This is a genomic window from Mycobacterium marseillense (genome assembly GCF_010731675.1).
Taxonomy (GTDB): Bacteria; Actinomycetota; Actinomycetes; order Mycobacteriales; family Mycobacteriaceae; genus Mycobacterium; species Mycobacterium marseillense.
Genome location: NZ_AP022584.1, coordinates 2,345,164 through 2,802,973 on the forward strand (window position 1 = coordinate 2,345,164; position 457,810 = coordinate 2,802,973).

Consider the following 457,810-nt stretch of genomic DNA (forward strand, 5'->3'; position numbering starts at 1 on the left):
ACTGCCGTCGAGGATTACCCGCTCATCGACGGGGCGGGACGACGCGACAGCTTCCGCGGGCTCCCCCGCACCCCGCCGTGGAACGCCGTCGTCTTCGCGGCGCGCAGTCCGACGTTTCGACTTCGCGACTTCACCCGCATCGACGCCCGCGCCGCCGCGCCACTGGCCGCGGTTTCGGTGCCCGACACCTACGAGCGGCTCGACCACACCGACGCCGCGGCTTTCCTCGAGGACATCCGATTCCCCGAGGCCGCACGGCATCTGGCGTTCGAGGTGTTCTCCCGCAGCTTCTTCGCCGATCCCGCCAGGCTGTCCGCGGCCGAGTTGGCGACGATGTTCCACATCTACTTCCTGGGGTCGGCCGAGGGGTTGATCTTCGATGTCCCGTGCGCGAATTACGACAGCGCGCTGTGGCAACCCTTGTGCGGCTACCTCGAAGGGCGCGGGGTGCGGTTTCGGCTCGGCACCAGCGCCCTGAGCATCGAGACGGACGCGGCGGGGCGCTTTCGCGTGCACACCAATTCGGACGAGCAGCTCCACGTCGACGCGGTGGTGCTGGCCACCGATGTCGCCGGTCTGCAGCGGATCGTTGCCGCGTCGAGCGACCTGGGCACCGAAGGCTGGCGGGCCCAGATCTCGCGGCTGCGGGCCGCGCCGCCGTTCGCCGTGCACCGGTTCTGGCTCGACCGTCCCGTGTCGGCACGACGGCCGGCGTTTCTGGGCACGGCCGGGCACAAGCCCGTGGACAACATCAGCGTGCTGGAACGCTACGAACGCGAGGCCAGCACGTGGGCGCGCGCGCAGCACGGTTCCGTGGTCGAATTGCATTCCTACGCCCTGGATTCGGCACCGTCGCGCGCCACCGCGCTACGCCAGCTGCACATGGTGTACCCGGAAACAGCGACGGCACAGATCCTTCACGAGCGGCTGCTGCACCGCAGCGACTGCCCGCTCTTCGCCCCGGGCACCTATCCCGACCGCCCCGCGGTGATCACCCCGGCGCCGGGCCTGGTGCTGGCCGGCGACGCCATCCGGATCGACCTGCCGGTGGCGCTGATGGAGCGCGCCGCCACCACCGGCTGGTACGCCTCGAACCAACTGCTCAACCGCTGGGGACTGGCCGGCCACCCGTTGTCCACGGTGCCCACCCAGGGCCGCTCACCACTACTGCGATGGCTCGCCACCCGCGAGGGAGCCGCCCGACGATGAAGATCCGCGACCAGCTGCATGAGCTGCGGGCACGGTCCAAAGACTGGCCCCTGCAGGTGATCCCGCGCGCGTCGTGGGCCGATCAGCGTCCGACCTATCGCGACGCACAACCCGCCATCATCGAGGCCGCGCTGCGACGCTCCCAGCACCGGCCGACCGGCAACTGGTATGCGTTCGCCGCCAGCCGGCAGGTCGTCGGAGAGCGACCGTTGGGCGCGCGGGTCGCCGGCGTCGAAGTCGTCGCCTGGCGCGACGAGCAGTACCGGCTCTGCGTGGGACCGCGCAGTTGCCCCCACCTAGGGGCCGACCTCGCCACCGGCCAGGTGCACCGGGGCGCGCTGGTGTGCCGGTGGCACGGGCTGACCCTAGACGGGCGCGCCCGTGAATTCGGTTGGAGCCCACTGCCCGGTCACGACGACGGCACCCTGGCCTGGGTGCGGCTCGACGCGGTCGGACGCGAGGCACCGCTGGAGCGTCCGCTGATTCCACCCCGGCCGACCGGCGACACCCTGGCCGCCGTCGCCCGCCTGGAAGGCGTCTGCGAGCCGATCGACGTCATTGCCAACCGGCTTGATCCGTGGCACGGCGCATGGTTTCACCCTTACTCGTTCACCCGCCTCGAGGTGCTCACCACGCCGACCGAACACACCGACCGCTTCTTGGTGGCGGTGACCTTCCGGATGGGACGGCTGGGGGTGCCCGTCGTCGCGGAGTTCAGTTGCCCGGAGGCCCGCACGATCGTCATGCGCATCGTGGATGGCGAAGGGTCGGGCAGCGTCGTCGAAACCCACGCCACCCCAATCAGTTCAGGCCCCGATGGCCGTCCCCGCACCGCCGTCCTCGAGGCCACCATCGCGCATTCGGACAGGCCCGGGTTCAAGCGGGCGTCTCGGGTGGCGCCGCTGATCACACCGCTCATGCGCTTCGCGTCGAGCAGGCTCTGGCGCGACGACCTCGCCTACGCCGAACGCCGCTATCAGGTGCGCACGGCACGCGGATGATTCACAGCGGTGCCCGTCAAAGAATCGTCGGATCAATTCCGTATCCGGATCCGCCTCGGCCGTCACGAGGCGCTACGCTGCCGCGGTCGCAGTGACCGCCGACGCGCGCAGCTGGATCCGCTTCCGGCCTCGGGCTGCATCGAACGTTATTTCGCAGGTCATTTCGTGCCGTCCGGGCGCATCGGTGCCGCGCAGGCCTTGGCATTCAGCGCGGCCGGCGCGTCATGGTGCGTACTCGCGCGGCGCAGCCTGCGGCCCCGGTTGCGGGCCCTCGCCGCGGACGGCTGAGCGCCGCCACAGCAGCCACCCGGTGACCAGCACAAGTGCCGCCACCACGATCGCGGCGGGCCACAGCGCCAGCTCGGCAAGCCACAAACGCCGTTGCAGCCGCAGCACTTTGCGCTGCGCGCCCCGCAGGCGTTGCGACATCTCGATCACGGTCATCGCCCATCACATACCCGAGCCCCACCCGTTCAAACCACGGGCCGCCACCGGTAGTTCGGGACAAACACTTGACTATTAAATAATGAACCGTATTGCCGATTCGGCGCCCAGCTCAGCGGGAATGCCATAGCGGAATACGGGGGGAAGGAACGCCATGAGCTTCGACAGCACCGGCGACGGCCTCATTGCGGCGGTGGGAAAAGTCACCGAGGCGCTGGAGACCATCGAACGCGCCCGGGGACACCTGTACTCCTTCCACCAACTCACCGGCCACGCCGACCTCCAGCTCGACGCGGCGGTGTCACGCTTGCACGAACTCGGCCACTCCGGTCTGGCCCAGCACATCAGCCGCGAGCTGATCGGGCGCAACGTCCTCCCGGGACGCTGGAGCTTTCAGGTGATCGAAGACTACGACGACGGCTACTACCGTTGCTTCACGGAGATCGAACAGCTGGTGCGGACCCGACTCGCCGGTGGCCAGCGCCACCGCTACGAGATGGCGATGAAAGAGGACCGGCGCACCGCGGGCCACCCCGCCCACACCGCCTCCCCCACCGACGAATCGGCGGATGGTGAAATCCTATGAGCAACAGAGAATTCGACGAGGGCAAACATCGACGAGAGTCCCTGGCGCTACTCGTTGATGAACTGGGTCACGACCCCGCGACGTCGTGACGCCGCCGCCGACCACCGGCTAAGCCACGGTGATCCGGTGGGGATGTCGTAGGCTGATGGCCACCGACCGGACCAGGCCGCGCGCAGCGGTCCCGAAACGCAGGTCGGCGTGTCTTGCAAGAAGGATGCGGGTAAGTGACCAAGCGCGGCGCCGCTGAGCGGCGAACGGACCGAGCCGAACTCGAGAAGTTGATGTCGGCCGACATGCGTGCGATCACAGCGCAGTCCGACCGGATCGGCCGGCACTTCGCGCGGCAAAACGAGGTCAGCGGCACCGACTTCCACGCGCTGCTGCACATCATGGTCGCCGAAACCGCCGGAACGCCTTTGACGGCGGCGCAACTACGGAGGCGCATGGATGTCTCGCCCGCCGCGATCACCTATCTGGTGGACCGCATGATCGACGCCGGGCACGTCCGGCGCGAACCGGACCCGCAGGACCGCCGCAAGACGCTGCTGCGCTACGAGAAACCGGGAATGGCGCTGGCGCGCTCATTCTTCACGCCGCTGGGCGCCGAGCTGCATACCGCCCTCGCCGACCTGCCCGACCGCGACTTGGCCGCCGCCCACCGGGTTTTCGCAGCGATGATCGAGGCGATGTCCACCTTCGAATCCACGCTCACCCCCCCGGCCCCCAAACGGCCGGCCGCCCCCGAGGGCAAGCGCACCCCCGCGAAAGGCCGCGGCAGCGCCGTGCGTTGAGACGCACCGGTTCGGCTCGTGCACCGGGTGCTCGACGGTGCGGCCCAGCAGCCGCTGCTCGATCAGATCCGCTCCGCGGGCCACAGAGTCCTTCCCGGCAATCGCCTCGATGCGCGGATCGACCGGCGCGGCGTGCGCGCCAACCGAGCGCATCGTCGAGACGCCGCCCGCCATGATGCGCACATGAACGTCGTGCCCCCGCCGGGCGAGTTCGGCCAGCTGGGCGCCGACCGGCAGCAGATGCCCGAGTGCCGGCGAGCCGTACGCCAGGATGACTGCCGCGCCGCGAACCTACGTTTCGCGGACGAGGACGACACCGCGGAGCGCCGCAAGGTCGGCCGCACCGCAACCGTGCAGGCAAACCCGAAGCTCATCGATGAACGGCTGCAGCCAATCCACCACGGCCGCAGTGGATTCGATCGCCGCCGATAGCAGCGGCCGGGCCACCGCCACGACGTCAGCGCCCAGCGCGATCGCCTTGGCCGCGTCCATCCCGGTCCGGATACCGCCGGAAGCCACCAACGGGACCTCTGGCAGCGCCTCGCGCACCTCCAGGACCGCGCGCGCGGTGGGGATGCCCCAATCGGCCAACTCCGGGTGGCGCAGTTCGCCGTAACGCACGAACTGCTCGACCCGCGACCACGACGTGCCTCCGGCGCCCGCCACGTCGATTCCGGCGACCGGGAGCTGGCCCTCGGCCCCAAGGAGTTCCGCCACCGCGGCGCCGCCGATCCCGTGGCCGACCTCCTTGAGCAACACCGGGTATCCGAGGACGTCGGCCGCTTCGCGCAGCCGGTCGATCGAGCCGGAGAAGTCGGTGTCGCCGTTGTGTTGCATCGCTTCCTGCAACGGATTGGTATGCACGGCAAGCGCGTCGGCGCCGACCCGGTCGAGGGCCTTCGCCAGATCGGGCACGGCCGCCTTCGCCAGTTGAGATAGCCCAATGTTGCCGAACAGCAGGGCATCTGGGGCGACGTCGCGAACCATGAAGCTGTCCGCGGCACGCTCCCCCAGTGCGCTGTCGAGCATGATGCGCTGCGACCCGAGCATCATGCCGACGCCCAGTTGTTGCGCGGCGGCCGCCAGATTGCGGTTGATCGTTCCGGACAGCTCGGCGCCACCGGTCATCGCGCCGATGAGGATCGGGGACCGCAGGTTGACGCCGAAAAACGCCGTGGACAGGTCGATGTCGCCCAGGCTGGTCTGCGTGAGCGCGTTGTACGGCAGTCGATACCGGTCCAGGCCGGTGGTGACCCCGTCATAGCCGACCGGCTCGCCGAGGCACACGTCGATGTGCCGCCGCTTGCGATTCTTCATCGCCCCACGGTCAGCGGTCATCGCCGGCAACCATCGCGTCCATAATGTCCATAGTGCCCCTTTTGCGCAGCGCCATGCCGACGCCGTGGCGATGCGTCGTTTCAGTTGATTAACGTTTAACAAACTGAAAGGGTTGTGTTCGTGGTGTGGGAACCCTTGGCCGGTGCGGTGACGGGCCGACGTTCGTGGCTGATCGCACTGGTCGCAGTCCTGCTGGGCGTCGGTTTCATGCTCCTCATCGGGGAGAACGCGGCGGCGGGTCAGTCGCCGCGGTCGGTGCCTGAAGACTCCCCATCCGCCCAAGTGGACGCGCTGTCGCGGCAGTTCCCCGGCGGCGACCGGGTGCCCCTGATCGTTGTGGTGAGCCGTCACGATGGCGTCGCCCTGAGCCCCTCCGACGTCTCGGCCGCCCGCGCTGCCCGCGATCGGGCCCAGGCGGCCGCGCGACCCGGCACGGCCGACGGCGCGGCACCCGCGCTGCCGTCGAAGGACGGAAAGGCCGTCCTGGGCATCGTGTCGATCAGCGCCAGCCTGTCGGGGCTTGACCTCGACCACACCGTCACCGCGCTGCGCACAGCCGCGTCGAGCGGGCTGCCCGCGGATCTGCAGGTTCACGTCACCGGCGGCCCGGCGTTCGGCGCCGACATCGCCAGCGCCTTCACCAACGCCAACATCACCTTGCTGGCCGTGACGACGTCGGTGGTGGCGCTGCTGCTGATCGCCACCTACCGGTCCCCGGTGCTGTGGCTGGTCCCCCTACTCGTCGTCGGATTCGCCGATCGGGTCGCCGCCGCGGTCGGTACGGCGGTGGCGTCGGTGACCGGGCTGAGCTTCGACGGCGCGACGTCCGGCATCACCAGCGTGCTGGTGTTCGGGGCGGGCACCAATTACGCGCTGTTGTTGATCTCTCGGTACCGCCAAGAGCTTCGGCGCCATTCCGGGCACCGCGTCGGCTTGCGGCACGCCGTGCGCCGGGCGGGGCCGGCCATCGTGGCCAGCAATGCCACCGTGGTGCTGGCCCTGCTCACGCTGCTGTTCGCGGCCACCCCGAGCACGCGCAGCCTGGGTGCGCTGGCGGCGTGCGGCCTCGTGGTCGCGGCGGTGTCGGTGCTGGTGATCCTGCCGCCGGTGCTCGCGCTGTGCGGCCGCCGATTGTTTTGGCCGTTCATCCCGCACGCCGCGGACGACGCAGACCCCGACTCGGGTGCCTGGCGACGCGTCGCGGAAGGGGTGGCGCGGCGTCCCGCGCTGGTGGCGGTCGTCGCGATCGCGGTCCTGGCCGCCCTCGGCACCGGCCTGTGGGGGACCCGGATCGGGTTGTCGCAGACCGAACAGTTCCGTGTGCACGCCGATTCGGTGTCCGGTTACGCCGTGGTGGCCGAACACTTTCCGGCCGGGCTGGCCAACCCGACGTTGGTCGTCGCACCCACCGCCCGCGCGTCGTCCGTTCGGCAGGTGATCGAGGCCACGCCCGGTGTCGTCTCGGTGACCGAGGACGGCCGCTCGGAATCGGGGTTGACGAAGTGGTCGGTGGTGATCGACGCGCCGCCGTCGTCGAACCGGGCCTTCGGTGTCGTTGCCGCACTGCGAGATTCGACCGCCTCCGCCGACTCGGCCGCGCTCGTGGGCGGGGCCGACGCGCAGGCCCTCGACATCCGGGACGCGGCCACGCATGACCGCGTACTGCTGATCCCGGCGATCCTGGCCGTCATCCTGGTCGTCCTCTACGTGTTGCTGCGATCCGCACTCGCCCCGCCGACCCTGCTGGCCGCGACGATTCTGGGGGCCCTGGCCGCGTTGGGCCTGGGGGGCTGGGCGAGCATCCACGTCTTCGGTTTTCCGGCGCTGGACAACACCACGCCGTTGTTCGCCTTCCTCTTCCTGGCGGCTCTCGGCGTGGACTACACCATCTTTCTGGTCACTCGTGCCCGGGAGGAGGCCGCGCAGCACGGCGCCCGCGATGGGATGGTGCGCGCCGTGTCGGCCACCGGCGGCGTGATCACCAGCGCGGGAATCGTTTTGGCCGCCGTGTTCTGCGTGCTCGGGGTGTTGCCGTTGATCGTCCTGACGCAGCTGGGGATCATCGTCGGGCTGGGCATCCTGCTCGACACCTTCGTGGTGCGCACGCTGGTCATCCCGGCGTTGTTCGCTCTCATCGGCGACCGGATCTGGTGGCCCACCGCCCCCTCTCATACCGAAACCGTTGAGCCACAAGCGGATCGGGCCCAACCCGAACGGAGCACATCGTGAACAAATCGATCCTGGGTGCGACAGCCCTGGGCGTCGCCGCGGCCGCCGGCGCCGGCAGCGTCGCCAGCTCGCGGTGGTATGCGCTGCTGCGCAAGCCCACATACCAGCCACCCCGCGCCGCCTTCCCGACCGTATGGACCACGCTCTACGGGGACATCGCCGCCACGTCGGCGGTGGCCATCGAGCGGTACCGGGCGACCGGGCAGCACGACAAGGCGCGTCGCTACACCGCGGCGCTGGTGGTCAACCTGATCCTCAACGCCGGGTGGAGTTGGCTTTTCTTCCGGTACCACAAGCTCGGCGCGGCCGCGGTCGGTGCCGCGGCGCTGACGGCCAGCAGCGCCGACCTGGTCAGGTGCACGGCCGATGCCACCCCGCGGGGCGGGCTGGCACTGCTGCCCTACCCGGTGTGGTGCGGCTTCGCGACCGTGCTGTCCACCCACATCTGGCGGCTCAACCGTTAGGGGGCCGAAACATGCCCGCGCTGTTGTGGTTTCGCCGCGATCTGCGGTTGCGCGACCATCCCGCGCTGCTCGCCGCGGCCGAGGGCGACGAGGTGCTCGCCTGCTTTGTGCTCGATCCGCGGCTGGAAAGCTCGTCGGGACAGCGCCGGCTGCAGTTCCTGGGTGACTCACTGCGGCGGCTGCGCGAGGACCTGGACGGCCGGCTGCTCGTCACCCGCGGGCGGCCCGATTCCCGGATTCCCCGCATCGCCAAGCAGATCGGCGCGTCGTCGGTGCACATCTCCGAAGATTTCGCGCCGTTCGGCGCGCGCCGCGACGAACGGGTGCGGGCCGCGCTGGGCGAGGTCCCGCTGGTGGTGACGGGGTCGCCGTATCTCGTCTCGCCCGGCCGGGTCACCAAGCCGGACGGCTCGCCCTACCGGGTGTTCACCCCGTTTCTGCGGCAGTGGCACAAGACCGGCTGGCGGGCGCCGGCGAACTCGAGCGCCACGTCCGCGCGCTGGCTCGATCCGGCGAGCCTGGGAATCGAACAGTGCGAAATCCCCGACCCCGGGGTTCCGCTCGATGTCGCCGCCGGCGAGGCGGCGGCGCGCACCCAGTGGAAGTCCTTCCTCGACAACGGATTGAATAGCTACGCCGCCGACCGCAACAGGCCCGACCTGCACGGCACCAGCCGGATGTCGGCGCACCTGAAATTCGGCACCATCCACCCCCGCACCCTGGTCGCCGACCTGGATCTGCGCGGCGGCGGGGCGCAAGCCTACGCGCGGGAGTTGGCATTTCGCGACTTCTACGCCGATGTGCTGCACCACTGGCCGGCGAGCGCGTGGCGCAACTGGAACGGCGATTTCGACGGCATCCAGACCGACTCCGGCGCCGCGGCCACGCGCGGCTTCGAGGCGTGGAAGGCCGGCGAAACCGGCTTTCCCTTCGTCGACGCCGGGATGCGGCAGCTGCGCGACACCGGGTTCATGCACAACCGGGTGCGGATGATCGTCGCGTCGTTTCTGGTCAAGGACCTTCACCTGCCGTGGCAGTGGGGCGCCGAATGGTTTTTGGACCAACTCGTGGACGGGGACATGGCGAACAACCAGCACGGCTGGCAGTGGTGCGCGGGCTGCGGCACCGACGCCGCACCCTACTTCCGGGTGTTCAACCCGACGACGCAGGGCGAAAAGTTCGACCCCACAGGCGATTACATCCGCCGCTGGGTGCCCGAGCTGCGCTCGGCCGATGATCCGCACCTGCGAAAGGGCGAGCGGCCCAACGGTTACCCGCAGCCCATCGTCGACCACGCCGCCGAACGGGCCGAAGCGCTGCGGCGTTACCAGAGCATCTGAGCGCTCGTTTGCCCAATCGTGCACCCGAAACCGGTTGGCATGCCATGATCGGCCGATTCGCATGGTCAGCCATTCGGGAGGCGACAATGACCATCATTCGCGCGTTACCCCTGTCGTGCGCCGTCACCGGCCTTACCGCACTCATCGCGGGCTGCTCCTGCTCGATCGGTTCGTCGCACACGGTCAGCAAGAGCGACGTCGCCGGACAAATCACCGCCAAGATGACCGATGCCGCGGGCAACAGGCCCGAATCGGTGAATTGCCCGAACGACCTGCCCGCCAAGGTCGGCGCGCAGGTGGCCTGCGAAATGAAGGTCAAAAACCGGCCGTTCGGCGTCACCGTCACAGTCACCAGCGTCGAGGGCGGCGACGTCAAGTTCAACATGGTGGAGACGGTCGACAAGAACCAAATCGCCGACGCGATCAGCACCCAACTCGGCCAGCGGGTGGGCAGAAAGCCGGACGCGGTGACCTGCCCCGAGAACCTCAAAGGCGTTGCGGGAGCGACCCTTCGGTGTCAGCTCAGCGACCACGGCCAAAAGTACGGCGTGCTGGTGACCGTCACGAACGTCGCCGCCGGCGACGTCAACTTTCATTTCAAGGTCGACGACCGGCCGCAACCAGATAGCTAGCGGGCGGCCTTTTTCCGTTCGATGTCGGCCAGGGCGGCGGCCAGTTCGGCACGCTGCGCGGCCGAGCTCTCCCAGGCCAGCTGGCGGTTCTTGACCACCTTGGCCGGCGCGCCGACCGCGATCGAGTAGTCCGGAATCACACCGCGCACCACCGCATGCGATCCCAGCACGCAACCGCGCCCGACCGACGTGCCCCGCAGCACCGACACCTTGACCCCCACCCAGGTGTCCGGTCCGATCCGCACCGGGGACTTGACGATGCCCTGGTCCTTGATCGGCAGGTCGATGTTGTCCATGCGGTGGTCGAAATCGCAGACGTAGCACCAGTCGGCCATCAACACCGAATCGCCGAGCTCGATGTCGAGGTAGGCGTTGATGACGTTGTCGCGGCCCAGCACCACCTTGTCGCCGAACCGCAACGAGCCCTCGTGCGCGCGGATGGTGTTCTTGTCACCGATGTGGACCCAGCGGCCGATCTCGAGCTGCGCGAGCTCGGGCGTGGCGTGGATTTCCACGCCCTTGCCAAGAAACACCATGCCGCGGGTGATGATGTGCGGGTTGGCCAGCTTGAACTTCAGCAAGCGCCAGTAGCGCACCAGGTACCACGGGGTGTATGCGCGGTTGCGCAGCACCCACCTCAATGAGGCCAGCGTGAGGAACTTGGCCTGGCGCGGGTCGCGCAGGTTCGATCCACGCCAGCGGCGATGGACCGGGGCACCCCACATGCTCGTCACAGCCGGACAGCCTAACGCGGTCAATGACGAGCCCGCGAACCGCCACGGGTTACCCTCACCTGTACTCGATCGCCGCACCCGCGCAACGCCCTGGGGAAGGACTTGGAAACCGACGTGCTTGCCCGACGACTCGTCAGTGGGCTCCGGCGTTGCTCATTCCCGCTGCTGGCGGCGGTGCTCATGGCGGGGGTCGGCGGCTGCGGCAACACCGACTCGTGGGTGGACGCGTCGGCCTCGCAAGGGTGGCCGGCGCAATACGCCGACGCCGCCAACAGCAGCTACACCCCCACCGGCGGGGCCACCAAACTGTCGCTGCAGTGGACCCGGTCGGTCAAGGGAAGCCTGGCGGCCGGCCCGGCGCTGAGCGCGCGCGGTTACCTGGCGCTGAACGCCCAGACCTCGGCGGGTTGTTCGCTGATGGAGTGGGAGAACAACCACAACGGGCGGCAGCGCTGGTGCGTGCGGCTGTTCCAGGGCGGCGGCTTCGGCGGCCCGCTGTTCGACGGCTTCGACAACCTCTACGTCGGCCAGCCCGGCGCCTTCCTGTCCTTCCCCGTGACCCAGTGGACACGCTGGCGCCAACCGGTGATCGGCATGCCCACTACGCCGCGGTTTTTGGGCAACGGCGAGTTGCTTGTCGCCACACACCTGGGGCAGGTGCTGGTTTTCGACGCCCATCGCGGCCAGGTGGTGAGCAGCCCGCTCGACCTGGTGGACGGTGTCGATCCCACCGATGCGACGCGCGGGCTGGCCGATTGCGCGTCGGCCCGCCAAGGCTGCCCGGTAGCGGCGGCCCCCGCATTCTCGGCTTCCAACGGCATGGCGGTGCTCGGCGTCTGGCAGCCGGGGGCCCCGGCCGCGGCGCTGGTGGGCCTGAAGTACCACCCGGGGCAGTCGCCGCTGCTGACCAAGGAGTGGACCAGCGACGCGGTGGGCGCCGGTGCGATCGCCAGCCCGGTGCTCTCGGCCGACGGGTCGACCGTCTACGTCAACGGCCGCGACCAGCGCTTGTGGGCGCTGCGCACCGCGGACGCGAAGGTGAAGTGGTCGGTGCCGCTGGGATTCCTGGCGCAGACTCCCCCGGCGATCACCCCGCAGGGGCTGATCGTGTCCGGCGGCGGGCCCGACACGCGTTTGGTGGCGTTCAAGGACGCCGGCGATCACGCCGACCAGGTGTGGCGGCGCGACGACGCCGTCCCCCTGTCGTCATCGAGCCTGGCGGGCGCCGGCGTCGGCTACACCGTGGTCAGCGGGCCGCCCGCCAACGGCGCCCCCGGGATGTCGGTGCTGGTCTTCGACCCGGGCGACGGCCACACGCTCAACAGCTACCCGCTACCGGCGGCCACCGGGTATCCCCTGGCGGTGACCGTCGGCACCGACCGGCGGGTGGTGGCCGCCACCAGCGACGGTCAGGTCTACGGTTTCGCGCCGGCGTGACCGGGACATACTCCTTAGGTGCCGATCGACGACCCCACAGCGCAGGACGCCGCGACCACCACCCCAGCGGAGGGCCGGCGTTCCAGCACCGCGGACATCGTGGCGACGCTCGTCTTGCTGGTCATCCATGGCGGTCTGTACGGGGCGACCTTTGTGGTGCTCGGGCTGCTCGTGATGAGCACCGACCCGTGCAGCTACCAGAAGTGCGGCGATCCCGCCTGGATCGACCGGGCCATGAACCTGGGCACCTGGGGCGGCGGCGCGCTCTTGGTCGTCGACGTCGTGGTCGCCGTGTACCTGCTGGTGCGCAAGAGAAGGGCCTATTTCGTCCCGATCATCGGTTGCCTCGCGCAGGTCGCGCTGGCGGCGCTGGCCGTGGCCATGGAGTTGCGGGCCGGACCGGTCTGAGCGGTTGTCCGATGGTGGCGACCCGCGACTAGATCGCCAGCGGCGGGATCGCGTTGCGCGGCACCTGAGCCTGGGCCGGTCCGCCGAACGCCGGCAGCATCTCGCCCGGGGCGAAGTAGAAGATCAGCTGATCGTCGGTGATGGCGAAGTTCTGATAGTGCGACGGATCATGGCCCGTCGACGGCAAAATCGCGGCGCCCAAAGGAGTTTGACGTTCCAAGTCGCGCTGCACGATCGGGAAGATGGCATCCAGCGGCGTCGTGCCCGGGGCGAACAGGTTGTCGAAGGTGATGGGCTGCTTCGTCCCGAGGTTGTAGTTGAACGCCTTGTACCAGGTCGACGAGCGCGTCCCGCCGACGTCCTGGAAGAACTTGAGCACCACGCTGCGGGTGTTGTGCGGCGGCTGGCCCGCACTGCGCTGCTCGGTGGTGGCCTCCAGCTGGTAGGGCTGGTCGCGCCCCCCGGAGCTCTGCGCGACGTTGACGAAGCCGTCCCGGTTTTGGGTGATGTAGTCGGTCAGCGCCTGTTGGTCCGGGTAGTCGGTGGGAAACGTCATGGTGAGCATGTAGTTGGCGCCGGTCGCGTGCAGGCGGCACATCTGGCCGGCCTCGACGGTGCCGCCCAGGCTCGCGCACGACGGCGGCTCGGCAGCGGCCGGCCAGCCCAACAACACCGCCGGTGCGAGCAGCGCAGCGGCTATCAGATAACGCATCGTGGAATTGTCCTCGCAAACTAGCCAGGGCGGGGCGTGACCGAAAAAGTAACTGCCGCCAGCCTACCCGGCGCTATCGGGACGCCCGGCAAACGAATGCCATCGCGCGACCGGCGGCGCGCGCGCCGATCCGGGCGATGACCACCGACAGCGCCCGGCTGCCCCGCAGCCGCATCCGTTTGCGCAGCGCGTCGGGGTCGACCCGCACCCCGCGGACCAAGACCTCCAGCGACCCGCAGTCCAGCGCCCCAAGCGCCTGCCGGAGCCGTCGTTCGTCGAACACGAACTCGTCGATCACCTCGAAGCCGCGCACCCCGGCCGGCAGCCGATCACCCGAGAGGTAGGCGATGTCGGGATCGAGCTGCCACAGCCCGTGCCGCGCGCCGTAGTGGCGCACCAGCCCGGCCCGGACCACGGCACCGTCCGGATCGACGATCCACCGCCCGACCGGCCGCACGCCGCAGCCGTCGGGGTCGGCGTCGGTGACCTGTTCGCCGCGGTCGAGGACGCTCGCCCGCCGGGTGACGCCGGACCGCGCCAATCCCGCCGACCACAGGCAGGCTTCCCGGACCGAGCCGCGATACGACGTCACCTCGATCTCTCCGTTGAAGCCGAGGCGCCGCACCTCGTCGAAATCGATTCCGGGAGCGCACTTTACGGCGAAGTCCCGACCGCGATAGGCCTCCAGCAACGCGGGCAGACCCGGCTGGTAATCGTCGATGCGCAGGCGCCGGCGCCCCTCGGCACGGCGCGCCGGATCGACGACGAGCACGGCGTCACGGGTGACCGGGTGCAGCGCGTCGGCGCGGCAGAGCCCTGCGGGCCCCAGGTTGTGACGCGCCATGGCCAGCCGCACCGCATCGAGGTCGCTGCCCACCGCCGTGATCCCGCGGCCGCGCAGCGCGGCCAGCTCGGTCCCGATCGAACAGGTCGCGTCGTGCACGACCACGTCCGCGCCGCCCTCGGCCAGCCGCCCGGCCCGGTGCAATGCCACCGGCGCGGCGGTGGCCTGCTGCAGCGCCTCGTCGGTGAACAGCCAGTCGGACACGGCGAACCCCAGCCCACTCAGTTTCTCCGCCGCGCGGCGGCGCAACAAGACCGTCTCCACCAGCACCGCCGCCCGCTCGCCGTGCCGGGTGCGGGTCGCGGCGATGTCGGCGACCCGGGTGGCGTCCGTCAGTTCGAGTTCGGCGACGGCCGCCAGCGCCGCGGCGCCCGCGTGCGACCGCAGGTAGCCGACGTCGTCGGCGCTGAACCGCAGCCCACCGCTCAGGAGGGTTTGACCCCGGTCACCATCACGTTGTAGAACCAACCCTTCGGCACCACGCGTCGCCACACGTTGGCATCCGCCCAGCTCAGGGCCTTCCAGCCGGTGAAGGCGAACTTCGCCCAGCCCCAGCCCAGTCGCCCGGGCGGCACCGACGCCTCGAAGGTGCGCACCGGCCAGCCGAACATCGCGGCGGTGAATTCCTCGCTGACGGTCCGCACTTCGGTGGCGCCGGCGTTGGCGGCCATTCGCTCGAGGTCGCCGGGTGTGAAGGTGTGCAGGTCGACGATGGCCTCCAGCGCCGCGGCGCGCGAGGATTCGTCGAGCTCGGCCTGGGGGCGCCGCCAGCTGCCCAGGCCGGGCAGCTTGGTGACGTTGGTGGCGATCCGCCAGGTCAGCGTGGACAGCTCGCGGGCGTAGACGTCGCCGGCCCTGGTCGGTTCGCCGGCGAAGACGAACCGCCCGCCCGGGCGCAGCACCCGCATCACCTCGCGCAGCGACAGCTCGACATCGGGAATGTGGTGCAGCACCGCGTGCCCGACGACCAAGTCGAAGGTGTTGTCCTCATACGGGATGCCCTCGGCGTCGGCGACGCGGCCGTCGATGTCCAGTCCCAGGGACTGCCCGTTGCGGGTGGCGACCTTGACCATGCCCGGCGACAGGTCGGTCACCGACCCGCGGCGCGCCACCCCGGACTGGATCAGATTCAACAGGAAAAACCCTGTGCCACAGCCTAATTCGAGGGCCCGGTCGTAGGGCAACTCCCGCAGCACCTCGTCGGGCACGATGGCGTCGAAACGGCCCCGCGCGTAGTCGATGCAGCGCTGGTCATAGGAGATCGACCACTTCTCGTCGTAGGTTTCGGCCTCCCAGTCGTGATAGAGCACCTGGGCCAGCTTGCTGTCGTGCCGGGCGGCCTCCACCTGCTCGGCGGTGGCGTGGGGCGTCGGAACGGCGTCGGTCGAACTCGTCATGCAGGGCAGCCTAACGGCCGCCGGGATCCGCTCGATCGCCACCGCCCTGACCAGCAGAAAACACCTCCGCGTAGCGGCGGCGCTCGGCGGCGAGCCGCTCGGAGCGCTCCAGGTCGAACACGTCGTTGATCCCGGCCTTGGCGGCGGCCAGCGCGTGCCGCGGGCCATCGAGGAAGCGGCGCGCCCATCCCGCGGCGGCGTCGTACACGTCGTCGGGGGCCACCATCTCGTCGATGAGGTCCAGCGCCAGGGCCTCTTCGGCGTCGAAGAACCGCCCGCTGAACACCAGCTCCTTGGCCTTGCTCGCCCCGGCGGCCCGGGTCAGGCGGGCCAGCGCGTCGCCGCCGGGCACCAGCCCGGCCAGGATCTCGGTCGCGCCGAACTTCACGTTGTCGCCGCTGATGCGCCAGTCGGCGGCCAGCGCCAGCGTGAGCCCGGCGCCCAGCGCGTATCCGGTGATCGCGGCCACGGTCGGCTTGGGGATGGCGGCGACCGCGTCGATGGCCTCCTGCCGGACCCGGGCCGCGGTCTCGGCCTCGGCGCCCCGCAGCGTGCGCAGTTCGGGCATGTCGTCGCCGGCGGAGAAGATCTCGTGGCCGCCGAACAGGATCACGACGGCGACGTCGTCGCGCCGCCCCAGTTCCTCGGCGGCCGTGATGACCTCGCGGTAGACCTGGCGGGTCATCGCGTTCGTCGGGGGCCGCGACAGCAGCAGCATGGCCAGGCCGGCGTCCTGCGAGCCGTCGCTGACCACGACGCTGACGAACTCGCTCAATGCCGCCACCCCAGCCCGCCCGCTTCCCGCGCCCGGTGATAGCGGTCGGAATCGAAGAACTCGAAAACCCAGTTGTCGCCCTGGATCTCGAGGTGCGGCTGCACCGGCACGATCTGGCGCTCGACGGCCAGCACCTCGGCGACGGTCCGCCCGGCCAGCGAGTCCAGCTGCGTCCAGGTCGGTGGCAGCAAAAAGCTGCGGCCGGTCGAGAAGTCATCGATGGCCGTCTCGGGCGTCGTCCAGCCCGCCCGGTCGGATTCGGTGTTCTGCCCGTCGGCGCGCTGCCCCTTCGGCAGGGCGCCCACGAAGAAGTAGGTGTCGTAGCGGCGGGTGCGCTCGGCCTCCGGGGTGACCCAGTTGGCCCACGGCCGCAACAGGTCCGAGCGCAGCTCCAGGCTCTCCCGGCGCAGGAAGTCCGCGAACGACAACGTCCCGTCGGCCAGCGCCCGGCGGGCATCGCCGTACACCGACGCGTCGCCGACGATGCCATCGGGATCACCCGCCGGCCCCGCGAACAACACCCCGGACTCCTCGAACGTCTCGCGGGCGGCGGCGCAGACCAGCGCCTCGGCCAGGTCGGGTTCGATGCCGAAGCGCTGCGCCCACCACTCCGGGGAAGGTCCGGCCCAGGCGATATCGGCGTTGCGGTCGCGCTCGTCGACGCCGCCGCCGGGGAACACCATCGTCCCCGCGGCGAACTCCATCTTGGCGTGCCGTCGCATCAGGAAGACGCCCAGCCCGGGACCCGTGTCGCGGACCAGCATCACGGTCGCCGCGGGCCTGGGGACCAGCGGGGTTTCGTCGGGCGACGTCATAGCTGCCTCCGGTGGGCTGCGCGGGTGCGGATTCGGCGCGCGAAGTAGCGCCCGTCGACGACGTCGAGGGCGATCGCTTGGCCGAACGCGGTGGACAGATTCTCCGAGGTCAGCACGTCGGTGAGCAATCCCGCGGCCACCACCTGGCCTTCGGCGAGCAGCATGCAGTGACTAAAGCCGGGCGGGATCTCTTCGACGTGGTGGGTGACCAGCACCAGGGCGGGCGCGTCGGGGTCGGCGGCCAGGTCGGCCAGCCGCGCCACCAACTCCTCGCGGCCGCCCAGGTCCAGGCCGGCGGCGGGTTCGTCGAGCAGCAGCAGTTCGGGGTCGGTCATCAGCGCGCGGGCGATCAGCACCCGCTTGCGCTCGCCCTCCGACAACGTGCCGTAGGTGCGTTCCGCCAAGTGCTCGGCACCGAGGCTCTCCAGCATGTCGATCGCCCGGCGGTAGTCGACGTCTTCGTAGCGCTCGCGCCAGCGGCCCAGCACCGCGTACCCGGCGGAGACGACGAGATCGCGCACCACCTCATCGCCGGGGACGCGCTGCGCCAGCGCGGAGGAACTGAGCCCGATGCGGGAGCGCAATTCGGTCACGTCGACCCGGCCCAGCCGCTCACCGAGCACGAAAGCCAGGCCGGACGAGGGATGTTCGGCCGCCGCGGCGATCCGCAGCAGCGACGTCTTGCCGGCGCCGTTGGGGCCGACGATCACCCAACGCTCATCGAGTTCCACCGCCCAATCCAGCGGCCCGACCAGGATGTTGCCACCGCGCTGCAGCGACACGTCGCGCAATTCGATCAGCAGATCGGGGTCGGCTGCCTCGCTTCCGTTTTCGGGCACCCGACCATCGTGCCGTACCGCGACGCTCGAATACCTACGGGGTCAGCAACGGTTCGGATGCGTAGCGACCCGCTGCGCCCGGCTTCGCCGCGCTTGCGATCGCTACGGTTCGGGCGGAATTTCCACCCGGCGGACCTCGCCGTCGACCGCGTCGGCCGCCTCGATCTCGCCGCGGGTGATGCCCAGCAGGAACAGCACCGTGTCCAGGTACGGGTGGCTCAGCGACGCGTCGGCGACTTCGCGCAGCGCCGGCTTGGCGTTGAACGCGATCCCCAGCCCGGCGGCGGCCAGCATGTCGATGTCGTTGGCGCCGTCGCCCACGGCGACGGTCTGCGCCATCGGGACCCCGGCGTGCTGCGCGAATTCCCTTAGCGCCGTTGCCTTTCCGGCTCGGTCGACGATGGGACCGATCACGCGCCCGGTGAGGGTGCCGTCGACGATCTCGAGCTCGTTGGCGGCGACGTAGTCCAGCATCAGCTCCTCGGCCAGCGGCTCGATGATCCGGCGGAAGCCCCCGGACACCACGCCGCACGCGTACCCGAGCCGCCGCAGGGTCCGCAGCGTGGTCCGCGCGCCGGGCATCAGCTCCAGCTGGTCGGCGACCTCGTCGATCACCGTGGCGGGCAGGCCCGCCAGCGTCGCCACGCGCTGCTCGAGCGACTGGGCGAAGTCCAGCTCGCCGCGCATGGCGGCGTCGGTGATCGCGGCGACCTTGCCCTCGGCACCCGCCTTGGCGGCCAGCATCTCGATGACCTCGCCCTGCACCAGCGTGGAGTCCACGTCGAACACGATGAGCCGCTTGGCCCGACGCTCGAGCGTGTAGTCCTCGACGGCGACGTCGACGTGCTCCTCGCTGGACACCTGGTTCAGCGCGGTCCGCAGCCGGCCGTCGGCGCCGGGCGGTACCGAGACCCGCAACTCCAGCCCGGTCACCGGGTAGTCGGAGACACCGCGGATGAGGTCGATGTTGACGCCCAGCGCGGCCACCTCGCGGGCCACCGCCCCGAACGCGCCGGCCGTGATGGGCCGGCCCAGCACGAAAATGGTGTGCGTCGAGGGTTCCCGGATGATCGGCACGTCGTCGCTGCGCTCGATGCTGACGTCCAGGCCCACCTTGCGGATGGCGGACTCGACATCGCGGCGCAGCTCGGCGCCGTCGGCGACGGCCGCGGGGCAGCACACCAGCACGCCGAGCGTCAGGCGGTGCCGGATCACCACCTGTTCGACGTTGAGCAGCTCGACCCCGTGGCGCGACAACGCCTCGAACAGGGTCGCGGTCACGCCCGGTTGGTCCACGCCGGTGACGGTGATCAGCACCGACACCTTGGGTGGTGAGTTCACTCCCGACAGCCGCCCGTCAGGCCATCAGCTGCGAACCTGGACGTCGTCGAGCCTGGTGACGTCCTTGTCCGCGGGCCCGTGCGCCCGGCCCACATGCGCCTCGGCGCGCAGCCGCTCCACCATGTGCGGGTAGTGCAGCTCGAATGCCGGCCGCTCCGAACGGATTCGGGGCAGTTCGGTGAAATTGTGCCGCGGCGGCGGGCAGCTGGTCGCCCACTCCAGCGAGTTGCCGTAGCCCCACGGGTCGTCGACCGTGACGACCTCGCCGTAGCGCCAGCTCTTGAAGACGTTCCAGACGAACGGGAACATCGACGCGCCCAGGATGAAGGCGCCCACCGTCGAGGCGATGTTGTAGGGCTGGAAGCCGTCGCTGGGCAGGTAGTCGGCGTAGCGCCGCGGCATGCCCAGGTCGCCCAGCCAGTGCTGCACCAGGAAGGTGGTGTGGAACCCGATGAACGTCAACCAGAAGTGCAGCTTGCCCAGCCGCTCGTCGAGCAGCCGGCCGGTCATCTTGGGGAACCAGAAGTAGATGCCCGCATACGTCGCGAACACGATGGTGCCGAACAGCACGTAGTGGAAGTGCGCGACGACGAAGTAGCTGTCGGTGACGTGGAAGTCCAGCGGCGGGCTGGCCAGCAGGACGCCGGTCAGACCACCGAGCAGGAAGGTCAGCAGGAAGCCGATCGAAAACAGCATCGGCGTCTCAAAGGTCAACTGCCCCTTCCACATTGTGCCGACCCAGTTGAAGAACTTGATCCCGGTGGGCACCGCGATCAGGTACGTCATGAACGAAAAGAACGGCAGCAGAACGGCTCCGGTGGCGAACATGTGGTGCGCCCACACCGCCACCGACAACGCGGCGATCGACAGGGTCGCATACACCAGCGTCGTGTAGCCGAAGACCGGCTTGCGCGAGAACACCGGGAAGATCTCGGTGACGATGCCGAAGAACGGTAGGGCGATGATGTAGACCTCGGGATGGCCGAAGAACCAGAACAGGTGTTGCCACAGCAGGACTCCGCCGTTGGACGCGTCATAGATATGGGCGCCCAGATGGCGGTCGGCGGCCAGACCGAACAGCGCCGCGGTCAGGATCGGGAACGCGATCAGGATCAGGATCGAGGTCACCAGGATGTTCCAGGTGAAGATCGGCATCCGGAACATCGTCATGCCGGGCGCACGCATGCACACCACGGTGGTGATCATGTTGACCGCCCCGAGGATGGTGCCCAGACCCGCGAGGATCAGGCCGGTGATCCACAGGTCTCCCCCGGCACCGGGTGAGTGGACGGCGTCAGACAGCGGCGTGTAAGCGGTCCAGCCGAAGTCGGCGGCCCCGCCCGGGACGATGAAGCCGGACGCGGCGATCAGCCCGCCGAACAGGAACAGCCAGTACGAGAACGCGTTCAGCCGGGGGAACGCCACGTCGGGGGCCCCGATCTGCAGCGGCAGCACCAGGTTGGCGAAACCGAACACCACCGGCGTGGCATAGAGCAGCAGCATGATCGTGCCGTGCATGGTGAACAGCTGGTTGAACTGCTCGTTGGACAGGAACTGCAGCCCGGGAGCGGCCAGCTCGGTGCGCATCAGCAACGCCATCAGCCCGCCTATGAAGAAGAAGGCGAAGCAGGTGACGGTGTACATCACGCCGATCAGCTTGTGATCGGTGGTCGTGATCAGTTTGTAGACGAGGTTCCCTTTGGGGCCCGTGCGGTCCGGGTACGGACGAACGGCCTCGAGTTCTCCCAAGGGGGGCGCTTCGGCTGTCAACAGCTTCTCCAAACATCCGGATCGGACACTGGCCCAACATTCACTATTGAGACGAATCTTAGCCGTCGATCATGGCGACGTCAGGGCTGGTCCTACAAACTGTCGTAAATGCGTCGGCGGGGCGGCGTGTCCTTCGACTGGGCGCCGCCGAGCTGGCCGGATGTTAGCGTCTGACGCGTGTTGTTCGGCGTGATCAGACCCCCGCGGCGGGCCTTCGGGGTAGCTGTCGTCGGCGCGGTGGCGGCGGCGGTCGTCGTGGCATGCGGCGGCTGCGGATCCCATCAGCCCGCCGCCACGCCGGCCCGCTCGCTGGTCACCCCCACCACGCAGATCGCGGGGGCCGGGGTGCTGGGAAACGACCGCCGGCCCGACGATTCGTGCGCCCGCGAGGCCGCCGAGGCCGATGCGGGGGCCGCGAAGCGGCGCGTCCACAACGCCGCCGGGGTCGAGCCGGACGTGGTGCAGGTGCCCGCCGATCCGCAGCGCATCGTGGTGCTCTCCGGCGATCAGCTCGACGCGCTGTGCGCGCTGGGCCTGCAGTCGCGGGTGGTCGCCGCCGCGCTGCCGGACGGATCGCCGACGCAGCCCGCCTACCTGGGCGGCGCCGTGCACGGCGTGCCCGGCGCCGGTACGCGCTCCCATCCGGACGTGAAGGCGATCGAGGCGGCCCATCCCGACCTCATCCTGGGTTCCCAGGGGTTGACGCCGGCGTTGTATCCGCAGCTGGCGGCGATCGCCCCGACGGTGTTCACCGGTGCGCCGGGCGCGGCCTGGGAGGACAACCTGCGCGCGGTCGGTGCCGCCACCGCGCGCGGCGCCGCGATGGACGGGTTGCTCAGCGGGTTTGCGCAACGGGCGACCGACGTGGGCGCCCGGCATGACGCCTCCCACTTTCAGGCGTCGATCGTGCGGCTGACCACCGAGGCGATCCGGGTGTACGGCGCCAACAACTTCCCGGCCAGCGTGCTCGGGTCGGTCGGCGTCGACCGGCCGGCCGCGCAGCGGTTCACCGACAAGCCCTACGTCGAGATCGGCGCCACCGACGCGGATCTCGCGAAGAACCCCGACCTGTCCCTCGCCGACGCCGACGTCGTGTACCTGTCGTGCGCCACCCCGGCCGCCGCCGACCGGGCCGCCACGGTGCTCGACAGCGGCCCGTGGCGCAAGCTGTCCGCCAACCGCGACAACCGGGTCTATGTCGTCAACGACGAGATCTGGCAAACCGGCGAGGGGCTGATCGCGGCGCGCGGCATCGTCGCCGACCTGCGCCTGGTGAACGCCCCGATCAACTGACGCCGGGCTGCCGGTGCGCCGCCACCGCCGGAACGTGATGTTCGCCCCGATAGTTGGCGGAAGAACGTTACCCTAGCTAAAATTTTGCTGGAAGCCATCACATCGAAGAGGGATATTCATGCGCACTGTTTCGGCATACGCCGCCACGTCGGCGACCGAACCGCTGACCAAGACCACCATCGAGCGGCGCGACCCGGGCCCGCGCGACGTGGCGATCGACATCAAGTTCGCCGGCATCTGCCACTCCGACATCCACACGGCCAAAGGCGAATGGGGCACCCCGAATTACCCCCTGGTCGTGGGCCACGAGATCGCCGGTGTCGTGACCGAGGTCGGCGGCGAGGTCACCAAGTTCAAGGTGGGCGACCACGTCGGCGTGGGTTGCATGGTGAATTCCTGCGGCCGGTGCAGCAGCTGCGAGGCCGGGCTCGAGCAGTACTGCAAGAACGGCGCGACCTTCACCTACAACGCCAAGGACAAAGACGGCACGACGACGCAGGGTGGCTACAGCCAGGCGGTCGTCGTCGACGAGAACTTCGTCCTGCGCATCCCCGACTCACTGCCGCTGGACAAGGCGGCCCCGCTGCTGTGCGCGGGCATCACGCTGTTCTCGCCGCTGCGGCACTGGAAGGCCGGGCCGGGCACGCGGCTGGCGATCGTCGGCCTGGGCGGCCTGGGGCACATGGGCGTCAAGCTGGGCGCCGCGATGGGCGCCGAGGTCACCGTGCTGTCGCAGTCGCTGAAGAAGATGGAAGACGGGCTGCGGCTGGGCGCCAAGCATTACTACGCCACCGCCGACCCCGAGACGTTCAAGAAGTTGCGCAGCAGCTTCGACCTGATGCTCAACACGGTCTCGGCGAACCTGAAGCTCAACGACTACCTGAGCCTGCTCGACGTCGACGGCACGCTGGTCGAACTGGGCATCCCCGAGCACCCCATGGAGGTGGGCGCTTTCCCGCTGGCGCTGTCGCGTCGCAGCCTGTCCGGGTCGAACATCGGTGGGATCGCCGAGACCCAGGAGATGCTGGACTTCTGCGCCGAACACAACGTGACGCCCGAAATCGAGCTCATCGACCCCGACTACATCAACGAGGCCTACGAGCGCGTCCTGGCCAGCGACGTCCGCTACCGCTTCGTCATCGACATCTCGAAGCTGTAGCGGCTCAGGAAGCCGAGTTGGGGGCCGGTTCGGGCTTGCCGTTGGCCGAGCCGGGATTTCCGGCCGCGTCAACCGGCTGCGTGATACCCGCCAGCGGCCAGCCCGCGGCGGCCAGCCGGGCGGCCACCCGCGCGACGTTCTCCGGACCGGCGTCGTAGTGGGTCATGTCGGAGATGAAATCGGCGATCACGTCGCGGTCGATCTCCTTGCCCGGCTTGGTTTCCTCGTCGATCGCGTCGACGACCTCCTTGATCTGGTCCTCGGTCAGGGGTGTGCTCCGCAACAGCTCGAGCAGCGGCACCCGGTCGGGACCGGGCACGCCGTCGGGATAGCCGCATTGCAGCCACTGGATCACCGAACGGAAAAAAGCGGCCGTAGAAGATGGGGTTATCGCCACGCCCACCAGTGTCCCGGCTACCCGGTCGGCGGCGCCACCGGGCCGCGGCGCCCCGGCGACAATTCACGCGGCGTTCACACACCGCTTGGCCGAATTGCCCTGCTAGAAGTCCCAGTCCTCGTCCTCGGTGACGACGGCCTTGCCGATCACGTACGACGAGCCCGAGCCGGAGAAGAAGTCGTGGTTCTCGTCGGCGTTGGGTGAGAGCGCCGACAGGATCGCCGGGTTCACGTCCGTCTCGTCGCGCGGGAACAGCGCCTCGTAGCCCAGATTCATCAGCGCCTTGTTGGCGTTGTAGCGCAGGAACTTCTTCACGTCCTCGGTGAGCCCGACCTCGTCGTAGAGGTCCTGGGTGTATTCCACCTCGTTGTCGTAGAGCTCGAAGAGCAGCTCGTAGGTGTAGTCCTTGAGCTCCTGCTTGCGGGCGTCGTCGACCAGCGCCAGGCCGCGCTGGTATTTGTAGCCGATGTAGTAGCCGTGGACGGCCTCGTCTCGGATGATCAGCCGGATCATGTCGGCGGTGTTGGTCAGCTTGGCCCGGCTCGACCAGTACATCGGCAGGTAGAAGCCGGAGTAGAAGAGGAAGCTTTCCAGCAGCGTGGAGGCGACCTTGCGCTTGAGTGGTTCGTCGCCTTTGTAGTACTGCATGACGATCTCGGCCTTGCGCTGCAGGTTGGGGTTCTCCTCCGACCAGCGGAACGCGTCGTCGATCTCGGCGGTCGAACACAGCGTGGAGAAGATGTTGCTGTAGCTGCGCGCGTGCACCGACTCCATGAAGGCGATGTTGGTGTAGACGGCCTCCTCGTGCGGGGTCAGCGCGTCGGGGATCAGGCTGACCGCCCCGACCGTCCCCTGGATGGTGTCCAGCAGCGTCAGGCCCGTGAACACCCGCATGGTCATCTGCTTTTCGTGGGGGGTCAGGGTGCCCCACGACGGCAGGTCGTTGGACACCGGCACCTTCTCGGGCAACCAGAAATTGCCGGTCAGCCGGTCCCACACCTCGGCGTCTTTGTCGTCTTGCAGCCGGTTCCAGTTGATCGCCGAAACGCGGTCAATCAGCTTCATGTTTTCGGTCACCAGAACCCCACTTCACCGGAACGGCTTTGTCTGCGAACTCAGACTTCAAACACTACCTCTGGGGTACGACAAGGAGGGCGAACACAACACGTTGTGTTTGCGTGTCGCTCGAGCGGACGGTATCGCCCGTCAAACCAGGGTTCGGCCACCACCCGCGGGGGGTATCAGAAGTGCCGTGGACATCCCCGGTTCGGTCACCCATGCGGCGCAGCGACTTGTCTCCCTCTACCGCCGAACGGGCGCCGATGTGCCTCTTGGCGATCCGCTGCCCTCGCACGGCACCGAAATGGAGGGTTGGTTCTGGCGCCTTTCCGACCCCGCCGACGGGCGCGTGGTGGTCGCGTTGTGCAGCGCGAATCGACACCGCGACGGCGACTGGTCTACCGCCGCGATTGCGCTGCACCCGGGCGGTGTCGTGCGTTCCGCCGCGATCGACGGAGTCCGCGCTCACCGCTCGCGCTTTGCTGTCGCGGCCCGCGCGGGCGACGACTTCGTCGAAGCCGACGGTAAGCGGCTGGCGATGGCCATCGGCGACAGCGCGGTCGACCTCGCCTTCAGCCGAGAGTTTCGATGGCCGAAGGCATTTGGTGGGGGCGGGCTCGCCTCGTCGGTACCGTACTTGAATCAATACTGGCATCCCTACCGACTGGGCGCCAAGGCCACGGGAACGGTGACGTGTGGTGATCAACATTGGCGGTTCAGCGACGCAACCCTGTATTGCGAACGCAATTGGGGGTCGGGCTTTCCGCGCCGCTGGTGGTGGGGCCAAGCCCACGATTTCGACGGAGCCGACGTGTCCGTCGTGTTCTCGGGGGGCCTATTGGAGTTTGGTCCGCTGAAGCGTGAAGTCACCGGAGTTGTTGTGCGACTAGAGGATCGGGTCCTGCGCATCACTCCCCCGGCCTGGGTGTCGTCCAGTTGCGATGGACAACGGTGGCGGGTTGACGCGCGCAGCGCCCGTTACCACGTCGAACTCGACGGAAGTGGCGACGGCGCGCAGCCCCACGTGCTTCCGGTTCCGCTGCCCGCCGAACGCCGCAACGTCGACACCGACTACGAACACCTGGCCGGCACTCTGCGCTGCACGGTGCGCGAATGGGGTCGCATCATTTTCGATGGCACAACCCAGTTGGCGGGTCTGGAGGTCGGCAGCCGGCCGGGTTGACGATGGGGACGCGTGTCAGTCCTTCCGCATGACTGCGGCGTGGATGTACCATTTGGTACATGATTACCGAAGACAGCGTCGAGATCGACGCGCCGGCGCAGCTGGTATGGAAGGTGTTCAGCGACGTCGAGCGGTGGCCCGAGTGGACGGCGTCGGTGACGTCGCTGGCCGCGGTCGACGGGCCCGGGCTCGCGGTCGGCAAGCGGTTCGCGATCAAGCAGCCACGCATGTCCAAGCTGGTGTGGAAGATCACCGAGCTCGAGCCGGGCACGTCGTGGACCTGGGAGCAACGCGCGCCCGGCGCCAGGGCCAGCGCCCGCCACGATGTGATCGCCCAGCCGGGCGGGGGCACCCTGGTGCGCCAGCGCATCGACCAGAACGGCGTGTTGGGTGCGCTGGTCGGGCGGCTCATGCGATCGATGACGAAGCGCTACCTCAAGCTCGAGGCCCAAGGCCTCAAGGCCCGCTCCGAGCAGCTCAGCCGCGCCGATGGCGCGCACCGCTGACACCGAGCGGCGCCGCCAACTCCTCGATGCCCTCGTCACCGAATTCGCCACCGGTGGCATCGGCGACCGGTCGCTGCGTGCGGTAGCCGACGCCATCGGCACCAGTCACCGAATGTTGTTGCACCATTTCGGTTCTCGCGAAGACATGCTCGTGGCGATCGTCGAGGAGGTCGAGCGGCGCCAAATGGGGCTGCTGACCGAACTGCCCACCGACGCGACCGAGAGCTTCGCCGCCATGTGGGCCGATCTTCGTCGGCCCGAACTGCGCCACGCCGAACGGCTGTTCTTCGAGTGTTACGCCCGCGGCGCGCAGGGCGAAAAGCCCTTCGCCCGAATGGTTCCCGGCGCTGTCGACGGCTGGCTGCGCGAGGTCGAGCAAGTCTCCGACGGCCCGGTCGACCCCGCGCTGGCGAGGCTCGGGCTGGCCGTAATCCGGGGCCTGCTACTGGATCTCGTGGCCACCGACGACGACGTCGGCGTCGACGCGGCCGCGCGCGCTTTCGCGGAGCTGCTCAGTTAACCGTCGGGCCGAGTCGTACCGACGCTTCAGGTGGCGGTGTGGACGATCAGGACGTCGACCTTGACCCTGCGGGAAACCTCGGACGGGACTGATCCCAGCAGCCGCCCGGCGACGCTGCTGAGCCCGACGTTGCCGACGACCATCAGGTCGGCATGGACCTCTTGGGCGAGCTGCACCAGCACGCTGACGGGGGCACCGACGATCGACCGCTCCTCCACGTCCTTGGCCCCCGCCTGGTGCGCCCGTTCCTTGGCGTTCTGCAGGATCGCGTAGAAAGGGGCTTCCCCAACCGTCCGATAGTCCTGGCCGTGGTCGCTCCCCGGCGGGATGGCGTAGCGGCCGCGTTCCTGGGGGACGGGGAGATGCGCCGTCACAACTATCAGTTTCGCGCCGTGATCCGCGGCGATCGCAGCTGCGCGATCCACCGCGCGCAGCGACGAGTCCGAGCCATCGGTGCCGACCACGACGGTCTGATAGGCGCTCATTTCCCGACTGTAACGCCGGGCGGCGACCAAATCCCCAAAACGGATGGGCTCAACTTTGCACGGCGGCCGCGTGCCTGCCGGTGCTGACGCCGAAGAACTGGTATTCCGCTGGCTTGACCGATCGGGTCGCCCGCCAGTACTCCCAGGTGTAGCCGCCCCACAACACGGTGTTCTTGCCGTGCTCGTCCAGATACCAGCTGCTGCAGCCGCCGCTGTTCCACACCGAGGGCCCCAGCCGGCGCTGCAGCTCGTCGTTGAATTCGTCCTGGGCGGCGCGGGTCGGGGCGAGCCCCTGCGCGCCCAGCTTGTCGCACGTGGCGATCGCGTCGGCGACGTAACGGATTTGGGACTCGATCATGAACACCACCGAGTTGTGGCCCAGCCCGGTGTTGGGGCCCAGCAGGAAGAACAGGTTGGGCACATCGGCCACGGTGATCCCGCGGTGGGCGCCGATGCCCTCGCGGTTCCAGCGGTCCACCAGATCCTCGCCGTGCAGGCCCTTGATCTGGACGTAGGTGTAGGAGTCGGTGACGTGAAAGCCGGTGGCGTACACGATCACATCGGCTTTCCGGTGCGTGCCGTCGACGGTGTCGATGCCGTCGGCGGTGATCCGGGCGATGTGATCGGTGACCAGCTCGGTCTTCGGGTCGGCGACCGCGCCGTAATAGGTGGAGGAGTTCAGGATTCGCTTGCACCCGACGCGGTAGTTAGGAATCAGCTTGCGGCGCAACTCCCGATCCTTGACCGATCGGCGAATGTTGTATTTGCAGTACGACTCGATGAACTTGAGCAGGTTCGGCCGCTTGGTCATGCCGAAGGCCAGAGCCTCCTGGCCCCAGTAGATGGCCAGTCGCACCAGCGCGCGCAGGCCGGGCACGGTCTCCATGGCCCGGCGCACCGCCGACGGGATCTCGGGGTTGGAGCGCGGCACCACCCACGGCGGGGTGCGTTGGTAGAGCTGAAGTTCGGCGACCTGCCCGACGATCTCCGGCACGATCTGGATCGCGCTGGCGCCGGTCCCGATCACGGCCACCCGCTTGCCGGTCAGATCCACACTGTGATCCCACTCCGCGGAATGGAAAGCGGGACCGGCGAATTCGTCGCGACCCTCGATGTCAGGCATGGACGGGATGTGCAGCGCCCCGGCGCCCGAGATCAGAAACTGCGCGACGTATTCGCGCCCGTCGGCGGTGAACACGTGCCAGCGGTGCTCGTCGTCGTCCCAGTGCGCCCGATCCACCAACGAGTTGAACTCGATGTAGCGGCGCAGCCCGTACTTCTCGGTGACTCCCTTGAGGTAGTCCCAGATCTCGGGCTGATAGGAGAACGGGTTCTTCCAGTCCGGCTTCGGCTCGAACGAAAACGAATACAGGTGCGACGGGATGTCGCAGGCGCACCCGGGGTAGCTGTTGTCGCGCCAGGTGCCGCCGATGTCGTCGGCCTTTTCCAGGATGACGAAGCCCACGCCCTGCTTCTGCAGCGCGATGGCCATCCCCAGGCCGGAGAACCCGGTGCCGATGATGACGGCGCGGGTGTGGACGGGCTTGGAGGCCTTGGCCGCCGGGCCGGGAACGGTCTCGGTGTGTGTCACGACGTCGGTCACGGTCGATCGGTCTTTCTAGTCGGGCCAGTCTCGGGTCGGCGCTCGCCGGCATTCTCGGCCGTAGGCACCCGCTGGCGCAGATACCCAGTACCCAGGGTATCGGTTGGGACGAGTGTTGACGATCGCCGCAACGATGTCAACGCGCCGAAGGTCAGCCCGCGGCGCGGTTGGCCGGGACCACGCTGTGGATCGGCTGGTCAGGGTCCATCCGGATGCCGAGTGCCTCGGCGGTGCCGACGATGACCCCCATCATGATGGTCGTGAGGTGGGCGACGAATTGCTCGCGCGGCATGCGAAGGGGGCTGTCGGGGTCGGGGCCCAGCCACCACTCGGTGGCCGAGGCGGCACAGCCGAACGCCGCGTTCCCGGCCAGCTCGACGGCGGCGTGGTCCAGCTCCATCTCGCGCAACTCGTTGTCGAACATGTCGGCGACGGCCAGGGTGATGCCGCGGCCCTCGTTGAGGATCTGAGGGCTGGCCGCGGAGCGGCCCTGGATGAAGACCCTCAGCACGTTGGGGTGCTTGTCGACCAGGTTGACGTACTCCTCGACGGCGCGCCGGATCACCTCGCGGGCCGAGTCGGTTTTGAGGTCGATGGACGGGAAGATCGCCGTCCACAGCATGTCGCGCAGCCGCTCCCCGATCGCCTGGAACAGGTCGGACTTGTCGTGAAAATGCCGGTAGATCTTCGGCTTGGCGGTGCCGGCCTCCTCGGCGATCTCCCGCACCGACAGCTCGGGGCCGAGGCGGTCGATGGCGCGGAACGCGGCGTCGACGATTTCGCTGCGCACTTTCTTGCGGTGCTCGCGCCAGCGTTCGCTGCGCGCGTCGACCTTGGCCCCCGGCTTGACAGCCGGGTGGGGCCTAGCGGGTCGGGGAATTCTCACCACGTCACGCACTTTACCCCGTCGCGGCTTCTGACCTGGGCAGACTGGCCAGAAGAGCGCACCGCGGTTAACGGTACCGCTGGGCGTACTCCCCCGGGCTGCAGCCGAGCATCGACCGGAACTCGTTGGCGAAATGCGCCTGGTCATACCAGCCGAGCCGGACGGCCAGGTCGGCGAAGTCGACGCGTCGATCGCTCTCGATCGCCAACGCAGCTTGCTGCAGGCGGTAGCGGCACAGCACCCATTTGACCGGCACACCGACGTAGCGCCGGAACACGCGCTGAGTGGTTCGCGCGCTCCACGGCGAGTGAGCCATCACCTGTTCCACCCGGTGCAAAGCCTCGTCGTCGTGCATCCGGCGTAGCAGCGCCGTGAGGGCGTCGTAGGTTGGGTCGGAGACCGTTGCAGCGCCGATCGCCGTGTCCAGTTGTGCGGCGGCGAGCTCGATGTCGTCGTCGAAAAGCATTGGACCGCCGAACAAGTCATCGTCGGCTCGAACGATTCGACCGGTCAGCGCAGCTGCGTCGCGTCCGAATCTGGCGGCGAACCCGCCGGCGCGGAAGCGTGCACCGACAACCGCACCGCGCCCCGACAGCTCGATGGTGAAGACCCTTTCGACGACGCCGTGTACCAACGTGGTGGGCAATGCGAATCCATGGCGCGGGGAGTCGGTGCCCCACTCATGGCTCAGGTTGATCGACGGGAAAGCGATCACCTGGCTTTCACGCGGCGATTGCCCCGTCAGATCCCAGCACACCGACCAAAAATGCTCGACGAATTTGGCAGCAGCCTTCGACGGCGCTTGGCGACGGAGATCGAACACCGATGCGCTGCCCGCGCGCCCGACCACCCCCGGCTCTGGTCCGATCGCCCGTGGCGCGTTTTTCCAAGCCTCCACATGGCGAATCTAGCCAAGCTGGATTCCATGAATGTGCAACCGATTCCCGAGGGCTACACGAGTCTGACCCCGTTCTTGGTCGTCGATGGTGCCGAAGCCGCCATCAGGTTCTACATCGAGGTCTTTGGTGCGACTCTCGTCGAGAAAATGGCCGGGCCGAATGACACGGTCGCGCACGCGGAGCTGGACTTCGGCCGCGGCAGGTTGCAACTGTCCGATCCCAACCCCGGCTATCACCTCGAAGCCCCCGGCCGGACAGAATCGGTCACCCATTCGGTGGTGTTTTACTGCACCGACGTCGACGACGTCCTGGCGCGGGCCCAGAGAGCCGGCGCGACGGTCCGCGAGGCGGCCCAGACCTTCGTTACCGGTGACCGGTTCGGCTCAATCGTCGACCCCTTCGGGCAACGCTGGTCGATCATGACAAGGGTGGAAGACATCGATGCCGCCGAGCGCGCACACCGGCTTGCCAGCTGGGGCGCCGACAACCTGTAGAGCACTCCCCGAGAGTGAATCGGTGCCCTACAGCATGCAGGACACGCAGCCCTCGACCTCGGTGCCCTCCAAGGCCATCTGGCGCAGCCGGATGTAGTACAGCGTCTTGATTCCCTTGCGCCAGGCGTAGATCTGCGCCTTGTTCACCTCGCGGGTGGTGGCGGTGTCCTTGAAGAACAGCGTCAGCGACAGTCCCTGATCCACGTGCTGGGTCGCCGCGGCGTAGGTGTCGATGATCTTCTCGTAGCCGATCTCGTAGGCGTCCTGGTAGTACTCCAGGTTGTCGTTGGTCAGATACGGCGCCGGGTAGTAGACGCGGCCGATCTTGCCTTCCTTGCGGATCTCGATCTTGCTCGCCACCGGGTGGATCGAGCTGGTCGAGTGGTTGATGTAGCTGATCGACCCCGTCGGCGGGACGGCCTGCAGGTTCTGGTTGTAGATGCCGTGCTCTTGCACCGACTCCTTCAGTCGCCGCCAATCGTCTTGCGTCGGAATGCGAATGCCCGCCTCGGCGAAGATCTCCCGGACCCGCGGGGTGGCCGGCTCCCACGCCTGTTCGGTGTACTTGTCGAAGAACTCGCCCGAGGCGTACTTCGACTTCTCGAAGCCACCGAACGTGCTTCCCCGTTCGATCGCGATGCGATTCGACGCCCGCAGCGCGTGGTAGAGCACGGTGTAGAAGTAGATGTTGGTGAAGTCGACGCCTTCCTCGGAGCCATAGTGGATGCGCTCGCGGGCCAGGTAGCCGTGCAGGTTCATCTGGCCGAGCCCGATCGCGTGGGACTCGTTGTTGCCCTGCTCGATCGAGGGCACCGACCAGATGTGCGTCTGGTCGCTCACCGCCGTCAGCGCGCGGATCGCCACCTCGATGGTCTGCGCGAAGTCGGGCGAGTCCATCGTCTTGGCGATGTTCAGCGAACCGAGGTTGCACGAAATGTCCTTGCCCACTTTGGCATACGACAAGTCATCGTTGAACACCGACGGCGTGGAGACCTGCAGAATCTCCGAGCACAGGTTCGAGTGGGTGATCTTGCCGTCGATGGGGTTGGCCCGGTTCACCGTGTCCTCGAACATGATGTAGGGGTAACCGGATTCGAACTGCAGCTCCGCCAGGGTCTGAAAGAACTCGCGCGCCTTGATCTTGGTCTTGCGGATGCGGGCGTCGTCGACCATCTCGTAGTACTTCTCGGTCACCGAGATGTCGGCGAACGGCAGCCCGTAGACCCGCTCGACGTCGTACGGCGAGAACAGGTACATGTCCTCGTTCTTCTTTGCCAGCTCGAAGGTGATGTCGGGAATCACCACGCCCAGGCTCAGCGTCTTGATGCGGATCTTCTCGTCGGCGTTCTCGCGCTTGGTGTCCAGGAACCGGTAGATGTCCGGGTGATGCGCGTGCAGGTAGACCGCGCCCGCGCCCTGCCGGGCCCCGAGCTGGTTGGCGTAGGAGAACGAGTCCTCGAGCAGCTTCATGATCGGGATGACGCCCGAGGATTGGTTCTCGATGTTCTTGATCGGGGCGCCGTGCTCGCGAATGTTGCTGAGCAGCAACGCGACTCCCCCGCCGCGCTTGGACAGCTGCAGCGCGGAGTTGATCGATCGCCCGATGGACTCCATGTTGTCTTCGATGCGCAGCAGAAAGCAGCTCACCGGCTCGCCGCGCTGCTTCTTGCCCGAGTTCAGGAATGTCGGGGTAGCCGGCTGGAACCGGCCGTCGATGATCTCGTCGACGAGCTTCTCGGCCAGGATGGTGTCACCGGAGGCCAGCGTCAGCGCCACCATGACGACGCGGTCCTCGAAGCGCTCCAGGTAGCGCTTCCCGTCGAACGTCTTGAGCGTGTAGGAGGTGTAGTACTTGAACGCACCCAGGAACGTCGGGAACCGGAACTTCTTGGCGTAGGCCCGGTCCAGCAGCGTCTTGACGAAGTTGCGGCTGTACTGGTCGAGAACCTCACGCTCGTAATAGTTCTCCTTGATCAGGTAGTCGAGCTTCTCGTCCTGATTGTGGAAGAACACCGTGTTCTGGTTGACGTGCTGCAGGAAGTACTGATGGGCGGCCTCGCGGTCCTTGTCGAACTGGATCTTGCCGTCCGCGTCGTACAGATTCAGCATCGCGTTGAGCGCGTGATAATCGGTCTCCCCCGGCAACGCGTGGGCTCCGGTGGTTACAGGCTCTGCAGCGACGGTTGTTGACACGTCTGTTCCTTCCAGAAATCGGCTAAGCCCGCGCGGACGGCATCCACGTCGTCCTGGGTTCCCATGAGTTCGAAGCGGTAGAGATAGGGGACGCCGCACTTGCGCGAGACCACGTCGCCCGCGTAGGCGAATTCGGCGCCGAAGTTGTTGTTGCCCGCGGCGATGACGCCGCGGATCAACGAACGGTTGTGCTCATTGTTCAAAAAGGCGATGACCTGTTTGGGGACATAGCCGCCGGCGTTGAGGTCAGGAGTGGCCCGGCCGCCGCCGTAGGTGGGCAGCACCAGGACGTAGGGCTGGTCTACCTCGATACGGCCGTGCAGCGGTATCCGCGTGGCGGGAATCCCCAGCTTCTCCACGAAGCGGTGGGTGTTCTCCGACACGGAGGAGAAATAGACCAGGTTGCGCCCCGCGGTGTCCATGGTGCCGCAACCTCCTTACCTAACGTCTTTCCTTACGCGCTGAGTTCCACCGCGGCGAGCGCCTTGATGCGATCGGGCCGGAAACCCGACCAGTGGTCGTTGCCGGCCACCACGACGGGAGCCTGCAGGTAGCCCAGCGCCATCACGTAGTCACGCGCCTCGGAGTCCAGCGTGATGTCGACCTTGTCGTAGACGATGCCCTGCTTGTCCAGCGCCTTGTAGGTGGCGCTGCACTGCACGCATGCCGGCTTGGTGTACACGGTGATGCTCATAGAATGCCGCTCCTTTGCGGAAGAGGGGGACCCAATGGACTGGCAACTACTTTTGGACTGCGTCTTTGCTAGGTTCAGCGATCCGGCAGGCACCCAGATTCCCGTGGTGCGGCAATCAGTGGCGAAGACCTGTCTTCGATCACTTCGCGCCGATTTGGGGGGTTCACCGAGCCTGGCTGGCTTGGCGATCCTGGGATCCGCCGGTGCATCGAAACACTACACCTAGTGGCTGACAAGATATCGAGATACAAGATGTTCTGAATAACATTTCTGAAATTCCCTGGTCGTACGGCCTGTGTCGAACAAAATCTGCAACCCACCCCGGCGTGTCGCAGATCACACGCCGAGGCGAAGGTGCCTCTGCGTATGGGTATAGCAGCGGGCACCGACAACACCCTTTTTGAGCCGCCGACCGCGGCGGGCCCGCCGACAGCTAGCAAAGCCGCCAGACGACGCTGGCGGCTTTGACTATTCCCCGGCGACAACCCCGCTGGTCGCCTCCCGGACGGCTTGTCGACTTCCGCCAATCAGCCGGCTTCGGCGGCGAGCTTGCCCACCACATCGCGCACGTTGGCCGACAGCTCGGCGTGCTCGGCGGGCGCCCTGCCGTCCAGCGTCGTGAACGGGACGGACAGTTTGATCGAGTCGACGACCCGCGCGCCGGCGATGCCGAACGACTTGCGGCTCTCGTCGTGCGCCCACACCCCGCCGTACCGGCCGAAGGATCCCCCGATGACCGCCAGCGGCTTGCCTTGCAGCGCACCGTCGCCGAAGGGGCGCGACAGCCAGTCGATCGCATTCTTGACCACCGCCGGGATGCTGCCGTTGTACTCGGGCGTGACCACCAGGGCGGCGTCGGCATCGGCCGCCGCAGCCCGCAGCGCGGCCACCGGGGCAAGAGGCGGCGCGTCGGCGTTCATCGCGTCGTCGATCTCCTCGTTGTAGAACGGCAACTCGCCCAGCCCCTCGAAGACCGTGACGGTGACCCCGTCGGCGGCGACCGCGGCCGCCAGTTCGGCGATCTGCCGGTTGATCGACGCCGCCCGCAGGCTTCCCACTAACGCCAAGATTTTGATTGCCACTCTCGCGGTTCCCTTCGGTCGTTGGTATACATCCTCGCACGACCTAAACGGACTGTGGTCCGATTTATTCCGCCGGCGTTAAAGTGCAGGGGTGAGCGGCGTCGAACGGTCGAGCGAGTTGCCGATGTGCGTGCCGCAGCTGCCCGCGCAGGAGCGTGGGGACGCCGTGCGCAACCGCGCGCTGTTGCTGGACGCGGCGCGTCGCCTGGTCACCGAGCGCGGGGCCGACGCCGTGACCATGGACGACATCGCCGCGGCAGCAGGTGTCGGCAAGGGCACGCTGTTCCGCCGGTTCGGTAGCCGGGCCGGGCTGATGATGGTGCTGCTGGACGAGGACGAACGGGCCAGCCAGGAGGCGTTTTTGTTCGGTCCCCGCCGCTGGGGCCCGATGCCCCGCCGTTGGATCGGCTCGTGGCCTTCGGCCGGGAACGCATGCGCTTCGCCCATACCCACCACGCGCTGCTGTCGGCGGCCAACCGCGACCCGCGGACTCGTTACGGGCCGCCGGCGGCCGTCCTGCGCAGGCACGTGCGCGTGCTGCTGGCCTCGGCGAAGACGACCGGCGACCTCGTGGCCCAGGCCGACGCGCTGCTCGCCCTGCTCGACACCGACTATGTGGAGCATCAGCTGAGCGACGGCGGTCACAGCCTGCAGACGTTGGGCAACGCGTGGGAAAGCTTGGCGCGCAAGCTTTGTGGGAGGTGAACGTCGGCATGTCCGCCGAGACACGAGACTGGGTCCTGCACGTCGACCTCGACCAGTTCCTGGCCTCGGTCGAGCTGCGCCGTCGCCCCGAACTGGCCGGGCGGCCGGTCATCGTCGGTGGCAACGGTGATCCGAACGAACCGCGCAAGGTCGTCACCTGCGCCTCCTATGAGGCCCGCGAATTCGGTGTGCGCGCGGGCATGCCGCTACGCGCGGCCGCTCGCCGCTGCCCCCCGGACTCGGGGGTGACCTTCCTCCCCTCCGACCCGGCCGCCTACGACGCGGCCTCCGGGCAGGTAATGGGCGTGCTACGGGATCTGGGGCATCCGGTGGAGGTGTGGGGCTGGGACGAGGCCTACGTCGCCGTCCACGTCGAGGACCCCAGCGAGGTGGCACAACAGATCCGCAGCGTCATCTCCTCGGAAACCGGGCTGTCCTGTTCGGTCGGCATCAGCGACAACAAGCAGCGCGCCAAGGTCGCCACCGGATTCGCCAAGCCGGACGGCGTTTTCGTGCTCTCCGATGCGAATTGGATGACGCTGATGGCCGACCGTCCGGTCGACGCGCTGTGGGGCGTGGGGCCCAAGACGGCGAAAAAGCTTGCGGATCTTGAGATTACGACGGTGCGGCAACTGGCCCATAGCGACGCCGAGTTGTTGACGGCCACGTTCGGGGCGCGCACCGGGCTGTGGCTGCTCCTGCTGGCCAAGGGCGGCGGTGACAGCCACGTCAGCGCCGAACCGTGGGTGCCGCGCTCGCGCAGCCACGTTGTCACCTTTCCCCGCGACCTCACCGATCGCACCGAGATGAACGCGGCCGTAACGGGTTTGGCCGAACAAGCGCTGGACGACGTGCTGGCCGAGGCGCGCGTGGTGACGCGGGTGGCGGTCACCGTTCGCACCGCAACCTTCTACACCCGCACCAAGATTCGCAAACTCGACGCGCCCACCACTGATCGCGACGCGATCGTCGCCGCGGCCTTGCGCGTCCTGGATTTATTCGAGCTCGACCGGCCGGTCCGCTTGCTCGGAGTGCGGCTGGAGTTGCTCATGCCGGACTGACGGCGCCGGGTTGGGGGGGCCGGGCCGCAGCGCGCGGGTGAAGATCACGTTCACCTGGCGCATCGCGACGCTATAGGGCCACCACGCAAGCCTTTTGAACGCGTAGAGCGCCCGGATGTCGGCCGAGGTGTAGATCAAGTATCGGTTCTTGGCCACCCCGGCCAGAATCTTCTCGGCGGCCTTTTCCGGTGACACCGCGTGGCCGGCGAAGCGCCGTATCCACCGGGCGACGTCGGGATCCTCGCGGTCTACGCCGGCGATCTCCACGGTCCCCACCAGCGGGGTGTTCACCGCGCCGGGCACCACCAGCGACACCCCGATGCGGTGGCGGGCCAAATCGAAGCGCAGCACCTCCGAGACCCCGCGCAAGCCGTACTTGCTGGCGCTGTAGGCGGCGTGCCAGGGCAGGGCGACCAGCCCGGCCGCCGAGGACACGTTGACCAGATGGCCGCCCCGCTTGGCCGCCACCATCGGCGGCACGAACGTCTCGATGACGTGGATCGGGCCCATCAGGTTGATGGCGACCATCTTGCTCCACTGCTCGTGGGTCAGCCGGTCGACGGTGCCCCAGGCCGAGACGCCGGCGATGTTGAGCACCGCGTCCATGGCCGGATGCGCGGCGTGGATGTCGGCGGCGAACGCGGCCACCTGGTCGTAGTCGGCGATATCCAGGGCTCGATACTCGGGGACCTGCGCGCCCAGGGCGCGGGCGTCGGCCACCGTGAGTTCCAGACTCTCCGAGTCGCGGTCGGTCAGGTAGAGCTCGGCACCCTGCGCGGCGAGCCGCAACGCCGTGGCACGGCCGATGCCGCTGGCCGCGCCGGTGACAAAGCACCGCTTTCCCGCGAAATACCGCCCGGATGCCTTCTTCGCCATGGCGGTGACGATACCGCCGGTACCACCCAGACGGCCCTAGGGACGGCCCGCCCACAGCGCGTGCAGCCACAACTGCTCGAGCACGCGCACCCGCCGGTCACGATCGCTGTCGGATCCGGTGAGGACCGGGTCGCCCGTCAACACCAGCGCCGTGGTACCGGTCAGCGTGCGGATCAGCGTCGGAAGATCGTCGCTGATCGGCCGGGCGGTCCCGGCCTTCATCTCGGCCTCGACGATGGCGACGATCTGCGCGAGCACCACCTCGAACTGCTGGTCGAGCAGCTCGCGGATCTCGACGTCGGTGTGGCGGGCCTCGTTGCAGGCGGTCACCACCGGATCGTTGTGCTCGTAGACGGCGGCGGCGCTGCCGACCATCCGCTTGGCGAACTCCTCCGGCGACTCGCCCGCCTGGCGCGGCGCGAAGTACTGCGTGAGTTCTTCGAGCTCCTCGGTGGCCTCCGCCATCAGCTGCGCCAGCACCGCGTACTTGGAGTCGAAATAGAAGTAGAAGCCGGAACGGGCGACCCCGGCCCGCAGGCTGATGGTGCTGACCGACAGCTCGGCGAACGGCTTTTCCTGCAGCAGTTCGCGTACGGCCTCCACGATGGCCTGGCGTTGCTTGTCGCCACGCCGACGCGCGCCCGGCTCCGGATTGGCGGGGTGGCTGGTCACTCCCTGACCTTGCACCACGCCGAGCAAAAAGCAAACTTGACAGCCGTCAAGTTTTTCAGCAAAGGTTAGGAATCAGTGACCGCTGTCACCCCGAGGGCACGCAAAGGAGCGTCTAATGACCGCCACCATCAGCACTCCGCACTACCTGCTGGATCAGGCGCGGCGCCGATTCACCCCGACGCTGAACACCATCCCGGGCATGGGGGCGATCGAAAAGCGTCTGCTCGCCCACGAGTGGGACACGAAAGTCCTGGCGGAACCGCCCGCCGGCAGCGACCTGAAACCGGTGATGGGCGACGCCGGGCTCCCGATCCTCGGCCACATCATCGAACTGTTCCGCGGCGGCCCGGACTACGCGTTGTACCTCTACCGAAACAAGGGCCCGCTGATCTACCTGGATTCGCCGATCATGCCGGCGGTCACGGCGCTGGGCCCCGACGCCACCCAGGCCGTGTTCTCCAACCGCAACAAGGACTTCTCCCAGAAGGGCTGGCACCCGGTGATCGGGCCGTTCTTCAACCGTGGGCTGATGATGCTCGACTTCGACGAGCACATGTACCACCGGCGCATCATGCAGGAGGCGTTCACCCGTAGCCGCCTGACCGGCTATGTCGAGCACATCGACCGCGTGGCGACCGACATCGTCGCCGGCTGGCCGACCAACGACGCGCGATTCCTGTTCCACCCGGCGATGAAGGAGCTCACCCTCGACATCGCGTCCCTGGTGTTCATGGGCCACGAGCCGGGGTCCGACCACGACCTCGTCACCAAGGTGAACCAGGCGTTCACCACCACCACCCGGGCCGGCGGCGCGATCATCCGGCAGCCGATTCCGCCGTTCAAATGGTGGCGCGGGCTGCGCGCCCGCCAGCTGCTCGAGGACTACTTCAACGAGCGGGTCAAGGAGCGCCGCAACGCCACCGGCAACGACATGCTCACGGTGCTGTGCCACACCGAGGACGACGACGGCAACAGCTTCACCGACGAGGACATCGTCAACCACATGATCTTCTTGATGATGGCCGCGCACGACACCTCCACGTCGACGACCACCACGATGGTCTACAACATGGCCGCCAACCCGGAGTGGCAGGAGCGGGCGCGCGAGGAGTCGGCCCGCCTCGGCGACGGACCGCTCGACATCGAGTCGCTGGAGAAGCTGGAAACGCTCGAACTGATCATGAACGAATCGCTGCGCATGGTGACGCCGTTGCCGTTCAACATGCGGATGGCGGTGCGCGATACCGAGCTGTTGGGCCATTACATCCCGGCCGGCACCAACATCACCATCTGGCCCGGTATGAACCACCGACTGCCCGAATTATGGACGGAGCCAGACAAATTCGACCCCGACCGGTTCGCCGAACCACGCTCGGAGCACAAGAATCACCGCTACGCCTTCGCGCCGTTCGGCGGTGGCGCGCACAAGTGCATCGGCATGGTGTTCGGTCAGCTGGAGGTCAAGACCGTGGTGCACCGGCTGTTGCGCCGCTACCGCATCGAACTGGCGCGGCCGGGCTACCAGCCGCGTTGGGACTACGGCGGCATGCCGATTCCGATGGACGGCATGCCGATCGTCCTGCGCCCGATCTGAGCTTCCGCGGCGGCGTGTCACCGTCACCGCCGTCGCGGTAGAGACCGAGTTTCATTTGCGCTACCAGCGACGCTAGCGCAAATGAAACTCACTCTCCGTTGCTGCGCGGCACCCGCGGCATCACTCGACCACGAGCAGCCGGTTGGCGCAGGCGATGACCGCGCGCAGCGCCGACTGCGTCGGATCGTCCGACCAACCCATCGCCCACTCGAAGCGGGCACCGTCGCTGCCGTGGATGAAAGTGGCTGTGCCGGTTGGCGATTGCATTTGATGGAATTTCACGATTTCGACGGTGATCCCGCGCTGATGCAGCATCGCGGTCAGGGCTGCGATCGGGCCGCCAGCGACCACGGTCGCGGTGCCGATGCGGTCGCCCAGGGCGATCACGGCCTGGAAGTTGCGTGCCTGCGGGCCCGGTCGCATGGCATCCGTGCACTCCCATTGCCCTAGCCGCAGCGGCCCGGTGCTGTGCCCGTAAGTCGCGACGAAGGTCCCCCAGGACATGCCGTCGGCCTGCTCCCGCAGCCCGCGGGGCAACGAGACGCCGAAACTTTCGCCGAACCACACGGTGGCGGGGTCGAGATGTTGCAGCTGATTGCGCTCGGGAAAAGTCATGGTGCCGGTCTTCTCTGGTCAGTTGGAGCGACCGACGGCAGTAGCTTCCGACCCACAGCGGGGGGTCGGCCAGAATCAGACCCCGCTGCGGGTGCTAGCTACTACGAAACGCGCGAGAAGACGCATGGGCGTTGACATTAGCCCCCTGCGCGCCGCGCCCGCAACCCGATTGATCGTACAAACGGACCGTACAAAAAAATATAGAAAATAATACGAAAGGTTTGGTTTAGGGGCGGTTGACAGGGGGTAAGAAGTCGGGGTAACAGTCAATTAGACGGCTGTTGAACTACCCCCTCACCTGAAAGGCACGATCATGAAGTCAATGCCAACTCGGAACACCCTCAAAGCTGTTGCAGCGGCCGTCGGGCTGGCCGCGGCTTTGCTTGGACTGACGGGATGCGCGCCGACCACTAGCACGACTGGCTGCGGCGGAGTCATTGACTGCGTGCTCTGACGGATCACGTTAGGTAACCCGCTGGGACCGCCGCGTGAGGCGGTTCTCAAACGGGTGCGCCTGCAATATTCGTCCACCGGATAAACGAGTCGAATCGACACGGCGTTCCGCGCAGTCTAATCGTCGCAATGTGACGTATTAATGGCGTGTATCGTTTCGCTGTGCGTTGATCACTGCCGGTTCAAAGTGTCATTATCGCGAACTCCTCAGTTGGCGTTGCTTAGTCAACAGCCTTGTAGCAGAGGGTGATTCGTTTGAGCATACTTTTTCGAGCCGACTACCAGAAAATGGCCTTGAGGACTTTACGTGTGTTTAATAAACGTTATAACATCCGTGTTGTAGCGGATTTCACGCGCGGGGCCGATGCCTCCGGATGAAAGGTGTTGTTATGAATCCAATCAGGACAAAAAATGCCATTAAAGCCGCCGTAGCTGCCGTGGGATTTGCAGTCGTGCTCTTCGCGCCGACCGGATGTTTGGCGACCACGGCCACCACGGCGCCCGCCGACAGCGGCTGTGGCCTTCTGGGACTGGGTTGCGTCCTGTAACCGAAGACCAACAGCGACCCGCCGGATCCCCTTGCCGGCGGGTCGCTTGTTACCCCGCCGGACCGACCGCTGGCTCGAAGCGCAGATACGCCTGGATCGTCGTACCGGTGCGGGTGGTATGCGTGCGCACCAAGTCCGAAATGGCGTTGACCAGGTATAGGCCGCGGCTCGCGGGGCCGCACGGACCCGGGTCGAGGCGGCCCACCAGCGGGTCGTCGAGCTGTCCGGTGTCGCGTGCCTCGCACACCAGGTGCCCGTCGTCTTTCCAGAAGGCCAAGCGGCAGGCACCGCCGGCGTACATCAAGCTGTTGGTGGCCAATTCGGTGGCGACCAGCTGCAGATCCTCGATACTTTCCTGGGAGAGTCCCATCCATCCCGCGTAGTCGACGGCGAACGACCGTGCGGGCCGAAGATCCGCCGACTTCCTGACCATGTAGGTGACGGCGCCAGGGCTTGCGGCCAACGGTTGGTTGCAACGGTGCAGGACTTCATTCGGCGCATAGTCCGGACTGCGCTGCAGCACACCGCGTTTCCACAGCAGCGGGTGCGTCGCTCGCGCATCCGTCAGGACCTCGTCGTCGATCGCGCTCGCGTCGTAGAGGCACAGGCTTGTTGCCGGGTAGCCGTCCATCGCCGTGTTGACCAGCGCTTCGTGCTCGATGCAGGCGACGAACTCCTCGTCGGTGCGGCCGGGCCACGCGAGCTGGCTGACGATGCGCACCCGGCGATTCGGGTGCTCGTCGATGAACGCCCCCTCCATCGCCATGAACCGGCTCGGGTTCCGCGCCGCCAAGGTGACGTCCGTCGTGTACACATCGGCGGGCAACGCCTCGCCGACGTACAACTCGTCTATCAACAGGGCAAGCGTCTCGGGCGGCACGGCAAGTAGCACCGCCTCGCCCGACGCCAAACCGTCGCCGACAAAGCGGCCCACCAAGTCCAAAAACTCCTGCTGAGAGTGATAAATCAGTGCGGAGTGGACGAAACCGTATTGTCTGGTTTCGGTATCCGCCGTCACTTCAGCGCTCTCGCTTTCGATCACTTACGCCAACCCCCTGCTGGATCGGCTATCGCCTTTCCCCCCTTCCAGTACCCAAGACGGGCCTTCGCTATGCGGCGCAACAGATCACATTTGGATGCACGTGCGCGGGGGGCGACATCGAGGGCGCAGCTACAGCCACCAGGAGGAAGCGGCATCGAGGTGACGGCGCAGGCGATAGTAGGCGACACTCTCGTCGGCGGCCTCGATCGCCTCGACGATGCGCAGGTGAGCGTGGTGCACCGCCAGCACGTCCGACCAGATCGGGAGCGCCTGTCCGGTGCTCGACCAGTGCCGGTGGAACAACTCGAAGATGATCCGGAGGAACAGATCCAGCAGCGCGTTGCCGGCAAGCTGTGCCAACCCGGCGTGGAAGTCGAACTCCTCCGCGATGGCCTGCCGCACGTCGTCAGGCGTCTGCTGCGCGCTGTCCGGCGCACCCGACCGGTGTCCGGCGAGGAATGCCGCCACCTCGGGCTCGCCGAGGCGCTTGACGACCTTGGCGACGTTGTCGATCTCGATCGCGTCGCGCACGCACCGTAGGTCTTCGCGGCTTGGGTCGCGGTACTGCAGGTACAACGCGATCGTGTCGATGCTGGCCTGGGCCGCGGGCTGGGCGATGACGAGTCCACCCCCGGGACCGCGGCGCATGTGGGCAATCGAGTGGTATTCGAGCAGGCGCACCGCCTCGCGGAACACCGCGCGGCTCACCTTGTAGCGCTCCAGGAGGGCCGGCTCGGTGCCGAAGACCGACCCGACCCGCCAGCCGCTGGCGGCGATGTCGTCACCGATGGTCACGGCCAGCATTTCGGCCAGCTTGCCCCGGGGGGCCTCGGAATCGAGGCGGCGCGGCCGCGTGCGCCCGCGGACCTTGTCGCCGGCATGATGCTGTTGCAGCCAGCCCGTCACCGCCTCGACGTGTCGCTCGGACAGCGTCTTGGCGCGCGCCGAATCGCCGGCGGTGACGGCGGCGACGATCTTGGAGTGGTGGGCGTGCAGGTGGTCGACGGCCTCGATGGCCTCGGTCGCCGAGTCGGTTCGCGACGCCAGGGCGTAGCGGGTGGTGAGCCTCATCAGCACGTCGATAAACAGTTGCAGCACCGGGTTTTTCGATTGCTCGGCCAGCGCGATGTGGAACTCGTCGCGCGGCGCCGGTAGGCCCGGCTGCCACTGCTCCTCGGCGTGCAACACCGACCGCAGCCGCGCGATGCCGGTTTCGTCGATGCGCTCGGCGGCGAGCGAGGCCGCCAACGGCTCGAGCACCAGCCGGGCGTTGAGCAGATCGCCCAGTGTGGTGCCCAGGTACTCCAGATAGATGACGACGGCGCGGGTGGCGGGCCCGGCGTCGGGCTCACAGATGTACAGGCCGCCGCCCCGGCCGCGGCGCATCCGGGCGACCTGGTGGTGCTCGACGAGGCGAACCGCCTCGCGAAGCACCGATCGGCTCACGCCGAAGCGCTGTTGCAGGGAGAGTTCGGATCCCAGCGATTCACCGACGGCCCAACCGCGGCGGACGATGTCCGCCTCGATGTCGCGCGCGAGGATCGACGCCAGTTTGTCCGGGTGGCCGGCCTTGGTGTGCTCACTCATCTGAGCTCAATTACTCTGTGGCTCAACAGGTGAGCAGCATGCACCCCGCGACGGGCCCGCCGCCGACGGAAACGACGCCGACCTGCGGGCGCTGGGCGACCTGCCGCTCCCCCGCGTCGCCGCGCAACTGCAGGCACCCTTCGTGCAACGCCCAGTAGCCGTGCATGCGCCCCGCCGAAAGCTGGCCGCCGTAGGTGTTCAGCGGCAGCGTGCCGTCGCGGGCGATCCGCGCGCCGCCTTCGACGAAGGGCCCGGCCTCGCCGTCCCCACAGACCCCGAGGGCTTCCAGCCATGCGAGCGTGAGATAGGTGAATCCGTCGTACAACTGGGCGAGCTCGAGATCGGCCGGCCGCAACTCGGTCCGCGACCACATCTGCGCCGCGGCATCCGACATCGCCATTTTCGGGTAGTCGTCGCGGTGAAACCAGCCACCGGCGCCGTCCGACCCACCGATCGCCTCCACTTTCACCGCGCGGTGCGGACAGTCGGCGGCGTAGTCGGCATGGGAGACCACCACCGCGATCGAGCCGTCGATCGGGACGTCGCAGTCCAGCAGCCCCAGCGGGGTGGATACCAGCCGCGCGCCCAGGTAGTCGTCCATCGTCATCGGATCCCGGTACACCGCACGGGGATTCAGCGCGGCGTTGCGCCTGCCGTTGAGGGCTATCCAGCCCAGCTGTTCTTTGGTGGTCCCGTACAGCTCCATGTGGCGACGGCAGTTGAGCGCCAGCCAGTTGGCGGCCGAATAGGCCTGTGCCGCAACCAGATCGTTGACGTCATCCATGGCGCCGACGGCGGGCTTCGGCTCGCCCTCGGGTGTCTCGAACATCCGCGCCAGCGGAGGGGCAGGTGCGTTCTCTTCCTGCTTGACCGGGACGGTGCCGCCGAGCATTTGGATCGTCCGATACACCACCACGTGCCGGGCGCGGCGTTCGGCGACCGCGCGGCAGGCCGACATCACCGGCGACAGCAGGCCGCCGGTTCCGAACCCGGACCCGCAGTCTGCGGCGTCGATGCGCAGCTGGGCGTTGACATCTTCGGCGGGTGTGTCGCCCAGCGTGGCGATGCCGTCGATGTCGGTGGCGGTCAATCCGGCGTCCTCGATGGCCGCGCGCACCGCCTCCATGGTCAGCTCCACGCCCGGAATGCCGGTACGACGGCCGATCCGTGAGATCCCGATGCCGGACAAGATCGCGTCTTTTTCGAAATGCGCCATGTACACCGCCCGTCAGACCACACCGTCGCCGCGTCGAATCAATTGAGTGTACTGTATTCGTCGTGTCAGACGGGGCGCTGCTCATCGAGTACTGCGACGACTGCGCGCGCTGGGTGCATCCGGCGAGCGGCGAATGCCGCGAGTGCGGGGGCTCGCTGGTCGCGCGCGAGGTGTCCGGGCGCGGCACGGTGTTCACCTACACGGTCAACCACCACCCGTACAACCCGGAGATCCCTACCCCCTACGTCATCGCCATCGTCGAACTCGACGAACAGAGTGGCCTTCGGGTGGCGGCCAATATCGTTGACTGCGAACCTGAGTCGGTGACCTGCGGGATGCCGGTCGCACTCCGGCCGGAGCGGGGCGGCGCCGGTGCGCCGCAGTTCGCGCCGGCCTGATCGGCGCCAGCAGGGACAGTCAGTTGATCAGCGGGTCGCGCGGCATGCCGAGGATCCGCTCGGCGATCTGATTGCGGGTCACCTCCGAGGTACCGCCGGCGATCGCCATGCCGCGGGCTCCCATCATCAGCCGGCCGGCCAGGGCGCCGGGCCCGTCGAGCAGCGCGACCTCGGGACCCAGCAGCGCCGCCATGATCGCGGCGCCCTCCACCATGTGCTCGGCCAGCTTCAGCTTGGTGACGTTGCCCTCGGGCCCGGGGCCCGCTCCCTCGACGCTGCGCGCGGCGCGCCGCAGGTTCAGCAGCCGCAGTGCGGTCTCTCCGGCCAGATATGTCCCGACCCGAACGTGCCCGCCCGCCAACCGATCCGGTCGTTCCTGGGTCAGCTGCACCAGCTGCGCGGCCAGCCCCTCGTAGAACGACCCGCTGCCGCCGATGCTGACCCGCTCGTTGCCCAGCGTGGCGCGGGCGACCGTCCAGCCGGAGTTGGGCTCGCCGACGACGTCCTCGTCGGGCACGAACAGGTCGTTGAAGAAGACCTCGTTGAAGTCCGAGCCACCGGTGATCTGCCGCAGGGGCCGCACCTCGACCTCGGGCGCATTCATGTCGACGATCACCGTGGTGATGCCGGCGTGTTTGGGCGCGTCGGGGTCGGTGCGCACGGTGGCCAGCCCGCGGGCGCAGTAATGCGCACCGCTGGTCCACACCTTCTGGCCGTTGATCTTCCAGCCGCCGTCGACTCGGGTGGCCCGCGTCTTGATGGACGCCGCATCCGAGCCGGCGTCGGGCTCGGAGAACAGCTGGCACCAGATCTCGTCTTTGCGCAGCGCCTTCTCGACGAATCGTTCGATCTGCCAAGGCGTTCCGTGCTGGATGAGGGTCAGGATCACCCAACCGGTGATCCCGTAGTCGGGCCGCTTGATGCCCGCGGCGCGGAACTCCTCCTCGATCACCAGCTGCGCGACGGCATCGGCCGCGCGTCCCCATGGCTTGGGCCAGTGCGGCATCACGTAGCCGGTCTCGATCAGCTTGTCGCGCTGGGCGTCCTTGTCCAGGGCGGCGATCTCGGCGGCGTCGGCGCGGACGCCGGCGCGGAGTTCTTCGGCTTCGGGCGGCAGGTCGAGGCTGTTCTCGCGGACGGCGCCGGCGGCGGTGCGCTCGAAGACGTCGGCCGCCGGTGTGTCGCCACCGAACAGTGCCGTGGTCACCACCGCACGCCGCAGGTGCAGGTGCGCGTCGTGTTCCCAGGTGAAGCCGATGCCGCCGTGCACCTGGATGTTGAGTTCGGCGTTGCGGACGTAGGCCGGGAATGCCAGTGCCGCCGCCACGGCGGCGATCAGGCGGAACTGCGCTTCATCCGCCGAGGTGTCCTCTCCCGCCGCTCGGGCGGCGTCCCACACGGCGGCGATCCCGGACTCCGCACCCACCAGCATGTTCGCGCAGTGGTGCTTGACCGCTTGGAAGGTGGCGATGGTGCGCCCGAACTGCTGGCGCACCTTGGCGTAATCGACGGCCGCATCGACGCAGTCCGACGCCCCGCCCACCGCCTCGGCGGCCAGCAGGGTCCGGGCGCGCGCCAGTGCCGATTCCCGCGCCCCCGACAGGATGTCGTCGTCGGACACCCGCACGTCCTTCAGGCGTACCCGCCCGGATCGCCGTGTCGGATCGAAGTTTTCCGGCACCTCGACCGAAACGCCCTCGCGGTCGCGCTCGAGCACGAGCACGTCGTCGCCGGCCGCGATGAGCAGCAGCTCGGCAAGCCCGGCGCCCAAGACGATTCCGGCCTCACCGTTCGCGACGCCGTTGTCGATCCGCAGCTGGCCGTCCAGGCCGATCCCCGCGGTGACCGTTCCGTCGATCAGACCGGGCAGCAGCCGTGACTTCTGTTCGGCCGCGCCGTCTTTGGCGATGACTGCGGAGGCGATCACCGTCGGTACGAACGGTCCCGGCGCCACCGCGCGACCGAGTTCTTCGATCACCACCACCAGTTCGGGCAGCCCGAAGCCGGAGCCGCCGTACTCTTCGTCGACGTGCAGGCCGAGCCAGCCCAGCTCGACCACGTTCTGCCAGAAGCCGGGCCGGGGCTCGTCGGAGGCATCGAGCAGCGATCGCGCCGCCCAGCGCGCCTTCTGCGCGGTCAAAAACCCGCGAGCCACCTCAGCGAGTTCACGATGGTCGTCGGTTATTGCGATACCCATGAGGGCCCTCCTCGCGCGCCGCATGCCAGCCGGGTGATTGCCCCGCTCCCCCTCACACCGCTGCACGGTCCGCGGAGCTGAAGCTGGGTTGCCTGCCCCGCTTCGAGGGGAAGCGGGGCGGCTGGCTAAAGAGTGTACTTAATGCGGGGAGGGCCCCAACGGGGGGCGTCTACTTGGGCGCGAACCGCTGCCCGGCGTCCAGGCGCAGGCATTGGCCGTTGAGCATCGGGTTGTCCACGATGGCGGCCGCCAGCTTGGCGTACTCCTCGGGACGGCCCAGGCGCTTGGGGAAGGCGGCGTCCTTGGTCAGCGCCGCCGCGAACTCGTCCGGGATGCCCTGGGTCAGGCCCGTCGCGAAGAGGCTCGGGGCGATCCCCAACACCCTGATGCCCACCGAGCCCAGGTCGCGGGCCATGGTCAGGCACATGCCGGCGATGCCCGCCTTGGCGGCGGTGTAGGCGACCTGACCGATCTGGCCCTCGAAGGCCGCGATCGACGCGGTGTTGATGATGACGCCGCGCTCCCCGGTGTCGGGGTCTTCGGGCTCGTTCTTCGCCATGTGGGCGGCGGCCAGCCGGCTAATGTTGAAGGTGGCGATGAGGTTGAGGTCGATCACCGATTGGAAGGATTCGAGGTCGTGGGGGCCGGACTTGGTCAGGGTCCGCTTGGCGATACCGCCACCGGCGGTGGTGATCACGACGTGCAGCCCGCCGAGCTTGTCGACCGCGGACTGCAAGGTCTCCTCGGTGCCGGCGAAGTCGGTGACGTCGACGGGGTAGAAGGTACCGCCGATGCCCTCGGCCACCGTCTTACCGTCGGAGCCTTCGCGGTCGAGCACGGCGACATCCGCGCCGCGTTCGTGCAGCAGCTCGGCGCTGGCCCGACCCATTCCCGACGCGCCGCCGATGACGACGACCTTCTTCCCGTTGATCTCCATCCGGACCTCCCATTTGTAGGCTTGTCAGAATCCATGCAATCTGTAACGTTACGTAGGCACGCTAGCGTGTCCGCTCCGGACGCTTGTCACCGAGCCATGCCAAGCTGGCAACCGTGCTCCTCCTCGACGTGGCAACGGCGTCCACCGACGTCGGAAGCACGTCGTCGCGGCTGAGGAAAATCGCCCACATCGCCGACCTGCTGGCCCGGGCCGCACCCGATTCCGCCCAGGTCACGATCGTCGTGTCCTGGCTGTCCGGCGAGTTGCGGCAACGCCAGATCGGCGTCGGTTGGGCGGCGTTGCGTTCGCGCCCGCCGCCGGCCTCCGACGCCACGCTGACCGTCGGCGGCGTCGACGCCACCTTCTCCGAGATCGGCGCCGTGTCGGGCAAAGGCGCCCAGGCCCGCCGCGCCGCGCTCCTGGCCGCGTTGTTCGCCGCCGCCACCGATACCGAGCAGACATTTCTGCTGCGGCTGCTCAGCGGCGAACTGCGCCAAGGCGCGTTGGCCGGAATCATGGCCGACGCGGTGGCCAAGGCCGCCGGGATTCCCGCCGCCGCGGTGCAGCGCGCCGCGATGCTGGGCGGCGACCTGCCCGCGGTCGCGGCCGCCGCCCTGTCCGGTCCCTTGCCCGGCTCCGCGGCGGCCCTGGACGCCTTCACCCTGCGGGTCGGCCGTCCGGTCGGCCCCATGCTGGCGCAGACCGCCACCAGCGTGGCCGACGCGATCGAACGCCACGGCGGGCAGGCGATCTTCGAAGCCAAGCTGGACGGGGCGCGCGTGCAGATCCACCGCGCCGGCGACGAGGTCACCGTCTACACCCGAAGCCTCGACGATGTCACCGCCCGGCTGCCCGAGGTGGTGGAGGCGACGCTGGCGTTGCCAGTTGACACCCTCATCGCCGACGGCGAGGCGATCGCGCTGCGCCCGGACAATCGGCCGCAGCGCTTCCAGGTCACCGCCTCCCGGTTCGGCCGCTCGGTCGATGTCGCCGCGGCCGTTGCCGCGCAACCGCTTTCGGTGTTCTTCTTCGACATCCTGCACCGCGACGGCGTCGACCTACTCGACGCGCCGACCACCGACCGGCTGGCCGCCCTGGACGCGCTGGTGCCGTCCGGGCAGCGGGTCGATCGGCTACGCGCCTCCGACCCCGCGGCGGCGGGCGCCTTCCTGGACGCGACGCTGGCCGCCGGCCACGAGGGCGTGATGGCGAAGGCGCCGAATGCGCCGTATCAGGCCGGTCGCCGCGGGGCGGGCTGGCTGAAGGTCAAGCCGGTGCACACCCTGGACCTGGTGGTGCTCGCGGTGGAGTGGGGATCGGGGCGCCGCCGCGGCAAGCTCTCCAATATCCATTTGGGCGCCCGCGAGCCGGACAGCGGCGAATTCCTCATGGTGGGAAAGACTTTCAAGGGCATGACCGACGCCATGCTGGACTGGCAGACCGCCCGGTTCAGCGAACTGGCCATCGGCGGCACGGACGGCTACGTCGTGCGCGTGCGGCCCGAGCAGGTGGTCGAGGTGGCCCTGGACGGCGTGCAGAAGTCGTCGCGCTATCCCGGTGGGCTGGCGCTGCGGTTCGCTCGCGTCGTGCGGTATCGCGACGACAAGAGCCCCGCCGAGGCCGACACCATCGACACCGTGCGCGCGCTGTACTAATCAAGCCTTCTGGGCAGGCGCCGGACGCGCCGAACGAAAACGTTGTGCCCAAGGCCGCGGCGCGGTCCTAAACTTGCGCGATGAGAGTCGGCATCGACTTTGGCACCACCCACACCGTCGTCGCGGCCGTCGATCGCGGCAACTATCCCGTCGTCTCCTTCGACGGCGCGGACGCGTGGCCGTCGATCATCGCGGCCAATGCCGCCGGCGAGTTGCGCTTCGGCGCCGACGCCGCCGCCGTCCGGCACGAACCGGGGTGGTCGGTGCTGCGCTCGTTCAAACGTCTGCTCAACGACGCCGGCCCACAGACCGAGGTCAACCTGGCCGGCCGTGACTACCGCCTGGCGGATCTGCTCACCGAGTTCCTGGCGCAGCTGAGAACCGATCTGCAGCGGCACTCCAACGCCGACCTGGCCGCCGGCGAACCGATCGAGGCCGCGATCAGCGTGCCGGCCAACGCCTCCAGCGCCCAGCGCCTTCTCACACTGGATGCCTACGTGGCGGCGGGTTTTCGCGTCGTCGCCCTGCTCAACGAGCCGTCGGCGGCCAGCCTGGAATACGCCCACCGGTACCGCTCCACGATCACCGCTAAACGCGAACACGTCCTCATCTATGACTTGGGCGGTGGCACGTTCGACGCCTCGTTGCTGAAGATGACCGGGCACGCCAACGAGGTCGTCATCAGCGAGGGCATCCAGCGCCTGGGCGGTGACGACTTCGACGAGGCGATCGTCGACGTGGTGCTGGCCGGCGCCGGCCTGACCGGCATCGACGCCACCACGCACGACCTGTTGGCCGAGGAATGTGCGGCCCGCAAGGAGGCGGTCGGCCCGCAGACGCGGCGTTTCCTGGTGGACCTCTCCCCCGTCGATCGGCCTCCGTTCTCCTGCCCCATCGACGACGTCTACGCGGTGTGTGCGCCGCTGGTGGATCAGACGATGGAGCTGCTCGAGCGGGTCCTGCGCGACCCGGCGCGCGGCCGCAAGGACGTGGACCTCTCGGAGGTGGCGGGCATCTACGTCGTCGGCGGCGCAGGCGGCTTCCCGCTGGTGTCCCGGATGTTGCGCAACACCTTCGGCGAGAAGCGGGTCAAGCGCTCGCCGCACCCCTTCGCCGCCACGGCCATCGGCCTCGCCGTCTTCCTCGACAAGGAATCGGGTTTCGCGCTGTCCGAACGCTTTTCGAGAAATTTCGGGGTCTTCCGGGAGGCCGAGGCCGGCGCCGGGGTCGTCTTCGACCCGATCGTGTGCAAGGACGTCTCCCTCCCGGACGACGGCCGGTCCCCGCTGGTGGTGAGGCGCAGATATCGGGCGGCGCACAACATCGGGCACTTCCGGTTCGTCGAGTGCAGCCGCCTGGTCAACGGGCGCCCCGACGGCGACGTCACGCCGTATGACCCGGTGCTATTCCCGTTCGATCCGGCTCTCCACGACCGCGACGACCTCGGACGCCAGCCGGTCGGCCGCTGGGCCGAGGGGCGGGACGGACCCGATGTCGAGGAGCGCTATGTCATCGCCCCCAGCGGCGCGGTGGAGGTCACCCTGACGACGCAGCCGGCCGGGTTCGAGCGCACCTTCCGCCTGGAGCGGTGCGCGTCGGCGAGTCGATGAGCCACCCCGGCATGCAGCTCTACGACGTGATGCGAACGACGTTCGCCGCAAGGGAATTCACCGACGATCCGCTGCCCGACACGGTGCTGGAGCGCATCTTCGACAACGCCCGCTTCGCCCCCAGCGGCGGCAACCGGCAGGGCGCCCACATCACCGTGGTGCGCGACGCGGCGGTGCGGCGCAGGCTGGCCGAACTCGGAATGCCCGCCGCGCGCCGTTACTTCGCGCAGCTGCAGGCGGGCGAAAAGCCCTGGAATTCAATCCATCCCAGCGCGGTGCCGCAGCAAGCCATCGACGAAACGGAGATCCCCGACACGTTCGTCGCGCCGATCGCGAAAGCGCCGGTGGTCCTTGTCGTCTCGGTGGATCTGACCGTCGTCGCCGCCCTCGACCAGCATCTGGACCGCGTGGGTATCGCCGGCGGGGCGTCGGTCTATCCCCTGATCTGGAACATTTTGCTCGCCGCGCGAAGCGAGGGTTACGGCGGCACCATCACGACGATGGCGATCGCGGCCGAGGAGGAGGTCCGTGGACTACTGGGGATCCCCGATCGACACGCGGTCGCCGCGGTGGTGCCGCTCGGCAAACCGGTGCGGCAGCTGAGCACGCTGCGCCGGCGCCCGGTCGCGGAATTCATCACCCGTGATCGGTTCGACGGTCCGGCCTTTGACACGTGAGCGGTCGCCAAAGCCGATAGCGTCGGGCTTATGACCGATTTCGATCTGGACGATTTGTCGACCCCCGAACACGGTTACACCGTCGACGACCGGGATGACGAGGACCCGGTGCTGCTCGACCGCGAGGGCAAGTACATCGAAACTTGGCGCGAGGGGTACCCCTACGAGCACCGGATGCCGCGCGACGAGTACGAGCGGCTGAAACGACGGTTACAGATCGAGTTGCTGAAACTGCAGCAGCACGGCAAGCGCGTCGGCGCCAGGCACGTGATCGTGTTCGAGGGCCGCGACGCCGCCGGAAAAGGCGGGACCATACAGCGATTCATGGAGCACCTCAATCCGCGCAGCGCGCGGGTGGTGGCGCTCGAGAAGCCAACCGAGCGCGAACAGACGCAGTGGTACTTCCAGCGCTATATCCGCCATCTGCCGTCCGGCGGCGAGATCGTGTTGTTCGACCGCTCGTGGTACAACCGCGCCGGGGTGGAGAAGGTGATGGGATTCTGCACCCCGGACCAATACGCCGAATTCATGGAGCAGGCACCGGTCTTCGAACAGATGCTGGTCGACGACGGGATAAACCTGACCAAATTCTGGTTCTCGGTCTCACCGGCCGAACAGCGCACCCGGTTCGCCATCAGGTTGGTCGACCCGGTGCGGCAGTGGAAGTTTTCGCCGATGGACATCGCGTCGGTCAAGCGATGGGACGACTACACCGCGGCGAAAGAAGCGATGTTCGACGCGACCGACACCGACATCGCCCCCTGGACCGTGGTCCGCAGCAACGACAAAAAACGCGCCCGGATCAACGCCATGCGGTACGTGCTGGCCAACGTCGACTACGACGACAAAGACCATGAGGTGGTCGGTGAGCCCGACCCGTTGATCGTCGGGCGGGCGCTGACCGACTGACCGAGGCGAATGGAGACAATCTGATGTCCACATGGCTCATCACCGGGTGTTCGACCGGGCTCGGTCGCGCGCTCGCCGGGGCTGTCATCGCGGCCGGCCACAACACCGTCGTCACCGCACGTGACGCCGCCGCGGTCGCCGACCTGACCGAGGAGGCGCCCGACCGGGTGCTCGCCGTCGCCCTCGACGTCACCCAACCCGCACAGATCGCGGGGGCCGTGCAGCGGGCGCGGGAACGGTTCGCCCACATCGACGTGCTGGTCAACAACGCCGGCTACGGCTATCGCGCCGCGGTCGAGGAAGGCGACGACGCCGACATCCGCGCCCTGTTCGAGACGCATTTCTTCGGCACCGTCGCCATGATCAAGGCCGTGCTGCCGGACATGCGGGCCCGCCGTAGCGGCGCGATCGTGAACATCTCCTCGATCGGCGCGCAGCTGACCCCGGTGGGGTCCGGCTACTACGCGGCGGCCAAGGCCGCGATCGAGGGCGTGAGCGGGTCGCTGCGGGGTGAGCTTGCGCCGCTGGGGATTTCGGTGACGATCGTCGAGCCCGGCGCCTTCCGCACCGATTTCGCCGGGCGCTCGCTGGTCCAGTCGGCCACCGTCATCGACGACTACGTCGCGACCGCCGGGCGGCGCCGCAAGGAGAACGACACCATGCACGGCAACCAGCCCGGGGATCCCGCCAAGGCCGGCGACGCGATCATCGCGGCCGTCGAATCGCCCGAGCCCCCGGCTTTTCTGCTGCTTGGTCCCGACGCCCTGGCTGCCTATCGCTACGCCGCCGACGCGCGGGCCGGCGAGATCGAAAAGTGGGAAAGGCTCACCAGCAGTACGGATTTCGACTGAGGTCTAGCCGCGCAACTCGGGCAACACACCCTGCTCCCATGCCGCGAAGAACCCGTCCATGTCGGGGCCGATCTGCTGCACGTAGATCTCGTCGATACCGGCGTCGATGTACTGGCGCACCTGCGCGATGTGCTTCTCGGAATCCGGACCGCAGGCGACGCTCTCGCCGACCGTCTCGGGCGGCACCAGCGACATGAGGGCGGCGAAATCCTTGGGCCGCGGCAAAATCTGGGACGTCTGACCGGGCAAGCCCTCGTTACCCCACAACCGATGCGCCGTCTTCAGCGCGGCATCGGCGTCTTGATCCCAGCACACCTTGGTTCCCGCCTGTACCGGCTTGTCGCCGCCGCCGGCCTCGCGAAACGTCGTGACCAGCTCGGCCTCGGGCATCGCCAGGACGTACCCGTCGCCGATGCGCCCGGCCAACTCGGCGCCCTGCGGACCGAAACCGGAGACGTAGATCGGCACCGGCCGCTCCGGGCGGGTGTAGATGCGCGCCTCCTGCACCGTGTAGTGCTTGCCGTGGTGGCTCACCTCGTCACCCCGGTGCAGCAACCGGATGACCTCGACCGCCTCCTCGAGCATTTCCTGGCGCACACCGACCGACGGCCACGGATCGCCCAGCACGTGTTCGTTGAGGGCCTCACCGCTGCCCACCCCGAGCACGAAGCGCCCGCCCAGCTGCACGGCGGCGGTCGCCGAAGCGTGCGCGATGATCGCCGGATGGGTGCGCACGGTCGGGCACGTGACGGCGGTGCTGACGGGCAGCGACGTCGCCTCCGACAGCGCACCGATCACTCCCCACACGAACGGGCTCTGGCCCTGCTCGTCGTTCCAGGGATGGAAGTGGTCGGAGATCCACAGCGCGTCGAAACCGGCGTTTTCGGCCCGCTTGGCCTGATCGACCAGCTCCTTCGGGCCGAATTGCTCGCAGGAAAGAAAATATCCGATCTTGGTCATTGCGCCCGGCTACCCGCTAAATGCCTGCTTATGCACGCCGATGCCGGGCGCCGCGAATAGCACCGTGGCCCAAGGGGTTAACGCTCACCGCTGCACTGCTTGCCACATCAGCACCATTGGCCCCGCGGCGGAGCGATCGTGTCTTTGCGCGTGCGGCGCCCCTCCACCCTGGGGCTGGCGTGGCGCATGTGACCGCCGCCGTCGCGAGAATAGCTTCGCTAATTTGGAGAAGGTGGTTCTCCGCGACCGAGAGACGAATTACGATCGCTGGTGACCTGAGCCGCTCACGACGAACGGAGTTCGCCATCGACGCCTGGATTCTCGACGCGGTACGCACGCCGCGCGGGCGAGGCCGCCCCGACGGCGGACTGCACGCGGTTCACCCCCAGGCCCTGCTCGCCCGCTGCCTCACCGCGCTCGCCGCGCGGGCCGACTTCGATCCGGTCGACGTCGATGACGTCATCGCCGGCAACGGCATCCTCAGCGGTGACCACGGCGACGACATCGCCCGCCTGTCCGTTTTGTTGGCGGGCTGGCCGGAGACGGTACCGGGGATGACGTTGAGCCGGTTCTGCGGCTCGGGCCAGCAGGCCGTCACCGTTGCGGCGGCCAGCATCGCCGCCGGCGGTGAGGATCTGGTGGTCGCCGGTGGCGTCGAGTCGATGTCGCGGTGGGGGGTGACGGCCGGTGTTCCGACGATCGATGGCAACAATCCCGATCTTCGCGCGGTGTACCCGACCGTCCCTCAAGGTATTTCGGCCGATCTGATCGCCACCCTGGAGGGTTTCACCCGCGACGCCGTCGACGCCTACGCCGCCCGGAGCCAGACCCGCGCCGCCGTGGCCATCGAGGAGCGGCGCTTCGATCGTTCCCTGGTCGACGTGGCCACGCCCGACGGCCCCGTGGATCGCGACGAGCATCCCCGCCCGGGCACCACCGTGGAGACGCTGTCACGCCTCAAGCCGGCCTTCGAGGCGATGGGAGCCGCGTGCGCCGACGGCGAACAACGCACGTTCGACGAGATCTGCCTCGAACGCTATCCCGGCCTCGGCCGCATCGATCACGTGCACCACGCGGGCAATTCGTCCGGCGTGGTCGACGGCGCCGCCGCCGTGCTGCTTGCCTCCTCCAACTGGATGCACAGCCATCGGGTGACCCCGCGGGCGCAGGTCCGGGCCACGGCGACCATCGGCAGCGAACCGATCATCATGCTCACCGCGCCCGGCCCCGCGGCCCAGCGATGCCTGGAACGCGCGGGCATGACCGTCGCCGACATCGATCTGTGGGAGATCAACGAAGCCTTCGCGGCGGTCCCGCTCAAGACAATGCGCGATCTCGACCTCGATCCCGACGTGGTCAACGTCAACGGCGGCGCGATCGCCCTCGGGCACCCGATCGGCGCCACCGGCGCCATGCTGATCGGCACCGTTCTCGACGAACTCGAACGTCGTGATCTGACAACCGGACTGGTGACCATGTGCACGGGTGGCGGGATGGGCACCGCAACGATCATCGAGCGGGTGTGAGCGTGCCGACCACGCTGGAGCTCGACCGGCCCGCTGACGGGGTCGCCGTTCTGCGCCTGAATCGCCCACAGCGGCTCAACGCCATCAACGAGGCGATGCAGACCGAATTGCGGGACCTGCTCGGCGAATTGGCCGTCGACTCCGCGGTGCGCGCCGTGGTGCTGACCGGCGCCGGACGCGGGTTTTGCGCGGGCATCGACGTGCGCGACTTCGGGCCGTCGATGCTCGAGGCCAGCGCGCCGGCGCTGGACCGGATGCGCTTCCAGGAGAGGATGGCCGCCCTCGCCGAGGCGGTGCGGGCCATGGCGCAGCCCGTCATCGCCGCCGTCAACGGGCCCTGTGTCGGTGCGGGCCTCGCCTTGTGCCTGGCCGCGGACATCCGAATCTGCTCGGCCACCGCCACTTTCGGCAATGCCGCCATCCTGCTGGGACTCTCGGGCGCCGAGATGGGCATGAGCTATCACCTGCCGCGCATCGTCGGCACCAGCGTGGCCGCCGATTGGATGCTCACCGGCCGCACGGTGTCGGCGGACGAAGCCGATCGGCGCGGGCTGGTCAGCGAGGTCGTCGAGCCGGCCGGACTGGCCGGGCGCGCGATGGAGTTGGCCTCACTGATCGCGGGCCATGCCCCGCTCGGGGCCCAACTCACCAAGCGCGCCCTGCAGGTCAACACCGACGCCGCGAGCTTCGAATCGGCACTCGAACTGGAGAACCGCAACCAGGTGATCACGCACGCAACCGAGGAAGCGGCCGCGCGTCGGCAGAAGTGGTCGTCGGGACACAGCAAGTGAGCGGACCCCTACGCGGCGTCCGCATCGTCATGATGGGCGGGCTGGGGCCCGCTCCGTTTTGCGGAATGCTGTTGGGCGACTTGGGCGCCGATGTCATCCGCATCGACGCGGTCGCCGGAGCCGACGGCCCGTCGCCGATCGACTACACGGTCCGCCGCGGCCAGCGGTCGCTCGCCGCCGACGTGAAGGATCCCCGTGGCCGCGACCTGGTGCACCGCCTGGCCGCCGGAGCCGACGCCTTCGTCGACGTGTACCGCCCGGGGGTGGCCGAACGCCTGGGCATCGGGCCGGACGCGCTGCGCGACCGCAACCCGCGCCTGGTCTACGCCCGCATGACCGGCTACGGGCAAGACGGCCCGCTGGCCGGTCACGCCGGTCATGACATCAACTACCTGGCCCTCACGGGCGCGTTGCACGCCATCGGCACCGCCGAATCGCCGGTGCCGCCGTTGAATTTGATCGGCGACTATGGCGGCGGCGGAATGCTTTTGGCGGTCGGCCTGCTCAGCGCGATCCTCGAGGCCCGCGAGTCCGGTGCGGGTCAGGTGCTCGACGTCGCGATGGTCGACGGCGTGGCCGCGCTGTTGGCGCCCTACTTCGGGATGCTGCCGGCCGGCACCTGGCGGGACGAACGCGAAGCCAATCTGCTCGACGGCGGCGCGCACTTCTACGGCGTGTACGCCACGGCCGACGGCGGCCACATCGCCGTCGGCGCGATGGAGCCGAAGTTCTACGCCGAACTGTGCGATCGCCTCGACGTCACCGTGCCCCAGGACGACGACGTGCCGGCGGCGTGGGCCGCGCACCGCGCCGCGCTGGCCGCGCGCTTCGCCGAAAAACCCCGCGACGAGTGGGCGCGCATCCTCGACACGCCGGGATGTTGTGCGACACCGGTGCTTTCGCTGACCGAGGCGCCCCACCACCCGCACCACGCCGCGCGGCAGACCTTCATCGAACTCGACGGCATCACCCAGCCCGCCCCGGCCCCCCGGTTCTCCCGCACGCATCCGGCTACGCCGTCGGCCCCCGCGCTGCCGGGTGACCACACGCGGGCACTGCTGCGCGAGGCGGGATTGGACGCGCAAACCATCGCCGAACTCGTCGACTCCGGCGTGGTGGCACAGAGCAACAGGAGGCGCTAAATGTCGTGGGACTTTTCCACCGACCCGGAATGGGCCGAACAACTGGACTGGGTCGAAGCCTTCGTCCGCGAAGAATGCGAGCCGATCGACCTGATCGTCAAGGAATCTCACGACTTGGGCGACCCGGTGCGCCAGGCGCTGATCCCGCCGCTGCAGGCAATCGTCAAGGAGCGCGGGCTGTGGGCCACCCACCTCGGCCCGCGCCTGGGCGGCCCGGGCTACGGGCAGGTGAAGCTGGCGCTGCTCAACGAGATTCTCGGGCGCTCGGAGTGCGCGCCGATCGTCTTCGGCTCGCAGGCGCCCGACTCCGGCAACAGCGAAATCCTGGCGCACTACGGCACCCCCGAACTCAAGGCTCGCTACCTCGAACCGCTGCTGGACAACCGCATCATCTCCTGCTTCTCGATGACCGAGCCGCAGGGTGGCGCCGATCCGAAGGTGTTTCGCACCACCGCAGTCCAAGACGGGGATCACTGGATCATCAACGGGGAGAAGTGGTTCTCGTCCTTCGCCTCCATGGCGTCATTCCTCATCGTGATGGCGATGACCGACCCCGAGGCGCCGCCGTATGAGCGCTACTCGATGTTTGTCGTCCCCGGTGACACCCCCGGCATCAACGTGCTGCGCGACGTGGGACTGGGCTACCAGCCCGTCGGCGGCGGGCGCGAAGGTTACGTCCGCTACGAAAACGTCCGGGTGCCGGCCGATCACATGCTGGGTCCGCGCGGCGGGGCCTTCGTCGTCGCACAGACCCGCCTGGGCGGTGGGCGCATTCACCACGCGATGCGCACCGTGGGGCTGGTCCGCCGCATCTTCGACATGATCTGCGAGCGTGCGGCGTCGCGCTACACCCAGGGCGAGGTTCTGGCCAACAAGCAACTCGTGCAGGAGATGGTCGCCGACTCGTGGATGGAGATCGAGGCGTTCCGGCTGCTGACGCTGCAAACCGCTTGGAAGATCGACCAGTTCAACGACTACAAGGCCGTGCGTGCCGACATCTCGGCCGTCAAGGCGATGATGCAGAAGGTGCTGCACGACGTGTCCTCGCGGGCGCTTCAGCTGCACGGGTCGCTGGGCACCACCCACGAGATGCCCTTCGTGCAGTACCTGGTGGAGTCGTTCGTACTCGGGCTGGCCGACGGCCCGACCGAAGTGCACAAGGTGACGCTGGCCCGGCTGCTGCTGAAGGACCGCGCACCCGCGCCCGACCTGTTTCCGTCGGAGCATCTATTGCGGCTGCGCGCGGCGGCGGAGGCGAAGTTCGCCGACAAGCTGGCCGGCATCCCCCGCGGCTAAACCGATTTCGTGACGCCGACGTAGGACAGCACCACGTCGGAGAGGTCGGTCACCCGGGTCAGCACCGCGTACGAGCGGATGAACGACTGGCCCACACACCCGTCGATCTTGACGTGGAAGTTGCTGATCATCACCCAGGGATTGGCGCCCTTGAACTGCTTCTTGATCACCGGCACCACGATCACCAGGCCGGGCTTGAGTCCCACGCTCATCACGCCGTTGATGGGGGTCGACACGAACGGCAGCAGGGGCGGCAGCGTGCCGGTGGCGTCGAACGTCGGGCTGACGCCGGGGATGATGCCGGCGCCGCCCTCCATGATCACCCCGTTCGAGGTGCTCATGTCGATACCGCAACCGATCTGGTAGCCCACTTCCAGAACGCCGTGCGGCTCTTCGGGTCCGCGGAGCGAGCCGACGAAGATGCCGCTGGACATGTATTCGCGCGACGAGATGGCGGTGGTCAGCGGTGCCACCGGAACCTGCGCCTCGTCCTTCGCACCCAGCCCCAGAGTCCAGCCGTCCGGGGTGTTCAGGATCGCGGGAGGATTCGACGGCACCACCGCCCCGGCCGGTAGCGCCGCATCGGGTGGGGCGGGGCCCAGCTGGGGTTCGGAATCGGCCGACGGCGCCGAGATCACCGACATGACGAGGCAGACGGCGATAGCCGCGGCACGACGAACGACGACGGCTACCGGCCTCACGGGCAAAACCGTACGCAGGGTCCAGTTCGGCGAATGAAATTTGCTGGCCGGCAGTTCACATTTGTTGTTCGTTCGTGACCGATACGCAATGTAGAATCGGCAGAAGCGTTTCGACAATCTCCCATATCCGGCGGATTACGGAGAGGGTGGCGATGATATTTCGCAGGTGCGCTCGCTTACTGGTCGCGGGTTCGACCTTCCTTGCAGCATTAACCGGTGGCACCGGGACGGCGCTCGCCAATCCGGACGCCGGCCAGCAGCCCGACATCCCGTCGATCGACGAATGGCCGATACAGTTCCCGACTACGTTGACCAATCCGATCGACGATGACGAAAACGGGCTGTTGACCACCGGGGGCGGCGTCGGAATGGTTTGCGAGAACCTGTCCGCCCACTGCGGTTGATCGGCCGTCCCGTCAGTCCAGCGTCGCCTCGGCGCGCGCCAGCAACCGCGGCAACGTGGCTGCCATGGCTTCCAATTCGGCCCGCGGCGATCGCCTGCGCCGGTTGTGTTTGACGATCAGCGACCACGTCGCCACTGATTTGTAACACGCCAAGGCGGTGAACCAGCCCAAATCGCTGACCTCGCAACCTAACTCGCCCCGGTAGAGCTCGGCGAGGTCGGCGGTCGGCGGCGCTATCCCGTCCGGAGCCGGAACCCTACGGTAGGTGTCCGGGTCGCAGTTGATCAGGAACCAGCCCACGTCGATGCGCGGATCGCCGATGGACCAGATTTCCCAATCGACGACGGCGTTGACCCGCGACCCGGTGGCGAGCAGGTTGCCCAGCCGGAAGTCACCGTGCACCACGGCCGACGTCATCGCGCTTGGTGCGCACGCCAATAGGGCGTCGCGAACCTTCGGCCAGTCGGGCGCCAGCGCCGGATCGACGGTGCGCAGCGTGTCGGACCAGCGGTGGACTTCGGCGACCGGGTCGATGACCGGTTCGGAGCCCAGCCCGAGTTCCGTCGGCGAAAGGCGGTGCAGCGCCGCCATGGTCCGGCACGCATTCCGGTACCGATCGGTCACACCCTCGAAAGACGCGCATCCGTCGAAAAGCGGTTCGACGCAGTCGCCGTCGACCTGGGACATGACATACAGCGGGGGTGTGCCGGGCGGATCTCCCGGGTCCTCGCGCAACACGTCGGGAACCGGAACACTGGTCGCGCCAAGGGCTTTGAGGATGCGCGCTTGGCGCAGCACGTCGCGATGCGCGACCGGTTCGACGCCCGGTGGAGCGACCTTGATCACCACACGCCGGCCATCCAGGTCGCCCCCGAAGGTCAGGCTCGAGGCGCCCCCGGACAGTGGAGCGACGTCCGTGACGCCCGCACCGGCGAGGCGGGCGTGCAGTTCGTCCAGGTCGAGTTCGGCTCTGCTCATTCAGTCAGCGGGCCGGTGCGGTCCAGCCGACTTCGGCGAGGAAGGGCTGGGTGTGGGCGATGCGCCCGGTCAGGGTCTTGGGGTCGCCCGTGCACAACCGTAACGCCGTCTCGGTGATCAGGGCGATGTCTTCGGTGTCGGTCTTGGCCAGGTCGAGGGTGCCGGCGCCGGGCGTGGCGACCGGGTTGGACGGGGCGGCGGCGTTGACGGCGATCCCGTCGTCGTACAGTTCTGCCGCAAGGCTTTTCGTCAACCGATTGAGCGCGGCCTTGGCCGTCCCGTAGATGCCGAAGCCCGCGGTCCGGTCGAACTCGGAGAAGGGCGGCCCGGGGGGCAGGTCGCCGCCCACCGAGGTGAGGTTCAGGATCCAGCCGCGCCCGCGCTCGCGCATCGCGGGGATCGCCAACTGGCACAGATGCAGCGGGCCGAGGACGTGCATCTCCATCATCAGGCGGGCGCGCCGCTCGGGGAACCCGTCGAGCGGGCGCAGGAAGGTCACGGCGGCGTTGTTCACCAGGATGTCCGGTGCGCCGACGGCGTCGGCCACCTCGGCGAAAAGCCGTTCCCGGTCTTCGGCTTGGGACAGATCCGCTTGGACCGCAATGGCTTTGCCGCCGGCGGCGACGATCTCGTCGCGCGTTTGGCTCAGCGAGCCCTGGTATTTGGGATCGGGGTCCATCGTGCGGGCGGTCAGCGCCACGGTGGCTCCGCGTTCGGCGAGCCGCGTGGCGATCGCCTTGCCCAGGCCCCGGCTGCTTCCGGTGACCAGAGCCACCATCCCGTCGCACCGCTGCACGCTCATCGTCGTCCTCCTCCGGAGCCGCCCGCCGTCGGAAACGGCTTCTCCGTATCAGAGAATGCCATTATCGCCGGGTGAGGGGAAGCCTCCCGCGCACGGCGTCGATCGAGTAGGCACCCCCGCCGATGAAGATCAGCAGGAAGAACGCGAAGCAGAAAAGGATCGACAGCGCTCCGCCGTTGCCGCCCGGTGGATCGGCGACGGGCCAGAGGGCCATGGGCTGATGGATCCAGAAGTAGGCGACCGCCATCTGCCCCGAGGCGATGAACGCGGCGGTGCGCGTGAACAACCCGGCGGCCACGAGCACGCCGGCGACGATCTCGATCAGTCCGGCATACCAGCCGGGCCAGGATCCGAACTCGACGACAACCGGCGAGCGGACCGGCCAATTGAACAGGCTCCTCGACCCGTACGCGGCAAACAGCAGACCGTAGACGACGCGGAACACGCTCAGCACGGCCGGAGCGTGGCGGGACAGGCGGCGGTCGAGACCCTTCGTCACGATCCACACGTTACGGTCGCGGTCCAGTCCAGCAGGCGCCGCCACAGCCGGTGCCGGCTCGACGCCATGTTGTGGCAGTGCGCGCTGCCGGCCAACACCACGGTGGTGATGTCGGGGCAACTCCGGTACAGGCCCGCCTCGGCGCGGGGATCCGGTGACACATCGACGACACCGAAACCGACGAGCACCGGGACATCGATTCGCGCGGCATGCTCGGCCACGACGCCGGGGATCATCGCCGTGCCGAACACCCGCGGCACAACCGACTTGGCGGTGACGGAGTCGGCCGCGACGACGGCCGCGGGAACGTCGGCGAGGTGAAACCAGCTCTGCAGATGCTCGCGAGGGCCCTCGAAATACGGCTGCGGCAAGGCGGAAACGATCTCGCGGGCGAGCTCGGCGCGCCCCTGCGGAGTCCCGGCCCGGGCGATGAATGCCGCATCCAGGTTCAGCGGCGCGACGTACTGATTGGTGCAGCCGAGAATCGCCATGCCGGAGTAGCTGCCGAACAGCGCTTGTTGGGTGAGGGCAAGGTACCCGCCCAGCGAATGCGCCACGACCACCGCCGGCGCGTGGACGCCGATGGTGTCCGGCAGGGCGGCGACGGCACGGGCCAGCGCGGCGGCGATGTCGGCGAAATCGAAGTCGCGGACCGGCTGTGAGCTTGCGCCGGTGCCCAACGGATCGATCGTCACGACCGCATAGCCATCCCCGGTGGCGAATTCGGCGAAGCTGTACCCGTCATGGCCGGGAATCTCGAGGTCCCAGTATTCGCGGCTGTAGGTACCCCCCGGCAGGCAGACGAGCACGGCGGTCGCCGCGTTTGCGCGCGCGGGGTAATAGGTCGCGGCCAGCGATGCCGGTTCGCCGATCGCGTCGCTGACGTCAAGGCTCAACACGTGAGCGGGAAACGCCATCGCACGCAACTCCTTTCCGAACGGGCGCCGCGCCAGGGTGATCAGTGTGTCAGGTTCGCCGTGCCCGCGGCTAGCGTTGTCGGGCATGTTGACCTACCTGTACCTGCTCGGCGCGATCCTCGCGGAAGTGGTGGCGACCAGCCTGCTCAAGAGCACCGAAGGTTTCTCCCGGCTCTGGCCGACCGTGGTCTGCCTGCTCGGTTACGCCATCTCCTTCGCACTGTTGGCGGTGTCGATTTCGCGCGGCATGCAGACCGACGTCGCGTACGCGTTGTGGTCGGCCATCGGCACGGCCCTCATCGTGTTGATCGCCGTGCTGTTCCTGGGCTCGTCGATCTCGCTGACCAAGGTTCTCGGTGTCGGTCTGATCATCGCCGGGGTGGTCACGCTCAATTTGAGTGGCGCCCATTGAGGGCAGCAGCCAGGATCGACCCAACGACTCGTAGCAGGAGAAAAGTGACCAATCGATTCCGTGGCCTCGTCCTCGTCCCGTTGGCCATGGCGCTGGCAGTGCTGCTCGCTCCGTGCGCCTCGGCCGACGCCTACACCGACGAGCTGGTAACGAAGTTCAACGCCGAGAGGCATGTGGTGACCGACCCCGGGGCAAGACCGCCACTGCAGAACGTCGACGAGCTGAATCAGCAGATCCTCGCCGGCCCGTGGACGTGGAGCCCCCAACCGCCGGTCTGGGTGGCGGCGGTGGCCCCCGGTAGCAGCGGTGTGACCACGGCGGATGCCATCCACGACGCCTTCGTGAGGCAGGATCCGAAATTCCGCGGGGTCATCGTCGTCATCGACTCGCACGGCTATCACGTCCGTGCCTACCAGGTGCCCAAGGTCGTCGCGGACAGCGTCGATCAATTGATGAATCAGTCGGCCACCGATCACGGACCGGATCCGTACGCGACGACCAGCGCATTCGTCAGCAAGCTGGCCGGCGTCCACGTGCCCGCCAACGCGCCGGTGGCCACCTCTGCGGTCGCCCACGAGAGGCACGACGCATGGGCCATGCTGAAGGTGACGCTGGTCATTTCCGGCCTTGCCCTGGCGATGGCCGCGCTGCTCTGGTTCGTCGTGCGCCGAAATCGCAAGCACCGCAAGGCCAATCGAGGAGTTGAGGTTCCCGAATGAGTACGGACAAGATCATTCGCGGCATCCTGCTCGTCATGGTGCTGATCGGAACGATCGCCTACGGCTTGCTGTACAGCCACGCGTCGACCGTGTTCAAGCTGCTCGTTCCGCTCGCCCTGCTGTTCCTTGTGGGACTGGTCATCCGCGACGTGCTCAAGGACCGGGACTCCGGAAAGCGCTGACGTCACGCCGCCATGATTGGGGTAGCGTTCTCCCAAAGTTTTCGCCTCGTCCGTCCGTCGAGAGCAAGGACTGGAGAATGAGTTCGAGTCTGTATGGCCTGCTGACCGCGATCAGCCTCGCACTGGCGGTGACATTGGCGGCCGTCGCCGGCGTCTACGTCAATCGCCTGGAGCGCCGGCCGACCGTACCGATCAGCGAGGAAATCGGCAGCGCCAAAGCGGTTTTGCACAAGGTGCGCAAACGCGAACCGATGTCGCAGGATGAGGTGGACTACGCCAGACAGGTCGTCGCCGACCGCAGGTCGGTGATGGCGCTGTGCATCCCCGGCGCCCTGTTCATGTTGAGCTGTTTTTTCGTCTTCGGCAGCCTGTACCACTTGCACGGAGCGACACCTTCCGAGCGGACTTTCCTCGGCGTGATCCCCATGCTGACCTCGACGAACCTGGCCATTCAGCTGCGCCGCAGCGCAAGTCTGAGGCGGCGGCTGCAGAAAATGCCTTGACCCGACGCGCGCTCCGGTTGCGTTGTCACTGGTCTTTGCACGATCATATGTCCGTTGAGTACATGACCGTCTACTATCCGTATGGGCTCCGTGACGGGGGCCGCGGCGAGAACACGATGTGCGAACCGGAATCTGCAGAGGTGATCGAGTGGGCCCTCGTTCAGTCGGGCGGACTGTCCTGGCGCGAATCTGGATGCCGTTGGTCGCGGTCGTTGCGGTCGGCGTGGGCCTGCTGTGCATGTACAAGGTGCACCAGTTCTCCGAGCCGGAGCCGGTCATCACCGTCAATGGTCCGCAAGCCCCCGAGCAGTTCAACCCCAAACGGCTCACCTATGAGGTGTTCGGCTCCCCCGGGCAGGGCGGCAAGCTCGTCTACATCGACATCGAGGGCCACCCGCATCAGGTTGATTTCACGTCGCTGCCCTGGACCCACACGGAGACCACCACGCTCACGGTGGCGTCCGGCAGCATTTCGGTGCACGTTCACGGCGGTCAGGTCGGCTGCCGGATGCTGGTCAATGGCGTAGTCCGCGACGAACAATCGGATGACCATCAGGACGCCGACGTGCAGTGCAGAGTGAAATCGGCATGAGCGAGCACCGCTCCGGTGAGCCCGGGGTCAAGCGCCCATTCATCCCCAGGATGGTCCGCGCTTTCGCGATACCGATCATCTTCTTCTGGGGCTTGCTCGCGGTCACGACGAATACCTTTATGCCCCAAGTGGAACGGGTCGCAGAAGAACTCGCCGGACCCATGGTCCCGCACTACGCCCCCTCCCAGCGGGCGCTGCTGCACATCGGCGAAAAGTTTCAGGAATCGAACTCGACCAACCTGACCATGGTGGTGTTCGAGGCGAACCGGCAACTGGGAGACCAGGATCACCGGTACTACGACGACCTGATGCGTCGCCTCGAACGCGACACCAAACACGTGCAATACGTAATGGACCTGTGGGGCAAGCCGTTCACCGCGGCGGGGGCGCAAAGCGTCGACGGCAAGTGCACGTACGTGCTGTTGCGCCTCGCCGGCGATATCGGCCAGATTCAGGCGAACCAGTCCGTGGACGCCGTCCGCGACATCATCAACAAAGACACCCCGCCACCCGGGCTCAAGGTCTATGTCAGCGGCGCGGCCCCGTTGGCCTCCGACACCCTCGCCATCGCCAACGCCAGCCTCAACAACGTCACCATCGTCACGATCATCCTCATCGTCGTGATGCTGCTGCTCGTGTACCGCACCCCCTCCACCCTGTTGGTGCCCTTGCTGGGTGTCCTCATCGAGATGCTGGTCGCGAAGGGCGTCGTCTCGACTTTGGGGCACTACGGGTACATCGAACTGTCGTCGTTCGCGGTGAACATCGTCATCGCCCTGACCCTGGGCGCGGGGACGGATTACGGCATATTCCTGATGGGCCGCTACCACGAGGCGCGGCAGGCCGGCGAAAGCCGGGAGGACAGCTTCTACATCGCCTATAAGGGCGTGGCGCCCATCATCATCGGCTCCGGCCTGACGATCGCCGGCGCCTGCTATTGCTTGACGTTTGCGCGACTGAATTACTTCCACACCATGGGGCCCGCCGTCGCGATCACCATGCTGTTCACCATCGCCGCGGCGATGACGCTGGGCCCGGCGGTCTTGACCGTCGGCAGCCTCTTCGGGATGTTCGACCCGAGAACCAGCACCAAGGGATATCTGTATCGGCGCATCGGGGCGAGCGTGGTGCGCTGGCCGGTGCCGATCCTGGCGGCCAGCTCCGCGGTCGTCATGATCGGCGCGATCTTCGTCCCCACTTATCGACAGAACTACGACGACCGCCAGTACCAGCCGGCCGGCGCGCCCGCCAATCTGGGTTTCCAGGCGGCGGATCGGCACTTCCCCAAGAGCAAGCTGTTCTCCGAGATGCTGATGGTCGAAACCGACCACGACATGCGCAATTCGGCCGACTTCATCTCGCTGGACCGGGTCGCCAAGGCGCTGATCCGGCTGCACGGGGTAGCGATGGTGCAGGGCATGACCAGACCCCTGGGCCGTGCCCTTGAGCACGCCAGCATCCCGTACCTGTTCACCACGCAGGGCAGCGGCAACGGCCAGCAACTCCCGTTCAACCGGGAGCAGAACTCCAACACTGACGCGCAGGCCGAGATCCAGGCGCACTCCGTTGCGGTGTTGCGCAAGGAGATCGGCTTTTTCCAAAAGGTCTCCGACGAATTGCACCAGACGGTGCTCACCGTGGAAGACCTGCAACGGGTCAGCGAAGAGATGAACGAGGAAGTCTCGAATCTCGATGACTTCTTCCGTCCGATCAAGAGCTACTTCTATTGGGAGAAGCACTGTTTCGACATCCCCATCTGTTGGGCGTTCCGGTCCCTGTGGGACACCATCGACCACATCGACCACCTGGCCGAAGACATCAACCACGCCAGAGTCTCACTCACGGAAGTGGATAAGGCGTTCCCGCAGATCATCGCCCAACTGAAAGCCACCGCCGACGACACCGAGGCGCTGCAGCTCAAGTTGGTCAACAGTTACGGGTCGGCGGATCTGCAATCCATCCAGACCGACCAGACGTTCGACGACCTGATCAACGTGGGCAACGACTTCGACAGGTCCCGCAGCGATGACTACTTCTACATCCCGCACGAGGGTTTCGACAACGAGGACGTCAAGACGGGCATGAAGTTGATGATGTCGCCCGACGGCAAGGCGGCCCGCTTCATCGTCACCCACGAGGGGGACGCGATGGGTCCCGAAGGGGTGGAGCACGTCGAGCAATTCCCCGACGCGATCAAGACGATCCTCAAAGAGACGTCCCTTGCCGGCGCCCGGGTCTACATCGGCGGTTCGGGGTCCAACGACAAGGACATCAAGCAATACGCGATGTCGGACCTGCTGATCGCGGCGATCGCGGCGTTCGTGCTGATCTTCTTGATCATGATGTTCATCACGCGAAGTCTGGTGGCCGCCTTGGTCATTCCCGGAACCGTGGCGTTCTCGTACGCCGGGGCGTTCGGCCTGTCCATACTCTTCTGGCAGCACCTCGTGGGCCTGCATCTGCACTGGCTGGTGCTGCCGCTGACGTTCATCATCCTGGTGGCCGTCGGATCCGACTACAACCTGCTGCTGATCAACAGGGTGAAAGAGGAATTGCACGGCGGCATTCACACCGGCCTCATCCGCGCGCTCGGCAGCACCGGGGGCGTGGTCACGTCCGCGGGCCTGGTGTTCGCGTTCACCATGCTGGCCATGCTCACCAGCGATCTGCGAACGATCGGTCAGGTGGGCTCCACCGTGTGCATCGGCCTGCTGCTCGACACCCTGATCGTGCGTTCGTTCGTCGTGCCGTGCATCCTGCGCATCCTCGGACCGTGGTTCTGGTGGCCGACGCTGGTGCGTTCCCGGCCGCTACCGCAGCACTGATCCGCCCATCCCACCGACACGGAAGGCCCAAATCGCATGAGCGCCAACGACACACCCCTGGCCGGCCGGGTCGCCTTCGTCACCGGCGCCGCGCGTGGACAGGGCCGCTCCCATTGCGTCCGGTTGGCGCGGGCCGGCGCCGACATCGTCGCCATCGACGCGTGCGCTCCGGTGGCGGCGCACAACGGCTACCCGGCCTCGACGCCGGAGGATCTGGCCGAAACGACGCGCCTGGTGGAAAGCGAAGGCCGCAAGATGCTGGCCGAGCAGGTCGACGTCCGAGACGCCGCGGGGCAACAGCGGGTAGTCGACGAAGCGATCACGCAGTTCGGCCGCCTCGACATCGTCGTCGCCAACGCCGGCGTGCTGAATTGGGGCCGACTCTGGGAGATCTCGGCGCAGCAATGGCAGGACATCCTCGACGTCAACCTGACCGGTGTGTGGAACACCATCAAAGCGACTGTGCCCGCGATGATTCAGGCCGGCAATGGGGGCTCCATCATCACGATCAGCTCGGCCGCGGGCGTGAAGGCCGTGCCGGGGTGTGGTCATTACTGCGCGAGCAAGTTCGGTGTGGTCGGAATGACCAACTCGCTGGCGGTCGAGCTCGGTGGGTACGGCATCCGGGTGAACTCGGTGCACCCGTACGGCACCGACACCCCGATGGGCAACGACCCCTCGATGTGGCAACTGTTCGCCGACCATCAGACCTACATTCACAGCTTCTCCCCCGGCGCCCTGCCCACCGACTCACTCGCCGACCCAAGCCTGGTGTCCGACATCGTGCTGTGGCTCGCCAGCGACGCGTCCTCGCTCGTCACCGCCGCGCAGATCCCCGCCGACAAGGGCTACCTGAAAATCTGATAAGAGCGGCCCCGCCGGCGACGGGCATAATCGTGTCGTGAGGGGGCCGGGCGCGGGAGTGCCGAATCAGCGGACCGGATCGCTGCGACCCGGCGAGCTGGCGCAGGCATCGGTGATGGGCGCCCTGTGCGCGGCAATCGCCATCATCGCGGTCGTCCTTCCGCACGGCGGGGGGCTGGGGCTGCTCGGCAGTGTGCCGATGGGATTGTTGGCCTACCGCTACCGGATTCGCGTGCTACTCGCCGCGACGGTGGCCGCCGCGGTGATCGGTTTCTTGGTGGTCGGCCTGAGCGGGTTGGGGGCGATCGCGCTCTGCGCCTACGTCGGCGGGCTGGCCGGGACCGTCAAACGGCACCACCGCGGCACACCCACCGTCATCGCGGTGTCCTTCGGCGCCGCGGTCGTCGTCGGCGCCGGGATGGTCATCGCACTCACGATCCTGACCCGCTTCCGGCAGTTGGTCTTTCACGCTGCCAGCGCCACCGTGGACGGCGCCACCAAGATCGCGGCGCGGGTACCACAGCTGCGCACGCCCGCGCACCAGTTCCAAGGCTTCTTCGCCGACGCGCTGAATTACTGGCAGTGGCTCGTCCTCGGCTACACGGTCTTCGTGATCGTGGGCGCCTCGGTGGTCGGTTGGTGGGCGCTGTCGCGGGTGCTGGAGCGGCTGCGCGGCGTTCCCGACGTGCACAAGCTGGACGCGCCGCCGCACACCGGGCCCGTCGGCCCCGTTCCCGTGCGGCTCGACGAGGTGCGCCTGCGCTACCCGCACACCGATCACGACGCCCTGCGTGCGGTCAGCCTGGCTGTCGGAGCAGGCGAACACATGGCGGTCACCGGCGCCAACGGTTCGGGGAAAACCACGCTGATGTTGATTCTGGCCGGCCGGGAACCGACCTCGGGCACCGTCGAACGCCCCGGGTCCGTGGGTCTCGGCGAGCTCGGCGGCACCGCGGTCGTCATGCAGCACCCGGAAAGCCAGGTGCTCGGGACGCGGGTCGCCGACGACGTGGTCTGGGGCCTGCCCCCCGGCCAGACCACCGACGTCGACCGGTTGCTCGGCGAGGTCGGGCTGGCTGCGCTGGCCGAACGCGACACCGGCAGCCTGTCCGGCGGCGAACTGCAGCGCCTGGCCGTGGCCGCCGCGCTGGCGCGGGAGCCGGCCTTGCTGATCGCCGACGAGGTCACCAGCATGGTCGACCGGCAGGGCCGGGAGCAGTTGCTCAGCGTCCTGTCCGGCCTGACCGAGCGCCACCGCACCGCGCTGGTGCACATCACGCACTACAACGACGAGGCCGAGTACGCCGACCGCACCATCAACCTCGGCGGCTCGGCCGGCGACACCGCTTTGGTCCAGACCGCGGCCGCGCCAGCGGCGACTGCCACGATCGACCCCCCGTCCCGCGCGCCCGTGCTCGAACTCGTCTGTGTCGGACACGAATACGCCAGCGGCACGCCGTGGTCTCAGACCGCACTGCGCGATGTCAGCTTCGCGGTCCATGAGGGCGACGGGCTGTTGATCCACGGCGGCAACGGCTCGGGCAAGTCGACGCTGGCGTGGATCATGGCCGGGCTGACCGTGCCGACCGCGGGCGCCTGTCTGCTCGACGGGCGGCCCGTCTCCCAGCAGGTCGGTGCGGTCGCAATCCAGTTTCAGGCGGCGCGCCTCCAAATGATGCGCAGCCGTGTCGATCTGGAAGTGGCGTCGGCGGCGGGCTTTTCGCCCCACGAGCACGCCCGGGTGGTGGCGGCGCTGGCCGCGGTCGGCCTCGATGCCGGACTGGCGAAGCGGCGCATCGACCAGCTCAGCGGCGGGCAGATGCGTCGCGTGGTCCTGGCCGGGCTGCTGGCACGCTCCCCCCGCGTGTTGATCCTCGATGAGCCGCTGGCCGGGCTCGACGCCGCCAGCCAGCGCGGCCTTGTCCAGCTGCTGGCGGAACGGCGCCGGGACACCGGCCTGACCGTCGTGGTCATCTCGCATGACTTTGCCGGGCTGGAGGAGCTGTGCCCGCGCACCCTGCACCTGAGCGGCGGTGCGCTGGAACCGACATCGGCGACGCCCCCGCGCGAGAGGCATCCCGCAGGCCTGCCGGACAAGCCCGCGACGCCCCGTCGCCCCGTCGTGCTGTTGCGGCCCGTTCCCGGACGCTCCCCCGTGCACGAGCTGTGGGCCGGAACGAAATTGCTTGTGGTGTTCGCCATCTCGTTGTTGTTGACGTTCTTCCCGGGTTGGGTGACGATCGGCCTGACGGCCGCGCTGGCGGTGACGGGAATCCGGCTGGCGCGCATTCCGCGAGGGGTGCTGCCGTCGGCGCCGCGCTGGCTGTGGGTCCTGCTGGCCCTCGTCGGCGTCAACGCGGCCGTGGCCGGCGGAAGCCCGTGGATCCGGCTGGGCCCGGTGTCGGTCGGCCTCGGCGGTCTGCTCGACTTCCTGCGCGTCGTTGTGCTCTCGGTCGTGCTGCTCGGCCTCGGGGCGCTGGTGTCATGGACCACCAACGTCGCCCAAATCGCCCCGGCCGTGGCCACTTTGGGCCGCCCGCTGCGCTTTCTGCGGATCCCGGTCGACGACTGGTCGGTCGCCCTGGCCCTCGCGTTGCGCACCTTCCCGATGCTGATCGACGAGTTCCGGGTGCTCTACGCCGCCCGGCGGTTGCGCCCCAAACAGCCGCCGCGGACGTGGTCGGCGCGCCTGCGGCGCCCGGCGGCGGACGTGATCGACCTGGTCGTCGCGGTCATCACCGTGACGCTGCGACGCGCTGACGAGATGGGCGATGCGATCACCGCCCGTGGCGGCACCGGCCAGATCTCGGCGGCCCCGTCGCGCCCGAAACTCAATGACTGGATCGCGCTTTCGGTCGCGTCGGTGGTGTGCGGCGCGGCCGTGGCGATAGAGCTGGCGATGGTCGGCGCCCGCTAGCACCTGCGCTGACGGGATTACCCGCGCTCGTCTTGGACGCCGAAAGTGTTGACGGCCAAGGCCAGCAGCAAGTAGCCGCCAATGGTGAAGACCAGGTCCATGCATTGCGGCTGGGTGAACAGCCGGCACAGTTCATCCCAGGTTGCTTGGCCGACGGTGCTGTCGGCCGTGAGATCGTCGACGGCCCGGATCACGGCCTGGTCGGTCGGGTCGGCGCAGGCCCCGGACCGAATGTCGTCGATCTCGGATTCGGACAGGCCCGCCCGCGCGGCGATCGGAAGGTGGTGCGACCACAGGTAACCGCACTTGCTGTGATGCACCACGCGAAGCAGCGCCACCTCGCGCACCCGCGGCGACAGCGTCGAACGCGTCAGCAGGTACGCGTTGAACGGCAGGTAGGCCGCGGTCAGGTCGGGGTGGCGGACCATGGTCGACAAAACATTGCCCGCGCCAACGGGGTTCGCCCGCTCGGCGGGAATCAGGGACGCTACGGCGGCGCGGGTGCGCTCGTTCCACTCGTCGGCGGGCAGCGGTGTCAGGCGCAGCGGGTGTTGGTCGGCCGCGGTCATTCGATCGGCTCGTCGCCGAGCACGGTCGTGCGCAGCATCTCGCGTTGGGAGTCCGGGTCGTACGGGGCCGCACGGTGCAGCACGCCGCGGTTGTCCCAGATGACGGTGTCCCCCACCGACCAGCTATGGCTGTACACCTTCTCGGGGACCGTCGCGCGCGCCAGGAGCTCCTCCAACAGGGCCCGGCCCTCGTCGAGATCCATGCCGACGATGTAATCCGTGGAGGCGCCGAGCACGAGTGACTTGCGGCCGCTGCGGTGCGTCCACACCAGGGGGTGCTCGTGCGTACGCCGAGATCGCCAGCGTTGCACCTGCTCCGGCGAGGGATCGGGATACACGCGGCGCTGCGACGCTTCCAGCGAATGCACCACCCGCAGCGTCCCGAACCGGTCCTTCTCGTCATCGGACAGGGCGTCATACGCCGCGTAGGTGTTGGCGAATTCGGTTTCCCCGCCCCATTCAGCCACTTGCACCGCCGAGAGCACGGTGGCCTTCTGGGGGCATTCATCGTTCAGCGGCGTGCAGCCGTCGATGTGCCAGTCGAAGGTGGCCTTCAGGTAGGCGGCCGAGGCGTTTTTGGACTTGTCCAGGGTGATCGGGTAGATACCGGGCACCGGATGGTGGCCGTCGGAGGAGTGGTCGACTCCGCCGAGGCGGCGGCAGAACCCGACCTGGGCCACAGGGTCCAGATGCAGTCCGCGGAAGACCAGAACCCCGTTGTCTTCCAACGCATCCAACACCGCCGCCCCTACCGAGTCATCATCGGCCAGTGCGGTGGGCTCGAGGCCCGCGACTTCGGCGCCGACGGATTCGGTGAGTTTCGTGATGGTGAGCAGACCCATGGTCGCTCCTTTCCGGGGAGGGATGAATCAGGGCACCGGCCAGCCGGTGCGGATCATGACCGCATCGGCGGCATCGACCGGGGCCGGTTGATGCATGATCTCCACCGCCATGGCGACCATGATCAGCGAATAGATCATGTGCAACAGGTTCAGCGCGTCGTCGGGCACATTGTCGAGCGGGAACTTGTCGCAGTAGTCGATCGCCTCTTCAAGGCGGGGGAAGAACGCGTCGTAGAAGGCGTGCAGCTCCGGCATCGACGCGCTGACCCGGGCGTTCCAGCGCTCGGTTTCGGTTGCCAGACACCAGGTTTGGGCGTAATCTTCCAGCTCGGCGAATGCGCTGGGCAGCATGGGCGGCATCGTCACACCCCCACCGGATCCTGTTCGCGCCGATAGGCTTCGACCCAGTCCACGGCGACCTTGTGCAGATGGCGCACCAGGATCTCCTGGTCGTTGAGCGGGAACTCGTCGACGATGCCGTATTCCAGCGCGGCCTGCGTCCCGCCGAGCATCCCGGCGTCCTGCAGCGCAAACTCTTTGAGCACCACCGAGGCGACCTCGTGCTCGATGCGCTCCCGCACGGTGCGCGCCGGATGGAAGTAGGTGTAGGCCTCGAACCGGTGCGTGTTGTGCGAGCTGGGCCAGTACCGGTACAGCAGATACCACCCGCCATAGATCAAAATCTCGATGTTCGGGAAGATCTGGAAATTGCTGATCCCCCAGGGCTCGATCCCGCCCGGGTTGAGCCCGGCCGGCAATTCGCCGATGTCCGGGGTCTCCCACGGTCCCACCAGCCCGCTGCGGGTGGCGCGCTCGATCGGGTACATGTATTCGGGCGGCAACAGCCACCGGCGCCGCCCGGCCGTGGAGACCAGCCGGTGCGGGCCGTCGAGTTGGAAATGCCCACAGGTGAATCCGGCGTTGGGGTCGCGCACCTCCGCCGGCACCTGCTGTGAATGCAGCGACGGCACGTGGTAGTACTCCTGGAAGGCGTCGGCGAAGATCTTCCAGTTGCTGTTGTTGTGCGCCACCCAGTCGTAGCGTTCGGTCAGCTTCGCGAACGGATAGTCGTCGAGCCCAGTGATCATCGGGCCGAGGAACTCGCGCAGGCTCTGGCGCGGCTCGGCGTCGAAGTTGATGAAGACGAAACCGTTCCACACGTCGCAGTGCACCGGACGCAATCCGTACTGTGCGGGATCGAGGTCGAAGAACTCCGATTCCTGCTGCACGAACTTCAACGCGCCCTGCAGGTCGTAGCGCCAGCCGTGGTACTTACAGGTGAACTGCCGGCACGTCCCGCGGGTCTCCTCGCCGGGATAGTCGTTCCACACCAATTTGTTTCCGCGGTGCCGGCACACGTTGTAGAAGGCGCGGATACGCTCATCTTTGCCTTTGACCACGATCACCGACGCCCCGACGACCTCGATCTCTTTGGTCAGGTAGCTGCCGACGCGCGGCAACTCCTCCACCCGGGCGACGTTGAGCCACGCCCGCTTGAAGATCGCTTCCCGCTCGAGTTCGTAGAACTTCCGCGACGTCGAGTCCCTGAAAGAGATGGGCCCCGTTCCCAATTCGGGGTAGTGCTCGGTCCAGGAGCCTTCCGGCGGCCGGCCTGATCTCGTCATCGAATCCTCACTATCACATCACCGATCCGCCATTGACGCCCAAGACCTGACCGGTGATGTACCTTGCTTCTTCCGAACACAAAAATCCCACCGCGGCCGCGATGTCTGCCCCGGTGCCCAAGTAACCCAACGGGATATTGCTGGCGATCTGCTCGTTGGACGGCAGGTACCCGGCCTCCTGGCCCTGGTGCTGCATCGGGGTCTCGATGCCCGAGGGTGGGATGTTGTTGACGGTGATCCCGTGTGTCGCGTATTCGCGGGCCAGCGACTTGGTCAACGTGATCACCGCGCCTTTGGATGCCGCGTAGTGGGCGGCGAACGGGGATCCGCGCTGGGCGCTCGACGACGAGATCATCACAATTCTCCCCCAGTTCGCCTCCACCATGTCCGGGAGCGCGACCTGGCAGCAATGAAACGTGCCGGTCAGGTTGACATCCACGATCCGCGACCAGGATTCGGCGGTGATGTCCAGGAAGGGCGAAAAACCGAACATCCCGGCGCTGGTTACCAGGACCGTCACCGGCCCCAGCTCGCTGCGCACCTTCGCGAATGCCTGCTCGACGGCGGAGCGATCGGTGACGTCGGCGCTCACCGCGAGCGCGGTCGCACCTTCGGCGCGCAGGTCGTCGGTGACGCGTTGTGCCGCATGCTCGTTGACATCGAGGACGGCGACTTTGAGGCCACGCCGGGCCAATTCATGGCATGTCGCCTCGCCCATGCCTGAGGCGCCGCCGGTCACCACCGCCACCTTGGTCATCGCATCCGCTCCACCGTCTGCCACCTATCGCTCATTCGTAGACCACCCGCACCGTGGGACTGGTGGGCACGGCCTGACACGTCAGCACCCAGCCCTCGTCGACCTCGTCCTGGTCGAGCGCATCGTTGTTGATCATCCGGGCACTACCCTGCGTCAGGCGGCCCATACACGTTCCGCACGAGCCGATTTCACACGAGGACGGCGCCCGCAGCCCCGCCATGCGCGCGGTCTGCAGCAACGTGTTGCCCGCGTAGTACGGCGCGGTGGTCGTCGACCCGTCCAGCACGATGGTGACCTCGTCGGTGACCGCGTCGGTGTCGGGCGGTGCCGCCGCTGCGACATCGGTCACGTCGAAGTGCTCGATGTGCAGGCGATTGGTGGGTACGCCCGCCTCGCCGAGGGCGGTCCGGACCGTCTCCATGAATTCGTTCGGCCCGCAGATGTAAAAGTCGGTGCCGTCGGCGTTCTCGACGAACGCGGCGATGTCCGCCTGCGTGGCGAAGCCGCGTTGGTCGTCGAGGTGGTGGTGCACCACGAAGCGGTCGGCGTGCCGGCTTTCCAGCGTTCCCAGGGCCTCGTCGAAGATCACCGCGTCGCGGTTTCGGTTGGCGTAAAACAGCCGTGCGTTGCGCGCGCCGGACGCCAGCGCGGTGCGCAACAGCGAAAACACCGGCGTGATGCCGCTTCCGCCGGCGAACGCGACCAGATTCCGGTCGGTGTCGTTCAGGACGAAGCGGCCCTGCGGGGGCAGGGCGTAGAGTCGGTCGCCGGGCGCGGCGGTGTCGTTGAGCCAGTTCGACACCGCGCCGTCACGGTCGCGCTTGACCGTGATGCGCAGGTCGTCGCCGACCGCGGGGGACGACGACATCGAGTAGCACCGCCGGTACTCGCGACCGTCGAGGCGGACCAGCAGCGTCAGGAATTGTCCGGCTTGGTAGCCGAACTGTGTCGCACTGCCCGGGGGGACATCGAGAACGATCGACACGGCATCGCAGGTTTCGCGCACCACCTGCTTGATCCGAAGCGGCACAAAGCCATCCGGGGCATCGACAATGTCGACAGCGCCCGCTACGCCGCCGGTCGCCGTTGCCGGACCGGCGTTCGCTGTGCTGCGGTCGTCGCCCATCTCCGTCAGAGTATCAACTACTTGCGATTAGTATCAAGTACTAGATACTGGCCCCTCATCCGTCGACGTGATCGTTGAACAGCTCATGGCCGGTGCCCTTTTCGACCACGCGGCCCAGCAATTCGCGCAGCGTCCGCTGCTCCTGTTCGGTCAGCACGCCGAACACCTCCTGGTGCGCCGCGATCGCGTCGTTCACCACGGTTTCGGCGACTTTGCGGCCCTCGCCGGTGAGGTAGGCCCGCAGGATGCGCGCGTGCTGGGGGTCCTGCTTCCTTTCCACCAGGGCCCGGCGTTCCAGGGCGGTGAGCGCGAGCTGGACGCCTTGGGGGCTGATCAGCAGCCGCCGCGCCAATTCGGCGCCGGACAACCCGGGTTCGTTGGCCAACTGGCGCAGCACACCGATCTGGGCGGTGCTCACGCCGTGTTCCCGCATCGCCTCGTTGATGGTGGTCAGGGAGTAATAGAAGGCCTGTTTGAGCAGCCACAGGATGTTGTCGGTGAGTTCCATACTGCCTCCGTTAGGCCGCGGGGCTTTTGTAGATCTGTCCGTTCTTCATGACAAAGCGGACGTCGAGCGTCCTGGCGATGTCGTCGAACGGGTCCCCCGGCACCGCGATGATGTCGGCGAGATAGCCGGGCGCCAGCCTGCCCAACTCGTCGTCGGCCTCGATCAGCTCGGCCGCCACCACCGTGGCCGCCCGGATTGCCTGCGCGGGAGTCATGCCCCGCTGCACCAGTGCGCCCAGTTCTTTGGCGTTTTGGCCGTGCGGGATGGCCGGCGCGTCGGTGCCGCACGCGATCCGGACGCCGGCGTCAATGGCCTTGGGCAGCATGGCCTTTGCGCGGGGGAACACCTCGAGCGCCTTCTTGCGCAGCTCCGGCGCGATGCGGTCGATGGCCATGGCCTCCGTCAGATATGTGGTCGAGACCAGGAAGGTGCCGTGATCGACCATCATCTGGATCGTCTCATCACTGGCCAAGAAGCCGTGTTCGATGCAGTCGATCCCGGCGCGGATGCAGGCCTGGATCGCGGTGTCGCCGACGGCGTGTGCGGCCACGCGGACTCCGGCCCGGTGGGCTTCGTCGGCGATCGCGGCGAACTCGGCATCGGAATACTGCTGCGCGCCCGGCGCGGTGCTGTGCGACATCACCCCGCCCGAGGCGGACACCTTGATCAGCTTGGCGCCGTGCCGGATTTGGTAACGCACGCAGGCGATCACGTCGGGAACGCCGTTGGCGATGCCCTCGGCCACCGATAGCGGCATGACCCCGGGCGCCAACCGCTGGAAGACCGTGGGATCCAGGTGCCCGCCGTACGGGGTCACGGCGTGGCCGGCGGGATAGATGCGCGGGCCGACGTGCCAACCCTGGTCGATGGCGCGCTGCAGCGCCACGTCCAGCAGGTACCCGCCGGTCTTGACCATCAGGCCGAGGTTGCGCACCGTGGTGAACCCGGCTTCCAGCGTGGTGCGCGCGTTGACCGCGCCGCGCAACGTGCGATAGGCGGGGTCGTCCTGCACACCGTGCATGGGCGACGGCAGTCCTTCCGGCCCGCCGGGTCCCCCGATGAGCAGGTTGAGTTCCATGTCCATCAGACCCGGCAGCAGCGTCACGTCGCCGAGGTCGACGACGGTGGCCGAATCCGGCAGCGGCCCTTCGGGATTGATCGCGGATATGCGTTCGCCGTCGACCACGATCACCGCCGGCGCGTGGATCTGGCCCGTTACGACGTCGGCCCACCGCGCCGCCCGCAGGACGGTCGCTGCGGTCATGGAACCGGCTCGGACACGCAGTCCAGGGTCGAAGCACCCGAGTCGGGGACGCGGGGTTGCTTCCAGCACTCCACCGGGAACGACACCATGATCATGGAGTAGAGCAGGTGCATCAAATTCGCGACATCGTCGGGCAGGTCGTCGAGAGAGAACTTGTCGCAGAACGACAATGCCTCTTCGGCCCGCGGGGTGATCGCGTCGTAGAAGGCCTTCATCTTGACCATGGAACTGGCCAGCCTCTTGGCGTAGCGTTCGGGTTCGCTGGCCAGGCACCAGTCGGCGAACGGTTCGAGGTCGGCGAATTCGGCGGGCAGCATCGGCATCTCGATCACACCCCCGCCGCAGATGGCTTAGTCGTCCGGCGATAGTCATCGATCCAGGCCGCGGTCTCCTTATGGAGGTGACGGATCAGGACCTCCTGGTCGCACAGCAAGAACTCGTCGATCACCTTGGACTCGAGCATCGTCTGGGTCGCCTCCAGCGTGTTGGCGTCCTGCAGCCCGTATTCCTTGAACGACACCGCCGTCAGTTCCTGGGCCACCCGCTCGCGGGGGGTGCGCGGCGCCGGGAAGTACAGCGTGCCCTCGAAGAGGTGGCTGTTGTACGACGTCGGCCAGTAGTGGTAGGTCAGATACCAGCCCTGGCCCCAGAACAGGATGACGAAGTTGGGAAACAGCTGGAACGAATCCAGGCCCCACGGATCACATTTCGCCGGGTTGAGTCCCTCGGGCATCGGGCCCAGGTCGGGTTTGTCCCACGGCCCGAACAGCCCGCTCTGGCAGATGTCCTCCATCGGCTTGCGCATCTCGTCGGCCATCTCCCACGCCCGTACCCCCGAGGTGCTGACCAGCCGGTGCGGGCCGTCCAGCCGGTAGTGCGGGGCTTCAAAGCCCGCCTCCGCGGCGGCCTTTGAGTACGCGGTCGGCGACTGGTTCGCGTGCAACACCGGTGCGTGATAGAACTCCTGGAACGCGTCCATGTAGAGCTTCCAGTTCGCCTTGACTTCTGAGCGATAGCACCAGCGCGAGACCATCTTGTCGAAGGGGTAGCCCTCCAGCCCGGCGACCATGGGGCCCAGGAACTCTCGCAGCGACTGCTCGGGCTTCTTGGCGAAGTTGACGAAGATGAACCCTTCCCACACGTCGCAGTGCACCGGCACCAACCCGTAGCGGCCCTTGTCGAGGTCGAAGAATTCCTCCTCCTGCTGCACGAAGGTGAGGTTGCCGTCCAGGTCGTAGCGCCAGCCGTGGTATTTGCAGGTGAACTGCCGGCACACTCCGCTTGTCTCGTCCTGCGGCATGTCGTTCCACACCAGCTTGTTGCCGCGGTGCCGGCACAAGTTGTGATAAGCCTTGATGTCGCCAGATGTGGTGCGAACCAGGATGATTGAGGTGTTGACCACCTTCAGCTCGCGGGTGAGGTAACTACCTTTGCGCGGAAGTTGTTCGACCCGACCGACATTGAGCCAGGCACGCTTGAAGATGGCGTCACGTTCCAACTCATAGATCTCGGGGCTGATCGAGTCCTGGTAGGACACCGGCTCGGTGCCCAGTTCCGGGTAGTGCTGAGTCCAGCTCCCCTCCGGCGGTTTAGGAAATCGAGCCATGATCGCTCCTTAAGCAGTCCAATCTCACCGAAACCTTAGGCGTCCCGCCGCTCACCGCGGCACTGCCTGCGCGAAAACAACACCTGCGCACCGGTTTCACCGATCCCTGAGAGCTCCGTCACGGCCGACGGTATATCCTCGTCTCACCAATAGCAAGTAGTTGATACTGGCCCCGGGAGGCGCGGATGGACCACAACCCCGCACTGCAAATCGTCGGCGGCGATGGGGCGCGGCCACGGGCCGGCGTGCTGCGCGTCATCTCGCCGCACACCGAGGAACCGATCGCCGAGGTCAATGCGGCCGGATCCGACGACGTCGACGCGGCGGTGTCGGCGGCGCGGGCGGCGTTCGGGTCGTGGGGCCGCAGCGAGCCGGCGGAACGGATCGCCGCGATCCGACGCCTGGCCGACATCTACGACGGACGCCGCGCCGAGATGGCCACCACGATCACGGCCGAGATCGGCGCCCCGATCAGCTTCGCCCAGCGCGCCCAGGTCGGGCTGCCGGCATTCATGATGCGCGCGTTCTGCGACCTGGCCGAACGTCATCCGTGGCAGGAGATTAGGCCGGGGTTCTTCGGGAGCGACGTGCACGTCCGCAAGGAACCCGTCGGCGTCGTCGCGGCGATCGTGCCCTGGAACATGCCCCAGTTCCTCATCGTCACCAAACTGGTGCCCGCGCTCTTGGCCGGCTGCACGGTCGTGCTCAAGCCCGCCCCCGAAAGCCCGTTGGACGCATTGCTTTTAGGCGAGATGATCGCCGAAGCCGGCCTGCCGCCGGGGGTGGTCGGCATCCTGCCGGGCGACGGCGCGCTGGGCGCCTACCTCGTCGCCCACCCCGGCGTCGACAAAGTGTCGTTCACCGGTTCCACTGCCGCCGGGCGGGCGGTCGCCGCATCGTGCGCGGCCAACCTCACCAAAGTCAGCCTGGAACTCGGCGGCAAGTCGGCCGCCCTGGTTCTCGACGACGCGGCGCCCGACAAGGTGGCCGCCGGGGTGCGCTCCGCGAGCCTGTCCAACAGCGGCCAGATCTGCAATGCGCTCACCCGTGTGCTGGTGCCCCAGGGGCGCCACGACGAGTACGTCGACGCGCTGGCGGCCGAAATGACGGGCCTTCGCGTCGGCGATCCCAACGATCCCGACACTCAGCTCGGCCCGTTGGCGTCCCGGCGCCAGCAGCAGCGCGTTCGCGACTACATCCGGATCGGTCAGGACGAGGGGGCGCGCGTCGTGGTCGGCGGCGCCGACATGCCCGACGGCCTCGACCGCGGCTGGTATGTCCGGCCCACGCTGTTCGCGGCGGCCGACAACACCATGCGCATCGCCCGGGAAGAGATTTTCGGGCCCGTCATCACGGTCATCCCCTACCGCGATGACGAGGAGGCGCTGGCGATCGCCAACGATTCCGACTACGGCCTGGCCGGCTCGGTGTGGAGCAACGACACCGACCGTGCGCTGGCGATCGCGACCCGCATCCACACCGGCACCGTCGGCGTCAACCAGGGCTACACCATGGATCCCTTCGCGCCGTTCGGGGGCGTCAAGGGCAGCGGCTACGGCCGAGAGCTCGGTCCCGAAGGCCTCGACAGCTACCTGGACACGAAGTCGATCGCGGTCGCGGCGGTACCCTAAGTCCTGCCGCTCTTGGCCGTTGTGGTCAAGCTTTGGAGTATCTGCGAACTACGTCATCCTCGCCGAACGTGCTGGTGCGCTGTTGGCCGTTGTCGTCACGGCTGAAAAATGTCCACTGCCGCGGATCGCTCTGCGGACCACTGATCATCTTGACGGTAAGGCGCAATTCAGTGGGGCGCCGCGTGCCGATGACGTCGCCGACGCGGATCTGCGACGGGTGAATCTCGGGTGCGTCGCACCAATTTTGTGTGGACATGACATCCATCCTCCTCTTGTTCGCCCCGAATGCGATTTCCGGCTCGCGTCGGGCAAGCCGCGTCCGGGTTCCGCGCCGCCCCCGGCTCCCTCGCATAGCGCTCAAACCCCGGTGGTGGGGTAGCGTCGAGCGTGAGCCGTTTCGTTGTCAGCGGTGATTCACCGCAATGGGCGCAGAGGACACCCAGAGGCAATGTGATTCCTCCACTCGCCACGCGACCGCGGACGAGCGATGCCAACCTAGGGAAATCTGTGTATCGCACGGCGCTATTGGTGACGTTGGTCCCCACCAGATTTGTCAGACGATGACGTATATGCGGGCGAGCCGGCGCGCAGCCGTCCCCGTCCGGCTCTCGGTATCCCGCGAGTTAGGCGGCGACATCGACGGGGCGTGGTGGCCGCGCGCGGACCGCATCACCAACGAACTGCCCGGACTTGTCGTGGCACTGACACCCCTGCTGGGAGACATCTGCTCCGTCAACGTCAACTGGCCGCCTCTACAACGACCGCCCGACTTCAACTGGCACGGATGGGAACACAAACGCCAGCACGTGATGACGTTCATCGGCAGCGAGGCGCGGGTGAACCTTTTGATCGTTCCCTATACGACATACAGCGCGCTTGCGCTGATGGTGCTGCGTCGCGCGGCCGGGCTGCCCGTCGACGCCAACGACCGCGACAAACCCGCGTTTGTCACCGCCGGCTCGATCCTGCAGGCCGCCCGACAACAACGCGCCGCCGGCCTTCACTGAACCGACTTCTGCAGCGGTCCACGGGGCGGTAGTTCCGCGGGGATTCGCCGTTAAGCGCTTTCGCTCACGACGAAGACGGCGACGTAGCCGATGGGGATGCCGGTCCACGTTGCGATGCAGGCGCGCGCCGCCAGCTCCACGGCGGTGCGGCCGGTGGCGCGGGTGGACCTGCCGATCTCGGGAATCCGTACCATCCATCCGTCGGCGTCGCGGGTGACCTCGACGTCGAAGCACTGACCGACCATCGGGCACTTCACGCGGGGGGCGAGTCGCTGTCGACGGGCGCCGCGCGACGCTTGTCGGCGCAGCAAAGTGGGCTGAACAGGCATGGCTGCTTTCCTGAGTCGCAATCGAACCGCGGGCTAGATTAATGCGCCTCGAGACGAAAACCTAATTGGTGGATCTCCGCCGGATAACGGCGTTGCCGAACCCGGTGTGGCTGCGGATCAGGGGCAGCTCTGCCATGGTCGCGAAGCCCGCGGGCGCCGCGCAGACCGCCGGCACGGCGTTGAGAACCTGCATGGCGGTGGCCACGCTCGCCGAACGTACGTGCTCCTCGATGCCTGCCGAGCGGCTGAAGCTGGCCAGGCAGAAGAAGTGGGCCCGCATCGACGGGTCGCCCTCGATGGTCAACGTCCAGCCGTGCTCCGGGGTGGGCCAATGCCCGGGATACTCGCCGCCGACGGTCCACAGGGTTTCGATCTCGACGAGGACCTCGCCATCGCGCCGTCCGGACCATCTCCACCGTTGTCCGGCAGTGGTTCCCGCGCGCAGCACGTGATCGAAGACCTGATGATCGGCCTGGGCGGGCACCGCCTCCACCGTGGCGCCGACCTCGTCGATGCCGGCGTTCAGTTCATCGGCGAGAAACCACACCTGCTCGGTGAACAGTGCGCTGTTGAACGCCAGGAACTCGTTGGCCGTCGGGCTGATCATTTCGACGGGCTGGCCAAATGCCATGCCGTCGAACGTGATCGAGGTGCTCTCGTACACCGACCAGTCGGCCCGCTCTTGCACGGTGATCTTGTCGATGGTGCGACTCATTCCCGACAACGCCAGCGGCAGAACGCCGGAAAGGTTGCCGGGGTTCAGGCCGCTGCCGTGCACGGTGGAGCGGCCGCGGTGGCAGGCGTCGAGAAGGCGCTCGGCATCAGATGGTGCCAAGCGCCGGGGATGAAACAAGAACGAAGTGGTGGCAACGTTTTTGCCGCTCGCGAGCAGGGTGCAGACATCGTCGATGCTGGTACGGCGCGGGGCGTAGAGGACGCAATCGGCCTGCAGCGCAAGGATTTTGCCGACGTCGGTGCTCGCCGAGACACCGATGGGGTTGCGCCCGGCCAACGCGCCGACGTCGGCTCCGTCCTTATCACCCGAATACACTCGGGCACCGACGATTTGGAGATCGGGCCGGTGGTCGATGATCGTCGTGATCATCTCCCGGCCGACCGCACCGGTGCCCCACACGATGACTTCGATGGGCGATTGATGAGTCAACTCAGCCTCTTCACGACGCTTCGATGTCCTTGTCGAACTAGGCGATGGTAACGAAGCGCTGCCGAGCAGCTTCCGAATCGCCTCGCGCCGCGCGTTGTGTGATGCAGACCACATTTAGCTGTGATATGTTGCGGGCGTCACAACCTAGGAGATTTCATGGTGGGCGTGGATCGTACGAACAAGGCCATGGTCACGCCTCGTTCTGGCGCAGCCGTCAGTTCGCACCGGCTGTTCATGGCGCTTCTGGCTGTCACGATATTCATCTGCGCAGTCGCCGGCGTCGTCGCCGCGGCGTCGACGGGACATGAGACCGCCGCGCTCGTCATTGCGCTCGTGGCCGGCGGGAGTTTCTTGACCGCCGCATTCTGCTAGCTCCGCGACGTCGATTGGCGCGCTGCGCGCCTTCTTCTTGGTGGAGCTAAGGGGACTCGAACCCCTGACCCCCACACTGCCAGTGTGGTGCGCTACCAGCTGCGCCATAGCCCCAAGTCGTGCTCATCGAAGCTACACCACCGCTAACCTTCCTTCAAAGTTGCTGCTCAGGAAGATTCAACGTGTGCGGAGACGGCAACGGTTCGGGCTCCGGGACGGGCACCGTCCGGGTTTCCGGCGCCACCACCCAGCCGACCGCGGCGATCAGCAGCACGACGCCGCTGATAGTGAAACCCCAGCCGTAGCTCAACCTCTCGGCGACCCAGCCCAGCGTCATGGACCCGACGATCGCGCCCAGGTCGGACATCATCTGCACCGCGGCCACCGGGCTGCCCGCGCGCGCCTCGCTGCCCAGGATGTCGGCGACCGCGGCCTGCATCGGCGACATGTAGATGCCCGTGACCGCGCCGACCGCCACCGCGGCGACCAGAAACCTCGGCAACGACGACGCCGCGCCCAAGAAGATGGTCGCCGCGCCGGACAGCGCCAGGCCCACGATCATCAGCGTGCGGCGCCCCATCCGGTCGGACAGGTAGCCACTGGGGATCATGGCCAGCGCGTTGCCCCCGGCGAACGCCGCGAGCGCGATGCCGATGATGCCGACGCCGCGGCCCATCACGTCGGTGATGAACAACGGGACCAGGGCGACGCGAAGGCCGAACGCCGACCAGCCGGTCGCGAAATTGGCCCCCAACGACGACCAATAGGCGCGGAAGCGCAACGCCTCCCGCATCGTCACCGTCGACCGTGTCGGCGGCCCCGGCGCGGCCAGGGCCGAATTCCGCAAACTGAAAAACAGCACCACCGCCACCCCGAGCAACGCGACGCCGTACACGATGAAAGGTGCCGTGAGCCCCCAACCGGCCGCCAAGGCGCCGACGGCGGGGCCGCCCACCGCGCCCACCATGAACGACGTGGTGAAAAGGCCCGCGACCCGTCCGCGCGCATTGGGCGGGCTGATATGGATCATCAGGCCCAGGGCCGAGACATAAAACATTGTCGAGCCGACGCCGCTGATGACGCGGAAAGCCAGCAATTGCCAGTAAGCCTGGGAAAACGCACACGCCGCGGTGGAGACCGCGACGATCACCATGCCGCCGATGTAGATGCGCCGCTCTCCCAGCCGCTGCACCAGCTGCCCGCTGACCGGCGCAAAACACAGCCGGGCCAACGAAAAGACGGTGACCAAGAAAGTCACCGCCTTAATGCTGACCCCGAAACTGCGGGCGAAAGACGGCAGCGCCGGTGAAATGACCCCGTAACCGAGCGCGACCACGATATTTGCCCAGCTAAGGATCCAAACTTCGCGCGGCAGACGGGTCGAACGCGACGTGCGTCCCCCCGGACGGGTAAGGCGGAGGGAAAGGGTCACCCAATGACTTTATTAACTACCTCGCGCGCAGTTTCTTGCACCTCCGCTAAATGCTCTTCTCCGTTGAAAGATTCCGCATAAATCTTGTACACGTCCTCGGTTCCCGAGGGTCGTGCGGCAAACCACGCGTTGGCCGTCGTCACCTTCAATCCGCCCAATGCGGCGCCGTTGCCGGGTGCCGCGGTCAGCTTGGCGGTGATGGGCTCCCCCGCCAGTTCCGTTGCCGTCACCTGGTCGGCGGACAGCTTGGCCAGCCGGGCCTTTTGGTCGCGGTCGGCCGGCGCGTCGACCCGCGCGTAGAACGGGGTGCCGTACTCGGCGGTCAACCGTTGATAGCGCTGCGAGGGGCTCGATCCCGTGACGGCCAGCATCTCCGAGGCCAGCAAGGCCAGGATGATGCCGTCCTTGTCGGTGGTCCACACGGAGCCGTCGCGCCGCAGGAATGACGCCCCGGCCGATTCCTCGCCGCCGAACCCGATGCCGCCCTCGATCAGGCCCTCGACGAACCACTTGAAGCCGACCGGCACCTCGAGGAGCTTGCGGCCGATGCCGGCGACCACTCGGTCGATCATCGACGAACTGACCGCGGTCTTGCCGACCGCGATGCCGCCCGGCCACGACGGCCGATGCGTATAGAGATACTCGATGGCCACCGCCAGGTAGTGGTTCGGGTTGAGCAGCCCCGCGTCGGGGGTGACGATGCCGTGGCGGTCCGAGTCCGCGTCGTTGCCCGTGGCGATCTGGTAGCGGCCGGGGTTGTCGGACATCGCGCGGATGAGCCCGGCCATCGCGTCCGGCGAGCTGCAATCCATCCGGATCTTGCCGTCGTGGTCGAGCGTCATGAACCGCCACGTCGCGTCGACCAGCGGATTGACCACGGTCAGGTCCAGGCGGTGCCGTGTGGCGATCTCTCCCCAATAGTCCACGCTCGCCCCGCCCAGGGGGTCGGCGCCGATCCGCACCCCGGCCGCACGCACGGCATCGATGTCGACCACGTTGGGCAGATCGTCGACATAGTTACCGAGGTAATCGTGGCGCTGTGCGGTCTGCAGCGCGCGGGCCAGCGGAATGCGCCTGACGCCCGACCCGTCGCGCAGAATCTCGTTGGCGCGCTTGGCAATCGCGTCCGTCGCGTCGGTATCGGCCGGGCCGCCATTGGGCGGGTTGTATTTGAAGCCGCCGTCCGAGGGCGGGTTGTGGGACGGCGTCACGACGATTCCGTCGGCGGGTGCATCGGTGCGACCGCGGTTGTAGGTGAGGATGGCGTGGCTGACGGCCGGGGTCGGCGTGTACCGATCGCGGGAATCGATCATGGCCACAACTCCGTTGGCGGCCAGCACCTCCAGCGCCGAGACCCACGCCGGCTCGGAGAGCCCGTGCGTGTCCCGGCCGATGAACAACGGGCCGGTGGTGCCGCGAGCGGCGCGGTACTCGACGATGGCCTGGGTGATCGCCAGGATGTGGGCCTCGTTGAACGCGCCGGCCAGCGCCGACCCGCGATGCCCCGACGTGCCGAACGCGACCTGCTGCGCGACGTCGCCGGGATCGGGCTGAATCGAGTAGTAGGCCGTCACCAGGTGGGGCAGATCGACAAGGTCTTCGGGCTGGGCCGGCTGACCGGCGCGAGGGTTGGCCACCATGCTTACCAATTCTGCCCGTGTCCGCATCCCCCCGGCCTGCGCCGGTCCGGACTCCCGCCATACGCTGCGTAGCGCACCGGCAAACGAAGGGAATCGACGCCAGTGGCGCAACGGGACTATCGCGAATTGGCCGCGGTGTTTGCCGGTGGGGCGCTGGGGTCGGCGGCCCGTGCCGCGCTGAGCGCCCTCGCCGGCGACAACCCGGCGAGCTGGCCGTGGCCGACGTTCACGGTCAACGTCGTCGGTGCCTTCCTGGTGGGTTACTTCACCACCCGACTGCTGGAGCGGTTGCCGACATCGAGCTATCGGCGCCCTTTGCTCGGCACCGGATTGTGCGGTGGTTTAACCACTTTCTCCACGATGCAGGTCGAGACGGTGCGGATGATCGAACACGGCCATTGGGGGCTGGCCGCCGGCTATACCGTCACCAGCATCGTGCTGGGGTTGCTGGCGGTGCATCTGGCCACCAAGTTGGTGCGCCGGGTCCGGGTGCGCCGATGACCGCGGCAGCGACGACGACCCTGGTCTGGCTGGGCGTCGCCGTTATCGGCGGCGTCGGATCGGTGCTGCGCTTTGTCGTCGACCGTGCGGTCGCGCGCCGGGCATCCCGGCCGTTCCCGTTCGGCACCCTCGTCGTGAACATCAGCGGCGCAGCGCTTCTCGGCTTTCTCGGGGGCCTGGCCCTGAACAGGGAGGCGGCCCTACTGGCCGGCACGGCCTTCGTCGGCGCCTACACCACGTTTTCGACGTGGATGCTGGAAACGCAGCGACTCGGCGAGGAGCGCCAACTGCGCTCGTCGCTCGCCAATATCGTCGTCAGCGTCGTGTTCGGCCTGGCCGCGGCGTTCGTCGGGCAGCACCTCGCCGAACTCATCTGAGTCGGGTGCGCGGGACGTCGTCGGGGGCGCGCGGCAGCGAGTACAGCGCCATGCGCCGATTCGCCATGTCGTGCTCGCCGAGGAATGCGCAGCCGCCACGCTCACAGAACTTGCGCGCCAACGCATTGCGGTGGTCGGGATCGAACATGATGCGGCGACAACGCGGGTCGAGCGTGAAGATGCTGATCACCAGATGCGGCAGCAGGTAACCGGCGTGTCCGTGTTCGATGTAGTCCAGATCCGCGATAGCGACGTGTAGACCCAAATCGTGGGGGTCATGGTCGTAGCGTCGAGCGATGGAATCCTTTGCCGCCCTGTATATTTCGATGTATGCGCGGTCGGTGCCGTCCAGCGTCGCGATGAGCGGACGAGAAAAGCCGCCGTCAAGCTGCGCCCGTAGGTAGCGACGCCACCGCGCCACCGGCCAGTGGGACTCCCAGGCTTCGACCAGGTGCGGGCGGCTGATCCACTCGGCGATCATCTCGGCGTCGGCGTCCGGCTCGGCAAGACGCAACCCATACGGCTCGGGCAGGTCCGGAATGGGCGGCGGCGGGACGCTGCGGATCCGCTCGGGAAGATCGGTCAATTCCCGCGGGAGGATGGATTCGGCGTCATTCATTTCTGCGTCCGAGGTCGACTGGATTCACTGCGCTCTGAGGAGCTTCGCCAGGACGGCCGCCTGGCTGATGTCCACCTCGCGGGTGGCGGTGACCAACGTGACCGGACCCCGCTTGGCACGCTTGCGCAGCTCCGCCAGCGCGGCGCTGCCGCGCAGCTCGGCCCTGTAGCGCGCGGCAAATTCGTCGAAGCGTTCGGCTCGGTGCTGGTACCACTCGCGGAGGTCCTTCGATGGTGCGACCTCCTTGCACCAGACGCCCACCCGCGGGTCGTCTTTGCGCACACCGCGCGGCCAGACGCGATCTACCAGCACACGCTGACCCTCGTCGGGGCTGACGTCGTCGTAGACCCGCGCCACACGAATCCGCCCTCTGGGGGTCACATGCCCAGGGTAGCGAGCGGCGCATATCCGTGGCATACTCGAACATATGTTCGAGGCACTGGCGGTCGTAGATCCGGCAGCCGACGAAGCGGCGCTGGTGGAACGCATCGCCGAGCTCGAGACGATCAAGTCCGCGGCGGCCGCCGGCCAGGCCCGGGCGGCGGCCGCCCTGGACGCGGCACGGCGAGCCGCCGAAGCGGCCACCGGGGTGCCCGCCGCGCGGCGCGGTCGCGGCGTGGCCAGCGAGGTCGCCCTCGCGCGACGGGACTCCCCCGCGCGGGGCGGCCGGCACCTGGGTTTCGCCAAAGCCCTCGTGCACGAGATGCCGCATACCCTGGCGGCCCTGGAATGTGGGGCGCTGTCAGAGTGGCGGGCGACGCTGATCGTGCGCGAAAGCGCATGCCTGGACGTCGAGGACCGCCGCACCTTGGACGCGGAAATGTGTTCCGACCCGGCGACCCTGGACGGCATGGGCGATGCGCGCGTAGCCGCGGCCGCCAAGGCGATCGCCTACCGGCTCGATCCGCATGCCGTCGTCGAGCGGGCGGCCAAGGCCGAGGAGGACCGCACGGTCACCATCCGGCCGGCGCCCGACACCATGACGTATGTCACCGCATTATTGCCGGTGGCCCAAGGGGTTTCGGTATACGCAACGCTGCGCCGCGAAGCGGACACGTGCGGCGACGGACGGCCGCGCGGACAGGTGATGGCGGACACCTTGGTGGAAAGGGTCACCGGCCGCTGCGCGACGATCCCCACGCCGGTCGCGGTCAACCTTGTGCTTTCCGACGAATCGCTACTGGGTGGCGGCACCGCCCCCGCCGACGTCTGCGGCTACGGCCCCATCCCGGCAGCGGTGGCCCGCAACCTCATCGGCGGCGCCGTGACCGATCGGCGTTCGCGAGCGACCCTGCGCAGGCTCTATACGCATCCCGAGGCCGGAGCACTGGTGGCGATGGAGTCACGGTCACGACTATTCCCGCAGGGCCTGGCCGTGTTCATCGGGCTACGCGATCAACGCTGCCGCACTCCCTACTGCGACGCGCCGATCAGGCACCGCGACCACGCGCAACCGTGGGCGAACGGCGGGTCGACCACGGCGGACAACGGTCAGGGATTGTGCGAGCACTGCAATTACGTCAAGGAAAACGCGGGATGGAAGGTACGCACCAGCGTCGACGAATCCCACACCCATACAGCACTTTTCATGACGCCGACCGGAAAAACCTACCGTTCGACGGCCCCGCCCCGCGGACCCGCGATCACGATAAGCAAGCTCGAAGTCCGCGTCGGTGTCGCACTAGCGCGACACGCCGCCTAGCGCTCAGTAGTGGTAGGTGTCCGACGGCGCGGGTGGATGATCGCGTTCTTCCTCGTCGATGTCCAAAGCCTCAATGCCGTACGCGCGAGCCAGCTCGAGGATCTTGGTCGCCCGCGCGATGCGCGGCAGATCGGAGCCGTTGCGGATCTCTCCCCCGTCATGTTCGAACTCGGCGAAAAACTCCTTCGCCCATGATATTTCGTCCTGCGACGGTGACAGACCCTCATTGACGACGGCGCACTGGTCGGGAGTCAGACAGATCTTGCCGGTCATCCCGAACTGAGTGGAGACCGCCGTGGCCTCGATCAGTTTCAGCGGGTTGGAACCGATGGTCGGGCCGTCGATCGCGCTGGGCAGGTCGGCGGCCTTGGAGGCGATGGTGAAGCGAGATCGCGTGTAGGCCAGGGTCGCCGGGTCGTCCCCGAAACCGGTGTCGCGGCGGAAGTCCCCGATGCCGAACGCCAGCCGGAAGGTGCCCTTGGTCGCGGCGATCTCGGTGATGCGCTCCAGACCCCGGGCCGTTTCGACCAGGGCCACGATCGGCACGTCAGGCAGCCGTTTCGCGGTCTCGGTGACATGGTCGACCGATTCGACCATCGCCAGCATCACCCCACCCACCGGCGTGGTGGCCAGGGCGGCCAGGTCGTCCGCCCACCATGGGGTGCCGAAGCCGTTGATGCGGACCCAGTCGACGTTGCCGGTGGCCAGCCAACTCACCACGTTCTCTCGCGCGGCGTGCTTGTCCTTGGGCGCGACCGCGTCCTCGATGTCGAAAACGACGATGTCGGCGCGTGAGTCCACCGCGGACTGGAATCGGTCGGCATGCGTGCCGTTGACCAGTAACCAGCTTCGGGCCAGTACCGGGTCGATGCGAGAGCCGACGTCCTCGGATTCGGGGGCGCTGCTGTTGACCTGTTCGTACATCAGCTGATCTGTCGTCTTCTCGTGTTTGTCGATGGTGGGCGTGTGCCCTTCAACCGTAGCGATGTCCCATAACATCGGCCGGGTAACCCGCCCAACGACGACACGGCCGCCTGGGAGAGTGAGAATTCGCCCGAGCGGCCGTTCCGCGAAACTCGATGCCCGGCTAGTTGATCCCGACAACCTCTTGCGCGATCGCTGCGACACGCGTTTGAGCGGCCGAGACAACTCACTGACGATTCTTGTTCGCCTCTTCGTAGGCGATGATCGCCCGTACGTCGCTTGGATTAGCGAGATCTTTGACCGCGGTCGCTGCGTCGCTGACGTTGAGCTCGTCGTAGTCGGCGATGGGCAGCTCGGCGGCATTGAGCACTCCCACGGCGACGCGTGCCGAATGCAGCGCATTCGCGGTCTGCCGGGCTCCCTCGTTGTGCGTGACCTTCTCGGCGACGTCAAGCGCGGCGTTGCGCGACGCGGTCAGCGCTTTCGCCGCCACGTCACCGGCATGAGCGCCTCACCGGACCGGCGAATTGCTGACCGGCCAGCAAACGAAACGCTCCCGAGCGTCGAGTTTCGCCGTGGCTGTGCGGGGTAGTTCACCCCTCGCGCGTTGCGGCCGTCGGTCGCGCGCGGCTTCCTGCGGAGACTAGAGCATCCTGGTCCCCAATCGCATCTCGGTCGGCCATCTGGACTCGACCGGGAAAAACCATTAGGAGTAAATATGCGTAGGACCATTGCAATCGTTTCGGCCACCGGGGCGCTGTTGTTCGGTGGTGCGGGTGTCGCCAATGCCGCGGGTCCGAGCGCTCCGGCGCCCTCGCCCACCACAACAACGTTGGCGGACAACAACAATGATCAACACAGTGACAACAGCGGGCTGTGGGGACTCGTTGGCCTCCTCGGCTTGGGCGGACTCGTCGGATTGATGCGGCGGAAGGACGCTGTGACTGGCACCGGCGTGAGGCCGACCACCCCTCGCGACCGCGGCGTCTAACCATTCGCTGACCCCCGGATCCCCGTCAAGGCCGCGGGCCTGACGGGGATCCGACGGGTTGTCCACCCCCTTACCGGAACACATTGCCCCTCAAGGGATGTCGTTTCGGTGCGGACCATGGAGAGCGTGCAGCACCGCGAAGGCGGCGTTTGGGTGCATACGCAGCGGGTATGCCTTGACAAGCCGCACACAGGCCAGCGTGCGTTTCACAACTCCCAAGCCAGGAGGTATCGGCGATGGCCGAGATGATTATCCAGTCGCCCGACGAGGTCGTCGCGTTCCTGAAAGCGCAGCACAACCTCATCGAGGACATGTTTGACCAAGTGCTGCACGCTACGGATCCGAAAGCGCGTGAAGAGCCCTTCGCAGCGCTGCGCCAATTGCTGGCGGTCCACGAAACCGCCGAGGAGATGGTGGTCCATCCGCGCGCACGTAAGGAAACCGGTGCCGGCGATGCGGTCGTCGACGCTCGCCTGACAGAAGAGCATGAGGCAAAGGAGCTGCTCTCACAGATCGAACAGCTCGACGTCACCTCGCAACAGTTCATCGACAAACTCACCAAGTTGCGCGAAGCGGTGCTCGAGCACGCCAAGCAGGAGGAGTCCGAGGAATTCCCGGTGCTTCAGAAGCAGCTTGACTCCGACGATCTCAAGCGCATGGGTGCGGCGGTACGCGCCGCCGAGGCCATCGCGCCGACTCACCCCCACCCCGGTGTCGAATCGGCAAAGCTGAATTTCGCACTTGGCCCGTTCGCCTCCATGCTCGATCGCGCCCGCGACCTCCTCGGGAAAGCTCTCGGGTAGGACCACAAGGCGATCGACGCCGTGCGATTTTCCGTAGGCTCGATCAAATGAGCGTTGCCCCGGACACCACCGTCGCCCTGCAAGACCGGTTCTTCCGCGAATTGCCGGAAATGGCGGTCCGGTGGCAAGCCGAGACGTTCCCCGAGTTGCGGCTGCTCGTGCTCAACGACCGGCTCGCCGAACAGCTCGGGCTCCACGCCGCCTGGCTGCGCAGCGACGAAGGACTGGGCTTCTTGACGGGCAATCTGGTGCCCAACGAGGCCGCGCCCGTCGCCCAGGCCTATGCCGGCCACCAGTTCGGCGGTTTCGTCCCCCGACTGGGGGACGGGCGCGCGTTGCTGCTCGGCGAGCTCGTCGACACCGACGGGCGGTTGCGCGACATCCATCTGAAAGGTTCTGGCGCCACGCCCTTCGCCCGGGGCGGGGATGGCCTGGCCGCGGTGGGGCCGATGCTGCGCGAATACATCGTCAGCGAGGCGATGCATGCTTTGGGCGTGCCCACGACGCGTTCGCTGGCCGTGGTCGGCACCGGGCGCCCGGTCTATCGCGAAACCACACTGCCGGGGGCCGTGCTCACCCGCGTGGCCAGCAGCCACCTGCGGGTGGGCAGCTTCCAGTACGCGGCGGCCACCGGCAACAAGGACCTGCTGCGCCGGCTCGCCGACCACGCGATCGCCCGCCACCATCCCGGCGCCGCCGAAGCCGAACGCCCGTACCTCGCGTTGTTCGAAGCGGTCGTCGCGGTCCAGGCTGAGCTCGTCGCCCAGTGGATGTTGGTCGGATTCGTTCATGGCGTGATGAACACCGACAACACGACGATCTCGGGCGAAACGATCGACTACGGGCCCTGCGCCTTCATGGAGGCCTACGACCCCGATACGGTCTACAGCTCGATCGATTTCTGGGGCCGCTACGCCTACGGCAACCAGCCTGCCATCGCCGGTTGGAACCTCGCGCGCTTCGCCGAGACTCTCCTTCCGTTGCTGTCGGACAGCACCGAGGAGGCCATCGCGATGGCGGAGCAGTCGTTCGGGGTGTTCCAAGCCCGCTACGACGCGGTCTGGGCATCCGGGATGCGCGCCAAACTCGGCCTCTCCGCAGAGGCCGATGCCGAATTCGCCGCGGCGCTGATCGAGGAACTGCTCCTTTTGCTCAAACAGAACCACGTCGACTACACGTCGTTCTTCCGCCGGCTCGGCCGGGCGGCGCGCGGTGATGCCGAGCCCGCGCGCGGACTGTTCATGGACCTTGCCGGTTTTGACGATTGGCTGGCGCGCTGGCAGGCCCTGGGCCCCGACGCCGACGCGATGGATCGCGCCAACCCGATCTACATCCCGCGTAACCATCTGGTCGAGGAGGCCCTCACCGCGGCGACCGACGGCGACCTGGCCCCCCTCGAGGGGCTCCTGGCGGCGGTGACCGAGCCGTACGCGCAGCGGCCCGGTTTGGAGCGCTACGCCAGCCCCGCGCCCGAAGACTTCGGCAAGTACCAAACCTTTTGCGGCACTTAGCCTTACGCTAGCTTGGCGAACTCGGCCTGCAATGCGTCGAGGCGTCTCAGTGTCTGGTCGCGGGGTTCGGTGGGCAGGTCCACCAGCACGTGTTGCAATCCCAGATCTCGGTAGCCCTCGAGCGCTGCTGCCGTCGCTTTGCCACCGTGGAAGTGGATCACCGGCACGTCCTGGCCGACCAGCTCGCGCAGTTGGTGCAGCTGAGGCGACAACTGCTGTGCCGAACCCGTCATCGAGAGCCACCCCGCGTTGAGCCGGGCGATGCGTTTGAAGCCGGCGGGCCCACAGCCCAGGTACAGCGGCGGATACGGCTGCTGCACGGGCTTGGGCCAGCTGTAGATCGGATCGAAATCGACGAATTCACCATGGAATTCCGCCTTTTCGTTCGACCAGATCTGGATCATCGCGTCCAGGCGCTCGTCGACCACGCGTCCCCGCACCGCGGGATCGACACCGTGGTCCGCGATTTCTTCACGCAGCCATCCCACGCCCACACCGAAACGGAGCCGCCCCTGTGACACCAGATCCAGTGAGGCCACCTCCTTGGCGGTGTGGATCGGATCGCGCTGTGGCACAAGGGCGATGCCGGTGCCTACCACGAGCCTCTCAGTGACGGCCGCAGCAGCCGTGAGCGCCACAAACGGATCCAGCGTGCGGTAGTACTTGCGCGGGATCGGGCCGCCACTCGGGTACGGAGTTTTCGCGTCGACCGGGATGTGGGAGTGCTCGGCGAGAAAGAGCGATTCAAAACCGCGCTGCTCGAGCGCCTTCCCCAGGTCCGCCGGACCAATGCCCTCGTCGGTAACAAATGTCAGCACACCGAAGCCCATGACGCTTAGTCAACCGCATCCGCGCTCGGCTGTCAGCGCTCAGGCGGGCGCCGACGCTTCGGCGGTCCGCTTGGCTGGACGCACCGCGCCCCACAGCCCGGTGGCGATCCCGACGGCGGCGCCGCCCAGGCCGATCAGTTGCTGAGAGGGTTTCAACTCGCTGTGCACGCTCATCCCACCGACCAGGTCGGCCACGTCGGCCCCGGCGGAGGCCAGGAACCAGCCGCGCGTGTTCTTGCCGCGCAGGGCCGCGGCCGCAAGCAGGGCACCGATCAGCGCGTCGCGGTAACCCATCGAGCGCAACAACAGTCGCGCCGTCGGCGTCGGCTCCTCGGGATCGCCCCACAACTTGTTTGCGCGCAGGGGATCAACGAGAAACGAAACGCCAGAGGCAAGCCGAATGGTGCCCGCGGAGAGGCCGAACCGGTCGATTGACATGGTCTGAGAGCCTAGGAGCAAACCGCCCTCTCGCGCACGCATTCGATCCGAAAATCGGTCATGGCACCGGACACGCGGCGGCGATCTGCAGCGCGGCCGGCCACAGCACCGTGGCCACCCCGAAGGCGACGGCGTCGGCCGCGGTGGGCGACACCATTTCTATCCTTGTCTGGATTCGCTGGGTCTGCTCGGGATGGAAAACGGTCCACGCGAACCCAATACAGAGATAGGGAATCGCCAGCCACACCGCCAGCTCGATCAGCGCGCCGACGCTGACCTTGTGCCCGAGGATGCGGCGCACCGGGTCCATCGCGTGTTCGATATCGCCCATCACCGCACTCCCCGCTACCGCAGCACCAGCTTCAAAGCGTAATCGACGACCGCGTCGAGATCACTGCCCAAATGACCCGCGAGCCACTGCTGGGCGAGCTCGGCCATCGCGCCGGTGTACATCGCCGCGGCGACCTCGGCGGCCACAGGATCGGAACCCGGGTTGAGGCGCCAGCCCTCGGTCAGCACGCCCTGGCGCAACATGTCCTGGGTGGCGCGGCGCCGGGCGGCCAGCACCGGGTTGGTGCGCGCATCGGTGAACAGCACGCGGCCGCGGCGCGGGTCTGCCGAGGAGAAGCCCAGCACGGCCGCGATGCCGGCGCGGGTCCGGGCCCGCAGCGATTCGCCCGCCTCCTCGATGGCGGCGGCGATCACCTCGCCGAGCTGGTCACTCACCAGGTCGTAGACCGCCCCGAGCAGATCGTCGGTGTCGCCGAAGCTCTCGTAGAAATATCGCGTGTTCAATCCGCATTCCCGGCAGACCGAGCGCACCGAGACGGCCGCCTCCCCGGCGCTGCCGAACAGGCGATAGGCGGCCTCGACGAGCAGCGCACGACGCTCGGCGCGGCGGTCTTTGAGCGGCACACCGGCCCACCGGGTGGGACTCGACATCCCTACAGCGTAGGTCGACATGGCACGGGTCTTGTCACACCTGTAACCAAAACATATTCTGGTTACAGTCGTGACCAAAATCCGAGGGAGTGCTTTCGTGTTCCTGCCACACCAGATAGTCGGGCAGATGATCAATAAGCGGTTGGACGACACGATGCGGCGCCGCTTCTTCCGCGGCATGGAGTTCGCCGCGCCCGTCGGCGATCCGGGCTGGTTCGGTCCCGACAGCGCCGTGTGGCGCGTGCATTCGCACCTGCCCGCGCTGATCTTCGGCCTGTACTGCGCTGCGTTCATGGAGTCCCTGGACCCGTCGATCTACTGGATGGGCATGCACCATTCGCGCCTGATCAAGCGCGACAGCAACGGAAATCCGATATCACACGTGCCGCAGATCGACCCCGAAGGCGCCGCGACGCGCCTGGGCCACTCGGTCGCCTTCTTCATCGGCACGGCGTATGGGTCGACGGAAACCGCGGAGCGCCTGGCGACATCGGTGCGCGCGATGCACCACACCATCAAGGGCACCCGCCCCGACGGAGCCCGCTACGACGCCGACGATCCCGAGTGGCTGCGCTGGAACTACGCGACGGTCGTCTGGGGGCTGGCCACCGCGCACGAGATGTATCACCCAATGCCGTTGCGCGGCAAGAAACTCGACCGCTACTACGGCGAGTTCGTTCGGGTCGGGCATGCCCTGGGTGGCACCGATCTGCCGGCCACCAAGGCCGAGACGCTCGAGTGCCTGGAATCGTACTTGCCGAAATTGGCTGTCACCCACGGGAAAGCGATGGGCACCGGTCCCAACGTCGCCATGCCGCAGGCCGCCGTGGACTGGGCCATTCGCGACACGATGCCGAAATGGGCCAAGCAACTCCTTCAGCACCGTGACTGCAACATCATCGAACGCACCGCCCGTCGTACCGCGGTGTGGTCAATCATCAACGGGATCAATGCCGCGGCGGGCCCGACGCCGGAGTTCCGGCAGGCCCAGGCCAGGGTCCGGGGAGGCACCACCGTCCCCCACACCGTGCCGTCCTACGTGCCCGGCACCGATCAGGTCCGCACCCGCTCCGAGGTGGAGCTCAGCTTCCAGTCGGTGTAGCGCCCGACGGGGCCTCAGTGACCGGCTGCCCCAGGTGCTGGGGACAGTAGGCGCTCGCCGCGATCATGGTGAACTGGGCGGCGCCGTCCACCGTGAAGCCCGGGTTGCTCGACGACACGTTGTGGATGACGTCGACCTGGGGGTGCCCCTGGTCCATCAGCTCGCATGCCCTTTTGCCCACCCCGACGGCGGTGGCCGGGCTCTGATAGGTGATGCCGGCCTTGTTGAGGGCGGCGAGGAAGCTCACATCGGAGGCCGAATTGCCGGCCGGATCGGCGTGCGCCGGCGCGGCCGCGCCGATGACGGCGACGAGGCCCGCAAGCACTACAAGGATGCGCATGGCTTCATCTTCGTATAAGGCCGTGGCACGCACGCCGGCAACCCGGGCAACCTGGGCGAAGAGCCTGGGTGTGGTACACAGTGGCTATGTCCGCGCTGCCCCGTCGACATCGTTGAGAGCCCCAGCGTGCACGACGATCGCCTGCTGACTCCCGGCCAGACGTGCTGGCGCGCGGCGCGAGCCGAAAGGTTCGCCCCCATCGTCGATGCGGCGGACTACTTCAAGCACGTCAAGGCGGCGATGCTGCGTGCCCGCCACCGGATCATGCTGATCGGCTGGGATTTCGACTCCCGGGTGACGTTCGAGCGCGGCGACAAGACGCTGCCCGGCCCGAACCAGCTGGGCACCTTCCTGTATTGGATGTTGTGGAAGCGGCCGGGCCTGGATGTCTACCTGCTGAAGTCGAACCTGCGGCTGCTCCCGGCGTTCGATGGCCTCTGGTTCGGGCTCGCGCCGGTATCGCTGGTAAACCAGATCAGCAGTAAGCGAATGCATTTCGCCATCGACGGAGTCCACCCGCTCGGCTCGGTGCATCATCAGAAGATCGTGGTCGTCGACGACGCGGTGGCGTTCTGCGGTGGCATCGACCTCACCCTTGACCGATGGGACACCCGCGCCCACGAGCATGTCAACCGGCAGCGCCGCACGGGGGGCCGCGGCTACGGACCACGGCACGACGTCGGGGCCGCCGTCGACGGCGCCGCGGCGCGAGCTCTTGGCGAGCAGGCGTTGGCGCGGTGGCAGACGGCGACGAAACAATCGTTGGCGCCGGTCCAGGCACGCCACAGCGCCTGGCCCGGCAAGCTGGAACCGACGCTGTGCAATGTCGACGTCGGAATCGCGCTCACCCTGCCCGAACTCGACGATCGCCCCGAGGTCCGCGAGGTGGAGGCCCTCAACCTTGCGGCCATAGCGAGTGCCCGCGACACGATTTATGTGGAGAACCAATACCTGGCGTCGCGCACCATCGCCGAGGCACTGGCCGCGCGGCTGCGGGAAGACGACGGCCCGGAGATCGTCATCGTGCTTGCCCGTAAGGGCAACAATCCGCTCGAGCGGGGAACGATGGACAGCGCTCGCCACCGCCTGCTTCAACAGCTCTGGGAAGCCGACGAGCATGACCGGCTGGGCATCTACTGGCCGGTGACCGACCGTGGCGCCCCGATCTACATTCACTCGAAGGTGCTGGTGGTCGACGATCGACTGCTGCGGATCGGGTCATCGAATTTCAACAATCGCTCGATGGGGTTCGACAGCGAATGCGACCTGGCCATCGAAGCGCACCCGGACCGTTCCGAGCATGACGACGTGCGTCGCGAAATCGCTTCCGTGCGAAACAGTTTGGTGGCTGAGCACCTCGGCATGGCGCCCGGCGAGCTCGAAGAAGCGATCGCCGAACACCGATCGGTGCACAAGGCCGTCGAGGCACTGCGCGGCGAGGGCAAAACGTTGCGGCCCTTCACCGAGCGCACCGTCGCCAATGAGGCGGGCCCGCTGGCCGAGAATGAGCTGATGGACCCCGACCATGTGCCGCGGTCGTTGAGCCGAAGCGTGCAACGCTTCATCACCGGTCTTCGCGGCTAACGCGACGGCGATTTGGGTAGGAGCCGCGTCCGAGTCGGCCTAGTGTGGGCAGAAGTGCCAGTGGACTAAGGACGAGCACCCATGAGCATCGACGACGAATCCGTCACCACGTTGGAGGACCTTCGGGGCGATCTGGCGCAGCGGTACAAGCGGACGGCGACGGGCGGAAGCTCGGTCGACAGCGCGATCGCCGAAGCCGACATGGCGGCGCTCGATCGTGACGGCTACGTCATTTGGGAGAACCTGCTCAGCGCCGAGGAATGCGCGCAGATTCGTGAGACCGTCCGGCCGTGGCTCGGGCATACCGGACGCAACTCCTTCGAAGGCCGGCGCACCCAGCGGATCTACAGCGTGCTGAGCAGGACGCGGGTGTGTGATCGGCTTGTCGACCATCCGCGGGTACTCGCGGCGCTCGACCGGTTGCTGATGCCCAATTATCTGCTGTCGGCGTTGCAGGCCATCAACATTCAGCCCGGCGAGGCCGCGCAGCTGGCTCACCATGATGACGGCTTCTACCCGATTCCACGTCCGCGCGGGCCATTGGCGGCCGCCACGATCTGGGCGATCGACGACTTCACCGCCGACAACGGCGCCACGGTCCTGTACCCGGGCAGCCACCGGTGGGGCAAGCGCCGTCCGGGCTCCGCGGATCAGGCGTTGCCCGTCGTCATGCCCACCGGTTCGTGCGTCTTCTTCGTCGGCACCCTGTGGCATGGCGGAGGCGCCAACAACACTGCCCACGAGCGGCTGGCGATCACCGCGCAATACTGTGAACCGTGGCTGCGGCCTATGGAGGCCTATACGTTGTCGATGCCGCGCGACCTCGCGCGAACGGTCTCCGATGACATTCGCCGCATGATCGGCTACAGCATCCACCCGCCGTTCGTCGGCAACGTCGATGGCTTGCATCCATTGCGGCTGTTGGGATCTGGTCCTGAGGCGTAGCCGCGGGGCGGCTTCACCGCTTCGGACGATCCGCCTCTGCAAGAATGGTTTGAATGTCGCGCTCATTCGACGTCCTGACCGAGTCGCCCGCCAGCGTTGAGCAGATTCATGCCGCCTTCGGTCGCGAGGACTATTGGCTGGCCCGCATCGCGGCCGGTGCCGCCGAGACCACCTTGGACTCATTGGTGGCCGAGGCCGACGGCACGGTGACGGTGAGCACGACCCAACGCATCGGTCGTCAGATCCTGCCCGGACTGGTCGCCAAATTCGTTACCGGCGAGGTGAAGATCGTGCAGACCGAGATGTGGCGCCCGGATGGTCATCGTCAGGTACGTGGGCGGGTCAACGTGTCCGCCTCCGGCGGATTGGGATCAGGCCATGCGGACACGTGGCTGGCGCCGATGGATGACAGCGGTTCGCAACTGCGTGCCGCCCTTCAGGTGAACGTCAAACTTCCTTTGGTGGGCGGCAAACTCGAGAAATCCATCGGGGCCGGATTGGCCGAGGGCATCCCCGAGATGCTGCGCTTCACCACTACGTGGATTGCCGAAAACACGTAAAACTTCGCTACGACGTCCGGCATCAGCCACGGCAACAGGCTGTTTCGCGCCGCGATACCACCACAGCTCGATGGGAGCCACCCATGTCTGTCAGCAAGCGCGCGGCGGCACCGACTTCGACACGGCCTATACAGCCGTTACGAGCAAGGCTATGCGGCCGCGCAAGCGGGCCAGATCATGGGGCCGCCGTCGGGAGGTTCTGTCCTGATGTGGAGGCCACGTTTGATCGCTGGAGAAATCGCGCGAGCGGGAGATCACTGGCTTCGGTTCCAGAAGTCCGGCCCCTCCATTTCGAGCACACCGACATGCGCGACAGGATAATACTTTTCGATGCGACTTCGGACCGACTCAAGCAACTGAATAGTCGTCGGGAAATCCACTGCTAGATTATCTTTCATGATTTCGTCGAGCGGAACGCCTTGCCGGATAGCAAACCTAGGTAGGTATTGCCAATTCCCCGACTGGTCGTATGGGCCAAATGTGTTGGGCGCGTCAAGCGGGGCGATCATACAATTGATCGAACCGTCTCGTGTCGACTCATAAACCTGGATCTTGCAATCGTCCGATCGGAAGAACACAACGGAGCCCCGCCGACTGCCATCGCGTGCCTCCGGGTCGCTTTCGTCTACGTCGTCGTACCCGTCCTGCTGAAAACCCAGTTCATTCAACAACGGCTCGACGATGGACCGAACTCCGGACAAAAACTCTTGCGTCATCACTGCTCACCCATAACGTGCACCCACGCATTTCCGATTTGGCGGTAGCCGTATGCCTCCGCGCTGCTCTTCAAGAACGCGATTTCTTTGGCTGAGAAGGAATTCGCATCCAAGGCCATGAGCTCTTCAACGCTACTGAATTGTTGTGGCAAATGGTACTCGATCCGAGGCACGCCGCTCTCCATCTGTGTGCGGAGGAACTGTTCGTTAACCTGCCAGGTGAGGGCTTGGGCTTGGGGTTTGAGAAGACCTTGAGTGAGGGCGTCCCACGTTGGGTCTCCGGTATCGAAGTAAATCCCACCGTGGGCTCTGGCCTCGCCGATGTAGCCACTTTCGTGGCCGTCGAACTTGCCGAGCACGACTCGGTCTGGGTTGGCACCGACATAGTGAGTCGACATGTCGGCGAGTTGTCGGCTGAGTCCCGACGTGGGCTCTCCATGCAGATGTGCGTAGGTGAGATCCGTTGCTGTTTGATCGGCCCACGGGTTGTAGCCGAAGGGGTGATCGAAGCCCATCGGTACGTGCGACGAAACCGCGGGGCCGGTGTCGAGCACGGCGCCAATGTCCGCCAGTTTCCCCGCCCGTGCGACGGCCGCCCCTTCACCGCCGAAGAGCATCGTGGGCAGCGTGGTGGCAGCGTCGGAGGTCTCGCCGCCCAAATAGTAAGCGAGACTTGGGGAGTCCATTGCGCTCTTGATTTCCGCGAGCCCGGTGCCCACGGGGTTCAGGGCCGTCGCGGCAGTGCCCTTGAGCATCTGCTCCCATGACTTGACCACACTCGGCGCTCCCGGACCTCCCTGGCCGAAAAGGTTTTTAATCCCCTGTTCGGTCGCGAACCAGCGGTCACTGAAGCCTTCGGAGAAACCCGGTGGCGGCGGGGCCTTTGGCTCGGGAGGAACGTAGTTGGGCATCCCATTGTCGATCCACCGCTGCGCCTGGCTCACAACGCCATTCAGACGTGCCTCGATCTGATTCGGCGGCACACCGTCGCGAATCATGGTCTGGCGCGCCATAGCCTTGAAGCTCTCCACGTCTGCGGGGTTCAGCCGCGGCGGCGGGACACCGCCGCGGCCCGCGCCTGCGGGGCCAGCCGGCAACAGCATGTCTTGCAACGACCGCGGCTTACCCACAGTGCCCGCGGGAACAGACGGCCCGTTCGGCGAGGCACCGTCCGGCCGAGCATCTGCGGGACCATCCGGCAACAACATGTCCTGCCACGTGCGTGGCTTACGACCAGTCGCCGGATTGGGCGGACCTTGTGGCGGTGCGCCACCACTTGGCGAATGGCCGGTGGCATCCAGCGGGACCTCGCCCACCGCAAACCGGACGGCAGCGGCAAGCTCGTGATCGGCGCTGTGGGCATGCACATTCAACGCAATGAGTTGATCCTGCAGCAGCTGTTGTTGGGCGGCAAACTCTATGGGATCGCGCCCAATCCATGTGTCGCCCACATCTATTCGCCAATCCGGCGTGATGGTCCAGCCATTGGCTTCAGCGGCCCGCTCGATGTCCTCGAGTTCACGCTTACATGCGCGCACATCCCCCTCGGCTCGCGCCACCGCCGCGGCTACCTGCTGCGACTCCTGACCGTCGGCCTCGATGTCGCGCCGAGCCTTACCGAGGTCAGAGCGAAACGCCTCTCCGGCCTCTCCCTGCCATCCGCTGAGAACGTTATGCACTTGCTGGAGGTTCTCCCCCAACAGCTGCAAGGTGTTGGCGCGTCCGTTGGCGGTCTCGAACACCTTCTGGATCGCGCCGAGGTCCCAACGTATGACGTCATTGGGGGTCAGCTGCCCCACTCGTGGCCCCTACTTCCGCACCGACCGGAAGGCTCGCGCCGACTCGTCCTCGTTGATGAGGTAGCCGAGCATCGCATCGGCGACGTGCGATCCCAGGCGGTCTACCTGTAGCTGGTGGTGGTCATGGCGGGTGTGCCACCGGACCGCGAGCTCGCACAACGCCAGCTCGGAGGATCCGATCCAGCCCGGCGCGGCCGCCGCCAGACCGTCCTCATGGTTGAAGAAATCCAACGCAGCTTCGCCGATCGCGTTGAACATGTCGTTGCTGCCGACGTGCAGTGCGGCGGGATCGACCTTCAATCCAGTTGCCACGAATGTTTCCTTCCACTCGCCGGCGTTGCGCTCCGAAACTTAATTTGCTGCGTAGCCCGGCGCACTTCACCTTGCGGTGATCAAGGCGCTGACCAGCGCCTTTAACCCAGAGTGAAGACCTGCACCGCTGCCGACTTGCCTTTCAACGCGTGGGCCCCCCGATCGATGAGCCCGCGAGGTCGAGAAGCCAGTGCGTCGACGCACGAATGGGTGAGCAGGATGGCATCACCCGTCGCCTTGGTTAGCTGCTCGACGCGCGCGGCGACGTTGACGGTGTCGCCGATCAGCGTGAACTCGAGCTTGCCGCCGCCGCCGATGGTGCCGGCGATCACGACGCCAGTGTTGATTCCGATGCCGATCCGCAGCGCGCCGCCGAAGCGCTCCGCGACCAATCGCTGAATCCCGATGGCGACAGACACCGCGGCATCGGCATGTCCCACAAGGTCGTTCGGTGCGCCGAAGACGGCGAGGGCTCCGTCGCCGAGGAACTTGTTGACGTGCCCACCTGCGTGGACGACGTTGGGTACGACGATCTCGAACAGAGCGTTGAGCCGAGCGACGGTGTCCTCGGCGGTGTTTGCCTCGGCGAACGGAGTGAAGTCGCGGATGTCGACGAACATCACGGTGACCTCGCGGCGCTCGCCGGTGAACACGTCGTCGCCCTGTTCAAGTAGCCGCGCCGCCAATGCCGGATCGACGTAGGTGCCGAACGCACCCTGAAGTCGTTGTCGCTCAGCCAAACCCGCCTGCATGCGGTTGAAAGACGCCGCTAGGGCGCCGAGGTCGTCGTCCTGGACGACGGGTAAGCGTTGGCTATAGTCCCCTACCGCAACACGTTCGGCGCCCTTGGCGAGGTCGCGAATGGGTTGCAAAGACCTCGAGAACCCGAAACCGACTGTCACCGGCACCGCGAAGGCAACCGCCATCGCAGCGCCGATAACGATCGCCAGGATGGGTGCGGCACTCACATTGGACACTCCGGCAAGCAATGCTCCGCCGGTGGCGTACGCGAAGGTGGCGGCGACCACCGACACGTTCGATCGCCTGGCGAAGGTAGGGCGCGAGCGCGGCAGCGAATCGCCAAGTCCGGTGTCACCGGCGAGGGCGATCCTGGCCGGGCGAAATGCTCCCTCGACGATGTTGTGATAGGCGACCAGCTGGATCGCCGCTACTACGACAGCGGCCACGATCCCGTATTGCACGAGCCGCGTCCCACTCGCCCCGACCATCACACCGACGACGACCGCCAACGCGGCGGCCCAGGCGGCGGCGCCCCATACCGCGCGGGCCGTCGCCTTCCGCGCATAGACATAGGTCCCCTCCAGGGCGGCCGCTCGATCGACGTCGTGGCCGGCCGCCCACTGCTCCGCAGGGCGGCTCCATCGGCGACCGGGAAGAATGAAGATGCACGCGAGTACCACCACCGCGCCGACGGTGACGGCTCCGATCTCGGCCCAGTGTCCGGACTTCTCGAACGCGACGATCGGCAACGATATGAATACGGAGTAGATCGGGAGCGAAATGAAAAATGCGAGCACCCAACACACCAGAAGGTACCGCGGACCAAACCGATCCCACATCCACTGAATGATGCGGTCCATGACAGGAGGTTAAGCGCCCTCCACCGGTGGCGCGGCCGTTCTGATATTGCCGGTCAGAACGTTTTGGCGTGCAACTCGGCCAGGGCGTGAATCTGCTCGAGGTAATGCTCGAGCGAGTGGTGGATGAACCGGGCCGACAGGGTGGTGGTGCCGGCGTCGGCGATGGTGTGCAGCGCGTCTTCGGTCTTCGCCGGCTCCCCCGCCGGGTCCAGCGGTTGATCGGCGGGCAAGACGACCTCGAAGCCGTCCGGCAGTTCTCGCACCCGCAACCACTCGGCGGCGGTGGCAATGGACACGTAGTACGGACACCAGCCGTCGGCGAGCGTGAGCGCGCGGCGCAACGACCGCTTGGTGCGCCCGCCGACCCAGATCGGCATATGCGGCTGCAGCGCACAGGGATCGATGGTGAGCCCGCCGAACGAGTAGTACTCGCCGTCATACACGGGCTCGTTGGTGGGCAATGCCGCCCGCAGCGCCTTCAGGGCGTCGTCGGCACGAGCACCGCGGTCGTCGAACGGCGCGCCCAGCAGGTCGAATTCGTCCTTGAGGCTCCCCACGCCGACGCCCAGGATCACGCGCCCGCCACTGACGTGATCCAATGTGCCATAACGCTTTACGATCGCGAGCGGGTGGTGGTAACCCAGCACCAGGGTCATCGTGACGAGCCGGATCCGGCTGGTGCGCGCGGACACATACCCAAGTGTGGCCAGCGGATCCCAGTATCGGGAGCCGCGCCGGGCGGCCTCCGTCGACGGTATGCCGATGTGTTCGCTACAGGTGAGGTGGTGATAGCCAAGCGCGTCCGCCGCCTCGGCGACGCGACCGATGTCCTCGATAGTGGCCGACTTCTCCCACGTCAACGCCGCGCCGGCGACGTTCGTGACGACGGGTGTCGCGATGCCGAGTTTCAATCCAGCGGCTCTTCACCCGCAAGGACCGTGCGGTGCATGAGCCGCCCGCTGTCAGCCGCATACGGCAGCGCCCGGTGCATCGTCCCGGTGTTGTCCCACATGAGCAGGTCGCCCAGCTGCCATTCGTGGCGGTAGACGTAGCGCGGTTGAGTCGCCCAGTCACGAAGGCGCGCAAGCAATGCGCGGCTTTCTTCCACCGGCAGGTCGATCACGTAATCCGCGGTCGCGCCGAGTAGCAACGACTTGCGCCCGGATTGGTGCGTCCACACCATCGGGCAGGACTTGGTGGGCGACTTCTGCCAGAACGCGATCTCCTCATAGCTCATCTCGGGTCGCACGTAGTACTGCGAGCGCTCCGCGCTATGAACCACCCGAAGGCCGGCGATCGCTTCTTTGTCGGCCTCCGGCAATTCCTCGTAGGCCGCGTAGGTGTTGCAGAACTCGGTCTGGCCGCCGACATCGGACAGCTTCATCGCTCGCAGCAGGGTGGCGAGATTCGGATAGGGCTGCAGGGAGCCGTCGAAATGCCAGAACAGCGAGCCCTTGAGGTACTCGGCGCGCTGATTGACGTTCGTGTCGAGCGAGATTTTGTAGATCCCGCCCTCGCCCTCGTTCGGCACAATGCTGCCAAGGGTTTTCGCGATGGTGACCTGTTGCTCGTCGCTGATCTGCAGTCCGCGGAAGAAGACCACGCCGCGCTGCTCGAGGACCGCGCGGATGGCCTCGGCTTCGCGGCCACTGAGGAGGGTGTCCAGATCAGTCCTGATCTCGCTGCCGATCAGCGGTGTGCAGTCGACGACGTCGAGTCGTGTGGTGGAAAGTCCCATGCGTCAGCTCAGTCTCGTGAGAATGGTCTTCGCGGAATGCTTTACCCGTGGCTGCCTCCACAGCTCCACTGCCAACGACACCGTGATCAACGAGTACAGCAGGTTGCGCAGGTTCGCGACGTCCTCGGGCAGCGGCTCGGAATAGTCGAACTTGTCGATATAAGCGACCGCCTCCTCGGCGTGCGGAAACACCTCGTCGTAGAACGCCTGTATCTCGGCCATCGAGCTGTTCACGCGTTTCACGTAGCGCTCGTGCCCATCCTCGATGGACCAGTCGGGCACCAGGTGCTCGAGCTGCGAGAACTCGTGCGGCAAAACAGCATTCATCGTCCGGCCTTCGCCTTCTCGCCGGCCGCCACGTAGTCACCCACCACCTTGTGCAGGTGACGCAGCAGGATCTCCTCGTCATTCATCGTGAAATGCGTGAGCGCGCCGCTGTTCAGCATCGCCTGCAGCCCTTCCGAGGGGCTGGCGTCTTCCAGGATGATGTCGTTGAGGAAGGTCACGGTGAGCTCTTGGCCCAGCCGCTCTTTGTGCGTCTTGGGCGGCTGGTAGAACATCTCGGCTTCGAAGATGTGCGAGTGCGGACCCGTCGGCCAGTGCGTGTGCGTGCTGAAGCCGGATGAACCGAAGATCACCACGAAGTTGGGAAAGAACTGGTAGGAGTCGAAGCCGTATTTCTCCGAGCGAGTGGGATTGAGCCCCGGCGGCATCGGCCCGCGATCGGTGCGCTTGGTCCACGGACCGGCCGCGCTCGCTTCCATCACGCATTCGATGGGCTTGGAATACGGCGTCTTCTGCGACGGCTCGCCGGCGAAGGAAAACATCCGGTGCGGCCCTTTGAGTTGGTAGGCCAACGCATCGGTGAACGGGTTCGGCTGGTCGAACGCGTCGCGGGCCTCCGCGGTCAGAGCGCCGAAGGACGACGCGTGTAGGTAGGGCCCGTGGTAACTCTCCGCGAAGCCGTCGACGAAAATCTTCCAGTTGCACTGCAATTCGACTTTGAACCGATACACCTGGTGTGGCCCCGCGAACGGATAGCCCTCGATGCCGTGGGCCAGCTCGCCGAGGTAGGACCGCAGCGGCTCGGTGTTGTGCGGGTCGAGGTTGATGAAGATGAACCCCTCCCACTCCTCGCATTGGATCGCCGGCACCCGGCAGCTGTCGGCGTCGAAGTCCAGCAGCAGATCCTTGCGAGTGGCCGCGTGCAGCGAGCCGTCCAGCTTGTAGCGCCAGCCATGAAATCGGCAGTACAGCACCGGGGCGCGACCCTGCACCTCCTCGAACGGATCGTCTTCCCACAGCATCTTGTTGCCGCGGTGCGGACAGATGTTGTGGAAGGCGCGAATCACGTCGTCCTTGCCGCGGACAATGATGATCGATGTGTCGAGGAACCTCAGCTCGCGGGTGAAGTAGCTGCCCGACTTCGGCACCCGCTCAACGCGTCCGACGTAGAGCCAGGTCTTCTTGAAGACGTGCTCGCGTTCCTTCTCGTAGAACTCTTCAGAGACGCAGTCCTCGAGTGACACTGGGCCACGGCCCAATTCGGGATAGGCATCGGTCCAGTGCCCGCTTGACGGCTTCGTCACCAAGACGTCCTGACTCATCGGGCCCTCCTCCGCCTCTCGGCCGAAGGTAGCACTTGACCAAATGCGCAAATAGGCCTTCAATTGCAACACCCTGTTGCAATTTTGGAACATCACGTGGAGCAGAACCTGCCGTTCGACCTCGACGCCTTGCTGGTATTCGGGAAGGTGGTCGAGTGCCGCAGCCTGTCGAAGGCGGCGGCGCTGCTCGGCATGCCCAAGTCCACCGTCAGCCGCAAGCTCAGCAAGCTCGAAACGGACCTCGGGATCAAGCTGCTGCGCAAGAACACGCACCAGCTCACCGTCACGGACCTGGGCGAGAAGATCTACAGCCACGGCGTGAACATCCTGGCCGAGGCCAACGGGGTGCGGGCACTGGTGGAAGGCAGCAAGCTAGAGCCGCAGGGCGAGTTGCGCGTTGCCATCCCGGTCTTCGTCGGCATCGACTACGCGTCGCGCGTCGGCGCCAAATTTCTGCAGTCTTACCCGCACTCGCGGCTGGATATCCGTTTGGTGGACAACGTCGTTCATCCCGTCCACGACGGGTTCGACGTGGTTTTCGGCACGGGACCCCTGCAAGACTCGACGCTGATCGCGCGCAAGGTCTTCAGCCTCGAACTGTTCCTCTGCGCATCACCGGAGTTCCTGCGCCAACTACCCGAACCCATCACCGCTCCCACCCAGTTGGACACGGTGCCGTTCATCGACTGCGGGGTCGGCGAGGGTCCGCGCCGGCTCACCGTCGCCAAGAACAAGCGGCGCCATGAACTCTCGCCGATGGTTCGGGCGCGCGCCAACAACTTTCAGGTGTGCAAGCAGTACATCCTGCACGGACTCGGCGTCGGTGCGATGCCGAGCCAGATCATCGTCACCTCCGAATTGCGCGACGGCAGCATCGTGCCGGTGCTGCCGGACTGGCGCCTCGAGCAACTGGATGTCTACATGATTCATCCCTTCCAGCTCTCGTTCTCCACGTTGATCAGCGCCTTCTACGAGACGGCGTGCGACATCATCACCGAGAACACGGCCCGGAGCTGAGTCGGCAGGTTGCCCACCGCGGGTCAATCGGGCGCCGAAACCGGCCATTTTCACCTATAACGCGAAAATCGGAGCGTTTGCTGGCGGCACGTCCAATACTTAGGTGATGAGTAGGCCTGCACCGCCGGTGCTGACGGTTCAATCGGAGTGGTCACAGCGCAGTTTCGCGCCGGGTCATGATGTGGTGGTCGGCAGTGACCTTCGTGCCGACATGCGCGTTGCGCATCCCCTGATCGCCCGCGCCCACCTGCTGCTGCGCTTCGACGGGGCCAGATGGATCGCGATCGACAACGGTTCGCCCTCCGGTGTTTTCGTCGATGGTCACCGGGTACGGTCGGTCGACATCCACGACCGCCAGAGCATCAACCTTGCCCGTCCGGACGGGCCTCGACTGAGCTTTGGGATCGGTCGGCACGACGGGGCGGTCGGCCAACTGCCGCCCACCCTGGAGGCGGTACCGGTCATCACGCCGCCGGGGGGCCCGAGGCCTGCGCGTCCGGAACCGCCGCGGCGGCCCGGCGTCCCGCCGCCCCGCATCGCGCGACCGCAGCCCGCCCCGCCGCGCTACCCGCCGGCCGGCCCGCCGCCACGCGGCCCCTACCCGCCACCGCAACCGGTCGGCGCGCCGCAGCCGGCGGGGCTGCAGCCGCTCACCGAAATCGGGGCAGAGACCCTCGAAGCCTCGGGCTACGACAGCGCCAACCTGCGGCGCGCCGTGCAGCGGTCACGATCGAAACTCGGGGCGCCCCCCGCGGGGGCCGCGGTCATCGGTCGCGCAGAAGACAGCGACATCGTCATCTCGGACGTCTTGGCTTCGCGCCATCACGCCTACTTGGTGCCAGGACCCACCGGGATGGAGATCCACGACGCGCAAAGCATCAACGGGACTTTCGTCAACGGGACCCGCATCCTGTCAGCACCCCTCACCGAGGGCGACGTGGTCACGATCGGCAACGTCGACCTGGTTTTCAACGGCGAAATCCTGCTCCGCCGCGCCGAAGCGGCTACCCGCACCGGCGGCCTGGAGGTGCGGGAGGTCGACTTTCACGTCGACAACAAGCGGCTGATCCAAAAGGTCTCCCTGACCGCGCGGCCCGGCACGCTGACCGCGCTCATCGGCGGGTCGGGAGCGGGCAAAAGCACCTTGTCCCGGCTGATCGCCGGAGCCACCTGTCCCACGTCCGGCTCGATCACCTTCGAAGGCCACGATATTCACGCTCAGTTCGCGTCGTTGCGCAGCCGGATCGGGATGGTGCCCCAAGACGACGTCGTGCACCGCCAGCTCACGGTGACCCAGGCGCTGAATTACGCGGCCGAGTTGCGGCTGCCGACCGACACCAGCAAGTCCGACCGCGCCCAGGTCGTCGCGCAGGTGATCGAGGAACTCGGGTTGACCAAGCACGCCGACACCCGCGTCGACAAGCTCTCCGGCGGGCAGCGCAAGCGCGCCTCGGTGGCCCTGGAACTGCTCACCGGACCGTCACTGCTGATCCTCGACGAGCCCACGTCGGGCCTGGACCCCGCGCTGGACCTACAGGTCATGACGATGCTGCGGCAGCTGGCCGACGCCGGTCGCGTCGTGCTGGTGGTGACGCATTCGCTGAGTTACCTCGATCTTTGCGACCAGGTGTTGCTGATGGCGCCGGGCGGCAAGACCGCCTACTGCGGTCCGCCCGACGACATCGAAGCGACCATGGGAACTACCAACTGGGCCAAGATCTTTGGGATGGTGGGCGCGGACCCCGACGAAGCCAATCGTCGCTTCCTGGCCCAAGCCAAACCGCCGCCCGCCGTATCCGAGGCGGATAAACCGGCCGATCTCGGTGCCCCGGCGCGCTCGAGCACCTGGCGTCAATTCTCGACGATCGCCCGCCGCCAGATCCGGCTGATCGTCGCCGACCGCGCCTACTTCATCTTCCTGGCGCTGCTGCCGTTCGTGATGGGCGCGCTGTCGCTCACCGTTCCCGGCTCGACGGGTTTCCGCGTGGCCGATCCGAACGGCGATGGGTCCGACGAGCCCGGATCGGTGCTGATGTTGCTGACCATGGCCGCCGTGTTCATGGGTACCGCGCTGACAATCCGCGACCTCATCGGCGAGCGTCCGATCTTTCGCCGCGAACAGGCGGTCGGCCTGTCGACCAAGGCCTATCTGCTGGCGAAGATGGCGGTCTTCTTCGTGTTCGCCATCGTCCAAGCGACGATCGCGACCACCATCACCATTCTGGGGAAAGGCGCGCCGACCCGGCCGGCGCTGCTCCTCGGCAGCGCCACCCTCGAGCTGTACGTCGCCACCGCCGCCATGTGCGTGGCCGCAGCGATGATCGGCCTGGTCCTGTCCTCGCTGGCGCGCTCGAACGAGCAGATCATGCCGCTGCTGGTGGTGTCCCTCATGTTGCAGCTGGTCCTCTGCGGCGGGATGGTCCCGGTCACCAACCGAATCGGGCTGGATCAGATGTCGTGGGCGGTGCCCTCGCGGTGGGGGTACGCGGCGCAGGCGTCGACGGTCGACTTGTGGACGATCGAGCCCGGGCCGCTCGCCCCGAAAGACCGCCACTTCAAACACACGGCGGGGACATGGCTGTTCGACGTCGGCATGCTGGTGCTGTTGACGGTCGTGTACGCGGGCGTCGTGGGGTGGCGCAGCCGGCTCAAGCGCCATTGATCCGTCGCTAGAGGAAGTCCAACGCCTCGACCGTCGCGACCGGGCCCTCATGGGTGGGCCGGTTCGCGCCACCGATGCAGTAGATGGTGTTGCCGACCGTTGCGACCGCCTCGGCGTGACGCGGCGTCGGCAGCGGCGGCAGCGTGGTCCACTTCGCGTCGGCGATGTCGTACATTTCGGCCACTCCCAACACCTGCGTGGGTTCCTCACCACCGACCGCCACGACCCGGCCGTCGATGAACGTGGCGCCGTAACTTCCACGCGGAGTTGGCATGTCCACCAACTTGGTCCAGGTCCCGGCTTGGGGATCGAACCGTTCAAACGCCGCGGAGTTCTTGTCGGCGGATAGGAACCTCCCGCCGACCGCGTACAGGTAGGTGCCGTCGGATGCGGCGGCCAGGTGTTCGCGCGGTGTGGGCATGTTGCTCGCGTCGCGCCATGAGCTGCCGTCGAAGACCTCGGTCTGCGGGACGAGCTGCTTGGCGTTCTGTCCGCCGGCGACGACGAGCTTGTCACCGACCACCGCGGCCGCCGGTGCCGCCCGCGCGTGGGTGAGGCCGGGCAACTCCACCCAATTGCCACCGCGCAACGCGAACACCTTGGTGGACGCCTGCGTGAGGTCGCCGCTGGCGCCGCCGAGGACCACCACCTCGTTGCGATACGTGGCCGCCGCGGCGTGGTGGAGCGGGACAGGCAGCGGCGGTTGGGTTTGCCACGCGCCGGTGCGTGGGTCGTAGCTCTCGACCGTCTGGAGCGCGGCTCCGTCGCGCAGTCCGCCCATGATCCAGATCTTGTCGCCCAGCACGGTCCACGCCGTCATCAGCCGGGGCGTCGGTGCGTCCGGCAGGGAACGCCACTGTGCGGCCGGCTGGGTCAGGCGCGGCGGTAGCTGCAACGCTTCGGCGGTTGCGGTCACCTGGTCGTCGCCGACGCCGGTCGACCCGCCGATGGCGTAGACGGATTTCCCCACCGCATCGACCGCCATGCCGTGGCGCGCAGTCGCCATGTCCGGCAAGCCATCCCACGTCTTCGCTGACAGGTCGAACACCGCCACGCTCTTGAGGACTTGCCCCGCCGACTGGCCCCCGGCGGCGACCAGGCGCCGGTCGGCGATCGCCACCCCGAGGTCACTGCGCGGCTGGGGAAGGTCGGGCAATTTCGTCCAGGTCTTCGCGGCCGGGTCATACGCTTCGAACGCCACCAGGTCGGAGTTCCCGCTGGTCCCGCCGACCGTGTACATCAGCTTTCCGTCCGACGCCGCGGCCAGCATCTGCCGCGGGGTCGGGATGGGGGCGGCGGGGGTCCAGGCGTTGCCATCGAAGATCTCGGTGGAGTTCAGCAAGCCCCCGTTTGCGTCGACACCACCGGTGACGACGATCCGGTCCCCCACTACGGCCGCCGCCGCTGCCGCGCGGGGCTGCAACATGTGGGGCATCTCCACCCAGTGACTGTTGACCACACGCCAAACCTGGTCGCTGGCAACCTTTTGCGTGCCCGCGACGCGCCAGCCGCCGAGCACAATCGGGTTTCCCTGCCACGTCACCGACATGGCGTGCTGAACGGGGACGGCCAGGTCGTCGCCGCTCTTCCAGCTGTCGATGACGGGGTCATACCCTTCGTGATTTGCGACGACAGCGTGGTCGCTGCCGATTCCGCCAAAGATCCAGATCGTGCCGTCGGCCTGGGTGGTTGCCGCCGCGTCGCGCGCGATGCGCGCGTTCGTGATCGGCTGCCACTTCACCGACGTCTGGCTCGGCTGGCTCGCCGCGGCCTGCGGGTGCCGCTTGCCCTGGGTCAGCAGCACGTAGACGCCGGTGCCCAGCACCAGCGCAGCCACCACGATCCCGACGGCGATCAATGCTGCCGTGGCGCGGTTTCGTTTCGTTTTCGAGGGCTTCATCCACGCGACCGCGCCGGCCGCCAATCCGCGCGGCGCGATCGCGTCGGTGACGCTCGTCTGTTCCGCGATCGCTTGGGTCGGCTCGGACGTGTTGGGCGTGGCCGGATTCGGGCGCCTCGCGTCCGCGGCGTGGTGCGAGGCAGCGGGCGCGCGGCCCGGCGGTTGGCGGCCGGCCGGTGGCGGCGGTAGCGGTGGCGTCGAGGTGGTGCGATCGCTCAGCGCATTCATCAGCGAGGTGGCACTGTCCGGGCCGGCGATCCGCGGGCCCGGTTTGGCGATCCGCGGCGGCCTTGGCACCGGCCGCGCGATGCGCCCCGAACCCGCAGCGGCAGCGGTGATCGCCATGGAATCGGGTTTTAATCCGTTGCGGCGCATGCTCTCCTGCAATCCACGACCGAACTCCGCCGCCGAGGCCGGCCGTTCGGCCGGGTCGAACAGCATCGCCTTTTCGACCGCCGCGCATACCGCGTCGGGGATCCCATTGGGACGCAAGTCCGGGACCCGGGTGCTTCTGATCCGGGTGTACTGCGCGAGGAGGTCTTCGCCGCTGCGGCGCTCGTATGCGGCGTTGCCGGCAATGAGCGCATACAGCGTGGCACCGAGCGAGTACACGTCGGTTTCGACCGTCGCCGGATCGCCGGTCATCACCTCGGGCGCCAGGAAATCGACTGTGCCAGAGAATAACCCGGATGCCGTCTCGTATCCTCCGGCGACATGCGCCGTCCCGAAGTCGGTGAGTTGCGGTTCGCCGTAATCGTTGACGAGAACGTTCGCGGGCTTGATATCGCGGTGCAGGGTGCCGGTCAGGTGGGCGGTTTCGAGTGCCCCGCACAATTTCACACCGATCCGCACGGCTTCGGGCCAGGCGATCGACCCCTCTCGCTGCACGCGCAGGCCCAGGGAACCAGCGGCGCAGTACGACATCACGATGTAAGGCCGCCCACCCGCCGTGATGCCGACCCGCAGAATGTTGACGATGTTCGGATGTCCCGAGAGCCCGCCCATGGCGTAGCCCTCGCGGAGAAATCGTTCGCGACTCTCGTCGTCGACGAACGTCGGCAACACTTTGATGGCGACGTTTCGCCCGAGCGCGGTCTCGCGGCATCGATACACCACCCCGGCGGCGCCTCGAGCGATCTGGCGCGCGTTGTCGAATCCGGCGGCAGCCAACTCCGCGACGATGTCGCTCGGTCCCGGCGCCCGGGGGCGAGCCTTGGGTCTTTCAGCCATTTCGTGGCCTCAACTTCCCAGGCAACTGATGAATCGAGTCAAGCGTAGCGAACATGGACGCGGTGCTGAATGGTTCCGCTGAGGATCGTTGCGCAGCCACTTCGCCGCGGGCACTGGTGCAGCCCGCCGGCACCGAGCAAGACTGGCAGCTATGAGTTTCGTGGAGGAAAAGGTGCTCCCGCGGCTGCTCCGGGTGCACGACACCGTGTATCGGAAGACAAACGGCTGGATCGGTCACCGCGCACTGTGGATACCGAGCCTGCTGCTGCATACCGTTGGCGCGAAGACCGGTCAACAGCGCACGACGTCGCTGACCTACGCCCGCGACGGAGACAACTATCTGGTCGTCGCCTCCAAGGGAGGTGCGCCCCAGGCGCCCGGCTGGTACCACAACCTGAAGGCCGATGCCAACGTCGAGATCAACGTCGGCCCAAGGCGTTTCGCCGTCACCGCCCGACCGGTGCTGCCCGAGGACCCTGACTACTCGCGGCTGTGGCAGATCGTCAACGACAACAACCAGAACCGCTACGTCGGATATCAGAAGCAGACGTCGCGACCCATCCCCGTCGTGGTCTTGCAGCCGAAACGCTAACAGCGGCACGCCTTGCCCGAGCGCCCTCAAGGCCGACGACGGCGTCGGCACGTTTGAAATCCGCCAGTCGGGATACGCCTCAGCAATGGCCGATCAAGCGGCTGCTGCCGCCTGTCGACCACAGCACCCTAGGGAAGGAGTTGGGCATGATGCTCTCCACGGTCGCCATGAAAGCGACGGCAGCTGCCGCGGGCATCGCGACGGCAGGAATCCTGATGGCGTCGCCGGCGTTGGCGGACCCCCAAACCGTCGCGTTCGGCCAGTCCGCAGAGATTCCCAGCGCAAACGGCGCAGAAGCCATCAACTACACCGTGAACAACCTGCAGCCCAGCGGTCACAACGACGGCATCTGGTACTCCGATGTCACGGCCACAGGTGTACGCGGTAACGCGACGCCGGTCATTGCCGACTTCAACGCGCGTGCGGTCAACAGCTCCACCTACGCCGTGATGAAGGGGCACGAAGTGGACGGCCTGCCTAACCAACCGATCGCGCCGGGCGCCCAGGCAACCGGGCGGCTGTACTTCGACGTTCGAGGCGGCACGGCCCCGGACAGCGTGGTCTACCGGGATGCCGCCGGCGTCGACAAGGTCGTCTGGAAAAGCTAACGGCGCCAACGCCGTAGCGGGTTTCGCCCCGACGCAGCCACTTTAGTCCTAGCGCATCGAGCAGCGTGAGGCCGCGTTCGGCCTTACGCGGGCTCATGTCGGCTGAAGTCTGCTGCAGGGCACGATGTCTCTCATGGTCGCCGTCTACCGCGCGCCGATGCGATCCCGCAACGATGCCGTCGACCCACAAGCTGCCATCGATCGCGCTCGGCGGCTCGGCCTGTGCGGCTTCGGGCAATACGTGGATCGGTCGGGCGAACAGGAGCGGCTTGCCCGCCGGGTCGGCCGATTCGCCGATCTCGACGACGGCTCGTTTGTGTGGACCCGCGACACCGACGGGTGGTTCTGGTTGGGCCGCATCGCCGGGCCGTACTTCTATGACGCCGACGAGACGGCCGCGGCAGTGGATTTGGTGCACGTAAGACCGTGCGAGTGGCTGTCGTCACCGATGCCCGAGCAGGATGTGCCGTCCGCCGTCATCGCCACATTCGGCCGCGGTGGACGGAACTTCCAGGAAATCCACCACCGATCGATCGGCGTGCAGACACCAAGGATTTGGGATGCTCGCAGGAATCAGCCCACAGACGACTAGCCGAACCTGCAGACCGCGGACGGCTCAAGCGCTACGAGCTGTGCCGAAGATGAGCCCAAAAAGGAAGCAGGTCAGGCGCGATAACACCGCCTGACCTGCTTCTTGCTTTGTGGAGCTGCCGGGAATCGAACCCGGGTCCTACGGCATTCCCTCAAGACTTCTCCGTGCGCAGTTCGCTATGCCTCTACTCGGATCTCCCGGTCACGCGAACAAGCCGAGATGACGATCCCAGTCGCTGTTGGTGTCCCGACAAGTCCCGCGACCGGACTCATCGGTGGATCCCTCTAGCTGACGCCAGGGTCCGGGTCGAGGGCGTTCCCGGTCTGACGGACTAGCTGTCGCTTAGGCAGCGAGAGCGTAGTCGCGCTGATGTGAATCGGCGCTTATCTGTTTGCAACGACGCTTACGGTGGTCGGTTGCCTGCACCGGCACGCTTCCCTTGATTCGATGCGCGAAGTCGAAACCTTTCAGCCCCTCGCACCCGCCGACTTTCGGCAGGAATATCAATGGTACCTGCCTATCAACCAGCGGCAACGGGATTATCTTCCCGCCGGGCTGCGATCAGATCACGAAGTTGAGGTGCTCGACGATCTGGGCGGCGACGTCCTGGTCGCCACCGAGTTCGACGTCTTGGCGTCGTGCCGGGCACATCGGGCGCCCGCCGGCCAGCCTGGTGAACTGCAGCCCGTCCAGCCGGATGGTCGTGGAAGGTCCCTGTCCCGCGAAATCGTCGACGACGGCGGCGCGGCCGTCGACGCTGACCCGGATGGTGCGGGCCAGCGGGCCGGTGAGGTCGAACTGGACGCGCGAACCCGCGGGGGCCTTGGCCAGCCTGCCCACCACGTAACCCATCGTCGCGGCGATCTCGTCGACGGCGAGCGAGGCCGCGGGGCCGGCGAGCTCGTCGTCGGAGGGCGGCCGCTCCAAGGCCACGCGGATGTCCTGCTCGTGCATCCAGCAGTCGAACACCCGGATCCGCATGAATCGGCCGTAGGAATCCGGGCCCGTAGGGGTCGCCGTCACCGCGTCCCATTCCTCGCCGGACAGGGCCGTCAGGGCCGCGCGTCGATCGTCGGTGATCGCCCTGAAGCTTTCCAGCACATCGGCATCGGCGTGCGCGCCCAGATGGCGAACCCAGCACTCGTTCATCGCCCCGATGTCGTTGCGCACGTGCCCCAGCGCCTTGACGTCGATGTCGGGCTGGGGTGCGGCGATGCCGGCGAGGAAGGACTCGGTGCCGATCATGTGGGACACCAGGGCTTTGACGTCCCAGCCCGGCAACGGGCTCGTGGCCCGCCAGTCCGCCTCGGACAAGCCCGCCAACAGCGCGTCGAGGTCGTCCCAGACGGCGAACAAACCGGAGAGCACGGCGGACTTGTCGAGCTTGGTGACGGGGCGATCGGCCATGGTCGGATCGTAGGCGGTCAGGACGACGCGATCATCGCCACGGACCCCATGGCCAGCACCATGCCGAACCCCTGCCAGCGGGTCACCCGCTCGCGCAGCACGACCATCGCCAACACGACCGTCGCCGCCGGATACAGCGAGATCAGGATGCTGGCCAGCGACAGCAACCAGGTGTGCAGGGCCGCCAGCATGGTGATGTTGGCGAAAATGTCCAGGACGGCGACGGCCACCGCCAACCGCAGCGGCTTCCCGCGCGGCATCTTCAGGTTCTGGCTGGATGCGGCCATCACGAAGATCACCAGGCTGGCCGCCACTCGGGCGAAGACCAGGGGCCACAGCTTGGAGACGTGAGGCGCCTGGTGCAGGAACACCAGGTTCAGTCCCATCGCCGAGCCCGCCACGACGGTCAGCCAGGCCACCTTGGGGGTGAACCGATACGGGGTGCCCTCGACGGGGGCCTCGCGGCTGACCAGCATGACCGCCCCCAGCGCCAGCACGACGCCCACCAGGGCCGCCTGCCCCGGCCGCTCCCCCAGGGCCATACCCACCGCGACGGGCACCGCCGCGTTCAGGACGGCGGCCAGCGGTGAGACGACCGAGATCGGACCGGAGCCCAGCGCCGCAAAGAACGCCCACATGCCGAAGGCCATGCCGATTCCGTACAGGGTGCCCCACAAAACGGCCCCGAAATGAATAGGGCCACCGACGAAGATGGCCATCACACCGAGTAAGACTGTCTCGATCGGATAAGCGACCAACATGACGCGCAGCGCGGCCACTCGCCGAGCTGCGACACCGCCCACAAAGTCGCTGACGCCGTAAGTGACGGCCGACAGCTGGGCGTAAGCGGCCCCGATCAGGTCATGCCCTTTGCTCGGCGGCCCAGTTCACGAACCACCTCGCGCTGTGCGTCGCGCTGGGCCATGTCCTGGCGCTTGTCGTAAGCCCTTTTGCCGCGCGCAAGGGCAAGTTCGACCTTGACCTTGCCCTCGGAGAAATACAGAGACAGCGGCATCAAGGCGAGGTTACCATCTCGAATCTTGCCGACCAGCCTGTCAATTTGTTGCCGATGTAACAACAACTTTCGGTTGCGCCGCGGCTCGTGATTGGTCCAGCTACCGTGCTGATACTCCGCAATGTACAAGTTGCGCAACCACACTTCGCCGTCGTCGATCGTTGCGAACGCGTCAGCCAACGAGGCTTGCCCTTCGCGCAGGCTTTTGACCTCGGTGCCTTGCAACGCCACCCCGGCCTCGAACGTTTCGATGATCGAATAGTTGTGCCGCGCTTTGCGATTGGTGGCCACAATTTGTTTGCTGCCACCTTTGCCGTCCGCCGCCTTGGCCCGGCCGGATCCCTTGGACATAGCTACCGCCGGATATAGAGGCGCAAGGTCGCGTACGCCGTCAGGGCCGCCATCGACACGCCGAGCAGGAACAGCCACGGCGAGATATAGAGGATGTCGGCGTAGTCGACCTTGGCGATCAGGTGAGCTTGGTAGAACTGGCTCAGCGCGTTGTCCAGGAACAAGGCCCGCACCAACATCAGGCCGACGACCGCGATGGCGACACCGATGGACGCGGCCAGCATCGCCTCCACCAGGAAGGGCAGCTGGGTGTACCACCGGCTGGCGCCGACCAGCCGCATGATCCCGATCTCGGTGCGTCGCGTGTAGGCCGCGACCTGCACCATGTTGGCGATCAACAGGATTGCCCCGACGGCCTGCACCAGCGCGACGGCGAACGCGGCATCCCGCAACCCGTCGAGCACCGCGAACAGCCGGTCGATGAGGTCCTTCTCGTTGAGGATGCTGCGCACCCCGGGCTGACCCTGCATCGCGGCATCGAATTCCGCGTGCTGTTCGGGGTTGTTCAGTTTGACGATGAACGACGCGGGAAACGAGTCCTTCCCCGCGACATCCTTGAACTCCGGGAACTTCTTGATGGCGTCGTTGTAGGCGTCCTGACGGTTGACGAAGCGCACCGACTTGACGTCTTGTCGCGCATCGACCTTGTCGCGCAGCGCCTTACACGGAGCGGACGAGCACGTCGCATCGTTGGCGGAGATGTCGTCGGTGAGGAAGACCTGCGTCTCGACGCGGTCGAGATAGATCTCCCGGGAGTTGTCGGCCAGCCGGACCACCAGCAGGCCGCCGCCGAACAGCCCGATCGAGATGGCGGTCGTCAGGATCATCGCCGCCGTCATCGTGACGTTGCGGCGAAGCCCGGTCAGGACCTCGTTGAGCAGGAAGCCAAAGCGCACTTAGCGGTCCATCCCGTAGATGCCGCGCTGCTCGTCCCGCACCAGCCTGCCCAACGACAGCTCGACGACGCGCTGGCGCATCGAGTCGACGATGTGATGGTCGTGCGTCGCCATCAACACCGTCGTGCCCGTGCGGTTGATCCGCTCCAACAAATCCATGATGTCCTTACTGGTATCTGGGTCGAGGTTGCCCGTCGGCTCGTCCGCCAGCAGGACCAGCGGCCGGTTGACGAACGCGCGGGCGATCGCCACCCGCTGCTGTTCACCACCGGACAGCTCGTGGGGCAGCCGATTCGCCTTGCCGGACAGGCCGACGGTGTCCAGCACGTCGGGCACCACCCGGTTGATCGCCTCGGTTCGTTTGCCGATCACTTCCAGGGCGAACGCGACGTTCTCGTAGACCGTCTTTTGCTGCAGCAGGCGGAAGTCCTGGAAAACGCAGCCGATGACCTGGCGCAGCCGCGGGATGTGCCGCCCGCGCAGCTTGTTGACGTGGAACTTTGACACCCGGACGTCGCCGGCCGACGGGGTTTCCGCGCCCAGCAGCAGGCGCATGAACGTCGACTTGCCCGAGCCCGACGGGCCGATCAGGAAGACGAATTCACCCTTGTCGATCTTGACGTTGACGTCCTCCAGCGCCGGGCGCGCCGACGCTTTGTACTTCTTGCTGACGTGGTCCAGGGTGATCATCACGGCACGCCAGTGTAGCGGTGATTTTCGCTGGCAGGCGAAGTCAACGGGCCGGGGGCGGCGTAGTGGGGGTCGGGCCGGGGCCCGGCTGCGGTTGCTCCGGCGTCGGTGTGGGCGGCGAGGTACTGGGCGGGCAGAACGGTGCCGGCAGCACGCACGGCAGCTGCGGCAACTGGAACGGCGGCGTGGTGGTGGTCGTGGTCACCGGCGGCGGCGGCGGCGGTGGCGGAGGCGGCGTGGTCGTCGGGGTCGGCGTATAGGTCACGGTGGCCGGGGGCTGCTGCACCCGGCTGCGCGGCACCCACGTGTAGTTGGGGTCGGGCACGAACCCCGGCGGCACCATTTGTTGGGCCGGGGGCTTGGGCGCCGGTTCCGGGCGGTAGGTGTCGTAGACCCACCACACCACGAAGAACGCGATGATCAGCACGAACGTCGACGTGCGCATCCGCCCGCCGAAGACGTAGTTCGGCCACCGGTGTTCGGCATCCGTGTCGTCGCCGCGCTTCTCGAGGATGTTCAGGGTGAACTTCACCGCTTGTGCCCCGCACCTTGGACTTCATCGTCGGTTTGCTGTTCGGCGGCCTGGGCGGCCGGGACGGCCGGGTCCTCGACGAGCCCCACCCGCGCGTCCGCCGCCGTCACGATTCCGACGCGAGCCAGCGCCCGGATGACCATGACACGCAGCTGCCGACCGACCTCGAACTGCTTGCCGGGCAGGGTGCGGGCCACCAGACGCAGCGTGACGGTGTCGACGGCGATGCTTTCCACCCCCATCACGGTGGGCGCGTCCAGCAGCAACGCCCCCAGCACGGGGTTGTCCCTCGCCCGGTCGCATTCCTGGTGCAGAACCTCGTTGACCCGGTTCAGGTCGGCGCTGGTCGACACCGGGATGTCCACCACCGCGCGGGCCCAGTCCTTCGACAGGTTGACCACCTTGACGATCTGGCCGTTGGGAATGGTCAGCACCTCGCCGTCGGGCGAGCGCAGCCGGGTCACTCGCAACGTCACGTTTTCGACCGTGCCGCTGGCTTCGGTCGCGGCCACAACGGTCAGGGTGACCAGATCCCCGAAGCCGTACTGCCTCTCCATCAGGATGAAAAAACCGGACAACAGGTCTTTGACCAACTGTTGAGCGCCGAAACCCAGGGCGGCGCCGACCACGGTGGCCGGCGCGACCAGTCCCCCCACCGAAAACTGCAGGATGTCGGAGATCTGGAGCATGACCCAGATGCCGATGATGACGACCGACACCCAGGAGATCACCGAGGCCACGGCCTGGCGGTGCTTGGACGCTTCCGAGCGCACCAGCGCGTCGCTTTCGGCGAACCCCAAGTTGAGCTGCCGGGTCACCTGCTGTGCCACCCAGTTGACGAACCGGGCCGCCAGCACCGCGGCGATCAGCACCATGACGATCCGAAGACCCCTGGTGATGATCCATTCACCGAGTTCGCCCCGCCAGAAGTCGTGCCAGCGGTGCGTCATCGAGGCGGCAAGAACGCTTGTGTTATTCGTCATCTTTTCGGTTGCGCCAACGGATTCCGGCTTCCAGGAATCCGTCGATGTCTCCATCCAGGACGGCCGCCGGGTTGCCGACCTCGTACTCGGTCCGCAGGTCCTTGACCATCTGATAGGGGTGCAGCACGTAGGAGCGCATCTGGTTGCCCCACGAACTGCCACCTTCGCCTTTTAACGCGTCCAGCTCCGCGCGTTCTTCGGATCGCTTGCGCTCCAACAATTTTGCCTGAAGCACTCGCATCGCCGAGATCTTGTTCTGCAACTGCGATTTTTCGTTCTGGCAAGTCACGACGATACCCGTTGGGACGTGGGTTAAACGTACCGCGGAGTCGGTGGTGTTCACGGATTGGCCGCCCGGGCCGCTCGAGCGGTAAACATCAACGCGCACATCGCCTTCCGGGATGTCGATGTGATCGGTGGTCTCCACCACAGGCAGCACCTCGACTTCGGCGAACGAGGTCTGACGCCGGCTCTGGTTGTCGAACGGGCTGATTCGCACCAGCCGATGGGTGCCCTGCTCCACCGAGAGCGTGCCGTACGCGAACGGCGCGTGCACCGCGAACGTGGCGCTCTTGATGCCGGCCTCTTCCGCGTAGGAGGTGTCGAACAGTTCGACGGGATACTTGTGCTGCTCGGCCCACCGGATGTACATCCGCATCAGCATCTCGGCCCAATCGGCGGCGTCCACCCCACCGGCACCGGAACGGATCGTGACCAGCGCCTCGCGCTCGTCGTACTCGCCCGAGAGCAGGGTGCGCACCTCGAAGGCCTCTATATCGGCGCGTAACGCCTTGAGCTCGGCATCGGCTTCCGCGAGGGCGTCGACTTCACCTTCTTCGGCGGCCAGCTCGTAGAGCACCGGCAGATCGTCCAGGCGCCCCCGCAGCTCTTCGATCCGGCGCAGCTCCCCCTGCGCGTGGGACAACTCGCTGGTCACCCGCTGGGCGCGGGCCTGGTCGTCCCACAACTGAGGATCCGACGCCTCGTGTTCGAGCTTCTCGATGCGGGTGCGCAGACCGTCCACATCGAGGACCCGCTCCACCGTGGTCAGGGTGGAGTCGAGGGCGGCGATGTCGGCTTGACGGTCGGGTTCCACAGCCGACAACGTTACCGGGGGCCGCCAAGCTGCTCGGTCACCGGCGAGTGCTGAGGTCACGACCAGCGGTCATGCGTTTAGAGTCGAGGCACGATCATGTGCGCCCCGCGTTGCGTGCGACAGCCCTCCCGCGCGCCAACCGGGCCCGAATAGAAGGTCGAGAATGCGCCCGTACCACGTTGCAATCGTTGGCTCCGGACCGTCGGGGTTCTTCGCCGCGTCCTCCTTGCTGAAGGCGGCCGACGCGTTAGAGGACACCGATATCGCCGTTGACATGCTGGAGATGCTTCCCACCCCGTGGGGGCTGGTGCGTTCCGGCGTCGCGCCCGATCACCCGAAAATCAAGTCGATCAGCAAGCAATTCGAGAAGACGGCCCAAGATCCGCGTTTCCGCTTCTTCGGCAACGTCTCGGTCGGGGAGCACGTGCAAGCCAGCGAGCTCGCCGAGCGCTACGACGCCGTCGTCTACGCCGTGGGGGCCCAGTCCGACCGCGCGCTGAACATCCCCGGCGAGGAGTTGCCGGGCAGCATCGCCGCCGTCGATTTCGTGGGCTGGTACAACGCGCACCCGAACTTCGAGGAGGCCACGCCCGACCTGTCGGGCGCGCGGGCCGTGGTCGTCGGCAACGGCAACGTCGCGCTCGACGTCGCGCGCATCCTGGTCACCGACCCCGACGTGTTGGGCCAGACCGACATCGCCGACCATGCCCTGGAGTCGTTGCGGCCGTGCGGGGTCGACGAAGTGGTGGTCATCGGCCGCCGCGGGCCGCTGCAGACGGCCTTCACCACGCTCGAACTTCGCGAGTTGGGCGAGCTGGAAAACGTCGACGTGATCGTCGACCCGGCGCAGCTCGAGGGCGTCAGCGACGAGGATGCCGCCGCGGCGGGCAAGACGACCAAGCAGAACATCAACGTGCTGCGTGATTACGCCAAGCGCTCCCCGCGCCCGGGGCATCGCCGGATCGTGCTGCGGTTCATGACCTCGCCGATCGAGATCAAGGGCGAGGGCCGGGTGGAAGGGATTGTGCTCGGCCGCAACGAGCTGACCACCGACGCCAACGGGCGGGTCGCGGCCAACGACACCGGTGAGCGCGAGGAGCTGCCGGTTCAGCTGGTGGTGCGCTCGGTCGGTTACCGCGGCGTGCCCACCCCGGGGCTGCCGTTCGACGAGAAGACCGCGACGATCCCCAATACCGGGGGCCGCATCGACGGGAGCCGCAACGAATACGTGGTCGGGTGGATCAAGCGCGGGCCGACCGGCGTCATCGGCACCAACAAGAAGGACTCCCAGGACACCGTGGACACGCTGCTGGCCGACCTGGGCGGCGGTGCGGGTGGCGGTCTGGCGGATTTCCCGGACGATCACGCCGACCAGCTGGCCGAGTGGCTGGCGTCGCGCCAACCCAAACTGGTCACTTCGGCGCACTGGGAGCTCATCGACGCCCACGAGCGGGCGGCCGGCGAGCCGCACGGGCGGCCTCGCGTCAAGCTGCCGAGCCTGGCCAAGCTGCTCCGGGTCAGCCACGGCTAGATTGCCGGCTCTACTCAACGGCGGCGATTCTCCGTAGCGTTGGGGTCGTGCGTAGCGACGAACCGGTGAGCGTGCTTACTGAAGACGAGAACTGGAATCTGTTGGGCAGTGTCACGCTGGGCCGGCTGGTCACCAACTTCGCCGGCGAGCCCGAGATCTTCCCGGTCAACTTCGTGGCGCAAGAACGCACCGTGCTGTTCCGGACCGCCGAGGGCACCAAACTGTTCTCGGCCGTGGCGAACCACGCAGTGGTCTTCGAGGTGGACGACCACAACCTCGTCGAGGGCTGGAGTGTCATCGTCCGCGGTCGCGCTCGGCTGCTGAAAACCGACGCCGAGATTCACAAGGCCGACCGCGCGCAGTTATTGCCATGGACCGCCATCGCCAAGCCGCACTATGTGCGGATCACACCGACCGAAGTCACCGGTCGTCATTTCCGGTTCGGCCCGGAGCCCGAGTCATAGGTTGCCGCAGCGGATGGCGAGCACGGAGTGCCCCGCGTCGCACAGCGGCTCGGCGCGATAGGAGTCGGTGACCACCAGCCGGCCCGGTTCGTGGTGGGCACGCAGATACCGGTCCACGGCGCCGACCGTGACCGCCTGCTCGGTGCGCACGTCGGGATACAACCGCATCCACCGCGCGAGCCGACGATCCAATTGCGCGGGCGCCGTGGGGTTTCCGAGCGCACCGTCGCGGGCGCTGCGTGAGATCGACACCGCCCGCAGGGCGGCTCCGCGCAGCCTCGCCTCCTCGAACGCGTGCCGCAACACCGTGCCGTTGTCCAGTTCGGCGACAACGCTGCTGACCGGCGCGAGTGCCCCACGGCTGGTCGACTGCCCGATCACGGCAACCGGACACAGGGCCGCGCGCAGCAACGAGGACGCGACCGAGGGCCCACCGCGGCAGGCGTGGTTGATCCCGATCTGCCCGACGCAGATCATGACGGCCGACCTCGATTCCTCGATCAGGTTGAAAACCGTTTTGCCCCAGAGGATGTCCGTTTCCACCTTGACCGGTTCGCCGGCGGCGTCGACGGCCCGATGCGCGTCGGCCAACGCGGCGCGCGCGACGGCGAGACGGGTGTCGCCGCCGCGCGCACCGGAGGCATCGCGCGGATCGATGACATAGACCAGCCGCAGCGGGATATCGCGGCTGACCGCCTCATCGACCGCCCAGACCGCCGCATGGCTCGCCGACCGCGATCCGTCGATTCCTACGACGATTGCCGGGGCTGGATATACGTTGCTCATCGCGACCTCCTCCGTTGAGCCATCGGGCCTTCGCTACTCCGTTCGCTCTTAGGCTATTGCCCGTAAAGCACTCTCCCCCAGAGGCATTGGTCCCGAAATAGGTGCCATTTGGCCCTACCGACCGCGAAACTCCGCAAATTTACTGTTGCCATCGCGACGCCGACAACCGAATACTGAGTGCGGACGAAAACCGGGTTTGTTTGACATGCGAGACAGCGGGCACCACAGCCATCACCTAGACGGGAGACCTCGCGCATGACCGCTCAACCGACATCCGCCCAACAGTCATCGTCACAACCCCTGGTCGGCAAAGGCTGGGTCCAGGGCGTCGCACTCGTCATGATCTTCGGCTTCTTGGTGATGGGCATTCTGGCCTACCGCACCTATTCGGCGTCGATGCCGATGCCGGACAAAGTCGTCAGCGAATCGGGCCAGCTGCTGTTCACCGGCGAGGACATCACCCGTGGACAGGAGCTCTACCAGGCGCGCGGACTGATGGAATACGGCTCGGTGCTGGGCCATGGCGCCTACCTGGGACCCGACTACACCGCCGAATACCTGCGCGCGGCAACGCAGGATGTCGCCGATCAACTGCGCGCGCAGGGGGTCACCGAGCCGCGTGACCGGGTGGTCACCGAATTCCGCACCAACCGCTACAACCCGGCGACGAAGACGCTGGTGTTCACCGATCGGCAGGCCGCGGCGTTCGACCACATCCAGAACCGGTACGCCGCCTACTTCGGGGAGAACTCGACGAAATACGGTCTGCTGCCCCACATGATCACCGATAAGGCGCAAATCCGTGATCTGACAGGGTTCTTCGCCTGGACGGCGTGGGCGGCCGCGGCCGAACGCCCGGGGCACCGGTACACCTACACCAACAACTGGCCCGCCGAGCCACGAGTCGACAACGGTCCCACCGCTTCGGTGATCGTCTGGTCGGCGCTGTCGCTGATCGCGCTGCTGGGCGGCATCGGCATCATGTTCGCGGTCTACGGCCGCTGGAGCCAGAAGGTCGGCTGGCACAGCGCCGAGTCGTCCACCCTGTCGTTCCGCCAGCCCGGCGAGGTGAGCCTGACGCCCGCGCAACGGGCCTGCATCTGGTTCTTCGCCATCGTGTCGGTGCTGTTTTTGGCGCAGACGCTGCTGGGCGCGGCGGCCGAGCACTACCGGGCCGACCTGTCGAACTTCTTCGGTCTGGACCTGGCCCGAGTGCTGCCGTACAACCTGGCCCGCACCTGGCACCTGCAGCTGTCGCTGTTCTGGACCGCGGCGGCCTTTTTGGCCGGCGGCATCTTCCTGGTGCCGTTCATCGCGCGTCGCGAACCCAAGCGTCAGGCGTTGCTCGCCTACGTACTGTTGGGGGCGGTCGCCGTGGTGGTGTTCGGCTCGCTGATCTGCGAGGCGCTCTCCATCTACGGCGTGATCCCCGCGGGCGGGCTGTTCTCCCAGCAGTGGGAGTACCTCGACCTGCCGCGGCTGTGGCAGATCCTGCTGATCATCGGCATGTTCTTGTGGATCGCGATCATCTGGCGCGGCATCCGCGGCAGGCTCAAAGGCGAGTCGAAGATGAACATGCCGTGGCTGTTCTTCTTCTCCGGGCTGGCCATCCCGGCCTTCTACGCGGTGGGCCTGCTGGCCGGCAGCGACACCCACTACACCGTCGCCGACTTCTGGCGGTTCTGGGTCGTGCACCTGTGGGTGGAGGACTTCCTCGAGCTGTTCACCACCGTGATGGTGGCCTACATGTTCGTTCTGCTCGGCGTGGTGCGCGAACGGATCGCCCTGGGCGTGATCTTCCTCGATGTCATCCTGTACTCGGCCGGCGGCGTCATCGGCACCATGCATCACCTGTACTTCTCGGGCACTCCGGTGGAGCACATGGCGCTGGGCGCGTTCTTCTCCGCCGCCGAAGTCATTCCGCTGACGTTCCTGACGGTCGAGGCCTGGGCGTTCCTGCAACTCGGCGCGCGCCAGCAGTCCGGTGACGCCAACCCGTTCCCGCATCGCTGGGCGGTCATGTTCCTGGTCGCGGTCGGGTTCTGGAACTTCTTGGGGGCGGGCATCTTCGGGTTCCTGATCAACCTGCCCATCGTGTCCTACTACCAGATCGGCACCGCGTTGACCGCCAACCACGGGCACGCGGCGATGATGGGCGTGTACGGCATGCTCGCCGTCGGGCTGGCCATGTTCGCCTTCCGCTACGTGATCCCGGCCGACAAGTGGCCGGAGAAGCTGGCGCGGATCTCATTCTGGTGCATGAACATCGGGCTGGCGTGGATGGTGTTCGCCACCCTGCTGCCGCTGGGCGTGCTGCAGCTCTTCCACTCGGTCAACGACGGCTACTTCGAGGCGCGGTCGTTGGGCTACATCACCAAGCCGGGCAACGCGGTACTCGAGTGGCTGCGGCTACCCGGTGACGTCATCCTGATCGTCGGGGGCGTCGTGCCGTTCGTCTGGATCGCGTGGACCGCGCTGCGCCATTTCCGGTCGGGGACCACGGCGCAGGAGCTGCCGGAAAATCCGCTGTACACCCAGGCCGCGGTCGAACCGGAGACCGGCGCCGCGGTGCCGGCGAAGGAGTGACGGTGACCGCGCCGGCGACCTCGGTGTGGTTGATCGCGGGGTACTCCCTGGCCCTGCTGGCCGTCGGCTGGAGTTTCGACGTCATGGCACGACGGGCGTCAGCGCACGCGGCGCGCTGGCGCACAGGCCAATTCACCTACCGGCCCGACCATGACGCATGGGTGTGTCCGCAGGACCATTGGCTGTGGCCGACGTCGTTCGATCCCAAGCATCGGGTCATGCGGTATCGCGCGCTGCCGGTGGTCTGTAACAGCTGCCCCGTCAAATCCGACTGCACCACTTCCGAGCACGGTCGTGAGATCAGCCGCGAGGTCGACCCGTGGCCGCATTCGGACGCCGGCCGGTTTCACCGCGGAATCGCCTGCTGCGTGGCCGCATTGGGAATCGTCTTGCCGCTGGCCACGTTGATCGCCAACCACTCGGCGGCGGACGCGCTGGTCCTGATGGTGACCGTGCTGCTCGTCGCACTGCTCGGGGCACCGCTCGTCCGCCACCTGTGGAACACTCCCTCCAACGCGCCCGAACACCTTCCGCACCGCACGGCGATCGAGGATCAGGTGGCCGCGGCGATCGACCGCTATTCCACGCGTTGGGGCGGATGGAAACCCAAGGAGGACAACACGACATGACCACGCTGGTGATCGGCCTCATCGCCGCCGGAATCGTTGTGCTTGTGGTACTCGCGACGTGGTCGCTGGCGGTGCTGCGCGAGTACGAACGCGGGGTGGTGTTCCGGATGGGGCATGTGCGTCCGCTCTACGCCCCGGGCCTGCGGCTCCTCATTCCGCTTCTGGACAAGATGATTCGCGTCGACCAACGCCTGGTCACGCTGACCATTCCGCCGCAGGAGGTGATCACCCGCGACAACGTGCCGGCGCGTGTCAACGCGGTGGTGATGTTCCAGGTGACCGACCCGCTGAAAGCGATTCTGGCGGTGGAGAATTACGCGGTCGCCACCTCGCAAATCGCCCAGACCACGCTGCGTTCGCTGCTGGGCCGCGCGGACCTGGACACGTTGCTCGCGCACCGCGAGGACCTCAACAGCGATCTGCGCACGATCATCGAGAAGCAGACCGAACCGTGGGGTGTTCAGGTCCGTGTCGTGGAGATCAAGGACGTCGAGATCCCCGAGTCGATGCAACGGGCGATGGCCCGCGAGGCCGAGGCCGAGCGCGAACGCCGGGCCAAGGTCATCAACGCCCGCGGCGAGCTGCAGGCTTCGGAGGAGCTGCGCGAGGCCGCCGAGACCCTGTCCAAGAGCCCGGCCTCGCTGCAGTTGCGTTACCTGCAGACGCTGCTGGAGCTGGGGGCGGATCAGAACTCGACCGTCGTCTTCCCGTTGCCGGTCGACATCATCACGCCGTTCCTGCGGAATCCGGAGATGCTGCAGGGCGTGGTCGACAACTTCAACCACCGCGGATGACGACGGGGCGGTTAGCCCAAATATCAAGCGCGTCAATTACTTTCACTATTCGACACGCGTAGATCTAGTGGGTCATTTGGTTAACAAAGGGTTAATACTGGGCAAACACGGTCTTAATTCTGCCTGGTCGGCGCCGTGAAATAGGAAAAACCCCGCACGCCTGCGCCGCACCTGCGATTTTTGAAGGGCCCGAAAACCGAAGGTCTCTCGCGATGCCCTGTGCGCACGGTCCGCCCACGTCATAAACCCCGCGCTGCCCGCTAGGCAGGCGCGGAGCGATCGCGCGCGGCCGTCCCATCCCCCGCCGCGGGGTGAGCGTTGCCGGCTTGCAGAGCCGGCCCGGGAGCGGCCCACCACCTGTGATCAACGCCGTTGCGGCGAGCGCCGGCGCTAGTGGCGTTTGTTCGTAAAACCGCACTTGAGGGGATATATCCACCATGGATTGGGCTTTTCTTCCACCAGAAATCAACTCCGCCCGGATGTACACGGGCCCCGGAATGGGCTCGCTGTTGGCCGCGGCGGGAAGCTGGGACGCGCTGTCGGCCGAGCTGAGTTCGACCGCCGAGGGTTACGAGTCGGCGCTCTCAGGCCTGGACCTGCAATGGCGCGGTCCCGCGGCGCAGGCGATGGCGCTCTCGGCGGCGCGCTACGTGGCGTGGCTGCAAGCGACCGCCGAGCAGACCGCGCAGACGGCCATGCAGGCGCGCACGGCCGCGGCCGCCTACGAGCAGGCCTACGCGATGACGGTGCCCCCACCGGTGATCACCGCCAACCGCGCCCTGTTGGCGTCGCTGGTGGCGACGAACATCGTCGGCCAGAACACCGCGGCCATCGCGGACACCGAGGCGCAGTACGCCAATTATTGGGCTCAGGACGCCGCCGCCATGTCCGGCTACTCCGTGTCCTCGGCGGCCGCGACCCAGTTGCCGCAGTTCGCACCCGCGAACAACTCCACCAACGAGTCCGGGGTGACCGCGCAGAAGGCCGCCGTGACCGCGGCCAACACCAACGCTGCCACCAACAAGGCTGTCACGCAAACGTTTTCGGCGCTGGACGAGACACCGGGAACGACGGTGAACAACTTCTACTACCTGGACGCGTCGACCACCAGTGCGGCCAACGCCAATGCCAACGCCTTCCGGGTTTTGGACGCCATTCAGGGAACGGGCCTCGGTTTCAGCGCTCCCTACAACATGGAACAGTTCGTGTCCGGCATCATCGGGGCCGAGAACAATTTGGGCGTCCTCGCCAAGCCCCTGGCCGCTGCTCCCGCGCTCGCGGCACCCGCACTGAGCGGCGCCACAACCGGTGTCGGCGGGGGCCTGGGCAATGTCACCGCAACGCTCTCGCGCGCCGGCTCGATCGGGCCGATGTCGGTGCCCGCGAGCTGGGCCGCACCGACGAGCACCCATATCTCGCCGTTGGAGCCGGCGGGCTTCACCACGTTGCCGGGCACCGAGGAGCCGGTAGCGTCCGGTTATCCCGGCTACCCCGGCATGCCGGGCGGCGGCGCCTCCCGCTCCGTCGGGGCGGGCGTCCCGCCCCGCTACGGCGTGCGGCTCACGGTGATGCCACGCCCGCCGGCCGCCGGGTGACGTGGCGCCAATTCGCCGCGAGAAGTTTTGTTACACGCAGCTGATAGCGCTGTAAGACAATGGATTTCGGCTTTTTTCCGCCAGAGGTGAACTCTGGCCGGATGTACGCAGGCCCCGGGTCGGGCTCGTTGTTGGCCGCCGCAGGAATCTGGGACGCGCTGTCGGCCGAGCTGAGCATCACGGCCGCCGTTTACGAGTCGGTGCTGTCCGGCCTGACGGGCCTGTACTGGTACGGGCCGGCCTCCCAGGCGATGGCGGCCAGCGCCGGACCCTACGTGGGATGGCTGTACGCGACGGCCGAGCGCGCACAGCACACGGCCATGCAGGCCCGGGCGGCCGCCGCGGCCTACGAGCTGGCACACGCCATGACGGTGCCCCCGCCGGCGGTCGCGGCCAACCGCACCCAATTGGCGACGCTGGTGGCAACGAACTTCTTCGGGCAGAACACCGCGGCGATCGCGGCCACCGAGGCCCAGTACGCCGACTATTGGGCCCAGGACGCCTCCGCGATGTACAGCTATTCCGCCAGTTCTGCTGCGGCGGTACAGTTTTCGCCGTTCTCCGCCCCACGCCAAGTCACCAATCCGGATGGCGTGACCGCCCAAACCGCCGCCGTCACCCAAGCCGACACCAGCGCCACCGGGTCGAACGCGGGCTCGCAGGCCGCCTCCGCCGCGCCCGGGGCGGCGGGAATGCCGCTCGACTTCCGCATCCTGGACACCATCCTGGGCACCCAGGTCGCGTTCCGTTCTCTTTTCACGGCGGAGGGGTTCAACGCCGGAATCATCCAGGCGGACAAGAACTTGGGCATCTTGCCGAACCTCGCGGCGGTTCCGGCCGCGCTCCCGAAGGCGTCGGCGCTCAGCGGTACAGCCTCCGGCCTGGGGAACGTCAACGCGGTGCTCGCCCGCGCCGGCCGGATCGGGTCGATGTCGGTGCCCGCGGGCTGGGCCGCCGCGGCGGGCGACCCCGTCACGGCGCCGCCCGCCGGCGGTTTGCCGGGCTTGCCGGCGGCCGAGGCGCTAGCCCGTACCGGGCCCGCCGGCGCCGGAATTCCCGGAATACCCGGCGGGACGGTCAGGCGGGCAGCGCTCGTGGTGCCCCGCTACGGCGTTCGCATCACGGTCATGACGCGCCCGCCCGCGGCCGGCTGACGCGGCCTTAGCCCGCCGGTGGCTCCTGCGGTGCGGGTGGAGCCGACGGGGCGAACGTCCAGTTGTCCGGATTCTTCGGCGAATACACCACCGGAAACAGTTGACCGATGGTCGGCCATTGATTCACGTCGACGGCCATGCGCTGATACACCGCGTGTTCGTTGACCGATGGACCGTTGATTACGCCGGCGATGGTGACGAATTGCTCGCCGGTGGCGTCGGGTCGCGGGCTGACCCCGGTCACCAGCAGCGTGCCGCTCAGTTGCTCGCCGCGGGGTCCGCGCGGGACGAACCGCTGGACCAGAAATACCGCCAGCACCGCGACCAGCAGGACCAGCAGTCCGAATTCCCACACCCCGCCATCGTAGGGCCGTGATAAGACTGCGTCATGAGTCGCACCGACGATCTGGCGCTGGCACTGACGCTGGCCGACCGCGCAGACTCGTTGACCTCCTCCCGATTCGGTGCGCTGGACCTGCGCATCGACACCAAACCGGACCTGACGCCGGTGACCGACGCCGACCGTGCGGTCGAAACCGAGCTGCGGTTGGCGCTCGCGCGCGAACGGCCGGTCGACAGCATCGTCGGCGAGGAATTCGGTGGCGACACCGCCTTCACCGGGCGGCAGTGGATCATCGACCCGATCGACGGCACCAAGAACTTCGTCCGCGGGGTGCCGGTCTGGGCCACCTTGATCGCGTTGCTGCACGACGGCGTTCCCGTCGTCGGCGTCGTGAGCGCCCCGGCATTGCAGCGCCGGTGGTGGGCCGCGCACGGTGAGGGCGCATTCGTCGCGGTCAACGGGGCAGCCGCGCGCTCGATATCGGTTTCCTCGGTGGCGCAACTGAATTCGGCCAGCCTGTCGTTCTCCAGCCTGTCCGGCTGGGCGCAGCTCGGCGTGCGGGACCGCTTCATCGCGCTGACCGATGCGGTGTGGCGGGTGCGCGCATTCGGCGACTTCCTGTCCTATTGCCTGGTGGCCGAGGGGGCGGTCGACATCGCCGCCGAACCGGAAGTGTCGGTATGGGATCTCGCCGCGCTGGACATCCTCATCCGCGAAGCGGGCGGGGCGATGACCGCGCTGGACGGCACCGCGGGGCCGCACCGCGGCAGCGCTGTGGCCACCAATGGCCTGCTGCAGCGGCAGGTGCTCGACAGCCTCACTGTGAATTAGTTAACAAGTGTTCTCTCCGATCTTACTCCGGAGTAAGATCGGAGCTATCCGCTTGCCCAACAACCTGAGGCCGCTGACCCATGACCGATTCCGGTTCCCCCCAAACCACCGCCCGCTCCCGCGTCAAACGGCGCGACCATAAGTCCGCGGTCGGGCTGCAACCGCACAAACGCACCGGCGTCGACATCGCCATCGCGCTCATCACCCCGCTCGTCGGCCAGGAATTCCTGGACAAGTACCGGCTGCGCGACCCGCTCAACCGGGCCCTGCGCTACGGCACGAAGACGGTCTTCTCGACGGCCGCGACGACGTCTCGTCAGTTCACGAAGGTCCAGAATCTGCGCACCGGGCCGACCCGGCTCAAGTCCAGCGGCAAGGACTATTTCGACCTGACGCCCGACGACGAGCAGAAGATGATCGTCGAGACCCTCGATGAATTCGCCGAAGAAGTGCTGCGGCCCGCGGCGCACGATGCCGACGAGGCGGCCACCTACCCCCGCGACCTCATCGCCAAGGCCGCCGAGCTGGGCATCACCGCGATCAACATTCCCGAGGATTTCGACGGCATCGCCGCGCACCGCTCCAGCGTGACCAACGTGCTGGTCGCCGAGGCGCTCGCCTACGGCGACATGGGTTTGGCGTTGCCGCTGCTGGCGCCCGGCGGCGTCGCCTCCGCGCTGACCCATTGGGGCAGCGCCGATCAGCAGGCCACCTACCTGCCGGAGTTCGCCGGCGAGAACGTGCCGCAGGCCTGCGTCGCCATCGCCGAACCGCAACCGCTCTTCGACCCCACCCGGCTCAAGACGACCGCGGTGCGCACCCCCAGTGGCTACCGCCTCGACGGGGTGAAGTCCTTGGTGCCGGCCGCGGCCGACGCCGAGCTTTTCATCATCGGCGCCCAGCTCGACGGCAAGCCGGCCCTGTTCATCGTCGAGTCGTCGGCGAAAGGCCTGACGGTAAAGGCCGATCCGAGCATGGGACTCCGCGCGGCGGCCCTGGGTCACGTCGAGCTCTCCGGGGTGTCGGTGCCGCTGAGCGCGCGCCTCGGTGAGGACGACGCCGCCGGTCAGGATTACTCCGAAGCGATCGCGCTGTCCCGCCTGGGCTGGGCGGCGCTGACGGTCGGCACGTCGCACGCCGTGCTCGACTACGTCGTCCCCTACGTGAAGGAACGTGAGGCCTTCGGCGAACCGATCGCGCATCGCCAGGCGGTGGCCTTCATGTGCGCCAACATCGCCATCGAATTGGACGGGCTGCGGCTGATCACCTGGCGCGGCGCGGCGCGCGCCGAGCAGGGCCTGCCGTTCATCCGTGAAGCGGCGCTGGCCAAGCGGCTCGGCGCCGACAAGGGCATGCAGATCGGCCTCGACGGCGTTCAGCTGCTGGGCGGCCACGGCTACACCAAAGAGCACCCGGTCGAGCGCTGGTACCGCGACCTGCGGGCCATCGGCGTCGCCGAGGGCGTCGTCGTCATCTAGCAGTCATCCAAGTCGTTAACTCATTCGAGCTGAAAGTTCAATCATGGCAATTAATCTGGAACTGCCCCGCAAGATGCAAGCGGTGACGACCAAGACGCACCAGGGCGCCGCCGAGTTGATGCGGCCGATCGCCCGCAAGTACGACCTCAAGGAACACGCCTACCCGGTCGAGCTCGACACACTGTTCAGCCTCTTCGAAGGGGCTTCGGAGTCAATCGAATTCGCCGGAGCGAACGCGCTGGGCGGCGAGGACGAAGAACGGGACAAGAACCACAACGGCGCCAACATGGCCGCGCTGCTCCAGACGCTGGAAGCCAGCTGGGGCGACCTCGCGATGATGCTGTCGGTCCCCTACCAGGGGCTGGGCAACGCCGCGATCTCCGCGGTGGCGAACGAAGAGCAGCTGCAACGCCTGGGCAAGGTGTGGGCGGCAATGGCGATCACCGAACCCGGCTTCGGATCGGACTCGGCGGCGGTCGCGACGACCGCCACCCTGGACGGCGACGAGTACGTGATCAACGGCGAGAAGATCTTCGTCACCGCCGGGTCGCGCGCCACCCACATCGTGGTGTGGGCGACCCTGGACAAGTCCCAGGGTCGCGCGGCGATCAAGTCGTTCGTCGTGCCGCGCGAGCACCCGGGTGTCACCGTCGAACGGCTCGAGCACAAGCTGGGCATCAAGGGTTCCGACACCGCCGCCATCCGGTTCGACAACGCCCGCATTCCGAAGGAAAACCTGCTCGGCAACCCCGAAATCGAGGTCGGCAAGGGCTTTTCGGGCGTCATGGAGACCTTCGACAACACCCGGCCGATCGTCGCCGCCATGGCCGTGGGTGTGGGCCGCGCGGCGCTGGAGGAAATTCGCAAGATCCTCACCGAGGCCGGCGTGGAGATCTCCTACGACCGGCCATCGCACGTTCAGAGCGCGGCGGCGGCGGAGTTCTTGCGCATGGAAGCCGACTGGGAGGCGGCCTACCTGCTGTCGCTGCGGGCGGCCTGGCAGGCCGACAACAAGATCCCCAACTCCAAAGAAGCGTCGATGAGCAAGGCCAAGGCCGGCCGGATGGTCACCGACGTCACGCTGAAGTCCGTCGAATTGGCCGGCACCGCAGGCTATTCCGAACAGACTCTGCTGGAGAAGTGGGCGCGCGACTCGAAGATCCTGGACATCTTCGAGGGCACCCAGCAGATCCAGCAGCTGGTGGTCGCGCGCCGACTGCTGGGCCTGTCCTCGGCCGAGCTCAGGTAGCGACCGCGTTCAGCCGCTCGCGGTCGTCGTCGTCCAGCTCGATCGATGCGACGTCCACGTTTTCCTCCAGGTGCCGCAGCGATGAGGTGCCGGGGATCAACAGCACGTTGGGCGCCACGCCGAGCGTCCAGGCCAGCGCGACCTGGGCCGGGGTGCGGCCGAGTCGCTGCGCAATCCCTTGGACCAGCTCATGGCCGAGCACCGGGTTGGGCCGCATGAACGCCGCGCCCAGCGGGAAGAAGGGAACAAACGCGATCCCCCGCGACGTGCACTCTGCGAGCACCGCGGCCGAATCTCGGTGAATGAGGTTGAATGCGTTTTGCACACAGGCGATTTCGGTGCGCTCACACGCATGCGCCAGCTGCTCGCGGCTGACGTTGCTCAGTCCGATTGCGCCGATCAGCCCGGCGTCGCGGGCCTCGATCATGGCCGAGAGCTGGTCGTCGAACAGTTGATTGGGAGTCCCGCTGTCGAACACCCGCAGGTTGACCACGGCGAGCCGCTCGACGGCCAGAGTGCGCAGGTTCGTCTCGATGTCGCGGCGCAGTTCGGCGGGATCGCCGGCCGGCAGCCAGGACCCGTCGTCGTCGCGGCGCCCGCCGACCTTGCTGACCAGCGCCAGGTTGGGCGGATAGGGGTGCAGCGCCTCGCGGATCAACTCGTTGGCGACGTCGGGCCCATAGATCTGGGCGGTGTCGATGTGGTCGACGCCGAGCTCGACCGCGCGCCGGAGCACGGCCAGCGCCTCGTGGCGGTCGCGCGGCGGGCCGAACGCGTTGGGACCGGGCAACTGCATGGCGCCGAAGCCCACACGGTTGACCGAGAACCCACCGAGTGGAAAGGGATCCATACGGTGAGGTTAGCGTCGGAGCATGGACACGTTTCACGCGCTCGTCGCGCGCCACGATGGTGACCGGATAACCGCATCGGTCGAGACACTTTGTCCCGATGACCTGCCACCCGGGGACGTGACGATCCGGGTCCTGTATTCGAGCGTCAACTACAAAGACGCCCTGGCACTGACTCCGGGCGGCGGCGTGGTGCGCGACTATCCGGTGGTGCCGGGCATCGATTTGACCGGCGAGGTCGTGGAGTCCACCGCACCCGAGTTCGCCGTCGGCGACGCGGTGCTGGCCCACGGCTATGCGATCGGCACGGGCCACCACGGCGGCTACGCCGAATACGCACGGTTGCCGGCCGACCAGGTGGTGGCGCTCGGCGCGTTGAGCCCGCACGAGGGCGCAGCGATCGGAACCGCGGGCTTCACCGCGGCGATGAGCGTGCAGGCGCTGATCGACTGGGGCATTGCGCCCGATGCGGGTGCCATCGTGGTCACCGGGGCCACCGGCGGTGTCGGCTCGGTCAGCGTCGACCTGCTGGCGGCCGCCGGGTACCGGGTGGTGGCCTCGACCGGCAAAGCCGACGCCGCCGACCGCCTGAAAGCCCTTGGTGCCGCGGAGGTTATCGGCCGCCTGCCCGCCGATCCCGACGCCAAGCCTCGACCGCTCGGCAAGGCACGCTGGGCGGGCGCGGTGGACTGCGTGGGCGGGGCGACGCTCGCCGACGTGCTCAGCACCATCGACTACGGCGGCGCGGTGGCGGCCAGCGGCCTCACCGGCGGTCCCGCCCTGCACACCACGGTGATGCCGTTCATCCTGCGCGGTGTGGCGCTGCTGGGAATGGACTCGGTGCTGATGCCGATCGGGCCGCGCCGCGAATTGTGGGCCCGGCTGGGTGATTCGTTGCGGCCGCGTCATCTGGCCGCGTTGGTCAGCGACGTCGACGTGAAGGACGTCGTCGGAGTGATCGATCAGGTCCGCGCCGGCAAGTTCTCCGGCCGCGCGGTGGTGCGGGTCGCGGGCGGTTTTTGAGGCGGCAGTAGGCTGGTCGAGCGCTTTATCCGAGGGCGATGACGACGGAGGTGGCATGCGCGCGGTACGGGTGACTCGACTCGATGGTCCGGACGCGGTCGAGTTGGCCGACATCGACGAACCGACGGGCGACGGGGTCGTCGTCGACGTGCACGCCGCCGGGGTGGCGTTCCCGGATGCCCTGCTCACGCGCGGCCTGTACCAATACCGCCCGGAGTTGCCGTTCGTCCTCGGCGCCGAGATCGCCGGCGTGGTCCGGTCGGCACCCGAGGGGGCGCACGTGCGTGCCGGTGACCGGGTCGTCGGCCTCACGATGCTCTCCGGCGCCATGGCCGAGGTCGCGATCTTGGCCCCCGACCGGGTGTTCAAGCTGCCCGACAACGTGAGCTTCGAGGCCGGCGCGGGCCTGCTCTTCAATGACCTGACGGTGTACTTCTCGCTCACCGTGCGGGGCCGGCTGCAGCGCGGCGAGACGGTGCTGGTCCACGGCGCGGCCGGCGGCATCGGCACCTCGGCGCTCCGGCTGGCGCCGGCGCTGGGGGCCTCGCGCACCATCGCCGTCGTCAGCACGCAGGACAAGGCCGACATCGCCACGGCCGCCGGCGCGACGGACGTGGTGCTGGCCGACGGGTTCAAGGACGCGGTCAAGGAGTTGACCCACGGCCGCGGCGTCGACATCGTCGTTGACCCGGTCGGCGGTGACCGGTTCACCGACTCCCTGCGCTCGCTCGCCCCCGGCGGACGACTGCTGGTCGTCGGATTCACTGGCGGCGAGATCCCGACTGTCAAGGTGAACCGATTGCTGCTCAACAACATTGACGTCGTCGGCGTGGGCTGGGGCGCGTGGGCGGGCACGCACCCGGGTGCGCTGGCCGAGCAGTGGGCCGGACTCGAGCGTCTGCTCACCTCCGGGGAACTGGCCCCGCCGGAGCCGGCGACCTACCCCCTGAAAGAAGCGGCCGCGGCGGTCGCCTCGCTGGAGAACCGCACCGCCAAGGGCAAGGTCGTGCTGCGCGTGCGCGATTGACGCCCGGAGCGGCTCTGTCCCGCCGCAGGCGCCTGTGGCGTTTGTGACTGAGACCGGGCCGCGGCGACGACGGTCTCGCGCCGACGCTCGTGCCGGTCTTGTGCCTGACCAAAACAAAAAGTAATGTCACTTTCAGTTTTGTGACCGCCGAGCTTGTCTCATGGAGGAGCCGTCCATGGAATCCTTTGTGCACCTGCGGAAAGGCCGAACGCCGCGCCGCCTGCATGCCGACCTCGACGGCCTCAAGGACGACGAGCTGGGCCGCGGCGGGTTCACCGGCCGCACCGCCAACCTCTACCGGCGCCACGACCCCACCGCGTACCGGTCGGTCGGCCCGCTGCGCCCCCTCGACGTGCTGTCCAGCGAGCTCAAGCCCAGCGATGCCACGGACGCCGGCGGCGGGCCGCTGCTGATGTTCAGCAACGACGACTGCCGAATTCTGTTGAGCCGTCGCGCCGAACCGATGCCGTTCTATGCCCGTCACGTCGACGGCGACCTGCTGTGCTTCGTCCATGAGGGCAGCGGCCTGGCCGAGACCGAGTTCGGGCCGCTGCGCTATCGGGAGGGCGACTGGCTGTACATCCCGAAGGCGTGCACCTGGCGCCAGCTGCCCGATGCCGCGACGACGATGCTGATGATCGAGGCCGGCGACGAGTTTCGGATACCGCCGCCCGGCGCGCTGGGCCGCCACTTCCCCTTCGACCCGTCACAGGTCGTCATCCCCGAGCCGGCACCCGCCGCCGACGACGACTCCGGCGGCGAGTACGAGGTCCGACTGATCCACGAGGGCGGCCCGACAACGCTGTTCTACCAACACAATCCGCTCGACGTCGAGGGCTGGCGCGGTGACAACTTCGCGTTCACATTCAACATCGCCGACTACAACGTCGTCACCTCCGACAGCGTCCACCTGCCGCCGACGGTGCACTTGTTCATGCAGGCCACCGGCGTCTACGTGATGAACTTCCTGCCCAAGCCCGCCGAGGGCGTCCCGGGCACCGAGCGCACCCCGTGGTATCACCGCAACGTCGACTACGACGAGATCGCCTTCTTCCACGGCGGCTCGCTCTACGGCATCCCGATGCCACCCGGCTTGATTTCGCATGCGCCGCAAGGGGTTCACCACGGCGCACCGGAGAAGGCACGCGAGCGGGCGCGCCGCAAGTTCGACGAATACTCCCGCGTCGACTGGCAGGTAATCGCCATCGACACCCGCCGGCGGTTGACCCCGTCGGCCGAAGTACTGGCCCACGACCTAGGACAACACTGAATGACCACCCCGGTGCAGCCCAAAAAGCACGAGTACGACCGCATCCCCTATCTCGTTGCCTTTCAGAACAATTCCGGTGTCCGGGACGTCTACGGCGGTTTGGCCGAGATCACGGTGCTGGAAAGCTACCTGCTCAAGCCCAAGGACAACCCGTCGGAGACCGTGCTGGTGTTCATGCACCCGATCGGCGGTGGCGCCTACCTGCCGATGATCAACGCGCTGGCCCGCGCCGGTCATCACGTCATCTACTGCAACAGCCGCTTCCGCGGCACCGACTCGGCGCTGCTGATGGAGAAGGTGGTCGAGGACCTCGGCGAGTGCATCAAGGACGCCAAGAAGCGGCTGGGCTATTCCAAGGTGGTGCTGGCCGGATGGAGTGGCGGCGGTTCGCTGTCGGTGTTCTACCAGCAGCAGGCCCAGAATCCGACGATCACGTCCAGCCCGACCGGCGACGGCCCAGACCTGACCAAACTCGACCTGCCCGCGGCCGACGGCATCATGCTGCTGGCCGCGCACATCAGCCGGCACGGCACGCTGACCGAATGGCTGGACGCGTCGATCCTCGACGAATCCGATCCCACCAAGCGCGATCCCGAGCTTGACCTGTACAACGCCGACAACCCGAACCAGCCGCCCTACAGCCAAGAATTCCTGGATCGGTACCGGCGGGCGCAGATCGACCGCAACCGCCGCATCACCGCGTGGGTCAAGGACAAGTTGGCCGAGCTGAAAGCCGCCGGCCGGCCGGACGACGAGTTCGGGTTCGTCGTGCACGGCACCATGGCCGACCCGCGGTGGCTGGACCCAACCGTCGATCCCAACGAACGCGCCCCGGGGACGTGCTACCTGGGGGATCCTCAAGTGGTGAACATGAGTCCCGTCGGGCTGGCCCGGTTCTCCACGTTGCGCGGCTGGCTGTCGCAGTGGAGCTACGACGACGCCCGCGGCGACGCCGTGTCCTGCGGCCCGGACATCGCGATCCCGGCGCTGGTGATCGGTAACCTGGCCGATGACGCGTGCACACCCAGCCACACCCGGCGGCTTTTTCAAGCGATCGGCCACCCCGACAAGGAGATACACGAAATTCCCGGCGCCACACATTATTACGCGGGACCCGACCAGCGCGACGCGCTGCGCGCGGCGGTCACCATCGTCACCGACTGGCTGGTGCGCCACGACTTCGCGGGCGAAGGGTGAGCGCGTGAGACCATCGGGTCCGCTGGACGGCATCCGGGTGCTCGAACTGGGCACCCTGATCGCCGGGCCCTTCGCCGGGCGGCTGCTGGGCGACATGGGCGCCGACGTCATCAAGGTGGAACTGCCCAAGGCCCCGGACCCGTTGCGCACCTGGGGTCAGGCCGAAGTCGACGGGCAGCACGTCTTCTGGACGGTGCACGCGCGCAACAAGCGAGCCATCACGCTCGACCTGCGTCACCCACGGGGCCGCGAGTTGTTCTGCGACCTCGTCGAAAAATCCGACATCGTGGTGGAGAACTTCCGCCCGGGCACCCTGGAGAAGTGGAACCTGGGCTACGACGTGCTGTCCGAGCGCAACCCCGGCATCATCCTGGTGCGCGTGTCCGGTTACGGGCAGACCGGACCCGACGCGTCCAAGGCCGGTTACGCGTCGGTCGCCGAGGCGGCCAGCGGACTGCGGCACCTCAACGGTTTTCCGGGCGGCCCGCCGCCCCGGCTGGCGCTCTCGCTCGGTGACAGCCTGGCCGGCATGTTCGGCGCCCAGGGCGCGCTGGCCGCCCTGTACCGCCGCAGCGTCACCGGGCGCGGCCAGGTGGTCGACGTCGCGCTCACCGAATCCTGTTTGGCCGTCCAGGAATCCACGATTCCCGACTACGACGTCGGCGGTGTGGTGCGCGGGCCGTCGGGCACCCGGCTCGAGGGCATTGCCCCGTCCAACATCTACCGCAGCGCCGACGGCTCGTGGGTGGTGATCGCCGCCAACCAGGACACCGTCTTCGCCCGGCTGTGCAAGGCCATGGGACGCCCGGAACTGGCCACCGACGACCGGTTCGCCACGCACGTCGCGCGTGGCCGCAACCAGGACGAGCTCGACAACATCATCGGCTGCTGGGCCGCTGAGCGCCAGCCGGGCGAGATCATCGAAACCCTTTCCGCCGCAGGCGTGATCGCGGGCCCGATCAACACGGTCGCCGAGGTCGTCGACGACCCGCAGCTGCGGGCCCGCGACATGCTGGTCGAGCACTACGACGAGCGGCTAGGGCGCAACGTCCTGGGGCCCGGCATCGTTCCGGTGCTCTCGGAATCTCCGGGCCGGCTGCGCAACGCCGGTCCCGCGCGACCGGGCGAGCACAACGACGACGTCTACGTCGGGTTGCTGGGCAAGACCGCCGAGGAACTCGAGGAGCTGCGGGCCCAGGAGGTGCTATGACATGCACCGGCGACGATGCAGAGCGGCAGCGATGAGGAGGAGCGGTGCCATGACACGCACCGGCGACGATGCAGAGCGGCGGCGATGAGGAGGAGCGGTGCCATGACGCACGTGGAGATTCGAGAAGTGGCCCTGCGCGACGGCCTGCAGATCGAGGCGCCAATCCCGTTGTCGGCCAAGCTCGAACTGCTGGCCGCGGTGGCGGCCACCGGGGTCCGCGAGGTGGAGGCCACCGCATTCGTCTCGCCCTCGAAGGTGCCGTCGATGGCCGACGCGGCCGAGCTCGCCGCCCACCTGCACGACTATCCCGACATCGAATTCTCCGCGCTGGTCGCCAGCCCCAACGGGGCCAGGCGGGCCATCGCCGCGGGCCTGCGCTCCATCGAGTACGTGGTGGCCGCCGACGACACGTTCAGCGAGGCCAACGTCGGGCGCACCAGCGCCGAGGCCACCGAGGCGATCGACGAGATCGTCGCCATTGCGCACGACGGCCCTGTCACCGTCGAGGTCGTCATCGCCACCGCCTGGGACTCCCCGTTCGAAGGCCCCACCCCGCCCGAGCGGGTGCTCGAGATCGCCGCGGCCGCGCGTGAGCGCGGCGCCGACCGCCTGTCGATCGCCGACACGATCGGCACCACCACCCCGGGCCGCGTGAGTTCGCTGATCGCGCAACTGCGTCCGGTGATCGGCGACATGCCGCTGGGCGGCCACTTCCACAACACCCGCGGGTCCGGCCTGGCCAGCGCGTACGCCGCGGTCACCGCCGGGGTGACCCGGCTGGACGCCTCGGTCGGCGGGCTGGGCGGCTGCCCCTTCGCCCCGGGCGCCACCGGCAACATCGCCACCGAGGACCTGGTGTATCTGCTGCGCGACAGCGGCATCGACGTCGACGTCGACCTGCAGGCCGCCATCGCCGCGGCCGCGGTGGCGAAGTCGTTGGTGGGCCACGATCTGCCGAGCTCCCTGCTGCGCGCCGGCGACCGGATACAGAACTGATGTCCGCTTCGGAGGCGAGCCGCGAGCTGACCGCCAAAGGCCGCCAAACCCGGCAGGCCATCGAGCAGGCCGCCCGCAAACTGTTCGCCGAGCGGGGCTTTCACGGCACCACGTTGGCCGACATCACGTCGGCCGCGGGGAAATCGCCGGCGGTGTTCTACCGCTACTTCGCCGACAAGGAAGACCTGCTGGCGGCGCTGGCGGAATCGTTTCTGCACGAGGTGGTCACGCCGTCGGGGCTGAGCGTCCACCTGCCGGACTCCCCCGACGACGACGCCTTCTTCACCTCGGTGGTCACCGGCTACTGGAACATGTTCAAGCAGAACATCGGCATCATGATCGCGGTGGCCCAGCTGGCCGCCACCCAGCAGCGCTTCGCCGCCGTGCAGAACGAATTCCGGCGCTTCGGCATGGATCTCGTCGCAGCCTCGGTGCGCCGCGCCCAGGAGCAGGGCCACGGCGCCGAGCTGCACCCCCAGCACACCGCGGCGGCCATCGCGTTGCTCTTCGAGAACTTCACCACCGTGGTTGTCGGGCCATCCGGCCCGGCGGGGCTGGGGGTGGACATCAGCGACGAGGACGCCATCGCGACCTTGTCGACGATCTGGAAGAAAACCTTGTACGGCGGCCTCACGAGGCCTTAGGAGGAAAGCGTGGATTTCACTCTGCCCGAGCACCTTCCGGGCGTGCTCGCCGAGATGGACGAGTTCATCGAGGCCGAGATCAAACCGCTGGAACGCGAGAACATCCAGTATTTCGACCAGCGTCGCGAGCACGCGCGCACCGACTGGGACAACGACGGCATTCCCACCCGCGAGTGGGAGGACCTGCTCGCCGAGATGCGCAGGCGCGCCGACAAGGCGGGCTGGCTGCGCTACGGCCTGCCGGCCTCGCTGGGCGGCCGCGACGGCAGCAACGTCGACATGGCCGTCATCCGGGAACGCCTGGCGCACAAGGGCCTTGGCCTGCACAACGACCTGCAGAACGAGTCGTCGATCGTCGGGAACTTCCCGCAGGTGATCATGATGGAGCGCTTCGGGACCGACGAGCAGCGCCGGGTGTGGTCGGAGGCGCTGATCACCGGGGAGCGTTCGATGGCCTTCGGGCTGACCGAGCCCAGGCACGGCTCGGATGCCACCTGGCTGGAAACCCATGCCGAACGGGACGGCGATGCCTGGGTGATCAACGGCTCCAAGCGGTTCAACACCGGCGTGCACCGCGCCACCCACGATCTGGTCTTCGCGCGCACCTCCGGTGAGCCGGGGGGTGCGCGCGGCATCACCGCGTTTCTGGTGCCCACCGATACGCCCGGATTCAACGTTCCCTACTACTGGTGGACGTTCAACATGCCCACCGACCACGGCGAGGTCGAGCTGACCGATGTTCGGGTGCCCGCGGACGCGGTGCTCGGCGAGGTGGATCGCGGCCTGGAGGTGGCGCAAACCTTCCTGCACGAGAACAGGATTCGGCAAGCCGCCAGCAGCCTGGGCGCCGCGCAGTACTGCATCGACCGCGCTGCCGAATATGCCGGTGGCCGAACGGTGTTCGGCAAGCCGCTGTCGGTCAACCAGGCCGTGCAGTGGCCGCTGGCCGAGTTGCAGACCGAAGCGCAGATGGTGCGACTGCTGGTCGCCTACGCCGCCTGGCACTTGGACCGCGACCACCACATGGAGGTCTCCGACAAGGTGTCGATGGCCAATTACCGCGCCAACCGGCTGGTCTGCGACGCCGCCGATCGCGCCATGCAGATCTTCGGCGGCCTCGGCTACAGCCGGCACGAACCGTTCGAACACATCTACCGGCATCACCGCCGGTACCGGATCACCGAGGGTGCCGAGGAGATCCAGATCCGCCGAGTGGCGCAGCGGCTCTTCAAATTCGGCCGCAAATGATGCACGACGACGAGTCGGCCGAGCTGACGGCCAAACTCGCCGGCCTCCTCACGTCGGCCGTCGGCGCCGAGACGGCGGTCGAGAACCTGCGCGCGCTGACCGGCGGCGCCAGCAGAACCACGTGGGCGTTCGAGTCCGTCATCGGTGGCCAACGCCGCTCGCTGATCCTGCGCACCGGCCCGCCCGACGACGTGCATGCCGGCATGGAACTCGAGGCCCGGTCGCAGGCCGCCGCCGCGGCCGCCGGCGCCCCGGTCCCCCACATCCTGATCGCCGACGATTCGCCTGCCGCACTGGGCAATCCGTTTCTGATCTGCGATGAGATCAAGGGCGAGACCATCGTGCGGCGCATCCAACGCCAGCTCGACGCCGCCGACGGGCACGGCGGCCGCACCCGATTGCTGCAGCAGTGCGCGCAGGCGGCGGCCGCCATTCACCGCGCCGACCCGCACGGCCCGGGCCTGACCCACGAGGACCAACTCGACGAATGGCGCCGGCGCCTCGACGACATGGGCGACACCACCGCCACCTTCGAATGGGGGTTTCGCTGGCTGGCCGCCCATCGGCCCGAACCGACACCGGCGGTGCTGGTGCACGGCGACTTCCGGATGGGCAACCTCATCGTCGACGGCTCCAACCTTGCCGCCGTGCTGGATTGGGAACTCGTGCACGTCGGCCAGGCATACGAAGACCTGGCGTGGTTCTGCATCCGCGCCTGGCGCTTCGGCGCGCCCGCCAGCATGGGCGCCGGCGGCCTCGGCAGCATCGAGAGCTTTCTGCAGGCCTACGAGCAGGCCAGCGCGACTACCGTCGACCGCGTGGCGTTTCACTGGTGGCTAATGCTGGCCACGCTGCGCTGGGGTGTCATCTGCCGATTCCAGGCGGAACGGCATCTGAGTGGTCAGCACCGTTCAGTCGAGTTGGCCACCATCGGACGCCGCGTCTGCGAGACCGAGTGGGACCTGCTCAACCTGCTCGAGGAGGCGGCCAAATGATCGGCGCCTACGGCCGCCCGCTGGCGGCAGAACTCGTGGCCGCCGTCGCCGAATTCCTGGAGACCGACGTGCGGGCGGCGACCGACGGACAGGTCAACTTCCACGCCAGGGTGGCGGCCAACGCGCTGCGCATCGTCGAGCGCGAACTGCTCGACGAAAGCGAGGCCGAATCCCGCGCGGCGCTGGCCGGCTTGGGTGTCGCCGACGAGGAACAGCTGGCCACCGCCATCCGGTCCGGCGAAATGGACGACCGGGCGGCCGACGTCACGACGTGCCTACGCACCCTGGTACGACGCCGCCTTGCCGTCGCCCACCCCGGATACGACAGCGAATAGGAGCCCGTGTCATGCCCGCTTCCCGCGCAGAGACGGTCGTCCAGGCGGCCAACCGCCTGTTCACGGCGATCGAACACGGCGATGTCGCGGCGGTCGGCGCGATGTGGAGCGACGACATCGCGGTATGGCGCGTCGGCTCGCGTCGCGACCCGCTCAAAACAGACGACAAGCCCCGCGCGATGCGGGTCATCGAGTGGTTCATCGGTGCGACCACGCAGCGACGCTACGAAATTCTCGACCGGCAGCTCTTCGACGACGGGTCGGCGCAGGGCTTCGTCCAGCAACACGTCCTGCACGCCACCGGGCATGCGGGACAATCGATCTCACTGCGCGTGTGCATCGTGATCAGGGTGGGCACCGACGGCCGGATCGAGCGCATCGACGAATACTTCGACCCCGCCGGGATCGCGCCGCTGATGGATTGAGGTTAGATTCACCACGACACATGGGGGTGACGATGACGACTTTGGAGACACTGCTTCACGATCCCGACATGGCCGGCGTGTGGAACCTGGTTCCGGACCGCTCGGCCATCACCTTCAAGGTCCGCAACATGTGGGGGCTGGTGAACGTCAACGGCCGCTTCACCGACTTCACCGGCGAGGGCCAACTGACCGGCAAGGGAGCGGTTTTCGGGCGCGTCGACATCCGGGCCGCCTCGCTGGACACCGGGATCGGCCGTCGCGACAAGCACCTGCGCTCGGCCGACTTCTTCGACGTGGACCGCTGTCCGGAAATCAGCGTCGTCGTCACCGCGGTGCGTCCCGCCACGGGCAAGGCCGCCGACGTCCGGGCCGACTTCACCGTCAAGGGCATCACCGCGGAGCTGCCGCTGCCCGTCACGATCTCCGAACTCGACGACGGCTCGATCCGCATCGCCGGCGAGACCACGCTCGATCGAGCCCGTTTCGACCTGGATTGGAATCGCCTCGGCATGATCGGCTCGACGGTGACCGCGGCGGCGGAAGCCATCTTCGTGCGCGACTCGCGATGAGATTCTGCGGTCGCCCGATAGCGCCGTAGCGACCCCAGTAGCATCTGCACCGTGTCCGACACCATCCCCCAGTCCAGCGTCGCCCTGCGGATCCTCGTCTACAGCAGCAACGCCCAAACCCGCGAACGGGTGATGCGCGCGCTGGGCAAGCAGCTGCACCCGGATTTGCCCGAGCTGAGCTACGTCGAGGTGGCGACCGGCCCGATGGTGGTGCGGACCATGGACGAGGGCGGCATCGACTTGGCCATCCTGGACGGCGAGGCCACCCCAACGGGCGGCATGGGAATCGCGAAACAGCTCAAAGACGAGCTCGAGACCTGCCCGCCGCTGGTGGTGCTCACCGGTCGTCGCGACGACGCGTGGTTGGCGTCGTGGTCGCGCGCCGAGGGCGCGGTGCCGCATCCCATCGACCCCATCCTGCTGGGCCGCACGGTCCTCAATTTGCTGCGAACCCCGGTTCGCTGACCCACTCCTAGCCGCGCCCCTGCCGCGGCGTTTGCCTTCCGGAGACCGCTTGCGGCGGCTCTGAGCGCTTCGGCGCCGCCCGCGCCGCCGATCCCCGCGCACGTCCCGAACGCGTCACCTCCCGAGTTCGCGCTGCACAGCACGCGCGCGACGCCCCAATACTGCAAAACGCCCACCCCGGGCAAGCGCACCGCACACCGCGACGCTATGTTGAAGATCACTGTGACGGGCTTCAGACCCAGTTCGTCACAGCAGCCCGGTTACCGCCTGGCCGCTGCAGGCGGCTCGAACGGATCATGGAGCGAATTGAACGTCTACATACCCATCCTGGTGCTCGGTGCGATTGCCGCGGCCTTTGCCGTGGGCTCGGTGGTGATCGCGAGCCTGGCCGGCCCGTCACGGTTCAACAAGTCGAAGATGGCCGCCTACGAGTGTGGAATCGAACCCACCGAGACCTCGGTGAGCGGACCACATGCGACGGCGGGACAGCGGTTTCCGGTGAAGTACTACCTGACCGCGATGCTTTTCATCGTCTTCGACATCGAAATCGTGTTCCTGTACCCGTGGGCGGTCAGCTATGACGCGCTGGGCACGTTTGCTCTGGTCGAAATGGTGGTGTTCATGCTCACGGTCTTCGTGGCGTACGCCTATGTGTGGCGCCGCGGCGGCCTGACGTGGGATTGAGGTAAGACGTGGGTCTTGAGGAACAGCTGCCCGGCGGGATTCTGCTGTCCACGGTCGAGAAGGTGGCGGGCTACGTCCGCAAGAACTCGCTGTGGCCGGCGACGTTCGGGCTGGCCTGCTGCGCCATCGAGATGATGGCAACCGCCGGGCCAAGATTCGACATCGCGCGATTCGGCATGGAGCGCTTCTCGGCCACCCCTCGACAGGCCGACCTGATGATCGTCGCCGGGCGGGTCAGCCAGAAGATGGCGCCGGTGCTGCGACAGATCTACGACCAGATGGCCGAGCCGAAATGGGTGCTGGCCATGGGGGTGTGCGCGTCCTCGGGCGGAATGTTCAACAACTACGCGGTCATCCAGGGCGTCGATCACGTGGTTCCGGTGGACATCTACCTGCCCGGCTGCCCGCCGCGGCCGGAGATGCTGCTCTACGCAATCCTGAAGCTGCACGAGAAGATTCAGGAGATGCCGCTGGGCGTCAACCGGGAAGACGCGATCGCCGAAGCCGAGCAGGCGGCGCTGTCGGCCCGGCCCACCATCGAGATGCGTGGGCTGCTCCGATGAGTTCGCCGAACCAGGACCCGAAAGAGGCGATCAGTCGCGCCGACGAAGAAGTCATCGACGTGCGCCGCGGCATGTTCGGCGTCAAGGGCTCGGGTGACACGTCCGGTTACGGGCGGCTGGTGCGCGAAGTCCTGCTCCCGGGCAGCAGCCCGCGGCCCTACGGCGGCTATTTCGACGAGCTCGTCGACGGTTTGGCCGCGGCCCTGAAAAACGGCGGCGTCGAATTCAGCGACGCGATCGAAAAAGTGGTGGTCTACCGCGACGAGCTCACCCTGCACGTGCGCCGCGAGGCGCTGCCGCAGGTCGCCCAGCGCCTTCGCGACGAGCCGCCACTGCGCTTCGAAATGTGCCTGGGCGTCAGCGGGGTGCACTACCCGCACGAGACGGGCCGCGAACTGCACGCGGTTTATCCGCTGCAGTCGATCACGCACAACCGCCGCGTCCGCCTGGAAGTGTCTGCGCCCGACGGTGATCCGCACATCCCGTCGCTGTTCGGCATCTATCCAACCACCGACTGGCACGAGCGGGAGACCTACGACTTCTTCGGCATCATCTTCGACGGTCACCCGTCGCTGACCCGCATCGAAATGCCCGACGACTGGCACGGGCATCCGCAGCGCAAGGACTACCCCCTCGGCGGGATTCCCGTCGAATACAAAGGCGCACAGATACCCCCGCCCGACGAGCGGAGAGCGTACAACTGATGAGCACCACCACTGAATCGACGCACGACGGCGCCGGCGAGACACTCGTGGTCGCCGGCGGCCAGGACTGGGACAAGGTCGTCGAGGCCGCCCGCAATGCCGATCCCGGCGAACGCATCGTCGTCAACATGGGTCCCCAGCACCCGTCCACGCACGGGGTGCTGCGGCTGATCCTGGAAATCGAAGGCGAGACGGTCACAGACGCCCGCTGCGGGATCGGGTACCTGCACACCGGCATCGAAAAGAACCTCGAATACCGCTACTGGACCCAGGGCGTCACGTTCGTGACCCGGATGGATTACCTCGCACCGTTTTTCAACGAGACCGCCTACTGCCTGGGTGTGGAGAAGCTGCTCGGCATCACCGACGAGATACCGGAGCGCGTCGACGTCATCCGGGTGTTGATGATGGAGCTCAACCGGATTTCGTCGCACCTGGTGGCCTTGGCCACCGGCGGCATGGAACTGGGCGCCATGACCCCGATGTTCGTCGGTTTCCGGGGCCGCGAGATCGTGCTGACCCTGTTCGAATCGATCACCGGTTTGCGGATGAACAGCAACTACATCCGGCCCGGCGGCGTGGCCCAGGACCTGCCGCCCAACGCGCAGACCGAGATCGCCGAGGCCCTCGAGCCGCTGCGCGAAGTGCTGCGCGAGATGAGCGGTCTGCTCAACGAGAACGCCATCTGGAAGGCCCGCACCCAGGACGTCGGTTACCTGGACCTGACCGGGTGCATGGCGCTGGGCATCACCGGACCGATCCTGCGTGCCACCGGGCTGCCGCACGATCTGCGCAAGAGCGAACCGTACTGCGGATATGAAAACTACGAATTCGACGTAATCACCGAAGACACGTGTGATGCTTACGGGCGCTACATGATTCGTGTCAACGAGATGTGGGAGTCGATCAAAATCGTCGAGCAGTGTCTGGACAAGTTGAAGCCCGGCCCGACCATGGTCGAGGACCGCAAGATCGCCTGGCCGGCCGACCTGAAGGTGGGGCCCGACGGCATGGGCAACTCGCCGGAGCACATCGCCAAGATCATGGGCGGCTCGATGGAGGCCCTGATCCACCACTTCAAACTCGTCACCGAGGGCATCAGGGTTCCGCCTGGCCAGGTGTACACGGCGGTCGAGTCGCCGCGCGGGGAACTCGGCGTGCACATGGTCAGCGACGGCGGCACCCGGCCCTACCGGGTGCACTACCGAGACCCCTCGTTCACCAACCTGCAGTCGGTCGCCGCGATGTGCGAGGGCGGGATGGTCGCCGACCTGATCACCTCGGTCGCCAGCATCGACCCGGTCATGGGCGGGGTGGACCGGTGACCGGCCCGCAGGGACAGCCGGTCTTCCTGCGGCTCGGCCCGCCGCCGGACGAGCCCAACGCGTTCGTCGTCGAGGGCGCGCCCACGTCGTATCCGCCGGAGGTGCGCGCCCGGCTGGAGGTCGACGCCAAGGAGATCATGGGCCGCTACCCCGAGAAGCGCTCGGCGCTGTTGCCGCTGCTGCATTTGGTGCAGGCGCAGGATTCCTACCTGACACCGGCGGGCTTGGAGTTCTGCGGTGAGCAGCTGGGACTCAGCGGGGCCGAGGTGTCGGCGGTGGCGAGCTTCTACACCATGTATCGCCGCGGACCCACCGGCGATTACCTGGTGGGCGTCTGCACGAACACGTTGTGCGCCGTCATGGGCGGCGACGCCATTTTCGATGCCCTGAAAGAACATTTGGACATCGGCAACGACGAGACGACCGCCGACGGATCGGTCACCCTGCAGCACATCGAATGCAACGCCGCCTGCGACTACGCGCCCGTGGTGATGGTGAACTGGGAGTTCTACGACAACCAGACGTGCGCATCGGCGCGCGAACTCGTCGACTCGCTGCGCTCCGGTCAGCCCAAGCCCCCCACCCGGGGCGCGCCGCTGTGCGCCTTCCGGGAGACGTCACGCATCCTGGCCGGCCTGCCCGACGAGCGGCCCGACCAGGGGCAGGGTGGCGCCGGCGCCGCGACCCTGGCCGGCCTGAAAGTAGCCAAGGAACACGGCATGGCTGCGCCCAGCGCGCCGGAAGGTCAGCAATGACAACGACTTCCGAGACGTCGGGCGCCACGCCGCTCACCCCGGTCCTCAGCCGTTTCTGGGACGACCCCGAGTCCTGGACCCTTCAGACTTACCGCCGGCACGGCGGATACGAGGGGATGAAGAAGGCGCTGGGGATGGAGCCCGACGCGGTGATCGGGGCGGTGAAGGATTCCGGGCTGCGCGGGCGCGGCGGTGCGGGCTTCTCGACCGGCACCAAATGGTCGTTCATCCCGCAGGGCGACACCGGCGCGGCCGCCAAACCGCACTACCTCGTGGTCAACGCCGACGAGTCGGAACCCGGTACCTGCAAAGACATTCCGCTGATGCTGGCGACGCCGCACGTCCTCGTCGAGGGCGTCATCATCGCCGCCTACGCAATCCGGGCCAACCACGCGTTCATCTACGTGCGCGGCGAGGTGCTGCCGGTGCTGCGCCGCCTGCAGAACGCGGTGGCCGAGGCCTACGCCGCGGGCTACCTGGGCCGCGACATCAACGGCTCGGGATTCGATCTGGAGCTGGTGGTGCACGCCGGTGCGGGCGCGTACATCTGTGGCGAGGAGACCGCGCTGCTGGATTCGCTGGAGGGCCGGCGCGGCCAGCCGCGGCTGCGCCCGCCGTTCCCCGCGGTGGCCGGGCTGTACGGCTGCCCCACGGTGATCAACAACGTCGAGACCATCGCCAGTGTGCCGTCAATCATCCGCAACGGCGTGGACTGGTTCCGCTCGATGGGAAGCGAGAAATCCCCGGGCTTCACGCTGTATTCGCTGTCCGGGCACGTCACCCACCCCGGGCAGTACGAGGCCCCGCTGGGAATCACGCTGCGGGAATTGCTCGCCTACGCCGGCGGGGTGCGGGCCGGCCATCGGCTGAAGTTCTGGACGCCTGGCGGCTCGTCGACGCCGCTGCTGACCGACGAGCATCTCGACGTCCCGCTCGACTACGAGGGCGTGGGCGGCGCGGGCTCGATGCTGGGCACCAAGGCGCTGGAGATCTTCGACGAAACCACCTGCGTGGTGCGTGCGGTGCAACGCTGGACGTATTTCTACAAGCACGAATCGTGCGGCAAATGCACGCCGTGCCGCGAGGGCACCTTCTGGCTGGACAAGATCTACGAGCGGCTCGAGGCCGGCACGGGCACACCCGAGGACCTCGACAAGCTACTCGACATCTCCGACTCCATCTTGGGTAAAGCGTTCTGCGCCTTGGGCGATGGCGCCGCCAGCCCCGTCATGTCGTCGATCCAGTACTTCCGCGACGAGTACGTCGCGCACGTCGAGGGTGGTGGATGCCCCTTCGATCCGCGAGACTCCATGCTGATGCCGAACGGAAAGGCATGACGCGCTGATGACGAGCCTGGCCAAAACCGAGACCGGCGACGAGGTGCGCCCGCCGGAGATGGTGACACTGACCATCGACGACATCGAAATCAGCGTTCCCAAGGGAACTCTGGTGATCCGGGCCGCCGAATTGATGGGTATCCAGATCCCGCGGTTCTGCGACCACCCGCTGCTGGAGCCCGTCGGCGCCTGCCGGCAATGCCTGGTCGAGGTCGAGGGCCAGCGCAAGCCGATGGCCTCGTGCACCACCGTGGCCACCGACGACATGGTGGTGCGCACCCAGCTGACCTCCGAGGCCGCCGACAAGGCGCAGCACGGCGTGATGGAACTGCTGCTGATCAACCATCCGCTCGACTGCCCCATGTGCGACAAGGGCGGCGAATGCCCGCTGCAGAACCAGGCAATGTCCAACGGGCGGGCCGATTCCCGCTTCACCGACGACAAACGCACCTTTGCCAAGCCGATCAACATCTCCTCGCAGGTGCTGCTCGACCGCGAGCGCTGCATCCTGTGCGCGCGCTGCACGCGATTCTCCGAACAGATCGCCGGCGACCCGTTCATCGACATGCAGGAGCGCGGCGCCCTGCAGCAGGTCGGCATCTACGCCAATGAGCCGTTCGACTCCTACTTCTCGGGCAACACGGTGCAGATCTGCCCGGTGGGCGCGCTGACCGGAACCGCCTACCGCTTCCGCGCCCGTCCCTTCGATCTGGTCTCCAGCCCGAGCGTCTGCGAACACTGCGCCTCCGGGTGCGCACAGCGCACCGACCACCGCCGCGGCAAGGTGCTGCGCCGCCTGGCCGGCGACGACCCGGAAGTCAACGAGGAGTGGAACTGCGACAAGGGCCGGTGGGCGTTCAATTACGCAACCCAGCCCGACGTGATCGCCACTCCCCTGGTTCGCGACACCGACGGCTCGCTGCAGCCGGCCTCGTGGTCCCACGCGATCGCCGTCGCGACGCGGGGCCTCGAAGCCGCACGCGGGCGCACCGGGGTGCTCGTCGGCGGCCGGGCCACCTTGGAGGACGCCTACGCCTACTCCAAGTTCGCACGAATCGTCTTGGACGGCAACGACATCGACTTCCGCGCCCGCCCGAGCTCGGCCGAGGAGGCTGACTTCCTGGCGGCCCGCATCGCCGGCCGGCCGATGTCGGTCAGCTACGCCGACCTGGAATCGGCTCCGGTGGTCGTGCTGGTCGGGTTCGAGCCCGAGGACGAATCGCCCATCGTGTTTCTGCGGTTGCGCAAGGCGGCCCGCAAACGCGGGTTGCCCGTCTACGCGGTGGCGCCGTTCGCCACCCGGGCGCTGGACAAGATGTCCGGGCGGCTCATCAAGACCGCGCCGGGCGCCGAAGCCTCCGCGCTGGACGGGTTGGCCACCGGCGCCCTGGGTGACCTGCTGTCCACCCAGGGCGCGGTCATCATGGTCGGCGAACGCCTGGCCACCGTGCCCGGTGGATTGTCGGCCGCCGCCCGGCTTGCCGATACCACCGGCGCCCGGCTGGCCTGGGTGCCGCGGCGGGCCGGCGAGCGGGGCGCGCTGGAGGCCGGCGCGCTGCCCGGGTTGCTGCCCGGTGGGCGCCCCGTCGACGACGAGGACGCCCGGGCGCAGGTGGCGCAGGCCTGGAACGTGTCCCAATTGCCTTCCGGCCGTGGGCGTGACGCCGACGGCATCCTGGCCGCCGCCACCGACGGGACACTGGGGGCGCTGCTGGTGGGCGGCGTCGAACCCGACGACTTCGCCGACCCCGAAGCGGTGCTGGCGGCGCTGGACGGCGCCGGCTTCGTGGTCAGCCTGGAGATGCGGCACAGCGCCGTCACGCAGCGCGCCGACGTGGTGTTCCCGGTCGCGTCCACGACGCAGAAGGCCGGCGCGTTCGTCAACTGGGAGGGCCGCTTCCGGCCGTTCGACGCGGCGCTGCGCAACACCCAGGACGCCACCCAATCCGACCACCAGGTGCTCGACGCGCTGGCCGACGAGATGGGCGTCTACCTGGGCATGGCCACCGTTGACGCGGCCCGCGAGGAACTGGCCGCGCTGCGGGGATGGGACGGCAAGCGCGCCGCGGGCCCGGACATCGCGGCGCCGGAGGTTGTCCAGCCCGATGCCGGGCAAGCGGTGCTGGCCGGCTGGCGGATGCTGCTGGACAACGCCCGGATGCAAGACGGTGAGCCACATCTGGCGGGGACGGCGCGCAAATCCGTGGCGCGGCTGTCCGCCGACACGGCCGCAGAGATCGGCGCCGGCGACGGCGACACGGTGACCGTCTCCACGCCACGCGGGTCCGTCAACCTGCCGCTGGTCGTCACCGACATGCCCGACCGGGTGGTGTGGCTTCCGCTGAACTCGTCGGCCTCGGCGGTGCACCGCCAGCTCGGCGTAACCCTCGGCAGCACAGTGACAATCGGAGTGGGCAAATGACTACCGGCTTGACGGTCTTCGGGCACGACACCTGGTGGCTGGTGCTCGGCAAGGCGCTGGCCATCTTCGTGTTCCTCATGCTCAACGTGCTCGTCGCGATCCTGCTCGAACGCAAGATCCTCGGCTGGATGCAGCGGCGGCCCGGCCCCAACCGGGCGGGCCCGTGGGGCGTCCTGCAGAGCCTGGCCGACGGAATCAAGTTGGCGCTCAAGGAAACCATCACCCCCGGCGGTGTCGACAAGTTCGTCTACTTCGCGGCGCCCGTCATCTCCACGATCCCGGCGTTCACCGCCTTCGCGTTCATCCCGTTCGGGCCCGTGGTGTCGGTGTTCGGCCACCGCACGCCGCTGCAGCTGACCGACCTTCCCGTCGCGGTGCTGTTCATCCTGGGGCTCTCGGCCATCGGGGTGTACGGAATCGTGCTGGGCGGCTGGGCATCCGGGTCCACCTACCCGTTGCTGGGCGGGGTGCGCTCCACCGCCCAGGTCATCTCCTACGAGGTGGCGATGGGGCTGTCGTTCGCGGCGGTGTTCCTCTACGCGGGCTCCATGTCGACGTCGCAGATCGTCGCCGCGCAGGACCGGGTCTGGTACGCGTTCCTGCTGCTGCCGTCGTTCGTGATCTACCTGATCTCGATGGTCGGCGAAACCAACCGGGCGCCATTCGATCTGCCCGAGGCCGAGGGCGAACTGGTCGCGGGATTCCACACCGAGTACTCGTCGCTGAAGTTCGCGATGTTCATGCTCGCCGAGTACGTCAACATGATGACGGTCTCCTCGCTGGCCACCGTCTTGTTCTTCGGTGGCTGGCACGCGCCGTGGCCGCTGAACATGTGGGCGGGCGCCAACACCGGCTGGTGGCCGGTGCTGTGGTTCACCGCCAAGATGTGGACGTTCTTGTTCATCTACTTCTGGCTGCGGGCCTCGCTGCCCCGGCTGCGCTACGACCAGTTCATGGGGCTGGGCTGGAAGCTGCTGATCCCGGCCTCGCTGGTCTGGGTGCTGATCGCCGCGGTGGTCCGCACGCTGCGCAACCAGGGGTATCAGCACTGGACCCCGGTGCTGGTGGTGAGCAGCATCGTGTTCGCCACGGCCCTGGTGCTGTTGCTGCGAAAACCGTTCAGCGCGCCGGGTGTTCGCGCGCTGGAGCGCCAGCTGCGGCGTGACGCGAAAAAGTTGCCGGCCGTCGCGAGCTCCACACCGGTATTCCCGACACCGCCGCTGCCCGGGAAAGAGATGAAGTCCCTGGCGGCTGCGAGCAAGGAGAAAGCACGTGGCTAAATTCTTGGACGCCATAGCCGGATTCGGCGTGACGTTCGGATCGATGTTCAAACGCAACGTCACCGAGGAGTATCCGGAGAAGCCGGGCCCGGTCATGCCCCGCTATCACGGGCGTCACCAGCTCAACCGCTACCCGGACGGCCTGGAGAAGTGCATCGGGTGCGAACTGTGCGCGTGGGCGTGCCCGGCCGACGCGATCTACGTCGAGGGCGCCGACAACACCGAGGAACTCAGGTATTCGCCCGGGGAACGCTACGGCCGGGTGTATCAGATCAACTATCTGCGCTGCATCGGCTGCGGCCTGTGCATCGAGGCCTGCCCGACCCGGGCGCTGACGATGACCAACGACTACGAGATGGCCGACGACAATCGCGCCGACCTGATCTACGAGAAGGACCGGCTGCTGGCCCCGCTCCTGCAGGACATGCTCGCGCCGCCGCACCCCAGGACCGAGGGCGCCACCGACAAGGACTACTACCTGGGCAACGTGACCGCACAGGGGCTGCGGGACACCCAGCACGCCGGAGAGTCCCGGTGACCGGTTTCGCGGGCCACGCCGTCACGTCGATCCTGGCCTCCAGTTTCGCCCACGACACCATCTCCCGAACCTCCACCGGCGAAGCGGTGACGTTCTGGGTGCTGGGTGCGCTGGCCGTGATCGGTGCGCTGGGGGTGGTATTGGCGGTCAACGCCGTCTACTCGGCGATGTTCCTGGCGATGACGATGATCATCCTGGCGGTGTTCTACATGATCCAGGACGCGTTGTTCCTGGGCGTCGTTCAGGTCGTCGTCTACACCGGCGCGGTGATGATGCTGTTCCTGTTCGTCCTGATGCTCATCGGTGTGGACTCCGCCGAATCGCTGCGGGAGACGCTGCGGGGTCAGCGGGTCGCCGCGGTGGCCGCCGGTGTCGGGTTCGGCATCCTGCTCATCGCCTCCATCGGCAACGTGGCCACGGGCGGATTCGCCGGCCTGACCACCGCGAACGCCGCCGGCAACGTGGAAGGCCTGGCGGCGCTGATCTTTTCGCGCTACCTCTGGGCGTTCGAGCTCACCAGCGCGCTGCTGATCACCGCCGCCGTCGGGGCCATGGTGCTCGCGCACCGCGAGCGTTTCGAACGGCGCAAGACCCAACGCGAGCTCTCCCAGGAACGATTCCAGCCCGGCGGGTACCCCACCCCGCTGCCGAGCCCCGGTGTCTATGCCCGCCACAACGCCGTCGACGTGGCCGCGCTGCTTCCCGACGGCTCGTACTCGAAGCTGTCGGTGTCACCGATGCTGCAAAGCCGCGGCGCCGACGGCAAGAAGACTCCGTCCCCCGAAGCAAGCCCGAGCCTGTCGTCACAAGGGGGTGCGTCGTGAATCCGGCTAATTACCTGTACCTCTCGGCGCTGCTGTTCACTATCGGCGCCGCCGGCGTGCTGTTGCGCCGCAACGCCATCGTCATGTTCATGTGCGTCGAGCTGATGCTCAACGCGGTCAACCTCGCCTTCGTCACGTTCGCGCGGATGCACGGCCACCTGGACGGGCAGATGATCGCGTTCTTCACGATGGTGGTGGCGGCCTGCGAAGTGGTCATCGGCCTGGCCATCATCATGACGATTTTCCGTGCCCGCAAATCGGCGTCCGTCGACGACGCGAACCTACTCAAAGGCTGAAGAGCGCCACGTGACGAATCTTCTTGGGACTCAATACAGCTGGTTGCTGGTCGCGCTGCCCTTGGCGGGCGCCACCATCCTGCTGTTCGGCGGGCGGCGCACCGACCGCTGGGGGCATTGGCTGGGTTGCGCCACCGCCCTCGCGGCGTTCGCCCTGGGCCTGAGCCTGCTGGGCGAGCTGCTCGGCCGCCCCGCCGACGACCGCGTCATCCACCAGAAGGTGTTCAGCTGGATCCCGGTCAGCCAGCTCCAGGTCGACCTGGGGATCCAGATCGACCAGCTGTCGGTGTGTTTCGTGTTGCTGATCTCCGGGGTCGGCTCGCTGATCCACATCTATTCGGTCGCCTACATGGCCGAGGACCCCGACCGCCGGCGGTTTTTCGGCTATCTCAACCTGTTCCTCGCCTCGATGCTGCTGCTCGTGGTCGCCGACAACTACGTGGTGCTCTACGTCGGCTGGGAAGGGGTGGGTCTGGCGTCCTACCTGCTGATCGGGTTCTGGTATCACAAGCCGACGGCGGCCACGGCGGCCAAGAAGGCGTTCGTGATGAACCGGGTCGGCGACGCCGGGCTGGCGCTGGGAATGTTCTTGATGTTCAGCACTTTTGGCACCCTGTCGTATGCCGGGGTGTTCGCCGGGGCGCCGGCCGCCGGGCGGGGCGCCCTGACCGCGATGGGACTGCTGCTACTGCTGGGCGCCTGCGCCAAGTCCGCACAGGTGCCGCTGCAGGCCTGGCTCGGTGACGCCATGGAGGGCCCCACCCCGGTGTCGGCGTTGATCCACGCCGCCACCATGGTGACCGCCGGGGTGTATCTGATCGTGCGGTCCAACCCGCTGTACAACCTGTCGCCCGACGCGCAGCTGGCGGTGGTCATCGTGGGCGCGGTCACGTTGCTGCTCGGGGCCTTCATCGGCTGCGCCAAGGACGACATCAAGCGGGCGCTGGCGGCATCGACGATGAGCCAGATCGGGTACATGGTGCTGGCCGCCGGACTGGGGCCGGCCGGCTACGCGTTCGCGATCATGCATCTGCTCACCCACGGCTTCTTCAAGGCCGGGCTGTTTTTGGGCTCCGGCGCGGTGATCCACGCGATGGACGAAGAGCAGGACATGCGCCGCTACGGCGGCCTGCGCGCGGCGCTGCCCATCACCTTCGCCACGTTCGGCCTGGGCTACCTGGCGATCATCGGCGTGCCGCCCTTCGCCGGTTACTTCTCCAAGGACGCCATCATCGAGGCGGCGCTGGCCGCCGGGGGTGTCCGGGGCTACGTGCTGGGCGGGGCGGCGCTGCTGGGCGCGGGCGTCACCGCGTTCTACATGACCCGCGTGATGCTGATGACCTTCTTCGGCAAGAAGCGCTGGGCACCGGGAGCCCACCCGCACGAGGCGCCCGCCCTGATGACGTGGCCCATGATCCTGCTGGCGGTCGGCTCGGTGTTCTCCGGCGGCCTGCTGGCGGTCGGCGGCACCCTGGCGCGCTGGCTCGAACCGGTCGTCGGGAAACACGAAGAGGTGACCCACGCCTTCCCGGTCTGGGTCAGCAGCGCCCTGGCGCTGGGCGTCGTCGCCGTCGGGATCGCGGTGGCCTACCGGCTTTACGCCACCGCGCCCATCCCGCGGGTGGCCCCGCTGTCGGTCTCCGCCCTGACGACGGCCGTCCGCAACGACTTCTACGGCGATGCCTTCAACGAGGAGGTGTTCATGCGCCCCGGTGCGCAACTGACCCACGCGCTTGTCGACGTCGACAACGCGGGCGTCGACGGCTCGGTCAACGCCCTGGCGGCGCTGGTGAGCCGGACGTCGAATCGCTTGCGGGGGCTGCAAACCGGCTTCGCCCGCAACTACGCATTGTCGATGCTGACGGGCGCGGTGCTGGTCGTCGCGATGATCCTGGCGGTGAAACTGTGGTGACCTCGATGACCTCGGTTCCGTGGCTCAGCGTGCTATGGCTGGTCCCGCTGGCCGGCGCGGTGCTGATCATCCTGCTGCCGCCCGGGCTGCGGCAGCTCGCCAAGTGGACGGGTTTGGTGTTCGGCGTCCTGACCCTGGCGGTCGCGATCGTCGTCACCCTCGGGTTCAAGACCGGCGGCGCCCCCTACCAGTTCGTCGAAAAGCACCAGTGGATCCCGGCTTTCGGCGCCGGCTACACCCTGGGCGTGGACGGCATAGCGGTGGTGCTGGTGTTGCTGACCGCGGTGCTGATCCCGGTGCTGCAGATCGCCGGCTGGAACGATGGCGGCGAGCGCACGCGCGGTGTCCACGCCTACATCGCCCTGACCCTGGCCATCGAATCCATGGTGCTGATCTCGGTGATCGCGCTGGACGTGCTGCTGTTCTACGTGTTCTTCGAAGCCATGCTCATCCCGATGTACTTCCTGATCGGCGGCTTCGGCGGGGGCCCGGGCCGCTCACGCGCGGCCGTGAAGTTCTTGCTGTACAACCTGTTCGGCGGGCTGATCATGCTGGCCGCGGTGATCGGGCTGTACGTGGTGACCTCGCAGCACGGGTCGGGCACGTTCGACTTCCGCGAAATCGTCGCCGGTGTCGCCTCCGGGCGCTACGGCGCGGACTCCGCGGTGTTCAAGGCGCTGTTCCTGGGTTTCATGTTCGCGTTCGCGATCAAGGCCCCCCTGTGGCCGTTCCACCGCTGGCTGCCCGACGCCGCGGTGGAGTCCACACCTGCGACCGCGGTGCTGATGATGGCCGTGATGGACAAGGTCGGCACTTTCGGCATGTTGCGCTACTGCCTGCAGCTGTTCCCCGACGCCTCAACGTATTTCCGTCCGTTGATCATCGTGCTGGCGGTCATCGGGGTGGTCTACGGGGCGATCGTCGCCATCGGCCAGACGGACATCATGCGGCTGATCGCCTACACCTCGATCTCGCACTTCGGGTTCATCATCCTGGGCATCTTCGTGATGACCAGCCAGGGCCAGAGCGGCTCCACGCTGTACATGCTCAACCACGGGCTGTCCACGGCGGCGGTGTTCCTGATTGCCGGGTTCCTGATCTCGCGGCACGGCAGCCGGGCGATCGCCGACTACGGCGGCGTGCAGAAGGTGGCGCCCGTCTTGGCGGGCACCTTCCTGGTCTCGGCCATGGCCACCCTGTCGCTGCCCGGCCTGGCCCCGTTCATCAGCGAATTCCTGGTCTTGCTGGGGACTTTCAACCGGTACTGGCTGGCCGCCGGATTCGGCGTCACCGCGCTGGTGCTGTCGGCGGTGTACATGTTGTGGCTCTACCAGCGCGTGATGACCGGCCCGGTGGCCACCGGCAACGAGAAGATCGGCGACCTGCGGGCGCGCGAGTTGATCGTCGTCGCCCCGTTGATCGCGCTGCTGCTCGTGCTCGGCATCTACCCCAAGCCCGTCCTCGACATCATCAATCCGGCCGTCGAGAACACCATGACCACCATCGGCCAGCAGGACCCCAAACCGACTGTGCCGGTAGGCAATCCCAGGCCAGCCGAAGCAGCCCGGACCGCTGAAGGACCGCGATGACCCTCCCCACCCCCAGCATCCAGTACTTCCTGCTGTCCCCGACGCTCATCGTGTTCGGGATCGCCGTGGTGGGTGTCCTCGCCGAGGCGTTCCTGCCCCGGCGCATCCGCTACAGCGGCCAGGTGACACTTGCCCTCGGCGGGCTCATCGCGGCGTTCGTCGCCGTCATCGCCGTGAGCCGCTCGCTCAAGAGCTCCGGGCGCGCCGCCGTCCTGGGCGCCATGGCCATCGACCGGCCGACGCTGTACCTGCAGGGCACCGTGCTACTGGTCGCGGTGATGGCGGTCATCTTCATCGCCGAACGCACCCAAACCAAAACCGAGAACAAGGTTTCCGTCGCAACGGGATCCGGCGCCACGGGGGGCCTGGACTCGTTCACCCCGCAGGCATCGGCCGTGCCCGACAGCGACGCCGAGCGTGAGGCCGAGCGGGCGGGGGCCGCCCAGACGGAGCTCTTCCCGCTGGCGATGCTGTCGGTCGGCGGCATGATGGTCTTTCCCGCGTCCAACGACCTGCTGACCATGTTCGTCGCGCTGGAAGTGCTGTCCCTGCCGCTGTACCTGATGTGCGGCCTGGCCCGGCATCGCCGCCTGCTGTCACAGGAAGCGGCCATGAAGTACTTTCTGCTGGGCGCGTTTTCGTCGGCGTTCTTCCTCTACGGTGTGGCGCTGCTGTACGGCGCGACCGGCACGCTGCTGCTGACCGGCATCCGCGACGCGCTGACCGCGCGCGGCGACAGCTCGCTGGCGCTCGTCGGTGTCGCGCTGCTGTCGGTCGGCCTGCTGTTCAAGGTCGGCGCCGTCCCGTTCCACTCGTGGATCCCCGACGTGTACCAGGGCGCCCCCACCCCCATCACCGGGTTCATGGCGGCGGCCACCAAGGTCGCGGCGTTCGGCGCGCTGCTGCGGGTGATCTACGTGGCGCTGCCGCCGCTGCACGACCAGTGGCGGCCGGTGCTGTGGACGATCTCCATCCTGACCATGGTGGTGGGAACCATCACCGCGGTGAACCAGACCGACGTCAAGCGGATGCTGGCCTACTCCTCGGTCGCCCATGTCGGATTCATCCTCACCGGCGTCATCGCCGACAACCACACCGGGCTGTCCTCCACGCTGTTCTATCTGCTCGCCTACAGCTTCAGCACCGTGGGCGCGTTCGCCATCGTGGGCCTGATCCGCGACGGCGACGGCGTTGAGGACGCCGCGCTGTCGCACTGGGCGGGGCTGGGACAGCGTTCACCCATTGTGGGCGTGATGTTTTCGATGTTCTTGCTGGCTTTCGCCGGTATCCCGCTGACCAGTGGATTCGTCAGTAAGCTCGCCGTGTTCAAGGCCGCCGCCCAGGGGGGCGCCGCGCCGCTGGTGATCGTCGGTGTGGTCGCCAGTGGTGTCGCCGCCTACTTCTACGTGCGGGTGATCGTGTCGATGTTCTTCACCGAGGCGACCGAGGACACCCCGCATGTGGTGGCGCCGGGAATCCTGAGCAAGGCCGCGATCGCGGTGTGCGCCGCGGTCACCGTGGCGTTGGGCATCTTCCCGCAGCCGCTGCTCGACCTGGCCGACCAGGCCGCGCACCTGCTGCACTGATTCAGCTGGCCGAACACCTAGCACTGCGGGTTTCTCACTGACGGCTACATGTGCCGATCCTCGACCAGTTGGACTCGAACACTGTGGGGATCGTTGGCAGTGTCCGCGTGCTACTCAGTTCTGCGCGAGAGGTCGTCGCGCGCAGACTGAGCCTGCTCGGGCGTCAACAGCGGATTGGAATAGATGTCGACCAAGCTGGCCGCGACCCGCAGATCGCCCTCCGCGGTGTTGATGTCCACGCCTAAACCGCGCGATATGTGATCGTGGAGCAACGGCACCGCGAGCGCCATTGCCGTGATGAGTGTGGCACGCGACTTGGCGTCGATATCGGCGGGCTCCACACGATGTTCATCGGCCGAGGCAAGCCATCCCTCGGTCATCGACACCAGTGCGTCGAATAGCTCACCGGCGCCGCCCTCGACCAGGGCGCGGGTGATGTAGTCTTGGTATTGCCCCAGCGGAATACGGGCCGAAACGTACTGCACGTCACCACGTTTGACGTTTTCTTGTACCTGGGCGTTCAGGTCGCGCATGGTTTTGACGAGGTAACTGTCGCATGCTTGACGAAGCTCCTGCTTAGAGCCGAAGTGGTGGCGCAGCAGCCCCGACGACACGCCTGCCGCCGCGGCGATGCTGCGGATAGTCGCCCTTTCGTATCCCTTTTCGCCGAATTCGCGCAGCGCTGAATCCCTGATACGGGCACGGGCAGTGAGATCGTCGGGGTCCACTGTCGCCATCGCCACAGACTACACGACTGGACAATAAACTACACAGTCGTATAGTCGAGAACAAGCGAAGTTCAGGGAGGCAGGGATATGGGCATCGACACCAGCGCCATCACCGCGGAGGAAGAGACCGCATTTTTGACTCTGAAGGCCCGTGCGATCAACAACGGCTGGGCCCGCCCCATCCTTCCCGACCCAGGCGCCGTCGATGCGCTGACAAAGATCGACTACGACTTCGACAGCCTGGGGATCGTCACGCCCGTGGTTTGTCAAACATCCCTGCGCGCAAAACTTCTCGACGACCGGGTGCGTGCGTTCATTGCCCAATACGCCGATGCCGTAGTGGTCGATCTGGGCGCGGGGCTAGACGACGGGTATGCCCGGGTCGATCCGCCGGAGACCGTCGACTGGTACAGCGTCGAGCTGCCGGGGCTGGCGGCCCTGCGCGGCAAAGTGATGCCACCGGGACCTCACGAACACATCATCGGAATCTCCGTGACGGACCCTGAGTGGATATCGGCGATTCCGGCGAACCGCCCCGCCATCGTCGTCGCCGACGGATTGTTCCCCTTCCTCAGCGAGGAGCAGATCATCGCGGTGATGCGCGCGATCACCGACCACTTCCGCACCGGACAGCTGGCGTTCAATGACTACGGACGGATGGTCATTGGTGTGTGGATTTCAAAGCTGTTCCCGCAGCGGATGTTCAAGAAGGTAAACCAGCTCCGTGCTTTCGAGGGTTACAACGACGCCCACACGCCGGAACGTTGGAACCCGAAACTCAAGCTCGTTGAGGAGACCAGCCTGACGAGTGTGCCAGAGGTGGAACTATTTCCGACGTGGTTGCGAATCGCGACACGGATGGCGGGCTGGAGCAAGTCGACCGCACGGTCTGCGCGCATCCTGAGGTTCAGCTTTTAGCACCCTCGGAGTGCTCCAGTGCCCCTGCGTTGTGACCGACGTCGGCGGTCAGGCCAGGAACGGCCGGATCGCCAACAGATAGATCACCAGCGCGCCCAGCGGTGCGGCCAACGGCAACCACGGCAACTGCAACGGAAACGACGTTGCGACCAGTCCGGCGAACGCAAAGCCCACGGCGGCAACGGCCGTCGGCCAGCTGCTCAGCACCACCGGGGCGGCCACGCCGGCCGCATGGCGGCACACCAGGTATGCGGCCCCGCACAATCCGGACAGCGCGACGAACACGAGCGGCGGATCCGACAGCATCACCGTCACGACCGCCAACAGCACGGCAACCGTTGCGGCGGGACGCAATACCGTCCCCACCGCCACCGCAACGAGCGCCGCCACCCACGCGGCCACGGCGAACCCGTGCGAGCCGCCGGCCGCCAACCCCACCATCAGCAGACCGAACCCGGTCGCGAACGCGGGCGCCCCGAGCCGCCCCAGCGCCCCCGTGTTGCCGCTATCCACGAAGCCTCCCGCGCACCCGGCGGCGGCGATCGGGCAGCACACCCATCGACTGTTCGAGACCGCTGTCGCCTCGCCACGACACGATGTCCACCCCGATCGTGGCCATGTCGCGGTACATCGCAGAGCGCTGCAGCGCCCACATCCGGTCGACCAACGGATCCTGCTCGTCTTCGAAGGGCGAACTGTCGAGGATGTCGACGGCCAACACGACATGGCCCCGCTTGCGGAGATCGATGAGGGCGAGCGCGAATTCGGTGTCGAGCAATGTGGAGAACGCGATGACGATGGCCCCGGCGGGGACCGCCGCGCGCGGCGCCAGCGTGCCGGTGGTGCGCTCGAATCGCTCGCCGGCTCCGAGCACGGTGTCGAGCACCCGATAGAACTGCCGCTGCCCGATGTCGGCGCCGAGCCAGCGCGGACGGTTACCCCCGAGCGCGACGATCCCGGCCCGGTCACCGTGCCGCAAGGCGGTTTGCACCACTTGCGCCGCGCCCCGGACGACCCGTTCGGTGGCCTCGGTCGCCGGGCCGGCCGGCTGCCGGTACCCGTCGATCAGCACGACCACATCCGCCGCGCGGTCGGTCAACCGCTCCGTGACGTGCAGTTGGCCGCGGCGCGCGCTCACCGGCCAATTCACCGCGCGCAGTTGGTCACCGGGCACGTAGGGGCGAATGTCGGCGTATTCCACGCCGGGACCGACGTGCCGGGTCAGATGGGCGCCCAGCCGGTCGAGCAACTCAGTCTGTGGGATGGGCGTCGACTGCGGTGGCGTCAGTGGGAACACGATCACCTCGGCGGCGTCGACGACGGCGGTGCCGGTCAGCAGCCCACCGCGCGCGACGACGTCGACGCGGGCCGCGATCGGGTACCGTCCCCAGCGCTGCGCCGTCGCCGTGACCGTCTTCTCCTGTCCCGCATCAGCATCGAGGATCTCGAGATCCATCCCCTCGACGTCGGGGACCGTGAGCCGGGCGGCCGACAATCCCTGTTCTTCCCCGGTGATCCACACCCGCAGGTGCGCCTGCTCGGTTTCGAAGCATCGCTGCGCGTCGGGCGCGCCGTGCACGCGAATCGCCGGCACCGGCCGCTGCCAGCTGATCGAACACAGCACGCCGAGCAGCGGCGCCGCGAACGCGATCAGCTGCCACCGCGCGCCGATGACGGCAGCGGCCATCGCAAAGCCCGCGCAGGTCGCGATCGCACGAGTCAATGACGATGCGCGCCAGCGGAACTCGACCCCGTGGCTCTGCGTCACGCCGGGCTCGCACCGGTTCGCGGCACCGGCAACCGGTGCAACAGCTCCCCGATGACGTCGGCGCCCTGGATCTTTCGTACCCACATTTCCGGGCGCAGGGTGATGCGGTGCGCGACCGCCGCGGTGGCGAGCGCCTTGACGTCCTCGGGGATTACGTAGTCGCGGCCGAGCAGCAGCGCGCGGGCGCGGGCGAGCTGGACCAGATCGAGTTCGGCGCGCGGGCTGGCGCCCACCGCGACCTGCGGATGGTGCCGCGTCGCGTTTGCCAGTGAGACCACGTAGTGCAGGACGTCTTCGTGCACGGTCACCTGCTCGACCGATTCCCGCATCGCCAGCAGGTCGTGGGCGTCGACGACCTGGTTGACCGTCGGCTCGGCCGAACCGCGTTCGAGGCGGCGGCGCAACATCGAGGTCTCGTCGTGTTCGGAGAGATAGCGCAGTTCCAGCCGGATCGCGAACCGATCGAGCTGCGCCTCGGGCAGCGGATAGGTGCCCTCGTACTCGATCGGGTTGTCGGTGGCCAACACGATGAAAGGCCTTGACAGTTGGTGTGTTTCGCCGTCGATGCTGACCTGTCGTTCGGCCATCGCCTCCAGCAGCGCCGCCTGGGTTTTCGGCGGCGTGCGATTGATCTCGTCGGCGAGCAACAGGTTGGTGAAGATGGGTCCGGGCCGGAACGCGAACCGGCCCGATTGCATGTCGTAGATCGTCGACCCGAGCAGGTCCGCGGGCAGCAGATCGGGGGTGAACTGCACGCGGGTGAATTGCAGGCCCAGCGCGGCCGCAAAGGATCTGGCGATCAGCGTCTTGCCGAGGCCGGGAAGATCCTCGATGAGGATGTGGCCGCGCGCGAGAACCGCGGTGAGGATGAGCTTGAGCGCCGAGCGCTTCCCCACCACCACGCGTTCGATCTCGTCGAGAATCGCCTCGCAGTGTGCGGTCGTGGTTGCCGCCGGCAGCGTCATGTCTGGATCGCGCCCCCTGTCATACCTGCTCCAACTTTCGCAGAATCTCTTCCAGCGCCGCCCGGCCCGGACCCGGATGGCGGTCACCGTTGCGCATGACATTGTTGGGGTTCACCCAGTCCCACAGTTCGACACCGAAGAGCATTCGGCCGGTCGCGTGGAACGCCGCGCGGTCTTTGGCTTGCCTTTGGCCCGTGGCGATTTCGTACCGACGGGCCAGCATCGGCCGCAGATGCCGGTCCCAGTCAGCCCGGGTGGCCTCCGACCACCGGATCGTCGTCTCGGTGGTGGAAAGCCAGCGGCGCAACGAATCCCCGAGGTCGTCGCCCTCCGGCTCGGTGTCGGGCTCGAGTCCGCGCCCCAGGGTGCGCCGCAGGCTGAGCAGCACCAGGGCCAGGCCGATGCCGGCGGCCGACAGCACGAGTCGGCGGTCCTGCTGCGTCAGCGCCAGCAGCTCGATGCCGATGATGAGGAAAATCCCCAGGGCCGTGGTCTTTTTCATGCGGGGCTCCGCGATCGGAGTTCGTCGAGGACCAATCGAAGCACGCGCACCGCCTCGTCGCGGTGGCCCTCGTTCATCACGTGCGGGCTGAACCGCGCCTCGGTGAACAGGTTCACCAGTTCGACGGCGTTATCGGCATGCAGGACATGGTGTTCGACCGCGCGGGCCAACACCTCCGACGGGGTGTCGAAGTCCTGGGGGGCGGCGCCGGGAACATGCGCGAGTTCGCGTTCCATCGCGGCGTAGCAGGCGATGATCGCCTCGCGCGGTTCGCGGCTGAGGTCCGTCATCTCGGCCAGTCCACGTTCGGCCGCCCGGGCCAGTGACCGCGAAGGCGGGGCGGTTGCCGGGGATTCGCCCGGCTCGTCGGCCCTGCGGGGTGCCATCGGGCGCCACCGTCGCCTCGCCGTGGCGACCGTTCCCGCGACGACCATCAACAACATCGCGGCCGTGCTGGCGAGCAGCACGCCGAGCATGTTCTGCGAGCCGTCGCGCGCGCGGTGCTGATGCGGCTGCTGCGGTGGCCTCGAGCCCCCGTGCGGCGACGGCGGCGGGCCCCCGGTCTCCGACGGTGAAGGAGCCGGTCCGATGCCGTGGGGCACCAGGAGCCGGGCCAGCAACATCACGACCAGCAGCCAGGCCACGATCACCGCGAGGGCGATCAGCAACACGCGCCAACTCGGCCGACCCCTTCCGGTGCCGAGCATGTCGGACAGTGCGCCGGCGGATGGCGCGGCCGCCCGTGGATCTCGCAGCCGCGCGACGACCGCGATGGCGACCAATGTGAGCGTCGCCGCCAGCATCGCGACCACGAACACCATCGCCGCCCGGCCCCCCGACTCGCTCCGGGCCGTGTTGTGTTGGGCCGGGAGATACCCGCGCAGGGCGGCCGCGACCACGAGCAGGAGAACGATCAGGGCCACGACCCGCCCTGTCGGCTTGTCCATACCAGGCATGGGCACACCACTCAACCGGTTGCCTGCCGCCGTTGCGGCACTGGCTTTGCTCATACTTGCACGTCAGCCGGCCCTAGGGCCAGGACCGGCGCCGTCGCTTATCCACAGCCGGCGGTTCATCCACAGATTGCCCTCGCCGTCATGTCCATCGAACATATATTCGATACCGTCGCCTGCATGGGCACCTTCTGGAACTCGGCGCAGGCGCAGGAGCGGATCGGCGCCGCGCTTGACGCGATCGACGCGGCCCACGACGTGCTGCGCCGGACCCCGTCGGATGTGGTCGGTAACGCCTTTCGGGTCGAGGTCGCCGAACGCCTGGAGATCCAGCACCGCACTAACCGGGGTCTGATGTATCGGGTCTTCGGTGAGATCGCCGACCGGCCGGACGGCCCCGGGTCGGTGCCGTCGGTGCGCACCACGCTGTGGGCGCGACTTCGTATCACGCCCAAGGAGATCACCCGCCGCTTCAAACTCGCCGCCCGTATTCAGCCGCGGCGTTCCCTGACCGGTTTACCGCTGGAACCCGAGTTCCCGGCCTTGTCGGCGGCGGTGTCAGCCGGCACGGTCGGCGAGGACCACATCCGCGCCGTGTGCGCCGCTGTCGACACGTTGCCCTCCCGCGTCTCCCCCGCCGACGCGGCAGACGCCGAGCGCAGGCTGGTGCAACACGCGGCCACAGTGGACGCAGCCGTGGTCACCAAACTGGGCCGGCGCATTGCCGACTACCTAAATCCGGACGGTCTTTTCAACGACGTCGACCGGGCCCGCCGCCGTGGGCTGCACCTCGGCCCTCAGGGCCCAGACGGAATGTCACGACTGTCCGGTCTGCTGGATCCCGAGACCCGTGCCTACTTTGAAGCCGTCGAGGCCGCCGTGCGGCCCGGCCGCCATCAGCCCGATAGTGCGGATGGCGATACCGAGGCGCGCGATGAGCGCACACCGGCCCAGCGCTGCCACGACGCCCTCAAGATCGGCCTGGAATCGGCCATCGGCTCCGGTCAACTCGGCGTGCACCGCGGTCATCCCGTCACGGTGATCGCCACCACCACGCTCGCCGAACTCGACCAGGCCGCGCACGCCGCCGTCGACTCGTCGGTCCCGATGCCTACACCCGCGCACACCGGCGGTGGCTCGCGCCTGCCCATGCCGGATCTGCTTCGCATGGCGTCCAAGGCAATTCACTATCTGGCCGTGTTCGACGAGCACACCGGGCGTCCGTTGTATTTGGGCCGCCAAAAACGGATCGCGACCGCAGATCAACGGATCATCTGCTATGCGCGCGACCGCGGATGCACCCGGCCCAATTGCCTCGAACCCGGTTATCACTGCGAGGTCCATCATGCGCCCGAGTGGGCGAACGGCGGCCGGACCGACGCGGACAAGCTGTTTTTCGCCTGCGGCTCCGACCACCGCGCGGCGAGCCGGGGCGAATGGCGAACCGCGGTCGCCGGCAATGGGCGACTCCGCTGGAGCGACGGGGCCGGACCGCCGGGCATCAATCACGCGCACCATCCCGACGAGCTGCTCCGCGGCGATCCTGACCCGCCCGAGGGCGATTCCGCACCCGCCTAGTCGAGCGCGAAAGGCCGGAAGCTGCCGTCGAGTACCTGCAGGTGCCCGATGCTGCGTCCGGTGACCTTGCCGGGGTCGACAAGCGCCAATTCCACTGCCGCGCGGGCGAATTCATCCGCCGAGGCGGTGTCGTCGAAGTTGCGGGCATAGTAGGAAAGCCCCGGCGTGAGGATCGGCTTGGACGGCGACAGCGCGTTGACCGCGATGTTGTGGTCGGTGAGATCGAACGCCGCGCATTGGGTGAGATGCTCGAGCGCGGCTTTGGATCCGCCGTAACCAGGCAGCACACCGCCGCTGCGGTCGGCGTACGGACCATCACCGGGCAGTCGCGACGCGACCGAGGTGATGTTGATGATCGAGCCGCCGCCCGCCTCGATCATGTCGGGGCACACCAGCTGCATCAGCTCGTAAGCCGCGAACACCGCGATATCGAAATGCCGGCGATACGCGTGCAACGGCGTGCTGACGAATCCCGGCCAGCCCGGCTTGGCGCCGCCGCTCGGCGGCTTGGCGGGCTTGGTGCGCGGTTCGGCGCCGGGCACCGGCGGGCGGCCGGGCGCGGTGAAGGCCGCGTTGTTCACCAGAATGGCGATGGGGCCCAACGCCTCTCGCGCCGAGTCCACCAGCCCGGCGATCTCCTCGCGGTCGGTCAGATCGGCCCGCACCGCGACGGCGCGTCCGCCCGCGGCCTCCACGTCGGCGACCGTCTCACCGATCGTTCCCGGCAGCCGGTCGTCCCAGACCTCTTCGGTGCGCCCGCCGACCGCCACCGCGGCGCCCTCGGCCGCCAGCGCCAACGCGATCGCGCGGCCGAGGCCGCGGCTGGCGCCGGTGACGATCGCGGCGCGCCCGGCGAGCCGGCCCGTCATCGCCGCACTCCGTGCACGACGATGGCCGTGGTCTGTTCCACCCACGCGTCGTCGAGCTCTTCCTCCGGGCGCAGCAGCATCCGCAACATCGTCGCTCCCCCGATCAACTCGATCAAGCGGTCCGGATCCACGTCGGGATGGGCTTCGCCGCGGTCAACCGCCTCGCGCAGCCGCAGCCGCACCGCGGTGAACAAGTCCGCGAACCGCGACATCACGCGCGCGTTGAGCGCGGGATCGGCCGTCATGTCGGCGACCAGGCCGGGCAGCGCGGCGCGCACCACCGGGGTGGTGAACACGTCGCGGGTGGCCTCGATCATCATCCGCATGTCGGCGGCGATGTCCCCGGCCGGCGCCTCCAGCGCGGTGGGGGCGACCGGGAAGGCGGCCTCGTGCACCAGCTCGGCCTTGCTCGACCATCGCCGGTACAGCGCCGACTTGGTGGTGCCGGCGCGCTCGGCCACCGCGGCCAGACTGATATTTGAATAGCCCGTTTGGACAAGCAGTTCCGCGGTCGCCGATAGAATGGCCGAGTCGATACGCGGATCGCGCGGGCGTCCGGCGCCGGGGGCCTTGTCAAGGCCGGACGGGTCTGCTTTCATAACGCTACCTACCGTATCGTAATTGCCGCGAAAAAGTCTCAAAGAATGGAGGCACTCCCGTGGCCACTGAACCGGCAGTCGACAACGTCGACCGGCTGCAGCGCTCCAGCCGCGACGTCACCACGTTGCCGACGGTGATGTCGCGCTGGCTTTCTACCGTACTGCCCGACGGCGCAAAGCCCGAGGTGACCGTGGAAAGCGGCGTGGATTCGACGGGCATGTCGTCGGAGACCATCATCTTGACCACCCGCTGGCAGCAGGACGGGCAGCCGACCGAGCAGAAGCTCGTGGCCCGGGTGGCGCCCACCGCCGCGGACGTGCAGGTCTTCCCGACCTACCGGCTCGACCACCAATTCGACGTCATCCGCAAGGTCGGCGAACTCACCGACGTGCCCGTGCCCCGGGTGCGCTGGCTGGAGAACACCGGCAACGTCCTGGGCACACCGTTCTTCGTGATGGATTACGTCGATGGGGAGGTGCCGCCCGACGTCATGCCTTACACGTTCGGCGGCAACTGGTTCGCCGACGCGCCCGCCGAGCGGCAACGCGAACTCCAGGACGCCACCGTCGGCGTGCTGGCGCGATTGCACTCGATTCCCGACGCGCAGAACACCTTTGGCTTCCTCGCCGAGGGCCAGACCGGCGACACCGCGCTGCGCAAGCACTTCAACTGGGTGCGGTCCTGGTATGACTTCGCGGTGCCCGACATCGGGCGATCGCCGCTCCTGGAACGCACCTTCGACTGGCTGGAGGCCAACTGGCCGGCCGAGACGGCCGCCGCCGAACCGGTGCTGCTGTGGGGCGACGCGCGGGTCGGCAACGTGCTGTACCACGACTTCGCGCCGGTGGCGGTGCTGGACTGGGAAATGGTGACGCTGGGGCCCCGCGAGCTGGACGTTGCGTGGATGATCTTCGCGCACATGGTCTTTCAAGAGCTCGCTGGCCTGGCCACGCTGCCGGGGCTGCCGGAAGTGATGCGCGAAGACGACGTGCGCGCCACCTACGCACGCCTGGCCGGTGTCGAAATCGGCGACCTGCACTGGTTTTACGTGTACTCGGGCGTGATGTGGGCGTGCGTGTTCATGCGCACCGGCGCGCGGCGGGTGCATTTCGGCGAAACCGAAAAGCCCGACGACGTCGAATCGCTGTTCTACCACGCCGGGTTGATGAAACGTCTGATCGGAGAGGACCAGTAATGCTCGGACCGCTCGACGAATACCCGGTACATCAGATCCCCCAGCCGATCGCGTGGCCGGGCTCCTCGGACCGCAACTTCTACGACCGCTCCTACTTCAACGCCCACGACCGCACCGGGAACATCTTTGTGATCAGCGGCATCGGCTACTACCCCAACCTCGGGGTCAAGGACGCGTTCCTGCTCGTGCGGCGCGGGGACACCCAGACCGCCGTCCACGTCTCGGACGCCATCGACCAGGATCGGCTCAACCAGCACGTCAACGGCTACCGCGTCGAAGTCGTCGAGCCGCTGCACAAGCTGCGCATCGTGCTCGACGAAACCGAAGGCATCGCAGCCGATCTCACCTGGAAAGGGCTGTTCGACGTCGTCCAGGAGCAGCCGCACATTCTGCGTTCGGGCAACCGGGTCACGCTGGACGCCCAGCGTTTTGCCCAGCTCGGCAGCTGGAGCGGGCACATCGTCATCGACGGCGAGGAAATCACCGTCGACCCCAACACCTGGCTGGGCAGCCGCGACCGGTCCTGGGGTATCCGCCCGATCGGCGAGGCCGAGCCGGCCGGCCGGCCGGCCGACCCGCCCTTCGAGGGCATGTGGTGGCTGTACGTGCCGATGGCGTTCGACGACTTCGCGATCGTGCTGATCATCCAGGAGGAGCCCAACGGGTTCCGCTCGCTCAACGACTGCACCCGGATCTGGCGCAACGGCCGCGTCGAGCAGCTGGGCTGGCCGCGGGTCAAGATCCACTACCGCTCCGGCACCCGCATCCCGACCGCCGCGACCATCGAGGCCACCGCCCCCGACGGCACCGACGTGCACTTCGACGTGGAGTCCAAGCTGCCGGTCCCCATCCACGTCGGCGGCGGCTACGGTGGCGACTCCGACTGGATCCACGGCATGTGGAAGGGCGAGAAGTTCGCCGAGCGGCTGACCTACGACATGACCGATCCGGCGATCGTCGCGCGCGCGGGGTTCGGCGTGATCGACCACGTCGGCCGGGCGGTGTGCCGCGACGGCGACAAGCCACCGGTCGAGGGCTGGGGCCTCTACGAGCACGGCGCGCTGGGCCGGCACGACCCGTCGGGATTCAAAGACTGGTTGACCGTCGCGCCGTAACCGGTGCGCGCTTCACAATTTCGCCCTGCGAATCGCAGAAATGCGGTTCACTAGACCGCGTGTCAAAGCCGCCCCGGATCGTCGACGTCGTCGTGGTCGGAGCGGGCTTTGCCGGGCTCGCCGCCGCGCGTGAGCTGAACCGGCAGGGCCATGACGTGGTCGTCTTCGAGGGCCGCGACCGGGTTGGCGGGCGGTCGCTGACCGGCAGCGTCGCCGGATTGCCGGCCGATCTGGGCGGCACGTTCGTCGGGCCGACCCAAGACGCCGTGCTGGCGATGGCGGCCGAACTCGACGTCCCGACCACGCCCACGCATCACGACGGCAAGAACCTGATCCACTGGCGCGGCTGGACGCACGCCTATCGCGGCACCATTCCCAAGCTGTCGCTGACCGGCCTGTTGGACATCGGGCGGCTGCGCTGGCAGTTCGACCGGATCGCCCGCGCCGTCCCGCTCGCAGCGCCGTGGGACGCCCGCCGGGCGCGCGAACTCGACGGCCTGTCGCTCGGCGGTTGGCTGCGCTCGGTGCGGGCGACCGCCTCGTCGCACGACCTGCTGGCGATCGTGGCGCGGGTGACCTGGGGGTGCGAACCCGACGACGTGTCGATGCTGCACGCCGCCCGCTACGCGCACGCGGCCGGCGGCCTGGACCGGCTGCTCGACGTCGAGGACGGCGCCCAACAGGACCGCTTTCCCGGGGGCACGCAACAGATCGCCGAGGCCGCCGCCGCCGAATTGGACACGCGGGTGGTGCTGGGCGCACCGGTGCGGCGCATCGAACGCCACGGTGCGGGCGTGACCGTCACGACCGACGTCGGCGAGACCGAGGCCGGCTTCGTCATCGTCGCGATCCCGCCGGCCCATCGCGCCGCGATCGAGTTCACTCCCCCGCTGCCCGCCGAGTACGAGCAACTCGCCCGGCACTGGCCGCAGGGCCGGCTCAGCAAGGCGTATGCCGCCTATTCCACACCGTTTTGGCGGACCGACGGCTTCTCCGGGCAGGCGCTGTCCGATCAGGGCCCCGTTTTCATCACGTTCGACGTCAGCCCGCACCCCGACGGTCCGGGCATCCTGATGGGTTTCGTCGACGCCCGGGCGTTCGACTCGCTGCCGGGCGATCAGCGCCGACGCGACGTGTTACGTTGCTTTGCAACGCTTTTCGGTGACGATGCGCTCAAACCGCTCGACTACGTCGATCATCGTTGGGGCGCCGAGGAATTCGCGCCTGGCGGTCCGACGGCGGCGGTGCCGCCGGGGTCGTGGACCCGGTTCGGACGTTGGTTGCGCGAACCCGTCGGCCCGATTCACTGGGCCGGCACCGAAACCGCCGACGAATGGACCGGGTTCCTCGATGGGGCGATCAGGTCCGGCCAGCGTGCGGCGGCCGAGATCACCGCGCTGTTATGAGCTGATCCGACTGGTCGCGGCGTGGTGGATCGCCGCGTCGGCCAACGCGCGCAGCTGGCCGCTCACCTCGCGGGGGTGCTCCAGCATCGAGCAGTGCCCGCCGGGCAACTCCACCAGCCCGACCAGATTGGGCACGTCGCGGGCGATCCTGCGGGACTGGCCGATGGGTGTCAGCCGGTCGCGTTCGCTGCCAATGACCAGCGTCGGCACCGTCAGCCCGCTCAGGTCGAGATAGCGCGACCCCATCGACGTGACCAGCGCCCGCGCGCAGCCGGCCCGCCCCAGCGGCGACGTCTTCTCGAAGAGCTCATAGATCAAGCGGGCGATGCTCGGGTCGGCGTCGCGCCCGGTCGCCAGCATCGCGACCACGTAACGGCTCGGGATGCGCGCCGCACCCGGGACGGGAAACCCACCGAACGCGCTGATCAGTGCCCGCCCCGCGAGCACCCGCGCCGGCGCCAACCCGTGCGGCACCGCGAGCAGTTGCACGTTGCGGACCAGGTCGCCGCTCGTGGTGTTGATCAGCGCGACGGCGTCGGCGCGCCGGGGCACCTTGTGCCGGTAGCGCTCCGACCACGCCGCGATCGTGATCCCGCCCATCGAGTGGCCGGCCACCACGGCCCGCTCATGCGGTGCCAGCGTCGCGTCCAGCACCGAATCCAGGTCGGACGCAAGGTGTTTGAGGCTGTACCCCTTGGCCCGCGGCACCCCGCTGCGGCCGTGCCCGCGATGATCGAACGCGATCACCCGGTAGTCACCGGCCAGATCCGCGATCTGGTAGGCCCACGCGCGGATCGCGCAGGTGATGCCGTGCGTCAGGACGATCGGATACCCGTCGGGGGGCCCGAACACCTCCGCGTGCAGCCGGGTGCCGTCGACCGCTCGGACCGGCACGGTGCGACTCGGCGGGAGCCGTTCGGGGAACGGGTCAACTGCGCGTACCGCCCGCCGAGCACTCATGTCCCGCTCCCCCCTCGAACACGGCCCCGTCGCCGCAGCTAAGGATGAGACGATTTTATCCCGATATCCGTTAGGGATTTGGGAAATCCGGCAAACGATTCTTATGAGACGCTTAGACCCGTGTCTCGGTTGTCGCGGCGGGCGTTCCTCGCGGCCACCACGGGCGTCGTCGCCGCTCAGATGGCGGCCGCGTGCGCGCCCCGACACCCGCCGCCGGCCACCGGCCGCGCGCCGGAGGACACCGACGCGGTCCTCGTCGTCGGCGCCGGGCTGGCGGGACTGTCCGCCGCGCGCACCCTCGCCGACGCCGGACGCGCGGTGCGGGTCCTCGAAGCCCGCGACCGCATCGGGGGCCGGGTGTGCACTGACCGCGGCTGGGGGGTCCCGCTGGAGCTGGGCGCGTCGTGGATCCACGGCGCGAGGGACAACCCGCTGACCGAACTGGCGCGACGGGCGGGGGCCCGGCTGGTCGCCACCGACTACTACGGTTGGGCTGAACTCGTGGCCGATCCCGCTCTGCGGCCGGCGGATTACCGCACCGCCACCTGGCGCGCGTTCGTGGAACGGGCCCGCAACCGACGAAGCGCCGGCAGCTTGGGCGACGCCGTCAAGGCCGCCGCCACCGCCGCGAACCTCTCCCCGTCGGACCGCGCCCAACTGGCCTTCTATCTCACCACCGAAGTCGAGGACGAATACGCCGCAGACGCGGATCAGCTGTCGGCGAGCACGTTTGACAAGGGTGACGATGCCGGCGGCGACCAGGACGTGATCACCAACGGCTATGACGCGCTGCCCAAGTCGCTGGCCGACGGACTGACGATCGAGCTCGAGACACCGGTCACCGCGATCGCGCACCGTGACGACGCCGTCGTCGTGCGGACCGAGCACCGGGCGCTGCGGGGACCGGCCGCGATCGTTACGGTCCCCCTCGGCCTGCTGAAAGCCGGTGCGCTCGCGTTTGATCCACCCCTGCCCGACGGGCACGCCCGGGCGATCGACGCGCTGGGCTTCGGCGTCCTGTCCAAGAGCTTCTTCCGCTTCGACGCACGAACCTGGAAGGTGGACAACGCCTTCTACCAATACCTCGGCCCCGAAGACGGGCTGTGGTCGCAATGGTTCACCGCGGGAAGCGACGCGGGCCCGATCGCCGTCGCGCTCAACGGCGGCACCCGCGGCCGATTCGTGGAGGCGCGCTCGCCCAGCGATCTGTTGGCCAGCGCGCTGCCGATCGCGCGCCGACTCTTCGGTGACCGTATCGCGTTGACGGACGTCCGGACGTCGAACTGGAGCGTCGATCCCTATGCGCTCGGCGCCTATTCGTTTCATGCGCCCGGCTCGGGTCCCGACGACCGGCGCCGACTACAGGAGCCGATCGGCGACCGGCTCTACCTGGCGGGCGAGGCGGTCGGCGTGGACAATCCGGCCACGGCGGCCGGCGCGGTGTTCAGTGGCCGCTACGCCGCGAACCAGCTGCTGCACCGGTTGAGCGGTTGACCGCGGCCCTCACCCCGGGGTCTGTTGGCGCAGCGTGGTGTGGGGGCTTTGCCCGTAGGTGTGGCGGTAGAGCACCGCGAACCGTCCGGTGTGCGCGAACCCCCACCGTTGCGCGATTTCGGTCACGGTCGAGGTGCCTGCCGTCGCCGCGATCAGCTCTAGATGAGCGCGGCGCAACCGGATACGACGCATGTACTCGGTGGGTGTGGTGTCGAGCTGGCGGCGAAACAGGTACTGGACCGCCCTGGGTGTCAGATGCACCGCCGCCGCGACGTCGTTGATGCCGATGTCCTCGGTGGTGTGGCGGTGGATGAACGACACTGCCTCCTTGAGCGTTTCGGGCAGTGCGGCATCACCGGCCGGATCTTGCTCGGTCAGGTTGGACGGGTAGCACTCGAGCAACGCGCCGGCCAGCAGGTTGGCCATGGCCGCGGCGATCATCGGCTGCTGGGCGGTGTCGGTGGAGGCCAGCGTGGTCAACGCGTAGTCGAGCGCCCGACGCCAGGCCCGCACCGCGGCGCGCGAACGTGGGCGCCACTTCAGGAACTGGGTTTGTTGCGACAGCGCCGTGTGCCATTCGGCGGCGACCGCGTGCAGCACCTCCGGCGCAAGGACGACGACATCGAAACGGGCACCGTTGCAGCGCAATACACAGGACATGCCGTGGGCGATGAGTATCGGGAAGTCCGGCGTCGCCGGGGGCCCGGCCGCAACGCTCAACGATCCCGTGCGTGGCTGAATCACGACGATGGTGTCGCTCGCCGGGATTTCGAGTGTCAGTCGGCCCTGGATCGCCACCTCGTCCACCGTCATTGTCCCGGTGTCCCTACGCCGATGCGACACCGCGCAGTGGCCGGTGAATTCGGAGAGCCGCCAGCCCGGCCGATAGGCGCCGGCGAACAACCGCCGCGCCGCTTGCGCATCGGCACTGCGAAATTGCCTGCATTCCACCGCGACCGGATGGAGCCGGCGCTCCGCGTCGGGGCAGCATTCGGCCCCGGTCGCCTCGGCCGGCGCGACGGCGGAACTGACCACCCCGGAGGGCTTGGAGTCGGTCCCACGCGTCGCGGTGGTCATGGCCGGCCCAGATGGCGGGCCGCGTGTACCCCCGTCATTGCATCACCGCGCCGCCGTCGATGACAGACCCGCCGGTGCCTTCTCGTGCGCCCCGAGCCTTTGGTAGATATTCAGCGCGTCGAGCGCAATGCGCTGCCACGCGAAGCGTGACTGCGCGCGGCTGCGACCGGCCGCCCCCATGCTCTCGCATTGAAAGCTTTGGGCGAGAAGCCTTCTCAATGCGGCAGCCAGGCCGGCGGGATCTTCGGGCGGCAACACGACGCCGGTGATGTCGTCGAGGACGACGTCGGCCAGGGCGCCCATGGTCGCGGCGACCACCGCCACGCCGCTGGCCATGGCCTGCAGCGCGGAGGTGGGACGTGGCGGCTGGCGGGGCGTGCACACCATGACGTCGGCGGACCGGATCCACATCGGCAGGTCGTTGCCGGGGATCGTGCCCGCGAAGCGGACGCGGTCGGCAACACCGAATTCTTTGGCCAGGTACTGCAACTGGGCGCGCGCGTCGTCGTGCACGGCGTTGGTCGCGTCGGTTTCCGCGATCACCAACTCCGCACCGGGAACCCGGTACAGCGCGCTGATCGCGATATCAAAGCCGTTATCCTGCAACGGGTTCGGCGCCACGCACAGAACTCGCTGCAGCGCGCCACGAGCTATTTCCGGACCGGCCGGGCTGTAGAGTTCGGAGTCCACGCCGCAGGTGAGGGTGGACACCCGCGCCCGGCTGTGACGCAGGTGGGCCAGCATGTCGAGCTCGGCGCTGCTCTCGCCGGTCGCCCACGTCGCACTACGCGCCAGCAGCGGCTCGACGCGCCCGCGCTCGCTGTTTTGCGCCTGGAACAGGGCGGGGGGGTGCGTGGCGCCGGCCAGGCCAAGAAAGCTCTGCACGACTGGGACGCGCCGGCGCCGTGCGGCCAGTTGGGCGGCCAATCCGCCCAGCCACCCGTAGGCGTGCACGACGTCGGGGGGTTCCTTCGTCCAGACGCGCTCGAGTTTGGCCGCCCAGTCCCCGACGTAGGGCAACACCTCGTTGGCGGAGCCCACCGCGCGCGGGCCGACGGGGACCGTCACACAGCGGTAGCCGCCGGGGGCCTTGGCTCGCCGTCGACCGCTGTGCCGTCGGCAGACCGTCGCGTCGTGCCCCTCGGTGGTCAGCGCGGTGCCCAGCTGCTCGGGGTCCTCCCCGACCACGTCATCACCGCTGACGATTGCGATCTTCAAACCGCGATTCCCTCCGCCCAGGCGCCGCGCGCCGACATCACGTGGCATACCACCGGCGGGCATCCGCGAAACGAACGAGATCCCCGCTTCGCCTCCGGGGCTGGCGATTCTTCCGCAGCGCCCGGTTGAACTGGTTAGACGCCCGCTCGGCGCGCGCCGGCGCCCAGGCGAGGGATCAGAGCTGGTTCTCCCGACCGACCACTGCCCATACAGTCTTGCCCGACCGCGTCGGCGCAGTCCCCCACGCCCGGGTCACCGCGGAGACGATGGCCAGTCCGGAGACGATGTCGGCGCCGCGGTCGGCATCTTCGCGCCGTCCGGGCAGATGAGGACTGTCGTCCTCGACCGCGACGGTGACGGCGTCTCGATAGCTCTCGACGATCAACACCGGCGCGCTCTCGGTGTGGTCAAGAGCGTTCTCGACGAAAACGGTCGCCACTGTTGCCGCGGCCGCGACGACCTCGCGGATATCCCATTGCTTGAGCCGATCCGTGACCACGCCACGTGCAAGGCCGATGCTGCCACTGGATCGCGGAAGCTCGGTGCGCGCCCGTCGCCGGACCTCGAACGATCGATCGCGCGCAGCGTCCAGCGCGAGCGTCCGGGTGGAATGTATCGGCACATATCGGGTGACGCCGGCCGCCGCGATCGCCCGGCGTACCGCTGCGCGTCCGCATACCAGCAGTATCGGTACGTCCGGCCACACACTGACATGCCAACGAGCACTTTTGAACACTGACCAGGCGGAAACGGATGTAGCGCGCAGACGGTCGACATCAACTATCACCGCAGGAGGCCCGTCGATCGCGGCCTTGATCACCGCGTCGCGGACCGCGAGATAGGTCTCACTATCGAGCCCGCCCTCCATCGTCAGGACGGGTATGTCCCTGCGAATGTCCGTCTCGATCCGGATTTCCGGGGGAGGAACGTTCATCCGACGTCGCTCCCATGCGGGTCGCGGACCGCCCGATTTCTGCCGCCACCATCAGCCGCCGCAATCACCACTTTCGTCTACCCCTATCGATGCCAGGCAACCCTCGAAGTGAGGGACAGGGGCGCGTTCGGGCTGTTTTACACGGGTTTGACGGTGGTACCCCCACACCGTTGAGCGGCCCAGCACAGCAAAGCAGTCCCCATCACAGCAAAACCGGGCCCCATTCCAAATCAGGCAGAGAGGCAGGCCATGGCCACCGACCAGAATCCCAAGCAGCGAGACCTGGAGTCCGCACGGTTCCGTCGGGACACCGGATACCTGACGACCCAGCAGGGCGTGCGCGTCGACCACACCGACGATTCGTTGACCGTCGGTGAGCGGGGACCGACCCTGCTGGAGGACTTCCACGCCCGCGAGAAGATCACCCACTTCGACCACGAGCGCATCCCGGAGCGCGTGGTGCACGCGCGGGGCGCCGGCGCCTACGGTTACTTCGAGCCGTACGACGACTCGTTGGCGCAGTACACCGCGGCGAAATTCTTGACGACGCCCGGCCTGCAAACCCCGGTGTTCGTGCGGTTCTCCACGGTGGCCGGGTCACGCGGCTCGGCCGACACCGTGCGCGACGTGCGCGGCTTCGCCACCAAGTTCTACACCGAACAAGGCAACTACGACCTGGTGGGCAACAACTTCCCGGTGTTCTTCATCCAGGACGGCATCAAGTTCCCCGACTTCGTGCACGCGGTGAAACCCGAGCCGCACAACGAGATTCCGCAGGCGCAGTCGGCGCACGACACCCTCTGGGACTTCGTGTCGCTGCAGCCCGAGACCCTGCACACCATCATGTGGCTGATGTCGGACCGGGCGTTGCCGCGCAGCTACCGCATGATGCAGGGCTTCGGCGTGCACACCTTCCGGCTGGTAAACGACCGCGGCGAGGGAACTTTCGTGAAGTTCCACTGGAAGCCGCGGCTGGGCGTGCACTCACTGATCTGGGACGAATGCCAAAAGATCGCCGGCAAAGACCCCGACTACAACCGCCGCGACCTGTGGGAGGCCATCGAGTCGGGCCAGTACCCGGAATGGGAACTCGGGGTTCAGCTCGTGCCCGAGGAGGACGAGTTCAACTTCGATTTCGATCTGCTCGACGCGACGAAAATCATTCCCGAAGAACAGGTTCCGGTTCGACCCGTGGGCAAGATGGTGCTGAACCGCAACCCGGACAACTTCTTCGCCGAGACCGAGCAGGTCGCGTTTCACACGGCGAACGTGGTGCCCGGCATCGACTTCACCAACGATCCGCTGCTGCAGTTCCGCAACTTCTCCTACCTGGACACCCAGCTGATCCGGTTGGGCGGCCCCAACTTCGCCCAGCTGCCGATCAACCGTCCGGTGGCCGAGGTCCGGACCAACCAGCACGATGGTTACGGGCAGCACGCGATCCCGCAGGGCAGGTCCAGCTACTACAAGAACAGCATCGGCGGCGGCTGCCCAGCCCTGGCCGACGAGAACGTGTTCCGGCACTACACCCAGCGCGTCGACGGGCAGACCATGCGCAAGCGCGCCGAGGCCTTTGAGAATCACTACAGCCAGGCGCGGATGTTCTGGAAGAGCATGACGGCTGTGGAAGCCGAACACATTGTCGCGGCGTTCGCCTTCGAACTCGGCAAGGTGGAAATGCCCGAGATCCGTTCGGCGGTGGTGGCGCAGCTCGCGCGGGTCGACGGTGAGCTGGCCGCCCAGGTCGCCGCGAAACTGGGGCTGCCCGCGCCCCCCGAGGAACAGGTCGACACGGTGACCGCCTCGCCGGCGCTGTCACAGGTCATCGACGCGGGCGACACCATCGAATCGCGCAAGGTCGCGGTGCTGGCCGCCGACGGCGTCGACGTGGTGGGGACACAGCGCTTCATCGAGCTGATGGGACAGCGCGGCGCCATGGTCGAGGTGCTGGCGCCGGTGGCCGGCGGCACGCTGGAAGGCGGTTCCGGCGGCGAGCTTCCCGTCGACCGCTCCTTCACCACGATGGCGTCAGTGCTCTACGACGCGGTTGTCGTGGCGTGCGGACCGCGCTCGATCGCGACGCTGTCCAACGACGGCTACGCGGTGCATTTCGTGACCGAGGCCTACAAGCACCTCAAGCCCATCGGCGCTTACGGCGCCGGCGTCGATCTGCTGCGCACCGCCGGTATCACCAACCGCCTCGCCGAGGACACCGACGTGCTCAACGACCAGTCGGTCATCACCACTAAAGCCGCCGCCGACGAGTTGCCCGACCGCTTCGTCGAGGAATTCGCCGACGCGCTCGCGCGGCACCGGTGCTGGCAGCGGCGCACCGACCCGGTTCCGGCCTAGCGCCGGTGTTTTCCCCGCAGCCACCGCGGGCATAACTGAAAAGGCGTCTCATCGTGGACAGGAGGATGGATCATGCCGCGTTCGTCGATCAAGAACGAAAAGATGTACCAGGATCTGCGCAAGAAGGGTGACTCCAAGGAGAAGGCCGCGCGGATTTCGAATGCGGCCGCCGGCCGGGGCAAATCCTCGGTGGGCCGCAAGGGCGGCAAGTCCGGGTCCTACCAGGACTGGACCGTGACCGAACTGAAGAAGCGGGCTAAAGAGCTTGGTATGTCAGGCTACTCGAGCCTGACGAAGGACAAGCTGGTAGCCAAGCTGCGTAATCACTGACGCGTCAGGCCGAGCCGTTCGGCCAGCACCAAGAAGGCGGCCGCGTAATCGTTGTCGGCGGTCTGCGCCGCGATGCGCTGCCAGTCGAGGCGTTCGCGCACCGCGCGCACGGCCGGCAACAACCTGGCGAAGTCGCAGTGGTGTTCCCCCAGGGAGCGCAACTGCTGCACGAGCACCATGGTGGGCGGCAGCACCGGCATGCTGATCGCCAGGACTTCCTGCACTTCGGCCTGTTCCAGCGCGTCGGCAGCGACGGGCACGCCGTTGATGCGATGCAGCACGTCGACGAGCGTGTCGCCGGTGCGCGCCTTGAACAACCAATCCTCCGGGGGACGTTCGATAGCGAAGCCGGCGTTGGTGAGCGTGGCCACCGCGGTCTCCACGTCGGCCTCGGCCACCACGAGGTCCACGTCGTGGCTGGGTTCCGGTGCGCCGTAAGCCCATAACGCGTAGCTGCCCGCCAGCGCGAAGCGCGGCCCATGTTCCTTGAGCGCCGAGGCAGCGCACTTCAACGCCTCCCGCAACCGCGAGGCGCAGCTGGTCGCGTCGGCATGTGCGTCGAGGGGTGACATGGTGCCTTAGGTGATACCCCGCCGACGGCGCGGGCAACCTGACGACGGGCGGTCGTAAGGCCGTTTAACTTGCCCGCAACGGGGAAATCGTCCGTTATGTCAACCGCGGTGCCACGCCCATATGATGCTGCGGCCGTCGTGATTTCGGCCTGCGCCCCCGACACCCTCATGCGATCGAGGGCGCTCGCTGCGGGTGGTCCGGCGTGACGGCGGGCCTGGTCGAGCACTGGCTCGAGTCCGGACGGCTCGAGTTGCCCCTTCCCGCGTCGGGACGCACGGCCGAACGCTGGCAGCGGCTGGCGCGGCTCGCCGAGGACAACATCGTCGCGGCCAGGATCGCCGAGTCCCACGTCGACGCGGTCGCGATACTGCATGAGTTGGGCGGCAAGCCGCCCGACCCGGGCCAGCTGTGGGGTGTGTGGACCGCGGAGGCCCCGGACACGGCGCTGACGGCCACCGACACCGACGGCGTGTACACCTTGCACGGCACCAAGGTGTGGTGTGCGGGTGCCGGGTTCTGCACGCACGCGCTGGTGACCGCGCGGCTCGAGGACGGGTCCCAGGGACTGTTCGCGGTGACGGTGACCGATCCCGCCGTCAAGGCGTTGCCCAGCACCTGGTGGAACGCGGGGATGGCGGGCAGCGACACCAGGCCGGTCCAGTTCACCAACGCCCAGGCCGTCGCCGTGGGCGATCCCGGAGCCTACCCGAATCGGCCGGGGTTCTGGCACGGCGCAATCGGTGTCGCCGCCTGTTGGCTCGGCGGGGCGCGCCGAGTCGCGGACCCGCTATATCGCTGCGCCGCAAGCCAATCCGCCGACGCGTACTCGCTGGCACACCTGGGGGCGGTCGATGCGGCGCTGGCCGCCAGCGACGCGATCCTGGCCGAGGCCGCGATCCAGGTCGACGCCGATCCGTTCGACCGATCCGGGACCGCGCAGCTGCTGGCCCGTCGCGTCCGCACGGTCGTGGAACACGCTGTCGACGAAGCGATTACACGCACCGGACGCGCCCTGGGCCCGGGCCCGCTGTGCCAGGACGGGCGGCACGCTCAACGGGTCGCCGATCTGAGCATCTACATCCGGCAGAGCCATGCGGAGCGAGACCTGGCCGAACTCGGGCGGTTGGCGGGCAAGCAGGCGGTAAGGGCGCCGTGAAAACCGCGCCGGCGGGCAACTGCGCGTTTGCGGCCGATCCGCTGACCCACGGCGGCACCCCGGTGCCGTTGTGGCTGGCCGCTTTCGAGGAGAGACCGCTGCCGGCATTGGATCTGGCGGAGTGCCGACGGCTGGTCGTCGTCGCCCCCCATCCCGACGACGAAACCCTCGGCCTCGGCGCGATGACCACCCAACTGACCGCGATGGGGGTGGACGTCCAGGTGGTCTCGGTCAGCGACGGTGGGGCCGCCCAGCCCGCAGTGTCGGCCTCGGATCGGCTCAGGATGGAAACCATCCGCCGATACGAATTGGGCCGGGCGGCAAGTCTTTTGAACGCCCCCAGCCCGATCTCGTTGGGCTTTCCCGACGGTGAGCTCGCGGATCACGAGGACCCGCTGGCCGACACCCTGGCGGAGATCCTCGAGGGCGACGGGCCGACGACCTGGTGTGCGGCGACGTGGCGGGGCGACGGACATCCCGATCACGAGGCCGTGGGACGCGCGGCCTCGGCCGCGTGCGCCCGCGCCGACGCGACGCTGCTGGAATATCCGGTGCTGATGTGGCATTGGGCGCATCTCGCCGATCCCGCGGTGCCGTGGAGCCGGGCCTATTCGGTGCCCTCACCCAGTTGGGCGATGGATCGCAAACGCCGCGCGGCGCAATGCTACCGAAGCCAACTCGAGCCCATCGACGCGGAATCCTCGCCCATCTTGCCGAGATTCGTGCTTCAGCGGTTGCTCGCGGTGGGCTCCGCGATCGGAGAAGTCGTATTTCGGTGACCCGCACGCCCAACCGTTGCGGGACTGCCGCGGTGAGTGCCCGAGCGGCAAAGTGGGTAGGTGAAAGCCTATGCGCGTGGCGACCTTCAACATCTTGCACGGCCGCACGGTCGGGGATGGTGTCGACGTCTCTCGCCTGCGCGATTGTGTGCGCCGCCTCGATCCGGACGTGCTCAGCCTGCAGGAGGTCGACTGCGATCAGCCACGCTCGGAGCGGGCCGACCTGACCGCGGCGGCGGCCGAGGCCATGGGCGCGGTGGAGCACCGCTTCGTGGCGGCGATTTCCGGCACCCCGGGGGCGACCTGGATGGCCGCCACCGGCCGCGAACAGCCGGGGACCGCCGCGTACGGAATTGCCCTGCTGTCCCGCTACCCGGTGGCCAGTTGGCAGGTGTTGCGGCTCCCCCGGATTCCGATGCGGTTTCCGATGTACTTGCCCGGCCCCAACCGGGTGATGATCGTCGACGAGGAGCCGCGTGCGGCGGTGATCGCGCAGCTGCGCACCCCGATGGGCGGGCTGACGGTGGCCAACACGCATCTGTCGTTCGTTCCGGGCTGGAACCGGCGCCAGCTGCTGCGCGTGATTCATGACCTGCGTGGTTTCCCGGGGCCTCGGCTGCTGACCGGCGACTTGAACATGACGCCGAAAACCGTTGGCCGCTGGTCGGGTATGCGGGCGTTGGCCACCGCCGAAACGTTTCCCGCCGATCACCCCAACCGCCAGCTCGACCACATCCTGACCGACGATCCCGCGCTGCGCGGCGGCGCGGTCGACGCCAGTCCCATGCCGATTTCGGATCACCGCCCGCTGGTGGTCGACCTGCAGCGGGTGTGAACCACGGGTTCAGGACGCGCGATGGCCGGCCGATTCCATGGCCACCAGGACACGGTCGATGTCGTACGTCGACGGCACCTCGCCGGTCACCCTGATGATCTCCACCCCGACGTCGGCGCTGTCGACCGGGTGACACTGGGGCGCAACAAGTTTGCGAACGATGGCCATCACCTCGTCGTCAGCAACCCGTCGCGGCAACAACGCCAGCAGCGGCGCGTACCCCGTCGCGGGGGCGAGCGGCGGGCAGCCCGTGCGCAGAAACGCGACAACCCTGGACACCTGAGCGCCAACGCCCATGTTCCACCTCGCTCATCCGACCGCGCGCCCGTACCAGCGGGCCATGCCAGGGATAGCCAGGCGCGGCGGTTTGAAACCCCACGCGCGAAAGGGGTCCGGCCCGACGATCGGACCGGACCCCTCGGGCAAGCGGCTTACTGGTTCTTCTTCTGGCGCTCTTCGGCCGCGTCCGCGCCGGCCCGCGCCGACTCGGCTTCGGCTTCCTTCTTGCCCGCGTCGCGTTGGGCGTCGGCCTTGTCTTGCTGAGCCCGGCCCTCGTCGGCGAGGTCGTCGCGGCCGAGCACAGCCCCGCCGACCTCCTTGGCCTTACCCTTCACGCCCTCGACGGCGCCCTGCACCGCTTCCTGCGGCCCGCTCTTCTGGTCCCCCATGGGTCGACCTCCCTCTCGGTGGTGAGTGAGCTTGCGCTCGATGGCACCTACGGCGTTCCCGCCGCGAGCCGCGCCAAACGGCCCGTCTGGCGTCGCGCCTGGACGGCACCGAAAGTGTGCGGGTGATCACGTGGCCGAACCCGGCTGGCGCGCTCAGGTATCGGGGCGGCCGAGCGCTCGGTTTGAACGAGGCTTTACCGGGTAGTACTAGCCGGCGGCTCGAAGGGGGGTGAGGGCGGTGACCACCATCGCCGTGATAGGGGCGACCGGCACGGCCGGGTCCCGGGTCGTCGCCCGGCTGAGGTCGCGCGACGTCGCGGTGGTCGAGATCTCCCGCGAGCAGGGCATCGATCTGTTCAACGGGGCGGACCTGTGCGAGGCGCTCGAGGGCGTCGACGTGGCGATCGACGTCTCCGACCCGGTGCCGCCCGAGCCGTCCGACATCGGCCAATCTCTGGCCACCGCCTCCCACAACATCGTGGGCGCGTGTGCCACCCAGGAGGTGCACCGCCTGGTGGTGCCGACGATCGCCGGCATCGAAGACCCGGAACTCGACGGCATCCCCTACTACGAGGCCAAACGGGCGGCGAAGAACATCCTGCTCGACGGCCCGGTACCGACCACGATCGTGAAGTCCACGCAGTGGTATGAATGCGCCACCCACTGCGATGCGGTGAGCTGCGACGGTGACGAGGTGATCGTCGAGGACTGGTTGATTCAGCCGATCGCCGCCGACACCGTCGCCGACGTTCTCGTCGAGGCGGCGCTGGGACAGTCGCACACCCCGCGCACCATCACCGGTCCAAACCACATCCGGCTACCTGAGCTGACGTCGAAACTGCTTGCCCAACAAGGTGATAGCCGGCCGGTGCGGACCGTGCGGCCCGCGGTGGCCGCGCTCGCCAACGGGGCGCTGCTGGCGTCCGGTCACGCGGTGGTCGTCGGTCCCGACGTCGACACGTGGCTGCAGACCTTGGCGCCGCCCAGCACCGACGGGCACCACGCCGCCGAGGGCGAAGAACCCGCCGGGAGTTGAGATCACAGCAGCAGCGCGCCACTGACCACGATCATCCCGACGGTGAGGTACGCGGCGTAATCGTTGATGCTCCCGGTGTGGATGCGCCGCAGCCATCCCAGCGAGCGCGCGACGCCGTTGCCCCGCAGCACCAGCACCAGCAGCGACACACCAAGGGCCAGTTCAATCGCGATGATTCCCAACGTCTTCGGCTCGAAATAGGCGAACTTCACGCCGGCGTCGGGCAATGTGACGCCGGCCCCCATCGCGCCCGCCGCGTAGTCGGCCGGGTCGAGCAGCCCGGCGGTGGCGGGGCCGGCGACGTGCGCGACGAACAGGCCGGCCAGCGCGCCGAAGGCCAAACAGCCCGCACTCAACATGATCAGGCTGGCCTTCATGCCCGACCGGATCGGCTCGAAATGGGTGTACGCCTGACTTCGGCGGCGGTAGAAGCCCAGGTACGCGGCGCGGCCCAGGGCGGCGACGGTCAGGACCTGCGCCAGCAGCGCACAGCCCAGCACGACCGGCCGGTCCGACAACCCCTTGTGGATCAAGCCAAGTGAGGCATAGCCGTTCAGCGGCGGCACGCCGGCGATCGACAACACCCCGACCGTGAACGCCGCGGTCAGCAGCGGGCGCCGGCGCGCCAGCCCGCCCATCTCGGAAAGTTTGGTCAGCCCGGTGGCGTGCACGACGGCGCCGGCGCACAGGAAGAGCAACGCCTTGAACAGGCCGTGATTGACCAGGTGATACAGCGCACCCGCGACGCCGTCCGCGGTGTTGCTCGCGAATCCCGTTGTCAGGACTCCGGTTTGGGCGACGGTGTCCCAGGCCAGCAACCGCTTGAGGTCGTCCTGCAGCAGCGCCATCGCCGCGCCGACCAACGCCGAGGCCACTCCGAGCCCGGTCAGCAGCGTCGGCAGCGACGGCAGGTTGACAAAGACCTGCAGCCTGATCCGCGCCAGCGCCACCACCCCAAGGTCGACCATCAGCGCCGAGAACAACGCGGACACCGCACCCGGAACGGGGGTGTGCGTGTCGGGCAGCCAGGCGTGGAAAGGCACCAGTCCGGCCTTGGTGGCGAAGCCGGCCACCAGGAAGGCCACCGCGAGCAGCATCGCCCTGGTGACACCGGCGGCGACGGCCCCGTGGAGCTGCCCGAAGTTCAGCGCCCCGGTTGCGGAATAGAGCATCGCACTGCCGATGAAAACCGAGAATCCGGCGATGCTGGTGAGGACGAGGTTTTTGAAGGCCGCCTCCACCGCGATCGGGCGTTCCAGAAAAAAACCGGTCAAGCCGTAGCTGGCCAGCGCGGCCACCTCGAACCAGACGAACAGGTTGACCGTGTCCGCCGTCAGCGCGGCCCCGATCAGCGCGGCCAGCAGCAGCTGCACCAGGCAGGCCAGACCACCCAACTCTCGCGGGCCGAGGTCGCCGAGTTCGGACAGCGCGCTGACCACCAACACGACGCCCACCCCGGCGGCCAGCGTGGCGAAGGTGAGCCCGAAAGGGTCGGCCACCAAGGCGATCCCCAGCGACGCCCCGCGCACCGGGTGTTCGTTGGACAGAAAGTGTGTCAACAGATGACCGGTACCGGCGAACACCCGCACGCCGACGTCCAGCAGCACCGCCAGCGCTGCGCTCACCGCGGTCACCGCCACCCACAGCGGCGCCCGCCGCGCCCGCCGGGCGGCCAGCGGGGCCAGCACCGCACCGATCAGGGGGAGCACCACTGGCAGCGGGAGCAGCTGCGCGGGCGTGGGCACCGGCTCAGCCCCGCAGCTCGGTCAGGTCCGCCGCGTCGACGCTGCGGTAGTGCTGGGCCACCCGGACCACCACCGTCAAGAACACCGCGGTGATCGCCACCCCGATGACCACCGCGGTGATGCAGAAGTTCTGCAGCACCGGATCGGCCACATTCCCGGCCACGAGGTCTTTTTGCGTACGCCCGGCCGGCAGGCCGGCCAGCACCGGCGCGGTCGAATCGTTGCGGTAGGCCATCGACACCAGCAGCAGATACGTCGAGGACTCCATCAGTGACAGGCCCAGGACGATTTTGATCAGGTTGCGCCGCGCCATCACCGCGAACAATCCGAGGCAGAACAACACCCCGGCGGCGACGTAGTTGGCGACGATCATGACTCGTCCTCGTCGGGCGTCCAATCGTGTCCCATGCCGAGCAACGCGAACACCGCGATGGTGATGCCGGTGGCCACCTCCACCAACTCGGCCGCCGAGATCAACTGCAGGGTGCCACCGGCGCGGATCGTTTGTTGCTGCGCCAGCGGGAGCCAGTTGTCCAGGAATGAGCCGGTCAGCCACATGCCGGCCAGGCCGACGGCGACAATGGCTGCGGCACCGGCCATTTCGGCGACCTCCAGTGTCGCCGGGCGTACCGCGGCGCGCACCGCGCGGTGCCCGAGCGCGGTGTAGAGCAAGATGACGCAGCCCGCCAGCACGACGCCGGCGGGGAAACCGCCGCCGGGCGTGTAGCCCCACGCCGCCAGGTAGACCCCGGCGACCGCCAGGATGACGGCGGCGACGCGCGCGCCCACCCGCACCGCCACCGTCATCGCGACCGCCCGCTCCGGCGCGGGCGCGCCCAGCGCGTCGTCGTCGGCGTGCTCGGGCGCGGGCTCCGGCTCGTCTTGGCGCTCTTGGTCTTCCGCCGAGCGCGCCTGCGACTCCTGCTCGTCGGGTCCCTCGTCGGGGTCGGCGTGCTCCTGCTCGACGCGTCCAGCGCTGGCTTCGCCGACGAACTCCGATCGCGGCTCGCGGCCCCGGGAGAGCAGCAGCACCGCGACGACGGCGGCGAGCAACAAAAACGTCTCGCCGAACGTGTCGAAGGCCCTGCTGCCGTAGACGACTTCGCTGACCACCTCGGTGGTCCCCCACCGCGGCAACGCGATCGCCATCGCGTGTCTTGCAATGTCCGGCAACGGGTTCGAACCGTCGGGCAGGGCCGTGAGGCCGACCGCGACGACGGCGCCCAAACCGCCGATCAGCAGCCCGCCCAGCCAGGGGCGATGCCAGCGGGCCTCGGGCGGCAATCGTCGATCAGTCACCGCGACCGCCGCCGTCGTCGAGGGCCTCGCCCAAGTCACCGCGGTCGAAGACGTCGGTGCGAATTTTGCCGATGGCGATCAGATACAGGACCGGCTGGGCGATCGCGCCGACCGCAACCGTGGCCAGGGCGACGTCGGGTGCGGCCAGCACCACGAACAGCGCGCCCAGCACGGTGCCCATCGCCGACAGGGCCATCACCGAGCCGGTGATGCTGCGCAGGAACACCACCAGCAGCGCACAGGCAACGATCAGCCCCAGGCACAGATAGTCAACCGCCCACAGCGAGGTCACCGGCCGGCCCCGGGCCCGTCGGACGACCGTCCGAGCCGGTTCGGTTCATCGGTCACCGCGCCGCGCCACATCGGCACCCCGGTCTTGTACGCCGCGCGCGCCAATGCGTGCGCGGCAATGGGGTTGACCAGCAGGAGCAACACGGCGACCAGCAGTGCCCTCGAGCCGTACTCAGTGAGGGGGCCTTTGGCCACCGCCAGCCCGGCCAACAGCGGTACCGCGCCGGCGGTGATCGTCTTGGACGAGCACTGGATTCGCGTGTAGACATCGGGCATGCGCAGGATGCCGATCGCCCCGCTCAGCGAAAAGAACACTCCCACAACGCATAAGACGATCACCAGCGTATCGGTAGCGGTGGAGTTCACAGTAGGCCCCGCTCCAGGAACCGCGCCCACACCAGCGCACCGAGGTAGCTGAACGAAGCCAGCCACAGCGCCACGTCCAGATAAATGGGCCGGTCGGCGACGGCCGCGTAGAACAACACCACCAGCGCGCACTGCGTGGAGATGGTGTTCAGTGCGACCACCCGATCCGACACCGACGGCCCACGCGCCAGCCGGATCAGCAGCAGGCACGCCACCAGCAGCTGCGCGATGCAGACCCCCGAAAGCACGCCGCTCATTGGCTTCTCCCGCCTCGATGCCGGGTCACGGCGATCACACGCCTTTCCAGCGGCCCGTTCACCGATTCCCGCGCCGGGCCCTGCGGCACGGCCATTGCGTGATATTGCAACAGGCGCCGGCCGCGATCGAGGTCGACGAACTGGTTGTCTACCACCAAGGACGTCAGCAGCCCCGTCGCGGCGAGTTCCCCGTCCGACCGCGCCTGCGTCTCCACGATGATCATGCCGGAACGCAGCGGCCGCGACGGCGACAAGATGCGGCGGGTCAGCGACAGGTTGGCCACCACGATGCGCGCCGCGCAGGCGGCCGCGAGCATGGCCAGCGCGGCGAGGCGGCGCGGCGTCAGTGCCGACCACGGCCCGGGCACCGGCCCCAACGGGGCGAGGGCGAACCCGCAGCCCGCCGCGACCACCAGGCCGACCAGCAGGTTTTCCGCCGTCGGGGTCCACGTCAGCAGGATCCACACCGCGAAAGCCCACGCCGTCAGCGCCACCACCCGCTGCGCACGCACCGCAAGCCCACCTTTCGCCCTCGTATCGCGGGGACGTCCCGGGATACCCGTCGCGCGGGATGGTCAATCGTCGGCAATAGCCGCACCGCGGAATAACGATTGCGTCACGATCGACATCACGATTCGTTAAGAACGGGGGCACTTTCTTAGAAATTTGCCGACCGTTTGACCGTTCGCTTAGCAAAGGCCGTCCCAACAGCCCCAACAGTCCCGGCGTTCGTCGTGAGCGAACATCGCCACTGTTCGCTTCCGCTACTTTGGATTTCGAGGATCGGGAGCCTCAGTCGAGAGCAAAACCATTTCGTTTCGAAGGACAACAAACACCATGAAAATCAGCAGTATTGTCGCGCGCCGTCATGTTGCCGGAATCAGCGCCGGCTGCCTGCTCGGGGGACTGGCCATGGGCATCGTCGGCGCACCGTCGGCGGCCGCGGCACCCGACTGCAGCCCCGCCGGTGTGAACTCCACCGTCTCCTCGGTGCAGGGATCGGCCGAGCAGTATCTGGCGGCGCACCCGGGAGCCAACCAAGTGGTCACGGCCGCCTACGGCCAGCCGCGTCCGGAGGCCGCATCGAGCCTGCGCAGCTACTTCACCGACCACCCGCAGGAGTACTTCGACCTGCGCGGCATCCTGGCACCGATCGGCGACACCGAACGGCAGTGCAACGTCACCGCCCTGCCGCCGAACCTGGAGTCGGCCTACCACGAGTTCATGGCCGGCTGATCCAGCCCACGAGACGACCCGCCACCGTCCGGTTCGCCGGACTTGGCGGGTCGTCTTCTTTTGGGTCACGACGCACGGTGTGAACGCCTTTGCGGGCGGGTATTTCTGGCGAATATCGGTGCGGCCGGCAAACGAAACTGGAGGGCCCAAAGATGCGACTGCGTCGCAGCGTGTTGAGCAAGCCCGGGATTGCGCGCAAACGTCGCGGCAAGGGCTTCGCCTACTACGACCCGGATGGCGCGGCGGTTTCCGATCCGGAAACCCTGCAACGCATCAAGGATCTCGTCATTCCGCCGGCGTGGAAGAAGGTCTGGATCTCGCCGTACCCCAACGGCCACATCCAGGCGGTCGGCGTCGACGCGGCCGGCCGCCGCCAGTACCTTTACCACTCCGCCTGGCAGCAGGAACGCGCCGAGGAGAAGTTCGACCGCGTGCTGGAACTGTCGACGCGGCTGCCCGCGTGGCGCGAAGCGATCGCCAAAGACCTTGCCCGCCAAGGCTTGACCCGCAAGCGGGTGCTGGCGCTCGCGCTGCGGCTGCTCGATCGCGGCTACTTCCGCGCCGGCGGCGAGCAATACGCCGAGGAACACGAGTCCTACGGGTTGTCCACCCTGTTGTGTGAACATGTCGTGGTCCGGCGTGACGCCGTCGAATTCGACTTTCCGGCCAAGAGCGGGGTCCGGCGCACCGTGGAAATCGAGGACGCCGACGTGGTCCGGGCGGTGCGCGCGTTGATGCGCCGGCCCAGCCGCACCGAACGCTTGCTGGTGTGCCGCAACGCTTCCGGGTGGATCGATGTGCGCGCCGACGACCTCAACGCCCGATTCAAAGAGTTGGCCGGCGACGACTACACCGTCAAGGACCTGCGCACGTGGCATGGCACGGTGCTGGCGGCCGCGGCCTTCGCCGACGCCGACCCCGCCGTGTCGGGCCGGGTCGCCAAGCGCGTCGTGTCCGCCGTGATGAAAGAGGTGGCCGAGGAGCTGGGCAACACGCCGGCAGTGGCCCGCGGTTCCTACGTCGATCCCCGCGTCGTCGACGGCTATGAGCAGGGATTGACCATCGCCGCGGCGGCCCGCCGCGCCGAGCGCGCCCGCAAGCCCGACGTGGCCCAGGAGATTCTGGACAATGCCACGCGGGCGCTGATCCGGCGTGTGGCCAAGGCCGACAGCGCCTCGCCCGCCCTGCGCAAGACGGCGTGAGCGTCCCGCGACGGGCAGCTGTTAACTGGCTGTGAGTCGCCGGGCGGGCCCCTGATCGCGAATAACAACAGCGATTCGGGGTAATCCGGCACGTGTGGGAAGTGCCAACGCCGCCCATCCGCGGCATCCTGCCGTAGTCACACCTGCTTGCAGGCGGTTCAACCAACAGCCACACATGCCCACCCACCAGCACTGAAGATCCGTCTGCCCAGGAGGGAAAAACATGTCCAAACAAGAGGTCTCCGACTACCTGCTGGAGCGGTTGCGGGCGTGGGGCGTCGAGCACGTGTTCGGCTATCCCGGTGACGGCATCAACGGGCTCCTCGCCGCATGGGGCCGGGCCGACAACAAGCCCCAGTTCATCCAATCGCGCCATGAGGAGATGAGCGCCTTCGAGGCCGTCGGCTACGCGAAATTCACCGGCCGGGTCGGGGTGTGCGCGGCCACGTCGGGCCCCGGCGCGGTCCACCTGCTCAACGGCCTCTACGACGCGAAACTCGATCACGTGCCGGTGGTGGCCATCGTCGGTCAAACCAACCGTAGCGCCATGGGCGGGAACTACCAGCAGGAAATCGACCTGATGAGCCTGTTCAAGGACGTCGCCAGCGACTACGTCCAAATGGTCACCGTCCCCGAGCAATTGCCCAACGTCCTAGACCGCGCGATCCGCATCGCGATGACCCAGCGGGCGCCGACGGCGCTGATCATCCCCAGCGACGTCCAGGAACTGCCGTACTCGCCGCCCGAGCACGCGTTCAAGATGGTGCCGTCCAGCCTGGGCATCGAGTACCCGGACATCGCCCCCGACGACGCCGCCCTCGCGCGCGCGGCCGACGTCCTCAACGCCGGCAAGAAGGTCGCCATGCTGGTGGGCACCGGCGCGCGCGGGGCCCACGAAGAGCTGGCCGAGGTCGCCGACCTGCTCGGCGCCGGCGCGGCCAAGGCACTGTTGGGCAAGGACGTCCTGTCGGATGAATTGCCTTGGGTCACAGGATCTATCGGGTTGCTGGGGACGCGGCCGAGCTACGAGCTGATGATGGGCTGCGACACGCTGCTCACGGTCGGATCCAGCTTCCCCTACACGCAGTTCCTGCCGCAGTTCGACCAGTGCCGGGCGGTGCAGATCGACGTCGACGGTCGGCTCATCGGGATGCGCTACCCCTACGAGGTCAACCTCGTCGCCGACGCGAAGACCGCACTGCGGGCCCTGATTCCGCACCTGCGCCGCAAGGAGGACCGGTCGTGGCGCGAAGGCGTCGAGAAGAACGTGGCGCGCTGGTGGGAGACCATGGACAAGGAAGCGATGGTCAGCGCCGACCCGATCAACCCCATGCGGCTGTTCTCCGAACTGTCCCCGCAGCTGCCCGAGAATGCCATCGTCACAGCCGATTCCGGCTCGTCGGCCAACTGGTACGCGCGCAACCTGCGCTTCCGCGGCGACATGCGCGGCTCGCTGTCTGGCACGCTGGCGACGATGGGCCCCGGGGTGCCCTACGGCATCGGCGCGAAGTTCGGCCACCCGGACCGGCCGGTCATCGTGTTCGCCGGTGACGGCGCGATGCAGATGAACGGCATGGCCGAGCTGATCACGATCAAGCGCTACTGGAGCGAGTGGAAAGACCCTCGCCTGATCATCGCGATCCTGCACAACAACGACCTCAACCAGGTCACCTGGGAGATGCGTGCGATGGCCGGCGCGCCGAAATTCGCTGAGTCCCAGAACCTTCCCGACGTCGACTTCGCCGCGTTCGCGGCCAGCCTGGGCCTGAACGCCATGGCCATCAAGGATCCGGACGAGTTGTCCGACGCGTGGCGCAATGCCTTGTCGGCCGACCGCCCGACCGTGTTGGACGTCTTCACCGATCCCGACATGCCGCCCATCCCGCCGCACGCCACGTGGGAGCAGTTCAAGTCGGCGACCGCGGCGGTGTTGGCCGGTGACGAGGACCGAGTGGGCTTCGTCAAGGTCGGCCTGAAAACCAAAGTGCAGGAGTTCATGCCGCACAAGAAGAGCTGACCCGGGCGGGTCAGCGGCCCGGTTACCCCAGCCCGGAACGCGCGGTGCGCAGGTCGTCGACGAACGACTGGTAGACCTCGTCGTGGCGGTCGCTGCGGTCGCGCAACACCGACGACGGATGAACGGTCGCCACCACGATCGGCTCGGACGCCGTTATCTCGACGGACGACGGGAGCTTCAGCTCCCGACCACGTTGCTCAGAGACCCGAAACGTGGTGCCCAGCAATGACTGTGCGGCCGTTGCCCCCAGGCACACGATGACCTCGGGCTGTACGGCCTCGATCTCGGCGATCAGCCAGGGCCGGCAAGCGACCACTTCGGTGCGGCCCGGCTTTTGGTGAATGCGACGTTTGCCGCCCTTGCGGGTGAACTTGAAATGCTTGACCGCATTGGTCTGATAGGTCAGCACCGGGTCGATACCGGCGTCTTCGAGCGCCCGCGCGAGCAGCCGGCCGGCCGGGCCGACGAACGGCTCACCCGCGCGGTCCTCCTGATCACCGGGCTGCTCGCCCACCAGCATGATCGGCGCCCCGGAACGACCGTTGCCGAATACGGTCTGGGTGGCGTTTTCGAAAAGCGAACAGCCGTGGCATGTTTCGGCCGCGCTGCGCAGCGCATCGATGTCCCGCTCCTCGGGGAGGTAGCGGTCGGCGCCGGGGGCCTTCGCGGTGGCGGTCATGAGAATGTGGCGGCGTGGGTACCCCCGCTCCCCCACCGAGCGGGGGTACCCAGCCTCGGGTGGCTCGTCAGCCCTTGCCCACGATGGCGTCGCGGGCGCGGTCGAGCATCGCCGCGAACGGTCCCGCGGCCAGGTTGGCCACCTGGGATTCCACCCCGGCGTGCGGCCGGGTGGGTGCGATGGCTTCGGCGAGCTGCGCGGCGCGGCCCATCCGTTCGAGCTCGTCTGCGCTCAATTTCTCGCCCAGCTTGGCGAATTCGTCGTGCTCCTCGTGCTCGGCGTGGTCGATCACCGCGTCGCGCAGCTTGGTCAGTTCGCGGGTGAATTCCTCGCTGTCGACATCGAGTTTTTCCAGCTGCTGCAAAACGGTTTTGGCCTCGTGCTCTTCGTGTAGCCGCTTGTCGACGACCGCGGTGCCGCCCGAAATCTTGCGCTTGGCACGGGGGTGAACGATTTCCTCCTCCGCGGTTTCGTGCACGGCAAGCAGTCGCCGAAGCTCGACGAAGGCCTTCTCGCGTGCTTTGCCGGACGCAGCCAGGGTTTCGGCGAACATCGCCTTGATCTGCTCGTGCTGGCTGACGAGAAAGTCGACCACGTCGGTGGGCGACGTGATGGCAGTGCGTGCCATGGTGTCCCTCCCATCTTCCTTGGTTCGACGCGCAGGGCTGTTGCGCGCTCACCGAAGCGGCTACCCGGCGAAATCGGCCGTCAAACGGGTGTGGCCGCGCCCGGGCGGGGTATGTGCTCAGCATCGCCCGGCCGCGCCTGGACCGCCTCGGTTCCGGCGCGGGCCCCCGGTCATCGGCTACATTGCGGGCAGGTTCTCCCCGCTAAGGAGGCACCGGCGTGACCAACCAGCAGGACCCGTATTGGCAGAACCCGCTGAGTTACGACCCGCTCGGCCGGGTCCCGCCGTCGGACCCCCCGTTCGAGCAACCGCCTGCGCCACCGCCCGCGTTCCCGCCGCCGCCCGCTCCCCCGCCGTACCGCCCGGCCGTCAACACCCTGGCGACGCTGTCGTTGGTTTTCGCGTTCGTCTTCGCGCCCGCGGGAGCGGTTCTGGGGCACCTCGGGCTGGCGCGGATCCGGCGCACCGGCGAACTCGGCCGTGACCGCGCCCTGGTCGGTGTGACGCTGTCGTACGTGTTCATCCTGTTGGCGGTCGTCGCGCTGGCCGGATGGACGACGCTGGGCGGCTCCACGTCGTCACACCGGGCGGCGCGCGACGCCACTACGTCCAGCGGACCCCCGCCGCCCACCGTCCCGCCGGACACCATCACCACGCTGCTACCCGGCTTGGACGCGCTGCGCAACATCACCGCCGATGCCAACCTCGAGGTCGGGCCGACGTGGAACAGCCCCGGGCGCTCGGCGCAGGACGGCAGCATCGACCGCCCGGAATGCTGGGGAAGTATCGCCGCCGGGAGCCCGGACGCCTACACCCCCGGCTCGTTTACCGGTTATCACGCCGGCGAATTCACCGACACGCGCAGCATGCTCAAGTCCATTCAGGTCATCCAGGGCGTGGCGGCGTTCCGCGATCCCGCCGGCGCGCGGACACAACTGGACACGCTGCTGTCCGGATGGCGCGAATGCGGCGGCTCGACCGTCACCGTGACGGCATCGGGTGGGCAGCCGATCGCGATGGCGGTGAGCGCTCCCGCCGACGCGGGCAACGGCATCACCACACTGGACTTGACGCCCAAGGGAATACAGGTGCGCTCGGCGCGTGCGGTCGCGGCCAAGGCCAACGTCGTCCTCGACTTGAACGTGTCCGCCAGCGGCAGCACGGACAGCGAGCGGCCCCGGGTGGCCGCGGTCACCATCGCCAACTACATCCTCGGCAAGATCCCCGGCTGAGCGACCCGCTGCGCCCGGCCCCGCCGCACTTACGATCGCCACTAGGCTGAGCGGATGAAATATGTCGACGTCGACGGGGTCGGACGGGTCAGCCGGATCGGCTTGGGCACGTGGCAGTTCGGTTCGCGCGAATGGGGTTACGGGGACAGCTACGCCGCCGGCGCCGCGGGCGACATCGTGCGGCGCGCCCGCGCCCTGGGCGTGACGCTGTTCGACACCGCCGAGGTCTACGGGCTGGGCAAGAGCGAGCGGATCCTGGGCGAGGCCCTCGGCGACGAACGCGCCGAGGTGGCGGTGGCGAGCAAGATCATGCCGGTCGCGCCCTTCCCCGCCGTGGTCAAGCAGCGCGCGCGGGCCAGCGCCCGGCGGCTGGGGCTGGACCGCATCCCGCTGTACCAGATCCACCAGCCCAACCCGGTGGTGCCGGACTCGGTGATCATGCCCGGGATGCGGGACCTGCTGGACAGCGGCGCGATCGGCGCGGCGGGCGTCTCGAACTATTCGCTGCAGCGGTGGCAGAAGGCCGACGCCGCGCTGGGCCGCCCGGTGATCAGCAACCAGGTGCATTTCTCGCTCGCCTATCCCAAAGCGCTCAAGAACCTCGTGCCGTTCGCCGAACGGGAGAACCGCATCGTGATCGCGTACAGCCCGCTGGAGCAGGGGCTGCTGGGCGGCAAGTACGGCGTCGACAACCGCCCCGGCGGCGTTCGCGCGGTGAACGCGTTGTTCGGCACCGAGAACCTGCGCCGCGTCGAGCCGCTGTTGCAGTTGTTGCGTGACGTCGCAACGCAAGTCGGAGCCAAGCCGGCGCAGGTGGCGCTGGCCTGGCTGATCAGCTACCCGGGCGTGGTGGCCATTCCCGGGGCATCCAGCGTGGAGCAGCTCGAGTTCAACGTGGCGGCCGCCGACATCGAGCTGCCCACCGAATCTCGCGACGCGCTCACCGAGGCGGCGCTGGCGTTCCGGCCCACGTCGGCGGCGCGGTTCCTCACCGATCTGGCGCGCGAGAAGTTCGCCCGCCGATAGCTGATCAGGACTGGTTGGCCTCCGCGAACGCGGCCGGGCTTGCCGGGGCGCCGCGCGCAACCACGAGCGGCATCGAGGTCGAGGCGTTGGTGCGCAGGATGGTGTGCACGACGTCGATCAGGTCGTCGACCGGCATCAACTTGCCGGGCATGCACCCACGCGATGACCACAGCGGGACCGCCTTCATGGCGAGGTCCATGTCCCAGTCGGCGTTCATTCCCGTCGCCGCGTCGCCCTCGCCGCCCGCGCACTCCCCGACGATGAGGTTGGTGAAGCCGACGTCGGAGTGTTCGGCCCGCCACGCTTCCACCAGCCGTTCCAGGGCCGCCTTGCTGACGCCGTACGCGCCCAGACCCGGCCACGGCGGTCCGAAGGTGCCGGCGTCGGAGGACAGGTACACCGCCTTGCCGGCCGACGCGGTCAGGTGCGGCATCGCCGCGGCCGTCACCAGGGACGCGCCGATGACGTTGGTGTCGAAGATGCGCCGCCAGGTGTCGGCGTCGGTGTCGACCATGCGGACCAGCGGCCCGACGGCGGGGGTGTAGACGAGGTTGTCGATCCCCCCGAGGGCATCGGCGGCCGCACCGATCGCCGACCGGCAGGACGCCTCATCGGTGACGTCGCATTCGACGGCGATCGCGTTCGGGCCGGCGTCCTTGGCCGCGGCCTCGATGCGCTGCAGGCGTCGGGCAAGCAGCGCGACCTGATCGCCGCGCTGCGCGAGACCGACCCCGATGCAACGCCCCAGCCCGCTCGAGGCGCCGACCACCACTGTCCTTGACATATTCGCCCTCTCTTGTAACGCGAGACGCTGTCGCGAAAAACCTACCGGATGCGACGCGTCCGGTGGCGATCACTGGCTACTTAAGTCGCCACGACAGCGTTTCGGTCGGCCGATACCTGGCCTGCGAGGGCGGTCCGCTAGTCCGAGGGCAGTGCCCGCAGGACCACGGCGGTATGGGCCTCCACGTTGAGCGTGCCCGCGCCGGGCACCTCCTCGGCGGGCGTGGTCTCCTCGGGCCCGGTGTACACCACGACCTGCCAGGCGGCACCGAATTCCTTTGGCGGAAGGGTGAATTCGATCGGTTCGTAGTGGGCGTTGAAGCACAGCAGGAACGAATCGTCCAGCACCCGTTGACCGCGCTCGTCGCGGCCGGGGATGCCGTGGCCGTTGAGGAACACCGCGACGGACTTGGCGAAGCTCGCGCCCCAGTCCTCGTCGGTCATCTCCGCGCCCTCCGGGGTGAACCAGGAGATGTCCGGCAGGCCGTCCTGGCCGCGCCGGCCCACCGGCTTGCCGGAGAAGAACCGGCGCCTGCGGAACACCGGATGCTCGGCGCGCAGCGCCGACACCGTGCGGGTGAACTCCAGCAGGCCCGCGTCGGCGGCGCCCCAGTCGATCCAGGTGAGCTCGTTGTCCTGGCAGTAGCCGTTGTTGTTGCCGTTTTGGGTGCGTCCGAGTTCGTCGCCGTGGCAGATCATCGGCACGCCCTGGGACAACAGCAGGGTGGTCAGGAAGTTGCGCTGCTGGCGGGCGCGCAGCGCCTTGACGCCCTCGTCGTCGGTGGGTCCCTCGGCGCCGCAGTTCCAGGACCGGTTGTGGCTTTCGCCGTCGTTGTTGTCCTCGCCGTTGGCCTCGTTGTGCTTCTCGTTGTAGGACACCAGGTCGCGCAGCGTGAACCCGTCGTGGGCGATGACGAAGTTGATCGAGGCCACCGGGCGGCGCGCGGTGTGCTCATAGAGGTCGGCCGAGCCGGACAGCCGGTAGGCGAATTCGTCGAGGGTGGCGGGCTCGCCGCGCCAGAAGTCGCGCACGGTGTCGCGGTACTTGCCGTTCCATTCCGTCCACTGCGGCGGGAAGTTGCCGACCTGGTAGCCGCCCGGGCCGACGTCCCACGGTTCGGCGATAAGCTTGACCTGACTGACGGTCGGATCCTGTTGCACGAGTTCGAAAAACGTCGACAGCCGGTCGACGTCGTAGAACTCGCGGGCCAGCGTCGAGGCCAGGTCGAAACGGAAGCCGTCGACGTGCATCTCGGTCACCCAGTAACGCAGGGAATCCATGATGAGCTGCAGCGCGTGCGGGTGCCCGACGTTGAGGCTGTTCCCCGTGCCCGTGTAGTCCATGTAGTACTGCTTGTCGTCGTCGACCAGCCGGTAGTAGGCGGCGTTGTCGATGCCGCGCATCGACAACGTGGGGCCGAGGTGGTTGCCCTCGGCCGTGTGGTTGTAGACCACGTCGAGGATGACCTCGATGCCGGCCTCGTGCAGCGACCGCACCATGGCCTTGAATTCCTGGACCTGGCCGCCGGGCGTGGTGGCGCTGGAGTACTTGAAGTCGGGCGCAAAGAATCCGATTGTGTTGTAACCCCAGTAGTTGGACAGGCCCTTGTCGACCAGGGTGGAGTCGTTGGCGAAGTGGTGCACCGGCATCAGTTCGATGGCCGTGATGCCCAGACTCTTGAGGTGCTCGATGATCACCGGGTGTGCCACCGCGGCGTAGGTGCCGCGCAGCTGCTCGGGAACGTCCGGGTGGGTCTGGGTCAGGCCCTTGACGTGCGCCTCGTAGATGACGGTGTCGGCGTAGTGGCGGTCCGGCGGGCGGTCGTTGCCCCAGTCGAAGTAGGGGCTGATCACGACCGACTTGGGCATGCTCTGCGCCGAGTCGTCGTCGTTGCGGCTGTCGGGGTCGCCGAAGTTGTAGCTGAACAACGATTGGTTCCACTCGAACGAGCCGTCGATGGCTTTGGAGTACGGGTCCACCAGCAGCTTGTTCGGGTTGCATCGGTGCCCGGCCTGCGGGTCGTACGGGCCGTGCACGCGGTAGCCGTAGCGCTGCCCCGGTTCGATGTTGGGGATGTAGGCGTGCCAGATGAAGCCGTCGACCTCGGGCAAGGGGATGCGGCTCTCGGTGCCCTCGGCGTCGAACAGGCACAGCTCCACCCGCTCGGCCACCTCGCTGAACAAGGCGAAGTTGGTGCCCGCGCCGTCATACGTCGCACCCAGCGGGTAGGCCCTGCCCGGCCACACCTCACCGGTGGGCGTGGGGGCGGCGACCTCTGTGGGAGTCATGGGGCACTCAATACCCGGCCGACGCGGCGGTCAAACTCCCGGGCCGCCCGCGGCGCTGGGCGACACAAAGCGGAAAGCCTTGTGGCATAGGTGATCACGGATTGAGGATAACCTTCACCGCCCCGTCCTGCTTCTTCTGGAAGATCTCGTAGGCGTGCGGGGCCTTGTCGAGGGGAAGGACGTGCGTGGCAAAGGTGTCGACGCCGAGCGGGTCGTCGTCGGTGAGCAGCGGCATGATGTCGTCGACCCAGCGTTTGACGTTGGCCTGCCCCATCCGCAGGGTCACCTGCTTGTCGAACAGGGTGAGCATCGGCAGCGGGTCCGCCATGCCGCCGTACACGCCGATCAGCGAGATCGTTCCCCCGCGCCGCACGATGTCGATGGCCGAGTACAGGGCGGACAGCCGGTCTACGCCGGCGGTTTGCATGAACCGCTTAGCCAGCGCGTCCGGCAAGAGCCCGGTGGCCTGCTGCGCCAGTTTGGCGGTCGGCGAGCCGTGCGCTTCCATGCCGACCGCTTCGATGACCGAGTCCGATCCACGCCCGTCGGTCAGGTCGCGGATCGCGTCACCGAGCGAGTCGACCCGGCTCACATCGATGGTGTGGATACCGCGTTGCGCGGCGCGGCCCAGCCGTTCGGGCACCAGGTCGACGGCGATGACGCGGTAACCGAGGTGATCGGCGATGCGGGCGGCCATGTCCCCGATCGGGCCCAAACCGAGCACGGTGACCGTGCCACCGTCCGGGATGTCGGCGTAGGCGACCGCCTGCCACGCGGTGGGCAGCACGTCGGACAGATAGACGAACCGCGAATCCGGCGGCCCCACAGGAACTTTGATGTGGGTGAACTGGGCCTGGGGGACGCGCAACAGCTCGGCTTGCCCGCCGGGGACTTGGCCGTAGAGCTCCGAATAGCCGAACAGCGCCGCCCCCATGCCTTGGTCGCGCACCTGGGTGGTCTCGCACTGGGTATAGAGCTGCTGGCCGCACATGTAGCAACTGCCACAAGAGATTTGGAACGGGATGACGACCCGGTCCCCCACCCGTAGGTCGCCCGTCTGCGTGCCGACCTCCCGCACGATGCCCATCGGCTCGTGGCCGAGGATGTCCCCCTGCTTCATGAAGGCCCCGAGGATCTCGTAGAGATGCAGATCGGACCCGCAGATGTTGGTGGAGGTGACTTCGATGATGGCATCGGTGGGCTGTTCGATCGTGGGGTCGGGCACCGAATCCACCCGCACATCGCGCTTGCCGTGCCACGTGACAGCCTTCATGGAAAGAGCGCATACCCGTCTGCCACCCGTCGAAACGGCGGCGCGGGGCCGCCGGCGGTTGCCGTCAGCGCCGGCTGTGCTGGAGCGGATGCTCGCTCTCGATGAGCGCCCGCGCGATTTCGATCAGCTTGATGTTGGATTGTTGCGAGACCCGGGTCAGCAATTGGAACGCCTCGACGGCGTCGATGCCGAAGCGCTCCATGATGACCCCCTTCGCCTGACCGATGATGTCGCGCGAGGCCAAGGCGCTACGGAATTGGTCGTTCCGGCGCATCATCGACCAGGCCAAGGCGATGTGCGTGGCGAAGACCGTGCCGATCTCCACGGCTTCCTCGGTGAAGGCGTGCGGGTCCTCCGCGTAAAAGTTCAGCGCCGCCATGCTGGTGCCGTCGATGAACAACTCGAAGGACAGGATGGAGCGGATCGGGGTCTGCTCGAGCGCCAGGCGGCGATACCGCAGCCAGCGCTGTTCGGAGCTCAGGTCGGCGATGTGCATCATGTGGTGCTCCCAGGCCGCGGTGAGGCAAGGACCTTCGCCGGAGCTGTCCTGGATGGCATCCAGGACCATCGGGTAGCGATGCGTCGCGACGACCGAGCTGACCGACGCGCCCTTCTCGGCGAGGGTGATCCCCGCGTACTGCGAACCGCTCACGTGCTCGACCCCGCTGTCGAGCAATTCGTGCAGCCCGGCCGCGGTGCCGCTCTGTTCACGCTCCAGATTGGCCACCAGCTCCACCAGTTGGTTGGCGATCGTGGCACTGCCGTCTGGCATGTCATCACCCCCGCAACCGTGGTGGCCCGCGGAGCCCTTCCCGATAGGCGTCGCGGTGGCATCGGCAAATCTGCGAATACCAATACTCACCAGAAGTCTATGGGCCATCCAACGAAGTGCAAGGCACGATAACGAAACCGGTCAACGATGGCCTGGACGCGACATCAGGGCGAGAAGCCGCCCCGGGCCGCCTTTGCCGGGCCCCGCTTACCTGAAACCACGTGTCGGACAGCACTTTTCGTGGTCGACCTCCTGCTCCCGGCGGCGCGGCGCCTTCCTCGCGTCCGAAGTCCGCCTACACTCGGGTCGGTGACCTCCATTGTGATCGTGGGAAGCGGATTCACCGGATTCACCTGCGCCCGCCATCTGGCCCGAATTCTGCGCCGACGGAAGGCACCCGTCGACATCACGATGATCTCTCCGGTCGACTACATGCTCTACACACCGTTGCTGCCCGACGTGGCCGGCGGAGTGCTCGATGCCCGCTTTGTCGCTGTGCCCCTGGCTAATTCGTTGCGGGGCGTGCACGCGGTGCGCGGCCGCGTCGACGGCGTCGACTTTCAGCAACAGACGCTGACGTATTGCGATCCCGAAGAACGCAGCCATTCGATGTCCTGGGACCGGCTGGTGCTCACACCGGGTTCGGTGACGCGCCTGTTCGACGTCCCCGGGCTCGCGAAGCATGCGCGCGGGCTGAAGACCACCGCCGAGGCCCTCTACCTGCGCGACCACTTCGTCGAACAGCTGGAGCTGGCCAACATCGAAGACGACCCCCGCGTGGCCGCGGCCCGGCGCACCGTCGTGGTGGTCGGCGCCTCGTATTCGGGCACCGAACTGGTGGTGCAGCTGCGGGCCCTGGCCGACGCGGCGGCCAAACAGATGGACTTCAACCCCGCCGAAGTGCGCTTCCTGCTTCTCGACCTGGCCGAGCAGGTGATGCCCGAAGTGGGCAAGAAACTCGGCGAGGCGGCGATGAAGGTGTTGCGGCGCCGCGGTATCGACGTCCGACTCGGCATCACGCTCAAGGAAGCCCACGCGGATCACGTTGTCCTCAGCGATGATTCGCGCATCGACACCCGCACGATCGCCTGGGTGACGGGCGTGACCGGCGCGCCCCTGGTCGAACACCTGGGATTGCCGACCGAGAAAGGCCGGATCACGGTGCAACCCGATCTACAGGTGCCCGATCACCCCGACGTGTTCGCCGCCGGCGACGCGGCCGCAGTACCCGACCTAACCCAGCCCGGCAAGATCACGCCACCGACCGCCCAGCACGCCACCCGGCAGGGCAAAGCCCTGGCCCGCAACGTCGCCGCCAGCCTCGGCTACGGCAACCCCAAGCAATACAAGCACCGCAACCTGGGCTTGGTGGTCGATCTGGGACCGCGCTACGCGGTGGCCAACCCGCTCAACATCCACCTGTCCGGGCTGCCGGCCAAGCTGGTGACCAGGTCTTACCACCTGTACGCGATTCCCCGCGGCGTCAACCGCTGGGCGGTCTCGCTGGCCTACCTGACCGACCTGCTGTTCACCCGCTCGGTCGTCTCGATCGGGTTGTCGTCCGAGGCGGACGCCCAATTCACGGCCAGCGAGGGCATCCCGATGCCCAAGACGAGCTGATCCTCAGCCTTCGGCGGACTGCTGGGCCATCGCGTAGGCGAGCTGAAGAAAATCCGCTCCGGCCAGCGCGCTGAAGACCCCCGCGATCAGCCGGGTGAATCGAGGCACGAACACCAGGCCGATGGCAAAGCCGGTGGCGACCCACATGTCCAGGCAGAACGGGCAGGTCAACAACTCCCCCAGGCTGTGCCGGAGTTGACTGTGCTCGCGGACCTCTTCCTGGACCTCGGCCGGGCCGCCGGTGCCCGCGTAGTGCGTGAACGGGGCGCGCAGGGGGCTGGTCACCGCGTCTTTGGTCAGGGTTCGCGAGAGCTTGTGGGTGCCCAGGGTGAGGATGATCAGATCCTGGATCCGCCAGCGCGACGGCAGGGTGCGGCCGCTGACCACGGCGGCCACCACCGCGACCGTCACGACGAGGCCGTAGACCAGCAACACCGCCAGGTAGCCCCCCAGCGGCCGGGGATTGTCGCCGCGGTAGGCGTCGGCCTCCTGGCGTGCGCCGTCCACCACCTGGGCACCGGTTTCCGTCAACTCACCCATCGTTTCTCCTTGAACGCATAACCGGTCGGGTACCCGGCGCAGGTCGACGCAATCGGCGGTCAGCTCACGGGCGCGTGCCCGTCGCCGTCGCGGGGCTCGGCGGGCTTCGTTGCCTTCGCCGCTTCTCGCAGCGTGCGGTTGGTGGACCGCAGGTCGGTGTTGGCGGCCGACAGCGTCTCGTTGTCGTCCTCGAGATCGAGGATGCGCCCGATGCCGGCCAAGTTGACGCCGGCCTCCACCAGCCCGCTGATGCGCCGTAGCCGCGCCAGGTCGTCGGCGCTGTAACGGCGCGTTCCCCCTTGACTTCTGGCGGGCGTGAGCAGGCCATAGCGTTCGTAGAGCCGCAATGACTGCACCGGAATCCCCGACAGTTCGGCGGCCACCGAGATGCCGTACACGCCGTGGCCGGACGCCGGGGTTCCGGCGTCGCCGCGGTCCTGAACCATCGCACTTCCCCTCAGCTGATTCGCTTGAGAAATCTGTCTAGCACACTTGCGTGAATATATCGACGATGCTATACCGAATCTATGTCATTAGACATAGGAAATTACCGGACCACCGCGTAGATCGGAGTGAGAGGTGACAACCATGCTGATGCGTTCAGATCCCTTCCGTGAGCTCGACCGCTTTGCCCACCAGGTGCTCGGTACGGCCGCCCGACCGGCCGTGATGCCGATGGACGCCTGGCGCGAGGGCGAGAAGTTCGTCGTCGAGTTCGACCTGCCCGGCATCGATGCCGACTCGCTGGACATCGATATCGAGCGCAATGTGGTGACCGTTCGCGCCGAACGGCCGGCTCTCGATCCCGACCGCGAGATGCTGGCCACCGAGCGCCCGCGCGGCGTATTCAGCCGCCAGCTCGTGCTCGGCGAAAACCTCGACACCGACAGGATCCAGGCCTCCTACGCCGAAGGCGTTTTGAGTCTGCACATCCCCGTGGCCGAGAAAGCCAAGCCGCGCAAGATCACCGTCGGGCGCGGCGAGGCCCCCCGGGCGGTCGCCGAGGGCGCCGCCCAGCGCGAGGTCATCAACGCCTGACCGAACGGCGGGCGGGCGACCGCCCGCCCGCCATCGGCGCCACGGCACTGAGCGAGGAGCCACGGTGGACGCGACATGGGAACTCAACGGCGAAACGGCCGGCATCGAGCAGGCGTTGTCCGGCGGCCACGCGCAACCCGCGGGCTGGTTTCGGTTCTACTTCACCGATCAGCGGTGGGAATGGTCAGAACAGGTGCAGCGGATGCACGGATACGAGCCGGGCAGCGTGGTTCCCACCACCGACGTGGTGCTCTCGCACAAGCATCCCGCTGACCGTGGACATGTCGCGGCCACCATCGATCAGATCGTGAACAATCGCGAGGCGTTCAGCACCCGTCACCGCATCGTCGACACCGGCGGCAACGTCCGCCACGTCGTCGTGGTCGGCGATCGGCTCCAGGACGACGAGGGTGACGTGATCGGGACGCACGGGTTCTACATCGACGTCTCGGCACCGGACGGGCAATTGCAGGAGGACGCCGTCAGCGCGAAACTCGCTGCGATCAGCGAGAATCGTGCCGGCATCGAACAAGCCAAGGGCATGCTGATGCTGATCTACGGCCTCAGCGACAGTGCGGCCTTCGAGTTGCTCAGATGGCTGTCGCAGGAGGCGAATGTCAAGCTGCGTCCGCTCGCCGAGCAGATCGCCCGGGACTTCCGCGGCGCCGGCTTATCGCTCAATACCCGGGCGGACTTCGACCATCTGCTCTTAACGGCGCACCGGCGCGTACGCCCCGCCGACGACCGCGGGTAAGGCGCTGCGGGACAAGTCTTTTCGCCGTCAGCCCGCCAGCAGTGGAGCGATCCAGCGCACCCGGGTGCCGCCCTCCGGGGGGCTGGTGATCTCGCAGGTGCCGCCGAGTTGCTCGGCGCGCCGCGCCATGTTGGCCAGTCCGCTGCGGCGCGCATTGCCGGCCGGTATGCCACAGCCGTTGTCGATGACATCGAGGATGAACATGTCGGCGACGCTGATCGACACCGTCAGCCGCGACGCGCCGGAGTGACGAAGGGCGTTGCTGACGGCTTCGGTGGTGACCGCCTCGGCGTGGTCGGCGAGTTCGGGGCCGACGGCGGTCATCGGCCCGTCCAGGCGCACCGTCGTGACCAGATCCCGGTCCCCGGTCAGGTCGGCGACCACCCGCTGAATGCGGTGCCGGAAGTCGCCGCCCGCAGCCGCCGGCGATTTGAGCTCGAAGATCGTCGTGCGGATTTCCTCGATGATGGTCTGCAGGTCGTCGAGCGTGCGGTTGAGCCGGTCGGCCACCTCCGGTGAACGCGCCCGGGCCAGCGTGCCCTGTAGGTCCATGCCGGCCGCGAACAGCCGTTGGATGACGTGGTCGTGCAGATCGTGGGCGATGCGCTCGCGCTCGGCCAGGATCGTCAGCTGCCGCGCATCCTCGCGGGCCGACGCCAGCACCAGGGCTATCGCGGCGTGGGTGGCGAAGTCGCTCACCAGGTCGAGATAGCTTTCGTTGAACGGTGGTTGGTCGGCGCCGCGGGCGACGACGATCACTCCGACGACTTCGTCGTGGGCGCGCAGCGGCATCAGGATCGCCGGGCGCTGCCCGACGTCGCTGAAGGCCTGGATCGGGTAGCGCAGTTTCTCGGTGATCAGCGGTTCACCGGACCGGAACACCGCGCCACTGGTCGATCCCTGCACCGGAACCCGTTGTCCGAGAACGTCGGTGGCGAGCACGCCCACCGCGGCGGACACCACCAGGGTGTCGACGTCCCCGGGAGGGGTGTCGGCGTCCTCGGGCACCAGCACGATCGCCTGTTCGGCGTCGGTCAACGCGCGTGCGCGCTCGGCGATCAGTTGCAGGGGGCGGCGGTGCGGCTCGGTGCGGGACAACAGCGCGGTGGTGATCTCGCGGCTGGCTTCCATCCACTTCACCGATGTCCGCTCGCGTTCGAAAACCTGCGCGTTGTCGATGGCGACGGCGGCCGCGAAAGCCAGTGCGCGAGCGGCGACTTCGTCGGAGTCGGAAAACACCCGCGCCGGGTCGACGTGGGTGAGGTACAGGTTGCCGAAGACGGTGTCGCGGATGGTGATCGGGACCGCGAGGAACGCCCGCATCGGCGGATGGTGTTCGGGGAAGCCGACGGCAGCGGGGTGGGTGGTCAGGTCGTCCATCCGCAGCGCGGGCGTGTCCAGGAGCGACAGGCTCAACAGGCCCTTGCCGACCGGCAGGTGTCCGATGCGCCGCGCCGTCTCGGCCTCCATGCCCTCGTGGGTGAAGGAAATCAGGTTGCCGTCGTGATCGCGGACGGCCAGGGCGCCGTATTGGGCGGAGGTCAATTCCCGGGCCGCGCCGATGATCCGGTGCAGCGTCGCATCGAGATCCAGGCCGGCGCCGATCTCGACGATCACCCGCAGCAATTGCTCCGAGCCGAGCCCGGCAAACGCGGAGCCCTCCCGGGCGCCGCTCATCCCGGCCAGTCCGGTGGAGTCGACGATTGGCCGGGCCGCTGAGTCAGTTTCGACGCGAACACCGCCGCCTGGGTGCGGCGCTCCATGCCGAGTTTGGCCAGCAACCGCGACACGTAATTCTTCACCGTCTTCTCCGCGAGGAACATTCGCGCGGCGATCTGCCGGTTCGTCAGCCCTTCGCCGAGCAGCCCGAGCAGCGTGCGTTCCTGCTCGGTCAGGCCGGACAGCGGGTCTTCACGCGCCGCGGAGCCGCGTAACTTCGCCATCAGCGCCGCGGCCGCCCGGTTGTCCAGCAGCGATTTGCCCGCACCGACCTCTTTGATCGCGTGGGCCAGCTCCATGCCCTTGATGTCTTTGACGACGAACCCGCTGGCGCCGGCCAGGATGGCTTCGAGCATCGCCTCGTCGGAGGTGAACGACGTCAGCATCAGGCAGCGCAGATCGGGATGGTCGGAGACGAGGTCGCGGCACAATTCGATGCCGTTGCCGTCGGGCAGGCGGACGTCGAGCACGGCGACGTCGGGCTGCAGCGCCGGTATCCGTGCCTTCGCCTCGGCCACCGTGCCGGCCTCGCCGACGATCGTCAGGTCGGGGTCGGAGGACAGCAGATCCGAGAGGCCGCGGCGGACGACTTCATGATCGTCGACCAGGAACACCTTGACCATGGCGCGCCTTCCTGCCGGTCTCGCAACGGGTTTGCGACAGACAACTCCAATATCCCATAATTTCGCGGCATCACGTCGGGCCTCTCGGTGGGGACCTTCGGCCGACGCTGCGCCCTGACGCGTGAATAGCCTTGCGGGACAGGGACATCGCGGACACCCGTGATCAGTTCACCCACTCGACGACGTCGTCGAGGTCGCGTCGCGGCGTGGCCGGCAACGGGTCGGCGTTGATCGGCGCCCAACCCACCCGCAGCAGCATCTGCGGGTAGTCGGTGTCGCCGAAGACGTCGGAGCGGACGGCCTCGCGCGTGGCGGCGGTCTCCAGCGGTTCGGTGACCGGGCAGCTCGCCAACCCCGTCGACGTCGCGGTCAGCAGCACCGCGCTGGTGGCTTCGCCGGCGCGCAGCTGCGCCAACCGGTCGTCGCGGCGGGTCCCCAGCGCAAGCACGACGGCATTGTCGTCGGCCGCGGAGGAGTCCGGCGCCATCGGCAGCGCCGCACCGGCGAACAGCCGGCCGGGAATCTTGGCTTCCGGGTCCGGCAGGGGCGCGTTGCGGGCGGGGACACCGGCGACCGAGAAGTAGCGCCCACTCCATTCGGTGAGCTCGGCGAGATAGTCCCGGTTCAGGTGGTCACGGACCGATTCGGCGACGATGTCGTGCAGGCGGAAGATGTCCTCCACCTGACACAGCGTGACGCCGGCGCGCGCGGCGCGCGCCGCCATGAGCGCGATATCCCCCACGGGCACCGGCCAGGAGCTGTAGTGGCGCCGGTCCGTCCGACGCCGCGGGATGGCCGCCGCCAGCGCGATGTCGACGAAATCGGCCGAGTGCGGGGACAGTTCGAGGGTGGCGAGGTGCGCGGGATCGGCGGGGTCCGGCAGGCGCGTGACCTTGGATCGCCAGCCCACCGCCGCGAACGCCGCCACGCAGTGATGCAGCGCCGTGCCGCAACTGAGGATCAGATCGCGGCCGTCGGGGTCGGTGTTGGGCAGTTGCCGCCCGGCGTCGGCGTAGAGGTGCACGCCAGCCGCGTCGACCCGCCACCGCCAGGGCTGGGTGTTGTGCACCGACGGGGCCCTCGATGCGAGCGTCAGGGCCGTCCGGACCGTCGCTGCGTCCGGAACGCGGTCGTCCATTCCAGGGTCCCCCTCTCGCGGCGCCGTGCTGGTCTTGACGATCGCGCGTTCGGTTCGTCGGCGCGAGGGCACGATGGCACTCGCCAAAGGGACTTTTGGCAGTCCGTGACCGCCCCGCCGCGGGACGGTGGGCACTTATGCTGACCACGATGGCGAATCATGGCCCCGATCCCACGACGCCGCTGTGGCGCGCGGCGCAGGTTTTCCGGCTGCTGAGTTGCGTCTATGCCGCGGGCTTTCAGATCGCGATCAATCCCGATCTGCGCCGGCCCGCGCTGGGTTGGGTTCTGTTCGCGGTGCTGATCGGCTGGAGCGCGGCGTGCGCCCTCGCCTACCTGCGCGGGTTCGGCCGACGACCGGCCTGGGTGCTCGCCGAGATCGTGATCGCGGTGTTGCTCATGTGGTCGAACACCGTCGTCGCGACGCCGCATTGGGCGGCCGAGAACCAGACGTGGCCGACGACGTTGTGGGCGAGCAATCCCACGATTTCCGCCGCGATCGAGTTCGGTCCCGGCGGCGGGATGCTGACGGGCCTGGCGGTGATGGCCACCAATTTCGCCGTCAAGGACTACCTCGCGCTCAACCTGGGGCACAACGCCACCGTCATCATCGAGCTGGCGATCGGCATGGCGATCGGGATGGCCGCGCAAACCGCGCGGCGCGCGCACGCCGAACTGCAACGGGCGGCCCGGTTGAGCGCCGCGGTGCAAGAACGCGAGCGGCTGTCCCGAGAGGTTCACGACGGGGCCATCCAGGTGCTCGCGCTGGTCGCCAAGAAGGGTCACGAAATCGGCGGCGCCACAGCCGAACTCGCTGATCTGGCGAGCGAGCAGGAGCGCGCGCTGCGCCGATGGGTGGCCTGCGCCGACATGGACCCGGATGCCGACGGAGCCACGATCGATTTGCGCACGCTGCTGCGTTGCCGGGCGGCCGACCGGGTGTCGATCAGCCTGCCGGCGACGCCGGTCTTGTTGGGGCGCCGGATCGCGAGCGAGCTCGACGCCGCGGTGGGCAATGCCCTGGACAACGCCGGCACCCATGCGGGGCCGGAAGCGCGCGTGTACGTCCTCGTGGAGGACCTCGGCGATTCCGTGGTGGTGAGTGTGCGCGATGACGGCGTGGGTATCGCCGCCGGTCGGCTCGAGGAAGCAACCCGTCAGGGACGCCTGGGTGTCTCCCAGTCGATCGTGGGACGGCTGGCTTCGCTGGGCGGCACCGCCGAGTTGCGCAGCGCTGAAGGAGAGGGCACCGAGTGGGAATTGTGCGTGCCGCGCGAAGAGGGACGCCATGGCTGACGACGAGGTGGCGCCGACGGTGATGGTCGTAGACGACCATCCCATCTGGCGTGATGCGGTCGCGCGCGACTTGGCCGAGGGCGGATTCACCGTGGTGGCCACGGCCGACGGGGTGGCCGCGGCCGGGCGGCGGGCGGGCGTGGTCAAACCCGACGTGGTGGTGATGGATATGCAGCTGCCCGACGGGAACGGCGCACAGGCCACCGCCGCGGTGCTCGCGGTGTCGCCGTCGACGCGGGTGCTGGTGCTGTCGGCCTCCGACGAACGTGACGACGTCCTGGAGGCCGTCAAAGCGGGCGCGACGGGATATCTGGTCAAGAGTGCCTCGAAATCCGAACTGGCACAAGCGGTGACGGCCACGGCCGCGGGCCGGGCGGTGTTCACCCCGGGTCTGGCCGGGCTGGTATTGGGTGAATACCGGCGTATCGCGCAGAGCAAGGACGACGGCCCCGCCCGCCCCAGCCTGACCGATCGGGAGACGGAGGTATTGCGGTATGTGGCAAAAGGGCTGTCCGCCAAGCAGATCGCGGAGAGGCTGTCGTTGAGCCACCGCACGGTCGAAAACCATGTGCAGGCGACATTTCGCAAGCTTCAGGTCGCCAATCGGGTGGAGTTGGCGCGCTACGCGATCGAGCATGGCCTGGACCAGGAACCGTGACCCGCTTTCAGCGGGGTGCCCGGCCGGTGTCGTGGGCCACCGCGCGCGCGGCGACGAGTGCGGACACGACGACGGCCATGCACACCAGCCCGTCGTCCTTGAGGCCCCACCTGATCGCGGCCAGGAGCGCGACACCGGCCACGCACAGCAGGGCACCGACGACCGCGCCGCGTCGGCGTGAGGTGACCGTCCCGGCGCCGTCCCAGCCGGCCAGCGGATCGTTCTCGAGCGGCCGCAACGCGACGAACAGCACGGCCACGGCGAGGATCACGATGACCACCTGCGCGATGCTGACGGCGAGGAAATCCGGCTGGCCCGGAAACCGCGGGCAGCCAACGTAATCGAACACCAGGTGCACGCCCAGCAGCACCGGCATGTGCCACAGGTAGAGGGTCATCGCACCGGAGTTGCCGATGGCGGTCCACCACCACACCCGCGGCCGCCGCGCCCAGCGCGCGATCGCCGGGGCGGCCGCGATGGCCAAGGCGCTCAAGATGATCGCGTGCCCGGCCAGCAGCAGCGACGGCGGGCTGGTGTTGGACAGGTGGTGATCGCCGGTGCCGACCATGCTGAGCTGGTACGGCCCCCAGTGCACCAGTGCGACGTCGACGGCGAAGAAGACGCCGGCCACGGTTAGCGCGGCACGGCCACCGAGCAGCCGGCGGCGGTACGCGACGCCGAACATGGCCGGAATGAGCCAGACGCCCAGATTGAGGTAGCCCAGCGGCATCATCGCCGGCGAGTTCAGCCGGATCACGTCGATCAGCGCGATCGCCCCGTAGACCGCGGCCACCCCCGCGGCGAGGCGCCGCGCCGTGGTGATGCGATACAGCATCGGCATGGCGGCGAGCACCAGGACGTAGGCGCCCAGAAACCACAACAGCTGCGTGCTGACACCGGCGATCGGCTCGTAGATGTGTTGCCGCAGTGCCCGATACAGCAGGGTCAGGGCGACGGCCCAGAACGCCAGGTAGTAGAACACCGGCCGGAACAGCCTGGTGCAGCGCTTCATCAGCCAGTCACCCCAGTTGGTGCCGGGGGTCCAGGACGACACGCAGGCAGCGGCGCCGGCGAAGAAGAACAACGGCATGATCTGAAGCAACCAGGTCGCCGCCTGAAACACCATCGAGGTGGTGAGCAGGTTGTCCCAGATCAGGACGTGGTTGCGGATGACGCTGATGGCCATCACGGTGTGGCCGAGCACCACACCGATCAGGGAGGTGATGCGGATGACGTCCAGGACGCGATCGCGGTCGGCCGGCGTGCGTGCGGCCACCTCGGCGACGTCGGGAAACCTCGCGAGAGTTGTCATGGGTGTCCTTTTGTGAGCGGGGATGAAAGCGTTGCGGTGGAGTCGAAGTGGTGCGGTGAGAGAAGCCTCGCCGAGCGCGCGACTGTGGGCCTGAGCGGTTCTACGCGTTTTGCCTGAGTAGTACTACTCAGCTCGCGGTGTTGAGCGGGTCGTAGTCGGCCAGCAGCCGCTCGATGCGGGCTTCGTCGAGTCGCACCCGCACGGTCGCGGCTTCCTGCTGGTCGCGGATGACCTTGGCCAGCGTGAAGGCGCTGGACACCAGGAAGAGGAAGGTGATGCCGAGGAACAGTCGTTGCCACGCGTCGAGGGGAAGGAAGTAGATCCCGGCCAGCGCGGTGAGAAAACTGATCGCGAAGGCGACGGCGGCCTGAACGAAGAAGGCGGCGGTGGTTTTTGACATGCTGTTGGGAAAGGTCATGCCAATTAGCCTGCGACGGCGCCCCCTTGGTGGGGATCCGTAAGACTACTCAGATTTCCCCGGGGATCCGTGGCCCCTTCGACAGCGCCGCCGCGGCTACCGCGGCGCACACCCCGAGCATCGCGGCAACCACCGTCGCCACCTCCACCGCAGCGAAGTGGGCATCCACGATAGGTTTGACCACCGCCACCACGGCCAGCGCGGGCACGATCAGCCGCACCCACCACGCTACGACGCTGTCATCAGGAATGCGTGAATTAGCCTCCGTGACAAAGACATACAACACAACGAGCAACAAGGCCGCCGCGCCGAAAAGAACCGTGGCGATCCCGCGCAGCCCAGGCGCCGACAGGACACCCGCCATCACGGCGAGAAGCCCTGCCCCCGCCAGTCGCAGGCCGGCATTCGGCGTCGCCTCGCGAGCGACCGCGAGCCCGGCGGCGACGCGCACCACCGCCCACCCCGACGCCACCGCGGCGGCCGCCGCCATCGCGATACCGGCGACGGCCATCCACGTCCGACCGGCATCGGCGTAGAACTCCGGCACGGCTTCGCTCAGGAATTTGGCGCTCCACCGCCACGGCCCCGCGACGCCCTGGTGGTCGCCCACCCACAACGCCACGGCCGCCCCGGTCACCACCGCGACCGCCAGCGACATGGATCGGCCGGGCGCGGCAATGCGCGCGTTGCGGACCGTGACGAGTTCGATGCCCACCATCCCCAAACCGAAACCGACCAGCTGGCCGGACAGTTGGCTCGGCGTAGCGGCCGTTCCGATGACGACCGCGTCACTGCCCGCGGCGACGCGGGCGGTGACCGCCACCGCGAGGTAGACATAGACGAGCAAACCCGCGACCACGAGCAGCGCCACCACCGAAGCGACGGCCCGAGTCGACACCCAGCAGACGACGGCACCGACGGCGGCCGCGGCCGCCAATGCGCCGACCGGCAGCCACGAGACAACCGTGGCGGGATCGGTACCGGATGAAAAGTCCATCAGCACAAGCACTCCGAGCGTGATCGCGAACTTGGCCGCCAGCGCCAGGTAAGCAAACAGCTGAATGGCGCCCGCCGCGAACCCCGCCCGCGGGCCCAGCGCGGCGCCGATCAACTCGGCGGTGCTGCGCGCATCCGGGGCGTAGGCGCGCAGCCGCGTCAGGGCGTAGATCACCGGAATCACGACCGCCGCCCCGAACACCGCGCCCAACCCATAGGCTGCCGCCGACGCGATCACCGCCATGCTCAGCCCGGCGCCTTGCCAGGTCCCCAGCAGCGGACCCTGCGTCCCGGATTCCGGCTGCGCCTGCGGACGTAGCGATTTCTTCGGCATCGCTCAAGCATGACGCAGCCGTGCGCAATCGTTCACCGAATGCTCGGCATTTCGATACGTTGATAGGCCCAGGGCAAGGCAGGTGGGCAAGATGTCTGACACCGTGCAGGTGACCGTCGACCGCGACTCGGTCGCCATGGGCGACGACGTGGATTCCCATCGCGAGTTCTGGATCTATCCCGCCTCGGCCACCATCGATGACCTGCTGGTCGAAATCTCCTCGCACTTCTTGCCGGGAGTCGCCGGGCCGGCAGGGTGGTACGTGTACGTCGGAACTCGTCACGAGCGGCAGCACTGGGAAATCGGCCTGATCTACACCCGCGATGACCTCAGGCAGCAGGACAACATCTGCAGGTTGACTCCCGGCGAGAGAACGTTGGGCGACTTGGCCCGATGGAGCGGATCGCCGGAACTCGACGTCTATGCGTCGTACCTGACCTTCAATCAAGCGCGACCCTTGAGCCTCGACGAGGTTGAGGGCGGCCCCACGTTCACCGGCTGCCGACCCACCAAACTGGAATCCGAGGCCGCCGCCGACGCCAAACGCGACTGGGTGCTGATCCGCGAGCTCGACCGACTCGCCGGGACCGTCGCCGGTGTGCGCCGCGACTGGGTTCGGGCCAATCTCCTTGCGGCGCCGCCGCCGTGGATCGACATTTTCATCGCCCGCAACTTCCACTACCTGACCGAACTGCACTGCCCGGCCAGCATGTCACTGGCCGCAGAGTTCCTCGGGGTCGACGCCCCCCGCGGCGAGGACTTGGCGGCGCTGGCCCACGCGGACGCGCGTCCCGTCGTCGTGACGCTCGCGATGGTGCTGGCCGCCTTCGAATGGGGAACACAGCGCGGCACGTGGCGGGTCGGGGAACGGCCATATTGCAAGGCCTACTTGGAGTTACTCGCCCATTGCGGCTACCGGCTCTCGCCGATCGAACAGGTCATGGCCGGCCACCTCAGCGTCGAGCAGCTCAAATTCGGCGCGGCAGACGCCGCCAGGCTCGAGCGGATCCGTCAACTCCGAGACCAGCAGTACCAACTCCGCATGAGCCGCTTCTACGCCAAAACCCTCACTGACGAGCAATACCGGGCCGCCATCGACCCTGTGCACGCCGAACTTTCCCGCTTGGGCGAGCTTCCCGGCCCGATGTAGGCGATTCGAAGCGCTCAGGCGTCGATGATGACGCGGCCGCTTTTCGCCCGCGACACGCAGACCAGCATCTCGTCGTCACCCTCGGCGGCACTCCCCCGCCGATCGACTTGCCCGGCAAGCACTTTCACCTTGCAAGTGCCGCAGAAGCCCTGCTGGCAGGAATAGGCCGTCTTCGAGTCGCGGTCGAGCATGACGTCGAGCGCCGAGCGGTTGGCGGGCACGGTGAGCACCCGCTGCGAGCGCGCCAGTTCCAGTTCGAATGGCGTGCCGTCGACCACCGGCGGCGGCCCGAAGCGTTCGTAGTGCAGCGGCGCGCGGGCGTGTTCGTCACGCGCGATGCGCACCGATTCCAGCAACGCGGTCGGACCACACACGTACACGGCGGTGGTCGGGCCGGCGCCGGCGAGCAGCTCCGCCGCGGTGGGGATCCGCCCGCGCTCGTCGTCGGCCCACACGGTGACCCGCTCCGGCGCGACCCCCACCACTTCGTCGAGCAGCGGCATGTGGTCGCGGCTGCGCCCGGCGTAGACGGCGCGCCAAGCGATTCCGCGCTGCTGGGCCGTCCGGATCATGGGCAGGATGGGCGTCACTCCGATGCCGCCGATCACGAACAACACCTCGTGCTCGTCGGTGACGAGATAGAACGCGTTGCGGGGGCCCTCGAACTCGAGCGCGTCGCCCACGTCGAAGGCGTCGTGCATCTCGTTCGAGCCGCCGCCGCCGTCGGGAATGCGGCGCACGGCGATGCGATAGTCGGTGCGCCGGGCGGGCGGCCCGCACAGCGAGTACTGCCGGCGGCGCCCCGACGGGAGCCGGACGTCGATGTGCGCGCCCGGCGTCCAGGACGGCAGCAGTCCACCGTCCGGGTCGCCCAGCGTCAACGCGACCACGTCGGGCGTCAGCTGTTCGCGTTTGGTGATCACCGCGGTGGTGGTCCGCTGCACGGGCAGCACCCGCGCGGGCGTCCACCGCGACGCCGACGCCATGCCGCCGAACAACGTGCCGACGCCGTACAACGCGGTGTACATCCGGTCACGTTTGCGCCGGCCGTAGAGGTCGGCCGGAATGCTGTCCCAAATAGCGCGTGTCACAGTCATCTTCATTCACGCCTGCCCCATGCCGCGGCGGCCCGCCGGCTCCGACGTCAGGTCGATCCATTCGCCGGTGAATCCGGCGATGACGTCGGGATGCGAGGTGACCACCCAATGCCCACCCTCGATCGGGACGATCCTGCCGCCGTCCGGAATGGATCCGGTAAACCGTTGCAGGGCAGGCGATACGAAATAGTCCCGGCGGGCGACGAGCACCTGCACCGGTACCCGGGTCTGCGGCAACGGCGTTACCGGGATGAAGAACGGCGCCGGCATGTTCGCCCGGTACAGGTTGAGGCCGTTGAGGTAGTCGGGGATCGACCGGGTCGTCGCCGCGCGTTGCCGGTCGCTGCCACGCCGGCGGCCGATGCGTTCCACCGCGGCAAACACTTTCGCGGTGGCGCGCGCCCGGATCGCCAGCTCCGGCACCACCGGGCACAGGAAGAACCAGATGTATGACGACGCGAGGGCCTGCTTGACGACGTCGAAGACGGCGCGCGGTGTGCGCGGAGACCGCAGGAACCTGCCCGCATAGTTCAGGTGCGGCCCGGAGATCGACGTGAACGAGGCGACCTTGGCCATCACGGTCTGGTCGGTGACGGCCGCCCAGCCCTGGATCGAACCCCAGTCATGGGCCAGCAGGTGGACCTGGCCGACCCCGAGGCTGTCGATGACCGCGCCGACATCGGAAACCAGCTGCGGCAGAGCGTAATCGGACCGCCGTGCCGGTCTGGAGGATGCGCCGGACCCGCGCACGTCATAGGCGACGACGTTGAACCGGCCGGCGAGTTCGCCTGCGACCCCGTCCCACACGCGGTGGTTATCCGGGTAGCCGTGGATCGCCAGGACGGTGGGCCGCCGCGGGTCGATCTCGGTGTAGGCGTGGACGGCCAGCGAAACGCCGTCGGAGGCGGTCACTGTGCTGGACTGAGTCATCCCGAACGTTCCCGTGTTCAGTGCGACGCGCGGGCGGCGGGTGAGCGGGCCAGGTAGTCGACCGCGCGACCCACCCCGCCCAGCTGGGACGGATGGAAACTCGGCGTGTAATAGGCGCCGATAACCCGCAGGAACTGGAATGGCCCGGGCACCAGGCCCCGTCGGGCCGCGCGGAAGTAGTCGCGCCAGCGCGGTTTGGTCCCCGGCGCCATGTATGGGTCGACCGAATACATGAACCGCACGCCGCGGATGAACAGCCACAGCAACGCGGGCGTCACCAGCAGCTGGGTGCGCACCTGCCGCCAATACCCGGCGCGCAGATGCTTCATGGTGTCGAACGCGACGGCCTTGTGCTCGACCTCCTCGGCGCCGTGCCAGCGCAGCAAGTCCAGCATCACCGGATCGGTGCCCATGGCGTCGTGCTGCGGGGTGTCCAAAATCCATTCGCCCAGGATCGCGGTGTAGTGCTCGAGCGCCGCGACCATCGAGACCCGTTCGAGCAACCAGCTCTGCCGGCGGCGCCGGCTCCAGTGCGGGCGGTCGCCGATGAGTTGGGTGAACAGCCAACGCATCTGGTCGGTGAACGGCGTGACGTCGATGTCGTTGGCCGCGAAGTGCCCGAGCACCCCCGCGTGCGCCTGGGAGTGCATGGCCTCCTGGCTGACGAAACCCTGCACATCGCGGCGCAATTGATCGTCTTTGATCAGCGGCAGGGTGTCCTTGAACGCGTCGACGATGAACTCCTCACCCGCCGGCAACAGCAGGTGCAGCACGTTGCAGAAGTGGGTGGCGAAGGGCTCGTTCGGCACGTAGTAGAACGGCAGCGTCGACCAATCGAAGTCGACGTCACGCGCCTGCAGGACGATGCGCTCGTGGTCGAGCGATGCGTCATGCGGGCCCGCCGCCATGTCGTCGACGGTGAACATCGTTGCCATCCCCTTTCCGTGCTGGGCCGAGCTTAAGCGCTGCGCTGGGCCTCATCCTCTACTTCAGTGATCAGACGCTCGCTGCGCAAGAACCGGACGAGGTGATCGACCATTTCGGTGAGGGCCGGCTCGCGCAACCGGACCGTGGCCATCCCCCGTCGGTGACGATACTGGGTGTTGTCGTAACGCTTGTCGCGCATCGCCGCGATCTTGCCCGCCGACCGGGTGAGGAAGTCGACCAGCGGATACATCTGGTCGTTCGGCGTGCAACGACGGTCCAGTTGCTCGGCGAACGACGAAATGTCGTGGTAGTCAAAGCGATACCCGTAGCGTTCGGACAAGATCCGGGTGATGTCGGTGAGGTTGTAGTAGTCGTCGGCGGTCATGTTAAAGACCGCGCCCGACTCGTCCTGCAGGTCCATCAGCGCAACGATGTGGTCCGCGATCAGGTCCGCCGGCAGCAGACTGATCTGGTTGAGCGCGTTGACGGCCAGGCCGTGCTCGATCATGAAGGCCGTGAGGCGCACCAGAATGTCGTCCTGGCTGCCGAAGCCCGCCTCTGTCGGCGAGATCAGCGACGGCCGGTAGATGCGGACATCGAGGCCCTTCCGCTGCGCGGCCAGCGCCAGCTGCTCGCCGACCCACTTGGTTTGCGAGTAGCCGAAGTCCAGTCCGGCCATCTTCTCGTTCGCATCCCACTCCCCGACCACCGGCTCGGTGCTCCAGCCGTAGATGAACGTGCTCGAGACCAGGTGGAAAGTCTTGCGGTGGTCGGTCATCGCCAGCCGCAACAGCTCGCGGGTGCCCTCCACGTTCGCGGGCCGCAGGGCATCGTAGGTCCGCACGTAATTGACCAGGGCGCCATTGTGCACGACGGCGTCGACGTCCTCGGCGAGTTGCTGGAAGGCCGCCTCCCCGATGCCCAGCGCGGGCTCGGCGAGGTCGCCACAGATCACCCGCACCCGCGCCCGGACCTCGGCCTCGAGCGCCGGCGTCCAGAGCTGAGCGCGGCGCAGCGACGCGACGATGCGGTCCAAGCCGTGCGCCGGGTCCGTGGCCCGCACCAGCGCGTGCACGTTGTACGACGTCCGGCCGAGCAGGCTGCCCACCAGGAACGGCCCGAGGAACCCGGTCGCACCGGTCAGCAGGATGTCGGTGGGCGCACCGGCCCGCGCGGGCGCAAGCTCCGGCAGCGGCAGGGCGGCGTCGGCGCGCATCTGCGCGGTCTCGTATGCCTCGTAGTCGGCGGAGATCTGATCCAGCGCCCGGCGCAGGGCGTCCAGCGGCTGCCCGGACCCCTCACCGAATTGCCGCATCAGGCCGAAGAATTCGGCGACCGTCAGCCGTTGCAGCAGGCGCGTGTTGACCTCGTCGGCGAGCTCGCCCGCGCCGTGCTCCTCCAGCACGGCCTGCAGGTCGGTGCGAAGTTCGGCCAGCGCCAGGGAATCGATGCCCAGGTCGGCGAACGAGCAGTCCTCGTCGCCGGTGAGGTCGTAGCTCTCGATGAGATTGCGGAAACGCTCCAGCGGGCCCGCGCCGACGTCCAGACCCTCGTGCGTCCGGGTGGCCGCCGGGTTGACCCAGCTCGTGAACGCGGGCAGCGTGCCGTCCAGCCACAGCTGGCGGGTCCGTGCGCGCCGGATCTTCCCCGAGGTGGTCTTGGGGATGCTGCGCGGCGGCGCGAACACGATGGTGTGCGGATCGATGTGGCAGTACCGCCGGATCGCGCGCGCCAGAGCTTTCGCGTCGGGCAGGTTGTGCTCGTCGCGCACCTCGGCGACCACCACCAGTGCCTCCTGCTCGTCGCGCTCGACCGAGAGGGCGGCGACGCACCCGCTGCGGACCTGGCCGGCCGAGCGTTCGACGACGGCCTCGACGTCGGAGGGGTAGCAGTTGACACCGCGGACGATGATCAGGTCCTTGCTGCGGCCGCACACGAACAGCTCACCCTCGTAGAGGAAACCGAGATCCCCGGTCCGCAGATAGGTGTGTTGGTCGTCGCCGGCGATGCGTGCGCCGAACATCTCGGCGGTGAGCTCCGGGCGGTTCCAGTAGCCGCCGCCCTTGGAGGGTCCGGCCAGCCAGACCTCGCCGACGCGCCCTTCGGGCAACGACTTTCGCGATTCGGGTTCGACGATGCGAACCACGGTGTCCTCGATGGGCTTGCCGCAGCTGACCAACGGCACCTGGTTGCTGTTCTCCGGCAGCGCCTTTTCGACGCGCGCCACGTTCTTTTCCAGCCCGCGCTTGTTCACCGCGATGGTCTGGCGTCCACGGATCGACACGGTCAGGGTGAATTCGGCCATACCGTAGGCGCCGGTCAGCGCCTCGGGACGCAGGCCGCAGTCGGCGAACCGCTGCCGGAAATGGTCGAAGGTGTTGGCGCGCAGGGGCTCTGCGCCCACGACGATGCATTCGAGGCTGCTCAGATCGATACCGGCCAGCTCGGCGGTGGGAAGCTTGTCCTCACGCAGGCAGTATTCGAGCGCGAAGTTCGGCCCCGGCGTGTGCGTGGCGCGCACATCGCTGATCAGCCGAAGCCACGACGACGGCCGGGCGAGGAAGTCCAGCGGCGACATGGCGTGGGTGGACCCGCCCAGCAGCAGGATGAACATGTAGGCCGATATCAGCCCCATGTCGTGGTGCTGCGGCAGCCACGACGCCACCACCACGTCGCCGCCCGCAAAGGCGAACCCGTTCGCGATGATGTTGGCGTGGCTGACGATGACGCCTTTGGGGTCGTTCGTCGAGCCCGACGTGTACTGCAGGAAGAGCACGTCCCCCGGGGTGTCCGCGACCGGGGCGCCGCCGAAGTCCTGGGCGGCGTCGGTGGCGAACCAGGGCAGTTCCGGCAGGGCGGCGTCGGACCAGGCCTGCCCATCCTGCCGCTGGCCGAGCAGCAACCGGAAGTCGTACTCGAACTGCTTGGTCGACAGCACGGCCTTGGCGCCGCAATCCCGCGCGATGAAACTCAGCTTGGCCAGCCCGGACTCGAACGACATGGGCAGCGGCGGGCTGACCGGAACGGCGATCACCCCGATGCGCGCGCAGGCATACAGCGCGGCGACCATCTCCAGGCCAGGGGTGTAGACGAGCAACGCCCGCTCGCCCGCTTTGAGGCCGGCCTCCTTGGACAGGTAGGCGGCCAGCTCACGGGTGCGATCGGCGAAGCTCTGATACGTGTAGTGCTCGAGTTCGCGTCCGTCGACGTCGACGAAGCGAAAGAGGGTCTGGTCCGGCTTCAGCGCTTCCCACTTGTGCAGGTAATCGATCAGCGTCTTCATCTTTGGAAAGACCCCCTTCCAGGTTTGGGCTGAGCCCGGGAACGACTTCCGTCATGAATATAAAACCAATGTAACCCTGGCGACCGGTGCAGAGCAAAACATCCAGCGGCATTAATGGCCTATGCACAACACATTCACAGCTTCGACTTAAGCCGCCAAATTAATTACACAAATGCTGATCTACGACGATACGGACTTCAGTATCTCAGTGCCCGGCGAACAGGTATTATGTCCACCCATCGGTCCTCAGATACTGATCTACGGATGTACTAATTCGCGTAATTCAGATGTCGGTCGCGCGGAGTGTGATAACCCTTTCACTCGCGTGGCCGAATAGTCAATTCGCAAAACATAGAAATGCATTTCCATGGTCGGATTTAGCGGGCTTTTTACGGCTACATGGCACGGCACCGGAAGCGGATCGCGGAACTATGAAGTGACAGGCGTCACGACGGGGTCGCGCTGCGCGCCCGGGTGATGGTGGACGGCGCCACCTGGGCGATGCGGATCCGCGGGCCCGCGCGGGCCACGAGCTTCACGATGCCCAGGAAGCGCTCCCCGTCGATGATGGGGGACAGCGGCTCGTCCTCGGCTTCGATGATCATCTCGTGGCCGTTGACATCGTGCAGCCCCTTGCCGCGCAGCATGCCGTTGGTGAGCGCCGTCGGAAGCTGCGCCACGATCCGCGAAGGCCGCAGGTATCCGGCCTGAAAGTGCAGCGCGCCGGGCTCGGACGCCTTGGGGAACAACCGCAGCGGACCGCCGATGCGCAGGTCGATCGCGCCGGCGTGCAGCAGGCTGTGCGTGCGCGACGCAACCTCGTCGCCGTCGATGACCACGCGTGCGCTCGTCGGCGTGAACAGGACCGAGGCGTAGTTCGGGGTCTTGACCCGGCTCGGGGCGACCTTGGAGGTGATGTAGTCGCCGAAGCTGCGGGCGATCACCCGCGCGACGGCCAGCCGACCGTGATCGGGGGAGTCGTAATACCGGTCGTAGAAGCGGTTTCCGACGCCGCCGGCGGCCAGCCCGAAACAGAGCCGGTGAAACGGCGCGCCGTCTGCGGTTTCGCCGTCGAGCACCAACGTGTCCAGCCACACCTCGGGCGGGGGCCGATCGGCTTCGGCGGCGGCCGTCAGCGCGCGGATGATCGTCTCCGGCCGGCCGCGCACCCGGGCCTTGCGGGCCACGGCGTTCACGCTGCCGCCGTTGGAGGGGACGAACACCGGCCAGCGCTTCGGGTCCCCGATGCATCGCTCGGTTTCGTTGATCAACCAGTGCAGCGCGCCGTCGCCGCCGTCGCCCACCAGGTGGGTGACCCGGGGGCCCAGCTCCGCGATGGTCTCGCCGAGATCGTCGACGGATGCGGTCTCGTGGACCTCGCCCCAGGGACCGACGAGGCGACGCAGCTCCTCGATGCGCTCGCGCGGAGCGGCGCGATTCTTCCGCGCTTTCGGATTGACGATGACGCCTATAAACATCCGGCGATCCCCCACGCGTACCTGACAAAACACCGCTGCCGTGCTACCCGCGCCGGTGGGATGTCGCTGGTCATCCCAGGCACGATACCTGCGAACCCCGCCGGACGGGCAACGCGTCCTCACCGCCACCGCACGGCCGCTCGGCCCAGCGGCGCCCTCGGCACATGCGTGGTTAGGGTGGCTGGCATGGCCGATTGGACCGCAGCGGAGCTGCCCTCGTTCGCCGGACGGACCGTCATCATCACCGGGGCCAACGCCGGACTGGGTGAGATCACCGCCCGCGAGTTGGTCCGGGCCGGTGGCCACGTCATCCTGGCCGTCCGCAACACCGACAAGGGTCAGGCCGCCGCGGACCGCATGGCCGGCCCGGCGCCCGGCCGGGTCGAGGTGCGCCGGCTCGATCTGCAGGACCTGTCCTCGGTGCGGCGCTTCGCCGAGGGCATCGACACCGTCGACGTCCTGGTCAACAACGCCGGCATCATGGCCACCAAACACGCGGTGACCGTCGACGGCTTCGAGGGCCAGATCGGCACCAACCACCTCGGCCATTTCGCGCTGACCAACCTGCTGTTGCCCAAGCTGACCGACCGCGTGGTGACGGTGTCCTCGCTGATGCACCACTTCGGCTATATCAGCCTCAAGGACTTGAACTTTCAGTCGCGGCCGTATTCGGCCTGGCTGTCCTACAGCCAGTCAAAGCTGGCCAATCTGCTGTTCACCAGCGAGCTGCAGCGGCGTTTGGACGGCGTTCCCACGTCGCTGCGCGCCCTGGCCGCCCACCCCGGCTGGTCGCACACGAACCTGCAGGGCAACTCCGGCCGCAAACTCGGCGACGCCGCGGTCCTGGCGGTCGACCGCATCGTGTCGACCGATGCCGATTTCGGAGCCCGCCAGACGTTGTACGCGGTGTCGCAGGATTTGCCGGGCAACACCTTCGTCGGCCCGCGGTTCGGGTTGTACGGTCGCACCCAGCCGACGTGGCGCAACTGGCCGGCCAAGCGCGCGGGCACCGCCGCCGCGCTCTGGGAGCTGTCCGAGCGGCTCACCGGGACCGCGTTCCCGCTCTGAGCGGGCCGCGTCGTTGCGGCCGGGCAACCACGGGTCGCGCCCGTCGGCCGGGCGGCGATTAAATTAGTAGTTCGAGCACAAGCCATGTGGGTGAGGAGGTTATGCCATGTCCGACGTGCATCTGGCGGCCATTCTCGCCCTGTGCGCCGCGCTGGCATCCGCGATCGGCAATGTCGTCCGTCAGCGGTCCGCGCAGGAGGTCACCGATCAGCGGGTGGGCCACCTGACGCTGTTCGGCATGTTGCTGCGCGATACCCGGTGGTGGCTGGGCGGTTTGGGCGACATCGGCAGCTACGTGCTGCTGGCCGCTGCCCTCGACAAGGGCTCGGTGTTGCTGGTGATGTCGCTGCAGGTGACCGCGCTGCTGTTCGCGCTGCCGATTTACGCGCGGGTGACCCATCACCCGATCACGCGCCGGGAGTGGACGTGGGCGCTGTTGCTGGCGGTCGCGTTGGCGGTGCTCATCGCGATCGGTGACCCGACCGGCGGTCAGCAACGGGCGCCGCTGCAGACATGGCTCGTGGTGGCCGCGGTGATCGGCCCGCTGCTGTTGCTGGGCCTGGTGGGCGCCCGCATCTGGGTGGATCGTCCGGTCGCGGCGCTGCTGCTGGCGGCGGTGGCCGGATCACTGCTGGCGGTGTTCGCGGTCCTGATGAAGGGCGTCGTCGACATCCTCGAGCGTCACCCGGGCCAGGTGTGGCATTCCTTCGAGCTCTACGCGTTGGTGGGCTGCGGGGTGGCCGGCATGATCTATCACCAGTCGGCGTATCGGGCCGGCGCGCTCACTGCCTCCCTGCCGACGATCATCGTGGCCAAGCCGGTGGTGGGCGGGATCCTCGGGATCGTCGTGCTCGGCGAGACGCTGGCGGCCGACGGCTGGGAGTGGGTGGCTCTCGCGGTGACCGCGGTCGTGGTGATCGTCGCGACGGTGGGCCTGGCCCGCGGTGAAGCGGCCACCATGTCGGCCGGCGCCGGGCGCGACGTGAAACCCACCGACCGGCCGAAGGCCGCCTCCCAATCCTGAGCGGCTGACGCTCCCCCGCGGCTAGAGGAGCCCGAACAGCTCCAAGCCGACGGCGTACTGGACGATGACGCCCGGCGTGACATGCGGAATGTCCGGATCGTTCTTGTCCGGGCCGACTTTCGCGTCTCGGACCGCGGCGCGGAACCGATCGGTCGAGACGACGGGATTCCAGGCCGGATCCGCGGGCTGCAACTGAAGCGCATTCGTCGACATCAACACCGCCAGGATGGAATGCTCGCGCACCCGATCCGGCAGTGCGCGCAGCCCGGTCTCGAACCGGCTCAGCCATTGTCCGAAGTCGTCGATGCGCTCGATCGGATAACCCGCCTCGATCAACCAGTCGACGTACTCGTCGAGCCCGATGCCGTCGTCGTGCTGATTCATCACGTGATAGGTCGCAAACCCGCTCTCCGATTCCCGGCCGACCCGGGCCCCCAACGTCGCGATCGCCTCGGCGACGAATTCCACGGGCAGCCCGTCGTAGTGCGCCCGCTGCCGATTGCCTTGCGCGTCAAGCTGATAGAACGACCGCGGCGCGACACCGGTGGCCACCACGCTGAGCACCATCCGGGTGACCAGGTCCGACAAGTTGAGCTGGCCCGCATAGGTGGTGTCGGCCAGGATCATTCCGCTGCGGAACACCGCGACCGGCAGCCCGCACAGGTCGTTGGCCTCGCGCAGCAACACCTCACCGGCCCACTTGCTGTTGCCGTACCCATTGGCGCGGCTGCCGTCGTTGCGCCGGCTGGGGCTGATGATCCGGATGTCGGCGTCCTCGGTGAACGCCACCGGCGCGACCTGGTCGCCGACGTTGGCCGTCGACACGTAGGTGAAGGGCTTGAGTTTCGCGGTGAGGGCCAACCGGATCAGCTCGGCGGTGCCCGCCACGTTGGGTCCGAACAACTCGCTGTAGGGCAGCGCGCCGTTGACGACGGCCGCGGGATCCACGATCAGATCGACGGATTCGGCCAGCCGGCGCCAGGTCTGCTCGTCGAGGCCCAGCTTCGCATCGCCCTTGTCGCCCGCGATGACCTCCAGATGGTCGCCGGCCAGCTCGTGGAAATACCGCAGCAGCTGCGGATCCCCACTGTCGAAGGTCTTCTCCAGCCGGCGGCGCGCCTCCTCGTCGGAGCCCGCGCGCACCAGGCAGATCAGCTTCCCGTCGGCGAGTTCCAGCCGCTCGAGCCACTGCAGCACCAGATATCGCCCGAGGAATCCCGTTGCCCCGGTGAGCAACACGGTCCGTATCTCGGTACCAGGTCGCGGCAACGACGATGCCCCGGCCAGCGTCGCGGCGTCGATGAACTTGTCCAGCGTCAAGTCACGGGCATGTACCTCGGCGGCCTGCGCGCCGTGCACGGCGACGAAGCGCGGGTCGTCGGTGTGTTTGTCCACCTGTTGGCTCAGGGCGGCGACGGTGGGGGCGTTGAACAGGGTGCGCACGCTGAGATGGGTGTGCAGGGCCTTGTTGAGGGTGGCCACCAGCCGCATCGCGGACAAGGAGTCGCCGCCGAGGTCGAAGAAGGAGTCATCGATCCCGACGCGGTCCAGGCCCAGAACCTCGGCGTAGGTGTCGGCGAGGAGGTGTTCGAGGTCGTTGCCCGGGGCGCGGTAGTCGGCGTCGCGGTAGGTCGGCACCGGCAGCGCGCGGGTGTCCAGCTTGCCGTTGACCGTCAGCGGCAACGCCTCGATGACCACCACGGCGGCGGGAACCATGTAGGGCGGCAACCCTTCTCGCAGCCGCGCCCGCGCGGTCACCACATCGAGTGCCCCCGGTGCCGACTCGGTGACATAGCCCACCAGACGCTTATCGCCGGGGCGGTCTTCCCGCACGATCACGACGGACTGATCCACCTCGTCCAATCCGCTTAGCGCCGCCTGGATTTCGCCGAGCTCGATGCGGTACCCGCGGATCTTGACCTGATCGTCGATGCGGCCCAGGTACTGCAACTGCCCGTCGGGGCGCCAGCGCACCAGGTCCCCGGTGCGATACATCCGCTGTCCGGGCTGCCCGAACGGGCAGGCCACGAACCGCGACGCGGTCAAACCCGGCCGGCGCAGATAGCCGGCGCCGAGTCCGCGCCCGGCCACGTACAACTCGCCCACGGTGCCCACCGGCACCGGCCGCAGCCACGGGTCGAGGACGAAGAACGCCGCCCCGGGCACGGGCGCGCCGATCGGCGGCGTCCCCATCCCGGCGCTCAGCGGCGGGCTGACCGCCACGCACATCGTGGTCTCGGTCGGCCCGTAGGCATTGGTCATCACCCGCCCGGGCGCCCACCGATCCACCAGTTCGGCCGAGCACGCCTCGGCGGCCACCACCAGCGCCGTGGCACCCAGCAGCCGCGGTGACAGCGCCGAGACCGCCGAGGGGGTCTGGTGCAAGACGGTGACGCACTCGCCAATCAGCAAGGCCTGCAGGTCTTCTGGTAGCGCGGCCACCGACTCGGGCACGATCAGCAACCGCGACCCGTGCAGCAAGGCGCCCCAGATCTCTTCGACCGAGGCGTCGAAGGCGTACGAATACCATTGCGACCACACCTGTCCGGGCCCCGAGGGCAGCCCGACGTGCAGTGACCCCAGCAACTGCGTCACGTTGGCATGCGTGGTCGCCACGCCTTTGGGCACCCCGGTCGTGCCCGACGTGTAGATGATGTGGGCGATATCCTCGCCGCCCGGCATCGGCAATCCGGCGCACGGTTGGCGCGTCATCGCCGGGTCATTCATATCGATCATCCGCACCCCGAGCCCGGCGAACCGATCGGCCAGCCCGGTGGTGGTCACCGCCGCGACCGGGCGCGCGTCGCCGACCATGAACTCGATACGGGCGTCGGGGACCGCCGGATCCATCGGCAGATACGCCGCCCCGGACTTGAGCACCCCCACAATCGCCACGATCGCCTGCGCCGAGCGTTCGAACAACACCGCCACGCACTCGCCGGGGCGGGCGCCATGGTCGATCAGCAAGTGCGCCAACCGATTGGCGGCCTCGTCGAGTTCCCGATACGTCATCGAGGCGTCGCCGCAACTGACCGCCACCGCGTCCGGGGTGCGGGCCACCTGCCGGGCGAACAGCTCCGGAACCGACACACCGGCCGTCGGCGCGGCCAACGCCGCCCGATTCCCCAGCGCATCCAAGTGCGCACGTTCGGCGGCGTCGAGAACGTCCACCGACGACAACCGCACGGCCGGATCGGTTGTCATCACCGCCAACACGCGTTCCAGCCGACCGACGAGGCCCGCAACGGTTTTGGCGTCGAACACATCGGTGCGGAATTCCACCGCGCCGCCGATGCCCGCGGGCGCGCCGTCCTCGGTGAAGCGTTCGCCGAGGGAAAAGGTCAGGTCCATGCGGGCCGTGCGGGTCTCCAGGGGCAGCTGGGTGACCTGCAGGTCGCCCAGGTCCAGGCGCGCGGCGGGGTCGTTGCCGTGCTCGCGGAGATTCTGCCAGGTCATCGAAACCTGGACCAGCGGATGGTGGGCCAAAGACCGGATCGGGTTGAGCCTTTCCACCAGCAATTCGAAGGGCACATCCTGGTGCTCGAGGGCCTGAAGGCTGCGGGCGCGAACCTGGGCCAACAGGTCGGCGACCGTGGCGTCTCCGCTGACGTCCACCCGCAGGATCAGGGTGTTGACGAAGAACCCGACCAGCTGATCGAGCGCGGCGTCGTTGCGACCCGCGATGGCGAAGCCGACCGAAATATCGTTGGTCGCCGTGAGTTTGGAGAGCAGCGCCGCGAGGGCGGCCTGGATGACCATGAAGCTGGTCGCGTTGTGCGCACGGGCCACCGCGCGCAGTCGCTGCTGCAGCTCCGCCGGCCATTCGACGGCCACGCTCGCACCGCGGTAGTCCGCGACCGGTGGGTAGGGCCGGTCGGTCGGCAATGGCAGCCGCTCGGGCATGCCCGACAGCGCCTCCTGCCAGTAGGTCAGCTCGACGCCGATGGGGCTGTCGCTGTCCTCGAGATCGCCGAATTGGGCGCGCTGCCACAGCGTGTAGTCGGCGTATTGCACGGGCAGCGGGGCCCACCCGGGGGCCTGGCCCGCCCGCCGGCTGGCATAGGCCGCTCCCAGGTCGCGCACCAGTGGCGCCACCGACCAGCCGTCGGCCGCGATGTGATGCACGGTGGCGACCAGCACATGCTCATCCTCGGCGAGGCGGAAAAGCTTGGCGAACAAGGGAATCTGGGTGCCCAGCGCGAAAGGGTGGTAGGCGGCGGCGCCGACGGCGTCGTCCAGCCGGGCGGGCGTCCACGCGGTCGCATCGACGACCTCCCAACCGAAGTCCGCGCGCTCAGCGGCCACCACATCCTGGTAAGGCACGCCGTCGGTGTGCGGAAAGACGGTGCGCAGCGCTTCGTGGCGGGCCAGCACATCCGTCAGCGCCACACCCAACGCGCCGGCATCGAGCCGTCCGCTCAACCGCAACGCCACCGCCATGTTGTAAACCGGTGAGGCGCCGTGCAATTGGTCGAGGAACCACAGCCGGCTCTGACCGTAGGACAGCGGGATCACGTCGGGTCGCTCCCCCGCCACCAACGGCTTCAGCCCGGCCTCGCCCGCGCGGACGCGGGGGGCCAACTGGGCGATGGCCGGTGTGTCGAAGAGGGCGCGCACGCCCAGGCGGGTGTTCAGCGTCTTGTTGATGGCGGCGATCAGGCGCATCGCGGTCAGCGAATCCCCGCCCAGGTCGAAGAAGGAGTCGTCGACGCCCACGCGGTCCAGGCCGAGAACTTCGGCGTACGTGTCGGCCAGGATTTCCTCGATGGCGTTGCCCGGGGCGCGGTATGCGGCGTCGCGGTATTCCGGTGCGGGCAGGGCGCGGGTGTCCAGCTTGCCGGTGACGGTCAACGGCAACGCGTCGATCGCCACGATCGCGGCCGGCACCAGGTAGGCGGGCAGCTGCGTGGCCAGCTCGGCACGCGCGGCGGCCGGATCCGCGCTGCCGGTGATGTAGCCGACGAGTCGTAAGTCGGCGGGGCGGTCCTCGCGGGCGATCACCGCCGCGGTCTCCACGCCATCCAAACCGGCGAGCGCGGTGCGGATTTCGCCGAGCTCGATGCGATAGCCGCGGATCTTGACCTGCTCGTCGGCGCGCCCCACGTAATGCAGCTGCCCGTCCGCGCCCCAGCGCACCAAATCACCGGTGCGGTACATGCGGGCGCCCGGCACTTCGGCGAACGGGCAGGCCACGAATCGCGACGCCGTCAACGCGGCCCGGCGCAGGTATCCGACCCCGACGCCGCGGCCGGCCACATACAACTCGCCGACCACCCCGGGCGGCGCCGGGCGCAACCACTTGTCGAGGACGAACAGCGCGGCGCCCGCCACCGGCGCGCCGATGGGCACCGCCCGGGCGCCCGCCTCGAGCGGGGCACTGATCGTCACATCCACGGTGGTTTCCGTGGGGCCGTAGGCGTTCGTCATCACCCGCCCCGGCGCCCACCGATCCACCAACTCGGTCGGGCACGCCTCGCCGCCCACGATCAACGCCGCCGATTCCAGGCCGTCGAGCGCCAACGCGGCCAAGGCGGACGGGGTCTGGCTCACCACGTCGACCCGCTCGTCGACCAGCAGGGCGCGCAGCTCTTCCGGTGATCCCGCCACCGCGTCGGGCACCACCACCAGCCGCCCGCCGTGCAGCAACGCACCCCAGATCTCGCGGACCGACGCGTCGAACGCGTAGGAATGCCACTGCGTCGACACCTTCGTCGGTCCCGGTGCGGTCATGCCCGCGTCCAGTCCCTGCATCAACTGGGTGACGTTGTGGTGCGTGACCGCAACGCCTTTGGGGACGCCCGTCGTGCCGGAGGTGTAGATGATGTGGGCGATATCGTCGGCGGCCGGCGCCGGTGGCGCGAAGGAGGGCTGGGCGTCGACCGGCACGTCGACATCGATGACGCGCAGGTCATAGCCGTCGAGCCGGCCGGCCAACTCGGCGGTGGTGAGCGCGGCGATCGGGCCGGCATCGCCGACGAGGAACCCGATCCGGGCATCGGGCACCGCGGGATCGATGGGCAGGTAGGCCGCCCCGGTCTTCAGGACGGCCAGGATGGCCACGATCGCTTCGGTGGAGCGCGTCAGCAGCAGCGCCACCGACTGGCCCGGCCCCGCACCCTGGCCGGCCAAGTGGTGCGCCAGCCGATTGGCGGCCCGCTCCAACTCGCGGTAGGTCATCGAGCGGCCCGCGCAGCTGATCGCCACCGCGTCGGGCGTTCGATTCACCTGCGCCGCAAACAGTTCCGGTATCGACACGCCGACGACAGGCCGGGACAACACCGCGCGGTTGCCCATCTCGTCCAGCCGCGCGTATTCGGGTCCGTCGAGCACATCGATGGACGACAGGCGGCGGGTCGGATCCGCCGTCATGGCCGCCACCACCCGCTCCAGCCGGCTGATCAGCGCCTCAACGCTTTTCGCGTCGAACACATCGGTGCGGAACTCCACCGCCCCGGAGATCCCGGCGGGTTCACCGGCCTGGTTCCACCGTTCGGCCAGCGAGAGGGTCAGGTCCATGCGCGCGGTGTGGGTGTCCAGCGGCATCGGGGTGATATGCAGATCGCCCAAGGCCAGTGCGGCCGCCGGGTCGTCGTGCTGCCCGGGCAGGTTCTGCCATGCCAGCGACACCTGGACCAGCGGGGTCTGCGCCATCGAGCGGGCCGGATTGAGCCGGTCCACCAACACATCGAAGGGCACATCCTGGTGCTCGTAGGCGGCGAGGCCACGGGAGCGAACCTGAGCCAGCACGTCGGCGACGGTGGGATCACCGGCCAGCTCGACCCGTAACACCAACCTGTTGACGAAGAAGCCCACCAGGTCGTCCAGCGCGGGATCGGGCCGCCCGGCGACCGGGAACCCCACCGCCACATCGTCGGTCGCGCAGAGCTTGCTCAACAGCACCGCGAGCGCGGCCTGCATCACCATGAAGCTCGTCGCGTCGTGTTCACGGGCCAGCGCGCGCACCCGCTGCTGCACGTCGGCGGACCACTCCACGACCGCATTGGCACCCCGGTAGTCGGCGACCGCGGGATACGGCCGATCGGTGGGCAGCTCCAGGCGTTCGGGCATCCCGGCCAAAGTCCTTTGCCAGTACGCCAACTGGCCGGCGATCGGGCCGTCGATGTCGTCGAACTCACCGAACCGGGCGCGCTGCCACAACGTGTAGTCGGCGTACTGCACCGCCAGCGGGACCCAGCCGGGGGCCTGTCCGCCACAGCGGCTGGCATAGGCCAGCCCCAGGTCACGCACCAGCGGGGTGATCGACGAACCGTCGGCGGCGATATGGTGCACGGCGGCCGCCAGCACGTGCTCTTCGTCGGTGAGCTTGAAAAGCTTTGCGCGTAGCGGGGTCTCGGTCGCCAGGTCGAACGCGTGGCGCGCCACGGCGTCGATGGCGCCGGCCAGCCGGGCCTGCGTCCACCCGGTGGCATCGACCACCTCCCAGCCGAGCTCCGCCCGCTCCGGTGACACCACCTTTTGGTATGGCACGCCCTCGATCTGGGGGAAGATCGTACGCAACGATTCGTGGCGGGCCACGACGTCGCGCAGCGCGGCGCCCAACGCGCCGGCATCAAGTCGCCCGCGCAACCGCAGCCCCACCGTCATGTTGTAAACCGGTGCGGGCCCGTGTAATTGGCCGAGGAACCACAATCGGCTCTGGGCATACGACAGCGGAACCAGGGCGGGCCGCTCTCCGGCGACCAAGGGCTCGTCCCGTCCCGCGGTTTCACGGAGCTGGGGTGCGAGCTGGGCGACCGTGGGGGTGTTGAAAAGGGTGCGCACTGTCAGGTCGGTGTGCAACGTTGTGTTGATGGTGGCGATGAGGCGCATCGCGGACAGGGAGTCGCCACCCAGGTCGAAGAACGAGTCGTCGACGCCGACGCGGTCGAGTCCCAGGACTTGCGCGTAGACACCGGCGAGGATTTCCTCCGCGGCGTTGGACGGGGCGCGGTATGCGGTGGCGCGATATTCCGGCACCGGCAGCGCCCGGGTGTCCAGTTTGCCGTTGACCGTCAACGGCAGCGCTTCGACGACCACGATCGCCGCCGGCACCATGTAGGCGGGCAGCCGGCCAGCCAGCTCGGTCCGCGCTGCGGCGGGATCCAGCGCGCCGCTCCCCGATTCGGTGACATACCCGACCAGGCGTTTGTCGCCGGGGCGGTCCTCGCGGACGATCACCACGGCCTGATCCACCGCAGCCAAACCGCCCAGCGCCGACTGGATTTCGCCGAGCTCGATGCGATAGCCGCGGATCTTGACCTGCTCATCGGCGCGGCCCAGGTAGCGCAGCTGGCCGTCGGCGCCCCAGGACACCAGATCCCCGGTGCGATACATCCGCTGTCCGGGCTGTCCGAACGGGCATGCCACGAACCGCGACGCCGTCAGCCCCGCCCGGTGCACATACCCCACCCCGACGCCACGGCCGGCCACATACAACTCGCCGACCACGCCGACGGGCACCGGGCGCAGCCACGCGTCGAGCACGAACAACGCCGCGCCCGGGACCGGCACGCCGATCGGCACCACCCCGGCGCCGGGCGCCAGCGGCACGCTGACCGTCACGCACAACGTGGTTTCCGTCGGACCGTAGGCATTGGTCATGATCCGGCCCGGTGCCCAGCGGTCCACCATCTCCACCGCGCACGGCTCGGCGGCCACCACCAGGGCCGCGGACTCCAGGCCCGGCGGCGACAACGCCGCCAGTGCGGACGGAGTCTGATGCAGTACGGTGACGCGTTCGCGAATCAGCAAGTCCTGGAATTCTTCTGGGATGGCGGCCACCGATTCGGGCACCACCAGCAGGCGGCTCCCGTGCAGCAGCGCGCCCCAGATCTCTTCGACAGAGGCGTCGAACGCGTAGGAATACCACTGCGACCACACCTCCCCCGGCCCCGACGGCAACCCCATGTGCAGTGACTCCAGCAGCTGGGTCACGTTGTGGTGCGTGGTCGCCACGCCCTTGGGCACACCGGTGGTCCCCGAGGTGTACACGATGTGGGCGATGTCGGCGCCGGTCGGCGGCGCCAGCCCCGCATCGGGCTGGGCGGCGATGCGGGGATCGGCGACGTCGATGACCGTCAGTGCGTGCCCGTGGAACCGCGATGTCAGCTCCGCGGTCGTCACCGCCGCGATGGGCGCGGCGTCGCCGAGCACGAATTCGATGCGCGCGTCGGGCACGGCGGGGTCGATCGGCAGATACGCCGCCCCCGACTTGAGCACCGCCAAGATCGCGACGATCGCCTCCGCCGATCGGCCGAACATCAGCGCCACGGACTGCCCGGGGCCCGCGCCGTGGCCGATCAACAGGTGCGCCAGTCGATTAGACGCCAGATCGACCTCGCGGTAGGTCCAGGAGTTTGGACCGCAGCTCAATGCCACGGCCTCCGGTGTGCGAAGCGCCTGCGCGGCGAACAGTTCCGGAATGGAAGCCCCGCTCGCCGGGCGGCGCAGCACCGCTCGATTGCCGAACTCATCGAGACGCTGGTGCTCGTCCGCCGCGAGCACGTCCACCGATGACAGCCGCCGTGACGGGTCGGCGATCATCGCCAGCAGGACCCGCTCGACCCGGTCGGCGAGCGCCGCAATGGTTCCCGCGTCGAAAAGATCGGAGTCGTATTCGATGCCCAGCGCGAGCTCGCGGCCCGGCGTGGCTTGCAGGGTCAGTGGGTAGTGGGTGGATTCGTGGCTGCTGAAGTCGGTGATGGCCAGCTCACCGAGCTCCATTGAGGCCGCCGCGTCCAGCGGGTAGTTCTCGAAGACGAACAGGGTGTCGAACAGCTGGTCGTGACCGGTGACGCGGTAAATCTCGGTCAGCGCCAGATGTTCGTGATCCAGTGTCTGTTGAAAGCCGTTGTGCAGCTTGCTCAGCAGGCCGGCGACGGTGGTCTGCGGGGTCACGTGCGCGCGCACCGGCACGGTGTTGATCAGCAGGCCCACCATCGATTCGATGCCGGCCACATCGGCCGTGCGTCCCGAGACCGCGGCGCCGAAGACGACGTCGCGCTGCCCGGTCAGCGACATCAACAGCTGCGCCCATGCGGCCCGCAGCACGGTGTTGATGGTGGTGTGATGGGCGCGCGCCAGGTGGTGCAGCCCCTGAGTGGTCTGCTCGGAGAGCCTGCGCGATTCCAGGCCTTGGCGTCCCAGCCGCTGCCGGTGCGGCGGTCCCACCAGCGTGGGGGTGTCGAAGCCGGCCAGCACTTCTCGCCAGCCGGCGTGGGCGGCGTCGAGGTCTCGGCCGGCCTGCCAGGCCACGAACCTCCGGTACGGCGCCGGCGCGGGCAACTGCTGTTGGTGATAGGCGGCGAAGATTTCCTGCAGCAGGATCGGCAGGGACGAGCCGTCGAGCACGACGTGGTGGGCGGTGAGCACGAACCGGTAGCGGTCGTGGGCGGTGCGAACCAGCGCCACCCGGAAGGCGGGCGGGTCGGACAGTTCGCAGACCGCGGCGCGTTCAGCGGCGGACAACCGTTGGACGCGCTCGTCAAGGTCGGCCTGATCGATGCCGAGATCGACGTAATGCCAAGGGACCGTGGGGTCGCCGGGGATGATTTGCACGGGTGGGTCGATGTCGGTGCAGAAGCGGGCCGCGAGGTTGGGGTGACGGCGCACGGCGGTGTGGACCGCCTCGCGTAGCCGGTGCGGGTCGAGGGGGCCGGCGATGCCGATCTCGAGTTGGAGGGCGTACAGGTCGACGCCGCCGGCCTGCGCGGCCGTAGCGTGAAAGTACAGCCCCTGCTGCAGTGGGGTCAGCGGCAAGATGTCGGCGACGTGGCCGCGCCGCTCGAAGACATCGATCTGCTGCTGGGTGAGAAGAGCGGGGACCACGTCCGACGGGGTGAGGCCCCCGCCACCGCGGCGCACGTGCGCGCAGATGCCCCGCAGGGCCTCAAACCACAACTCGCTCAGGCGCGTTGCGTCCGCGTGATCCAGAACCGACGTCGCCCACGTCCAGTTGGCGTGCAGCCGTGGGCCGCCCTCGTCGTCCAGGACACCGGCGTCGAGCGTCACGGTATGGGACAGCGGCATGGGCACCGCGGACGCGACGGCGGTGGCCGACAAGCTGTCGAGGCTTGGCCGCCACACATCGGCGGAGAGCTCAGCCGTGCCGGCCAGGCGTCCCAGATAGTTGAATACGACCGTGGGATCGCCATCACCCAGGCCCGCATCGGGATTGAGGTAGCGCAACAGCCCGTAGGTGAGGCCGTCGGGCAGGGCCCGCAGCTGTTCTTTAGCCTCTTTGAGCACCGCTCCCAGGGCGGTGTCACCGGCCGCGACCTGCGCCCAGTCCAGGCCGTCAAGGTGCAATGCAACCGGGTACTTGGCCGTGAACCAGCCCACGGTGCGCGACAGGTCCACAGTGGCGCTGAGCTCTTGGCGCCCATGGCCTTCCACGTCGATGCCGATCGGTGTCCCGCCGTTGCCGGACAGCTGCGCGACCGCCATGCCGAACGCGATCAGCAAGATGTCGTGCGCGCCGGCGCGAAACGCGGCGGGCACCTCGCCCAGCAGCATGCGGGTGGTCTCGACGTCCAGCTGGGCCGACAGGCGGCCGGCGTTGGCGTGAGTATCGATCACCTGCGCCGCCGGCACTGCCGGGGACGTTGCCGATACCCGCCGCCATGCGTCGGCCTGGGCCACCACCTCGGGGTGGCGCGCGTGCCCGTTCAGCAGCGCCGACCACCGGGCGAACGACGTGCCGCCCGGCGGCAAGACCACCGGCTGACCGCTGCGATGCTGAGCCCAGGCAAGGTTCAGGTCTTCCAACAGGATTCGCCACGAGACCCCGTCGACGGCCAGGTGGTGAATCATCAGCACCAGCTGGCCGGTGGCGGACACCCAGAGCGCGCTGAGCATGGCCCCGGCGCCCGGGTTCAGCCGCGAGCGCGCGTCGACGAGCGCCCCCTCGGACAAAACGTCCACCGCGCGCACGCACCCGGCGGCCTCGACCGAGCCCGCGTCGGGCACCGACAGCGACCATCCGCCGGCGCCGTCGTCGTCGATGCGCACCCGCAACATGGCGTGCCGGTCCAGCAGCGCCTGCAAGACCGCCACCGCGTCGGCCTCGCCCGCCCCGACGGGAGCCTGCACGAGCATGGTCTGGTTGAACTGGTCGACCGGGCCGTCGATGTCGTGCAGCCACCGCATGATTGGGGTCGCGATCACTGGCCCGGCGCCGTCATCGACAACGTCGTCGTCGCCGGTGATTACCGTGGCCACCCGGGCCAGCCGGGCCACCGTCTGCTCGACGAAAACATCACGCGGGCGGCACATCACGCCGGCGGCCCGCGCGTGGGCCACCACCTGCAGCGAGGAGATGCTGTCGCCGCCCAGGTCGAAGAACGAGTCGTCCACGCCGACCCGCTCCACCCCGAGGACTTGGGCGTAGATGCCGGCCAGGATCTCCTCGACCGCGTCGGCTGGCGCCCGGTACGCGCCGGCAGTGTATTCCGGCGCGGGCAGGGCCCGGATGTCCAACTTGCCGTTGGCAGTCAGGGGCAGCGCGTCGATCACGACGACCGCGGCGGGCACCATGTAGGCCGGGAGCCGCTCGGCGAGTTTTCCACGGATCGCCGCGGGGTCGGCCATTCCGGTGATGTAACCGACCAGGCGCGTGTCGCCGCCCTGGCCCTCGCGGGCGACCACGACCGCCTGCCCCACGCCGTCGATGGCCGCCAGGGCGCTTTGGACCTCGCCGGGTTCGATGCGATAGCCGCGGATCTTGACCTGTGCGTCGGCACGGCCGAGGTAACGCAATTGCCCATCCGGATCCCAGCAGACGCGATCGCCGGTGCGATACATCCGCGATCCGCTGCCGCCAAAGGGGTTGGCGACGAAGCGTTCTGCGCTCAAGGCCGGTTGGCCCACGTATCCGCGCGCCAACGCGGGTCCGCTGAGATAGAGCTCGCCGACCACCCCGATGGGCGCGGGGTTCAGTTGCGCGTCGAGCACCAGCGTGCGCACTCCGGGGATGGCGGCGCCAATGCGGACCGGCTGCCCCACGGACAGCGGCGTGCTGCACGTGGCCCAGATGGTGGCCTCGGTCGGGCCGTAGGCGTTGACCATCCGTCGGCCCGCGGCCCAGGCGGCCGCCAGCTCGGCGGGGCAGGCCTCGCCGGCGGTGATCAGCGTGTCGAGCCCATCCAGTCGCGCCGGATCCAACGACGAGAGCACCGTCGGCGTCAACACGGCCGCGGTCACCCGGTGGGCCTGCAGCAACGCCGCCAACGCGTCACCGGCATAGACGTCGCGAGGTGCAACGACCTGCGTTGCCCGCGAGGCCACCGCCCAGAGCATCTCGAACACCGACGCATCGAAGACCGGCGAGGCCACCATCAGCACCCGCGCGTCGGCACCCAACCCGAACACCGCGCGCTGCGCCGAGGCCACCCCCATCAGGCCGGCGTGAGTGACGGCCACGCCCTTGGGGGTGCCGGTGGAGCCCGACGTGAAGATCACATACGCCGCGTTGTCCACGTCCAGCGGTGCCAGCCGATCAGCGTCGGTGATGCGGTCCGCGCTTTGCCCGGACAGGTCGACGTCGTCCACGCGGAGCACCGGCCGCGCACCGGCACCGGTCACATCGGCGCTGCCGCAAGCTAATACGCACACGGCCGCCACCGCGTCGAGCACCGTGGCGACGCGCTCGAGCGGCTGGGCCTGATCCACCGGGACATACACGCCGCCGGCCTTTGCCACCGCCCACCAGGCGACCACCAGTTCCGCGGAACGGTCGATCGCCACGCCCACCGCGCGCTCGGGGCCCACGCCGAAGTCGATCAGCGCCCGCGCCAACCGCGTCGAGGACTCGTCGAGCTCCCGGTACGACAACGCACGGTCTCCATCGACGACCGCCACCGCGTCCGGATCGGCCGCCACCGCGGCGGCCAACAGCTCCGGCGCCAAGCCCACCGGGGCATCCACACCGGCACCGGACCACCTCGACAGCAGTAGATCGCGCTCACCGCGATCCAGCAGCGGCACCTCCCCCAGCAGCACCGACGCGTCCGCCATCAGAAAGCGGTCGAACAGCGACTCCAAACGTGTGATATGCCGGTCGATTTCGTCGGCGGTGTATCGATCTGTATTCCAGGCGAACTGAATCCGCGGCGTGCCGCCGCCGAGCGGCGGATAGATGTTGATCGCCATGTCTTGGATCGGCAGGGTGGTCAACACATTGCACATCGGCAGCGACGGACCGAACCGCATCGGCTCGGCGAAGTTGAAGACGTTGACCACCGGTCCGAACTCGACGTTGGTGTCGTGACGGGTCGCGTCGGCGACGAGGCCCGGCCAGCCCCGGAACTGTTGATGCCGCAGCGCGCCGATGACGGCCGTGCCGACGCGATCGGTCAGTTCACCGACGGTGTCGCCGTCGTCGACATTGACGACCAGCGGCACCATGTTGGACACCATGCCCGCGCTTCTCTTCAGCGCCGCGGTGGTGCGCGCCGACACCGGCAGGGACAGCGAGATAGTGTGGCGTCCGGCCGTTTTCGCCAGAAACGCGGCCGTTGCCGCCACGACCCTCGCGACGTCGAACTGGTCGTGGCCATTTCCCAGGAGTCCGTGCGTGCACACCAACTCGCGCACCATCGGATGCCGTGGCGCCACGGGGCGCTGCGTTCCCGCCAGGTCGGTGACGTCCAGCGGCCCCCGCACGACGGTCTTCCAGTACTCGGCGTCGGCTGTGCTGCGTGACGACTGTTGATACTTCCGGTCGGCCTCCGGCAGCAGGGCGAACGCGGAAAAGTCGACTTCGCCGGTGTGGGGCCGGTCTCCCGAGTAGACCGCCGCGACGTGGCGAATGATGTTGTTGGCGCCGTAGCCGTCGACGAGGACGTGGTGGGTACGCAGGTAGAAGTAGGACAGATCGTCGGCGATCCGCAGCAGCGCGAAGTTGATGAGCCGATCGGTGAGCAGGTCGACCGGCCGGCGGTAGTCGTCTTCCATCCAGCTGTGCGCGTCGCCCGCCGGATCGGCCTCGGCGCGCAGGTCGACGCAGCACAGGGTCAGCGGGAAAGTGCGGTCGACGATGAAGACCGGCTCGCCGTCCTCGAGGGACAGGCGCGCGCAGGGCGTGCCGAACCGCGCGGCCGCCGATTCGCAGGCGGCCATGAGCTTGTCGGCGTCGACGTCGTGGTCGATCGCCAGGTAACCGGCGAAGTTGTAAGGGATCTCGGGCCGGAGTTGCTGCGCGGCCCATAGCGCCCGCTGGGCGACGGTCAACGGCCCCAGCGTGTCTGGTTGCGTCCCGTAATTGAGCATCAGGCGACGAACTTTCTCATTGGGCGAGCGCTCGGGCGCTCGTCGGGTTGGCCTCGTTGCGCTGCGTCATCAGCAGCGGCCGGCAGGAACGCCGCGGCGACGATCGCGACCGCCGCCACCGCGGCGGCAACCGCAAATACCAGCGTGTAGGCGTGTGCGAGGTGGCCGGACGCGGTGCCGGTGTCCTCGCGGTGGATGAGCTGATTCGTCAACAGCACCGTCATCAGGGCGGCCCCGACCGCGCCGCCCAGCTGATTGTTGACGCTGCGCAGGGTCGCGCCGCGGGCGATCTGATGCGGCTCCAACGGCTGCACGCACGCCGCGGAGAGAGGCGTTGCGACACAGCCCATCCCCATGCCCATGAGCAGCAGGCCGGCCATCAGCGTCGGTGCATAGTCCGCATGCCGGGCGACTCCGATGGTAAAGATTCCCAATCCCGCTGCGATCAGCGGGAAGCCCGCCAGGACGATCTTGCCCGGCCCGTGTCTGTCCATGACTATTCCGGACACGGGTGTGGTCAGTACGACGCCCAATCCCATGGCGATCAAGCGCACCCCGGCCTGCATCGGCGTCTGGTGCAGCGCAACCTGGAAATAGCTTGGGACAAGCAACAAGATTCCGACATAGGTGACCGCGAAGATCAGCAATGTCAGGTTGGCCTGCCGGACGACGCGATTCTTCAACAGGCGCAGGTCGATCAGCGGGGCATCCGAACGACGCCAGGCGTGAAAAATGAAGGCGGCGATCAGTATCAGGCCAGCAATCGAGGGCAACAGCACATGGGGGTCGGCGAGCGTGCGACGTCCGGGGATGGAGGACATCCCACCCAGCAACGCCGCCATGCCGGGTGAGAGCAGCAGCATTCCGGTCACGTCGAGCGTTTCCGACGGCGCGGAACGGTCCTTCGGCAACATCACCGCCGCGACCGCCAGGGCGCTCAGCCCGATCGGCAGGTTGATCAGGAATATCCACTCCCAGCCGCAGGTGCCGATCAACCATCCGCCCAGGATCGGCCCGCCAAGAGGCCCGAGCAGGAAGGGAGCTGCCCCGATCGCGACCAGGCGGCCGAGTCGCTTGGGACCCGACTCGCGAGTCAAGATCACGAAGCACAGCGGCGTCATAATGCCGCTGCCGATCCCTTGGAGCACACGGAAGCCGATGAGCTGCACGATGTTTGGGGTGATTGTGCACAGCAGGGAGGCCAGCGTGAACACCAGGACACCGCCCATGAAGAGGCGCTTGGTGCCGAATCGGTCAGCGGCCCAACCGGTTAGGGGGACAACGGCGGCGAACGCCAGCATGTAGCCGGCCATCGTCCACGAGACGATCGCCTGGGTAGAGCCGAATTCGGTGACAAAGGTCCGTTGAGCGACGGCGACCGCGGTACCGTCCAGGTTTCCCATCATGCTGGCCAGACCGCACACCGCGCCGATCCAGAGCAATCTGCCGTCGATCTTGTCCGGGTAGGCGGGGGCACCGCCGTCCGATTGCCCGGCGGGGACCGCGGATATCAATGCAGCACTAGTGGCCGAAGATGCGTTGTCCATCGAAGTCTTTCAGAACAGGCAACGTCTCAGGGCTGGCTGGTCAGGTAACCGCCTCGCCGGAAGAACTTTTCCCCGCCACACTCGACTCCGTCCGCGGAACGGACGCGGGTGATCACCAGGCCGCGGTTGTTACCCCGATGCGAGTCGGGTCCGCAGACCACCGCGCCGCCCTCCTCCTGGACTATCACCCGACCCGGCGTGCCACCGTAACCGGCCTCGGAAACGCGCGCCTCGAGGATTTCGATCCGTTCGCCTCGGTAGAAGCTGAAGGCGCGGGGGTAGGGATCGGACAATGCGCGCACGAACCGCTCCAGGTCCTCGGCCGCCCAGCCCCAGTCGATCAAACTGTCACGCTCCGAACGCTTGTGGAAGTACGTCCGCTCGGCCTTGTTCTGCGGTCGCCAGACCGCGGTGCCGGACTCCAGCGCACCGAGCGCCTCGGCCAGCACGTCCGGGATCAGATCCATGCCGCGCAGCACCAGTTCGGTGCCGGTGTCGTCGGGACCGATCGGCACCGAACGCTGGACGAGGATGTCCCCGGTGTCCAGGCCGTCGTCCATCCGGTGCACGGTCAGCCCGAACTCGGACTCGCCGCTGATCAACGCCCACAGCACGGGCGAAAACCCGGTGAACCTCGGCAACAGCGAGTCGTGGAAGTTCAGGGTTCCGTGCGGCGGCAGGTTGTACAGTTCCGCCGGCATTCGGTAGTACCAGCTGTTGACGACGATGACGTCGGGCTCGGCGCGCTTGACCAGATCGATGGTTTCCGCGTCGACGGTCTCGGTCAGATGCAACGGGATACCGTGGTCACGCGCGAGGTTTTCCACCGGCGCCGACCAGATCGCCTTGTACGATTCCTCGCTGGACGGGTGGGTGACCGCCAGGGCGACCTCATGGTCCATCTCGATGAGCGCCTTGAGGGTCCGGTAGCCCCAGGTCTGGAATCCGAAGAAGACGATGCGCATGCGTGAACCCCTTGTAGCTCGTGACGGACGACCAGTGGCTGCGCCCCCCTCGATCCAGGCAACGGCGCCCACAAGCATGTGAGCTTACGTTAGCCTTACCTAACTACTCCAGTCGGGCGCGTGCACGGAGAGTAAGCATTCCGCTTATGGCGCCGCAGCGATCTTTGAACGCGCGAAACCTGGCTTGCGCCAAGCGTTGTCGGGGCAGATCTGCTAAGGGTTGATGGTGTTGTCGCCGACCTGGCGGCCCCAGACGTACTCGATCGCATACGGCGATCCGGTGTCCAGGTGGTTGTAGGGCGCGATGCTGTTGCCGGTGTCCATCACCAGTTCGGGCGCCGGCCACAGGTCGCGGGTAACTTTCTGCCAGCATCCGGGGGCGCCCCCGGGGCCGCCGCGGGCGTTCACCCGGGGCAGGTTCTCGGGCCAGATGTAGGGGTTGGGCGCCCCGCCGACCACCCCGGCGACGCCGCCCACCAGGGACGCGATGACGGGCACCGCGGACACCGGGTTCGCAATCAGCCCCAGTCCCGAGAGCACCTCGGTGTCCATGTTCAGCGAGTAGCCGTTGAAGCCGCCCTCGGCCGCCCCCGTCGCCGGCAAGGCGTCGTGTTCGCTGCGCATCAGGCAATAGATTTCGGGGCTGTAGGTGTCGAGCAGTTGGGCGGTCGGCACCAGATCGGCGGCGCCGCGCGCCAGGTACGGCCCGCCCTTGGTGAACAGGTCGGCCCCGGTGTTGCCGAACCCGGCCGCCGCCAACAACGCCTGATCCAAATCCTTTTGCTGCGCATTGATCGTGCGCGAGGTCACCACCGCGTTATTCAAAAAGTCGAACAGATCCGGCGACGCGTTCGCATAGGTATCCCCCAGCGCCGCCAACTGCTGAATATCCTTGCGCGCCTGCGGCATCCGCGGGTTCACCTCATCAAGAACCGCGTTCGCATTTACCACCGACTGGCCGAACTTCTCCCCCAGCCCCGCCAACGACTGCGCCGCCGCGCTCAACGTCAAATTCAACTTGACCGGATCAACCTTCTCCGCGATCGAGGTGATCGTCTGAAACAACGTGTTGATCTCGGTGGTCACCGACCGCGCATCCAGCACCGCATGCGGCGAAATCTTCTGCGGCGACGGGTTGGCCGGCGTCGTCAACGACACATACTTCCCACCGAACACCGTCGTCGCCTTGATATCGGCATTCACATTCGACGGGATCAGCTTCAAATACCGCGGATAGACCTCGAGGGTGAACTTGGCCGCCGGCTTGCCATCGCGCACCGTCTCCGCGATCTTGCCCACCCGGCCGATCTCCACCCCGTTATAGGTCACCTTCGACCCCGGATCCATCACCAACCCAGCCCGCGACGCCACCATCGTCAACTCGGTCTTCGGGGTGAAGCCTCCGCGGAACTGGATGTATACGAGCGTGAAGATGATCGCGAGCACCACCACGACGACAAAGGTGTAGACCTTGTAGGGCGGGAGCCGGGAGTCGTTGATCTGAACGGGTGAGCCTTCCATGGCGCTACACCACGAATCCGAAGGTCAATTTCGCGTCCGGCGGCAGCCAGGTATGCGGTTGGTTATTCAGATAACCCACCGTCGCCACCGCTGCCCCTCACGTCGGTGCCGCAGCCTGGCGGCGCTGCGGCAAATCACTCCCCCGACTCACTGCCCGTTACCAGGGGCTCTGTACACAGATGCAATAACGAAGACCAGTGCAATGTACCGCGACGCGGTGGCACGAACAAAGGAACGCGGAACAATCGCCCCCGCGCGCGTCAGACCGGCGATCATGCCGGCACGCGAATGATGGTTCCCGGCAACTGTTTCGCGCGCTAGGGGTTGATGGTGTTGTCGCCGACCTGGCGGCCCCAGACGTACTCGATCGCATACGGCGATCCGGTGTCCAGGTGGTTGTAGGGCGCGATGCTGTTGCCGGTGTCCATCACCAGTTCGGGCGCCGGCCACAGGTCGCGGGTAACTTTCTGCCAGCATCCGGGGGCGCCCCCGGGGCCGCCGCGGGCGTTCACCCGGGGCAGGTTCTCGGGCCAGATGTAGGGGTTGGGCGCCCCGCCGACCACCCCCGGCGACGCCGCCCACCAGGGACGCGATGACGGGCACCGCGGACACCGGGTTCGCAATCAGCCCCAGTCCCGAGAGCACCTCGGTGTCCATGTTCAGCGAGTAGCCGTTGAAGCCGCCCTCGGCCGCCCCCGTCGCCGGCAAGGCGTCGTGTTCGCTGCGCATCAGGCAATAGATTTCGGGGCTGTAGGTGTCGAGCAGTTGGGCGGTCGGCACCAGATCGGCGGCGCCGCGCGCCAGGTACGGCCCGCCCTTGGTGAACAGGTCGGCCCCGGTGTTGCCGAACCCGGCCGCCGCCAACAACGCCTGATCCAAATCCTTTTGCTGCGCATTGATCGTGCGCGAGGTCACCACCGCGTTATTCAAAAAGTCGAACAGATCCGGCGACGCGTTCGCATAGGTATCCCCCAGCGCCGCCAACTGCTGAATATCCTTGCGCGCCTGCGGCATCCGCGGGTTCACCTCATCAAGAACCGCGTTCGCATTTACCACCGACTGGCCGAACTTCTCCCCCAGCCCCGCCAACGACTGCGCCGCCGCGCTCAACGTCAAATTCAACTTGACCGGATCAACCTTCTCCGCGATCGAGGTGATCGTCTGAAACAACGTGTTGATCTCGGTGGTCACCGACCGCGCATCCAGCACCGCATGCGGCGAAATCTTCTGCGGCGACGGGTTGGCCGGCGTCGTCAACGACACATACTTCCCACCGAACACCGTCGTCGCCTTGATATCGGCATTCACATTCGACGGAATCAGCTTCAAATACCGCGGATAAATCTCCAGCGTGAACTTGGCCGCCGGCTTGCCATCACGCACCGTCTCCGCGATCTTGCCCACCCGACCGATCTCCACCCCGTTATAGGTCACCTTCGACCCCGGATCCATCACCAACCCAGCCCGCGACGCCACCATCGTCAACTCGGTCTTCGGGGTGAAGCCTCCGCGGAACTGGATGTATACGAGCGTGAAGATGATCGCGAGCACCACCACGACGACAAAGGTGTAGACCTTGTAGGGCGGGAGCCGGGAGTCGTTGATCTGAACGGGTGAGCCTTCCATGGCGCTACACCACGAATCCGAAGGTCAATTTCGCGTCCGGCGGCAGCCAGGTATGCGGTTGGTTATTCAGATAACCCACCGTCGCCACCGCTGCCCCTCACGTCGGTGCCGCAGCCTGGCGGCGCTGCGGCAAATCACTCCCCCGACTCACTGCCCGTTACCAGGGGCTCTGTACACAGATGCAATAACGAAGACCAGTGCAATGTACCGCGACGCGGTGGCACGAACAAAGGAACGCGGAACAATCGCCCCCGCGCGCGTCAGACCGGCGATCATGCCGGCACGCGAATGATGGTTCCCGGCAACTGTTTCGCGCGCTAGGGGTTGATGGTGTTGTCGCCGACCTGGCGGCCCCAGACGTACTCGATCGCATACGGCGATCCGGTGTCGAGGTGGTTGTAGGGCGCGAGGCTGTTTCCGGAGTCCATCACCAACTCCGGTGCGGGCCACAGGTCGCGCGTGATGGGCTGCCAGCAACCCGGGGCGCCGCCGGGGCCGCCGCGGGCGTTCACCCGGGGCAGGTTCTCGGGCCAGATGTAGGGGTTGGGCGCCCCGCCGACCACCCCCGCGATGCCCCCGAGTAGCGAGGCAATCACGGGCACGGTCGCTACCGGGTTGAGCAACAGCCCCAAACCGGAGGTGACCTCGGTGTTCATGTTCAGCGAGTAGCCGTTGAAGCCGCCTTCGGAGGCGCCGGTGATGGGCACGATTTCGTGGTAGTTGTACAGGGTGCAATAGATTTCCGGGCTGTAGGTGTCCAGCAGCTCCGCCGAGGGCACCAGGTCGGCCGCGCCCCGCGCCAGGTACGGCCCGCCCTTGGTGAACAGGTCGGCCCCGGTGTTGCCGAACCCGGCCGCCGCCAACAACGCCTGATCCAAATCCTTTTGCTGCGCATTGATCGTGCGCGAGGTCACCACCGCGTTATTCAAAAAGTCGAACAGATCCGGCGACGCGTTCGCATACGTATCCCCCAGCGCCGCCAACTGCTGAATGTCCTTGCGCGCCTGCGGCATCCGCGGGTTCACATCGTCGAGCAGCATATCGGCGTTCACCACCGACTGGCCGAACTTCTCCCCCAGCCCCGCCAACGACTGCGCCGCCGCGCTCAACGTCAAATTCAACTTGACCGGATCGACCTTCTCCGCGATCGAGGTGATCGTCTGAAACAACGTGTTGATCTCAGTGGTCACCGACCGCGCATCCAGCACCGTGTGCGACGAGATCTTCTGCGGCGACGGGTTGGCCGGCGTCGTCAACGACACATACTTCCCACCGAACACCGTCGTCGCCTTGATATCGGCATTCACATTCGACGGGATCAGCTTCAAATACCGCGGATAGACCTCGAGGGTGAACTTGGCCGCCGGCTTGCCATCGCGCACCGTCTCCGCGATCTTGCCCACCCGGCCGATCTCCACCCCGTTATAGGTCACCTTCGACCCCGGATCCATCACCAGACCGGCCCGCGACGCCAACATCGTGAGGTTGGTCTTGGGCGTGAAGTCACCCCGGAACTGCCCGTAGACCAGGGCCAAAATCACCGCGAGCACGAGTAACGCGGCGACGGCCACCAGTTTGTACGGGGGCTTGCGCTGCGAGTTGATCTGCACGGGTGAACCGGGACTTGGTTGTCTCGACGTCACCGCCACCGCCCCTCACGTCCGCGCCACACGCCTTCGGCGCGGTGGCGTATCGCGCCCCCGTGGCCAGACCCCACACCAGGGGCTGCTGTGCGCACAAAGATCACTGAAATGTACCGCGATGGCCGCACTTGTGTGAACCACCATTCACAAAATTCGGACCGGTGCCTGATCCGGGACTCAACTTTACGAGACGCGAGGACGCCTCGCGATCACCCGTCTCCGGTACCGATCCACGCGCCGGCGCACGGGTCTACGCTCGGATAGCGGTAAGGAAAGGTGCGCAATGCTGGCAGCGTTCGGATTCGAATCCCTGGGCGTGGTCGTCGGGGACATGTATTTCGTCGACCCGTCCCCACTCGACGGTCAGGAAACCCCGGAGCGGGGAGTCAGACTCGAACTGCGCCTCGTCGACCGGGCCGCTCCCCAGGGGTCGATCTACGCGGGCGTCCCCATCGCCTTCACCCGCCCAGTGTGGCGGGTGGACCTGTTCGGATCCACCGAGAGCCCGCCAGGGACGCTGGACCGGGCCCACCACCACCCTCGTTTTGACGGGTGGGAGCCCGGACGCCGGCACTTCGTCCCCGAGCTGTCGGCCGACCCGGTGTCGTGGTTGGCCGGGCAGCTGGCCGACCCGGACGCCGTGCTGGCGCGGGCGGGCGTCGAGCCCGACGAAGTCAGCGACGCCGATAAGAAGGGGCTCGCCACGGCCGCCCCGGAGATCGTCGCCGCGGTGAAGCGGTTGCTCGACGGCGTGCGGGACGGGGAGCTGGCCCCGGCGCCTCCCGAGCCGGTCGCGGCCGCCCGTACCGGCTGGCTCTGATCTGCGTTAGCGTCTTCGGCGTGACCCTCAAAGACATCGCTCTGAACACACTCGACGGCCGGCCCACCACGCTCGCCGAATTGTCCGACGGCGCAACGCTCGTCGTCAACGTCGCCTCCAAATGCGGGCTGACTCCGCAGTACACCGCGCTCGAGAAACTGGCCAAGGACTATCGCGACCGCGGCCTGACCGTCGTCGGCGTCCCCTGCAATCAGTTCATGGGCCAGGAACCCGGCACGGCCGACGAGATCCAGCAATTCTGCTCGACGACCTACGGCGTGACGTTCCCGCTGCTGGCGAAGACCGACGTCAACGGCGACGACCGCCACCCGCTGTACGCCGAATTGACGAAGGCCGCCGACGCCGACGGCCAGGCGGGCGACATCCAGTGGAACTTCGAGAAGTTCCTGCTCGCGCCCGACGGTGCGGTGGTGCAGCGCTTCCGGCCCCGCACCGAGCCCGACGCCCCCGAGGTCATCAGCGCCATCGAGGAAGTGCTGCCACGGTAGGCCGGGTTTCTCTGTGAGAACGGCCCATATAACCAGTCAGCATTAGCAACTTGCGACCGTTCGTGGGCACCTTCGCATCGCGACGAAATGGAACCCTTTGAAGCGCCGCTGAGTTAGCGCGTGCGTGTGCCATGTTTCGGTTCGGCGGATCAGCGGGAAGTTACCCGGCAACGATCATGGCCCGGTAGTGATCCGGCCTTGAACCCGAGCGCACCGCCACGCGGCCGGCGAAGCTGACAAGGAGGGTAATGGAACCAGAACTACATCACCTACGACCCGCACTGAATCCGATCCCCGTCCGCCCGCTGTTGGGCGGCCTGGACCCGGCCATGTGCAAGCTGCACTGCGCCGTGTGGAACCAGCGACACCACCCGATAGACGTTCTCGCCAGCGATTGGGACGAATGGGTCGGCTGGAGTCGTTGGCGTGGTGAACGTGATCACTTCAACCGAGACTTCATATTTACGATGGCCCGCGAGCGGAAGACGTCGGATCAATGGCTGTTCGGGGGCATATTCGAGGTGGTCGGACGCAAGGCCATTCCAAACGCGCGGTCATATGACCTAAACCTGCGCGACGACATCATGGGTGAGTACATCAAACGGCTGGTGATCAATTTTCGCCCTACGGGGCGAGGGATCCGGTTGAACTTGGAGACGCACCTTGACCAGATGACTGTGGCGGCGATACACGAAAAGCCTTATGAGGGTGAGGCTTTTCCAGGTCACGACCTCATCAACCACACCCTACGAGAGCTGCGGGTCATCGTTCGGCAGAACCGCCCCGACTGGCGTATCGCACTCGAATCCATGAAGGGCGTTTACGTCATACACGACCAGCAGACAGGGGAACCCTACGTCGGTGCGGCCTACGCCGACGAGGGCATTTGGCATCGTCTGTGCGCCTACGCCGACAGCTTGCATGGCAACAACGCCGGACTCAAGGCACTGGTCGAAACCAAAGGGGTGGAATACGCGCTCGGAAATCTTCGCTTCGCCCTCCTCGAATTCTGGTCGAAACGCACCGAGGACCAGCGCGTCATCGACCGCGAGACTTACTGGAAGCAGGTCCTGCTGTCTCGGGCGCTCGGCAACAACCGAAATTAGCCTCATGAGCCAGCATTCACGCCGGCGACGACGATCGGCGCCAGACGCGAGGTGCTCTGTGGCCGCGCGCAACCTCCTGGAGGTAACAGTTGGGCGTTCACCAAGACCGACTCGCTGAGCTACTTCGTACTCGTTTGGGTTTCAGCGAAGCAGACAAGGCCCCACGTCCAAAGCTGGCTGTCATGCCGGCCGACGGTCGGGCACAGGTAATGGATCTATACCGCACCCTCGGTGGCGTTCACCCCGACCCTCCACTCACTACCGGACCGTGGGACATTGCCTACGCAGGCAACCTGATGTTCGAGCTAGACGAAAGCGCCCACTTCAACCGCTATCGGGCTATCACATTGGAACCCTTGTGGGCTGAACGTCTTCCGTGGCGGGCCACCTATTCGCGGTTCTGCGTTCAGTTCGAGGACGCGTGCCTTAATGAACGTGGTTGGGGCGGATACTGGACGAACGCTTCAACAGAACGTCTATTCGGACCGCCTGGGCCGCCCCGCAGTCTCGACGGCGCTGGTTCCCCGCGCTGGAAGCAAAGGGCACTTTACGATGCGATGCGCGATCTTTCAGCGCTCCACGGCGTCGTCAGGTTGGTTCGGCTCTCGGTGTATGACGAGCTCGGTGGCATTCCATTGAGTCTCGTGCTGAGCGGTAAGGCTCCGGTGAACCCCGAATCGCTGCGCGCATTGATTGCTGAACGGACCCTCGGGTGACCATGCCCCCACGGCGCCCCAGTAGGCGGCATGAGGACGGTCCCGGTAAAACTCCGGGGGCATTTACTTGGTAGCCGGGCCAACTATTCAAACCGCCCGTGCGCTCGCTAAGCGAGCATCGGGTCGATCGCGGAGCGCGGTACCAATACCTGGGGGGCGCCTGCCGCGTCGGGCAGCATGTGGCCTTGGTCGAAGAAGAAGATGACGCCGTCGTTCGTGACGGCGAAGTTCTGGTAGTTCGCCGGGTCGTAGGCGGCGGCAGGGGCGACGGTCACCGGCGGCGCGGTCGGCGTCTGGCTGGCCGGCGGTGCGGTCGGCGTCTGGTTGCCCGGGGCCGCGGCCGGCGTCTGGCTCGCCGGCGGCGCGCTCTGCTTCTGCAGCTCGCTCTGCACGATCGGCGCGACGGTCTTCAGCGGGTCGTCGACGCGCCACAAGGGCGTGTTGTTCTTGTCGTCTGACGCCGCGGTCCACACGATCGCCTTGCGGTAGGTCTGGTCCCAGTTGAACGACTTGTACGTCGTCTCCGGGTGTGTGCCGACGTCCTCGACGACCTTGAACACCACGGCCTCGGTTCCGCGCGGCGGTATCGCCGATCCGTAATTCGCCGACGTAATGGTCAGCTGGTAGGGCTGATCGCGGGGTGTGGAGGATTTGGCGACATTGAGGAAATCGTCGCGCTCCTTGGCAATGAACTCGGCCACGGACTTCTGGTCGGGGTAGCTGAGCGGGAAGCTGATGTCGACGTTGTAGCCGGGGTCGGCCATCTGGATCTGGCATGCCTGGCCGGTGTTGGCGCCCTTGAGTTCGGCGCAGTAGTCCTTCGGCGGCGCGGCTGCGGCGACGCCGACAGCGCCGAAGAGAACGAGGGCCGTGGCGGACGCTGCCACCGTGAAGCTGCGCATGTGGGATCTCCTCGGACATCTCGCGGTACCGATGCGACGGATGGAGGTAAAGATAAGCCATCACGTCGCCTGCCATGATTGCCGGACTTCCTGAGAGGCCTATCGGCTGGCGTTCCCAACGGCATGAAAACGGTCCCCAGAGTAATCTCCGGGGGCCGTTTTACCTGGTAGCGGGGACAGGATTCGAACCTGCGACCTCTGGGTTATGAGATACGTACCGGGCGTTTTCGGCAACGCGCCATACCCCAAAAGCGCTGGTCATTCCGTCGTCTAGGTCGCTCAGTAGCGCCGGGTCCCACCCTGTTGTGCAGTTTGCGCAGCGTTATGTTCCCAAATTCGGCCTTCCTCGTCCCCACAGACTGCCATCAACATTTCGCACGAAGAACCGCGAGTCGTTGGCGCCCGGAGATCTCCCGCCCATCACATCTCGCTGGTTCGCACAGCGGCCTGCCAGCTTCCAATACGATCCCTACTCATGCTCCTGTCACCCGGAACCGGATTTGCTGGCTATACAGTCATTCGACTTATCGGTTCAGGAGGAATGGGCGAGGTCTACCTGGCGCAACACCCCCGCTTGCCCCGCCAGGATGCCCTGAAGGTTCTTCGGGCCAATGTGTCCGACAACGGTGAATTCCGCGAGCGATTCATACAAGAGGCTGACTTGGCGGCCTCCCTGTCACACCCCAATATCTTGACGGTTCACGATCGCGGCGAGTACGACGACCGGTTGTGGATCGCTACGGCCTACGTTGACGGGACCGACGCCGCCCAGGTAACGCATCACCAGTATCCCGCGGGCATGCCGGTGGATCAGGTTCTCACAATCGTGACCGCGATCGCCGCCGCACTTGATTACGCCCACGATCGGGGGTTGCTTCATCGTGACGTGAAGCCGGCCAACATTCTGCTCAGCGAGCCGGAAAAGGATGGACAGCGGCGGATCTTCCTGGCCGACTTCGGTATTGCCCGCCAGATCGCCGACGCCAACCGACTGACCGCCACCAACCTGACTCTGGGTACCGTGGCGTACGCTGCGCCAGAACAACTGATGGCGGAAGATCTCGACGGACGCGCTGACCAGTACGCGCTTGCCGCGACCGCCTACCATCTGCTTACCGGCACACTGCTGTACGAGAACACTAACCCCGTCGCCGTTATCAGCCGTCACCTCAGTACGCCCGCACCCGCGCTCAGCGATCGCCGCCCAGACCTGGCGCCGTTGGACGGAGCGCTGCTTACAGCCCTATCCAAAGATCGCGGTATGCGTTTCGCCAACTGCATGGCGTTCGCGCAAGCCCTCAGTGACGCCTCCGGCGCGTCAATGACCCGTACAGCTGTGCCGCGAGCCGACGAGACGATCGCAGCGCACAAGTATCGCGAGGCGGCCGACCAGCCCGCGATCCAAGCGCCGCGCCAAGCAAGACGCCGCACGCTGATCGCCATTGCCACCGCTGCAGCCGTGATGGCACTCGTCGCCGCCAGCCTGTATTTCGTCATAGGGCGTCCGAAAGCAACGGATCACCCACCTTCCGCTGGCAATCCACCTGCCGCGGGCGGCAGCACCCTGAAGTCGGCAACCGCCTCCAGTACCGATCAAAACCCCAGGACCGGTGCCGCGGGGCAACCGGCGCACAAAGTCGACGTGAGCTTCACTCAAGTTGGCAACTCGCTCAACGTGCGTCTACACAACCCGAATTCTGATGTAGGACTGGTGCGTTCATCTTTCGAGCTCGCGCTGCTCGACAGTAGCGGTGCCATTATCACGAACTTGGGAGAGCAGGGCCTTCCCGGATCGGCCGTCAGCACGATCTACCAGCTGCCACCTAATGGTGATTTCGGATTCAGCAGCCTGTCAGCCCCGCCGGGAAAGACCGTGGCGTCGATGGAACTCACGGTCACCGGCAAATGGCTTGAGTGGGGCACTGTCAATCCGCCCCAAGTGAAAATCGAGGACGCCACGATACTTCCCGACTCCGGATACTCTGGACCATCTGTGACGGGTCGGCTATCCCTGGAAAAGGACGGGCCACTAAACGCGATCGTCATTGCATTCGTCAAAACCCCCGAGGGCACGGTCGTTTCAACGGTTTTCTCCGATTGCCTTCAGACTGGCCAGCTGCGCGCGTCGAGGCCAAGTCATTCGACACAATCCGCGGACCTTTCGAGCTGGAAAGTGTTGTCGCGTACGCGACCTCGGTGAAGGATGTCGGAACCAACTACTCACCAAGCTGCTGACATCGGGAACTGGTGCCCGGACTCGCCCCGCGCGACACCGTCGTCACGGCTGGTACTTCTGACGCCCGGACCGCGATTCGACAACGCCCACTCCCCTCGAAATCGATACCAGCCGGGCATCGGTGTACCTACACTCCGTCGATGGGCTTGAACGCGGTGCAGAACGAGCCGTTGCCTCGCGGCGGCTACTCAAGGTCGCCCTCGACGACGAGATCAAGGCCTGTCGCCACTGCGACGGGATGAACATCGACGGCCGCGTCCGCGCCGAGCTACGGCAGCCTGACATCACCTGTGGCGCTGGTCGGGCAAGTCTGTGCGAGAACTGCATGGCGAACCAGACGCCCATCACCGGGGGCAGTGGTGACCTGATCGATGAGAGCATCAAGCGCTCCGGCCGCGAGAAGAAGGGCCTCTTCATCAGCAACACGGTGCACTGCCACCCGCCGAAGAACCGCGCGTCTCACGAAGCACGAGATCGTCAACTGCTCCCCGTTCCTGCACCGCGAGTTGGAGATCGTCCGGCCGCGGCTGGTAATCACGCTGGGCTGCGACGCCGAACGCGTCATGGCGTTCTTCTACCCGCGAGCAAGGATGTCGGTGCGGCCCATGAAAACGGCCCCCAGAGTAATCTCCGGGGGCCGTTTTACCTGGTAGCGGGGACAGGATTCGAACCTGCGACCTCTGGGTTATGAGCCCAGCGAGCTACCGAGCTGCTCCACCCCGCGTTGGTGAATGCCAGGTTACCGAACCGGGGTCACGGCGACCAAATCGCGCGCTCAGCGGGGTGAGCGGCCTCGTTCAGGCCTAGTTCAGTGCGAGGGCGGGTTCAGCCCGTAGCGCTGCGCGATGTCATCCATCCACTCCGGTGACCCGTAGGTCAGCCCGTATTTGTCGGCGAGTTCGCCGAACTCGGGCAACTCGTGCAGCGGCCTGCCGGCCGGGTCGTCGGCGTGCTCGAGGAGCAGCTCACCGAGTTCGCGGAAATAGTTCTCGAATCCGCCCGGGGTGATGACCTCGATGATGCGGCCAGGCTCGTTGCCGGCGTTCCACATCGCGTGCATCTGCCCGCGGGGCTTGGTGATGTAACCACCGGGCCCGAGGACGACTTCGCTGTCGTCGGAGCGGAAACCGATCTGACCCGCCAGCACGATCGAATGCTCGTCCTCGCGGGTATGCCGGTGCGCCGCGGTGAGCAGGCCGACGGCGAACGGATGCTCGACGATGGACACCTCGCCCCCATTGGTCTTAGCCGACAACTTGAAGACCGCCCCAAAACCGGGCAGCGCGACGTAATCGCCTTCCCCAGGCTGGATCACCGTGACCCCGATTTTGTTCGCATCACTCATTGACGTTCCTCCTTCTTCAGAACCCGACCGCGGTTGCCGTGTCGTGGGGCGGCCAAAGCGGTTGGGGCACTTCAACACCGAACGGCGTGCTCCAGCCGTTTCGCGATGAGACCTCGTGCACGGGATGCCGATTGGCCGCGACACCCCATGTGCCCCGCGGGTAGCCAAGGGCCAGCATCGCCGACATGGTCCAGCCTTCCCCGACGGGAACGCCCAACAACTCGTTGACCCTGTCCTCGAAATTGCGGAGCACCATCGTCATGACGCCCCCTACGCCCTCGGCACGGGCGGCGAGCAGCACGCTCCAGATCGCCGGGAAGATGTTGGCGCCGCCGAGGTCGTCGATCGCGAAGACGAAGAGCAGCAAGGGAATTTCTTCGAAATGCTCGGCCAGGTAATCCCCCGAGCCCTTGATTCGGCGCATGGTCTCGGCGTGGGCGCCCGGGTCCGCGCCGGGCGCCGGAGCCACCATCGGTCCCGTCCCCGTCGCGAACTTCTCGTATTCGAGGGCGCGGGCCTGCCGGAACAGTTGGGCGAACTCGCGGATGAGTGCCGGATCGTCAACGGCGACAAAGTGCCAGCGCTGGGTGTTGGCCCCGTTGGGGGCGCGGATGGCCGCGTCAAGGATGCGGGCCTGCGTGTCCAGCGGAACCGGATCCGGCCGCAGCCGCCGCATCATCCTGGTGGTGTACAGCGCTTCGTGGATGTCCATCTGTCTACTCCCTTCCGGGCTATTCCGGCCAGCCGTTGTTGAGGATCTTGTCGACGAAGTCGACGCGCTCGAAGGTGGGATCGAAGTGCGCCAGCACGTCGGCGTTCATGGTGCCGTCGGTGGTCCGCGGCCGGTGCTTCATGCCGTCGTTGAACGCCGCCAGAATGCGGTTCTTGAAATCGGGGCGCGGGTGGGCGGCGGTCACCGCGGCGAGTGCCTCGGGAGCCATCTGCTCGCGTCCGACGCCGACGACGTCGACTTCCACGCCGGCCTGCAGCAGCGCGACCTCGGGTGCCAGGAACTCGGGCACGCCGGGGGTGGTGTGCAGGGCTATGCCGAGCCACACCGTGTCGGCGTCGGCCTTGCCGACGCCAGCGTCCATCAGGAAGTCCCGCGCCGCGTTGGCGCCGTCGACCTCGAAGCGGATGGTCGAGTTGCGGTAGTGCTCGGTCAGGCCGATGTCGTGGAACATCGCCGCGACGTAGAGCAGTTCCATGTTGGGGTGCAGCCCGCGGCGCAGGCCCCGCAGCGCGCCGAAGAAGAACACCCGCCGGGAATGGTTGAACAGCAACTCGTCTTCGGTGTCGCGAATGAACTCGGTGACCTCGCGCGCCAGCGCGGTGTCGGGCACGTGGATGCCGGCGATGGTGTCGATCGAGCTGGTGGTCATGATGTCGTCTCCTTCGGGTGACCGTCGTGCTCAGTGTGCGACGGTTCGGTCGATCCGACCCCGGTCGTTTGAGCCGTCAACTCCTCAGAAAGCGACACAATGGCTGACGTGGCTGTAGCGGGAAAGCATTCGCGGGTGGTGGTCATCGTCGTCTTCGACGGCGTGACGCTGCTCGACGTCGCGGGAGCGGGCGAAGTGTTCGTCGAGGCCAACCGGTTCGGTGCCGACTACCGGCTCAAGATCGCCTCGGTGGACGGATCCGACGTGACGAGCTCGATCGGGACCCGCTTGGGGGTCACCGATAGCCTGTCGGCCATCGATTCCGCCGATACCGTCCTGGTGGCCGGCAGCGACCACCTGCCCGGGCGACCGATCGACCCGGCGCTCGTCGAGGCCGTCAGGTCCGTCGCCGGGCGGACCGGGCGGATGGCGTCCATTTGCACGGGGTCGTTCATCCTCGCGCAGGCCGGCCTGCTCAGCGGCCGGCGCGCCACGACGCACTGGCACGACACCCGGTTGTTGGCCCGGGCGTTTCGGGACGTCACCGTCGAGCCCGACGCGATCTTCGTCCGCGACGGCGACGTGTTCACCTCGGCCGGGATTTCCTCGGGCATCGACCTGGCGCTGGCGCTCGTCGAAATGGATTACGGGACCGAACTGGTCCGCGAGGTCGCCCGGTGGCTGGTCGTCTACCTGAAACGGGCCGGTGGCCAATCACAGTTCTCGGTGCTGGTCGAGGCCGATCCCCCACCGCAGTCGCCGCTGCGCGCGGTCACCGAAGCTATCGCGGCCGACCCCAGCGCCGACTACACCGTGAAAAGGCTTGCGGCCCTGGCATCGTTGAGCACACGCCAGCTCACCCGGCTCTTTCAATCCGAGCTGGGCATGACGCCGGCGCGCTACGTCGAGCTGGTTCGAGTCGATTTCGCCCGTAACGCGCTCGAAGCCGGCCGTTCGGTCAACGAGACCGCCGGCATGGCCGGCTTCGGCAGCATCGAAACGCTGCGGCGCGCGTTCGTCAACCACCTGGGCATCAGCCCCAAGGCCTACCGGGACAGGTTCCGAACGGCCTACGCCTAACAGCTATTTGGTGTTGTTGTACTTGGTGATCGCGTCGTCCAAGCGCTGCAGCGCCGCGCCGTAGCCGGCGAAATCACCCTTCTTCTGCGCGTCCTTGGCCGCGCCGATCGCCGCCTGGATCTCTTGCAGCACAGCGGCTTTGGCCGGAGACAGCGCCACCGATCCGTCCGGCGCCGGCGGGACGGCCGCGGGCGGCGGGGAGCCCGGCGGCGCGGCCGGTGCTGGCGCGCTGGGCGGTGAGCCCGCCGCGGGCGTGCCCGCCTCGGTGGGCTGAATGCCCGTCGCCGCCGCCCCCGCGCCGGGGCCGAACAGCCCGGTGAGCGCGTCGCGCACGGTCGGGCCGTACCCGATCTTGTCGTTGTACATCATCGCCACCCGGATCAGCCGCGGGTAGGACGACGCCGCGTCGCTGGCCCCCGGGGAGGCGTACACGGGTTCGACGTAGAGCAACCCGCCCTGACCCACCGGCAAGGTGAGCAGGTTGCCCCACCGGATCCGGTTCTGGTTGTCGCGCCCGATCACCCCGAGGTCCTGGGACACCGCCGGGTCGGTGGTGATCGCGTTGTTGGCCAGCTTCGGCCCGTTGACCTGCCCCGGGATGGTCAGCACGGTGATCCGGCCGTAGGTGGCCGGGTCGGAGCTGGCGCTGATGTAGGCGGCCAGGTAGTCGCGCTTGAACCTGTTCATCGCGCTCGTCAACTGATACGACGACGAATTGTCGTTCTTCGCAATGTTTTTCGCGACGATGTAGTAGGGCGGCTGATAGCTGCTGGCCGTCGGGTTCGGGTCCAGCGGCACGTCCCAGAAGTCCGACGTGGAGAAGAACGTCACCGGGTCGTTGACGTGGTACTTCGCCAGCAGCATCCGCTGCACCTTGAACAGGTCCTCGGGATAGCGCAGGTGCTCGGCCAGCTCGGGGCTGATGTCGCCCTTGGGCTTGACGGTTCCCGGGAACACCCGCATCCACGCCTTGAGCACCGGATCCTGTTCGTCTTGCTGATACAGGCTGACGGTGCCGTCGTAGGCGTCCACGGTCGCCTTCACCGAGTTGCGGATGTAGGACACCCGCTTGTCGGGCGCGAGCCTGTTGAACGCCACCTCGTTGGAGTCCGCGGTCGCCGACTCCAGCGAGGTGAGTTCGGAATACGGGTAGTTGTCCAGCGTGGTGTAGCCGTCGATGATCCACACCAGTCGCTTGTTGACGATCGCCGGGTAGACCGCGCTGTCGGTGGTCAGCCAGGGCGCCACCGCCTCCACCCGTCGGGCCGGATCACGGTTGAACAGGATCTTGCTGTTGGAGCCGATCACGTTGGAGAACAAGAAGTTTCGCTCCGCGAACTTGGCGGCGAACACGCTGCGCGACAGCCAGTCGCCGAGGGGGACGCCGCCGAGTCCGGTGTAGGTGTAGTTCTTGGTTTCGTTGCTGGTCTCGTAGTCGTATTCGCGGTCGGCGCCGTTGCGCCCGACGATCGCGTAGTCCGCCGAAGTGTTGGAGATGACCGGCCCGTAGTAGACGCGCGGCTGGTCGAGCGGCGCGGGCCCGTCGGAGACGACGTTGCCGTTGGCGCCGACGACGTTGACCAGGAATTCGGGGTAGCCGCCGTTTTGGTTGGGGTCGTTGGCGATTCCGCGCACGGTGTTGGCCGGCGACGCGATGAACCCGTTCCCGTGGGTGTAGACGGAGTGCCGGTTGATCCAGTCGCGCTGGTTGTCGATGAGGCGGTCGGGGTTGAGTTCGCGGGCGGCCACGACGTAGTCGCGCAGCGACCCGTTGCGGTCCAGGTAGCGGTCGATGGAGAGCTGGTCGGGGAAGTAGTAGAAGTTCTTGCCCTGCTGGAACTGGGTGAACGCCGGGCTGACGATGGTCGGGTCGAGCAGCCGGATGTTGGACGTGGTCGCGCGGTCGTCGGCGACCTGCTGGGCGGTGGCCTGCGCGTCGCCGGTGTAGTTGCGGTAGGTGACCACGTCCGCGGTCAGGCCGTAGGCCTGCCGCGTCGCCGCGATGCTGCGGCTGATGTATTCGCTTTCCTTTTGCGCGGCATTGGGTTTGACGCTGATCTGCTCGACGATCAACGGCCAGCCGGCGCCCACGATCAACGACGACAGCAGCAACAGCACCAGCCCGATCGCGGGAATCCTCAAGTCCCGCAGGACGACCGCGGAGAACACCGCACCCGCGCAGATGAGCGCGATCGCCATGAGGATCAGCTTCGCCGGCAGCACGGCGTTGATGTCGGTGTAGCCGGCGCCGGTGAAGGGCTTGCCGCCGCGGGTGTGCGACAACAGCTCGTAGCGGTCCAGCCAATAGGCGACCGCCTTGAGCAACACCAGCAGCCCGACCAGCGTGACCAGCTGGATGCGCGCCGAACGGCTCAGCGCACCGGTGCGACCGGACAGCCGGATGCCGCCAAAGACGTAGTGGGCCAACAGGTTGGCCACGAACGCCAGGAACACCGCCACGAACAGGTAGCTGAGCAGCAGCCGGTAGAACGGTAACTCGAAGGCGTAGAAGCCGAGGTCCTTGCCGAACTGCGGGTCCTTGATGCCGAAGTCGCCGCCGTGCAGGAACAGCTGGATCCGCACCCAATAGCTTTGGGCGATGATGCCGGCCGGCAAGCCGATCGCCACCGGGATGCCGGCGCTGACCAGGCGCAGCCGGGAAAGGACCAGGGCGCGGTAGCGCGCCACCGGATCGTTGTCGTTGCTCGGCACGAACACCGGGCGGGTGCGGTAGGCCACCGCGAGCCCGGCGAACACGATGCCGCCCACCAGCAGGCCGGCGATGAGGAAGACCACGAACCGGGTGACGAGCACGGTGGAAAACACCGAGCGGTAGCCGAGCTCGCCGAACCACAGCCAGTCGACGTAAGCGTCGATCAGCCGCGGACCCGCGAGCAGCAAAGCGATCACACCCAGTGCGATCAGGATCAGAATTCGGCTACGCCGAGTCAGCTTCGGCATTCTTGCGGTGGGCCGCATCCCCACTGGCTACGCTCCCCTGATCGATTGCTAGACGGTGACAACTCTACGCATGACGCAACCCGTGATCGCCGGACTTCGCTAGCAGCTTGGCGGCTGCCCACCGGACGCGATCGCGTGCAGCGCATCTACTGCCTGGCCGAGCGTCTCGACCTTGACCAACCGCAGGCCGGACGGATTGTCCGAACTGGCCTCGTAGCAGTTCTTCGCCGGCACCAGGAACACCGTGGCCCCGGCCGCGTGCGCGGCCACCATCTTGTGGGTGATGCCGCCGATCTGGCCGACCTTGCCGTCGGCGGTGATGGTCCCGGTTCCCGCGATGAAGTTCGACCCGGCCAGGCCGCCGGTGGTCAGCTTGTCGACCACCGCCAGGCTGAACATCAGGCCGGCGGACGGGCCACCGATGTTGGCGAGATTGAAGTCCACGACGAACGGCGCCCACGGCGCGTCGAGCACCGCGACGCCCACGTAGCCGTAGTCGCGGTCCTTGTTGGCGCCCAGGGTGATCTGCGCCACACCGGCGGGTTCGTTCTTGCGGCGGTAGTCGATCGTCACGGTCTGACCGGGTTTGGTGTTCTTCAGCAGCCCGGTGAATGCGTCGACGGTGGCGACGGGGGTGCCGTTGACCGCGTCGATGGCGTCGCCGGCCTTCAGCTTGCCCGCCGAGGGACCGGGCTCGGGGACCTTCGCCACCGTGACCGCCGACGGGTACTTCAAATAGCCCAAGGCCGCATATTCGGCGCTGTCCTCGGATTGCTTGAAGTCTGCGCTGTTGGCCTTGTCCACTTCCTCCCGTGACTTGCCGGGCGGGTAGATGATGTCGCGCGGCACCAGCTGTTCCTGGTCCGAAAGCCACAGCGTCAGCGCCTCGCCCAGGGTCAGATCGTCGCGCTGGGACACGGTCGTCATGTTCAGGTGACCGGTGGTCGGATGCGTCAGAGTGCCCTGGATCGCCACCACCTGCTTGCCGTCGACCTCGCCGAGCGTGTCGAAGGTGGGGCCGGGACCCAGCGACACGAACGGCACCGTCACCACCGCCAGCAACACACCGAACACCACGATCGGCACCAGCGCGACCATCAAGGTCAGGATGCGCCTGTTCACGCCGAATACACTAGACGGAGCGCGCCGCCGGTCATTCGGCTGCAAGGGTCCCGGTACGCGGTTCAGCTACAAGCTGACCCGCCGTCGCGCGCCTTCCGATCCCACGGTGAGTACCGTTGGGGTCATGGCTGACCTGCCGTTCGGCTTCTCCCCCGGGGAGGACCCCGACAAACACGGGAAAAAAGATCCCGACTCGGGCTCGAACCCCTCCGACCCGTTCGCCGCGTTCGGCATGAGCGGTGATTTCGGCATGGGCGACCTGGGCCAGATCTTCACCCAGCTGGGTCAGATGTTCAGCAGCGCGGGCACGGTCGGGCCCGGCGGAACGGCCTCGGGGCCGGTCAATTACGAATTGGCGCGCCGCGTCGCCTCGAACTCGATCGGCTTCGTCGCGCCGGTGCCGGAGACGACGAACTCGGCGATCGCGGATGCGGTGCACCTGGCCGAAACCTGGCTGGACGGGGCGACGGCGCTGCCCGCGGGCACCGCCAAGGCGGTGGGGTGGACCCCCGCCGACTGGGTCGACAACACCCTTCAGACGTGGAAGCGGCTGTGTGACCCGATGGCCCAACAGATTTCGACGGTGTGGGCGGCGTCGCTGCCCGAGGAAGCCAAGAGCATGGCCGGCCCGCTGATGCAGATGATGTCGCAGATGGGCGGGATGGCGTTCGGGTCGCAGCTCGGGCAGGCGCTGGGCCGGTTATCCCGCGAGGTGCTGACCTCGACCGACATCGGTTTGCCGTTGGGCCCCAAGGGAATCGCGGCGATCATGCCCGACGCCGTCGAATCGTTCACCACCGGGCTCGAGCGTCCCCGCAGCGAGATCCTGACCTTCCTGGCCGCGCGCGAGGCCGCCCACCACCGGCTGTTCAGCCACGTCCCCTGGCTGTCGAGCCAACTGCTGGGCGCTGTCGAGGCCTACGCGATGGGCATGCAGATCGACATGTCCGGAATCGAGGAGCTGGCCCGCGACTTCAATCCGGCGTCGTTATCGGACCCGGCCGCGATCGAAAACCTCTTGGGGCAAGGCGTTTTCGAGCCGAAGGCCACGCCCGCGCAGACGCAGGCGCTGGAGCGCCTGGAGACGTTGCTCGCCCTGATCGAAGGGTGGGTGCAGGTGGTGGTGGCCGCCGCCCTGGGCGACCGGATTCCCGGCGCGGGCGCGCTCGGCGAGACGCTGCGCCGGCGCCGGGCCAGCGGCGGCCCCGCGGAGCAGACTTTCGCGACGCTGGTCGGGCTGGAGCTGCGGCCGCGCAAGATGCGCGAGGCCGCCGCGTTCTGGGAGCGCCTGACGCAGGCCGCCGGCGTGGACACCCGCGACGGCATCTGGCAACACCCCGACCTGCTGCCCGACGCCGAGGACCTCGATGAGCCGGCCGGATTCATCGATCGGATCATCGGCGGCGACACCAGCGGCATCGACGAGGCGATCGCCAAACTCGAGCGCGAGAACCCCGAGGGCCCCGAATCCGATGGCCCCCGCCCCGGCTCTGTGGATAACTGACCGGAGGCATCGCCGCGGCGTGACACAGTTGCGCGGTGTCTCAGCAGTGCCAGGCCGTGCTGTCCGCCTATGCCCTGGACCCGGCGATGCCGGTACTGCTGCGACCCGACGGCGCCGTCCAGATCGGCTGGGATCCCCGCCGCGCGGTGCTGGTACGTCCCCCGAGCGGATTGGCCGCCGCCGAACTGGCCACGTTGTTGCGGTCCATGTCGTCCCCGACGCCGCTGCCGGAGTTGCAGCGACGGGCGCTCGACCGTGGCCTGACCGATGCCGACGGCCTGAGAAGCCTGGTGGCGCAACTGGTTCGCGCCGGGGTGGCGACCGAATGCCGGCGACCGCGCGGGCGGGCCCCGTCGGTGCGCGTGCACGGCCGCGGGCCGCTCTCGGAGCTGCTGGTGGAGTCGTTGCGCTGCTCGGGCGCCCGGATCGCGCACAGTAGCCAGCCGCACGCGGCGGTCTCGGCCGGCGGCGTCGATTTGGTGGTGTTGGCCGACTACCTGGTGGCCGACCCGCGCCTGGTGCGCGACCTGCACGACCAGGGCGTCGCGCATCTGTTGGTGCGGGTGCGGGACGGCATCGGGTTGGTGGGTCCGCTGGTGATTCCCGGCGTGACGAGTTGCCTGGGCTGCGCGGACCTGCACCGCAGGGACCGCGACGAAGCCTGGCCGGCGATCTGTGCCCAGCTGCGGGAGACCGTCGGCGTCGCCGATCGGGCCACCGTGCTGGCGACCGCGGCGCTGGCGCTGTCTCAGGTGAACCGGGTGATCGCGGCCGTGCGCGGGCAGGAGGCGGCGTCCGGACCCGAGCCGCCCCAGACGCTGAACGCGACGCTGGAATTCGATCTGCACGCCGGCGCGATCGTCGCGCGGCGGTGGGACAAGCACCCGTTGTGCGCCTGCTGAGCCGGGCGCGCCCGCTGACCTGGGTGTACGAAATGTGACAACGAGCGTTGTCGACTTGTCTCCACTTCGCGTTGGGCATCATGGATGATGGTTACGTGGCAGACATCAAACGGGGCCGGGCTGCGCGTAATGCCAAGCTGGCCAGCATTCCGGTGGGATTCGCCGGTCGGGCAGCGCTCGGATTCGGTAAGCGGCTGACCGGTAAGTCCAGGGACGAGGTCCAGGCCGAGCTTCTGGAGAAGGCCGCCCACCAGTTGTTCACCGTCTTGGGTGAGCTCAAGGGCGGCGCGATGAAGGTGGGCCAGGCCCTGTCGGTGCTCGAGGCCGCGATTCCCGAGGAGTTCGGCGAGCCGTACCGCGAAGCGTTGACCAAGCTGCAAAAGGACGCGCCGCCGCTGCCCGCGGCCAAGGTGCACCGGGTGCTCGACGCCCAACTGGGCACCAAGTGGCGCGAGCGGTTCAGTTCGTTCGACGACACCCCGGTGGCCTCGGCCAGCATCGGCCAGGTGCACAAGGGGGTGTGGTCCGACGGCCGCGAGGTGGCGGTCAAGATCCAGTACCCCGGCGCCGACGAGGCGCTGCGGGCCGATCTCAAGACCATGCAGCGGCTGGTCGGGGTATTCAAGCAGCTCGCGCCGGGCGCCGACATCCAGGGCGTGGTCGACGAGCTGATCGAGCGCACCGAGATGGAACTGGACTACCGGCTCGAGGCCGAGAACCAGCGCGCGTTCGCCAAGGCATACCACGACCACCCGCACTTCGCGGTGCCGCGCATCGTGGCCAGCGCGCCGAAAGTCGTGATCCAGGAGTGGATGCAGGGCATCCCGATGGCCGAGATCATCCGTCACGGCACCACCGAGCAGCGCGACCTCGTCGGCACCCGCCTGCTCGAGCTCACGTTCGACGCGCCGCGCCGCCTCGAGATGCTGCACGGCGACGCCCACCCGGGCAACTTCATGCTGCTGGACGACGGCCGCATGGGCGTGATCGACTTCGGCGCCGTCGCGCCGCTGCCCGGTGGCCTGCCGGTCGAGCTCGGGATGTCCATCCGGCTGGCCCGCGACAAGAACTACGACATGCTGTTGCCGACGATGGAGAAGGCCGGGTTCATCCAGAAGGGCCAGCAGGTGTCGGTGCGCGACATCGACGACATGCTGCGCCAGTACGTCGAGCCGGTCGAGGTCGAGGTCTTCCACTACACCCGCAAGTGGCTGCAGAAGATGTCCGCCATCGAGATCGACCGCTCCGTGTCGCAGATCCGCACCGCGCGGCAGATGGACCTGCCGCCCAAGCTGGTGATCCCGATGCGGGTGATCATGTCGGTGGCCGCGATCCTGTGCCAGCTGGACGCCCACGTACCGATCAAGGCGCTCTCCGAAGAGCTGGTGCCCGGGTTCGCCGAACCCGACACCGCGATCGTCTAGTCCGGCCGCCGTCAATCACGTTCACGAGAGTGCAACTACCGACACCCGTACTCGAGAAATGTGTCGGCAGTTGCACTTTCGCGCCCTAGTCCGGCCGCCCTAGGCGGCCGCCGCCTTGCGGGGGCGTCCGCGGGGTCGTTTGAAGCTCAGGACCGAACCGCGGTCGAAGATCTCGCCGCCCCAGACGCCCCAGGGCTCGGCGCGTTCCAGGGCGGCCGCCAGGCACTGGCGGCGCACCGGGCAGTCGACGCACAGCGACTTGGCACGCTCGAGATCGGCCGGTGCGTCGGCGAACCAGAGATCGGGATCGCCGGCGTGACACGGCAAGTCCGGCCTGGGGGCTATCGGTGCCGACATGTCCTACCACCTACTTCCTGGTCTGGGTTGCTGTCCTTGAGCGGTGATCCGGACCAGGTCGCTTCGTTGCCGACCGATAACTATGGCCACGGATCCTTGACTTCGGGTCCGTGGCCATCTGGGTGAAAACCGGGGCTGTGCTTACCTTGCCTTCGGTGGGCCCCCGACTCCTACGGACGCGTCGGTCGCGGCGGCGGCGCGATGCTTACGCGCAGCCGCCGACACGGCGGCGTGTGCGGCATGGGAGGTACCCGCGGACAGCTCCGCGGGGGCCACGCCTGCACCGAACGCGTCGTTGATCATCGTGGCTGCCCTCCTTCCCTGATGCCGGCTTCCTTAGTGCCGAGTCGCGGTATCGAGGGTAAACGGTTACCGTCGCCGTCCACAACCGATTTTGTGACCTGCGGGTTTACCGGTCAGCGACCGCGAACCAGCTCCAGCACGTCGGGGCCGTACTGTTCCAGCTTGCGCGCGCCGATGCCGGGGATCGCGATCAGCGCCGCGTCGTCGTCGGGCCGCAGCTCGGCGATGGCGATCAACGTGTTGTCGGTGAAGACGACGTAGGCGGGCACCTTCTGTTCCTTGGCGACGTCCAGCCGCCACGCCTTGAGCCGCAGCAGCAGGTCCTCGTCGATGTCGGCCGCGCAGGTCTCGCAGCGGCGCAGCATGATGGCAGCCGGGGTCGTCAGGTTGTTGTTGCAGATCCGGCAGCGGGTCACGGTGGCCCGGTTGCGCCGAGACTTGTTGGGCCCCGGCTCGGCCCGCGCCTGGGGTGCGATGCCGTTGAGGAACCGCGACGGTTTGCGGCCCTGCCGCCCGCCCGGGCTGCGCGCCAGCGCCCAGCTGAGCGCCAAATGCATTCGCGCCCTGGTGATCCCGACGTACAGCAACCGGCGCTCCTCCTCCACCGCCTCGCTCTCGGCGCCGTGCGCCAGCGCGTGCGAGATCGGAAGCGTGCCGTCGGCCAACCCGACCAAAAACACCGCGTCCCACTCGAGTCCCTTGGCGGCGTGCAGCGACGCCAGCGCGACGCCCTGCACCACCGGCGGGTGCCGGGCATCGGCGCGCATCCGAAGCTCGGCCAGCAGCCCCGGGAATTCCAGCTGCGGGCGTTGCGCGACTTCGTCGTCCACCAGTTCTACCAGTGCACTCAGGGCTTCCCAACGTTCGCGGGCCCGAGTGCCGACGGGCTCCTCGGCCGTAAGGCCCAGCGGTTCCAGCACCGCGCGCACGACGTCGGGCAGGGGTCCCACCGGGCCGCCCTCAGTGGCTCGTTCTGAGGCGCGCTGCAGCGCCAGTAGGGCCTGTTTGATCTCCTGGCGATTGAAGAATCCCTCGCCGCCGCGGATCTGGTAGGCGATGCCCGCCTCGGTGAGCGCCTCCTCGTAGATCTCCGACTGCGCGTTGACCCGATAGAGCACCGCGATCTCCGACGGCGGCGTGCCCGATTCGATGAGCCGCGCGATCGACGCCGCGACCGCCGCGGCCTCGGCCGGCTCGTCGGGGTGCTCGTGGAACGTCGGCGCCGGGCCCGGCGGGCGCTGGCCCACCAGGTGCAGCTTGCTGCCCGCGACCCGTCCCCGGGCCGCGGCGATCACCTGGTTGGCCAGCGACACCACCTGGGGGGTGGACCGGTAGTCACGCTCCAGGCGCACGACGGTGGCGTCGGGGAAGCGGCGGGAGAAGTCGAGCAGGAACCGCGGGGAGGCCCCGGTGAACGAGTAGATGGTCTGGTTGGCGTCGCCCACCACGGTCAGGTCGTCGCGGTCGCCCAACCAGGCCGAGAGCACGCGCTGCTGCAGCGGCGTGACGTCCTGGTATTCGTCGACCACGAAGCAGCGGTAGCGGTCGCGGAACTCTTCGGCCACCGCCGGGTCGTTTTCGATCGCGGCCGCGGTGTGCAGCAGCAGGTCGTCGAAATCGAGCAGCGCCAGCGATTCGTCCCGGACCTTCAGAGCCTCGTAGGCGGCGTAGACGCCGGCGATCTGGGCGGCGTCCATGGGGATGTCTCGCCCGCCGGCGGCCACCGCGGCGGGGTATTCCTCGGGGCCGATCAGCGACGCCTTGGCCCACTCGATCTCGCCGGCCAGGTCGCGCACGTCGTCGGTGCTGGCATTGAGCCGGGTGCGGCCGGCCGCCCGGGCCACGGCGGCGAACTTGCTGTCCAGCAGCTGCCAGCCGGTGTCGCCGACCACCCGCGGCCAGAAGTAGCGCAGCTGCCGGTGGGCGGCGGCGTGAAAGGTCAGGGCCGAGACCGCGCCGACCGCCGGCCCGGTGCCCGCCGCGGCGTCGATCGCCCGCAGCCGGGAGCGCATCTCCCCCGCCGCGCGCTGGGTGAAGGTGACCGCCAGCACCTGGCCCGCGGCGACGTGACCGCCGGCGACCAGCTGGGCGATCCGGTGAGTGATGGTGCGGGTCTTGCCCGTCCCGGCGCCCGCCAGCACACAGACCGGTCCGCGCGGAGCCAGCACGGCCTCGCGCTGCTCGTCGTCCAGCCCGGCTGTCAGGGGATCGGCGACCGTCGGCATGGCGTCCATAGTGGCTTCCCATACTGACAAGTCGCCGAGCAGGCCGACGCATCGCCACGCCAGACGCCCACTCCTCCGCATCCCGCTGCGCGGAATGCATCGTCGCCGGGCTCCACCGATCGCCCACTCCTGCGCATCCCGCTGCGCGGAATGCATCGTCGCCGGGCTACGTTAACCAGCTATGGCGACGACCACCAATGCCCCGCTCACCGTCTACACGACCTCCTGGTGTGGCTACTGCCATCGGCTCATGACGGTGCTCAAGTCCAACGGCATTGCCTACGAGGCGGTCGATATCGAGCACGACGCCGCGGCCGCTGACTTCGTCAGCTCGGTCAACGGCGGCAACAGGACGGTCCCGACGGTGAAGTTCGCCGACGGGTCGACGCTGACCAACCCGAGCGCCGCCCAGGTCAAGGCAAAGCTGGCCGAGACCGGCAACTGAGCCCGCGCCGGGGTCAGTCGATCGCGGCCCAGGATTCGATGATGACCCGCGCGATCGAAATCGACCCGGGCAGCAGGAGTTTCGACTCCGAGGAACTCGACCAGTCCCCGGCCGCCAGCGCCTCGCGCACCTCATCGCGGGTGAACCACGCGGCCTCGGCGATCTCGCCGTCGTTGAACGAAAACTCCTGCGCCGGGTCGCCGACGGCGTGGAAGCCGACCATCAGCGAGCGCGGGAACGGCCACGGCTGACTGCCCAAGTAGCGCACGTCGCTCACGGTCAGCCCGATCTCTTCGCGGATCTCCCGGGCCACACACCCCTCGAAAGACTCACCGGCCTCGACGAACCCGGCCAGCAGCGAGAACATCCGCTCCGGCCACACCGCCTGGCGGGCCAGCACCGCGCGGTCGCCGCCGTCGTGCACCAGGCAGATCACCGCGGGGTCGATGCGCGGGAACTCCTCATGCCCGGTGACCGGGTTCACGCGCGACCAGCCCGCCCGGGCCGGACGTGTCGGCGAGCCGTCCACCGAGCTGAATCGCGCCTTCTCGTGCCAATTCAGCAGCGCGACTGCCGATGACATCAACTGGCCGCTGGCGTCGTCGAAGATCGGGCCGAGGCTGCGCAGGTTCACCACCTCGGTGCGCGCGTCGGGATCCTCCGGGGCCTGCAGGGCGCCGCGGATCGCCCACACGTGGCGGTCGTCCTCGAGGCGCCCCAGAAACACCGCGTCCGACGGCGGCTTGTCGCCCAGTTCGGCGGCGGCGCCCAGCACCACCCGGCCGTCGGCGACCAGCACCTGGTTGCGCGAGTCCACCCGCAGCAGCGCCGCCTCGGCCCAGCCCGCGGTGGCCGCGTCGACGTCGGTGCGCAGCTGATCGGCTCGGTCGGCGCCGACGCGCGACAGCAGCGGAACGCTGCGCAGCTGGAAATCCACTAGTGTCCCGCGTCCCGGACGTAGAGCAGCCGGTCGTTGGCCTCGATCGCGTCCACCTCGGGAGCACCGATGCGCAGCAGGTGGCCGTCGCGCACCACACCGAGCACGATGTCACGCAGATGCTTTGGGGATCCGCCGATTTCGGTCTGGTCGACCTCGCGTTCGGCGATGGCCAGCCCGGCGTCGGGGGTCAGCAGGTCCTCGATCATCTCCACGACACTCGGCGTGGTGGTGGCCAGGCCGAGTAACCGGCCGGCGGTTTCCGAGGAGACCACCACCGAGTCCGCGCCCGATTGCTGCAGCAGGTGCTGGTTTTCGGCCTCCCGGATCGACGCCACAATCTTGGCCTTGGGCGAGATCTCCCGCGCGGTCAGCGTGACGAGCACGGCGGTGTCGTCGCGGCTGGACGCGATGATGATCGAGGCCGCGTGCTGGGCACCAGCCAGCCGTAGCACGTCGGATTTCGTCGCGTCACCATGGACGGTGACCAGGCCGGCGGATGCGGCGCGGTCGAGGGCGGCCTGATCGGTGTCGACGACGACGATTTCGCCGGGGACCACCTCGTCGCCGAGCATGGCCGCGACCGCCGTTTTGCCCTTGGTGCCGTAGCCGATCACGATGGTGTGGTTGCGCACTTTGCTCCTCCAACGCTGGATCTTCCACGCCTGCCGGGACGTTTCGGTGACGACCTCGAGCGTGGTGCCGACCAACAAGATCAGGAATGCGATGCGCAGCGGGGTGACGATCAAAACGTTCATCGCCCGCGCGAATTCCGAGATGGGCGTGATGTCGCCGTAGCCGGTCGTCGACAGCGTGACCGCCGCGTAGTACAGGCAATCCAGGAACGTCAGCCGGTCACCCTGCGCGTCGTGGTACCCGTCGCGATCGAGGTAGACGGTGATGGCGCCGACGAACAACGCCGCGATGGCGATGGCCACCCGACGAGAGATGATGCGCGCGGGGCTCGACCGCCCCTGGGGAATGCGCAGCACGCCGACGAGCGCGTAACTGGGCTGGACCGTCAACCGCTCGTCGAGACGCCCCAGCCGCCGCCAGCTACTTCTGGCCACGGAATTCCGTTATCGCATCGAACCGATCGCACGACAGACGCACGCCTCAAATGTAACCACGTCAGACACGGGCGGGGCGCTCGCCGGCGGAATCGGCCAATAGCGCGGCCAGCTCTGCAGGGTCCGGCAGTTCCGCGGGGGCGACCGTCGCACCGGTACGCACGTAAAAGAACGCGGTGCGCACCGATGATTCCGGAACTCCCGCCAACGCCGCCCACGCCATGCGGTACACCGCGAGCTGGACGGCGGCCTGGCGCAGCGCCTCCGGGCCGTGCGGCGCTTCACCGGTTTTCCAGTCCACCACGGTCGCGCCGCCATCGGCATCGACGAACACCGCGTCGATGCGGCCGCGGACCAAGGTGTCACCGATCGGCATCTCGAACGGCACCTCGACTGCGACGGGAGTCCTTGCGGCCCAGGGCGATTCGCTGAACGCCGCTTGCAGCGCGGTCAGTCCGGCGGTGTCGCCGACGTCGGAGTCCGCCGCGCCCGGCAGATCGCCGAGATCGAACAGGCATTCGGCGCCGTAGAATTTCTGAACCCAGGCGTGAAACGCGTTGCCCAGCAGCGCGTGCGGGTCGGGTCGTGACGGCAACCGGTGCCTCAACCGCTGCGCGGTACCGGCCGGGTCGCGCGCCAGGCCAACCAGGGAGCTGACCGACAACTGCCCGGGCAGCTCCCGGGTCGGCGACTCGGTCAACCGCGCCCGTTCGGCCAACAAGGCGTCGACGTCGGCGGCCCAGCCGTCGACATCGGCGCACGGCTGGCCGGGTTCGTCGACCAGCGCCCGGTTCACCAGGGCCGCGCCGCGCTCGACTTCGTTGCGCCGCGTGGCCAGCGGGTCGACGGGCCACACCGCTTCGATAACGTTGTCGCGCAGCGGATTCCGTTCTCCATCGGCGGGCGAGGGCGCCCAGTGCTCCACGGTTCCGCAGGGATCACCGGCCGCGGCGGCACCGTCGATGACGTCCTTGATCTCCACCAGGAAGTCCGACGGGCCACGCGGCTTGATCCCGGTGGCGCCCCAGTGGTGCCCGGACAGCAGCAGGGTGTCCTCGGCCCGGGTGATGGCGACATACAGCAATCGGCGCTCCTCGTCGACGCGCCGCTGATCAAGCTGGCGGCGATGCTCGGAGATCTTGTCCGACAGCTGTTTTCGGTTGGTGACGTCCGAGGTGTCCAGCATCGGGATGCCCAGCGCGCCCGCGGCGGCGCGGTCGCCGCGCAGCAGCGGTGGCAGCTCGGCGGCGTCGGTGAGCCACGTGCTCTTGGACGCGGTCGACGGGAACGTCCCGCCCGAGAGGTGTGCGACCGCCACCAGCTGCCATTCCAGCCCCTTGGCGGAATGCACGGTGAGCACCTGGACGCGGTCGCGTGCGACGGCCAAGGGGGCTGGCGCCAAACCGTTCTCGACCGTCTCGGCCGCATCCAGAAATGCCAGCAGGCCAGCCACCGAGGCGGTCGCGGACGCGTCCAGCCGCGTGGTCGCGCCGTCGGTCCGCTCGGCGTAACCGGCGACGACGTCGGCGAACGCGTCCAGGTGCTCGGTGCCGGCCCAGCCCGCCTCTACACCCGCCGCGGCCCGGACCTCGCAGTCGACGCCCAGCACCCGGCGCACCTCGGCCACCAGATCGGCAACGGGATGGCCGAGGTGGCCGCGCAGGGCGCTCAGCTCAGCGGCCAGCGCGGCGATGCGCTGATATCCCGCGTCCGAATACGCGCCGGCCGGACCCGGATCGGCGATCGCGTCGGCTAGGCAGAGGGTGTCGGTGTCGACGTGGGAGGGGTCGGCGGCGCTCGCGATCGCCTCGGGCGAGAGCGGCGCGGCGCCCGCCACGGCCCCGCCGAGCGCACGCGCACGCTGCCACAGCGCGGCGATGTCGCGGGCGCCGAGACGCCAGCGCGCGCCGGTCAGCACTCGCATCGCCGCCGCGCCGGCCGTCGGATCGGCGACCAGGCGCAGCATGGCCACCACCTCGGCGACCTCGGGCACGGACAGCAGCCCGGCCAGCCCCACAACCTCGACAGGGATTCCGCGCGTCCGCAACGCGTCGGCGATCGGCGCGGCATCGGCGTTGCGGCGCACCAGCACCGCGGCCGTCGGTGGGCTGACACCCTCGTCCCGGGCGCGCCGGTAGCGGGCGTCGAAGTGATCGGCGATCCACTCACGCTCGGCCACCACGTCGGGCAGCAGGGCGCAGCGGACGGTGCCGGGCGGGGCGTCCGGGCGCGGGCGCAGCGCGTGGACGGCCACCGACCGCCGCCGCGCCTCGGCGGAGACGGCGTTGGCGACCCGCAGGGTCCGCGGTGGATTGCGCCAGCTGGTCCGCAATTCCAGGACGGGCGCGGGGCTGCCATCGGCGTGGGGAAAGTCGGTAGTGAACCGGGGCAGGTTGGTCGCCGAGGCGCCGCGCCAGCCGTAGATGGATTGGATGGGGTCGCCGACGGCCGTCAACGCCAGCTCGTCGTCGACCCCGCCGCCGAACAGGGCCGACAGCGCGATGCGCTGGGCGTGGCCGGTGTCCTGGTACTCGTCGAGCAGCACCACCCGGTAGCGGGCGCGCAGTTCCTCGCCGACCTGCGGGAAGCCCGCCGCCAGTCGCGCCGCCGAGGCCATCTGCATCCCGAAATCCATCACCTTGGAGGCGTGCATGCGCTCGTTGAGCGCATCGAGCAGCGGCACCAATTCCGCGCGCTCGGTCTGGGTGCCCAGCAGCCGCAGCAGCCATTGGCTGGGGCCGCGCTCCCGCTGATAGGGACCGGCGGGCAGGGCATGGATGAGCCGCTCCAGCTCCACGTGGGTATCGCGCAGCTGGCCGGTGTCGACGAGGTGTTCGGCGAGCTGTCCCCACAGGCGCAACACCATCGAGGTGACGGCGGCGGGTGTCTTGTCGGTGTGCAACTCGCCGCGGTAGCCGTTGACTACGTCGAAAGCCAGCTGCCACAACTCGGTTTCGCTGAGCAACCGGGTGTCGGGCTCGACGGGCAGCAGCAGCCCGTGATCGCGCAGCAACGAGCCCGCGAACGCGTGGTAGGTGCTGATCACCGCGGCGCCCTCGGGCTCGGCGGCGGCATTGCCGACGGGGGCCAGCCCGACGCCGGCCAGCCGGGCCAGCCGGGACCGGACCCGGCGCAGCAGCTGGCCGGCGGCCTTGCGGGTGAACGTCAGTCCCAGCACCTGGGAGGGTTCGGCGTAGCCGTTGGCGATCAGCCACACCACCCGCGCGGCCATGGTCTCGGTTTTGCCGGCCCCGGCCCCCGCGATGACGACCAGTGGGCCCGGCGGCGCTGCGATGACCGCGGACTGCTCCTCGGTGGGCGGGAAAAGACCTAGCGCGCAGGCCAATTCGCTCGGACTGTAGCGCGCGTTCATCGGGCCGCCCCGTCGGTGTGCACCGGACAGCACGGCCGGATGGGGCAGTGCGTGCAACCGTCGTTACGCCGCGCGACGAACTGCGGGCCGGCCGTCGCGTCCGCCGCGCGCCGGATGACATCGCGCCACTCGTCGCCGCCGGCCGCTGTCAGCGGATCCTGTTCCCGTTCGACGGCCCCCGCCGCCCCGGTCTTGCCGACGTAAACCAGCCGCGCCCCACCGGGTTCCACCGTGTCACCCCCGGAGGCCACCAAGCCTTCGGCCACCGCCAGCTGATACATCGCCAGCTGGGCGTGTTGCTGGGCGTCGTCCTTGCTCACGGGGGACTTGCCGGTCTTGACATCGACGATCACCAGCCGGCCGGCGGCGTCGCGCTCCAGCCGGTCGACGCGGCCGCGCAATCGCACCTGTTTCCCGTCGCCGGCGTCCAGCGTTGCGTCGATCTCGACCTCGACGCCGACCTCGGTCAGCGCCCCGCGGCTCTGGCTTCGCCATGCGACGAACGCCTCGAGCATCGCGCGGTGGCGGGCCAGCTCGTTGTCCGAATGCCATTGCGCCGCAAAGGGCAGGTGCCGCCAGGCGCGCTCCAGCTGAGCCAGCAGTTCCGATTCGCTCGTTTGCGGTTCGGCGACCAGCGCATGCACCACCGACCCGATGGTGGAGCGCAGATCGCGCGGGTTGGTCCCGCCGTGCCGTTCGGCCAGCCAGCGCAGCGGGCAGTCGGTCAGCGTCTGCAGGGTCGACGGGGTCAGCGTGACGACGTCGTCGCCGCCCCGCAGCGGTTCGCCGGTGCTGACTGCGGTCAGGCCGTGCCATCCGGCCGGGTCCGCGCCGGCCACCCCGGCTTTGGCCAGCCGGGCCAATTGTGTTGCCGCGCAGTCGCGGGCGAGATCGTCCACCGCCCCGTCGGGGGCGCAGACCACGCCGCGCAGCCGACCCACCAGGGCGGCCGCCGACAGCACTCGCGGTGACGAAACAGGCTGCAGCACGTCATCGTCCACGTCCTCGTCGGCCCACTGCGCGATGTCGAAGAAGAACGGCGACGGCAGCGCGGCCGCGTGGTCCGCGCCGCCGGTGTCACTGTCGACGGCCGTCACCAGCAGCCGCCGACGGGCGCGGCCCATCGCCGCCACCAGCAACCTGCGCTCCTCGGCCGCCAGGGGGGCCCGCATCGAGGCATCCGCAGTGACCCCGTCCAGCTCGTCGAGCAGGCGCTGGGTGCCCAGCACACCGCCGCGGGGAACGGTGTTGGGCCATAACCCATCCTGCAATCCGGCGATGACCACGAATTCCCATTCGTGTCCCAGCGCGGCGTGCGCGCTGAGCACCCTGACCTGCCCGGCCGTGGCCGCCGGCTCGGGGTTGGCGCTCGGCAGCTGCAGCGCGGCGACGTGCTCGACCAGCCCGCGCACCGACGCACCCGAAGTCCGCGACACGTAATCGTCGGTGATGTCGAACAACGCGGTCACCGACTCGAGATCCCGGGTGGCCTGGGCGGCGGCGGGACCGCCGCGCTCGCTGACCGACAGCCAGCGCCGCTGCAGCCCGGACCGGTGCCAGGCGGCCCACAGGGTGTAGCGCGGGTCTTCACCGGCGCCGTGGCACCGCGCGGCCGCATCCAGCACCGCGCGAACCTTGCGCAGCGAGCGGAACTGCGGGCCGGGCGGCACGGCGTCCGACAGCGCCTCGACCAACAGCTCGGTGAAATCGCCGGACGGGTGATCGGGGTTGGCGCGCTGCAGCGTTCGGCGCAGCTGGCGCAGCGAAACCGGGTCGACACGACCGATGGGCCCGGTCAGCAACGCGAGCGCCTGCTGTCCGTTCAGCCCGTCTGCGGCGGCCAGCAGCACGGTCAGCAGCGCACGCACCGCCGGCTCCTCGGCCAGCGGCCCGGTGGCGGGGGCCGCGGCCACCGGCACCCCGGCGGCGGCCAGCGCACGCGGCAACCGCGCGCCGGCCCGCGGCACCGAGCGGACGATGACCGCCATCTGCGACCAGGGCACGCCGTCGACCAGGTGCGCCCGCCGCAGCGCGTCGGCGATCGCCGCCGCCTCGGCGTGCGCGGAGGCGGCGAGCCGCACCGTGACCGACCCTTCCCCCGGCCCGGCGCCGTCGATCCGGCGGCCGGCGCTGCCGCCGGGCAACCGGGCGGCGATGCCGCTGACGGCGCGGGCCACAGCGGGCGCGCAGCGATGCGACGTCGTCAACGTCACCGCCGGGCCGTCGCCGTCGAGCAGCCCGGCCGGTTCGCCGCCCCGGAAGCCGAACACCGCCTGGTTGGGGTCGCCGGCGATCAGCGCCAGCTCGGCGCCCGCCGCGAGCACCCGAACCAGGCGAGCGGCCTGCGGGTCGAGTTGTTGGGCGTCGTCGACGAGCAGAACGCGAATCCGGCCGCGTTCGGCGGCCAGCAGCTCGGGGTCGACGGCGAACGCCTCCAGCGCCGCGCCCACCAATTCGGCGGCGCCGAGCGCGGGGGACGTCGCCTCCGGCGCGGCCGTGCCGACCGCCGCGCGCAGCAGCATCACCTGCTCGTACTGGCGCGCGAACTGACCGGCCGCCGTCCATTCCGGCCGGCGGCAGCGGCGGCCCAGCCGCTCCAATTCCTGGGGGTCGATACCGCGTTCGGCGCAGCGGGCCAGCAGGTTTCGCAGTTCGGTGGCGAACCCCGCGGTGCTCAGCGCCGGCCGTAGCTGCGCCGGCCATGCGGTCGCCGCGCGCGGGCCGTCGTCGAGGTCTCCGGCCAGCAGTTCCCGGATGATGGCGTCCTGCTCGGCGCTGGTGACCAGCCGCGGGGGTGCATCGCCGGCACGCTCGGCGGCGCGCCGCAAGACCGCGTAGGCGTACCCGTGCACGGTCCGCACCAGCGGTTCGCTGACGGCGACGCGACCCGGGCCGTCCGATCGCGAGCGCAGCAACGCCGTCGTCAATGCGCTGCGCTCGGCCATCCCGAGCCGGCCGGAACCGGTAAGCAGCAGAACCGATTCCGGGTCCATCCCGCCGTCGATCTGGGCGACCGCCGCGTCGATCAGCAGGCTGCTCTTGCCGGTGCCGGGCCCGCCCAGCACGCGAACGACCCCGCGCGCCCCGGGCACCAGCAGAGCGCTCGCGTCGGCCTCCCAGGTGTGTGCCATGGCTGCATGCAATCACCAGGGTGTGACAAGTGGGCCCGGCCGACGCCGACGCCGGCTCCTACTCTGGAAGTCGCAGCAGCGCGAAGAATGATCTCGAGGCAGCACAGGAGGGGTTGAAGACCATGACGGACGAACGCGGCTTTCCCACCGACGAGGCGCCCGAGGGCGACGCGGTGGAGCAACGCCGGCCCGCCGCTTCCGACGACGACGCCGGCCTGGACATCAATTACGTGAGCGCCCGGGATCGCGAGGCCAACGAAGCCGACGTGATCGAGCAGGCCTACGTCGTGTCCGCGGACGACGATCGGGATGACGACCGCTGAGGGCCGCCCGCGAAGCCCGGTGATGACGGCTGGCACCATCGACGCGTGACCGCTGAGTTGTACGTCCACCGCTACGGCCCGTCCGGTCCGGCGCGGATCCTGGCGCTGCACGGGTTGACCGGGCACGGGCAGCGCTGGCAGCAGCTGTCCGGCCTGCTACCCGAGATCGGGCTGGCCGCACCGGATCTACTCGGCCACGGCCGCTCCTCGTGGGCTGCGCCGTGGACCATCGACGCCAACGTCGCGGCGCTGGCCGCCCTGCTCGACGCGCAGGCCGGCACGCCGGTGGTGGTGGTCGGCCATTCGTTCGGCGCGGGCCTTGCCATGCACGTGGCCGCGGCCCGGCCGAACCAGGTGGCGGGACTGCTGCTCCTGGATCCGGCGATCGGGCTGGACGGCGCGTGGATGGGCGAGATCGCCGAGGCCATGTTGTCCTCGCCCGACTATCCCGACGCCGAGGAAGCGCGCATGGAGAAGGTGCATGGTTCGTGGTCGGACGTCGAGCCCGCGCTGCTCGACGCCGAGCTCGACGAGCATCTGATCGCGCTGCCGAATGGACGCTACGGCTGGCGCATCAGCCTGCCGGCGATGATGGCGTACTGGAGCGAGCTCGCCCGCGACGCCGTGCTGCCGCCGGCCCACACGCCCACGATCCTGGTGCGCGCCAAGCGAACATCGCCGCCGTATGTCACCGACGAACTCGTTACGGGCCTTGCGCAGCGGCTGGGATCCCGTTTCCGGCTGCTGGATTTCGACTGCAACCACATGGTGCCCTACGCCAAGCCCGACGACGTCGCCGCGCTGGCCCGCGAGTTGCTGGAAGCCCGCTGACCGTGGCGCCGGTGACCGAGGATCAGGTCGAGCGGGTGCGAGCGCTGGTCGCCGCCATCCCGTCCGGCAGGGTGGCCACCTACGGCGACATCGCCTCGGTCGCAGGGCTTTCCAGTCCGCGAATCGTCGGCTGGATCATGCGGACCGACTCCTCTGACCTGCCGTGGCACCGCGTCATCACCGCCTCCGGGCGTCCGGCGCGCCATCTGACCACCCGCCAGCTGGAGCTGCTGCGCGCCGAGGGCGTGCTTGCCCACGACGGCCGGATCGCGCTGGCCGAGGTTCGCTACGAATTCCCCAACGGGGCTTACCGGCCGGTGGCGATCGCCAGCGCGGCGAAGCGCCGCGCAGCGGGTCGCCACGCGGCCGACTAGAGCACCAGCCGGACCAGCGCCGCGGTGCGGGCCAGCCCGGGGAACGCCTCGGCGGTGGAACGCGGGTGTAGCGCGTGGACCGCAAGGCGAAACATCAACGCCCGCAACAACATCTGCGGCCATTCCGGCAGGGCGTTCCAGCGTTCGATGAGTCCGTCGTCGGCCTCACCCCAGGACAACGCGTCGATGACGACCACGCCCGCCGCCCACGACGCCGGTCGCCAGTACGGGCTGATGTCGGTGATGCCGGGTGCCGCGGTGCCGACGAAAAGCACTGTGCCGTAAAGGTCCCCGTGCACCAACTGGTTGGGGCTCTTGGTCGGCTTGCGCAACGTGGCGAGCTGGTTGAGCAGCTCCACCGAGCGCTCGGCGTCCGCGGTCGCGGGGGCCGTTCGGGCGCCGGGCGGCACGGAGGCCAGCGGCCGTTCCTCCCAGGCCGCGCGGTCGGCGGCGATGAAGATGTCGACGTCCCCCCAGGGCGCCGTGGGGCCCTGGGTCAGAAAGCGGGGGCGGTCCAGTTTGCCCGTCGCCTCGTGCAGGCGCACCGCCGCCGAGACGACCTCGTCGTGGCGGGGCTCCGGCGTGCCGGCGACGAAGGTGTCCGCGCGCCACCCGGAAACGACGTAGCGCCCGTCGGTGGAACGGACCGGGCGGGCCAGCCGGACGCCGTCGACGAACAACGTCTCGCGAACCCGGGCGGACCACGACGCGCGGGCATTGTCGGCCACCAGCGACAAGACGACTTCACCGCACCGCCAGCCGCCCTCCCAGCTGGCGCCCAGATAGACGGGTTTGACGCCGGCCAAACCGAACGCCGACAGCACATGGTCCGGCGGTGGCTCGACAGTCACACCGGTACTCTAAACGAGTACAACAGTCCTATTGGTCAGTACAGGATCATGTCGGGTTGCATCTGCTGCGCCCAGGCCACAATTCCGCCCTCCAAGTGCACCGCATCGGCGAATCCCGCCTGCTTCAGCACCGCCAGCGCCTGCGCCGAGCGAACCCCCGTTTTGCAATACAGCACCGGCATGCGATCCCGCGGCAGCTTTGCCAGACCCTCCCCGGAGTTGATCGACGACTGCGGGACCAGCTGCGCCCCGTCGATGTGCACGATGTCGAACTCCACGGGCTCGCGGACGTCGATCAGGGCCAGCTCCTTGCCGGAATCCAGCAGCTCGCGCAGCTCCCGCGGGGTGATGGCGGAGTCATCGGCGAGCGCGTCGTCGGCCGGGGCTTCGGCCACCACGCCACACAACTGCTCGTAGTCAACGAGCTCGGTGATCGTCGGCCTCGACGCGTCGGTCGGGTCGCGACGAATCGCGATGGTGCGGTAGGTCATTTGCAGCGCGTCGTAGATCATCAATCGCCCCAGCAGCGAGTCGCCGATGCCGGTGATGAGTTTGATCACTTCAGTGCTCATCACCGAGGCGATGGACGCGCAGACGATGCCCAGCACGCCGCCCTCGGCGCACGACGGCACGGTGCCGGGCGGCGGCGGCTCCGGGTAGAGATCGCGGTAGTTGAGGCCGCGTCCGTCGGGCGCGTCCTCCCAGCACACCGAGATCTGGCCCTCGAATTGGTAGATCGACCCCCACACGTACGGCTTTTTCGCCAGCACCGCCGCGTCGTTGATCAGATAGCGGGTGGCGAAGTTGTCGGTGCCGTCCACGATCAGGTCGTACTGGCCGAACAACTCGACGGCGTTGGTGGAGTCCAGGCGTACCTCGTGCAGGCGCACGTCGACCAGCGGGTTGATCGCGGCCATCGACTCGCGCGCCGAGACGGCCTTGGGCCGCCCGACGTCGGCGACGCCGTGGATGATCTGGCGGTGCAGGTTGGATTCCTCGACGACGTCGAATTCGACGATGCCGATGGTGCCCACGCCTGCGGCGGCCAGGTAGAGCAGGGTCGGCGCCCCCAGGCCGCCGGCGCCGATCACCAGCACCCGGGCGTTCTTGAGCCGCTTCTGCCCGTCGACGCCCAGGCCGGGAATGATCAGGTGACGGCTGTAGCGGGCCACCTCGTCACCGGTCAGGTGGTCTGCGGGCGCCACCAGCGGCGGCAACGACGACACGGACAACATCTCCTCGGTTTGGCTTCTCCAACCATCACAGCAGCCCGCCGGGACGACGGCAACGAGACGTCGCGCTCGAACGATCGGGCTAGGCCGATTGCCCGCCTCCTCCTCACGCCACTACGCGGCGCGCATCGTCGGCGGGCTAGGCGATCGGGTACGGCCAGGGGTTGAACCGGCAGGTCTTCCCGTCGGCCTTGACGGTGTCGGGGTCGAATCCCGCGGCGTCGTTGTTAGACGTCGAGAACGTCTGCTGCATCATCACCGGCGCCAGGGCGCCCTGCTGTTCGCAAGCCTCGTGGTGCAGGTATCCGATGGCGTGGCCGACCTCGTGGTTGATCACGTACTGCCGGTACGAGCCGATATCGCCTTCGAACGGCACGGCGCCGCGCACCCAGCGCGCCTCGTTGATGAAGACCCGGGCCTCGCGGTTGGCGCCGAAAACCGGGTTGTAGCAGGACGTCTCCAGCCGGAATTCGTAGCCGCAACCCTCCCGCACCGTCACCGGCGACACCAGCGAGATCCGAAAGTCCGGCTTTACCCCGTTGGCAACGTCGACCCGGATGAAGGCGAACTGCGGGTTGTGCGTCCAGCCCTTCGGATTCGCCAGGGTCTGGTCGACCATCTGGGCGAACGCCTCGTCGCCACCGAACATCGTCGGATCGATGCCGTTCTCCACCTCGACGGTGTACCGGAACACCTTGGCGGTGCCCTGACCGATCTGGGGCGTCGCGCCGGGCACCACGTGCCACGTCTTGTCGCCCGCTTCGGTGAAGGGGCCGCCGTCCGGCAACGTCCCGGCCGGCAGGTTGGCGTCGAACGCGGCGAGCCCGCGCGGCGGGGCGTCGATGATCGTGGTGCCCACCGCGCCGATCGCGGGCGGAGTCTCGATGGGCTGACTGGCCGTCGGCTTCGACGCGCCGGCGCCGGTCACCGTCTGGTACATGACCACGCCGGTCAGCACCGCCAGCACGGGCAGGGCGTACGCGCGCCAGCCGTAGGTGGAGACGAACCGCCCCAGCCACGTCTGTTTACGCCACTGGCGCTGCCGCTCACGATCGGCCCGCGCCCGCCCGGCTTCCGGGGCGGCCAAGGGGTCGCGCAGCGCGCGCAACGGCTCGCGCCACTCGTCGCGCAGCACCGGCACGCGACCGCTACTGCGCGGGGGCCGCTGCGACGTCATTTTCCCAGGATTACACAGCCGGCCACCCGCGCCGACCGTGGCGCGCCCGAATCCCCCGCCCGACACCGCTTCTGCCAGCGGCGACAAAGGCGATGGCGGGAGCTGCAACCCCGCGGGTAGTAAGGTCTTTTCAACGAGCTGCGAGCGGCTGGCCCCGGTGCACCGACGGCCGGCCGTCGACAATCAGATGAGGACTCGATGAGCGAACTCGCCAAGATGCCGGCACGGCGTGCCGTCAGATCGGCTGACCGCGGCCGGCCGGACGGCGCCGCGGCTCCCAACCGGCGGGGCAACCGGCTGCCCCGCGATGAGCGCCGCGGCCAGTTGCTCATCGTCGCCAGCGACGTCTTCGTCGACCGCGGCTACCACGCGGCTGGCATGGACGAGATCGCCGATCGGGCCGGGGTCAGCAAACCCGTTCTGTACCAACACTTTACGAGCAAGCTCGAGCTGTACCTGGCGGTGCTGGCGCGGCACGTGGAAAACCTGGTCTCCGGCGTCCAGCAGGCGTTGAGCGCCACCAAGGACAACCGCCGCCGGTTGCACGCCGCGGTGCAGGCGTTCTTCGATTTCATCGAGCACGACAGCCAGGGATACCGGCTGATCTTCGAGAACGACTACGTCACCGAACCCGAGGTGGCCGCCCAGGTGCGTGTCGCCACCGAATCCTGCATCGACGCGGTGTTCGCGTTGATCAGCGAGGATTCCGGTCTGGACCCGCACCGCGCGCGGATGATCGCCGTCGGACTGGTCGGCATCAGCGTCGACTGCGCCAGGTACTGGCTCGACTCCGATCGCCCGATCTCCAAGGCGGACGCCGTCGAGGGCACCGTCCAGTTCGCCTGGGGCGGACTGTCACACGTGCCGCTGACTCGTTCCTAACGTCCCTTCCCGGCGTGTTTCCCGGTTTCGGCGCTGATGCCGAAGCCCACCCGGCGCGCGTCGGCGACGCCGATCTCGACGTAGGAGATCTTGGTGGTGTGGATCAGGAAGCGGCGGCCCCGCTCGTCGCTCAGTCGCAGCAGCCCCGCCCCTTCGCTGAGCGCGGCGCTGACCAGTTCTTCGACTTCGGCGGGTGTTTGGTCGCTGGCGAGGACCAACTCGCGCGGACTATCCGTGATCCCGATCTTGACCTCCACGGTCACCCCTTCCGTAGGCATTGGAGTCGTGCGCGGGCGGCGAAGTCCCAGCCCTGTCAGCAGCAGGCTAGTTGACGCGGCTGACCCCCACCTCGTCGCGTCCCCACACTTCGCGGTCAGCGAAACTTCGGTCGCGCGCCGATAACGATTCGCTTGCAGGTTGTCTCACGCACCCGCGCGATACCCGATCCGTGCTTTCACATGGCTAACTTCGGCCCCATGGGTACCACATTGCCGCACCTCGACGACCGGATCCGGAGCTACCCGGACGACGACGCTGACGACTGCGACACCGACCCCTACCTGAATGCCGACTACAACTGGACGGGCTGGCCGGCCGACTCGCGCTGGCGACCCGCGACGGCCATTCTCGGCGCGGTGGTGGCCGTGGGCGCCATCGCCACCGCCGTCATCATCAACAGCGGCGACAGCGCGTCCACCAAGGCCACGCTGGGAGCGCCGACCCCGAGCGTGGTGACCACGGCGCCCGCGACGACCAAGGCGTCCACGCCGCCGAGCCCCTCACGCGTGGCCCAGCTGCCGCCCGAGACCGTGACGACCGTCACCACACCGAGCGCCGCGCCGAGCACCCCCGCGGCCCAAATGCCCACGGCCGCACCGTCTCTCGTGCCGGCGCCGCCGACGGCAGCGCTGAACCCGCGCACCGTCGTCTACAGCGTGAGCGGGACCAAGCAGCTGCTGGACCTGGTGAACGTGGTCTACACCGACGCGCGGGGGGTCCCCCAGAGCGAGTTCAACGTGTCGCTGCCGTGGTCGAAGGTGGTGGTCCTCAATCCCGGCGTGCAGACCGAATCGGTCGTCGCGACGAGCTTCTACGGCCAGCTCAGCTGCTCGGTCTTCAACGCCGCCGGCCAGCGGATCATGGCGTCGGGCAACCCGTCGAACATGGCGACCTGCTCACACTGAGTCCTGTGGCCCACGCCCGCGACCCGCTGCGCCCGGCCACGCCGCGCTTGCGAGCACGGCGAAGCGTCAGCTCAGGCCCAATTCGTGCATCCGGCGGTCGTGCGTCTGCTGCAACCGATCGAAGAACGCGTTGAGCTGGCCCAGGCCGCCGGCACCCGACATCACCAGGTCGACGAGCTCGTCGTGGTCGGCCAGCAGGTACTGCGCCTGAGTGATCGCCTCGCCGAACAGGCGGCGTGACCACAGCGCCAGCCGGCTGCGCTGCCTGCCGCTGGACGTGACGGCGGCGCGAACCTCGGCGACGACGAACTGGGAGTGCCCGGTCTCGGCCAGCGCCCCCCGCACCACGTCGGCGACCTCGTCGGGCAGTCCGTCGGCGATTTCCAGATACAAATCGGCGGCCAGGGCGTCACCGACATACGTCTTCACCAAGGCTTCCAGCCACGTGCTCGGCATCGTCAGCCGGTGGTAGTTCTCCAGCGCCGAGACGTACTTCGACATCGCCGACACCACGTCGACGCCGCGGCTTTCCAGCGCGTCGCGCAGCTGCTCATAGTGCTGCATCTCGGCGGCGGCCATGCTCGCCATCGAAATTCGTCCGCGCAGGTCAGGGGCCATCCGTGCCTCGTCGGTGAGCCGGTAGAACGCGGCGATCTCGCCGTAGGCCAAGACCGCGAACAACTCGTTGACCCCGGGGTGGTCGGCCGACAATCGTGGAGCCGCCGAATCCTCCACTTGGTCGGTGGAAGAGGGCTGGTAAGAGGGCCGGGTCATGGCAACACTGTAGTCGGCACGGTCGACGCAAAATGGATGCCAGCGTTCGACCAGCTATCATGTAGCTAGATGGCGGCTTTATTTGTGCCAAAGTTCTTCCACGCCGCTATCGGCGAAATGTGCGTGCACAGCAGGCCCGCCCGGGCTGGGACCACCCAGCCTGAGCCGGAGCCCGCGACTCGGCGACGTATTCGGAGTCGGAACTCGTGCGCGCGTGACCGCGACAGAGAAACACCGACACAATCCGATACGTCTTCGAGAGGCTACCTACCCACGCATGACCACACCGACCAGCACAACTGAACTGACCCCCCAACCGACATTCGCCCAACTCGGCGTCCGCGACGAAATCGTGCGCGCGCTCGCCGAAAAAGGGATCGAAAGCCCTTTTGCGATCCAGGAACTGACCCTGCCGCTGGCGCTCGCCGGCGACGACCTGATCGGCCAGGCCCGCACCGGCATGGGCAAGACCTTCGCCTTCGGCGTGCCGCTGCTGCAGCGCATCACGTCCGGCACCGCGGCACGGCCCCTCAACGGCACCCCGCGCGCGCTGATCGTGGTGCCCACCCGCGAGCTGTGCCTGCAGGTGACCGATGACCTGGCGCTGGCGGCCAAGCACCTGACCGCCGACGAGGACCGGCGGCTGTCGGTGGTCCCGATCTACGGCGGTCGCCCCTACGAGACGCAGATCGAGGCGCTGCGCGCCGGCGCCGACGTCGTGGTGGGCACTCCGGGCCGGCTGCTCGACCTGAGCCAGCAGGGCCACCTGCAGCTCGGCGGGCTGTCTGTGCTGGTGCTCGACGAAGCCGACGAAATGCTCGACCTGGGCTTTTTGCCCGACATCGAGCGCATCCTGCGCCAGATCCCGGTCGACCGGCAGTCGATGCTGTTCTCGGCGACCATGCCCGACCCGATCATCACGCTGGCCCGCACCTTCATGAGCCAGCCCACCCACATCCGGGCGGAAGCGCCACACTCGGCCGCCACCCACGACACCACCGCCCAGTACGCCTACCGGGCCCACGCCCTGGACAAGGTCGAGCTGGTGAGCCGGGTGCTGCAGGCCGACGGCCGCGGCGCCACGATGATCTTCACCCGCACCAAGCGCACCGCGCAGAAGGTCGCCGACGAGTTGGCCGAGCGCGGTTTCGCGGTGGGAGCCGTCCACGGTGACCTCGGACAGGTGGCTCGCGAGAAGGCGCTCAAGGCCTTTCGGGGCGGCGACATCGACGTGCTGGTCGCCACGGACGTGGCCGCGCGCGGCATCGACATCGACGACGTCACCCACGTCATCAACTACCAGATCCCCGAGGACGAGCAGGCCTACGTGCACCGCATCGGGCGCACCGGCCGCGCCGGCAAGACCGGGGTCGCGGTCACCCTGGTGGACTGGGACGAGCTCACCCGCTGGGCGCTGATCGACAAGGCGCTGGGGCTGGACTGCCCGGAGCCCCCCGAGACGTATTCCAGCTCGCCGCACCTGTACGACGAGCTGGGCATCCCCGCCGAAGCCGCCGGCACGGTCGGCGCGGCCCGCAAGGCGCAGGGCGCACGCCGCAGCGGCGAGCGCGCCGGCCCGAAGCCGGCGGGCCAGAAGTCGGAGAAGACCGCGCGCCGGTCCGGCACGCGGCGACGCACCCGCGGCGGCCAGCCGGTCAGCGGCCACCCGTCGGGCAACGGCGCCGCGAGCAGCAACGGCGACGCGACCGGGGAAACGCCGGCCGGCTCTCCCCCGGGAAACCCCGGTTCCGGCCGTCGCCGCCGCCGTCGTCGCAAGCCCGCCGAAGGGCATGCGGCCGCCCCCACCGCGCAAACCAACTAACGCCCCACGCTCACGCATGGTCAGACCCGAGCGCCGGACCAAGCGCGACGTCCTGGCCGCCGCGAGCATCGCGGTCGTCGTCGCCCTGGCCGCGGCCCTGATCTGGTGGACCAGCGACGCGCGGGCGACCAGCAGCCGCCCGGCCGCCGCTCCGGCGCCCAACCCGAGCCCGGCCCGGCAGGTTCCCGCCGGCCTGAAACAACTGTGGACCGCCTCCAGTCCGGCCACCACCGAGCCGGTGGTGGTGGGCGGGGTGGTCGTCACCGGTGCGGGCGTCCGGATCGACGGGCGCGACGCCGGCACCGGCCAGTCCCGCTGGAGCTACGCCCGCGACACCAGCCTCTGCGGAGTCTCGTGGCTGTACCGCTACGCCGTCGGGGTCTTTTCCGACGATCGCGGCTGCGGGCAGGTGAGCACCCTGGACGGCTCCACCGGCCGCCGCGGCCCAGCCCGCAGCGGCTATGCCGACCCGCGGGTGCGGCTGTCTTCCGACGGCATGACGGTCCTGTCGGTCGGTGACACGCACCTGGAGCTGTGGCGCTCGGACATGGTCCGGATGGTGGCCTACGGCGAGGCCGACGCCCGGGTGAAGCCGTCGGCGCGGGGGCTGCACTCCGGCTGCAAGCTGATCTCGGCCGCGGCCAGCTCGTCCGCGGTCTCGGTGCTGGAGAGCTGCGCGAATCAGGCCGACCTGCGGCTAGTGCTGCTCCGGCCCGGCAAGGACGACGACGAACCCCAGCAGCACATTGTGGCCGAGCCGGGCATCGCGCCCGACTCGGGCGCCCGGGTACTGGCCGTAAGGGACGCCACCACCGCGGTGTACCTGCCGGCGCCCCAACCCCGAGTGGACGTGATCGACGAAACCGGCGCCACCGTGGCGAGCACCCTGCTGCCCAAGCCGCCGTCGCGCTCGGCGGCGGTCTCGCACGCGGGCAGCCTGATGACCTGGTGGACCGGCGATTCGCTGATGGTTTTCGACGTGAACACCCTGGCGCTGCGCTACACCATCGCCGCGGGCGACAAGACGGCGCCGCTGGGCCCGGGCGTGATGATGGCGGGCCGGCTGCTGGTGCCGGTCACGGGCGCGATCGGCGTCTACGACCCCCTCAGCGGGGCCGGCGAACGCTACATTCCGGTGGACCGGGCGACGAGCCCCCCGCCGCCGGGAGCGCCGGTGATCCCGGCCGTGTCGGGATCACGAGTATTCGAGCAGCGCGGCGACACCGTGGTCGCCCTGGGCTGAGCGCTTGCGGAGCCGGGACGGCAGTCGCCCATCGACGCCACCTTCGCCCGTCTTGGCCCGTCTTGGCCCGTCGAGTGTGAATCGTTGGCTTTCGGTGTGAACCTGCGGCGACGACACGCCGACCGGGCACGCCGCCCCCGCACACTCAAAGCCGTCAGTTCACACTCAATACGCGCCGCGCCCGGCGCACGCGGCGGGCAGGCGATCGCTACTAGACCTCGACGGCGAACGTCGGCAACGGCTTGCCGCTCTTCCAGTGCTTGAGCAACGCCGTGGCCAGCTCGCCGTAGGCCGACGCGCCCTTGTTCTTGCGGCCCGCCATCACCGACGAGCCAGAGGCGCTGGCCTCGGCGAAACGGACCGTGCGCGGAATCGGTGGGGCCAGCACCGGCAGGCTGTAGCGATCGGCGACGTCGAGCAGCACGTCGCGGGTGTGGGTGGTGCGCGAGTCGTACAACGTCGGCAAGGCGCCGAGCAGGCGGAGCTCCGGATTGGTGATCTGCTGGACATCGGCGACGGTCCGCAGGAACTGGCCGACGCCACGATGCGCGAGCGTCTCGCACTGCAGCGGCACGATGACCTCGTCGGCGGCCGTCAGCCCGTTGAGGGTCAGCACGCCCAGCGACGGCGGGCAGTCGATGATCACCACGTCAAACCGGTCGGCGAGTTTGGCCAGCGCGCGCTTGAGCGCGTATTCGCGGCCGGCCCGCATCAGCAGCATCGCCTCGGCGCCCGCCAGGTCAATGTTGGCCGGCAGCAGCGTCATTCCCTCCGCCGTCTCGACCAGCGCGGCGTTGGGCTCGACCTCGCCGAGCAACACCTCGTGCACGGAGGCCGGGAGTTTGTCGGGGTCTTGGCCCAGCGAGAAGGTCAGGCAGCCCTGCGGGTCGAGGTCGACCAGCAGCACCCGCTTCTTCTCCTCCACCATCGCCGCCCCCAGCGAGGCAACCGTGGTCGTCTTGGCGACGCCACCTTTCTGGTTGGCCACCGCCAATACCCGGGTCCTACTCACCAGCCGCCCGCCCCTCCGCATCGCCGCGCGTACACAGTGCCATCCTGGCATGTTCGTCCACCATGCGCTTGGGCCCAACCGCCCCCGCATGTCGTCCGGCAGAATCATTCGGTATGGGCTTGCATGATCACCGCTTGGTGCTGTTGCGCCACGGCGAGACCGAGTGGTCGAAATCGGGCCAGCACACCGGGCATACCGAGGTCGAACTGACCGACGCCGGCCGGGAACAGGCCCAGCTGGCAGCCGGGGTGCTGGGCGAACTCAAACTTGTTGACCCGCTGGTGATCAGCAGCCCGCGGCGACGCTCGCTGGTCACCGCGGAGCTGGCCGGGCTGTCCATCGACGAGGTGACCGAACAGCTCGCGGAGTGGGACTACGGCTCGTATGAAGGTCTGACCACCGCGCAAATTCAGGAGTCGGCTCCCGACTGGCTGGTGTGGACGCACGGCTGCCCGGACGGCGAGAGCGTCGCGCAGGTCAGCGAGCGGGCCGACGCCGCGGTCACGACGGCGCTGCGCCACATGGAGTCGCGGGATGTGGTCTTCGTGAGCCACGGCCACTTCTCGCGCGCGGTGATCACCCGCTGGGTCGAACTGCCGCTGGTCGAGGGCAGCCGCTTCGGCATGATCACCGCCTCGATCGCGGTCTGCGGGTTCGAGCACGGGGTGCGGCAGCTGCGAGCGCTCGGGTTGACCGGTCAGTGAGCAGCGAACCGCCGTTCGCGCTGTGCGGGCCCACCCAAACCCTGATCGCCGACGGCGTCTTGCGGCGCTACGGCGACGTGGGCGCCGCGCAGGCGGCGCTGCGGTCGAATAAGGCGCCGATTGTGTTGGGCGCCTTGCCCTTTGACGTCACCAAACCGGCCGCGTTGCTGACGCCGCATGCCGTCAAAGTCACCGAGGGTCCGCCGGACTGGCCGACCGGCGCACTGCCGCCGGTTCGGGTAGCGGCGGCCCTCCCACCGCCGGGTGACTATCGCGACCGGATCCGCCGCGCCCGCGATCAGCTCGCCGCCGCCGACAACCCGCTGCACAAGGTGGTCTTGGCCCGCGCCTTGGAACTGGTGGCCGACGCCCCCCTGGACGCGCGGGCCGTCCTGCGCCGGCTGGTGGCCGCGGACCCGGCGGCCTACGGATACCTCGTCGACCTCAGCGCCGCCGGCGACGATTACGCCGGCGTGGCCCTGGTGGGCGCCAGCCCCGAACTCTTGGTGGCGCGCAGCGGCGACCGCGTCGAGTGCCGGCCGTTCGCGGGGTCGGCCCCGCGCGCCGCTGACCCGGACGCCGATCAGGCCAACGGCGCCGCGCTGGCCGCCTCGGCCAAGAACCGGCACGAGCATCGACTGGTCATCGAGACCATCCGGGCGGCCCTCGAGCCGCTGTGCGACGACCTGTCGATCGCCGCCGAGCCCCAGCTGAGCCGCACCGCGGCGGTCTGGCACCTGTGCACACCGATCAGTGGACGTCTACGCGATACCTCAACGAGCGCAATAGACTTGGCCTTGGCGTTACACCCCACCCCGGCCGTCGGTGGTGTCCCGACCAAGGCCGCCGTCCAGCTCATCGCCGAGTTGGAGGGCGACCGCGGGTTCTACGCGGGCGCGGTGGGCTGGTGCGACGCCCGCGGCGACGGCCGCTGGGTGGTGTCGCTGCGCTGCGCGCAGCTGTCCGCGGACCGGCGCCGCGCGCTGGCGCGGGCCGGTGGCGGTATCGTCGCCGAGTCGGATCCCGACGACGAAGTCGCCGAGACCACAACGAAATTCGCCACCATACTCAACGCCCTAGAAGTCCGACGATGACCCCAGACATCCGCCGCGCCGCACCGCGAGATGCCGCCGTGATCACCGAAATGATCCACGCGCTGGCCGAATTCGAGCACGCCGCCGATCAGTGCACGGTCACCGAAACGCAAATCTCCGCAGCACTTTTCGGTGACCGCCCGACGGTGTACGGGCACGTGGCGGAGGTGGACGGCGAGGTCGCGGCGATGGCGTTGTGGTTCGTCAACTTCTCCACCTGGGACGGCGTGGCGGGCATTTATCTGGAAGACCTGTTCGTGCGCCCGGGATTTCGCCGGCGTGGACTGGGCCGGGCGCTGCTGGCGGCGCTGGCCGGCGAATGCCTGCAGCGGGGCTACACCCGGCTGTCCTGGGCGGTGCTGAACTGGAACGCCGACGCCATCACGCTCTACGACGGGATCGGCGGGCAACCGCAAAAGGAATGGACGACCTACCGGCTGTCGGGGCCGCCGTTGGCGGGTCTCGCGGAGTCACCCTGACTGCCGGCGGCCCAGCGCACCGCGGCGGGGCTGAACAGCAACCCCAACACGACCAGCGCGACAAATCCCGCCGGAATCCCGAAGCCGGGCTGGTGTGATCCGACCGCGAGGTACCACGCCACCGGCAGCAAGAGCAGCTGAGTGATCACCGCCAACCCGCGACCCCAGCGCCTGCCCAGCATCAGCGCGCGCCCCGCGGCGATCACCCCGGCGCCGACGAGGACGAACCAGCCGGCGGTCGCCAGACCGTTGGCCACGTGCTGGTCGGCCCCCGCGATCCCGCGCACCACCAGGACCACGGCCACGATCAGCGCGGCCACCCCCTCCAGCGCGACGATGACGCCGGCGCGGCGCACGGCGGTCGGGGCGGCTGGCGGCGTCACAGCGCCAGCGTAGTCAGGGTGGCCGCCCGCCCCCGGCGGTTCCCCCACAGCGTCGCCTTAACCGGCCCGCATAAGCTCGTGCTTCATGCGGGCCGTGCTGATCGTCAACCCCACAGCCACTTCCACCACGCCGGCCGGTCGCGATCTGCTGGCCCACGCGCTCAAAAGCCGGCTGCAGCTGTCCGTCGAACACACCAATCACCGCGGGCACGGCAGCGAACTCGCGCAGAAGGCCGTCGCCGACGGCGTCGACCTCGTGGTCGTGCACGGCGGTGACGGCACGGTGAGCGGGGTGGTCAACGGTCTGCTCGGCCGGCCCGGCACGCTTCCGACCGGCCCGGTGCCGGCGGTGGCCGTGGTGCCCGGCGGTTCGGCGAACGTGCTGGCGCGATCGCTGGGCATCTCCCCGGACCCGGTCGCGGCCACCAATCAGCTCATCCAGCTGCTCGACGACCACCAGCGGCACGGAACGTGGCGCCGCATCGGCCTGATCGACTGCGGCGAGCGGTGGGCCGTGTTCAACACCGGCATGGGCGTCGACGCCGAGGTGGTGGCCGCGGTGGAGGCCGAACGCAACAAGGGCGGCAAGGTCACCGCGTGGCGCTACATCCGCGCGTCGGTGCCGGCCGTGTGGGCCTATACCCGCCGCGAGCCGATGCTGACGCTCGAACTTCCCGGCCGCGAACCCATTACCGGGGTGAGCTTCGCGTTCGTGTCGAACTCCAGTCCGTGGACGTTCGCCAACGAGCGGCCGGTGTGGACCAACCCCGGCTGCAGCTTCGAGTCGGGGCTGGGGGTGTTCGCGCCGACCAACCTGAAGGCGATCCCGACCCTGCGGATCGTCCGGCAGATGTTCGCAAAACGGCCCACGTTCAACTTCAAGCACCTCGTCACCGAGGACGACCTGCCGTGCGTCCGAGTTACCTCGACCGGAGGCGCCGTGGCCTGCCAGTTCGACGGGGATTACCTCGGCGTGCGCGAAACCATGACGTTCAAGTCGGTGCCCGACGCGCTGGCGGTGGCGGCGCCTCCTCAGCAGAAACGCCGCTGACCAGCGGCGACGCGGAAGGTGTGGCGCACGCGACAAAAAGCTACACCGGAGGTGGCCCGTGAGTGTAGTACAACGGAGTAAGGGCTTGACTACGAGATGATCAAAGTGAGATAGCCCACGAGCGAACTCACACTATTGACATCTGTTGAGCCTGTGAAACGATCAAAAGGTTGCATGCAGGGATTTACGTAGGGGCGCGGCCCCTTTTCCTCTGCACGCGTTAACAGCCGAAGAAATTGGCCGTGCGCCTTGCTGCGCACTCAGTAAGGAGTAAAGACGTATGGATTGGCGCCACAAGGCGGTCTGTCGTGACGAAGACCCGGAGCTGTTCTTCCCGGTGGGGAACAGTGGTCCGGCGCTCGCGCAGATCGCTGACGCGAAACTGGTCTGTAATCGGTGTTCGGTGACCACAGAGTGCCTGAGCTGGGCCCTGAACACGGGCCAGGACTCGGGCGTCTGGGGCGGCATGAGCGAAGACGAGCGGCGTGCGCTGAAGCGTCGCAACGCCCGGACGAAAGCCCGCAGCGGGGTTTAACCCAGATAACGCAAAACAGTGCGGCCTCGACGTTGTCGGGGCCGCACTCTTGCGTGTGGGCACGGCCACTTGCGGCCGCGCGGGTGCGCATCGGGGCGTGTGGCAGTGCGTCACGCCTACAACAACATTCGGGTCCGTCGACCGATGGGGACGCGCAACACCACATCGGTGCCGCGAGCCGCGGCCTGGGTCATGCCCAGGGTGCCGTCCAGCTCCGCCGAGACCAGCGTCCGCACGATCTGCAGGCCGAGGCTGTCGGAGGTCTCGAGGCTGAATCCGTCCGGCAGTCCGCGGCCGTCGTCGTGCACCACGACGTCCAGCCAGCGCGCGGAGCGCTCGGCGCGGATCGTCACCGAGCCTTCCTCGACCGCCGGGTCGAAGGCGTGCTCGATCGCGTTTTGCACCAGCTCGGTGATCACCATGATCAGGGCGGTGGCCCGGTCGGAGTCCAGCACGCCCAGATCGCCGACCCGGTTGATGCGGATCGGCCGGTCCACCGAGGCCACGTCGTTCATGATCGGCAGGATCCGGTCGATGACCTCGTCGAGGTTGACCTGCTCGTCCACCGACATCGACAGCGCGTCGTGCACCAACGCGATCGAGGACACCCGGCGCACCGACTCGATGAGCGCCTCGCGGCCCTCCGCGTTGGCCGTGCGGCGGGCCTGCAGGCGCAGCAGCGCCGCGACGGTCTGCAGGTTGTTCTTCACCCGGTGGTGGATTTCGCGGATGGTGGCGTCCTTGGAGATCAGGGCCCGGTCGCGCCGCTTGACCTCGGTGACGTCGCGGATCAGCACCGCCGCGCCGGCGCTGGCGCCGTCGACCACCAGCGGCAGCGTGCGCAGCAGCACGGTGGCTCCCCCGGCGTCGACCTCCATGCGCATGCTGCGCCCGCCGGCCACCAGATCCCGCACATGCTCGGCGACTTCCTGCGCCTCGAACGGGTCCGAGATCAGCGGGCGCGTGACCTCGATGAGGTTGTGCCCCTCCAGGTCGGCGGTCAGGCCCATGCGGTGGTAGGCCGACAGCGCGTTGGGGCTGGCGTAGTCGACGACGCCCTTGACATCGAGGCGGATGAAGCCGTCGCCGACCCGGGGGGTGGAGCGCGACATCACCACGTCCCCAGCGTCGGGAAAGCTGCCCTCGCCGAGCATGTGGACGAGGTCGCCGGCGCACTGCCGGTAGGCGATCTCCAGCTGCCCGGACGCGCGGTCGGCGGCCACCGCGGTCTGATGGTGGGTGAGCACGGCCACCACCTGGCCGCCGTACCGCACCGGGGACGCCTCGACGTGGGTGCCCGGCAGCCACGAATTCTCTTGCCCCGCAAAGTCATCCCGCTTGGCGGTGCCCGACGCGAAAGTGTCGGCGACGAGGGCCAGCCGCTCGGAGGCGAGGGCGGTGCCCACCGCGTCGGTCTGCAGCACCGTGGGCGCGGTATTGGGCCGGCACTGCGCCACGCACACCAGCACGCCGTCGTCGCGGCGCACCCACATCAGGTAGTCGGCGAACGACAGGTCGGCCAGCAGCTGCCACTCCCCCACGACCGCGTGCAGATGGTCGACCGCATTGCCCGGCAACATGGTGTGTTCGGCGAGCAGATCACCGAGAGTTGACATCGCTTACTCCCCGGGTCGTTCCCCGGCGGTCGGTCAAGGGGGCCTGGCCGGCTAGCTGATCACCGCGATGAGGTCGCCCGCCTGAATGACGTCGCCCACCGACACGCTCACCTTGCTGACGGTGCCGCCGACCTCCGCAAGGACGGGAATCTCCATCTTCATCGACTCCAGCAGCACCACGATGTCGCCTTTGCCGATCTGATCACCCTCGTTGACAACGACTTCGAGCACGCTGGCCACGATCTCGGCGCGCACATCCTCGGCCATCTTCACCCCACTCTTTTCGGCCTCTGCGCAGGCTGGCTGCTGGTCATCGCCGGTTGTCGGTCCATCGCTGGTTCTTGGTCCATCGCCGTTTGTTAATCGATCAACGTTCTATCAGGCTCGCCTACATCGAACCACAGGGCCCACCGGGACGACGGCCCACGGCCCCCGACCGCGCCCGCCGCGCGCGGCATCAGGCCGAAGACACTGCGCGGCACGTCTCATGAGAGACTGGACGGCAAGCCAACCGGCGCCAGGCGCCTGGTTTGACAAGCAATCAACGGAGGTTCCACCCATGGCCAAACGAGGCCGTAAGAAGCGCGACCGCAAGCACAGCAAGGCCAACCACGGCAAGCGGCCCAATTCCTAGGACGCTACTGCGCACCCCGGATGATGGTGGTGCGCCGGATCTCGAGCCGTAGGCGCTCGCGCAGCCCCTCGGGGGCCCTCTCGCCTTTGCACTTGGTGGCGATCAATGCCTTGATCCGCTCTTCGAGACCGTAGTGCTTGAAGCAGCCGGGGCACGCCTCGAGATGCTGACGCAGTTGTTCGCGGGTGTCCGGGCCGCATTCACCGTCGAGCAGCAGCCAGACCTGACGGATGACCTCCGCGCAGCCGACGCTGCCGTGGGACTCGTCGTTGGGGCACGCATCCGGCGAAGCACCGCCCTGACCGGCGAACTCGCTCATGACGACACCTCCTCGTGCGTCTGCTGACCGCGGTTGAAGCCCCGCTCCTTGGCGACGTCGGCCAACAGGCCGCGCAGTTGCCGTCGGCCGCGGTGCAGCCGTGACATTACCGTTCCGATGGGCGTATCCATGATCTCGGCGATTTCCTTATACGGAAAACCCTCGACGTCGGCGTAATAGACGGCCATCCGGAATTCCTCCGGCAAAGCCTGCAGCGCGTCCTTGATCTCGGAATCCGGCAGCGACTCCAGCGCCTCCACCTCGGCCGAACGCAGCCCGGTGGAGGAATGCTCGGCATTGGCGGCCAGCTGCCAGTCGGTGATTTCCTCGGTCGGGTACTCCGCGGGCTGGCGCTGCTTCTTGCGGTAGCTGTTGATGTAGGTGTTGGTCAGGATCCGGTACAGCCAGGCTTTGAGATTGGTGCCCGCCCGAAACGACCGGAAGCCCGCGTAGGCCTTCACCATCGTCTCCTGCAGCAGATCCTCGGCGTCGGCGGGATTGCGCGTCATGCGCAGCGCGCCGCCATAAAGCTGGTCCAGCAGGGGGATCGCGTCGCGCTCGAACCGTGCCGTGAGCTCAGCGTCCGTCTCTTCGGGCGCCGCGGGCTCGGTGATGGACGGTCCTGCCTCGCCGTCGCGGCCATCTAAAGAATCGGCCATATCGATTAACCCGGTCCCTTCTGCTGCGGTGTTACCGGAAAGCACCGAAAGCGCCACCGGACTCGCAAGGACGCCAGCCAACTGCTCCTCGCCTAACAGGCTCGTCGCCGTTGACACCACGCTGCTCCTCCCAATCTAAAGGCTCACTCCGACAGTGTCCGCCCGGGTGTGACTCACCGCATCGAAAAACCAATTGGATCAACCGCGCGCGCGATCCGCCTATTTCCGGGGCGGAATTCGGCCGGCAATATCGGTGCCCGCTCCCGGACGCAGACCCCGGGCGGACCGATTCCGGCGTGGCGTTAGTGTGACGCCATGTCCCTGAATGGCAAGACCATGTTCATCTCCGGCGCCAGCCGCGGCATCGGCCTGGCGATCGCCAAGCGCGCCGCCCAGGACGGTGCCAACATCGCCCTGATCGCCAAGACCGCCGAGCCGCACCCGAAGCTGCCCGGAACGGTGTTCACCGCGGCCAAGGAGCTCGAAGAGGCGGGCGGCCAGGCCCTGCCGATCGTCGGGGACGTGCGCGACCCGGATTCGGTCGAGGCCGCCGTCGCCAAGACCGTCGAGCAGTTCGGCGGCATCGACATCTGCGTCAACAACGCGTCGGCGATCAACCTCGGATCGATCACCGAGGTGCCGATGAAGCGGTTCGACCTGATGAACGGCATCCAGGTGCGGGGCACCTACGCGGTGTCGCAGGCCTGCATCCCGCATCTGAAGGGCCGCGAGAACCCGCACATCCTGACGCTGTCGCCGCCGGTGCTGCTGGGCCGGGAGTGGTTGAAGCCGACGGCGTACATGATGGCCAAGTTCGGCATGACGCTGTGCGCGCTGGGCATCGCCGAAGAAATGCGCGACGAGGGCATCGCGTCGAACACGCTGTGGCCGCGCACGCTGGTGGCGACGGCCGCGGTGCAGAACCTCCTCGGCGGTGACGAGGCGATGGGCCGCGCCCGCAAGCCCGACGTGTACTCGGACGCCGCCTACGTCGTCCTCAACAAGCCGGCCAAGGAGTTCACCGGCAACATGCTGCTGTGCGAGGACGTGCTGGTGGAATCCGGCGTCACGGACCTGTCGACCTACGACTGCATTCCGGGATCGAAGCTGGGCGTGGACTTCTGGGTTGACGGGGTCAACCCGCCGGGGTACTCCGGGCCGTAACAGGCGCGTCTGACCTTGGCCTCCGCCGCTACCCCGGCCATTGCCGCGTTGGTGAAAGCCGGTGTGCCGCACGAGGTCTTGACCTTCGATCACGACCGGCAGCAGCAATCGTTCAGCGCGGAGGCGGTCAACGCGCTCACCACAGCCGCCGGCATCGAACCCGGGCAGATCTACAAGACCCTCATCGTCGCGGCGCCGGACGGTCTGGCGGTCGCGATCGTGCCGGCGACCGCGCGCCTCTCGTTGAAGGCGGCCGCCGCGGCGCTGGGGGTCGCCAAGGCATCCATGGCCGAGGCTTCGGTCGCCGAGCGGACCACCGGTTACGTCGTCGGCGCGGTGTCGCCGTTCGGTCAGCGCAAGTGGTTGCGCACGGTCATCGACTCCAGCGCGCTGGGCTGGGAGCGGGTGTTCTGCAGCGCCGGCCGCCGAGGCTGGGAGGTCGCGGTGGCGCCAAAGGACCTGGTCCGACTCACCGGCGCGATCACGGCCGACATCAGCCGAACGTGACGACGACCTTGTCGGCGGCGCCCGGAGTTTGGGCGAGCTCGAGCGCCTCGCCGACGTCGCCGAATCCGATGGTGTGGCTGACGATCAGCGCGTACTTCTCCCAGTTCGCCACGAGATCTTTTGTCACCTCGAAGATTTCGTCGGGGTAACCCATGCTTCCGAGGAGCGTGATCTCGTTGCTCATCACGTTGATCAGGTCGACGGGCACCGGCTCTTTGTGGACGCCGACGATGCCCACGGTGGCGCCCCTTTGCGCCGCGGCGAGCGCGGTGTTGACGACGGCGGGCACACCGGCCGCGTCGAGATAGATGTTCGTGCCGGCCTTTCCGGGGTACATGCTCTCACCCGCGCCGTGCAGTTCGATCAGGCGCGCCACGACGTCCTCGTCGGCGGAGTTGATGACGGCGTCGGCGCCGATCTGCAGCGCCTTGTCCAGGCGGCCGGGGAGCAGGTCCACGACGACGACATGGCTCACGCCAAGGGATTTGAAGGCCAGTGTGGCGCCGAGTCCTATCGGCCCGGCGCCGAACACCACCACCTTGTCCGAGGGTTTGGGTCGGCAGCGGTTGGCGCCGTGGCGCGCGACGGCCATCGGCTCGTTGAGCGCGGCCACCTCCCACGGGATGTGGTCGGGGATGACCTCGAGACTCGTTCCGCGCACGGCGTTTTCGATGAGCAGGTAATCGGCGAGCGCGCCGCTGGGCCCGCCGTTGCCGATGATGCCACCGGGGGCGGCCATCGGGTTGATGACGACGTGGTCGCCGACGGCCAGGCCGCTCACCTGCTCGCCGACCTCGGCGATCTCCCCGGCGGGCTCGTGTCCGAGCGGCGTGTGCCCCTGCCGCGGGGGCAGCCCGCCGATGCTGATGTAGAATGCGTCCGAACCGCAGATGCCGCAGGCGCACATCCGCACCAGTACGTCGGTGGGGCCCACCGTGGGACGCTCGGCGTCGAGCACCTCGGCCTTGCCCGGGCCGGTGACCACGGATGCTTTCACGGCGCGCCCTCCAGTTCGATGTCGAAGGTCTCCAGATACTCGGCGAAGACCGGCTCGAGCGCCTCGACGGTCAGGCCGTATTCGTCGAGGCGATACGCGTTGAGCGCGAAGCGGTCCTGCGGGTGCTCGGCGAGCCAATTGCGCATGCGCCCTTCGGTTGCGGCGGGCAGCGGTTCGTCGGCCCAGTCGTAGATGCGCCGCATGACGTCCATCGGGTCGCGCATCATCTCGTGGTAGTACATGTGGAAGAAGCGTTCGTCGCCGATGCGCTCGCGGGCTCGCAGCGGCCGTTCGACGTGGTAGCGCATCTGCCACTTCGCGAGCTCGCCCATGTCCGTCTGGTCGACGAGGTCGGTGTTCATCACCAGGCTCTGGGGCAGCCGCCACAGGTTGCACAGCGACCCGGTCGCCTTGTACGGATCGCGGTGCGCCCAGATCAGCCGGGCGTCGGGAAACACCTTGAGCAGCGCCTCGATGTGCACGGAATGCGAGGGCATCTTCAGGCTCCAGTTGCCCGGCGCGGTGGACTGCAGGACCTGCAGGTAGCGCTTCTGATACTCGTAGGTGCTGCTCATGTCGGCCTCGTCGAACAGCCACCGCGCGTAGCGATCCGTCGGCAGGAACGAGTCCCAGGACAGGCCTTTGAAGTCCTGGTTGTGGATGAACATGTCCTCGGTGGGGCCGTCGGCGTCTTCCCAGTGCGGCAGCGGCATTTTCGCCTGGGTGACCAGTTCGAGGATCTTGCGCTGCTCCTCCAGCAGGCTCAGGCAACGCGGGTCGGTGCGCAGCGTCTCGGTGGAAGCCGGCGGGATCGGATCCACGCACTGCCAGTGCAGCAGCGAGCGCCGGGCCGGATCCTGGTCGAGCAGGTAGCTGATCACGGTGGTGCCGGTGCGCGGCATGCCGAGCACGATCAGTGGCCGCTCGACGGGCGTGTCCACTACGTCCGGGTGTGTGGTGATGTAGTCGTGGACCTGCATGCGGCGCCCGAGGGCGTTGGTGGCGTCGTCGAGGACGCGTTCACGGCCGAACGGCGTGAACGCCGGCGAGCTGTTGAGCTCGTCGAGCATGATCGCCAGCCCGTCTCGCCAAGAGTCGGAATCGATTTCGCTCAGGCCGGTGCGCTGCGCGGCCAGCTTGAAGACGTCGTCGGTGGTCGAGATGTCGTCGAAATCACCCATGGTTCAGACCGTCAGGTATCCGCCGTCGACGGCGATGGTGGTGCCGGTGATGTACGAGGCGGCGTCGGTGCACAGGAACAGCGCCGCGCCGGCGCAGTCCTGCGGCGTGCCGGGCCGTCCGAGGGGCGTGTGGAAGCCGATCTCGATGTCCATCACCTCGGGAATTCCCATGGCCGGATGGGTCATTCGGGTGTCGATGAGCCCGGGCGCGATGGCGTTGACCCGGATTCCGTCGTTGGCCCACCGCCGCGAGAGGTTCATCGTCAGGGCGATCAGGCCCATCTTCGAGGAGGCGTAGCCGGGGACGAACACGGCGGAGCGGAACGCGGACATCGATACGACGCTGACGACGCTCGCCCCGCCGGGGGCTTGGCTGGACTTGAGGCGGTCGTGGCAGCGCATGGTCAGCCGCATCGGGCCGAGCATGTTTTGCGTCACCGACGCGACGTAGCCGTCCGGGTCGTATTCGTCGCCAGCGGGATAGGGGCCGCCCGCGTTGTTGACCAGGATGTCCAGCTCGCCAAGCGAGTCCGCCAGGGCGTCAACCGATTCCGGATCCTGAATCTGACACTGGCGGTAGGTGTATGCGTTCAGATCCGTCTCGGGATAGTCCGCGGCGGACCCACGGGTGCCGGTCACCGTGACGGCGGCGCCCGCGCCGGCGAATGCGGCGGCGATGGCGTTGCCGATGCCGCTGGTGCCGCCGGTCACCAGCACGTGGGCGCCGGTGAAATCGAAGTTGACGGTGTTCATTCGGGCGACCTCAGTTCGTCGATGGATTTGGTGAGCCAGGCTTTTTCCCAGAAGTTCTCGGTGTCGGCCAACAGCGCTTCGTGGGCGTCGGCGGCGACCGCGCGTGCCGCCGCGTGCAACGGCTGGGCGGCCAGGATCAGGTCGGTGAGATGGATGGCCTGCACCGGTCTTCCGGCGGACACGTGCGCGCGGGCCGCGTCCACGAGCGCGTCGGCGCCGGCCGCGCTCACCACGTCGGCCGCGATGGAATCCGGTGGGATCCCATAGAGTTCGGTGGTGGAGCGATGCCGGAACCACCCGGTGTACATCTCCCAGATGGCCCGCACATTCCACGAAGTCTTGCCGTAGCCTTCGCCGATGTCGAGATGTTCGGGCACCGAGACCTCGCGCATCGCGGTGTGGATGTCGGCGCCGGAGTTCATCAGCTCGGCGGTGCGGTCGTGCACGGCCTGCATGGCGTCCCGCATCGCGGTGACTTCCTCCGCGATGCGATCGGCGCCCTCGATGGGGTCGAAGTGGCCGGTGATCAGCCGCTGCGGGCCGTATTCGAGCACGGTATTCAACGACTCGATGTAGAGGATCGGATCGCGGTAACGATCGCCGCGGATGGTCATCAGGTTCGGCACATGCCCGAACAGCGGTCCGAACAGGTTGCCGCTGAACAGGATCCGGTCCTCGGGCAGCCACATTACCAGCGCGTCGGTGGTCTCGCCGCCCGGCGTCCACGCGAGCTCGAAGGGGCGCCCGCCGACGGTGATGCTGTGGCGCTGGTCGAACGTCGTCGTCGGCTCGGGAAACGAGAAGTCGATGGTCGCGGGGTCGATGGTCCTGAAGTGCTCGAGCACCGCGTCGGAGAACTTCTGGAAGGCGAACGACGTCTTGGGCACGCGATAGCCCATGAGCAGCGTGTTGTCGTCGCGCCAGTACCGATAGTTGCGGTGCATCACCACGTTCGTGCCCTCGTCGCGCAGTGAATTCACCCCGCCCCAATGGTCGGCGTGCCCCTGGGTGACGACGATGGCCCGCGTCGGGCCGGGCACATCGACAAAAGCCTTGCGGTGCAACGGTCCTTCGAAGACCAGCCCGCTGTTGACGATGACCCGCCCCTCGTCGGTGGCCACCGCGTAGGTGTTGGAGACACCCGGCGACATCCAGATGCCGTCGTCAAGCGGTGTCGCGGGGGCGTCCGTCGCCGCCGAGAGGTCGCCGGCTCCGGGCCGCTCCCGATGAATCCCAGCCATGACTGGCGATCCTCTACAGTTCTAGAGGTAAAGTCAATATCCATGGGATTGCAGGGTCTGACCGACAAGGTGGTGGTCGTGGTCGGCGGCGCCACGGGCATCGGTGCGGCGACGGCCGCCCGCCTCGCCGAGGAAGGGTGCCGAGTGATCGTCGGCGACGTCGCCGCCGAGGCCGCGCGGCAGACGGCCGAACGCATCGCCGCCGGCGGCGGCACGGCGACGCACGTGGCCTTCGACCTGGCGGACCCAGCGTCGGTCTCCGGGCTGATCGACGCCGCCGCAACGACTTTCGGCGGTGTGGACCTGCTGTTCAACGTGGGCGCCGACATGAGCACCATCCGCGTCGACACCGACGTGGTGGACATCGATTTCGGCGTCTGGGACCGGGTGATGGCGGTCAACCTGCGCGGGTACGTGGCCGCGATGAAATACGCCATCCCGAAAATGCTGGACCGCGGCGGCGGGGCGATCGTCAACATGTCGTCGGCGGCGGCGTTCCAGGGAGAGTCCGCGCGCCCGGCCTATGCCACCGCGAAGGCCGGCATCGGTGCGCTCACCCGCCACGTCGCGTCGCGGTGGGGGAAGGACAACATCCGGTGCAACGCGGTCGCGCCCGGGTTCACCGCGACCGAGACCATCCGCTCGGTGCCGCAGTGGCCGGACCTGGAGGCCTGCGCGCTCAAGCGCATTCGCGGACCGCGCGTCGGCGCTCCGGGCGACATCGCCGCGCTGGTCGCGTTCCTGCTGTCCGACGAGGGCGAGTGGATCAATGGCCAGGTGGTCAACATCGACGGCGGCACCGTCCTTCGGTGACCCATGGCCGCCAGTACGAGGTCCCGCAAACGCGACGGCGATGAACGCCGCCGCGACCTGTGCGACGCGGCGATCCGGGTGCTCGCCGAGCACGGATCCCGCGGACTCACCCACGGGCAGGTCGACCGCTGCGCCGGCGTCCCCGAGGGCACCACGTCCTACTACTACCGCACTCGTGCGGCCCTGCTGCGCGGCGTCGGCAAGCGGGTGGCCGAAATCGATGTCGCCAACTTGCAGTCGGTGATCGACGAGCCGGTCGACCCGGTCTCGCCGTTCGCGCACCTGGCGCGGCTCGCCATGATGCAGGCCGACGGCTCCGGGCTGATGCTCAATCGCGCGCGTCACGAGTTGCTGCTGGGCGCCGCACGCGATCCCGATCTGGCCGCGACATCGCAGGTTTTCGTCGCCCGGGTCAACGCGATGGCGCGCGATGCGATCGCTCACCTGCAGCCCGACACCCGCGATCCCGAGTTGCTGGGCGAGCAGACCGCCGCCGTCACGACGTTCATCGCCGGCATCTTCACCCGACTGGCCGCCGGTGACCGCTCCGTCGGCGACGCCGAGCAACTCACCCGCATGTTGGAAGCGGTGGCCACCGCCGTGGCGCTCGCGGCTCAGCGACGTTAGGTGGCGGGGACGCCGGCCGGCGCGAAGCCGCCCGCGGGTGCGGTTACGGATATTGGAAACGTATAGCGAAATCCATTGTGTCACTGTGGTTTCTGTGGTCACAATACGGGGCTTTCTGTCGGTGGGTGTCGTTAGTTTGGCGGTGTGAGTTCAAGTAGTCAGGCTGAGGTCGATGCGGTGTTCGATGCGCTCGATGCCGAGGTGGACCGCGCCTGCGCGTTGGTGCTTGATGCGTTGACCATCCAGCAGCAGCTGGCGGTGTTGGAGCGCTGTGAACGGCTGCGCCGGCGCCTTCCGGTCATCGAGCATCCGCTGCTCAATTCCCTTGCCCGCCAGGTCCCCTCCCAAGAACTGGGCGCCGGGCTCTCCCACGCGTTGACCGAGCGCACCCTGATCAGCCGCAACGAAGCCTCCCGGCGCATCAAAGAAGCCGCCGATCTAGGTCAACGCCATGGCCTAACCGGTGAACCCATGCCGCCCGCCCTGGCCGCCACCGCCGCCGCCCAACGCGCCGGCACCCTGGGTGCTGGCCAGGTGGCGGTGATCCGCAACTTCTACCACCACCTACCCGGCTGGGTCAGCGCCGCGGCCCGCGAGGTCGCCGAAGCCCAACTGGCCGAGCTCGGCACCCAATTCGGCCCCGAACACCTCAAAGAGCTGGCCCGCGCGCTCACCAACACCCTCAACCCCGATGGCATCTTCACCGATGAGGACCGCGCCCGCCAGCGCGGCCTGATCCTGGGCAACCAACAGCCCGATGGCATGTCGGCGCTGCGGGGCCTGATCACCCCCGAGCTACGCGCCACCCTGGAAGCCGTGGAAGCCAAACTCGGCGCCCCAGGCATGTGCAACCCCGGCGACCAGACCCCCTGCGTGGATGGCACGCCCAACCAAGCCGCCATCGACGCCGACACCCGCTCGCGCGCCCAACGCCACCACGACGCCCTGCTGGCCGCGCTGCGCGCGCTGCTGGCCTCCGGGAAGCTGGGCCAGCACAACGGGTTACCGGCCTCCATCATCGTCACCACCACATTGGCCGAACTGCAGGCCGCCGCCGGGCGCGGCTTTACCGGTGGGGGCACGATTTTGCCGATGAGTGATGTGATCCGCCTGGGCCGCCACGCCAACCACTACCTGGCGATCTTCGACAAAGGCAACGCCCTGGCCCTGTATCACACCAAACGGCTGGCCTCACCCGGGCAGCGGATTGTGTTGTACGGCAAGGACCGCGGCTGCACCGCGCCGGGCTGCACCGCATCGGGCTACTACTGCGAAGTCCACCACGTCACCGACTACGCCAGCTGCCACACCACCGACATCAACGACCTCACCTTCGCCTGCGGCCCCCATCACCGCCTCATCAAACCCGGCGGCTGGAGCACCCGCAAAAACGCCAAAGGCGACACCGAATGGAAACCCCCACCAGAATTCGACCGCGGCCAACCCCACACCAACACCTACCACCACCCCGAAAAACTCCTGCGCGCCGACGACGACGACGAAGCCGACAATCACGGGGCCGCATGACCCACGCCCGGGGCGCTAGAGAAGCCGTGCCTGCTCGGGCTCCGGCTCGGCCGGCTCGAGTAGCTGCGGGCCGTTGTTGCGCACGCTGTTGACCAGCGTCGACACTTCGCGCGTGCGGATGGCGCGCACGTCGGGCGCGCGGGCCAGCAGTCTTTCGTCGATCGGGGCGTCGGGATCGAGCCACCGGTCCCAGTCGCGCTCCGGCATCACCAACGGCATCCGATCGTGGATCTGCGCGAGCTCGCCGGGCGCATCGGTGGTGATGATCGTGCAGCTCAGCAGTGGCGACGCGTCCTTGGCGGGTTTCCACACCGACCACAGGCCCGCCATGAACAGCGGCTCGCCGTCCTCGCGGTACATGAAAAAGGGTGTCTTGCGCGACTTCTTGCCCGCCGCGGCGTCGGAATTGACCCGCCATTCGTAGTAGCCGTCCATCGGGATCAGGCAGCGCTTGGACTTGGCGCTGGTCCGGAAAGCGGGCGAGCTGGTGACCTTGTCTGCGCGGGCATTGATCAGCATCGGCCCCTTGGTCTCGGGCGCGCCGTCGGCGCCGGCCTTGGCCCACGGTGGTACCAGACCCCAACGCATCAGCCGCACCCGCCGCGTCGGCGCGTCCTCGGGTTCGGAATGCCGGCTGACCACGGCCGCGATGGTCGACGTCGGAGCCACGTTGTAGTTCGGCGCGCTCGAATCGGCGTCGGCGCCGGTGGCCTCGTCGATCGCCTTGATCTTCTGGGCCAGCAGGGCCGGGTCGGTGGTGACCGCGAACCGTCCGCACATACCTCCATGGTGGCAGAGCCACCGAACTCCTATTGGTGGCAGCAACCGGTAACAGGCGATGATGGACCGGTGAATACGTGGCCGGCCCCCCAGGCACCGCTACCGGTGCACGCGACCGTGACCGTTCCCGGTTCGAAATCGCAGACCAACCGGACCCTGGTGCTGGCGGCGCTGGCGGCCGCCCAGGGGCAGGGCGCCCCCATGATCAGCCGGGCACTGCGCAGCCGGGACACCGATTTGATGATCGGCGCACTGGGCACGCTGGGCTTGCGCGTCGACGGCGACGGGACGGAGTTGACGGTCAGCGGCCGCGTATCGCCGGAACCGATGGCCCAGGTCGATTGCGGCCTGGCGGGCACGGTGCTGCGGTTCGTCCCGCCGCTGGCGGCGCTCGCCGAATCGATCGTCGAGTTCGACGGCGACGAGCAGGCCAGGGCGCGGCCGATCGCGCCGCTGCTCGACGCGCTGCGCGGGTTGGGTGTGCGGATCGACGGCTCGGGCCTGCCGTTCCGGGTCCTGGGCACCGGTGCGATCACCGGGGGCACCGTCGAGATCGACGCCTCGGCCTCGTCGCAGTTCGTCTCCGGGTTGCTGTTGTGCGCGGCGTCTTTCGCCGAGGGGCTCACGGTGCGGCACACCGGTTCGGCGCTGCCGTCGGCGCCGCACATCGCGATGACGGTGATGATGCTGCGCCAGGCCGGCGTCGACGTCGACGACTCCGTTCCCAACCGCTGGCAGGTGCGGCCCGGACCGGTCGCGGCCCGGCACTGGGAGGTCGAGCCGGACCTGACCAACGCAGTTCCGTTTCTTGCAGCGGCCGTGGTCACCGGCGGCGCGGTGCGCATCACCGGGTGGCCGGCGAACAGCGTGCAGCCCGCCGACCAGATCCTGGACGTGTTGGGCAAGCTGAATGCCATTGTCAACCAACATGATTCGTACCTGGAGGTGCGCGGCTCCGGGGAGTACGGCGGTTTTGACGTCGACCTGCGCGCGGTCGGCGAGCTCACCCCGTCGGTGGCCGCCCTGGCGGCGCTGGCGACCCCGGGCTCGGTGTCCCGGCTGTCCGGCATCGCCCACCTGCGCGGCCATGAGACCGATCGGCTCGCCGCGCTGAGCGCCGAAATCAACCGCCTGGGCGGCGATTGCACCGAAACGCCCGACGGCCTGGAGATCACCGCGACACCGCTGCGACCGGGCGTCTGGCGTGCGTACGCCGACCACCGGATGGCGATGGCGGGCGCGATCGTCGGGCTGCGGGTGGCCGGCGTCGAGGTCGACGACATCGGCGCCACCACCAAGACGCTGCCCGACTTTCCGCGGCTGTGGGCCCGCATGCTGTCCGCCCAGGAAGAGCACGGCATGTGAAGCCCGGCGACTACGACGAGTCCGACGTCAAGATCCGCTCCGGCCGGGGTTCGCGGCCGCGGACCAAGACCCGTCCCGAGCACGCCGACGCCCAGGCCGCCATGGTGGTCAGTGTCGACCGCGGCCGCTGGGGATGCGTCCTGGGCGGCGACGTCGACCGTCGGGTCACCGCCATGCGGGCCCGGGAACTGGGCCGCACGCCGATCGTGGTCGGCGACGACGTCGACGTGGTGGGCGATCTGTCCGGGCGACCGGACACGTTGGCCCGCATCGTGCGCCGCGGTGAGCGCCGAACGGTGTTGCGGCGCACCGCCGATGACACCGATCCGACCGAGCGGGTGGTGGTCGCCAACGCCGACCAGCTGCTGATCGTGGTGGCGCTGGCCGACCCGCCTCCCCGCACCGGGCTGGTGGACCGGACGCTGATCGCCGCCTACGCCGGCGGTCTCACGCCGATCCTGTGCCTGACCAAGACCGACCTCGCCCCGCCGGAGCCGTTCGCGGAGCAGTTCGTCGACCTGGACCTGACGGTGGTCGCCGCGGGCCGCGACGATCCCCTGCTCGCCGTGGCCGACCTGCTCGCCGGCAAGACCACCGTGCTGCTCGGGCATTCCGGCGTCGGCAAGTCGACGTTGGTGAACCGGTTGGTGCCCGACGCGGACCGCGCCGTCGGCGACGTCACCGACATCGGCCGGGGACGGCACACCTCCACTCAATCGGTCGCGCTTCCATTGGCTACGTCGGGCTGGGTGATCGACACGCCGGGCATCCGCTCCTTCGGGCTGGCCCACATCCAGCCCGACGACGTCATGATGGCGTTCTCGGATCTGGCGGACGCCATCGAGGACTGCCCCCGCGGCTGTGGGCACATGGGTCCGCCCGCCGACCCCGAATGCGCGCTCGACACGCTGACCGGGCCCGCCGCCCGCCGCGTCGCGGCTGCCCGCCGGCTACTGGCCGCGCTCAACCAGGCTTCTTAGCCAACCGCATGCCGAGTTCATCCGCCGGCACCAAATGGCCTTCAGCGCACCGGATTTCGACGCTCACCTCGGCTCCGCAACCCAGGTGGGTCAGCCGCAACCGGTGACGCCCGGGCAGATGATGCCTCCCCCACTCGAACATCGCCCACACCACCGGCATGAACTCGATGCCCGCCGGGGTGAGCACATACTCGTCGCGGCGGCGCTGGCCGGGCTCGCGATAGGGCTGGCGTCGTAGCAGCCCCAGCTCCACCAGCTCGGCCAGCCGCGCCGACGTCGCCGCCTTGGTGATGCCCACCCGGCGGGCGAAGTCGTCGAACCGGGTGGTGCCGTAGTACGCCTCGCGCATGATCAGCATCGCGGATTTGGTGCCGACGACCGCCATTGTCTTTTCGATCGCGCACTCACCCACCGCCGACCACGCGTCGCGGTCGGCCAGCGGTCCCTGCAGCAGTGTCATCTAAATCACCTCCCCAGCTGGGTTGCTTTCAGCATACCGAGGTGTTTACCTGAGTACAGGTTGATATACCCAGATGGACTCGAGGAGGAGCCATGACCCGCGACGCCGTCATCGTCGGAGCAGTGCGCACGCCCATCGGCAAGGGCAAAGCGAGTGGCGCGCTGCACAACGTGCTGCCCGCCGACCTGCTCGCGCACAGCCTGCGCGAACTGGTGGCGCGCACCGGCGTCGATCCCGCGCAGGTCGACGACGTCATCGCCGGCGCCGTCACCCAGGTCGGCGACCAGGCCGTCAACATCGCGCGCAACGCCCTGCTGGGAGCGGGATTCCCGGAGACGGTCCCCGGCGTCACCATCGACCGTCAGTGCGGTAGCAGCCAGCAGGCCATCAGCTTCGCGGCCCAGGGTGTGATCGCCGGCGCCTACGACCTGGTGATCGCCGCCGGCGTGGAATCGATGGGGCGCGTCCCGATGGGCAGCCAGGTGTCGCCGGGCAGCAACCCGTTCGGCGAGGGCATGGACGCGCGCTACCCCGACGGCCTGGTGCCACAGGGCATCAGCGCCGAACTGATCGCCGCCAAGTGGGGCTTTTCGCGCACCGAGCTCGACGAGTTCTCCGCCGGCAGCCACGAGAAGGCCGCCCGCGCCACCAAGGAAGGACTGTTCGACAACGAACTCATCCCGATCGCCGGGCTCGCCACCGACGAGATCATCCGGCCCGGCACGACGGTGCAGACACTGGCCGCACTGCAGCCGGCGTTCTACAGCGAGGCCGCCAAAGCCCGCTTCCCGCAGATCAATTGGGAGATCACCCCGGGCAACTCGTCGCCCTTATCAGACGGCAGCGCCGCGGTGTTGATCACCAGCAGCGAGGTCGCCAAGAAACTGGGCCTGCGCCCGCTGGCCCGAATCCACACCACCACCGTGGTGGGCTCCGACCCGCTCTACATGCTGACCGGCGTCATTCCGGCCACCGAGAAGGTGTTGTCGAAAGCCGGGCTGACGCTGGCCGACATCGACCTGTTCGAGGTGAACGAGGCGTTCGCGCCTGTCGTGCTGGCCTGGGCGCACGACACCGGGGCCGATCTGGCCAAGACCAACGTCAACGGTGGGGCGATCGCGATCGGTCATCCCTTGGGCGCCAGCGGCGCTCGCATCATGACGACAATGGTCAACGCGCTGGAGCAGCGCGGCGGGCGGTATGGGCTGCAGACGATGTGCGAGGGCGGCGGCATGGCCAACGCCACCATCATCGAGCGACTGGGCTAGGGGGCGGGGCGATGGACGTAATCCGGGCCGCCGCAGTGCAACTCAGCCCGGTTCTTTACAGTCGCGAGGGCACCGTGGAAAAGGTGGTCGGCAAGATCGCGCAGCTGGCACACCGCGACGTGCAGTTCGCGACGTTCCCTGAGACGGTGATTCCTTACTACCCGTACTTCTCGTTCGTCCAGCGCCCCTTCGAGATGCGACCGGAGCACCTGCGGCTCCTCGACCAGGCCGTGGCGATCCCGTCGCCGGCGGTCGACGCGATCGCCGAGGCCGCCCAAGCGGCAGGCATGGTCGTATCGATCGGTGTCAACGAGCGCGACGGTGCTTCGCTGTACAACACGCAGTTGTTGTTCGACGCCGACGGCACCCTGCTGCAGCGCCGCCGCAAGATCATGCCGACCTACCACGAACGGATGGTCTGGGGCCAGGGCGACGGCAGCGGGCTGCGCGCGGTCGACAGCGCGGTCGGGCGCATCGGACAGTTGGCGTGCTACGAACACTTCAACGCGTTGGCCCGCTACGCCTTGATCGCCGACGGCGAGCAGATCCACTCGAGCATGTTCCCCGGATCATTCGGCGGCGACCTGTTCGCGCGGCAGATGGAGATCAGCGTGCGCAATCACGCGCTCGAGTCGGGCGTCTTCGTCGTCAACGCGACCGCCTGGCTCGACGCGGATCAGCAGGCGCGGATCATGGCCGACACCGACTGTCCGATCGGCCCCATCTCGGGCGGCCACTTCACCGCGATCATCACGCCCCAGGGCGAATACCTGGGTGAGCCGCTGCGCACGGGCGAGGGCGACGTCATCGCCGACCTCGACTTGTCGTTGATCAACACGCGGAAGGCGCTGATGGATGCCGGCGGCCACTACAGCCGGCCCGAAACGCTCAGCCTGCTCATCGATCGCACCCCACGTACCCAGGTACACGAGAGCATGGGACCAGAGGAGGTCGAAAGTGTCTGCGTCTGAAACCCTTTTCGACGGCGTGCGAGTGCGCTACGACAGCGCCAAGAGCTACGACGAGCTGGTCGCCGCGCTGCTGGCCGACATCGGTGAGCAACCGGTGCCGATCAACGACATCGCAACGAGCACCGGCGACTGGAAGTCGTATCAGGAGCGTGTCGAATCCCACGTCGGTCCAAGCGGATTCATGTTGTTCGGCACGGTTGACCACGGCGCCTGGATCGGCAACGCCGGCATCGACCGCAAGGCGCTGCGCGTCATCCTCGGCAATCCTCTGATCGCCATCACCATGCTGCGCCACGACGTCAAGGCAGGATTGTTCGCACCGGTCGAACTGCTGATCACCGACGAGGGTGACGGTAACAGTAGTTTGACCTACGTCAAGCCGTCGTCGCTGATGGTGGTGGAGCCAAACCCCGAGTTACTCAGCGCGGCACAGGGACTCGACGCGAAGCTGGCGGCGCTGGCCGACAAGGTGACCAGCGGCTGACGACGCCGGACCCGACGGTTGGCGAGCTGCGGCCCAAGCGTCATGGCGCCACCTCTTGGCGCGTCCGTTGCGCTCGACGAATAAGGGCCGACGGGCGGCCGGCTCGGATCGTCACCGACACCACCAGCGCGGCCGCGAGCACAAAGCACACCAGCGCGTATATCGGGTTGCCCGTGGGTGTTCCGTCGGTCGTGCGGCCGTGCGAGGCTGCCCAATAGGCGGGCATCGCCGTCAGCCATAGCGCCCCGAGCACGATCAGGAACGCGGACCCGAAGATTGCGACGAAGGGATTGCGCGCGCTGGGCGTGAACGCGGAGTTGCGCCACTGACGACACAGGATGGGGATCGCCACCACAGCGAACGCACCGAGAACGACGAAATACACGGCCCGCCGCAGGGCACCGTCGGGATTCGCGCCACCGGCAAGCAGGATCGGAACATTGGCGATGGCCATGCCGACCGGTACCAGCACGGCCACGCCGAATGTGCGACCGATCAAGCCCATTCGCCTCAGCAATCGGCCGCGCTCGATGGGACGAGTCACGAACAACTGGGCGAACAGTGCCACGCAGGCGGGACCGATGGTAGCGAAGAGCAACACGCTGTTCATCGGCACCGACGCCAGCATCGGATGGTTGATCGCGTTGTCGGTGTTCCACGCCCACCAGCGCAGTTGCGGACCCAACTGGTCGAAGATTTCGTAGAAGCAGTGGTGGACGAATCCCACGCACACCGCGCCGACGACCGCGCCCCAGTCCCGGAATACGCCCAGGCTGCGCACCACTTCGTAGGCCAACGTCATCATCGCCGGGTACAGCGCGACGATGTAGAGCGGCAGCCGGTCATACATGAACTGGACCGTAAAGACGTTGTGCGCGAAGACCGCACCGATGGAGTCGTCGACACCGAAGACCGTCGGAAAATACAGCGGTGGCTCAACGATCAGCAGGTAAATCACCGTGGCGAACCAGATCACGAGGTTGACGGGGTCGCCGTTGCGGCGCAGTCGGCGGATCGCCCACCAGAGCGCCAGCACGGCGCCGGCGACGACCAGCATTTCGAGAACGGGCATCGTCCAGTTCGCCAACTGGAATGGATTCCGCAGCGTCACCCACGGGGATGCGTGCTCGCAGCTGAAGCCCAGGCGGCCAACGATGCGTTCGATGTCGTCGCTGCAGTGACCGCTCATTCTGGGGCGTCCTCAGTGTCCGCGTGCGCACCACGGTGCGCGCTTACCGAAAGGCCGACGATACATGTCGAGCAAGGGTGTGTGACCGGAGGACGACCGAGAATCGCTGACACCCGTCATTGACGACCGTCAGCGATCGGGCGTACGGTGCCTGGATGCAGTCGCCCCGCTCAGCACCCCCGGCAAAATCGGCCGCCGCCGGCGTGCGGGAGGCCAGGCGACTCGAGACCCGGGCGCGCTTGTTCGACGCGGCGCTCTCCGAGATCGCGCAGCGCGGCTTTGCCGCCGCCGACGTCAGTGCCATCGCCGCGTCCGCGGGCGTCGTGAGGGGGACGTTCTACTTCCACTTCCCGACCAAGGAACACGTGCTGATCGAGGCGGAGCGCAACGAGGAAACCCGGATCATCAGTGAACTCGCCGGCGCCAAAGGCGATTTGGCGTCCGTGCTCTCGCAACTCGTGCGCCACGTGCTCGCCGCCGAACGGCGATTGGGCGGCATCGTCTTCCGGGACATGCTCGGGTTGCACTTCTCCTCGACCCGTCCGGTCGAAGACGGAGTGGCGCAGCATCCCCTCGCGCAGTTCGTGGCGGAGGTGATCAGCCGGGCCCGGGACGCCGGCCAGGTGCCCGCCGGCTCCGACCCGACGGAACTCGCGACGTTTTTCCTCACCGGACTCTTCGCGCTGCTGTCCACCGGCGCGCACGATGCGGCGCTGTTAAGCCGTTACGTGACAACGATTGTCAAAGGAATGGAGAAACGATGAATCGCACGGGCATCGAGGGTTACCGGGATTTCTTGACCCGGCGTGACGGGGAAGCCGACCTGCTGAACAGGCGGTTGGCGAATCGAGAGCGGTTCTTCAACGAGCTCGAAGCCAATCCCGTCCGGTCCGCTTATCCCGCCGACCGATCGACATTCCTGCGCAACCTGCGCCGCCGGCGACCAGAGCCGGGCCTGGATCCCAAGATGCTGTTCCTGCTGGCGACCGCCAAACTGAATCAGGCCGAGCGCTTCGGCGTCGGGCTCGGCGAAACCTATGGGCGCAACAGCGATGCGAGCCTGCCGCCCGAGAACGTCTACCTCGAACTCGAAGAGCACTACCACACCCGGCTGCTGGCGTACTCGCTCGACGTCTTCGACCTGACCTTCCAGGTCATCCCCCCGCCGTTCGTGCTGCGCCAGTTCGTCAAGGCGAGCGTGTTCATGCCCGAACGGCTCGGCTTCCTGTTCGTCGGGGCCGGCGAGATGGCCGGCTGCATCATGTTTGACGAACTGCGCCGCATCGGCCGAAAGCTGTTCGCCGACGAGCCGGAGGTCGCGCAACGAATCGAACTGCTCTACAACGACATCCTCACCGACGAAATCGGCCACGTCGGCTACTGCGCCTCCCGCTGCAGTTCCGCCGAGCGGGCGATCATGCGCCGCATCTACCCGCTCGTCGGGCGATTGTTCGCATGGCAGACCGCGGAGATCGGCCTCCTCGTCGACAAGGCGGCATTCCACGCCCGCCTCGACCGCCCGTTCGACGTCGACGAACTCACCGCGGGTCTGGACAACGAGACCTACCTCGTCGCGCATCCCTGATGACGCCCGCGGCGGGCGTGCACTCGGCGTGAGCTAGGCGGCGAGGCCGTCGTCAACGCCGCGCGCCGCGTCCGCCCGCTTCCCGCGCCGCCAACCGCGCACGGCGGCGATTGCGGACTTCAGACCGCGGCGGCGGCCAGTGGCCGGATCGGTGCCCAAGAAGCCGGGCTCGAGTTCGGCGAACATCCGCTCGCTGCGGGTCTCCGGCGCGTTGTCGGCGTCGTCGCGCAAATACTTGTTCGGCAGCGACAACTTGGCCAGCGTGCGCCACGTCTTGGCGTACTGGAACAGGAAAGAGCCTGTGGTGTACGGCAAGTCGTACTTGTCGCAGACCTGGCGCACCCGCTGCGAGATCTCGTGCAGCCGGTTGCTCGGCAGATCGGGGTACAGGTGGTGCTCGATCTGGTGGCACAGGTTGCCACTCATGAAGCGCAGCGCCGGGCCGGCCTCGAAGTTGGCGCTGCCCAGCATCTGTCGCAGATACCACTGCCCCTTGGTCTCGCCGATCATGTCGGTCTTGGTGAATTTCTCTGCGCCGTCGGGGAAATGGCCGCAGAAGATCACCGCGTTGGCCCACACGTTGCGAATCACGTTGGCTAGCGCGTTGGCCTTGAGCGTGGACATGTAGGTGGCACCGGGCGACAACGACGTCAGCGCGGGAAACGCCACGTAGTCCTTGAACACCTGCCGTCCGGCCTTGGCCAGGAACTCCTCGGTCCGCTGCCGGGCCTCGTCGTTGTCCATCCGCTTCTTGGCGATCTTGCCCAGCTCCACGTGCTGCAGGCCGACTCCCCACTCGAAGAGGAGCGCGAGCAAGGTGTTGTACACCAGGTTGAAGATGTTGAACCGCTTCCAGCGCTGGTCGCGGGTGACGCGCAGCAGGCCGTAGCCGACGTCGTCGTCCATCCCGAGGATGTTGGTGTACTTGTGGTGCACGAAGTTGTGGGTGTAGCGCCAGTGCTTGGACGACCCGCTCATGTCCCACTCCCATGTCGAGGAGTGAATCTCGGGGTCGTTCATCCAGTCCCACTGGCCGTGCATGACGTTGTGGCCGATCTCCATGTTCTCGACGATCTTGGCCACGCCCAGGGTCACCGTCCCCGCCCACCAGGCCGAGCGCCGCGAGCTGGCGGCCAGCAACAGCCGGCCGGTGACCTCGAGCGCGCGCTGGGCCGCGATGGTGCGGCGGATGTAGCGAGCGTCCCGCTCGCCGCGCGAGTCTTCCACGTCCTGGCGGATGGCATCGAGCTCAAAGGCCAGGTTTTCGATATCGGCGTCCGTCAGATGGGCGAATACGTCGACGTCAGTGATCGCCATCGTCGTCATCTCCCTGCGGTCGGTTGGTCGGTACTAGACCTACGCTATCGTAACCTACGAATCCGTAGGTTACCTATGAGTAGCCTTTAAATGTCGAGCACGCAATCGCCGGACGCGGCCGACACACAGGTCTGTACCCGCATTCCGGGATCGTGCTCTTGGCCGGTCCGCAGGTCGCGGACGTGCCCCTCCACCAGGCCGACCACGCACGACTGACAGATACCCATGCGGCACCCGAACGGCATCTGCACCCCGGCGCCCTCCCCCGCATCCATCAAGGACGTCGCGGCGTCGGCGGCGACGGTGCGCCCGCTTTGCGCGAACGTGACCGTCCCACCGGCACCGGCGGGCGCGGCCTTGGAGACCGCGAACCGCTCGAGATGCAACCGCTCGGCGAGACCCGCGGCCGACCATGCGCGTTCGGCCGCGGTGAGCAGGCCCTCCGGCCCGCAGGCCCAGGTCTGGCGCTCGCGCCAGTCCGGCACGTCGGTGTCCAGCGTGGACAGGTCGAGCCGGCCCTGGGTGCGCGTCTCGCGCAACTGCAACCGGTAGCCCGGGTGGTCGGCCTGCAGCGCGGCCAGCTCGCCACGAAACATGACGTGGGATTCGGTGGGGGCCGAATGCAGGTGGGTGATGTCACCGATTTGGTTGCGGCGCACCAGCGTTCGCAACATCGACATCACGGGCGTGATTCCGGAGCCGGCGGTGAGGAACAGGATCGACGGCGGCGCGGGGTCGGGCAGGACGAAGTTGCCCTGCGGCGCGGCCAGCCGCACGACGGTGCCCGGCTCGACACCGGCCACCAGGTGCGACGACAGGAACCCCTCCGGCATCGCCTTGACGGTGATCGTCACGGTGCGCGCCGAACCGGCACGCGCGGGCGTCGCCGCCGGGGTCGACGTCAGCGAATAGGACCGCCAGCGCCAGCGCCCGTCCATAAGCAGGCCGATGCCGATGTACTGGCCCGGTTGGTAGTCGAAGTTGAAGCCCCAACCCGGTTTGATGACCAGGGTCGCGGAGTCCTCGGTCTCGCGGCGCACCTGCAGGACGCGTCCTCGCAGTTCGCGCGCCGACCAGAGGGGATTGGCCAGGTGTAGATAGTCGTCGGGCAGCAGCGGCGTCGTGATCCGCGCGGCGAGCTTGCGCAGGGCGTGCCAGCCGGGGTGCCGGTCGGCTCCGGCGACCACGGGTCGCTTGGTGTCGACGACGTTGCCCGCGATCGATGGGTTCCGTTTACCCAGGGGAAGCTCCTGCTCACGACGTGGCGCTTTACTGACGCTCACATTGTGATCGATTCTGTGCGCTTCACGAAACCTACGGTACCGTAACCTACGGTGTCGTAGCTAGCGCTGCGCGTTCGAATGCCTCACAGTCGGCGTCACATCAGCTCCAGGAGAAACGGCAGCTCCTGGTTGGCGTACCAGGCGAGATCGTGGTCTTGCGCGTCGCCGACGATCAGGTCGGCGTCCTCATCGCCCAGGTCCGCGGCATCGACCGCCTCGATGGCTTTGGCCACCGCCTCTTCCGCGTCGGCGTTGTCGACGTACGCGGCGATCACGTCGTCGATCGCGACCGCGCCGGGCAGCCTGACCACGGCGTCGTCGAGGTCGGGACGGTAGGTGACGTCCTCGACGTCGGCGGCCAGCACCGCGCGGCGCGGCGGCAGGGCCCCCGCGGGCGCGTCGCCCGCCAGCAGACGCAGCGACGCCAGCGCCGCCTCGCGCAGCGCCACGTCGGCGAGTTCGTCGTCGTCGCCCTCGGCATAGGCCTCACGCAACTTGGGCGTCAGCGCGAACGCCGTGCCGCTGACCGGCCGCAGCGAGCCGTCGGCGACGAGCTGCTGCAGCATGGCCAGCGTGGCGGGGATGTAAACGACGGTCATGCGCGGCTAGATCGGCGTCGAGGCGTCGGACATCGTGGGCACGGCTGGCATCACAGCAACGAATGATAGCCGCACGCAGGGGTTTTCACCGCCGACTAGGACCGGGAAGCCTCCAGCAGTTCCTCGAGCGCCTGGCTCAGCAGTCCCGGCAGCAGGTCGACGTCGCTCATGGCCTCGCGGTCGGCGTTGATCCCGTAATAGAGCATGCCGTTGTACGACGTAACGCCGATCGCCAACGCCTGGTTGTGCAGCAGCGGCGGCACCGCGTAGGTCTCCAGCAACTTGGTGCCCGCGACGTACATCTGCGACTGGGCCCCGGGCGCGTTGGTGATCAGCAGGTTGAACGTGCGCTTGGAGAAGCTCGGGAAACTGGTCGCGACCCGAATTCCCATGGCGTGCAACGTGGGCGGGGCGAACCCCGACAGCGTGACGATGGTCCTGGCGTCCACCAGTTGCGCGGCCGTCGGGTTGGACTCGGTGGCGTGCGCGATCTGCGAGAGCCGCACCACGGCGTTCGGCTCCCCCACCGGCAGGTCGACGAGGAACGGCATGACCTGGCTGATGGCCTGCCCGGGTCCGGTCGCGTCGAGGTCGCCGTCGTCGTACACCGACAGCGGCGCCATCGCCCGCACGGTCGCGGTCGGCGACACCGCCACCCCGCGCGACATCAGCCAGTTGCCCAGCGCGCCGGCGATCACGGCGAGCACCACGTCGTTGACGTCGCAGTCATAGCGGGCCCGCACCGCGCGGTAGTCCTCGAGGCTGCCGGTGGCGACGGTGAACCGGCGATGCCGCGACACGGTGGCGTTGAGCGGGCTGCTGGGCGCGTCACCGCGGGCCAGGTTGCGCACGAAACCGAACACCCGGCGGCCCGCGCCGACGAGCTCACCGTAATTGGTGGCCAGCCCGCCGATCGCGGACCCGACGGCCTGCAGCTGCGCGCTCGGACCCGTCACCCACTCGCCGATCGCGCCGAGCACCAGCCGGGTGTTGCCCGGGTCGCGTTCCGGGATCCAGATGTCTTCGGGGGCCGGGGGCGGGCGCTTGGTCCGGTCGCTGATGACGTGGTTAATCTCCAGCGCCGCCATCCCGTTGATCAGGGCTTGATGGGATTTGGTGTAGAGGGCGACCCGGTTTTTGGCCAGGCCCTCGACCAGGTACATCTCCCAGAGCGGCCGCGACTTGTCCAGCGGCCGCGCGGCCAGCCGGGCGATCAGCTCATGCAGTTGCCCGTCGCTGCCCGGCGAGGGCAGCGCCGAACGCCGTACGTGATAGGTGATGTCGAAGTCGCTGTCGTCGATCCACACCGGCCGGGCGGTGCCGACCGGCACCTCGCGGACCTTCTGCCGGTAGCGCGGGATCTGGGGCAGCCGCTGCTCGACGGTGGCCAGCAGGGTCTCGTAGCTCAGCCCGGCACGCGGACGGCGCAGGATCGCCAGCGAACCGACGTACATGGGGGTGGCGGTGTTTTCCAGCCGATAGAACGACGCGTCCGGCGGGGACAACCGGGTCACCATACGGCGCAGTCCTCCTCGTCGATTCATCGCCGGGTCGGCTCAAGCGATGTCTGGCCCACGGTAATAGCCCGGCCCACAGCGCACGTCGGCGCGGGGACGCGCGATCGGTGAGTTGTGCCATGATGACCACTGTCTGCCCCTCTCCAGCAGGCTTCCGGTCCGGCCGAAGTTGGAGAGTGCGCGTTGAACAGTAACCCCGTTGCGAATTCGTCCGGCGCTTTCACCGTCGTGCCAGTCGTCGATTACGAGCCGAAGACCCAGGACGTGCCGCGCGCCGTCGCGCCGTGCCGGCCGTCCTCGCGCGACCCGTCGCGCCGCCGCCACGCCACGCCCCGGCCGTACACCGGGCAACCCAGCAGGGCGCCGACGCCGGATCCGGCCACCGTCATGTCCGCGCGGATGCGGCAGGCTGCGACCTTCGCCGACGCCGCGCTGCGGCGCGTGCTGGAGGTCATCGATCGCCGCCGGCCGGTCGCCCAGCTGCATCCGTTGCTGTCGCCTGGCCTGGTGGATTCCGTTGTCGCGGTGGGGCGTTCGGCGGCCGGGCGCGCGTCCGCTCACGCGGGCGCCGCCGTGTTGCGCCGCATGCGATTACAGCCGGCGGGGCACCGGGATCCAGACACCGCGGCAGAGGTCTTCGGCTCCTACAGTCGCGGGAACCGCATCCACGCCATCGCCTGCCGGGTAGAGCAGGTAAGCCTGGCGAGCGGGGCCCGGTGGATGGTGGTGGCGCTCCACATCGGATGACGCGGTCACTTCGGCGCGGCGGCCGTTCGCGGACCGCCGGTGTAGCGGGCCAGCACCGGCCCCAGGATCGCCATGACGAAAACGTAGGACGTCGCCAGGGCCGCAACGGCCGGCAGCGACTTGCCGGCCAATCCGATGATGATCAGCGAGAATTCGCCACGGGCGATCAATGCGGTGCCCGCGCGCAGCTGCCCGCGCCGTGCTACCCCGTCGTGCCGGGCGGCGTACATCCCGGTCGCCACCTTGGTCGCCGCGGTCACCACGGCCAGGACCAGCGCCGCGGGAAGCATGGGGATCAGCTCCTGCGGGTCCACCGCGTAGCCGATCGCCAGGAAGAAGATGGCGGCGAACAGATCACGCAGCGGGCTCAGCACCTGGCGGGCCCGCTCGGCGGTCTCCCCGGTCAGGGTCAGGCCCACCAGGAACGCGCCCACCGCGGCCGAGGCGTGCAGCGACTCGGCCAGCGCCGCCACGATCAGCGTGATGCCCAGCACCCGCAGCATCAGCTGCTCGGAGTCGGGGTGTTCGACCAGCCGGTCCACGTGGTGGCCCCAGCGGGAGGAGGCGGCGAACGCCGCCACCAAAGCGCCCACCGCCGCCGCCATGCCGCCGACGGCGTGCAGCCACCCGCCGCCCGACGCGAGGACGGCGAACAGCGGCAGATAGGCGGCCATCGCGAAGTCTTCGAGCACCAGCACCGACAGCACCGCCGGGGTTTCCCGGTTACCGAGCCGCTGCAGGTCCTCCAGGAGCCGGGCGATGACGCCCGACGAGGAGATGTAGGTGACGCCGGCCAGGCACAGGATGGCCACGCCGTCCAGCCCCAGCAGCCAGCCGGCGATCGCGCCGGGCGCGGCGTTCAGAACGACGTCGACGGCCGCGGACGGCAGGTGGTGGCGCATGCTGGAAGAGAATTCGGCCGCCGAGAACTCACAGCCCAGGGTGAGCAGCAGCAACACGACGCCGATCGGCGCGCTGGTGGTGATGAACTCCCCGCCGGCGGCCATCGGCAGGATCCCGCCGTTGCCCAGGGCCAGGCCGGCCAGCAGGTACACGGGAATGGGCGACAACGCGAATCTGCGTGCGGCGGCGCCCAATACGGCCAGCGTGGCCAGGAGGGCGCCGAGTTGTAGCAACAGCGTCCCCGAGATCTGCACCGGCTCAACCTTTGTCGATGATGTTCTCGACCCCGGCGATGCCGTCTTCGGTGCCGATGACGATCAGAACGTCCCGGACGTGCAGCATCTCCGCGGGGCCCGGTGAGGCCAGCACTTCCTCGTTGCGCACGATGGCGACGATGGACGCCCCGGTGCGGGTGCGGGCGCGGGTGTCTCCCAGCGGGTGGTCCACGAAGGGGCTGCCGGCCAGGATGTGCACCTGTCCCGTCTCGAGCCCCGGTATCTCGCGGGCCAGCTCGGTGAACCGCTCGGCGATCCGGGGCGCCCCCAGGATCTGGGCCACCGCCTCGGCCTCCTGGTCGTTGAGGTGGAGCAACGGTCGGGCCTCGTCCGGATCCTCGCGGGCGTAGACGACGACGTCGAAATCGCCGCTGCGCCGCGCGATGATGCCGATGCGGTCGCCCTTCTGGTCGGTGAATTCGTAGCGAAGACCGACCCCGGGCAGCAACACCTCCTTGACGTCCATGGCGTCAATCCTGACAGGTCGCGCGGCCCGCCGTCAGCGGTCCGCAGGCTTTCCCGAAGCTAATGCAGCTCCGCCGGTTGGGCCGGGTCGCGGCGCGGCCGGTGTCCCAGGGGCAGCAGCATCGGCACCCGCTGGCGGTAGTCGCGATACTGCTCACCCAGCGCGGCCACCAGGTCGTGCTCCTCCAGGTGGGTGGCGACCAGGATGTAGCCCGTCATGGCGACCGAGAAGAGCAGGTGTCCGGCCGTCATGGTGGGCACCGCCCAGAAGACGATGACGAAACCGAGCATGAGCGGGTGGCGCACCACCCGGTACAGCATCCGTGTGTGAAAACCTATGTGCGTGTACGGTTTTCCGCGCCACGCGAGGTACACCTGGCGCAGGCCGAACAGGTCGAAGTGGCTGACCATGAACGTCGCGGCCAGCGCGATGGCCCAGCCGAGCCAGAACAGCGTCCACAGCGCCAGGCGCGCGACCGGCAGCCGCACGTCCCAGACGACGGCCGGCATCGTCCGCCATTGCCAGTAGAGCAACACCAGGACGACGCTGGACAGCACGACGTAGGTGCTGCGCTCGATCGGCGACGGCACGATCCGCGTCCACCACGCCTTGAACGACGGCCGCGCCATGACGCTGTGCTGGACGGCGAACACGGCAAGCAGCCCGATGTTGATCAGCACCGCCTCACCGATGGGCGAAGACAGCCCGTGATCGACGGTTCGTGGCACCCAGAAGTTTCCCAAGAAAGCCACGAGATATAGAAATGCGGCAAGAAAGAGCAGGTAAGCGGCGGCGCCGTAACCGACTATCAAGAATCGCTTCATTCGCTGATTGTGCGCCTCCTCGGCGCGTTTGAACATGGGGCGGATGCCTCATTTTCCGCCGCGCCCAGCACGTTTCCGGACGCCGACCGGGTTAGCTGGGCACCGGGTCCACCAGGCCATGCTGCAGCGCATACATGCTGGCGCCGATGCGGTTCGACACGCCGATCTTCGCGTAAGTCCGCTCGACGTGGTTGCGGGCTGTTTTCTCGCTGATCACCAGCGACGCCGCGATCTCCTTGTTGGACGCGCCGCGGGCGACCAGGCACAGGACCTCGATCTCCCTGGGGGTCAGCCCGTCCGGCCGCAGGTTCGGTCGTTGCGCGGGTTGCCCGGCCGCGTGCAACACCGCTTCGACCGCGACCGCGTCGAGGTCACCGGCGTGCGCGCGCCCGCGCAGCCGCCGCGCCGCCGCGTCGGCCGACATCGGCTCCCGGTACGGCCTCGGCTCGCGGGCGGACTGGTAACAGACGGCGGCGGCCAGGATGCGGTCCGGCATGTGCAGCGCGGACCCGGCCAGCCCGCGCGGGTATCCCGAACCGTCGAGGCATTCGTGGTGATTGCCGGCGACCTCGGCCAGCCGCCCCAGGCCGGGGACCTGGTTGAGGATGCGCACCGTCAGATAGGGGTGCAGCCGAACCCGCTCGAATTCCGATGCGCTCAACGGGCCGCGCCGGGACCAGATGTGATTCGACACCCCGATGCGGCCGAGGTCATGGACGTGGCCCGCGCGCCGGGTCAGCGCCACCGCGTCCGCGTCCATCACGGCGGCCAGCGCCGCGTCGCCCGCCAGCCGGGCCACCGCGCGCGAATGCCCAAGGGTGAACGGACATTTCAGGTCGACGAAGTCGCCCAGCGCGACGAGCAACGCGTCCAGCGACGAATCGTCAAGCCGCTGATGGCGATCGGGCGCCTCGTCCAGCGCCGCCGCCCAGGCGTCGCCGGCCGGCGGTCCGGCCAGGATCGCGTCGGGGTCACGCAGGAACGCGTCGGCGACTCGGGGATCGAACTGCCCGCCGCGCCGGCCGCTCACCAGGGTCACGGCGCCGGCGAAGCCGTACGTGCGGTGATGAACCTCGACCATGTCGGCGAGCTGCGCGATGCGCATCTGGAGGGGGATGGTCTCCCCCCGCGCCCCGGTGGGCAGCCCACCGCCGTCGAAACGCTCGAAGGCGAACGCGAGTGCGGCCTGCACGTCGGGACTCAGCCCGATCCGGGCGGCCAGCAGCGCCGCCGACGCGCAGTGCGAGTGGATCAGCCGGGAGATGTGACCGCGTGCGTCGGCGAAAAGCGTTGCCAGCACGGCCATTCGATGCGCGAGGGGCTGGCCGCGGCCGACGTTGCTCGCCAGGAAGCGCAGGTATGGGAGCCCGGACCAGTCGACCAGATAGGAGTCGTGCCGGACGGCGATGTCGTCGCCGAACCACCGCGCGTATTCGTGGGAGTCCGCGTGGCAGCCGACCCACATGATCAGCGTGGTGTAGTAGGCGCAGTCGCGCTCGTCGGCGCTCAGCCCCAGCCGGTCGGCGAGCCGGGTCGCGATGAGCGCCGCGCGCAGCATGTGTTCGGCGGGCTGGCCGAGGCCGAGATCGATCGCCACGGACAACGCCGCCAGCAGCTCCGCCCGTGTCGGCAGCTCGGGCTCTGACATGAGCCTCATTGTGCCCAGCTCGCGGCCGCGGGGTCACCCGATTGTGGCGGTGCGCCGTACGGCCTCGTGCCGGCCGGCGTCGAAGGTGTCGAAATGCCCGGAGCCGACCGCGAAGACGCCGCGCTGTGGCGGCCGGAAGTCGCCCAGCCGCGCCTGCGGGCGCAGCGGCCCGACCGGCCCGAGGTCCACCTCGCCCAAGACCGCGCGCGAGTGTCCCACCGCCCACACCCGCGCGGGCGCGATCATGAATCGCTGGCCGTTGGGCGCGGTTCCGGCGAGCCGGATCCGCCCGGCCCGCAGCGTCGGCCCGGCGACCCGGCCCAGGACGGCCAGGGCCGCCGGGTTGGTCCACGCCCACGCGGGCAGCCGCGCGCCGACGGTGCTCATCAGCCGCGCCGACCAGGTGGCGCGCAGGTCGATGTGCCAGGCCAGTAATCCCGGGATGGCGACGAACAGCGACCACGGGGTGACCCACGCGACGTCGATGTCGCACTGGACCGCGTCGTGGCGGGTGGCCGCGCTGAAGAAACGGGCGCAGCTCTGCGGGCCCGGCGTGGTCGCATAGAAGGTCCAGGCGCCGTGGTCGTCGCGGTGCCACACCGAGCGATAGCCGGGCGAGAACGACGTCGCGGGGAACTGCCGCAGCGCCAGGTAATGCCCGCTGGCGAACGGGAGCCCCATGACGCCGAATCCGACGAAGCGTTCGTCATCCCCCGCGGGCAGGACGGGGTGATGCAGGACGGCGGTGGCGGCCTCGAGCGGGGTGCGTGCTGTGGTCATGCATGGATGGTCCGCGCGTCCGCCGCCCCGGCGCATGGGGCGGATGCCTCAATTTCGACGACGAGTGTGCGGCCTGCCGCGCGTTCGGTGCCGGGTGTGCGGCCTGCCGCACACCCGAGCGGAACCTAGGGGCGCGCGGAAGGTGGGGATGCGCGCGGGTGCGCGGCGCTAGCGCCGCTTCACCGATTTGGGCGGCTTGGCGCCGCGGCCCTGTTGACGCGCGGCCGCGCGCCGCTCGCGGCGGCTGGCCCCGGCGGGAACCCCGGCCGGCGTCTTGGCGTCGCCGCCGTTGCGCTGCACCTGCGCCGAGCCGTCCTCCGACGGGCCGGAATAGGTGAGCGCCGGTGCCTGGTTGTCAATCCCCTTGGCGCGCAACGTGCTTGGCGCCTCTTCGCGGACGGCCGTCGTGGCACCGCCCTGCTGCCCGGCCGCGGCGGTGGCGAATTCCTCCAGCCCTTCGGGCGCCTGGACCGGGGCCACCTGCGGGGAGGGCGCCGCCTCGACGGTGACGTTGAACAGGAACCCGACCGACTCCTCTTTCATGCCGTCGAGCATGGCCATGAACATGTCGTAGCCCTCGCGCTGGTATTCGACCAGCGGATCGCGCTGCGCCATCGCGCGCAGCCCGATGCCCTCCTTGAGGTAGTCCATCTCGTAGAGGTGCTCGCGCCACTTCCGGTCGATGACGTTGAGCAGCACGTTGCGCTCGAGCTGACGCATCGCACCCTCGCCGGCGATCTCCTCGAGTTCGGCTTCCCTTGTGGCGTAGGCATTTTCGGCGTCTTTCACCAGCGCCTCGAGCAGTTCCTCGCGGGTGAGGTCGTCGCGCTCGGAGTCGGCGTCGTGGTGGGTCAGCGGCGCATGGTCGATGCCGACCGGGTACAGCGTCTTCAGCGCCGTCCACAGGGATTCCAGGTCCCAATCCTCGGCGTAGCCGTCGGCGGTCGCGCCGTCGACGTAGGCGGTGACCACGTCGCGGACCATGTCCAGCGCCTGCTCCTTGAGGTTCTCGCCCTCCAGGATGCGGCGGCGCTCGGCGTAGATCACCTTGCGCTGCTGGTTCATCACCTCGTCGTACTTGAGGACGTTTTTGCGGACCTCGAAGTTCTGCTGCTCCACCTGGGTCTGGGCGCTCTTGATCGCCCGGGTGACCATCTTCGCCTCGATGGGCACGTCGTCGGGGAGGTTCAGCCGGTTGAGCATCGCCTCGAGCGCGGCGCCGTTGAACCGGCGCATCAGCTCGTCGCCCAGGGACAGGTAGAAGCGCGACTCGCCCGGGTCGCCCTGGCGACCGGAGCGGCCGCGCAGCTGGTTGTCGATGCGCCGCGACTCGTGCCGTTCGGTGCCCAGCACGTACAGACCGCCGGCCTCGATCACCTCTTCGGCCTCTTGGGAGGCCTCCTCCTTGACCTTCGGCAATTCCTCGTGCCAGGCCGCTTCGTACTCGTCGGCCGTCTCCACCGGGTCCAGGCCGCGCTCACGCAGCCGTTGGTCGGTCAGGAAGTCGACGTTGCCGCCCAGCACGATGTCGGTGCCTCGACCCGCCATGTTGGTGGCCACGGTGACGCCGCCGCGCCGGCCGGCGACCGCGATGATGGTCGCCTCCTGCTCGTGGAACTTCGCGTTGAGCACGTTGTGCGGGACGCGGCGCTTCTGGAACTGCCGCGACAGGTACTCCGAGCGCTCGACGCTGGTGGTACCGATCAGCACCGGCTGGCCCTTTTCGTAGCGCTCGACGACGTCGTCGACGACCGCGATGTACTTGGCCTCTTCGGTCTTGTAGATCAGGTCGGACTGGTCGGCGCGGACCATCGGCTTGTTGGTGGGGATGGGCACCACGCCGAGCTTGTAGATCTCGTGCAGCTCGGCCGCCTCGGTCTGGGCGGTACCGGTCATGCCGGCGAGCTTGTCGTAGAGGCGGAAGTAGTTCTGCAGCGTGATGGTGGCCAGCGTCTGGTTCTCGGCCTTGATCTCGACGTGCTCCTTGGCCTCGATGGCCTGGTGCATGCCCTCGTTGTAGCGGCGGCCGTAGAGCACGCGGCCGGTGAACTCGTCGACGATGAGGACCTCGCCGTCGCGCACGATGTAGTCCTTGTCGCGGTTGAACAGCTCCTTGGCCTTCAGCGCGTTGTTGAGGTAGCTGACCAGCGGTGAGTTGGCGGCCTCGTAGAGGTTGTCGATGCCGAGCTGGTCCTCGACGAACTCCACGCCGAGCTCGTGCACGCCGACGGTGCGCTTGCGCAGATCCACCTCGTAGTGGGTGTCCTTTTCCATCAGCGGCGCCAGCCGGGCGAACTCGAGGTACCAGTTGGAGGCGCCGTCGGCGGGGCCGGAAATGATCAGCGGGGTGCGGGCCTCGTCGATCAGGATGGAGTCGACCTCGTCGACGATGGCGAAGTTGTGTCCGCGCTGGACCAGGTCATCGAGCGAATGCGCCATGTTGTCGCGCAGGTAGTCGAACCCGAATTCGTTGTTGGTGCCGTAGGTGATGTCGGCGTGGTAGGCCACCCGGCGCTCGTCGGGGGTCATCTGGGCGAGGATCACACCGACGTCCAGGCCGAGGAAGCGGTGCACGCGGCCCATCCACTCGCTGTCACGTTTGGCCAGGTAGTCGTTGACGGTGACGACGTGCACGCCCTTGCCGCCGATGCCGTTGAGGTAGGCCGGCAGCACCGAGGTCAGGGTCTTGCCCTCACCGGTCTTCATCTCGGCGACGTTGCCGAAGTGCAGCGCCGCCGCGCCCATCACCTGCACGTCGAAGGGGCGCTGGTCGAGCACCCGCCAGGCCGCCTCGCGGGCCACCGCGAACGCCTCGGGCAGCAGGTCGTCGAGGCTCTCGCCGTCGGCGTGCCGCTTCTTGAACTCGTCGGTCTTGGCCCGCAACTCGGCGTCGGTGAGCTTCTCGATCTCGTCGGACAAGGTGTTGACGTAGTCAGCCACCCGCTTGAGACGCTTGAGCATGCGACCTTCGCCAAGGCGCAGCAACTTCGACAGCACGGTGTTGTCCCCTTTGGGATATGCCCCTGTTGGTAGGAGTCTTGATCGAGCGACTCCCATGGTAGGCGACACACTTCTTTGGACGCCGAACGTCGACTTGTTGCGCCAATTTGCTGGGAATCCCGCCACAAGTCGACGCTCGGCGGGATAACGGCATCAGCCCAGTCGGATCAGGCCGTAGTCATAGGCGTGGCGGCGGTAGACCACGCACGGGCGCTCGGTGTGCTTGTCGTGGAACAAGAAGAAGTCGTGCCCGACGAGCTCCATCTCGTAGAGCGCGTCGTCGACCGTCATCGGCGTGGCCGGATGCTCCTTGGTCCGCACGATCCGTCCGGGTTCGTGGTCCGACTCCACGCCGTCGTGCTCGGCGGGTGCCGCGGGCGCGGCGCGCCCCGGTTCCCGGGGCGGCACCGCGGTGGCGGCGGCCAGCGAGACCGGCGTCTTGTCGCCGTAGTGGACCTTGCGACGGTCCTTGACGCGGCGCAGCCGGGCCTCCAGCTTGTCGACCGCGGACTCGAACGCGGCGTAGAAACTGTTGGCGCAGGCCTCCGCCCTGCTCACCGGGCCCCGGCCGCGGGCGGTGATCTCTACGCGCTGACACGATTTGCGCTGCCGTCGGTTGGGCGCGTGCTTGAGCTCGACATCGAAAAGGTAGATGGAGCGATCGAACCGCTCGAGGCGGGCGAGTTTTTGGGAGACGTACAGACGGTAATGATCGGGGATTTCTACGTTGCGGCCTTTGAACACAACGTCGGCGGTGGTTGTCGGTTGGGCTTGCCCATCGGGGACGGAGGGCGGTTGGTCCAGAATCTGACCGGAATCCACGGATAGCCTTGACATACGTGACAACTCGTTTCTCTTTACACGTCGCACGCGCGTTGCGTGCCCGGCTGACTTAATGCGCCGACGAGGTGAGAGCGGTTCGAGACTGGCTACCGCCGCAGGCTGCCCGCCGGTGCAAGGTGTCGATTACTCACCCCTTCCCGCAAGTGGGGCTCAACCTGGGAATATCGCGACCAGTGAGTCAATGAATGTTGATTCCGACGTTAGCTCGTGTTCGCCTCCCCATGCCACTAATTTCGCAGAGCTGTTGCGAGTTCTTCACAACCTCTTGGCCGGTTCACAGCCTCACGCGGCGGCGATCGCCAGCACGGCGACGACGCGGACCCCCGCGCCCTGAAGAACGCGCACCGACTCTCGCGCCGTCGCCCCGGTGGTGACGATGTCGTCGACGACCATGACGTCGGTGCGCGGCGGCCGGCCGCGCAGCACGACCCGGCCGGTGATGTTGCGTTCGCGTGCGGCGGTGCCCAGGCCCACCGAGTCGCGGGTCAGTGCTTTGATCCGCAATGCCTGGGCGACCCAGATCTCCGGATGCTGCGCCACCGCGGCGCGGGCCAGCCGCAGCACCGGGTCGCCGCCGCGGCGGCGTGCGGCCGAACGCCGGGTCGGTGCGGGCACGATCGTCAGCGGGGTGTCAACGATCCCCCACGACAGCAGCCGGTGCACCCCGACTGCCAGTGCGCGCGCCAGCGGCGCGACGAGATCGGCGCGGCCGTGTTCCTTGAGCGCCAGGATCGCCTGCCGTCGGGCGTTGGCGTAGCGGCCGAGCGCGAACACCGGGACGCCCGCGTCGATGCGCGGGTTCACCACGTGCGGCTCGTCCGGTCTGACGGCCAGCTCCGTGGCACAGGCTTGGCACCAGCGGGACGCCGGCGCCCCGCAGCCGCCGCATTCGGTCGGCAGGATGAGGTCGAGCATGGCGACAGTGTGGCGGGCGGGGCCGACATCGCGGCGCATGGCGTCACTCCCGGCGCGGGCTCACCCTGCGGTCGCGGCGCTGCTCGAGTTCGTCGTCGTCGACAAAGGTCAAGATCGGCTGACCGGGCGCACACAGCATCGTCGCCAGGAAGCGCAGCGGCGCATCGGAGCGGTTGTTGGCGTCGGAGTAGTGGATGACGTCTCCCCCAAGCTCCCAGAACGCCTCACCGGCCTTGATCACCCGCGGGACCTCGCCCTCGAGTGCGAAAAGCATTTCGCCCTCGAGCACGTAGCCGAAGACCGGCCCGCCGGGATGGCGGTGCGGCGCGATGCCCGCGCAGCCCGGCGGGTAGTCGACGGTCACGGTCATGACCTCCGCGTCAGCGGGCACAAAGGGCGGAGTGACGCACTGAATCACGGTCAGCGCGTCCAGCGGCGCGCCGACGGCATCGATCGCCATTGCTTCCTCCTCGGCCGAGCCGGATTCGTCCGCTTCGGTGGCGGCCGCTCGGATTCGGCAGCTGTGCAACGAAATACGTGAGGCGGGGCCCCGCCCCCTTCAGAACAGCAGCTCGAGGTCATCAAGTCCAATGATTGGTTTCGATAATTTCCTTCTCGCTGAGAGATAACATGTCGGGGATGGAACTGCGCCAACTCGAGTACTTCATCGCGGTCGCCAGCGAAATGAACTTTTCGCGTGCGGCGCAACGAGTCCACGTCGTTCAGTCGGCCCTGTCCACCTCGGTGAGCAAGCTGGAAAAGGAACTTGGCGTCGAGCTGTTCGACCGATCCAAACAGCAGATCAAGATGACCCCGGCGGGTGAGCTGTTTCGAGAGCATGCGCGCCGCGTCATCCACACGGCCCGGCTGGCCAAGGATTCGATCGACGACTACCGCGGTGAGCTATCGGGAACCGTCGAGATCGGATCGCTCATATCCTTCGGCCCGCTGGATGTCCCGAAGATCCTCGGAGAATTCCACCGCACCTACCCATTCGTCCGAATCATCCTGCGGCTGAGCCCGACTGGCTCGATGCCCCACGTCTCGGCGATCGCCGACGGTTCGCTCGACCTGGCGTTCGTGTCGGCGCCGGATCGCTTCCCGGCGGGTGTCGATATGCAGCCTCTCTGCGAGGAGCCCATGCTCTTCGTCTGTCGGCCCGACCACCGCCTGGCGCAACGCGACCGCATCGTCATCACCGAACTCGCGGACGAGGACCTGATCGGGTTCCCCGCCGAATTCGGCTTGCGCCGCGTCGTCGAGAACGCCTTCCGGGCAGCTGGCGTCACGCCGCGCACGCCGTATGAAGCGGCGGTCAACTACTGGATGGCGGCCGGCTTGGTACAGCACGGGCTGGGCACGATCTTCATGCCCGCCAGCGACGCCGCCCGTTTTCCGGACCTGCGCGCGGTGCCGTTGCAGCCCGAGATCGTGTGGCCGATCTTTCTCGCCACGGGAGGGCAGAGGCAGATCGCACCGGCCGCCGCCAAGCTCGCCGAGATGCTGCTCGCGTCGGCGCCGCGGCCGCGGCGCCGGCCCAAGGGCAAATAGCCTTATCCAGCAGCATCTTTCGCGACGGCGGAAGTGATATCCGGGCCCGCGGGACGGCTGCAATTAAATCTTCCCGAGCGGTGTTCGGTGTAGGCAACAGGCCATGCACCGGACACGACGCAAGGAGATAGCAAGTGCTACAGGGGGAATCGACACAGCTCGTCCAGGCGGACATCGAGGCACGGGTGCTCGACCTCGTCTACGGCCACTGGCGCAGCCAGATCCTGCGCGCGTTGGCCACGCTCTCGGTGGCCGACCACCTCGCCGACGGCCCAATGACCGCCGCGGAGGTGGCCGCGCGCGAGGGCAGCCTGCCCGACCGCACCTATCGCCTGATGCGGGCGGGCGTGGCCATCGGGATGCTGAAGTCGACCAGAGACGGATTGTTCGAAAGCACAGCGCTGCTCGACGCGATGCACAGCGATTCACCGCGATCGCTGCATCCGATCATCATGGGATTCACCGCACCCTGGCACACGCTGTCGGTGCGGTTGCTGGCGGACGCGATTCGAACGGGCATCCAGCCGGCGACCACCGCACTGGGAACAGACCTGTTCACCTATCTGGAAGAGAACCCGGAGGAGGGGCGCGAGTTCTCCGATCTCATGGCGGCGCTGACAGTTCACTGGGCGGGTGACGTCGCCGACCTGCTCGACACGACCGGCGTCCGGTGCGCGGTCGACGTCGGTGGTGCCAGCGGCAGTCTGCTGCGGCAGCTGCAGGTTCGCAATCCACAACTGCGCGGCGTGATCTTCGACAGACCCAATGTTGCCCAAAAAATCGCCCAGTCGATCGCGGCGAGCGACCAGGCCCAGCGGCTCGACGCCGTCGGTGGCGACTTCTTCGTGTCGGTGCCGCCCGGAGACCTTTACCTGCTCAAGATGATCCTGCACGACTGGGACGACGAACACTGTGTCACCATCCTCGACCGGTGCCGCCAGGCGATAGAACCCGGCGGCCGAGTCGTCATCGTCGAGTGGATCATGGGCGATCCCGACGACCCCGGTTTTGCCGCGCTCATGGACCTCAACATGCTGGCGTCGTGCCAGGACGGCCGGGAGCGCACGCTGGACGAGTTCGACGCGTTGCTGCAGGGCGCCGGTCTGCGGCGCACGGCGTTCCATCGCAACCCGTTGGGACACAGCGTGATCGAAGCTCAGCCGAAATAGCTGCGCGTCACCGATGACGAGTAGTGGTTTTCCTCGCGACTCAGAAAGAGTTTCCGGCTATGGCTCAGCTCGGTAGAAGGCACGAACCCGCCACCGCGGGCCCGGCGATGGCCGACGTGCGTGACATGTACCTGATGCACGACACGCTCCGGCGCGAATTTCGCCTCATGCCGGGATTATTCCGCGGTGTCGCCACGGGCGACACCAAGCGCGCGGCGGTCGTCGCCACGCACGCCGACCTCCTGTGCCGGCTGCTTCACGTGCACCACGAAGCGGAAGACGCGATCCTGTGGCCCAAACTGCGCGAACGGGCGGGGACACAGGCAACCGTTGTGGTGGCCGCAATGGAACAGCAGCACGCGGCCATCGACGCGGCTCTGACGCGGGCGGCCGAGCTGATACCGATCTGGCGAGCCACCACGCGGCGGGGAGCCAACCTTGCCGATGTCTTCGACCACCTGTTCAACGTGCTGGTCGAGCACACTGTGATGGAGGAAGAGCAGATCCTTCCCCTCGCCAAAAGCTGTGTCACGGCACAGGAGTGGAAGCAGATGGCACAGCACGGCATGCACTCCTTCTCGCCGAAGGACATGCTGCTGTGTTTCAGTCTGATGATGCATGAGGGCGACCCCGACGTCGTCAAGGGAGCGCTCGACGACGCACCGCTCGCGGGGCGAATATTGATACCGCGTCTCGGCAAGCGGGTGTTCGCCGCCCACGCCAAGCGTGTGCACGGCGCCCCCTCCCCAAGTGCAGAGGACCGTTGAGCGCGGCGGCGCGTCTACCGTCCCTGGAAGTCGGGTTTCTCGCCGGCAAAAAACGCGCGTTGGCCCCGCGTCCAGTCCTCGGACTTGCACAGGTAGCTGAAAGTTTCGGTCTCGAACGGAATGTTGTCGTTCAACGGCCGACCGACACCCCGAAGAATCGTCTGCTTTGCCGCGCGCACCGCCAACGGACCGTTGGAGGCGATCGTCTCGGCGATGGCGAGCGCTTCGCGCATGAGCTGATGCGGCTCGACGATCTTGGTGACGAAACCGATTCGGAGCGCTTCCTCGGCGTCGTAGATCCGTCCCGTCAAGATCAGCTCCATCGCCCGGCCCAGCCCGATGATGCGCGGCAATCGCGAACAACCCCCGTCGCCGGGCATCAGACCCCACTTGATCTCCTGATGTCCAAAGCGCGCATGCGGCACGGTGATTCGGATATCGCAGAATTCCGCCAGCTCGTGCCCCCCGGCGATGCAGTCGCCGTTGATGGCGGCGATGATCGGAGTGTTGATCGTGTAGCCACCCGAGACTCCCGCCCATCCCGGCCCTTCCCAGGCCCGGCGGCGGTTGTCCTCGTCGCTGGCGGCGCGGATGTGCGGGATGAGCTTCTTCAAGTCCGCGCCGGCCGAAAACGCCGGACCCGCGCCGGTGACGACGGCGACACGGATGTTGGGGTCCGCCTTGATGCGGTCCCAGGCGGCCAGCGTGGCGGCGGACAGTTCGCGGTCGAACGCGTTGCGTTGCTCCGGCCTGCTGAGGGTGACCACGGCGATATGGCCTCGCTCCTCGTATTTCACCACGCCGGTGCGGATGGATGTGTCAGTCACGTCGATGCCCTTTCACCATGTCATGCCCCCGATCTGGCCACCGCTGACGGTCAATACGTGGCCCTGGACGTAGTCCGAAGCGGGCGAGGCCAGCCACGCGACGGCTTCGGCGATCTCGGCCGGCGATCCCACGCGCCCCAAAGGATTGGTGACCACAGCGTTTCGGCGCACCGCCTCGGAGATGCCCAGTTGATGCGCGCGGCCGGCCACCTCGATGCGGTTGCCGGCCTCGGGGTCTGCGGTCAACCGGGTTTCGATGAAGCCGGGGGCCACGGCGTTGACGTTGATGCCGAGGTGCCCCCACTCCTTGGCGAGCGCCTTGGTCATGGCGATGGTCGCGCCCTTGGCGGCCGAGTAGTTGACCTGGCCCCCTTGGCCCATCAGGCCGGCGAGCGAAACCACGTTGACCACCTTGCGATGCGCGAGCCTGCTGGCGGCAAGCTCTTCCTTCGCCGCGGTGCGCATGGGTTTTGCCGCGGCGCGCAGCAGCCGGAATGGCGTGACGGTGTGGATGTCGAGCATCGCCTGGAATTGCTCGTCCGACATGGTGTGTATCGGTCCGTCCCAGGTATATCCGGCGTTGTTGACCACGATGTCCAACCGACCATAGTCCCGCACCGCGGCGTCGACCACGGCCTCGGGCGCGCCGGCGGCAGTGAGATCGACATCGACGGTGGTGGACGGACCGAGCAATTGGGCTGCCGCCGAATGCAATTCGACGCGGGCGAGATCGGTCATGACGACGGCGGCGCCTGCCGCCGAGAGGCGCCGGGCGATCGCGGCGCCGATCCCGCGAGCGGCCCCGGTGACGATGGCGACTCTACCCTCGAGTTCCTCGCTCAACGCGGCTGCCCTGACTCGGCGGCGGGATCGAGCGCGGCGGTGAGCAGGTCGGCGGCGAGCTGCAGCGTCGCGGTGTGTTGGGCGCGGCCACCGGTGCGGTTCTTGATGTCCTCGACTTGGATGGTGCCGACCACGATGCCCCAGATGACATCCGCCAGCGGGACCACCGGCACGTCGCGAATCAGTTCCTGTTGAACGGCGGTCCGAAGGATCGAGCGCGCCAGGGTGAAGTCCTTTCGGCCCTGGGTATCAAGCGCGGCAAGGGTGTTCGGGTCCAGCGTCTCGACCAGCCGTGTCTGGTGCAGCAGCTGGGTGAGCCGGAAGCGCTCGGGGTCGGTGCGGTACGGCGTGAGCACGGCGTCGAGGAATTGACCGATCAGCTGCTGGCAGCTGCCGATCTTCCCCGCCTCGAGGTCGCGCTGCAACGCCTGCAGCTGAGCGCCGATGTCGGCGAACACCGGGAGCATCAGCGTGAGCAGCAGTTCGTCCTTGGTGCGGAAGTAACCGTAGAGCGTCGGCTTGGTGATCTCGGCGCGCAGCGCCACTTCCTCCATCGTGGAACCCGCGAACCCGCGGGTGCTGAACGTCTCCCGAGCCGCCGCCAGGATGCTGTCCCGTCGCGCGTTGCGTTCGCGCTCGCGGCGACGCCGCGCCGCCACCGCCAGCTCATTCGCGTTGGGCATCACTTCCCCGTCCGTCGTACCGGCAATTCACGTTTGAGAGTCTTCCCCATCGAGTTCTTCGGCAGCGCCGCAACGACCTCGACCCGGCGCGGCACCTTGATCGCCGCCAGATGCGCGCGGCAGTGGGCGTCTACATCTGCCGGCGTGACGTCGCCGACGACAAACGCGACGGGAATTTCGCCGCGATAGGGATCGCTCTCGCCGACGACGGCGGCCTCGACGATCCGGGGATGCCGCAGCAATGTCGCTTCGATCTCCGCCGGAGAGACGTTGTAGCCCGAAATCACCAGGAGGTCCTTCTTGCGGTCGACGTAGTGCAGGGCGTCGGTGTGGTCGACGTAGCCGATGTCGCCGGTGCGCAACCAGCCATCGGCGCCGAAGCTCTCCTCGGTGTCCCGCGGCCGGCCGAGATAGCCCCGTGACACCTGTAGGCCGCGAAACTCGATGTCGCCGTGGGCCTCACGGGCGGCGACCCGCCCGTCGACGGTCACCCGGACCTCGCCGACGACCGGCACCCCGAGCGTATCGGGAGTCGGTTTGCCGGGCAGGGCGTTGAACGTGCCCATGCTGTTGAGCTCGCTCATCCCCCATCCGCCGTACAGATCGAGTCCGGTCGTCTCCTTCCACCGCCGCGGCAGGTCGGCCGGGATGGGGGCGGCGCCCGCCGCGCAGATCCGCACGCCGCCAAGGTCGGCGCGCCCCACACCTCGCTGTAGCAGGGCCGCGTACAACGTGGGAGGCCCGAGGAGCACGTTGACCGCGTGCCGTCGCACGCACCCGAGAAAGTCGTCGGGTTCGAACAACGGTCGCGGGATGACCGTGCCGCCGCGCACAAATGTCGGCAGCGAGTAGACGAAAAAACCGCCGGTGTGAAACAGCGGCAGGATGGACACGGCGACCGGGGTTGCCACACCCGGCATCGCCACGGTGTGGGTGACAGCGTTGTGCATCAGGTTGTAATGCGTCTGCAGGACCCCTTTCGGGCGACCGGTGGTGCCCGCGGTGTAGACGATCTGGCCGATATCCGCACGCACGTCGTCGACCTTGTCGGGGTGCGGCCGCGGGCGGGTGTTCATCATGTGGGCGAAAAGCTCTAGCGCCGCGACGGTTTGAGCCTCGCCCGGCGAGGGCCACCATGCGTCCAGGCCGGGATAGGGGGCGAAGCCGGGATCGGCCAGATCGGTGATCGACACCGTGAACACGGTTGGGCGCGCGGCAGCGACGGTCGCCTGCTCGACAACGGGCAGCAGCTTGTCGAGGCAGACGATGACGCGGGGCCGGGCGTCATCGAGCACGAACCGAAGCTCGTCGGCGCGGTACATGACGTTGACGCCGCAATGCACGGCGCCGAGCCGCGCGAGGGCGAAGAAGACTATCCAGTGCATTGCCGAGGTGGGCACCATCACGGCCACGACGTCGCCGCGGCCCACCCCCGTGCTCTGCAGGACGGCGGCCGCGCGACCGACGAAGTCATGCAGTTCGCCGTAGGTGATGGTGTGACCGAGGTAGACGATCGCCGGCGCGTCGGGCCGTTGCTCGGCGTTTCGCCGCACGATGACGTCGACGGTCTCCTCCGGTACCGGCGGAAGCGGTTCGGCCCAGCCCGGGTCGAACATCACATAGGCGTCTTCGGTTCGATACCGCTCGGCCTCCTCGAGCCACTGGGCCGGGTAACCGAGTTCCGCGTAGAACTTGTGTGTTTCGACGTTCATTTAACGGATCGTAAAGTATTCGACTAATCGTCGGCAAGGTGGGATGCAAATCGGGCCGGCCGGGGTTATGGAGAGTTAGGTCGGATCAAGCCGCGCCGCAACTACGAGGCAGAAAGTGACTCGGAACCGCCTATGAGCAACGCACCAAGCTTTCACGGGCCGGATGACGGCAGCTACGTGCTGGGTCATGTCGATCGCGAAGTCCGGCGGCTCCTGTTGCAGGGCAGGCTGTATGACGACTACACCACCTATGTCTTCGAACAGGCGGGTCTGCAACCCGGGATGCGGGTGCTCGACATCGGTTGCGGCCCCGGCGATGTGTCGTTCATCGCGTCACGTCTGGTGGGGCCGATGGGTCGGGTGCTCGGCGTGGATGCCTCCGCGGCGGTCATCGAGTTCGCCCGCGCCCGTGCCGTCGAGCACGGTAGCGACAATGTCCGCTTCGAGCCGATCGCGATCGACGACATCGCGCTCGACGAACCCGTCGACGCCGTGATCGGCCGGATGATCCTGATGTATCTGCCCGACCCAGTCGAATCGCTGCGCCGGCTCGCCGCAATGGTGCGCCCGGGCGGCGTCGTCGCGTTCTGCGAAATGAACTCCACGGTGGCGGGCAGCCTGCCCGACTTGCCGCTGTGGCGTGCGCTGGTAGACGCTGTCGCCCAGGCGTTTCGGAGCGCAGGCTGTGACACAACCTTCGGCATCAAGCTGGATGCGGCGTTTCGCCGTGCCGGCCTGGGGGCGCCCCGGGTACGGCTGGGCGGGGTGGGCGGCGACGCGGACGTCGCGATTCAGCTGGCCGAGACGTGGCGTTCGATGTTGCCGGTGGCCGAACGCGCGGGTCTGGTCTCGGAGGAGCTGGCCGATCTGGACACGCTTGCGCAGCGGCTGCTGGACCAGGCCGCCGCCGCGGAAGCCATCACGATCACGCCGACGCTGATCGGCGCCTGGGCGCGGGTATAGGTGAACGGTGGCGTGCGGGCGATCTCGGCCAACGCACGCCACCGTCGGATCACGCCGTGGGCGCGGCTTGCCGGACGACCTGCGGCGCCCTGGCATCCCGGTCCCCGGTTGGCCAGCGAAAGGCGCCGGGCTTGCGAGCTTCCTTGGTGATCACCGTGACGGTGCTGCGGCAGACGAATTCCTTCACCGACGCCGCCAGCTTGCCCACCAAATAGATTCGTCGGGGCGTGTCGTCGCGATACGACAACTGGATGGTCCCGTGCCGGCGCCCGATGCTGATGTTCTGTCCCACGAACGCCTGGTCGACGACACCGGGCTGTTTGCCCTCGATGCGGTCGAGCACCGTATTCGCCGCCTTGGCGCCCAGCGGGAGCGCTGCCTGACAACCCATGCGCAGCGGTTGATTGCTCGGCGCCGCAGCGTCTCCCGCCGCGACGATGCGCGGATCGTCGATGCTGGTGAGGGTTTCGTCCGTGACCAGGCGGCCCAGTTCGTCGGTACTCAGTCCGCTGCGGGCGGCGAGCTCCGGTACCCCGAACCCGGCGGTCCACACCGTCAGCGCGCTGGGCAACTCACGCCCGTCGGTCAAGCGCACGTAGCCGGCGTCCAATTCCGCGACGACGGCGTCGTCGAGCACCTCGACACCAAGACGCGTGAGTTGACGCCGTACGGAACGGCGCGCCTTCTCCCCAATGGATGGGGCCAAGACCTTCCCACACACCAGCGTCACGTGGACGGTGGGACGTTGTTCGGCGAGTTCGGAGGCCGCCTCTATCCCCGTCAATCCGCCACCGACGACGCAGATCGAAGCGTCCGCCGGCAAGTCGGCCAGGACCGCGCGCACCCGCTCAGCCTGTTCGAGTTCGGCGATGGGATAGGCGAATTCACGCGCGCCAGGCACCGAGGACGGTACCGCGCCGGTGCTGCCAACGGCATAGATCAGGTAGTCGTAGGGCAGCGTTTCGCCCGACGTCAACTCCACGCTGCGGCGGCTGACGTCGATGCGCTCCACCGTGCCGACGACCAATCGCACGGTCTTGCCCAGCATGGCCGCCAGATCCCTGGTGGCCTCGCCACTGCCGGCGACCATCTCATGCAGTCGGATGCGCTCGACGAAGATCGGCCGGGCGTTGACGACCGTGATGTCGACGTCGGGGCGCTGTTGCAACCGGTTGGCGGCCAAGGCGCCGGAATAGCCGCCGCCGATCACGACCACCCGGTGCTTGCGGAACGAAAGTGGTTGCGTGGTTTTCCTTCTCATGACCGAACCTCCTCATGCGGTTTCCTGTGGGTATCTATGCCTTAGGACACCGCCGGTCGGCTCGTTGTGACACCATAGGCCGGGGTGTGTCCCGTTTCACTGCAGTCCGTCGACCGAGGGAACACCGGGCGAGCGACGTTTATTACGCCAATACTTCATCTATTTGACAGATGAAACAGATCGTAAGTGTTCATTGGACAAGATGACCGGGGCGGGGTGTGATGGAAAGACCTGGCCACACCCGACTACCACGAGGTGACGAACATGCCGTCCTCCGCAACGCATTCGAACCCCCGGGGCGTCGACGATCTCGTCGCCCGGTTCGAGCAGGAGGCCCTGCCGTGGCTCGACCAGCTGTATCGCGCGGCCCGCAGGTACACCCGGACGCACACGGACGCGGAAGATCTCGTTCAGGAAACCCTGCTCAGGGCCTACGTGGGCTTTCGATCCTTCAAAGAAGGCACCAACATTCGCGCATGGCTGTTCACGATCATGAACAACGCCTGGATCAACAACCACCGCACCGCCACGCGACGCCCGAATGAGTGGTTGTCCGGGGAAATCGGCGATGTCTCGGTCTCCGTCCGGACACCGCACTGGCGGTCCGGGCAATTGTCGGCTGAATGCGAAGCTCTCGAACTGCTCGGTGACGACGAGGTTCGCGACGCGCTACAGAAACTTCCCGAGGGTCAGCGAATGGCTCTGTACTACGCCGACGTTGAAGGCCTGCGGTACAAGGAGATCGCCGCCGTGCTCGAGATGCCGCTGGGGTCGGTCATGTCTCGCATCCATCGGGGGCGGCGGAACTTGCGGACGTTGCTGGCGGACTATGCGATTCAGCGCGGATACCTCCGCGCACCGGACGCTGTGATCGCCGCATAAGGTTCCCGCAGCGCCTGGCTACCTTGTGCGTTCAAGGCGAGTGCGATAGCTGGCCGCAACTCGTCGTACGCACAGCCGCACCAGCAACCTTTTCTGCGGTGGCATGCCGGCGAGGAAGCGTCGTCGCTCGTCCGTGGTGCATGCCTCGAGAACCGTGCCGACGAAGGCGATGCCGAACCATATGTTACGGCCGCTGAGGAAGGCGGCGCCACGCTCCGTGACCGCGCGCCATTCGGCGTCGGTAAGGTTCTCGTTGATCAGCGGGACGACCCGGTCCTCTTCGGCCCCGAGGTGATCGCTGACCGACTCACGAAGCGCCGTGATCTCGGAAATCAATGTCTCCGCCGCCTGCGATTGGGCCACAGGCGAATCGAGTGCAGTCATCCACTCGGCCAGCCGTAGTTCGACACTGCTCACTAACTTCGCTATGAGCGAGTGCTCGGTCCCCATGCGATGGATGTCTTCTGAGCGCAGCGGTACCCGGGCATGCAGCGTCGGCCACAGCAGTTCGTCTTCGGCGACGTGGTGGTGATGCAACGCCGCCAGAACGTTGGTGATGTGGCCTGCTACAACCTTCATGCGCCGACGCTGCCACGGCCGCACCGAACTTATCAGCTGTGGTGCGAGGTTGAGCTGGTCGCGGAAAACGCGGTGTACCAAGGCCATCTCGAACGCATCGGTAGGCATTCCCTACTCCCCTCGGCCCCGCCCCGGCGGCCAGGCACGCCATCGGCACAATGATCCGTCCGCGATCTCGTCGAACGCCTTCTGGTGAACAAAGCCGCGCATGCGATTCTCCTTGCGGTTGGGGCAATGGTCTCCCCCGTGACGGACACAGAAATGACCCACCTGGGGATTGTGATCTCTAATAGCATTGCCATGAAACATGTTTGGGCGGCATAAATGGTTCGGTACCGTGCAATCCGTGCCGCCGGCAGTTGAGCTTCATCACGTGTCTGCCAGCCCGTGCTCGGCCTTGATCGCATTGGCCGCGCGCTCGCCGATGACCACGCAGGGCGCCATCGTATTTGCGCTCGTGATTCTGGGCATAACGGAGCCATCGGCGACGCGTAGGTTTTCGATTCCGTACACCTTGAGCCTGCCGTCGACGACAGCGAGCGGATCGGTTCCCATCTTCGCGGTGCCGACGAGGTGCCAGTAAGTGAGCGCCGCATCACGCAGATACCTCACGAGGTCTTCACCGCCGAGATCCCCGGGCATGACCTCACCGTTGAAATACGTTCGCAGCAGCGGGGAGTTACCGACTTCGCGCATGCTTTCGACGCACTCGAGGGCCAGGCGCACATCGTCTGGATGCGACAAGCCGTTGTGTACCAGCCGGACGGGACCATCCGGATCGGGACTGATCAGCTCGATCCAGCCGCGGCTTTTGGGGTGGGTGAGTGCGCCCAGCATCGTCCAGCCGTTCTCGGGAAGACCGAATCGCGCGCCGTTTTCCGGGGTGGTCAACAGGAGCGCCCCTTGGCAGGCGAACAACTGGGGCTGGTCCGAGGCCGTATTGCCGGGCCAGTACATCACCGCGTCCCCTGGCTGTTCGGCGGGGGAACTGGACGGGATTGCCCAGATGCACGAGAAGCCAAGGTGGTCTTGCAAGTTTCGGCCGACGCCGGGTAGGTGCTGATGCACAGGTATACCCAGGGGGCGCAACCTGTCTTGGTCGCCCACACCAGACAACATGAGCGCTTTGGGGGTATGGACGGCACCCATTGACAGCACGACCTCTGTGCCACACCGAAATCGCCTTATCTCACCGCGACAACAGACTTCGACACCGGTCGCCTGGCCGCGATCAATGATGACCCGGCGCACCAACGTGTTTGCCAGCACGGTCAGATTCGGCCTGTCCATGTAGGGATACGTGTAGGAGCGGAAGACCGATTGGCGCTTGCCGTCGCGGGCGCTGATGTCGAAGATGGCCGCCCCGCCCTTGCCCTCCATCATCTTGCCGTTCGGATGGTCAAAGACCGCGATGCCGAGGCAGCTGGCGGCTTCCAGCACGACGGGGCTAGCGGGGTGGGGATTTTGCTTGGGCTGCACAAAGATAAGCCCGCCGCTGCCCCGATATTCGTCGTCGGGGGCGCCGTGCCAATCCTCGATACGGCGATAGACATCGAGAACCGACGTGTAGCTCCACGCCTTGTCCCCCGATTCGGTGGCGAAAAAGTCCCAGTCTGCCTTGTGGCCGCGGGCCCAGGCCATCAGGTTGATGCTCGAGCCCCCTCCGAGAACCTTTCCCATCGACAGTGGTAGTGCCCGGCCGTTCAGGTGTTCGTTAGGCTCGCCCACGAAAGCCCAATCCGTCGCGCCGCCAAGGTTCGTATGCCACAGACGTGACTCGGTGACACTAGGGATGTCGTCGGTGCCGCCGGCCTCCAGCAACAGGACGCTGGCCGCTGAGTCCTCAGCCAGTCGGCGGGCAACCACGCAACCTGACGAGCCCGCGCCACAGACGATGAAGTCGTAATCCTGTTTCAAGCCGGCGGAGAGGCGCTCCTGGTTCGCGCGTACGCGCCAATCCAGTTTGTTGTCCACGCCCTGTCGCGAATCAGTCGACATCGTTACCCTCGGACCCCTAGTGGCCCGCGCTTTGTCCGCCGTCGATGTGGAGGATTTCGCCCGTGACGAAGGGCGCCGTTTCCAGGTAGAGCGCCCCATGCACGACGTCGGCGACGGCCCCTATCCGGTTCTGGGGATGCGCTCCGGCATAGGCCGCGCGGGCGTCCACACCCAAGTGCATCGGCGTATCGATGACTCCGGGAGATATTGCGTTGACCCGAATTCCGTTGCGCGCATATTCGATCGCCAGTGATTTGGTCGCGGCCGCCAAGCCGCCTTTGGTAAGCGCCGCCAATACCGACGGCACGGCAGATTGCGGTTGGTCCACGAGAGCGGTCGTGATGTTGATGATGTGACCGCCGTGGCCCTGCGCGAGCATTCGAGCGATGACGCGCTGAGTGACGTGAAAGAAGCCGAGCACGTTGACCGAGGTCACCCGCGCATAGTCCTGGGGCGTGTACTGAATGAAGGGCTTGGGAACGAAGACCCCGGCGTTGTTGACCAGGGTGTCGATTCGGCCATAACGCGCCATCGCCTCGAGAACGAGACGATCTGCGGTGTCGGGATCAGCGACATCGCCTGCCACGGTGACGACTTCGGGATGGGGCGAATCGGATATGGCACGCGAGTTGGCGATGACCCCGTAGCCGCGTTTACGATATGCGTCGACCAAACCCGCACCGATCCCCCGCGAGGCGCCGGTGATGATCGCAACTTTGCCGCGGCCGCGTTCGATGGTCATCGGTTCAATCCGCCAGAGCGCGGACGATGTCGGCGGCCGAACCCGTTCTCGCGGTGCGGAATGCGGTGCCTGCCCACATGCCGACGCCGTGCGGGTCGCCCAACTTCACTGCGGCCGCCTGGATGGGCCCGGTCATCATGGCAACCTCGGGAAAGCCGAAAGTCGCGTCGTCGTCATGCATGTCAATGAATCGGTTGCGCAAGGCACGCGCATAGCGTCCGGTGAACGCGCGCGTCAATACCGTCTCCGTGAACCGCGGATCGCACAACGCGGCACGGTGCACGGAGTTGGTGCCGGCCTCGTTTGCGAGCAAGAACGCCGTCCCGAGCTGAACCGCCGCGGCACCCGCATCGCGAAGCCGGCGCACATCATCGTGGCTGCCCACCCCCCCGGCGGCCACGACGGGACAGTCAAAGCAGGCGACCAAGGCTGCGACCAGGTCATCGAGCGGATTGTCAGACGGCACAGCGAGCGGATCGAAGGTCGCCCGGTGCCCGCCCGCCTCGGGCCCTTGGGCCACCAGGGCGTCCACCCCACAACCGAGGGCGATCACTGCTTCCCGGATTGTGGTCACAGTGGCGAGGGTCAAGATGCCGGCAGCGCCGAGACGACGGCATTGGGCGGCGCCGGGTGAACCGAACGTAAACGACACCACCTCAGGCCGCAGAGCGCAGACGACCTCGAGCTTTGCGTCCCACTCGTCGTCGCCGTGACTCGGTTCGCCCAGGGCCACACCGTAGAATTCGGCGTCCCGCTGCAGCGACGATGCAAACGCAGCGAGCTGTTGCCGCGAGCTCACTGACTCCTGCGGCACAAACAGATTCACCCCGAGTGCACCGGAGGTCAGCCTCCTCGCAGCCAAGATGTCGTCGGCCAGATCCCCGGCCGACAACGTGCCGCCAGCGAGAAACCCCAGCCCGCCAGCATTGGTCACGGCCGCGGCTAACGCAGGGGTCGACGGTCCACCGGCCATGGGGGCGCTGAGCACGCGCGCCCGCAATTCCGCCAACCTGAATCGCTCAAACACCACAAACCTCCGACACGCCCAATGGCCGCACGGACATAAGGGCTTGGGCATCCACGATCACCACGCTGTCGTCTTCCAAGCGGATCCAGCCGCGCTCCTCGAAATCGTGCAGCGTCTCGCCGATCGTCTCCGGCGCGATACCGACGAGGAGAGAAAGGTCCCCTGGTGTCAGGTTGTGGACGACTCGCACCGCGTCACCGTCTTGCAAGCCAAACCTCTTCCGCAGAGCCAAAAGCCGGCTGGCGAGACGCACCTGCGCATCCTCGGACACGAAGTCGACCAGGCAATCTGTCATCGTCTTCGTCCACCGCGCCATCAGACGCAACATCTGGCACGCGACCTCAGGATGCTCGGCCATCCACCCGCAGAATTGATCGCGTTCGATCGGGACCGCAGTCACCTCGGTGAGGGTTGTTGCCGTCACATACTCCGAACCCGCACTGAAAAGTGTTATCACGCCCAGCATGTCGGACGGACCCAGGATGTTCAGCACGATCTCACATCCGCGCGTACGGCGATGGCAGACTTTGACTTTCCCGGAGATGATCACATGTAGACAACCACCGAAGTTGCCGTCTTCGACCATCACGTGCCCCGGCGGGAGGTGCACGGGCGCCATCTGATTCGCCCAAACGGACACCGCGCGAGGATCGGTCTTGCTGAAGATTCCGGACGCAAGCAACGCCCGGGTCACGTCTGCACTCTGCAACCCTTCGTGTCGCCCCGCTTCATGTGAACGACCCGGCCGCCCGAGTATCTTCATGTCCGCATATGCAGTCTGCACGATCCCGCACACTCCTCACTGCTTTGCGCCGCCAGCACACCGCAGCCGGCGGCTGCTTGGTGCAACTACTGGACTCGCCATGGGCTAACGCTATGCAGCCAGAGCAGACCGAACTACCCACCGCACGCGGGCTGCTGGCCAGATCGCGCACGCGACCCGGGCGGCGCGATGCGACGGATGGCTGTCCGCTACTGCGGTTATTCCATTGCGCCGATGAGCATTTCACGCGTCTCCTCGAGGAAGTCGTCAGTGGCCGCGTAGCCACAAGTGACCATGCGAAGCTGGCCGTCGTAAGTGACGACCCCGGTGACGCATTCCCGTTCGATCTGTGTCAATACGACGGGGCCCCAGATGGCTCGGGGCCGAACGGGCCGAAGACGCGACAGTTTTCGAACACCCAGGTTGGTGATCGTGAGCTCGAAAGGCAATAGGGTGCAAAGGAAGTGCTCCGCGGCCTCGCAGTCGGCATCGAATGGAAAGTTGTCCTCGATCACCGCAGAACCCAGCATCAGTCCTGCAGGTGACCTCATGACCTTCAACCGCTCGCTGGTCTCGCGCGCCTGGCACCAAAACGCGGTTCCGTCCCCCGGCGCCATCCCGGTGCATGCGAAGGAAATACATAGGCAGCTGCCAGCCGCCTGGGCGACAAGGTCCCTGGCATTGATCGGGCTGTACGTGCGGACGAAATCGTCCCCGCAGCCTGCGCTGCGCACCCGGGACGCGGCTGTCACGATCGCGGCATGCACGGTAGCGCCCTCATTGCGGCACCGCTCGATGAGGTGCGCGGTAGCGCCGCGGTCCATCGAAACCCGATGCACGTACGGTGGCGTGGCATCGAAGGGGCGGACGCGGGTGGGCACGGCCATGCGCGGATCACCGACTTCGGGACGCACGTCACCGATGTGGGAAGCATCGAACCTGCGAGTGGCCAGAGCTTCCAGTGACTCCGGCAGTGGCAGTGCCGCTAGCCGTTCGCCATTGATCGTGGCCAGCAGGTCGTCGAGCACCGCGACGGACGAAATTCCGTCGGATATGACGTGGTCGAACGTCAGCAGCAGCGTCGAGCTCGTCCGTTGGTCGAGAAGTGTCGCCCGCATCAACGGAGCCGTCGCGATGTCGAAGGGCCGGGTGAGTTCCTCGGCGGCGAGCGCCTGCCAATCTTGGTCGGGATCTCGATGAAGCGTCAGCTCGATCGGTGTCACCAGGTCAGCACGATAGAACGCCGGTCCCAGCACAGTGTCATCTTGGATGTGGGCTGATAGCAACGGATGCCGGCGTTGCACGGCATCGAGCGCATCGCCCACACGGCGCGGGTCGAGGGTTACGTCGAACTCGGCGGCCAGTACGAACAGCAACGGATTCCGTTCGGAATAACGATATAAGCAGCGTTCCCGCAACCCGAGTGCACGCAGAATGCCCGCGGGTTGTGTGGCTGCAATGCGGTCACTCACGAGTTTTCGTGCCTCCCGGCTTGTCGTGGAACCTGTCGAGTCGATATCCGCGACGCGGATTACACCTGGGCCCACGCACAGACGAGCGGTGGCATGACGATCATGGCTTGCGCCGCGGTGGCCTCGGCTTGCAAGCGTTGCCTGAGCGTGCTCAGGTCAGCCAACTCGTCCGGGATCAAGCCCTGCTGTTCAGCCACGGGGAGGATCGAACGCCAGGTCTCCACAACGTAAGTCAGGATGTCGGCATCGTCGCCCGGGCCGAGCGGTGCCCCGAGCACCAATCGCGGCGGAGCCAGACCGGCGCGCCGAAACACCGTATGCAGTTTTGCTCCGAACGCCGCGTCAAGTCCCACGCTTTCAAAGGTTTTGGTGAAACTGTCCTTCACGGCCCTCCACAGCGGCAAGTCGGCGACGCTGTAGACCCCATTGATATCGGATTCGCAGAAAATGACAAGGCCACCGGGGCGCACCATCGCCGCGAGCTGACGCAGCGCAGCGACGGGGTCCGCCAGATGCATGAGGATCAACCGTCCGATCACGGCGTCCACTGGGCGGTTCAGGCGGATGGCGCCGATCGCGGTCGCCTCGAACCTGACGGTGTGCAGGCCTTGCTGTGCGGCACGGGAGCGAGCGAGCCCCACGACGTCGGCGGCCGCATCCACTCCGAGTACCGAGCCGCCCTGCCCGACCAGGCGCGCGGCGATGATCGACACATCGCCCGGGCCGCAGCCCACATCCAGCACCCGCATACCCGGGCGCAGACCCGCCAGCCGCAGCACGTGCTCGGTGAAGTCGTTGTGCAGACGGCCCTGCAACAGCAGACGCTGAATCTCGGTATCGACATGCCCCAGCACATAAGTGCCGGAATCCGAGGGCTTTTGATCGATAGTCATGGCTCGCACAATCGCTGAGTCGGGGTATTGCGCCGCCCACGTTAGTGAGCTCACGCGGCGCCCCCTAGCCACCGCACGCAGCGCCCCGGCCGAAATGCGCAGGCCGCGACTCCCCGCTGCCGCCACGGCGGCGTAGCCTCGACACTGGCATCGGCGCAGTCAGGCGTTGACCGTCGACGCGATGGTGCCGTGGAAAGTGGAGAGGCTGACCGAGTGATCGACCGGCGGACAGCGCGCGTTTCGGATACCGATACATGGATCACGACGAAGGCACTTGATGACTTCGCCGTTCTGTGCTGCCAGGAGCCCCATCTCAAGCTACGCAGTGACCCGAATTCGTTCTCGCTCACCCAGCGGACGGGTCGAATCGGGCCGATTGCGTTCAGCGAATTCGTCGCCGGCTCCGATGCCTTAGTGGATTCCGGCGAGCACTGCAGCGGATACCGCGTGAACGTGGTGCGGTCGGGTCGCCTCGAGTCGTACCACCGGGGGTCGTCGCTGTTCACCGGCGCCGGCACCCTTGCGGTGTACCAGCCCGAGGGGCAGGGCTTAGCGCGTTGGGCGGCCGGCAGCCGGATGCTGGGCGTGAAGATCGACCGTAGCGCCGTCGAGCATGCTCTCGGCGACGCTCTCGCTCGGCAGGTGAAGACGCAGGTCGACTTCGCACCCGTGATGCCGATCGATGCGCCGCTGACCCGGAGTTGGGTCAACATGCTGTGGCTGTTCACCCAGCAGTTCTGCCGGCCGGACAGCTTCCTGCACCACTCCCTGGTCGCGATGCCGTTCGTCGACGGCCTCGTGCGCGGGCTCCTGCTGGCCGTCGACCACCCGGACCGCGAGGCTGTGGCGAACGGCGTCGGGACGGCTCCCCCTGGTGCGATCCGGGCGGCGATCGACATCATCGAATCCGAGGCGCACCTGCCGACGACGGTTTCGTCGCTTGCGGCGCGTAGCCACGTCAGTGTCCGTTCCCTTCAGGAGGGCTTTCGCAGCTCTCTGGGAATGTCTCCGATGGCATATCTGCGCGAGGTTCGCCTGCGCCACGCGCACCAGGCGCTGATCGAGTCGGACCCAGCGGACGTCACGGTCGCCTCAGTCGCCTACCGCTGGGGCTTCACCAATCTCGGCCGCTTCGCCGCCGCACACGCGGAGCGGTACGGCGAGATTCCTTCGGTGACTTTGAACCGCGCGGCTTTTCCGCGCCGGGCGTAATCAGGCCTGCGCGCTGCGCACATCGGCTAGTCAGCCCGCCATCACGTCGATACCTTCGAATTCATGCCTCACCGCGGAACACCGTTGCGCAGAATGGGTTTCCTCACCATCGGCCGGTTCGACGAGGCCGATCCGGGCCCGGGCCACGAAGAAGCCCTACGGATGATCGAGCGCGCGGAGGCGCTGGGCTTCGACAGTGTCTGGGTACGCCAACGACATCTGCAACGGGGTATCGCCTCGCCCGTGGCGCTGTTGGCCGCCGCCAGCCAGCGCACCCGCCGGATTGAGCTGGGCACCGCGGTGATCCCGCTCGGCCTGGAGAACCCGCTGCGCCTCGCTGAAGACCTGGCAACCGTCGACATCTTGTCGGGTGGCCGGCTCAACCCCGGCGTGTCGGTCGGCACCCCGGTGCTCTACGAAAGATTCAAGTCCGCGTTGTATCCCGAAACCCATGAGGTGGAGGACTTTTCGAAAGCACGAGTGACGCGGTTACTCGCGTGCCTGCGGGGCGATCCAGTCAGTGATTTCGAGGGCACCGTTGGTCACGATGAATTCTTCCGCCGAGTCCAGCCCCACTCGCCCGGTCTGGCCGGCCGGGTCTGGTACGGCGGAGGCTTGCAATCCGCGGTGTGGGCCGGGATTCAGGGCCTCAACTACCTGACCGCTAACTTGGTGAGCAGCGAAGGAAGCCGCACTCGCGACTTCGCCACGATCCAGGCCGGGCATATCGATGCGTATCGCGCACACCATCCCCATCCCCAAACCGCCCGAATCTCACAGGCATTGGTGGTCATCCCGACCGATTCCGCGTCGCCCACCCAGGTCAACCGGTACCGGGCTTACGCGCAAGGCCGCATCGATCGCACGCTGCAGCCCTATGGGCCGCGCGGCATGATCGCCTCGCCCGACTACGTCGGCACCTCCGAGGAACTCGCCGATATCCTTCATGCCCATCGGGGTTTTCAGCGCGTCAACGAGGTGGCCTTCGCGTTGCCACATGGATTCGTCGAAGACGATCAAGTGCAAATAGTCACCGACATGGCCGAGAGACTGGGACCAAAGCTGGGATGGAGTCCGACTCCATCCCGCCGTGAGCCGGCCCTGGGCGAACAGACTGGGCACCGTCGGCGCGCATCCGACGATCGGAGGGCTGTCGTTGCAAAGTAACTTCACGTCGCGCCCCGATGCCTATCGGCGCCTATTCGGCGAATCCGGGTCGGCTCTTTCCGAACCAGAGTGGATCGCTGTGATGAACACCGCTCTGCCGCCCCAGCTTTCGGCCCTGAACGCCCAATTCGAGACTGGATCACGCGTAGACAGGTCGCTGAAGGTCTCGTTTCGCCCCGGGCCCGAGCGCTTCACGGCGTTTAATACTCTCAGTGGCGGATCCATCGCCGAAATGCTGGATCAAACGGCGGCGCATTGCGGCACCCTGGTGACCGGCCACGGCCTGCCGACCCTGACGATGACGGTGAACTACCTGCGCGCGGGGACGGGAAGCCTGTTTGTCGTCGCCGCTGAGGTGCTGTCGGAAACCAGCACCTCAGCGATGCTCGGGGCGGACCTCGTGGACGAACAAGGAAGGTCCGTCGCTTCCGCGTCCGTCGTCGCGCAGTTGCGAGATATCGCTCGGTATAGGTGAGGGGTTCCCGCTCGAATGGGCATTGCGCTGCAACGTCTTCAACGGCGGCTCCTGGTACCGAGCGGCGTGGGCCGCGGCGAACCTGCCGAGGTTGGTGAAGCCCCAGCGGTACGCCACCGACGCGACGGTGACGGTCGACGGGTCGGCCTCGAGTAGATCCCGGTGCGCCCGGCGCAGCCGGACTTGGCGCAGATACGCCATCGGCGTGACGCCCACATGACGCTGAAAGCCATGCTGGAGTGACCGAACGCTGACATAGCTGCGTTGAGCCAGCGCCGAGACGGTCAGGGGTCGGTCTGCCTCGGCCTCGATCACCTCGATTGCCGCGCGGATGACACCCGGGGGCGGCTCAGCCGCAGCCCCCTCCAAACTTGCGCGGTATGAATGGTCTGCGGCCAGCAAGAGACCGCGCACCAGGCCCTCGGCGAAGGGCATTCCGACCATTGGCCGGTTCAGCACACTGTGAGGCCGGAACAGCTGCTCGCTGAACTCCGACACGATGGTGATCCAGCTGCGGACCTCCGGGGTCGCGGTCCGCATCAAGGGCGCAAAGTCGATTTGCGAAGTGATGGACCGCCCGAGCGCGTCCGCCAGAGCGTCCTCGACGGCGTGGCGATCGATCATCACGGCCAGCAGACGGCCGACGTACCGGTCCACGCCCGCTTGGCCTTCGGGCCGATACACCGCGACCGATCCCGGCTGCACGGCGACGGACACCTCGTCGATGACCGCGGTCGACGCGGGAGCCACCGGCAAAGTGACGTGATAGTGGGGACGTGTTTCACCGCCGTTCACCCACACATCGTCGTGGAAATCCGCATCTAGCACCGTGATCGGACCGACACGACGCATCCGGTGTGCGAAGGAGAACGACCCGGGGTTCCCGAGCGGCCCGATCTCTGGCCACCAGTGCGGCGACGAATCCGGCCCGTTCGTGCGCAGCGTCGCGAAGTCGTCCAACGACCGCACCGAAGACCACGTACCGCCCACCGCCACCGCGGCATCCGGCACCCGATCATCCCCCACGGTCATGCGGTCCGCGCTCGGATCGATAGCTCCGTTGCACCATGGTGAAAGGCCTTGCGGCGCAACGTTTCCGTCGGCGTCTCACGATACCGGGCCGCGTGGGCGGCGGCGAACCGGCCGAGGTTGCTGAACCCCCACCGGTAGGCGATCGAGGCCACCGTTGTCATCGACGGATCGGTCTCGAGCAATGCCTCGTGCGCTCGGCGCAGCCTGACCTCGCGGAGATACGCCATCGGCGACGTGTCCAGATAGCGCTGGAAACCCTGCTGCAGCGTCCGGACACTTACGTGACAGCGGGCGGCAATCGAGGACAACGTCAGGGGCAGGTGTGCCTCCTCTTCGATGAGGTCGACCGCGGTACGAATCGCGCGCGGTGCAGCAAGACGTTCGTCTCGGGTGAGGGCGTCGAGGTGGGGATGGTCGGCGGCGAGCAAGAACCCGCGCACCAGGCCGTCGACGAATGGCAGCCCCACCAGCGGTTGGTTCAGCAGGCTGCCGGTGCGGAAATACTGTTCCTTGAACGCCACCAGCATGTTGATCCAGCTTCTCGTCGCCGCCGCATCGACCGGCAGGACGGGCGTGAAGTCGACCTGTGACGTCACCTGTCGACCGAGTGCGTTGCTGAGGGCGTCGTCGATTGCGGAACGCTGGATCTTCAGACAGATCAACCTGCTTCCCGCGTCCCATTGCCCGGTACCGAGACCCTCCGGTGTGAACACGGCGGCGCAGCCCGGCCCGGCGACAACAGAATGCCCCCGGTGTTCAGCCTCCGTACGACCGGCCCGCACCACGATCACGCGGTAGCTGCCGCACACCTGGCCGCCATCCATGGGCAGGTCGGACCCAACGGCGATTTCGGACAACGCGACCGGACCGATCTGGCCAACGCGCTGGTTCACCGAAAAGCCATCCGGGTCAGCCAACAAGCGGAGGTGCGGTTGGCCACAGCAGACCCGGGCAAAGTCGTCGAACTCCTTTGCCGGCGTCCATATGGCCGCCTCCGACGCCTCCGCGGTCGGTTTGCTCGTGTCGAGGTCGTCTTCTCTCACGATCCGCAGATCCCCTCTCGACGCCTGCGGCCGCAACGCTAACGCCGCTGACTTTGCTGCGCCATACCTCAACAGGAAGTCCGCGCAATCTGTCCAGGGGGCCGCGCAAACCGGCCAGGACCGCTTCGGCGCTTCGACTGTCAACGCCTGGTGGGCGCCCTTTCATACCCGGCATAGGCCTCAGATGTGAGGGACGGTGTGTTTGCGAGAGCGCGCGTCTAGCCCGGCAGCACCGGCGCCGCGCCGGGGATCGTCAGCCCGGGCACGTCCAACCAACCCTGCTGACCGTCGGCGGACGGCGAATACTGCAGCACCCCTTCGGGTCCCGCGACGTAGGCCGTGGACGGGTTGGCCACCACGGTCGTCACCGGCATCTGCAGGCCGCGGGCAGGTGCGTCGGAGTTCACCCCGTCGATGTTCACGTACGAGACCGGATGATTGGCGTCGGTGCGGGTCACCACGATGTCGTCGCCGGTACGCCAGGACAGTGACACGACCGAATTGCCCAACCCGAAGCCCAGCCGGCGCGGATAGGTCAGGGCGTACTGCCCGGCCTGGGTCTGCTCGACGCTGACGAGGATCACCTGGCCGCCGATCACCATCGCGGCCCGCGTGCTGTCGCGGGACAGCTGCAGGTCGGTGATCGGCCCCGGGAATTTGGTGGCCACCGCTACCGAATCCACCGGAATGCGCGCGGGTTGCCCCGACGCCGGCTCCTGAATCGCCCGCAGCACGTTGTTGCCGTCGACCACCACCCAGACCACGTCGTCCAGCGACCAGGTGGGCCGCGACAGGCTGTGCCCGTCCGCGGACTGCACCGCTTCGGCGCCCAGATCACCGATCCACAAGGAGGCCGCCATATCCGGGGCGCCGCGGTGCAGCGTCACCACGGACGCCACCTCGCGGCCGCTGCGCGACAATGCGGCGCCGGTCTGATCCCCCATGCGCCCGAACGCGCCCGGCACCATCGAGGTGTGCTGGCCGTCCAGCGACACCAGTGAGCCATTCACCAGCGCGTGCAGCCCGGCGCCCGCGCCGTCGGCCACGCCGGGGTCGGTGGCGGCGACATCGGAGGTGGTCCATCCGTCGCGGAACCGGTCATCCAGCGGGGCGCCGTCGGCGTTGATCACGTACGGGCCCCGGATATCGGCCCGGGCCAGCGTCCAAATGATCTGCGCCGCAACCAATTGCCTGCTGTGCGGATCGGTGGTGGACAACTTTTCCAGCTCGACGCGCGCACCGCCATACCCGCGCCCGACCCCGTTCTTGCCGCCGTCGGCCCGGGTCACCGGCCCGCGCAGCCGCAGCGGCGGGGCGAGCAGGTTGCGGACCGTGTGGGCCATCTCGGGCCGCGGCCCGGCGATCAGCTTGGACACCAGCTCGGTGGCCAGCTGGTCGTGGTCGGGCACCGCGACATAGCGTGGATCGGGGACCACGGTCTTGCCGGTCGGGTCGGCGAAGTAGAGGGTGTTTCGCTTATAGGTCGCCTGAAATTGCTGCCAGTCCAGGAAAACCCCGTTGGGCAACCGATCGATGCGCCAGCCGCCGGAGGTCTTCACCAATTCGATGGGCCCCGGGTCGGGCAGCACGCCCTCGGCGGTCTCGAACACCCCCATGTCGGACAGCGAGCCCAGGATGTCGGCCCGCATTGTCGCCGAAACACGTTCGGCCGCACGGGTTTCGACGAACACGACGTGGTCGATCAGCAGCGCGCTACCGGCGTCGTCCCACGAGTTGGATGCCGACTGGGTGAGGAACTGGCGCGCGGCCAGGTGCCGGTTCGCCGGATCGGCTGTGGCCTTGAGGAATTCGCGCAGCAGCACGTCGGGGTCCATGCCCGGAGTCGGCTTGGGCAGGTTCGACGGCGCCGGCCGCTCGACGGTGCCGATGGCCTGCGGCGCCGACGAGCTGGGCACCCCGGCGCAGCCCGCCAGCAGGACGGCCAGCATCAGCAGGCCCAGCAGCCGCCGCATCACAGGGTCCTCTCGGCGTGCTCACGCTGGCGCTGCGGGCGTTCCTTGCGCTCGGGCCCGCCGGCCTGCGGCGCGGGTTGCGGGATCGGTTTCATGGGCAGGGGGCTGGTGGTGACCTTGTGGCCGCGAACCAGCGGGAGCGTCAGCCGGAAGCACGAGCCGTCGCCCGGTTCTCCCCACGCCTCCAGCCGGCCCTGGTGCAGCCGCGCGTCCTCGATGCTGATCGCCAGGCCGAGCCCGGTGCCGCCGGACCGGCGCACCCGCGAGGGGTCCGCGCGCCAGAACCGGCTGAACACCAGCTTCTCCTCGCCGGGCCGCAGCCCGACCCCGTAGTCGCGGACGGTGACGGCGACGGTGTCCTCGTCGGCGCCCATCCGGATCTTGACCGGCTTGTGCTCGGCATGGTCGATGGCGTTGGCGATCAGGTTGCGCAGGATCCGCTCCACCCGGCGGGTGTCGACCTCGGCGATCACCTCGTGCGTCGGCAAGTCCACCTTCAGTTCGATGCCGGCGTCCTCGGCCAGATGCCCGACGTTGCTGAGCGCGCTGCGCACGGTGGTGCGCAGGTCGACCGCTTCGACGGACAGCTCGGCGACACCGGCGTCGTGCCGGGAGATCTCCAGCAGGTCGTTGAGCAGCGACTCGAACCGGTCCAGCTCGTTGACCATCAGCTCGGTGGAGCGCGCCAGCGTCGGGTCGAGGTCCGCGCTGTGGTCATAGATCAGGTCGGCGGCCATGCGCACCGTGGTCAGCGGGGTGCGCAGCTCGTGGCTCACGTCAGAAGTGAAGCGGCGCTGCAGATTACCGAACTCCTCCAGCGGGTGATCTGGCGCGACAGGCTTTCCGCCATGTCGTTGAACGACATCGCCAACCGCGCCATGTCGTCCTCGCCGCGCACCGGCATGCGCTCGGACAGGTGCCCCTCGGCGAACCGTTCGGCGATGCGCGAGGCCGACCGCACCGGCACCACCACCTGGCGCGACACCAGCAGCGCGATCCCGGCCAGCAGCACCAGCAGCACCGCGCCGCCGGTGATCATGGTGCCGCGCACCAGTTGGATGGTGGCCTGCTCGTTCTTCAGCGGAAAAATCAGGTACAGCTCCACGTTGGCCACCTGCGAGGCCGCCGGGGTGCCGACGATCAGCGCCGGGCCCGAGAACCCGTCGGTGTGCACGGTCGCGTATTGGTAGGACGCCTGCCCGGCCTTGACGAAACCGCGCAGGGCATTGGGCACCTGGTCGACGGGTCCGGCCGTGGTCGCCGCGCGCGGCCCGTCGCCCGGCACCATCAGCACCGCGTCGAAGGCCCCCGCCAACCCCGCGCCGGAGGCCTGGTCGGTCTTGGAGGTCAGCGTGTTGCGGGCCAGCTGCAGGCTGCTGTCCAGCGAGCGCGCCTCTTCGCCGTTGACGATCCCACCGACGGTGGTGCGCGCGCGCTCGATCTGTTCGATCGCGGCCTTGACCTTGACGTCGAGGACGCGATTGGTGACCTGGGACGTCAATACGAAGCCGAGCGCCAGGATGACCGCCAGCGACAGCCCAAGCGTCAACGCGACGACCCGTAACTGCAACGAGCGACGCCAGGCGATGGCTACGGCCCGACTCACTGCGCCCATGCCGCGAGTCATGGGGCCGGAGCGCCCCCAGCGGCTCCGAGTGCGTCGCCGGGAGCCCCAGATCACGTGTCCCTACCGGTCACGGAGGTCCGGCCTTGTACCCAACTCCTCGAACGGTCAACACCACGGTCGGGTTCTCAGGGTCTTTCTCGACCTTGGCCCGCAGACGCTGGACGTGCACGTTCACCAGGCGGGTATCCGCCGGGTGACGATAGCCCCACACCTGTTCGAGCAGCACATCACGAGTAAACACCTGCCGCGGTTTGCGCGCCAACGCCACCAGCAAGTCGAATTCCAGCGGGGTCAGCGAGATCTGTTCGCCGTTGCGCGTGACCTTGTGCGCCGGCACGTCGATCTCGACGTCGGCGATGGACAGCATCTCGGCGGGCTCGTCGTCGTTGCGCCGCAGCCGCGCCCGCACCCGGGCCACCAGCTCCTTGGGCTTGAACGGCTTCATGATGTAGTCGTCGGCGCCCGACTCGAGGCCCAGGACCACGTCGACGGTGTCGGTCTTGGCGGTCAGCATCACGATCGGCACGCCCGAATCGGCGCGCAACACCCGGCACACGTCGATGCCGTTCATGCCGGGCAACATCAGGTCCAACAACACCAAATCGGGGCGCAGTTCGCGCACCGCAGTCAGGGCCTGGGTGCCGTCACCGATGACCGCAGTGTCGAAACCCTCCCCACGAAGCACGATGGTGAGCATCTCGGCTAGCGAAGCGTCGTCATCGACGACCAAAATCCTTTGCCTCATGGAGTCCATGGTGTCACCAGATCGGGACAAAACTCGGGCGCCACACGGGCGTTTCTTCTCCGATAAGGCCGAATCGTGACAAATTTGTGCTATCTGGCCATCAAACCGGCGGCCAAGGCGGCCGGATCGACGTCTTTGTCGACGACCCGCCACGGACCGCCCCAGCTTGCGGCGGCCAGCCCGGCGTAGACGTCGCCGGTGCGCTGCTGGAGCCAGTCGTCGCGTTCGTAGCTGTCGCGCGCGCGGCTCGGATCGGATTCGGCCCGGCTGCGCGCGCGCTGCCCGGCCAGTTCGGCCGACACCGCCAGCAGTACCTGCCAGTCGGGCGCGGGCAGACCCAGGCGCTGGTATTCGAGACCGTGCACCCACGCCACTGCCGGTCCGCCCGCGTCCTGATGCAGGCGCGCGGCGGTATAGGCCGCGTTGGAGGCGACGTAGCGGTCCATGATCACCACGTCATGGTCGCGGCGCAGCCCCTCGAGATGCTCGACCGCGGCGGCGCGATCGAGCGCGAAGAGGGTCGCCATCGCGTAGACCGAGGACGCCAGGTCCCCGTGCTCGCCGTGCAGCGCCTCGGCCGCGATGTCGGCCGTCACCGATTGCCCGTAGCGCGGAAAGGCCAGGGTGGCCACGGATTTTCCCGCCGCTTCGAAAGCGGCCAGCAACCCTTCGGTTAACGTGCGCTTGCCGGCGCCGTCGACGCCTTCGATCGCGATCAGCACGGCGCGAGCCTAGCGCCGCCGCGGGTTCGCGAGTGGGCGGCCAGCCGCACGCCGAACACCGAATGCGCGGCTGGCCGCACATTCGGTGCCAAGCGAGGGCTCAGTAGCGGTAGTGGTCGGCCTTGTAGGGGCCGTCGACGTCGACGCCGATGTACTCGGCCTGCTCCTTGGTGAGCTTGGTCAGCTCGCCGCCGAGCGCCTCCACGTGGATGCGCGCCACCTTCTCGTCCAGGTGCTTGGGCAGCCGGTAGACCTCGTTGTCGTACTCGTCGTTCTTGGTCCACAGCTCGATCTGCGCGATGACCTGGTTGGAGAAGCTGTTGCTCATCACGAACGACGGGTGGCCCGTGGCGTTACCCAGGTTCAGCAGCCGGCCCTCGGACAGCAGGATGATCGACTTGCCGGTGTCGCCGAACGTCCACAGGTCGACCTGCGGGCGGATGTTGGTCTTGGTGGCGCCGGACTTCTCCAGCCGGGCCACCTGGATCTCGTTGTCGAAGTGGCCGATGTTGCCCAGGATCGCCTTGTCCTTCATCGCCTTCATGTGCTCGAGGGTGATGATGTCCTTGTTGCCCGTCGTGGTGATGATGATGTCGGCCTCGCCGATCACGTCCTCCACCCGCTTGACGTCGAAGCCCTCCATCAGCGCCTGCAGGGCGTTGATCGGGTCGATCTCGGTGACGGTCACCCGTGCGCCCTGGCCGGCCACCGACTCGGCGGAACCCTTACCGACGTCGCCGTAGCCACAGATGAGGACCTTCTTGCCGCCGATCAGCACGTCGGTACCGCGGTTGATGCCGTCGATCAGCGAGTGCCGGCAGCCGTACTTGTTGTCGAACTTGCTCTTGGTGACAGAGTCGTTGACGTTGATCGCCGGGAACGCCAGGTCGCCGGCCGCGGCGAACTGGTAGAGCCGCAGCACGCCGGTGGTGGTCTCCTCGGAGACACCCTTGATCGACGCGGCGATCTTGGTCCACTTGTCCTTGTCGGTCTCGAACCGCTTGCGCAGCAGGTTCAGGAACACCCGGTGCTCGGCCGAGTCGTCTTCCTCGTCCGGCGGCACCACGCCGGCCTTCTCGTACTGCGCGCCGCGCAGCACCAGCATCGTGGCGTCGCCGCCGTCGTCCAGGATCATGTTGGCCGGCTCGTCGGGCCACGTCAGCACCTGCTCGGCCGCCCACCAGTACTCCTCGAGCGTCTCGCCCTTCCACGCGTACACCGGCACGCCCTTGGGCTCCTCCGGGGTGCCGTGTGGGCCGACGACCACCGCGGCGGCGGCGTGGTCCTGGGTGGAGAAGATGTTGCAGGACGCCCAGCGCACCTCCGCGCCCAGCGCGACGAGGGTCTCGATCAGCACCGCGGTCTGCACGGTCATGTGCAGCGAACCCGAGATGCGCGCGCCCTTGAGCGGCTGCACGTCGTGGTACTCGCGGCGCAGCGACATCAGACCCGGCATCTCCTGCTCGGAGAGCTCGATGTCCCGGCGACCGTAGTCCGCCAACGACAAATCGGCGACCTTGAAGTCGATGCCGTTTCGAACGTCGGGGGTGAGTGCGTTTTCGGTCGTCGTCATAGCTTCTCTTCCTTTTTGTGCCGTCTGGGGGCTCGCTCGGATCCAAGCGGTAATTAGCTTAGGTATGTTCTTGCGCCACTGTAGTCGTGCGCCGGCGCGCGGCAGGGGCCAGGGAACGTTCAGGGAACCTTGACGACGCCGTGCCGCTCGGCGAACGGCGTCATCAGCCGCGCCAGATCGGCGGCAACGTCGTGGTCGGCCTCGGGCGGCATCGACACGTAGCTCAACGCCAGCCGCACGATGGCACGCGCCAGCACGCCGGCGTCCTCGTCGCTGGTGGCCACCCAGCTGTGGGTCAGCGCGGTGGTCAGCCGCTCGGACGCCCGCGTGATGATGGGGGCGCTTCCGGTGGTGATGATCTGCAGCAGGTCGGGTTTGGCGACGCCGGTCAGCAGCGAGATCACCAGCGGATCGGCCGACAGCTCGGTGAACAGGTCGCGGAAGCCCTGCAGGAAGGCCGCGTAGATATCGCCGACGTGGGCCTGCAGCGCGGCGTTGACGGCGTCGACCAGGCGGTCGGCCAGGCGCAGGCCGTACCCCTGCGCCAGCCCCTGCCGCGAGCCGAACTCGTTGTAGATGGTCTGCCGGCTGATGCCCGCCGCGCGGGCCACGTCGGACAGGGTGACGGCCGACCAATCCCGGGTCAGCAGCAGGTCCCGCATCGCATCGAGCACCGAGTCACGCAGCAGGGCGCGCGACGCTTCGGCGTACGGCATCCGCTTCACAGGCGCGACAATAGCGGTCCGGGCCCCGAAATCTGCCTTTTCCCTACGGTCGACCACGTGGGAGGCGGTCATCTGCGCCGCTCCTCCTCATCGCTACGCTCTGCATCGTCGCCGGCGGTCACGAACGGGCGATCTCCACCATCTCGAAGTCCGACTTGGCCGCGCCGCAATCCGGGCAGCTCCAGTCCTCCGGGATGTCGTCCCACCGGGTGCCGGGCGCGATGCCGTCCTCCGGCCAGCCCTTGGCCTCGTCGTACTCGAATCCGCACTGCACGCAGATGAAGAGCTTGTAGTCCTCGCTCATCGGTTCCCTCCTATCAGGCCGTCGTGGTTTCGAAATCGACTTTCTCGCGCACCGCGCAGTCGGGGCAGCACCAGTCGTCGGGAATGTCGGCGAAGGGCGTTCCCGGGCGAAAGCCTTCCCGCGGAGCGCCTTTCGCCTCGTCGTAGATGTAGTCGCAGCCGGGGCAGCGGTAGGCGGTCATGCCCGGGCCTCCTGGGCCCCGTAGCGCGCCAGCAGCTTCTCGCGGCGCCGCGGCTGAAGGTTGACCCGGGTGATGTCGCCGTCGTAGTGCGCCAGCACCCGGTGGTCCATCACCCTGCGCCACAGCGGCGGAAAGTAGGTGAGCGAGATCATCGACGCGTATCCGCTGGGCAGGTTGGGCGAGCCGTCCAGGCTGCGCAGCGTCTGGTAGCGCCGCGTCGGGTTGGCGTGGTGATCACTGTGCCGCTGCAGGTGGTACAGGAACAGGTTGGTCACGACGTGGTCGGAGTTCCAGCTGTGCACGGGGGTGCACCGCTCGTAGCGGCCACTCGAGTTCTGTTGGCGCAGCAGGCCGTAGTGCTCGAGGTAGTTGACGGACTCGAGCAGGCTGAAGCCGAAGACCGCCTGGATGATCACGAACGGGATCAGCGCCGGCCCGAAGACCGCGATCAGGATCCCCCACAGCACCACCGAGATGGCCCACGCGTTGAGCACGTCGTTGGACGGGTACGTGAGCGGATTCCACGGATTCTTGCCCAGCCGGCGTATCCGCTGGGCCTCCAGCCGCAGTGACGAGCGCAGGCTCCCGAAGACGCTGCGCGGCAAGAACTCCCAGAACGTTTCCCCGAACCGCGACGACGCGGGGTCCTCCGGGGTGGCCACCCGCACGTGGTGGCCACGGTTGTGCTCGATGTAGAAGTGGCCGTAGCAGGTCTGGGCCAGGGTGATTTTGGACAGCCAGCGCTCCAGCGAGTCCTTCTTGTGGCCCATCTCGTGGGCGGTGTTGATGCCGACGCCCCCGAGCACGCCGACCGAGAGCGCCAGGCCCAGCTTGCCGGCCCAGCCGAGCCCGCCCTGGGAAGCCGGGAAGCCCAGCCAGCTCAGGTTCGACGCGGTGAACAGGTAGGCGCCCAGGACCACGCTGAGGTACTGGAACGGGATGTACACGTAGGTGCAGTAGCGGTAGTACTTGTCATTCTCGAGCTGCTCCATCACCTCGTCGGGCGGGTTCTGCCCGTCGGGCCCGAAGCGCAGGTCCAGGATCGGCAACAGGATCCAGAGCAGGATCGGCCCTATCCACAGCGGCACCTGCGCGGCGGCGTGCCAGCCGAGCCGGTTGAGTCCCCAGACCAGCGGCAGCATCACGAACAACGCCGTCGGGGCGATCAACCCCATCAGCCAGAGGCGGCGCTTCTTGTCCCGCCAGACCGGCGCGCGGCTTCCCTGCTCTACCTGCGGTTCGAATGTGGTCATATGGCCAACCTCCTTGTGAGTCACACCACGTTGAGATTGGACAATACCGCCGTCTGCGTCTTGTGTCTAGACAAACCACGTAACTTTGTAAACCAGCGGTCCTAGGGCACCGGGCTGTTGGGGTCGGCCTCGAGCGAGTCGCTGGGCTCGGGCTCGGCCGCCTCGCGTTCGCCCTGCACCGAATGCCGGTAGCCGTAGCCGGCGTAGATCGCCGTACCGACCACCAGCCACACGCCGAATCGAACCCAGGTGAGCGCGGTCAGGTTGAGCATCAGCCAGACGCAGGCCGCGATGGAGGCGATCGGAAGCACCGGCACCCACGGCGCCTTGAAGCCGCGTTCCAGGTCCGGCCTGGTCCGGCGCAGCACGATCACGCCGGCGGAGACCAGGACGAACGCGAACAGCGTTCCGACGTTGACCATCTCCTCGAGCTTGGTGATGGGGAACACCGACGCGGTCACCGCCACCACCAGGGCGACCAGCACGGTGATCCGCACCGGGGTGCCCCGCGAACCGGTCTTGGCCAGCGAGCGCGGCAACAGCCCGTCGCGCGCCATCGCGAACAGCACCCGGCACTGGCCGAGCATCAGCACCATCACCACCGTGGTCAGTCCCGCGAGGGCGCCGATCGAGATGACCTTGCTGGCCCAGTGAATGCCGTTCGCGGTGAAGGCGGTCGCCAGGTTCGCCTGCCCGCGGCCCCGCACCGTCTTGAGTTCGGTGTAGGACACCATGCCGGACAGCACCACCGCGACCGCGACGTAGAGCAGGGTCACGATGCCCAGCGACGCCAGGATCCCCCGGGGGACGTCGCGCTGGGGATGCTTGGTCTCCTCGGCCATGGTGGCCACGATGTCGAATCCGATGAACGCGAAAAAGACGATGGACGCCCCCGCCAACACGCCGTACCAGCCGTAGTGGCTGCTGTGCGCCCCGGTCAGCAACGACAGGACCGACTGGTCAATGCCCTTGGCCTCACTGCTGGCCTCCGGTTTGGGGATGAACGGCGAATAGTTGGCGCGCTTGATGTAGAAGACGCCGACCACCACGACGAACAGCACGACCGCCACCTTGATGCCGGTGACCACGGCGGAGAACCTCGACGACAACTTGGTGCCCAACGCGATCAGCGTCGCCACCCCGGCGACGATCACCAGCGCACCCCAGTCGACCTGAGCCGACGCGAATTCGACTGTGCCACCGGCGAACCCGAACACCGTGCCCAGGTAGCTCGACCACCCCTTGGCGACGACGGCGGCGCCGATCGCCAATTCCAGCAGCAGATTCCACCCGATGATCCAGGCCAAAAACTCCCCGAAGGTCGCATACGAGAAGGTGTAGGCGCTACCGGCCACCGGCAGCGTCGAGGCGAACTCGGCGTAACACAGCGCCGCCAGCGCGCAGGTGCCCGCCGCGATCACGAACGACAACCAGATGGAGGGCCCGGTGATGTCGCCGGTCGTCGACGCGGTGACCGTGAAGATACCGGCGCCGATCACCACGGCGACGCCGAAGACGACCAGGTCCCACCAGGTAAGGTCCTTGCGCAACTTGGTGTCCGGCTCGTCGGTGTCGGCGATCGATTGTTCCACCGACTTCGTGCGCCATCGATTGGCCATGCAACCGCCCTTTCCCAACGCTGGGAGCCATTGGTCCGACACAGTACTGGGTACTCCCCCCGGATGCCGGACAGCAAAGCAAACGCGAGGGACCACGCGCTCGTCATCGGGGGGAGCATCGCGGGGCTGTGCGCCGCGCGGGTGCTTTCGGACACGTATGCGCGGGTGACGGTCTACGAGCGCGACGAATTGCCGGCGACCCCGGCGCACCGCGCGACCGTGCCCCAGGACCGGCACCTGCACATGTTGATGGCGCGCGGCGCGATCGAATTCGAAGGCCTTTTTCCCGGCCTGCTCGACGACATGGTCGCCGCCGGGGTGCCCAAGCTGGAGAACCGGCCGGACTGCATCCACCTGGGGGCCGCGGGCCACGTCCTGGGCACGGGGCAAACCCTGCGCGACGAATTCACCGCCTATGTGCCCAGCCGGCCGCACCTGGAATGGCAGTTGCGCAAGCGGGTTCACGACCTCGACAACGTCACCATCGTGCGGCGCTCGGTGGCCGAACCGCGCTACGACCCCGCGCGAGCGCGGGTGACCGGCGCGCTGGTGGATCCGGCCGATCCCGACGACGGCGAGCCGAAGTTCCCAGAATTCATAGCCGCGGACCTTGTCGTCGACGCGGCGGGGCGGGGCACCCGGCTGCCGGTGTGGTTGACGCAATGGGGTTTTGCGCGACCCGTCGAACAGGCCGTCGACATCGGCATCAACTACGCCACCCAGCAGTTCCGCATCCCCGACGGGCTGATCACCGAGAAGGTCGTGGTCGCCGGCGCCTCCCACGACCAGTCGCTCGGGCTGGGCATGCTGTGCTACGAGGACGGCACCTGGGTGCTGACCACCTTCGGCGTGGCCAACGCCAAACCGCCGAGCACCTTCCCCGCGATGCTGGCGCTGGCCGAGGAACTGCTGCCCGCCCACTTCAACGCGGCGCTGGCACGCGCCGAACCGCTGGGCGATCCGGCGTTCCACGCCTTCCCGGCCAGCAGATGGCGCCGCTACGACAAACTGGACCGCTTCCCCGGCGGCATCATCGCCTTCGGCGACGCGGTGGCCAGCTTCAACCCCACCTTCGGCCAAGGCATGACGATGACGTCGTTGCAGGCCGGTCATCTGCGCAGCGCGCTGCAAGGACCCGACGATCAACTGGCCGCGGCGCTGCACCGGGCCACCGCGAAGAGCACCTTCCCGGTGTGGATGATGAACGCCATCGGCGATATCACCTTCCACCACGCCGGCACCAAGGGGCCGATTCCCTGGTGGTGGCGGCCCTCCGGGGCGCTGTTCGACCAATTCCTGGGCGCCGCCGAAACCGAACCCGTTCTGGCGGAATGGTTTTTGCGCCGGTTCTCGCTGCTGGACAGCCTCTACATGGTTCCGCCGCCGCGGATCATCGGCCGCGCCGTGGTGCACAACGCGCGACTATGGCTGGGCGAGCGGCGCGAGGCCGCCAGGCAGCGGCGGGTGGCGATCGCAAGCCCGGGCGCTGCGGGTCGCCACCATCAGGCCTAGTCGCTACAGCCCTACCGTCGCCCTGAACAGCTTGCTCGGCTCGTGCGCGACCAGCCGGATCGGGGCGTCATCGGCCGCGACCCACGCCGCCATCCCCCGTTTGAGCGTCAGCGAGCCGGACTTGCCGTGCACCGTCGTCGAACCCTGGATGCACAACAGGACCTGCGGCCCGTCGTGGCTGCACGTCGCGTCCACCTCGTGGCCGACGTACTCGTCCTCGAGCTCCAGCAGCGCGACGGCGAACTCATCGGTCGGCGTCTCATAGATCAGCCCGAAACCCTCGCGGCGAATGTGCGGCCGCAGCTGCTCCTCGGTGGTGGGCGCGAAGTCCAGCACGCGCAGCAGCTCGGGCACGTCGACGTGCTTGGGGGTCAGGCCGCCCCGTAACACGTTGTCGGAGTTGGCCATCACCTCCACCGCGAAGCCGCGCAGGTAGGTGTGCAGGTTGCCGGCCGACACGAAGATAGCCTCACCCGGGCCCAGGCTGACGCGGTTGAGCAGCAGCGCCGCCAGCACGCCGGCGTCACCGGGATAGCGTTCGCCGAGCTCGAGCACCGTCTTGGCCTCGGCCGCGAATTCGGTTGCCCCCGAACTGAGGTAGGCGATGGCGCCGTCCAGGACGGCCGGGACCAGCACGTCGATGTCGGGCTGCGGGGCGGTGATCCACGTGGTGAACAGCGCGCGCAGGCCGTCGGCGTCGGACTGGTCGTTGAGCAGATCGATGAACGGGTCGAGGTCGGAGACCGCCAGGGCCCGCAGCAGCTCGACCGTGCGCGACACCTGGCGGAATCCGGCCAGCGCCTCGAACGGGTGCAACGCCACCAGCAGCTCCGGCTTGTGCGAGGTGTCGCGATAGTTGCGCACCGGCGAGGTCAGCGGGATGCCGACCCGCTCCTCGCGCAGGTAGCCCTCGGTCGCCTGCGCGGCACTCGGATGCGCCTGCAGCGACAGCGGCTCGTCGGCGGCCAGCACCTTGACCAGGAAGGGCAACACGTCCCCGAAGCGGGCCCGCGACCCGGGGCCGAGCTGTCCCTCCGGGTCGGCGTCGAGCGCCTCGAGCAACGTGATCTCACCGTTGCCGGTTTCCAGCCAGGCCGGGTCGCCCGGGTGGGCGCCGAACCAGAGCTCGGCCTCCGGATGCGCCGCCGGCACCGGACGTTCGGTGAACTCGGCGATCGCGGTACGCGAACCCCACGCGTACGTTCTCAAGGCCCCGCGAAGCAGTTCCACTGTTCTATCTATCCCCGCACCAGTCGCATGTAAACCGCGGCCATCTCAAGCCGGACGGCTAATACTGCCAGCTGCTGCTCGGCGCGTCCGGGGCCCCCCAGCGCAGGCGAAACACCGGAGCCGGCCGATCCGCCGGGTCCGTCGGGCACATCCTCGGCGGCGAGCAGGTACACGTCGTCGAGCCCGGCCGTCCGGGCGGCCACCAGCGCCTGCTCGGCGGCCAGGATGACCGCCAGCACCCGCAACCGTTGCGGCAAGGGGCCGTCGATCTGTTCGTCGTGGAACAGGGCGGCGTCGGGGTCGTCGAGGCCGGCCCCGAAACCGGAGGAGGAGGCGGCGCGCAGGGCGGCCACCGCGTCCGCCAGCGCGGTGGCGGCGGTGACCGTGTTGGCCACCCGCAGCAGCACCGAGCTGCCGTGCCGGGCCAGGGCCAGCGTCGCGGCGCCGTCGCCGGCCAGCGCGACCTGGCGGTCGGCGATGCGCGCGGCCAGCAGCTTGGCCGGGTTGGTGAACAGTTCGCGGGCGGCGCTGTTGCGCAGCGCCTCGGCGTCGAGCTCGTCGGCGAGCAGGCCCAGGTCCACGCTGGGCCGCGGGTCGACGGCGTGCAGCACGGCCAGCCCGGCGGCCAGATAGCGGCACAGCCCGAATTCGTCGGGAACCCCCAGCCGGGGCGCCAGCACCGCCGCGTGCCCGGCGGTGGCATCCCGCAACGGACCCTCGCAGGGCGCCGCCACCACGACCCGCGCGCCGCGGCGCACCCCGGTCGCGGCGGAGGCGACCAGCGTCGGGTCGCCCGGGTCGTCGCCCGCGACGATCAGCACGTCGAGCGGGCCCACCCATGGCGGCGCCTCGCCGGCCAGCGTGAACGGCTGGGAGGCCACCGAACCCAGCGTCGCGGCCAGCATCGCCCCGGCGGTCTCGGCGGTGCCGCGGCCGGCCACCCAGATCACGCTGCGCGGACGGTCCTCGGCGCGCAGCGGGTCCAGCGCGCCCTCCTCGACCGCGGTGGCGATCGACCGCACCTGCGCCCCGGCCGACGACGCCGCCCGCAGCAGTCCGTCGCGGTCGGCGGTCAGCAGGCCATCGGTGTCTTCGAGATCGATTGCCCGGGTGGCGTTCACGGAGCGGCCCCCGCGCGCGGCGTCTGCGCGGCGATTTCCGTGCTGATCTGGAGGACCACCGCGCCGACGTCCTCGGCGGTGCGACCCTCCACGTTGAGCCGCAGTAACGGCTCGGTGTTCGAGCTGCGCAGGTTGAACCAGCTGCCGTCGCCCAGATCCACCGTCACGCCGTCCACGTGATCGAGGGAGTGGATGCGGGTGCCGAACGACCTCAACACCGCCTCGGTGCACTGCGCGGCGTCGGCCACGGTGAAGTTGATCTCGCCGGACGATTCGTAGCGCTGGTAGTCCGCGGTCAGCTCCGACAGCGGGCGGTCCTGCTCGCCGAGCGCGGCCAGCACGTACAGCGCCGCCAGCATCCCGGAGTCGGCGCCCCAGAAGTCGCGGAAGTAGTAGTGCGCCGAATGTTCGCCGCCGAAGATCGCGCCGGTCTCGGCCATCAGCGCCTTGATATAGGAGTGGCCCACCCGCGACCGCAGCGGTGTGCCGCCGCGCTCGGCGACCAACTCGGGTACCGCCCGTGAGGTGATCACGTTGTGGATGATCGTCGCGCCGATCTCGCGGCCCAGTTCGCGCGCGGCCACCAGGCTGGTCACGGTCGACGGCGACACGGGGTTGCCGCGTTCGTCGACGACGAAGCAGCGGTCGGCGTCCCCGTCGAAGGCCAGCCCGATGTCGGCGCCGGTCTCGCGCACAAAGTTCTGCAGGTCAACCAGGTTGGCGGGTTCGAGGGGGTTGGCCTCGTGATTGGGGAAGGAACCGTCGAGTTCGAAGTACAACGGCAGCAACGTGATCGAGCCGATGGGGCCGAGCACCGCGGGGGTGGTCAGGCCGGCCATGCCGTTGCCGGCGTCGACGGCCACACGCAGCGGGCGCAGCCCGGAGGTGCTGACCAGGGACCGCAGGTATTCCCCGTAGTCGGCCAGCACGTCGCGATCGGAGACCGTGCCGGGCGGGCCGTCATATCCCTTGGAGCCCTTGACGCCGGCGATGACGTCGTCGGCGATGACGCGCAACCCGCTCTCGGCGCCGACCGGTTTGGCCCCGGCCCGGCACAGCTTGATTCCGTTGTAGGCGGCGGGGTTATGGCTCGCGGTGAACATCGCGCCGGGGCAGTCCAGCAATCCGGAGGCGAAGTAGAGCTGATCCGTGGAGGCCAAACCGATGCGCACCACGTCGAGGCCCTGCCCGGTGACGCCGGCGGCGAAGGCGGCGGCCAGGGTGGGCGAGCTGTCGCGCATGTCGTAGCCGATCACGACGTGGCGGGCGCCCTCGGCGCGCATCAGTCTGGCGAAGGCTGCGCCCAGATCGGTGACCAGCGGCTGGTCGAGCTCTTCGCCGACTAGACCACGCACGTCGTAAGCCTTGACGACACGGTGGACAGTCGCGGCGGGCCGAGACATGCGGGACTCCTGACGACGTGAACTCTTGGCCGTCAGCCTATCGGGCCAAAGAGAACACGAGCCGCGGTGCGGGCGGATTGGGCGGCCCCGTGGCGATCACGAGCGCGGCGCGGCCGGGCGAAGCGGGTCGCCACCATCAGGCGCGCCTAGTCGCTGGGATCGGGCAGCACGCGCAGATGCCCGCGGCGCCGCCCCGACCGATGCTCCGGCGGCGCGAGCACACTGCTGCTGGGCGCGGTGGCCTGCGAGCCGCCGTGGATGCGCGGATCGGCGAAGCCGTTCACGGGCGACGCGGTGCCGCCATACGGCGCGCCGCGATCCCCCGACCCTCCTTCGCGGACCGCGTCGGCGAGAGCGACCAGGTCGTCCTCGTCAGGGTGGGTGGGCTCAGAAACGAGCGGACCGGCATGGCGCACCAGCTCCCATCCGCGGGGGGCGGTGATGCGGCCGGCGTGGTTGACGCACAGATCCCAGGAATGCGGTTCCCGAGCGGTCGCCAGCGGGCCGACGACTGCCGTCGAGTCCGAATAGACGAACGTTAGGGTCGCCACGGCGTAGTGCGGGCACCCGGGCCGGCAACAGCGACGGGGAACGTTCACGCTCGAAAGGCTATCGTGCGCAAACGCCGCCGAAGCGCCGGACACGCGCAACCGGACGGCCGCCGATGTGTAACCGTTACCATCGGCGCGTGGGCGATTCGCGCAGTTCCCCGCGAAGAGATCGGTTTTCGGACGGATCGGCTCCGCGCCGACCGGCCACCCATCGATTCTTCCGCAGGGGTCGCGAGATGCGCGGCCCGCTGCTGCCCCCCAGCGTGCCGGGGTGGCGCAGCCGCGCCGAGCGGTTCGACATGGCGGTGCTGGAGGCCTACGAACCCATCGAGCGGAGCTGGCAGGACCGGCTGGCCGACCTCGACGTGGCGGTCGATGAGATTCCCCGGATCGCGGCCAAGGATCCCGACAGTGTGCAGTGGCCGGCCGAGGTGATCGCGGACGGGCCGATCCCCCTGGCCCGGCTGATCCCGGCTGGCGTCGACATCCGCGGCAACTCCACGCGGGCGCGAATTGTCCTGTTCCGCAAGCCAATTGAGCGACGGGCGAAGGACACCGTCGAGCTCGGCGACTTGCTGCACGAAATCCTGGTGGCCCAGGTCGCCATCTATCTCGACGTTGAGCCGTCGGTCATCGATCCGACGATCGACGACGAATAGCTGACGTTGCGCGAAGCGCCTCTCAGATTATGCCGCGCTTGAGGCGGCGGCGCTCGCGTTCGGAGAGACCGCCCCAGATCCCGAAGCGCTCGTCATGCTCGAGGGCGTACTCGAGGCACTCGTGGCGCACCTCGCAGCCCAGGCAGATCTTCTTGGCCTCGCGGGTGGAGCCACCCTTTTCCGGGAAGAAGGCTTCCGGGTCGGTCTGGGCGCACAGCGCCCGGTCCTGCCATTGATCGGCGACGGGCGCCGGCAACGGCTCGGGCTCGAATGCGACTGGCGCATCGGGAACCACGGTCAAATGAGGCCGGGCGGGTTGGGCCGGCGGCAAGTCGATTGGGTTGTGCGGCGTGCTCGCCATTGCGCCTCGAAAAGTGTCGTATGACATACGGTCGTCCGCCTCCTCAGCTTGATTGAGAAAGAGTGATTGATTTCCCACTGTTCTGATGTACAGACAATTCGAACAAGTGATCGAATCTCGGTCTGCGACACCGGAGTCGGCCGGCCAACCGGGAAATGACACTGATGTGATTAGACACGGGTTGATCTGCCGGGTCAAGCACTTCGGCGCATTTCCATACCATCTCGTGATCGAATTTCGGCGTTTCTGTTGTTTTGGGCCGTCGGCGTGTTGATCACATAGCCCCCAACTTCCCCACAAGTGGTGGGGAGTCCCAACTTTGAGGCAGGCCCGATGGGCCCGTCCCCGCACGCTCGCCGGGCAGTACTGTCGTGCTGTGTGAGGCTCAAGTGAAGGTCACCGTCCTGGTCGGTGGGGTTGGCGGCGCCCGGTTCCTGCTGGGGATTCAACAGTTGTTCGGGCTGGGTCAATTTCACACGCAAGGGCGCCCAGACGCCGAGGCCGGCAGTCACGAGCTGACGGCGATCGTCAACATTGGCGATGACGCCTGGATCCACGGACTGCGAGTCTGCCCCGATTTGGACACCTGCATGTACACCTTAGGTGGAGGTGTCGACCCGGAGCGAGGGTGGGGTCACCGCGACGAAACCTGGCACGCCAAAGAGGAATTGGCGCGCTATGGCGTGCAGCCGGACTGGTTCGGACTCGGCGACCGCGACCTGGGCACCCATCTGGTGCGCACTCAAATGCTCAACGCCGGCTACCCGCTGTCTCAGATCACCGCGGCGCTGTGCGACCGATGGCAGCCGGGCGCGCGGCTGCTCCCCGTCACCGACGACCGCTGCGAGACGCACGTGGTGATAACCGATCCCGACGACGGCAGCCGGCGGGCCATCCACTTCCAGGAGTGGTGGGTGCGCTACCGCGCCCAGGTGCCCACCCACAGCTTCGCCTTCGTCGGCGCCGAAAAGGCAGCCGCCACAACTGAAGCCACAGCGGCCATCGCCGACGCCGACGTCATCCTGCTGGCCCCGTCGAACCCGGTCGTGAGCGTCGGCGCCATCCTGGCCGTGCCCGGCGTCCGCGGCGCCCTGCGGGCGGCGAAGGCCCCGGTCGTCGGCTACTCGCCGATCATCGGTGGAAAGCCGTTGCGCGGCATGGCCGATGCCTGCCTTTCCGTGATCGGTGTCGAGTCCACCGCCGAGGCCGTCGGCCGCCACTACGGCGCGCGCCGGGGCACCGGCATCCTGGACTGCTGGCTGGTCAGCGACGGCGACGACGCGGACATCGAGGGGGTCGCGGTGCGCTCGGTGCCGCTGGTGATGACCGACCCCAAGGCGACCGCCGAGATGGTCCGCGCCGGCCTGGAGCTCGCGGGATTGGCGCCATGACCTCCGCTCCGGGCGAGCACGGCACCGCCGCCGCGATCGAGATCCTGCCCGTCGCCGGGCTGCCCGAATTCCGGCCCGGCGACGACCTGGGCGCGGCCGTCGCCGCGGCGGCACCCTGGCTGCGTGACGGCGACGTCGTGGTGGTCACCAGCAAGGTGGTGTCCAAATGCGAGGGCCGGCTGGTGCCGGCGCCCCGCGACCCCGAGGAGCGCGATCGACTGCGGCGCAAGCTGGTCGACGACGAAGCCGTTCGGGTGCTGGCCCGCAAGGGCAAGACCCTGATCACCGAGAGCCGGATCGGGCTGGTGCAGGCCGCCGCGGGCGTGGACGGCTCCAACGTCGGGCGCGACGAGCTGGCGCTGCTGCCCGTCGACCCGGACGGCAGCGCGGCCACCCTGCGCGCCGCGCTGCGCGAGCGGCTCGGCGTCGAGGTCGCCGTGGTCATCACCGACACGATGGGCCGCGCCTGGCGCAACGGCCAGACCGACGCGGCGGTGGGCGCCGCGGGTCTGGCTGTGCTGCATGGCTATTCGGGCGCCGTCGACCAGCACGGCAACGAGTTGCTGGTCACCGAGGTCGCGATCGCCGACGAGATCGCCGCGGCCGCCGATCTGGTGAAGGGCAAATTGACCGCGATGCCGGTGGCGGTGGTGCGCGGCCTGTCCGTGACCGACGACGGTTCGACGGCCCGGCGGTTGTTGCGGCCCGGCCCCGAAGACCTGTTCTGGCTCGGCACCGCCGAGGCGATCGACCTGGGCCGCCGCGAGGCGCAGCTGCTGCGGCGATCGGTGCGCCAGTTCAGCGCCGAGCCCGTCCCGACCGATCTGGTGGAGGCGGCGATCGCCGAGGCCCTCACCGCGCCGGCGCCCCATCACACCCGCCCGGTGCGGTTCGTCTGGCTGCAGCACCCGGGCACCCGGGCCCGGCTGCTGGACCGCATGAAGGACAAGTGGCGGACCGACCTCGCCGGTGACGGCAAGCCCGCCGACGCCATCGAGCGGCGCGTGGCGCGCGGCCAGATCCTCTACGACGCCCCCGAAGTCGTCATCCCGATCCTGGTGCCGGACGGCGCCCACTCCTACCCCGACGCCGCCCGCACCGACGCCGAGCACACCATGTTCACCGTCGCGGTCGGGGCGGCCGTGCAGGCCCTGCTGGTCGCGCTGGCGGTGCGCGGGGTGGGCAGCTGCTGGATCGGGTCGACCATTTTCGCCGCCGACCTGGTGCGCGCCGAGCTCGAACTGCCCGCCGACTGGGAGCCCTTGGGCGCCATCGCCATCGGCTACGCCGCCGACCCCGCCGGCCCGCGTGACGCCGCGGATCCCGGGGACCTGTTGATCCGCAAGTGATACTGGGCGGATGAACTTCGCGGGCAAGGCGGCGGCCTCGGCCGACAAGGTCCGCGGCGGCTACTACACCCCCGCTCCGGTGGCGCGGTTCTTGGCCGGATGGGTTCGCGAGGCCGGCCCGAAGATCGTCGAACCGTCCTGCGGCGACGGCGCGATCCTGCGCGAGCTGGCCGCGCTCAGCGACCGGGCCCACGGCGTCGAGCTGAGCGCGCGTGAGGCCGCCAAGGCCCGGCGGTTCGCTCCCGTCGACGCCGACAGCCTGTTCACCTGGCTCGCCGGGGCCGCTCAAGCCGACCTCGGCGGCTGGGACGGGGTGGCCGGCAATCCGCCCTACATCCGGTTCGGCCACTGGGCGGCGCCGCAGCGCGAGCCGGCGCTGGAGCTGATGCGCCGCGAGGGCCTGCGCCCGACCCGGCTGACCAATGCGTGGGTCCCGTTCGTCGTGGCCAGCACGGTGTTGGTGCGCGACGGCGGGCGGGTGGGCCTGGTGCTGGCGGCCGAGCTGCTGCAGGTCACCTACGCCGCCCCGCTGCGCGACTTTCTGCTCAGCCGTTTCCGCGAGATCACGCTGCTGACCTTCGAGCGCCTGGTGTTCGACGGCATCCTGCAGGAGGTCGTGTTGTTCTGCGGCGTCACCGGGCCCGGACCCGCCCGCATCCGCACGGTGCGCCTGCCCGACGCCGACGCGCTGGCGCGGGCGGAGCTGGACGTCGAATGGGCGCCCGCCCTGCTGCACGACAACGAGAAGTGGACCAAGTACTTTCTGGACCCCGCCGCGATCCGGCTGCTGCGCTCGCTTAAGGGCTCCGGCGCGTTGCTCCCGCTCGGGTCTCTCGCCGAGGTGGACGTGGGCATCGTGACCGGGCGCAACGCCTTTTTCACCCTGACCGATACCCAGGCGGCCGAGCTGGGATTGCGGCCGCACTGCGTTCCGCTCGTCTCGCGCAGCGCCCAGCTGTCCGGGCTGGTCTACGACACCGATTGCCGGGCAAGCGATGTCGCGGGCGGGCAGCGCAGCTGGCTGCTCAACGCGCCCCGCGAGCCCGACGATCCGGCGTTGATCGCCCACATCCGCGCCGGGGAGGCCGCCGGCGTGCACCGCGGCTACAAGTGCTCGATCCGCAGACCGTGGTGGAGGACGCCGTCGCTGTGGGTGCCAGACCTGTTCCTGCTGCGCCAGATTCACCGGGCGCCGAGGCTGACCGTCAACGGGGTGGGTGCGGTGAGTACCGACACCGTGCACCGGGTGCGACTGACGGGTGAGGATCGCGTCGACCCGGCCGCGCTGGCCGCGGTCTTCCACAACAGCGTGACGTTCGCCTTCGCCGAGATCATGGGCCGCAGCTACGGCGGGGGTGTGCTGGAGCTCGAACCCGGCGAGGCCGAGCAGCTGCCCATTCCCGCGCCGGCACACGTCGATCCCGACCTCGCCGGCGATGTGGACCTGCTGTTGAAGGCCAACGAGATCGACAAGGCACTCGACCTCGTCGACCGTCGCGTGCTGATCGAGGGGCTGGGACTGGCGGCCGAAACGGTGGCGGACTGCCGCGCCGCGTGGGCGTCGCTGGCCGATCGCAGGAAACGGCGGGCCGCGCGATGAGCCTGCGGGAGTCGGTGATCGCGATCCTGTCCGGCTGGGAACCCCCGGACGCGGGCCAGGATTCGTTGCGGCACGCCGTCTTGGCGTTCGTCGAAGCCCGCGACGACGCGTGCCGCCGCGAGTGCGTGCCGGGGCACGTCACCGCCTCGGCGCTGGTGCTCGATCACAGCGGCGACCGGGTGCTGCTGACGCTGCATCGCCGCCTGGGCCGGTGGGTGCAGCTGGGCGGCCACTGTGACGAGGGTGACCCAGACATTGTCGCCGCGGCGTTGCGCGAGGCCACCGAGGAATCCGGGGTCGACGGTCTGCGGATGGCACCCGAATTGGCCGCCGTGCACGTGCATCCGGTGGTGTGCTCGCTGGGCGTGCCCACCCGCCATCTGGATTTGCAGTTCGTGGCGCACGCGCCGGCCGGCGCTCAAATCGCGATCAGCGACGAGTCGGAGGACCTGCGCTGGTGGCCCGCCGACGCGTTGCCGGAGGGCACCGATCACGCGCTGGCGTATCTGGTTTCGCGGGCGCGGGCCCGCCGAGTGTGAGGCCTGCCGCGCATTCGGCGCCGACGACGCGGCCAGCCGCACACTCGGCGTGAGGAAACCCCGCGCTCAGACGTCGGAGGAGTAGCGGATCCCGCCGTCGGGAATCGACACACCGGGCCACACCCGGGCGCCGCGCAACAGTTCGCAGCGCGCGCCGATGTCGGCGCCGTCGCCGATCACCCCGTCGCGGATCAGCGCCCGCGGGCCGATGCGCGCGCCGAAGCCGATGATTGAGCGCTCGATCACGCTGCCGGCCTCGACCTTGGCGCCGTCGAAGATCACCGCGCCGTCCAGCCGGACGCCGGGCCCGATCTCGGCGCCCCGCCCCACCACGGTGCCGCCGATCAGCACCGCGCCCGGCGACACCGCCGCGCCGTCGTGCACCAGCTGCTCGCCGCGGTGGCCGTGTAAGGCGGGCGACGGCGCGATGCCGCGCACCAGGTCCGCCGACCCCCGGACGAAGTCTTCCGGGGTGCCCATGTCGCGCCAATAGCTGGCGTCGACGTAGCCGCACACCTTGACACCGGGATCGGACAGCAGCGCGGGGAACACCTCGCGCTCCACCGAAACCTCACGGCCGCGCGGGATCCGGTCGATCACGTCGCGGGCGAACACGTAGCAGCCGGCGTTGATCTGGTCGGTCGGCGGATCCTGCGTCTTCTCCAGGAAGGCGGTGACGCGGCCGTCCTCGGTGGTCACGCAGCCAAACGCCCGGGGGTCGCCGACCCGGACCAGGTGCAGGGTGAGGTCGGATTCCTGGGCGCGGTGAAAGTCGAGCATCTGGCCCAGGTCGGCGCCGGAGAGGACGTCGCCGTTGAACACCATCGCGGTGTCATGCCGCAGGTGGCCCACGACGTTGGCGATGCCGCCGCCGGTGCCCAGCGGGCTCTCCTCGGTGACGTATTCGATCTGCAGGCCCAGCTTGGAACCGTCGCCGAACTCCGCCTCGAAGACGGCGGCCCGATACGACGTGCTCAAGATGACGTGCTCGAGGCCCGCGGCGGCGACCCGCGACAACAGATGGGTGAGGAACGGCAACCCGGCGGTGGGCAGCATGGGCTTGGGCGCCGACAGCGTCAACGGCCGCAGCCGGGTGCCCTTACCGCCGACCAGGATCACGACGTCGACTTGTGGAGTTCCCACCTCAGTGTCGCCCTTCTACCAGTCTCGCCCGGCCCGACGCGCGCACCGCGCTGCGCACCATCAGGCGGGAACGTACCGCCAATGACGCGCGCAGCGCCCAGCGCAGCGGCGCGCGCAACCGACCGGCATGCCGGTCGGCCAGAAACATATACGTGCTCTTGTGATGGGCGGCCAGGTGGCTGGCCGGGTCCCCGCCCGTGGAGTGGCCCTTGTGGTGCAGGACTTCGGCCGAGGGCACGTAGACGGAAAGCCAGCCGGCCTTGCCGAGGCGGTCGCCGAGGTCGACGTCCTCCATGTACATGAAGTAGCGCTCATCAAATCCGCCGACCCGCTCGAATGCCGACCGGCGCACCAGCAGGCACGATCCCGACAGCCAGCCCACCGGACGCTCGCTGGGCTCCAGCCGCTCCTGGCGGTACGCCGCCGACCACGGGTTGGTCTTCCAGAACGGCCCGACGACCGCGTGCATGCCACCGCGGATCAGGCTGGGCAGGTGCCGCGCCGACGGATACACCGACCCGTCGGGGTCGCGGACCAGCGGGCCCAGGGCACCGGCGCGCGGCCAGCGCGACGCGGCGTCCAGCAGGGCGTCGATGCTGCCCGGTCCCCACTGCACGTCCGGGTTGGCCACGATCACCCAGTCGTCCTCGCGGTCCAGTTGCGCGACGGCGCGATTCACCGCGGTGCCGTAGCCGAGGTTGGCCCCGGTGTGAAACAGCCGCACGTTGGGATAGCGGTCGACGGCCGCCTGCGGCGTGCCGTCGGTGGAGCCGTTGTCGGCCAGCAGCACGCACACCTCCCGCTCCGTGGCCAGCGACAGCGAGGCCAGGAAGCGCTCCAGGTGCGGGCCCGGCGAGTAGGTCACCGTCACGACCGGCAGAACGTCAGTCACGCGTAGAGGGTAACGGTCGATCGGCCGCGGCCAGGGCGGCGACAAGCGCGGGGCGCCAGGGCCTTAGGGGCCGCAGCCCGGCCGCCGCCGACTGACCGCCCGACAGCGCGGAGTAGGCCGGCCGCGGCGCCGGCCGGGGGAAGTGGTCCGTGCTGACCGGGCGCACCCGCGCGGGGTCGGCGCCACATTCCTCGAAGACGGCGCGAGCCTGCTCGAACCGCGAGACCGCGCCCTCGTTGGCGGCGTGCAGGATCGGGCCGGGCACGCGATCGTCGACGATCTGCAGCAGCGCTTCGGCCAGGTCGCCGACGTAGGTCGGGGACCCGGTCTGGTCGTCGACCACGTCCACCGGGCCGTCCCCGGCGGCGAGCCGGCGCATGACGGCGACGAAGTCCTTGCCGGCGCCGCCGGTGTAGACCCAGGCGGTGCGCACGACGACCGCCTCGGGCAGCGCGGCCAGGACGGCCTGCTCCCCCGCGGCCTTGCTGCGCGCATACACGCCCTGCGGCGCGGTCTGATCGCTGGGCTCGTACGGCCGCGGGGCCGCGCCACCGAAGTCGCCGTTGAAGACGTAGTCGGTGGAGACGTGGATCAGCTGGGCGCCGGCGCGCGCGCAAGCCCGCGCCAGATGCCCGGGACCGGCCTCGTTGACGGCGAAGGCGCCCGCCTCGTCGGTCTCGGCGCCGTCGACGTTGGTGTAGGCCGCGCAGTTGATCACCACGTCACCGCGCTGCACGATCCGTTCGGCCGCCGCGGGGTCGGTGATGTCCCACTGCGACGACGAATGTGCCAGGACCTCCCGGCCCTGACCTGCCGCCAGCGAGCTCAAATAGCCGCCGAGCTGTCCACCGGCCCCGGTGATCACGATCCTGCCTGACATGGTTCGAGTTTGGCATGGCCGAAAAAAGTCCCAGAATTCGCGGGGCCGCGCGGGCCACGCCGCCGTCGGCTACCCGTGAAGCTGATGTGTCGCAAGTAATGTAGTGGGATGCCTGTGCAACGTGTGGTTCGTGTGATTGCCACCGTGCTGACGCTCGCGGTCGTCGTCGGCACCGGGATCGCGTGGAGCAATGTCCGGTCCTTCGAAGACGGCATCTTTCACATGTCGGCGCCCTCGCTGGGCAAGGGCGGCGACGACGGCGCGATCGACATCCTGCTGGTCGGCCTGGACAGCCGCACCGACGCGCACGGCAACCCGCTGTCCCAGGAGGAGCTGGACACGCTGCGGGCCGGCGACGAGGAAGCCACCAACACCGACACGATCATCCTGATCCGGATCCCCAACAACGGGAAGTCGGCGACCGCGATCTCGATCCCGCGCGACTCCTACGTCGCCGCCCCCGGCCTCGGCAAGACCAAGATCAACGGCGTCTACGGCCAGACCCGGGAAGCCAAGCGCGCCAGCCTGGTCCGGGCCGGCGACGCCGCCGCGGACGCGGCCGCCCAGGGCACCGAGGCCGGCCGCGAGGCGCTGATCAAGACCGTCGCCGACCTCACCGGCGTCACCGTCGACCACTACGCCGAGATCGGCCTGCTCGGCTTCTCGCTGATCACCGACGCCCTCGGCGGCGTCGACGTCTGCCTCAAAGAGCCGGTCTTCGAACCGCTTTCGGGCGCCGACTTCCCGGCGGGCCCGCAACGGCTCAGCGGCCCCGAGGCCCTCAGCTTCGTGCGCCAGCGCCACGAACTGCCGCGCGGGGACCTGGACCGGGTGGTGCGCCAGCAGGTGGTGATGGCCTCGCTCGCCCACCGGGTCATCTCCAGCAAGACGCTGTCCAGCCCCACCACGGTGCGGCGCCTGGAAGCCGCGGTCCAGCGTTCGGTCGTGATCTCGGCCGGATGGGACGTGATGGATTTCGTGCAGCAGATGCAGAAGCTGGCCGGCGGCAACGTCGCGTTCGCCACCATCCCGGTGCTCGACGGCGCCGGCTGGAGCGACGACGGCATGCAGAGCGTGGTGCGGGTGGATCCGCACCAGGTGGCCGACTGGGTCGGTGGGCTGCTGCACGAGCAGGAAGAGGGCAAGACCGAGGAGATCGCCTACACGCCCGCGAAGACCACCGCCAGCGTCGTCAACGACACCGACATCAACGGCCTGGCCGCCGCCGTATCAGACGTGTTGAGCGCCAAGGGCTTTGCCACGGGATCGGTGGGCAACAACGATGGCGGGCACGTCAAGGCCAGCCAGGTCCGCGCCGCCAAGAGCGACGACATGGGGGCCAAGGAGGTCTCCAAGGAACTGGGCGGGTTGCCGGTGATCGCCGACACCTCGCTGGCGCCGGGCGCAGTGCGGGTGGTGCTGGCCAACGACTACAGCGGTCCGGGGTCGGGCCTGTCCGGCACCGAGTCGATCATGCCCGCCCGGGTCTCCACCGCCGGCGCGGTCGCCACCAACCCCAACCTTCCCCCGCCGTCGCCGATCCTGACCGCCGGCTCCGACAAACCGGAGTGCATAAACTAACGACCCGTGCAACAACCGAGCACGCTGAGCGGGGCCATCCTCGATCCGATGCTGCGGGCCGACCCGGTCGGCCCGCGGATCACGTACTACGACGACGCCACCGGCGAGCGCATCGAGCTGTCCGCGGTGACGCTGGCGAACTGGGCCGCCAAGACGGGCAACCTGTTGCGCGACGAACTGGGGGCCGGGCCGAACAGCCGCGTCGCAATCCTGCTGCCCGCGCACTGGCAGACGGCGGCGGTGCTGTTCGGGGTGTGGTGGATCGGCGCCGAGGCGACACTGACCGGGGCGGCGGACGTCGCGCTGTGCACGGCCGAGCGCCTCGACGAGGCCGACGACGCGGTCGCGGGGGGCGAGGTCGCGGTGCTGTCGCTGGACGCGTTCGGCCGCCCGGCGCCCGACCTGCCGATCGGTGTGACCGACTACGCGACCGCGGTGCGGGTGCACGGCGACCAGATCGTCCCCGAGCCGCGCCCGGGTCCGGCGCTGGACGGGCGCTCGGTCGACGAGCTGCTGGCGGACTGTCAAAACTCCGCGGCGGCAAGGGGTTTGACGTCGGGCGACCGGGTGCTCTCCGATAAGCCGTGGACCGAACCCGCCGGCCTGGTGGATCACCTGCTGGCGATCTTGGCCGCCGGCGCCTCGCTGGTGCAGGTGGCCCACGCCGACCCCGCCGCCCAGGCGCGACGGATCGAGACGGAAAAAGTCACCCGGGTGCTGTGAGGCCGCCGCCGGCGAGCGCGCGCCGCCCGGCGACACGCCGGGGCTGGCGTGCATCTGCGCTCTCGCCGGGCCGGACCCGTCGCCTCGGGGCGGCCGCCCCTCCGCCCGATTCATATTGATATCGCAATATTTCGATGTTAACGTCGAGCGAGCATGGGCTACAGCTGAGACGACGAGGAAGGTTGCGGCAATGGCGGTGTACGGGCTCTTGGCGAAGGCGGCGGGAACGGTGGTCACCGGGCTGGTCGGCGTGACGGCCTACGAGGTGGCGCGCAAGGCCGTGGCCAAGGCGCCGCTGCACGAGACCGCGGTGAAGGGCGCCGAGCTCGGATTGCGTGGCACCCGCAAGGCCGAGGAGGCCGCCGAATCGGCACGGCTCAAGCTCGCCGACGTCATGGCCGAGGCCCGCGAACGCATCGGCGAGGAGGCGCCCACCCCGTCGATCGCCGACACCCACGACCACGAGCACTGATCGCCGCTATGGACCTGGCCCTAGTCCCCGACATTGCGGACGAGGCGCGGGCGAAAGACCCCGCCCCGCAGGTGATCTCCGATGCCGCCGGACGGATGCGGGTCGCGGTCGGTTGGGTGCGCGCCGATTCGCGGCGCGCCGTGGCCGTCGAGGAGGCCGTCGCCAAATGTGAGGGCGTGCGCGTGGTGCACGCCTACCCGCGCACCGGGTCGGTGGTGGTCTGGTACTCGCCCCGCCGCTGCGACCGGTCCGCGGTGCTGGCGGCCATCGGCGACGCGGCCCACGTCGCCGCCGAACTGATCCCGGCGCGCGCGCCGCATTCGTCGGAGATCCGCAACGCCGACGTGCTGCGCATGGTGATCGGCGGCGCGGCGCTGGCCCTGCTCGGGGTGCGCCGCTACGTGTTCGCGCGCCCGCCGCTGCTCGGCCCCAGCGGCCGGCTGTTCGCCACCGGCGTCACCGTCTTCACCGGCTACCCCTTCCTGCGCGGCGCGCTGCGCTCGTTGCGCTCCGGGCGGGCCGGCACCGACGCGCTGGTCTCCGCGGCGACCGTCGCGAGCCTGGTGCTGCGGGAGAACGTGGTCGCGCTGACCGTGCTGTGGCTGCTCAACATCGGCGAGTACCTGCAGGACCTGACCCTGCGACGCACCCGCCGGGCCATCTCGGAGCTGTTGCGCGGCAGCCAGGACACGGCGTGGCTCCGGCTCGATGACGGCAACGAAGTCCAGGTGCCCATCGACACCGTGCAGATCGGCGACGAGGTGGTGGTGCACGACCACGTCGCGATCCCGGTCGACGGCGAGGTGGTCGACGGCGAGGCGGTGGTCAACCAGTCCGCGATCACCGGGGAGAACCTGCCCGTCAGCATCGTGGCCGGCATGCACGTGCACGCCGGTTCGGTGGTGGTGCGCGGGCGGCTGGTGGTGCGGGCCAGCGCCGTGGGCAATCAGACCACCATCGGGCGCATCATCACCCGGGTCGAAGAGGCGCAGCACGACCGGGCACCGATCCAGACCATCGGCGAAAACTTCTCCCGCCGTTTCGTTCCCACCTCGTTCATCGTCTCGGCCATCACGCTGGTGATCACCGGCGACGTGCGCCGGGCGATGACGATGCTGCTGATCGCCTGCCCGTGCGCGGTGGGTTTGGCGACCCCGACGGCGATCAGCGCCGCGATCGGCAACGGCGCGCGCCGCGGGATCTTGATCAAGGGCGGTTCGCACCTCGAGCAGGCCGGCCGGGTGGACGCGATCGTGTTCGACAAGACCGGCACGCTCACCGTCGGACGGCCGGTCGTCACCAATATCATTGCGCTGCACAAGGACTGGCAGCCCGAGCAGGTGCTGGCCTACGCGGCCAGCTCGGAGATCCACTCGCGCCACCCGCTGGCCGAGGCGGTGATCCGCTCCACCGAGGAGCGCCACATCACCATCCCGCCGCATGAGGAGTGCGAGGTGCTGGTCGGGCTGGGCATGCGGACCTGGGCCGACGGCCGGACTTTGCTGCTGGGCAGCCCCGGGCTGCTGCGCTCGGAAAAGGTCAGGGTGTCCAAGAAGGCGTCGGATTGGGTGGACAGGCTGCGACGCCAGGCCGAGACGCCGCTGCTGCTGGCGGTCGACGGCACGCTGGTGGGGTTGATCAGCCTGCGCGACGAGGTGCGGCCGGAGGCCGCCGGGGTGCTGACGAAGCTGCGCACCAACGGCATTCGCCGGATCGTGATGCTCACCGGAGATCACCCGGACATCGCCGAGGTGGTGGCGGGCGAACTCGGGATCGACGAGTGGCGCGCCGAGGTGATGCCGGAGGACAAACTCGCGGCGGTGCGCGAACTGCAGGACGAGGGCTACATCGTCGGCATGGTCGGCGACGGCATCAACGACGCGCCCGCGCTGGCGGCCGCCGACATCGGCATCGCGATGGGGCTGGCCGGAACCGACGTCGCCGTGGAGACCGCCGACGTGGCGCTGGCCAATGACGACCTGCACCGCCTGCTCGACGTGCGGGACCTGGGGGCCCGCGCCGTCGACGTCATCCGGCAGAACTATGGCATGTCCATCGCCGTCAACGCCGCCGGGCTGATCATCGGCGCGGGCGGCGCGCTGTCCCCGGTGCTGGCCGCGATCCTGCACAACGCGTCGTCGGTGGCGGTGGTGGCCAACAGCTCCCGGCTGATCCGCTACCGGTTGGATGCGCCGCGCGAGACTGCGACTGAGCTGTAACGCTCAGCAGCCGCACTGCTCGCCGCGCCAGGCGCGCACGCCCTGCCACACGGCGATACCGGCGATCGCAAGCCCCACCGCGGGGTCGACCCACCATGCGCTCGACCACAGCGCCGTCGCGGCAAGGCCGATCAGCACCCCGGCGGCCTGGGCGCCGCAGAGGTAATTCTGGATCCCCTCGGCCGCGGTGGCACCCGAGTCCAACCGCGCGCCCAGCCGGTGGTTGGCGCGGCCCAGCACCGGCATGAGCAGCAGCGCGAGGGCGGCCAGGGCGATGCCGATCACCGATGTCTCGGCGCGGTGTTCACCGGCCAGCTCGCGGAGGGATTCGGCGGCGATGTAGGGGGCGGTCAGCCAGAACGACACCGCGACGCCGCGTTGGGCGCGCCGCTCGGCGTTCGGGGAGAAGGTGCGCGCGCCGCTGAACCGCCACACCACCATGGCGCTGGCCAGCGCCTCCGACGCCCCACCGAGCGCCCACCCGGTCAGGGCTACCGAGCCGACCGAGAGTCCCTGCCACAGCCCGACGGCGCCCTCGACGAGCACCACGGCCAGGCTGAACCATGCCAGCCGCCGCGCCCACGCCGCGCCGCGCCGCCAGCCGGCGTCGTGCGCGGCGGTGCATTCCCGCGCGACGGCAGCCGAAGTGGTCATTGGGCCAGGCTAGCGAGCGCGCAGCGGAGGCAGGACCACGACACCCGGCCGTGATCGATCTGTGTCGCGCCGCCGACCCTGCCGGGCCCGGGCCGTGCGTCGCCGTCCCACGTTGGTAGTTATTGTGGCTAACCAGTAGACCCGAAGGGATTTCCGCGATGGCGCGCACCGACGACGACACCTGGGACCTGGCGACCAGCGTGGGCGCAACCGCCACCATGGTGGCCGCGGGACGGGCCCGCGCCACCCGGGACGGGCTGATCGACGACCGGTTCGCCGAGCCGCTGGTGCGCGCGGTCGGTGTCGACTTCATGACCCGGTGGGCCGCCGGTGAATTCGACTCCGACGACGTCGACGAGCCCGGTGCGGCGTGGGGCATGCAGCGCATGACCGACATGCTGGCCGCCCGCACCCGCTACATCGACGCGTTCTTCGCCGAGGCGGGCGCCGCGAACATCCACCAGGTGGTCCTCCTGGCGTCGGGTCTGGATGCGCGCGCCTACCGGCTGCCCTGGGCCGCGGGCACCACGGTGTTCGAGATCGACCAGCCGCAGGTCCTCGAATTCAAGGCCGCCACCATCGCCGAGCTCGGCGCCCGGCCGACCGCCGAGGTGCGCGCCGTCCCGGTCGACCTGCGCCACGACTGGCCGTCGGCGCTGCGCCAGGCCGGCTTCGACACCGGGCGGCCCGCCGCCTGGGCCGCCGAGGGCCTGATCGGCTTCCTGCCGCCCGACGCTCAGGACCGGTTGCTGGACAACATCACCGCGTTGTCCGCCGACGGCAGCCAGTTGGTGGCCGAGGTGTTCGCGAACACGGGCACCAGCGGGGACGCGCTGAACGCGGCGAGCGAGAAGTGGCGGCGCAACGGCCTCGACATCGCCCTGGGGGATCTGGGCTTTCCCGGGCCGCGCAACGACGTGGCGACCTACCTGCAGCACAAGGGCTGGCAGCCGGTGCGCACCCCGCTGAATCAGCTGCTGGCCAACACGGGGCTGCCGCTGCAATCGACGGACCCCGAGGCGCCCTTCGCCCAGAACTACTACTGCACCGCGGTGCGCAACGCGGCGCGTTAAGGGAAGGCGGAAACCGTGCCAAACAGCAAGCCACCCAAGCCGCTTGACGGATTCCGGGTACTCGACTTCACCCAGAACATCGCCGGGCCGATGGCCGGCCAGGTGCTGGCCGACCTGGGAGCCGAGGTCATCAAGGTCGAGGCGCCCGTCGGTGAGGCGGCCCGCCACATCACCGCGGTGCTACCCGGCCGCCCGCCGCTGGCCACCCTGTTCCTGCCCCACAACCGGGGCAAGAAGTCGGTGATGGCGGACCTGCGCAGCGACGAGGCCAAGCAGCAGATCATGGGGCTGGTCGACACCGCCGACGTTGTGTTGGAAGGGTTTCGGCCCGGCGTGATGGAACGCATGGGCCTGGGACCCGACGAGCTGCAGGCCCGCAACCCCAAACTCATCTACGCGCGCCTGTCCGCCTACGGCGGCAACGGTCCGCAGGGCAGCCGGCCCGGCGTGGACCTGATGGTCGCCGCCGAATCGGGCATGACCACCGGGATGCCCACGCCCAGCGGCAAACCCCAGATCATTCCGTTCCAGCTCGTCGACGCCGCCAGCGGCCACGTGCTGGCGCAGGCGGTGCTGGCAGCGCTGCTCAACCGCGAGCGCCACGGGGTGGCCGACGTCGTGCGCGTCGCGATGTACGACGTCGCGGTCAGCCTGCAGGCCAGCCAGCTGACCATCCACCTGAACAAGCCGAACGCCGAAGCCAAGCCTGCGGATTCGGCGCCAAAACCCAAGCGGCGCAAGGGTGTCGGGTTCGCCACCCAGCCCTCGGACGCCTTCAAGGCCGCCGACGGCTACCTGGTCATCAGCGCGTACGTGCCCAAGCACTGGGACAAGCTGTGCGAGATCATCGGCCGCCCCGACATGCGCGACGACGAACGGTTCATCGACCAGCGCGCCCGGGCGCTCAACTATCCGGAGCTGACCGAGGAACTCGAGAAGGCGCTGGCCGCCAAGACCGCCGACGAATGGGTCCGGCTGCTGCAGGAGGGTGGCCTGATGGCCTGCCACGCCTACACCTGGAAGCAGGTGGTCGGCACCGAGCTGTTCGCGGAGAACGAGCTCGCCCTGCCGGTCGGCGAGGGCGAGGACGCCGTCACCGTGATCCGCACCCCGGCGCGGTATTCGAGCTTCGACGCTGACGCCACCGACCCTCCCCCGGCCCTCGGGCAGCACACCGAAAAGTACCTGGACGCACCGCAACCCGCGTCGTGAGCCTTATGGCGTCAGCTTGACCACCCGGTCGTTGCCGCGGTCGGCGACGTAGACGTTGCGGTCCTTGTCGACCGCCACCGCCAAGGGCGTGTTGAGTCCGTTGAACGGCAGGACGGTCGGCGCGTTCGAGCCCGCCGGGAACTTGAGCACGTCGCTCTTGTCGTGCTCGGTGACGTAGACCGTGCCGCTGTTGTCCACCGCGATGCCCCACGGCACGGAGATGTTTTGAAAAGGCAACTCCGCCTGGGTGTTCGAATTGGCGTCGAGCTTGACGATCCTGTTGTTGTCGGTGTCTGCGACGTACACGGTGCCCGCGGCGTCGACGGCGACACCGTCGGGGTTCTTCAGTCCGCTGAACGGCAACTCGGTCTGGGTCTTGGAACCCGCCGCCAGCTTCACCACCCTGCTGTTGCCGCGGTCGGCGACGTACACCGCGCCCTGGCTGTCGACCGCGACACCCTCGGGATAGCTCAGACCGTCGAACGGCAGCACCTTCTGGTCGTTGGAGCCCGCGGCCAGGCTGACCACCCGGTTGTTGAAGTCGGCGACGTACACCGTGCCCGCCCCGTCCACGGCCAGGCCCTGCGGCTGGTAGAGCCCGTGGAACGGCAGCACCGTGGTGGCGTTCGAGCCGGCCGTCAGCTTGACCACCCGCCCGTACATGCCCTCGCTGGTGACGTAGACATCCCCGGCGCTGTCCAGCGCCACCCCGCCCGGGGAGAGACGGAAGTCAATCCCGTTGAAGGGCAACACGCTTTGTCCGGACGCCTCCGGTGCCGGGCCCGAGGACCGCGTGGACAGGTAACCGGCGACCGCCACGATGAACGCGACGAGGGCGACGAGCGCGATGGCGCCGACGATGATCCACTGCTTGCGTTTGGGGTCCATGGGCACAGGGGGCCTCCTGAAGTCCGGCTCTGACCCGTAGGTGTGGCCGAATGTCGTTGGGGCGGAGCGGATCAGCGACGGGTTCTGGCCGGTGTGCTCGGGCCACCCGGTGCCGCCCGTGCGCGGGGCAACCGGACCCGCCATGGTCTCGGCGCCGGGCCAGGACTGCGGCTGGTGCGGCGGGCGCTGGGCCGATGCGTCTGCGTGCTGGGCCGCGTTTTCCCCCTCGCGCAGAATCGTGGTGGCCTTGTGCTGCTCGGACGTGGTCAGCGCGTCATGGGCGGCGGCGGCGAATTCGCCCGCGGTGCGGTAGCGCTCCCCGGGGTGTTTTGCCATGCCCTTGGCGATCACCTGATCCAGGGCGGGCGGGAAGGCGCCGGGACGCAATTGGCTGGGCGGCGGGGCCGTCTTCGTCAGATGCGCGGCGACCAGCCGTTCGATCGTGTCAGCCCGGTATGGCGGCGTGCCGGTCAGACACTCGCTCAACACACATGCGAGCGAATAGATGTCGACGCTGTGGGTGACCTCGTCGTCGGTGAATCGCTCCGGGGCCATGTAGTAATACGTTCCGATCGCGGTCCCGACCTGGGTCAGCCCCGGATCGGTCGCGGCGCGCGCGATGCCGAAATCCGCCAGGTAGGCGAAGTCGCTGCCGGTGATCAGGATGTTGCCCGGGGTGACATCGCGGTGCGTCACCCCGGCGGCGTGCGCGGCGTCGAGTGCGGCGGCGACCTGGCGGATGATGGCGATCGCCCGCGGCGCGGCCATCGGCCCGTCGCGGTGCAACAGCGTGCCCAGATCGACGCCGTCGACCAGGCGCATTTCCACGAAGAAGCGCCCGTCGATCTCGCCGTAGTCGTGGATCGGCACCACATGCGGTTCGGTCAGCCGTCCAGCGATATCGGCCTCGCGCTGCAGGCGCGCACGGAACTCCGGGTTACCGGTGAACTGCTGCGAGATCAGTTTGAGGGCCACCATGCGCCGCTTGCGGCTGTCCTCGGCCTCGTACACCTCACCCATGCCGCCCTGACGCAGAAGTCGCACCAGCCGATAGGGGCCGAACCAGGACCCGACGCGCGCGGCCGGCCCGCTATCGCTCACCGTCGAGCCTCCTTCGTTCGTCCTTCACGTCGTCAGGAAATCGCATTGACCGCGCTTGACAGCTTCGCCGTGAAGGAGCTGGGCAGCGGGATGGAACCGTACTGGTCCAGACCCTCCTGGCCCGGCCCGATCGCGGCCTGCATGAAGGCCTTCACGGCGGCCCCGGTCGCCGTGTCGGGGTACTTCGAGCAGACGATCTCATACGTCGCCAGCACGATCGGATACGCGCCGGACTGCGTGGGCTTGTAGAACGACGAGGTGTCGAGCACCAGGTCGTTGCCCTGCCCCTTGAAGGTCGCCCCGGCGATCGTCTTCTCGACGGAGTCCTTGGTGATCGGCACCGCGTCCGGGCCCGCCGAGGTGATGATCGACGCCATGTTGAGCTGCTTGCCCACCGCGAAAGACCACTCGTTGTAGGTGATCGACCCCTCGGTGTTCTGCAGCAGCGCCGACGTGCCGTTGTTGCCGCTGGCGCCCTGGCCGACGCCGCCGTTGAACACCTCGCTGCCGCCCTTGCCCCAGGCGCCGTCCGACGCGCCGTCGAGGTACTTCTGAAAGTTGGCGGTGGTGCCGGATTTGTCGCTGCGGAAGATGACCGTGATGGGCGTCGACGGCAGGCTGAGGCCGGAATTGACGGCCTTCAGCGCCGGATCGTCCCACTTGGTGATGGTGCCGTTGAAGATCTTCGCGACGGTGGGCCCGTCCAGTTTCAGCCCGCTCACCCCGGACAGGTGATAGGTGACCGCGATCGGCCCGAACACCGTGGGCAAATCCCACGCCGGCGAACCGCACCGCTGCGCGGCCCGGTCGTTTTGACCGGTGGACGGGTCCAGCGGGACATCGGAACCGGCGAGATCGGTTTGGTTGTTGAGGAATTCAGTCACGCCGGCGCCCGAGCCGTTGGCGTCGTAATCGAGCGTGTAACCCGGGCAGGCCCGGACGTAGGCGTAGACGAACTGCTCGATCGCGTTCTGCTGCGCGGTCGAGCCGCTGTCTTTGAGGACCTTCTTACCGCCGCAATCCACCGGCGCCGACTTGGCATTCGATCCCGACGACGAGTTGTTGTCGCCGCATCCCGCCAGCGCGAGGGCGGCGGTGGCCACCAGGCTCAGTGCGACGCCAGATCGAGCGAACCTCACGAAACTCCTCTTCGATCGTCAACAAAAGTTAACCAATCGCGAATATACAAACCCTTGACAAAGAATAAGAGGTTAATGGCCGGTGACCGCGCGCCGGGCGCAAACACGTAGCATCGGTTGTCAATGCGTCGCGAACAACAGCTACCGGCCGCAGTTGCGGCACCTGTCGCCGATGATGGTGGCCAGCCCATGCGCGCGGTCGACCTCACTCTCGGCTTCGGCCCCAAAACCGTCCTCGAACAGGTCAGCCTCGACTTCCCCGCCCGCTCCGTCACCACCCTGCTCGGCCCGACCGGCTCGGGCAAGACCACCTTCCTGCGCACCCTGAACCGGATGAACGACAAGGTTTCCGGATTCCGGCACAGCGGCGACGTCCTGCTGGGCGGGCGCACCATCTTCGCCGACCGCGACCTGATGGAGTTTCGCCGCAGCGTGGGCATGTTGTTCCAGCGTCCCAACCCGTTCCCGATGTCGATCATGGACAACGTGGTGGCCGGCGTGCGCGCGCACAAAATGGCGCCGCGCAAGCAATTCAAGAATGTCGCCGAGGCCCGGCTGACCGAGGTCGGCCTCTGGGACGCGGTCAAGGATCGGCTCGGCGACTCCCCGTTCCGGCTCTCCGGTGGCCAGCAGCAGTTGTTGTGCCTGGCCCGCGCGCTCGCCGTCAACCCCGACGTGCTGCTGCTCGACGAGCCCACCTCGTCGCTGGACCCGACCACCACCGAGAAGATCGAGGGGCTCATCCGATCACTCGCCGACCGCCTGACCGTGATCATGGTCACCCACGATCTCGCGCAGGCCGCCCGCACCGGCGACCGGACCGCCTTCTTCTTCGAGGGCAGGCTGGTCGAGGAGGGGCCGACCAAGCAGTTGTTCCTGTCGCCCAAGCACGAGGAGACCGTCCGCTACTTCGCCCCGTTCCGGCCGGCACAGGGCTCGGATCAGGGCTCCTCGCACGCGGCCGGGGTCTCGGAAAGCGTCTCAGAAAGCCAATAGCGGGAAAGGGTCTCGCCGGGGAAGAGGAAGCGAGGACGTGAAGAGTCGTCTGGGTACGCTGCTGGGTCTGGTGGCCATTGGGCCCCCGGCCCTGGGGATCGCGGCGTGCGGTTCGCACGCCGAGACCGCCGGGCGTGGTGCGTCGAGCACCGGGCCGGCCTCCGGCAGCGTCGCCACCGCCCCGGCGACGTCCAGGATGGAGCTCTCGGAAACCGGCAGCACGCTGCTCTACCCGTTGTTCAGCGAGTGGGGCGCTGCCTACCGCGCGAAGTACCCGAACGTGACCATCACCACCCAGGGCAGCGGCTCGGGCGCCGGGATCTCCCAGGCCGCGGCAGGGGCGGTGGTCATCGGCGCCTCCGACGCCTACCTGTCCGCGGGCGACATGGCCGCGCACAAGGGGCTGATGAACATCGCGCTGGCCATCTCGGCCCAGCAGGTCAACTACAACCTGCCCGGCGTGCATCAGCACCTCAAGCTCAACGGCAAGGTGCTGTCCGGCATGTACCGGGGCGCGATCAAGACCTGGAACGATCCCCAGATCGCCGGTATCAACCCCGGCCTGCAGCTCCCCGACACCCCGGTGGTGCCGCTGCACCGCTCCGACGGGTCCGGCAGCACGTTTCAGTTCACCCAGTACCTGTCCAAGCAGGACCCCGACGGCTGGGGCCACTCGCCCGGCTTCGGCACCACCGTCGCCTTCCCGGCGGTGCCCGGTGCGCTGGGCGAGAACGGCGACGGTGCCATGGTGACCGGGTGCGCCGCGAACCCCGGCTGCGTGGCCTACACCAGCATCGGCTCGCTCGACGAGGCCGACGAGCACGGCCTCGGCGAGGCCAAGCTGGGCAACGCCGCCGGCAAATACCTGCTGCCCACGGCGAAGACCATCCAGGCCGCGGGCGCCGGCTTCGCCTCGAAAACCCCGGCGAATCAGGCGGTCTCGCTGATCAACGGCCCGGCGGTGGACGGGTACCCGATCGTCAACTACGAGTACGCGATCGTCAACGACAACCAGCGCGATGATGCCACCGCCCAGACGCTGCAGGCGTTCCTGCACTGGGCGATCACCGAGGGCAACGGCCCTTCGTTTTTGGACAAGGTTCACTTCCAGCCGCTACCGGCCGAGGTGGTCAAGTTGTCGGATGCCCAGATCGCCAAGATCAGCGGATGAGCACCGAAGCTCAAAGGGACGCAAGGGATCTAAAGGAAAGAGAAAGGGAGAAGACCGTGAAAGTTCGTATGAGTAGGTTGCTGGCGGCGGCCGCGACCGCACCATTGGTGTTGGCCGCGGCTGCGTGTGGTTCGAACTCGCAGAACGGCGCGCCGAGTCAGGGCGGTGGCGCCGGCGGCCCGGTCGCGACGACGCCGGCATCATCGCCGGTGACGTTGGCCGAGACCGGCAGCACGCTGCTGTACCCGCTGTTCAACCTGTGGGGCCCCGCCTACCACGACAAGTACTCGAACGTCACGATCACCACCCAGGGCACCGGCTCCGGGACCGGAATCTCCCAGGCCGCGGCCGGGGCCGTCGAAATCGGTGCCTCCGACGCCTACCTGTCCGAGGGCGATATGGCCGCGCACAAGGGATTGATGAACATCGCGCTGGCCATTTCCGCGCAGCAGATCAACTACAACCTGCCCGGCGTCACCGAGCACGTCAAGCTCAACGGCAAGGTGCTGGCCGGCATGTACAACGGCTCCGTCAAGACCTGGAACGACCCGCAGATCACCGGGCTGAACCCCGGCGTGAATCTGCCGCCCACGCCGGTGGTTCCGCTGCACCGCTCCGACGGCTCCGGTGACACCTTCCTGTTCACCCAGTACCTGTCCAAGCAGGACCCCGACGGCTGGGGCAAGTCGCCCGGCTTCGGCACCACCGTCGCCTTCCCGACGGTGCCCGGCGCGCTCGGCGAAAACGGCAACGGCGGCATGGTGACCGGCTGCGCGGACACCCCGGGCTGCGTGGCCTACATCGGCATCAGCTTCCTCGACCAGGCCCAGCAGAAGGGGCTCGGCGAGGCTCAGCTGGCCAACGCCTCCGACAAGTACCTGCTGCCCGACGCCAAGAGCATCCAGGCCGCGGCCGCGGGCTTCGCCTCGAAAACCCCGGCGAACCAGGCGATCTCGCTGATCAACGGCCCGGCGCCGGACGGCTACCCGATCGTCAACTACGAGTACGCCATCGTCAACAGCGGCCAGAAGGACGCGGCCACCGCCCAGAGCCTGCAGGCGTTCCTGCACTGGGCGATCGGCGACGGCAACAACGCCTCGTTCCTGGACAAGGTTCACTTCCAGCCGCTGCCAGCCGACGTGGCGAAGCTGTCGGACGCCCAGATCGCGAAAATCAGCGGCCAGTAGGGGTTAGGTGACCGACTTCACGATGGGCGGCGCGCTGCAGCGGATCCGCGGCGCGCGCCGCCCGGGCCTGGCCATCCGGTCCCTGGGTGCGGTGGGCGCGGTGGTTCCGCTGCTCGCGCTCGTGTTCGTGCTCGCGACGCTGCTTCTCGAGGCGCTGCCCGCGATCAGGGTCAACGGGCTGCACTTTTTCACCGCCACCGAGTGGAATCCCGGCAACACCTATGGCGACGCCGTCGTCACCCGCGGCGTCCGGCATCCCGTCGGCGCCTACTACGGGGCGTTACCGCTGATCGTGGGCACCCTGGCGACCTCGGCGATCGCCCTGGTGATCGGGGTGCCGGTGTCGATCGGGGCGGCGCTGGTGATCGTGGAGCGGTTGCCGAAGCGTCTCGCGTCGGCCATCGGGATGGTGCTGGAATTGCTCGCCGGCATCCCCAGCGTCATCGTCGGTCTTTGGGGCGCAATGACATTCGGGCCGTTCATCGCCCACTACGTGGCCCCGGTGATCGCCCGCAACGCCCCCGACGTGCCGGTGCTCAGCTACCTGCGCGGCAACACCGGAAACGGCGAGGGCCTGTTGGTGTCCGGACTGGTGCTGGCGGTGATGGTCATCCCCATCATCGCCAGCACCACCCGCGACCTGATCCGGCAGGTGCCGGTGCTGCCCCGCGAGGGCGCCGTCGCGCTCGGGATGACCGACTGGGAGTGCGCGCGGCGGGTCACCCTGCCGTGGGTGTCCAGCGGCATCGTCGGCGCCGTGGTGCTCGGCCTGGGCCGCGCGCTGGGCGAGACGATGGCCGTCGCCATGGTGTCGGGCGCGGTGCTGGGCGCGATACCCACCAACATCTACGCGACGATGACCACCATCGCGGCCACCGTTGTCTCGCAGCTGGATTCGGCGATGACCGACTTCACCGACTTCGCCGTGAAGACTCTCGCCGAGGTCTCCCTGGTGTTGATGCTGATCACGTTGCTCACCAACGTCGCGGCCCGCGCGATGGTGCGCCGGGTATCGGGCACCGCGCTGCCGGTGGGACGAGGTGTCTGACATGGTCGGTACCCGACGCAAGGTCGTCAACGCGCTGTTCTGGGTCGCCTGCGTGTGCTGCCTGGCGGTGGTGGTCGTGCCGACGCTGTGGATGCTGTTCGAAGTCATCGGGCGCGCGTTGCCCGTGTTCACCTGGAGCGTGCTGGTGACCGACACCCGCGGCAACGGCGGCGGCCTGCGCAACGCCATCATCGGCACCGTGGTCATCGGCGTCGGCGTCATGCTGGTCGGGGGCACCGTCAGTGTGCTGACCGGGATCTATCTCTCCGAATTCGCCCGCGGCAGAACGCGTTCCATCCTGCGGGGCGCCTACGAGATCTTGTCCGGCATCCCATCGATCGTGCTCGGCTACGTCGGCTACCTGGCGCTGGTGGTGAAGTTCGGATGGGGGTTCTCCCTGGCGGCCGGGGTGCTGACGCTCTCGGCGATGAGCATCCCCTACATCGCCAAGGCCACCGAGTCCGCGCTGTCCCAGGTGCCCACGTCCTACCGGGAGGGGGCTGAGGCGCTCGGGCTGCCGCTCGGTTGGACGCTGCGCAAGATCGTGCTCAAGTCGGCGATCCCCGGCATCGTCACCGGGCTGCTGGTGGCGCTCGCGCTGGCGGTCGGCGAGACGGCGCCGATGCTGTACACCGCGGGCTGGTCGAACTCGGCCCCGAGCGGGAAGCTCACCGACTCACCGGTCGGCTACCTGACCTACCCGATCTGGACGTTCTACAACCTGCCGTCGAAGGCGGCCCGCGACCTGTCCTACGACGCGGCGTTCCTGCTGATCGTGTTCGTGTTGCTGCTGATCTTCCTCGGACGGCTGATCACCTGGTTCGCGCGACGGCACTCGGAATCCGCCTAGTCCGATTCGGTTGCCGCACAGCGTCGTTCAGCCGGTAGGCAGCCGCACCACCTGAACGAAGAATTCGTCGATCTGCCGGACCGCCTTCATGAACTGGTCCAGGTCAACGGGTTTGGTGACGTAGGCGTTGGCGTGCAGCTTGTAGCTCTTGAGGATGTCCTCCTCGGCCGAGGAGGTGGTGAGCACGACGACCGGGATCTGGGCCAGGTCGGGGTCAGACTTGATCTTCTCCAGCAGCTGGCGGCCGTCGTATTTGGGCAGGTTCAAATCCAGCAGGATCAGGTCGGGCCGCGGCGCGTCGGCGAACTCGCCGCGCCGGTAGAGGTAGTTGAGCCCCTCTTCCCCGTCGTGCGCGACGTGCAGCCTGTTCTTGAGCTTGTTGTGCTCGAACGCTTCTCGCGTGATGAGCTCGTCCCCCGGGTCGTCTTCGACCAACAGGATGTCGATCGCTCTGCCTTCGGGCGTTGTCACTGATGCGCTCCTTCCAAAGCGACTGGGTCCTCTTCCTCGGCGGGCATGGGCATGGGCAAGGTGAATTCGAATCGCGTCCCCTCGGTGTAGGACGTGTCGATCCGCACGGTGCCGCCGTGGTGCTCGACGATCTTCTTGACCAACGCAAGCCCGACGCCGGTGCCCGCGTACACCTCTCGGCCGTGCAGCCGCTGGAAGATGACGAAAACCTTGTCGGAGAATTCCTCCGGGATGCCGATGCCGTTGTCCGACACGCTGAGCAACCACTCGCCGTCGTGCGTGCCCTCGCCGGGTGCGCATTCGATGACGACGCGGGGCGCGCGATCCTTGTGCCGGAACTTGATCGCGTTGCCGATCAGGTTCTGCCACAGCATCGTCAGCAGTGTCGGATCGCCCACGATCTCCGGGAGCGGCTCGGCCGGCCGCACCACCTCGGCGTCGGTTTCCTCGATCGCGATGGCCAGGTTGGCCAGGCCCGCCTCGAGCGCCGCGTCGAGCTGCACCTCGGTCTCCGTGGTGCCCAGCCGCCCGACCCGGGAGAAGGTGAGCAGGTCGTTGATCAGCGCCTGCATGCGCTTGGCGCCGTCGACCGCGAACCCGATGTATTCGATGCCGCGTTCGTCGAGCTTGTCGCCGTACCGCTTCTCCAGCAGCTGGCAGAAGGAGGCCACCTTGCGTAGCGGTTCCTGCAGATCGTGGGAGGCGACATAGGCGAACTGCTCGAGTTCGGTGTTGGAGCGGCGTAATTCGGCGGTCTGCTCGTCGAGCAGGGTTTGGGCCGAACGGGACACGTCGAGCTCTTCGACCATGCGCTTGCGCATGTTCTCGACGTCGATGGCCATGTTGCGAATGTCCTTGGGACGCCTGGGCGCGGCGATGACTTCGTCGAAGTTGCCTTCGGTGATCCGGCGGCACGCCGCGGCCAGGTTCGCGATCGGCCGGGTGATCGCCGCGCGGCTCAGCAACCCCAGCAGCAGGGCCGCGCCCAAGACGATCAGCACCATCGCGCCCAGCACCCAGTCGCGCCAGCCGTTGATGTCGTTGAGCTCGTCGACGGCGCCGCTCGCCGCATTCGCCAGGTGTGTGTTCTGCGTGTCGAAAAGCACTCGCAGCCGGTCGAATTTGGCCTTACCGACGTCGGCCATCGAGGTACTGACGACGGTCGGAGCCTTCGGGGTCACGCTTGCGATCACCGGTTCGGCATAGCTGGTCCGCCAGTCCGCGGCAGTGGTTTCGACCGCGTCCAGGTCGGCCATCAGCTCCGCGCGCCCGCCCACCAGCCGCCGAATCTCGTCGGCGGCCGCCCGTTCGGCGCGCTGCCCGTCGTAATACGGCGCGAGGAATTGGCGGTCGGCGGAGATCAGGTAACCGCGCACGCCCGTTTCCTGGTCCCGCAGGGCCGCCTGCAGGTGGGTCGCCTCGACGCGCGCCGGCTGGATGTCCTCGCCCACCTGGCGCGACACCTGGTCGGTGCGATCCAGCAACACCCCGCCGACCACCGCGCCGAGGAGCACCGTCGCGCCCATGATCCACAGGACGAGGGCCAGCCACCCCCGCACGGTGAGCTGCTCGAGCCGAAGCGGCCGCGGTGCCGTCACGTGGTGGTCCTCTCGATTCGGAGCACGGCGATGTCGTCGGTGAGGCCCCCGCGCGGCTCCGCGAGTTCCTGGGCGCCGTCGATGAGCGCGTCGACGAACGCCGGGCCGGGTCGGTCAACGTGCGAGCGGGCCAGCTCCAGCAGGCCGTCCTCGCCGAGCCGCTCGCTTCCCTCCCCCGAATAGCCCTCGTAGAGACCGTCGGTCAGCAACAGCAGGCCGTGGCCGGCGGCCAGCTGAAGCTCGTGGCGCGGCCAGTCGCCGGCGTGCAGGCCCAGCGCCGGCCCGCCCGGGGGCTCGACCCACTCCACCGCGCCGCCCCCCTGCAGCAGCATCCCGGGATGCCCGGCGCGGATGACGCTCACCTGTGGGCGATCCGGGGAGATCTCGAGGCTCAGCACGGTCGCGAAGATGCCGGTGGCGGTGCGTTCCGAATACAGCACCCGCTCGAGCTGCCGCATCAGGTCGACGCCGTGCACTCCGGCGAAGGTGAGCGTGCGGAACGCGATCCGCAGCGCCGCGCCCAGGGCCGCCTCGTGCGGGCCGTGCCCGGCGACGTCGCCGATCAGGACGTGCACGATCCGGTCGGGCGTCTGGACGACGTCGTAGAAGTCGCCGCAGAGCAACGCGTCTTCACGGCTGGGCCGGTAGCGCGCGACGATGTCGACGCCCGGGTTGTCCAGCAGCAGCGGGGAGGGCAGCAGTCCGCGTTCGAGCAGCGCGTTCTCCCGGGCCCGCAGTTGGGTCGCGTGCAGGTCGGCGGCGATGAGCTCGGCGCGCTTGCGCTCGATCGCGTACAGCAGCGCGCGGCGCAGCATCTCCGGCTCGACCCGGCCCTTGACCAGGTAGTCCTGGGCGCCGGCGGCAACCGCGGAGGCCCCGAAGTACTCGTCGTTGAGCCCGGTCAGCACGACGATCGGGACGGTGGGGTCGAGCTTGGCGACGCGGTCCAGCGCGTCGATCCCGCTGGCGTCGGGCAGGTGCAGATCTAGCAGCACGCAATCGGGGCGGGCGGCTTCCAGCTCGCGTTCCGCGTCCGCCATCGACTTGGCCCACACCACCTTGATGTCGGTGGCCGCGTCGGTGATCAGATCTTCGACGAGCAATGCGTCGGCGCGGTCGTCCTCGACCAAAAGCAATGACAAGGATTGCCAACTCGCCGTCGGCGTGACCGGAGCACGCGCCGGTATCAATTCCCGGCCATCTGTGGACGGGTGTGGGAAGTCACGTTCTGCACTGCAAGACCCCCTGGCCGCGGTTCGACCATTGCTTCGGTGGCGGCGGTCGGACGGGAGAGTCGGTGACTGTTTACCGACCGTCGGCGTGGACTTCACGCGCCGTGGAGATCCTATGCGGTGCGGGCGGCGATTTCCCAACAGCCCTGAGGAACTCTCAGCGCAGCAGCGCCCGCGACATCACGACGCGCTGAATCTGGTTGGTGCCCTCGTAGATCTGGGTGATCTTGGCGTCGCGCATCATCCGCTCGACGGGGAAATCGATGGTGTAGCCGGCGCCGCCGAACAGTTGCACCGCGTCGGTGGTGACCTCCATCGCGACGTCGGAGGCCAGGCACTTCGACGCCGCGGAGATGAAGCCCAGATGGGATTCGCCGCGCTCGGCGCGGGCGGCGGCGTGGTAGACCATCAGCCGGGCGGACTCCACCTTCATCGCCATGTCGGCGAGCATGAACTGCACGCCCTGGTTGTCGCTGACCGGGCGGCCGAACTGCTTGCGGTCCTTGGTGTAGGCGATGGCGGCGTCCAGCGCGCCCTGGGCGATGCCGACGGCCTGCGCGCCGATGGTGGGCCGGGTGTGGTCCAGCGTCGCCAGCGCGGTCTTGAAGCCGGTGCCCGGCTCGCCGATGATCCGATCGCCGGGGATGCGGCAGTTCTCGAAGTACAGCTCGGTGGTCGGCGAACCCTTGATGCCGAGTTTCTTCTCCTTGGGCCCGACGCTGAATCCCTCGTCGTCCTTGTGCACCATGAACGACGAAATGCCGCCTGAGCCCTTGTCCGGATCGGTCACCGCCATCACCGTGTACCAGCTCGACTTGCCGCCGTTGGTGATCCAGCATTTGGCGCCGTTGAGGATCCAGTCGTCCCCGTCGGCCTTGGCCCGGGTCCGCATCGACCCGGCGTCGCTGCCGGCCTCGCGCTCGGAAAGCGCATAGGACGCCATCGCCGAGCCGTCCGCGATCGATGGCAGCACCTGCTTCTTGAGCTCGTCGGCGCCGCGCAGGATCAGCCCCATCGTGCCCAGCTTGTTGACCGCGGGGATCAGCGACGCCGACGCGTCGACGCGGGCGACCTCTTCGATCACGATGCACGCCGCCACCGAGTCAGCGCCCTGCCCGCCGTACTCCTCGGGCACGTGCACGGCGTTGAATCCCGAGGCGTTCAAGGCCTCCAGCGCCTCCTGGGGAAAGCGGGAATTCTCGTCGACGTCGGCGGCGTGCGGGGCGATTTCCTTTTCCGCCAGCGCGCGGATCGCCGCCCGCAATTCCAGGTGTTCCTCGGGCAACTGGAACAGATCAAAGGTCGGGTTTCCGGCCCATCCAGCCATCTTGAGCCTCCTACGCTCTCCTTTGGCGCCCTGCCGAACCGCCCGACTCCTGCGCGGGCGCGGCGCGCCTCGTCGCCAAGCTACTAGTCGGTAACTTTACCCTGGCGCTGTTGCAGGGCCTCATCCTTGGCCCGCACGGTCTCGGCCAGCTGCTGCTGGAAGTCGACGATCCGCGCCCGCAGCGCGGGGTCGGACGACCCGAGGATGCGTACGGCGAGCAGGCCGGCGTTGCGGGCGCCGCCGATAGAGACCGTCGCCACCGGGACGCCGGCGGGCATCTGCACGATCGACAGCAACGAGTCCAGGCCGTCGAGCCGCGCGAGCGGCACCGGCACGCCGATCACCGGCAGCGGCGTCGCGGACGCGACCATGCCGGGCAGGTGCGCAGCTCCCCCGGCGCCCGCGATGATCACCTCGATGCCACGCCCGGCCGCCTCGCGGGCGTAGTCGAACATCACCTGCGGGGTGCGGTGCGCCGAGACGACCCGGACCTCGGCCGGCACGTCGAATTCGGCCAGCGCCGCCGCGGCGTCCTGCATCACCGACCAGTCGCTGTCACTGCCCATGATGACGCCGACGCGAGCCTGCCGATCGCTACTCATGTGGATCCCATCCGTCCGTCCACTGCCCGTGTGACAACCAGTGTGCCGCCAGGTCGGCGCGTTCCCGCAGCTTCGCCACGCTTTCGTGCGCGGGGTCCACGCCGACAAAGTTGATGTGGCCGACCTTGCGGCCGGGGCGTTCCTGCTTGCCGTAGAGGTGGACGCGCGCGTCGGGCATCCGCGCGAACAGGTGGTGCAGCCGCTCGTCCAGGCTCATCGGCGGGGGCGTCGCGGCGCCCAGCACGTTGGCCATCACGGTCACCGGCGCCAGCGCGTCGGTGTCGCCGAGCGGATAGTCCAGCACCGCGCGCAGGTGCTGTTCGAACTGGCTGGTGCGCGAACCGTCCATGGTCCAGTGCCCGGAGTTGTGCGGCCGCATCGCCAGCTCGTTGACGAGCAGCTCGCCGTCATCGGTCTCGAACAGCTCGACCGCGAGCACGCCGACCACCCCGAGCTCGCCGGCCAGCCGCAGCGCCAGCTGCTGCGCGTCGGCGGCCACACCGTCGGGCAGGTTCGGGGCGGGGGCGATCACCTGCACGCAGATCCCGTCGCGCTGGACCGTCTCGACGACCGGCCAGGCCGCGCCCTGGCCGAACGGCGATCGCGCCACCAGGGCGGACAGCTCGCGGCGCAGGTTCACCTGCTCCTCGGCCATCACCGGCACGCGAGAGGCCAGGAAGTCGGTCGCGATCTCGCGGGCGTGCAAAGGGTCGCGGGCCATCCGCACCCCGCGCCCGTCGTAGCCGCCGCGGATCGCCTTGACCACCACGGGGCCGGCGATAACGCGCGCGAACTCGTCGAGTTCGTCGACGCTGCGGATCTCGGCGTAGCGGGGCACGGGAACGCCGAGCGCCTCCAACCGCCGGCGCATCACGAGCTTGTCCTGGGCGTGCACCAGCGCCTGCGGCGGCGGCGCGACGTTGATGCCCTCGGCGACCAGCTTGTCCAGCAATTCGGTCGGCACATGCTCGTGGTCGAACGTCAGCACGTCCGCACCCTCGGCCACCCGGCGCAGGTCCTCGAGATCGGTGTGCGAACCGATCACCACATCGGGAGCGACCAGCGCGGCCGATTCCCCGGCGTCGGTGGCCAGCACGCGCAGCGTCTGGCCCAGCGCGATCGCCGCCTGGTGGGTCATCCGGGCGAGCTGACCGCCACCGACCATCGCGACGACGGGGGTGACGCGGGGCACGGCTCGGGCGGCTGCGGGGCGCGATACGAGGGGGGCTGCGCCCGACGGGCGTGTACTCGGCACGGCCATCATCGTGTCACGGCTGCGCCTACCGCCGCCAAAGGCGTGTTGACCGGCGCCGACACCGAATTGTTATGTACGATTTTGCGTCTAATTTGTGTCCGTCCGTACACTGACGTGTTGTGTCCTTCGCCGAAGCCACGATCGCGCGTCTGCCAAGGGTTTTGCAGCCCTATTTGCTACGCCACCACGAACTGATCAAATTCGCCATTGTCGGCGGCACCACGTTCGTCATCGACTCGGCGATTTTCTACACGCTCAAGCTGACAATTCTTGAACCAAAACCGGTGACCGCGAAGGTGATCGCGGGCATCGTCGCGGTCATCGCGTCCTACGTGCTGAACCGGGAATGGAGCTTCCGCAACCGCGGCGGGCGCGAGCGCCACCACGAGGCCCTGCTGTTCTTCGCGTTCAGCGGCGTGGGGGTGCTGCTGTCCATGGCGCCGCTGTGGTTCTCCAGCTACGTGCTGCAACTGCGCGAGCCGACGGTGTCGCTGGCGGTGGAAAACGTCGCCGACTTCATCTCGGCCTACATCATCGGAAACCTGCTACAGATGGCGTTCCGCTTCTGGGCGTTCCGCCGTTGGGTATTTCCGGACCAGTTTGCCCGCACTCCGGACAAGGCCCTGGAATCCGCCCTCACCGCCGGTGGTATTGCCGAGATCTTCGAAGACGAGATCGAGGGTGGAAACGTCACCCTGTTGCGCGCCTGGCGCAATCGGGCGGGCCGGCTGGGTCAGCTCGGCGATTCCTCGGAACCGAGGGTGTCGAAGACTTCGTGATACAGCAGCGCGTGCACCTCGCGCAGCCGCGGAATGTCGTAGAACTCCAACGGATCTTGTGACGCCGATTCGATGATCAGCGTCCCGGTGCGAAACATCCGTTCGGTGATCCGGTCGCGGAATTCCACGCTGTTGATCCGGGCCAGCGGGATGTCGATTCCGGTGCGCGTCAGGACGCCGTGCCGGAACATCACCCGCCGGTTCGTCACCACGAAATGGGTTGTCAGCCAGCTTCCGAAGGGCCACAGCGTCAGCCAGCCGACGATCACCAGCCAGATTCCCCAGATGACGCCGTAGATGATGTTCTTGGCGAGCTGCTCCCAGTGCGTCGAGTTGAGGTATCCGGAGCCGAACGCCGCCAGCCCGGTCACTCCGATGAGAACCAGTACCGGCCAGATCAACCGCTTCCAGTGCGGGTGGCGGTGCACGATGACGTGCTCGCCGGCGGCCAGCACATTGTCCGGATAGCCCATGCCCGCAGACCTTAGCGGCGCGGCGCGACGATCCGCGGGTAACTAGCGCAAATGCACCACATCGCCCGCCGCGACGACGGCGGTCTGGCCGCCGCTGTCCAGGCAGAGCCGGCCCTGGTCGTCGATGGCGGTTGCGGTGCCGTCGATCTGCTTGCCGCCGGGCAGGTGCGCGCGCACCCGGTTGCCAAGCGTCAGGCTGCGCGCCCGGTAGTCGGCGGCCAGCGCCCAGTCGGCGCCGCGCGCGGCACGCCAGGCCACGATCCGCCGCCCCAGCTCCCGCAGCAGCGCGGACACCAGCTGCGTGCGGTCGGGGTCGGCGACGCCGAGATCGAGCAGCGACGTCGCGCCGGGCCCCTCGATCTCGTCGGCGGACTGAGTCACGTTGAGCCCCAAGCCGATAACCACCACCGGCTTGGCCACCTCGGCGAGGATTCCGGCCAGCTTGCCCGGCGAATCCGCCGGCCCGGCCAACACGTCGTTGGGCCACTTGAGCCCCACCCGGGCCCCGGACCCTTCCAGCAGCGGGGCGACGGTGTCGACCACCGCCACCCCGGTGGCCAGCGGCAGCCAGCCCCACCCCGTGCTCGGGACGTCCACGACGCTGACACCGACCGACATCGTGATCTGGGCGCGCGGCGTGGCCGACCAGCCGCGGCCGTGCCGCCCCCGCCCGGCGGTCTGGTGCTCGGCGATCAGCACGGCGCCCGCGACGTCGGCGCCCGACGCCGCCCGCGCCAACAGGTCGGCGTTGGTGGATCCGGTCTGCTCGACGACGTCGAGCTGACGCCAGCCCAACCCGGTGCCGATCAACTCGGCGCGCAGCGCGGCGGCGTCCAGTGGTGCTCGAAGTTGATCTCGGTCTGTCACCGGACCCAGCCTAGAACTCAGGACCGACGGTCGCGCATGTCCAGCACGGCCAGGTGGCTGAACAGCATGCTCGTCCCGATCGGGTTGCCCCCGCCGGGATACGCGGTGCCGCTGGGCGCGGCCATCGTGTTGCCCGCCGCGTACAGGCCCGCAATGGGGTCGCCGGACGTGTCGAGCACCCGCCCCGCGGTGTCGGTGCGCAGGCCGCCTTTGGTGCCCAGGTCCGAGATGCCGAACGCCGCGGCGTGATACGGCGGCTTTTCGATGGGCACCAGCGGCGAGGCGCCCGCCGAGAACGCGCGATCGAAGGCCTCGTCGCCGCGGCCGAAGTCCTCGTCGACGCCGGAGGCGGCAAAACCGTTGAACCGCTTTACCGTTGCCGCCAGCTTCTCGCTCGGCACCCCGATCTTGGCGGCCAGTTCCTCGAGGGTGTCCGCGGAGTGCCACAGGCCGGCGGCGACGTACTTCTCGGTCTCGACGATGGAGACATTGGCCGCCTTGACCGGCGGCACCTCTCCCTCGGAGTCGTCGTAGATCATCCAGTACGGCAACGTGATTGAGCCATCGGCCAGCTGCGCGATGATCTCGCGGCCGGCCCGGTCGTAGGCGCGGGACTCGTTGACGAACCGGTCGCCGTCCTGGTTGACGAAGATGCCGCCGGTGAACCACAACGCGAAAGCGGACCGGCCGTCGGGATGGGTCATGCCCGGCGACCACCACGCCTGGTCCAGCAGGTCGGTGTCCGCGCCGGCGGCGATGCCGGCCTGCAGCGCCAGGCCGCGACTTCCCGGGCCGCCCATGGTGTCTCGCGCGGCGCCCGGCACCCCGTACTTCTGGCGGAGCTCGTCGTTGCCTTCGAAGCCGCCGGCGGCCAGCAGCACGCCCCGGCGGGCCCGGATGGCGCGGCGCTGCCCGCCGGTCTCCACGATCGCGCCGGTGACCCGGCCGTCGGACAGCACGAGTTCGACCAGTGCGGTGTCGAGCTGTAGCGACGCCGTCGGGTACTGGCCGATGGCCTTGAGGAACCGGGCGATCAGGGCGCGGCCCCCGACGTAGTAGTCCGACGGCGGTTCGGCGCCGAGCCGGTCGGTGTCCAGCGGCCCGCGAATCGCGTCACGGAATTCGGGGGCGGCGGCCACCGCCAGCGGCTTGGCGGCGATGTGGCGCTGGCCGTCCAGGCGCGCCTTTGGCGCCTTGCCGTAGTAGTCGGGCCACGGCAGCGGCACGAATTTCAGGTTCGGGTCGGCCTCCAGGTATTCGATCAGCCCGGCGCCGCCGCGGACGAAGGTCTCCTGCAGCTCGCGCGGCGTGCGATCACCGACCACGGCGCGGTAGTAGGTGAGCGCGTCCTCGATGGTGTCGTCGGTGCCGGCGCGCAGCAGCACCGGATTACACGGGAACCAGACGCCGCCGCCGCCGGAGTAGGCCGTGGTGCCACCGAATTTCGCGGTCGCCTCGATCAGCAGCACGTCGAGGCCTTCGCGCGCCGCGGTGTACGCACCGGTCACGCCGCCACCGCCCGATCCCGCGACCAGCACGTCGCATTCGGCCGCCCAGTCCGCGGTTCCCAACAGGCGGGCGTCCATCAGCGGAGACTACCTCGCCGCCGCGCCCGACTCGAACGGCAGGCGTCGACGGGCGCGGTCACAGGTAGCGCTGCCGGCTGTGCGACGCGAATTCCGCGTCGAGCGAGCGCTTTTCGTCGGCGCTCATCCGGTGGTAGGCGGGCGCTCCCCGCCCGGCCCACCGGTATACCGGTTCGTCGGTGCGCCAGCGCTGTCGTTGCAGCACGCGCTTGAGCACCTTGTTGGAGCCGGTGACGGGCAGGCTCGCCGACAGCCGCAGGAACCGGGGAACGCCCTTGCGGCCCAGGTCTTTCTGACCGGACAGGTAGGCGGCGAACCCTGCGGCATCGAATCCCTCGGGGTCGGGGACCTCGAGGGCCGCCATCACCTGATCGCCGGACCGCGGGTCAGGCACCGCGTAAACCCCGGCGGCCACCACGTCCGGGTGCCGGCGCAGGACACGCTCGATCGTCAGCGCGGAGGTGTTCTCGCCGTCGACCCGGATCCAGTCGCCGCGGCGGCCGGCGAAGTACAGGAAGCCCGCCTCGTCGCGGTACCCGAGGTCGCCGGTCCAATACCAGCCGTTGCGGATCCGCTCGGCGTCGGCGTCGTCGTTTTTGTAGTAGCCCTCGAACGTCCGGGTGCCCGCCTTGTCGACGATCTCGCCCACGGCCTCGTCGGGGTTGCGCACCCGGCCGTGTTCATCGAGCAGCGCGGGCGGGCAGTCGGTCAGCGTCTGCGGGTCGACCACCGCGACGCCGGGGTGGGCCGGCCGGCCCAGCGCGCCGGGCGGTGCGTCGGGATCGTGTGTGACGGCGCCGCCGCCCTCGCTGGAGCCGTAGCCCTCCAGCAGTTCCGCGCCGAAGCGGCGCCGGAATTCGGCCTGGTCGTCCGGTGACGCCTCGGTGCCGAAGCCGCGGACCAGTGGGTTGTCGGCATCGTCGGGCCGCTCGGGCGTGGCCATCAGATAGGCGAGCGCCTTGCCCACGTAGGTGAAGAACGTCGCGCCGAAGTAGCGCACGTCGGGCAGAAACCGCGACGCCGAGAACGCGGGCGTCAGGCACACCGTGGCGCCGTTGGCCAGCGCCGGCGCCCACAGCGCCATGATCGCGTTGCCGTGGAACAGCGGCATGCAGCAGTACTCCACGTCGGCGCGGACATGGCCGAACTTCTCGCCGGCCGCCGTCGCGATCCAGGCCAGCCGGCCCTGGCTGCATTTGACCGCCTTCGACGCACCCGTCGTCCCCGAGGTGAACAGCAGCAGGAACAACGATTCCGGGCCCACCCCCGCCGCGACGGCGGGTTGACCGCGGTGGGCCTCGATGCGCCCGCGGTAGCCGGGGTCGTCGTCGACTTGCAGAAACCGATCACCGTCCAGCTCCAGGCCGAGCCCGCGCAATCGCTGCGTCCCCGCGGCGTCGGTGACGATCATCTGGCAGTCCGTGTGCCGGACCTCCGCGGCCAGCTCGGCGGCGCCGCGGGTCGGGTTGATGCCCACCACCGTCGCCCCCACCAACGCCGCGCCGCCGAGCCAGAAGACGAAGTCGGGCACGTTGTCCAGCAGGACGCCGATGTGAAACGGCCCGTCACGGCGCATCGATTGGGCCAACGCGCCGCGCGCGGCGGATTCGCGGACCACCTCGTCCCAGGTCCAGTCGCGGTCGCGGGTGCGCAGCCCGACGTGTTCGTCACCGAGGCGATCGAGGAGCATCGTCGCGATGTCGGCGGCCATCTCAGGCCGACGCGTGCACGAGGTCCAGGTACTCCTGCGGCAGCTCGTCGCGGGACAGCTTGGTCACGCTGACCACGCCCGAGTTGTAGGAGTCCTCACCAATGATCTTGCCGCTGTGGTCGATTGGCCACAGCAGCAGCTGCCGGAACACCACCAGGTAGTCCCCGTCGGGGTCGTCGACCGGCATCCCGAGGATGCGGGTCAGCTCCGCCGCCGGGTACAGCTGCTTGAGCAGGCCCTCGGTCACCAGGCAGTCGTCATCAACGACGAGCCGCTGCACCTCGAACTCGAGAACGTTGGTGCGGGTCGCCAGGAAGTCGACGTAGTAGCCGCGCACCCCGTCGGTGGTTTTCGCGCCCACATCCTGCGCGCCGTGCCAAAAGTGGTAGGCGGGCTCGGGGCTCAGCGTCGCCATCAGCCGCTCCAAATCCGGTGCGGCCTCGGCCTTCATGTGCTCGATCACCACGCTGAGCACCGCCCGGTGCCGCTCGTTGGTGGTTTCGGCCAGCCGCCTCTCCAGCGGCTCCCAGGTCCGGGTGGGGTCGATGATCGCCATGCGGTCATCATCACGAATCCGGGGCTCGCGGTCATCCGCCAGCCGTCGCCCGTATTCGCCGCTCCGCCCGACGAGCGTCGGTCAGGCCTGCTCCGGTTCGTCGAGTTCGGTCGAGGACAGCGCAATCCGCCGGATCATGAGCACCAGGGTGGCCGTGAACCGGTCCATCGGATCGTTGAGATCCCATCCCATCTGCGACTCGACGTGCGCGAGCCGCGCCGCGACGGTGCTGTGATGCAAATGCAGTTCGGCGGCCGTGCGCCGTAGCGACCCGAATACGAAGAAGGCCTCCACGGTGTCGACGTCAAGGGCGCCCGCCGGCGACGCGGCAATCTCGTTGATCCGCACCACATCTCGCTGACGACGCACCCGGTCCAGGGGGATGTCGGCCAACAGCTCCAGCGCGCTGAGCCGCTCATAGGCAACCGCGCGCCTTCCGTAACCGGTCGACGACGCGAAGCGCAGCGCGCCCAGAGCCTGATGCCAGGACGTGGCCGCGCCTAACGCTTCGACGCTGGCACCGATGCCTACCCACGGGCCTCGGTTGGACCCCACGGTCCGCCGTCCCGGGAACGCGGTGGTGATCGCGCTCTCCAGCCCGTCGGAGAGCGCCCGGGTGTCGATGGCCCCCTGGCACAGGACGGCCGTCGCGTTCCCGATGGCGGTCGAGCGCACCGAGGAGCCCGGGAGTTGGTGCGCGATGATCCGCAGCGCCTCGGGCGGCGAGTGCGCGGACACCGCGAGGACGCAGAGGTTGCGCGTTTCGTCCAGCCCGAGCAGGCGGACGGCCCGCACCCGGTCCTCGCGGCGCTCCTTGCCGGACAGCACGACTTCGAGCAGCGCCGGATCCCCGATGTGCAACTCGCCCGACGCCCCGGTGCGCGTCGGCACCACGCGCAGGGTGTGGCTTAACCGATCGAGCAGCACCGGATCGAGGGCGTGCGCGGGGGCGTCGCGCTCCAGCCACACGCTCGGTTCGTCCGCGGGCGCGGGCGCCGGCCGCGGATCCCCGCCCGGTTCCAGCCGGCCCGCCGCGTCGTAACGAATCACGGTGCCCGACGCCCACCGCGCACCGACCGGGCATTCGGCCAGCAATGCCGCGCGCCGCACCACCGTGTCGGCGTCGGCCGCCGACTCGTGGAGCTGGTCGAAGTGGGAAATGATCCGCAGCACGGAGGCGGAGTCGGATCCCAGTTCCGACATCCGCACCGGATCGGCGCTCATCAGCGGAGGTTACCGTCATCGACCTTCATCGCCCTTCAAAGGGACGGACCACCAGCCACGCTAAGCTCGACTCCCATGACGAGCGTTACCGACCACACTGCGGAACCCGCCGCCGAGCACACCATCGACATCCACACCACCGCGGGCAAGCTGGCCGAACTGCACAAGCGCCGCGAGGAGTCGCTGCACCCGGTGGGTGAAGAGGCCGTCGAGAAGGTGCACGCCAAGGGCAAACTGACCGCCCGCGAGCGCATCCTGGCCCTGCTCGACGAGGACTCGTTCGTCGAGCTCGACGCGCTGGCCAAGCACCGCAGCAAGAACTTCGGCCTGGAGAACAACCGCCCGCTGGGCGACGGTGTGATCACCGGCTACGGCACCATCGACGGCCGCGACGTGTGCATCTTCAGCCAGGACGCCACGGTGTTCGGCGGCAGCCTCGGCGAGGTGTACGGCGAGAAGATCGTCAAGATCCAGGAGCTGGCGATCAAGACCGGGCGCCCGCTGATCGGCATCAACGACGGCGCCGGGGCCCGCATCCAGGAGGGCGTCGTCTCGCTCGGCCTCTACAGCCGCATCTTCCGCAACAACATCCTGGCCTCCGGCGTCATCCCGCAGATCTCGCTGATCATGGGGGCCGCCGCCGGTGGGCACGTCTACTCCCCCGCGCTGACCGACTTCGTGGTCATGGTCGACCAGACCAGCCAGATGTTCATCACCGGGCCCGACGTCATCAAGACCGTCACCGGCGAGGACGTCACCATGGAGGAGCTGGGCGGCGCCCACACCCACATGGCCAAGTCGGGCACGCTGCACTATGTCGCCTCCGGCGAGCAGGACGCCTTCGACTGGGTTCGCGACCTGCTGAGCTACCTGCCGCCCAACAACGCGACCGACGCGCCCCGCTATGCCGAGCCGCACCCGCCGGGCGCCATCGAGGACAACCTCACCGAGGAGGACCTCGAGCTGGACACGCTGATCCCGGACTCGCCCAACCAGCCGTACGACATGCACGAGGTGATCACCCGCATCCTCGACGACGACGAATTCCTGGAAGTCCAGGGGGGTTACGCGCAGAACATCGTCGTCGGGTTCGGCCGCATCGACGGCCGGCCGGTCGGGATCGTGGCTAATCAGCCGACGCAGTTCGCCGGCTGCCTGGACATCAACGCCTCGGAGAAGGCGGCCCGGTTCGTGCGGACCTGCGACTGCTTCAACATCCCGATCATCATGCTGGTCGACGTGCCGGGCTTCCTGCCGGGCACCGGCCAGGAATACAACGGCATCATCCGGCGCGGGGCCAAGCTGCTCTACGCCTACGGCGAGGCCACCGTCCCCAAGATCACGGTCATCACCCGCAAGGCCTACGGCGGCGCCTACTGCGTCATGGGTTCCAAGGACATGGGCTGCGACGTCAACATCGCCTGGCCCTCGGCGCAGATCGCCGTGATGGGGGCCTCCGGTGCCGTCGGCTTCGTCTACCGCAAGCAGCTGAGCGAGGCGGCCAAGGAGGGCAAGGACGTCGACGCGCTGCGCCTGCAATTGCAGCAGGAGTACGAGGACACCCTGGTCAACCCGTACGTCGCCGCCGAGCGCGGGTACGTCGACGCGGTGATTCCGCCCTCGCACACCCGCGGCTACATCGGCACGGCGCTGCGCCTGCTGGAACGCAAGATCGCCCACCTGCCCCCCAAGAAGCACGGGAACATTCCGCTGTGACCGAGACCGAGACCGAGACTCAGACCGAACCGGCGGCCGCCGAAACCCAGCAGCCGCACGAGCCGCACATCCAGATCCTCAAGGGTGAGCCCACCGTCGAAGAGGTGGCCGCGCTGATCGCGGTGCTGGGCTGCGCCGGTGGCGCGCCCGAGCCCGAGCAGCCCGAGCAGACCCGCTGGGGCCTCCCGGTCGACCGGCTGCGGTTCTCGATGTCGAACTACCAGCGGCTGACCATGCAGCAAATGACGCACATGAGGCATTGACCCGCCTGGTGCTCGCGTCGGCCTCGGCCGGCCGGCTCACGGTGTTGCGTCAGGCCGGCGTCGATCCGCTGGTCGTGGTGTCCGGCGTCGACGAGGACGCGGTCGCGGCCGCGCTGGGTCCTGACGCGTCGCCGCCCGACGTGGTGTGCGCCCTGGCGCGGGCCAAGGCCGAACAGGTCGCCGGCGGGCTGGACGGCGGCCTCGCGGCGGATTGCGTTGTCCTTGGCTGTGATTCGATGCTGTTCCTCGACGGCCGGCTGTGCGGCAAGCCCGGTTCGGCCGACGCCGCCGCGGGCCAGTGGCGCCGCATGGCCGGGCGGTCCGGCGGGCTGCACACCGGGCACTGCCTGCTGCGCCTGAGCGACGGCGAGATCATCCATCGTGAAGTCGAATCCGCTTGCACCACAGTTCATTTCGCTGAACCGACCGAGGCCGATCTGCGCGCCTACGTGGCCGGCGGCGAACCGTGGCACGTGGCGGGCGGCTTCACCCTCGACGGCCTGGGCGGCTGGTTCGTCGACGGAATCGACGGCGACCCGTCGAACGTGATCGGCGTGAGCCTGCCGCTGCTGCGGCGACTGCTGGGGCGGGCCGGGCTGTCGGTGGCCGCGCTGTGGGCGGCGAATTGACCCCGAGCGTCGACTTGTGGCGCCCATCCCGCACACCCCACGGCAACTACTCGGCGTTGGTGGCGAAATCTCAGGATGAGTAGGCTCGGCAGCGTGGCATTACCCCCCGATCCAAGCCCGACACTGTCGAACTACGCCCACCCCGAGCGACTGGTCACGGCCGACTGGCTCTCCGCCCATCTGGGCACCCCCGGCCTGGTGATCGTCGAGTCCGACGAGGACGTGCTGCTCTACGACGTGGGCCACATCCCGGGCGCGGTGAAAGTCGACTGGCACACCGACCTCAACGATCCCCGCGTCCGCGACTACATCGACGGTGCGCAGTTCGCGGAGTTGATGGACCGCAAGGGCATCGCCCGCGACGACACCGTGGTGATCTACGGCGACAAGAGCAACTGGTGGGCCGCCTACGCCCTGTGGGTGTTCACGCTGTTCGGCCACCCGGATGTGCGGCTGCTCAACGGCGGCCGCGACCTATGGCTGGCCGAACGCCGGGAGACCACGCTGGACGTCCCCACCAAGACATCCACCGGCTACCCCGTCGTCACGCGCAACGACGAGCCCATCCGCGCCTTCAAGGACGACGTGCTGGGGATCCTGGGCAGCCAGCCGCTGATCGACGTGCGCTCGCCGGACGAATACACCGGCAAGCGCACGCACATGCCCGAGTACCCCGAGGAGGGCGTGCTGCGCGGCGGCCACATCCCCACCGCCCGGTCGATTCCGTGGGCCAAGGCGGTCGACGAGAGCGGCCGCTTCCGCAGCCGCGAGGAGCTCGAGGAGCTCTACGGCTTCCTCGAACCCGACGACAAGACCGTCGTGTACTGCCGCATCGGCGAACGGTCCAGCCACACGTGGTTCGTCCTGACCCACCTGCTGGGCAAGCCCGGCGTGCGCAATTACGACGGATCGTGGACCGAGTGGGGCAACACCGTGCGCACCCCGATCGTCGCCGGTGCAGAGCCGGGACAAGCACCGGGGCGCGTCTCCGTCTGATGGGTGCGCCATGAGCATGCCCGCGCCGCTGGCCGAGGTGGTCTCCGACTTCGCCGAGGTCGAGGGCCAGGACAAGCTGAAGCTGCTGCTGGAATTCGCCGACGAGCTGCCGGACCTGCCGCCGGAGCTGGAAGAGCAGGCCATGGAGCCGGTGCCCGAGTGCCAGACCCCGCTGTTCTTGCACGTCGACGCGACCGACCCGAACCGGGTGCGGTTGCACTTCAGCGCGCCCGCCGAATCGCCGACGACGCGGGGCTTCGCGTCGATCCTGGCCACCGGTCTGGACGAGCAGCCGGCGGCCGACATCCTGGCGGTGCCCGAGGATTTTTACGACGACCTCGGGCTGGCCGCCCTGATCAGCCCGCTGCGGTTGCGCGGCCTCTCGGCGATGCTCGCCCGCATCAAGCGCAGGCTGCGCGAGTCGACCGGATAAACCCGGACCGCCTCGTCGGCTCCACGGCGCGGCGCTTAGACTTCCCGAGAACTCGTTGTAAGAAATTCTCTTAGAGAAGCACGCAGAAATACGTCTGCGACCGATGCCATACAGGAGGCGCAGTGGCCAGTCACGCCAGCTCGAGGATCTCCAAGGTGCTCGTCGCCAACCGCGGCGAGATCGCTGTCCGGGTGATCCGCGCAGCCCGCGATGCGGGCCTGTCCAGCGTGGCGGTGTACGCCGAACCCGACGCCGACGCGCCCCACGTGCGTCTGGCCGACGAGGCGTTCGCGTTGGGCGGTCAGACGTCCGCGGAGTCCTACCTGGACTTCGGCAAGCTCCTCGACGCGGCGGCCAAGTCCGGCGCCAACGCCGTGCACCCCGGCTACGGATTCCTCTCGGAGAACGCCGATTTCGCCCAGGCGGTGCTCGACGCGGGCCTGATCTGGATCGGCCCCAGCCCGCAGTCCATCCGCGACCTCGGTGACAAGGTCACCGCCCGCCACATCGCCGCCCGCGCGCAGGCGCCGCTGGTGCCCGGCACCCCCGACCCGGTCAAGGACGCCGACGAGGTGGTGGCCTTCGCCGAGGAGTACGGCGTGCCGATCGCGATCAAGGCCGCGTTCGGCGGTGGCGGCCGGGGCATGAAGGTGGCCCGCACCATCGAAGAGATCCCCGAGCTGTTCGAGTCGGCCACCCGTGAGGCCGTCGCGGCGTTCGGCCGCGGCGAGTGCTTCGTCGAGCGCTACCTGGACAAGCCGCGCCACGTCGAGGCGCAGGTGATCGCCGACCAGCACGGCAACGTCATCGTCGCCGGGACCCGCGACTGCTCGCTGCAGCGCCGCTTCCAGAAGCTGGTGGAAGAGGCGCCCGCGCCGTTCCTGACCGACGCGCAGCGCAAGGAGATCCACGAGTCGGCCAAGCGGATCTGCAAAGAGGCCCACTACTACGGCGCCGGCACGGTCGAATACCTGGTCGGCCAGGACGGCCTGATCTCCTTCCTGGAGGTCAACACGCGCCTGCAGGTCGAGCACCCGGTCACCGAGGAGACCGCCGGCATCGACCTGGTCCTGCAGCAGTTCAAGATCGCCAACGGCGACAAGCTGGACCTCACCGAGGACCCCACCCCGCGCGGGCACGCCATCGAGTTCCGGATCAACGGCGAGGACGCCGGGCGCGGCTTCCTTCCCGCCCCGGGACCGGTCACCCGCTACGACATCCCCACCGGGCCCGGCGTCCGGCTGGATTCGGGCGTCGAGGCCGGTTCGGTCATCGGCGGCCAGTTCGACTCCATGCTGTCCAAGCTGATCGTGTACGGCGCCACCCGCGAGGAGGCGCTGGCCCGCTCCCGTCGCGCCCTGGACGAATTCCACGTCGAGGGGCTCGCCACGGTCATCCCGTTCCACCGTGCCGTGGTCAGCGACCCGGCGTTCATCGGTGACGGCGAGAGCTTCTCGGTCCACACGCGCTGGATCGAAACCGAGTGGGACAACACGATCGAACCCTTCACCGGCGGCGAGCCCCTGGACGACGAAGCCGACGCCCGGCCCCGCCAGAAGGTCGTCGTCGAGGTCGGCGGCCGCCGGCTCGAGGTGTCGCTGCCCGGTGATCTGGCGCTGTCCAACGGCGGCGCCGGCGGCGGCGACGCCGGCGTCATCCGCAAGAAGCCCAAGGCCCGCAAGCGGGGGGCGCACGCCGGTGCGGCCGCCTCCGGCGACGCGGTCACCGCGCCCATGCAGGGCACCGTCGTCAAGGTCGCGGTCTCCGAAGGCCAGGAGGTTGCCACCGGCGACCTGGTGGTGGTCCTCGAGGCGATGAAGATGGAGAACCCGGTCACCGCGCACAAGGACGGGGTCATCACCGGGCTCGCGGTCGAGTCCGGTGCCGCCGTCACGCAGGGCACGGTGCTGGCCGAGATCAAGTAGCGTCGCTGAGAGGCCGCACAGGGAACGTTGTCGCCGCTGGCTACCACGAGTAGGGTGTCGGGCAAGGTTGAGTTCACAGCCGCCCGGGATACGTCGTTGGCGTGGGGATAGGCGAAACTCCCTGCTTCTTCGAACTTTTTGCAGCCGGCTGACGTATTCCACAGCAGGAGTCCTCCTCAACAGGATGGAGTCAGCAATGTCTGTGGCCCAATCGTGGCAACAAAGCCGCACGGCACAGTTCACCGCTCGGTGGGGCCCGGTGGGCACCCTGATCACGGTCGACGGCGAGCTCGACGCGGCCAACGCGGACCAGCTCGCCGCGTACGTCCAGCAGAGCATTAACCGCTCCCGCCGGATCGTCCTCGACCTGCGCGGCCTGAAATTCATTGGCACCGCGGGCTTTTCGGCGCTGCACCGGATCAACGTGGTGTGCTCGGCCGCCCAGGTGTCGTGGGCCATGGCGCCGAGCCCGGCGGTGGCCAGGTTGCTGCGCCTGTGCGACCCGGACGGCACCCTCCCGGTGACGACGCAGAAGGCTGAGCCGCTGCTGGAGCCGCTGTGGGTCGACGACGACGAAAACCCCCGGCCGCTACTGCAACTGGTCCCGCAGCCGCGTTAGCGATTTCGCCAGTAGGCGCGATACGTGCATCTGTGAGATGCCGACCCGCTCGGCGATCTGCGTTTGCGTCATCGACTCGAAGAACCGCAGTACCAACACCGTTCGTTCCCGCTCGGGCAGCGCCTCGAGCAACGGGCGTAGCGATTCCTGGTCTTCGATGCGGTCCAGGCCGGTGTCCACGTCGCCGAGGGTGTCGGCGATCGCGCGCGCTTCCTCTTCCTCGCCCCCGCCGCCGCTGTCGATCGACAAGGTGTTGTAGGAGCTGCCGGCGACCAGGCCCTCGACGACCTCTTCGCGGTCCATCTCGAGCTCGGCGGCCAGTTCGGTCGCGGTGGGCGCGCGACCCAGCCGCTGCGACAGATCGGCGGTGGCGGTGCCGAGCCGCAGGTGTAGTTCCTTGAGGCGCCGCGGCACCTTGACCGACCAGCTGTTGTCGCGGAAGTGGCGGCGGACCTCGCCCATGATCGTGGGCACCGCGAACGAAACGAAGTCGGAGCCGGCGTCGACGTCGAACCGCACCACCGCGTTGACCAACCCGACGCGGGCCACCTGGACGAGGTCGTCGCGTGGCTCGCCGCGGCCCTCGAAGCGGCGCGCGATGTGGTCGGCCAGCGGCAGGCAGCGCTCGACGATCTTGTCTCGTTGGCGCTGAACTTCCATGGAGTCGGGCGCCACGGAAGCCAACTCCCGGAACATGTCCGGAACATCGGCGTATTCGTTCGGACGCGAGACAGAACCGCCGGCAGCTCGCGGTGTCACCTGCTGGAGGCCGCCCGTCGCGCCGTCAGTGTGATGCCGAAAACACTGCCGGTTTCATTGGGTTCGCGACCATCGTGAAAAGTCTGTACGTCATCGGCCAACGACGTCAGCACATGCCAACTGAAGCTACCGGGCGCCACCACATCGTGGGTGTCGCACGCCGCGGAGGCCTCCACCACCAATTGGTCGTCCTGCGGATCGACCACGACGCTCAGCGTCGCGTCGGGAGTGGCCGAACGAATCAACCGGGTGCACACCTCATCGACCGCGAGCCGCAGGTCCGCCACCGCATCGAAATCCAGGTCCTCGAAGGTGCCGATCGCACCGACCAGGGTGCGCAGCATCGCGAGGTTCTCCAGCCGCGCCGCGACGTGAAGTTCGACGGCGCGATGGCCGCGCGGACGCTTGTTAGCGTGCAATCCAGCATCGTTCATATGGTCTCCCGGCATGGTTTGACTGACACTACTACTGCTCCGCAGCCCGCCGTGGACCGTGCGTTCGAGCCGGTTAGTCATGATCGCCGCCGGGTATTCGGCCCGCTGTGGACGGGCCTGAGACGACCGATGCAGACCGGACGCGCCGGCTGAGGCGCATCGCGGTAATCGCCGGGGTCACGCTGATCGTTTTGCTGGTGGTCGCAGTAGGCATTTATGTCGGTGTGTTCGTGATTCTGTCCCCCATGATGGGGTGACCACGCAAACGCAACCGTTCCGGCACTCATCATGGTGCCCTCCTGATACCCACTCGACGCCGCCCGTAACCTCGGATTCGGGTTTCCGGCAAAATCTCACAACGGGTGACGTCGTGGCAGGTCAGCCACGCAAATTCGGTTCGCCGTCACGCGGTGGACGCCCCTAGCTGGCGGGCCTTTGCCGCAGCACCTCGGGATGTTCGGAGTACCAGCGATCCGCGAGCCTGCGTATCCGGCGGTGCTCGAGCCCCAGCCAGATCAGACCCAGCACCGCGGCGACGACGGCGGTGACGCCCGCGGTCATGCCCTCGTGGTGGTGTCCGGTCGCGAAAGCCGCGAGGCTCCCGCAGGTGCCGATCACGCCCGCGACCACCAACAGGTAGCCCGGCCAGTGCAGGACGTCGATCAGCGACTCGCCGGCGAGCGGCCGCGTGGTCCTGAGATGGTCGACGGGGTCGTGATAGGTGTCTCCCATGGCTGCTCCCTGCTCTTCACCGCACCATCCACGTTAGATCGCGGGCAAGCAAACCTAAAGGGCCAGTACCGGACCGGCGATCGGTGCGACGCCCATGGCGACCATCAGCGCCATGACGGTCAGCAGGAACCAGCCCGCGCCCTGCCATCCCCACCAGGTTCCGCGGGCCTTCCAGACGCGGTAGGTGCGCACGAACGCCCAGATCCCGGCGGCCAGCGCGATTGCCGGGCCGCCGAACGCCAGCAGGGTGCGTTGCGGCAGGCCGCAGGCCACCGTGTCGACGCCCCCGGTCGGACACGTGCTTACCCACACCGCGGCGATCAGCAGGAAGCCGACGGCGGCGGCCGTCGCCGTGACGGCGAACCGGACGGCGGCGAGCACCTCGCGATCTTCCTGCCCCAGGCGGTCACCGCCTGGTCGCTCGCCTGCTTTCTGCATCGTCCTCACCTCCCCGTTTCAGGGCCCCCCGGCCCCCACCTACGTTCATCGCTCGCCGCGTCATTTTGGTTACACGCCTCGCGGTTACGCGCGTCGCGGCGGCGGCCTAAGAAATACCCCTAGACAAACCGGGGCAAACGGGCCCGGGGCACAGGTCAGGCCGTCAGGGCCGGGCGGTCAGGGCGCCGCGAATGGCCCGCATCGCCGCGTCGATCTCGGCGCGCGTGACGGTCAGCGCCGGACGGAACCGGACGCCGTCGCGACCCGAGGGCAGCACGATCACCGCGCGCCGCCACAGCCGGCCGATCAGTTCGTCGCGCTCGGCGGCGGTCGGCAGGCTGAACGCACACATCAGGCCGCGGCCGCGCGGATCGAGGACGACGCCGCGGAATTCGTCGGCGAGTTCCTCGAGGCGGCCCAGCAGGTAGGCGCCCTGGGCGGCGGCGTGGTCGAACAGTTCGGCGGCCTCGATGACCTCGAGGATGCGGCGGACGCGCACCATGTCGGCGAGGTTGCCGCCCCAGGTCGAGTTCAGCCGCGACGGCACCGCGAACACGTTGTCGGCGACCTCGTCGACCCGGCGGCCCGCCATGATGCCGCACACCTGGGTCTTCTTGCCGAAGGCGACCACGTCGGGTTGAACGCCGAATTGTTGGTAGGCCCAAGCGGTTCCGGTCAGGCCGCAGCCGGTCTGCACCTCGTCGAAGATCAGCAGCGCGTCGTGCTGGTCGCACAGGTCGCGCATGGCGGCGAAGAACTCGGGCCGCAAATGGCGGTCGCCGCCTTCGCCCTGGATGGGTTCGGCCACGAAGCAGGCGATGTCGTGCGGGTGGGCCGCGAAGGCCGCGCGGGCCTGGGTCAGCGAAGCGGCTTCGAGTGCGGCCACGTCGGCCCCGGGGCGCAAGTAGGGGGCGTCGATGCGTGGCCAGTCGAACCTGGGGAAGCGATCCACGGTGACCGGGTTGGTGTTGGTCAGCGACAGCGTGTAGCCGCTGCGGCCGTGGAAGGCGCCGCGCAGGTGCAGCACCCGGGTGCCCACCGCGGGGTCGATACCCCGCGCCTCGTTGAGCCGGCTCTTCCAGTCGAACGCCGCCTTGAGAGCGTTCTCCACCGCGAGCGCCCCGCCGTCGACGAAGAACAGGTGCGGCAACGCCGGATCGCCCAGCACGCGGGCGAACGTCTCGACGAAACGGGCCATCGGCACCGAGTACACGTCGGAATTGCTGGGCTTGTTCAGCGCCGCCTGGGTGAGCTCTTCGCGGAATTCGTCGTCGCCGGCCAGCGCCGGGTGGTTCATGCCCAGCGCCGAGGAGGCAAAGAACGAGAACATGTCGAGGTAGCGCCGGCCGTCGCGGGCGTCGTAGAGGTAGGAGCCGTGCGAGCGGGCCAGATCCAGGACGAAGTCGAAGCCGTCGACCAGCATGCTGCGCGCCAGCACCTCGTGGACGTGGTCGGCTTCCGCGCGGCGGCCGGCGCGGGCGAAACGTTCCAGGGCGGCCGTCATGACGCCCATGCTACGGGCAAAGTGCCCGATTTTTACACTATTATGGCTCCATGACAGGATAATTTATGGAATATGCTGCCGATCTGTGTAAAAAGTATTCAAAATGATCGTGCTGCGGGTCTTGACGTTCGCGGCCGTCCGGATCCGCTGCAGCAAGTCCTCGAGCGCCCGCGCGGACCCGACGCGCACCAGCAGGACATAGCTTTCCTCGCCGGCCACCGAGTGACACGATTCGATCTCCTCGATGTGCTCGAGGCGGGCGGGCGCATCATCGGGTTGAGAGGGATCCAGAGGAGTGATCGCCACGAACGCCGACAGCAGGTGCCCGACGGCCTCGGGGTCGATGCGCGCCGAGTATCCGGCGATGACGCCGCGGGCCTCGAGCCGGCGCACCCTCGACTGGACCGCCGAGACGGACAGCCCGGCGCTGGCCGCCAGCTCCGCCAGCGTCGCGCGCCCGTCGGCGACCAGCTGCCGCACCAGGATCCGGTCGACCTCGTCGAGCGTCTCACTCATGGCCGGAGACTATCGCAGGAACGGCGCGCCGTGAGCGGCGCGAAATGGCTGCCGACGGGGCAGCTTCGCGCGTTGTTCGCGGCGGGCCTCTCGGCGATGTACGCCGCCGAGGTGCCCGCCTACGGCACCCTGGTCGCGGTGAGCGAGAAGGTCAACGCCGATTTCGTGGCGCGCCACGGCGACGCCGAACGGTTCGGGTCGCTGCGGCGCGTCACGGCCGAGCGGCACGGCGCCATCCGCGTCGGCGGCCCGGCCGAACTGGCCGCGGTCGCCGACCTTTTCGCCGCGTTCGGCATGCTTCCGGTCGGCTACTACGACCTGCGCTGCGCGGCCTCCCCCGTCCCGGTGGTGTCGACCGCCTTTCGGCCCGTCGACGCAAACGAGCTGTCGCTCAACCCTTTTCGGGTGTTCACCTCGATGCTGGCCACCCGCGACGCGCGCTTCTTCGGCCCTGACCTGCGCCGCCGCGTCGAGACCTTCCTGGCGCGCCGCCGGCTCTTCGATCCCGCATTGCTCACCCACGCGCGCACCATCACGGCCGCGGGCGGCTGCCCCGGCGACCGGGCGCGGGAGTTCGTCGCGGCGGCGGTGGCGGCGTTCGCGCTGTCCGGCGAGCCCATCGACAAATGCTGGTACGACGAGTTGTCGCGGGTGTCGGCGGTGGCCGCCGACATCGCCGGCGTCGGCTCCACCCACCTCAACCACCTGACGCCGCGCGTCCTCGACATCGACGATTTGTACCGCCGGATGGCCGGGCGCGGCATCGCCATGATCGACGCCATCCAGGGGCCGCCGCGCACCGCCGGGCCGGCGGTGCTGTTGCGCCAGACCTCTTTTCGCGCGCTGGCCGAACCCCGGCGCTTCCGCGGCGCCGACGGCCGGATCACCGACGGGACGCTGCGGGTGCGCTTCGGCGAAGTGGAGGCCCGCGGTGTCGCGCTGACGCCGAAGGGCCGCGCGCGCTACGACGCCGCGATGAGCGCTGCCGACCCGGCCGCGGTGTGGGCGGATCACTTTCCGCCCACCGACGAGGAGATGGCCGCCGAGGGGCTCGGGTACTACCGCCGCGGCGACCCGTCGGCGCCGATCGTCTACGAGGATTTCCTGCCCGCGTCGGCGGCGGGCATCTTCCGGTCGAACCTGGACACCGACAGCGAAACCGCGGACGCGTCAGACGAATCCGGCTACGACGCGCACTGGCTGGCCGGGGCCGTCGGCCGCGACATCGCTGACCCCTACGCCCTCTACGAAAAGGCCTGCGCATGACCACCGAACAGTTACGCGCCCGGGTGCTGGGGGCCTTCGACGCGATCGGCGTCACCGCGAGCCTCGGCGAGCCGGACGGGCACGGGCTGCCCGCCAGCACACCGATTACCGGCGAGGTGCTGTTTACCGTCGCCCCCACCACGCCCGAGCACGCCGAGCGGGCAATCGCCGATGCGGCCCAAGCGTTTTCGGTGTGGCGAACCACGCCCGCGCCGGTGCGCGGCGCGCTGGTGGCGCGCCTGGGCGAGTTGCTGACCGAACACAAGGGCGAGCTGGCCACCCTGGTGACCGTCGAGGTCGGCAAGATCACCTCCGAGGCGGCCGGCGAGGTGCAGGAGATGATCGACGTCTGCCAGTTCGCCGTCGGCCTCTCGCGCCAGCTCTACGGGCGCACCATCGCTTCGGAACGTCGCGGGCACCGGCTGCTGGAGACCTGGCACCCGCTCGGCGTGGTGGGAGTGATCACCGCGTTCAACTTCCCGGTCGCGGTCTGGGCGTGGAACGCCGCGCTGGCCCTGGTGTGCGGGGACCCCGTGGTGTGGAAGCCCTCGGAGCTCACGCCGTCGACGGCGCTGGCCACCCAGGCGCTGATCGCCCGCGCCGCCGCCGACGTTGGTGCCCCATCCGCGGTGAGCTCCCTGGTGCTCGGCGACCGCGAGTTGGGCGGGCTGCTGGTGGACGACCCCCGCATCGCGCTGTTGTCCGCGACCGGGTCGGTGCGGATGGGACGCGAGGTCGGTCCCCGCGTCGCCGCCCGGTTCGGGCGGGTGCTGCTGGAATTGGGCGGCAACAACGCCGCCATCGTGACGCCGTCGGCCGACCTGGACCTCGCGGTACGGGCCGTGGTGTTCGCCGCCGCCGGCACTGCCGGTCAACGCTGCACCAGCCTGCGCCGGCTCATCGTCCACGCATCGGTGGCCGACGAGGTGGTGGACCGCGTCGTGTCCGCTTTGCGGCAACTGCCCATCGGCGACCCGTCGGCGCCCGGCACGCTCGTCGGGCCGCTGATCCACGAGACCGCCTACCGCGACATGGTGGGGGCGCTGGAGGCCGCGCGCGCCGACGGCGGCGAGGTCATCGACGGCGACCGCCGGCACCCGCAGGGCCGCGAGCAGCCGAGTTCCTACTACGTCGCGCCGGCCGTGGTGCGCATGCCCGCGCAGACCGCGATCGTGGCGAGCGAGACCTTCGCGCCCATCCTCTACGTGCTGACCTACGACGAGCTGGGCGACGCGATAGCACTCAATAACGCCGTGCCGCAGGGGCTTTCGTCGTCAATCTTCACCACGGACCTGCGCGAGGCCGAACGGTTCCTGGCCGAATCCGACTGCGGAATCGCCAATGTCAACATCGGCACGTCCGGCGCGGAGATCGGCGGCGCCTTCGGTGGTGAGAAGGAAACCGGCGGCGGGCGGGAATCCGGCACGGACTCGTGGCGGGCCTACATGCGCCAAAGTACCAATACCGTCAATTATTCCGGCGAGTTGCCGCTGGCCCAGGGGGTGGAGTTCGGAGGAAGCCTGTGAATCCATTGTGGCCGTCGTCTCATGTCGTATGAGTACTATCTGACACATGCCGACAGCCCGAAGGCGTCTATCCCCCGAGGATCGGCGCGCTGAGCTGCTCGCTTTAGGGGCAGAGGTTTTTGGGAAGCGACCTTACGACGAGGTCCGCATCGATGAGATCGCGGAACGCGCCGGGGTGTCGCGGGCCTTGATGTACCACTATTTCCCCGACAAGCGGGCGTTCTTCGCAGCGGTGGTCAAGGACGAGGCCGACCGCCTGTACGAGAACACCAACATGGACGACGTCACCGGTCTGACCATGTACGAGGAGATCCGAGTCGGCGTGCTGGCCTACATGGCCTACCACGAGCAGAACCCGGAGGCCGCCTGGGCGGCATACGTCGGGCTGGGCCGGTCCGACCCGGTTCTGCTGGGGGTCGAGGACGACGCCAAGAACCGCCAGATGGAACACATCATGTCGCGGATCAACCGGCTGATCTCCGAACTCCCCGCGGCCGCCATGGAACCCGACGTCGAACGGCACCTGCGGGTGATCCTGAACGGCTGGCTGGCGCTGACCTTCGAGATCTGCCGGCAACGAATCATCGACCCCACCACCGACGCCGACAAGCTCGCCGACGCCTGCGCGCACGCGCTGCTGGACGCGATCGCGCGGGTGCCCGAGATCCCGGAGGAGCTCGGCGAGGCGATGTCCACCTCGCGGCTCTGACCGAAGCGGCGGCATCATGTCGGTCCCCGTTGGCACCATGGATGGGTGAGCACTCGCGCTGATTCCGGGCCACCCGGCCCCACCGACCCGCTGGGCCGGTTCAGCGCCGTCACCCGCGAGTGGTTCACCAGCACCTTCGACGCACCCACCACCGCGCAGGCCGAGGCCTGGCACGCCATCGCCGACGGTCACAACACGCTGGTGATCGCCCCCACCGGGTCCGGCAAGACGCTCGCGGCGTTCCTGTGGGCGCTGGACAGCCTCGCCGGCTCGGCCGACCGCCCGCCGGGCACCCGGGTCCTCTACGTGTCCCCGCTCAAGGCGCTGGCCGTCGACGTCGAGCGCAACCTGCGCACGCCGTTGGCCGGGCTCACCCGCCTCGCCGAACGCCAGGGTCTGCCACCGCCGGACATCAGCGTCGGCGTGCGCTCCGGCGACACCCCGCCCGCCGTCCGCCGCCAGCTCATCAACCGGCCCCCCGACGTGCTGATCACCACCCCGGAATCGCTGTTCTTGATGCTCACCTCCGCGGCACGCGAAACCCTGGCCGGCGTGCAGACGGTGATCGTCGACGAGATCCACGCCATCGCCGCCGGCAAGCGGGGCGCGCACCTGGCGGTGTCGCTGGAGCGCCTGCAGGACGTGTCACGAGCGCTGCGGGACGACAAGCCCGCCCAGCGGATCGGGTTGTCGGCGACGGTGCGCCCACCCGAGGAACTCGCCCGGTTCCTGTCCGGTGGGAGGCCGACGACCATCGTCGCGCCGCCGTCGGCCAAGACGGTGGAGCTCACCGTCGCCGTGCCGGTGCCCGACATGGCCAACCTGGCGAACAACACCATCTGGCCCGACGTGGAGAACCGTCTGGTCGACCTGATCGAGGCGCACAACTCGACCATCGTGTTCGCCAATTCGCGGCGGCTGGCCGAACGACTTACCGCTCGCCTCAACGAGATTCACGCCGAACGCAGCGGCGTCGAGCTTTCCACCGAGGCCAATCCCAAGGTGGCGGGCGGCGCCCCGGCGCACCTCATGGGCTCGGGCCAGACCTACGGCGCCGAGGCGATATTGGCGCGCGCCCACCACGGTTCGGTCAGCAAGGAACAACGCGCCCTGGTCGAAGAGGACCTCAAACGTGGGCTGCTCAAGGCGGTGGTGGCCACCTCCAGCCTGGAGCTCGGCATCGACATGGGCGCGGTCGATCTGGTGATCCAGGTGGAGGCGCCCCCGTCGGTGGCCAGCGGCCTGCAACGCATCGGGCGGGCCGGCCATCAGGTCGGCGAGGTCTCGCAGGGGGTGCTGTTCCCCAAGCACCGCACCGACCTGATCGGCTGCGCGGTCAGCGTGCAGCGCATGCTGACCGGCCAGATCGAAACGATGCGGGTGCCCGCCAATCCGCTCGACATCCTGGCCCAGCACACCGTGGCGGCCGCCGCGCTCGAGCCGCTGGACGCCGACGAGTGGTTCGACACGGTGCGCCGGGCCGCGCCGTTCGCGACGCTGCCGCGCAGCGTGTACGAGGCCACCCTGGACCTGTTGAGCGGCAAGTATCCCTCCACCGATTTCGCCGAGCTGCGCCCACGATTGGTCTACGACCGAGACACCGGCACGCTGACCGCCCGCCCCGGCGCGCAGCGGCTGGCGGTGACCTCCGGCGGGGCCATCCCCGACCGCGGGCTGTTCACGGTGTACCTGGCCTCTGAAGCCGAAAAGCCGTCGCGGGTCGGCGAACTCGAAGAGGAAATGGTCTACGAGTCGCGGCCCGGTGACGTGATCTCGCTGGGCGCCACCAGCTGGCGGATCACCGAGATCACCCACGACCGGGTGCTGGTGATCCCGACGCCCGGCCAGCCGGCGCGGTTGCCGTTCTGGCGCGGCGACGGCGTCGGGCGCCCGGCCGAGCTGGGCGCCGCGCTGGGCGCGTTCACCGGCGAGCTGGCCGGTCTGGCCCGGGAGGAATTCGAAAAGCGCTGTGCGGGGCTGGGTTTCGACGCTTACGCCACCGACAACCTGGCGCGCCTGCTCGACGAGCAGCGGACCGCCGCCGGAGTGGTGCCCACCGACACCACCCTGCTGGTCGAGCGGTTCCGCGACGAGCTCGGGGACTGGCGGGTGATCCTGCACTCGCCCTACGGGCTGCCGGTGAACGGGCCGCTGGCGCTGGCGGTGGGCCGGCGGCTGCGGGAGCGCTACGGCATCGACGAGAAGCCCACCGCCTCCGACGACGGTGTCGTGGTGCGCCTGCCCGATACGCTCTCGGATACCGGTGAAACTCCGCCCGGCGCAGACCTTTTCGTCTTCGATGCCGACGAGATCGACCCGATCGTGACCGACGAGGTGGGCGGCTCGGCGCTGTTCGCGTCGCGGTTCCGCGAGTGCGCGGCCCGCGCCCTGCTGTTGCCGCGCCGGCACCCCGGTCGCCGCTCGCCGTTGTGGCAGCAGCGCCAGCGCGCCGCGCAGTTGCTGGAGGTGGCCCGCAAATACCCCGACTTCCCCGTGGTGCTCGAGACCATCCGCGAATGCCTGCAGGACGTCTACGACGTCCCCGCCCTGGTGGCGCTGATGACCGGCATCGCCCAGCGACGGGTGCGGGTCCTTGAAGTGGAAACGGCGCGGCCCTCGCCGTTCGCCGCCTCGCTGCTGTTCGGTTACGTCGGCGCGTTCATGTACGAAGGCGACAGCCCGCTGGCCGAGCGCCGGGCCGCCGCGCTCTCGCTGGACAGCACGCTGCTGGCCGAGCTGCTCGGCCGGGTGGAGCTGCGCGACCTGCTCGATCCCGAGGTCATCGCCGCCACCGCCCGCCAGCTGCAGCACCTGTCGGCCGAGCGGGCCGCGCGCGACGCCGAAGGCGCCGCGGACCTGCTGCGGCTGCTGGGCCCGCTGACCGAGCAGGAGGTGGCCGACCGCAGTGACGTCGCCGACGGCAAAAACGTGGGCGGCTGGCTGGAGGGCTTGCGCGCGGCTCGGCGCGCGTTGACGGTGTCGTTCGCCGGCCGCAGCTGGTGGGTGGCCATCGAGGACATCGGGCGGCTGCGCGACGGCATCGGCATCCCGGTTCCGCTGGGTGTGCCGGCCGCCTTCACCGAGGAGGTGGCCGACCCGCTGGGCGAGTTGCTGGGCCGCTACGCGCGCACCCACACCCCGTTCACCACGGCCGAAGCCGCCGCCCGATTCGGCCTGGGGCTGCGGGTGGCGGCCGATGTCCTGGGCCGGCTGGCCGGTGACGGCCGGCTGGTGCGCGGCGACTTCGTCGCCGCGGCCGAGACCTCGGGGGCGCCCGCCGGTGTCGCCGGGGCCGAGCAGTGGTGCGACGCCGATGTGCTGCGCATCCTGCGGCGGCGATCGCTGGCGGCGCTGCGGGCCCAGGTCGAGCCGGTCAGCACCGCCGCCTATGGGCGCTTCCTGCCGGCCTGGCATCACGTGGGGGCGGCCGAAACCTCGCGCGCCCCAGGACATTCCGGGCTCGACGGCCTGATGTCGGTGATCGACCAGCTCGCCGGTGTGCGGATCCCGGCGTCGGCGATCGAGCCGCTGGTGCTGGCCCCCCGGGTCCGCGACTACTCCCCCGCGATGCTCGACGAACTGCTCGCCACGGGCGAGGTCACCTGGTCGGGTGCCGGGTCGATTTCGAGCAGCGACGGCTGGATCGCGTTGCACGCCAGCGAATCCGCCCCCCTGACACTGGCCGGGCCCGCCGACATCGACCTGGGCGACGCCCATCGCGCCGTCCTGGACACGCTGGCCGGTGGCGGCGCGTACTTTTTCCGTCAGCTCGCGCAGAGCGGACTATCCGACGCCGACCTCAAAGCCGCACTGTGGGAACTGGTTTGGGCAGGCTGGATCACCGGCGACACGTTCGCCCCGGTGCGCGCCGTCCTCGGGGGCGCCGGCGCCCGGAAACGCACGCGGCCCTCCCAACCCGCGCACCGGTCGCAACGCCCGCCGCGGCTGAGCCGGTACAGCGTCGCGCACGCGCAGTCCCGGCCCGCCGACCCCACGGTGGCCGGCCGATGGTCGATCCTGCCGGCCCCCGAGCCGGATTCCACGCTGCGCGCCCACTACCAAGCCGAACTGTTGTTGGGCCGCCACGGCGTGCTCACGCGGGGCGCGGTGGCCACCGAGGGCGTCCCCGGCGGCTTCGCCACCCTCTACAAGGTGCTGAGCGCCTTCGAGGACGCGGGCCGGTGCCAGCGCGGCTACTTCATCGAGTCGCTGGGCGGGGCGCAGTTCGCCGTCGCGTCGACCGTCGATCGGCTCCGCAACTTCAGCGAGGGCGTCGATCCGGAGCGGCCGGACTACCGGGCGGTCGTGCTGGCCGCGGCCGACCCCGCCAACCCCTACGGCGCGGCGCTGCCCTGGCCGGCCTCCACCGGCGAGGGCGCGCGCCCGGGCCGCAAGGCGGGTGCGCTCGTCGTACTCGTCGACGGCGAGCTGGCCTGGTTCTTGGAGCGCGGCGGACGCTCGCTGCTGACCTTCACCGACGATCCCGCGGCCCACCACGCGGCGGCGACGGCCCTGGCCGACCTCGTCGCCTCCCGCCGCGTCGCCGGGATGCTCGTGGAGCGCATCGACGGCGTGCCGGCCCTGGCGCCCCGCGCGGACGGGCCCGGCCCCCTGGGCGCGCTCACCGACGCCGGATTCCACACGACGCCACGCGGACTGCGGCTGCGCTGATGCCCGAAGGTGACACCGTCTGGCACACCGCCGCCGTGCTGCGCGAGCACCTGGTCGGCGGGGCGCTGACCCGCTGCGACGTTCGGGTGCCGCGGTTCGCCACCGTCGACCTCACCGGCGACGTGGTCGACGAGGTCGTCAGCCGGGGGAAGCATCTGTTCATCCGGGTGGCACGGGCCAGCATCCACTCGCATCTAAAGATGGAGGGCAGCTGGCGGGTCGGCACCCGCCCGGTGCGGGTCGACCACCGGGCGCGCATCGTCTTGGAGACCGGCACCGTCCGCGCCGTCGGGGTCGACCTGGGCGTGCTCGAGATCCTGGATCGCGACCGGGACGGCGAGGCCGTCGCGCACCTGGGACCCGACCTGCTGGGCGAGGATTGGGACGCCGCGCGTGCCGTCGCCAACCTGACGGCCGACCCGCACCGGCCGATCGCCGAGGCGCTGCTGGACCAGCGACTGCTGGCCGGGATCGGCAACGTCTACTGCAACGAACTGTGCTTTGTCAGCGGGCATCTGCCCACCGCGCCGGTGAGCGCCATCGCGGATCCGCGCCGGCTGGTCTCTCGCGCACGGGAAATGCTGTGGCTCAACCGTTTACGTTGGAACCGGTGCACCACCGGCGACACCCGCAACGGACGCCAGCTCTGGGTCTACGGGCGCGCCGGGCAGCCCTGCCGCCGCTGCGCCACACCGATCACCGTCGACGACACCAAAGAGCGGGTGGCCTACTGGTGCCCGTCGTGTCAGCGCTAGTCCCGTGCGTGCGCGAGGAAAAACTGGGCGATGGCCTCCGACCCGTCCAGCGCGTGCGTGGTGGGGCCGATGACGGCCGCGGGCAGGTATTGCTTGCCGCCCGGCCAGGTGTGCCCGCCCTTGTCGACCTTGTAGAACACCACCTCGGTGGGCGCCGCACACGCCGCGGAGACAAACCGGCGGACGACCGTGCCGTCGCGGACGTCGGGCAGCAGCTCCATCGACGGTTCGCCGGTGCACCCGTCCGCCGCGCGCCACTTGGCCACCATGGCGTCCGCCGAGATGGAGTGGCTGAGCCCACCTCGGCCGCGCACCGCGCCACCCTTGTACGGCACCAGCGGGTCGGCTGTGCCGTGCGCTTCCCACACCGAGACCGGTCGCGACGGGTTGCAGGCCACCCCCACGCCGAGGGTGCCGGCCACCGGCGCCGCGGCGGCGAAGACGTCGGCCCGGTCGCAGGCCAGCCGGTTGGACATGAAGCCCCCATTGGACATGCCCGTGACGAAAACGTGGCCGGGCGCGATGTGGTAGTCGTTCTGCAGCTTGCCCACCAGCCCGACCAGGAAGGCCACGTCGTCGATGTGGCGGCGATCCGCGGGCGACGCGCCGCGCCCGTCGGCCCAGCTCTTGTCGTACCCGTCGGGGTAGACGGCCAACAGGTCGTGGGCGTCAGCAACGGAATTGAACCCCGTCAGCGCGCGCTGGGCAATCCCGGTTCCGCCGCCCCCGTGCAAACTGAGCACCAGACCGATGGGGTCGCCCGCCGGCACGTGCAACATGTAGGTTCGGTCCATGCCGCCGGATCGGAACGTACCGGAAACATCGCGAGCGCTCGCCGCCGACACGTGCCGCACCCCGCAGCCCACCACGCATATCGCCACCACAGCGAGCCACAACCACCGCGCGTACCGCATGCCGTCAGTTCGCCGACGCCGCGACGACGAGGCGGCGCCGGTTACGCGGCGCCGAAGACAGAGCAAACATTGATGTGGCACGGACCGCATTATTCGTGTTACCCCCTCGGGTAACGCCGCGGCGTGCGAGCATTCGAAACGGCCCCGCCTTCAGCAAGCTACGGCTCTTCTGTTCCACGGGAGTATCACAAATGACGAGCACCCAGATTCGCAAGCCCGGCCGGGCGCGGTCGCTCTTGGCTATCGGCGCCGTGCCGGTCGCCGGGCTACTCGGCGCCATGGCGGCACCGGCGACCGCGCACGCCACCTCCTCCGATGACGCGTTCCTCGCCGCGCTGAAAGCGAAGGGGATCAACTACGAGTCGCCGGACGCCGCGATCAACTCCGGCCACACCGTGTGCCACGAGCTCGATTCGGGCCAGAAGCCGGAGGATGTCGCCAACAACGTGCTGTCCAGCAGTTCGCTGGACAGCTATCACGCGGGTTACTTCGTCGGCGTCAGCATCAAGGCGTACTGCCCGAAGTACACGGCGGCGGCAGCTGGGTCCTGAAATTTACAGCCGGTTGACAGTCTGGTGACCAATTGGCGGCTAAAGTTGGAACATCCGAAACTAATGTGACGAGCACAAGGCCAAAATGATTCCGAAACTTTTGGTCGGTGTTGCGGGTGTTGCCATCCTTCTTGGCGCTTCCGGCTGGACCGCAGCATCGGCCAGCACCGACCCTAATCCCTTCAGTCATCTCAGCTGCGCCTGCAAGCAGTCAGATCCGCCGGGCAACCCCGCCGCGCGGGACATCATCCGGCAGGGCATCCAGCACGGTCTTTCCGCCTCACCCGTCGCGCAGTGACCGCGGTCTAGAGCCAATCGCGACGTTTGAACATCACGTACAGCACCACCATCAGGACGGCTATCACGCTGGTGCTGGCGGCGAATCCGGCCGCCGTACCGAAGCCCGGGTAGGGAACGTTCTGCCCGTAGAACCCGGTGATCGCCGTCGGCACGGCGATGATGGCCGCCCACCCCGTCAACTTCTTCATGACGGTGTTCAGCCGGGCGTCCTGCAGCGACAGGTTGGTCTCGAAGATCGTGGTGATCATGTCGCGCAGCGACTCCGTCCATTCCGAAACCCGCAGCACGTGGTCGTAGAGGTCGGCGTACAGCGGATCGAGCTGCCGGTCGGTGCCATCCGAAATGCGGTGGTGCTGAATCGAATTGACCACCTCGCGCATCGGTAGCGCCACCCGCCGCAAGTTCACCAGGTCGCGGCGCAAACCGAAGGTGCGGCGCTGAAAATTGCCCTTGCGCGAGGAACCGTCGAACAACTCGTCCTCGATGGCCTCGATGCCGTCGTCGAGGGCTTCGACGGCGGCGAAATGGCTGTCGACCACCACGTCGAGCAGGCCGTGCACCAGGGCGCCCACACCGTAGGCCTGCGCGCCGATCTCCTCCCATCGCCGGGTCACCTGCGCCATGTCGAAGTCGGGCGTCAGGCGCACGGTGATCAACCCCCGCGGCAGCACGAAGGCCGAGATGCGATGCATCGACAGCGTGCGCGCGGGGCCGTCGGCGGGGTTCGTTGCGGCGCCGGCGATCTCGGCGGCGTAGACGGTGAAGAAGGTGTGGGTTTCGTAGCCGGTGGCTTTCGCCCGTTCGGCGGCCGCCACGGCGTCTTCGACCGCCCAGTGGTTGAGGCCGAGTTCACCGGCCAGGCCGCCCAGGGTGTCGTGGTCGGGGTTGCACAGATCGGCCCACACCAGGGTGTCGGGCTCGGTGAGGTAGTCGGAGATGTGGTCGAACTCGAAGGCGTCCTGCGCCTTGCCGCCGCGCCACACGCGGCCCTGGATCTGCGGAGCGTTGCCCACCACGCGATCTTCTCAGCCCGCCGACGGCGGACGGTGCATCACCGTGCCCGGAAGCTCCGCGCCGTACTCGATGTCGTCGTAGTCGCGGCCCTTACGCCTTCGTCCACCGCTCGACCCGCGGCCCGGGCGCACCGGGGCCATCGGGAGCATGGGCGGCCCCGCACCGGCCGGGGGAAGCGGCGTCACCGCCGAGGCGAGTTGCACCGGCGCCTGCGACGAGGCCAACATCCCCACCGTCGCGGGCGGCATCGTCAGGTGGCCCAACGCAATTCCCACACCCAGCGCCGCCCGGGGCGCCAGAGACGATCCCGCGGCGGCGACCGCGCTGACGAGTTGCGTTTCCGCCGACGCCAACGCCGCGGCGCCGTCCGCCAGACCCGGACCGATCTCGGCGCCCAGCGAGCTAAAAGCGTGGGCGGTGGCCAATTGCGCCCACACACCGAGGATGTTGACGGGTACACCGCCCGCGATGAACTGGTTTCCCCAGGTGCTCCAATAGCCGAACCAGCCCTCGTTGGGGTCGAAAGCGTCTGCGGCGGTTGACCCTTGACTGATCGAGTCGGCGGCCAGGAGCTGCGCCCCGGAATTGCTCGTGGTCGTCGCCTGCATCACGGCGGCCTGTGTCGTCGCCCCCGACGGGTTCGCCACCTGGGGCGGCGGCGAGAACTGGGGCAGTTTGACGGCGCCCGCCGAGGTCGCGGCGTAGCGATACATGGCGGCCGCGTTGTTCACCCACATGGTGTGGTATTCGGCTTCGGTTTCGGCGATGGCCGGGTAATTGATCCCGAAGAAGTTGGTGGCCAGCAGCATCGCCAGGCGCGCCCGGTTGGCGGCGACCAGCGACGGGTGGACCACCGTCCAGTGGGTCAATTCGAATGCCGCGGCGACGACTTCCACCGACGTGGCGGTCTGCTGGCACTGCTGCGCGGTAAGGCGCAACCAGGCGAGATACGGTTCGAGCGCCTGGGCCATCGCCAACGACGACGGACCGTGCCACGTCGTGGACAGCCACGACAGCTCAGCGGTGTAGCTGCTCGCCGATTGCTCCAGCTCGGCGCTCAACTCCTGCCAGAAGCCGGCGGCTTCGATCAATGACCATGCGCCGGGTCCGGAGTGGATCAGCGCCGAGATGATCTCGGGCGGCAGTATCCCAAAATCCATGAACTTTTACCTTGGGGAAGAAGTGAGTGGGGCGAACGCCACGCACCGGCGCTGGTGCTGGTCGCCGCTGAAGGACCTGTCAGACCCGGCCTACCCGGTGGATACGAGCGGCGCCCGTGGTGGTGCGGCGCCAACGTCAACGTCATCCGGCCGACGGGTTTCGCGGCATCACTTTGCCTTTGACCTCCCGGCCCACGGCAACGTCCTCGTACTTTTGCTGTTTGCGTTTTCGCCAGCCGGTGCCCGCCGAGGCGGTCGGCGGCGGCACCATCATCGGCATCATGGGAAATCCTGATTCCGCGGCGGGCAGCGGGGAGGCCGCGGACGCGAGTTGCACCCCGGTGGGTGTGCCCGGCAGCAGGCCCACCACGGCCGGGGGCGCGGTCAACTTGCCCAGCGAGACACCAACACCCAGCGCGCCGGTCGGCGCCGAGGCCCCCGCGCCGATGCCCTTGATCGCGTTGGCCAACGTGGCCGAGCTCAGTCCCAGGCCCTCGGACAGGCCCGAGCCGATGTCGCCACCGACGGACGCCACTCCCTGGGCGGTCGCCAACTGCGCCCACACACCGAGCATGTTGACGGGAAAACCGGACGAGATCTCCTGGTTTCCCCAGGTGCTGAGCCAGCCGAACCAGCCGCTGTTGGGATCGAAGCTGCCAAGACCGTTGAGAGCGTCTCCCACGTTCGACCCACCCGAGCCGGAGTCCAAGAGGTTGGCGTTCATCACCGCGGCCTGTTGGTTGGCCGTCCCGTCGGGAGTGGTGTCGGGAAGCGGCGAGCTGAACCGGGACAGCTGCCCCGTCGCCTGGGACGTCGTCGCCTGGTAGCGGGTCATCGCTCCGGCGTTGTTCGCCCACATGGTCTGGTACTCGTTTTCGGCCTCGGCGATCGCCGCGGTGTTGGTCCCGAACCGGTTGGTCGCCAGCAACTGCCGCAGGCGCGTCCGGTTGGCGGTGACGAGCGAGGGATGCACCACGGTGGCCCGGGTGGCGCCGAACGCCGTGGCCGCGGCCTGCGCCGAGCTGGCCATCTGCGCGGACTGCTGCGCCGTCTCGCGCAGCCACACCAGATAGGGCTGGACGGACTGCAGCATCGCCATCGCGGACGGGCCGTCCCAGGATTCGATGAGCGAGGACAACGTAGAGGCATAGGTGGAGACCGAATTCTCCAGTTCGACGGCCAGGCGCTGCCAGGCGCCGGCGGCCTCGATCAGCGAGCCCGCTCCGGGCCCGGTGTGGATGAGTGTCGAGGTGACCTCGGGGGGTGCCAGTAGATCCATCACATCTCACAATGCCCACGCTGAGAACGCCTCAGCAAATTTCCGTTGACCAGGCCGCGAAAACGCCCCAAACTCTCTGCATCGATGCCTGCTACCTGCGGTCGGTACCTCCCAGTTCGGCCGCGGGCCGCTAGGACACCCTATACCCCCAGCAACGAAGCCTCCTCCTATTTACCTGACCAGGGAACTTCGCCCCCGCCGCTCGACGGAAGAGGGGCCGTCTATCAGACGGTGACCGAAGCGCCGCGGTTCACCGTGACGATCCGATCGCCCAGCCCGCGACGCTGCATTTCCCTGGTGAAGTCGGCCAGGGGCGACGCGAACACCGCGTAGTCGTCGAAGTGCACCGGGATGGCCTTCGGCAGGCTCAGCATCGCGACGAGTTCGGCGCCCTGGCGGCCGTCCATGGTTACCGTCAGCCCGAACGGAAGCCGCCGGCCGGCCGGCAGCCGGGTGCCGCCGAGGTGCAGCATGCCCGCTTCGATCGCATCGAACCGCGCCGGAATCTCTTTCAGCTCCTCGATCAGCAGGGTGTCCCCGGAGATATAGAGCCGGCGCCGCGGCGATCCGTCCGCGGCGACCTCGAGCATGGTGCCCATCACCGGCGGGAGCAGGCGCTGGCTCCATCCCGGCGCGTGGCGCCCGGGCAGCGACGTCAGGGTCAGGGTGGTGTCGCCCTTGGTGATCGTGTGTTCCTGCCAGGTCCGCAGGCCGCGGGCGTGCGCAAAGCCGCGGTGGTGCAGGCGTTTTGCGGCGTGCGGGGTGGTGACGATCGGAAGGTCGTGGTCGAGGCCCTGTTGCGCCACCCTGTCCCAGTGGTCACCGTGCATGTGGGAGAGCACGATCGCGTCGACCGGCGGGAGTTCGTCGATGCTCATGGCCGGCTCCCGCAGCCGCTTGGACACCAGCCCGTGGCCGAGGTAGGCGCGTTGCCCGCGGTGCAGGAAATTCGGGTCGGTCAGCAGCGTCAGCCCGCCCACCGCAATCAAGGTGGTGGCGTTGCCGACGAACGTGACGGTGATGTCCATAGGCGCGGGCTACCCACTCCCGGGCCGCCCACGCCGCGGACTGTGCGGCTCAGTCGATGTGCGTCGGCGGGTCGGCGAACGAGAAATCCGGCGGGCGCTGGTCGGGACCCATCACATCGCAGTGCCCGTCGGGCACGAGGTAGGAACTGGCACCGTTGGGAATCAGCCGGGTGACGGCCACGCAGCGCTGCCAGGTGCCGTCGGGCTGCACGGGCCCGTCGCACTTGCTGAGAACGCCGCCCCCGTACTGGCAGCCGGCGCCGGCCGGCGGCGCCCCGGCGATCAGCCCGGCGGCCGTCAGCAGGACCGCCGATGCCGAAACGATGCCGCGCTTCATGGTCGCCTCCCGTCGCCGCGCCCCCGGGGTCTGCGGCGTTGCCGAGTGCCTGTGACGCTACCGCGTGCGCACCTGGTCTGCGTAGGGATCAGCGCAGGGTGCGGTCGGCCTTGGCGATGCAGCGGTAAAGCTCCGCGCCGTAGGGGACGGCGATGACCCCGGCCCCGGCGGCGGCGAGACAGCCGCCGGGCAGCCGGTTTCGCTTCCACCGCAGCCGCCACGCGTCCCGGGACCGCGGGGTCAGGGCAGCCAAACGCTCACGGCTCAACTCGGCGGCTGACGAACTCGCGGCGCTCGCCGGTGCGCGGGTCGGTGAACTCGATGCGCCGCGCCAACAACCGCAGCGGCGTGCTGAAGTCGTCGACCGCTACGTCAATCACGTTGGGGTACAACGGATCCCCTTCGATCGGTATACCCAGCGAGGCCATGTGCACGCGCAGCTGGTGGGTGCGTCCGGTGCGGGGGGTCAGCCGGTAGAGCCCGTCCGCACTCAACAGCTCGACCAGGGTCTCGGCGTTGGGCGCACCCGGCTCGCAGATCGCCTGCAGTTGACCCCGGCGTTTGACGATGCGGCTTTCCACCACGCGGGGCAGCCGCAGCGCCGGCTCGACGGCGGCCCGGGCCAGATACGTCTTGCGCACCAGACCCCGCGAGAACAGCGTCTGGAACGCACCGCGCACCTCGCGGCGCGCGGTGAACACCAGCACCCCGGCGGTCAGCCGGTCCAGCCGGTGCGCCGGGCTCAGCTCCGGCAGCCCCAGCTCGCGGCGCAGCCGCACCAGCGCGGTCTGCGCGACGTGGCGTCCCCGCGGCATGGTGGCCAAAAAGTGTGGCTTGTCGACGACCACGATGTCGTCGTCGCGATGCAGCACCGGGATCTCGAACGGCACCGGCACCTCGTCGGGCAGCTCGCGGTAGAGGTAGACGCTCGCCCCGGCGGGCAGCACGGTGGCGGCATCGATCACCGCGCCGTCGGCACCCACCACCTCCCCGGCCAGCACCTTGGCGCGGGCCCGCGCGCCGAAGCGGGCGCTCAGCTCGGCCAGCACCGGGCCACCCCGCAGCCGCACCCGGGCCGGGCCGAGCCCGTCGCGCACGGGAAGCGGGGCGGGTCTCACTTGAGCGGGACCGGCTCGAGGATCTCGGCGCGCGCCTCGGGCGCGCTGGCCCGCAGCTCGTCGGCGGACACGTCGTCGGGCTGGGCCTGGGACAACACCTCGGCCTCCACCCGGGCGGTGTAGTTGGCGACCTCGCGGTCGATGTCCGCCGCGGACCAACCCAGCACCGGCGCAACCACATCCGCGACTTCGCGGGCACAATCGACACCGCGGTGCGAGTATTCGATGGAGACTCGCATCCGGCGGGCCAGGATGTCCTCCAGATGCAAGGCCCCCTCGGCGGTCACGGCATACAGCGCCTCGACCCGCAAATAGCCCGGTGCCTCCTTGATCGGGTCGAGCAGGTCGGGGCGTTCGTCCGCCAGCGCCAGCACGTCACCGATCAACGACCCGTAGCGGTCCAGCAGGTGGCGCACCCGGTAGGGATGCAGCCCCTGCAGCTCGGCGACGTGCTCGGCCTGGTTGATGAGCGCGAAGTAGCCGTCGGCGCCCAGCAGGCTGACCTTCTCGGTGATCGACGGCGCCACCCGGGCCGGAATGAATTGGGCCGCAGCATCAATCGCGTCGGCGGCCATCACCCGGTAGGTGGTGTACTTGCCACCGGCGATGGCCACCAGCCCCGGTGCGGGCACCGCCACGGCGTGCTCGCGGGAAAGCTTCGAGGTTTCCTCGCTCTCCCCGGCCAGCAGCGGCCGCAGCCCCGCGTACACCCCGTCGATGTCGGCGTGGGTCAACGGTATGGCCAGCACCGTATTGACGGTTTCCAGGATGTAGTCGATGTCGGCCTTGGTGGCCGCGGGGTGGGCCAGGTCGAGATCCCAGTCGGTGTCGGTGGTTCCGATGATCCAGTGGCTCCCCCACGGGATGACGAACATGACCGACTTCTCGGTGCGCAGGATGATCGCGACGTCGCTGACGATGCGGTCGCGCGGCACCACGATGTGCACGCCCTTGGAGGCTCGCACCTGAAATCGCCCGCGCTGCTTGGACAATGCCTGGATCTCGTCGGTCCACACCCCAGTCGCGTTCACCACGACATGGCCGCGGACTTCGGTGACCGCGCCGTCCTCGGAGTCGCGGACCCGCACCCCGGTGACTCGATCGCCCTCGCGCAGCAGGGCGACGACCTGGGTGGAGGTACGCACCACCACGCCGTAGTGCGCGGCGGTGCGCGCAACCGTCATGGTGTGCCGGGCGTCGTCGACAACCGTGTCGTGGTAACGGATTCCGCCGATCAGCGAGCTGCGCTTGAGGCCCGGGCTCAACCGCAACGCGCCCGCGCGGGTCAAATGCTTTTGCGCCGGAACGGATTTCGCCCCACCAAGGCGGTCGTAGAGAAAGATGCCGGCCGCGATGTACGGGCGCTCCCACATGCGATTGGTCAGCGGGAACAGGAATGGCATCGGCTTGACCAGGTGCGGCGCCAGCGTGGTCAGCGACAGCTCGCGCTCGTAGAGCGCCTCGCGCACCAGACCGAACTCCAGTTGCTCGAGGTAGCGCAGGCCGCCGTGGAACATCTTCGACGAGCGGCTCGAGGTGCCCGAGGCGAAGTCGCGCGCTTCCACCAGCGCCACCTTGAGCCCGCGGGTCGCAGCGTCCAGCGCGCAGCCCGAACCCACCACGCCGCCGCCAATCACCACCACGTCGAACTGCTCGGCGCCCAGCCTTTCCCAGGCCGCCCGCCGCTGCTCCGGTCCCAGCACGGACACCGGCGAGCTTCGCTGGGTGGACGCGTGGATGGGATCAGTCACGACCTGGACTCCTCACTGGGTTACTCGTCAGTAGGGGCGTGCTGCACCAAGGCTAACCGCTAGTCCAGATCGTCGTGCGCCATGAGCCGCCGCGCCGCCTCGGTGATCGAGCCGGACAGCGACGGGTACACGGCGAGCGTCTGTGCCAGCTCGTTGACCGTGATGCGGTTCTGCACGGCGACCGCGATCGGCAAGATCAGCTCGGAGGCGATCGGCGCCACCACCACACCGCCGATGACCACGCCGGTGGACTTGCGGCAGAACACCTTCACGAAGCCCTGCCGCAGCCCGGACATCTTCGCGCGCGCGTTGGTGCGCAGCGGCAGCATGATCGTGCGCGCCGACACCGAACCGTCGTCGATCATCGTCTGGGGCACGCCGACGGCCGCGATCTCGGGCCTGGTGAACACCGTCGCGGCCACGGTGCGCAACCGGATCGGGCTGACGCCCTCGCCCAGCGCGTGATACATCGCGATGCGGCCCTGCATCGCGGCGACCGAGGCCAGCGGCAGCAGGCCGGTGCAGTCGCCGGCGGCGTAGATGCCGGTCACCGAGGTCCGCGACACCCGGTCCACGGTCAGGTAGCCGCCGCGGCCCAACTCGATGCCGACCCGCTCGAGGCCCAGGCCGTCGGTGTTGGGCACCGAACCGATGGTCATCAGGGCGTGGCTGCCCTCGACGGTGCGCCCGTCGGCGAGGGTGACCAGCACGCCATCCCCGGCGCGGGTGACCGACGCGGCGCGGGCGTTCTTCACCAACTTCACGCCGCGCTCGGAGAACGCGGCCTCCAGCACTCGGGCGGCGTCGGCGTCCTCGTAGGGCAGCACCCGGTCGCGGCTGGCGACGACCGTCACCGGCACACCCAATTCGGTGTAGGCGTGCACGAACTCCGCGCCCGTGACCCCCGACCCGACCACGATGAGATGCTCGGGCAGCGCGGTCAGGTCGTAGAGCTGGCGCCAGGTCAGGATGCGCTCGCCGTCGGGCTGGGCCGACGGCAGCACCCGCGGACTGGCGCCGGTGGCGATCAGCACCACGTCGGCCTCGTACTCGCTGGTCACGGGGCCGTCGGTCCCCGAATCGGAGTGGGTCGCCTTGATGTTGTGGCGGGCCAGCCCCGGCGTGGGGTCGATGAGCTCGCCGCGGCCGGCCACCACGTGCACACCCACGCTGAGCAGCTGATCGGTGATGTCGGCCGACTGATCGGTGGCGAGTTGCTTGACGCGGTGATGGATCTGGGGCAGCGAGAGCTTGGCGTCGTCGATGTCGATCTCGAAGCCCAGCCGCGGCGCCCGGCGCAACTCCGTGCGCAGCCAGGTCGACGCGATGAACGTCTTGGACGGGACGCAGTCGTCCAGGACGGCCGCTCCACCGATGCCCTCCGAGTCGATCACCGTGACGTGGGTGGTGTCGGGGTGGGAGGTGGCGGCCACCAGCGCGGCTTCGTAACCGGCCGGGCCGCCCCCGAGGATCACGATGCGGGTCGCCACAGCCCTAACCTAACGAAGCCGGCCGCCCCCCGCGCAACGCTCGGGGGAAGACCAGGCCAGCTCGGACGTCTAAGCTTTCACCCTGTGCCGCTCTACGCCGCGTACGGGTCGAACATGGACCCCGAGCAGATGCTGAAGCGCGCACCCCATTCGCCGATGGCCGGAACGGGCTGGCTGCACGGGTGGCGGTTGACCTTCGGCGGCGAGGACATCGGCTGGGAGGGCGCGCTGGCCACGGTGGTCGAGGACCCCGGCTCCAAGGTGTTCGTCGTCCTCTACGACATGACGCCGGCCGACGAGATCAACCTGGACCGCTGGGAAGGCTCGGAGTTCGGCGTCCACCAGAAGATCCGGTGCCGGGTCGAGCGCATCTCGTCGGACACCACCACCGACCCGGTCCTGGCGTGGCTGTACGTGCTGGACGCGTGGGAGGGCGGCCTGCCGTCGGCCCGATACATCGGAGTCATGGCGGACGCCGCCGAAATAGCTGGCGCCCCAAGCGATTACGTGCACAGCCTGCGCACCCGCCCGGCCCGCAACATCGGCCCGGGCACCAGCGCCTGACGAGCGCGAGCGCGGAAATTCATTCGCGCGCCCGCGACAGAAAGAGTAGACAGACAAGTCGATGATGCACGCCCGATTCGGGGTGCGCTGCCCAGTAAGGTAATTCGACTGTCCATCCTGTCCACACCGGTTCTCGCCGACGCGCTGGCGCGTGTGTTCGCCGCCGCGGTCAATCCGACCCCCAAGGCCGCCGTGCGCTTCCCCGAGGTCGCGGGCCGCACCAGCGAAGTCACCATCCCCACGCGGCACGGCCCCACCCGCGCGACCGTGTATCACCCGCCGGCGGGCACGACCGACCCGCCCGTCTACGTCAACGTGCACGGCGGCGGGTTCGTGGTCGGGCACCCCGAACAGGACGACCCGTGGTGCCGGTATCTGGCCGCCAACGCGGGCGTGGTGGTGATCAACCCCGACTACGTGCTGGCGCCGCGGCACCGGTTTCCGGCCGCGGTGCACCAGATCTACGACGTGGTGTGCTGGGCGGCCGGCCCGCACGGGGACTGGGACGGGACGCGGCTGTGCGTCGGCGGCCAGAGCGCCGGCGGCAACCTGTCGGCCGCCGCCGCCCGGCTCGCGCAGGAGAACGGCGGCCCGCCGATCGCGCTGCAGGTGCTGCACTACGCACCCCTTGACCTGGTCACGCCCACCCGCGACAAGCCGTCCGCCCTCGGCCGTCGGGCCATCATGAAACCGTGGATGGGCGAGGTTTTCGACACCGCCTACATACCCGACTCGGCGCAGCGGCACCACCACCTGGCCTCGCCCGCCTGGGGGAACAACGCCGATGACGTCGCCGGAATCGCGCCGGCGCTGGTCGTGACGGCCGAGCACGATCGACTCCGCGACGAAGCCCGCCGGTACGCGGAAAAGCTGGACGCCGCCGCGGCGTTGGCGGAGTACTACGAGGTGGCCGACGTCGACCACGGATACAACATCATGAGCCAGGCCGCCGACGTCACGCGCCGCACGTACGCCCACATCGCCCAACACGTCGTGCGCGCCACGAACGGCGCCCGCTAAGGCCGCTCGAACACCGCCGACTGCTCGACGATGTTGGCCAGCACCCGCACCCCGATCGCCAGGGCCCGCTCATCGAGATTGAACGTCGGCTGGTGCAGGTCCAGCTGCGGCCCCACCCCGGGCCAGACCCCCAACCGCGCCATCGCACCGGGGATCTCCTCCAAGTACCAGGAGAAGTCCTCGCCGCCTCCGGACTGGCGGGTGTCGGCCAGCGCGTCGGGGCCGACGGCTTCGATCGCGTGGGTGAGGATGCGCGTCGAGACGTCCTCGTTGACCACCGGCGGCACGCCGCGGCGGTATTGCAGCGTGTGTTCGATGGCCAGCGGCGCGAGGAGCCCGGACACGGTCTCGCGGATGATCTCCTCGAGCCCCACCCAGGTCTGCCGGCTCGCGGTGCGCACGGTGCCGGCCAGCACGCCGGTCTGCGGGATGGCGTTGGCGGCCACCCCGGCATTGACCGCGCCCCACACCAGCACGGTGCCGTTGCGCGGGTCGATGCGGCGCGACAACACCCCGGGTAGCCCGGTGATCAGCGTGCCCAGCCCGTACACCAGGTCGGCGGTCAGGTGCGGGCGCGAGGTGTGCCCGCCGGGTGAATACAGCGTGATCTCGATCTGGTCGGCCGCCGAGGTGATCGGACCGTGCCGGACCGCGATCTTGCCGACCTCCAGCCGGGGATCACAGTGCAGGGCGAAGATCCGCGACACCCCGTTGATGGCGCCGGCCGCGATGGCGTCGATCGCCCCGCCGGGCATGAGTTCCTCGGCGGCCTGGAAGAGCAGCCGCACCCCGACCGGTAGTTCGGGCACCGACGCCAGCGCCATCGCGGTGCCCAACAGAATGGCGGTGTGCGCGTCGTGCCCGCAGGCGTGCGCGACGTTGGGCATGGTGGACGCGTAGGGGGCGCCGGTGCGTTCGGCCATCGGCAGGGCGTCCATGTCGGCCCGCAGCGCGATCCGGGGCTCGTGCTCGGGTCCGATGTCGCAGACCAGTCCGGTGCCGCCGGGCAGCACCTTCGGGTTGAGACCCGCTTCGGCCAACCGCTCGGCGACGAACTGGGTGGTGGCGTACTCCTGGCGGCCCAACTCGGGGTAGCGGTGGATGTGCCGGCGCCATTCGACCAGGTCTGCGTGATGTGCGGCCAGCCAGGATTCGGCGGCGTCGGCGGGTCTCATGCGCGCTCCCCGCCGCGTCTGCGTTCGTGCGCCGCCATCACCCGGTCGCGTTCGGCGGGCGTCTGGGCCAGCCGGACCACCGTGCGCGCCAGCATGATCGCGCCCTCGATCACGGCGCGGTCGGCGCTGGGATTGGCGGCGGCGGCGGCGAAGCCGCGCTGGTGAACCATGGCCCCGCCGGAATCGAGCCCGATCACCGGGTGGATCCCGGGCAGCACCTGGGTCACGTTGCCCATGTCGGTGCTGCCCATGGGCAGCGCCGCCTCGTACTCGCGGGCCACCGGTTCGCGGCCCAGCCTGCTCATCTCGTCGCGAAAGACGTCGGCCAGCCATTGGTCGGGGGTGAGCTCGTCGTAGGCCGGTGCCGGGTTGTCGATGTCGTATTCGCAGCCGGTGGCCAGCGCGCCCGCGGCGAAGCAGGCGTACATCCTGCCCTCGAGCTCGCGGAGCGAATCGGCCTCGACCGCGCGCATCGCGTACTCCAACTTCGCGCGCCCGGGAATGACGTTGACCGCCTGGCCGCCGTCGGTGACGATCCCGTGCACCAGCTGCCCGGGCGCCAGTTGCTGGCGCAGCAGGCCGATGGCCACCTGCGCGACGGTCACGGCGTCGACGGCGTTGATCCCCAGGTGCGGCGCGACGGCCGCGTGGGATTCCTTGCCGCGGTACGTGACGGTCGCCTCGGACAGGGCCAGCGAACGGGCCGCGGCGATATCGGTCGGCCCGGGATGGAGCATCACCGCCGCGGCGATGTCATCGAACACCCCGGCCCGCAACAACAGCGCCTTGCCGCCGCCGGCCTCCTCGGCGGGAGTCCCCAGCAGCGCCACCCGCAAGCCCAGCTCGTCGGCAACCTCGGCCAGCGCCAGCGCGGTGCCCACCGCCGACGCCGCGATGATGTTGTGGCCGCAGGCGTGCCCGATCTCGGGCAGCGCGTCGTATTCGGCGCACACCCCGACGGTCAGCGGCCCGCTGCCGAACTCGGCGCGAAAGGCGGTGTCCAGGCCGCCGGCGGCCGCCGTGATCTCGAAGCCGCGCTCGGCGACCAATGCCTGCGCCTTGGCGCAGCTCCGGTGCTCGGCGAATGCCAGTTCAGGCTCGGCGTGGATGGCGTGCGACAACTCGACAAGGTCGCCACCGCGCCGCCGCACGACAGCTTCGACGCTGTCTAACGGGCTGTCTGAGGGGGCGAGGGGCACTCTCGCAGTATGTCACTCACCGACGTACGGGCCTGAGGCCCTGAGGGCTACACCAGCCCGGCGATGAATCCCGCCGCCTGGCCGGGGTAGGGCGGGGCGGAGTAGTCGTGGTGCGCATCCCGGTCGCGACCGCCGACGACGCAGACGGGATCGCCTTCGCTGCACAGGTCGATGGCGCGGCCGGCGAACGCACCCGTCGACGACAGCGGCGTGTTGAAGCGGTTGCCCGGATTGCCGAAAACCGCGACGGCCCTGATCTTGTTGGCCAGGCCGGGATCGAGCGCTGGCGCCGAGCCGAAGTTGCCGATGCGCTGGCCGACGGGCGGCACCCCGGCGAGCATCGAGATCGCGGCGGCGCCCTGCGAGAAGCCGCCGAGCACCAGCCGCGTCGACGGGCACTGGTCGACCATCTCCGCGATGTGGTCGCGGGCGTCGTTGGCGGCGTCGGCGGTCGTCAGGAAGTTGTAGCTGGCCGGATAGTTCACCGCATACGAGTCGACGCTGCGCGATCCCAGGGCGGGCTGCAGGGCGGCGAACAGCGCGTCGCCGACCACACCCAGACCGGGCGGCTCGGCGGTGCCGCGGGCGAAGATGAGTTGGACAGCCGGGCAGTCGGCTGCCGCCGTGGGCGCCGGGCCGAGTGTGACCGAAACCACTGACAGCACAACGGCAACCGCAATTCCAATGACCGGGCCAACCACCGGCCACCTACGAAGATTCATACGGCAAATCTTGACACATACCGGCCGGGACCACCGCAGCGCTAGGTTTGACTGCCCAGCTCCTCACTCGCGCCGTTCCGGCCGCCGGGCTAGGTTCTACTGCCCAGCTCCTCACTCGCGCCGTTCCGGCCGCCGGGCTAGGTTCTACCGCCCGGCTCCTCACTCGCGCCGGGCTAGGCTCGACGCTGTGGCCGAAACCCCGTCCGACCCAGGCGACCTCGCGCGCCAGGCTGCCGCGGCCATCGCCGAGCGCACCGGAATCGCCGAGCACGACGTCGCCATCGTCCTCGGCTCGGGATGGTCGCCGGCGGTAGCGGCGCTCGGCACTGAGGCGATCGGGAAGACCGCCGTGCTACCCCAGGCCGACCTGCCCGGTTTCCGGCCACCGACCGCGATCGGGCACACCGGTGAGCTGCTGTCGATGCGCATCGGCGAACACCGGGTGCTCGTGCTCGTCGGCCGTATCCACGCCTACGAGGGCCATGACCTATGCCACGTCGTGCACCCCGTGCGGGCGGCCTGCGCGGCCGGTGTGCGCGCGGTCGTGCTCACCAATGCGGCCGGCGGTCTGCGCCCGGACATGGCCGTCGGCGAACCGGTGCTGATCAGCGACCACCTGAACCTGACCGCGCGTTCCCCGCTGGTCGGCCCGCACTTCGTCGACCTGACCGACGCCTACTCCCCACGGCTGCGCGAATTCGCCCGACTCGCCGACCCGACGCTGACCGAAGGCGTCTACGCGGGACTGCCCGGCCCGCACTACGAGACCCCCGCCGAAATCCGGATGCTGCGGACGCTGGGCGCCGACCTGGTCGGCATGTCGACGGTGCACGAGACCATCGCGGCGCGGGCCGCCGGCGCCGAGGTGCTCGGGGTGTCGCTGGTGACCAACCTGGCCGCCGGCATCGGCGGCGAGCCGCTCAGCCACGTCGAGGTGCTCTCCGCCGGTGCCGCTGCCGCCAGCAGGATGGGCGCCTTGCTGGCCCTGATCCTCGAGCGGCTGCCCCGGTTTTAGAGCCATGACGCCCGAGGAGTGGATCGCCCACGACCCCGACCCGCGGACGGCCACCGAACTCGCCGCGTGCGACGCGGGAGAACTCGCCGCGCGCTTCGCCCGTCCCCTGACGTTCGGCACCGCGGGCCTGCGCGGTCCGGTGCGCGGCGGGCCCGACGCCATGAACGTCGCGGTGGTGTCGCGGGCCACGTGGGCGGTGGCGCAGGTGCTCAAGCGGCGCGCCCCGGCCGGTGCGCAGGTGATCGTGGGGCGCGACGCCCGGCACGGCTCGGCGATATTCGCCACAGTGACCGCCGAAGTGCTTGCCGATCAAGGCTTTTCGGTGCTGCTGCTGCCCGGCCCGGTTCCCACTCCGGTGGTCGCGTTCGCGGTACGCCACACCGGCGCACTGGCCGGGATCCAGATCACGGCGTCACACAACCCGCCGACCGACAACGGCTACAAGGTGTACGTCGACGGCGGCATCCAACTCATCTCCCCCACCGACCACGAGATCGAAGCCGCGATGGCCGACGCACCGCCGGCCGACCAGATCGGCAGGGCCCGCGTCGAACCCGCACAGACCGATCTGGTCCCCCGCTACATCGCCCGCGCGTCCGGGCTGCGGCACGGCACCGGCACGGCGCGGGTCGCGCTGACGGCGCTGCACGGGGTGGGCGGCGCGGTGGCCGTGGAGACGCTGCGCCGCGCCGGATTCAGCCAAGTGCACACCGTCGCAGCGCAATTAGCGCCGGACCCCGACTTTCCCACCGTCGCGTTTCCCAACCCCGAGGAGCCAGGTGCGGCCGACGCGCTGCTGGCCCTGGCCGCGGACGTGCGTGCCGACGTGGCGATCGCGCTGGATCCCGACGCCGACCGGTGCGCCGTCGGCATTCCCGGCAAATCGGGATGGCGGATGCTGTCCGGCGACGAAACCGGTTGGCTACTCGGCGATTACATCCTTTCCCAGCCGCAGCAATCCGAGACACCGGTGGTGGCCAGCACGTTGGTGTCCTCGCGGATGCTGTCGGCCATCGCCGCGCACCGCGGCGCCGTCCACGTCGAAACCCTCACCGGCTTCAAATGGCTGGCGCGCGCCGACGCCGAGGTCCCCGACGGCACCCTGGTGTACGCCTACGAGGAAGCGATCGGGCACTGCGTCGACCCGGCCGCCGTGCGCGACAAGGACGGCATCAGCGCCGCGGTGCTGGTGTGCGACCTGGTGGCGACGCTGCTGCGCCAAGGCCGTTCGGTTGTCGACCTGCTCGACGAGCTGGCCCGACGGTACGGGGTGCACGACGTCGCCGCCGTGTCGCGCCGGGTCACCGATCCCGCCGAGGCGGCCGAGCTGATGCACAGGCTGCGGACCAGCCCGCCGGCGACGCTGGCCGGGTTCCCCGCCGAACTCATCGACATCACCGAGGCGCTGATCTTCACCGGCGGTGACGACCACACGTCGGCCAGGGTGGTGGTGCGACCCTCCGGGACCGAGCCGAAGCTGAAGTGCTACTTGGAGATTCGCTGCGCGCCTAGCGAGGATCTGGATTTTTCGCGGCGGCGCGCCGCCGCACTGCGCGCCGAGCTGGTCGCTGCGGTTCAGGGCTGGTGAACAGGTTCGGCCCGAACTGGCGGTCCCCGGCATCGCCGAGGCCCGGCACGATATAGGCCGACTTGTTCAGCCCCTTGTCGACCGCGGCGGTGAACACCCGCGCGTCCGGCGCCGCTTTCTGCACGGCCGCAAGGCCTTCCGGCGCCGCCACCACGCACAGCACGGTGATGTCGGTGGCGCCGCGGCGCTGCAGCAACCCGATGGTGTGCGCCATCGACCCGCCCGTGGCCAGCATGGGATCGAGGACCATGACCGGCCGTCGCGCAAGTTTGTCGGGCAGGGCCTCGAGATACGGGACGGGCTGGTGGGTTTCCTCGTCGCGGGCGACACCGACGAAGCCCACCTCCGCCTCCGGTATCGCGGCCTGGGCGGCCTCGACCATGCCCAGCCCGGCCCGCAGCACCGGAACCAGCAGCGGCGCGTTGACCAGTCGCGTCCCGGCCGCCGCGGCCACCGGGGTGCGGATCCTGACCGACTTGCGCGGCGCCTCCCTGCTGGCTTCGTAGACCAGCATCAGCGTGAGTTCGCGCAGCGCGGCCCGGAACCCGGAATTGTCGGTGCGTTCGTCGCGCAGCACCGTCAGCCGGGCCGCGGCCAGCGGGTGGTCGATCACGCACACGTCCATCCCCTGAAGGGTATATAACGATCGGGCAAAGCCCTTCTGACACGCCTGCGTTCGTCCCGGCCGCGCCGTAGGCGCGTTCGTATACTCCCCCGGTGTCGCGCGAAAATCGAAGTCCGAGAAGGCTGCTCGGCAGGGCGCATCGACTCCTGCTGGCGATCGGCGTGGTGGCATTGGTGGGACTGGCGGCAAGTCCACTGACCCCGCGCATAGGCCTTGCGGCAGCGGCCATTCCGCAACCGGCGCACATCGTGATCGTGGTGGAGGAAAACCGTTCCGAAAACGGCATCATCGGCAACAAGTCGGCGCCCTTCATCACCGCCCTGGCCGCCCACGGCGCCAACATGACGCAGTCCTACGCCGAAACACACCCCAGCGAACCCAATTACCTGGCGCTGTTCGCCGGCAACACATTCGGCGTGACCAAGGACCTGTGCCCGATCAATGCCGGCGCGGCCCCCAATC

430 protein-coding genes, 2 tRNA genes, 1 other RNA gene and 6 pseudogenes (2 of these 439 running past the window's edge) are annotated in these 457,810 nt (G+C 68.2%); 200 read left to right on the forward strand and 239 right to left on the reverse strand.

Translation table 11 applies throughout. From position 1 onward, the window contains the following. On the forward strand, positions 1–1,209 hold the 3' portion of the coding sequence (locus tag G6N26_RS10505) for an FAD-dependent oxidoreductase (protein ID WP_083018918.1). 324 nt of this gene lie to the left of the window's left edge; only the last 1,209 of its 1,533 coding nucleotides appear in the window; its start codon lies off the left edge, out of view; the stop codon is at positions 1,207–1,209. Next, entirely contained in the window at positions 1,206–2,210 is a 1,005-nt protein-coding gene (locus G6N26_RS10510; RefSeq protein WP_067168648.1) for a DUF5914 domain-containing protein, read from the forward strand. The genes G6N26_RS10505 and G6N26_RS10510 overlap by 4 nt, the downstream gene beginning before the upstream one ends. 222 nt (positions 2,211–2,432) lie before the next feature. On the opposite strand, the gene G6N26_RS10515 is transcribed toward G6N26_RS10510, so the two are convergent. Further along, complete coding sequence (locus tag G6N26_RS10515) at positions 2,433–2,654, reverse strand: hypothetical protein (RefSeq protein WP_067168646.1); 222 nt, start codon at positions 2,652–2,654, stop codon at positions 2,433–2,435. A gap of 154 nt (positions 2,655–2,808) precedes the next feature. On the opposite strand from G6N26_RS10515, the gene G6N26_RS10520 reads away from it, so the two are divergent. Both G6N26_RS10520 and G6N26_RS10525 read left to right on the forward strand, forming a co-directional pair. Then, positions 2,809–3,240: a hypothetical protein gene (locus tag G6N26_RS10520; RefSeq protein ID WP_067168645.1), complete on the forward strand. Its 432-nt coding sequence runs from the start codon at positions 2,809–2,811 to the stop codon at positions 3,238–3,240. A 224-nt stretch (positions 3,241–3,464) separates the two neighbouring features. Continuing rightward, positions 3,465–4,031, forward strand: coding sequence for a MarR family winged helix-turn-helix transcriptional regulator (locus tag G6N26_RS10525; protein WP_083018914.1), 567 nt, complete (start codon positions 3,465–3,467; stop codon positions 4,029–4,031). A gap of 291 nt (positions 4,032–4,322) precedes the next feature. On the opposite strand, the gene fni is transcribed toward G6N26_RS10525, so the two are convergent. Continuing rightward, complete coding sequence (fni, locus tag G6N26_RS10535) at positions 4,323–5,369, reverse strand: type 2 isopentenyl-diphosphate Delta-isomerase (protein WP_067168641.1); 1,047 nt, start codon at positions 5,367–5,369, stop codon at positions 4,323–4,325. Positions 5,370–5,489: 120 nt separating this feature from the next. Here fni and G6N26_RS10540 point away from each other — a divergent pair, with 120 nt between their 5' ends. The 4 genes from G6N26_RS10540 to G6N26_RS10555 all read left to right on the forward strand — a co-directional run bounded on the left by G6N26_RS10540 (position 5,490) and on the right by G6N26_RS10555 (position 10,034). Next, a complete protein-coding gene (locus G6N26_RS10540) occupies positions 5,490–7,598 on the forward strand; it encodes an MMPL family transporter (RefSeq protein ID WP_232067557.1) in 2,109 nt (702 codons plus the stop codon). Continuing rightward, complete coding sequence (locus G6N26_RS10545; protein ID WP_083018910.1) at positions 7,595–8,062, forward strand: TspO/MBR family protein; 468 nt, start codon at positions 7,595–7,597, stop codon at positions 8,060–8,062. Before G6N26_RS10540 ends, G6N26_RS10545 begins: the two co-directional genes overlap by 4 nt. Before the next feature lie 11 nt (positions 8,063–8,073). After that, positions 8,074–9,402, forward strand: coding sequence for a cryptochrome/photolyase family protein (locus G6N26_RS10550; RefSeq protein WP_067175176.1), 1,329 nt, complete (start codon positions 8,074–8,076; stop codon positions 9,400–9,402). Positions 9,403–9,488: 86 nt separating this feature from the next. Continuing rightward, a complete protein-coding gene (locus G6N26_RS10555; protein WP_083018908.1) occupies positions 9,489–10,034 on the forward strand; it encodes an anti-apoptotic protein in 546 nt (181 codons plus the stop codon). On the opposite strand, the gene G6N26_RS10560 is transcribed toward G6N26_RS10555, so the two are convergent. Further along, complete coding sequence (locus G6N26_RS10560) at positions 10,031–10,768, reverse strand: acyltransferase (protein WP_067175172.1); 738 nt, start codon at positions 10,766–10,768, stop codon at positions 10,031–10,033. The two genes, G6N26_RS10555 and G6N26_RS10560, sit on opposite strands and share 4 nt — an antisense overlap. Before the next feature lie 180 nt (positions 10,769–10,948). Here G6N26_RS10560 and G6N26_RS10565 point away from each other — a divergent pair, with 180 nt between their 5' ends. Together G6N26_RS10565 and G6N26_RS10570 are read left to right on the forward strand one after the other, a co-directional pair. Next, positions 10,949–12,205, forward strand: a complete 1,257-nt coding sequence (locus tag G6N26_RS10565) for an outer membrane protein assembly factor BamB family protein (protein ID WP_179960360.1) — start codon at positions 10,949–10,951, stop codon at positions 12,203–12,205. Between the two features lie 18 nt (positions 12,206–12,223). After that, positions 12,224–12,613 (forward strand): DUF6264 family protein, encoded by a 390-nt coding sequence (locus G6N26_RS10570; protein WP_083018905.1) that lies wholly within the window; start codon positions 12,224–12,226, stop codon positions 12,611–12,613. A gap of 28 nt (positions 12,614–12,641) precedes the next feature. Here G6N26_RS10570 and G6N26_RS10575 read toward each other — a convergent pair whose 3' ends face one another. The 8 genes from G6N26_RS10575 to ctaD all read right to left on the reverse strand — a co-directional run bounded on the left by G6N26_RS10575 (position 12,642) and on the right by ctaD (position 21,106). Next, the gene (locus G6N26_RS10575; RefSeq protein WP_067175160.1) at positions 12,642–13,325 is read right to left on the reverse strand and encodes an esterase; all 684 of its coding nucleotides are present in this window, start codon (positions 13,323–13,325) and stop codon (positions 12,642–12,644) included. Positions 13,326–13,398: 73 nt separating this feature from the next. Continuing rightward, complete coding sequence (locus G6N26_RS10580; RefSeq protein ID WP_179960318.1) at positions 13,399–14,637, reverse strand: THUMP-like domain-containing protein; 1,239 nt, start codon at positions 14,635–14,637, stop codon at positions 13,399–13,401. Beyond that, positions 14,595–15,566, reverse strand: a complete 972-nt coding sequence (locus G6N26_RS10585; protein ID WP_083018903.1) for a class I SAM-dependent methyltransferase — start codon at positions 15,564–15,566, stop codon at positions 14,595–14,597. Before G6N26_RS10585 ends, G6N26_RS10580 begins: the two co-directional genes overlap by 43 nt. Before the next feature lie 10 nt (positions 15,567–15,576). Then, positions 15,577–16,341 (reverse strand): enoyl-CoA hydratase, encoded by a 765-nt coding sequence (locus G6N26_RS10590; RefSeq protein ID WP_139799168.1) that lies wholly within the window; start codon positions 16,339–16,341, stop codon positions 15,577–15,579. Next, on the reverse strand, positions 16,338–17,156 hold the full coding sequence (locus tag G6N26_RS10595; protein ID WP_083018900.1) for an NUDIX hydrolase: 819 nt from the start codon (positions 17,154–17,156) through the stop codon (positions 16,338–16,340). Before G6N26_RS10595 ends, G6N26_RS10590 begins: the two co-directional genes overlap by 4 nt. Continuing rightward, positions 17,153–17,995, reverse strand: coding sequence for an ABC transporter ATP-binding protein (locus tag G6N26_RS10600; RefSeq protein ID WP_067175140.1), 843 nt, complete (start codon positions 17,993–17,995; stop codon positions 17,153–17,155). Before G6N26_RS10600 ends, G6N26_RS10595 begins: the two co-directional genes overlap by 4 nt. A 102-nt stretch (positions 17,996–18,097) precedes the next feature. After that, the gene (gene serB / locus G6N26_RS10605; protein ID WP_067175138.1) at positions 18,098–19,336 is read right to left on the reverse strand and encodes a phosphoserine phosphatase SerB; all 1,239 of its coding nucleotides are present in this window, start codon (positions 19,334–19,336) and stop codon (positions 18,098–18,100) included. A 24-nt stretch (positions 19,337–19,360) separates the two neighbouring features. After that, complete coding sequence (gene ctaD / locus G6N26_RS10610; RefSeq protein ID WP_067175200.1) at positions 19,361–21,106, reverse strand: aa3-type cytochrome oxidase subunit I; 1,746 nt, start codon at positions 21,104–21,106, stop codon at positions 19,361–19,363. 177 nt (positions 21,107–21,283) lie between these two features. Between ctaD and G6N26_RS10615 the strand changes: the two genes are divergently transcribed. Together G6N26_RS10615 and G6N26_RS10620 are read left to right on the forward strand one after the other, a co-directional pair. Further along, positions 21,284–22,399, forward strand: a complete 1,116-nt coding sequence (locus tag G6N26_RS10615) for an iron-siderophore ABC transporter substrate-binding protein (RefSeq protein ID WP_083018898.1) — start codon at positions 21,284–21,286, stop codon at positions 22,397–22,399. A 118-nt stretch (positions 22,400–22,517) separates the two neighbouring features. After that, positions 22,518–23,558, forward strand: coding sequence for an NAD(P)-dependent alcohol dehydrogenase (locus G6N26_RS10620; protein ID WP_083018895.1), 1,041 nt, complete (start codon positions 22,518–22,520; stop codon positions 23,556–23,558). 4 nt (positions 23,559–23,562) lie between these two features. Here G6N26_RS10620 and G6N26_RS10625 read toward each other — a convergent pair whose 3' ends face one another. Both G6N26_RS10625 and nrdF read right to left on the reverse strand, forming a co-directional pair. Next, positions 23,563–23,913 (reverse strand): DUF3349 domain-containing protein, encoded by a 351-nt coding sequence (locus G6N26_RS10625; RefSeq protein WP_067175122.1) that lies wholly within the window; start codon positions 23,911–23,913, stop codon positions 23,563–23,565. Positions 23,914–24,057: 144 nt separating this feature from the next. Beyond that, on the reverse strand, positions 24,058–25,032 hold the full coding sequence (nrdF, locus tag G6N26_RS10630) for a class 1b ribonucleoside-diphosphate reductase subunit beta (protein ID WP_179960319.1): 975 nt from the start codon (positions 25,030–25,032) through the stop codon (positions 24,058–24,060). Between the two features lie 175 nt (positions 25,033–25,207). Between nrdF and G6N26_RS10635 the strand changes: the two genes are divergently transcribed. From G6N26_RS10635 to G6N26_RS10645, 3 genes are read left to right on the forward strand one after another with little or no spacing between them, the layout of a single operon-like run. Beyond that, positions 25,208–26,197: a tocopherol cyclase family protein gene (locus tag G6N26_RS10635; protein ID WP_067175119.1), complete on the forward strand. Its 990-nt coding sequence runs from the start codon at positions 25,208–25,210 to the stop codon at positions 26,195–26,197. Between the two features lie 59 nt (positions 26,198–26,256). Continuing rightward, positions 26,257–26,703: an SRPBCC family protein gene (locus tag G6N26_RS10640; RefSeq protein ID WP_067175114.1), complete on the forward strand. Its 447-nt coding sequence runs from the start codon at positions 26,257–26,259 to the stop codon at positions 26,701–26,703. Beyond that, positions 26,687–27,223: a TetR/AcrR family transcriptional regulator gene (locus G6N26_RS10645; RefSeq protein WP_083018893.1), complete on the forward strand. Its 537-nt coding sequence runs from the start codon at positions 26,687–26,689 to the stop codon at positions 27,221–27,223. The genes G6N26_RS10640 and G6N26_RS10645 overlap by 17 nt, the downstream gene beginning before the upstream one ends. A 26-nt stretch (positions 27,224–27,249) precedes the next feature. Here G6N26_RS10645 and G6N26_RS10650 read toward each other — a convergent pair whose 3' ends face one another. The 4 genes from G6N26_RS10650 to G6N26_RS10665 form a co-directional block, all read right to left on the reverse strand. After that, complete coding sequence (locus G6N26_RS10650) at positions 27,250–27,708, reverse strand: universal stress protein (protein ID WP_067175109.1); 459 nt, start codon at positions 27,706–27,708, stop codon at positions 27,250–27,252. A gap of 49 nt (positions 27,709–27,757) precedes the next feature. After that, positions 27,758–29,311, reverse strand: a complete 1,554-nt coding sequence (locus G6N26_RS10655; RefSeq protein WP_083018891.1) for a flavin-containing monooxygenase — start codon at positions 29,309–29,311, stop codon at positions 27,758–27,760. A 151-nt stretch (positions 29,312–29,462) separates the two neighbouring features. Next, positions 29,463–30,200 (reverse strand): TetR/AcrR family transcriptional regulator, encoded by a 738-nt coding sequence (locus G6N26_RS10660; RefSeq protein ID WP_095577581.1) that lies wholly within the window; start codon positions 30,198–30,200, stop codon positions 29,463–29,465. A 64-nt stretch (positions 30,201–30,264) separates the two neighbouring features. After that, positions 30,265–31,095, reverse strand: a complete 831-nt coding sequence (locus G6N26_RS10665) for a helix-turn-helix domain-containing protein (RefSeq protein ID WP_067175101.1) — start codon at positions 31,093–31,095, stop codon at positions 30,265–30,267. Between the two features lie 27 nt (positions 31,096–31,122). Between G6N26_RS10665 and G6N26_RS10670 the strand changes: the two genes are divergently transcribed. After that, a complete protein-coding gene (locus G6N26_RS10670) occupies positions 31,123–31,590 on the forward strand; it encodes a VOC family protein (protein WP_083018951.1) in 468 nt (155 codons plus the stop codon). 27 nt (positions 31,591–31,617) lie between these two features. Here G6N26_RS10670 and nrdE read toward each other — a convergent pair whose 3' ends face one another. From nrdE to G6N26_RS10690, 4 genes are all read right to left on the reverse strand, one after another. After that, a complete protein-coding gene (nrdE, locus tag G6N26_RS10675) occupies positions 31,618–33,735 on the reverse strand; it encodes a class 1b ribonucleoside-diphosphate reductase subunit alpha (RefSeq protein ID WP_179960363.1) in 2,118 nt (705 codons plus the stop codon). 17 nt (positions 33,736–33,752) lie between these two features. Then, entirely contained in the window at positions 33,753–34,205 is a 453-nt protein-coding gene (gene nrdI / locus G6N26_RS10680) for a class Ib ribonucleoside-diphosphate reductase assembly flavoprotein NrdI (protein WP_067175094.1), read from the reverse strand. A 32-nt stretch (positions 34,206–34,237) separates the two neighbouring features. Further along, entirely contained in the window at positions 34,238–34,477 is a 240-nt protein-coding gene (locus G6N26_RS10685) for a redoxin NrdH (RefSeq protein ID WP_064936759.1), read from the reverse strand. Between the two features lie 527 nt (positions 34,478–35,004). Continuing rightward, complete coding sequence (locus G6N26_RS10690; protein WP_083018890.1) at positions 35,005–35,559, reverse strand: NAD(P)H-dependent oxidoreductase; 555 nt, start codon at positions 35,557–35,559, stop codon at positions 35,005–35,007. 91 nt (positions 35,560–35,650) lie between these two features. Between G6N26_RS10690 and G6N26_RS10695 the strand changes: the two are divergent. Next, positions 35,651–36,264: pseudogene (locus G6N26_RS10695) on the forward strand (TetR/AcrR family transcriptional regulator). Positions 36,265–36,272: 8 nt separating this feature from the next. Then, entirely contained in the window at positions 36,273–37,325 is a 1,053-nt protein-coding gene (locus tag G6N26_RS10700) for a DNA polymerase IV (RefSeq protein WP_067175190.1), read from the forward strand. Here G6N26_RS10700 and G6N26_RS10705 read toward each other — a convergent pair. Then, the gene (locus G6N26_RS10705) at positions 37,260–38,201 is read right to left on the reverse strand and encodes an SDR family oxidoreductase (protein ID WP_083018888.1); all 942 of its coding nucleotides are present in this window, start codon (positions 38,199–38,201) and stop codon (positions 37,260–37,262) included. The genes G6N26_RS10700 and G6N26_RS10705 overlap by 66 nt on opposite strands. Positions 38,202–38,237: 36 nt before the next feature. Beyond that, the gene (locus tag G6N26_RS10710) at positions 38,238–38,873 is read right to left on the reverse strand and encodes a TetR/AcrR family transcriptional regulator (protein WP_067175083.1); all 636 of its coding nucleotides are present in this window, start codon (positions 38,871–38,873) and stop codon (positions 38,238–38,240) included. A 115-nt stretch (positions 38,874–38,988) separates the two neighbouring features. On the opposite strand from G6N26_RS10710, the gene G6N26_RS10715 reads away from it, so the two are divergent. Then, complete coding sequence (locus G6N26_RS10715) at positions 38,989–40,467, forward strand: cytochrome P450 (RefSeq protein ID WP_067175082.1); 1,479 nt, start codon at positions 38,989–38,991, stop codon at positions 40,465–40,467. A gap of 120 nt (positions 40,468–40,587) precedes the next feature. Here G6N26_RS10715 and G6N26_RS10720 read toward each other — a convergent pair whose 3' ends face one another. The 4 genes from G6N26_RS10720 to G6N26_RS10735 all read right to left on the reverse strand — a co-directional run bounded on the left by G6N26_RS10720 (position 40,588) and on the right by G6N26_RS10735 (position 45,928). Next, positions 40,588–41,082, reverse strand: a complete 495-nt coding sequence (locus G6N26_RS10720; RefSeq protein WP_083018886.1) for a 2-isopropylmalate synthase — start codon at positions 41,080–41,082, stop codon at positions 40,588–40,590. A gap of 1,050 nt (positions 41,083–42,132) precedes the next feature. Beyond that, positions 42,133–43,125 carry a sensor histidine kinase gene (locus tag G6N26_RS10725; RefSeq protein WP_083018884.1) on the reverse strand — a complete coding sequence of 331 codons (993 nt, stop codon included), beginning with the start codon at positions 43,123–43,125 and terminating at the stop codon, positions 42,133–42,135. Positions 43,126–43,254: 129 nt separating this feature from the next. Then, on the reverse strand, positions 43,255–44,712 hold the full coding sequence (locus tag G6N26_RS10730) for a FadR/GntR family transcriptional regulator (protein WP_083018882.1): 1,458 nt from the start codon (positions 44,710–44,712) through the stop codon (positions 43,255–43,257). Positions 44,713–44,734: 22 nt separating this feature from the next. Beyond that, complete coding sequence (locus G6N26_RS10735) at positions 44,735–45,928, reverse strand: thiolase family protein (protein ID WP_067175188.1); 1,194 nt, start codon at positions 45,926–45,928, stop codon at positions 44,735–44,737. A 62-nt stretch (positions 45,929–45,990) separates the two neighbouring features. Between G6N26_RS10735 and G6N26_RS10740 the strand changes: the two genes are divergently transcribed. Beyond that, a complete protein-coding gene (locus G6N26_RS10740; protein WP_083018880.1) occupies positions 45,991–46,326 on the forward strand; it encodes a Zn-ribbon domain-containing OB-fold protein in 336 nt (111 codons plus the stop codon). A 19-nt stretch (positions 46,327–46,345) separates the two neighbouring features. Here the strand turns inward: G6N26_RS10740 and G6N26_RS10745 are convergent, their stop codons facing one another. Both G6N26_RS10745 and G6N26_RS10750 read right to left on the reverse strand, forming a co-directional pair. Further along, on the reverse strand, positions 46,346–48,523 hold the full coding sequence (locus G6N26_RS10745; protein WP_083018878.1) for an acyl-CoA dehydrogenase: 2,178 nt from the start codon (positions 48,521–48,523) through the stop codon (positions 46,346–46,348). Positions 48,524–48,692: 169 nt separating this feature from the next. After that, complete coding sequence (locus G6N26_RS10750; protein ID WP_067175062.1) at positions 48,693–49,460, reverse strand: SDR family NAD(P)-dependent oxidoreductase; 768 nt, start codon at positions 49,458–49,460, stop codon at positions 48,693–48,695. 113 nt (positions 49,461–49,573) lie between these two features. On the opposite strand from G6N26_RS10750, the gene G6N26_RS10755 reads away from it, so the two are divergent. The 5 genes from G6N26_RS10755 (at position 49,574) to G6N26_RS10775 (ending at position 55,162) form a co-directional block, all read left to right on the forward strand. Then, entirely contained in the window at positions 49,574–51,115 is a 1,542-nt protein-coding gene (locus G6N26_RS10755; RefSeq protein WP_083018876.1) for an ATP-dependent DNA ligase, read from the forward strand. Positions 51,116–51,195: 80 nt separating this feature from the next. Further along, positions 51,196–52,725 carry an Hsp70 family protein gene (locus tag G6N26_RS10760; RefSeq protein ID WP_083018875.1) on the forward strand — a complete coding sequence of 510 codons (1,530 nt, stop codon included), beginning with the start codon at positions 51,196–51,198 and terminating at the stop codon, positions 52,723–52,725. An 11-nt stretch (positions 52,726–52,736) separates the two neighbouring features. Continuing rightward, positions 52,737–53,402 carry a nitroreductase family protein gene (locus G6N26_RS10765; RefSeq protein ID WP_179960364.1) on the forward strand — a complete coding sequence of 222 codons (666 nt, stop codon included), beginning with the start codon at positions 52,737–52,739 and terminating at the stop codon, positions 53,400–53,402. Positions 53,403–53,432: 30 nt separating this feature from the next. Then, complete coding sequence (gene ppk2, locus G6N26_RS10770) at positions 53,433–54,311, forward strand: polyphosphate kinase 2 (protein WP_067175051.1); 879 nt, start codon at positions 53,433–53,435, stop codon at positions 54,309–54,311. A 23-nt stretch (positions 54,312–54,334) separates the two neighbouring features. Continuing rightward, on the forward strand, positions 54,335–55,162 hold the full coding sequence (locus tag G6N26_RS10775) for an oxidoreductase (RefSeq protein WP_083018871.1): 828 nt from the start codon (positions 54,335–54,337) through the stop codon (positions 55,160–55,162). 3 nt (positions 55,163–55,165) lie between these two features. On the opposite strand, the gene G6N26_RS10780 is transcribed toward G6N26_RS10775, so the two are convergent. Continuing rightward, complete coding sequence (locus G6N26_RS10780) at positions 55,166–56,122, reverse strand: LLM class F420-dependent oxidoreductase (RefSeq protein WP_083018869.1); 957 nt, start codon at positions 56,120–56,122, stop codon at positions 55,166–55,168. A gap of 317 nt (positions 56,123–56,439) precedes the next feature. Between G6N26_RS10780 and G6N26_RS10785 the strand changes: the two genes are divergently transcribed. The 4 genes from G6N26_RS10785 to G6N26_RS10800 are packed head-to-tail and all read left to right on the forward strand — an operon-like array spanning position 56,440 to position 60,877. Beyond that, on the forward strand, positions 56,440–57,648 hold the full coding sequence (locus G6N26_RS10785) for an acetyl-CoA C-acetyltransferase (RefSeq protein WP_264077906.1): 1,209 nt from the start codon (positions 56,440–56,442) through the stop codon (positions 57,646–57,648). Beyond that, positions 57,645–58,439: an enoyl-CoA hydratase/isomerase family protein gene (locus tag G6N26_RS10790; protein WP_067175041.1), complete on the forward strand. Its 795-nt coding sequence runs from the start codon at positions 57,645–57,647 to the stop codon at positions 58,437–58,439. The genes G6N26_RS10785 and G6N26_RS10790 overlap by 4 nt, the downstream gene beginning before the upstream one ends. Next, positions 58,436–59,581, forward strand: a complete 1,146-nt coding sequence (locus G6N26_RS10795) for a CaiB/BaiF CoA transferase family protein (RefSeq protein WP_163648773.1) — start codon at positions 58,436–58,438, stop codon at positions 59,579–59,581. Before G6N26_RS10790 ends, G6N26_RS10795 begins: the two co-directional genes overlap by 4 nt. Further along, entirely contained in the window at positions 59,582–60,877 is a 1,296-nt protein-coding gene (locus G6N26_RS10800; protein WP_083019610.1) for an acyl-CoA dehydrogenase family protein, read from the forward strand. On the opposite strand, the gene G6N26_RS10805 is transcribed toward G6N26_RS10800, so the two are convergent. Continuing rightward, on the reverse strand, positions 60,874–61,521 hold the full coding sequence (locus tag G6N26_RS10805) for an MspA family porin (protein ID WP_067174361.1): 648 nt from the start codon (positions 61,519–61,521) through the stop codon (positions 60,874–60,876). The genes G6N26_RS10800 and G6N26_RS10805 overlap by 4 nt on opposite strands. A 131-nt stretch (positions 61,522–61,652) precedes the next feature. On the opposite strand from G6N26_RS10805, the gene G6N26_RS10810 reads away from it, so the two are divergent. Beyond that, positions 61,653–61,982, forward strand: coding sequence for a hypothetical protein (locus G6N26_RS10810; RefSeq protein WP_225323333.1), 330 nt, complete (start codon positions 61,653–61,655; stop codon positions 61,980–61,982). A gap of 12 nt (positions 61,983–61,994) precedes the next feature. Here the strand turns inward: G6N26_RS10810 and G6N26_RS10815 are convergent, their stop codons facing one another. The 4 genes from G6N26_RS10815 to G6N26_RS10830 form a co-directional block, all read right to left on the reverse strand. Then, positions 61,995–62,960, reverse strand: coding sequence for a phosphotransferase family protein (locus G6N26_RS10815; RefSeq protein ID WP_083019608.1), 966 nt, complete (start codon positions 62,958–62,960; stop codon positions 61,995–61,997). Between the two features lie 4 nt (positions 62,961–62,964). After that, positions 62,965–63,762: an SDR family NAD(P)-dependent oxidoreductase gene (locus G6N26_RS10820; protein WP_083019606.1), complete on the reverse strand. Its 798-nt coding sequence runs from the start codon at positions 63,760–63,762 to the stop codon at positions 62,965–62,967. Positions 63,763–63,823: 61 nt separating this feature from the next. Further along, a complete protein-coding gene (locus G6N26_RS10825; protein WP_083019622.1) occupies positions 63,824–64,261 on the reverse strand; it encodes a DoxX family protein in 438 nt (145 codons plus the stop codon). Beyond that, positions 64,258–65,265: an alpha/beta fold hydrolase gene (locus G6N26_RS10830; RefSeq protein ID WP_083019604.1), complete on the reverse strand. Its 1,008-nt coding sequence runs from the start codon at positions 65,263–65,265 to the stop codon at positions 64,258–64,260. The genes G6N26_RS10825 and G6N26_RS10830 overlap by 4 nt, the downstream gene beginning before the upstream one ends. Before the next feature lies 1 nt (position 65,266). Between G6N26_RS10830 and G6N26_RS10835 the strand changes: the two genes are divergently transcribed. The 8 genes from G6N26_RS10835 to G6N26_RS10870 all read left to right on the forward strand — a co-directional run bounded on the left by G6N26_RS10835 (position 65,267) and on the right by G6N26_RS10870 (position 74,192). Next, complete coding sequence (locus G6N26_RS10835) at positions 65,267–65,590, forward strand: DMT family transporter (RefSeq protein ID WP_082991531.1); 324 nt, start codon at positions 65,267–65,269, stop codon at positions 65,588–65,590. Between the two features lie 44 nt (positions 65,591–65,634). Further along, entirely contained in the window at positions 65,635–66,309 is a 675-nt protein-coding gene (locus G6N26_RS10840; protein ID WP_083019602.1) for a hypothetical protein, read from the forward strand. Next, the gene (locus tag G6N26_RS10845) at positions 66,306–66,491 is read left to right on the forward strand and encodes a hypothetical protein (protein ID WP_067174383.1); all 186 of its coding nucleotides are present in this window, start codon (positions 66,306–66,308) and stop codon (positions 66,489–66,491) included. Before G6N26_RS10840 ends, G6N26_RS10845 begins: the two co-directional genes overlap by 4 nt. Before the next feature lie 77 nt (positions 66,492–66,568). Then, on the forward strand, positions 66,569–66,994 hold the full coding sequence (locus G6N26_RS10850) for a hypothetical protein (RefSeq protein WP_067174394.1): 426 nt from the start codon (positions 66,569–66,571) through the stop codon (positions 66,992–66,994). A 193-nt stretch (positions 66,995–67,187) separates the two neighbouring features. Beyond that, positions 67,188–67,586, forward strand: a complete 399-nt coding sequence (locus G6N26_RS10855) for an MmpS family transport accessory protein (RefSeq protein ID WP_067174399.1) — start codon at positions 67,188–67,190, stop codon at positions 67,584–67,586. Next, a complete protein-coding gene (locus G6N26_RS10860; protein WP_067174408.1) occupies positions 67,583–70,411 on the forward strand; it encodes an MMPL/RND family transporter in 2,829 nt (942 codons plus the stop codon). Before G6N26_RS10855 ends, G6N26_RS10860 begins: the two co-directional genes overlap by 4 nt. A 36-nt stretch (positions 70,412–70,447) precedes the next feature. Beyond that, positions 70,448–71,275, forward strand: coding sequence for a mycofactocin-coupled SDR family oxidoreductase (locus tag G6N26_RS10865; protein ID WP_083019601.1), 828 nt, complete (start codon positions 70,448–70,450; stop codon positions 71,273–71,275). A 37-nt stretch (positions 71,276–71,312) separates the two neighbouring features. Beyond that, positions 71,313–74,192 (forward strand): ATP-binding cassette domain-containing protein, encoded by a 2,880-nt coding sequence (locus G6N26_RS10870; RefSeq protein WP_139799203.1) that lies wholly within the window; start codon positions 71,313–71,315, stop codon positions 74,190–74,192. Between the two features lie 17 nt (positions 74,193–74,209). Here the strand turns inward: G6N26_RS10870 and G6N26_RS10875 are convergent, their stop codons facing one another. From G6N26_RS10875 to G6N26_RS10920, 10 genes are read right to left on the reverse strand one after another with little or no spacing between them, the layout of a single operon-like run. Next, the gene (locus G6N26_RS10875; protein ID WP_067174424.1) at positions 74,210–74,761 is read right to left on the reverse strand and encodes a carboxymuconolactone decarboxylase family protein; all 552 of its coding nucleotides are present in this window, start codon (positions 74,759–74,761) and stop codon (positions 74,210–74,212) included. Continuing rightward, positions 74,758–75,603: a TauD/TfdA dioxygenase family protein gene (locus G6N26_RS10880; RefSeq protein ID WP_067174435.1), complete on the reverse strand. Its 846-nt coding sequence runs from the start codon at positions 75,601–75,603 to the stop codon at positions 74,758–74,760. Before G6N26_RS10880 ends, G6N26_RS10875 begins: the two co-directional genes overlap by 4 nt. Before the next feature lie 27 nt (positions 75,604–75,630). Continuing rightward, positions 75,631–75,969: a hypothetical protein gene (locus G6N26_RS10885; RefSeq protein ID WP_067174446.1), complete on the reverse strand. Its 339-nt coding sequence runs from the start codon at positions 75,967–75,969 to the stop codon at positions 75,631–75,633. After that, entirely contained in the window at positions 75,966–77,228 is a 1,263-nt protein-coding gene (locus tag G6N26_RS10890; RefSeq protein ID WP_083019599.1) for an aromatic ring-hydroxylating oxygenase subunit alpha, read from the reverse strand. The genes G6N26_RS10885 and G6N26_RS10890 overlap by 4 nt, the downstream gene beginning before the upstream one ends. 13 nt (positions 77,229–77,241) lie before the next feature. Beyond that, a complete protein-coding gene (locus tag G6N26_RS10895; RefSeq protein ID WP_067174459.1) occupies positions 77,242–77,985 on the reverse strand; it encodes an SDR family NAD(P)-dependent oxidoreductase in 744 nt (247 codons plus the stop codon). Between the two features lie 31 nt (positions 77,986–78,016). After that, positions 78,017–79,111: a ferredoxin--NADP reductase gene (locus G6N26_RS10900; RefSeq protein WP_083019597.1), complete on the reverse strand. Its 1,095-nt coding sequence runs from the start codon at positions 79,109–79,111 to the stop codon at positions 78,017–78,019. Between the two features lie 55 nt (positions 79,112–79,166). Continuing rightward, on the reverse strand, positions 79,167–79,619 hold the full coding sequence (locus tag G6N26_RS10905) for a MarR family winged helix-turn-helix transcriptional regulator (RefSeq protein ID WP_067174465.1): 453 nt from the start codon (positions 79,617–79,619) through the stop codon (positions 79,167–79,169). A gap of 10 nt (positions 79,620–79,629) precedes the next feature. Next, a complete protein-coding gene (locus tag G6N26_RS10910) occupies positions 79,630–80,883 on the reverse strand; it encodes a metal-dependent hydrolase family protein (protein ID WP_067174469.1) in 1,254 nt (417 codons plus the stop codon). Further along, a complete protein-coding gene (locus G6N26_RS10915; protein WP_163648775.1) occupies positions 80,880–81,215 on the reverse strand; it encodes a hypothetical protein in 336 nt (111 codons plus the stop codon). Before G6N26_RS10915 ends, G6N26_RS10910 begins: the two co-directional genes overlap by 4 nt. After that, entirely contained in the window at positions 81,212–82,489 is a 1,278-nt protein-coding gene (locus G6N26_RS10920) for an aromatic ring-hydroxylating oxygenase subunit alpha (RefSeq protein ID WP_083019595.1), read from the reverse strand. The genes G6N26_RS10915 and G6N26_RS10920 overlap by 4 nt, the downstream gene beginning before the upstream one ends. A 185-nt stretch (positions 82,490–82,674) precedes the next feature. On the opposite strand from G6N26_RS10920, the gene G6N26_RS10925 reads away from it, so the two are divergent. Beyond that, positions 82,675–84,120, forward strand: coding sequence for an aldehyde dehydrogenase (locus tag G6N26_RS10925; RefSeq protein ID WP_083019593.1), 1,446 nt, complete (start codon positions 82,675–82,677; stop codon positions 84,118–84,120). A gap of 25 nt (positions 84,121–84,145) precedes the next feature. Here the strand turns inward: G6N26_RS10925 and G6N26_RS10930 are convergent, their stop codons facing one another. Next, positions 84,146–84,376, reverse strand: a complete 231-nt coding sequence (locus G6N26_RS10930) for a hypothetical protein (protein WP_067174555.1) — start codon at positions 84,374–84,376, stop codon at positions 84,146–84,148. 304 nt (positions 84,377–84,680) lie between these two features. On the opposite strand from G6N26_RS10930, the gene G6N26_RS10935 reads away from it, so the two are divergent. Then, positions 84,681–85,127 carry a DUF5994 family protein gene (locus tag G6N26_RS10935; RefSeq protein ID WP_372460818.1) on the forward strand — a complete coding sequence of 149 codons (447 nt, stop codon included), beginning with the start codon at positions 84,681–84,683 and terminating at the stop codon, positions 85,125–85,127. A gap of 50 nt (positions 85,128–85,177) precedes the next feature. Here the strand turns inward: G6N26_RS10935 and G6N26_RS10940 are convergent, their stop codons facing one another. Further along, a complete protein-coding gene (locus G6N26_RS10940; RefSeq protein ID WP_067174482.1) occupies positions 85,178–85,372 on the reverse strand; it encodes a long chain fatty acid-CoA synthetase Faa4p in 195 nt (64 codons plus the stop codon). 145 nt (positions 85,373–85,517) lie between these two features. Then, positions 85,518–86,561 carry a dihydrodipicolinate reductase gene (locus G6N26_RS10945; protein WP_083019616.1) on the reverse strand — a complete coding sequence of 348 codons (1,044 nt, stop codon included), beginning with the start codon at positions 86,559–86,561 and terminating at the stop codon, positions 85,518–85,520. A gap of 216 nt (positions 86,562–86,777) precedes the next feature. On the opposite strand from G6N26_RS10945, the gene G6N26_RS10950 reads away from it, so the two are divergent. After that, positions 86,778–86,993: a hypothetical protein gene (locus G6N26_RS10950; RefSeq protein WP_169925537.1), complete on the forward strand. Its 216-nt coding sequence runs from the start codon at positions 86,778–86,780 to the stop codon at positions 86,991–86,993. Between the two features lie 38 nt (positions 86,994–87,031). Here the strand turns inward: G6N26_RS10950 and G6N26_RS10955 are convergent. The 3 genes from G6N26_RS10955 to pgm form a co-directional block, all read right to left on the reverse strand. Further along, a tRNA-Ala gene (locus G6N26_RS10955) sits at positions 87,032–87,107 on the reverse strand. Positions 87,108–87,147: 40 nt separating this feature from the next. Further along, positions 87,148–88,329 carry an MFS transporter gene (locus G6N26_RS10960; protein WP_067174486.1) on the reverse strand — a complete coding sequence of 394 codons (1,182 nt, stop codon included), beginning with the start codon at positions 88,327–88,329 and terminating at the stop codon, positions 87,148–87,150. A gap of 92 nt (positions 88,330–88,421) precedes the next feature. Next, on the reverse strand, positions 88,422–90,065 hold the full coding sequence (pgm, locus tag G6N26_RS10965; protein ID WP_067174489.1) for a phosphoglucomutase (alpha-D-glucose-1,6-bisphosphate-dependent): 1,644 nt from the start codon (positions 90,063–90,065) through the stop codon (positions 88,422–88,424). A gap of 102 nt (positions 90,066–90,167) precedes the next feature. On the opposite strand from pgm, the gene crcB (G6N26_RS10970) reads away from it, so the two are divergent. Both crcB (G6N26_RS10970) and crcB (G6N26_RS10975) read left to right on the forward strand, forming a co-directional pair. Beyond that, a complete protein-coding gene (gene crcB / locus G6N26_RS10970) occupies positions 90,168–90,566 on the forward strand; it encodes a fluoride efflux transporter CrcB (RefSeq protein ID WP_067174491.1) in 399 nt (132 codons plus the stop codon). Beyond that, entirely contained in the window at positions 90,563–90,943 is a 381-nt protein-coding gene (gene crcB / locus G6N26_RS10975) for a fluoride efflux transporter CrcB (protein ID WP_067174494.1), read from the forward strand. The genes crcB (G6N26_RS10970) and crcB (G6N26_RS10975) overlap by 4 nt, the downstream gene beginning before the upstream one ends. On the opposite strand, the gene G6N26_RS10980 is transcribed toward crcB (G6N26_RS10975), so the two are convergent. Then, entirely contained in the window at positions 90,936–91,562 is a 627-nt protein-coding gene (locus G6N26_RS10980) for a GNAT family N-acetyltransferase (protein ID WP_083019591.1), read from the reverse strand. The genes crcB (G6N26_RS10975) and G6N26_RS10980 overlap by 8 nt on opposite strands. Before the next feature lie 24 nt (positions 91,563–91,586). Then, entirely contained in the window at positions 91,587–91,943 is a 357-nt protein-coding gene (locus tag G6N26_RS10985) for a DUF488 domain-containing protein (protein WP_067174500.1), read from the reverse strand. A gap of 46 nt (positions 91,944–91,989) precedes the next feature. On the opposite strand from G6N26_RS10985, the gene G6N26_RS10990 reads away from it, so the two are divergent. Then, positions 91,990–93,264, forward strand: a complete 1,275-nt coding sequence (locus G6N26_RS10990; RefSeq protein ID WP_083019587.1) for an HNH endonuclease — start codon at positions 91,990–91,992, stop codon at positions 93,262–93,264. Positions 93,265–93,267: 3 nt separating this feature from the next. Here G6N26_RS10990 and G6N26_RS10995 read toward each other — a convergent pair whose 3' ends face one another. Both G6N26_RS10995 and G6N26_RS11000 read right to left on the reverse strand, forming a co-directional pair. Beyond that, positions 93,268–94,188 (reverse strand): HpcH/HpaI aldolase/citrate lyase family protein, encoded by a 921-nt coding sequence (locus G6N26_RS10995; protein WP_083019612.1) that lies wholly within the window; start codon positions 94,186–94,188, stop codon positions 93,268–93,270. A 163-nt stretch (positions 94,189–94,351) separates the two neighbouring features. Beyond that, a pseudogene (locus G6N26_RS11000) lies at positions 94,352–94,699 on the reverse strand (ferritin-like domain-containing protein); the annotation flags it as partial. 207 nt (positions 94,700–94,906) lie between these two features. Between G6N26_RS11000 and G6N26_RS26420 the strand changes: the two are divergent. The 3 genes from G6N26_RS26420 to G6N26_RS11015 all read left to right on the forward strand — a co-directional run bounded on the left by G6N26_RS26420 (position 94,907) and on the right by G6N26_RS11015 (position 97,493). Beyond that, positions 94,907–95,179: a WGxxGxxG family protein gene (locus tag G6N26_RS26420; RefSeq protein ID WP_082991528.1), complete on the forward strand. Its 273-nt coding sequence runs from the start codon at positions 94,907–94,909 to the stop codon at positions 95,177–95,179. Positions 95,180–95,415: 236 nt separating this feature from the next. After that, positions 95,416–95,982, forward strand: coding sequence for a hemerythrin domain-containing protein (locus G6N26_RS11010; protein WP_067174508.1), 567 nt, complete (start codon positions 95,416–95,418; stop codon positions 95,980–95,982). Between the two features lie 47 nt (positions 95,983–96,029). Then, positions 96,030–97,493, forward strand: a complete 1,464-nt coding sequence (locus G6N26_RS11015) for a protein adenylyltransferase SelO (RefSeq protein ID WP_067174511.1) — start codon at positions 96,030–96,032, stop codon at positions 97,491–97,493. Positions 97,494–97,495: 2 nt separating this feature from the next. On the opposite strand, the gene G6N26_RS11020 is transcribed toward G6N26_RS11015, so the two are convergent. From G6N26_RS11020 to G6N26_RS11035, 4 genes are read right to left on the reverse strand one after another with little or no spacing between them, the layout of a single operon-like run. Beyond that, a complete protein-coding gene (locus G6N26_RS11020) occupies positions 97,496–98,323 on the reverse strand; it encodes an LLM class F420-dependent oxidoreductase (RefSeq protein WP_083019585.1) in 828 nt (275 codons plus the stop codon). 39 nt (positions 98,324–98,362) lie between these two features. Then, positions 98,363–98,761: a DUF4267 domain-containing protein gene (locus G6N26_RS11025; RefSeq protein WP_067174517.1), complete on the reverse strand. Its 399-nt coding sequence runs from the start codon at positions 98,759–98,761 to the stop codon at positions 98,363–98,365. A gap of 58 nt (positions 98,762–98,819) precedes the next feature. After that, the gene (locus G6N26_RS11030; protein ID WP_067174520.1) at positions 98,820–99,092 is read right to left on the reverse strand and encodes a hypothetical protein; all 273 of its coding nucleotides are present in this window, start codon (positions 99,090–99,092) and stop codon (positions 98,820–98,822) included. A 14-nt stretch (positions 99,093–99,106) separates the two neighbouring features. Continuing rightward, on the reverse strand, positions 99,107–99,703 hold the full coding sequence (locus G6N26_RS11035) for a TetR/AcrR family transcriptional regulator (RefSeq protein WP_067174524.1): 597 nt from the start codon (positions 99,701–99,703) through the stop codon (positions 99,107–99,109). Positions 99,704–99,800: 97 nt separating this feature from the next. Here G6N26_RS11035 and G6N26_RS11040 point away from each other — a divergent pair, with 97 nt between their 5' ends. Continuing rightward, on the forward strand, positions 99,801–100,805 hold the full coding sequence (locus tag G6N26_RS11040; protein ID WP_083019583.1) for an oxygenase MpaB family protein: 1,005 nt from the start codon (positions 99,801–99,803) through the stop codon (positions 100,803–100,805). Here G6N26_RS11040 and G6N26_RS11045 read toward each other — a convergent pair. Next, the gene (locus G6N26_RS11045) at positions 100,786–101,145 is read right to left on the reverse strand and encodes a DUF732 domain-containing protein (RefSeq protein WP_067174528.1); all 360 of its coding nucleotides are present in this window, start codon (positions 101,143–101,145) and stop codon (positions 100,786–100,788) included. The two genes, G6N26_RS11040 and G6N26_RS11045, sit on opposite strands and share 20 nt — an antisense overlap. Before the next feature lie 126 nt (positions 101,146–101,271). Between G6N26_RS11045 and G6N26_RS11050 the strand changes: the two genes are divergently transcribed. The 3 genes from G6N26_RS11050 (at position 101,272) to G6N26_RS11060 (ending at position 104,234) form a co-directional block, all read left to right on the forward strand. Next, complete coding sequence (locus tag G6N26_RS11050; RefSeq protein WP_083019581.1) at positions 101,272–102,729, forward strand: phospholipase D-like domain-containing protein; 1,458 nt, start codon at positions 101,272–101,274, stop codon at positions 102,727–102,729. A gap of 81 nt (positions 102,730–102,810) precedes the next feature. Further along, entirely contained in the window at positions 102,811–103,674 is an 864-nt protein-coding gene (locus tag G6N26_RS11055; RefSeq protein ID WP_067174534.1) for a phytanoyl-CoA dioxygenase family protein, read from the forward strand. Positions 103,675–103,727: 53 nt separating this feature from the next. Beyond that, positions 103,728–104,234 (forward strand): DUF2505 domain-containing protein, encoded by a 507-nt coding sequence (locus tag G6N26_RS11060; protein ID WP_083019579.1) that lies wholly within the window; start codon positions 103,728–103,730, stop codon positions 104,232–104,234. Positions 104,235–104,488: 254 nt separating this feature from the next. Here the strand turns inward: G6N26_RS11060 and G6N26_RS11070 are convergent, their stop codons facing one another. From G6N26_RS11070 to G6N26_RS11105, 8 genes are all read right to left on the reverse strand, one after another. Beyond that, a complete protein-coding gene (locus tag G6N26_RS11070; protein WP_163648683.1) occupies positions 104,489–104,953 on the reverse strand; it encodes a hypothetical protein in 465 nt (154 codons plus the stop codon). Continuing rightward, positions 104,950–106,749, reverse strand: a complete 1,800-nt coding sequence (locus tag G6N26_RS25915) for a hypothetical protein (RefSeq protein WP_163648777.1) — start codon at positions 106,747–106,749, stop codon at positions 104,950–104,952. The genes G6N26_RS11070 and G6N26_RS25915 overlap by 4 nt, the downstream gene beginning before the upstream one ends. Positions 106,750–106,758: 9 nt before the next feature. Continuing rightward, positions 106,759–107,061 carry an RNA 2'-phosphotransferase gene (locus tag G6N26_RS11080; protein ID WP_232067558.1) on the reverse strand — a complete coding sequence of 101 codons (303 nt, stop codon included), beginning with the start codon at positions 107,059–107,061 and terminating at the stop codon, positions 106,759–106,761. 101 nt (positions 107,062–107,162) lie between these two features. Then, positions 107,163–108,662 (reverse strand): adenylate/guanylate cyclase domain-containing protein, encoded by a 1,500-nt coding sequence (locus G6N26_RS11085; protein ID WP_083019575.1) that lies wholly within the window; start codon positions 108,660–108,662, stop codon positions 107,163–107,165. A 53-nt stretch (positions 108,663–108,715) separates the two neighbouring features. Continuing rightward, positions 108,716–109,573: a TIGR03619 family F420-dependent LLM class oxidoreductase gene (locus G6N26_RS11090; protein ID WP_067174771.1), complete on the reverse strand. Its 858-nt coding sequence runs from the start codon at positions 109,571–109,573 to the stop codon at positions 108,716–108,718. Further along, positions 109,570–110,400, reverse strand: a complete 831-nt coding sequence (locus G6N26_RS11095; protein WP_083019573.1) for a TauD/TfdA dioxygenase family protein — start codon at positions 110,398–110,400, stop codon at positions 109,570–109,572. The genes G6N26_RS11090 and G6N26_RS11095 overlap by 4 nt, the downstream gene beginning before the upstream one ends. Positions 110,401–110,403: 3 nt before the next feature. Next, positions 110,404–110,727, reverse strand: coding sequence for a hypothetical protein (locus tag G6N26_RS11100; RefSeq protein WP_083019571.1), 324 nt, complete (start codon positions 110,725–110,727; stop codon positions 110,404–110,406). Then, complete coding sequence (locus tag G6N26_RS11105) at positions 110,724–112,007, reverse strand: aromatic ring-hydroxylating oxygenase subunit alpha (protein WP_083019569.1); 1,284 nt, start codon at positions 112,005–112,007, stop codon at positions 110,724–110,726. The genes G6N26_RS11100 and G6N26_RS11105 overlap by 4 nt, the downstream gene beginning before the upstream one ends. Before the next feature lie 96 nt (positions 112,008–112,103). On the opposite strand from G6N26_RS11105, the gene G6N26_RS11110 reads away from it, so the two are divergent. Together G6N26_RS11110 and G6N26_RS11115 are read left to right on the forward strand one after the other, a co-directional pair. After that, positions 112,104–113,024: a LysR family transcriptional regulator gene (locus G6N26_RS11110; RefSeq protein WP_083019567.1), complete on the forward strand. Its 921-nt coding sequence runs from the start codon at positions 112,104–112,106 to the stop codon at positions 113,022–113,024. 106 nt (positions 113,025–113,130) lie between these two features. Next, positions 113,131–115,686, forward strand: coding sequence for an ATP-binding cassette domain-containing protein (locus tag G6N26_RS11115; RefSeq protein ID WP_083019565.1), 2,556 nt, complete (start codon positions 113,131–113,133; stop codon positions 115,684–115,686). Positions 115,687–115,693: 7 nt separating this feature from the next. On the opposite strand, the gene G6N26_RS11120 is transcribed toward G6N26_RS11115, so the two are convergent. After that, a complete protein-coding gene (locus tag G6N26_RS11120) occupies positions 115,694–118,816 on the reverse strand; it encodes a serine/threonine-protein kinase (protein ID WP_083019563.1) in 3,123 nt (1,040 codons plus the stop codon). Positions 118,817–118,967: 151 nt separating this feature from the next. On the opposite strand from G6N26_RS11120, the gene G6N26_RS11125 reads away from it, so the two are divergent. The 3 genes from G6N26_RS11125 (at position 118,968) to G6N26_RS11135 (ending at position 120,608) form a co-directional block, all read left to right on the forward strand. Beyond that, positions 118,968–119,408: a nitroreductase family deazaflavin-dependent oxidoreductase gene (locus tag G6N26_RS11125; protein ID WP_067167506.1), complete on the forward strand. Its 441-nt coding sequence runs from the start codon at positions 118,968–118,970 to the stop codon at positions 119,406–119,408. Between the two features lie 146 nt (positions 119,409–119,554). Beyond that, complete coding sequence (locus G6N26_RS11130) at positions 119,555–120,016, forward strand: DUF1942 domain-containing protein (RefSeq protein WP_067167509.1); 462 nt, start codon at positions 119,555–119,557, stop codon at positions 120,014–120,016. A gap of 133 nt (positions 120,017–120,149) precedes the next feature. Beyond that, positions 120,150–120,608, forward strand: a complete 459-nt coding sequence (locus G6N26_RS11135; protein ID WP_067167511.1) for a hypothetical protein — start codon at positions 120,150–120,152, stop codon at positions 120,606–120,608. A gap of 107 nt (positions 120,609–120,715) precedes the next feature. Here G6N26_RS11135 and ssrA read toward each other — a convergent pair. The 9 genes from ssrA to prfB form a co-directional block, all read right to left on the reverse strand. Then, positions 120,716–121,083, reverse strand: a transfer-messenger RNA (tmRNA) gene (gene ssrA / locus G6N26_RS11140). An 86-nt stretch (positions 121,084–121,169) separates the two neighbouring features. Beyond that, complete coding sequence (locus G6N26_RS11145) at positions 121,170–122,015, reverse strand: maleylpyruvate isomerase family mycothiol-dependent enzyme (RefSeq protein WP_083019561.1); 846 nt, start codon at positions 122,013–122,015, stop codon at positions 121,170–121,172. A 17-nt stretch (positions 122,016–122,032) separates the two neighbouring features. Beyond that, entirely contained in the window at positions 122,033–122,776 is a 744-nt protein-coding gene (locus tag G6N26_RS11150; protein ID WP_179960321.1) for an EamA family transporter, read from the reverse strand. Positions 122,777–122,871: 95 nt separating this feature from the next. Continuing rightward, positions 122,872–123,381, reverse strand: a complete 510-nt coding sequence (smpB, locus tag G6N26_RS11155; protein WP_067167538.1) for an SsrA-binding protein SmpB — start codon at positions 123,379–123,381, stop codon at positions 122,872–122,874. Positions 123,382–123,383: 2 nt separating this feature from the next. Beyond that, complete coding sequence (ftsX, locus tag G6N26_RS11160; RefSeq protein ID WP_067167540.1) at positions 123,384–124,277, reverse strand: permease-like cell division protein FtsX; 894 nt, start codon at positions 124,275–124,277, stop codon at positions 123,384–123,386. Continuing rightward, complete coding sequence (gene ftsE / locus G6N26_RS11165; protein ID WP_067167562.1) at positions 124,278–124,967, reverse strand: cell division ATP-binding protein FtsE; 690 nt, start codon at positions 124,965–124,967, stop codon at positions 124,278–124,280. Between the two features lie 43 nt (positions 124,968–125,010). Next, positions 125,011–125,499 (reverse strand): hypothetical protein, encoded by a 489-nt coding sequence (locus tag G6N26_RS11170; RefSeq protein WP_163648779.1) that lies wholly within the window; start codon positions 125,497–125,499, stop codon positions 125,011–125,013. After that, positions 125,496–126,482 (reverse strand): mechanosensitive ion channel family protein, encoded by a 987-nt coding sequence (locus tag G6N26_RS11175; protein WP_067167545.1) that lies wholly within the window; start codon positions 126,480–126,482, stop codon positions 125,496–125,498. The genes G6N26_RS11170 and G6N26_RS11175 overlap by 4 nt, the downstream gene beginning before the upstream one ends. Further along, positions 126,472–127,578, reverse strand: coding sequence for a peptide chain release factor 2 (gene prfB, locus G6N26_RS11180; RefSeq protein ID WP_067167548.1), 1,107 nt, complete (start codon positions 127,576–127,578; stop codon positions 126,472–126,474). The genes G6N26_RS11175 and prfB overlap by 11 nt, the downstream gene beginning before the upstream one ends. 163 nt (positions 127,579–127,741) lie before the next feature. Here prfB and G6N26_RS11185 point away from each other — a divergent pair, with 163 nt between their 5' ends. Continuing rightward, complete coding sequence (locus tag G6N26_RS11185; protein ID WP_083018962.1) at positions 127,742–129,109, forward strand: FAD-dependent oxidoreductase; 1,368 nt, start codon at positions 127,742–127,744, stop codon at positions 129,107–129,109. A 47-nt stretch (positions 129,110–129,156) separates the two neighbouring features. Continuing rightward, the gene (locus G6N26_RS11190) at positions 129,157–129,573 is read left to right on the forward strand and encodes a pyridoxamine 5'-phosphate oxidase family protein (RefSeq protein WP_067167552.1); all 417 of its coding nucleotides are present in this window, start codon (positions 129,157–129,159) and stop codon (positions 129,571–129,573) included. Here G6N26_RS11190 and G6N26_RS11195 read toward each other — a convergent pair. After that, on the reverse strand, positions 129,568–130,359 hold the full coding sequence (locus tag G6N26_RS11195) for a universal stress protein (RefSeq protein WP_083018964.1): 792 nt from the start codon (positions 130,357–130,359) through the stop codon (positions 129,568–129,570). The genes G6N26_RS11190 and G6N26_RS11195 overlap by 6 nt on opposite strands. Before the next feature lie 255 nt (positions 130,360–130,614). On the opposite strand from G6N26_RS11195, the gene G6N26_RS11200 reads away from it, so the two are divergent. From G6N26_RS11200 to G6N26_RS11220, 5 genes are all read left to right on the forward strand, one after another. Then, a complete protein-coding gene (locus G6N26_RS11200) occupies positions 130,615–132,945 on the forward strand; it encodes a nitric-oxide reductase large subunit (RefSeq protein ID WP_083018966.1) in 2,331 nt (776 codons plus the stop codon). A gap of 2 nt (positions 132,946–132,947) precedes the next feature. Next, positions 132,948–133,574: a hypothetical protein gene (locus G6N26_RS11205; RefSeq protein WP_067168331.1), complete on the forward strand. Its 627-nt coding sequence runs from the start codon at positions 132,948–132,950 to the stop codon at positions 133,572–133,574. Next, entirely contained in the window at positions 133,571–134,368 is a 798-nt protein-coding gene (locus G6N26_RS11210) for a slipin family protein (protein WP_067168316.1), read from the forward strand. Before G6N26_RS11205 ends, G6N26_RS11210 begins: the two co-directional genes overlap by 4 nt. A 437-nt stretch (positions 134,369–134,805) precedes the next feature. Next, positions 134,806–135,963, forward strand: coding sequence for a PPE family protein (locus G6N26_RS11215; protein WP_083018969.1), 1,158 nt, complete (start codon positions 134,806–134,808; stop codon positions 135,961–135,963). 59 nt (positions 135,964–136,022) lie between these two features. Then, a complete protein-coding gene (locus tag G6N26_RS11220) occupies positions 136,023–137,117 on the forward strand; it encodes a PPE family protein (RefSeq protein WP_083018971.1) in 1,095 nt (364 codons plus the stop codon). 7 nt (positions 137,118–137,124) lie between these two features. On the opposite strand, the gene G6N26_RS11225 is transcribed toward G6N26_RS11220, so the two are convergent. Further along, positions 137,125–137,472 carry a hypothetical protein gene (locus G6N26_RS11225; RefSeq protein ID WP_083018973.1) on the reverse strand — a complete coding sequence of 116 codons (348 nt, stop codon included), beginning with the start codon at positions 137,470–137,472 and terminating at the stop codon, positions 137,125–137,127. A gap of 33 nt (positions 137,473–137,505) precedes the next feature. Here G6N26_RS11225 and hisN point away from each other — a divergent pair, with 33 nt between their 5' ends. The 3 genes from hisN (at position 137,506) to G6N26_RS11240 (ending at position 141,018) form a co-directional block, all read left to right on the forward strand. Beyond that, positions 137,506–138,291 (forward strand): histidinol-phosphatase, encoded by a 786-nt coding sequence (gene hisN / locus G6N26_RS11230; protein WP_083018975.1) that lies wholly within the window; start codon positions 137,506–137,508, stop codon positions 138,289–138,291. 80 nt (positions 138,292–138,371) lie between these two features. Next, positions 138,372–139,769, forward strand: coding sequence for an acyl-CoA dehydrogenase family protein (locus G6N26_RS11235; RefSeq protein ID WP_083018977.1), 1,398 nt, complete (start codon positions 138,372–138,374; stop codon positions 139,767–139,769). Positions 139,770–139,812: 43 nt separating this feature from the next. Beyond that, positions 139,813–141,018, forward strand: a complete 1,206-nt coding sequence (locus G6N26_RS11240) for an acyl-CoA dehydrogenase family protein (protein WP_083018979.1) — start codon at positions 139,813–139,815, stop codon at positions 141,016–141,018. On the opposite strand, the gene G6N26_RS11245 is transcribed toward G6N26_RS11240, so the two are convergent. Next, positions 141,011–141,868 (reverse strand): oxidoreductase, encoded by an 858-nt coding sequence (locus tag G6N26_RS11245; protein ID WP_083018981.1) that lies wholly within the window; start codon positions 141,866–141,868, stop codon positions 141,011–141,013. The two genes, G6N26_RS11240 and G6N26_RS11245, sit on opposite strands and share 8 nt — an antisense overlap. A gap of 22 nt (positions 141,869–141,890) precedes the next feature. Here G6N26_RS11245 and G6N26_RS11250 point away from each other — a divergent pair, with 22 nt between their 5' ends. The 27 genes and pseudogenes from G6N26_RS11250 to nuoN all read left to right on the forward strand — a co-directional run bounded on the left by G6N26_RS11250 (position 141,891) and on the right by nuoN (position 169,085). After that, on the forward strand, positions 141,891–142,889 hold the full coding sequence (locus tag G6N26_RS11250) for an acrylyl-CoA reductase family protein (protein WP_083018984.1): 999 nt from the start codon (positions 141,891–141,893) through the stop codon (positions 142,887–142,889). Between the two features lie 55 nt (positions 142,890–142,944). Continuing rightward, positions 142,945–143,916 carry an NADPH:quinone oxidoreductase family protein gene (locus tag G6N26_RS11255; protein ID WP_083018986.1) on the forward strand — a complete coding sequence of 324 codons (972 nt, stop codon included), beginning with the start codon at positions 142,945–142,947 and terminating at the stop codon, positions 143,914–143,916. A 175-nt stretch (positions 143,917–144,091) separates the two neighbouring features. After that, positions 144,092–145,186, forward strand: a complete 1,095-nt coding sequence (locus G6N26_RS11260) for a homogentisate 1,2-dioxygenase (RefSeq protein WP_083019037.1) — start codon at positions 144,092–144,094, stop codon at positions 145,184–145,186. Further along, positions 145,187–146,383 carry an alpha/beta hydrolase family protein gene (locus tag G6N26_RS11265; RefSeq protein ID WP_083018987.1) on the forward strand — a complete coding sequence of 399 codons (1,197 nt, stop codon included), beginning with the start codon at positions 145,187–145,189 and terminating at the stop codon, positions 146,381–146,383. 4 nt (positions 146,384–146,387) lie between these two features. After that, positions 146,388–147,593, forward strand: coding sequence for a CaiB/BaiF CoA transferase family protein (locus tag G6N26_RS11270; protein WP_067168327.1), 1,206 nt, complete (start codon positions 146,388–146,390; stop codon positions 147,591–147,593). A gap of 102 nt (positions 147,594–147,695) precedes the next feature. After that, positions 147,696–148,589: a hydroxymethylglutaryl-CoA lyase gene (locus tag G6N26_RS11275; RefSeq protein WP_083018989.1), complete on the forward strand. Its 894-nt coding sequence runs from the start codon at positions 147,696–147,698 to the stop codon at positions 148,587–148,589. Further along, entirely contained in the window at positions 148,589–149,233 is a 645-nt protein-coding gene (locus tag G6N26_RS11280) for a TetR/AcrR family transcriptional regulator (RefSeq protein WP_067168329.1), read from the forward strand. The genes G6N26_RS11275 and G6N26_RS11280 overlap by 1 nt, the downstream gene beginning before the upstream one ends. Positions 149,234–149,242: 9 nt before the next feature. Further along, positions 149,243–150,481, forward strand: coding sequence for an acyl-CoA dehydrogenase family protein (locus G6N26_RS11285; RefSeq protein WP_083018991.1), 1,239 nt, complete (start codon positions 149,243–149,245; stop codon positions 150,479–150,481). Next, positions 150,478–151,476, forward strand: a complete 999-nt coding sequence (locus G6N26_RS11290) for a phosphotransferase family protein (protein ID WP_139799169.1) — start codon at positions 150,478–150,480, stop codon at positions 151,474–151,476. Before G6N26_RS11285 ends, G6N26_RS11290 begins: the two co-directional genes overlap by 4 nt. Next, positions 151,473–151,811, forward strand: a complete 339-nt coding sequence (locus tag G6N26_RS25795) for a DUF6285 domain-containing protein (RefSeq protein WP_067176748.1) — start codon at positions 151,473–151,475, stop codon at positions 151,809–151,811. The genes G6N26_RS11290 and G6N26_RS25795 overlap by 4 nt, the downstream gene beginning before the upstream one ends. 11 nt (positions 151,812–151,822) lie before the next feature. Then, positions 151,823–152,236: a nuclear transport factor 2 family protein gene (locus tag G6N26_RS11295; RefSeq protein WP_067176751.1), complete on the forward strand. Its 414-nt coding sequence runs from the start codon at positions 151,823–151,825 to the stop codon at positions 152,234–152,236. 32 nt (positions 152,237–152,268) lie between these two features. After that, positions 152,269–152,805, forward strand: coding sequence for a YceI family protein (locus G6N26_RS11300; RefSeq protein ID WP_179960322.1), 537 nt, complete (start codon positions 152,269–152,271; stop codon positions 152,803–152,805). Between the two features lie 63 nt (positions 152,806–152,868). Then, a complete protein-coding gene (locus G6N26_RS11305; RefSeq protein WP_095578281.1) occupies positions 152,869–153,270 on the forward strand; it encodes an Rv3143 family two-component system response regulator in 402 nt (133 codons plus the stop codon). Positions 153,271–153,576: 306 nt separating this feature from the next. Next, the gene (locus G6N26_RS11310) at positions 153,577–153,954 is read left to right on the forward strand and encodes an NADH-quinone oxidoreductase subunit A (RefSeq protein WP_008259436.1); all 378 of its coding nucleotides are present in this window, start codon (positions 153,577–153,579) and stop codon (positions 153,952–153,954) included. 8 nt (positions 153,955–153,962) lie between these two features. Next, entirely contained in the window at positions 153,963–154,517 is a 555-nt protein-coding gene (locus tag G6N26_RS11315; RefSeq protein WP_067176762.1) for a NuoB/complex I 20 kDa subunit family protein, read from the forward strand. Further along, positions 154,514–155,221 (forward strand): NADH-quinone oxidoreductase subunit C, encoded by a 708-nt coding sequence (locus tag G6N26_RS11320; RefSeq protein WP_067176766.1) that lies wholly within the window; start codon positions 154,514–154,516, stop codon positions 155,219–155,221. Before G6N26_RS11315 ends, G6N26_RS11320 begins: the two co-directional genes overlap by 4 nt. Next, positions 155,221–156,546, forward strand: coding sequence for an NADH dehydrogenase (quinone) subunit D (nuoD, locus tag G6N26_RS11325; protein ID WP_067176768.1), 1,326 nt, complete (start codon positions 155,221–155,223; stop codon positions 156,544–156,546). Before G6N26_RS11320 ends, nuoD begins: the two co-directional genes overlap by 1 nt. Then, the gene (gene nuoE, locus G6N26_RS11330) at positions 156,543–157,301 is read left to right on the forward strand and encodes an NADH-quinone oxidoreductase subunit NuoE (RefSeq protein ID WP_067176770.1); all 759 of its coding nucleotides are present in this window, start codon (positions 156,543–156,545) and stop codon (positions 157,299–157,301) included. The genes nuoD and nuoE overlap by 4 nt, the downstream gene beginning before the upstream one ends. After that, positions 157,298–158,638 carry an NADH-quinone oxidoreductase subunit NuoF gene (gene nuoF / locus G6N26_RS11335; protein WP_083018993.1) on the forward strand — a complete coding sequence of 447 codons (1,341 nt, stop codon included), beginning with the start codon at positions 157,298–157,300 and terminating at the stop codon, positions 158,636–158,638. The genes nuoE and nuoF overlap by 4 nt, the downstream gene beginning before the upstream one ends. A 7-nt stretch (positions 158,639–158,645) precedes the next feature. Next, on the forward strand, positions 158,646–161,060 hold the full coding sequence (locus tag G6N26_RS11340; RefSeq protein ID WP_083018995.1) for an NADH-quinone oxidoreductase subunit G: 2,415 nt from the start codon (positions 158,646–158,648) through the stop codon (positions 161,058–161,060). An 8-nt stretch (positions 161,061–161,068) separates the two neighbouring features. Further along, positions 161,069–162,340, forward strand: a complete 1,272-nt coding sequence (gene nuoH / locus G6N26_RS11345; protein ID WP_163648911.1) for an NADH-quinone oxidoreductase subunit NuoH — start codon at positions 161,069–161,071, stop codon at positions 162,338–162,340. Beyond that, positions 162,324–162,878: pseudogene (gene nuoI / locus G6N26_RS11350) on the forward strand (NADH-quinone oxidoreductase subunit NuoI); the annotation flags it as partial. The gene nuoH and the pseudogene nuoI, both read left to right, overlap by 17 nt. Beyond that, positions 162,875–163,702, forward strand: a complete 828-nt coding sequence (locus tag G6N26_RS11355; protein WP_067176785.1) for an NADH-quinone oxidoreductase subunit J — start codon at positions 162,875–162,877, stop codon at positions 163,700–163,702. The pseudogene nuoI and the gene G6N26_RS11355, both read left to right, overlap by 4 nt. After that, positions 163,699–163,998: an NADH-quinone oxidoreductase subunit NuoK gene (gene nuoK / locus G6N26_RS11360; protein WP_008259456.1), complete on the forward strand. Its 300-nt coding sequence runs from the start codon at positions 163,699–163,701 to the stop codon at positions 163,996–163,998. Before G6N26_RS11355 ends, nuoK begins: the two co-directional genes overlap by 4 nt. Before the next feature lie 10 nt (positions 163,999–164,008). Further along, complete coding sequence (gene nuoL / locus G6N26_RS11365) at positions 164,009–165,910, forward strand: NADH-quinone oxidoreductase subunit L (protein WP_067176788.1); 1,902 nt, start codon at positions 164,009–164,011, stop codon at positions 165,908–165,910. Between the two features lie 5 nt (positions 165,911–165,915). Then, a complete protein-coding gene (locus G6N26_RS11370; RefSeq protein ID WP_067176839.1) occupies positions 165,916–167,499 on the forward strand; it encodes an NADH-quinone oxidoreductase subunit M in 1,584 nt (527 codons plus the stop codon). Then, on the forward strand, positions 167,496–169,085 hold the full coding sequence (gene nuoN / locus G6N26_RS11375) for an NADH-quinone oxidoreductase subunit NuoN (protein ID WP_083019000.1): 1,590 nt from the start codon (positions 167,496–167,498) through the stop codon (positions 169,083–169,085). The genes G6N26_RS11370 and nuoN overlap by 4 nt, the downstream gene beginning before the upstream one ends. A gap of 110 nt (positions 169,086–169,195) precedes the next feature. Here nuoN and G6N26_RS11380 read toward each other — a convergent pair whose 3' ends face one another. Next, entirely contained in the window at positions 169,196–169,822 is a 627-nt protein-coding gene (locus G6N26_RS11380; RefSeq protein ID WP_067176793.1) for a TetR/AcrR family transcriptional regulator, read from the reverse strand. Positions 169,823–169,900: 78 nt separating this feature from the next. Here G6N26_RS11380 and G6N26_RS11385 point away from each other — a divergent pair, with 78 nt between their 5' ends. Next, complete coding sequence (locus G6N26_RS11385; RefSeq protein ID WP_067176796.1) at positions 169,901–170,731, forward strand: class I SAM-dependent methyltransferase; 831 nt, start codon at positions 169,901–169,903, stop codon at positions 170,729–170,731. 48 nt (positions 170,732–170,779) lie between these two features. Here G6N26_RS11385 and G6N26_RS11390 read toward each other — a convergent pair whose 3' ends face one another. The 5 genes from G6N26_RS11390 to G6N26_RS11410 are packed head-to-tail and all read right to left on the reverse strand — an operon-like array spanning position 170,780 to position 174,913. Further along, the gene (locus G6N26_RS11390; protein WP_179960323.1) at positions 170,780–171,244 is read right to left on the reverse strand and encodes a hypothetical protein; all 465 of its coding nucleotides are present in this window, start codon (positions 171,242–171,244) and stop codon (positions 170,780–170,782) included. Beyond that, positions 171,237–172,499: a DUF58 domain-containing protein gene (locus tag G6N26_RS11395; RefSeq protein ID WP_067176802.1), complete on the reverse strand. Its 1,263-nt coding sequence runs from the start codon at positions 172,497–172,499 to the stop codon at positions 171,237–171,239. Before G6N26_RS11395 ends, G6N26_RS11390 begins: the two co-directional genes overlap by 8 nt. Continuing rightward, complete coding sequence (locus G6N26_RS11400; protein ID WP_067176806.1) at positions 172,496–173,464, reverse strand: AAA family ATPase; 969 nt, start codon at positions 173,462–173,464, stop codon at positions 172,496–172,498. Before G6N26_RS11400 ends, G6N26_RS11395 begins: the two co-directional genes overlap by 4 nt. A gap of 19 nt (positions 173,465–173,483) precedes the next feature. Then, the gene (locus tag G6N26_RS11405; RefSeq protein WP_067176809.1) at positions 173,484–173,966 is read right to left on the reverse strand and encodes a hypothetical protein; all 483 of its coding nucleotides are present in this window, start codon (positions 173,964–173,966) and stop codon (positions 173,484–173,486) included. Continuing rightward, entirely contained in the window at positions 173,963–174,913 is a 951-nt protein-coding gene (locus G6N26_RS11410) for a DUF4129 domain-containing protein (protein ID WP_083019004.1), read from the reverse strand. Before G6N26_RS11410 ends, G6N26_RS11405 begins: the two co-directional genes overlap by 4 nt. Before the next feature lie 186 nt (positions 174,914–175,099). Between G6N26_RS11410 and G6N26_RS11415 the strand changes: the two genes are divergently transcribed. Further along, positions 175,100–176,497 (forward strand): HNH endonuclease signature motif containing protein, encoded by a 1,398-nt coding sequence (locus G6N26_RS11415; RefSeq protein ID WP_067176842.1) that lies wholly within the window; start codon positions 175,100–175,102, stop codon positions 176,495–176,497. On the opposite strand, the gene G6N26_RS11420 is transcribed toward G6N26_RS11415, so the two are convergent. Together G6N26_RS11420 and G6N26_RS11425 are read right to left on the reverse strand one after the other, a co-directional pair. Beyond that, the gene (locus tag G6N26_RS11420; RefSeq protein ID WP_067176816.1) at positions 176,494–177,366 is read right to left on the reverse strand and encodes an SDR family NAD(P)-dependent oxidoreductase; all 873 of its coding nucleotides are present in this window, start codon (positions 177,364–177,366) and stop codon (positions 176,494–176,496) included. The two genes, G6N26_RS11415 and G6N26_RS11420, sit on opposite strands and share 4 nt — an antisense overlap. Further along, positions 177,363–177,965 carry a TetR/AcrR family transcriptional regulator gene (locus G6N26_RS11425; RefSeq protein WP_067176821.1) on the reverse strand — a complete coding sequence of 201 codons (603 nt, stop codon included), beginning with the start codon at positions 177,963–177,965 and terminating at the stop codon, positions 177,363–177,365. Before G6N26_RS11425 ends, G6N26_RS11420 begins: the two co-directional genes overlap by 4 nt. Before the next feature lie 59 nt (positions 177,966–178,024). Here G6N26_RS11425 and G6N26_RS11430 point away from each other — a divergent pair, with 59 nt between their 5' ends. Genes G6N26_RS11430 through G6N26_RS11440 form a run of 3 tightly spaced genes read left to right on the forward strand, consistent with a single transcriptional unit; the run spans position 178,025 to position 181,682 of the window. Further along, a complete protein-coding gene (locus tag G6N26_RS11430; protein ID WP_067176824.1) occupies positions 178,025–179,161 on the forward strand; it encodes a phosphotransferase family protein in 1,137 nt (378 codons plus the stop codon). Further along, positions 179,161–180,276: a hypothetical protein gene (locus G6N26_RS11435; RefSeq protein ID WP_067176828.1), complete on the forward strand. Its 1,116-nt coding sequence runs from the start codon at positions 179,161–179,163 to the stop codon at positions 180,274–180,276. The genes G6N26_RS11430 and G6N26_RS11435 overlap by 1 nt, the downstream gene beginning before the upstream one ends. A gap of 59 nt (positions 180,277–180,335) precedes the next feature. Then, positions 180,336–181,682 carry a flavin monoamine oxidase family protein gene (locus tag G6N26_RS11440; RefSeq protein ID WP_067176830.1) on the forward strand — a complete coding sequence of 449 codons (1,347 nt, stop codon included), beginning with the start codon at positions 180,336–180,338 and terminating at the stop codon, positions 181,680–181,682. Here G6N26_RS11440 and G6N26_RS11445 read toward each other — a convergent pair. Then, a complete protein-coding gene (locus tag G6N26_RS11445) occupies positions 181,677–182,642 on the reverse strand; it encodes an alpha/beta fold hydrolase (RefSeq protein ID WP_083019006.1) in 966 nt (321 codons plus the stop codon). The two genes, G6N26_RS11440 and G6N26_RS11445, sit on opposite strands and share 6 nt — an antisense overlap. Before the next feature lie 120 nt (positions 182,643–182,762). Here G6N26_RS11445 and G6N26_RS11450 point away from each other — a divergent pair, with 120 nt between their 5' ends. Beyond that, a complete protein-coding gene (locus tag G6N26_RS11450; RefSeq protein ID WP_232067559.1) occupies positions 182,763–184,136 on the forward strand; it encodes a flavin monoamine oxidase family protein in 1,374 nt (457 codons plus the stop codon). Between the two features lie 9 nt (positions 184,137–184,145). On the opposite strand, the gene G6N26_RS11455 is transcribed toward G6N26_RS11450, so the two are convergent. The 3 genes from G6N26_RS11455 to G6N26_RS11465 all read right to left on the reverse strand — a co-directional run bounded on the left by G6N26_RS11455 (position 184,146) and on the right by G6N26_RS11465 (position 187,365). Further along, positions 184,146–185,213, reverse strand: a complete 1,068-nt coding sequence (locus G6N26_RS11455; RefSeq protein WP_083019008.1) for a helix-turn-helix transcriptional regulator — start codon at positions 185,211–185,213, stop codon at positions 184,146–184,148. A 42-nt stretch (positions 185,214–185,255) separates the two neighbouring features. Further along, entirely contained in the window at positions 185,256–186,431 is a 1,176-nt protein-coding gene (locus G6N26_RS11460) for a glycosyltransferase (protein WP_067175308.1), read from the reverse strand. 175 nt (positions 186,432–186,606) lie between these two features. Next, the gene (locus G6N26_RS11465) at positions 186,607–187,365 is read right to left on the reverse strand and encodes an STAS domain-containing protein (RefSeq protein WP_083019010.1); all 759 of its coding nucleotides are present in this window, start codon (positions 187,363–187,365) and stop codon (positions 186,607–186,609) included. 249 nt (positions 187,366–187,614) lie between these two features. Between G6N26_RS11465 and G6N26_RS11470 the strand changes: the two genes are divergently transcribed. Next, positions 187,615–189,717: a catalase gene (locus G6N26_RS11470; RefSeq protein ID WP_067175297.1), complete on the forward strand. Its 2,103-nt coding sequence runs from the start codon at positions 187,615–187,617 to the stop codon at positions 189,715–189,717. 72 nt (positions 189,718–189,789) lie between these two features. Next, complete coding sequence (locus G6N26_RS11475; protein ID WP_067175296.1) at positions 189,790–190,047, forward strand: DUF7218 family protein; 258 nt, start codon at positions 189,790–189,792, stop codon at positions 190,045–190,047. On the opposite strand, the gene G6N26_RS11480 is transcribed toward G6N26_RS11475, so the two are convergent. Further along, complete coding sequence (locus tag G6N26_RS11480) at positions 190,041–190,619, reverse strand: nucleotidyltransferase family protein (protein ID WP_067175294.1); 579 nt, start codon at positions 190,617–190,619, stop codon at positions 190,041–190,043. The genes G6N26_RS11475 and G6N26_RS11480 overlap by 7 nt on opposite strands. Positions 190,620–190,822: 203 nt before the next feature. Here G6N26_RS11480 and G6N26_RS11485 point away from each other — a divergent pair, with 203 nt between their 5' ends. The 3 genes from G6N26_RS11485 to G6N26_RS11495 all read left to right on the forward strand — a co-directional run bounded on the left by G6N26_RS11485 (position 190,823) and on the right by G6N26_RS11495 (position 193,390). Then, positions 190,823–191,776, forward strand: a complete 954-nt coding sequence (locus G6N26_RS11485; RefSeq protein WP_083019012.1) for an acyl-CoA dehydrogenase family protein — start codon at positions 190,823–190,825, stop codon at positions 191,774–191,776. Next, on the forward strand, positions 191,773–192,555 hold the full coding sequence (locus tag G6N26_RS11490; RefSeq protein ID WP_083019014.1) for a PIG-L deacetylase family protein: 783 nt from the start codon (positions 191,773–191,775) through the stop codon (positions 192,553–192,555). Before G6N26_RS11485 ends, G6N26_RS11490 begins: the two co-directional genes overlap by 4 nt. 70 nt (positions 192,556–192,625) lie before the next feature. Continuing rightward, a complete protein-coding gene (locus G6N26_RS11495; protein ID WP_067175278.1) occupies positions 192,626–193,390 on the forward strand; it encodes an endonuclease/exonuclease/phosphatase family protein in 765 nt (254 codons plus the stop codon). A 9-nt stretch (positions 193,391–193,399) separates the two neighbouring features. On the opposite strand, the gene G6N26_RS11500 is transcribed toward G6N26_RS11495, so the two are convergent. Together G6N26_RS11500 and mbp1 are read right to left on the reverse strand one after the other, a co-directional pair. Continuing rightward, positions 193,400–193,687 (reverse strand): DUF3349 domain-containing protein, encoded by a 288-nt coding sequence (locus G6N26_RS11500; protein WP_067175276.1) that lies wholly within the window; start codon positions 193,685–193,687, stop codon positions 193,400–193,402. 134 nt (positions 193,688–193,821) lie between these two features. Then, on the reverse strand, positions 193,822–194,058 hold the full coding sequence (gene mbp1, locus G6N26_RS11505; protein WP_008259513.1) for a microaggregate-binding protein 1: 237 nt from the start codon (positions 194,056–194,058) through the stop codon (positions 193,822–193,824). Between the two features lie 229 nt (positions 194,059–194,287). On the opposite strand from mbp1, the gene G6N26_RS11510 reads away from it, so the two are divergent. Further along, positions 194,288–195,094 (forward strand): SDR family oxidoreductase, encoded by an 807-nt coding sequence (locus G6N26_RS11510; protein WP_067175270.1) that lies wholly within the window; start codon positions 194,288–194,290, stop codon positions 195,092–195,094. 2 nt (positions 195,095–195,096) lie between these two features. Here the strand turns inward: G6N26_RS11510 and G6N26_RS11515 are convergent, their stop codons facing one another. Genes G6N26_RS11515 through G6N26_RS11545 form a run of 7 tightly spaced genes read right to left on the reverse strand, consistent with a single transcriptional unit; the run spans position 195,097 to position 199,564 of the window. Continuing rightward, positions 195,097–196,839, reverse strand: coding sequence for a complex I subunit 5 family protein (locus G6N26_RS11515; protein ID WP_083019016.1), 1,743 nt, complete (start codon positions 196,837–196,839; stop codon positions 195,097–195,099). A gap of 4 nt (positions 196,840–196,843) precedes the next feature. Further along, positions 196,844–197,212 (reverse strand): sodium:proton antiporter, encoded by a 369-nt coding sequence (locus G6N26_RS11520; RefSeq protein ID WP_067175266.1) that lies wholly within the window; start codon positions 197,210–197,212, stop codon positions 196,844–196,846. After that, on the reverse strand, positions 197,209–198,138 hold the full coding sequence (locus G6N26_RS11525; RefSeq protein ID WP_083019018.1) for an MnhB domain-containing protein: 930 nt from the start codon (positions 198,136–198,138) through the stop codon (positions 197,209–197,211). Before G6N26_RS11525 ends, G6N26_RS11520 begins: the two co-directional genes overlap by 4 nt. Further along, positions 198,131–198,430, reverse strand: a complete 300-nt coding sequence (locus G6N26_RS11530; protein WP_067175261.1) for a Na(+)/H(+) antiporter subunit B — start codon at positions 198,428–198,430, stop codon at positions 198,131–198,133. Before G6N26_RS11530 ends, G6N26_RS11525 begins: the two co-directional genes overlap by 8 nt. Next, positions 198,427–198,795: a monovalent cation/H(+) antiporter subunit G gene (gene mnhG / locus G6N26_RS11535; RefSeq protein WP_082991553.1), complete on the reverse strand. Its 369-nt coding sequence runs from the start codon at positions 198,793–198,795 to the stop codon at positions 198,427–198,429. Before mnhG ends, G6N26_RS11530 begins: the two co-directional genes overlap by 4 nt. Continuing rightward, positions 198,792–199,052 carry a monovalent cation/H+ antiporter complex subunit F gene (locus tag G6N26_RS11540; RefSeq protein ID WP_067175256.1) on the reverse strand — a complete coding sequence of 87 codons (261 nt, stop codon included), beginning with the start codon at positions 199,050–199,052 and terminating at the stop codon, positions 198,792–198,794. The genes mnhG and G6N26_RS11540 overlap by 4 nt, the downstream gene beginning before the upstream one ends. Next, positions 199,049–199,564: a Na+/H+ antiporter subunit E gene (locus G6N26_RS11545; RefSeq protein WP_232067560.1), complete on the reverse strand. Its 516-nt coding sequence runs from the start codon at positions 199,562–199,564 to the stop codon at positions 199,049–199,051. The genes G6N26_RS11540 and G6N26_RS11545 overlap by 4 nt, the downstream gene beginning before the upstream one ends. A 325-nt stretch (positions 199,565–199,889) precedes the next feature. Here G6N26_RS11545 and G6N26_RS11550 point away from each other — a divergent pair, with 325 nt between their 5' ends. The 3 genes from G6N26_RS11550 (at position 199,890) to G6N26_RS11560 (ending at position 203,507) form a co-directional block, all read left to right on the forward strand. Continuing rightward, entirely contained in the window at positions 199,890–200,288 is a 399-nt protein-coding gene (locus G6N26_RS11550; protein WP_067175250.1) for a heme-binding protein, read from the forward strand. A gap of 152 nt (positions 200,289–200,440) precedes the next feature. Further along, positions 200,441–201,490 carry a DNA topoisomerase IB gene (locus G6N26_RS11555; protein WP_083019022.1) on the forward strand — a complete coding sequence of 350 codons (1,050 nt, stop codon included), beginning with the start codon at positions 200,441–200,443 and terminating at the stop codon, positions 201,488–201,490. A gap of 223 nt (positions 201,491–201,713) precedes the next feature. Continuing rightward, positions 201,714–203,507, forward strand: coding sequence for a thiamine pyrophosphate-requiring protein (locus G6N26_RS11560; protein ID WP_067175246.1), 1,794 nt, complete (start codon positions 201,714–201,716; stop codon positions 203,505–203,507). A 22-nt stretch (positions 203,508–203,529) separates the two neighbouring features. On the opposite strand, the gene G6N26_RS11565 is transcribed toward G6N26_RS11560, so the two are convergent. Beyond that, complete coding sequence (locus tag G6N26_RS11565; protein WP_067175243.1) at positions 203,530–204,186, reverse strand: UdgX family uracil-DNA binding protein; 657 nt, start codon at positions 204,184–204,186, stop codon at positions 203,530–203,532. A 67-nt stretch (positions 204,187–204,253) separates the two neighbouring features. Continuing rightward, on the reverse strand, positions 204,254–204,814 hold the full coding sequence (locus G6N26_RS11570; RefSeq protein WP_083019024.1) for a hemerythrin domain-containing protein: 561 nt from the start codon (positions 204,812–204,814) through the stop codon (positions 204,254–204,256). 218 nt (positions 204,815–205,032) lie between these two features. Here G6N26_RS11570 and G6N26_RS11575 point away from each other — a divergent pair, with 218 nt between their 5' ends. After that, positions 205,033–206,046, forward strand: a complete 1,014-nt coding sequence (locus tag G6N26_RS11575) for a sensor domain-containing protein (protein ID WP_083019026.1) — start codon at positions 205,033–205,035, stop codon at positions 206,044–206,046. A gap of 54 nt (positions 206,047–206,100) precedes the next feature. Beyond that, positions 206,101–207,072, forward strand: a complete 972-nt coding sequence (locus G6N26_RS11580; RefSeq protein WP_083019028.1) for an aldo/keto reductase — start codon at positions 206,101–206,103, stop codon at positions 207,070–207,072. A gap of 4 nt (positions 207,073–207,076) precedes the next feature. Here the strand turns inward: G6N26_RS11580 and G6N26_RS11585 are convergent, their stop codons facing one another. From G6N26_RS11585 to G6N26_RS11600, 4 genes are all read right to left on the reverse strand, one after another. After that, positions 207,077–207,844 carry an SDR family oxidoreductase gene (locus G6N26_RS11585; protein ID WP_083019029.1) on the reverse strand — a complete coding sequence of 256 codons (768 nt, stop codon included), beginning with the start codon at positions 207,842–207,844 and terminating at the stop codon, positions 207,077–207,079. A 149-nt stretch (positions 207,845–207,993) separates the two neighbouring features. Next, positions 207,994–210,144, reverse strand: coding sequence for a glycogen debranching protein GlgX (glgX, locus tag G6N26_RS11590; RefSeq protein ID WP_083019031.1), 2,151 nt, complete (start codon positions 210,142–210,144; stop codon positions 207,994–207,996). 94 nt (positions 210,145–210,238) lie between these two features. Beyond that, the gene (locus tag G6N26_RS11595; RefSeq protein ID WP_083019033.1) at positions 210,239–211,417 is read right to left on the reverse strand and encodes a zinc-dependent alcohol dehydrogenase; all 1,179 of its coding nucleotides are present in this window, start codon (positions 211,415–211,417) and stop codon (positions 210,239–210,241) included. A 64-nt stretch (positions 211,418–211,481) separates the two neighbouring features. Then, complete coding sequence (locus tag G6N26_RS11600) at positions 211,482–212,189, reverse strand: GAF and ANTAR domain-containing protein (RefSeq protein ID WP_083019035.1); 708 nt, start codon at positions 212,187–212,189, stop codon at positions 211,482–211,484. Between the two features lie 309 nt (positions 212,190–212,498). Here G6N26_RS11600 and G6N26_RS11605 point away from each other — a divergent pair, with 309 nt between their 5' ends. Then, positions 212,499–213,809 carry an NAD(P)/FAD-dependent oxidoreductase gene (locus G6N26_RS11605; RefSeq protein WP_163648783.1) on the forward strand — a complete coding sequence of 437 codons (1,311 nt, stop codon included), beginning with the start codon at positions 212,499–212,501 and terminating at the stop codon, positions 213,807–213,809. 3 nt (positions 213,810–213,812) lie between these two features. Here G6N26_RS11605 and G6N26_RS11610 read toward each other — a convergent pair whose 3' ends face one another. Beyond that, entirely contained in the window at positions 213,813–214,349 is a 537-nt protein-coding gene (locus tag G6N26_RS11610; protein WP_067170567.1) for a DUF1360 domain-containing protein, read from the reverse strand. A gap of 59 nt (positions 214,350–214,408) precedes the next feature. Then, positions 214,409–214,795 carry a MerR family transcriptional regulator gene (locus G6N26_RS11615; RefSeq protein WP_083020278.1) on the reverse strand — a complete coding sequence of 129 codons (387 nt, stop codon included), beginning with the start codon at positions 214,793–214,795 and terminating at the stop codon, positions 214,409–214,411. A 142-nt stretch (positions 214,796–214,937) separates the two neighbouring features. Here G6N26_RS11615 and G6N26_RS11620 point away from each other — a divergent pair, with 142 nt between their 5' ends. Both G6N26_RS11620 and G6N26_RS11625 read left to right on the forward strand, forming a co-directional pair. Further along, positions 214,938–215,387, forward strand: a complete 450-nt coding sequence (locus G6N26_RS11620; RefSeq protein WP_067170560.1) for an Hsp20/alpha crystallin family protein — start codon at positions 214,938–214,940, stop codon at positions 215,385–215,387. Positions 215,388–215,451: 64 nt separating this feature from the next. Next, entirely contained in the window at positions 215,452–216,141 is a 690-nt protein-coding gene (locus G6N26_RS11625; protein WP_083020280.1) for a PAS and ANTAR domain-containing protein, read from the forward strand. Between the two features lie 27 nt (positions 216,142–216,168). On the opposite strand, the gene G6N26_RS11630 is transcribed toward G6N26_RS11625, so the two are convergent. The 3 genes from G6N26_RS11630 to G6N26_RS11640 form a co-directional block, all read right to left on the reverse strand. Further along, the gene (locus G6N26_RS11630; protein WP_083020282.1) at positions 216,169–217,818 is read right to left on the reverse strand and encodes a GAF domain-containing sensor histidine kinase; all 1,650 of its coding nucleotides are present in this window, start codon (positions 217,816–217,818) and stop codon (positions 216,169–216,171) included. Then, a complete protein-coding gene (locus tag G6N26_RS11635; protein ID WP_083020283.1) occupies positions 217,815–218,483 on the reverse strand; it encodes a response regulator transcription factor in 669 nt (222 codons plus the stop codon). The genes G6N26_RS11630 and G6N26_RS11635 overlap by 4 nt, the downstream gene beginning before the upstream one ends. A gap of 163 nt (positions 218,484–218,646) precedes the next feature. Continuing rightward, entirely contained in the window at positions 218,647–219,621 is a 975-nt protein-coding gene (locus tag G6N26_RS11640; protein ID WP_083020285.1) for an Acg family FMN-binding oxidoreductase, read from the reverse strand. Between the two features lie 137 nt (positions 219,622–219,758). Between G6N26_RS11640 and macS the strand changes: the two genes are divergently transcribed. Both macS and G6N26_RS11650 read left to right on the forward strand, forming a co-directional pair. Further along, the gene (gene macS, locus G6N26_RS11645) at positions 219,759–220,916 is read left to right on the forward strand and encodes a MacS family sensor histidine kinase (RefSeq protein ID WP_083020287.1); all 1,158 of its coding nucleotides are present in this window, start codon (positions 219,759–219,761) and stop codon (positions 220,914–220,916) included. Then, complete coding sequence (locus G6N26_RS11650; protein ID WP_067170541.1) at positions 220,909–221,574, forward strand: response regulator; 666 nt, start codon at positions 220,909–220,911, stop codon at positions 221,572–221,574. The genes macS and G6N26_RS11650 overlap by 8 nt, the downstream gene beginning before the upstream one ends. A 7-nt stretch (positions 221,575–221,581) precedes the next feature. Here G6N26_RS11650 and G6N26_RS11655 read toward each other — a convergent pair whose 3' ends face one another. The 3 genes from G6N26_RS11655 to G6N26_RS11665 form a co-directional block, all read right to left on the reverse strand. Next, positions 221,582–222,886, reverse strand: coding sequence for an acyltransferase family protein (locus tag G6N26_RS11655; protein WP_083020289.1), 1,305 nt, complete (start codon positions 222,884–222,886; stop codon positions 221,582–221,584). Between the two features lie 127 nt (positions 222,887–223,013). Then, positions 223,014–223,304, reverse strand: a complete 291-nt coding sequence (locus G6N26_RS11660) for a YiaA/YiaB family inner membrane protein (protein ID WP_083020291.1) — start codon at positions 223,302–223,304, stop codon at positions 223,014–223,016. A 49-nt stretch (positions 223,305–223,353) separates the two neighbouring features. Continuing rightward, entirely contained in the window at positions 223,354–224,634 is a 1,281-nt protein-coding gene (locus tag G6N26_RS11665; RefSeq protein ID WP_083020293.1) for a hypothetical protein, read from the reverse strand. A gap of 91 nt (positions 224,635–224,725) precedes the next feature. Between G6N26_RS11665 and G6N26_RS11670 the strand changes: the two genes are divergently transcribed. Then, positions 224,726–225,784, forward strand: coding sequence for a hypothetical protein (locus G6N26_RS11670; protein WP_083020301.1), 1,059 nt, complete (start codon positions 224,726–224,728; stop codon positions 225,782–225,784). A gap of 14 nt (positions 225,785–225,798) precedes the next feature. On the opposite strand, the gene G6N26_RS11675 is transcribed toward G6N26_RS11670, so the two are convergent. From G6N26_RS11675 to G6N26_RS11695, 5 genes are all read right to left on the reverse strand, one after another. Next, positions 225,799–226,881: a PDR/VanB family oxidoreductase gene (locus G6N26_RS11675; RefSeq protein ID WP_083020302.1), complete on the reverse strand. Its 1,083-nt coding sequence runs from the start codon at positions 226,879–226,881 to the stop codon at positions 225,799–225,801. A gap of 6 nt (positions 226,882–226,887) precedes the next feature. Next, positions 226,888–227,793 (reverse strand): alpha/beta fold hydrolase, encoded by a 906-nt coding sequence (locus tag G6N26_RS11680; RefSeq protein ID WP_083020295.1) that lies wholly within the window; start codon positions 227,791–227,793, stop codon positions 226,888–226,890. A 35-nt stretch (positions 227,794–227,828) separates the two neighbouring features. After that, entirely contained in the window at positions 227,829–228,737 is a 909-nt protein-coding gene (locus G6N26_RS11685; protein WP_067170570.1) for a metal-dependent hydrolase, read from the reverse strand. 32 nt (positions 228,738–228,769) lie between these two features. Beyond that, entirely contained in the window at positions 228,770–232,021 is a 3,252-nt protein-coding gene (locus G6N26_RS11690; RefSeq protein WP_083020296.1) for a thioester reductase domain-containing protein, read from the reverse strand. A gap of 446 nt (positions 232,022–232,467) precedes the next feature. After that, positions 232,468–233,499: a diacylglycerol/lipid kinase family protein gene (locus tag G6N26_RS11695; protein WP_083020297.1), complete on the reverse strand. Its 1,032-nt coding sequence runs from the start codon at positions 233,497–233,499 to the stop codon at positions 232,468–232,470. A gap of 186 nt (positions 233,500–233,685) precedes the next feature. Here G6N26_RS11695 and G6N26_RS11700 point away from each other — a divergent pair, with 186 nt between their 5' ends. Both G6N26_RS11700 and G6N26_RS11705 read left to right on the forward strand, forming a co-directional pair. Next, the gene (locus G6N26_RS11700) at positions 233,686–234,567 is read left to right on the forward strand and encodes an oxidoreductase (protein WP_067170521.1); all 882 of its coding nucleotides are present in this window, start codon (positions 233,686–233,688) and stop codon (positions 234,565–234,567) included. A gap of 106 nt (positions 234,568–234,673) precedes the next feature. After that, positions 234,674–235,591, forward strand: a complete 918-nt coding sequence (locus tag G6N26_RS11705; protein WP_067170518.1) for a DMT family transporter — start codon at positions 234,674–234,676, stop codon at positions 235,589–235,591. A 21-nt stretch (positions 235,592–235,612) separates the two neighbouring features. Here G6N26_RS11705 and G6N26_RS11710 read toward each other — a convergent pair whose 3' ends face one another. The 6 genes and pseudogenes from G6N26_RS11710 to G6N26_RS11735 form a co-directional block, all read right to left on the reverse strand. After that, entirely contained in the window at positions 235,613–250,858 is a 15,246-nt protein-coding gene (locus tag G6N26_RS11710) for a non-ribosomal peptide synthetase (RefSeq protein ID WP_083020298.1), read from the reverse strand. Further along, positions 250,858–252,405, reverse strand: coding sequence for a DHA2 family efflux MFS transporter permease subunit (locus tag G6N26_RS11715; RefSeq protein ID WP_083020299.1), 1,548 nt, complete (start codon positions 252,403–252,405; stop codon positions 250,858–250,860). Before G6N26_RS11715 ends, G6N26_RS11710 begins: the two co-directional genes overlap by 1 nt. Before the next feature lie 26 nt (positions 252,406–252,431). Beyond that, a complete protein-coding gene (locus G6N26_RS11720; protein ID WP_083020300.1) occupies positions 252,432–253,370 on the reverse strand; it encodes a methionyl-tRNA formyltransferase in 939 nt (312 codons plus the stop codon). 213 nt (positions 253,371–253,583) lie between these two features. After that, positions 253,584–254,891, reverse strand: coding sequence for an MCE family protein (locus tag G6N26_RS11725; protein WP_163648785.1), 1,308 nt, complete (start codon positions 254,889–254,891; stop codon positions 253,584–253,586). A 317-nt stretch (positions 254,892–255,208) separates the two neighbouring features. Further along, a pseudogene (locus tag G6N26_RS11730) lies at positions 255,209–256,517 on the reverse strand (MCE family protein). A 317-nt stretch (positions 256,518–256,834) separates the two neighbouring features. After that, on the reverse strand, positions 256,835–258,127 hold the full coding sequence (locus G6N26_RS11735; RefSeq protein ID WP_163648787.1) for an MCE family protein: 1,293 nt from the start codon (positions 258,125–258,127) through the stop codon (positions 256,835–256,837). A 316-nt stretch (positions 258,128–258,443) separates the two neighbouring features. On the opposite strand from G6N26_RS11735, the gene G6N26_RS11740 reads away from it, so the two are divergent. The 4 genes from G6N26_RS11740 (at position 258,444) to G6N26_RS11755 (ending at position 261,311) form a co-directional block, all read left to right on the forward strand. Beyond that, complete coding sequence (locus G6N26_RS11740) at positions 258,444–258,980, forward strand: hypothetical protein (protein WP_067167242.1); 537 nt, start codon at positions 258,444–258,446, stop codon at positions 258,978–258,980. A 20-nt stretch (positions 258,981–259,000) separates the two neighbouring features. After that, the gene (locus G6N26_RS11745) at positions 259,001–259,489 is read left to right on the forward strand and encodes a glutathione peroxidase (RefSeq protein WP_083020068.1); all 489 of its coding nucleotides are present in this window, start codon (positions 259,001–259,003) and stop codon (positions 259,487–259,489) included. Between the two features lie 248 nt (positions 259,490–259,737). Next, positions 259,738–260,595, forward strand: a complete 858-nt coding sequence (locus G6N26_RS11750; protein WP_131813292.1) for a GIY-YIG nuclease family protein — start codon at positions 259,738–259,740, stop codon at positions 260,593–260,595. Positions 260,596–260,777: 182 nt separating this feature from the next. Beyond that, on the forward strand, positions 260,778–261,311 hold the full coding sequence (locus G6N26_RS11755; protein ID WP_225323463.1) for a DUF7255 family protein: 534 nt from the start codon (positions 260,778–260,780) through the stop codon (positions 261,309–261,311). 107 nt (positions 261,312–261,418) lie between these two features. Here G6N26_RS11755 and G6N26_RS11760 read toward each other — a convergent pair whose 3' ends face one another. Then, positions 261,419–262,213 carry an RsiV family protein gene (locus G6N26_RS11760; protein WP_067167234.1) on the reverse strand — a complete coding sequence of 265 codons (795 nt, stop codon included), beginning with the start codon at positions 262,211–262,213 and terminating at the stop codon, positions 261,419–261,421. 541 nt (positions 262,214–262,754) lie between these two features. Between G6N26_RS11760 and G6N26_RS11765 the strand changes: the two genes are divergently transcribed. Both G6N26_RS11765 and G6N26_RS11770 read left to right on the forward strand, forming a co-directional pair. Next, positions 262,755–264,413 carry a serine/threonine-protein kinase gene (locus G6N26_RS11765; RefSeq protein WP_415621315.1) on the forward strand — a complete coding sequence of 553 codons (1,659 nt, stop codon included), beginning with the start codon at positions 262,755–262,757 and terminating at the stop codon, positions 264,411–264,413. Between the two features lie 407 nt (positions 264,414–264,820). Then, a complete protein-coding gene (locus tag G6N26_RS11770) occupies positions 264,821–265,102 on the forward strand; it encodes a uracil-DNA glycosylase family protein (protein ID WP_225323462.1) in 282 nt (93 codons plus the stop codon). Here G6N26_RS11770 and G6N26_RS11775 read toward each other — a convergent pair. The 4 genes from G6N26_RS11775 to G6N26_RS11790 form a co-directional block, all read right to left on the reverse strand. Then, a tRNA-Met gene (locus G6N26_RS11775) sits at positions 265,097–265,173 on the reverse strand. The two genes, G6N26_RS11770 and G6N26_RS11775, sit on opposite strands and share 6 nt — an antisense overlap. An 84-nt stretch (positions 265,174–265,257) precedes the next feature. Next, a complete protein-coding gene (locus G6N26_RS11780) occupies positions 265,258–265,794 on the reverse strand; it encodes a cupin domain-containing protein (RefSeq protein ID WP_067167225.1) in 537 nt (178 codons plus the stop codon). Positions 265,795–265,810: 16 nt separating this feature from the next. Beyond that, positions 265,811–266,506, reverse strand: coding sequence for a nitroreductase family protein (locus tag G6N26_RS11785; RefSeq protein ID WP_067167221.1), 696 nt, complete (start codon positions 266,504–266,506; stop codon positions 265,811–265,813). Positions 266,507–266,525: 19 nt separating this feature from the next. After that, positions 266,526–267,176, reverse strand: coding sequence for an HD domain-containing protein (locus tag G6N26_RS11790; protein WP_083020072.1), 651 nt, complete (start codon positions 267,174–267,176; stop codon positions 266,526–266,528). Between the two features lie 99 nt (positions 267,177–267,275). Between G6N26_RS11790 and G6N26_RS11795 the strand changes: the two genes are divergently transcribed. Beyond that, on the forward strand, positions 267,276–268,256 hold the full coding sequence (locus G6N26_RS11795) for a GlxA family transcriptional regulator (RefSeq protein WP_179960325.1): 981 nt from the start codon (positions 267,276–267,278) through the stop codon (positions 268,254–268,256). A 3-nt stretch (positions 268,257–268,259) separates the two neighbouring features. On the opposite strand, the gene G6N26_RS11800 is transcribed toward G6N26_RS11795, so the two are convergent. Together G6N26_RS11800 and G6N26_RS11805 are read right to left on the reverse strand one after the other, a co-directional pair. Next, the gene (locus G6N26_RS11800; RefSeq protein WP_083020076.1) at positions 268,260–271,241 is read right to left on the reverse strand and encodes a UPF0182 family protein; all 2,982 of its coding nucleotides are present in this window, start codon (positions 271,239–271,241) and stop codon (positions 268,260–268,262) included. Positions 271,242–271,316: 75 nt separating this feature from the next. Beyond that, the gene (locus G6N26_RS11805; protein WP_067167207.1) at positions 271,317–272,339 is read right to left on the reverse strand and encodes a YlbL family protein; all 1,023 of its coding nucleotides are present in this window, start codon (positions 272,337–272,339) and stop codon (positions 271,317–271,319) included. Between the two features lie 106 nt (positions 272,340–272,445). Here G6N26_RS11805 and G6N26_RS11810 point away from each other — a divergent pair, with 106 nt between their 5' ends. From G6N26_RS11810 to G6N26_RS11820, 3 genes are all read left to right on the forward strand, one after another. Next, a complete protein-coding gene (locus tag G6N26_RS11810; protein ID WP_163648789.1) occupies positions 272,446–273,843 on the forward strand; it encodes a zinc-dependent metalloprotease in 1,398 nt (465 codons plus the stop codon). A gap of 86 nt (positions 273,844–273,929) precedes the next feature. Then, complete coding sequence (locus G6N26_RS11815) at positions 273,930–274,745, forward strand: cyclodehydratase (protein WP_179960365.1); 816 nt, start codon at positions 273,930–273,932, stop codon at positions 274,743–274,745. An 80-nt stretch (positions 274,746–274,825) separates the two neighbouring features. Next, positions 274,826–276,169, forward strand: a complete 1,344-nt coding sequence (locus tag G6N26_RS11820; RefSeq protein WP_083020113.1) for a macrolide-binding ATPase MABP-1 — start codon at positions 274,826–274,828, stop codon at positions 276,167–276,169. Positions 276,170–276,268: 99 nt separating this feature from the next. Here G6N26_RS11820 and G6N26_RS11825 read toward each other — a convergent pair whose 3' ends face one another. Together G6N26_RS11825 and G6N26_RS11830 are read right to left on the reverse strand one after the other, a co-directional pair. Beyond that, the gene (locus G6N26_RS11825; RefSeq protein ID WP_067167192.1) at positions 276,269–276,526 is read right to left on the reverse strand and encodes a WhiB family transcriptional regulator; all 258 of its coding nucleotides are present in this window, start codon (positions 276,524–276,526) and stop codon (positions 276,269–276,271) included. A gap of 416 nt (positions 276,527–276,942) precedes the next feature. Beyond that, positions 276,943–279,054 (reverse strand): ATP-dependent DNA helicase UvrD2, encoded by a 2,112-nt coding sequence (locus G6N26_RS11830; protein ID WP_163648913.1) that lies wholly within the window; start codon positions 279,052–279,054, stop codon positions 276,943–276,945. A gap of 181 nt (positions 279,055–279,235) precedes the next feature. Between G6N26_RS11830 and G6N26_RS11835 the strand changes: the two genes are divergently transcribed. Next, on the forward strand, positions 279,236–279,499 hold the full coding sequence (locus G6N26_RS11835; protein WP_067167182.1) for a mycoredoxin: 264 nt from the start codon (positions 279,236–279,238) through the stop codon (positions 279,497–279,499). Between the two features lie 13 nt (positions 279,500–279,512). Here G6N26_RS11835 and nudC read toward each other — a convergent pair whose 3' ends face one another. From nudC to G6N26_RS11855, 4 genes are all read right to left on the reverse strand, one after another. Then, entirely contained in the window at positions 279,513–280,436 is a 924-nt protein-coding gene (gene nudC / locus G6N26_RS11840; RefSeq protein WP_067167178.1) for an NAD(+) diphosphatase, read from the reverse strand. Further along, complete coding sequence (locus G6N26_RS11845) at positions 280,436–281,506, reverse strand: potassium channel family protein (protein WP_083020082.1); 1,071 nt, start codon at positions 281,504–281,506, stop codon at positions 280,436–280,438. Before G6N26_RS11845 ends, nudC begins: the two co-directional genes overlap by 1 nt. A 61-nt stretch (positions 281,507–281,567) precedes the next feature. Beyond that, positions 281,568–284,879 (reverse strand): ATP-dependent helicase, encoded by a 3,312-nt coding sequence (locus G6N26_RS11850; protein ID WP_083020114.1) that lies wholly within the window; start codon positions 284,877–284,879, stop codon positions 281,568–281,570. Continuing rightward, positions 284,876–288,010: an ATP-dependent DNA helicase gene (locus tag G6N26_RS11855; protein ID WP_083020084.1), complete on the reverse strand. Its 3,135-nt coding sequence runs from the start codon at positions 288,008–288,010 to the stop codon at positions 284,876–284,878. The genes G6N26_RS11850 and G6N26_RS11855 overlap by 4 nt, the downstream gene beginning before the upstream one ends. 122 nt (positions 288,011–288,132) lie before the next feature. Here G6N26_RS11855 and G6N26_RS11860 point away from each other — a divergent pair, with 122 nt between their 5' ends. The 3 genes and pseudogenes from G6N26_RS11860 to G6N26_RS11870 all read left to right on the forward strand — a co-directional run. Next, positions 288,133–288,333: a hypothetical protein gene (locus tag G6N26_RS11860; protein WP_067167167.1), complete on the forward strand. Its 201-nt coding sequence runs from the start codon at positions 288,133–288,135 to the stop codon at positions 288,331–288,333. 45 nt (positions 288,334–288,378) lie between these two features. Further along, positions 288,379–289,164: an alpha/beta fold hydrolase gene (locus G6N26_RS11865; protein WP_067167163.1), complete on the forward strand. Its 786-nt coding sequence runs from the start codon at positions 288,379–288,381 to the stop codon at positions 289,162–289,164. 2 nt (positions 289,165–289,166) lie between these two features. Continuing rightward, a pseudogene (locus tag G6N26_RS11870) lies at positions 289,167–289,469 on the forward strand (MGMT family protein); the annotation flags it as partial. A 65-nt stretch (positions 289,470–289,534) separates the two neighbouring features. Here G6N26_RS11870 and G6N26_RS11875 read toward each other — a convergent pair. The 3 genes from G6N26_RS11875 to G6N26_RS11885 form a co-directional block, all read right to left on the reverse strand. Next, positions 289,535–290,389, reverse strand: coding sequence for a TIGR02569 family protein (locus G6N26_RS11875; RefSeq protein ID WP_083020085.1), 855 nt, complete (start codon positions 290,387–290,389; stop codon positions 289,535–289,537). Positions 290,390–290,424: 35 nt separating this feature from the next. Continuing rightward, positions 290,425–291,624 (reverse strand): adenylyltransferase/sulfurtransferase MoeZ, encoded by a 1,200-nt coding sequence (gene moeZ, locus G6N26_RS11880; protein WP_067167156.1) that lies wholly within the window; start codon positions 291,622–291,624, stop codon positions 290,425–290,427. 136 nt (positions 291,625–291,760) lie between these two features. After that, complete coding sequence (locus G6N26_RS11885; protein WP_225323499.1) at positions 291,761–292,798, reverse strand: DUF3152 domain-containing protein; 1,038 nt, start codon at positions 292,796–292,798, stop codon at positions 291,761–291,763. Between the two features lie 198 nt (positions 292,799–292,996). Here G6N26_RS11885 and G6N26_RS11890 point away from each other — a divergent pair, with 198 nt between their 5' ends. After that, positions 292,997–293,680: a TetR/AcrR family transcriptional regulator gene (locus tag G6N26_RS11890; RefSeq protein WP_067167150.1), complete on the forward strand. Its 684-nt coding sequence runs from the start codon at positions 292,997–292,999 to the stop codon at positions 293,678–293,680. Here the strand turns inward: G6N26_RS11890 and G6N26_RS11895 are convergent. After that, on the reverse strand, positions 293,677–293,943 hold the full coding sequence (locus tag G6N26_RS11895; protein WP_082991306.1) for a DUF3107 domain-containing protein: 267 nt from the start codon (positions 293,941–293,943) through the stop codon (positions 293,677–293,679). The genes G6N26_RS11890 and G6N26_RS11895 overlap by 4 nt on opposite strands. Positions 293,944–294,156: 213 nt before the next feature. Here G6N26_RS11895 and G6N26_RS11900 point away from each other — a divergent pair, with 213 nt between their 5' ends. After that, positions 294,157–294,864 carry an MmpS family transport accessory protein gene (locus G6N26_RS11900; protein ID WP_067167146.1) on the forward strand — a complete coding sequence of 236 codons (708 nt, stop codon included), beginning with the start codon at positions 294,157–294,159 and terminating at the stop codon, positions 294,862–294,864. Between the two features lie 66 nt (positions 294,865–294,930). On the opposite strand, the gene G6N26_RS11905 is transcribed toward G6N26_RS11900, so the two are convergent. Then, positions 294,931–295,638, reverse strand: coding sequence for a ferritin-like fold-containing protein (locus G6N26_RS11905; RefSeq protein ID WP_067167143.1), 708 nt, complete (start codon positions 295,636–295,638; stop codon positions 294,931–294,933). 277 nt (positions 295,639–295,915) lie between these two features. Between G6N26_RS11905 and G6N26_RS11910 the strand changes: the two genes are divergently transcribed. Beyond that, the gene (locus G6N26_RS11910) at positions 295,916–297,460 is read left to right on the forward strand and encodes a DEAD/DEAH box helicase (RefSeq protein ID WP_067167139.1); all 1,545 of its coding nucleotides are present in this window, start codon (positions 295,916–295,918) and stop codon (positions 297,458–297,460) included. Between the two features lie 16 nt (positions 297,461–297,476). Next, positions 297,477–298,703, forward strand: coding sequence for an Rv3212 family protein (locus G6N26_RS11915; RefSeq protein WP_083020089.1), 1,227 nt, complete (start codon positions 297,477–297,479; stop codon positions 298,701–298,703). A gap of 211 nt (positions 298,704–298,914) precedes the next feature. On the opposite strand, the gene G6N26_RS11920 is transcribed toward G6N26_RS11915, so the two are convergent. Then, a complete protein-coding gene (locus G6N26_RS11920) occupies positions 298,915–299,715 on the reverse strand; it encodes a ParA family protein (RefSeq protein ID WP_095577681.1) in 801 nt (266 codons plus the stop codon). Between the two features lie 113 nt (positions 299,716–299,828). On the opposite strand from G6N26_RS11920, the gene G6N26_RS11925 reads away from it, so the two are divergent. The 3 genes from G6N26_RS11925 to G6N26_RS11935 are packed head-to-tail and all read left to right on the forward strand — an operon-like array spanning position 299,829 to position 301,992. Beyond that, complete coding sequence (locus tag G6N26_RS11925; protein ID WP_083020090.1) at positions 299,829–300,419, forward strand: acid phosphatase; 591 nt, start codon at positions 299,829–299,831, stop codon at positions 300,417–300,419. Continuing rightward, the gene (locus tag G6N26_RS11930; protein ID WP_083020092.1) at positions 300,416–301,513 is read left to right on the forward strand and encodes an isochorismate synthase; all 1,098 of its coding nucleotides are present in this window, start codon (positions 300,416–300,418) and stop codon (positions 301,511–301,513) included. Before G6N26_RS11925 ends, G6N26_RS11930 begins: the two co-directional genes overlap by 4 nt. Further along, positions 301,510–301,992 carry a GNAT family N-acetyltransferase gene (locus tag G6N26_RS11935; protein ID WP_083020094.1) on the forward strand — a complete coding sequence of 161 codons (483 nt, stop codon included), beginning with the start codon at positions 301,510–301,512 and terminating at the stop codon, positions 301,990–301,992. The genes G6N26_RS11930 and G6N26_RS11935 overlap by 4 nt, the downstream gene beginning before the upstream one ends. Here G6N26_RS11935 and G6N26_RS11940 read toward each other — a convergent pair. Continuing rightward, positions 301,944–302,375, reverse strand: coding sequence for a hypothetical protein (locus G6N26_RS11940; protein ID WP_083020096.1), 432 nt, complete (start codon positions 302,373–302,375; stop codon positions 301,944–301,946). The genes G6N26_RS11935 and G6N26_RS11940 overlap by 49 nt on opposite strands. 85 nt (positions 302,376–302,460) lie before the next feature. Between G6N26_RS11940 and G6N26_RS11945 the strand changes: the two genes are divergently transcribed. Together G6N26_RS11945 and whiB1 are read left to right on the forward strand one after the other, a co-directional pair. Continuing rightward, positions 302,461–303,426 (forward strand): diacylglycerol/lipid kinase family protein, encoded by a 966-nt coding sequence (locus tag G6N26_RS11945; protein WP_083020098.1) that lies wholly within the window; start codon positions 302,461–302,463, stop codon positions 303,424–303,426. A 280-nt stretch (positions 303,427–303,706) separates the two neighbouring features. Beyond that, complete coding sequence (gene whiB1 / locus G6N26_RS11950; RefSeq protein WP_066962223.1) at positions 303,707–303,961, forward strand: transcriptional regulator WhiB1; 255 nt, start codon at positions 303,707–303,709, stop codon at positions 303,959–303,961. Positions 303,962–304,077: 116 nt separating this feature from the next. Here whiB1 and G6N26_RS11955 read toward each other — a convergent pair whose 3' ends face one another. After that, positions 304,078–305,577: a sensor histidine kinase gene (locus G6N26_RS11955; RefSeq protein WP_083020100.1), complete on the reverse strand. Its 1,500-nt coding sequence runs from the start codon at positions 305,575–305,577 to the stop codon at positions 304,078–304,080. A 51-nt stretch (positions 305,578–305,628) separates the two neighbouring features. Beyond that, on the reverse strand, positions 305,629–305,844 hold the full coding sequence (locus tag G6N26_RS11960) for a biotin/lipoyl-binding carrier protein (protein ID WP_007773063.1): 216 nt from the start codon (positions 305,842–305,844) through the stop codon (positions 305,629–305,631). A 292-nt stretch (positions 305,845–306,136) separates the two neighbouring features. Between G6N26_RS11960 and G6N26_RS26555 the strand changes: the two genes are divergently transcribed. Beyond that, entirely contained in the window at positions 306,137–306,211 is a 75-nt protein-coding gene (locus G6N26_RS26555) for a 50S ribosomal protein bL37 (protein WP_085976515.1), read from the forward strand. A gap of 4 nt (positions 306,212–306,215) precedes the next feature. On the opposite strand, the gene rsrA is transcribed toward G6N26_RS26555, so the two are convergent. After that, positions 306,216–306,530, reverse strand: a complete 315-nt coding sequence (rsrA, locus tag G6N26_RS11965) for a mycothiol system anti-sigma-R factor (protein ID WP_067167104.1) — start codon at positions 306,528–306,530, stop codon at positions 306,216–306,218. After that, a complete protein-coding gene (locus tag G6N26_RS11970) occupies positions 306,527–307,189 on the reverse strand; it encodes a sigma-70 family RNA polymerase sigma factor (protein WP_067167100.1) in 663 nt (220 codons plus the stop codon). The genes rsrA and G6N26_RS11970 overlap by 4 nt, the downstream gene beginning before the upstream one ends. Before the next feature lie 315 nt (positions 307,190–307,504). Between G6N26_RS11970 and G6N26_RS11975 the strand changes: the two genes are divergently transcribed. After that, positions 307,505–308,353: an SDR family oxidoreductase gene (locus tag G6N26_RS11975; protein WP_067167097.1), complete on the forward strand. Its 849-nt coding sequence runs from the start codon at positions 307,505–307,507 to the stop codon at positions 308,351–308,353. Between the two features lie 15 nt (positions 308,354–308,368). After that, positions 308,369–308,860 carry a YbaK/EbsC family protein gene (locus G6N26_RS11980; RefSeq protein WP_083020102.1) on the forward strand — a complete coding sequence of 164 codons (492 nt, stop codon included), beginning with the start codon at positions 308,369–308,371 and terminating at the stop codon, positions 308,858–308,860. On the opposite strand, the gene G6N26_RS11985 is transcribed toward G6N26_RS11980, so the two are convergent. The 4 genes from G6N26_RS11985 to G6N26_RS12000 are packed head-to-tail and all read right to left on the reverse strand — an operon-like array spanning position 308,847 to position 313,032. Then, entirely contained in the window at positions 308,847–309,857 is a 1,011-nt protein-coding gene (locus G6N26_RS11985; RefSeq protein ID WP_083020104.1) for a zinc-dependent alcohol dehydrogenase, read from the reverse strand. The genes G6N26_RS11980 and G6N26_RS11985 overlap by 14 nt on opposite strands. Continuing rightward, a complete protein-coding gene (locus tag G6N26_RS11990; RefSeq protein WP_083020106.1) occupies positions 309,854–311,038 on the reverse strand; it encodes a sulfotransferase family protein in 1,185 nt (394 codons plus the stop codon). The genes G6N26_RS11985 and G6N26_RS11990 overlap by 4 nt, the downstream gene beginning before the upstream one ends. Positions 311,039–311,041: 3 nt before the next feature. Continuing rightward, positions 311,042–311,791 carry an SDR family NAD(P)-dependent oxidoreductase gene (locus G6N26_RS11995; RefSeq protein ID WP_083020107.1) on the reverse strand — a complete coding sequence of 250 codons (750 nt, stop codon included), beginning with the start codon at positions 311,789–311,791 and terminating at the stop codon, positions 311,042–311,044. Beyond that, on the reverse strand, positions 311,788–313,032 hold the full coding sequence (locus G6N26_RS12000) for an alkyl sulfatase dimerization domain-containing protein (RefSeq protein WP_083020109.1): 1,245 nt from the start codon (positions 313,030–313,032) through the stop codon (positions 311,788–311,790). The genes G6N26_RS11995 and G6N26_RS12000 overlap by 4 nt, the downstream gene beginning before the upstream one ends. Before the next feature lie 42 nt (positions 313,033–313,074). On the opposite strand from G6N26_RS12000, the gene G6N26_RS12005 reads away from it, so the two are divergent. The 3 genes from G6N26_RS12005 to G6N26_RS12015 all read left to right on the forward strand — a co-directional run bounded on the left by G6N26_RS12005 (position 313,075) and on the right by G6N26_RS12015 (position 315,999). Next, positions 313,075–313,845: an SDR family NAD(P)-dependent oxidoreductase gene (locus G6N26_RS12005; RefSeq protein WP_083020111.1), complete on the forward strand. Its 771-nt coding sequence runs from the start codon at positions 313,075–313,077 to the stop codon at positions 313,843–313,845. Positions 313,846–313,848: 3 nt separating this feature from the next. Next, a complete protein-coding gene (locus tag G6N26_RS12010; protein ID WP_067167073.1) occupies positions 313,849–314,472 on the forward strand; it encodes a TetR/AcrR family transcriptional regulator in 624 nt (207 codons plus the stop codon). Positions 314,473–314,616: 144 nt separating this feature from the next. Further along, the gene (locus G6N26_RS12015) at positions 314,617–315,999 is read left to right on the forward strand and encodes an HNH endonuclease signature motif containing protein (protein WP_163648792.1); all 1,383 of its coding nucleotides are present in this window, start codon (positions 314,617–314,619) and stop codon (positions 315,997–315,999) included. A gap of 15 nt (positions 316,000–316,014) precedes the next feature. Here G6N26_RS12015 and G6N26_RS12020 read toward each other — a convergent pair whose 3' ends face one another. Further along, positions 316,015–316,779 (reverse strand): SOS response-associated peptidase, encoded by a 765-nt coding sequence (locus tag G6N26_RS12020; RefSeq protein ID WP_067169259.1) that lies wholly within the window; start codon positions 316,777–316,779, stop codon positions 316,015–316,017. A 69-nt stretch (positions 316,780–316,848) separates the two neighbouring features. Between G6N26_RS12020 and aroA the strand changes: the two genes are divergently transcribed. Further along, positions 316,849–318,144, forward strand: coding sequence for a 3-phosphoshikimate 1-carboxyvinyltransferase (gene aroA, locus G6N26_RS12025; RefSeq protein ID WP_139799129.1), 1,296 nt, complete (start codon positions 316,849–316,851; stop codon positions 318,142–318,144). After that, positions 318,141–319,124, forward strand: a complete 984-nt coding sequence (rsgA, locus tag G6N26_RS12030) for a ribosome small subunit-dependent GTPase A (protein ID WP_067169253.1) — start codon at positions 318,141–318,143, stop codon at positions 319,122–319,124. The genes aroA and rsgA overlap by 4 nt, the downstream gene beginning before the upstream one ends. On the opposite strand, the gene G6N26_RS12035 is transcribed toward rsgA, so the two are convergent. Then, on the reverse strand, positions 319,108–319,584 hold the full coding sequence (locus G6N26_RS12035) for a winged helix-turn-helix transcriptional regulator (RefSeq protein ID WP_083017594.1): 477 nt from the start codon (positions 319,582–319,584) through the stop codon (positions 319,108–319,110). The genes rsgA and G6N26_RS12035 overlap by 17 nt on opposite strands. A gap of 92 nt (positions 319,585–319,676) precedes the next feature. Here G6N26_RS12035 and G6N26_RS12040 point away from each other — a divergent pair, with 92 nt between their 5' ends. From G6N26_RS12040 to G6N26_RS12050, 3 genes are read left to right on the forward strand one after another with little or no spacing between them, the layout of a single operon-like run. Next, positions 319,677–320,852, forward strand: coding sequence for a thiolase family protein (locus G6N26_RS12040; RefSeq protein WP_083017592.1), 1,176 nt, complete (start codon positions 319,677–319,679; stop codon positions 320,850–320,852). 11 nt (positions 320,853–320,863) lie between these two features. Beyond that, positions 320,864–321,823, forward strand: a complete 960-nt coding sequence (locus G6N26_RS12045; RefSeq protein WP_083017590.1) for a carbon-nitrogen hydrolase family protein — start codon at positions 320,864–320,866, stop codon at positions 321,821–321,823. Continuing rightward, positions 321,810–322,307 (forward strand): DUF302 domain-containing protein, encoded by a 498-nt coding sequence (locus tag G6N26_RS12050; protein ID WP_083017589.1) that lies wholly within the window; start codon positions 321,810–321,812, stop codon positions 322,305–322,307. The genes G6N26_RS12045 and G6N26_RS12050 overlap by 14 nt, the downstream gene beginning before the upstream one ends. Before the next feature lie 40 nt (positions 322,308–322,347). On the opposite strand, the gene G6N26_RS12055 is transcribed toward G6N26_RS12050, so the two are convergent. Then, positions 322,348–323,496, reverse strand: a complete 1,149-nt coding sequence (locus G6N26_RS12055; RefSeq protein WP_083017587.1) for a hypothetical protein — start codon at positions 323,494–323,496, stop codon at positions 322,348–322,350. 155 nt (positions 323,497–323,651) lie between these two features. On the opposite strand from G6N26_RS12055, the gene G6N26_RS12060 reads away from it, so the two are divergent. Both G6N26_RS12060 and G6N26_RS12065 read left to right on the forward strand, forming a co-directional pair. Continuing rightward, positions 323,652–324,260 carry a TetR/AcrR family transcriptional regulator gene (locus G6N26_RS12060; protein WP_083017585.1) on the forward strand — a complete coding sequence of 203 codons (609 nt, stop codon included), beginning with the start codon at positions 323,652–323,654 and terminating at the stop codon, positions 324,258–324,260. Then, the gene (locus G6N26_RS12065; RefSeq protein ID WP_083017583.1) at positions 324,257–325,081 is read left to right on the forward strand and encodes a hypothetical protein; all 825 of its coding nucleotides are present in this window, start codon (positions 324,257–324,259) and stop codon (positions 325,079–325,081) included. Before G6N26_RS12060 ends, G6N26_RS12065 begins: the two co-directional genes overlap by 4 nt. Positions 325,082–325,114: 33 nt before the next feature. Here the strand turns inward: G6N26_RS12065 and G6N26_RS12070 are convergent, their stop codons facing one another. The 4 genes from G6N26_RS12070 to G6N26_RS12085 form a co-directional block, all read right to left on the reverse strand. Further along, positions 325,115–326,398: a fatty acid desaturase family protein gene (locus G6N26_RS12070; RefSeq protein WP_067169286.1), complete on the reverse strand. Its 1,284-nt coding sequence runs from the start codon at positions 326,396–326,398 to the stop codon at positions 325,115–325,117. Positions 326,399–326,484: 86 nt separating this feature from the next. Further along, positions 326,485–327,639 (reverse strand): ferredoxin reductase, encoded by a 1,155-nt coding sequence (locus tag G6N26_RS12075; RefSeq protein ID WP_067169283.1) that lies wholly within the window; start codon positions 327,637–327,639, stop codon positions 326,485–326,487. Between the two features lie 137 nt (positions 327,640–327,776). Further along, a complete protein-coding gene (locus G6N26_RS12080) occupies positions 327,777–328,280 on the reverse strand; it encodes a DUF6912 family protein (RefSeq protein ID WP_067169228.1) in 504 nt (167 codons plus the stop codon). Between the two features lie 95 nt (positions 328,281–328,375). Further along, positions 328,376–329,797 carry a WS/DGAT/MGAT family O-acyltransferase gene (locus tag G6N26_RS12085; RefSeq protein ID WP_067169225.1) on the reverse strand — a complete coding sequence of 474 codons (1,422 nt, stop codon included), beginning with the start codon at positions 329,795–329,797 and terminating at the stop codon, positions 328,376–328,378. Positions 329,798–330,025: 228 nt separating this feature from the next. Here G6N26_RS12085 and G6N26_RS12090 point away from each other — a divergent pair, with 228 nt between their 5' ends. Continuing rightward, positions 330,026–330,544, forward strand: coding sequence for an Rv3235 family protein (locus tag G6N26_RS12090; RefSeq protein WP_067169222.1), 519 nt, complete (start codon positions 330,026–330,028; stop codon positions 330,542–330,544). A gap of 5 nt (positions 330,545–330,549) precedes the next feature. Here the strand turns inward: G6N26_RS12090 and G6N26_RS12095 are convergent, their stop codons facing one another. From G6N26_RS12095 to G6N26_RS12135, 9 genes are all read right to left on the reverse strand, one after another. After that, positions 330,550–331,701, reverse strand: coding sequence for a cation:proton antiporter (locus tag G6N26_RS12095; protein ID WP_067169219.1), 1,152 nt, complete (start codon positions 331,699–331,701; stop codon positions 330,550–330,552). 4 nt (positions 331,702–331,705) lie between these two features. Beyond that, positions 331,706–332,188, reverse strand: coding sequence for a cation:proton antiporter regulatory subunit (locus G6N26_RS12100; RefSeq protein WP_067169216.1), 483 nt, complete (start codon positions 332,186–332,188; stop codon positions 331,706–331,708). A 59-nt stretch (positions 332,189–332,247) separates the two neighbouring features. Next, positions 332,248–333,012 (reverse strand): methanethiol S-methyltransferase, encoded by a 765-nt coding sequence (gene mddA, locus G6N26_RS12105; protein ID WP_179960327.1) that lies wholly within the window; start codon positions 333,010–333,012, stop codon positions 332,248–332,250. A gap of 91 nt (positions 333,013–333,103) precedes the next feature. Further along, positions 333,104–334,660 carry an HD domain-containing phosphohydrolase gene (locus tag G6N26_RS12110; RefSeq protein ID WP_083017581.1) on the reverse strand — a complete coding sequence of 519 codons (1,557 nt, stop codon included), beginning with the start codon at positions 334,658–334,660 and terminating at the stop codon, positions 333,104–333,106. Positions 334,661–334,693: 33 nt separating this feature from the next. Continuing rightward, positions 334,694–335,440 carry a hypothetical protein gene (locus tag G6N26_RS12115; protein WP_083017610.1) on the reverse strand — a complete coding sequence of 249 codons (747 nt, stop codon included), beginning with the start codon at positions 335,438–335,440 and terminating at the stop codon, positions 334,694–334,696. Between the two features lie 168 nt (positions 335,441–335,608). After that, positions 335,609–338,437 (reverse strand): preprotein translocase subunit SecA, encoded by a 2,829-nt coding sequence (secA, locus tag G6N26_RS12120; RefSeq protein WP_083017579.1) that lies wholly within the window; start codon positions 338,435–338,437, stop codon positions 335,609–335,611. Between the two features lie 156 nt (positions 338,438–338,593). Beyond that, the gene (hpf, locus tag G6N26_RS12125; protein WP_083017577.1) at positions 338,594–339,262 is read right to left on the reverse strand and encodes a ribosome hibernation-promoting factor, HPF/YfiA family; all 669 of its coding nucleotides are present in this window, start codon (positions 339,260–339,262) and stop codon (positions 338,594–338,596) included. A 303-nt stretch (positions 339,263–339,565) separates the two neighbouring features. After that, a complete protein-coding gene (locus tag G6N26_RS12130; protein WP_083017608.1) occupies positions 339,566–340,198 on the reverse strand; it encodes a ComF family protein in 633 nt (210 codons plus the stop codon). A gap of 43 nt (positions 340,199–340,241) precedes the next feature. Next, on the reverse strand, positions 340,242–340,658 hold the full coding sequence (locus tag G6N26_RS12135; protein ID WP_083017606.1) for a cupin domain-containing protein: 417 nt from the start codon (positions 340,656–340,658) through the stop codon (positions 340,242–340,244). A gap of 179 nt (positions 340,659–340,837) precedes the next feature. Here G6N26_RS12135 and G6N26_RS12140 point away from each other — a divergent pair, with 179 nt between their 5' ends. The 3 genes from G6N26_RS12140 (at position 340,838) to G6N26_RS12150 (ending at position 343,685) form a co-directional block, all read left to right on the forward strand. Next, positions 340,838–341,749, forward strand: coding sequence for a LysR family transcriptional regulator (locus G6N26_RS12140; RefSeq protein WP_083017575.1), 912 nt, complete (start codon positions 340,838–340,840; stop codon positions 341,747–341,749). A gap of 134 nt (positions 341,750–341,883) precedes the next feature. Then, complete coding sequence (locus G6N26_RS12145) at positions 341,884–342,918, forward strand: methyltransferase (protein WP_082991400.1); 1,035 nt, start codon at positions 341,884–341,886, stop codon at positions 342,916–342,918. Between the two features lie 107 nt (positions 342,919–343,025). Further along, positions 343,026–343,685, forward strand: a complete 660-nt coding sequence (locus G6N26_RS12150) for a hemerythrin domain-containing protein (RefSeq protein WP_083017573.1) — start codon at positions 343,026–343,028, stop codon at positions 343,683–343,685. A gap of 14 nt (positions 343,686–343,699) precedes the next feature. Here the strand turns inward: G6N26_RS12150 and G6N26_RS12155 are convergent, their stop codons facing one another. From G6N26_RS12155 to G6N26_RS12170, 4 genes are read right to left on the reverse strand one after another with little or no spacing between them, the layout of a single operon-like run. Next, complete coding sequence (locus G6N26_RS12155) at positions 343,700–344,512, reverse strand: enoyl-CoA hydratase/isomerase family protein (protein ID WP_163648794.1); 813 nt, start codon at positions 344,510–344,512, stop codon at positions 343,700–343,702. Between the two features lie 12 nt (positions 344,513–344,524). Then, positions 344,525–345,355 (reverse strand): SDR family NAD(P)-dependent oxidoreductase, encoded by an 831-nt coding sequence (locus tag G6N26_RS12160; RefSeq protein WP_083017569.1) that lies wholly within the window; start codon positions 345,353–345,355, stop codon positions 344,525–344,527. Next, positions 345,352–346,038, reverse strand: coding sequence for a TetR/AcrR family transcriptional regulator (locus G6N26_RS12165; RefSeq protein WP_067169192.1), 687 nt, complete (start codon positions 346,036–346,038; stop codon positions 345,352–345,354). Before G6N26_RS12165 ends, G6N26_RS12160 begins: the two co-directional genes overlap by 4 nt. Next, positions 346,038–347,750 carry a class I adenylate-forming enzyme family protein gene (locus G6N26_RS12170; protein WP_067169188.1) on the reverse strand — a complete coding sequence of 571 codons (1,713 nt, stop codon included), beginning with the start codon at positions 347,748–347,750 and terminating at the stop codon, positions 346,038–346,040. The genes G6N26_RS12165 and G6N26_RS12170 overlap by 1 nt, the downstream gene beginning before the upstream one ends. 132 nt (positions 347,751–347,882) lie before the next feature. Here G6N26_RS12170 and G6N26_RS12175 point away from each other — a divergent pair, with 132 nt between their 5' ends. Next, positions 347,883–348,713 carry a class I SAM-dependent methyltransferase gene (locus tag G6N26_RS12175; RefSeq protein ID WP_083017567.1) on the forward strand — a complete coding sequence of 277 codons (831 nt, stop codon included), beginning with the start codon at positions 347,883–347,885 and terminating at the stop codon, positions 348,711–348,713. Positions 348,714–348,762: 49 nt separating this feature from the next. Here G6N26_RS12175 and G6N26_RS12180 read toward each other — a convergent pair whose 3' ends face one another. After that, on the reverse strand, positions 348,763–349,974 hold the full coding sequence (locus tag G6N26_RS12180; protein WP_083017565.1) for an NAD(P)/FAD-dependent oxidoreductase: 1,212 nt from the start codon (positions 349,972–349,974) through the stop codon (positions 348,763–348,765). A 264-nt stretch (positions 349,975–350,238) separates the two neighbouring features. Between G6N26_RS12180 and G6N26_RS12185 the strand changes: the two genes are divergently transcribed. Continuing rightward, positions 350,239–350,856 (forward strand): sigma-70 family RNA polymerase sigma factor, encoded by a 618-nt coding sequence (locus tag G6N26_RS12185; RefSeq protein WP_067169268.1) that lies wholly within the window; start codon positions 350,239–350,241, stop codon positions 350,854–350,856. Positions 350,857–350,874: 18 nt separating this feature from the next. On the opposite strand, the gene G6N26_RS12190 is transcribed toward G6N26_RS12185, so the two are convergent. From G6N26_RS12190 to G6N26_RS12220, 7 genes are all read right to left on the reverse strand, one after another. After that, positions 350,875–351,543, reverse strand: coding sequence for a hemerythrin domain-containing protein (locus G6N26_RS12190; RefSeq protein ID WP_083017563.1), 669 nt, complete (start codon positions 351,541–351,543; stop codon positions 350,875–350,877). Between the two features lie 261 nt (positions 351,544–351,804). Next, on the reverse strand, positions 351,805–353,433 hold the full coding sequence (locus G6N26_RS12195) for a GMC family oxidoreductase (RefSeq protein WP_083017561.1): 1,629 nt from the start codon (positions 353,431–353,433) through the stop codon (positions 351,805–351,807). 16 nt (positions 353,434–353,449) lie between these two features. Continuing rightward, positions 353,450–354,175: an SDR family NAD(P)-dependent oxidoreductase gene (locus G6N26_RS12200; protein ID WP_067169174.1), complete on the reverse strand. Its 726-nt coding sequence runs from the start codon at positions 354,173–354,175 to the stop codon at positions 353,450–353,452. A gap of 4 nt (positions 354,176–354,179) precedes the next feature. Next, positions 354,180–355,148: a nitronate monooxygenase gene (locus G6N26_RS12205; protein WP_067169265.1), complete on the reverse strand. Its 969-nt coding sequence runs from the start codon at positions 355,146–355,148 to the stop codon at positions 354,180–354,182. Positions 355,149–355,194: 46 nt separating this feature from the next. Continuing rightward, positions 355,195–355,896 carry a Crp/Fnr family transcriptional regulator gene (locus G6N26_RS12210; RefSeq protein WP_163648796.1) on the reverse strand — a complete coding sequence of 234 codons (702 nt, stop codon included), beginning with the start codon at positions 355,894–355,896 and terminating at the stop codon, positions 355,195–355,197. Between the two features lie 287 nt (positions 355,897–356,183). Next, complete coding sequence (locus G6N26_RS12215) at positions 356,184–357,437, reverse strand: condensation domain-containing protein (RefSeq protein ID WP_163648798.1); 1,254 nt, start codon at positions 357,435–357,437, stop codon at positions 356,184–356,186. 59 nt (positions 357,438–357,496) lie between these two features. Further along, complete coding sequence (locus G6N26_RS12220) at positions 357,497–358,330, reverse strand: class I SAM-dependent methyltransferase (protein WP_067169168.1); 834 nt, start codon at positions 358,328–358,330, stop codon at positions 357,497–357,499. A 213-nt stretch (positions 358,331–358,543) separates the two neighbouring features. Here G6N26_RS12220 and G6N26_RS12225 point away from each other — a divergent pair, with 213 nt between their 5' ends. From G6N26_RS12225 to G6N26_RS26560, 3 genes are all read left to right on the forward strand, one after another. Continuing rightward, the gene (locus G6N26_RS12225) at positions 358,544–359,542 is read left to right on the forward strand and encodes an AraC family transcriptional regulator (protein ID WP_067169164.1); all 999 of its coding nucleotides are present in this window, start codon (positions 358,544–358,546) and stop codon (positions 359,540–359,542) included. Between the two features lie 63 nt (positions 359,543–359,605). Next, entirely contained in the window at positions 359,606–360,709 is a 1,104-nt protein-coding gene (locus tag G6N26_RS12230) for an LLM class flavin-dependent oxidoreductase (protein ID WP_083017555.1), read from the forward strand. 232 nt (positions 360,710–360,941) lie between these two features. Further along, positions 360,942–361,184 carry a hotdog domain-containing protein gene (locus G6N26_RS26560; RefSeq protein WP_415621344.1) on the forward strand — a complete coding sequence of 81 codons (243 nt, stop codon included), beginning with the start codon at positions 360,942–360,944 and terminating at the stop codon, positions 361,182–361,184. On the opposite strand, the gene G6N26_RS12240 is transcribed toward G6N26_RS26560, so the two are convergent. The 12 genes and pseudogenes from G6N26_RS12240 to G6N26_RS12295 form a co-directional block, all read right to left on the reverse strand. Next, entirely contained in the window at positions 361,086–362,216 is a 1,131-nt protein-coding gene (locus G6N26_RS12240) for a helix-turn-helix transcriptional regulator (RefSeq protein WP_083017551.1), read from the reverse strand. The two genes, G6N26_RS26560 and G6N26_RS12240, sit on opposite strands and share 99 nt — an antisense overlap. After that, positions 362,213–363,295 (reverse strand): AraC family transcriptional regulator, encoded by a 1,083-nt coding sequence (locus tag G6N26_RS12245; RefSeq protein ID WP_163648800.1) that lies wholly within the window; start codon positions 363,293–363,295, stop codon positions 362,213–362,215. Before G6N26_RS12245 ends, G6N26_RS12240 begins: the two co-directional genes overlap by 4 nt. A gap of 182 nt (positions 363,296–363,477) precedes the next feature. Then, positions 363,478–365,232 (reverse strand): MtrAB system accessory lipoprotein LpqB, encoded by a 1,755-nt coding sequence (lpqB, locus tag G6N26_RS12250; protein WP_163648802.1) that lies wholly within the window; start codon positions 365,230–365,232, stop codon positions 363,478–363,480. Continuing rightward, a pseudogene (mtrB, locus tag G6N26_RS12255) lies at positions 365,232–366,913 on the reverse strand (MtrAB system histidine kinase MtrB). The gene lpqB and the pseudogene mtrB overlap by 1 nt, the downstream one beginning before the upstream one ends. 13 nt (positions 366,914–366,926) lie before the next feature. Beyond that, positions 366,927–367,613 (reverse strand): two-component system response regulator MtrA, encoded by a 687-nt coding sequence (gene mtrA, locus G6N26_RS12260; protein WP_007168097.1) that lies wholly within the window; start codon positions 367,611–367,613, stop codon positions 366,927–366,929. 80 nt (positions 367,614–367,693) lie between these two features. After that, on the reverse strand, positions 367,694–368,326 hold the full coding sequence (locus tag G6N26_RS12265) for a dTMP kinase (protein WP_083017549.1): 633 nt from the start codon (positions 368,324–368,326) through the stop codon (positions 367,694–367,696). Between the two features lie 100 nt (positions 368,327–368,426). After that, positions 368,427–369,899, reverse strand: a complete 1,473-nt coding sequence (gene ahcY, locus G6N26_RS12270; RefSeq protein WP_067169145.1) for an adenosylhomocysteinase — start codon at positions 369,897–369,899, stop codon at positions 368,427–368,429. Between the two features lie 119 nt (positions 369,900–370,018). Next, the gene (gene alkX / locus G6N26_RS12275) at positions 370,019–370,615 is read right to left on the reverse strand and encodes a TetR family transcriptional regulator AlkX (RefSeq protein WP_095577702.1); all 597 of its coding nucleotides are present in this window, start codon (positions 370,613–370,615) and stop codon (positions 370,019–370,021) included. A 127-nt stretch (positions 370,616–370,742) separates the two neighbouring features. Continuing rightward, entirely contained in the window at positions 370,743–370,928 is a 186-nt protein-coding gene (locus tag G6N26_RS12280) for a rubredoxin (protein ID WP_067169139.1), read from the reverse strand. 13 nt (positions 370,929–370,941) lie between these two features. Next, positions 370,942–371,109, reverse strand: coding sequence for a rubredoxin (locus tag G6N26_RS12285; protein WP_067169136.1), 168 nt, complete (start codon positions 371,107–371,109; stop codon positions 370,942–370,944). Then, a complete protein-coding gene (locus G6N26_RS12290) occupies positions 371,106–372,362 on the reverse strand; it encodes an alkane 1-monooxygenase (RefSeq protein ID WP_083017547.1) in 1,257 nt (418 codons plus the stop codon). The genes G6N26_RS12285 and G6N26_RS12290 overlap by 4 nt, the downstream gene beginning before the upstream one ends. A 101-nt stretch (positions 372,363–372,463) precedes the next feature. After that, the gene (locus G6N26_RS12295) at positions 372,464–373,981 is read right to left on the reverse strand and encodes an APC family permease (RefSeq protein ID WP_067169130.1); all 1,518 of its coding nucleotides are present in this window, start codon (positions 373,979–373,981) and stop codon (positions 372,464–372,466) included. A gap of 63 nt (positions 373,982–374,044) precedes the next feature. Between G6N26_RS12295 and G6N26_RS12300 the strand changes: the two genes are divergently transcribed. After that, the gene (locus G6N26_RS12300; RefSeq protein WP_083017545.1) at positions 374,045–375,493 is read left to right on the forward strand and encodes an FAD-dependent oxidoreductase; all 1,449 of its coding nucleotides are present in this window, start codon (positions 374,045–374,047) and stop codon (positions 375,491–375,493) included. A 3-nt stretch (positions 375,494–375,496) separates the two neighbouring features. Here G6N26_RS12300 and manA read toward each other — a convergent pair whose 3' ends face one another. From manA to G6N26_RS12320, 4 genes are all read right to left on the reverse strand, one after another. Beyond that, on the reverse strand, positions 375,497–376,723 hold the full coding sequence (manA, locus tag G6N26_RS12305; protein WP_083017544.1) for a mannose-6-phosphate isomerase, class I: 1,227 nt from the start codon (positions 376,721–376,723) through the stop codon (positions 375,497–375,499). A gap of 8 nt (positions 376,724–376,731) precedes the next feature. Next, complete coding sequence (locus G6N26_RS12310) at positions 376,732–377,844, reverse strand: TobH protein (RefSeq protein ID WP_083017542.1); 1,113 nt, start codon at positions 377,842–377,844, stop codon at positions 376,732–376,734. Beyond that, the gene (locus tag G6N26_RS12315; protein ID WP_083017540.1) at positions 377,841–379,247 is read right to left on the reverse strand and encodes a phosphomannomutase/phosphoglucomutase; all 1,407 of its coding nucleotides are present in this window, start codon (positions 379,245–379,247) and stop codon (positions 377,841–377,843) included. Before G6N26_RS12315 ends, G6N26_RS12310 begins: the two co-directional genes overlap by 4 nt. Before the next feature lie 146 nt (positions 379,248–379,393). Beyond that, on the reverse strand, positions 379,394–379,846 hold the full coding sequence (locus G6N26_RS12320) for a DUF3499 domain-containing protein (protein ID WP_194164296.1): 453 nt from the start codon (positions 379,844–379,846) through the stop codon (positions 379,394–379,396). A gap of 188 nt (positions 379,847–380,034) precedes the next feature. Here G6N26_RS12320 and G6N26_RS12325 point away from each other — a divergent pair, with 188 nt between their 5' ends. Next, positions 380,035–380,457, forward strand: coding sequence for a metallopeptidase family protein (locus tag G6N26_RS12325; protein ID WP_067169110.1), 423 nt, complete (start codon positions 380,035–380,037; stop codon positions 380,455–380,457). Between the two features lie 22 nt (positions 380,458–380,479). Here the strand turns inward: G6N26_RS12325 and G6N26_RS12330 are convergent, their stop codons facing one another. Beyond that, positions 380,480–380,818: a WhiB family transcriptional regulator gene (locus tag G6N26_RS12330; RefSeq protein ID WP_067169106.1), complete on the reverse strand. Its 339-nt coding sequence runs from the start codon at positions 380,816–380,818 to the stop codon at positions 380,480–380,482. A 389-nt stretch (positions 380,819–381,207) separates the two neighbouring features. Here G6N26_RS12330 and cofD point away from each other — a divergent pair, with 389 nt between their 5' ends. The 4 genes from cofD to G6N26_RS12350 are packed head-to-tail and all read left to right on the forward strand — an operon-like array spanning position 381,208 to position 385,697. Continuing rightward, positions 381,208–382,209: a 2-phospho-L-lactate transferase gene (gene cofD / locus G6N26_RS12335; protein ID WP_083017536.1), complete on the forward strand. Its 1,002-nt coding sequence runs from the start codon at positions 381,208–381,210 to the stop codon at positions 382,207–382,209. Then, the gene (locus tag G6N26_RS12340) at positions 382,206–383,558 is read left to right on the forward strand and encodes a coenzyme F420-0:L-glutamate ligase (protein WP_083017534.1); all 1,353 of its coding nucleotides are present in this window, start codon (positions 382,206–382,208) and stop codon (positions 383,556–383,558) included. Before cofD ends, G6N26_RS12340 begins: the two co-directional genes overlap by 4 nt. A 10-nt stretch (positions 383,559–383,568) precedes the next feature. Continuing rightward, positions 383,569–385,158 carry an Eco57I restriction-modification methylase domain-containing protein gene (locus tag G6N26_RS12345; protein WP_083017531.1) on the forward strand — a complete coding sequence of 530 codons (1,590 nt, stop codon included), beginning with the start codon at positions 383,569–383,571 and terminating at the stop codon, positions 385,156–385,158. After that, a complete protein-coding gene (locus G6N26_RS12350; protein ID WP_067168314.1) occupies positions 385,155–385,697 on the forward strand; it encodes an NUDIX hydrolase in 543 nt (180 codons plus the stop codon). The genes G6N26_RS12345 and G6N26_RS12350 overlap by 4 nt, the downstream gene beginning before the upstream one ends. A gap of 66 nt (positions 385,698–385,763) precedes the next feature. Here G6N26_RS12350 and manB read toward each other — a convergent pair whose 3' ends face one another. The 3 genes from manB to rfbD are packed head-to-tail and all read right to left on the reverse strand — an operon-like array spanning position 385,764 to position 388,612. Then, the gene (manB, locus tag G6N26_RS12355) at positions 385,764–386,840 is read right to left on the reverse strand and encodes a mannose-1-phosphate guanylyltransferase (protein WP_083017529.1); all 1,077 of its coding nucleotides are present in this window, start codon (positions 386,838–386,840) and stop codon (positions 385,764–385,766) included. A gap of 1 nt (position 386,841) precedes the next feature. Next, complete coding sequence (locus G6N26_RS12360) at positions 386,842–387,732, reverse strand: glycosyltransferase family 2 protein (protein WP_083017527.1); 891 nt, start codon at positions 387,730–387,732, stop codon at positions 386,842–386,844. Then, on the reverse strand, positions 387,725–388,612 hold the full coding sequence (gene rfbD, locus G6N26_RS12365) for a dTDP-4-dehydrorhamnose reductase (protein WP_083017525.1): 888 nt from the start codon (positions 388,610–388,612) through the stop codon (positions 387,725–387,727). Before rfbD ends, G6N26_RS12360 begins: the two co-directional genes overlap by 8 nt. 108 nt (positions 388,613–388,720) lie before the next feature. Here rfbD and G6N26_RS12370 point away from each other — a divergent pair, with 108 nt between their 5' ends. The 4 genes from G6N26_RS12370 to ctpC all read left to right on the forward strand — a co-directional run bounded on the left by G6N26_RS12370 (position 388,721) and on the right by ctpC (position 393,607). Beyond that, on the forward strand, positions 388,721–390,193 hold the full coding sequence (locus tag G6N26_RS12370) for an LCP family protein (protein ID WP_067168308.1): 1,473 nt from the start codon (positions 388,721–388,723) through the stop codon (positions 390,191–390,193). 6 nt (positions 390,194–390,199) lie between these two features. After that, positions 390,200–390,916, forward strand: a complete 717-nt coding sequence (locus tag G6N26_RS12375) for a TIGR03089 family protein (RefSeq protein ID WP_194164297.1) — start codon at positions 390,200–390,202, stop codon at positions 390,914–390,916. A 190-nt stretch (positions 390,917–391,106) separates the two neighbouring features. Further along, positions 391,107–391,388, forward strand: coding sequence for a DUF1490 family protein (locus G6N26_RS12380; protein ID WP_067168307.1), 282 nt, complete (start codon positions 391,107–391,109; stop codon positions 391,386–391,388). An 8-nt stretch (positions 391,389–391,396) separates the two neighbouring features. Further along, positions 391,397–393,607, forward strand: coding sequence for a manganese-exporting P-type ATPase CtpC (ctpC, locus tag G6N26_RS12385; RefSeq protein WP_083017523.1), 2,211 nt, complete (start codon positions 391,397–391,399; stop codon positions 393,605–393,607). 3 nt (positions 393,608–393,610) lie between these two features. Here ctpC and G6N26_RS12390 read toward each other — a convergent pair whose 3' ends face one another. Next, complete coding sequence (locus tag G6N26_RS12390; RefSeq protein ID WP_083017521.1) at positions 393,611–394,261, reverse strand: cation efflux transmembrane domain-containing protein; 651 nt, start codon at positions 394,259–394,261, stop codon at positions 393,611–393,613. Positions 394,262–394,419: 158 nt separating this feature from the next. On the opposite strand from G6N26_RS12390, the gene G6N26_RS12395 reads away from it, so the two are divergent. Beyond that, positions 394,420–395,334, forward strand: a complete 915-nt coding sequence (locus tag G6N26_RS12395) for a class I SAM-dependent methyltransferase (protein ID WP_083017519.1) — start codon at positions 394,420–394,422, stop codon at positions 395,332–395,334. Positions 395,335–395,349: 15 nt separating this feature from the next. Beyond that, positions 395,350–396,546, forward strand: coding sequence for a CoA transferase (locus G6N26_RS12400; RefSeq protein ID WP_083017517.1), 1,197 nt, complete (start codon positions 395,350–395,352; stop codon positions 396,544–396,546). 3 nt (positions 396,547–396,549) lie between these two features. Here G6N26_RS12400 and G6N26_RS12405 read toward each other — a convergent pair whose 3' ends face one another. Further along, positions 396,550–398,535, reverse strand: coding sequence for a serine/threonine-protein kinase PknD (locus G6N26_RS12405; protein WP_145013608.1), 1,986 nt, complete (start codon positions 398,533–398,535; stop codon positions 396,550–396,552). Between the two features lie 32 nt (positions 398,536–398,567). Beyond that, a complete protein-coding gene (pstS, locus tag G6N26_RS12410; RefSeq protein ID WP_067165982.1) occupies positions 398,568–399,674 on the reverse strand; it encodes a phosphate ABC transporter substrate-binding protein PstS in 1,107 nt (368 codons plus the stop codon). Between the two features lie 189 nt (positions 399,675–399,863). Here pstS (G6N26_RS12410) and G6N26_RS12415 point away from each other — a divergent pair, with 189 nt between their 5' ends. From G6N26_RS12415 to pstA, 5 genes are all read left to right on the forward strand, one after another. Then, complete coding sequence (locus G6N26_RS12415; RefSeq protein WP_083017513.1) at positions 399,864–400,670, forward strand: ATP-binding cassette domain-containing protein; 807 nt, start codon at positions 399,864–399,866, stop codon at positions 400,668–400,670. A 37-nt stretch (positions 400,671–400,707) separates the two neighbouring features. After that, the gene (gene pstS / locus G6N26_RS12420) at positions 400,708–401,841 is read left to right on the forward strand and encodes a phosphate ABC transporter substrate-binding protein PstS (protein WP_083017511.1); all 1,134 of its coding nucleotides are present in this window, start codon (positions 400,708–400,710) and stop codon (positions 401,839–401,841) included. A 68-nt stretch (positions 401,842–401,909) separates the two neighbouring features. Next, positions 401,910–403,028: a phosphate ABC transporter substrate-binding protein PstS gene (gene pstS / locus G6N26_RS12425; protein WP_083017509.1), complete on the forward strand. Its 1,119-nt coding sequence runs from the start codon at positions 401,910–401,912 to the stop codon at positions 403,026–403,028. Between the two features lie 22 nt (positions 403,029–403,050). Next, positions 403,051–404,076: a phosphate ABC transporter permease subunit PstC gene (gene pstC, locus G6N26_RS12430; RefSeq protein WP_067166102.1), complete on the forward strand. Its 1,026-nt coding sequence runs from the start codon at positions 403,051–403,053 to the stop codon at positions 404,074–404,076. A 1-nt stretch (position 404,077) separates the two neighbouring features. After that, complete coding sequence (pstA, locus tag G6N26_RS12435; RefSeq protein ID WP_083017507.1) at positions 404,078–404,926, forward strand: phosphate ABC transporter permease PstA; 849 nt, start codon at positions 404,078–404,080, stop codon at positions 404,924–404,926. 27 nt (positions 404,927–404,953) lie between these two features. Here the strand turns inward: pstA and G6N26_RS12440 are convergent, their stop codons facing one another. The 6 genes from G6N26_RS12440 to G6N26_RS12465 all read right to left on the reverse strand — a co-directional run bounded on the left by G6N26_RS12440 (position 404,954) and on the right by G6N26_RS12465 (position 411,321). Next, positions 404,954–405,397, reverse strand: a complete 444-nt coding sequence (locus G6N26_RS12440) for a response regulator (protein WP_067166000.1) — start codon at positions 405,395–405,397, stop codon at positions 404,954–404,956. Next, a complete protein-coding gene (locus tag G6N26_RS12445) occupies positions 405,394–406,995 on the reverse strand; it encodes a sensor histidine kinase (RefSeq protein WP_067166006.1) in 1,602 nt (533 codons plus the stop codon). Before G6N26_RS12445 ends, G6N26_RS12440 begins: the two co-directional genes overlap by 4 nt. Beyond that, the gene (locus tag G6N26_RS12450; RefSeq protein WP_095577716.1) at positions 406,992–408,137 is read right to left on the reverse strand and encodes a PP2C family protein-serine/threonine phosphatase; all 1,146 of its coding nucleotides are present in this window, start codon (positions 408,135–408,137) and stop codon (positions 406,992–406,994) included. Before G6N26_RS12450 ends, G6N26_RS12445 begins: the two co-directional genes overlap by 4 nt. Positions 408,138–408,384: 247 nt before the next feature. After that, complete coding sequence (locus G6N26_RS12455; RefSeq protein ID WP_067166013.1) at positions 408,385–409,554, reverse strand: acyl-CoA dehydrogenase; 1,170 nt, start codon at positions 409,552–409,554, stop codon at positions 408,385–408,387. Between the two features lie 83 nt (positions 409,555–409,637). Further along, on the reverse strand, positions 409,638–410,156 hold the full coding sequence (gene purE / locus G6N26_RS12460) for a 5-(carboxyamino)imidazole ribonucleotide mutase (protein ID WP_067166016.1): 519 nt from the start codon (positions 410,154–410,156) through the stop codon (positions 409,638–409,640). Further along, a complete protein-coding gene (locus tag G6N26_RS12465) occupies positions 410,149–411,321 on the reverse strand; it encodes a 5-(carboxyamino)imidazole ribonucleotide synthase (protein WP_232067595.1) in 1,173 nt (390 codons plus the stop codon). Before G6N26_RS12465 ends, purE begins: the two co-directional genes overlap by 8 nt. Before the next feature lie 209 nt (positions 411,322–411,530). On the opposite strand from G6N26_RS12465, the gene G6N26_RS12470 reads away from it, so the two are divergent. After that, entirely contained in the window at positions 411,531–412,190 is a 660-nt protein-coding gene (locus tag G6N26_RS12470) for a GtrA family protein (RefSeq protein ID WP_067166022.1), read from the forward strand. Here G6N26_RS12470 and G6N26_RS12475 read toward each other — a convergent pair. The 6 genes from G6N26_RS12475 to G6N26_RS12500 all read right to left on the reverse strand — a co-directional run bounded on the left by G6N26_RS12475 (position 412,145) and on the right by G6N26_RS12500 (position 418,607). Further along, positions 412,145–412,663: a PH domain-containing protein gene (locus G6N26_RS12475; RefSeq protein ID WP_083017502.1), complete on the reverse strand. Its 519-nt coding sequence runs from the start codon at positions 412,661–412,663 to the stop codon at positions 412,145–412,147. The two genes, G6N26_RS12470 and G6N26_RS12475, sit on opposite strands and share 46 nt — an antisense overlap. A gap of 42 nt (positions 412,664–412,705) precedes the next feature. Next, positions 412,706–413,530 (reverse strand): biotin--[acetyl-CoA-carboxylase] ligase, encoded by an 825-nt coding sequence (locus G6N26_RS12480; RefSeq protein WP_083017500.1) that lies wholly within the window; start codon positions 413,528–413,530, stop codon positions 412,706–412,708. A 17-nt stretch (positions 413,531–413,547) separates the two neighbouring features. Next, positions 413,548–415,116 carry an FAD-binding protein gene (locus tag G6N26_RS12485; protein ID WP_083017498.1) on the reverse strand — a complete coding sequence of 523 codons (1,569 nt, stop codon included), beginning with the start codon at positions 415,114–415,116 and terminating at the stop codon, positions 413,548–413,550. Positions 415,117–415,174: 58 nt separating this feature from the next. Continuing rightward, entirely contained in the window at positions 415,175–416,827 is a 1,653-nt protein-coding gene (gene casI, locus G6N26_RS12490) for a steroid-22-oyl-CoA synthetase (protein ID WP_083017496.1), read from the reverse strand. A gap of 1 nt (position 416,828) precedes the next feature. After that, positions 416,829–417,383 carry a hypothetical protein gene (locus G6N26_RS12495; RefSeq protein WP_067166041.1) on the reverse strand — a complete coding sequence of 185 codons (555 nt, stop codon included), beginning with the start codon at positions 417,381–417,383 and terminating at the stop codon, positions 416,829–416,831. An 81-nt stretch (positions 417,384–417,464) separates the two neighbouring features. After that, positions 417,465–418,607: a PucR family transcriptional regulator gene (locus G6N26_RS12500; protein WP_083017494.1), complete on the reverse strand. Its 1,143-nt coding sequence runs from the start codon at positions 418,605–418,607 to the stop codon at positions 417,465–417,467. Positions 418,608–418,682: 75 nt separating this feature from the next. Between G6N26_RS12500 and G6N26_RS12505 the strand changes: the two genes are divergently transcribed. From G6N26_RS12505 to G6N26_RS12535, 7 genes are all read left to right on the forward strand, one after another. Beyond that, positions 418,683–420,323 carry an acyl-CoA carboxylase subunit beta gene (locus tag G6N26_RS12505; protein WP_067166048.1) on the forward strand — a complete coding sequence of 547 codons (1,641 nt, stop codon included), beginning with the start codon at positions 418,683–418,685 and terminating at the stop codon, positions 420,321–420,323. Beyond that, a complete protein-coding gene (locus tag G6N26_RS12510) occupies positions 420,320–420,586 on the forward strand; it encodes an acyl-CoA carboxylase subunit epsilon (RefSeq protein WP_067166053.1) in 267 nt (88 codons plus the stop codon). Before G6N26_RS12505 ends, G6N26_RS12510 begins: the two co-directional genes overlap by 4 nt. Beyond that, complete coding sequence (locus G6N26_RS12515; RefSeq protein ID WP_067166058.1) at positions 420,583–421,215, forward strand: Maf family protein; 633 nt, start codon at positions 420,583–420,585, stop codon at positions 421,213–421,215. Before G6N26_RS12510 ends, G6N26_RS12515 begins: the two co-directional genes overlap by 4 nt. 93 nt (positions 421,216–421,308) lie before the next feature. Next, the gene (locus G6N26_RS12520; protein ID WP_083017492.1) at positions 421,309–422,211 is read left to right on the forward strand and encodes a sulfurtransferase; all 903 of its coding nucleotides are present in this window, start codon (positions 421,309–421,311) and stop codon (positions 422,209–422,211) included. Positions 422,212–422,221: 10 nt separating this feature from the next. After that, positions 422,222–422,644 (forward strand): SufE family protein, encoded by a 423-nt coding sequence (locus G6N26_RS12525; RefSeq protein ID WP_083017490.1) that lies wholly within the window; start codon positions 422,222–422,224, stop codon positions 422,642–422,644. Between the two features lie 122 nt (positions 422,645–422,766). After that, positions 422,767–424,569 (forward strand): acetyl/propionyl/methylcrotonyl-CoA carboxylase subunit alpha, encoded by a 1,803-nt coding sequence (locus tag G6N26_RS12530; protein ID WP_083017488.1) that lies wholly within the window; start codon positions 422,767–422,769, stop codon positions 424,567–424,569. 184 nt (positions 424,570–424,753) lie between these two features. Beyond that, the gene (locus tag G6N26_RS12535) at positions 424,754–425,188 is read left to right on the forward strand and encodes an STAS domain-containing protein (RefSeq protein WP_067166074.1); all 435 of its coding nucleotides are present in this window, start codon (positions 424,754–424,756) and stop codon (positions 425,186–425,188) included. On the opposite strand, the gene G6N26_RS12540 is transcribed toward G6N26_RS12535, so the two are convergent. From G6N26_RS12540 to G6N26_RS12565, 6 genes are all read right to left on the reverse strand, one after another. Then, on the reverse strand, positions 425,159–425,947 hold the full coding sequence (locus G6N26_RS12540) for an RNA polymerase sigma factor SigF (protein WP_067166076.1): 789 nt from the start codon (positions 425,945–425,947) through the stop codon (positions 425,159–425,161). The two genes, G6N26_RS12535 and G6N26_RS12540, sit on opposite strands and share 30 nt — an antisense overlap. After that, a complete protein-coding gene (locus G6N26_RS12545) occupies positions 425,944–426,381 on the reverse strand; it encodes an ATP-binding protein (RefSeq protein WP_067166079.1) in 438 nt (145 codons plus the stop codon). The genes G6N26_RS12540 and G6N26_RS12545 overlap by 4 nt, the downstream gene beginning before the upstream one ends. A gap of 420 nt (positions 426,382–426,801) precedes the next feature. Further along, positions 426,802–427,113: a protein UsfY gene (gene usfY, locus G6N26_RS12550; protein ID WP_008259932.1), complete on the reverse strand. Its 312-nt coding sequence runs from the start codon at positions 427,111–427,113 to the stop codon at positions 426,802–426,804. A gap of 54 nt (positions 427,114–427,167) precedes the next feature. Continuing rightward, entirely contained in the window at positions 427,168–427,551 is a 384-nt protein-coding gene (locus G6N26_RS12555; RefSeq protein WP_067166084.1) for a hypothetical protein, read from the reverse strand. 163 nt (positions 427,552–427,714) lie between these two features. Continuing rightward, positions 427,715–429,055 (reverse strand): L-lysine 6-transaminase, encoded by a 1,341-nt coding sequence (lat, locus tag G6N26_RS12560; protein ID WP_083017602.1) that lies wholly within the window; start codon positions 429,053–429,055, stop codon positions 427,715–427,717. A 63-nt stretch (positions 429,056–429,118) separates the two neighbouring features. Next, on the reverse strand, positions 429,119–429,571 hold the full coding sequence (locus tag G6N26_RS12565; RefSeq protein ID WP_083017486.1) for an Lrp/AsnC family transcriptional regulator: 453 nt from the start codon (positions 429,569–429,571) through the stop codon (positions 429,119–429,121). A gap of 30 nt (positions 429,572–429,601) precedes the next feature. Between G6N26_RS12565 and hglS the strand changes: the two genes are divergently transcribed. Genes hglS through nei2 form a run of 5 tightly spaced genes read left to right on the forward strand, consistent with a single transcriptional unit; the run spans position 429,602 to position 438,498 of the window. Then, a complete protein-coding gene (hglS, locus tag G6N26_RS12570) occupies positions 429,602–430,837 on the forward strand; it encodes a 2-oxoadipate dioxygenase/decarboxylase (protein ID WP_083017485.1) in 1,236 nt (411 codons plus the stop codon). Next, positions 430,834–432,363, forward strand: coding sequence for an L-piperidine-6-carboxylate dehydrogenase (gene amaB / locus G6N26_RS12575; protein WP_083017483.1), 1,530 nt, complete (start codon positions 430,834–430,836; stop codon positions 432,361–432,363). Before hglS ends, amaB begins: the two co-directional genes overlap by 4 nt. A 46-nt stretch (positions 432,364–432,409) precedes the next feature. Continuing rightward, entirely contained in the window at positions 432,410–433,072 is a 663-nt protein-coding gene (locus tag G6N26_RS12580) for a TetR/AcrR family transcriptional regulator (protein ID WP_067166098.1), read from the forward strand. 45 nt (positions 433,073–433,117) lie between these two features. Continuing rightward, a complete protein-coding gene (locus G6N26_RS12585; RefSeq protein WP_083017481.1) occupies positions 433,118–437,743 on the forward strand; it encodes an ATP-dependent helicase in 4,626 nt (1,541 codons plus the stop codon). Next, positions 437,743–438,498 (forward strand): endonuclease VIII Nei2, encoded by a 756-nt coding sequence (nei2, locus tag G6N26_RS12590; RefSeq protein WP_067173618.1) that lies wholly within the window; start codon positions 437,743–437,745, stop codon positions 438,496–438,498. The genes G6N26_RS12585 and nei2 overlap by 1 nt, the downstream gene beginning before the upstream one ends. Here nei2 and G6N26_RS12595 read toward each other — a convergent pair. Then, positions 438,495–439,412 carry an extracellular catalytic domain type 1 short-chain-length polyhydroxyalkanoate depolymerase gene (locus G6N26_RS12595; protein WP_067173621.1) on the reverse strand — a complete coding sequence of 306 codons (918 nt, stop codon included), beginning with the start codon at positions 439,410–439,412 and terminating at the stop codon, positions 438,495–438,497. The genes nei2 and G6N26_RS12595 overlap by 4 nt on opposite strands. 191 nt (positions 439,413–439,603) lie before the next feature. On the opposite strand from G6N26_RS12595, the gene G6N26_RS12600 reads away from it, so the two are divergent. Both G6N26_RS12600 and G6N26_RS12605 read left to right on the forward strand, forming a co-directional pair. Then, on the forward strand, positions 439,604–439,963 hold the full coding sequence (locus G6N26_RS12600; RefSeq protein WP_067173622.1) for a DUF732 domain-containing protein: 360 nt from the start codon (positions 439,604–439,606) through the stop codon (positions 439,961–439,963). Between the two features lie 85 nt (positions 439,964–440,048). Next, complete coding sequence (locus G6N26_RS12605; RefSeq protein WP_082991502.1) at positions 440,049–440,261, forward strand: hypothetical protein; 213 nt, start codon at positions 440,049–440,051, stop codon at positions 440,259–440,261. Between the two features lie 7 nt (positions 440,262–440,268). On the opposite strand, the gene G6N26_RS12610 is transcribed toward G6N26_RS12605, so the two are convergent. From G6N26_RS12610 to G6N26_RS12650, 9 genes are all read right to left on the reverse strand, one after another. Continuing rightward, on the reverse strand, positions 440,269–441,276 hold the full coding sequence (locus G6N26_RS12610) for a magnesium transporter CorA family protein (RefSeq protein WP_067173660.1): 1,008 nt from the start codon (positions 441,274–441,276) through the stop codon (positions 440,269–440,271). A gap of 12 nt (positions 441,277–441,288) precedes the next feature. Beyond that, on the reverse strand, positions 441,289–442,437 hold the full coding sequence (locus tag G6N26_RS12615) for a PPE family protein (protein WP_067173625.1): 1,149 nt from the start codon (positions 442,435–442,437) through the stop codon (positions 441,289–441,291). A 142-nt stretch (positions 442,438–442,579) separates the two neighbouring features. Continuing rightward, positions 442,580–443,716, reverse strand: coding sequence for a PPE family protein (locus G6N26_RS12620; RefSeq protein ID WP_083017479.1), 1,137 nt, complete (start codon positions 443,714–443,716; stop codon positions 442,580–442,582). Positions 443,717–443,940: 224 nt separating this feature from the next. Continuing rightward, a complete protein-coding gene (locus tag G6N26_RS12625; protein WP_083017477.1) occupies positions 443,941–444,744 on the reverse strand; it encodes an MBL fold metallo-hydrolase in 804 nt (267 codons plus the stop codon). A 49-nt stretch (positions 444,745–444,793) separates the two neighbouring features. Beyond that, positions 444,794–445,081, reverse strand: coding sequence for a CDGP domain-containing protein (locus G6N26_RS12630; RefSeq protein WP_083017475.1), 288 nt, complete (start codon positions 445,079–445,081; stop codon positions 444,794–444,796). 88 nt (positions 445,082–445,169) lie between these two features. Next, positions 445,170–445,334: a hypothetical protein gene (locus G6N26_RS12635; RefSeq protein WP_232067453.1), complete on the reverse strand. Its 165-nt coding sequence runs from the start codon at positions 445,332–445,334 to the stop codon at positions 445,170–445,172. Positions 445,335–445,338: 4 nt separating this feature from the next. Continuing rightward, positions 445,339–446,199 (reverse strand): pseudouridine synthase, encoded by an 861-nt coding sequence (locus G6N26_RS12640; protein WP_083017473.1) that lies wholly within the window; start codon positions 446,197–446,199, stop codon positions 445,339–445,341. Continuing rightward, positions 446,196–447,950 carry a glycerol-3-phosphate dehydrogenase/oxidase gene (locus tag G6N26_RS12645; RefSeq protein ID WP_067173637.1) on the reverse strand — a complete coding sequence of 585 codons (1,755 nt, stop codon included), beginning with the start codon at positions 447,948–447,950 and terminating at the stop codon, positions 446,196–446,198. The genes G6N26_RS12640 and G6N26_RS12645 overlap by 4 nt, the downstream gene beginning before the upstream one ends. A gap of 59 nt (positions 447,951–448,009) precedes the next feature. Continuing rightward, positions 448,010–449,440 carry an NAD(P)H-quinone dehydrogenase gene (locus tag G6N26_RS12650; RefSeq protein ID WP_067173639.1) on the reverse strand — a complete coding sequence of 477 codons (1,431 nt, stop codon included), beginning with the start codon at positions 449,438–449,440 and terminating at the stop codon, positions 448,010–448,012. Positions 449,441–449,524: 84 nt separating this feature from the next. Between G6N26_RS12650 and G6N26_RS12655 the strand changes: the two genes are divergently transcribed. Together G6N26_RS12655 and G6N26_RS12660 are read left to right on the forward strand one after the other, a co-directional pair. Further along, positions 449,525–450,004, forward strand: coding sequence for a gamma-glutamylcyclotransferase (locus G6N26_RS12655; protein WP_067173642.1), 480 nt, complete (start codon positions 449,525–449,527; stop codon positions 450,002–450,004). A 192-nt stretch (positions 450,005–450,196) separates the two neighbouring features. Further along, on the forward strand, positions 450,197–451,024 hold the full coding sequence (locus G6N26_RS12660) for an alpha/beta hydrolase (protein WP_083017600.1): 828 nt from the start codon (positions 450,197–450,199) through the stop codon (positions 451,022–451,024). Here G6N26_RS12660 and G6N26_RS12665 read toward each other — a convergent pair. The 3 genes from G6N26_RS12665 to G6N26_RS12675 are packed head-to-tail and all read right to left on the reverse strand — an operon-like array spanning position 451,021 to position 454,060. After that, positions 451,021–452,199, reverse strand: a complete 1,179-nt coding sequence (locus G6N26_RS12665; protein ID WP_067173643.1) for a M20 family metallopeptidase — start codon at positions 452,197–452,199, stop codon at positions 451,021–451,023. The two genes, G6N26_RS12660 and G6N26_RS12665, sit on opposite strands and share 4 nt — an antisense overlap. Next, the gene (locus G6N26_RS12670) at positions 452,196–453,398 is read right to left on the reverse strand and encodes a M20 family metallopeptidase (protein ID WP_067173646.1); all 1,203 of its coding nucleotides are present in this window, start codon (positions 453,396–453,398) and stop codon (positions 452,196–452,198) included. The genes G6N26_RS12665 and G6N26_RS12670 overlap by 4 nt, the downstream gene beginning before the upstream one ends. Positions 453,399–453,445: 47 nt before the next feature. After that, positions 453,446–454,060 (reverse strand): cutinase family protein, encoded by a 615-nt coding sequence (locus G6N26_RS12675; protein WP_179960367.1) that lies wholly within the window; start codon positions 454,058–454,060, stop codon positions 453,446–453,448. 247 nt (positions 454,061–454,307) lie between these two features. Here G6N26_RS12675 and G6N26_RS12680 point away from each other — a divergent pair, with 247 nt between their 5' ends. Together G6N26_RS12680 and G6N26_RS12685 are read left to right on the forward strand one after the other, a co-directional pair. Continuing rightward, complete coding sequence (locus G6N26_RS12680) at positions 454,308–455,135, forward strand: purine-nucleoside phosphorylase (RefSeq protein ID WP_083017471.1); 828 nt, start codon at positions 454,308–454,310, stop codon at positions 455,133–455,135. A gap of 4 nt (positions 455,136–455,139) precedes the next feature. Continuing rightward, on the forward strand, positions 455,140–456,723 hold the full coding sequence (locus G6N26_RS12685) for a phospho-sugar mutase (protein WP_083017469.1): 1,584 nt from the start codon (positions 455,140–455,142) through the stop codon (positions 456,721–456,723). Here G6N26_RS12685 and upp read toward each other — a convergent pair. Beyond that, on the reverse strand, positions 456,644–457,348 hold the full coding sequence (gene upp, locus G6N26_RS12690) for a uracil phosphoribosyltransferase (protein ID WP_083017467.1): 705 nt from the start codon (positions 457,346–457,348) through the stop codon (positions 456,644–456,646). The genes G6N26_RS12685 and upp overlap by 80 nt on opposite strands. A gap of 92 nt (positions 457,349–457,440) precedes the next feature. Here upp and G6N26_RS12695 point away from each other — a divergent pair, with 92 nt between their 5' ends. Beyond that, positions 457,441–457,810, forward strand: partial view of an alkaline phosphatase family protein gene (locus G6N26_RS12695; protein ID WP_179960202.1) — the 5' portion only. 521 nt of this gene lie beyond the right edge of the window; only the first 370 of its 891 coding nucleotides appear in the window; it begins with the start codon at positions 457,441–457,443; its stop codon lies beyond the right edge, outside the window.

Bases quoted from the DNA above. Each gene is read 5' to 3' on its own strand.
- G6N26_RS10510 (WP_067168648.1), top strand. From the start codon at position 1,206: ATGAAGATCCGCGACCAGCTGCATGAGCTGCGGGCACGGTCCAAAGAC.
- G6N26_RS10515 (WP_067168646.1), bottom strand. From the start codon at position 2,654: ATGACCGTGATCGAGATGTCGCAACGCCTGCGGGGCGCGCAGCGCAAA.
- G6N26_RS10520 (WP_067168645.1), top strand. From the start codon at position 2,809: ATGAGCTTCGACAGCACCGGCGACGGCCTCATTGCGGCGGTGGGAAAA.
- fni (WP_067168641.1), bottom strand. From the start codon at position 5,369: ATGACCGCTGACCGTGGGGCGATGAAGAATCGCAAGCGGCGGCACATC.
- G6N26_RS10550 (WP_067175176.1), top strand. From the start codon at position 8,074: ATGCCCGCGCTGTTGTGGTTTCGCCGCGATCTGCGGTTGCGCGACCAT.
- G6N26_RS10555 (WP_083018908.1), top strand. From the start codon at position 9,489: ATGACCATCATTCGCGCGTTACCCCTGTCGTGCGCCGTCACCGGCCTT.
- G6N26_RS10565 (WP_179960360.1), top strand. From the start codon at position 10,949: ATGGCGGGGGTCGGCGGCTGCGGCAACACCGACTCGTGGGTGGACGCG.
- G6N26_RS10575 (WP_067175160.1), bottom strand. From the start codon at position 13,325: ATGCGTTATCTGATAGCCGCTGCGCTGCTCGCACCGGCGGTGTTGTTG.
- G6N26_RS10585 (WP_083018903.1), bottom strand. From the start codon at position 15,566: ATGACGAGTTCGACCGACGCCGTTCCGACGCCCCACGCCACCGCCGAG.
- G6N26_RS10595 (WP_083018900.1), bottom strand. From the start codon at position 17,156: ATGACGTCGCCCGACGAAACCCCGCTGGTCCCCAGGCCCGCGGCGACC.
- G6N26_RS10620 (WP_083018895.1), top strand. From the start codon at position 22,518: ATGCGCACTGTTTCGGCATACGCCGCCACGTCGGCGACCGAACCGCTG.
- G6N26_RS10640 (WP_067175114.1), top strand. From the start codon at position 26,257: ATGATTACCGAAGACAGCGTCGAGATCGACGCGCCGGCGCAGCTGGTA.
- G6N26_RS10645 (WP_083018893.1), top strand. From the start codon at position 26,687: ATGGCGCGCACCGCTGACACCGAGCGGCGCCGCCAACTCCTCGATGCC.
- G6N26_RS10650 (WP_067175109.1), bottom strand. From the start codon at position 27,708: ATGAGCGCCTATCAGACCGTCGTGGTCGGCACCGATGGCTCGGACTCG.
- G6N26_RS10670 (WP_083018951.1), top strand. From the start codon at position 31,123: ATGAATGTGCAACCGATTCCCGAGGGCTACACGAGTCTGACCCCGTTC.
- nrdI (WP_067175094.1), bottom strand. From the start codon at position 34,205: ATGGACACCGCGGGGCGCAACCTGGTCTATTTCTCCTCCGTGTCGGAG.
- G6N26_RS10685 (WP_064936759.1), bottom strand. From the start codon at position 34,477: ATGAGCATCACCGTGTACACCAAGCCGGCATGCGTGCAGTGCAGCGCC.
- G6N26_RS10700 (WP_067175190.1), top strand. From the start codon at position 36,273: ATGTCCGCCGAGACACGAGACTGGGTCCTGCACGTCGACCTCGACCAG.
- G6N26_RS10705 (WP_083018888.1), bottom strand. From the start codon at position 38,201: ATGGCGAAGAAGGCATCCGGGCGGTATTTCGCGGGAAAGCGGTGCTTT.
- G6N26_RS10715 (WP_067175082.1), top strand. From the start codon at position 38,989: ATGACCGCCACCATCAGCACTCCGCACTACCTGCTGGATCAGGCGCGG.
- G6N26_RS10720 (WP_083018886.1), bottom strand. From the start codon at position 41,082: ATGACTTTTCCCGAGCGCAATCAGCTGCAACATCTCGACCCCGCCACC.
- G6N26_RS10730 (WP_083018882.1), bottom strand. From the start codon at position 44,712: ATGAGTGAGCACACCAAGGCCGGCCACCCGGACAAACTGGCGTCGATC.
- G6N26_RS10735 (WP_067175188.1), bottom strand. From the start codon at position 45,928: ATGGCGCATTTCGAAAAAGACGCGATCTTGTCCGGCATCGGGATCTCA.
- G6N26_RS10745 (WP_083018878.1), bottom strand. From the start codon at position 48,523: ATGGGTATCGCAATAACCGACGACCATCGTGAACTCGCTGAGGTGGCT.
- G6N26_RS10750 (WP_067175062.1), bottom strand. From the start codon at position 49,460: ATGGAGATCAACGGGAAGAAGGTCGTCGTCATCGGCGGCGCGTCGGGA.
- G6N26_RS10760 (WP_083018875.1), top strand. From the start codon at position 51,196: ATGAGAGTCGGCATCGACTTTGGCACCACCCACACCGTCGTCGCGGCC.
- G6N26_RS10765 (WP_179960364.1), top strand. From the start codon at position 52,737: ATGCAGCTCTACGACGTGATGCGAACGACGTTCGCCGCAAGGGAATTC.
- ppk2 (WP_067175051.1), top strand. From the start codon at position 53,433: ATGACCGATTTCGATCTGGACGATTTGTCGACCCCCGAACACGGTTAC.
- G6N26_RS10775 (WP_083018871.1), top strand. From the start codon at position 54,335: ATGTCCACATGGCTCATCACCGGGTGTTCGACCGGGCTCGGTCGCGCG.
- G6N26_RS10780 (WP_083018869.1), bottom strand. From the start codon at position 56,122: ATGACCAAGATCGGATATTTTCTTTCCTGCGAGCAATTCGGCCCGAAG.
- G6N26_RS10800 (WP_083019610.1), top strand. From the start codon at position 59,582: ATGTCGTGGGACTTTTCCACCGACCCGGAATGGGCCGAACAACTGGAC.
- G6N26_RS10805 (WP_067174361.1), bottom strand. From the start codon at position 61,521: ATGTCGGTGATCTCGGCGCCGTCGGCCGATTCCGAACCCCAGCTGGGC.
- G6N26_RS10815 (WP_083019608.1), bottom strand. From the start codon at position 62,960: ATGAGCAGAGCCGAACTCGACCTGGACGAACTGCACGCCCGCCTCGCC.
- G6N26_RS10820 (WP_083019606.1), bottom strand. From the start codon at position 63,762: ATGAGCGTGCAGCGGTGCGACGGGATGGTGGCTCTGGTCACCGGAAGC.
- G6N26_RS10830 (WP_083019604.1), bottom strand. From the start codon at position 65,265: ATGCCCGACAACGCTAGCCGCGGGCACGGCGAACCTGACACACTGATC.
- G6N26_RS10845 (WP_067174383.1), top strand. From the start codon at position 66,306: ATGAGTACGGACAAGATCATTCGCGGCATCCTGCTCGTCATGGTGCTG.
- G6N26_RS10850 (WP_067174394.1), top strand. From the start codon at position 66,569: ATGAGTTCGAGTCTGTATGGCCTGCTGACCGCGATCAGCCTCGCACTG.
- G6N26_RS10855 (WP_067174399.1), top strand. From the start codon at position 67,188: ATGCCGTTGGTCGCGGTCGTTGCGGTCGGCGTGGGCCTGCTGTGCATG.
- G6N26_RS10860 (WP_067174408.1), top strand. From the start codon at position 67,583: ATGAGCGAGCACCGCTCCGGTGAGCCCGGGGTCAAGCGCCCATTCATC.
- G6N26_RS10865 (WP_083019601.1), top strand. From the start codon at position 70,448: ATGAGCGCCAACGACACACCCCTGGCCGGCCGGGTCGCCTTCGTCACC.
- G6N26_RS10875 (WP_067174424.1), bottom strand. From the start codon at position 74,761: ATGACCGCGGCCGACCAACACCCGCTGCGCCTGACACCGCTGCCCGCC.
- G6N26_RS10880 (WP_067174435.1), bottom strand. From the start codon at position 75,603: ATGGGTCTGCTCACCATCACGAAACTCACCGAATCCGTCGGCGCCGAA.
- G6N26_RS10890 (WP_083019599.1), bottom strand. From the start codon at position 77,228: ATGACGAGATCAGGCCGGCCGCCGGAAGGCTCCTGGACCGAGCACTAC.
- G6N26_RS10895 (WP_067174459.1), bottom strand. From the start codon at position 77,985: ATGACCAAGGTGGCGGTGGTGACCGGCGGCGCCTCAGGCATGGGCGAG.
- G6N26_RS10900 (WP_083019597.1), bottom strand. From the start codon at position 79,111: ATGGGCGACGACCGCAGCACAGCGAACGCCGGTCCGGCAACGGCGACC.
- G6N26_RS10905 (WP_067174465.1), bottom strand. From the start codon at position 79,619: ATGGAACTCACCGACAACATCCTGTGGCTGCTCAAACAGGCCTTCTAT.
- G6N26_RS10910 (WP_067174469.1), bottom strand. From the start codon at position 80,883: ATGACCGCAGCGACCGTCCTGCGGGCGGCGCGGTGGGCCGACGTCGTA.
- G6N26_RS10920 (WP_083019595.1), bottom strand. From the start codon at position 82,489: ATGGCTCGATTTCCTAAACCGCCGGAGGGGAGCTGGACTCAGCACTAC.
- G6N26_RS10925 (WP_083019593.1), top strand. From the start codon at position 82,675: ATGGACCACAACCCCGCACTGCAAATCGTCGGCGGCGATGGGGCGCGG.
- G6N26_RS10930 (WP_067174555.1), bottom strand. From the start codon at position 84,376: ATGTCCACACAAAATTGGTGCGACGCACCCGAGATTCACCCGTCGCAG.
- G6N26_RS10935 (WP_372460818.1), top strand. From the start codon at position 84,681: ATGACGTATATGCGGGCGAGCCGGCGCGCAGCCGTCCCCGTCCGGCTC.
- G6N26_RS10940 (WP_067174482.1), bottom strand. From the start codon at position 85,372: ATGGTCGGTCAGTGCTTCGACGTCGAGGTCACCCGCGACGCCGACGGA.
- G6N26_RS10945 (WP_083019616.1), bottom strand. From the start codon at position 86,561: ATGATCACGACGATCATCGACCACCGGCCCGATCTCCAAATCGTCGGT.
- G6N26_RS10950 (WP_169925537.1), top strand. From the start codon at position 86,778: ATGGTGGGCGTGGATCGTACGAACAAGGCCATGGTCACGCCTCGTTCT.
- pgm (WP_067174489.1), bottom strand. From the start codon at position 90,065: ATGGTGGCCAACCCTCGCGCCGGTCAGCCGGCCCAGCCCGAAGACCTT.
- crcB (WP_067174494.1), top strand. From the start codon at position 90,563: ATGACCGCGGCAGCGACGACGACCCTGGTCTGGCTGGGCGTCGCCGTT.
- G6N26_RS10980 (WP_083019591.1), bottom strand. From the start codon at position 91,562: ATGAATGACGCCGAATCCATCCTCCCGCGGGAATTGACCGATCTTCCC.
- G6N26_RS10990 (WP_083019587.1), top strand. From the start codon at position 91,990: ATGTTCGAGGCACTGGCGGTCGTAGATCCGGCAGCCGACGAAGCGGCG.
- G6N26_RS10995 (WP_083019612.1), bottom strand. From the start codon at position 94,188: ATGTACGAACAGGTCAACAGCAGCGCCCCCGAATCCGAGGACGTCGGC.
- G6N26_RS26420 (WP_082991528.1), top strand. From the start codon at position 94,907: ATGCGTAGGACCATTGCAATCGTTTCGGCCACCGGGGCGCTGTTGTTC.
- G6N26_RS11010 (WP_067174508.1), top strand. From the start codon at position 95,416: ATGGCCGAGATGATTATCCAGTCGCCCGACGAGGTCGTCGCGTTCCTG.
- G6N26_RS11015 (WP_067174511.1), top strand. From the start codon at position 96,030: ATGAGCGTTGCCCCGGACACCACCGTCGCCCTGCAAGACCGGTTCTTC.
- G6N26_RS11020 (WP_083019585.1), bottom strand. From the start codon at position 98,323: ATGGGCTTCGGTGTGCTGACATTTGTTACCGACGAGGGCATTGGTCCG.
- G6N26_RS11025 (WP_067174517.1), bottom strand. From the start codon at position 98,761: ATGTCAATCGACCGGTTCGGCCTCTCCGCGGGCACCATTCGGCTTGCC.
- G6N26_RS11030 (WP_067174520.1), bottom strand. From the start codon at position 99,092: ATGGGCGATATCGAACACGCGATGGACCCGGTGCGCCGCATCCTCGGG.
- G6N26_RS11035 (WP_067174524.1), bottom strand. From the start codon at position 99,703: ATGTCGAGTCCCACCCGGTGGGCCGGTGTGCCGCTCAAAGACCGCCGC.
- G6N26_RS11045 (WP_067174528.1), bottom strand. From the start codon at position 101,145: ATGCGCATCCTTGTAGTGCTTGCGGGCCTCGTCGCCGTCATCGGCGCG.
- G6N26_RS11055 (WP_067174534.1), top strand. From the start codon at position 102,811: ATGAGCATCGACGACGAATCCGTCACCACGTTGGAGGACCTTCGGGGC.
- G6N26_RS11060 (WP_083019579.1), top strand. From the start codon at position 103,728: ATGTCGCGCTCATTCGACGTCCTGACCGAGTCGCCCGCCAGCGTTGAG.
- G6N26_RS11085 (WP_083019575.1), bottom strand. From the start codon at position 108,662: ATGGACCGCATCATTCAGTGGATGTGGGATCGGTTTGGTCCGCGGTAC.
- G6N26_RS11095 (WP_083019573.1), bottom strand. From the start codon at position 110,400: ATGGGACTTTCCACCACACGACTCGACGTCGTCGACTGCACACCGCTG.
- G6N26_RS11100 (WP_083019571.1), bottom strand. From the start codon at position 110,727: ATGAATGCTGTTTTGCCGCACGAGTTCTCGCAGCTCGAGCACCTGGTG.
- G6N26_RS11105 (WP_083019569.1), bottom strand. From the start codon at position 112,007: ATGAGTCAGGACGTCTTGGTGACGAAGCCGTCAAGCGGGCACTGGACC.
- G6N26_RS11115 (WP_083019565.1), top strand. From the start codon at position 113,131: ATGAGTAGGCCTGCACCGCCGGTGCTGACGGTTCAATCGGAGTGGTCA.
- G6N26_RS11120 (WP_083019563.1), bottom strand. From the start codon at position 118,816: ATGGCTGAAAGACCCAAGGCTCGCCCCCGGGCGCCGGGACCGAGCGAC.
- G6N26_RS11125 (WP_067167506.1), top strand. From the start codon at position 118,968: ATGAGTTTCGTGGAGGAAAAGGTGCTCCCGCGGCTGCTCCGGGTGCAC.
- G6N26_RS11130 (WP_067167509.1), top strand. From the start codon at position 119,555: ATGATGCTCTCCACGGTCGCCATGAAAGCGACGGCAGCTGCCGCGGGC.
- G6N26_RS11135 (WP_067167511.1), top strand. From the start codon at position 120,150: ATGGTCGCCGTCTACCGCGCGCCGATGCGATCCCGCAACGATGCCGTC.
- G6N26_RS11145 (WP_083019561.1), bottom strand. From the start codon at position 122,015: ATGGCCGATCGCCCCGTCACCAAGCTCGACAAGTCCGCCGTGCTCTCC.
- G6N26_RS11150 (WP_179960321.1), bottom strand. From the start codon at position 122,776: ATGTTGGTCGCTTATCCGATCGAGACAGTCTTACTCGGTGTGATGGCC.
- smpB (WP_067167538.1), bottom strand. From the start codon at position 123,381: ATGTCCAAGGGATCCGGCCGGGCCAAGGCGGCGGACGGCAAAGGTGGC.
- ftsE (WP_067167562.1), bottom strand. From the start codon at position 124,967: ATGATCACCCTGGACCACGTCAGCAAGAAGTACAAAGCGTCGGCGCGC.
- G6N26_RS11175 (WP_067167545.1), bottom strand. From the start codon at position 126,482: ATGACGAATAACACAAGCGTTCTTGCCGCCTCGATGACGCACCGCTGG.
- G6N26_RS11185 (WP_083018962.1), top strand. From the start codon at position 127,742: ATGCGCCCGTACCACGTTGCAATCGTTGGCTCCGGACCGTCGGGGTTC.
- G6N26_RS11195 (WP_083018964.1), bottom strand. From the start codon at position 130,359: ATGAGCAACGTATATCCAGCCCCGGCAATCGTCGTAGGAATCGACGGA.
- G6N26_RS11200 (WP_083018966.1), top strand. From the start codon at position 130,615: ATGACCGCTCAACCGACATCCGCCCAACAGTCATCGTCACAACCCCTG.
- G6N26_RS11210 (WP_067168316.1), top strand. From the start codon at position 133,571: ATGACCACGCTGGTGATCGGCCTCATCGCCGCCGGAATCGTTGTGCTT.
- G6N26_RS11215 (WP_083018969.1), top strand. From the start codon at position 134,806: ATGGATTGGGCTTTTCTTCCACCAGAAATCAACTCCGCCCGGATGTAC.
- G6N26_RS11220 (WP_083018971.1), top strand. From the start codon at position 136,023: ATGGATTTCGGCTTTTTTCCGCCAGAGGTGAACTCTGGCCGGATGTAC.
- hisN (WP_083018975.1), top strand. From the start codon at position 137,506: ATGAGTCGCACCGACGATCTGGCGCTGGCACTGACGCTGGCCGACCGC.
- G6N26_RS11235 (WP_083018977.1), top strand. From the start codon at position 138,372: ATGACCGATTCCGGTTCCCCCCAAACCACCGCCCGCTCCCGCGTCAAA.
- G6N26_RS11240 (WP_083018979.1), top strand. From the start codon at position 139,813: ATGGCAATTAATCTGGAACTGCCCCGCAAGATGCAAGCGGTGACGACC.
- G6N26_RS11245 (WP_083018981.1), bottom strand. From the start codon at position 141,868: ATGGATCCCTTTCCACTCGGTGGGTTCTCGGTCAACCGTGTGGGCTTC.
- G6N26_RS11250 (WP_083018984.1), top strand. From the start codon at position 141,891: ATGGACACGTTTCACGCGCTCGTCGCGCGCCACGATGGTGACCGGATA.
- G6N26_RS11255 (WP_083018986.1), top strand. From the start codon at position 142,945: ATGCGCGCGGTACGGGTGACTCGACTCGATGGTCCGGACGCGGTCGAG.
- G6N26_RS11260 (WP_083019037.1), top strand. From the start codon at position 144,092: ATGGAATCCTTTGTGCACCTGCGGAAAGGCCGAACGCCGCGCCGCCTG.
- G6N26_RS11265 (WP_083018987.1), top strand. From the start codon at position 145,187: ATGACCACCCCGGTGCAGCCCAAAAAGCACGAGTACGACCGCATCCCC.
- G6N26_RS11275 (WP_083018989.1), top strand. From the start codon at position 147,696: ATGACGCACGTGGAGATTCGAGAAGTGGCCCTGCGCGACGGCCTGCAG.
- G6N26_RS11280 (WP_067168329.1), top strand. From the start codon at position 148,589: ATGTCCGCTTCGGAGGCGAGCCGCGAGCTGACCGCCAAAGGCCGCCAA.
- G6N26_RS11290 (WP_139799169.1), top strand. From the start codon at position 150,478: ATGATGCACGACGACGAGTCGGCCGAGCTGACGGCCAAACTCGCCGGC.
- G6N26_RS25795 (WP_067176748.1), top strand. From the start codon at position 151,473: ATGATCGGCGCCTACGGCCGCCCGCTGGCGGCAGAACTCGTGGCCGCC.
- G6N26_RS11295 (WP_067176751.1), top strand. From the start codon at position 151,823: ATGCCCGCTTCCCGCGCAGAGACGGTCGTCCAGGCGGCCAACCGCCTG.
- G6N26_RS11300 (WP_179960322.1), top strand. From the start codon at position 152,269: ATGACGACTTTGGAGACACTGCTTCACGATCCCGACATGGCCGGCGTG.
- G6N26_RS11320 (WP_067176766.1), top strand. From the start codon at position 154,514: ATGAGTTCGCCGAACCAGGACCCGAAAGAGGCGATCAGTCGCGCCGAC.
- nuoD (WP_067176768.1), top strand. From the start codon at position 155,221: ATGAGCACCACCACTGAATCGACGCACGACGGCGCCGGCGAGACACTC.
- nuoF (WP_083018993.1), top strand. From the start codon at position 157,298: ATGACAACGACTTCCGAGACGTCGGGCGCCACGCCGCTCACCCCGGTC.
- G6N26_RS11340 (WP_083018995.1), top strand. From the start codon at position 158,646: ATGACGAGCCTGGCCAAAACCGAGACCGGCGACGAGGTGCGCCCGCCG.
- G6N26_RS11370 (WP_067176839.1), top strand. From the start codon at position 165,916: ATGACCTCGGTTCCGTGGCTCAGCGTGCTATGGCTGGTCCCGCTGGCC.
- nuoN (WP_083019000.1), top strand. From the start codon at position 167,496: ATGACCCTCCCCACCCCCAGCATCCAGTACTTCCTGCTGTCCCCGACG.
- G6N26_RS11380 (WP_067176793.1), bottom strand. From the start codon at position 169,822: ATGGCGACAGTGGACCCCGACGATCTCACTGCCCGTGCCCGTATCAGG.
- G6N26_RS11385 (WP_067176796.1), top strand. From the start codon at position 169,901: ATGGGCATCGACACCAGCGCCATCACCGCGGAGGAAGAGACCGCATTT.
- G6N26_RS11400 (WP_067176806.1), bottom strand. From the start codon at position 173,464: ATGACGCTGCCGGCGGCAACCACGACCGCACACTGCGAGGCGATTCTC.
- G6N26_RS11405 (WP_067176809.1), bottom strand. From the start codon at position 173,966: ATGAAAAAGACCACGGCCCTGGGGATTTTCCTCATCATCGGCATCGAG.
- G6N26_RS11410 (WP_083019004.1), bottom strand. From the start codon at position 174,913: ATGGACAAGCCGACAGGGCGGGTCGTGGCCCTGATCGTTCTCCTGCTC.
- G6N26_RS11415 (WP_067176842.1), top strand. From the start codon at position 175,100: ATGGGCACCTTCTGGAACTCGGCGCAGGCGCAGGAGCGGATCGGCGCC.
- G6N26_RS11420 (WP_067176816.1), bottom strand. From the start codon at position 177,366: ATGACGGGCCGGCTCGCCGGGCGCGCCGCGATCGTCACCGGCGCCAGC.
- G6N26_RS11425 (WP_067176821.1), bottom strand. From the start codon at position 177,965: ATGAAAGCAGACCCGTCCGGCCTTGACAAGGCCCCCGGCGCCGGACGC.
- G6N26_RS11435 (WP_067176828.1), top strand. From the start codon at position 179,161: ATGCTCGGACCGCTCGACGAATACCCGGTACATCAGATCCCCCAGCCG.
- G6N26_RS11445 (WP_083019006.1), bottom strand. From the start codon at position 182,642: ATGAGTGCTCGGCGGGCGGTACGCGCAGTTGACCCGTTCCCCGAACGG.
- G6N26_RS11455 (WP_083019008.1), bottom strand. From the start codon at position 185,213: ATGACCACCGCGACGCGTGGGACCGACTCCAAGCCCTCCGGGGTGGTC.
- G6N26_RS11465 (WP_083019010.1), bottom strand. From the start codon at position 187,365: ATGAACGTTCCTCCCCCGGAAATCCGGATCGAGACGGACATTCGCAGG.
- G6N26_RS11470 (WP_067175297.1), top strand. From the start codon at position 187,615: ATGGCCACCGACCAGAATCCCAAGCAGCGAGACCTGGAGTCCGCACGG.
- G6N26_RS11475 (WP_067175296.1), top strand. From the start codon at position 189,790: ATGCCGCGTTCGTCGATCAAGAACGAAAAGATGTACCAGGATCTGCGC.
- G6N26_RS11480 (WP_067175294.1), bottom strand. From the start codon at position 190,619: ATGTCACCCCTCGACGCACATGCCGACGCGACCAGCTGCGCCTCGCGG.
- G6N26_RS11495 (WP_067175278.1), top strand. From the start codon at position 192,626: ATGCGCGTGGCGACCTTCAACATCTTGCACGGCCGCACGGTCGGGGAT.
- G6N26_RS11500 (WP_067175276.1), bottom strand. From the start codon at position 193,687: ATGGGCGTTGGCGCTCAGGTGTCCAGGGTTGTCGCGTTTCTGCGCACG.
- mbp1 (WP_008259513.1), bottom strand. From the start codon at position 194,058: ATGGGGGACCAGAAGAGCGGGCCGCAGGAAGCGGTGCAGGGCGCCGTC.
- G6N26_RS11520 (WP_067175266.1), bottom strand. From the start codon at position 197,212: ATGATCGTCGCCAACTACGTCGCCGCCGGGGTGTTGTTCTGCCTCGGA.
- G6N26_RS11540 (WP_067175256.1), bottom strand. From the start codon at position 199,052: ATGAGCGGCGTGCTTTCGGGGGTCTGCATCGCGCAGCTGCTGGTGGCG.
- G6N26_RS11550 (WP_067175250.1), top strand. From the start codon at position 199,890: ATGAAAATCAGCAGTATTGTCGCGCGCCGTCATGTTGCCGGAATCAGC.
- G6N26_RS11555 (WP_083019022.1), top strand. From the start codon at position 200,441: ATGCGACTGCGTCGCAGCGTGTTGAGCAAGCCCGGGATTGCGCGCAAA.
- G6N26_RS11560 (WP_067175246.1), top strand. From the start codon at position 201,714: ATGTCCAAACAAGAGGTCTCCGACTACCTGCTGGAGCGGTTGCGGGCG.
- G6N26_RS11565 (WP_067175243.1), bottom strand. From the start codon at position 204,186: ATGACCGCCACCGCGAAGGCCCCCGGCGCCGACCGCTACCTCCCCGAG.
- G6N26_RS11570 (WP_083019024.1), bottom strand. From the start codon at position 204,814: ATGGCACGCACTGCCATCACGTCGCCCACCGACGTGGTCGACTTTCTC.
- G6N26_RS11580 (WP_083019028.1), top strand. From the start codon at position 206,101: ATGAAATATGTCGACGTCGACGGGGTCGGACGGGTCAGCCGGATCGGC.
- glgX (WP_083019031.1), bottom strand. From the start codon at position 210,144: ATGACTCCCACAGAGGTCGCCGCCCCCACGCCCACCGGTGAGGTGTGG.
- G6N26_RS11595 (WP_083019033.1), bottom strand. From the start codon at position 211,417: ATGAAGGCTGTCACGTGGCACGGCAAGCGCGATGTGCGGGTGGATTCG.
- G6N26_RS11600 (WP_083019035.1), bottom strand. From the start codon at position 212,189: ATGCCAGACGGCAGTGCCACGATCGCCAACCAACTGGTGGAGCTGGTG.
- G6N26_RS11610 (WP_067170567.1), bottom strand. From the start codon at position 214,349: ATGGGTGAGTTGACGGAAACCGGTGCCCAGGTGGTGGACGGCGCACGC.
- G6N26_RS11615 (WP_083020278.1), bottom strand. From the start codon at position 214,795: ATGGTTCAGGACCGCGGCGACGCCGGAACCCCGGCGTCCGGCCACGGC.
- G6N26_RS11620 (WP_067170560.1), top strand. From the start codon at position 214,938: ATGCTGATGCGTTCAGATCCCTTCCGTGAGCTCGACCGCTTTGCCCAC.
- G6N26_RS11630 (WP_083020282.1), bottom strand. From the start codon at position 217,818: ATGAGCGGCGCCCGGGAGGGCTCCGCGTTTGCCGGGCTCGGCTCGGAG.
- G6N26_RS11635 (WP_083020283.1), bottom strand. From the start codon at position 218,483: ATGGTCAAGGTGTTCCTGGTCGACGATCATGAAGTCGTCCGCCGCGGC.
- G6N26_RS11640 (WP_083020285.1), bottom strand. From the start codon at position 219,621: ATGGACGACCGCGTTCCGGACGCAGCGACGGTCCGGACGGCCCTGACG.
- macS (WP_083020287.1), top strand. From the start codon at position 219,759: ATGCTGACCACGATGGCGAATCATGGCCCCGATCCCACGACGCCGCTG.
- G6N26_RS11650 (WP_067170541.1), top strand. From the start codon at position 220,909: ATGGCTGACGACGAGGTGGCGCCGACGGTGATGGTCGTAGACGACCAT.
- G6N26_RS11655 (WP_083020289.1), bottom strand. From the start codon at position 222,886: ATGACAACTCTCGCGAGGTTTCCCGACGTCGCCGAGGTGGCCGCACGC.
- G6N26_RS11660 (WP_083020291.1), bottom strand. From the start codon at position 223,304: ATGACCTTTCCCAACAGCATGTCAAAAACCACCGCCGCCTTCTTCGTT.
- G6N26_RS11665 (WP_083020293.1), bottom strand. From the start codon at position 224,634: ATGCCGAAGAAATCGCTACGTCCGCAGGCGCAGCCGGAATCCGGGACG.
- G6N26_RS11670 (WP_083020301.1), top strand. From the start codon at position 224,726: ATGTCTGACACCGTGCAGGTGACCGTCGACCGCGACTCGGTCGCCATG.
- G6N26_RS11675 (WP_083020302.1), bottom strand. From the start codon at position 226,881: ATGACTGTGACACGCGCTATTTGGGACAGCATTCCGGCCGACCTCTAC.
- G6N26_RS11685 (WP_067170570.1), bottom strand. From the start codon at position 228,737: ATGTTCACCGTCGACGACATGGCGGCGGGCCCGCATGACGCATCGCTC.
- G6N26_RS11690 (WP_083020296.1), bottom strand. From the start codon at position 232,021: ATGAAGACGCTGATCGATTACCTGCACAAGTGGGAAGCGCTGAAGCCG.
- G6N26_RS11695 (WP_083020297.1), bottom strand. From the start codon at position 233,499: ATGTTTATAGGCGTCATCGTCAATCCGAAAGCGCGGAAGAATCGCGCC.
- G6N26_RS11700 (WP_067170521.1), top strand. From the start codon at position 233,686: ATGGCCGATTGGACCGCAGCGGAGCTGCCCTCGTTCGCCGGACGGACC.
- G6N26_RS11705 (WP_067170518.1), top strand. From the start codon at position 234,674: ATGTCCGACGTGCATCTGGCGGCCATTCTCGCCCTGTGCGCCGCGCTG.
- G6N26_RS11710 (WP_083020298.1), bottom strand. From the start codon at position 250,858: ATGCTCAATTACGGGACGCAACCAGACACGCTGGGGCCGTTGACCGTC.
- G6N26_RS11715 (WP_083020299.1), bottom strand. From the start codon at position 252,405: ATGGACAACGCATCTTCGGCCACTAGTGCTGCATTGATATCCGCGGTC.
- G6N26_RS11720 (WP_083020300.1), bottom strand. From the start codon at position 253,370: ATGCGCATCGTCTTCTTCGGATTCCAGACCTGGGGCTACCGGACCCTC.
- G6N26_RS11725 (WP_163648785.1), bottom strand. From the start codon at position 254,891: ATGGAAGGCTCACCCGTTCAGATCAACGACTCCCGGCTCCCGCCCTAC.
- G6N26_RS11740 (WP_067167242.1), top strand. From the start codon at position 258,444: ATGCTGGCAGCGTTCGGATTCGAATCCCTGGGCGTGGTCGTCGGGGAC.
- G6N26_RS11750 (WP_131813292.1), top strand. From the start codon at position 259,738: ATGGAACCAGAACTACATCACCTACGACCCGCACTGAATCCGATCCCC.
- G6N26_RS11755 (WP_225323463.1), top strand. From the start codon at position 260,778: ATGCCGGCCGACGGTCGGGCACAGGTAATGGATCTATACCGCACCCTC.
- G6N26_RS11760 (WP_067167234.1), bottom strand. From the start codon at position 262,213: ATGCGCAGCTTCACGGTGGCAGCGTCCGCCACGGCCCTCGTTCTCTTC.
- G6N26_RS11765 (WP_415621315.1), top strand. From the start codon at position 262,755: ATGGGCGAGGTCTACCTGGCGCAACACCCCCGCTTGCCCCGCCAGGAT.
- G6N26_RS11770 (WP_225323462.1), top strand. From the start codon at position 264,821: ATGAGAGCATCAAGCGCTCCGGCCGCGAGAAGAAGGGCCTCTTCATCA.
- G6N26_RS11780 (WP_067167225.1), bottom strand. From the start codon at position 265,794: ATGAGTGATGCGAACAAAATCGGGGTCACGGTGATCCAGCCTGGGGAA.
- G6N26_RS11785 (WP_067167221.1), bottom strand. From the start codon at position 266,506: ATGGACATCCACGAAGCGCTGTACACCACCAGGATGATGCGGCGGCTG.
- G6N26_RS11790 (WP_083020072.1), bottom strand. From the start codon at position 267,176: ATGACCACCAGCTCGATCGACACCATCGCCGGCATCCACGTGCCCGAC.
- G6N26_RS11795 (WP_179960325.1), top strand. From the start codon at position 267,276: ATGGCTGACGTGGCTGTAGCGGGAAAGCATTCGCGGGTGGTGGTCATC.
- G6N26_RS11815 (WP_179960365.1), top strand. From the start codon at position 273,930: ATGCCGGTACTGCTGCGACCCGACGGCGCCGTCCAGATCGGCTGGGAT.
- G6N26_RS11820 (WP_083020113.1), top strand. From the start codon at position 274,826: ATGGATGATGGTTACGTGGCAGACATCAAACGGGGCCGGGCTGCGCGT.
- G6N26_RS11825 (WP_067167192.1), bottom strand. From the start codon at position 276,526: ATGTCGGCACCGATAGCCCCCAGGCCGGACTTGCCGTGTCACGCCGGC.
- G6N26_RS11830 (WP_163648913.1), bottom strand. From the start codon at position 279,054: ATGCCGACGGTCGCCGATCCCCTGACAGCCGGGCTGGACGACGAGCAG.
- G6N26_RS11835 (WP_067167182.1), top strand. From the start codon at position 279,236: ATGGCGACGACCACCAATGCCCCGCTCACCGTCTACACGACCTCCTGG.
- G6N26_RS11850 (WP_083020114.1), bottom strand. From the start codon at position 284,879: ATGAACGCGCGCTACAGTCCGAGCGAATTGGCCTGCGCGCTAGGTCTT.
- G6N26_RS11855 (WP_083020084.1), bottom strand. From the start codon at position 288,010: ATGGCACACACCTGGGAGGCCGACGCGAGCGCTCTGCTGGTGCCCGGG.
- G6N26_RS11860 (WP_067167167.1), top strand. From the start codon at position 288,133: ATGACGGACGAACGCGGCTTTCCCACCGACGAGGCGCCCGAGGGCGAC.
- moeZ (WP_067167156.1), bottom strand. From the start codon at position 291,624: ATGTTGTCCGTGTCGTCGTTGCCGCCGCTGGTGGCGCCCGCAGACCAC.
- G6N26_RS11885 (WP_225323499.1), bottom strand. From the start codon at position 292,798: ATGACGTCGCAGCGGCCCCCGCGCAGTAGCGGTCGCGTGCCGGTGCTG.
- G6N26_RS11890 (WP_067167150.1), top strand. From the start codon at position 292,997: ATGAGCGAACTCGCCAAGATGCCGGCACGGCGTGCCGTCAGATCGGCT.
- G6N26_RS11900 (WP_067167146.1), top strand. From the start codon at position 294,157: ATGGGTACCACATTGCCGCACCTCGACGACCGGATCCGGAGCTACCCG.
- G6N26_RS11905 (WP_067167143.1), bottom strand. From the start codon at position 295,638: ATGACCCGGCCCTCTTACCAGCCCTCTTCCACCGACCAAGTGGAGGAT.
- G6N26_RS11910 (WP_067167139.1), top strand. From the start codon at position 295,916: ATGACCACACCGACCAGCACAACTGAACTGACCCCCCAACCGACATTC.
- G6N26_RS11915 (WP_083020089.1), top strand. From the start codon at position 297,477: ATGGTCAGACCCGAGCGCCGGACCAAGCGCGACGTCCTGGCCGCCGCG.
- G6N26_RS11925 (WP_083020090.1), top strand. From the start codon at position 299,829: ATGGGCTTGCATGATCACCGCTTGGTGCTGTTGCGCCACGGCGAGACC.
- G6N26_RS11935 (WP_083020094.1), top strand. From the start codon at position 301,510: ATGACCCCAGACATCCGCCGCGCCGCACCGCGAGATGCCGCCGTGATC.
- G6N26_RS11945 (WP_083020098.1), top strand. From the start codon at position 302,461: ATGCGGGCCGTGCTGATCGTCAACCCCACAGCCACTTCCACCACGCCG.
- whiB1 (WP_066962223.1), top strand. From the start codon at position 303,707: ATGGATTGGCGCCACAAGGCGGTCTGTCGTGACGAAGACCCGGAGCTG.
- G6N26_RS11955 (WP_083020100.1), bottom strand. From the start codon at position 305,577: ATGTCAACTCTCGGTGATCTGCTCGCCGAACACACCATGTTGCCGGGC.
- G6N26_RS11960 (WP_007773063.1), bottom strand. From the start codon at position 305,844: ATGGCCGAGGATGTGCGCGCCGAGATCGTGGCCAGCGTGCTCGAAGTC.
- rsrA (WP_067167104.1), bottom strand. From the start codon at position 306,530: ATGAGCGAGTTCGCCGGTCAGGGCGGTGCTTCGCCGGATGCGTGCCCC.
- G6N26_RS11970 (WP_067167100.1), bottom strand. From the start codon at position 307,189: ATGGCCGATTCTTTAGATGGCCGCGACGGCGAGGCAGGACCGTCCATC.
- G6N26_RS11975 (WP_067167097.1), top strand. From the start codon at position 307,505: ATGTCCCTGAATGGCAAGACCATGTTCATCTCCGGCGCCAGCCGCGGC.
- G6N26_RS11990 (WP_083020106.1), bottom strand. From the start codon at position 311,038: ATGGGTGATTTCGACGACATCTCGACCACCGACGACGTCTTCAAGCTG.
- G6N26_RS11995 (WP_083020107.1), bottom strand. From the start codon at position 311,791: ATGAACACCGTCAACTTCGATTTCACCGGCGCCCACGTGCTGGTGACC.
- G6N26_RS12000 (WP_083020109.1), bottom strand. From the start codon at position 313,032: ATGGCTGGGATTCATCGGGAGCGGCCCGGAGCCGGCGACCTCTCGGCG.
- G6N26_RS12005 (WP_083020111.1), top strand. From the start codon at position 313,075: ATGGGATTGCAGGGTCTGACCGACAAGGTGGTGGTCGTGGTCGGCGGC.
- G6N26_RS12010 (WP_067167073.1), top strand. From the start codon at position 313,849: ATGGCCGCCAGTACGAGGTCCCGCAAACGCGACGGCGATGAACGCCGC.
- G6N26_RS12020 (WP_067169259.1), bottom strand. From the start codon at position 316,779: ATGTGCGGACGGTTCGCGGTCACCACCGACCCGGCCCTGCTGGCCCAG.
- G6N26_RS12035 (WP_083017594.1), bottom strand. From the start codon at position 319,584: ATGACACTGCTGCAGGGACCGCTGGCCGACCGCGACGCGTGGTCGGCG.
- G6N26_RS12040 (WP_083017592.1), top strand. From the start codon at position 319,677: ATGACCCGCGACGCCGTCATCGTCGGAGCAGTGCGCACGCCCATCGGC.
- G6N26_RS12045 (WP_083017590.1), top strand. From the start codon at position 320,864: ATGGACGTAATCCGGGCCGCCGCAGTGCAACTCAGCCCGGTTCTTTAC.
- G6N26_RS12055 (WP_083017587.1), bottom strand. From the start codon at position 323,496: ATGAGCGGTCACTGCAGCGACGACATCGAACGCATCGTTGGCCGCCTG.
- G6N26_RS12060 (WP_083017585.1), top strand. From the start codon at position 323,652: ATGCAGTCGCCCCGCTCAGCACCCCCGGCAAAATCGGCCGCCGCCGGC.
- G6N26_RS12065 (WP_083017583.1), top strand. From the start codon at position 324,257: ATGAATCGCACGGGCATCGAGGGTTACCGGGATTTCTTGACCCGGCGT.
- G6N26_RS12070 (WP_067169286.1), bottom strand. From the start codon at position 326,398: ATGGCGATCACTGACGTCGACGTATTCGCCCATCTGACGGACGCCGAT.
- G6N26_RS12080 (WP_067169228.1), bottom strand. From the start codon at position 328,280: ATGACCGTCGTTTACATCCCCGCCACGCTGGCCATGCTGCAGCAGCTC.
- G6N26_RS12085 (WP_067169225.1), bottom strand. From the start codon at position 329,797: ATGGTGACCCGGTTGTCCCCGCCGGACGCGTCGTTCTATCGGCTGGAA.
- G6N26_RS12100 (WP_067169216.1), bottom strand. From the start codon at position 332,188: ATGGACGTCAAGGAGGTGTTGCTGCCCGGGGTCGGTCTTCGCTACGAA.
- mddA (WP_179960327.1), bottom strand. From the start codon at position 333,012: ATGAAGCGATTCTTGATAGTCGGTTACGGCGCCGCCGCTTACCTGCTC.
- G6N26_RS12110 (WP_083017581.1), bottom strand. From the start codon at position 334,660: ATGTCAGAGCCCGAGCTGCCGACACGGGCGGAGCTGCTGGCGGCGTTG.
- G6N26_RS12115 (WP_083017610.1), bottom strand. From the start codon at position 335,440: ATGACCACAGCACGCACCCCGCTCGAGGCCGCCACCGCCGTCCTGCAT.
- G6N26_RS12130 (WP_083017608.1), bottom strand. From the start codon at position 340,198: ATGCTCGACCTCATCCTGCCGACCGAATGCGGCGGCTGCGGGGCGCCG.
- G6N26_RS12135 (WP_083017606.1), bottom strand. From the start codon at position 340,658: ATGGCGATCGATGCCGTCGGCGCGCCGCTGGACGCGCTGACCGTGATT.
- G6N26_RS12140 (WP_083017575.1), top strand. From the start codon at position 340,838: ATGGAACTGCGCCAACTCGAGTACTTCATCGCGGTCGCCAGCGAAATG.
- G6N26_RS12150 (WP_083017573.1), top strand. From the start codon at position 343,026: ATGGCCGACGTGCGTGACATGTACCTGATGCACGACACGCTCCGGCGC.
- G6N26_RS12165 (WP_067169192.1), bottom strand. From the start codon at position 346,038: ATGCCCAACGCGAATGAGCTGGCGGTGGCGGCGCGGCGTCGCCGCGAG.
- G6N26_RS12170 (WP_067169188.1), bottom strand. From the start codon at position 347,750: ATGAACGTCGAAACACACAAGTTCTACGCGGAACTCGGTTACCCGGCC.
- G6N26_RS12175 (WP_083017567.1), top strand. From the start codon at position 347,883: ATGAGCAACGCACCAAGCTTTCACGGGCCGGATGACGGCAGCTACGTG.
- G6N26_RS12180 (WP_083017565.1), bottom strand. From the start codon at position 349,974: ATGAGAAGGAAAACCACGCAACCACTTTCGTTCCGCAAGCACCGGGTG.
- G6N26_RS12185 (WP_067169268.1), top strand. From the start codon at position 350,239: ATGCCGTCCTCCGCAACGCATTCGAACCCCCGGGGCGTCGACGATCTC.
- G6N26_RS12190 (WP_083017563.1), bottom strand. From the start codon at position 351,543: ATGCCTACCGATGCGTTCGAGATGGCCTTGGTACACCGCGTTTTCCGC.
- G6N26_RS12195 (WP_083017561.1), bottom strand. From the start codon at position 353,433: ATGTCGACTGATTCGCGACAGGGCGTGGACAACAAACTGGATTGGCGC.
- G6N26_RS12200 (WP_067169174.1), bottom strand. From the start codon at position 354,175: ATGACCATCGAACGCGGCCGCGGCAAAGTTGCGATCATCACCGGCGCC.
- G6N26_RS12205 (WP_067169265.1), bottom strand. From the start codon at position 355,148: ATGGCCGGTGGACCGTCGACCCCTGCGTTAGCCGCGGCCGTGACCAAT.
- G6N26_RS12220 (WP_067169168.1), bottom strand. From the start codon at position 358,330: ATGACTATCGATCAAAAGCCCTCGGATTCCGGCACTTATGTGCTGGGG.
- G6N26_RS12230 (WP_083017555.1), top strand. From the start codon at position 359,606: ATGCCTCACCGCGGAACACCGTTGCGCAGAATGGGTTTCCTCACCATC.
- G6N26_RS26560 (WP_415621344.1), top strand. From the start codon at position 360,942: ATGCTGGATCAAACGGCGGCGCATTGCGGCACCCTGGTGACCGGCCAC.
- G6N26_RS12240 (WP_083017551.1), bottom strand. From the start codon at position 362,216: ATGACCGTGGGGGATGATCGGGTGCCGGATGCCGCGGTGGCGGTGGGC.
- lpqB (WP_163648802.1), bottom strand. From the start codon at position 365,232: ATGCGGCGGCTGCTGGGCCTGCTGATGCTGGCCGTCCTGCTGGCGGGC.
- mtrA (WP_007168097.1), bottom strand. From the start codon at position 367,613: ATGGACTCCATGAGGCAAAGGATTTTGGTCGTCGATGACGACGCTTCG.
- ahcY (WP_067169145.1), bottom strand. From the start codon at position 369,899: ATGACGACGACCGAAAACGCACTCACCCCCGACGTTCGAAACGGCATC.
- alkX (WP_095577702.1), bottom strand. From the start codon at position 370,615: ATGCCGTACGCCGAAGCGTCGCGCGCCCTGCTGCGTGACTCGGTGCTC.
- G6N26_RS12280 (WP_067169139.1), bottom strand. From the start codon at position 370,928: ATGAGCGAGGACTACAAGCTCTTCATCTGCGTGCAGTGCGGATTCGAG.
- G6N26_RS12285 (WP_067169136.1), bottom strand. From the start codon at position 371,109: ATGACCGCCTACCGCTGCCCCGGCTGCGACTACATCTACGACGAGGCG.
- G6N26_RS12290 (WP_083017547.1), bottom strand. From the start codon at position 372,362: ATGACCACATTCGAACCGCAGGTAGAGCAGGGAAGCCGCGCGCCGGTC.
- G6N26_RS12295 (WP_067169130.1), bottom strand. From the start codon at position 373,981: ATGGCCAATCGATGGCGCACGAAGTCGGTGGAACAATCGATCGCCGAC.
- G6N26_RS12300 (WP_083017545.1), top strand. From the start codon at position 374,045: ATGCCGGACAGCAAAGCAAACGCGAGGGACCACGCGCTCGTCATCGGG.
- G6N26_RS12315 (WP_083017540.1), bottom strand. From the start codon at position 379,247: ATGTCTCGGCCCGCCGCGACTGTCCACCGTGTCGTCAAGGCTTACGAC.
- G6N26_RS12325 (WP_067169110.1), top strand. From the start codon at position 380,035: ATGCGCGGCCCGCTGCTGCCCCCCAGCGTGCCGGGGTGGCGCAGCCGC.
- G6N26_RS12330 (WP_067169106.1), bottom strand. From the start codon at position 380,818: ATGGCGAGCACGCCGCACAACCCAATCGACTTGCCGCCGGCCCAACCC.
- G6N26_RS12340 (WP_083017534.1), top strand. From the start codon at position 382,206: ATGACCTCCGCTCCGGGCGAGCACGGCACCGCCGCCGCGATCGAGATC.
- G6N26_RS12345 (WP_083017531.1), top strand. From the start codon at position 383,569: ATGAACTTCGCGGGCAAGGCGGCGGCCTCGGCCGACAAGGTCCGCGGC.
- G6N26_RS12350 (WP_067168314.1), top strand. From the start codon at position 385,155: ATGAGCCTGCGGGAGTCGGTGATCGCGATCCTGTCCGGCTGGGAACCC.
- rfbD (WP_083017525.1), bottom strand. From the start codon at position 388,612: ATGTCAGGCAGGATCGTGATCACCGGGGCCGGTGGACAGCTCGGCGGC.
- G6N26_RS12370 (WP_067168308.1), top strand. From the start codon at position 388,721: ATGCCTGTGCAACGTGTGGTTCGTGTGATTGCCACCGTGCTGACGCTC.
- G6N26_RS12380 (WP_067168307.1), top strand. From the start codon at position 391,107: ATGGCGGTGTACGGGCTCTTGGCGAAGGCGGCGGGAACGGTGGTCACC.
- ctpC (WP_083017523.1), top strand. From the start codon at position 391,397: ATGGACCTGGCCCTAGTCCCCGACATTGCGGACGAGGCGCGGGCGAAA.
- G6N26_RS12390 (WP_083017521.1), bottom strand. From the start codon at position 394,261: ATGACCACTTCGGCTGCCGTCGCGCGGGAATGCACCGCCGCGCACGAC.
- G6N26_RS12395 (WP_083017519.1), top strand. From the start codon at position 394,420: ATGGCGCGCACCGACGACGACACCTGGGACCTGGCGACCAGCGTGGGC.
- G6N26_RS12415 (WP_083017513.1), top strand. From the start codon at position 399,864: ATGCGCGCGGTCGACCTCACTCTCGGCTTCGGCCCCAAAACCGTCCTC.
- pstS (WP_083017509.1), top strand. From the start codon at position 401,910: ATGAGTAGGTTGCTGGCGGCGGCCGCGACCGCACCATTGGTGTTGGCC.
- pstC (WP_067166102.1), top strand. From the start codon at position 403,051: ATGGGCGGCGCGCTGCAGCGGATCCGCGGCGCGCGCCGCCCGGGCCTG.
- pstA (WP_083017507.1), top strand. From the start codon at position 404,078: ATGGTCGGTACCCGACGCAAGGTCGTCAACGCGCTGTTCTGGGTCGCC.
- G6N26_RS12455 (WP_067166013.1), bottom strand. From the start codon at position 409,554: ATGGCTGGATGGGCCGGAAACCCGACCTTTGATCTGTTCCAGTTGCCC.
- purE (WP_067166016.1), bottom strand. From the start codon at position 410,156: ATGAGTAGCGATCGGCAGGCTCGCGTCGGCGTCATCATGGGCAGTGAC.
- G6N26_RS12465 (WP_232067595.1), bottom strand. From the start codon at position 411,321: ATGGTCGGTGGCGGTCAGCTCGCCCGGATGACCCACCAGGCGGCGATC.
- G6N26_RS12475 (WP_083017502.1), bottom strand. From the start codon at position 412,663: ATGGGCTATCCGGACAATGTGCTGGCCGCCGGCGAGCACGTCATCGTG.
- G6N26_RS12485 (WP_083017498.1), bottom strand. From the start codon at position 415,116: ATGGACGCCCGCCTGTTGGGAACCGCGGACTGGGCGGCCGAATGCGAC.
- casI (WP_083017496.1), bottom strand. From the start codon at position 416,827: ATGGCCGCCGACATCGCGACGATGCTCCTCGATCGCCTCGGTGACGAA.
- G6N26_RS12495 (WP_067166041.1), bottom strand. From the start codon at position 417,383: ATGGCGATCATCGACCCCACCCGGACCTGGGAGCCGCTGGAGAGGCGG.
- G6N26_RS12500 (WP_083017494.1), bottom strand. From the start codon at position 418,607: ATGAGCGCCGATCCGGTGCGGATGTCGGAACTGGGATCCGACTCCGCC.
- G6N26_RS12505 (WP_067166048.1), top strand. From the start codon at position 418,683: ATGACGAGCGTTACCGACCACACTGCGGAACCCGCCGCCGAGCACACC.
- G6N26_RS12525 (WP_083017490.1), top strand. From the start codon at position 422,222: ATGAGCATGCCCGCGCCGCTGGCCGAGGTGGTCTCCGACTTCGCCGAG.
- G6N26_RS12535 (WP_067166074.1), top strand. From the start codon at position 424,754: ATGGAGTCAGCAATGTCTGTGGCCCAATCGTGGCAACAAAGCCGCACG.
- G6N26_RS12545 (WP_067166079.1), bottom strand. From the start codon at position 426,381: ATGAACGATGCTGGATTGCACGCTAACAAGCGTCCGCGCGGCCATCGC.
- usfY (WP_008259932.1), bottom strand. From the start codon at position 427,113: ATGGGAGACACCTATCACGACCCCGTCGACCATCTCAGGACCACGCGG.
- G6N26_RS12555 (WP_067166084.1), bottom strand. From the start codon at position 427,551: ATGCAGAAAGCAGGCGAGCGACCAGGCGGTGACCGCCTGGGGCAGGAA.
- lat (WP_083017602.1), bottom strand. From the start codon at position 429,055: ATGACGGCCGCCCTGGAACGTTTCGCCCGCGCCGGCCGCCGCGCGGAA.
- G6N26_RS12565 (WP_083017486.1), bottom strand. From the start codon at position 429,571: ATGAGTGAGACGCTCGACGAGGTCGACCGGATCCTGGTGCGGCAGCTG.
- amaB (WP_083017483.1), top strand. From the start codon at position 430,834: ATGACCACCGAACAGTTACGCGCCCGGGTGCTGGGGGCCTTCGACGCG.
- G6N26_RS12580 (WP_067166098.1), top strand. From the start codon at position 432,410: ATGCCGACAGCCCGAAGGCGTCTATCCCCCGAGGATCGGCGCGCTGAG.
- nei2 (WP_067173618.1), top strand. From the start codon at position 437,743: ATGCCCGAAGGTGACACCGTCTGGCACACCGCCGCCGTGCTGCGCGAG.
- G6N26_RS12595 (WP_067173621.1), bottom strand. From the start codon at position 439,412: ATGCGGTACGCGCGGTGGTTGTGGCTCGCTGTGGTGGCGATATGCGTG.
- G6N26_RS12600 (WP_067173622.1), top strand. From the start codon at position 439,604: ATGACGAGCACCCAGATTCGCAAGCCCGGCCGGGCGCGGTCGCTCTTG.
- G6N26_RS12605 (WP_082991502.1), top strand. From the start codon at position 440,049: ATGATTCCGAAACTTTTGGTCGGTGTTGCGGGTGTTGCCATCCTTCTT.
- G6N26_RS12615 (WP_067173625.1), bottom strand. From the start codon at position 442,437: ATGGATTTTGGGATACTGCCGCCCGAGATCATCTCGGCGCTGATCCAC.
- G6N26_RS12620 (WP_083017479.1), bottom strand. From the start codon at position 443,716: ATGGATCTACTGGCACCCCCCGAGGTCACCTCGACACTCATCCACACC.
- G6N26_RS12625 (WP_083017477.1), bottom strand. From the start codon at position 444,744: ATGGACATCACCGTCACGTTCGTCGGCAACGCCACCACCTTGATTGCG.
- G6N26_RS12630 (WP_083017475.1), bottom strand. From the start codon at position 445,081: ATGAAGCGCGGCATCGTTTCGGCATCGGCGGTCCTGCTGACGGCCGCC.
- G6N26_RS12665 (WP_067173643.1), bottom strand. From the start codon at position 452,199: ATGAGACCCGCCGACGCCGCCGAATCCTGGCTGGCCGCACATCACGCA.
- G6N26_RS12685 (WP_083017469.1), top strand. From the start codon at position 455,140: ATGACGCCCGAGGAGTGGATCGCCCACGACCCCGACCCGCGGACGGCC.
- upp (WP_083017467.1), bottom strand. From the start codon at position 457,348: ATGGACGTGTGCGTGATCGACCACCCGCTGGCCGCGGCCCGGCTGACG.